Origin of the sequence: Streptomyces sp. NBC_00659, from assembly GCF_036226925.1 — a bacterium.
Lineage (GTDB): Bacteria > Actinomycetota > Actinomycetes > Streptomycetales > Streptomycetaceae > Streptomyces.
Map to the genome: position 1 here is coordinate 3,963,703 of NZ_CP109031.1, position 461,373 is coordinate 4,425,075.

The 461,373-nt window shown below is 70.9% G+C and carries 383 protein-coding genes, 5 tRNA genes, 3 rRNA genes, 1 other RNA gene, 5 pseudogenes and 1 riboswitch (2 of these 398 cut by a window edge); of the genes and pseudogenes, 174 read left to right on the forward strand and 223 right to left on the reverse strand.

What is annotated here, in order from left to right; all coding sequences use genetic code 11:
- The 9 genes from OG410_RS17130 to OG410_RS17170 form a co-directional block, all read right to left on the reverse strand.
- Nucleotides 1-91 carry the beginning of a hypothetical protein gene (locus OG410_RS17130; protein WP_329299959.1) on the reverse strand. 437 nt of this gene lie to the left of the window's left edge, so the window shows 91 of its 528 coding nt (coding positions 1-91); its start codon is at nt 89-91; its stop codon lies off the left edge, out of view.
- A 186-nt stretch (nt 92-277) separates the two neighbouring features.
- Nucleotides 278-1,618 carry a hypothetical protein gene (locus tag OG410_RS17135; protein WP_329299960.1) on the reverse strand — a complete coding sequence of 447 codons (1,341 nt, stop codon included), beginning with the start codon at nt 1,616-1,618 and terminating at the stop codon, nt 278-280.
- The gene (locus OG410_RS17140; RefSeq protein WP_329299961.1) at nt 1,615-1,932 is read right to left on the reverse strand and encodes a hypothetical protein; all 318 of its coding nucleotides are present in this window, start codon (nt 1,930-1,932) and stop codon (nt 1,615-1,617) included. Before OG410_RS17140 ends, OG410_RS17135 begins: the two co-directional genes overlap by 4 nt.
- A 44-nt stretch (nt 1,933-1,976) precedes the next feature.
- Nucleotides 1,977-3,023 (reverse strand): hypothetical protein, encoded by a 1,047-nt coding sequence (locus OG410_RS17145; RefSeq protein WP_443063762.1) that lies wholly within the window; start codon nt 3,021-3,023, stop codon nt 1,977-1,979.
- Nucleotides 3,011-3,667 (reverse strand): hypothetical protein, encoded by a 657-nt coding sequence (locus OG410_RS17150; RefSeq protein ID WP_329299963.1) that lies wholly within the window; start codon nt 3,665-3,667, stop codon nt 3,011-3,013. The genes OG410_RS17145 and OG410_RS17150 overlap by 13 nt, the downstream gene beginning before the upstream one ends.
- A gap of 275 nt (nt 3,668-3,942) precedes the next feature.
- A complete protein-coding gene (locus tag OG410_RS17155) occupies nt 3,943-5,439 on the reverse strand; it encodes an acyltransferase family protein (RefSeq protein ID WP_329299964.1) in 1,497 nt (498 codons plus the stop codon).
- Nucleotides 5,436-7,670 carry a bifunctional polysaccharide deacetylase/glycosyltransferase family 2 protein gene (locus OG410_RS17160; protein ID WP_329299966.1) on the reverse strand — a complete coding sequence of 745 codons (2,235 nt, stop codon included), beginning with the start codon at nt 7,668-7,670 and terminating at the stop codon, nt 5,436-5,438. Before OG410_RS17160 ends, OG410_RS17155 begins: the two co-directional genes overlap by 4 nt.
- A 208-nt stretch (nt 7,671-7,878) precedes the next feature.
- A complete protein-coding gene (locus OG410_RS17165; protein ID WP_329299967.1) occupies nt 7,879-8,787 on the reverse strand; it encodes a hypothetical protein in 909 nt (302 codons plus the stop codon).
- Nucleotides 8,788-9,201: 414 nt separating this feature from the next.
- Nucleotides 9,202-10,212 (reverse strand): LysR family transcriptional regulator, encoded by a 1,011-nt coding sequence (locus OG410_RS17170; protein ID WP_329299968.1) that lies wholly within the window; start codon nt 10,210-10,212, stop codon nt 9,202-9,204.
- Nucleotides 10,213-10,295: 83 nt separating this feature from the next.
- On the opposite strand from OG410_RS17170, the gene OG410_RS17175 reads away from it, so the two are divergent.
- From OG410_RS17175 to OG410_RS17200, 6 genes are all read left to right on the forward strand, one after another.
- Nucleotides 10,296-11,609, forward strand: coding sequence for an MFS transporter (locus OG410_RS17175; RefSeq protein ID WP_329299969.1), 1,314 nt, complete (start codon nt 10,296-10,298; stop codon nt 11,607-11,609).
- 193 nt (nt 11,610-11,802) lie between these two features.
- Nucleotides 11,803-13,098, forward strand: coding sequence for an extracellular solute-binding protein (locus OG410_RS17180; RefSeq protein WP_329299970.1), 1,296 nt, complete (start codon nt 11,803-11,805; stop codon nt 13,096-13,098).
- A complete protein-coding gene (locus tag OG410_RS17185; protein WP_329299971.1) occupies nt 13,095-14,060 on the forward strand; it encodes a carbohydrate ABC transporter permease in 966 nt (321 codons plus the stop codon). Before OG410_RS17180 ends, OG410_RS17185 begins: the two co-directional genes overlap by 4 nt.
- Nucleotides 14,057-14,878 carry a carbohydrate ABC transporter permease gene (locus OG410_RS17190; RefSeq protein ID WP_329299972.1) on the forward strand — a complete coding sequence of 274 codons (822 nt, stop codon included), beginning with the start codon at nt 14,057-14,059 and terminating at the stop codon, nt 14,876-14,878. Before OG410_RS17185 ends, OG410_RS17190 begins: the two co-directional genes overlap by 4 nt.
- Nucleotides 14,879-14,890: 12 nt before the next feature.
- A complete protein-coding gene (gene yicI, locus OG410_RS17195; RefSeq protein WP_329299973.1) occupies nt 14,891-17,146 on the forward strand; it encodes an alpha-xylosidase in 2,256 nt (751 codons plus the stop codon).
- Entirely contained in the window at nt 17,146-18,159 is a 1,014-nt protein-coding gene (locus tag OG410_RS17200; RefSeq protein WP_329299974.1) for a LacI family DNA-binding transcriptional regulator, read from the forward strand. The genes yicI and OG410_RS17200 overlap by 1 nt, the downstream gene beginning before the upstream one ends.
- A gap of 106 nt (nt 18,160-18,265) precedes the next feature.
- Here OG410_RS17200 and OG410_RS17205 read toward each other — a convergent pair whose 3' ends face one another.
- The 7 genes from OG410_RS17205 to ftsE form a co-directional block, all read right to left on the reverse strand.
- Entirely contained in the window at nt 18,266-19,078 is an 813-nt protein-coding gene (locus tag OG410_RS17205) for a hypothetical protein (protein WP_329299975.1), read from the reverse strand.
- The gene (locus tag OG410_RS17210) at nt 19,024-19,650 is read right to left on the reverse strand and encodes a hypothetical protein (protein WP_329299976.1); all 627 of its coding nucleotides are present in this window, start codon (nt 19,648-19,650) and stop codon (nt 19,024-19,026) included. Before OG410_RS17210 ends, OG410_RS17205 begins: the two co-directional genes overlap by 55 nt.
- Before the next feature lie 230 nt (nt 19,651-19,880).
- Nucleotides 19,881-20,268: a transfer-messenger RNA gene (gene ssrA / locus OG410_RS17215) on the reverse strand.
- 168 nt (nt 20,269-20,436) lie between these two features.
- Complete coding sequence (smpB, locus tag OG410_RS17220; RefSeq protein ID WP_328669402.1) at nt 20,437-20,982, reverse strand: SsrA-binding protein SmpB; 546 nt, start codon at nt 20,980-20,982, stop codon at nt 20,437-20,439.
- Between the two features lie 69 nt (nt 20,983-21,051).
- Nucleotides 21,052-22,218 (reverse strand): S41 family peptidase, encoded by a 1,167-nt coding sequence (locus tag OG410_RS17225; protein WP_329299977.1) that lies wholly within the window; start codon nt 22,216-22,218, stop codon nt 21,052-21,054.
- Nucleotides 22,219-22,285: 67 nt separating this feature from the next.
- Nucleotides 22,286-23,206 carry a permease-like cell division protein FtsX gene (gene ftsX, locus OG410_RS17230; protein WP_328451873.1) on the reverse strand — a complete coding sequence of 307 codons (921 nt, stop codon included), beginning with the start codon at nt 23,204-23,206 and terminating at the stop codon, nt 22,286-22,288.
- Between the two features lie 33 nt (nt 23,207-23,239).
- Nucleotides 23,240-23,929, reverse strand: a complete 690-nt coding sequence (gene ftsE, locus OG410_RS17235; protein ID WP_328669404.1) for a cell division ATP-binding protein FtsE — start codon at nt 23,927-23,929, stop codon at nt 23,240-23,242.
- Between the two features lie 301 nt (nt 23,930-24,230).
- Here ftsE and OG410_RS17240 point away from each other — a divergent pair, with 301 nt between their 5' ends.
- Nucleotides 24,231-24,422 (forward strand): hypothetical protein, encoded by a 192-nt coding sequence (locus OG410_RS17240; RefSeq protein WP_326787440.1) that lies wholly within the window; start codon nt 24,231-24,233, stop codon nt 24,420-24,422.
- 95 nt (nt 24,423-24,517) lie between these two features.
- Here OG410_RS17240 and OG410_RS17245 read toward each other — a convergent pair whose 3' ends face one another.
- The 4 genes from OG410_RS17245 to OG410_RS17260 form a co-directional block, all read right to left on the reverse strand.
- Nucleotides 24,518-25,132 (reverse strand): hypothetical protein, encoded by a 615-nt coding sequence (locus OG410_RS17245; RefSeq protein WP_329299978.1) that lies wholly within the window; start codon nt 25,130-25,132, stop codon nt 24,518-24,520.
- A gap of 337 nt (nt 25,133-25,469) precedes the next feature.
- The gene (gene prfB, locus OG410_RS17250; RefSeq protein ID WP_329299980.1) at nt 25,470-26,576 is read right to left on the reverse strand and encodes a peptide chain release factor 2; all 1,107 of its coding nucleotides are present in this window, start codon (nt 26,574-26,576) and stop codon (nt 25,470-25,472) included.
- 325 nt (nt 26,577-26,901) lie between these two features.
- Nucleotides 26,902-28,143 carry a serine/threonine-protein kinase gene (locus OG410_RS17255; protein ID WP_329299981.1) on the reverse strand — a complete coding sequence of 414 codons (1,242 nt, stop codon included), beginning with the start codon at nt 28,141-28,143 and terminating at the stop codon, nt 26,902-26,904.
- Nucleotides 28,144-28,271: 128 nt separating this feature from the next.
- Complete coding sequence (locus OG410_RS17260) at nt 28,272-29,954, reverse strand: serine/threonine-protein kinase (RefSeq protein ID WP_329299982.1); 1,683 nt, start codon at nt 29,952-29,954, stop codon at nt 28,272-28,274.
- Nucleotides 29,955-30,456: 502 nt separating this feature from the next.
- Here OG410_RS17260 and OG410_RS17265 point away from each other — a divergent pair.
- From OG410_RS17265 to OG410_RS17305, 9 genes are all read left to right on the forward strand, one after another.
- Nucleotides 30,457-34,386, forward strand: a complete 3,930-nt coding sequence (locus tag OG410_RS17265; RefSeq protein ID WP_329299983.1) for an FHA domain-containing protein — start codon at nt 30,457-30,459, stop codon at nt 34,384-34,386.
- Between the two features lie 497 nt (nt 34,387-34,883).
- Nucleotides 34,884-36,293 carry an ABC transporter substrate-binding protein gene (locus OG410_RS17270; RefSeq protein WP_329299984.1) on the forward strand — a complete coding sequence of 470 codons (1,410 nt, stop codon included), beginning with the start codon at nt 34,884-34,886 and terminating at the stop codon, nt 36,291-36,293.
- A 7-nt stretch (nt 36,294-36,300) separates the two neighbouring features.
- Nucleotides 36,301-37,641, forward strand: coding sequence for a carbohydrate ABC transporter permease (locus OG410_RS17275; protein WP_329299985.1), 1,341 nt, complete (start codon nt 36,301-36,303; stop codon nt 37,639-37,641).
- Nucleotides 37,638-38,549 (forward strand): carbohydrate ABC transporter permease, encoded by a 912-nt coding sequence (locus OG410_RS17280; RefSeq protein ID WP_329299986.1) that lies wholly within the window; start codon nt 37,638-37,640, stop codon nt 38,547-38,549. Before OG410_RS17275 ends, OG410_RS17280 begins: the two co-directional genes overlap by 4 nt.
- A gap of 151 nt (nt 38,550-38,700) precedes the next feature.
- The gene (locus OG410_RS17285) at nt 38,701-41,136 is read left to right on the forward strand and encodes a bifunctional glycosyltransferase/CDP-glycerol:glycerophosphate glycerophosphotransferase (protein ID WP_329299987.1); all 2,436 of its coding nucleotides are present in this window, start codon (nt 38,701-38,703) and stop codon (nt 41,134-41,136) included.
- 123 nt (nt 41,137-41,259) lie between these two features.
- On the forward strand, nt 41,260-43,419 hold the full coding sequence (locus OG410_RS17290; protein WP_329299988.1) for a bifunctional glycosyltransferase/CDP-glycerol:glycerophosphate glycerophosphotransferase: 2,160 nt from the start codon (nt 41,260-41,262) through the stop codon (nt 43,417-43,419).
- Between the two features lies 1 nt (nt 43,420).
- The gene (locus tag OG410_RS17295; RefSeq protein WP_329299989.1) at nt 43,421-45,631 is read left to right on the forward strand and encodes a bifunctional glycosyltransferase/CDP-glycerol:glycerophosphate glycerophosphotransferase; all 2,211 of its coding nucleotides are present in this window, start codon (nt 43,421-43,423) and stop codon (nt 45,629-45,631) included.
- 263 nt (nt 45,632-45,894) lie between these two features.
- Complete coding sequence (locus OG410_RS17300) at nt 45,895-47,151, forward strand: hypothetical protein (protein WP_329304149.1); 1,257 nt, start codon at nt 45,895-45,897, stop codon at nt 47,149-47,151.
- Between the two features lie 84 nt (nt 47,152-47,235).
- Nucleotides 47,236-48,921 (forward strand): hypothetical protein, encoded by a 1,686-nt coding sequence (locus tag OG410_RS17305; protein ID WP_329299990.1) that lies wholly within the window; start codon nt 47,236-47,238, stop codon nt 48,919-48,921.
- A gap of 33 nt (nt 48,922-48,954) precedes the next feature.
- Here OG410_RS17305 and OG410_RS17310 read toward each other — a convergent pair whose 3' ends face one another.
- On the reverse strand, nt 48,955-49,368 hold the full coding sequence (locus OG410_RS17310) for an organic hydroperoxide resistance protein (RefSeq protein ID WP_329299991.1): 414 nt from the start codon (nt 49,366-49,368) through the stop codon (nt 48,955-48,957).
- A 125-nt stretch (nt 49,369-49,493) separates the two neighbouring features.
- Here OG410_RS17310 and OG410_RS17315 point away from each other — a divergent pair, with 125 nt between their 5' ends.
- Complete coding sequence (locus OG410_RS17315) at nt 49,494-49,991, forward strand: MarR family winged helix-turn-helix transcriptional regulator (RefSeq protein WP_329299992.1); 498 nt, start codon at nt 49,494-49,496, stop codon at nt 49,989-49,991.
- On the opposite strand, the gene OG410_RS17320 is transcribed toward OG410_RS17315, so the two are convergent.
- Nucleotides 49,885-51,546 carry a glycosyltransferase family 39 protein gene (locus tag OG410_RS17320; RefSeq protein WP_329299993.1) on the reverse strand — a complete coding sequence of 554 codons (1,662 nt, stop codon included), beginning with the start codon at nt 51,544-51,546 and terminating at the stop codon, nt 49,885-49,887. The genes OG410_RS17315 and OG410_RS17320 overlap by 107 nt on opposite strands.
- Nucleotides 51,547-51,654: 108 nt before the next feature.
- On the opposite strand from OG410_RS17320, the gene OG410_RS17325 reads away from it, so the two are divergent.
- From OG410_RS17325 to galE (OG410_RS17335), 3 genes are all read left to right on the forward strand, one after another.
- A complete protein-coding gene (locus tag OG410_RS17325; RefSeq protein ID WP_329299994.1) occupies nt 51,655-52,923 on the forward strand; it encodes a glycosyltransferase 87 family protein in 1,269 nt (422 codons plus the stop codon).
- A 55-nt stretch (nt 52,924-52,978) separates the two neighbouring features.
- A complete protein-coding gene (locus OG410_RS17330; protein ID WP_329304150.1) occupies nt 52,979-54,574 on the forward strand; it encodes a glycosyltransferase family 2 protein in 1,596 nt (531 codons plus the stop codon).
- Between the two features lie 119 nt (nt 54,575-54,693).
- Complete coding sequence (gene galE / locus OG410_RS17335) at nt 54,694-55,674, forward strand: UDP-glucose 4-epimerase GalE (RefSeq protein ID WP_329299996.1); 981 nt, start codon at nt 54,694-54,696, stop codon at nt 55,672-55,674.
- A 244-nt stretch (nt 55,675-55,918) separates the two neighbouring features.
- Here the strand turns inward: galE (OG410_RS17335) and OG410_RS17340 are convergent, their stop codons facing one another.
- Entirely contained in the window at nt 55,919-56,575 is a 657-nt protein-coding gene (locus tag OG410_RS17340; protein ID WP_329299997.1) for a TetR/AcrR family transcriptional regulator, read from the reverse strand.
- A 171-nt stretch (nt 56,576-56,746) separates the two neighbouring features.
- Between OG410_RS17340 and OG410_RS17345 the strand changes: the two genes are divergently transcribed.
- Nucleotides 56,747-57,667, forward strand: a complete 921-nt coding sequence (locus OG410_RS17345; RefSeq protein WP_329299998.1) for an ABC transporter permease — start codon at nt 56,747-56,749, stop codon at nt 57,665-57,667.
- Between the two features lie 34 nt (nt 57,668-57,701).
- Nucleotides 57,702-58,505 (forward strand): ABC transporter ATP-binding protein, encoded by an 804-nt coding sequence (locus OG410_RS17350; RefSeq protein ID WP_443063893.1) that lies wholly within the window; start codon nt 57,702-57,704, stop codon nt 58,503-58,505.
- Between the two features lie 200 nt (nt 58,506-58,705).
- Here the strand turns inward: OG410_RS17350 and OG410_RS17355 are convergent, their stop codons facing one another.
- From OG410_RS17355 to OG410_RS17370, 4 genes are all read right to left on the reverse strand, one after another.
- A complete protein-coding gene (locus OG410_RS17355) occupies nt 58,706-59,863 on the reverse strand; it encodes a glycosyltransferase (RefSeq protein ID WP_329300000.1) in 1,158 nt (385 codons plus the stop codon).
- Nucleotides 59,860-62,688, reverse strand: a complete 2,829-nt coding sequence (locus OG410_RS17360) for a bifunctional glycosyltransferase/CDP-glycerol:glycerophosphate glycerophosphotransferase (protein WP_329300001.1) — start codon at nt 62,686-62,688, stop codon at nt 59,860-59,862. Before OG410_RS17360 ends, OG410_RS17355 begins: the two co-directional genes overlap by 4 nt.
- Before the next feature lie 223 nt (nt 62,689-62,911).
- Nucleotides 62,912-63,406, reverse strand: a complete 495-nt coding sequence (locus OG410_RS17365; protein ID WP_329300002.1) for a GtrA family protein — start codon at nt 63,404-63,406, stop codon at nt 62,912-62,914.
- Between the two features lie 206 nt (nt 63,407-63,612).
- Entirely contained in the window at nt 63,613-68,550 is a 4,938-nt protein-coding gene (locus tag OG410_RS17370) for an NAD-glutamate dehydrogenase (RefSeq protein WP_329300003.1), read from the reverse strand.
- A gap of 625 nt (nt 68,551-69,175) precedes the next feature.
- Here OG410_RS17370 and OG410_RS17375 point away from each other — a divergent pair.
- Nucleotides 69,176-69,742, forward strand: coding sequence for a DJ-1/PfpI family protein (locus OG410_RS17375; protein ID WP_329300004.1), 567 nt, complete (start codon nt 69,176-69,178; stop codon nt 69,740-69,742).
- A gap of 82 nt (nt 69,743-69,824) precedes the next feature.
- On the opposite strand, the gene OG410_RS17380 is transcribed toward OG410_RS17375, so the two are convergent.
- Entirely contained in the window at nt 69,825-70,490 is a 666-nt protein-coding gene (locus tag OG410_RS17380; protein ID WP_329300005.1) for an HAD family hydrolase, read from the reverse strand.
- Between the two features lie 59 nt (nt 70,491-70,549).
- A complete protein-coding gene (locus OG410_RS17385) occupies nt 70,550-71,065 on the reverse strand; it encodes a DUF6912 family protein (protein ID WP_329300007.1) in 516 nt (171 codons plus the stop codon).
- 345 nt (nt 71,066-71,410) lie between these two features.
- On the opposite strand from OG410_RS17385, the gene OG410_RS17390 reads away from it, so the two are divergent.
- Nucleotides 71,411-71,995, forward strand: a complete 585-nt coding sequence (locus OG410_RS17390) for an Rv3235 family protein (protein WP_329300009.1) — start codon at nt 71,411-71,413, stop codon at nt 71,993-71,995.
- Between the two features lie 133 nt (nt 71,996-72,128).
- On the opposite strand, the gene secA is transcribed toward OG410_RS17390, so the two are convergent.
- A complete protein-coding gene (gene secA, locus OG410_RS17395) occupies nt 72,129-74,969 on the reverse strand; it encodes a preprotein translocase subunit SecA (RefSeq protein ID WP_329300010.1) in 2,841 nt (946 codons plus the stop codon).
- Between the two features lie 244 nt (nt 74,970-75,213).
- On the opposite strand from secA, the gene OG410_RS17400 reads away from it, so the two are divergent.
- Both OG410_RS17400 and OG410_RS17405 read left to right on the forward strand, forming a co-directional pair.
- Nucleotides 75,214-75,780 carry a GNAT family N-acetyltransferase gene (locus OG410_RS17400; protein WP_326787408.1) on the forward strand — a complete coding sequence of 189 codons (567 nt, stop codon included), beginning with the start codon at nt 75,214-75,216 and terminating at the stop codon, nt 75,778-75,780.
- Between the two features lie 160 nt (nt 75,781-75,940).
- On the forward strand, nt 75,941-77,194 hold the full coding sequence (locus OG410_RS17405; RefSeq protein WP_329300011.1) for a winged helix-turn-helix domain-containing protein: 1,254 nt from the start codon (nt 75,941-75,943) through the stop codon (nt 77,192-77,194).
- 73 nt (nt 77,195-77,267) lie between these two features.
- Here the strand turns inward: OG410_RS17405 and OG410_RS17410 are convergent, their stop codons facing one another.
- The 7 genes from OG410_RS17410 to mtnA all read right to left on the reverse strand — a co-directional run bounded on the left by OG410_RS17410 (nt 77,268) and on the right by mtnA (nt 86,052).
- Nucleotides 77,268-78,014, reverse strand: a complete 747-nt coding sequence (locus tag OG410_RS17410; protein WP_328451810.1) for a response regulator transcription factor — start codon at nt 78,012-78,014, stop codon at nt 77,268-77,270.
- 205 nt (nt 78,015-78,219) lie between these two features.
- The gene (gene hpf, locus OG410_RS17415) at nt 78,220-78,912 is read right to left on the reverse strand and encodes a ribosome hibernation-promoting factor, HPF/YfiA family (RefSeq protein WP_387308373.1); all 693 of its coding nucleotides are present in this window, start codon (nt 78,910-78,912) and stop codon (nt 78,220-78,222) included.
- A gap of 315 nt (nt 78,913-79,227) precedes the next feature.
- A complete protein-coding gene (locus tag OG410_RS17420) occupies nt 79,228-80,154 on the reverse strand; it encodes a ComF family protein (protein ID WP_329300012.1) in 927 nt (308 codons plus the stop codon).
- Nucleotides 80,155-80,288: 134 nt separating this feature from the next.
- Nucleotides 80,289-82,079 carry an LpqB family beta-propeller domain-containing protein gene (locus tag OG410_RS17425; RefSeq protein ID WP_329300013.1) on the reverse strand — a complete coding sequence of 597 codons (1,791 nt, stop codon included), beginning with the start codon at nt 82,077-82,079 and terminating at the stop codon, nt 80,289-80,291.
- Nucleotides 82,080-82,122: 43 nt separating this feature from the next.
- The gene (gene mtrB / locus OG410_RS17430) at nt 82,123-84,207 is read right to left on the reverse strand and encodes an MtrAB system histidine kinase MtrB (protein ID WP_329300014.1); all 2,085 of its coding nucleotides are present in this window, start codon (nt 84,205-84,207) and stop codon (nt 82,123-82,125) included.
- Between the two features lies 1 nt (nt 84,208).
- Complete coding sequence (mtrA, locus tag OG410_RS17435; protein WP_192582811.1) at nt 84,209-84,898, reverse strand: two-component system response regulator MtrA; 690 nt, start codon at nt 84,896-84,898, stop codon at nt 84,209-84,211.
- 8 nt (nt 84,899-84,906) lie between these two features.
- Nucleotides 84,907-86,052: an S-methyl-5-thioribose-1-phosphate isomerase gene (gene mtnA / locus OG410_RS17440; RefSeq protein ID WP_329300016.1), complete on the reverse strand. Its 1,146-nt coding sequence runs from the start codon at nt 86,050-86,052 to the stop codon at nt 84,907-84,909.
- Nucleotides 86,053-86,193: 141 nt separating this feature from the next.
- On the opposite strand from mtnA, the gene OG410_RS17445 reads away from it, so the two are divergent.
- From OG410_RS17445 to OG410_RS17465, 5 genes are read left to right on the forward strand one after another with little or no spacing between them, the layout of a single operon-like run.
- On the forward strand, nt 86,194-87,516 hold the full coding sequence (locus OG410_RS17445; RefSeq protein WP_329300017.1) for a glycerophosphoryl diester phosphodiesterase membrane domain-containing protein: 1,323 nt from the start codon (nt 86,194-86,196) through the stop codon (nt 87,514-87,516).
- A gap of 4 nt (nt 87,517-87,520) precedes the next feature.
- A complete protein-coding gene (locus OG410_RS17450; protein ID WP_329300018.1) occupies nt 87,521-88,279 on the forward strand; it encodes a DUF4129 domain-containing protein in 759 nt (252 codons plus the stop codon).
- Complete coding sequence (locus tag OG410_RS17455) at nt 88,276-89,466, forward strand: DUF4350 domain-containing protein (RefSeq protein WP_329300019.1); 1,191 nt, start codon at nt 88,276-88,278, stop codon at nt 89,464-89,466. Before OG410_RS17450 ends, OG410_RS17455 begins: the two co-directional genes overlap by 4 nt.
- A complete protein-coding gene (locus tag OG410_RS17460) occupies nt 89,466-90,473 on the forward strand; it encodes an AAA family ATPase (protein ID WP_329300020.1) in 1,008 nt (335 codons plus the stop codon). Before OG410_RS17455 ends, OG410_RS17460 begins: the two co-directional genes overlap by 1 nt.
- Nucleotides 90,473-91,783, forward strand: a complete 1,311-nt coding sequence (locus tag OG410_RS17465; RefSeq protein WP_329300021.1) for a DUF58 domain-containing protein — start codon at nt 90,473-90,475, stop codon at nt 91,781-91,783. The genes OG410_RS17460 and OG410_RS17465 overlap by 1 nt, the downstream gene beginning before the upstream one ends.
- A gap of 174 nt (nt 91,784-91,957) precedes the next feature.
- Here OG410_RS17465 and rrf read toward each other — a convergent pair.
- From rrf to OG410_RS17485, 4 genes are all read right to left on the reverse strand, one after another.
- Nucleotides 91,958-92,074 (reverse strand): 5S ribosomal RNA (gene rrf, locus OG410_RS17470).
- 89 nt (nt 92,075-92,163) lie between these two features.
- Nucleotides 92,164-95,284 (reverse strand): 23S ribosomal RNA (locus OG410_RS17475).
- Between the two features lie 313 nt (nt 95,285-95,597).
- Nucleotides 95,598-97,123 (reverse strand): 16S ribosomal RNA (locus OG410_RS17480).
- Together the 16S, 23S and 5S rRNA genes form the textbook arrangement of a ribosomal RNA operon.
- A gap of 674 nt (nt 97,124-97,797) precedes the next feature.
- A complete protein-coding gene (locus tag OG410_RS17485) occupies nt 97,798-98,805 on the reverse strand; it encodes a stage II sporulation protein M (protein WP_329300022.1) in 1,008 nt (335 codons plus the stop codon).
- Nucleotides 98,806-98,934: 129 nt separating this feature from the next.
- Here OG410_RS17485 and OG410_RS17490 point away from each other — a divergent pair, with 129 nt between their 5' ends.
- A complete protein-coding gene (locus OG410_RS17490; protein WP_329300023.1) occupies nt 98,935-100,011 on the forward strand; it encodes an RDD family protein in 1,077 nt (358 codons plus the stop codon).
- Nucleotides 100,012-100,061: 50 nt separating this feature from the next.
- On the opposite strand, the gene OG410_RS17495 is transcribed toward OG410_RS17490, so the two are convergent.
- The 9 genes from OG410_RS17495 to OG410_RS17535 form a co-directional block, all read right to left on the reverse strand.
- Complete coding sequence (locus tag OG410_RS17495; RefSeq protein ID WP_329300024.1) at nt 100,062-100,718, reverse strand: hypothetical protein; 657 nt, start codon at nt 100,716-100,718, stop codon at nt 100,062-100,064.
- A 100-nt stretch (nt 100,719-100,818) separates the two neighbouring features.
- The gene (ahcY, locus tag OG410_RS17500) at nt 100,819-102,276 is read right to left on the reverse strand and encodes an adenosylhomocysteinase (protein WP_329300025.1); all 1,458 of its coding nucleotides are present in this window, start codon (nt 102,274-102,276) and stop codon (nt 100,819-100,821) included.
- Between the two features lie 343 nt (nt 102,277-102,619).
- Nucleotides 102,620-103,594 (reverse strand): cation diffusion facilitator family transporter, encoded by a 975-nt coding sequence (locus OG410_RS17505; RefSeq protein ID WP_329300026.1) that lies wholly within the window; start codon nt 103,592-103,594, stop codon nt 102,620-102,622.
- Nucleotides 103,595-103,740: 146 nt separating this feature from the next.
- On the reverse strand, nt 103,741-104,892 hold the full coding sequence (gene manA / locus OG410_RS17510; protein ID WP_329300027.1) for a mannose-6-phosphate isomerase, class I: 1,152 nt from the start codon (nt 104,890-104,892) through the stop codon (nt 103,741-103,743).
- 134 nt (nt 104,893-105,026) lie between these two features.
- Nucleotides 105,027-106,154: an SIS domain-containing protein gene (locus tag OG410_RS17515; RefSeq protein WP_329300028.1), complete on the reverse strand. Its 1,128-nt coding sequence runs from the start codon at nt 106,152-106,154 to the stop codon at nt 105,027-105,029.
- Between the two features lie 316 nt (nt 106,155-106,470).
- Nucleotides 106,471-106,641, reverse strand: a complete 171-nt coding sequence (locus OG410_RS17520; RefSeq protein WP_078943765.1) for a Trm112 family protein — start codon at nt 106,639-106,641, stop codon at nt 106,471-106,473.
- 413 nt (nt 106,642-107,054) lie between these two features.
- Nucleotides 107,055-108,419, reverse strand: a complete 1,365-nt coding sequence (locus OG410_RS17525) for a phosphomannomutase/phosphoglucomutase (protein WP_329300029.1) — start codon at nt 108,417-108,419, stop codon at nt 107,055-107,057.
- Nucleotides 108,420-108,574: 155 nt separating this feature from the next.
- Complete coding sequence (locus tag OG410_RS17530) at nt 108,575-110,191, reverse strand: L-lactate permease (protein ID WP_329300030.1); 1,617 nt, start codon at nt 110,189-110,191, stop codon at nt 108,575-108,577.
- A 207-nt stretch (nt 110,192-110,398) separates the two neighbouring features.
- Nucleotides 110,399-110,872 carry a DUF3499 domain-containing protein gene (locus OG410_RS17535; protein ID WP_329300031.1) on the reverse strand — a complete coding sequence of 158 codons (474 nt, stop codon included), beginning with the start codon at nt 110,870-110,872 and terminating at the stop codon, nt 110,399-110,401.
- A gap of 270 nt (nt 110,873-111,142) precedes the next feature.
- On the opposite strand from OG410_RS17535, the gene OG410_RS17540 reads away from it, so the two are divergent.
- Entirely contained in the window at nt 111,143-111,592 is a 450-nt protein-coding gene (locus OG410_RS17540; protein WP_326790929.1) for a metallopeptidase family protein, read from the forward strand.
- A gap of 51 nt (nt 111,593-111,643) precedes the next feature.
- Here the strand turns inward: OG410_RS17540 and OG410_RS17545 are convergent, their stop codons facing one another.
- From OG410_RS17545 to OG410_RS17555, 3 genes are all read right to left on the reverse strand, one after another.
- A complete protein-coding gene (locus OG410_RS17545) occupies nt 111,644-113,161 on the reverse strand; it encodes a DUF5719 family protein (protein WP_329300032.1) in 1,518 nt (505 codons plus the stop codon).
- Nucleotides 113,158-116,901 carry a glycosyltransferase family 2 protein gene (locus tag OG410_RS17550; RefSeq protein WP_329300033.1) on the reverse strand — a complete coding sequence of 1,248 codons (3,744 nt, stop codon included), beginning with the start codon at nt 116,899-116,901 and terminating at the stop codon, nt 113,158-113,160. The genes OG410_RS17545 and OG410_RS17550 overlap by 4 nt, the downstream gene beginning before the upstream one ends.
- A 230-nt stretch (nt 116,902-117,131) precedes the next feature.
- Entirely contained in the window at nt 117,132-117,395 is a 264-nt protein-coding gene (locus OG410_RS17555) for a WhiB family transcriptional regulator (RefSeq protein WP_003975777.1), read from the reverse strand.
- Nucleotides 117,396-118,123: 728 nt separating this feature from the next.
- Between OG410_RS17555 and OG410_RS17560 the strand changes: the two genes are divergently transcribed.
- The 4 genes from OG410_RS17560 (at nt 118,124) to OG410_RS17575 (ending at nt 122,409) form a co-directional block, all read left to right on the forward strand.
- The gene (locus tag OG410_RS17560; RefSeq protein ID WP_329300034.1) at nt 118,124-118,612 is read left to right on the forward strand and encodes a cysteine dioxygenase; all 489 of its coding nucleotides are present in this window, start codon (nt 118,124-118,126) and stop codon (nt 118,610-118,612) included.
- An 87-nt stretch (nt 118,613-118,699) separates the two neighbouring features.
- Nucleotides 118,700-119,683 (forward strand): 2-phospho-L-lactate transferase, encoded by a 984-nt coding sequence (gene cofD, locus OG410_RS17565; RefSeq protein WP_326787383.1) that lies wholly within the window; start codon nt 118,700-118,702, stop codon nt 119,681-119,683.
- Nucleotides 119,684-119,688: 5 nt separating this feature from the next.
- Nucleotides 119,689-121,059, forward strand: a complete 1,371-nt coding sequence (locus OG410_RS17570) for a coenzyme F420-0:L-glutamate ligase (RefSeq protein WP_329304151.1) — start codon at nt 119,689-119,691, stop codon at nt 121,057-121,059.
- Between the two features lie 324 nt (nt 121,060-121,383).
- Nucleotides 121,384-122,409 carry a DNA-3-methyladenine glycosylase family protein gene (locus OG410_RS17575; protein ID WP_329300035.1) on the forward strand — a complete coding sequence of 342 codons (1,026 nt, stop codon included), beginning with the start codon at nt 121,384-121,386 and terminating at the stop codon, nt 122,407-122,409.
- A 286-nt stretch (nt 122,410-122,695) separates the two neighbouring features.
- Here OG410_RS17575 and OG410_RS17580 read toward each other — a convergent pair whose 3' ends face one another.
- Nucleotides 122,696-123,778, reverse strand: a complete 1,083-nt coding sequence (locus OG410_RS17580) for an NDP-sugar synthase (protein WP_329300036.1) — start codon at nt 123,776-123,778, stop codon at nt 122,696-122,698.
- A 195-nt stretch (nt 123,779-123,973) separates the two neighbouring features.
- Complete coding sequence (locus OG410_RS17585; RefSeq protein ID WP_329300037.1) at nt 123,974-125,371, reverse strand: peptidoglycan recognition protein family protein; 1,398 nt, start codon at nt 125,369-125,371, stop codon at nt 123,974-123,976.
- A 128-nt stretch (nt 125,372-125,499) separates the two neighbouring features.
- On the opposite strand from OG410_RS17585, the gene OG410_RS17590 reads away from it, so the two are divergent.
- The 4 genes from OG410_RS17590 to OG410_RS17605 all read left to right on the forward strand — a co-directional run bounded on the left by OG410_RS17590 (nt 125,500) and on the right by OG410_RS17605 (nt 131,569).
- A complete protein-coding gene (locus OG410_RS17590; RefSeq protein ID WP_329300038.1) occupies nt 125,500-126,255 on the forward strand; it encodes a TIGR03089 family protein in 756 nt (251 codons plus the stop codon).
- A gap of 196 nt (nt 126,256-126,451) precedes the next feature.
- Complete coding sequence (locus OG410_RS17595) at nt 126,452-127,720, forward strand: LCP family protein (protein ID WP_443063763.1); 1,269 nt, start codon at nt 126,452-126,454, stop codon at nt 127,718-127,720.
- A gap of 247 nt (nt 127,721-127,967) precedes the next feature.
- Nucleotides 127,968-129,734, forward strand: a complete 1,767-nt coding sequence (locus tag OG410_RS17600; RefSeq protein ID WP_329300040.1) for an LCP family protein — start codon at nt 127,968-127,970, stop codon at nt 129,732-129,734.
- Nucleotides 129,735-129,853: 119 nt separating this feature from the next.
- Complete coding sequence (locus OG410_RS17605) at nt 129,854-131,569, forward strand: LCP family protein (RefSeq protein ID WP_329300041.1); 1,716 nt, start codon at nt 129,854-129,856, stop codon at nt 131,567-131,569.
- Nucleotides 131,570-131,651: 82 nt separating this feature from the next.
- On the opposite strand, the gene OG410_RS17610 is transcribed toward OG410_RS17605, so the two are convergent.
- Entirely contained in the window at nt 131,652-132,683 is a 1,032-nt protein-coding gene (locus tag OG410_RS17610; RefSeq protein ID WP_329300042.1) for a glycosyltransferase family 2 protein, read from the reverse strand.
- A gap of 174 nt (nt 132,684-132,857) precedes the next feature.
- Between OG410_RS17610 and OG410_RS17615 the strand changes: the two genes are divergently transcribed.
- Complete coding sequence (locus tag OG410_RS17615; protein WP_443063764.1) at nt 132,858-134,351, forward strand: LCP family protein; 1,494 nt, start codon at nt 132,858-132,860, stop codon at nt 134,349-134,351.
- A 29-nt stretch (nt 134,352-134,380) separates the two neighbouring features.
- Here OG410_RS17615 and OG410_RS17620 read toward each other — a convergent pair whose 3' ends face one another.
- A complete protein-coding gene (locus OG410_RS17620; RefSeq protein WP_326787373.1) occupies nt 134,381-134,929 on the reverse strand; it encodes an acyl-CoA thioesterase in 549 nt (182 codons plus the stop codon).
- 118 nt (nt 134,930-135,047) lie between these two features.
- On the opposite strand from OG410_RS17620, the gene OG410_RS17625 reads away from it, so the two are divergent.
- The gene (locus OG410_RS17625; protein ID WP_329300045.1) at nt 135,048-136,346 is read left to right on the forward strand and encodes an LCP family protein; all 1,299 of its coding nucleotides are present in this window, start codon (nt 135,048-135,050) and stop codon (nt 136,344-136,346) included.
- 134 nt (nt 136,347-136,480) lie between these two features.
- Here the strand turns inward: OG410_RS17625 and OG410_RS17630 are convergent, their stop codons facing one another.
- From OG410_RS17630 to OG410_RS17650, 5 genes are read right to left on the reverse strand one after another with little or no spacing between them, the layout of a single operon-like run.
- A complete protein-coding gene (locus OG410_RS17630; RefSeq protein WP_329300047.1) occupies nt 136,481-137,437 on the reverse strand; it encodes a hypothetical protein in 957 nt (318 codons plus the stop codon).
- Nucleotides 137,434-138,759 (reverse strand): PP2C family serine/threonine-protein phosphatase, encoded by a 1,326-nt coding sequence (locus OG410_RS17635; protein ID WP_329300048.1) that lies wholly within the window; start codon nt 138,757-138,759, stop codon nt 137,434-137,436. Before OG410_RS17635 ends, OG410_RS17630 begins: the two co-directional genes overlap by 4 nt.
- A gap of 10 nt (nt 138,760-138,769) precedes the next feature.
- Nucleotides 138,770-139,435 (reverse strand): vWA domain-containing protein, encoded by a 666-nt coding sequence (locus OG410_RS17640; protein WP_329300049.1) that lies wholly within the window; start codon nt 139,433-139,435, stop codon nt 138,770-138,772.
- A gap of 17 nt (nt 139,436-139,452) precedes the next feature.
- Nucleotides 139,453-139,926, reverse strand: a complete 474-nt coding sequence (locus OG410_RS17645; RefSeq protein ID WP_329300050.1) for a hypothetical protein — start codon at nt 139,924-139,926, stop codon at nt 139,453-139,455.
- Nucleotides 139,923-141,302 carry a methyl-accepting chemotaxis protein gene (locus OG410_RS17650; RefSeq protein WP_329300051.1) on the reverse strand — a complete coding sequence of 460 codons (1,380 nt, stop codon included), beginning with the start codon at nt 141,300-141,302 and terminating at the stop codon, nt 139,923-139,925. The genes OG410_RS17645 and OG410_RS17650 overlap by 4 nt, the downstream gene beginning before the upstream one ends.
- Nucleotides 141,303-141,504: 202 nt before the next feature.
- On the opposite strand from OG410_RS17650, the gene OG410_RS17655 reads away from it, so the two are divergent.
- A complete protein-coding gene (locus OG410_RS17655) occupies nt 141,505-142,197 on the forward strand; it encodes a tellurium resistance protein (RefSeq protein ID WP_329300052.1) in 693 nt (230 codons plus the stop codon).
- A gap of 147 nt (nt 142,198-142,344) precedes the next feature.
- Here the strand turns inward: OG410_RS17655 and OG410_RS17660 are convergent, their stop codons facing one another.
- Nucleotides 142,345-143,502 carry an acyl-CoA dehydrogenase gene (locus tag OG410_RS17660; RefSeq protein ID WP_329300053.1) on the reverse strand — a complete coding sequence of 386 codons (1,158 nt, stop codon included), beginning with the start codon at nt 143,500-143,502 and terminating at the stop codon, nt 142,345-142,347.
- Between the two features lie 191 nt (nt 143,503-143,693).
- Between OG410_RS17660 and OG410_RS17665 the strand changes: the two genes are divergently transcribed.
- Nucleotides 143,694-145,037, forward strand: coding sequence for a UDP-glucose dehydrogenase family protein (locus tag OG410_RS17665; protein WP_329300054.1), 1,344 nt, complete (start codon nt 143,694-143,696; stop codon nt 145,035-145,037).
- A gap of 243 nt (nt 145,038-145,280) precedes the next feature.
- On the opposite strand, the gene OG410_RS17670 is transcribed toward OG410_RS17665, so the two are convergent.
- Nucleotides 145,281-145,940, reverse strand: coding sequence for a CGNR zinc finger domain-containing protein (locus OG410_RS17670; RefSeq protein ID WP_329300055.1), 660 nt, complete (start codon nt 145,938-145,940; stop codon nt 145,281-145,283).
- A gap of 104 nt (nt 145,941-146,044) precedes the next feature.
- Between OG410_RS17670 and OG410_RS17675 the strand changes: the two genes are divergently transcribed.
- Entirely contained in the window at nt 146,045-146,404 is a 360-nt protein-coding gene (locus OG410_RS17675; RefSeq protein WP_328669481.1) for a VOC family protein, read from the forward strand.
- A 227-nt stretch (nt 146,405-146,631) separates the two neighbouring features.
- On the opposite strand, the gene OG410_RS17680 is transcribed toward OG410_RS17675, so the two are convergent.
- The 3 genes from OG410_RS17680 to OG410_RS17690 are packed head-to-tail and all read right to left on the reverse strand — an operon-like array spanning nt 146,632 to nt 149,530.
- A complete protein-coding gene (locus tag OG410_RS17680) occupies nt 146,632-147,843 on the reverse strand; it encodes a dipeptidase (protein ID WP_443063765.1) in 1,212 nt (403 codons plus the stop codon).
- Between the two features lie 5 nt (nt 147,844-147,848).
- Nucleotides 147,849-148,373 carry a 5-(carboxyamino)imidazole ribonucleotide mutase gene (purE, locus tag OG410_RS17685; protein ID WP_151471261.1) on the reverse strand — a complete coding sequence of 175 codons (525 nt, stop codon included), beginning with the start codon at nt 148,371-148,373 and terminating at the stop codon, nt 147,849-147,851.
- Entirely contained in the window at nt 148,370-149,530 is a 1,161-nt protein-coding gene (locus tag OG410_RS17690; protein WP_326787361.1) for a 5-(carboxyamino)imidazole ribonucleotide synthase, read from the reverse strand. The genes purE and OG410_RS17690 overlap by 4 nt, the downstream gene beginning before the upstream one ends.
- 208 nt (nt 149,531-149,738) lie before the next feature.
- On the opposite strand from OG410_RS17690, the gene OG410_RS17695 reads away from it, so the two are divergent.
- Nucleotides 149,739-150,284 (forward strand): GtrA family protein, encoded by a 546-nt coding sequence (locus OG410_RS17695; protein ID WP_329300056.1) that lies wholly within the window; start codon nt 149,739-149,741, stop codon nt 150,282-150,284.
- A 113-nt stretch (nt 150,285-150,397) separates the two neighbouring features.
- Here OG410_RS17695 and OG410_RS17700 read toward each other — a convergent pair whose 3' ends face one another.
- Nucleotides 150,398-151,681: an ATP-binding protein gene (locus OG410_RS17700; RefSeq protein ID WP_329300057.1), complete on the reverse strand. Its 1,284-nt coding sequence runs from the start codon at nt 151,679-151,681 to the stop codon at nt 150,398-150,400.
- A gap of 164 nt (nt 151,682-151,845) precedes the next feature.
- Entirely contained in the window at nt 151,846-152,523 is a 678-nt protein-coding gene (locus OG410_RS17705) for a response regulator transcription factor (RefSeq protein WP_018566970.1), read from the reverse strand.
- Nucleotides 152,524-153,049: 526 nt separating this feature from the next.
- Here OG410_RS17705 and OG410_RS17710 point away from each other — a divergent pair.
- Entirely contained in the window at nt 153,050-154,546 is a 1,497-nt protein-coding gene (locus tag OG410_RS17710; protein WP_329300058.1) for an oligopeptide:H+ symporter, read from the forward strand.
- 142 nt (nt 154,547-154,688) lie between these two features.
- Here the strand turns inward: OG410_RS17710 and OG410_RS17715 are convergent, their stop codons facing one another.
- The 6 genes from OG410_RS17715 to OG410_RS17740 all read right to left on the reverse strand — a co-directional run bounded on the left by OG410_RS17715 (nt 154,689) and on the right by OG410_RS17740 (nt 160,434).
- Entirely contained in the window at nt 154,689-155,969 is a 1,281-nt protein-coding gene (locus OG410_RS17715) for a hypothetical protein (RefSeq protein ID WP_329304153.1), read from the reverse strand.
- Nucleotides 155,970-156,031: 62 nt separating this feature from the next.
- Entirely contained in the window at nt 156,032-157,141 is a 1,110-nt protein-coding gene (locus tag OG410_RS17720; protein WP_329304154.1) for a hypothetical protein, read from the reverse strand.
- 5 nt (nt 157,142-157,146) lie between these two features.
- The gene (locus tag OG410_RS17725) at nt 157,147-158,124 is read right to left on the reverse strand and encodes a COG1470 family protein (protein ID WP_329300059.1); all 978 of its coding nucleotides are present in this window, start codon (nt 158,122-158,124) and stop codon (nt 157,147-157,149) included.
- A gap of 30 nt (nt 158,125-158,154) precedes the next feature.
- Nucleotides 158,155-158,898, reverse strand: coding sequence for an LPXTG cell wall anchor domain-containing protein (locus tag OG410_RS17730; RefSeq protein WP_329300060.1), 744 nt, complete (start codon nt 158,896-158,898; stop codon nt 158,155-158,157).
- A gap of 328 nt (nt 158,899-159,226) precedes the next feature.
- Nucleotides 159,227-159,790, reverse strand: coding sequence for an ATP-binding protein (locus OG410_RS17735; protein ID WP_329300061.1), 564 nt, complete (start codon nt 159,788-159,790; stop codon nt 159,227-159,229).
- A gap of 275 nt (nt 159,791-160,065) precedes the next feature.
- Nucleotides 160,066-160,434: an STAS domain-containing protein gene (locus tag OG410_RS17740; RefSeq protein WP_326787354.1), complete on the reverse strand. Its 369-nt coding sequence runs from the start codon at nt 160,432-160,434 to the stop codon at nt 160,066-160,068.
- Nucleotides 160,435-160,684: 250 nt separating this feature from the next.
- On the opposite strand from OG410_RS17740, the gene OG410_RS17745 reads away from it, so the two are divergent.
- Together OG410_RS17745 and OG410_RS17750 are read left to right on the forward strand one after the other, a co-directional pair.
- Nucleotides 160,685-161,602, forward strand: a complete 918-nt coding sequence (locus tag OG410_RS17745) for an RNA polymerase sigma factor SigF (protein WP_328669488.1) — start codon at nt 160,685-160,687, stop codon at nt 161,600-161,602.
- A 345-nt stretch (nt 161,603-161,947) separates the two neighbouring features.
- Nucleotides 161,948-163,528 (forward strand): RICIN domain-containing protein, encoded by a 1,581-nt coding sequence (locus tag OG410_RS17750; RefSeq protein WP_329300062.1) that lies wholly within the window; start codon nt 161,948-161,950, stop codon nt 163,526-163,528.
- A 79-nt stretch (nt 163,529-163,607) separates the two neighbouring features.
- Here OG410_RS17750 and hutI read toward each other — a convergent pair whose 3' ends face one another.
- The 4 genes from hutI to hutU form a co-directional block, all read right to left on the reverse strand.
- Nucleotides 163,608-164,783: an imidazolonepropionase gene (hutI, locus tag OG410_RS17755; protein WP_329300063.1), complete on the reverse strand. Its 1,176-nt coding sequence runs from the start codon at nt 164,781-164,783 to the stop codon at nt 163,608-163,610.
- A gap of 71 nt (nt 164,784-164,854) precedes the next feature.
- Nucleotides 164,855-166,213 (reverse strand): formimidoylglutamate deiminase, encoded by a 1,359-nt coding sequence (locus tag OG410_RS17760; protein ID WP_329300064.1) that lies wholly within the window; start codon nt 166,211-166,213, stop codon nt 164,855-164,857.
- Nucleotides 166,210-167,433 carry an allantoate amidohydrolase gene (locus tag OG410_RS17765; RefSeq protein WP_329300065.1) on the reverse strand — a complete coding sequence of 408 codons (1,224 nt, stop codon included), beginning with the start codon at nt 167,431-167,433 and terminating at the stop codon, nt 166,210-166,212. Before OG410_RS17765 ends, OG410_RS17760 begins: the two co-directional genes overlap by 4 nt.
- Nucleotides 167,430-169,124, reverse strand: a complete 1,695-nt coding sequence (gene hutU, locus OG410_RS17770; protein WP_329300066.1) for a urocanate hydratase — start codon at nt 169,122-169,124, stop codon at nt 167,430-167,432. The genes OG410_RS17765 and hutU overlap by 4 nt, the downstream gene beginning before the upstream one ends.
- Nucleotides 169,125-169,306: 182 nt before the next feature.
- Here hutU and OG410_RS17775 point away from each other — a divergent pair, with 182 nt between their 5' ends.
- From OG410_RS17775 to OG410_RS17795, 5 genes are all read left to right on the forward strand, one after another.
- Nucleotides 169,307-170,665: a diaminopimelate decarboxylase gene (locus tag OG410_RS17775; RefSeq protein WP_329300067.1), complete on the forward strand. Its 1,359-nt coding sequence runs from the start codon at nt 169,307-169,309 to the stop codon at nt 170,663-170,665.
- 430 nt (nt 170,666-171,095) lie between these two features.
- Nucleotides 171,096-171,503 carry a hypothetical protein gene (locus OG410_RS17780; protein ID WP_037628227.1) on the forward strand — a complete coding sequence of 136 codons (408 nt, stop codon included), beginning with the start codon at nt 171,096-171,098 and terminating at the stop codon, nt 171,501-171,503.
- Entirely contained in the window at nt 171,500-172,312 is an 813-nt protein-coding gene (locus tag OG410_RS17785) for a transcriptional regulator (RefSeq protein WP_329300068.1), read from the forward strand. The genes OG410_RS17780 and OG410_RS17785 overlap by 4 nt, the downstream gene beginning before the upstream one ends.
- 65 nt (nt 172,313-172,377) lie before the next feature.
- Nucleotides 172,378-172,884 carry a roadblock/LC7 domain-containing protein gene (locus tag OG410_RS17790; protein ID WP_329300069.1) on the forward strand — a complete coding sequence of 169 codons (507 nt, stop codon included), beginning with the start codon at nt 172,378-172,380 and terminating at the stop codon, nt 172,882-172,884.
- Between the two features lie 14 nt (nt 172,885-172,898).
- Entirely contained in the window at nt 172,899-173,273 is a 375-nt protein-coding gene (locus OG410_RS17795; RefSeq protein WP_328669496.1) for a hypothetical protein, read from the forward strand.
- 30 nt (nt 173,274-173,303) lie between these two features.
- Here the strand turns inward: OG410_RS17795 and OG410_RS17800 are convergent, their stop codons facing one another.
- The 3 genes from OG410_RS17800 to OG410_RS17810 all read right to left on the reverse strand — a co-directional run bounded on the left by OG410_RS17800 (nt 173,304) and on the right by OG410_RS17810 (nt 176,620).
- Nucleotides 173,304-173,873 (reverse strand): hypothetical protein, encoded by a 570-nt coding sequence (locus OG410_RS17800; protein WP_329300070.1) that lies wholly within the window; start codon nt 173,871-173,873, stop codon nt 173,304-173,306.
- A 147-nt stretch (nt 173,874-174,020) separates the two neighbouring features.
- Nucleotides 174,021-174,908: a MurR/RpiR family transcriptional regulator gene (locus OG410_RS17805; RefSeq protein ID WP_329304155.1), complete on the reverse strand. Its 888-nt coding sequence runs from the start codon at nt 174,906-174,908 to the stop codon at nt 174,021-174,023.
- A gap of 89 nt (nt 174,909-174,997) precedes the next feature.
- Complete coding sequence (locus OG410_RS17810; protein WP_329300071.1) at nt 174,998-176,620, reverse strand: aromatic amino acid ammonia-lyase; 1,623 nt, start codon at nt 176,618-176,620, stop codon at nt 174,998-175,000.
- A 148-nt stretch (nt 176,621-176,768) separates the two neighbouring features.
- Here OG410_RS17810 and OG410_RS17815 point away from each other — a divergent pair, with 148 nt between their 5' ends.
- The gene (locus OG410_RS17815) at nt 176,769-177,206 is read left to right on the forward strand and encodes a hypothetical protein (RefSeq protein WP_329300072.1); all 438 of its coding nucleotides are present in this window, start codon (nt 176,769-176,771) and stop codon (nt 177,204-177,206) included.
- A 397-nt stretch (nt 177,207-177,603) separates the two neighbouring features.
- On the opposite strand, the gene OG410_RS17820 is transcribed toward OG410_RS17815, so the two are convergent.
- A complete protein-coding gene (locus OG410_RS17820; RefSeq protein WP_326787341.1) occupies nt 177,604-178,998 on the reverse strand; it encodes a cystathionine beta-synthase in 1,395 nt (464 codons plus the stop codon).
- A gap of 143 nt (nt 178,999-179,141) precedes the next feature.
- Here OG410_RS17820 and OG410_RS17825 point away from each other — a divergent pair, with 143 nt between their 5' ends.
- The 3 genes from OG410_RS17825 (at nt 179,142) to OG410_RS17835 (ending at nt 183,064) form a co-directional block, all read left to right on the forward strand.
- A complete protein-coding gene (locus OG410_RS17825) occupies nt 179,142-180,170 on the forward strand; it encodes an SGNH/GDSL hydrolase family protein (RefSeq protein ID WP_329300073.1) in 1,029 nt (342 codons plus the stop codon).
- A gap of 584 nt (nt 180,171-180,754) precedes the next feature.
- On the forward strand, nt 180,755-181,975 hold the full coding sequence (locus tag OG410_RS17830; protein WP_329300074.1) for an acetyl-CoA C-acetyltransferase: 1,221 nt from the start codon (nt 180,755-180,757) through the stop codon (nt 181,973-181,975).
- 291 nt (nt 181,976-182,266) lie between these two features.
- On the forward strand, nt 182,267-183,064 hold the full coding sequence (locus OG410_RS17835; RefSeq protein WP_329300075.1) for a hypothetical protein: 798 nt from the start codon (nt 182,267-182,269) through the stop codon (nt 183,062-183,064).
- Between the two features lie 58 nt (nt 183,065-183,122).
- On the opposite strand, the gene OG410_RS17840 is transcribed toward OG410_RS17835, so the two are convergent.
- Nucleotides 183,123-183,434, reverse strand: coding sequence for a hypothetical protein (locus OG410_RS17840; RefSeq protein WP_329300076.1), 312 nt, complete (start codon nt 183,432-183,434; stop codon nt 183,123-183,125).
- A 104-nt stretch (nt 183,435-183,538) separates the two neighbouring features.
- Between OG410_RS17840 and OG410_RS17845 the strand changes: the two genes are divergently transcribed.
- Nucleotides 183,539-183,769, forward strand: coding sequence for a DUF4287 domain-containing protein (locus OG410_RS17845; protein ID WP_326787336.1), 231 nt, complete (start codon nt 183,539-183,541; stop codon nt 183,767-183,769).
- Nucleotides 183,770-183,908: 139 nt separating this feature from the next.
- On the opposite strand, the gene OG410_RS17850 is transcribed toward OG410_RS17845, so the two are convergent.
- The 3 genes from OG410_RS17850 to OG410_RS17860 form a co-directional block, all read right to left on the reverse strand.
- On the reverse strand, nt 183,909-184,790 hold the full coding sequence (locus OG410_RS17850) for a Bax inhibitor-1/YccA family protein (protein ID WP_329300077.1): 882 nt from the start codon (nt 184,788-184,790) through the stop codon (nt 183,909-183,911).
- A gap of 211 nt (nt 184,791-185,001) precedes the next feature.
- Nucleotides 185,002-186,189: a 4-hydroxybenzoate 3-monooxygenase gene (locus tag OG410_RS17855; RefSeq protein ID WP_329304156.1), complete on the reverse strand. Its 1,188-nt coding sequence runs from the start codon at nt 186,187-186,189 to the stop codon at nt 185,002-185,004.
- Nucleotides 186,190-186,535: 346 nt separating this feature from the next.
- Nucleotides 186,536-186,618 (reverse strand) — tRNA-Leu (locus OG410_RS17860).
- 457 nt (nt 186,619-187,075) lie between these two features.
- Here OG410_RS17860 and OG410_RS17865 point away from each other — a divergent pair.
- Together OG410_RS17865 and OG410_RS17870 are read left to right on the forward strand one after the other, a co-directional pair.
- Nucleotides 187,076-187,876 carry an ABC transporter ATP-binding protein gene (locus tag OG410_RS17865; protein WP_329300078.1) on the forward strand — a complete coding sequence of 267 codons (801 nt, stop codon included), beginning with the start codon at nt 187,076-187,078 and terminating at the stop codon, nt 187,874-187,876.
- Between the two features lie 59 nt (nt 187,877-187,935).
- Nucleotides 187,936-190,464: an ABC transporter permease gene (locus tag OG410_RS17870; protein ID WP_329300080.1), complete on the forward strand. Its 2,529-nt coding sequence runs from the start codon at nt 187,936-187,938 to the stop codon at nt 190,462-190,464.
- A 108-nt stretch (nt 190,465-190,572) separates the two neighbouring features.
- Here the strand turns inward: OG410_RS17870 and OG410_RS17875 are convergent, their stop codons facing one another.
- The 9 genes from OG410_RS17875 to OG410_RS17915 all read right to left on the reverse strand — a co-directional run bounded on the left by OG410_RS17875 (nt 190,573) and on the right by OG410_RS17915 (nt 201,578).
- Nucleotides 190,573-191,862, reverse strand: a complete 1,290-nt coding sequence (locus OG410_RS17875; protein WP_329300081.1) for a cyclopropane-fatty-acyl-phospholipid synthase family protein — start codon at nt 191,860-191,862, stop codon at nt 190,573-190,575.
- A 270-nt stretch (nt 191,863-192,132) separates the two neighbouring features.
- A complete protein-coding gene (locus OG410_RS17880) occupies nt 192,133-193,521 on the reverse strand; it encodes an NAD(P)/FAD-dependent oxidoreductase (protein ID WP_329300082.1) in 1,389 nt (462 codons plus the stop codon).
- 610 nt (nt 193,522-194,131) lie between these two features.
- The gene (locus tag OG410_RS17885) at nt 194,132-195,103 is read right to left on the reverse strand and encodes a Ppx/GppA phosphatase family protein (RefSeq protein WP_329300083.1); all 972 of its coding nucleotides are present in this window, start codon (nt 195,101-195,103) and stop codon (nt 194,132-194,134) included.
- The gene (locus OG410_RS17890; protein WP_329300084.1) at nt 195,100-195,741 is read right to left on the reverse strand and encodes a DUF501 domain-containing protein; all 642 of its coding nucleotides are present in this window, start codon (nt 195,739-195,741) and stop codon (nt 195,100-195,102) included. Before OG410_RS17890 ends, OG410_RS17885 begins: the two co-directional genes overlap by 4 nt.
- A 39-nt stretch (nt 195,742-195,780) precedes the next feature.
- On the reverse strand, nt 195,781-196,257 hold the full coding sequence (locus OG410_RS17895) for an FtsB family cell division protein (protein WP_329300085.1): 477 nt from the start codon (nt 196,255-196,257) through the stop codon (nt 195,781-195,783).
- A 120-nt stretch (nt 196,258-196,377) separates the two neighbouring features.
- Nucleotides 196,378-197,664 (reverse strand): phosphopyruvate hydratase, encoded by a 1,287-nt coding sequence (gene eno, locus OG410_RS17900; protein ID WP_328669509.1) that lies wholly within the window; start codon nt 197,662-197,664, stop codon nt 196,378-196,380.
- 373 nt (nt 197,665-198,037) lie between these two features.
- Entirely contained in the window at nt 198,038-198,736 is a 699-nt protein-coding gene (locus tag OG410_RS17905; protein WP_329300086.1) for a transglycosylase family protein, read from the reverse strand.
- 4 nt (nt 198,737-198,740) lie between these two features.
- A riboswitch (cyclic di-AMP (ydaO/yuaA leader) is annotated at nt 198,741-198,935 on the reverse strand.
- A gap of 183 nt (nt 198,936-199,118) precedes the next feature.
- Complete coding sequence (locus OG410_RS17910) at nt 199,119-200,006, reverse strand: transglycosylase family protein (protein ID WP_329300087.1); 888 nt, start codon at nt 200,004-200,006, stop codon at nt 199,119-199,121.
- A gap of 300 nt (nt 200,007-200,306) precedes the next feature.
- The gene (locus OG410_RS17915; RefSeq protein ID WP_329300088.1) at nt 200,307-201,578 is read right to left on the reverse strand and encodes a cytochrome P450 family protein; all 1,272 of its coding nucleotides are present in this window, start codon (nt 201,576-201,578) and stop codon (nt 200,307-200,309) included.
- A 168-nt stretch (nt 201,579-201,746) separates the two neighbouring features.
- Between OG410_RS17915 and OG410_RS17920 the strand changes: the two genes are divergently transcribed.
- The gene (locus tag OG410_RS17920; protein WP_329300089.1) at nt 201,747-202,958 is read left to right on the forward strand and encodes a globin domain-containing protein; all 1,212 of its coding nucleotides are present in this window, start codon (nt 201,747-201,749) and stop codon (nt 202,956-202,958) included.
- Between the two features lie 115 nt (nt 202,959-203,073).
- Here OG410_RS17920 and OG410_RS17925 read toward each other — a convergent pair whose 3' ends face one another.
- The 6 genes from OG410_RS17925 to OG410_RS17950 form a co-directional block, all read right to left on the reverse strand.
- Entirely contained in the window at nt 203,074-204,060 is a 987-nt protein-coding gene (locus OG410_RS17925) for a nucleoside triphosphate pyrophosphohydrolase (RefSeq protein ID WP_329304157.1), read from the reverse strand.
- A 214-nt stretch (nt 204,061-204,274) separates the two neighbouring features.
- Nucleotides 204,275-204,934: a SurA N-terminal domain-containing protein gene (locus OG410_RS17930; RefSeq protein ID WP_329300090.1), complete on the reverse strand. Its 660-nt coding sequence runs from the start codon at nt 204,932-204,934 to the stop codon at nt 204,275-204,277.
- A gap of 233 nt (nt 204,935-205,167) precedes the next feature.
- Nucleotides 205,168-205,995 (reverse strand): glycoside hydrolase domain-containing protein, encoded by an 828-nt coding sequence (locus tag OG410_RS17935; protein ID WP_329300092.1) that lies wholly within the window; start codon nt 205,993-205,995, stop codon nt 205,168-205,170.
- A gap of 186 nt (nt 205,996-206,181) precedes the next feature.
- A complete protein-coding gene (locus tag OG410_RS17940) occupies nt 206,182-207,666 on the reverse strand; it encodes a serine/threonine-protein kinase (protein ID WP_329304158.1) in 1,485 nt (494 codons plus the stop codon).
- Between the two features lie 38 nt (nt 207,667-207,704).
- A complete protein-coding gene (locus tag OG410_RS17945) occupies nt 207,705-208,328 on the reverse strand; it encodes a hypothetical protein (RefSeq protein ID WP_329300093.1) in 624 nt (207 codons plus the stop codon).
- Between the two features lie 226 nt (nt 208,329-208,554).
- Entirely contained in the window at nt 208,555-210,801 is a 2,247-nt protein-coding gene (locus tag OG410_RS17950) for an N-6 DNA methylase (protein WP_329300095.1), read from the reverse strand.
- A 200-nt stretch (nt 210,802-211,001) separates the two neighbouring features.
- Here OG410_RS17950 and OG410_RS17955 point away from each other — a divergent pair, with 200 nt between their 5' ends.
- The 4 genes from OG410_RS17955 (at nt 211,002) to OG410_RS17970 (ending at nt 213,851) form a co-directional block, all read left to right on the forward strand.
- Nucleotides 211,002-211,457 (forward strand): hypothetical protein, encoded by a 456-nt coding sequence (locus tag OG410_RS17955; RefSeq protein WP_329300096.1) that lies wholly within the window; start codon nt 211,002-211,004, stop codon nt 211,455-211,457.
- Between the two features lie 173 nt (nt 211,458-211,630).
- Nucleotides 211,631-212,350 (forward strand): hypothetical protein, encoded by a 720-nt coding sequence (locus OG410_RS17960; protein ID WP_329300097.1) that lies wholly within the window; start codon nt 211,631-211,633, stop codon nt 212,348-212,350.
- Nucleotides 212,351-212,438: 88 nt separating this feature from the next.
- On the forward strand, nt 212,439-212,801 hold the full coding sequence (locus tag OG410_RS17965; protein WP_329300098.1) for a hypothetical protein: 363 nt from the start codon (nt 212,439-212,441) through the stop codon (nt 212,799-212,801).
- A gap of 606 nt (nt 212,802-213,407) precedes the next feature.
- Nucleotides 213,408-213,851 (forward strand): hypothetical protein, encoded by a 444-nt coding sequence (locus OG410_RS17970; RefSeq protein ID WP_329300099.1) that lies wholly within the window; start codon nt 213,408-213,410, stop codon nt 213,849-213,851.
- On the opposite strand, the gene OG410_RS17975 is transcribed toward OG410_RS17970, so the two are convergent.
- Nucleotides 213,841-214,197, reverse strand: coding sequence for an ATP-binding protein (locus OG410_RS17975; RefSeq protein ID WP_329300100.1), 357 nt, complete (start codon nt 214,195-214,197; stop codon nt 213,841-213,843). The genes OG410_RS17970 and OG410_RS17975 overlap by 11 nt on opposite strands.
- A 333-nt stretch (nt 214,198-214,530) precedes the next feature.
- Here OG410_RS17975 and OG410_RS17980 point away from each other — a divergent pair, with 333 nt between their 5' ends.
- Nucleotides 214,531-215,865, forward strand: coding sequence for a hypothetical protein (locus OG410_RS17980; protein ID WP_329300101.1), 1,335 nt, complete (start codon nt 214,531-214,533; stop codon nt 215,863-215,865).
- A 99-nt stretch (nt 215,866-215,964) separates the two neighbouring features.
- Here the strand turns inward: OG410_RS17980 and OG410_RS17985 are convergent, their stop codons facing one another.
- A complete protein-coding gene (locus OG410_RS17985; protein WP_329300102.1) occupies nt 215,965-216,693 on the reverse strand; it encodes an HNH endonuclease family protein in 729 nt (242 codons plus the stop codon).
- Nucleotides 216,694-216,853: 160 nt separating this feature from the next.
- Between OG410_RS17985 and OG410_RS17990 the strand changes: the two genes are divergently transcribed.
- Entirely contained in the window at nt 216,854-217,039 is a 186-nt protein-coding gene (locus OG410_RS17990) for an antitoxin (protein ID WP_329300103.1), read from the forward strand.
- Nucleotides 217,040-217,185: 146 nt separating this feature from the next.
- On the opposite strand, the gene OG410_RS17995 is transcribed toward OG410_RS17990, so the two are convergent.
- Nucleotides 217,186-218,130 carry an SCO6745 family protein gene (locus tag OG410_RS17995; RefSeq protein WP_329300104.1) on the reverse strand — a complete coding sequence of 315 codons (945 nt, stop codon included), beginning with the start codon at nt 218,128-218,130 and terminating at the stop codon, nt 217,186-217,188.
- Nucleotides 218,131-218,236: 106 nt separating this feature from the next.
- On the opposite strand from OG410_RS17995, the gene OG410_RS18000 reads away from it, so the two are divergent.
- Entirely contained in the window at nt 218,237-218,848 is a 612-nt protein-coding gene (locus OG410_RS18000; RefSeq protein ID WP_329300105.1) for a TetR/AcrR family transcriptional regulator, read from the forward strand.
- Between the two features lie 166 nt (nt 218,849-219,014).
- On the opposite strand, the gene mfd is transcribed toward OG410_RS18000, so the two are convergent.
- On the reverse strand, nt 219,015-222,566 hold the full coding sequence (mfd, locus tag OG410_RS18005; protein ID WP_329300106.1) for a transcription-repair coupling factor: 3,552 nt from the start codon (nt 222,564-222,566) through the stop codon (nt 219,015-219,017).
- 532 nt (nt 222,567-223,098) lie between these two features.
- Between mfd and OG410_RS18010 the strand changes: the two genes are divergently transcribed.
- A complete protein-coding gene (locus tag OG410_RS18010; RefSeq protein ID WP_329300107.1) occupies nt 223,099-223,959 on the forward strand; it encodes a helix-turn-helix domain-containing protein in 861 nt (286 codons plus the stop codon).
- 28 nt (nt 223,960-223,987) lie between these two features.
- Nucleotides 223,988-224,443: a hypothetical protein gene (locus OG410_RS18015; RefSeq protein WP_329300108.1), complete on the forward strand. Its 456-nt coding sequence runs from the start codon at nt 223,988-223,990 to the stop codon at nt 224,441-224,443.
- 225 nt (nt 224,444-224,668) lie between these two features.
- On the opposite strand, the gene OG410_RS18020 is transcribed toward OG410_RS18015, so the two are convergent.
- From OG410_RS18020 to OG410_RS18030, 3 genes are all read right to left on the reverse strand, one after another.
- Complete coding sequence (locus OG410_RS18020) at nt 224,669-224,956, reverse strand: DUF397 domain-containing protein (protein ID WP_329300109.1); 288 nt, start codon at nt 224,954-224,956, stop codon at nt 224,669-224,671.
- A 210-nt stretch (nt 224,957-225,166) separates the two neighbouring features.
- Nucleotides 225,167-227,746, reverse strand: coding sequence for an ABC transporter permease (locus OG410_RS18025; RefSeq protein ID WP_329300110.1), 2,580 nt, complete (start codon nt 227,744-227,746; stop codon nt 225,167-225,169).
- Nucleotides 227,743-228,531 (reverse strand): ABC transporter ATP-binding protein, encoded by a 789-nt coding sequence (locus tag OG410_RS18030; RefSeq protein ID WP_329300111.1) that lies wholly within the window; start codon nt 228,529-228,531, stop codon nt 227,743-227,745. The genes OG410_RS18025 and OG410_RS18030 overlap by 4 nt, the downstream gene beginning before the upstream one ends.
- A gap of 453 nt (nt 228,532-228,984) precedes the next feature.
- Between OG410_RS18030 and OG410_RS18035 the strand changes: the two genes are divergently transcribed.
- The 3 genes from OG410_RS18035 to OG410_RS18045 all read left to right on the forward strand — a co-directional run bounded on the left by OG410_RS18035 (nt 228,985) and on the right by OG410_RS18045 (nt 233,081).
- A complete protein-coding gene (locus OG410_RS18035; RefSeq protein WP_329300112.1) occupies nt 228,985-230,508 on the forward strand; it encodes an MFS transporter in 1,524 nt (507 codons plus the stop codon).
- A 378-nt stretch (nt 230,509-230,886) separates the two neighbouring features.
- Nucleotides 230,887-231,450 (forward strand): DUF485 domain-containing protein, encoded by a 564-nt coding sequence (locus OG410_RS18040; protein ID WP_329300113.1) that lies wholly within the window; start codon nt 230,887-230,889, stop codon nt 231,448-231,450.
- Nucleotides 231,447-233,081, forward strand: a complete 1,635-nt coding sequence (locus OG410_RS18045; RefSeq protein WP_329300114.1) for a sodium/solute symporter — start codon at nt 231,447-231,449, stop codon at nt 233,079-233,081. The genes OG410_RS18040 and OG410_RS18045 overlap by 4 nt, the downstream gene beginning before the upstream one ends.
- 237 nt (nt 233,082-233,318) lie before the next feature.
- On the opposite strand, the gene OG410_RS18050 is transcribed toward OG410_RS18045, so the two are convergent.
- From OG410_RS18050 to OG410_RS18060, 3 genes are all read right to left on the reverse strand, one after another.
- Nucleotides 233,319-234,206: a cellulose-binding protein gene (locus OG410_RS18050; RefSeq protein ID WP_329300115.1), complete on the reverse strand. Its 888-nt coding sequence runs from the start codon at nt 234,204-234,206 to the stop codon at nt 233,319-233,321.
- Between the two features lie 297 nt (nt 234,207-234,503).
- Nucleotides 234,504-237,284 carry an SUKH-4 family immunity protein gene (locus tag OG410_RS18055; protein WP_329300116.1) on the reverse strand — a complete coding sequence of 927 codons (2,781 nt, stop codon included), beginning with the start codon at nt 237,282-237,284 and terminating at the stop codon, nt 234,504-234,506.
- Nucleotides 237,285-237,291: 7 nt separating this feature from the next.
- Nucleotides 237,292-238,278 carry an SMI1/KNR4 family protein gene (locus tag OG410_RS18060; protein ID WP_329300117.1) on the reverse strand — a complete coding sequence of 329 codons (987 nt, stop codon included), beginning with the start codon at nt 238,276-238,278 and terminating at the stop codon, nt 237,292-237,294.
- A gap of 229 nt (nt 238,279-238,507) precedes the next feature.
- On the opposite strand from OG410_RS18060, the gene OG410_RS18065 reads away from it, so the two are divergent.
- Both OG410_RS18065 and OG410_RS18070 read left to right on the forward strand, forming a co-directional pair.
- The gene (locus tag OG410_RS18065; protein WP_328669537.1) at nt 238,508-239,011 is read left to right on the forward strand and encodes a YwqJ-related putative deaminase; all 504 of its coding nucleotides are present in this window, start codon (nt 238,508-238,510) and stop codon (nt 239,009-239,011) included.
- A gap of 78 nt (nt 239,012-239,089) precedes the next feature.
- Entirely contained in the window at nt 239,090-239,620 is a 531-nt protein-coding gene (locus OG410_RS18070; protein ID WP_329300118.1) for an SUKH-3 domain-containing protein, read from the forward strand.
- 320 nt (nt 239,621-239,940) lie between these two features.
- Here OG410_RS18070 and OG410_RS18075 read toward each other — a convergent pair whose 3' ends face one another.
- Nucleotides 239,941-241,251, reverse strand: a complete 1,311-nt coding sequence (locus OG410_RS18075; protein ID WP_329300119.1) for a sensor histidine kinase — start codon at nt 241,249-241,251, stop codon at nt 239,941-239,943.
- 304 nt (nt 241,252-241,555) lie between these two features.
- Here OG410_RS18075 and OG410_RS18080 point away from each other — a divergent pair.
- The 6 genes from OG410_RS18080 (at nt 241,556) to OG410_RS18105 (ending at nt 246,410) form a co-directional block, all read left to right on the forward strand.
- Nucleotides 241,556-241,627, forward strand: a tRNA-Gln gene (locus OG410_RS18080).
- 120 nt (nt 241,628-241,747) lie between these two features.
- Nucleotides 241,748-243,196, forward strand: coding sequence for a bifunctional UDP-N-acetylglucosamine diphosphorylase/glucosamine-1-phosphate N-acetyltransferase GlmU (gene glmU, locus OG410_RS18085; protein ID WP_329300120.1), 1,449 nt, complete (start codon nt 241,748-241,750; stop codon nt 243,194-243,196).
- A 131-nt stretch (nt 243,197-243,327) separates the two neighbouring features.
- Entirely contained in the window at nt 243,328-244,305 is a 978-nt protein-coding gene (locus OG410_RS18090; protein WP_329300121.1) for a ribose-phosphate diphosphokinase, read from the forward strand.
- Between the two features lie 184 nt (nt 244,306-244,489).
- Nucleotides 244,490-245,080, forward strand: a complete 591-nt coding sequence (locus OG410_RS18095) for a 50S ribosomal protein L25/general stress protein Ctc (RefSeq protein WP_329300122.1) — start codon at nt 244,490-244,492, stop codon at nt 245,078-245,080.
- 73 nt (nt 245,081-245,153) lie between these two features.
- A complete protein-coding gene (pth, locus tag OG410_RS18100; RefSeq protein WP_329300123.1) occupies nt 245,154-245,765 on the forward strand; it encodes an aminoacyl-tRNA hydrolase in 612 nt (203 codons plus the stop codon).
- A gap of 147 nt (nt 245,766-245,912) precedes the next feature.
- Nucleotides 245,913-246,410 carry a hypothetical protein gene (locus OG410_RS18105; protein ID WP_329300124.1) on the forward strand — a complete coding sequence of 166 codons (498 nt, stop codon included), beginning with the start codon at nt 245,913-245,915 and terminating at the stop codon, nt 246,408-246,410.
- Between the two features lie 188 nt (nt 246,411-246,598).
- Here OG410_RS18105 and ppc read toward each other — a convergent pair whose 3' ends face one another.
- Nucleotides 246,599-249,331 (reverse strand): phosphoenolpyruvate carboxylase, encoded by a 2,733-nt coding sequence (gene ppc, locus OG410_RS18110; RefSeq protein WP_329300125.1) that lies wholly within the window; start codon nt 249,329-249,331, stop codon nt 246,599-246,601.
- A 350-nt stretch (nt 249,332-249,681) separates the two neighbouring features.
- Here ppc and OG410_RS18115 point away from each other — a divergent pair, with 350 nt between their 5' ends.
- Together OG410_RS18115 and OG410_RS18120 are read left to right on the forward strand one after the other, a co-directional pair.
- On the forward strand, nt 249,682-250,695 hold the full coding sequence (locus tag OG410_RS18115) for an acyl-CoA desaturase (RefSeq protein ID WP_329300126.1): 1,014 nt from the start codon (nt 249,682-249,684) through the stop codon (nt 250,693-250,695).
- Nucleotides 250,692-251,372 (forward strand): TetR/AcrR family transcriptional regulator, encoded by a 681-nt coding sequence (locus tag OG410_RS18120; RefSeq protein WP_326787291.1) that lies wholly within the window; start codon nt 250,692-250,694, stop codon nt 251,370-251,372. The genes OG410_RS18115 and OG410_RS18120 overlap by 4 nt, the downstream gene beginning before the upstream one ends.
- A 151-nt stretch (nt 251,373-251,523) precedes the next feature.
- On the opposite strand, the gene OG410_RS18125 is transcribed toward OG410_RS18120, so the two are convergent.
- Nucleotides 251,524-252,336 (reverse strand): trans-aconitate 2-methyltransferase, encoded by an 813-nt coding sequence (locus OG410_RS18125; protein WP_329300127.1) that lies wholly within the window; start codon nt 252,334-252,336, stop codon nt 251,524-251,526.
- A 173-nt stretch (nt 252,337-252,509) separates the two neighbouring features.
- On the opposite strand from OG410_RS18125, the gene OG410_RS18130 reads away from it, so the two are divergent.
- On the forward strand, nt 252,510-253,007 hold the full coding sequence (locus OG410_RS18130) for a MarR family winged helix-turn-helix transcriptional regulator (protein ID WP_261703948.1): 498 nt from the start codon (nt 252,510-252,512) through the stop codon (nt 253,005-253,007).
- On the opposite strand, the gene OG410_RS18135 is transcribed toward OG410_RS18130, so the two are convergent.
- Complete coding sequence (locus tag OG410_RS18135; RefSeq protein WP_329300128.1) at nt 252,966-253,733, reverse strand: response regulator transcription factor; 768 nt, start codon at nt 253,731-253,733, stop codon at nt 252,966-252,968. The genes OG410_RS18130 and OG410_RS18135 overlap by 42 nt on opposite strands.
- Before the next feature lie 256 nt (nt 253,734-253,989).
- Between OG410_RS18135 and OG410_RS18140 the strand changes: the two genes are divergently transcribed.
- Nucleotides 253,990-254,451 (forward strand): GNAT family N-acetyltransferase, encoded by a 462-nt coding sequence (locus tag OG410_RS18140; RefSeq protein WP_329304159.1) that lies wholly within the window; start codon nt 253,990-253,992, stop codon nt 254,449-254,451.
- A gap of 171 nt (nt 254,452-254,622) precedes the next feature.
- On the opposite strand, the gene galK is transcribed toward OG410_RS18140, so the two are convergent.
- From galK to galT, 3 genes are read right to left on the reverse strand one after another with little or no spacing between them, the layout of a single operon-like run.
- Nucleotides 254,623-255,774 carry a galactokinase gene (galK, locus tag OG410_RS18145; protein ID WP_329300129.1) on the reverse strand — a complete coding sequence of 384 codons (1,152 nt, stop codon included), beginning with the start codon at nt 255,772-255,774 and terminating at the stop codon, nt 254,623-254,625.
- Nucleotides 255,775-255,776: 2 nt separating this feature from the next.
- Complete coding sequence (galE, locus tag OG410_RS18150) at nt 255,777-256,742, reverse strand: UDP-glucose 4-epimerase GalE (RefSeq protein ID WP_329300130.1); 966 nt, start codon at nt 256,740-256,742, stop codon at nt 255,777-255,779.
- Nucleotides 256,739-257,827 carry a galactose-1-phosphate uridylyltransferase gene (galT, locus tag OG410_RS18155; RefSeq protein WP_329300131.1) on the reverse strand — a complete coding sequence of 363 codons (1,089 nt, stop codon included), beginning with the start codon at nt 257,825-257,827 and terminating at the stop codon, nt 256,739-256,741. Before galT ends, galE (OG410_RS18150) begins: the two co-directional genes overlap by 4 nt.
- Nucleotides 257,828-258,006: 179 nt before the next feature.
- Between galT and OG410_RS18160 the strand changes: the two genes are divergently transcribed.
- A complete protein-coding gene (locus tag OG410_RS18160) occupies nt 258,007-259,707 on the forward strand; it encodes a sodium:solute symporter family protein (RefSeq protein ID WP_329300132.1) in 1,701 nt (566 codons plus the stop codon).
- Between the two features lie 51 nt (nt 259,708-259,758).
- Nucleotides 259,759-260,070 carry a hypothetical protein gene (locus tag OG410_RS18165; protein WP_329300133.1) on the forward strand — a complete coding sequence of 104 codons (312 nt, stop codon included), beginning with the start codon at nt 259,759-259,761 and terminating at the stop codon, nt 260,068-260,070.
- A gap of 63 nt (nt 260,071-260,133) precedes the next feature.
- Here OG410_RS18165 and OG410_RS18170 read toward each other — a convergent pair whose 3' ends face one another.
- Genes OG410_RS18170 through OG410_RS18180 form a run of 3 tightly spaced genes read right to left on the reverse strand, consistent with a single transcriptional unit; the run spans nt 260,134 to nt 261,059 of the window.
- Entirely contained in the window at nt 260,134-260,367 is a 234-nt protein-coding gene (locus OG410_RS18170) for a hypothetical protein (RefSeq protein WP_329300134.1), read from the reverse strand.
- Complete coding sequence (locus OG410_RS18175; protein ID WP_329300135.1) at nt 260,367-260,624, reverse strand: hypothetical protein; 258 nt, start codon at nt 260,622-260,624, stop codon at nt 260,367-260,369. The genes OG410_RS18170 and OG410_RS18175 overlap by 1 nt, the downstream gene beginning before the upstream one ends.
- 33 nt (nt 260,625-260,657) lie before the next feature.
- Complete coding sequence (locus tag OG410_RS18180) at nt 260,658-261,059, reverse strand: ATP-binding protein (RefSeq protein ID WP_329300136.1); 402 nt, start codon at nt 261,057-261,059, stop codon at nt 260,658-260,660.
- A gap of 236 nt (nt 261,060-261,295) precedes the next feature.
- Here OG410_RS18180 and OG410_RS18185 point away from each other — a divergent pair, with 236 nt between their 5' ends.
- From OG410_RS18185 to OG410_RS18195, 3 genes are all read left to right on the forward strand, one after another.
- Nucleotides 261,296-262,144, forward strand: coding sequence for a helix-turn-helix domain-containing protein (locus OG410_RS18185; protein WP_329300137.1), 849 nt, complete (start codon nt 261,296-261,298; stop codon nt 262,142-262,144).
- An 8-nt stretch (nt 262,145-262,152) separates the two neighbouring features.
- Nucleotides 262,153-262,356: a DUF397 domain-containing protein gene (locus tag OG410_RS18190; protein ID WP_329300138.1), complete on the forward strand. Its 204-nt coding sequence runs from the start codon at nt 262,153-262,155 to the stop codon at nt 262,354-262,356.
- Between the two features lie 78 nt (nt 262,357-262,434).
- Complete coding sequence (locus OG410_RS18195; RefSeq protein ID WP_329300139.1) at nt 262,435-263,718, forward strand: M48 family metallopeptidase; 1,284 nt, start codon at nt 262,435-262,437, stop codon at nt 263,716-263,718.
- 104 nt (nt 263,719-263,822) lie between these two features.
- On the opposite strand, the gene OG410_RS18200 is transcribed toward OG410_RS18195, so the two are convergent.
- Nucleotides 263,823-264,476 carry a DUF1326 domain-containing protein gene (locus OG410_RS18200; RefSeq protein ID WP_329300140.1) on the reverse strand — a complete coding sequence of 218 codons (654 nt, stop codon included), beginning with the start codon at nt 264,474-264,476 and terminating at the stop codon, nt 263,823-263,825.
- Nucleotides 264,477-264,682: 206 nt separating this feature from the next.
- Between OG410_RS18200 and OG410_RS18205 the strand changes: the two genes are divergently transcribed.
- Entirely contained in the window at nt 264,683-265,510 is an 828-nt protein-coding gene (locus OG410_RS18205; protein ID WP_329300141.1) for a DUF2182 domain-containing protein, read from the forward strand.
- Nucleotides 265,511-265,780: 270 nt separating this feature from the next.
- Nucleotides 265,781-266,677, forward strand: a complete 897-nt coding sequence (locus OG410_RS18210) for an NAD(P)-dependent oxidoreductase (protein WP_329300142.1) — start codon at nt 265,781-265,783, stop codon at nt 266,675-266,677.
- 72 nt (nt 266,678-266,749) lie between these two features.
- Here OG410_RS18210 and OG410_RS18215 read toward each other — a convergent pair whose 3' ends face one another.
- From OG410_RS18215 to rsmI, 10 genes are all read right to left on the reverse strand, one after another.
- Nucleotides 266,750-267,457 (reverse strand): helix-turn-helix transcriptional regulator, encoded by a 708-nt coding sequence (locus OG410_RS18215; protein WP_329300143.1) that lies wholly within the window; start codon nt 267,455-267,457, stop codon nt 266,750-266,752.
- Between the two features lie 300 nt (nt 267,458-267,757).
- Nucleotides 267,758-269,716 carry an outer membrane protein assembly factor BamB family protein gene (locus tag OG410_RS18220; protein ID WP_329300144.1) on the reverse strand — a complete coding sequence of 653 codons (1,959 nt, stop codon included), beginning with the start codon at nt 269,714-269,716 and terminating at the stop codon, nt 267,758-267,760.
- 78 nt (nt 269,717-269,794) lie between these two features.
- Nucleotides 269,795-271,708 (reverse strand): outer membrane protein assembly factor BamB family protein, encoded by a 1,914-nt coding sequence (locus OG410_RS18225; RefSeq protein ID WP_329300145.1) that lies wholly within the window; start codon nt 271,706-271,708, stop codon nt 269,795-269,797.
- 454 nt (nt 271,709-272,162) lie between these two features.
- Nucleotides 272,163-273,968, reverse strand: coding sequence for an ABC-F family ATP-binding cassette domain-containing protein (locus OG410_RS18230; protein WP_329300146.1), 1,806 nt, complete (start codon nt 273,966-273,968; stop codon nt 272,163-272,165).
- A 105-nt stretch (nt 273,969-274,073) separates the two neighbouring features.
- Complete coding sequence (locus tag OG410_RS18235) at nt 274,074-274,976, reverse strand: 4-(cytidine 5'-diphospho)-2-C-methyl-D-erythritol kinase (protein ID WP_329300148.1); 903 nt, start codon at nt 274,974-274,976, stop codon at nt 274,074-274,076.
- Nucleotides 274,973-275,923 (reverse strand): 16S rRNA (adenine(1518)-N(6)/adenine(1519)-N(6))-dimethyltransferase RsmA, encoded by a 951-nt coding sequence (rsmA, locus tag OG410_RS18240; protein ID WP_329300149.1) that lies wholly within the window; start codon nt 275,921-275,923, stop codon nt 274,973-274,975. The genes OG410_RS18235 and rsmA overlap by 4 nt, the downstream gene beginning before the upstream one ends.
- A 126-nt stretch (nt 275,924-276,049) precedes the next feature.
- Complete coding sequence (locus OG410_RS18245) at nt 276,050-277,567, reverse strand: ubiquitin-like domain-containing protein (RefSeq protein WP_329304160.1); 1,518 nt, start codon at nt 277,565-277,567, stop codon at nt 276,050-276,052.
- Between the two features lie 547 nt (nt 277,568-278,114).
- A complete protein-coding gene (locus OG410_RS18250; RefSeq protein WP_329300150.1) occupies nt 278,115-279,002 on the reverse strand; it encodes a TatD family hydrolase in 888 nt (295 codons plus the stop codon).
- 86 nt (nt 279,003-279,088) lie between these two features.
- A complete protein-coding gene (locus OG410_RS18255) occupies nt 279,089-279,559 on the reverse strand; it encodes a hypothetical protein (RefSeq protein WP_329300151.1) in 471 nt (156 codons plus the stop codon).
- Between the two features lie 228 nt (nt 279,560-279,787).
- Nucleotides 279,788-280,642, reverse strand: a complete 855-nt coding sequence (gene rsmI, locus OG410_RS18260; protein ID WP_329300152.1) for a 16S rRNA (cytidine(1402)-2'-O)-methyltransferase — start codon at nt 280,640-280,642, stop codon at nt 279,788-279,790.
- Nucleotides 280,643-280,738: 96 nt separating this feature from the next.
- On the opposite strand from rsmI, the gene OG410_RS18265 reads away from it, so the two are divergent.
- The 10 genes from OG410_RS18265 to OG410_RS18310 all read left to right on the forward strand — a co-directional run bounded on the left by OG410_RS18265 (nt 280,739) and on the right by OG410_RS18310 (nt 290,913).
- Nucleotides 280,739-282,475, forward strand: a complete 1,737-nt coding sequence (locus OG410_RS18265) for a dolichyl-phosphate-mannose--protein mannosyltransferase (RefSeq protein ID WP_329300153.1) — start codon at nt 280,739-280,741, stop codon at nt 282,473-282,475.
- A 144-nt stretch (nt 282,476-282,619) separates the two neighbouring features.
- Nucleotides 282,620-283,108 (forward strand): pyridoxamine 5'-phosphate oxidase family protein, encoded by a 489-nt coding sequence (locus tag OG410_RS18270; RefSeq protein WP_329300154.1) that lies wholly within the window; start codon nt 282,620-282,622, stop codon nt 283,106-283,108.
- Nucleotides 283,109-283,328: 220 nt separating this feature from the next.
- Nucleotides 283,329-284,957 carry a penicillin-binding transpeptidase domain-containing protein gene (locus tag OG410_RS18275; RefSeq protein ID WP_329300155.1) on the forward strand — a complete coding sequence of 543 codons (1,629 nt, stop codon included), beginning with the start codon at nt 283,329-283,331 and terminating at the stop codon, nt 284,955-284,957.
- Nucleotides 284,958-285,071: 114 nt separating this feature from the next.
- Complete coding sequence (locus tag OG410_RS18280; RefSeq protein WP_329300156.1) at nt 285,072-286,748, forward strand: penicillin-binding transpeptidase domain-containing protein; 1,677 nt, start codon at nt 285,072-285,074, stop codon at nt 286,746-286,748.
- 146 nt (nt 286,749-286,894) lie between these two features.
- A complete protein-coding gene (locus OG410_RS18285; protein ID WP_329300157.1) occupies nt 286,895-287,683 on the forward strand; it encodes a DUF4253 domain-containing protein in 789 nt (262 codons plus the stop codon).
- 70 nt (nt 287,684-287,753) lie between these two features.
- Entirely contained in the window at nt 287,754-288,284 is a 531-nt protein-coding gene (locus OG410_RS18290; protein ID WP_329300158.1) for a YbaK/EbsC family protein, read from the forward strand.
- 408 nt (nt 288,285-288,692) lie between these two features.
- Entirely contained in the window at nt 288,693-288,938 is a 246-nt protein-coding gene (locus tag OG410_RS18295) for a hypothetical protein (protein WP_329300159.1), read from the forward strand.
- A gap of 312 nt (nt 288,939-289,250) precedes the next feature.
- Nucleotides 289,251-289,592, forward strand: coding sequence for a hypothetical protein (locus OG410_RS18300; protein WP_329300160.1), 342 nt, complete (start codon nt 289,251-289,253; stop codon nt 289,590-289,592).
- A 167-nt stretch (nt 289,593-289,759) separates the two neighbouring features.
- Nucleotides 289,760-290,341, forward strand: a complete 582-nt coding sequence (locus OG410_RS18305) for a hypothetical protein (protein WP_329300161.1) — start codon at nt 289,760-289,762, stop codon at nt 290,339-290,341.
- A gap of 233 nt (nt 290,342-290,574) precedes the next feature.
- A complete protein-coding gene (locus OG410_RS18310) occupies nt 290,575-290,913 on the forward strand; it encodes a hypothetical protein (protein ID WP_329300162.1) in 339 nt (112 codons plus the stop codon).
- 197 nt (nt 290,914-291,110) lie between these two features.
- Here OG410_RS18310 and OG410_RS18315 read toward each other — a convergent pair whose 3' ends face one another.
- From OG410_RS18315 to OG410_RS18325, 3 genes are all read right to left on the reverse strand, one after another.
- Entirely contained in the window at nt 291,111-291,395 is a 285-nt protein-coding gene (locus tag OG410_RS18315) for a hypothetical protein (RefSeq protein ID WP_329300163.1), read from the reverse strand.
- 216 nt (nt 291,396-291,611) lie between these two features.
- On the reverse strand, nt 291,612-291,893 hold the full coding sequence (locus tag OG410_RS18320) for a hypothetical protein (RefSeq protein WP_326787257.1): 282 nt from the start codon (nt 291,891-291,893) through the stop codon (nt 291,612-291,614).
- Nucleotides 291,894-292,090: 197 nt separating this feature from the next.
- Entirely contained in the window at nt 292,091-292,564 is a 474-nt protein-coding gene (locus OG410_RS18325) for a hypothetical protein (protein WP_329300164.1), read from the reverse strand.
- Between the two features lie 463 nt (nt 292,565-293,027).
- On the opposite strand from OG410_RS18325, the gene OG410_RS18330 reads away from it, so the two are divergent.
- Both OG410_RS18330 and OG410_RS18335 read left to right on the forward strand, forming a co-directional pair.
- Complete coding sequence (locus tag OG410_RS18330; RefSeq protein WP_329300165.1) at nt 293,028-293,609, forward strand: hypothetical protein; 582 nt, start codon at nt 293,028-293,030, stop codon at nt 293,607-293,609.
- 73 nt (nt 293,610-293,682) lie between these two features.
- The gene (locus tag OG410_RS18335) at nt 293,683-293,967 is read left to right on the forward strand and encodes a hypothetical protein (RefSeq protein WP_329300166.1); all 285 of its coding nucleotides are present in this window, start codon (nt 293,683-293,685) and stop codon (nt 293,965-293,967) included.
- A 215-nt stretch (nt 293,968-294,182) separates the two neighbouring features.
- Here OG410_RS18335 and OG410_RS18340 read toward each other — a convergent pair whose 3' ends face one another.
- Nucleotides 294,183-294,884 (reverse strand): chaplin family protein, encoded by a 702-nt coding sequence (locus tag OG410_RS18340; protein ID WP_329300167.1) that lies wholly within the window; start codon nt 294,882-294,884, stop codon nt 294,183-294,185.
- 399 nt (nt 294,885-295,283) lie between these two features.
- Here OG410_RS18340 and OG410_RS18345 point away from each other — a divergent pair, with 399 nt between their 5' ends.
- Nucleotides 295,284-296,687, forward strand: coding sequence for a condensation domain-containing protein (locus tag OG410_RS18345; protein WP_329300168.1), 1,404 nt, complete (start codon nt 295,284-295,286; stop codon nt 296,685-296,687).
- 110 nt (nt 296,688-296,797) lie between these two features.
- On the opposite strand, the gene OG410_RS18350 is transcribed toward OG410_RS18345, so the two are convergent.
- The 6 genes from OG410_RS18350 to OG410_RS18375 all read right to left on the reverse strand — a co-directional run bounded on the left by OG410_RS18350 (nt 296,798) and on the right by OG410_RS18375 (nt 301,684).
- Complete coding sequence (locus OG410_RS18350) at nt 296,798-297,958, reverse strand: serine hydrolase domain-containing protein (protein ID WP_329300169.1); 1,161 nt, start codon at nt 297,956-297,958, stop codon at nt 296,798-296,800.
- Between the two features lie 76 nt (nt 297,959-298,034).
- On the reverse strand, nt 298,035-298,439 hold the full coding sequence (locus OG410_RS18355; protein WP_326790915.1) for an organic hydroperoxide resistance protein: 405 nt from the start codon (nt 298,437-298,439) through the stop codon (nt 298,035-298,037).
- Between the two features lie 207 nt (nt 298,440-298,646).
- A complete protein-coding gene (locus tag OG410_RS18360) occupies nt 298,647-299,120 on the reverse strand; it encodes a MarR family winged helix-turn-helix transcriptional regulator (protein ID WP_329300171.1) in 474 nt (157 codons plus the stop codon).
- The gene (locus OG410_RS18365; protein ID WP_329300172.1) at nt 299,117-299,872 is read right to left on the reverse strand and encodes an energy-coupling factor ABC transporter ATP-binding protein; all 756 of its coding nucleotides are present in this window, start codon (nt 299,870-299,872) and stop codon (nt 299,117-299,119) included. The genes OG410_RS18360 and OG410_RS18365 overlap by 4 nt, the downstream gene beginning before the upstream one ends.
- On the reverse strand, nt 299,872-300,633 hold the full coding sequence (cbiQ, locus tag OG410_RS18370; RefSeq protein ID WP_329300173.1) for a cobalt ECF transporter T component CbiQ: 762 nt from the start codon (nt 300,631-300,633) through the stop codon (nt 299,872-299,874). Before cbiQ ends, OG410_RS18365 begins: the two co-directional genes overlap by 1 nt.
- Before the next feature lies 1 nt (nt 300,634).
- On the reverse strand, nt 300,635-301,684 hold the full coding sequence (locus tag OG410_RS18375) for an energy-coupling factor ABC transporter permease (RefSeq protein ID WP_329300174.1): 1,050 nt from the start codon (nt 301,682-301,684) through the stop codon (nt 300,635-300,637).
- A gap of 276 nt (nt 301,685-301,960) precedes the next feature.
- Between OG410_RS18375 and OG410_RS18380 the strand changes: the two genes are divergently transcribed.
- Complete coding sequence (locus OG410_RS18380) at nt 301,961-302,317, forward strand: SsgA family sporulation/cell division regulator (RefSeq protein ID WP_329300175.1); 357 nt, start codon at nt 301,961-301,963, stop codon at nt 302,315-302,317.
- A gap of 88 nt (nt 302,318-302,405) precedes the next feature.
- Here the strand turns inward: OG410_RS18380 and OG410_RS18385 are convergent, their stop codons facing one another.
- A complete protein-coding gene (locus OG410_RS18385; RefSeq protein WP_329300176.1) occupies nt 302,406-304,622 on the reverse strand; it encodes an MMPL family transporter in 2,217 nt (738 codons plus the stop codon).
- 181 nt (nt 304,623-304,803) lie between these two features.
- Nucleotides 304,804-305,394, reverse strand: coding sequence for a TetR/AcrR family transcriptional regulator (locus OG410_RS18390; protein WP_329300177.1), 591 nt, complete (start codon nt 305,392-305,394; stop codon nt 304,804-304,806).
- A gap of 437 nt (nt 305,395-305,831) precedes the next feature.
- On the opposite strand from OG410_RS18390, the gene OG410_RS18395 reads away from it, so the two are divergent.
- Nucleotides 305,832-309,290 (forward strand): S41 family peptidase, encoded by a 3,459-nt coding sequence (locus OG410_RS18395; protein WP_329300178.1) that lies wholly within the window; start codon nt 305,832-305,834, stop codon nt 309,288-309,290.
- A gap of 144 nt (nt 309,291-309,434) precedes the next feature.
- Here OG410_RS18395 and OG410_RS18400 read toward each other — a convergent pair whose 3' ends face one another.
- The 4 genes from OG410_RS18400 to OG410_RS18415 all read right to left on the reverse strand — a co-directional run bounded on the left by OG410_RS18400 (nt 309,435) and on the right by OG410_RS18415 (nt 313,235).
- Nucleotides 309,435-309,644 (reverse strand): hypothetical protein, encoded by a 210-nt coding sequence (locus OG410_RS18400; RefSeq protein WP_329300179.1) that lies wholly within the window; start codon nt 309,642-309,644, stop codon nt 309,435-309,437.
- Nucleotides 309,645-309,853: 209 nt separating this feature from the next.
- On the reverse strand, nt 309,854-310,738 hold the full coding sequence (locus OG410_RS18405; protein WP_329300180.1) for an SDR family oxidoreductase: 885 nt from the start codon (nt 310,736-310,738) through the stop codon (nt 309,854-309,856).
- Nucleotides 310,735-311,682 carry an alpha/beta fold hydrolase gene (locus OG410_RS18410; protein WP_329300181.1) on the reverse strand — a complete coding sequence of 316 codons (948 nt, stop codon included), beginning with the start codon at nt 311,680-311,682 and terminating at the stop codon, nt 310,735-310,737. The genes OG410_RS18405 and OG410_RS18410 overlap by 4 nt, the downstream gene beginning before the upstream one ends.
- Nucleotides 311,679-313,235 carry a flavin-containing monooxygenase gene (locus OG410_RS18415; RefSeq protein ID WP_329300182.1) on the reverse strand — a complete coding sequence of 519 codons (1,557 nt, stop codon included), beginning with the start codon at nt 313,233-313,235 and terminating at the stop codon, nt 311,679-311,681. Before OG410_RS18415 ends, OG410_RS18410 begins: the two co-directional genes overlap by 4 nt.
- A 305-nt stretch (nt 313,236-313,540) precedes the next feature.
- On the opposite strand from OG410_RS18415, the gene OG410_RS18420 reads away from it, so the two are divergent.
- On the forward strand, nt 313,541-314,224 hold the full coding sequence (locus OG410_RS18420) for a MerR family transcriptional regulator (protein ID WP_329304161.1): 684 nt from the start codon (nt 313,541-313,543) through the stop codon (nt 314,222-314,224).
- On the opposite strand, the gene OG410_RS18425 is transcribed toward OG410_RS18420, so the two are convergent.
- Nucleotides 314,212-315,015: an exodeoxyribonuclease III gene (locus OG410_RS18425; RefSeq protein WP_329300183.1), complete on the reverse strand. Its 804-nt coding sequence runs from the start codon at nt 315,013-315,015 to the stop codon at nt 314,212-314,214. The two genes, OG410_RS18420 and OG410_RS18425, sit on opposite strands and share 13 nt — an antisense overlap.
- Before the next feature lie 148 nt (nt 315,016-315,163).
- Between OG410_RS18425 and OG410_RS18430 the strand changes: the two genes are divergently transcribed.
- Complete coding sequence (locus tag OG410_RS18430) at nt 315,164-315,640, forward strand: GNAT family N-acetyltransferase (RefSeq protein WP_329300184.1); 477 nt, start codon at nt 315,164-315,166, stop codon at nt 315,638-315,640.
- 274 nt (nt 315,641-315,914) lie between these two features.
- Here the strand turns inward: OG410_RS18430 and OG410_RS18435 are convergent.
- The 7 genes from OG410_RS18435 to galU form a co-directional block, all read right to left on the reverse strand.
- Nucleotides 315,915-315,988 (reverse strand) — tRNA-Ala (locus OG410_RS18435).
- Nucleotides 315,989-316,083: 95 nt separating this feature from the next.
- Nucleotides 316,084-317,355, reverse strand: coding sequence for a divisome protein SepX/GlpR (gene sepX, locus OG410_RS18440; protein ID WP_329300185.1), 1,272 nt, complete (start codon nt 317,353-317,355; stop codon nt 316,084-316,086).
- Nucleotides 317,356-317,528: 173 nt separating this feature from the next.
- Nucleotides 317,529-318,188: a GNAT family N-acetyltransferase gene (locus tag OG410_RS18445; protein WP_329300186.1), complete on the reverse strand. Its 660-nt coding sequence runs from the start codon at nt 318,186-318,188 to the stop codon at nt 317,529-317,531.
- A gap of 26 nt (nt 318,189-318,214) precedes the next feature.
- Nucleotides 318,215-318,754 (reverse strand): MogA/MoaB family molybdenum cofactor biosynthesis protein, encoded by a 540-nt coding sequence (locus OG410_RS18450; protein WP_326787232.1) that lies wholly within the window; start codon nt 318,752-318,754, stop codon nt 318,215-318,217.
- The gene (gene moaC / locus OG410_RS18455; protein ID WP_329300187.1) at nt 318,751-319,263 is read right to left on the reverse strand and encodes a cyclic pyranopterin monophosphate synthase MoaC; all 513 of its coding nucleotides are present in this window, start codon (nt 319,261-319,263) and stop codon (nt 318,751-318,753) included. Before moaC ends, OG410_RS18450 begins: the two co-directional genes overlap by 4 nt.
- A gap of 175 nt (nt 319,264-319,438) precedes the next feature.
- Complete coding sequence (gene glp, locus OG410_RS18460; protein ID WP_329300188.1) at nt 319,439-320,761, reverse strand: molybdotransferase-like divisome protein Glp; 1,323 nt, start codon at nt 320,759-320,761, stop codon at nt 319,439-319,441.
- Between the two features lie 4 nt (nt 320,762-320,765).
- A complete protein-coding gene (galU, locus tag OG410_RS18465; protein WP_329300189.1) occupies nt 320,766-321,668 on the reverse strand; it encodes a UTP--glucose-1-phosphate uridylyltransferase GalU in 903 nt (300 codons plus the stop codon).
- 133 nt (nt 321,669-321,801) lie between these two features.
- On the opposite strand from galU, the gene OG410_RS18470 reads away from it, so the two are divergent.
- Entirely contained in the window at nt 321,802-322,377 is a 576-nt protein-coding gene (locus OG410_RS18470) for a 5-formyltetrahydrofolate cyclo-ligase (protein WP_329300190.1), read from the forward strand.
- Between the two features lie 195 nt (nt 322,378-322,572).
- Here OG410_RS18470 and OG410_RS18475 read toward each other — a convergent pair whose 3' ends face one another.
- A complete protein-coding gene (locus OG410_RS18475; RefSeq protein WP_329300191.1) occupies nt 322,573-325,332 on the reverse strand; it encodes a penicillin acylase family protein in 2,760 nt (919 codons plus the stop codon).
- Between the two features lie 185 nt (nt 325,333-325,517).
- On the opposite strand from OG410_RS18475, the gene OG410_RS18480 reads away from it, so the two are divergent.
- The 6 genes from OG410_RS18480 (at nt 325,518) to mscL (ending at nt 331,432) form a co-directional block, all read left to right on the forward strand.
- Complete coding sequence (locus tag OG410_RS18480; protein ID WP_326787226.1) at nt 325,518-327,119, forward strand: potassium/proton antiporter; 1,602 nt, start codon at nt 325,518-325,520, stop codon at nt 327,117-327,119.
- Between the two features lie 363 nt (nt 327,120-327,482).
- The gene (locus tag OG410_RS18485) at nt 327,483-328,745 is read left to right on the forward strand and encodes an MFS transporter (protein WP_329300192.1); all 1,263 of its coding nucleotides are present in this window, start codon (nt 327,483-327,485) and stop codon (nt 328,743-328,745) included.
- A gap of 68 nt (nt 328,746-328,813) precedes the next feature.
- Nucleotides 328,814-329,131: an FmdB family zinc ribbon protein gene (locus tag OG410_RS18490; RefSeq protein WP_329300193.1), complete on the forward strand. Its 318-nt coding sequence runs from the start codon at nt 328,814-328,816 to the stop codon at nt 329,129-329,131.
- A gap of 150 nt (nt 329,132-329,281) precedes the next feature.
- The gene (locus tag OG410_RS18495; RefSeq protein ID WP_329300194.1) at nt 329,282-330,160 is read left to right on the forward strand and encodes an S-methyl-5'-thioadenosine phosphorylase; all 879 of its coding nucleotides are present in this window, start codon (nt 329,282-329,284) and stop codon (nt 330,158-330,160) included.
- 144 nt (nt 330,161-330,304) lie between these two features.
- Nucleotides 330,305-330,847, forward strand: coding sequence for a hypothetical protein (locus OG410_RS18500; protein ID WP_329300196.1), 543 nt, complete (start codon nt 330,305-330,307; stop codon nt 330,845-330,847).
- A 114-nt stretch (nt 330,848-330,961) separates the two neighbouring features.
- Nucleotides 330,962-331,432 (forward strand): large conductance mechanosensitive channel protein MscL, encoded by a 471-nt coding sequence (gene mscL, locus OG410_RS18505; RefSeq protein ID WP_329300197.1) that lies wholly within the window; start codon nt 330,962-330,964, stop codon nt 331,430-331,432.
- Between the two features lie 97 nt (nt 331,433-331,529).
- Here mscL and OG410_RS18510 read toward each other — a convergent pair whose 3' ends face one another.
- On the reverse strand, nt 331,530-331,712 hold the full coding sequence (locus OG410_RS18510; RefSeq protein ID WP_328451487.1) for a hypothetical protein: 183 nt from the start codon (nt 331,710-331,712) through the stop codon (nt 331,530-331,532).
- Nucleotides 331,713-331,818: 106 nt separating this feature from the next.
- Between OG410_RS18510 and OG410_RS18515 the strand changes: the two genes are divergently transcribed.
- The 3 genes from OG410_RS18515 (at nt 331,819) to OG410_RS18525 (ending at nt 335,322) form a co-directional block, all read left to right on the forward strand.
- The gene (locus OG410_RS18515) at nt 331,819-333,054 is read left to right on the forward strand and encodes a low temperature requirement protein A (protein ID WP_329300198.1); all 1,236 of its coding nucleotides are present in this window, start codon (nt 331,819-331,821) and stop codon (nt 333,052-333,054) included.
- Nucleotides 333,055-333,106: 52 nt separating this feature from the next.
- A complete protein-coding gene (locus OG410_RS18520) occupies nt 333,107-334,165 on the forward strand; it encodes a P1 family peptidase (protein WP_329300199.1) in 1,059 nt (352 codons plus the stop codon).
- A 407-nt stretch (nt 334,166-334,572) separates the two neighbouring features.
- Nucleotides 334,573-335,322, forward strand: a complete 750-nt coding sequence (locus OG410_RS18525; protein ID WP_326787217.1) for a DUF6227 family protein — start codon at nt 334,573-334,575, stop codon at nt 335,320-335,322.
- A gap of 90 nt (nt 335,323-335,412) precedes the next feature.
- Here OG410_RS18525 and OG410_RS18530 read toward each other — a convergent pair whose 3' ends face one another.
- Nucleotides 335,413-336,996: an MFS transporter gene (locus OG410_RS18530; protein WP_329300200.1), complete on the reverse strand. Its 1,584-nt coding sequence runs from the start codon at nt 336,994-336,996 to the stop codon at nt 335,413-335,415.
- Nucleotides 336,997-337,057: 61 nt separating this feature from the next.
- On the opposite strand from OG410_RS18530, the gene OG410_RS18535 reads away from it, so the two are divergent.
- Complete coding sequence (locus tag OG410_RS18535) at nt 337,058-338,041, forward strand: helix-turn-helix transcriptional regulator (RefSeq protein ID WP_329300201.1); 984 nt, start codon at nt 337,058-337,060, stop codon at nt 338,039-338,041.
- A gap of 623 nt (nt 338,042-338,664) precedes the next feature.
- Here the strand turns inward: OG410_RS18535 and OG410_RS18540 are convergent.
- Nucleotides 338,665-339,663, reverse strand: coding sequence for a sigma-70 family RNA polymerase sigma factor (locus OG410_RS18540; protein WP_329300202.1), 999 nt, complete (start codon nt 339,661-339,663; stop codon nt 338,665-338,667).
- 169 nt (nt 339,664-339,832) lie between these two features.
- Between OG410_RS18540 and OG410_RS18545 the strand changes: the two genes are divergently transcribed.
- Nucleotides 339,833-340,357: a GNAT family N-acetyltransferase gene (locus OG410_RS18545; RefSeq protein ID WP_329300204.1), complete on the forward strand. Its 525-nt coding sequence runs from the start codon at nt 339,833-339,835 to the stop codon at nt 340,355-340,357.
- Nucleotides 340,358-340,499: 142 nt separating this feature from the next.
- Here the strand turns inward: OG410_RS18545 and OG410_RS18550 are convergent, their stop codons facing one another.
- Nucleotides 340,500-341,306: a dioxygenase family protein gene (locus OG410_RS18550; RefSeq protein WP_329300205.1), complete on the reverse strand. Its 807-nt coding sequence runs from the start codon at nt 341,304-341,306 to the stop codon at nt 340,500-340,502.
- Between the two features lie 139 nt (nt 341,307-341,445).
- On the opposite strand from OG410_RS18550, the gene OG410_RS18555 reads away from it, so the two are divergent.
- Nucleotides 341,446-341,955: a MarR family winged helix-turn-helix transcriptional regulator gene (locus tag OG410_RS18555; RefSeq protein WP_329300206.1), complete on the forward strand. Its 510-nt coding sequence runs from the start codon at nt 341,446-341,448 to the stop codon at nt 341,953-341,955.
- A 356-nt stretch (nt 341,956-342,311) separates the two neighbouring features.
- Here OG410_RS18555 and OG410_RS18560 read toward each other — a convergent pair whose 3' ends face one another.
- Nucleotides 342,312-343,862: an MFS transporter gene (locus OG410_RS18560; RefSeq protein ID WP_329300207.1), complete on the reverse strand. Its 1,551-nt coding sequence runs from the start codon at nt 343,860-343,862 to the stop codon at nt 342,312-342,314.
- A gap of 295 nt (nt 343,863-344,157) precedes the next feature.
- A complete protein-coding gene (locus OG410_RS18565; protein ID WP_329300208.1) occupies nt 344,158-344,802 on the reverse strand; it encodes a TetR/AcrR family transcriptional regulator in 645 nt (214 codons plus the stop codon).
- Between the two features lie 279 nt (nt 344,803-345,081).
- Between OG410_RS18565 and OG410_RS18570 the strand changes: the two genes are divergently transcribed.
- The 3 genes from OG410_RS18570 to OG410_RS18580 all read left to right on the forward strand — a co-directional run bounded on the left by OG410_RS18570 (nt 345,082) and on the right by OG410_RS18580 (nt 349,624).
- Nucleotides 345,082-346,356, forward strand: a complete 1,275-nt coding sequence (locus OG410_RS18570) for a M6 family metalloprotease domain-containing protein (protein WP_329300209.1) — start codon at nt 345,082-345,084, stop codon at nt 346,354-346,356.
- A 491-nt stretch (nt 346,357-346,847) separates the two neighbouring features.
- A complete protein-coding gene (locus tag OG410_RS18575) occupies nt 346,848-348,743 on the forward strand; it encodes an IclR family transcriptional regulator domain-containing protein (RefSeq protein WP_329300210.1) in 1,896 nt (631 codons plus the stop codon).
- Between the two features lie 221 nt (nt 348,744-348,964).
- Nucleotides 348,965-349,624 carry a ScbR family autoregulator-binding transcription factor gene (locus tag OG410_RS18580; protein WP_329300211.1) on the forward strand — a complete coding sequence of 220 codons (660 nt, stop codon included), beginning with the start codon at nt 348,965-348,967 and terminating at the stop codon, nt 349,622-349,624.
- Nucleotides 349,625-349,760: 136 nt separating this feature from the next.
- Here the strand turns inward: OG410_RS18580 and OG410_RS18585 are convergent, their stop codons facing one another.
- The 4 genes and pseudogenes from OG410_RS18585 to OG410_RS18590 all read right to left on the reverse strand — a co-directional run bounded on the left by OG410_RS18585 (nt 349,761) and on the right by OG410_RS18590 (nt 350,824).
- A complete protein-coding gene (locus OG410_RS18585; protein ID WP_329300212.1) occupies nt 349,761-350,162 on the reverse strand; it encodes a hypothetical protein in 402 nt (133 codons plus the stop codon).
- Between the two features lie 44 nt (nt 350,163-350,206).
- A pseudogene (locus OG410_RS42605) lies at nt 350,207-350,376 on the reverse strand (IS256 family transposase); the annotation flags it as partial.
- Nucleotides 350,370-350,456 (reverse strand): annotated as a pseudogene (locus tag OG410_RS42610) (IS5/IS1182 family transposase); the annotation flags it as partial. The pseudogenes OG410_RS42610 and OG410_RS42605, both read right to left, overlap by 7 nt.
- Nucleotides 350,457-350,542: 86 nt before the next feature.
- Nucleotides 350,543-350,824, reverse strand: coding sequence for a hypothetical protein (locus OG410_RS18590; RefSeq protein WP_329300213.1), 282 nt, complete (start codon nt 350,822-350,824; stop codon nt 350,543-350,545).
- 297 nt (nt 350,825-351,121) lie between these two features.
- Here OG410_RS18590 and OG410_RS18595 point away from each other — a divergent pair.
- Nucleotides 351,122-351,197 (forward strand) — tRNA-Arg (locus tag OG410_RS18595).
- A gap of 67 nt (nt 351,198-351,264) precedes the next feature.
- On the opposite strand, the gene OG410_RS18600 is transcribed toward OG410_RS18595, so the two are convergent.
- From OG410_RS18600 to OG410_RS18655, 12 genes are all read right to left on the reverse strand, one after another.
- Nucleotides 351,265-352,413, reverse strand: coding sequence for a tyrosine-type recombinase/integrase (locus OG410_RS18600; RefSeq protein ID WP_443063766.1), 1,149 nt, complete (start codon nt 352,411-352,413; stop codon nt 351,265-351,267).
- On the reverse strand, nt 352,413-352,613 hold the full coding sequence (locus tag OG410_RS18605) for a helix-turn-helix domain-containing protein (protein ID WP_329300214.1): 201 nt from the start codon (nt 352,611-352,613) through the stop codon (nt 352,413-352,415). The genes OG410_RS18600 and OG410_RS18605 overlap by 1 nt, the downstream gene beginning before the upstream one ends.
- A 470-nt stretch (nt 352,614-353,083) precedes the next feature.
- Nucleotides 353,084-354,559, reverse strand: coding sequence for an ATP-binding protein (locus tag OG410_RS18610; protein ID WP_329300215.1), 1,476 nt, complete (start codon nt 354,557-354,559; stop codon nt 353,084-353,086).
- Nucleotides 354,552-355,388 (reverse strand): bifunctional DNA primase/polymerase, encoded by an 837-nt coding sequence (locus OG410_RS18615; protein WP_329300216.1) that lies wholly within the window; start codon nt 355,386-355,388, stop codon nt 354,552-354,554. Before OG410_RS18615 ends, OG410_RS18610 begins: the two co-directional genes overlap by 8 nt.
- A complete protein-coding gene (locus OG410_RS18620; protein WP_329300217.1) occupies nt 355,385-356,077 on the reverse strand; it encodes an SAM-dependent methyltransferase in 693 nt (230 codons plus the stop codon). Before OG410_RS18620 ends, OG410_RS18615 begins: the two co-directional genes overlap by 4 nt.
- An 88-nt stretch (nt 356,078-356,165) precedes the next feature.
- Entirely contained in the window at nt 356,166-356,636 is a 471-nt protein-coding gene (locus tag OG410_RS18625) for a hypothetical protein (protein WP_329300218.1), read from the reverse strand.
- Nucleotides 356,637-356,840: 204 nt separating this feature from the next.
- On the reverse strand, nt 356,841-358,952 hold the full coding sequence (locus OG410_RS18630) for an ATP-binding protein (RefSeq protein WP_329300219.1): 2,112 nt from the start codon (nt 358,950-358,952) through the stop codon (nt 356,841-356,843).
- A 72-nt stretch (nt 358,953-359,024) separates the two neighbouring features.
- Nucleotides 359,025-359,342: a hypothetical protein gene (locus OG410_RS18635; RefSeq protein ID WP_329300220.1), complete on the reverse strand. Its 318-nt coding sequence runs from the start codon at nt 359,340-359,342 to the stop codon at nt 359,025-359,027.
- Nucleotides 359,343-359,344: 2 nt separating this feature from the next.
- The gene (locus OG410_RS18640; RefSeq protein WP_329300221.1) at nt 359,345-359,575 is read right to left on the reverse strand and encodes a hypothetical protein; all 231 of its coding nucleotides are present in this window, start codon (nt 359,573-359,575) and stop codon (nt 359,345-359,347) included.
- Between the two features lie 29 nt (nt 359,576-359,604).
- Nucleotides 359,605-359,943 (reverse strand): RRQRL motif-containing zinc-binding protein, encoded by a 339-nt coding sequence (locus tag OG410_RS18645; RefSeq protein ID WP_329300222.1) that lies wholly within the window; start codon nt 359,941-359,943, stop codon nt 359,605-359,607.
- Nucleotides 359,943-360,797 (reverse strand): protein spdB, encoded by an 855-nt coding sequence (locus OG410_RS18650; protein WP_329300223.1) that lies wholly within the window; start codon nt 360,795-360,797, stop codon nt 359,943-359,945. The genes OG410_RS18645 and OG410_RS18650 overlap by 1 nt, the downstream gene beginning before the upstream one ends.
- Nucleotides 360,794-361,063: a DUF6284 family protein gene (locus OG410_RS18655; protein ID WP_329300224.1), complete on the reverse strand. Its 270-nt coding sequence runs from the start codon at nt 361,061-361,063 to the stop codon at nt 360,794-360,796. Before OG410_RS18655 ends, OG410_RS18650 begins: the two co-directional genes overlap by 4 nt.
- A gap of 780 nt (nt 361,064-361,843) precedes the next feature.
- Here OG410_RS18655 and OG410_RS18660 point away from each other — a divergent pair.
- The 3 genes from OG410_RS18660 (at nt 361,844) to OG410_RS18670 (ending at nt 364,509) form a co-directional block, all read left to right on the forward strand.
- Entirely contained in the window at nt 361,844-362,689 is an 846-nt protein-coding gene (locus tag OG410_RS18660) for a sigma factor-like helix-turn-helix DNA-binding protein (RefSeq protein ID WP_329300225.1), read from the forward strand.
- A gap of 83 nt (nt 362,690-362,772) precedes the next feature.
- The gene (locus OG410_RS18665) at nt 362,773-363,498 is read left to right on the forward strand and encodes a hypothetical protein (protein WP_329300226.1); all 726 of its coding nucleotides are present in this window, start codon (nt 362,773-362,775) and stop codon (nt 363,496-363,498) included.
- Nucleotides 363,499-363,906: 408 nt separating this feature from the next.
- Entirely contained in the window at nt 363,907-364,509 is a 603-nt protein-coding gene (locus tag OG410_RS18670; RefSeq protein ID WP_329300227.1) for a hypothetical protein, read from the forward strand.
- Nucleotides 364,510-364,747: 238 nt separating this feature from the next.
- On the opposite strand, the gene OG410_RS18675 is transcribed toward OG410_RS18670, so the two are convergent.
- Nucleotides 364,748-365,773: a hypothetical protein gene (locus tag OG410_RS18675; protein ID WP_329300228.1), complete on the reverse strand. Its 1,026-nt coding sequence runs from the start codon at nt 365,771-365,773 to the stop codon at nt 364,748-364,750.
- A gap of 954 nt (nt 365,774-366,727) precedes the next feature.
- Here OG410_RS18675 and OG410_RS18680 point away from each other — a divergent pair.
- From OG410_RS18680 to OG410_RS18705, 6 genes are all read left to right on the forward strand, one after another.
- Nucleotides 366,728-368,107, forward strand: a complete 1,380-nt coding sequence (locus tag OG410_RS18680; RefSeq protein WP_329300229.1) for a pentapeptide repeat-containing protein — start codon at nt 366,728-366,730, stop codon at nt 368,105-368,107.
- A gap of 337 nt (nt 368,108-368,444) precedes the next feature.
- A tRNA-OTHER gene (locus tag OG410_RS18685) sits at nt 368,445-368,515 on the forward strand.
- A gap of 88 nt (nt 368,516-368,603) precedes the next feature.
- A complete protein-coding gene (locus OG410_RS18690; protein ID WP_329300230.1) occupies nt 368,604-368,975 on the forward strand; it encodes a hypothetical protein in 372 nt (123 codons plus the stop codon).
- 373 nt (nt 368,976-369,348) lie between these two features.
- Nucleotides 369,349-369,720, forward strand: coding sequence for a DUF6193 family natural product biosynthesis protein (locus tag OG410_RS18695; protein WP_329300231.1), 372 nt, complete (start codon nt 369,349-369,351; stop codon nt 369,718-369,720).
- 250 nt (nt 369,721-369,970) lie between these two features.
- A complete protein-coding gene (locus tag OG410_RS18700) occupies nt 369,971-370,249 on the forward strand; it encodes a hypothetical protein (RefSeq protein ID WP_329300232.1) in 279 nt (92 codons plus the stop codon).
- A 222-nt stretch (nt 370,250-370,471) separates the two neighbouring features.
- The gene (locus tag OG410_RS18705; protein ID WP_329304483.1) at nt 370,472-370,654 is read left to right on the forward strand and encodes a hypothetical protein; all 183 of its coding nucleotides are present in this window, start codon (nt 370,472-370,474) and stop codon (nt 370,652-370,654) included.
- 724 nt (nt 370,655-371,378) lie between these two features.
- Here OG410_RS18705 and OG410_RS18715 read toward each other — a convergent pair.
- Nucleotides 371,379-371,774 carry a VOC family protein gene (locus tag OG410_RS18715; RefSeq protein WP_329300233.1) on the reverse strand — a complete coding sequence of 132 codons (396 nt, stop codon included), beginning with the start codon at nt 371,772-371,774 and terminating at the stop codon, nt 371,379-371,381.
- A gap of 618 nt (nt 371,775-372,392) precedes the next feature.
- On the opposite strand from OG410_RS18715, the gene OG410_RS18720 reads away from it, so the two are divergent.
- The gene (locus OG410_RS18720) at nt 372,393-372,641 is read left to right on the forward strand and encodes a hypothetical protein (RefSeq protein ID WP_329300234.1); all 249 of its coding nucleotides are present in this window, start codon (nt 372,393-372,395) and stop codon (nt 372,639-372,641) included.
- A gap of 112 nt (nt 372,642-372,753) precedes the next feature.
- On the opposite strand, the gene OG410_RS18725 is transcribed toward OG410_RS18720, so the two are convergent.
- From OG410_RS18725 to OG410_RS18735, 3 genes are all read right to left on the reverse strand, one after another.
- On the reverse strand, nt 372,754-373,053 hold the full coding sequence (locus tag OG410_RS18725) for a hypothetical protein (protein ID WP_329300235.1): 300 nt from the start codon (nt 373,051-373,053) through the stop codon (nt 372,754-372,756).
- A gap of 303 nt (nt 373,054-373,356) precedes the next feature.
- Complete coding sequence (locus tag OG410_RS18730) at nt 373,357-374,229, reverse strand: calcium-binding protein (RefSeq protein WP_329300236.1); 873 nt, start codon at nt 374,227-374,229, stop codon at nt 373,357-373,359.
- Nucleotides 374,230-374,380: 151 nt separating this feature from the next.
- Nucleotides 374,381-375,613, reverse strand: coding sequence for an MFS transporter (locus OG410_RS18735; RefSeq protein WP_329304163.1), 1,233 nt, complete (start codon nt 375,611-375,613; stop codon nt 374,381-374,383).
- A 178-nt stretch (nt 375,614-375,791) separates the two neighbouring features.
- On the opposite strand from OG410_RS18735, the gene OG410_RS18740 reads away from it, so the two are divergent.
- The 4 genes from OG410_RS18740 (at nt 375,792) to OG410_RS18755 (ending at nt 379,410) form a co-directional block, all read left to right on the forward strand.
- Nucleotides 375,792-376,838: an ArsR/SmtB family transcription factor gene (locus OG410_RS18740; RefSeq protein ID WP_329300237.1), complete on the forward strand. Its 1,047-nt coding sequence runs from the start codon at nt 375,792-375,794 to the stop codon at nt 376,836-376,838.
- A gap of 9 nt (nt 376,839-376,847) precedes the next feature.
- The gene (locus OG410_RS18745) at nt 376,848-377,354 is read left to right on the forward strand and encodes a glutathione peroxidase (protein ID WP_326787201.1); all 507 of its coding nucleotides are present in this window, start codon (nt 376,848-376,850) and stop codon (nt 377,352-377,354) included.
- 74 nt (nt 377,355-377,428) lie between these two features.
- Nucleotides 377,429-378,295 (forward strand): MerR family transcriptional regulator, encoded by an 867-nt coding sequence (locus OG410_RS18750; protein WP_329300238.1) that lies wholly within the window; start codon nt 377,429-377,431, stop codon nt 378,293-378,295.
- Between the two features lie 179 nt (nt 378,296-378,474).
- Complete coding sequence (locus tag OG410_RS18755; protein WP_329300240.1) at nt 378,475-379,410, forward strand: alpha/beta fold hydrolase; 936 nt, start codon at nt 378,475-378,477, stop codon at nt 379,408-379,410.
- 100 nt (nt 379,411-379,510) lie between these two features.
- On the opposite strand, the gene OG410_RS18760 is transcribed toward OG410_RS18755, so the two are convergent.
- Nucleotides 379,511-381,529, reverse strand: coding sequence for an MFS transporter (locus OG410_RS18760; RefSeq protein WP_329300241.1), 2,019 nt, complete (start codon nt 381,527-381,529; stop codon nt 379,511-379,513).
- Nucleotides 381,530-381,733: 204 nt separating this feature from the next.
- Nucleotides 381,734-384,613 carry a D-alanyl-D-alanine carboxypeptidase gene (locus OG410_RS18765; protein WP_329300242.1) on the reverse strand — a complete coding sequence of 960 codons (2,880 nt, stop codon included), beginning with the start codon at nt 384,611-384,613 and terminating at the stop codon, nt 381,734-381,736.
- 222 nt (nt 384,614-384,835) lie between these two features.
- Here OG410_RS18765 and OG410_RS18770 point away from each other — a divergent pair, with 222 nt between their 5' ends.
- The 3 genes from OG410_RS18770 to OG410_RS18780 all read left to right on the forward strand — a co-directional run bounded on the left by OG410_RS18770 (nt 384,836) and on the right by OG410_RS18780 (nt 387,482).
- Nucleotides 384,836-385,591: a GOLPH3/VPS74 family protein gene (locus OG410_RS18770; protein WP_329300244.1), complete on the forward strand. Its 756-nt coding sequence runs from the start codon at nt 384,836-384,838 to the stop codon at nt 385,589-385,591.
- Between the two features lie 541 nt (nt 385,592-386,132).
- On the forward strand, nt 386,133-386,990 hold the full coding sequence (locus tag OG410_RS18775) for a helix-turn-helix domain-containing protein (protein ID WP_328451424.1): 858 nt from the start codon (nt 386,133-386,135) through the stop codon (nt 386,988-386,990).
- A 282-nt stretch (nt 386,991-387,272) separates the two neighbouring features.
- Nucleotides 387,273-387,482, forward strand: a complete 210-nt coding sequence (locus OG410_RS18780; RefSeq protein ID WP_329300245.1) for a DUF397 domain-containing protein — start codon at nt 387,273-387,275, stop codon at nt 387,480-387,482.
- A 121-nt stretch (nt 387,483-387,603) separates the two neighbouring features.
- Here the strand turns inward: OG410_RS18780 and OG410_RS18785 are convergent, their stop codons facing one another.
- The gene (locus tag OG410_RS18785) at nt 387,604-388,443 is read right to left on the reverse strand and encodes a hypothetical protein (protein WP_329300246.1); all 840 of its coding nucleotides are present in this window, start codon (nt 388,441-388,443) and stop codon (nt 387,604-387,606) included.
- 173 nt (nt 388,444-388,616) lie between these two features.
- On the opposite strand from OG410_RS18785, the gene OG410_RS18790 reads away from it, so the two are divergent.
- Together OG410_RS18790 and OG410_RS18795 are read left to right on the forward strand one after the other, a co-directional pair.
- On the forward strand, nt 388,617-389,402 hold the full coding sequence (locus tag OG410_RS18790) for an SDR family oxidoreductase (RefSeq protein WP_326787192.1): 786 nt from the start codon (nt 388,617-388,619) through the stop codon (nt 389,400-389,402).
- Nucleotides 389,403-389,760: 358 nt separating this feature from the next.
- On the forward strand, nt 389,761-391,332 hold the full coding sequence (locus OG410_RS18795; RefSeq protein ID WP_329300247.1) for a sodium:solute symporter family protein: 1,572 nt from the start codon (nt 389,761-389,763) through the stop codon (nt 391,330-391,332).
- Nucleotides 391,333-391,369: 37 nt separating this feature from the next.
- On the opposite strand, the gene OG410_RS18800 is transcribed toward OG410_RS18795, so the two are convergent.
- The 5 genes from OG410_RS18800 to OG410_RS18820 form a co-directional block, all read right to left on the reverse strand.
- Nucleotides 391,370-392,479 carry an ADP-ribosylglycohydrolase family protein gene (locus OG410_RS18800; protein WP_329300248.1) on the reverse strand — a complete coding sequence of 370 codons (1,110 nt, stop codon included), beginning with the start codon at nt 392,477-392,479 and terminating at the stop codon, nt 391,370-391,372.
- Between the two features lie 235 nt (nt 392,480-392,714).
- The gene (locus OG410_RS18805) at nt 392,715-396,038 is read right to left on the reverse strand and encodes a tetratricopeptide repeat protein (protein WP_329300249.1); all 3,324 of its coding nucleotides are present in this window, start codon (nt 396,036-396,038) and stop codon (nt 392,715-392,717) included.
- Between the two features lie 160 nt (nt 396,039-396,198).
- Nucleotides 396,199-397,332 carry a peptidoglycan recognition protein family protein gene (locus OG410_RS18810; protein ID WP_329300250.1) on the reverse strand — a complete coding sequence of 378 codons (1,134 nt, stop codon included), beginning with the start codon at nt 397,330-397,332 and terminating at the stop codon, nt 396,199-396,201.
- A 493-nt stretch (nt 397,333-397,825) separates the two neighbouring features.
- Nucleotides 397,826-399,385, reverse strand: coding sequence for a LamG domain-containing protein (locus OG410_RS18815; RefSeq protein ID WP_329304164.1), 1,560 nt, complete (start codon nt 399,383-399,385; stop codon nt 397,826-397,828).
- Between the two features lie 665 nt (nt 399,386-400,050).
- The gene (locus OG410_RS18820; protein ID WP_329300251.1) at nt 400,051-402,645 is read right to left on the reverse strand and encodes a bifunctional FO biosynthesis protein CofGH; all 2,595 of its coding nucleotides are present in this window, start codon (nt 402,643-402,645) and stop codon (nt 400,051-400,053) included.
- Between the two features lie 194 nt (nt 402,646-402,839).
- On the opposite strand from OG410_RS18820, the gene OG410_RS18825 reads away from it, so the two are divergent.
- Complete coding sequence (locus OG410_RS18825; RefSeq protein WP_329300252.1) at nt 402,840-404,354, forward strand: CehA/McbA family metallohydrolase; 1,515 nt, start codon at nt 402,840-402,842, stop codon at nt 404,352-404,354.
- A 93-nt stretch (nt 404,355-404,447) separates the two neighbouring features.
- On the opposite strand, the gene OG410_RS18830 is transcribed toward OG410_RS18825, so the two are convergent.
- Nucleotides 404,448-405,287: a calcium-binding protein gene (locus tag OG410_RS18830; protein ID WP_329300253.1), complete on the reverse strand. Its 840-nt coding sequence runs from the start codon at nt 405,285-405,287 to the stop codon at nt 404,448-404,450.
- Between the two features lie 281 nt (nt 405,288-405,568).
- On the reverse strand, nt 405,569-406,009 hold the full coding sequence (locus OG410_RS18835) for an ATP-binding protein (RefSeq protein WP_329300254.1): 441 nt from the start codon (nt 406,007-406,009) through the stop codon (nt 405,569-405,571).
- 211 nt (nt 406,010-406,220) lie between these two features.
- On the opposite strand from OG410_RS18835, the gene OG410_RS18840 reads away from it, so the two are divergent.
- Together OG410_RS18840 and OG410_RS18845 are read left to right on the forward strand one after the other, a co-directional pair.
- Nucleotides 406,221-407,072: a helix-turn-helix domain-containing protein gene (locus OG410_RS18840; RefSeq protein WP_329300256.1), complete on the forward strand. Its 852-nt coding sequence runs from the start codon at nt 406,221-406,223 to the stop codon at nt 407,070-407,072.
- A 10-nt stretch (nt 407,073-407,082) separates the two neighbouring features.
- Nucleotides 407,083-407,274: a DUF397 domain-containing protein gene (locus OG410_RS18845; RefSeq protein ID WP_329300257.1), complete on the forward strand. Its 192-nt coding sequence runs from the start codon at nt 407,083-407,085 to the stop codon at nt 407,272-407,274.
- A gap of 6 nt (nt 407,275-407,280) precedes the next feature.
- Here the strand turns inward: OG410_RS18845 and OG410_RS18850 are convergent, their stop codons facing one another.
- Nucleotides 407,281-408,117 carry an endonuclease/exonuclease/phosphatase family protein gene (locus OG410_RS18850; protein WP_329300258.1) on the reverse strand — a complete coding sequence of 279 codons (837 nt, stop codon included), beginning with the start codon at nt 408,115-408,117 and terminating at the stop codon, nt 407,281-407,283.
- Between the two features lie 92 nt (nt 408,118-408,209).
- On the opposite strand from OG410_RS18850, the gene OG410_RS18855 reads away from it, so the two are divergent.
- Together OG410_RS18855 and OG410_RS18860 are read left to right on the forward strand one after the other, a co-directional pair.
- Complete coding sequence (locus OG410_RS18855) at nt 408,210-408,605, forward strand: nitroreductase/quinone reductase family protein (RefSeq protein ID WP_329300259.1); 396 nt, start codon at nt 408,210-408,212, stop codon at nt 408,603-408,605.
- A gap of 324 nt (nt 408,606-408,929) precedes the next feature.
- Nucleotides 408,930-409,772 carry a DUF4232 domain-containing protein gene (locus tag OG410_RS18860; protein WP_329300260.1) on the forward strand — a complete coding sequence of 281 codons (843 nt, stop codon included), beginning with the start codon at nt 408,930-408,932 and terminating at the stop codon, nt 409,770-409,772.
- A gap of 26 nt (nt 409,773-409,798) precedes the next feature.
- Here OG410_RS18860 and OG410_RS18865 read toward each other — a convergent pair whose 3' ends face one another.
- The 8 genes from OG410_RS18865 to OG410_RS18900 form a co-directional block, all read right to left on the reverse strand.
- Nucleotides 409,799-410,503, reverse strand: coding sequence for a TetR/AcrR family transcriptional regulator (locus tag OG410_RS18865; protein ID WP_329304165.1), 705 nt, complete (start codon nt 410,501-410,503; stop codon nt 409,799-409,801).
- 121 nt (nt 410,504-410,624) lie between these two features.
- Complete coding sequence (locus OG410_RS18870; protein WP_329300261.1) at nt 410,625-411,374, reverse strand: SDR family oxidoreductase; 750 nt, start codon at nt 411,372-411,374, stop codon at nt 410,625-410,627.
- A gap of 99 nt (nt 411,375-411,473) precedes the next feature.
- On the reverse strand, nt 411,474-412,937 hold the full coding sequence (locus OG410_RS18875; protein WP_329300262.1) for an aldehyde dehydrogenase family protein: 1,464 nt from the start codon (nt 412,935-412,937) through the stop codon (nt 411,474-411,476).
- The gene (locus OG410_RS18880; RefSeq protein ID WP_329300263.1) at nt 412,934-414,664 is read right to left on the reverse strand and encodes an N-acyl-D-amino-acid deacylase family protein; all 1,731 of its coding nucleotides are present in this window, start codon (nt 414,662-414,664) and stop codon (nt 412,934-412,936) included. The genes OG410_RS18875 and OG410_RS18880 overlap by 4 nt, the downstream gene beginning before the upstream one ends.
- 14 nt (nt 414,665-414,678) lie before the next feature.
- Complete coding sequence (locus OG410_RS18885) at nt 414,679-415,797, reverse strand: LLM class flavin-dependent oxidoreductase (RefSeq protein WP_329300264.1); 1,119 nt, start codon at nt 415,795-415,797, stop codon at nt 414,679-414,681.
- 114 nt (nt 415,798-415,911) lie between these two features.
- The gene (locus tag OG410_RS18890) at nt 415,912-416,688 is read right to left on the reverse strand and encodes an SDR family NAD(P)-dependent oxidoreductase (protein WP_329300265.1); all 777 of its coding nucleotides are present in this window, start codon (nt 416,686-416,688) and stop codon (nt 415,912-415,914) included.
- 11 nt (nt 416,689-416,699) lie between these two features.
- The gene (locus OG410_RS18895; RefSeq protein ID WP_329300266.1) at nt 416,700-417,641 is read right to left on the reverse strand and encodes an LLM class F420-dependent oxidoreductase; all 942 of its coding nucleotides are present in this window, start codon (nt 417,639-417,641) and stop codon (nt 416,700-416,702) included.
- A gap of 466 nt (nt 417,642-418,107) precedes the next feature.
- Entirely contained in the window at nt 418,108-419,367 is a 1,260-nt protein-coding gene (locus OG410_RS18900) for an amidohydrolase family protein (RefSeq protein ID WP_329300267.1), read from the reverse strand.
- 257 nt (nt 419,368-419,624) lie between these two features.
- Between OG410_RS18900 and OG410_RS18905 the strand changes: the two genes are divergently transcribed.
- A complete protein-coding gene (locus tag OG410_RS18905) occupies nt 419,625-422,579 on the forward strand; it encodes an AfsR/SARP family transcriptional regulator (RefSeq protein WP_329300268.1) in 2,955 nt (984 codons plus the stop codon).
- 229 nt (nt 422,580-422,808) lie between these two features.
- Complete coding sequence (locus tag OG410_RS18910; protein WP_326787167.1) at nt 422,809-422,988, forward strand: hypothetical protein; 180 nt, start codon at nt 422,809-422,811, stop codon at nt 422,986-422,988.
- A 149-nt stretch (nt 422,989-423,137) separates the two neighbouring features.
- Here the strand turns inward: OG410_RS18910 and OG410_RS18915 are convergent, their stop codons facing one another.
- Genes OG410_RS18915 through OG410_RS18925 form a run of 3 tightly spaced genes read right to left on the reverse strand, consistent with a single transcriptional unit; the run spans nt 423,138 to nt 425,456 of the window.
- Entirely contained in the window at nt 423,138-423,533 is a 396-nt protein-coding gene (locus OG410_RS18915) for a PIN domain-containing protein (RefSeq protein WP_329300269.1), read from the reverse strand.
- Nucleotides 423,533-423,820 carry a hypothetical protein gene (locus OG410_RS18920; protein ID WP_329300270.1) on the reverse strand — a complete coding sequence of 96 codons (288 nt, stop codon included), beginning with the start codon at nt 423,818-423,820 and terminating at the stop codon, nt 423,533-423,535. The genes OG410_RS18915 and OG410_RS18920 overlap by 1 nt, the downstream gene beginning before the upstream one ends.
- A gap of 19 nt (nt 423,821-423,839) precedes the next feature.
- Nucleotides 423,840-425,456 (reverse strand): FadD3 family acyl-CoA ligase, encoded by a 1,617-nt coding sequence (locus OG410_RS18925; protein ID WP_329300271.1) that lies wholly within the window; start codon nt 425,454-425,456, stop codon nt 423,840-423,842.
- A gap of 98 nt (nt 425,457-425,554) precedes the next feature.
- On the opposite strand from OG410_RS18925, the gene OG410_RS18930 reads away from it, so the two are divergent.
- From OG410_RS18930 to OG410_RS18940, 3 genes are all read left to right on the forward strand, one after another.
- Nucleotides 425,555-426,703 (forward strand): lipid-transfer protein, encoded by a 1,149-nt coding sequence (locus OG410_RS18930; protein ID WP_329300272.1) that lies wholly within the window; start codon nt 425,555-425,557, stop codon nt 426,701-426,703.
- Between the two features lie 117 nt (nt 426,704-426,820).
- Nucleotides 426,821-427,270, forward strand: coding sequence for a Zn-ribbon domain-containing OB-fold protein (locus OG410_RS18935; protein WP_329304166.1), 450 nt, complete (start codon nt 426,821-426,823; stop codon nt 427,268-427,270).
- Nucleotides 427,267-428,058, forward strand: a complete 792-nt coding sequence (locus OG410_RS18940; protein ID WP_329300273.1) for an enoyl-CoA hydratase/isomerase family protein — start codon at nt 427,267-427,269, stop codon at nt 428,056-428,058. Before OG410_RS18935 ends, OG410_RS18940 begins: the two co-directional genes overlap by 4 nt.
- A gap of 232 nt (nt 428,059-428,290) precedes the next feature.
- Here the strand turns inward: OG410_RS18940 and OG410_RS18945 are convergent, their stop codons facing one another.
- Nucleotides 428,291-430,621 carry a serine/threonine-protein kinase gene (locus tag OG410_RS18945; protein ID WP_329300274.1) on the reverse strand — a complete coding sequence of 777 codons (2,331 nt, stop codon included), beginning with the start codon at nt 430,619-430,621 and terminating at the stop codon, nt 428,291-428,293.
- Nucleotides 430,622-431,014: 393 nt separating this feature from the next.
- Complete coding sequence (locus OG410_RS18950; protein WP_329300275.1) at nt 431,015-431,749, reverse strand: VOC family protein; 735 nt, start codon at nt 431,747-431,749, stop codon at nt 431,015-431,017.
- Nucleotides 431,750-432,003: 254 nt separating this feature from the next.
- Here OG410_RS18950 and OG410_RS18955 point away from each other — a divergent pair, with 254 nt between their 5' ends.
- The gene (locus OG410_RS18955) at nt 432,004-432,651 is read left to right on the forward strand and encodes a TetR family transcriptional regulator (RefSeq protein WP_326787161.1); all 648 of its coding nucleotides are present in this window, start codon (nt 432,004-432,006) and stop codon (nt 432,649-432,651) included.
- A 284-nt stretch (nt 432,652-432,935) separates the two neighbouring features.
- Here the strand turns inward: OG410_RS18955 and OG410_RS18960 are convergent.
- Together OG410_RS18960 and OG410_RS18965 are read right to left on the reverse strand one after the other, a co-directional pair.
- Nucleotides 432,936-433,430 (reverse strand): annotated as a pseudogene (locus OG410_RS18960) (nitroreductase family deazaflavin-dependent oxidoreductase); the annotation flags it as partial.
- An 86-nt stretch (nt 433,431-433,516) separates the two neighbouring features.
- Nucleotides 433,517-434,704 (reverse strand): acyl-CoA dehydrogenase family protein, encoded by a 1,188-nt coding sequence (locus OG410_RS18965; protein ID WP_329300276.1) that lies wholly within the window; start codon nt 434,702-434,704, stop codon nt 433,517-433,519.
- Nucleotides 434,705-434,849: 145 nt separating this feature from the next.
- Between OG410_RS18965 and OG410_RS18970 the strand changes: the two genes are divergently transcribed.
- The 3 genes from OG410_RS18970 (at nt 434,850) to OG410_RS18980 (ending at nt 437,649) form a co-directional block, all read left to right on the forward strand.
- Nucleotides 434,850-436,043, forward strand: coding sequence for a thiolase C-terminal domain-containing protein (locus tag OG410_RS18970; protein ID WP_329300277.1), 1,194 nt, complete (start codon nt 434,850-434,852; stop codon nt 436,041-436,043).
- Nucleotides 436,044-436,149: 106 nt separating this feature from the next.
- The gene (locus OG410_RS18975; protein WP_329300278.1) at nt 436,150-436,806 is read left to right on the forward strand and encodes a pyridoxine/pyridoxamine 5'-phosphate oxidase; all 657 of its coding nucleotides are present in this window, start codon (nt 436,150-436,152) and stop codon (nt 436,804-436,806) included.
- Between the two features lie 216 nt (nt 436,807-437,022).
- On the forward strand, nt 437,023-437,649 hold the full coding sequence (locus OG410_RS18980; RefSeq protein WP_329300279.1) for a GNAT family N-acetyltransferase: 627 nt from the start codon (nt 437,023-437,025) through the stop codon (nt 437,647-437,649).
- On the opposite strand, the gene OG410_RS18985 is transcribed toward OG410_RS18980, so the two are convergent.
- Both OG410_RS18985 and OG410_RS18990 read right to left on the reverse strand, forming a co-directional pair.
- A complete protein-coding gene (locus tag OG410_RS18985) occupies nt 437,632-438,069 on the reverse strand; it encodes a Zn-ribbon domain-containing OB-fold protein (RefSeq protein WP_329300280.1) in 438 nt (145 codons plus the stop codon). The genes OG410_RS18980 and OG410_RS18985 overlap by 18 nt on opposite strands.
- Nucleotides 438,070-438,131: 62 nt before the next feature.
- Nucleotides 438,132-438,584 (reverse strand): DoxX family protein, encoded by a 453-nt coding sequence (locus OG410_RS18990; RefSeq protein ID WP_329300281.1) that lies wholly within the window; start codon nt 438,582-438,584, stop codon nt 438,132-438,134.
- A gap of 352 nt (nt 438,585-438,936) precedes the next feature.
- Between OG410_RS18990 and OG410_RS18995 the strand changes: the two genes are divergently transcribed.
- The 3 genes from OG410_RS18995 (at nt 438,937) to OG410_RS19005 (ending at nt 443,812) form a co-directional block, all read left to right on the forward strand.
- The gene (locus OG410_RS18995; RefSeq protein ID WP_329300282.1) at nt 438,937-440,148 is read left to right on the forward strand and encodes a flavin-containing monooxygenase; all 1,212 of its coding nucleotides are present in this window, start codon (nt 438,937-438,939) and stop codon (nt 440,146-440,148) included.
- 504 nt (nt 440,149-440,652) lie between these two features.
- On the forward strand, nt 440,653-442,878 hold the full coding sequence (locus tag OG410_RS19000; protein WP_329300283.1) for an acetate--CoA ligase family protein: 2,226 nt from the start codon (nt 440,653-440,655) through the stop codon (nt 442,876-442,878).
- A 73-nt stretch (nt 442,879-442,951) separates the two neighbouring features.
- Nucleotides 442,952-443,812 (forward strand): enoyl-CoA hydratase/isomerase family protein, encoded by an 861-nt coding sequence (locus OG410_RS19005; RefSeq protein ID WP_329300284.1) that lies wholly within the window; start codon nt 442,952-442,954, stop codon nt 443,810-443,812.
- 210 nt (nt 443,813-444,022) lie between these two features.
- On the opposite strand, the gene OG410_RS19010 is transcribed toward OG410_RS19005, so the two are convergent.
- Complete coding sequence (locus OG410_RS19010; RefSeq protein ID WP_329300285.1) at nt 444,023-444,991, reverse strand: hypothetical protein; 969 nt, start codon at nt 444,989-444,991, stop codon at nt 444,023-444,025.
- Between the two features lie 164 nt (nt 444,992-445,155).
- On the opposite strand from OG410_RS19010, the gene OG410_RS19015 reads away from it, so the two are divergent.
- Nucleotides 445,156-445,785, forward strand: a complete 630-nt coding sequence (locus tag OG410_RS19015) for a flavin reductase family protein (protein ID WP_329300286.1) — start codon at nt 445,156-445,158, stop codon at nt 445,783-445,785.
- Between the two features lie 19 nt (nt 445,786-445,804).
- Here the strand turns inward: OG410_RS19015 and OG410_RS19020 are convergent, their stop codons facing one another.
- Nucleotides 445,805-447,142 carry an MFS transporter gene (locus OG410_RS19020; RefSeq protein WP_329300287.1) on the reverse strand — a complete coding sequence of 446 codons (1,338 nt, stop codon included), beginning with the start codon at nt 447,140-447,142 and terminating at the stop codon, nt 445,805-445,807.
- A 72-nt stretch (nt 447,143-447,214) separates the two neighbouring features.
- On the opposite strand from OG410_RS19020, the gene OG410_RS19025 reads away from it, so the two are divergent.
- Entirely contained in the window at nt 447,215-448,216 is a 1,002-nt protein-coding gene (locus OG410_RS19025; protein ID WP_329300288.1) for a GlxA family transcriptional regulator, read from the forward strand.
- Nucleotide 448,217: 1 nt separating this feature from the next.
- Here OG410_RS19025 and OG410_RS19030 read toward each other — a convergent pair.
- Nucleotides 448,218-448,604: pseudogene (locus tag OG410_RS19030) on the reverse strand (alcohol dehydrogenase catalytic domain-containing protein); the annotation flags it as partial.
- A gap of 2 nt (nt 448,605-448,606) precedes the next feature.
- Here OG410_RS19030 and OG410_RS19035 point away from each other — a divergent pair.
- The 7 genes and pseudogenes from OG410_RS19035 to OG410_RS19065 form a co-directional block, all read left to right on the forward strand.
- On the forward strand, nt 448,607-448,906 hold the full coding sequence (locus OG410_RS19035; RefSeq protein ID WP_329300289.1) for a hypothetical protein: 300 nt from the start codon (nt 448,607-448,609) through the stop codon (nt 448,904-448,906).
- The gene (locus OG410_RS19040; protein WP_329300290.1) at nt 448,903-450,261 is read left to right on the forward strand and encodes a hypothetical protein; all 1,359 of its coding nucleotides are present in this window, start codon (nt 448,903-448,905) and stop codon (nt 450,259-450,261) included. The genes OG410_RS19035 and OG410_RS19040 overlap by 4 nt, the downstream gene beginning before the upstream one ends.
- A 14-nt stretch (nt 450,262-450,275) precedes the next feature.
- Entirely contained in the window at nt 450,276-450,689 is a 414-nt protein-coding gene (locus tag OG410_RS19045; protein WP_329300291.1) for a hypothetical protein, read from the forward strand.
- The gene (locus tag OG410_RS19050) at nt 450,676-450,984 is read left to right on the forward strand and encodes a hypothetical protein (RefSeq protein WP_329300292.1); all 309 of its coding nucleotides are present in this window, start codon (nt 450,676-450,678) and stop codon (nt 450,982-450,984) included. The genes OG410_RS19045 and OG410_RS19050 overlap by 14 nt, the downstream gene beginning before the upstream one ends.
- Nucleotides 450,985-451,059: 75 nt before the next feature.
- Nucleotides 451,060-451,308 (forward strand): hypothetical protein, encoded by a 249-nt coding sequence (locus OG410_RS19055; RefSeq protein WP_329300293.1) that lies wholly within the window; start codon nt 451,060-451,062, stop codon nt 451,306-451,308.
- A gap of 41 nt (nt 451,309-451,349) precedes the next feature.
- Nucleotides 451,350-451,991: a hypothetical protein gene (locus OG410_RS19060; RefSeq protein ID WP_329300294.1), complete on the forward strand. Its 642-nt coding sequence runs from the start codon at nt 451,350-451,352 to the stop codon at nt 451,989-451,991.
- A 6-nt stretch (nt 451,992-451,997) separates the two neighbouring features.
- Nucleotides 451,998-452,165, forward strand: a pseudogene (locus OG410_RS19065) (AraC family transcriptional regulator); the annotation flags it as partial.
- 92 nt (nt 452,166-452,257) lie between these two features.
- On the opposite strand, the gene OG410_RS19070 reads toward OG410_RS19065, so the two are convergent.
- The 3 genes from OG410_RS19070 to OG410_RS19080 all read right to left on the reverse strand — a co-directional run bounded on the left by OG410_RS19070 (nt 452,258) and on the right by OG410_RS19080 (nt 455,542).
- Nucleotides 452,258-453,307 carry a Zn-dependent alcohol dehydrogenase gene (locus OG410_RS19070; protein WP_329300295.1) on the reverse strand — a complete coding sequence of 350 codons (1,050 nt, stop codon included), beginning with the start codon at nt 453,305-453,307 and terminating at the stop codon, nt 452,258-452,260.
- A gap of 100 nt (nt 453,308-453,407) precedes the next feature.
- A complete protein-coding gene (locus OG410_RS19075; RefSeq protein WP_329300296.1) occupies nt 453,408-454,598 on the reverse strand; it encodes an acyl-CoA dehydrogenase family protein in 1,191 nt (396 codons plus the stop codon).
- A 32-nt stretch (nt 454,599-454,630) separates the two neighbouring features.
- On the reverse strand, nt 454,631-455,542 hold the full coding sequence (locus OG410_RS19080) for an SDR family oxidoreductase (protein ID WP_329300297.1): 912 nt from the start codon (nt 455,540-455,542) through the stop codon (nt 454,631-454,633).
- Between the two features lie 96 nt (nt 455,543-455,638).
- Here OG410_RS19080 and OG410_RS19085 point away from each other — a divergent pair, with 96 nt between their 5' ends.
- Nucleotides 455,639-456,574, forward strand: coding sequence for a cyclase family protein (locus OG410_RS19085; RefSeq protein WP_329300298.1), 936 nt, complete (start codon nt 455,639-455,641; stop codon nt 456,572-456,574).
- Nucleotides 456,575-457,215: 641 nt separating this feature from the next.
- Here the strand turns inward: OG410_RS19085 and OG410_RS19090 are convergent.
- From OG410_RS19090 to OG410_RS19105, 4 genes are all read right to left on the reverse strand, one after another.
- Complete coding sequence (locus tag OG410_RS19090) at nt 457,216-457,677, reverse strand: ATP-binding protein (protein ID WP_328669694.1); 462 nt, start codon at nt 457,675-457,677, stop codon at nt 457,216-457,218.
- Between the two features lie 479 nt (nt 457,678-458,156).
- Complete coding sequence (locus tag OG410_RS19095) at nt 458,157-459,170, reverse strand: acyl-CoA dehydrogenase (protein ID WP_329300299.1); 1,014 nt, start codon at nt 459,168-459,170, stop codon at nt 458,157-458,159.
- A 9-nt stretch (nt 459,171-459,179) separates the two neighbouring features.
- On the reverse strand, nt 459,180-460,334 hold the full coding sequence (locus tag OG410_RS19100; RefSeq protein ID WP_329300300.1) for an acyl-CoA dehydrogenase: 1,155 nt from the start codon (nt 460,332-460,334) through the stop codon (nt 459,180-459,182).
- A protein-coding gene (locus tag OG410_RS19105) for an amidohydrolase family protein (protein WP_329300301.1) crosses the window boundary here: on the reverse strand, nt 460,334-461,373 show its 3' portion. It continues 148 nt past the right edge of the window; the window shows 1,040 of its 1,188 coding nt (coding positions 149-1,188); its start codon lies beyond the right edge, outside the window; it ends in the stop codon at nt 460,334-460,336. The genes OG410_RS19100 and OG410_RS19105 overlap by 1 nt, the downstream gene beginning before the upstream one ends.

A 461,373-nucleotide genomic window follows, 5' to 3' on the forward strand; every position in this document is an offset into this window, starting at 1 on the left:
AGAGGACGCGCTGGATGTAGATGGAGGGACGGATGTAGGCGAGTTGGAGGACGGCTCGGAAGGTTGCATAGACGAGAAGAACGAGGAACAACCAACCGATCCAGCGTGGTAACGCCACAATAAGGAAGAGGCTCCCAGCCCAGACTGCGAGCCAGCCGATCAGACGCCCTGCAATCATGATCATGTGCTGAAACCAGGCACGCCTGGTTGGCGGGTGATCCCAAGCAGTGCGGTAGTTCCTTGGATCCATAGGGCGTGCTCTTCTCTCTGTTTCGACTCAGAAGACGTGACGGGCAAGGCTGACAAGGCCACCGGCATCAAGGCCGAGTCGGGCTCCGTCAATGCTCGCCACGGAACCGTCCTTGAGCCCGTCGTCGTCAGCGTCAACGGCAGCCATAACTAGGCCGAACCCGGCCGTACCGACACCGATCGAGGCCGAGGTGACTTCCACCGCCTTGGCAATGGGCGCTGCCCGAGCGCCCCGGACCGTGCAACCGAGCAGTGCGTTGTCCAGGTCCGCGATGGACTTGGCGTGCTCCATGGTTTCCGTGCCGAATCGGGCCGCTCGTTGGGTGAGCGTCAAGGCTTCTCCCGCTTCACCTGTAGCTCGAACCGCGATTGTGGCTCCCTTGCCTACCGCTCCGACTCCGGGAAGCACTCCGAGGGCATCGCCACCGACGGTGACAATGTTGCTCCAGAAGTCGATGTCAAACTCACCCTTGGTAAATCCGTCCCACAGGGATTCACGCAACGTTGGGTTACCAAAGACCCGCAAAGCCAAAGCCGTCCCGCTCAATGCCGCAGTAGCCAGCAGGAGCGCCGCTGCCACCGTCCCACCCGACACCACAAACAGCGCGACCAAGCCGATCACGGCCCCCAAAGTGCTCAAGATGTCCGGCAAGTTCTCGGTGACCCAGTCCAGTGCCGAGTCGAACCAGCCCGGTTCATGGGGCGTCAGCTTCTTCGTGGCGTCGCGGATCTTGCCGGCTCGAAGACGGGCCTGGTGCTCGTGTTCCTCGGCGAGTTCGCGCGCCTTGCCGCGAACCCTGCGCAGCACGTCCTCGGCGTCGTCCACCGCCGATTCCGCCTTGGTCAGTGCCTTTCGTGCCTCGTCGTGCGCGGCGCCTTTCCCTTCCAGGTCGGGGCTGTCGCCCGCCTTCGTGGCGTGACCCTTCGCCCGGTCCACGGCGGCCTGGGCTTCCTCCGCCTCCTGTTCCAGTCGCTTCGCCCGCCGCTGGAAGTCGTCGAGTTCGCCTTCCCAGCGGTCGAGTTGTCGGGCCGCCTTGCGGATGGAGTGCGCCGCGTTCTTCAGGTTCAGGGGAAGCGGTCCGCCGTCCAGCTGCTCGCGGAAGGCGACTGCCGCGTCGCCCTTCCAATAGCTGCCGTCCATCAGCTTGGTGACGAGCTCATGCGTCTCTTCGAGGACCTTCGCGCACCCCGTGAGCTTCTTACGGAGGCCGCTCACGGTCTCCGTACTACCCGGCACCGGATCGAACCCGAGATGCGGGTAGTCGGGGTTGGGGATACGCGGGGCCGACTTGAGTCCCTGCGGCTTGTCGCGGTCGGCGAGGGACCGCGGGTCCATCGCCGCTCCCGTGTCCTCGGGTTCGTAGGTCACCTCGTACCCCCGCCCCCGCCGTTCCCGGCCCTCTTCAGAGCCTGCTCCAGGGCTTTGTCCACCTCGCGGTAGCTGTCCCTGCTCTTCCCGATGATCTCGGCCAGGTCCTCGGTCTGCTCACCGATCTGGTCGGCTCCGTACTTCCAGTTGTCCTGGAACTCCTCGCAGGCACAGTCGAGGTCGTCCGTTCCCAGACCGGTGACCGTGGCGTCCTCCAACGCTCTGCGCAGCCCCTGCAAGGACTCGGTTGATTTCCGGAGCATCCTCATGAAGTGCGACAGCTCATCGCCGTCGACAGCAAGCCGTTCCGCCATGCCTTCTGCTCGTTCCGGATCTCAGGGAGTCCGGAGGGCCGGACTCAGCGGTTGACGGACTGGATCTCCTGCACGACGACCTCCTGGTCGGCGCCGAACCTGCCGTCCGGCAGGCTCCGTGGCGCGGGTATGCCGGTGCCCGTCCAGTGGATCCGCCAGGTGAGGGTGGCTTGCAGCCGGTAGGAGCCGGAGCCCGAGGAACGCAGGTACCGCAGCCCGCAAGGAGGGGTCTCCTTGGCCTTGCCCCGGGCGTACGCCTCGCCGATGTGATCGCCCGTGATCTCGCAGACCCCCGACGCGGGATACGTCTGCGCGTCCGCCGTACCGGGCTCGATCCTGAGGGAGACCGGCTCGGCCGTCGTCGTGGCGGTCACGTTCAGCAGGGGAACCGACGCGGTCACCGACACCGGCTCGAACTTCGCCCCGTCCAGCCACACCCACGTCGGCAGATTCACCTTCGTCGCCCCCGCCGGAGCCAGGTCCACCCTCGTCGACGGCACGCGCATCTCCGCGTAGGCGAGCCGCGCCAGCATCTCCGGGGTAATCGCCTCCGGAACATCCGCCGGAGGGGCCGCGCCCTTGTCGACCCAGAAGGTGTCCTTGGTACATCTGGAGGCGGTCGGGTCGCCCTCGCGGCCTTCCGTGACGTACGCGTCCCACCAGTAGCCCTTGCCGGACTTGGCCTTGTTGAAGTCCTTGTACGGGTGCCCGTTCACGTAGGTGTCGCGCTGATCCGCGTCCCACTGGTACCCCGTCGATTCGACCGCCCAGATCGACTCCTTGTACTTCCGCATCTGAGCCGGGGTGTACTTCGGGGCGTAATAGCAGGCGGGCGGAGTCCAGTTGCCCGACGAAGGGGTGACCGGGCCGACAGAGTCCCCCGCCCCGTTCCTCGACCGGTCGAACACCACAGCCCCGACGGCCGCAGACAACGTGCCGTCATCCGCGGCATATCCGCGCGGATTCGGTGTGGTGCTCTCGCTGCTCTCGCCGCCACGGCCACCGGCGTACGCGGCTTGGGGGCCGAACGCCGCAAGGCAGAGGACAGCCGTGAGCGTTGCCGAACCGAGCAAAACCTTCATGGCTGGCACTGGGCAGCGCCTCGCTTCGAGATGACCTTGACGGTCTGCCAGACGCCGTCCGGGGTCTCGACCAGCTTGGTGTTGTACAGCACGTAGCTGTCCGCCGAGGTCGGTGTCTTCTCCGCCTTGTTCGTCTTCCGGTTCTTGAGAAAGGACTTGCTCTCGTCCGAGCAGTAGACGACAGCCGCACTGCCATCGGAACGAAAACTGACCTGGCGGTCGAAATAGCGAGTGGTCCCAGTCCACGAACGACCGTCGTCCAGGTAACCCTTGATGAACATCCTCGCGCTGCCCAAGGCGCCTTCCGCGCTGTAGAAGCCGAGGGCCTCGGTGTTCACCGTTCCCTGGAAGATCGCATCGTCAATGGAGTTGATGCGCTGGGCGTTGTCCGCCAGTACCGCGTCCTTCCTGGCATCCCCGCTCTTCTGGCCCTCGAACACGTTCCGCGCGTCGGAAGGGAACGTGACTGTGGGCCGTCCACCAGACGTCGACGTACTCCCGCCCGCCGAAGCCGAAGCCGCACCCCCCGCCCCCGCGATCTCGCCATGCCCCTTCGGCTCGTTGCCACCCCCGCCGCAGGCGGTCAGGACGAGCAGTGCGGCTGTCGTTCCGGCGGCGGCCGTGGACAAGAACATGCGGGGGCGGCTGGTCACGGAGGCTCCTGGCGGCGTGGGGGGAGACAGCGGCACGTCACGCTAGCGGGGCCCTTGCGGCGGCACCAGGGTGAAGGGCGCCGAGCAGGTGGATATAGAGGTTCATAGCGTGACCAAACGGCCACCCGGAAACCTTCGATTGGGTGACATCGCGGGATGAACGGGACGGGGGTGCCCCGGCGAGTCGGCGCTTCACCACGCCGACTCGCCGGGGCACCCCCGTCGTTCCGTCGCCGCCAGGCCTCGGCCCCGCGGCGCCCTCCCAGAAGCCGCCGCTAAGCCTTGGTCCGGCGCCCCCGCGACGTCGAACGGACCTTGGACCTAGGGTCCTTGGACTTGCGGACCTCGGACTTCCGGCCCTCCGACTTGCGGCCCTTGGACTTGCGGACCTTGGCTCCGTTCGGCCAGAGGCGCGGGCTTCTCTTGGCCGCGATGTCCTCGATCCAGCCGAAGGCCAGGATGGTCAGGCCTATCAGCGGCCACACCAGGACGAGCATCCACAGGGTGTAGGTGGCGTCGAGGGCCGCCGTCGCCCCGTCGTTCTCCATGAAGGGGAGGTTGTAGAGCTGGTCGAGGATCGGGACCGTGGCCATGATGAGCATGTTGTGCCACAGGTAGATCGTGACCGCGCGGTTGTTGGACAGCGTCACCAGCTTGTCCCACCGGGCGAGGCGGCCCGGCAGTTCCTGCCAGGACGGGCTGTACTGGAGCAGGATCACTACGAAGCCGAAGGACCACAGCGCGTCGGCCAGCGGGATGTCGTTCAAGTCCCAGCCGTCGGGGCCCAGATGGCCCGAGGCCCACCACAGGCCGAAGGCCATCATCAGGGCCGAGCACGAGATGGCGATGTAGCGCGGGACCTTCACGAGCATGCCCTCGTGGTGGGCGAAGCCCAGGATCCAGCAGCCGCCGTAGACGGCGAAGTCGGTGACGGCGTTGCCGGTCTCGCCGGGGATGGTGACCAGCCCGGTGCCGACCACCGCCGTCAGGGCGAGGGGAGCCGACACGGTCACCCACGGAGCACGGCGGAACGCCCACAGCATGAGCGGGGACGCGACCACGAACCACAGGTAAGCGCGCAGATACCAGAGCACACCCGCGCTCTGGACCGCCCAACTGTCCTCCAGGAGACCCGACTTGGAGCCGACGCTCCAGGGGAACGGCGGGGCGCCGACCGGGACGATGTAGTTGAGCAGGTCGACCAGGCCCCATGTGCCGCCGTGGTCGGGGTCGTGCCAGGGGTTCCAGCCGCCCGCGAACATCATGGCCAGCGCCACCGCGCTGAAGGCCCAGAGCGGGGGCAGCAGACGCCGTACACGTCCCCTGATCACGCCCAGCGGCGGCCGGCTCAGCGAGCGGGCCATCAGGGAGCCGGCCAGCGCGAACATCACGCCCATGGAGGGGAAGACGACCGTCAGCCAGCCCCAGCCCATCAGGTGGTACACGACCACGCGGACCAGCGCCATGGAGCGGAGCAGGTCCAGGTAGCGGTCGCGGCCGGGGCGGCTCGGGGCCGGCTTCCGACCCGGATCCGCCCCTTCGGCGGTCTCGGAAAGCGGCCTCGTCTCGGACAGCGATCCCGGGTCGGACAGCTGTCCCGGGTCGGACAGCGCTCCCCTCTCGGGCAGCGGTGCCGGGTCGGTACCCGTCTGCGGCTGCGGGCGGAGCCAGTCGTCCTCGGGCGCTCCCGGGTACGTACGCGGACGCGGGACCGCCGGCTTCGGTGTGCCCAGCGGCGGGGTCGCCCCCACCGGGTACTCGTGCGTGGTCATCCGACCGGCCTCCGTTCCTTCCCGCTGTCCGACGCCCGCTGCTGCGGGGCGGATCCCGGTGCCGCCCCCACGACGCCGGTGCGGCGCAGCTTCTGCCAGCGCAGCCGGCCGCCGGTGAGGGCCGTGATCCAGGACTGCAGCAGGACGACGTACATCAGCTGCCGGTAGAGGACCTGCTGAAGGGGAAGCGAGATCAGATGGGTCATGCGTTCCTTGTCCAGGCGGAACGCGTACGCCGCGCACACCGCCTGGATGGCGAGGACACCGAGCCAGGCGACGATCGTCTTCTGGGTCGGGCCGAAGACGACGCCGTACAGCAGGAAGACGTCGATCAGGGGCGCGAGGAGCGGGGCCAGGACCATGAAGAGGGAGACCAGGGGCAGGCCGACCCGGCCGAAGCGGCCCGAAGGGCCCCGTTCGACCAGGGCGCGGCGATGCTTCCAGATCGCCTGCATGGTGCCGTAGCACCAGCGGTAGCGCTGGGACCAGAGCTGCTGGACGGACTCCGGGGCCTCGGTCCAGGCGCGCGCGTTCTCCGCGTAGACGACCCGCCAGCCGTCGCGGTGCAGGGCCATCGTGATGTCGGTGTCCTCGGCGAGCGTGTCGTCGCTCATGCCGCCGACGCGCTCGAGCGCGGTACGGCGGAAGGCTCCGACGGCACCGGGGATGGTGGGCATGCAGCGCAGCAGGTCGTACATGCGGCGGTCGAGGTTGAAGCCCATCACGTACTCGATGTGCTGCCAGGCGCCGATGAGGGAGTTCCGGTTGCCGACCTTGGCGTTGCCCGCGACGGCGCCGACCTTGGGGTCGGCGAAGGGCTGGACGAGTTCGCGGACGGTCGCCGGCTCGAAGACCGTGTCGCCGTCCATCATCACGACGATGTCGTGGCCGGCGTTCGCCAGACCCCGGTTGAGGGCCGCAGGCTTGCCGGCGTTGGCCTGGCGTACGACGCGTACGTTCGGCACGTGCATGTCCTCGACGATGCGGGCGGTGCCGTCGGCCGATCCGTCGTCGATGACGATGATCTCGATGGGGTGCTCGCTCGCCATGAGGGAGGTCACGGTGTTCTCGATGCACTTGGCCTCGTTGTACGCCGGGACGAGCACCGTCACCGGTTCGGTGACCGGTGCCGCGCCCCAGCGGAAGTCCTTGCGGCGGACCCGGCGGGCGTGCAGCGCGGAGAGCAGGAGCATCATCCCGAAGCGGGTGAAGACCAGTACGCCGATGATCGCGATGCCGACGACCAGGATGTCGGTGGTCTTCTCCGAGGCCTGCACCAGGAAGATCCAGGCCTTGCCCTTCCACAGGTCGAGGCCGGTCACCGGGGTGTTCGCGCTCGGCGCGTCGAGTGCCTCGGTGAGATTCTGGAACTCGTAGCCCTGCCGCTGGAGCCGGGGCAGGAACTCGGCCAGCGCCTGCACGGTCTGATGGCGGTCGCCGCCCGAGTCGTGCATGAGGACGATGGCACCCTTGCCGCCCTTGGGCGTGGCCCGTCGGATGATCTCGTCGACGCCCGGCTTCTGCCAGTCCTCGCTGTCGGTGTTGTTGACGACGGTGATGTAGCCGCGGGTTCCGACGTACTGCGTCACCGGCCAGGACTTGTCGTCCATGGCGTCGGCGAACGAGGAGTACGGCGGGCGGAACAGGGAGCTGCGGATGCCCGCCGCGCCCTCCAGTGCCAGCTGGTTCTGCGACAGTTCCCAGTCGATACGGCTCTTGGACTGGTACGACAGGTCGGGGTGGCTGAAGGTGTGCAGGCCGACCTCATGGCCCTCCTTCACCATCCGCTCGATGAGCCCCGGGTGGCGCGAGGCCATGGTGCCGGTGACGAAGAAGACCGCGTGGGCGTGGTTCGCCTTGAGGACGTCCAGGACCTTGGGGGTCCAGGCCGGGTCCGGGCCGTCGTCGAAGGTGAGGACGAGACGGTGGTCCGGGACGCCGAGACTGGTCGTGCGTCCGCCGCGGGTGTCGATGACCGGGCCGCCGTCGAGGATCTTCTGCGGCACCTTGTCCGTGGCCGCCTCGGGCCGGACGCGGTGGTCCGCGAGGATCTCGCTGTGCACGTAGCCGCGCAGCATCAGCATGCCCATCATCGCGAGCAGGATGACGAGAGGCAGCAGGAAGCGCAGGGGAAGGCGGCGGCGCCGGGCGTCGCGGTTCCGGCGCGGGGCGGTGCCGGGGCCATGGCGCGGCGTGCTGGGCGCGGGGCCGTGGCGGCTGGTGCGGGACATCAGAGGAGGTTCTCCGGGAACGGTGGGGAGAGGGAGTGCGGGGAACTGAGGGGGCGGCTCGGCTGCCCGGACGGGCAACTCGGCCGCCTGGACGGGCCGCTCGGCCGCCCGGACGCCGCGGACGGGTCCTCTACGAGTGCCGCCACCGCGCCGGGCGCGGTGGCGGAAGCGTGTTTCTGCCCGGCGGGCGCGCGCCGGCGAAGGTCGCTCATTCGGTGCCGGTCCCCGCTCCGGTGGTGCCTGTGGTGCCCGTGCTCTCCGTGGGAGCGGCCGTGCTCCCGGGAGTGGTCGCCGGGGCGGAGGCCGTGGGCTGGCCGTCCGCGGAGGAGGTCGGTTCGGGGTCGGGGTCCGGGTTCTTGGTGGTGACGCCCGGATTCGGCTTCTTGGTGGGCGACGCGCTGGGCTTGGGATCGCCGGAGGCGCCGGTGGCGGTGGCCTCGGCGGAGGCGCCGGCCTTGGCGGTCGAGTCGGGTGAGGGCGTCGTTCCGTCGGCGACCGTGGCCACCGCTCCGGGCGCGGTGGCGGCGCCGGTGCCGGAGGGTTTCACCGACTGCGCGGGCAGCGGCGAGGTCTCGACCTGGCCGGCGGGGGTGTCCTCCTCCTGGCCCGGAACCGGGAGCCATGGCGCGTTCGAGTTGCCCGACAGGAGCGTGGCGACGATCACGACGGCGTAGACCGCGCAGGCCGCGGCGACGAGCATGCCGAGGCGGCGGAAGCGGCGGCTGCGGCGGCCGGACTCGTCGACGAAGACGGGGCCGTCGGAGACGTCGGCGGTCGCCGGGACGTCCTTGCCCGGCACGTCGTCCGCCCTGCTCGCGCTGTCGAGCTGGATGGTGATCTCGTGCCGGTCGTGGCCGTCCGACGGTTCGCCGGAGTTCCCCCAGGAAGCGGGCAGCGGGCGGCCTGGGTCCGGCGCGGCTCCGGGGAGCAGCTCGGTCGCCGGACCGTCGTCGAAGACCGGTCCGTCGTCGAAGAGGGGTCGTACCGGGGCCGTACGGGTGAGGGACGACGTTCCCGCCGTCACCGTGCCCGCGGCGGCGGGCCACGCCCCCGGTTCCCGCCCGGACGCCGAGGCCGGCTCGGGACGCCGGCCGGAGAGCACGTCCGTCTCCGTCACGCGACCGACGAGCAGTTCGGTCTCCGGATCCGGGGTTCGCTCGGGACGCCCGCCGACTGCTCGCTCGGCGCGTCCCCCATGCTCAGGACTGATGCCAACTCCCATATCCGGCCACGAAACCGTTCTGCCGTGCTTCGGCCCGGAGATCGGTTTCCCGGCGTCTTTCCCAGGTGACGGATCGACTCCGCGTCCGTCCCGCCGACCGCTTTCCCGATCAGCCGGTTGGGCGTCTTTCCGCCAGTTCTCTACGCGCACGTGCTTCCCCCCACGGGACTGTTCACGGGTGCGCGACGACTCCGGGCAAATAATCTCTATGCCGTCAGGACCGGGCCCCCACCCGGTCTGAGCGCCCCCCAATATCACACCGCGCCCGGATGAAAAATGTAGCGGCGGCGGGACTCGTGCGCTGACGCCTCATCCGCGTTTCATGAAAATGAGGGCGTCGGTGGCTGGAATCCACCCTCTCCGGGGACTCAGGAGCCACTTTTCATCGCTTGCGAGTTCGATAGCAGCTCGTATTAGCGCATCAATTCCCGGATGAACGAGTCCCTTGCGCCACACCAGTGACACTGGTGAGAGGGGAACGGGGTCGATGAGGGGTCGCGACACCGAACCGGGCATGGCCGGAAACTCCACCACGGCCAGGACCGGAGTCCGCCACTTCGCCATGATCCGCCGGAATTCCTCGGGTCCGACCGCCACCGGTGCGGGTGACGCGAGTCGGATACCCCGTCCCTCGAAGAGGTGACGTGCCAGATCGGTCCACTCCAGCGTCCGGGGGTTGCCCGCCCCCGCGTACACCGTCTCGCCCGCGAGCGCGGCCAGCGGCACCGCGTCCAGGGCGGCGAGGTGATGGTCCTCGGGCAGGACGACGGCCATCGGCTCGTAGCGCACGAGCCGCTGCTCCAGCCGGGCCCGCACGGCCGGGTCGAGTCCCGCGAACCGGCCGAACGACACGTCCAGACGGCCGGCGAGCAGGTCCGCCGCCGCACCGGTGAGCCCGGTCTCGTAACGCGCCATCAGTTCGCTGCCGGGGGCGAGTTCACGGGCCCGGTCGAGGATGCGGCTGGAGACCAGGCCGGGCGTGTTGACGTCGACGAGCAGCGGTCGCTCCTCCCCGCCGGGCCGCGCGAAGGCGTCCAGCAGCTCGTCGTGCGCCTCCAGCACGCGGCGCGCGTACGGCAGCAGCCGCTCGGCGTCCAGGGTCGGCGTCACCTGCCGGGTCGTCCGCACGAACAGCTCCGCCCCGAGCTCCCGCTCCAGCCGGCGGATGTCACGGCTCAGGGACTGCTGGGCGACGTACAGGCGGGCGGCGGCACGGGTGAAGTGCAGTTCCTCGGCGACAGCGAGGAAGGCGCGCAGCAGACGGGGGTCCAGATGACCGGGAAAGGGCCGGTGATCGGGAAGGGGGCGTTGACCAGGCATCACGTGAACCTACAACCCAAGTGCGTCAATCGCGACGGAGTAGGTGTTGGACCGCCGCCGCCGTGCCGGGCGACGGTTCACCCATGTCACCGTTCACCCCGTACCGCCGTCTCTTCGCGCTGCCCGGCACCCGCGCCTTCACCCTCGGCAACCTCGTCGCCCGGCTGCCCATGGGCATGTTCAGCGTGAGCGCGGTCGTCATGATCGCCGGGGCGCGGGGTTCGTACGCGCTCGCCGGTGCCGTCACGGCGACGGGTCTCGCCGCGACGGCCGTGGTCGCCCCCTGGACCGCGCGGCTCGTCGACCGCCACGGGCAGGCCCGGGTGGCCGTGCCCGCCACGGCCTTCGCGCTGCTCGGCGCGACGGGGCTGGTGGCGTGCGTGCGCTTCGGCGCGCCCGGCTGGACCCTGTTCGCCGCGTACGCCGCCACCGCCACGACCCCCAACACGGGCGGGATGTCCCGCGCGCGCTGGGCCCATCTCCTCGAAGGGGACGCGGCGGCGCTGCACACCGCGAACTCCTTCGAGCAGGCCGTGGACGAGCTGTGTTTCATGCTGGGCCCGGTGCTCGCGGCCTTCCTGTGCGGGACGGTCGCCCCGGAGGCGGGCATGCTCGTGGCGTCCGCGCTGCTGATGACGGGGGTTCTGCTCTTCACGGCACAGCGTTCGACGCAGCCGCCGCCCCGGCCGGCCACGGCCTCCGGGTCCCCCGTGCTCGCGCCCGGAATGCCCCCGCTGCTGCTCTCCTTCCTCGCCACCGGAGCGGTGTTCGGCGCGATGGAGGTGGCCACGATCGCGTTCGCGGACGAGCGGGGGCACCGGTCGGCCGCGGGCGTGGTGCTCGCCCTCCAGGCGGCGGGGTCGTGTGTGGCGGGCCTGGTATTCGGCGCGCTGCGGCGGGGCGCTCCGTCGCCCGGACGCACGACTCCCGCCGACCGCGCGGCGGGTTCCGCCGGGTACGTCGAACCGTTCGACGCCGAGACGCTCGCCGCGCGGCGGTACGCGGTGTGTGTCGGCGCGATGGCGGTCCTGCTGACCCTTCCGCTCCTCGCCGTCCGGCTCACCGGCTCGCTCCCGGTTCTCGCGGGTGCGCTGCTCGTGGCCGGCATGGCGACCGCTCCGACCATGGTCACCGGCATGACGCTGGTCCAGCGGCGCACACCCGAGGGCCGGCTGAACGAGGGCATGACGCTCGCGGTGACCGGCCTGCTGGGCGGGATAGCCGGCGGTTCCGCGGCGGGCGGATGGATGGTGGAGCGCTGGTCGCCGGCCGCGGCGTACACGGTCCCGGTCGTGGCGGCGACGACGGCGCTGGTGATCGCCGCGCTGGCCGCGAGAACGGGTCGGGCACGGCGCCGGGAGCCGCGCCTCGAACTCGGCCCGGCGAACACCGCCTGAGCTCCGGGCCGGCACCCGGCACCGCCGCCGTCCGGCCCGTCGAACCGCTGTCCCGATTCCGGTTCAGCCCATTGACGTGTTCACGGCTGCCACCTACCTTCCCCCGTCGAAGCGCTTCGACGTCATGCATCGAAACGATTCGACGACGGTGCATGACGGCCCGATACCCATCCGACTCCTCTGGAGGCAGTGGATGCTGACGAAACGACGGCGTGGGGCGGCGGCGGTGGCGGTGGCCCTGGCGGGTGCCCTGCTGGCGACGTCCTGCGGCGGCTCGGACAGCGGTTCCCCGGACGGCAAGACACTGAAGCTGTGGCACTACGAAGGTCCGGACAGCGCGATGGGGGTGGCCTGGAAGGAGGCCATCAAGGAATTCGAAGCGCAACACCCGGGCGTGAAGGTGAAGTTCGAGGAGAAGGGCTTCGAACAGATCCAGAAGACGGCGCCCATGGTCCTCAACTCGAACGACGCCCCCGACATCATGGAATACAACAAGGGCAACGCGACCGCCGGACTCCTGTCCAAGCAGGGGCTGCTGACCGACCTGACGGCCGAGGCTGGCCGGCGCGGCTGGGACAAGAAGCTCAGCGCCGGTGTGAGGACCACGAGCCAGTACGACACGAACGGCGTCATGGGCTCGGGCAAGTGGTACGGCGTGCCCAACTACGCCGAGTACACGGTGGTCTTCTACAACAAGGACCTCTTCAAGAAGTACGGGATCGCGGAGCCGGCCACGTACGACGAACTGGTCTCCGCGATGGACGCGTTCGTGGCGAAGGGCGTCACCCCCCTCGCCAACGCGGGCGCCGAGTACATGGCCCAGCAGTACCTCTACCAGCTCGCCCTCTCCAAGGCCGACCGCTCCTGGGTCGACACGTACGAGCTGTACAAGGGCAAGGCCGACTTCCACGACACGGCCTGGAGCTACGCGGCGGACACGTTCGCCGACTGGGTGGAGAAGGGGTACATCTCCAAGAAGTCCAGCGGCACGAAGGCCGAGGACGCGGGCGTGTCCTGGATCCAGGGCAAGTCGCCGATCCTCTTCTCCGGAAGCTGGTGGTACGGCCGCTTCGAGTCGGAGGCCACATTCGACTGGGACTCCGGCCTGTTCCCGGGCTCGAACCTCACCCTGGGCTCCGGCGGCAACCTGTGGGTGGTCCCCAAGGGCGCCGAGAACAAGGAACTGGCCTACGACTTCATCGACATCACCATGTCGAAGAAGATCCAGAACCTGCTGGGCAACAAGGGCGGTGTCCCGGTGGCCGCGGACACCTCCGCGATCACCGACGCCAGGACCAAGACCCTGATAGCCGACTACAACACCCTCTCGGAGCGTGACGGGCTCGCCTTCTATCCGGACTGGCCGGTGGCGGGCTTCTACGACACCCTCGTCTCCGAGACGCAGAAGCTGATCACCGGCAGCGCGAAGCCCGACGCCTATCTGGACAACCTCCAGAAGGCGTACGACAAGGGCGTACCGCAGCGATGACGGTGACCGCCGAACGCGGCGGGCGGGTGACCGGCCTGAAGGCCCGGGCCGGTCACCCGCGCCGTCCGCGCACCTCGTACGCGCTGTTCCTGCTGCCCGGCGCGATGGCCTTCACGGCCGTCATCGTCGTGCCGTTCCTGATGAACACCGGGCTCGGCTTCACCGACTGGCAGGGCGTCGGGGCTCCTTCGTGGACCGGGCTCGCCAACTACCGCGCCCTGGTGGACGACAGCGAGTTCTGGGCATCGTTCCGGCACAGCCTGTTCATGGTGCTGGCGATGGCCCTCCTCCCGACGGCGATCGGACTCGTCCTGGCCGCGGCCCTGTTCGACTACATCGGCAAGCACTTCGGCAGCAGGATCGTGGCGGTGCTGCGGGCCTGCTACTACCTCCCCCAGGTCCTGCCGATCGCCGTCGCGGGCATCGTCTGGAGCTGGATCCTCGCCCCCGACAACGGCTCGCTCAACGCGCTGCTCAAGGCCGTCGGTCTCGGCTCCTGGCAGCAGGACTGGCTCGGTGACCCCGACTTCGCGCTGTACAGCGTGATGGGGGTGATGGTCTGGGTGCAGCTCGGCTTCCCTCTCGTGGTCTTCATGGCGGGACTGCAACGCGTCGACCCGGAACTGCACGAGGCCGCAGAACTGGACGGCGCGGGCTGGTGGCGGCGGTTCCGGCACATCACGCTGCCGCAGATCCGCCCGGAGATCTCGGTCGTCCTGCTGTGGTGCACGATCGCCGCGCTGAAGGTGTTCGGGGCGGTCTACGTCCTGACGAAGGGCGGTCCGGGCGGCGCCACCGACGTGCCGTCGTACTTCTCGTTCACGACCTTCTTCGAGAAGACCCAGGTCGGCTACGGCGCGGCCGTCTCCACCGTCCTGACCGTGATCATCCTGGCCCTGGCGCTGATCGGGCTGAGGTTCCAGACCCGCGCCGAGGACGCCGAGGAAGGGGTCCGCGCATGACCGCCCTCCGCCGCTACCCGGTGCTCGTGGCGCTCCTCATCGGCGCCCTGTTCATGGTGCTGCCCTTCGCCGTGGTCGCCCTCAACGCGGTCAAGTCGCCCGCCGAGTACTCCGAGCACGGCCCCCTCAGCCTCCCGCACGGCCTCTACCTCGACGGTCTCAGGGACTTCTGGCAGCGCGTCGACTTCGGGCAGAAGCTCCTCAACTCGGTCCTGATCTCCGGCTCGGTGGCGGCCCTGGCCGCGGTGCTGTCCGTGCTGAACGCGTACGCGATCGGCATCGGCCGGATCAGGGGCCGCACCTGGGTGCTCGCCTTCTTCGTCCTCGCCAACACGCTGCCGCAGGAGGCGCTGGTCTACCCGCTCTACTACCTGAGCAAGCAGGCCGGCCTCTACGACACCAGGCTCAGCGTGATCATCGTGTTCACGGTGATCCAGACGGCCTTCGGCACCTATCTCCTCTCCGCCGTCCTCGGGCGGTTCCCGCGCGAGATCATCGAGGCCGCGCGCATCGACGGGGCGAACCGGTGGCAGGTGCTGTGGCGGATCGTGGTCCCGGTCAGCCGCCCCACGATCGGTGTGCTCCTCGTCTTCTTCTTCATCTGGACGTGGAACGAGTTCCTGCTGCCGCTGGTCATGCTGATCTCCAACGACAACCAGACGGTGTCGGTGGCCCTCGGTGTCCTCCAGGGCCAGCGTCTGATGGACGCCACGATGACGAACGCGGCCGCCCTGCTGGGTGTGCTCCCCGCCATCGTCTTCTTCCTGCTCTTCCAGCGGACCCTGACCCGCGGTATCGCCGTCGGCGCAGTCAAGTAGAGGGGGACGACAGTGAAGTTCACGGACGGCTACTGGCTGCTGCGCGAGGGCGTCACCGCGGCCCACCCGGTCGAGGTCCTCGATGTGACCTCGGGCCCCGGCGGCCTGGAGATCCACGCGCCGACGCAGCCCATACGGCACCGCGGCGACCTGCTGAAGGGACCGGTCGTGACGATCAGCGCCCACGCGCCGATGCCCGACGTCATCGGCGTCACGTTCACCCACTTCCAGGGCGAGAAGCCCCGGGGCCCCCGGTTCGAGGTGCGCGGAACGGAGTTCACGCCGCACACGGAGTACGACGACAGCCACGCGACCCTGACCTCGGGCGCCCTGTCCGTCCGGGTCGCCCGCACCACCCCCTGGCACATCGACTTCCTCGCGCACGGCCGCGTCCTCACCAGCAGCGGCCCCAAGGGCATGGGCATCATGCGGGACATGGCCGGCGCCCACTATCTGCGCGAGCAGCTGGACCTCGGCGTCGGCACACAGGTCTACGGCCTCGGCGAGCGGTTCGGGCCGCTCGTCAAGAACGGCCAGGTCGTGGACATGTGGAACGCGGACGGCGGCACCGCCACCGAACAGGCCTACAAGAACGTGCCGTTCTATCTGACGGACGCGGGCTACGGCGTCTTCGTCGACCATCCGGGCCGGGTCTCCTTCGAGGTCGGCTCGGAGGCGGTCTCCCGGGTCCAGTTCAGCGCCGAGGCCCAGCAGTTGACGTACTACGTCATCCACGGCCCGACGCCGAAGGACATCCTGCGCACGTACACGGCGCTCACCGGGCGTCCGGCCCTGCCGCCCGCGTGGTCCTTCGGCCTGTGGCTGTCGACGTCGTTCACCACCTCCTACGACGAGGACACCGTCACCTCCTTCATCGACGGCATGCGGAAGCGCGAACTGCCGCTGTCCGTCTTCCACTTCGACTGCTTCTGGATGCGCGAGTTCAACTGGTGCGACTTCCGGTGGGACCCGCGGGTGTTCCCCGACCCGGAGGGAATGCTGACGCGGCTGAAGGACAAGGGGCTGCGGATCTGCGTCTGGATCAACCCCTATATCGCGCAGCGCTCACCGCTCTTCGCGGAGGGGCGGGCCCTCGGGCATCTGCTGCGGCGGCCGGACGGAAGCGTGTGGCAGTGGGACCTGTGGCAACCGGGCATGGCGCTGGTCGACTTCACCAGCCCGGCCGCCCGGGACTGGTACGCCGCGAAGCTGGAGGCCCTGCTGGAGCAGGGCGTCGACTGCTTCAAGACCGACTTCGGCGAGCGGGTCCCGGTGGACGTGGCCTACGCCGACGGCGCCGACCCGGAGCGCATGCACAACTACTACACGTACCTCTACAACCAGACCGTGTTCGAGGTGCTCCGCAAGCACCGGGGGGAGCAGGAGGCCGTCGTCTTCGCCCGTTCGGCGACGACGGGGAGCCAGCGGTTCCCGGTGCACTGGGGCGGCGACTGCGAGGCGACGTACGCGTCGATGGCCGAGTCGCTGCGCGGCGGGCTCAGCCTCGGCATGTCGGGGTTCGGGTTCTGGAGCCACGACATCGGCGGCTTCGAGGGGACACCGACGCCCGCCCTGTTCAAACGGTGGATCGCCTTCGGGCTGCTGTCCTCGCACAGCCGGCTGCACGGCTCGTCCTCGTACCGCGTGCCCTGGCTGTTCGACGAGGAGGCCGTGGACGTCCTGCGTCTGTTCACCCGGCTCAAGCTCCGCCTCATGCCGTATCTGTACGAGGCCGCCCGCACCGCCCACGAGGAGGGGGTGCCGATGATGCGGGCGATGGTCCTGGAGTTCCCGGACGATCCGGGGTGCGCGCATCTGGAGCGCCAGTACATGCTGGGCCCGGATCTGCTGGTCGCGCCCGTCTTCAGCGACGAGGGGGACGTCTCGTACTACGTGCCCGAGGGCACCTGGACCCCCTACCTCGGCGGGCCGCCGGTGACCGGACCGCGCTGGGTGCGCGAGCGGCACGGGTTCGGAAGCGTGCCGCTGCTGGTGCGGCCGGGAGCGGTGATCCCGGTCGGCGCGGTGGACGACCGCCCCGACTACGACCACGCCGACGGCGTCACCCTGCGCGCGTACGGCCTGAAGCGGGGTGCGCGGGTGACGGTGCCGGTCGGGCCGGTCACCTTCACCGTCGTGCGCGAGGGGAACACCCTGCGCGCGTCCTGCAGCGACCCGTCCGCGCCCTGGGGGCTGGCCGCGGACGGACGCGAGGTCCGGGCCCGCGCCGGGACGGGCTTCCTCTCCGTCGAGCTGGAGTCCGAGTGATGGTCAAGATCACCGATGTGGCGCGGCACGCCGGGGTGTCCCCGAGCACCGTCTCCTACGCCCTCAGCGGCAAGCGGCCGATCTCCGAGGCGACCCGGCAGCGCGTCGAGGAGAGCATCCGCCGGCTGGGCTACCGGCCGCACGCCGGGGCCAGGGCGCTGGCCAGCAGCAGGTCGAACGTCCTGGCGCTGGTCGTGCCGCTGCGGACGGGCATCCATGTGCCGGTGGTGATGCAGTTCGCGGTGTCGGTGGTGACGGCGGCCCGGCTGCACGACCACGACGTCCTGCTGCTCACTCAGGAGGAGGGCGAGGAGGGACTGCGCCGGGTCGCGGACACCGCGCTGGTGGACGCGCTGATCGTGATGGACGTCCAGCTCCACGATCCCCGGCTGCCGTCGCTGCGCGCGCTGGACCGGCCGTCGGTGCTCATCGGCTTCCCCGCCGCCCCCGACGGGCTCACCTGCATCGACCTGGACTTCAAGGCGGCCGGTGAGCTGTGCGTGGAGCGGCTCGCGGGGCTCGGGCACCGGGTCGTCGCGCTGGTCGGCTCGCCGCCGGAGGTGTACGTGCGGGGCACGGCGTTCGCGCAGCGGGTGGTGCAGGGGTTCACGGCCGCCGTCGACCGGAACGGCCTGGCCTCGTCCGTCCACCCCTGTGAGGCCTCGCCCGCCGCCGCGCGCCGGGTGGCCGAGCAACTCCTGCGCGAACAACCCGCGTTGACCGGTGTCGTGGTGCACAACGAGCCGGTCCTGGAACCGTTGATCGAGGCCTTCGAGCAGCTCGGCCTGCGGGTTCCGGCCGACCTGTCCGTCACCGCCATCTGCCCGGACGAGCTCGCCGGGAGCCTGCGCGTCCCGGTGACGTCCATCGCCATCCCCTCGGCGGAAGTGGGCGCGCGGGCGGTCGAGTTGCTGATGCGGAAACTGGCGGGCACGCCGGTCGCGGAGGCGACCCTGCTGACTCCCCGGCTGACGGAACGCGCGAGTACGGCACCGCGCACGCTGAACGCTTGAGCAGTCATGACACGAGGGAGGGCGGCCGAAGGCGCGCGGGACGGCAACCCGTACGACCGCGCGACAGCGGCCGCCGCCCACCACGTTCACCCTGCGCCGGGGCCGGTCAGCCGGTCTCGATCAGGCAGTCCACGTCGGAGACGTGATACGCCCCGTACCCGAAGCGCTCACCGATCGCCTGGTACCGGTCGTACTGCTCCTGCGTGAGGGACACCCGCAGGTGGTTCAGGACACGGAGGAACAACCGGAATCCGAGATCGGGATCGATCCGGGTGACCACGTGTTCCAGCGCGTCCATGACCTCCGTCGCGGGCACGGGGCGCCAGTGGGGGCTGACGACCTTGTCCGCCACCGTGGGCGCTGTCTCCCGGACTTCACGCAGCACGAGGCCGGCGAGTTCGGTACGAGCGGGCGCCACGACGGGTCTGTACGCGGGGACGACCTCCCTCAGCCGCTCACGGCACACGTCCGCGATCAGCCGAAGCCAGTCCCGGCCGTCGCCGGTCCCTGACCAGTCCGAGGCCCCGGACCACAGGGCGGAGACCGCCGCGTCGGGCAGCGCTGAGCGCAGCAGGCGGAGCGCGTCCTCCAGGAGGACGGCCGCCGCGGAGCCCGGGGTCTGCCCGAGGTCGTCACCCTCGGCTGCCATCCGGATGTCCTCCCGGCTTCCATGCCATTCCCAGTGGGCCTGCCCGGCGAGGCGGGAGAGCCCGAAGTCCCAGAGGGCATCCCGGCGGGCGGTGTCGATGGGCGGCCACGCGACGTCGAGACCGGTGTCGATCAGAAAACCGTGGTAGCCGAACCTGTCACCCAGCGCCTGGAACCGGTCGTACCGCTCCTTGTCGATCCGCACGGAACACGCCTTCAGCGCGCGGAGGAAGAGCCGGAAGGCGAGTTCGGGATGAGCGTGGACGGCCACCTCCTCGAGGGCCGACAGGGTGTCGGGGGAAGGGAGGGAACCTGTCGGCCGCTCGCGGCAGGAACGGATCTCCGCGACGACGTCGTCACGCACCTCGTCGGCCGACGGCGGCCGGGCGTCCACATCCGGGAAGGTGCCGGGCGCCGCCCAGGGATCCTCCGGGGCGGCCGCGCGGCACAGGTCTCCTCGACGCACCGCAGCCAGTCACGGGTGCTCATGCCGTGCGCCGCCGGATCCCACACGCCCCCGGCGGCCACTCGCCACACGGTCCGGATCGCCTCGTCCGACAGCGGCGCCCCGACGAGTGTGCGCACGTCGTCGCGCAGATCGTCGGCGTACCCCCACTCGTCGTGGCTGGTGTCATAGCCGAGGATGCTCCGCTGATCCGCGCTGAGATGGTCGAAGGTGTCCACGGGCGTCTCACGGTCGTAGGCGTCGAGCTTCGCCGTGACGAGGCCGAGTGCCGCGCGGGCGTTCTCGGGAGCGGGTGAGAGGGCGAACGCCTCGGCCAGCCCACTGAGCCCGAAGTCCCCGTCGTAGCAGAGGTAGTACGGCTCTTGCTGTCCCGTCACAGTCGTCCCCTCCGGTCTTCGATGCCTCTTACGGTGTGCCCACGCGCACAGATCGGCGACAAGCCCCGCGGAGAGGTGGAGACCGCCGACGGGTCCGTCCGGTGCGAAGCCTCCCGCCTCTCGAACCCCGGTCGGCCGTGTACATGGTCACGACCGCCGCGGGACCCGGGATCCGGGCATGACACAGGCCCCGCCGCTCGAAAGCGGCGGGGCCTGTGCCCACATGGGATGAGTGGAGATGGCGGGAATCGAACCCGCGTCCAACGGTGCAAAATCAGGGCTTCTCCGTGCGCAGTTCGCTGCGATTTTCTCAGCCCCGGCGATCACGCGAACAAGTCGCCGACGGGCTCAGTCACTGTTTGATTTCCCACCGAACCCCGTGACCGGGCTCAGTGGTTTAGTCCCCTAGATTATGCCAGGATCCGGGCCGGGAACACTCCCGGGCTGACACCCTTTAGGGTCCCTCACTCACTGCTTATTAGGCAGCGAGGGCGAAGGACTGGGAATCGCTCTTGTTATTGGCGATTATTTTTTGCGACATATGGTTTACGAGATCATTGCCGCTTCCTCGACACGCTTCCCCTGCTTCAACAGCCGCTGTCGAAACCGATCATCCCCATGTTGATTTTTCAAAGCTCGGCCCCTCCGAGGAGGAACCCCGCACCCGCTGTGAGGTGCATTGCCATCCTACGTGACCGACGCACGACGGTGCCAGCCTATTCCGCAGGGCCCGCCCGCCGCGCCGCCCGGCCTTCCCGGGCGTCGCTCACCGGGCCGCCCGGCGCCCTACTCGCCGCGCTGCTTCCGCTTGGCCGACGCGATCGCGCGGTCCGACTCACGCCGGTCCTGCTTCTCGCGCAGGGTCTGCCTCTTGTCGTACTCCTTCTTGCCCCGGGCGAGCGCGATCTCCGCCTTCGCCCGGCCGTCCTTGAAGTACAGGGCGAGCGGGACGATCGTGTGACCCGTCTCCTGGGTCTTCGCCTCCAGCTTGTCGATCTCCTCGCGGTGCAGGAGGAGCTTGCGCTTGCGGCGCACGGTGTGGTTGGTCCAGGTGCCCTGGCTGTACTCCGGGATGTGGGCGTTGTGCAGCCACGCCTCGTTCCCGTCGATCTGGACGAAGCCGTCGGTCAGCGAGGCGCGCCCCTGGCGGAGCGACTTCACCTCCGTGCCGGTCAGGACGAGCCCGGCCTCGTAGGTGTCGACGATCGCGTAGTCGTGCCGCGCCTTCTTGTTCTGCGCGACGATCTTGCGCTTGCCGTCCTTGACCTTGCCGGAGGCCTGGCCGCCCTGCTTGGGCTGGGACTCCTTCGGTACGTACATTCCCTTGCTCATAGTGCTGGCCATTTTCGCACTACAGGGGGGCTCGGGGGAAAGCCGATTACCGGGTCCGCGGTCCGCGGGTCAGGGAAGGTCCCCGAGACCGCTCAGCACGGTCTCGGCCCGCTTCAGCGGCTCCTTGTCCGCCTCCAGGTCCGGGGTGATGCCCCGGCCGTCGACGGAGCGGCCCGCGGGGGTGCGGTAGTGGCCGACGGTCAGCTCGGCGACGGAGCCGTCGGGCAGCCGGCTCGGCATCTGCACCGAGCCCTTGCCGAAGGTCCTGGAACCCACGACGACCGCGCGCCCGCGGTCCTGGAGGGCCCCGGTGAGCAGCTCGGCCGCGCTCATCGTGCCGCCGTCCACGAGCGTGACCAGGGGTCTGGCGGTGTCGCCGCCGGCGTCCGCGTGCAGGGCGCGCTGGGCGCCGTTCACGTCGTACGTGGCGACGAGGCCGCCGTCGAGGAAGGCCGAGGCGGTGGTGACGGCCTCGGTGACCAGGCCGCCGGAGTTGCCGCGCAGGTCGAGGACGATCCCGGCCCGCGCCGGTGCCCTGCCGACGGCGGTCCGTACGGCGTCGCCCACGCCCTTGGTGAAGGCGTCGACCTTGATCAGGGTGACCCGGCCCGGAAGGCTGCTGACGGTCACGGAGTCCGTGGAGAGTCTGGCGCGGCGCAGGGTCCGGCTCCACGACTGCGCGCCGCGCTCCAGGCCGAGGGAGACCTTCGTGCCGGCGGTCGCCGCGTCGGCGTCGCCGCGCAGTAACGAGACCACCTCGGTGACCGGCCGGCCGTCCACCTTCGCGCCGTCGACGGTGCGCAGCAGGTCGCCCTTGCGGATGCCCGCGGCGGCGGCGGGTGAGCCGGCGCTGACTCGGGTGACCTCGATCCGTCCGTCGCTCTCGCGGCGGGCCCACAGACCGACGCCGGTGTACTGGCCGTCCAGGGCCTCCTCGAACTCCTCGTACTCGCCCTGGGAGTAGACGGCGCCCCAGCGGTCTCCGCTGCGGCTGACGGCCCGTTCGGCGGCCTCCATGGGGGATTTGCCGTCGGCCATCGCCTCGGCGGCGGCCTGGGTGACCTCGTCGTGGCGGCGCGCCGAAGCCGAACCAGGCGTCGGGTCGGTGGTCTTCCGGGCGGAGTCGGAGAACGATCCCGTGGCCGCGCCGGCGACGAGGACACTCGCGAACACCAATGTCAGGGCCGCCCCGCGGCGGATGCGGCGGGGCTCGCAGAACAGGTCACGGCCTGACATGCCGGTGAGTCTAGGACAACGCGAAGGGCCGCACCGTCGGTTGACGGTACGGCCCTCTTGGGATGCGTCACACCTTCAGGTACTTGCGCAATGCGAAGAATGCGGCCAGCGCGGGCATCAGCAGGCTCGTCGCGAGGATGAGCGGGAGCTTGGTCAACACGGCGTCCCAGCCGATGAAGTTGATCAGGTTGAGCTTCTCGGACAGCGCCAGACCGTGGTCGATGATGAAGTACCGGGCGATCAGCAGGAATCCGCAGGCGACACCGCCGCCGATGAGTCCGGCGACCGCGGCCTCCGCGATGAACGGCGCCTGGATGTAGAAGCCGGAGGCGCCGACGAGCCGCATGATGCCGGTCTCGCGCCGCCGGCTGAACGCCGAGACGCGCACCGTGTTGACGATCAGCATCAGGGCGACGACGAGCATCATCGCCATCACCGCGCGCGCGGCCCAGTTCATGCCGTTGAGCAGCCCGAACAGGTTGTCCAGGATGCCCTTCTGGTCCTGAACGGACTGCACGCCGTCCCGGCCGTCGAAGGCGGTCGCGATGACCTGGTACTTCTCCGGGTCCTTCAGCTTGATCCGGTACGACTCCTGCATCTGGTCCGGCGTGAGGGAGCTGGCCAGCGGGGAGTCGCCGAACTGCTCCTTGTAGTGCTTGTACGCCGCGTCCGAGGACTCGTAGGTGACCTTCTGGACGACCGTGGACATCTTGCCCAGGTCGGCGACGATCTGCTTCTTCTGGTCACTGGTCACCGCGCCCCTGGCACAGTGCGGGTCGGACTCGGCGTCGCTCTTGTTGCAGAGGAAGATCGAGACGTTGACCTTGTCGTACCAGTAGCCCTTCATGGTGTTCACCTGGTCGCTCATCAGGAGCGAGCCGCCGAACAGGGCGAGCGAGAGGGCGACCGAGACGACGACCGCGAAGGTCATGGTCAGGTTGCGGCGGAGACCGACACCGATCTCCGACAGAACGAACTGCGCGCGCATGGCGTCTTCCTCAGACCTTTCCGTGGACGATGATCAGTGCTGGTAGCCGTAGACGCCGCGCGCCTGGTCGCGGACGAGACGGCCCTGCTCCAGCTCGATGACGCGCTTGCGCATCTGGTCCACGATGTTCTGGTCGTGCGTCGCCATCAGGACCGTGGTGCCCGTCCGGTTGATCCGGTCGAGCAGTTTCATGATGCCCACGGAGGTCTGTGGGTCGAGGTTTCCGGTCGGCTCGTCGGCGATGAGGAGCTTGGGCCGGTTCACGAAGGCTCTCGCGATGGCCACACGCTGCTGCTCACCACCGGACAGCTCGCCGGGCATCCGGTCCTCCTTGCCGCCCAGGCCGACGAGGTCGAGCACCTGGGGCACGGACTTGCGGATCTCGCCGCGGGACTTGCCGATGACCTCCTGGGCGAAGGCCACGTTCTCGGCGACCGTCTTGTTGGGCAGGAGGCGGAAGTCCTGGAACACCGTCCCCAGCTGGCGGCGCATCTGCGGCACCTTCCAGTTGGAGAGGCGCGCGAGGTCCTTGCCCAGGACGTGCACCTGGCCTTGGCTGGTCTGCTCCTCGCGGAGGATCAGCCGCAGGAAGGTGGACTTTCCGGAGCCGGAGGAGCCCACGAGGAACACGAATTCTCCGCGCTCGATCTCCAGGGAGACATCCCTGAGAGCGGGGCGGGTCTGCTTGGGGTAGACCTTGGAGACATTGTCGAATCGGATCACAGGTGCACCACGGGTCGCCGGGGGTAGGTGTGCGTGACCATACGCGAACCGGGTGGACGAGCGCAGTCGGCGTACGGGGTTGCGTACGGCTTGCACGATTTGTCACGGATCCGAGGCGCGATTCACACCCGGCCGGACGGGCTGAGAGTACTCCGGGCGGGGCAGGACAAGGGGGGCCGCGCCGAATTCCGCGGAACCTGGCACAGTGGTAGGGGAACGGTTGCGTTCGCCGCAGCGTTAAGAGAGCGATGTGTACGCGAGAGCGCTGCGTACGCGGAGACGTCGCAAGGAGGGCCGGCGCATGACGTACGACCGACTGGTATGCGCTAACTGCGCGGCACCCGTCAGCGAGGGCCGCTGCCGCGTCTGCCGCGCGAACCGGGAGCGGCTCCAGCAGGAGAGCCCCTTCGCGGGTCTCAACCCCATGGCACTGATCGCCCTGCTCGCGGTACTGATCGCGGCACTGGCACTGGTGGCCCACCAGACGGTGTGAGAGCCACCGGGACGGTCCGGCACGGCCGCCGTCACACCTGACACGGGAAGGGCCCGGAGCCAGCCGCTCCGGGCCCTTCGTCGCACGGGCGCGCGTCAGGCGGCGGCACCGCCGCGGCCGCCGGCGAGACGCGGCATCAGACGGAAGCCGATACCACCGGCGATCATCGTGGCGGCACCGATGAGCAGGAACGCGGTCTGACCGGCACCTGTGTCGGCCAGCTCTCCGTCCTTGCCCTGGGCCTGGGTGTCCGAACCGGTGTCGGTGAGGGCCGAGGAGCCCTCCTCCTGGGCGGAGGATCCACCGTCGGGGTCGGCGTCGTTGCCGCCGCCACCGGTGCCGCCCGTGCCGCCCTCGGAGGGGGCGGAGCTGCTGCCGGAGCCGGGCTCCTCGGTCGGGTCCGGGTCCTCGGTCGGCTCGGTCGCGGTCGGGGCCGGCTCGGTGGGCTCGGTCTCCGTGGGCGCCGGCTCGGTGGGCTCGGTCTCGGTCGGCGCCGGCTCGGTCGGGGTCGTCTCGGTCGGCGCCGGGTCCGTCGGGGCCGGGTCCGTCGGGATGCCGGTCGGGTCCGGGGCCGGGTCGGCGGTGGTCGCCGTGAGACCGACATTGAGGTCGAGCGCCGAGGCGGCACCGGCCGCCGTCAGTGAGGCACCGGCGGCGATCACCGCGCCGGCGGCTATCCGCGCCACGCGGATCCGCGTCTTCTTGGTCATGTTCCTGCTACCCCCAGTAGCTGATCGTCAATGGAGCAGCGCCCGGAGCCACGGCGTCACAGGAGATTGCGTTCGACCCCCCGGTTCACATGCGCCCCGGTGATACGCATGCCACCCGTCACCCTTCCCATTTTTCAAAGCAGCGTCAAGGTCGTTGCGTACGCGATGTCCGGAACACCATCGTTTGCCTGGCCTGAGGACATGTGACTGTGACGGAAAACCCATACAGCCCATACAAACAAAGGCAACTGCCGTCCGGTGGACGGCAGTTGCCTTGTCGACAAAGAGATTTCAGCGGAGGCGGGGAAGTCCCGCCCGCACCGCTTCTGTCGTGTGCTTACTTCTCCTGCTGCTTGCGCCAGCGAATTCCGGCCTCCAGGAAACCGTCGATCTCGCCGCCGAACACGGCCTCGGGGTTGCCGACTTCGAACTCCGTGCGCAGGTCCTTGACCATCTGGTACGGGTGCAGGACGTACGAACGCATCTGGTTTCCCCAGGAGTTGCCGCCGTCGCCCTTGAGGGCGTCCATCGCGGCCTGTTCCTCCTGCCGGCGCCGCTCCAGAAGCTTGGCCTGCAGAACGTTCATGGCCGAGGCCTTGTTCTGGATCTGCGACCGCTCGTTCTGGCACGAGACGACGATGCCGGTGGCGAGGTGGGTCAGGCGCACCGCGGAGTCGGTGGTGTTGACGCCCTGGCCGCCGGGACCGGACGAGCGGTACACGTCGATCCGGAGCTCGGACTCGTCGATCTCGATGTGGTCGGTCTGCTCGACGACCGGCAGGATCTCGACACCGGCGAACGAGGTCTGGCGGCGCCCCTGGTTGTCGAACGGCGAGATGCGCACCAGCCGGTGCGTGCCCTGCTCCACGGAGAGCGTGCCGTACGCGTACGGCACTTTGACGGCGAAGGTGGTGGACTTGATGCCCGCCTCCTCCGCGTACGAGGTCTCGTAGAGCTCCGTCTTGTAGCCGTGGCGCTCGGCCCAGCGCAGGTACATGCGCTGGAGCTTCTCGGCGAAGTCGGAGGCGTCGACGCCGCCGGCCTCGGCACGGATGGTGACGACGGCCTCACGGGAGTCGTACTCGCCGGACAGGAGGGTACGGACCTCCATCTCGTCCAGCGCCTTCCTGACGGCGACGAGCTCGACGTCGGCCTCGGCGCGGGTGTCCGGGTCGTCCTCCTCCTCGGCCATCTCGAAGAGCACGCTCAGATCGTCGATACGCCCGCGGAGCGCCTCGGCCTTCCTGACCTCCGCCTGGAGGTGGCTCAGCTTGCTGGTGATCTTCTGCGCCTCGTCCGGGTCGTCCCACAGGGACGGCGCGGCCGCCTGCTCCTCGAGCACGGCGACATCTGCCCTCAGCTTGTCGAGGTCCAGGACGGCCTCGATCGACTCCATGGTCGAGGAGAGGGACTTGAGCTCTTCGGATACATCGACGACTGCCACGCCTCCAGCGTAACGGTTACGGCAACCGGGCCCGCCCCTCGTCCCCGGGGGACCGCCGGCCGGGGACCAGAAGCCCCGGAAACGCGTCTCGCCCCCTCCGCCCCTGCCCGTCCCGTCACGGGGGCGCTGCCCCCGGCCCCCCGCTCCTCGATCGCCGGAGGGGCCGAGTTTTCCTTTCCGGCGCCGGAAAGTTCCAGCCCGTCCGGCGATCGAGGACGAGGCCCTTCAGGCCGAAGCGGGGGTCCGGGGGCGGCAGCCCCCGGATACGGGACGGGCAGGGGTGGAGGGGGCGAGAGAAGGCTTTTCCCGGCGCACCGGCCGGGGATCACGGCGAGGCCGGGGCCGAGTTCTTCGTGTCCTGGGGGGCCGCGTCCTCGTCGCCGGAGGTGGCGAGCCAGGTACCGACGCCCACCGCGGCCACGAGGGCGACCGCCGCCGCCCCCAGGGTGATCCGCCGCCGCCGGGCGGAGGCACGGTGCCGGGCGGAACCGGGACGGGGCGCGCCCGCGGCCCGGGGCACGCGAGCCGTCCCCCGGGCCCCGCCGGCCAGCTCGTCGGGTGCCGGTACCCGCATCGAGGTGTGGGTGTCCCGGTTCGAGTCCGGCGCGGCCCCCGGCACGAGGGGCACGGCCCCGCGCCGCTCGCGCGCCGCGGCGGGCGCCGACGGCTCGGCGCTCTCCTCGTGCTCCTCATCCCCGTCCGCGGAGTCCGCGTCCGGGGAGTCCACGTCCAGCGGCGGCATCCCGGCCAGCAGCGGGAGCTGCTCCCGCAGCCGCGCGCCCAGCTCGGAGGCCCGCAGCCGGGACGCGGGCGCCTTGGCCAGACACTGCACGAGCAGCTGCCAGAGCTCGTCCGGGATGCCCGGGAGCGGGACCACGGTCTCGGTGACATGGCGGCGCAGGACCGCGCCGGGGTGCCCGCCCCCGAAGGGCGTGAAGCCGGCGAGCAGCTCGTAGAGCACGGTCGCCAGCGCGTAGATGTCGACGGCGGCGCGCGGCGGCAGGCCCTCGACGATCTCGGGTGCGAGGTAGTCCGGCGTACCGATGATCTTCGTGACCCGGGTCCGGCGGGGCGAGTCGATGAGCTTGGCCACTCCGAAGTCGGTCAGGAGGGCCGGATGGGAGCCGCCGGGGCCGAGCGGGCCCTGCATGTCGAGCAGGACGTTCTCGGGCTTCACATCACGATGGACGACCCCGGCGGCGTGCGCGGCGGCGAGTCCGTCCGCCACGTCGGCGACGATCGCGACCGCGGCCTCCGGGGCGAGCCTGCGCTCCCGGTCGAGCCGGGTGCGCAGGTCGGTGCCCCGGACGAGGTCCATGACGAGGGCGAGGTCGTTGCCGTCCACGACCAGGTCGCGCACCGCCACCACGTGGGGGTGATCGAGGCCGAGCAGCGCGGTGCGCTCCTGCACGAAGCGCCCCACCAGCTCCTGGTCGGACGCGAGGTCCTCGCGCAGCAGCTTGATGGCGACGGGGCCCTCGGGCCCCTCGCCCAGCCACACCGTGCCGGCGCTCCCCCGCCCCAGGATCTGGTGCGCGGTGTACCTGCTGCCGATCTTGCGTGCCAAGACTGCTCCTACAGACGCGTGTTGCCGCTTAAAGTACGCGCCTGCGGAGCCAACCTTCACGCCCGAGACCGAAATCACCCGTCAGATGTCGACAAGTCCCCAGAGTCGGCTGTCCGAGGGGGCCCGGATCAGTTGCCCGAGCCGCCCGAGGGGTCCTTCGAGCCGAGATCCCCGATCCAGCCGCTGACGTCGTCGTACCACTGGTTCAGCTGGCCCCAGAAACTCTTGGTGGAGCCGATCCAGTCCTGGAGGGGGCTGAATTCCCAGATCAGCCAGCCGGCCACGAAGAAGATGACGATCGTGAACAGGCACCCCTTGAGGCAGCCGAGTCCCGGGATCTTCATCGGGTTGGCGCTGCCCTGGCGGGGCTCGCGCTGCTGGCGGGGGGCGGGCTGCTGCGGTCGCTGCGGCTCCGGCGCGTAGCGCTGCGGCTGGGGCTGCTGCTGGGGCGCGGGGGCGTAGCGCTGCGGCTGCTGGTGCTGCGGCGCGTACTGCTGCGGCTGCTGGCCCTGCTGCGGATAGCCGTATCCGGGCGGCGGCTGCTGGCCCTGCTGCGGACGCTGCCGCTGGGGCTGCTGGGGCTGCTGCGGCCGGGCGACCTGGCGCTGCGGGCGGTGGCGCAGCGGATCCTCGTTCGGGTCGAGGTACTGGACCTGCGTCTGTTCGTTGCGGTCGCGGGCCGCGCGCATCTGGTTCTGCCAGGGGTGCGGGTCCTCGCCCTGGCCGGGCTGTCCGCCCGGCTGGTTCTGGGGCACGGGCGGCAGCACGGCGGTCGGGTCGGCCGCGCCGGCGGTGTGCGGCAGCACGCTGGTGGCGCCGTACGGGTCGTAGGAGCCCGCTCCCTGCGGCAGCACCTGTGTGGCGTCGGCCGCGCCGGGGATGTCCGGGACGTGAGCCGGGGCCGGGTCGGGGGCGAGCAGGGCGCCCACGCCCTCGGCGGCGGCGATCTGCGCCGGTGAGGCGTGCACCCCGATGCCCGAGGCGACGGCACGCAGTCCGCGCGCGAGGTTCTCGGCGCTGGGCCGTTCGTCCGGGTTCTTGCGCAGGCAGCGCTCTATGACGGTCCACAGCGGGTCCGGGACGGTCGAGGGGCGGCGCGGTTCGGCACTCAGGTGCTGGTGCAGCACCTCGAGGGCGGACCCGCCGGCGAACGGCGGGCGCCCGGTGACCAGCTCGTACATCAGGATGCCGGCGCCGTAGATGTCGACGGCGGACGTCTGGGGGCGTCCCTCGGCGGACTCCGGGGCGACATACGCGGGCGTGCCGACGAATTCGTGGGTCCGGGTGAGGCCGGGGGAATCGGCGAGCCGCGCGATGCCGAAGTCGGTCAGCATCGGGTGCATCTGGCCGGCGTCCTGCTTGAGCAGGACGTTCGCGGGCTTCAGGTCGCGGTGCACGACGCCGTCGGCGTGGCTGGCGGCGAGCGCGTCGGCGATCTGGGCGGTGAGCAGCGAGGCCGCGACGGGCGAGAACGGCCCGTTCTCGCGCAGGTAACGGTGCAGGTCGGGGCCGTCGACCAGGTCCATGACGAGAGCGAGGAGATCGCCTTCGACGACGAGGTCGCGCACCCGCACGATGTTCGGGTGGGTCAGGCGCAGCAGCACCGACCGCTCGCGGAGGAACCGCATCACGATGTCGGCGTCGCTCGCGAGCTCTTCCTTCAGGACCTTGATCGCCACGGTCTCGCCGGGCTGCCCGGCGACGGCCGCCTCGGCGCCCGCGGTCTCCCGCTGGCGGGCTCGCCAGACCGTGCCTGTGGCGCCGCGCCCCAGCGGCTCCTCAAGGAGGTACTTGCTCCCTACCGGCCGCACGTCATGCGCTCCCTGTTGCTTGCTTGCCTGGTCCGTCCACCGTGATCACCGTGGTACAGGAGATTCCGACCCACTCTAGTGCCGCCCTGCCTGGCGAAGGGCTGTCCCGCCCGTGTGCTTTCCCATAGGTCCCGTGCGCACCTGTGGTTCGCATAAGCGCTTACGTAGGCGCTCCCGTCCATGTTCGACGGAAAGTCGACGGAAAGTCGCTCGCATGTGTTCGACGGAAAGACGCTCACTCCGGTCGCTTGGTTGCCGCGACCGGCCGTGAGCGATCTCAAGCCGACATCGGGCGGGCACTGGTCAGGAACTTTTACGGGCAGAGCCGACCAATCAAGATCACTTACGGGTGGGGGGCGGGCGTGTTGTCGGCGGCAGGTGCGAGGATGCCTCCAGTTACTGGCCGACGTGCCCGTGCGCGGTGGGGGGATCTGCGGTGGGGGACCGCAGCGCAGCCTCGTCCTCGTCGCGGACACCTGCGCGGAAGGGACCCCTGACGGCGATGCAGATCCGGCTGACCGTCGTAGACCCGCTGGGCCCGCCCTCGGAGCCGCGGGGGCGAGCCACTGCCTGCGATGTGCTGGTGACCGCGCCCGCCGGGACGGCGCTGGCCGCGGTCGCGTCGGGGCTGGCCGCGGCGGCCGGGGGAAGCGGGGGCGCCTCCCAGGGGGAACGGGGCCGTGAGTCCGGCGGGGGCCAGGTCGTGCTCTACGCGGGCGCGGAGCGGCTCGACGCCCAGCGCTGCACGCTCGGCGAGCCGCCGCTGACCGACGGCGCCGTGCTCTGTCTGGGCGCGCCCGCCGAGCCGGGTCCCGACCTGGACGACGTCTCGGCCCAGCTCCATGTGGTCGCGGGGCCCGACGCGGGCGGGGTGCACCTGCTGCACGGAGGCCAGATCCGTATCGGCCGCTCCGCGGACGCCGACGTGCCCCTGGACGACCCCGACGTGTCCCGCCTGCACTGCGCGGTCACCGTCACCCCCGACGGCCGTGTCTCGGTCGCCGACATCGGCTCCACGAACGGCACGACGCTCGACGGCTCCCGCGTCGGCAGCCGCCCCGTCCCCTTCGCCTCGGGCGCGCTGCTGCGCGTCGGCGAGTCCGCCCTGCGGCTCTGCCCTCCGGGAGGGCCGGGCCTCGTGGAGACGGCTCCGGACGGCGAGGGCCATGTGAGGGTGCGGGCCGGGTCCGCCGGGGACGCTCCCTCCCGGGCCCGCGGGACCGACGGGCCCGGCGCTCCGGCCCCCGCCGGTGCCACCGCCCGGCGGGACACCGCCTCCGCGGCCGCGGGCGGCTTCCCCGCGGAGACCTCACCGGGCGCCTCGCCCACCGGATCGGGCGCGGACTCCCCGGCGCAGCCGGGTTCCCCGCAGGGCGCCTCGCAGCCGCGCGGTGCCGTGCCCCACGCGCGGGGGGAGAGCGCATCCTTCGCCCGGGGGAGCGTCATACCGCCCGTGGGCGAGACGCATCACGCCTACGGGACCGCCGAGTGGGGCGCCTCCGCCGGTGGCGTCCCCGGGGCGCTGGAGCACGGGCGGGCGGTGCCCCCCGCCGTGCCGGAGCAGGGCGGCGCGCCCCGGATCGAGAGCGGGCCGCGGGGCTCGACCACGGAGGGCCGCGGGTCCGGAACCGGCGCGTCCCCGCGCGGGGCGGATCGCCCCGGCGGGCCCGGGGAGACGCCCGGCGAACGGACCGGAACGCGGGCCGCGCGCCAGGAGGCTTTCGGTCCCGGCGCCGCCGACGCGACCGGCACCCCCGGGGCGAGTGTCCCCGGCCCGCGCACGGGCACGCCGACGCCGGGCACGGACGTCCCGCCGGGAGTGCGCAGGCGGGGCGGTATCGGCGCGTGGGCCCGGCGTCTGGCCGGCGGCCGTGGAGGACCGTCCCAGACCGCGCCGGAGACGTACGAGGACGGAACCGTCGCGGTGGAGGAGCTCCTTCCCGCCGTGCATCGCTCGCCCGAGAGCTGGCCCGACCCGGCGACCCTGCTGCTCACCGCGCTGGGCCCCGGCCCCCGGCTGTGGGAGCGGAGCCCCGGCCACCCCGAGGCACTGACGGTACGGCTGGGCACGGCCGACCGGGCGGCACCGGACGGCTCGGGCCTGCTGCCCGCGGTGCCGGTGACCGCCGGGCTGCGGGAGGCCGGCTCACTGGGCCTGGCCGGACCGCGCGCGCGTCTGTCGGGGCTGGCCCGCGCGGTCGTCGCGCAGCTCGCCGCGCTGCACTCCCCCGACACCCTGGAGATCGTCCTCGTCAGCACCGACCGGGCCCGCCCGGTGGAGGAGCGCACCGCCGAGTGGTCCTGGCTCGGCTGGCTCCCCCATCTGCGTCCCGCGCACGGCCAGGACTGCCGTCTGCTGCTCGCGTACGACCGCGAGCAGGCGGCGGCGCGCACGGACGAGCTCCTGCGCCGCCTGGAGGACCACCTGGCGGAGGCGGAGGGCGCGCCGGGCGTCCGTGGCCCGCTGCCCGGGAGCGCCGGTGCCACGGTTCCGGCCGCCCGGTCCGCGGCGCACGACGCCGACGCCACGCGCGCCGGACACGTGGCCGCACCCGGTGAGAGCGGTGCGCGGGACACGGTACGGAGGCCGTCCTGGGCGCGGGCCGACGACGCGGCCGAGGGGTACGACGGCCCGTACACGGTGGTGATCGTGGACGGGGACCCCGGGGGCGCCGATGTGCGGGAGGCCTTGACGCGCCTCGCGCACGACGGCCCGCGGGCCGGAATCCATCTGCTGTGCCTCGCCGAGACCGCCGCCGCCTCGCCCGCGTCACCGGTGAGCGAGACCTACGAAGCGGCGTGCGAGGCGTCGCCCGCGTTCCGCGAGTGCGGGGCGGTGGCCCTGCTGAGCGGGGACGTGGCCACGGCTCTGCGGCTGCTGCGGGTGGCACCCGGCGGCAGCGGCGAGCCCGCCCCGGAAAGGGCCCGGCCCGACGGACCCGACGGCACCGGGCGGGGATTCCCGGGAGCCGCGCACACCTCACCGGCGCACTCCGGTCCCCGGAACGACGGAGCCACCCACACGGGCGTCCCGCGCCCCGCGTCCGGACGGCACGACGGTTCGGGCGGGCGCGACGGCGCCACCACGTCCCGCACGAGCCGTACGTCCTCCGGCGCCGGTGGCCGGTTGCCGCGTGGTCCCCTGGGGCACGGCACCGTCGCCGCCGTGGACGCCGTGTCCCTCGCCTGGGCCGAGCGGTTCGCCCGGTCCCTCGCGCCGCTGCGGACGGACGGCGGGCTCGGGGACCGGCACACGCGCGTGTCGGCGCCCCTGCCCCAGACGGCCCGTCTGCTCGACGAGTTGGGACTGGCGCGGGCCACCCCCGCCTCCCTGATGGCGCGTTGGGCGGACGCCGCGGACGACAGCGAGGCGTTCGGCGGACGGGCGCGGGCGGTGCTCGGCGCGGGCCCGCGCGGACCCGTCGCCGTCGACCTGCCCGTCGAGGGCCCACATCTGCTCATCGAGGGCCCGCCGGGCAGCGGCCGTACGGAACTGCTGCGCTCGGTCGCCGCGTCCCTCGCCGCCGCCGAACGGCCCGACCGGCTCGGGATCGTCCTGATGGACGGCCGCGACGGATCCGCGGCCCATGGCGGCGCGGGCGGCGGGGAAGGCCTTCAGGTCTGCACCGACCTGCCGCACGTCACCACGCACCTGACGGCCAACGACCCCGTACGGATGCGGGAGTTCGCCCAGTCGCTGAGTGCCGAGCTGAAGCGGCGTTCCGAACTGCTGGGCCGCCTCGGCTTCGCGGAGTGGCATGCCGGGCGGACGGTCCCCGGCCGGATCGTGGCCCAGCGCTCGGGCGGCAGCTCGTCGGGCGGGACCTCGTCCCTGGGGGCCTCGGACCTCGACACGCCGTCCAGCTCGACGCTGCGGCTGCGCCCAGCCGCCGCCCGCAGGCAGACCGAGCCGGGGCCCGCGCTGGCCCGGCTGGTCGTGGTCGTCGACGATCTGGACGCCCTGCTGGCACCGCCGCTGGGGTCCCCGGGACGCCCGGCGGCCGGTTCGGTCGTACGGGCGCTGGAGGCCGTCGTCCGGGAGGGCGACCGGCTCGGGGTGCACCTCGTGGCGGCGTCCGGCGCCGACGGCCGTACGGCGGCGTCGGAACTGGCGCGTTCCGCCGCGCTGCGCGTCATCCTCGACGCGCCGTCTCCAGGACCGGAGGAACCCGCCCCCGGGCGTGGCCGGCTGCTGCTCCCGGACGGCCGGGAGACCTCGTTCCAGGGCGGACGGGTCACGGGCCGTATTCCCCGGACGGCGACACTGCGCCCCACCGTCGTTCCCCTGGAGTGGCACCGCATGGGCGACCCGCCGGCCCGGCGCCCGGTCCGCGAGCTGGGCAACGGACCCACGGACCTGGCCCTGCTCGCCAGCGCCCTGGAGCGAGCTGCGCGTTCCGTCTCCGCCACCGAGGTGCCGTCGCTGCTTTGACATGCTCCTCGCCCTGAAGGGCGAGGATTCTGGCCTTCCTTGGCTGGTTGCCGTGCCGCTACGCGGCACGGTTTCCGGTCGGGAATCCGTGGCTTCCTGTTTCTTCGCGCTGTGCCAGAACAGGTTCTGGTCTTACCGGTGCTCCGCAGGCCGATGCCGCCAGTCCGGCGGCCGTCTTGATGTTGAGTGCGGCGTTGTGGTCCCGGTCGTGGTGGGTGCCGCAGGCGGTGCCCGCGCCCAAGGTGGCCTCGCCGCTCCGGCCGGCGCCCGCGGCACCCCCGGCCGCACACGTCACGGGGGCGGCGCCGCTCCCGCCCGCGTGCGGCCGAGCGGCGCCGGCGCGCCCGGCGATCCCTGACGTGACGTCACGACCCCGTCACGATCGCGCACTTGACACCACCGGCGGTCTTGCCGCCCCCGAGTGGGCAGGCGTAGACCGGAGTGATCCGGGCAGCAGCCGCTTTGACGTTCGACGAAGAACGAAGAACGGGGCAGTGATGCGCAGCATTCCTCAGATACGCAGGTCGCCCGATCACTTCACCCGCCGCTCGCGCGGAGCCGCGCGGGCCGCCGCGGCAGCCGTCGTCGCGGGTGCGCTCACGCTGACGGCGTGCGGTGGTGGCGGCGATGACGACAAGGGAAGCGACGGCGGCAAGGCCACGGAGAGCGGCGGCGCGGGCTCCGTCACCCTGCCCAGGCTCGACGGGGACACCCTGGAGGTCGCCGCCGTCTGGACCGGGGCGGAACAGGCCAACTTCAAGAAGGTGCTGGCGGAGTTCGAGAAGCGCACCGGCGCCAAGGTCACCTTCGTACCGGCGCAGGACCCGATCATCAACTTCCTCGGTTCGAAGATCGCGGGCGGCGCGCCCCCGGACGTGGCGCTGCTCCCCCAGGTCGGCGCGGTGAAGCAGGCCGTCGACAAGGGGTGGGCGAAACCCGTCGGCCCGGACGCGCAGGCGCAGTTGACGAAGAACTACGCGCAGGGCTGGCAGGACCTCGGCAAGGTCGGCGGCAAGCAGTACGCCGTGTACTACAAGGCCGCCAACAAGTCGCTGATCTGGTACAACGCCAAGGTCTTCGAGAACGCGGGGGCCAAGGAGCCCAGGCACTGGAAGGAGTTCTTTGCCACCGTGCACAAGATCTACGACTCCGGTGTCACCCCCCTCTCGGTCGCCGGTGCCGACGGCTGGACGCTCACCGACTGGTTCGAGAACGTCTACCTCTCCGAGGCGGGACCCGAGAAGTACGACCAGCTCGCCCAGCACAAGATCAAGTGGACGGATCCGTCCGTGAAGGAAGCGCTGACCACGCTCGCCGGGGTCTGGGGCGACAAGAACCTCATCGCGGGCGGTCCGGACGGCGCGCTCCAGACGGAGTTCCCGGCCTCGGTCACCCAGACGTTCACCGGCGGCGACCAGCCGAAGGCGGGCATGGTCTTCGAGGGCGACTTCGTGAGCGTCAACATCGCGGAGACCAAGGCGAAGATCGGGACGGACGCGAAGGTGTTCCCGTTCCCGGCGGTCGGCGGCGGCCAGGCCCCGGTGGTCAGCGGCGGTGACGCGGCCGTCGTCCTGAAGGACTCGAAGGCGGCCCAGGCGCTCCTGACCTTCCTTGCCTCGCCCGACGCGGCGACCGTCCAGGCCAAGCTCGGCGGCTATCTGTCCCCCAACAAGAACGTGGACCCCTCCGCCTATCCGAACGCCGTCCAGCAGACCATGGCCGAGGCGCTGATCGCGGCCGGCGACGACGTCCGCTTCGACATGTCCGACCAGGCCCCGCAGGCCTTCGGCGGGACGCCCGGCAAGGGCGAGTGGAAGGATCTCCAGGACTTCCTGAAGAACCCGAAGGACGTGGCGGGGACCCAGGCGAAGCTCGAAGCGGACGCCGCAGCGGCCTACAAGGACTGATCCGGCCATGACGTCCGCGACGGCCGGGAGCACCTCACCGGTGCCCCCGGCCCGTACACGCAAGAGCGTGACCGGGACCCGCAAGGCGGTGGTGGCGCTCTTCCTGCTGCCCGCCCTGGTGCTGCTCGGCGCGCTCGTGGTCTACCCCATCGGGTACTCGGTCGTGCGCAGCTTCTACGACCAGCAGGGCGACGGGTTCGCCGGGTTCGACAACTACAAGGCGCTGTTCACCGACGACGGCATCCGCACCGGGCTCAAGAACAACATCGTCTGGGTGGTGTTCGCCCCGACGGTCGCGACCGCGCTGGGGCTGGTCTTCGCGGTGCTCACCGAACGGGTGCGCTGGGGAACGGCGTTCAAACTGGTCGTCTTCATGCCGATGGCGATCTCGATGCTCGCCGCCGGCATCATCTTCCGGCTGGTGTACGACCAGGACCCGGACAAGGGCGTCGCGAACGCGGTGTGGGTGGGGGTGCACGACACCTTCGCCCCGGCGTCGGCGTTCCCTAAGGCCCACCCGGGCCGGGAGTCGCCGCTCACGGCCGACAAGGGCGGGTTCGTCACCCGGGACGCCGTGCACGCCGGCCAGTCCGTCGCCCTGCCGCTGGTGGGCGTCGCCCCGGACGTGATGCCGGACAGCACGAGGAAGGCGGTGCGGGCGGGCACCGATCCCGGCAGGGTCACCGGCACCGCCTGGCAGGACTTCACCCGCGGGAAGGGCGTGGGCAGGCTCGGCCAGGTCGACGCGAGCGAGCTGGGCTACTCCGGGATGCGGATCGAGGCGGTCAAGGACGGCAAGGTCGTCGACTCGGCGAAGGCCGGAGCCGACGGCACGTTCTCGCTCTCGGGCAAGGCGGACGGAGCCCGGCTGCGGCTGCCGGCGGGCAACTTCGCGGAGCCGTACAACGGGGTCGACTGGCTGGGCCCGTCCCTGGTCACCCCGGCCATCATCGGCTCGTACGTCTGGATGTGGGCGGGCTTCGCGATGGTGCTGATCGCGGCGGGGCTCGCGGGTGTGCCACGTGAACTCCTGGAAGCGGCCCGGGTCGACGGGGCGAACGAGTGGCAGGTGTTCCGCCGGATCACCGTGCCGCTCCTCGCGCCGGTGCTCGCGGTCGTCGCCGTGACCTTGATGATCAACGTGCTGAAGGTCTTCGACCTGGTGTTCATCATCGCGCCGGGCTCCTCCCAGGACGACGCGAACGTGCTGGCCCTGGAGCTGTACCGCAAGGGCTTCTCGGAGGGCAGGCCGGGCGTCGCGAGCGCCATCGCGGTGTTCCTGCTCCTGCTGGTGATCCCGGTGATGGCCTTCAACGTGCGCCGTCTCAGGCGGGAGGTGCGGCGATGAGCACGCATGCCGGACAGTTGGCGAAGACGGTGCCCGCGACGGCCGTGAACAGGGCGCGGCCCTCGCTCGGTTCACGGATCGTGAGCGGGCTCGGCAGCAGTGTCGTACGCGTCTTCCTGGTGCTCGTCGGCGTGTTCTGGCTGGTGCCGACGATCGGGCTGCTGCTGTCCTCGCTGCGCAGCCCCGAGCACATGAGCGGCAGCGGCTGGTGGAAGGTGTTCAGCGCGCCCTCGCAGCTCACCGTGGACAACTACCAGAAGCTGCTGGAGAACAGCGACATCACCGGCTCGCTGTTCAACACGGTGCTGATCACGGTCCCGGCGACGCTGCTGGTCGTCGTGATCGGCTCGCTGGCGGGCTACGCCTTCGCGTGGATGGAGTTCCCCGGCCGCGACTGGTGGTTCCTCGGCGTGGTCGGCCTGCTGGTCGTTCCGGTGCAGGTGGCCCTGATCCCGATCGCCGAACTCTTCGGAAAGATCGGCCTCTTCGGGTCGGTGGCCGGCGTGGTCCTCTTCCACGTCGGATACGGCCTGCCCTTCGCGGTGTTCCTGCTGCGGAACTTCTTCGCGGAGATCCCGAGGGAGCTCCTGGAGGCGGCCCGGCTGGACGGAGCGGGCGAACTGCGCCTGTTCGCACGGGTCGTGATGCCCCTCGGCGGGCCCGCGATCGCCTCGCTGGGGATCTTCCAGTTCCTGTGGGTGTGGAACGACATGCTGGTCGCGCTGGTGTTCTCCGACTCGGGGAGTCAGCCCATCACGGTCGCGCTCCAGACGCAGGTACGCCAGTTCGGCAACAACATCGACGTGCTGGCGCCGGGCGCGTTCATCTCGATGGTGATCCCGCTGGCCGTTTTCTTCGCGTTCCAGCGGCAGTTCGTCTCCGGAGTGATGGCGGGCGCGGTCAAGTAGGCAGGTTGTGGAGGTGCTTGAGGGGCGGGCCGGACACCGGCCCGCCCCTCGCCGTTCACCCCACGTCCCCCGGATGCCACATCCGGCGTAACCAAGTCACCCCTTTGGCCGTTTCCGGGCAGGTATGCCCACGCCGACCCATGGATGTCCCGTGCCCAGGTTCAGTGTCATCGTCCCCGTGTACAAGGTTCAGGCGTACCTGCACGAGTGCCTCGAATCCGTGCTCGGACAGTCCTGCCCGGACCTCGAACTCATCGCGGTCGACGACTGTTCCCCCGACGCCTGCGGAGCGATCATCGACGAGTTCGCGGCCCGCGACGCCCGGGTGCTCGCCGTGCACCTCCCCGGGAACGTGGGGCTCGGGCTCGCCCGCAACGCCGGTCTCGAACGGGCCACCGGTGACTACCTGATCTTCCTGGACAGCGACGACACACTCACCCCGGACGCGCTGCGGGCCGTCGCCGACCGGCTCGAGGAGACCGGCGACCCGGACGTCCTGGTCTACGACTACGCCCGTACGTATTGGTCGGGCGAGGTGGTGCGCAACCAGGTCTCGGCGCAGCTCACCCAGGAGGGCCCGGCGCCCTTCCGGCTGGAGGAGCGGCCCGGACTGCTGCGGCTGCTGATGGTCGTGTGGAACAAGGCGTACCGCCGGGAGTTCGTCGAGCGGGCGGGCTTGCGGTTCCCGCCCGGCTACTACGAGGACACGCCCTGGACGTATCCGGCGCTGATGTCCGCCGAGACGATCGCGACCCTCGACCGGGTCTGTGTGCACTACCGCCAGCGGCGCCACGGCAGCATCCTCGGCACCAGCAGCCGCAAGCACTTCGACGTCTTCGAGCAGTACGACCGTGTCTTCGCGCATGTCGCCGCGCACCCGGACCTCGACCGGTGGCGCCCGGTGCTGTTCCGGCGCATGATCGACCATTTCGCCACGGTGTTCGTGAAGCGGGGCCGGCTGCCGCGCGCCGCGCGGGCCGAGTTCCTGCGCAGGGCCCGTTGGCACTACCGCCGTTACCGCGTCCCGGGCGCGCCGGCCGACCCGCGCACCCGGCTGCGCCACGTGCTGATCGGCCTCGGTACGCATCGCACGTACCGGCTGCTCTCCTTCCTGTCGCGGATCCGCAAGAGAGCCGTGCGGCCGGCCGCACGGCTGCGGCGCGCGGTGCGCGGCGCCGCGCTCCGGTTCCACTACCGCGTGCAGCTCCGTCTCCCGCTGCGCGCCGACCGTGCCGTCTTCTCCAGCCACCGGGGCCGGGGCCACGGCTGCAACCCGGGGGCCCTGGAGTCCGCGTTCCGCAGCTTCGCCCCGCACATCCGCACCGCGTGGATCGCGCACGCCGAACACCACCACACGATCCCGGACCGGACGGACCGGCTGCGTCCCGGCACGGCGGGGTACTGGACGGCGCTCGCCCGCTCCAAGTACCTGGTGGACAACGTCGACTTCGACCGGCGACTGGTCAAGCGGCCCGGCCAGATCATGATCCAGACGCAGCACGGGACACCGCTGAAGCGCATGGGGCTCGACCTCCAGGACCGCCCGGCCGCCGCGCGCGACACCGACTTCGCCGAGCTGCTGCGCGATGCCGACAAGTGGGACTACTGCCTGTCCGCCAACCGTCACTCCACCCTGGTCTGGGAACGCGTCTTCCCCTCCTCGTACACGACGCTGGAGTACGGGCAGCCCCGCAACGACGTGTTCCAGCACGCGACACCGGCGGACGTGGACCGGCTGCGCGCGTCGCTCGGCGTCCCCGCGGGCACGGTCGCCGTGCTGTACGCGCCGACGTACCGCGACTACCGGCGCACCCAGCCGCGCACCCTGGACCTGGAGCGTGTGCTGCGCCGGCTGGGCCCGCGCTTCGTCGTGCTGACCCGCGCCCATCACCTCCACGGGGCGCCGCTCGCCGAGACGGCGGGCGGCCGGGTCATCGACGTGTCCGGCCATCCGAGCGTCGAGTCGCTGTGCCTCGCCTCGGACGTGCTGGTCACCGACTACGCGTCCCTGATGTTCGACTACGCGGTGCTCGACCGGCCGATCGTCGTCCTCGCGGACGACTGGGAGGCGTACGAGGCGGCCCGCGGCACCTATTTCGACCTGCGGGCCTTCCCGCCGGGCGCCCTCGCGCACGGCGAGGACGAGCTGATCGACGTGTTCGCGACCGGGCAGTGGCGCGACGCGCGCTCGGCACGGCTGCGGGCCGCGTTCCGCGAGCGGTTCTGCCCGTACGACGACGGCCGGGCCGCCGAACGGGTCGTACGGCATGTGGTGCTCGGCGAGGGCGCCTGCCTGCCGCCGTTCGTCCCGTTCGCCGAGCGCCGCCCGGTCCCCTCGGCCGAGGCGGCCCTCCTCGCGCGTCTGCCGGACACCGACAGGCCGCACGGCACCGCCTCAGGCACCGAGCGACCGCTCGCGGGTGCCCCGGACTCGGACCGACCGCTCGCGGGTGCCCCGGGCACCGGCGGGCCGCTCGGGAACGTCCCGGGCACCGGCCGGCCGCTCGCGGGCAGGCCGGACTCCGATCAGCCGCTCGGGAGCGTGCCGGCGCCGGGTGCCGCCGTTCCGCTCACCGAGACCCTCTGAACCGGAGCCCGCGTGCCCTCCAGTCCTTCGCGGCCCACGCCCACCCGGCCCTCCACCTGGCGGCCGGCCGGGCGCCCCGGGCGATGAATCCCCCGTTCGGCGCCCCTTGAGAGAAAGAGCAGAATGCCCCGCTTCAGTGTCATCGTGCCCACCTTCGAAGTCGCCGGGCACCTGGCCCGCGCGCTGGACTCGGTCCTGGCCCAGTCCTTCGGCGACTTCGAACTGATCCCGGTCCCCGACGAGCCGGACTCCCCGGCCGCGTCGTTCGCCGCCGCGTACGCGGCCCGGGACTCCCGGGTGGTCCCGGTCCATTCGCCGCCGTCGGGCGGACTGAGCGCGGCGCGCAACGCCGGGATCGCGGCGGCGAGGGGCGCGTACCTGCTCTTCCTCGACGGCGACGACGATCTGACGCCGGGCGCGCTGGACGCCCTGGACGCGAAGCTCTCGGCCGACGTGGACGTCCTGTACTTCGGGCATCAGCGGGTGCACTGGTGGGAGGGCGAGCCGAGCACACCCCCGCTCGACAAGGCCCCGGAGGTGCTGGGCGTGCACGTTCCGGCGTGGAGCGCCGCGTACCGCCGCGACTTCGTCGCCGAACACGAACTGGCCTTTCCGGAGGGGCGTTTCACGGACGTGGGCTGGGGCGGCCTGGTGACGGTGACGGCCGAGCGGTCGGCGGTGCTGCGCACGGTCTGCGTACGGCACCGTCTGCGCCGCCAGGGCAGCCGGCTCAACGCGCCGGGCGAGCACCACTTCGACCTCCTCGACCAGACCGAGCGGGTCCTCGGCCTGGCCTCGCGGCGGACCCTGCCCGCGGCCCGGTCGAAGGCGCTGTTCGGCCAGCTCTTCTCGCTGGTCCTGAAGACGGCCGCGCACCCGGACCGGGTGCCCGCGGGGCGCCGCCGGGCCTTCTTCCGCCGGGCGGGCAAGCTCTACCGGCGGCACCGTCCGGCCGGGTTCCGGGCTCCGGCGGGCAGTCTCGGTGTGCAGCACCGGCTGCTCGCGGCGGGCGCGTACAGCGCGTTCCGGGCGCTGCGCGGCACGAACCGGGCCGTCTCCGGGGTGCTCCGGCGGGTGCCGCGCGGGAGGACCCTGCGCACCCGCGCGCGCTACGCCCTCCAGCTCCGTCGTCCCCTCGACGAGAACCTCGCGGTGTACTGCGCCTACTGGGGCCGGGGTTACTCCTGCAATCCGGCGGCGATCCACGCCAAGGCCCGCGAACTCGCCCCGCACATCCGCTCGGTGTTCCTGGTCGAGCCGGAGGCGGTGGACGCGCTGCCGAAGGACGTCGAGCACGCGGTGATCGGCAGCCGGCGCGCCTGGGAAGTACTGGCCCGCGCCAAGTACCTCGTCAACAACGCCAACTTCGCGGACGGGGTGGTCAAACGCCCCGGCAGCGTGCACCTCCAGACCCAGCACGGCACACCGCTGAAGAAGATGGGCGTCGACCAGTCGACGTATCCGGTGGTGGCCGCCGCGACCGGCAGCTTCGCCAGGCTGCTGTCCCGGGTGGACCGCTGGGACTACAACCTCTCCTCCAACCGCCATTCCACCCAGATGTGGGAGCGGGCCTTCCCGGGCGGCTACGAGTCCCTGGAGTACGGCTATCCGCGCAACGACGTCTACTGCACGGCGAGTGCCGAGGACGTGGCCCGGGTCCGCGAACGGCTCGGGGTGCCCGAGGGGAAGACAGCGCTGCTGTACGCGCCCACCCACCGCGACCACAGCACCGGTTTCGAGTCCCGGCTCGACCTGGAGGCCTTCTGCGAGGCGATCGGGGAGCAGTTCGTCGTCCTGCTGCGCGCCCACTACTTCTACGACGAGGGCCGCGGACGCGGCAGCGGACGGATCATCGACGTGACCGGGCACCGGTCCTCCGAGGACGTCTGTCTGGCCGCCGACGCGCTGATCACGGACTACTCGTCGATCATGTTCGACTACGCCAACCTCGACCGCCCGGTCGTCGTGTACGCGGACGACTGGGAGGTCTACCGGGAGACCCGGGGGGTCTACTTCGACGTGCTGGAGGAGCCGCCGGGCCGGGTGGCGCGCACCCCGGACGAGCTGGCCGCGCTGTTCGCCGACGGCTCCTACGCGGATCCGGCCGCCGCCGCGCTGCGCGCCCGCTTCCGTGAGCGCTTCTGCCAGTTCGACGACGGCAGGGCCGCCGAGCGGGTCGTGCGCCGCGTGCTGCTGGGCGAGTCCCCCGAGACGATCCCGGCCGTCCTGCCGCTCGCCGAACGCGTCCCGGCTCCCGCCGCGTCCACCCTCGTAAGGAGCTGACGTGCCCCGCTTCAGCGTCATCGTCCCCGTCTTCAAGGTGCAGGGCTTTCTGCGCGAGTGTCTCGACTCGGTCCTGGAGCAGTCGTACCCGGACCTGGAGGTCATCGCCGTCGACGACTGTTCCCCGGACGGCTGCGGCGCGATCCTCGACGAGTACGCCGAGCGCGATCCCCGGGTACGGGTGCTGCATCTGCCGGAGAACGTGGGACTCGGCCGAGCCCGCAACGCCGGGATGCCGCTCGCCGGCGGGGACTACCTCTTCTTCCTCGACAGCGACGACACCCTCACGCCGGGCGCGCTGCGCGCCGTCGCCGACCGTCTGGACGAGACCGCCGACCCGGATGTCCTGGTCTTCGACTACGCGCGCACCTACTGGTGGGGCGGCACCCGCAGGAACGTGCTCGCGCGGGTCCTCGCGGAGGCCGGCCCCGGCACCTTCACGGCGGCCGAACACCCGGAGATCCTCGATCTGTTGATGGTGGTGTGGAACAAGGTCTACCGCCGTGCGTTCGTCGAGCGGGAGGGTTTCGCCTTCCCGCCCGGCTACTACGAGGACACGCCCTGGACGTTCCCGGTGATGCTCAGCGCGGAGCGGATCGCGGCGCTGGACCGGATCTGTCTGGCCTACCGCCAGCGGCGGCAGGGCAACATCCTGTCCACCACCAGCCGCAAGCACTTCGACATCCACGACCAGTACGAGCGGGTCTTCGCGTTCGTCGGCTCCAGGCCGGAACTCTCCCACTGGCGCCCGTTCCTGCACCGCAAGATGGGCGAGCACTGCCTCGACATCCTCTCCAAGGAGGACCGGCTGCCCGAGGAGGACAAGGCCGAGTTCTTCCGGCTGACGGCCGCCCTCTTCCGCAAGCACAAGGCCGGTCCCGTACCGGCCGAACTGCGCCTCCTGGAAGGCGGTTTCACCCGCTACCGGGTGCGGCGTCAGGCGGACCGCGCGGGCAAGGAACTGGGCCGGCGCGGACAGCAGGCCCGCCGGGTCGTCGCCGCGCGGGTCAAGCGCGGCTGGTCCGCGGTGCACGGACACCGGCCGCTGGACCCGCATCTGGCGGTGTACTCGGCGTTCTCGCACCGGGGCGTCCTCGGCGATCCCGCGGCGGTGTACGCGGCGGCGCGCGAACTCGCCCCGCACCTGCGCGGGGTGTGGGTGGTGCGCGACGAGGAGCAGGCGGCGCTGCTCCCGCCGGACACCGAGCACGTCCTGCTCGACTCGCCGCGCTACCGCCGGATCACCGCGCGGGCCACGTACTTCGTGAACAACGTCAACTGGCCCGGTTCGCTGGTCAAGCGCCCCGGCAGCGTGCACATCCACACCCATCAGGGCACCCCGCTGAAGTACATGGCCGCGGACCTGCTGCACAAGCCGGGCGCGCGGCACGGCGTCGACGTGCCGCAGATGCTGCGCCGCGCCGACCGCTGGGACTGCAGCCTGGTCGCCAACCGGCACTCGGAGCTGGTCTGGGACCGCGCCTACCCCTGCCACTTCACCTCGCTGCGCAGCGGCAGCCCCCGCAACGACGTCCTGGTGCGGGCCCGGCCCGAGGACGGGGAGGCGGCCCGCGCGCGCCTCGGGATCCCGGCCGGGAACCGGGTGGTGCTGTACGCGCCGACGCGCCGCGAGTACGTCCGCGGCGGGCATGCCGAGCGGCTGGACCTGGCCGCGTTCGCGGAGGGCCTCGGCGCGGACCACACCCTGGTCGTACGGCTGCATCCCTCGCTCGCGGAGGGTCCGGCGCGCGGGATGGGGCTGGCCGAACTGCACCGGCGCGGTGTCGTGGTCGACGCGACGGACGTGCCGCGCGTCGAGGACGTGATGCTCGCCGCCGACGCCCTGGTGACCGACTACTCGGCCCTCATGTTCGACTACGCCAACCTCGACCGGCCGATCGTGCTCCTCGCCGACGACTGGGGCGCGTACGTGGCGAGCAGGGGCGCCTACTTCGACATCACGGCCGACGCGCCGGGTCATGTGGCCTACTCGCAGCGGGAGTTGGGGCGGCTGTTCGCGTCGGGGGCCTGGCGGGACGGGGAGTCGGAGCGACTGCGGGCCGGATTCCGTGAGCGGTTCTGCGAGTTCGACGACGGCCGGGCCGCCGAGCGGGTGGTGCGGACGCTGATGCTCGGCGAGCCGCTCGTGCCGCCGCCGACGATCGCCCCCCTGCCCGCCCAGGCGGGCCACGACGTCCTGGCAACCTCATGACCGGTCCCACGACCGGCCCTTCGGACGGCCCCGCGCCGGGACCCGCGAACGCACCCGCGAAGAGCCCGACGCCGGCATCGCCACCGGCGGACAGCCCGGCTCGGGGACCTGTGACCGGACCCGCGGACAGCCCCGCGCGGGGTCCCGTGACCGGCACGGCGGCCGGCGCCCCGGGCGGCTCCGGTGGGTTCGCCCGGAACCGCGCCCTCCCGCCGGGGTTCCGGGACCGGATCCTGCGCGCACCGCGTTCGGCCCGTGCCCGGGTGATCCTGATCGCCGTCGTCTTCGCCGTCCTCCAGCTCGCCAACGTCACCAACCGGGACACCCCCGACACCAAGAACTACCTCTCGTACGCGCTGGACCTGAGCGGCCACAGCAAGGAGCAGGCCGCCGCGCTGACGATCGACTACGTCTGTGCGGGCAAGGCGTCCGTCGCCCGGCGCAACCAGGCCGTCGACGTGGTGCGCTTCCACCGCCCGAGTCCGACCCGCCGGGTCCTCGCCGAGTGCCGGCGCGAGCAGTGGCGGGGCGTGTCCGCGCGGCTGGCGGCGGAGCGGACGACGGGACACACCGTGCCGTTCATGCCGCCCCGCTTCATGCGGATCTTCGAGGCGCGGCCGGGGTATCCGGTACTGCTGGTGCCCTTCGTCACGCTGCTGGGGGTGACCTGGGGCCTGTGGGTCTCGGCCGTCACCGTCACGGTGGCCGGGGGCGTCCTCGTGTTCCTCCTCCTGCGCACCCTGCGCACCTCCACCGGCGCGGCCCTGACCGGGCAGGCCCTCTACTACGTCCTGCCGTGCGGTACGACGGCGATGCGCCCGATGACCGAGGGCCTGATGATGGCCGTGACCCTCGCGGCCCTGTGGGGCTGCGCACTGGTCCTGGAGGGCCGCGCGCGGGCCGGGACCTGGCTGGTCGGCGGCTGTCTGGCGGTCCTCTTCACGGTGAAGCACTCGCAGGCGCTGTTCCTCGGGCTGTGCCTGGGAGCTTCGTGCGGGGTGCTGCTCGCGCGTCGGCGCCGGTGGGACGGGCCGCTGCGGACCCTGGGTGTGGTGGCGGGCTGCGGCGTGCTGGCCACCGTGCTGCTCGCGAAGGCACTGCACTACCCGTCCCAGTCGGAGAGCGTGCAGGATCTGCTCACCGGGCATTACGCACGTCCGGACCGTGTCCGTCCGTGGCCGGAGTTCCTCCATCTGGAGGCCGCCTTCTGGATCGAGTGGACGCGCCGCCGGTTGTGGGAGCCGCTGTTCCTCGCGGCCGTGGTCGCGGCCGGGTGGGGGGCACTGCGCAGGCATCGGTCCTTCACCGTCTTCCTGCTGGCGGCGGCGGGCACCGGGGTGCTCAACCAGGCCGCGCACCCCGACATCAACGTCTGGGGCGACCGGCTGATCGTGCTGCTGTGGCTGCTGCCGGCGGTGGGCCTTCCGCTGCTTCTCGACGCGGTCGTCCGGCCGGGCGCGCGGGGGCCGGGGGGCCTGGTTCCGGGGCCGTCGCGCAGAGAGTCCGAGGTCGCCCGATGAGGTGATCCCCGGCTAGGCCGCTGTTCGGGGCGGGCATATAGGGCAGATGCCGGAAACCGCCGATCTCTGCTCCCCCACCGCCCGATGAGCGCCGACGTCGTCACGCGGCGGGAGTCCGTCCGGGGCGCGACCGCGCTGCGTGGCCGGGGTTCCTGGCGTCCGACGCCGTACCAGGTGTGCGGCGGCCTGTTCTGGCTGGTGATGACGCTCGCCTACTGGCGGATCCCGTTGTGCTGCGACGCGGGCCAGCACGCGGCGGTCGTCGAACGTCTGCGGGCGGACCTGCTGCATCCGCGGCATCCCATGGCGGACCTGCCGGGCGCGGGCAGCCCGTACTACTCGCCGTACGCGGTGGCCCAGGGCGCCTTCGCCCGGCTGACCGGACTCGGCGGCTGGGCGGTGGTGCGGCTGTCGGGGCCCGTCAACCTGCTGGTGCTGCTGACCGGCATCGGCCGCTTCGCCCGCGTGCTGACGCCCCGCCGCTCGGCGCCGGTCCTCTGCCTGTTCGCGATGGTGCTGCTGTGGGGCACGGAGCGGGCCTGGTGGAGCGGCTACCTCGGGCTGATGTCGATGACCGGCAACCTGGGCTATCCCTCGACGTTCGCCATCGGGCTGGCCTTCTGGGCCTGGGCGTTCACGGGCCGGCGCGCTGCGGGCACCGGCGGCCCCGTCCGGTTCGTGGGCCCGGGCGGTCTCAGGAGCTGGTGGGGGTACGCGGCCCTCGGCTCCCTGTACGGACTGATCCTGCTCGTGCATCCGATCACGTCGGTCGCGGCGGTGCTGGGCGGGGTGGCGTTCGTGGCGGGCGGGCAGCGCGGATGGCGTCCGGCGGTGGCGGGCCGGTGGCTGCTCACGGGCGCGACGGCGCTCCTCGTCGCGTACGCATGGCCGTACTTCGACGTCTTCGCGCTGACCGGGGACCACAGCGTGGACGCCATGCACGAGCGGCTGTACGAGGGGTTGCCCGGGCACTTCTGGCTGGCCCTGCCCGGGGTGCCCGCGCTGTGGCTGCGGGCCCGGCGCGTCCGGCGGCGCGGGGGACACGGGTGGCGCGATCCGCTGGTGCTGATGTTCGCGCTGGAGTGCGCGGCGGTGGGGTACGGCTGGGTGAGCGGGCACTACACGTACGGCAGGATCCTCGGGCTCACGCTGGTGCCGCTCCAGTTCGCGCTCGGGGTGGAGCTGGCGGAGCCGCGGCCGTGGGGGCCGTGGCGGCGGCTGCTGGGCGGGGCCGCGGCCGCGGGCGCCCTGACCGGGTTCCTGACCGTGCACGCGGGGGCGGTGGTGCCGCGCTCGCTCGACCCGGCCGGCTTCGACCAGCCGCCGCGCTGGCCGACGTACGACTGGGCGGCGCGGCACATCCGGCCCGGCGAGGCGGTCATCGCGGACGGGTACTACTCGGTCCACCTGCTCGCGGGCTACGGCCCGGATCTCGCGGCCCCCGCCTGGCCCGACCCCGCTCTCGCCGAGGGCGAGCGGCTGCGCAGGCTCGCGGCGGTCCGCGCCTACCTCGCCCCGTCCTCGACCCGGGCCGGGCGCACCGCCGTCGCCCGCCGGTACCACGTCCACTGGCTGCTGCTGACGCGCTGGCGGCAGGTGCCCGAGGAGGCGACGGTCGTGGCGTGGAGCCGGGAGACGGGGGAGGTGCTGGCCCGGATCGGCCCGGGGCCCGGCACCCGCACCGGTGCGGCGGCCGGTGCAGGAGCCGGCGCGAAGGGCGGTGCGGGTACCGGGGTGAAGGCCGGTGCGGCGGTCCGTGCCGCTCGATGACGAACCGTCCGGCACCGGCCGGCTCGACGCCGGTTACTCGATGACGAGCTCGACCGGGATGTTGCCGCGGGTGGCGTTGGAGTAGGGGCAGACCTGGTGGGCCTGCTCGACCAGCTTGCGGCCGGTCTCCTCGTCCACGGTGTCGGGCAGCTCGACGCGGAGCGTGACGGCCAGGCCGAAGCCCTCGCCCTGCTTGCCGATGCCCACCTCGCCGGTCACCGCGGCCTGCGTGACGTCGACCTTCGCGGCGCGGCCGACCAGGCCGAGGGCGCTCGCGAAACAGGCCGCGTACCCGGCGGCGAACAGCTGCTCGGGGTTGGTCCCCTGGCCGCTGCCGCCCATCTCCACCGGAATGCCCAGCTGGAGGTCGAGCGTGCCGTCGGAGCTGACGGCACGGCCCTCGCGGCCGTGGGTGGCGGTGGCGACAGCGGTGTAGATCGCGTCCATGGGGACCATCCCTCTCAAGTCGGAATCCTGGCGGGGGCCGCCGGTCCGGCGGCCTCACGACCTGAATTAGAGCACGCAATTCAATTGTGCACAACCTAATTGCCCGCTAGAGCTATCCTGAGGGCATGACCGCAACACCCGCCCCGAGCCCCGAGGCCCCCGCCACGGCGGACTTCCTCCGCCTCGACGAGCAGATCTGCTTCTCCCTGAACGCCGCCTCGCGCGCCTTCGGCGGCGTCTACCGCGTCCTCCTGAAGGACCTCGGGATCACCTACCCGCAGTACCTGGTGATGCTGGTGCTGTGGGAGCACGGCGAGCTGCCCGTCAAGAAGGTCGGCGAGCATCTGCGGCTCGACTCGGGGACCCTGTCGCCGCTGCTGAAGCGGCTGGAGGCGGCCGGGCTCGTACGGCGGGAACGCAGCGCGCGCGACGAGCGGTCCGTGCGGGTGCGGCTCACCGAGGAGGGGGCCGCGCTGCGGGAGCGCGCGCTGGACGTGCCGCGCCGGATCGCGGCCGCTACCGGGGCGGACCTGGAGGAGATCCGAGAGCTCCGGGCCCGGCTCGACCGGCTGACGGCGACACTGGACGAGGCAGCCCTGTCACAGGCCCCGGGGTGTACGTAGTCCGGCGCACATAGAGGCGCAGCGTCACGCCTCTGCGGACGACCCGCTCCAGGGGAACGAACTGCTCGTGGACCAGGGCGAGCTTGAGGCGCTCGGTCGCCTCGGCCGGGGACCAGGCCCGGCGCGTCGCGAAGGGCGCGGCGACCAGCCACACCCGGTCGAGCCGGTCCAACCTCCGGCGCAGTTCACCGGGGCCGGCCTCGCGCCCGTACAGGGTTCCGGAGGCGGGCCCGGGGACGCTCAGCGCGATGTCGTCGATCCCGCGGAAGCCCTTCGGGTACGCCAGTGCCGCGCGCCGCGCGAGGGACGGCAGGAACAGCACCGGGTCGCCGGGGCGCAGTTCGCGGTCGGCGACGGCGGAGACGGCGGCCAGGTTGTCGGGGCGGCGGTCGGGACTGCGGTCCACGCGCAGCAGCGGGAGCTGGACGGCGAGGACCAGGGTCACGGCGAGGACGCCGGTGGGGACCGCGTGGGGCAGCAGCCGCGGCAGCCTCGTCGCGAGGTGGTCGGCTCCGGCGGCCGCGAGCAGCGGGGCCCCGGCGAGGGCGTACAGGACGTAGCGCTCGTCGTAGAACGGCCGCCAGTGGGACACCGCCAGCAGCACGCCCGGGGGCACGGCCACCAGGGGCAGGGCGACGGCCGTGAGCGAGAGGGTGCCGCGCGGGGTCCGCTCGGGCCGGAACGCGAGGGCGGCGAGGACGAGGTACGGCACGATCACGAGCCGGGCCGGGCCGGTGAACAGCCCGAGCAGCCGTCTCGCGCTGGCGAGGCCGGTGCGCGGCAGCCAGGCGACCTGCGCGGACTGGCCGTGGGAGACCAGGAGGAGGGGCGCCAGCACCAGGACCGTGGCCACGGCGGCGAGGGCCCAGGCCCGCCACACCCGCGCCGGTACGCGGGCGAGCGCCAGTGTCGTGGCGTGGGCGAGGAGCAGGAGCAGGGCCATTTCGTGCAGCAGGCAGGTCACGGTGGCCGTCGCCCCGTAGGCGAACCAGGGGCCGGACCGGGTGGACCGGGCGGCCCGGACCAGCAGCAGGGTGGCCCCGGCCGCCCCGGCCGCGATGAGCGCGTAGGAGCGGCCCTCCTGGGCGAAGTGGCCGGTCATGGGGGTGACGGCGTACAGCAGGCCCGCCCACAGGCCGACGCGCGGGCGGCTCAGACGGGCCCCGAGTGCGGCCACGAGCCCGGCGGTCGCGGCGGCGCCGCAGACGGAGGGCAGCCGCAGGGCGATCTCGCCGGGGTGCGGGGCGAGGACGGGGTGCATGAGGAGGTAGTACAGGCCGTGCACGGCGTCCACGGTGTGCAGCAGGTGCCAGATCTGGGGCACCGAGCGCTGCGCGACCTGGAACGTCACGGCCTCGTCGCGCCACATGCCGCCACGGTCGAGCCCCCACAGGCCGATCCCGGACATGACCAGGACGGGCACGAGGACGGACAGGACCACGGCCGCCGCCTCCCGACGCCGGGCCCCCCACCACCGGGCCCCCCACCACCGGGCCTCCCACCGCCGGGCCACCGGATGCCGGGCCACCGGGCGCAGAGTGGTCGTCGGCCTCATCCACGCATACACCATGGAGGCGATTTTTTGCTATTAAACAACCTTTGATCGGTATTGACGGCGTATCGCACGGTATGACCCATCCATGCGGCTTACGATCCGGGCTTGATGAGCGCCATCCGGAACCACCGCCCGCCCGCCCTCGCCGCCGCCTGGCTCGCCACCCGCGCCCTGATGCTGTGGCTCCTCGCCCACGACCGGCTCGCCCCGCTCGGCAGGGGCGGGGTGTCCCGCGAGGTGGGCCATCTGTACTTCCACTGGTACGGCGTGCTGTCCCAGGGCGCGTTCCCGGCGGGCGACCGGCTGTGGCAGTACCCGCCGGGCGCCGGCCCGGTGCTGCTGGCGCCCGGACTGCTGCCGGGGCTCACGTACTTCACCGCGTTCGTGGCCTGCGCGCTCGCCGCCGACGCCGTGATCGCCGTCGTCCTCACCCGCGCGGGGCTGCGCTCCGGCCGCAGTTCGCGCGGCGCCTGGCTGTGGGTGCTGGGCCTGCCCCTCCTGCTGCACATCCCGCTCGCCCGGTACGACGTGCAGGTCACGGCCTTCGCCGTCGTCTCCCTGCTGGCGCTCTCGCGCCGCCCGCGCGTGTGCGGCGCGTTCGCCGCGATGGGGGCGCTGGTCAAGGTCTGGCCCGCGCTGGCGCTGATCGGAACCCCCCGGGGCCGCACCACCCGCGAGGTGTGGACGTCGGCGGCGGTCACCGCGGCCGCACTGCTCGCCGTGCTCGCGGCCGTCTTCAGCGGCTCCTTCGACTTCCTGCGCCAGCAGAGCGGCCGGGGTGTCCAGATCGAGTCCCTCGGCGGCACGGTCCTGGGCTTCGCGCGCCACGCCGGCTGGCCGGGGACGGCCCGCTACCAGTACGGCGCGATGGAGTTCGTCGGCCCGTACACCGGCGCGGTCGCGGCCTGCTCGCTCGCCCTGACGGTCGCCGCGTTCGCGCTCGTGCTGCTGTGGCGGGTCCGCGCGCGGCGCTGGACGACGGCCACCCCGTACGACGCGGCGCTCACAGCCGTCCTGCTGTTCACCGTGACGAGCCGGGTGATCAGCCCCCAGTACATGGTGTGGCTGCTGGGCCTCGCCGCCGTCTGCCTGACCTCACGGCACACCACACAGCGCCCGGTCGCCGCGCTGATCGTGGCGGCGACGGCGGTCAGTTCGGTGGTGTACCCGGGGCTGTACGGCGACGTGGTGGACAGCACCTGGACGGGCTGCCTGCTGATGCTCGTGCGCAACGGCCTGCTGGCCACGGCGGCGGGGGTGTCGTTCGTACGGCTGTGGCGGTCGGGCCTGCCCGCGGCCGCCCCGCGCCGCGCCGCGCCGGCCGGGCGGGAGCGGGGCGCACACCGGATTCCCGCCGGGCCCCGAACGAGACAGTGACCGTCTCCTGACGGAGAATTACCCGCAATACCTACGATTCCGACACATGGATCACATGAACCCTCACGAGGCGAAGGTCGGCGTCGTCGTCATCGGGTACGACGACGCCGCCCATGTGGCGGACGCCGTGCGCTCGGCGCTCGCCCAGGGTCCGGCCGTGCGCGAGGTGATCGCCGTGGACGACCGCTCGACGGACGGCAGCCCCGCGCTCCTCGACGCGCTCGCCGAGGGGGAACCGCGCCTGCGGGTGATCCACCGGCCGGCCAACAGCGGCGGCTGCGGCAGCCCCCGCAACGACGGCATCGACGCCGCCACGGCCCCGTACCTGATGTTCCTGGACAGCGACGACGTCCTGCCTCCCGGCGCGGTGGACGCGCTGCTCGCCGCCGCCGAGAAACACCACGTCCAGGTCGCGGCCGGGCTGTGCGTGCGCCGCGAACTGCCCTCGGGCCGCGAGGTCCCCTGGGAACGCGCGCTCTACGCCCGCCCCGCCCTGATATCCCGCCCCTCGCGCCGCCTCCGCCTCGCCCACGACACCCTCTGCGTCAACAAGCTGTACCGCACCGGCTTCCTGCGCGAACACGGCATCCGCTTCCCCGAAGGCCGCTACCCCTACGAGGACTTCGTGTTCACCGCGCGGGTGCTGGCCGCCGCGCCGCGCATCGCGCTGATCCCCGACACGGTGTACATCTGGCACGTGCGGCGCACCGCGGAGCGCCTGTCCATCTCGCTCGACCGCGCCGGCATCGGCAACTGGCGGGCACGGACCGAGGCGAACCGGGCGGCGTACGAGATCCTGCTGAGCGCCGGGGAGAAGCAGCTCGCGCGGGCCGTGCACGCCAAGTTCCTCGACCACGAGCTGCGGATGTACACGCGCGAACTGGAACTGCGCGCTCCCGCCTACCGCAGCGCCTGGTGGGACCTCACGCGGGCGTACCTGTCGACGTTCGACGCGGCCGACCTCACCGTCAATCCGGCCGCCCCCGGCCGCCTCGTCGCCCGCGTGATCCTCGCCTGCCCCGCCCCGCGCGACCTGCCCCGCCTGAGGGAACTCGCGGCCCGACCGGCCCGGCTGCTCCCGCCCTACGCCCTCGACGGCGACGGCACCCCCGTGTGGTCCGCCGACCTGCCCGAGGTGACCCTGGAGCACTTCCTGGGCCGGCCCGCCCACCTGCTGCCCGCCGCCGTCGACGCGGAACTGCGCCCCCGCGTGCGGGGCACCCGGCTGCGGCTGCGCCTGCACGAGCTGTACGGGCGGATGGCCGCGGCCGGCCCCGCCTCGGTGGACCTGGAGTTCGTCCACCGGGAGGAGGGGCGGGTGGGCCTGAGCGGCACGGCGGCCCTGGTCGCCGACCGGCACGGCGACTCCTGGTGCGCGGAGACGCCCGTGGAGCTGTCGGCGCTGGGCGCGGGCACCTGGGATCTGCGCCTGGCCGTGCGCTTTCACGACGGTACGAGCCGGGTGGTGTCGGCGCACGCGCTCGGCGGCCCCGGTCTGCTGCGCCGCCGCGCGGTCGCGGACGCTCACCACGGTGTTCTCCTCGCGCAGCCGTACCGGACGCACGCGGGGGCACTGGGTCTGCGGACGGCGTCCGGTTGGCGAGGAATGACCGGGGTGGTGTCCCGAAGGCTCCGTCGCCTGCTTCACTGATACGCGGACGCGGAGACGCGAGGCGCGGACGCCGACACCGTCACGCGGGACCGCCCTCTCCCCGGCCGCAGGCACACGGTCCGGCAGCACGGACCCACTCACGAGGGGAACGGCCTCACATGACCTGGCTGATCACCGGCGGCGCCGGCTACATCGGAGCGCACGTCGTCCGCGCGCTGCGCGAGGCGGGCGAACAGGCCGTGGTGTACGACGACCTGTCCACGGGGATCGCGGAGCGGGTGCCGTCGGACGTTCCGCTGGTGACCGGCTCGACCCTGGACGGCGACCTGCTGGCCCGGACGCTCACGGAGCACTCCGTCACCGGTGTCGTCCACCTGGCGGCGAAGAAGCAGGTCGGCGAGTCCGTGGAGCTGCCCCTGCACTACTACCGGGAGAACGTCGAGGGCCTGCGCGTCCTGCTGGAGGCGGTGACCGCGGCCTCGGTGACCGCGTTCGTCTTCTCGTCCTCGGCCGCGGTGTACGGGATGCCGGACGTGGATCTGGTGACGGAGGAGACACCGTGCGCGCCGCTGAGCCCGTACGGAGAGACGAAGCTGGCGGGCGAGTGGCTCGTGCGCGCGACCGGCCGCGCGACGGGTCTGTCCACGGCCTGTCTGCGCTACTTCAACGTGGCTGGCGCGGCGGCCCCCGAACTGGCCGACGTGGGGGTCTTCAACCTCGTCCCCATGGTCTTCGAGAAGCTGACGGACGGCTCCCCGCCGCGCGTCTTCGGCGACGACTACCCGACGCCGGACGGCACCTGCGTGCGCGACTACATCCACGTGGTCGACCTGGCCGAGGCGCATGTGGCCGCGGCCCGCGCCCTCCGGTCCTCCCCCGGCACCGGCCTGACCCTCAACATCGGCCGCGGCGAGGGTGTTTCGGTGCGCGAGATGATCGACCGCATCAACGCGCTCACCGGCCACGCCCGCCCCCCGGTCACCACCCCACGCCGCCCCGGCGACCCGGCCCGCGTCGTCGCCTCCGCCGACCGCATCGCCGGCGAACTGGGCTGGAAGGCCCGCCACGACGTCGACGACATGATCACCTCGGCCTGGTCCGGCTGGCTCCACCACCACCCGAGCGCCGGCCGCATCTAGTTCCCCCTGCCCGAGCTCCCCCACCAGCCACCAGTCCCCCTCCGAACTCCGCCTCCCGACAGCCTCCTCGACAACCGCCCCGGAACAGCCACCTTCGACCGTGCCTCCGGGAGGGCATGGCGATCCCCCGCGAACTGATCGCGTCGCTCTGTTCGGACCGGTGCTGTCGGCGGCCGCGCTCACGGAGCTCGCGCTCCGGTTGCCCGGGGAACGGACCCTGCAGGCCTGACCGGGCGCAGGCGGGTCAGAGTGCCTTGAGTGCCGCCGCCGTGGCCCGGGCCAGGCTGGCCAGGTAGCCCTTCGGGACCTTGGGGCCGCGGACGACCACCGCGCGCCAGTACAGCGGGCCCGACATCAGGTCCAGCGCGAGTTCGACGTCGACGCCCTCCCGGATCTCGCCCCTCGCGACGGCCGACGCGACGATCCCGCTCGCCACCGACTGCTGGCCCTCCCGCAGCGCCGCCTGCATGGCGTCCGCGATCTCGGGGTTGCGGGCCGCCTCCGCCTGGAGGTCGGGGATGATCTGGCCGGCCACCGGGTGCCGCAGGGCGCGCGAGGTGACCTCGTACAGCAGCCGCAGGTCGCCCTCGAGAGAACCCGTGTCCGGCGCGGGAAGCCCCTGGACCGCGATCGCCGAGACCAGGTCGAGCACGAGATGGAGCTTGGAGCGCCAGCGCCGGTACACCGCGGTCTTGCCGACGCCCGCACGGCGGGCGATGCCCTCGATGGACATCCTGGCGTAGCCGACGGAGGCGAGTTCCTCGAAGACGGCGGCGCGGATCGCCTCGGTGACGTCCTCGCGCAGGACGGCCGCACCGGCGGGAGCCCGGCGCCGCCGGGGCTTCCCGTCGGCAGGCGCGGGCGTGGCGGCACTCGCGGCTGTGTCGGCGTTCGTCGTCATACAGACCAGCATAGGGCGTTACGACGATACGGTTGCGTTCCGACGTCGACTGGGCCTACTCTCGCGTTACGACGATACGGTCCCGTTCCGACGTAAGAAAACGGCAGGAAAACCCGTCGGAAAGGTTTCGGGGCCGACCGCACCCCCACCCCCCGAGCGAAAGCAACGGATGTGAGCCAGGTCCTCAACACACCGCCCCCGGCAACGTCACCGGTCGCCCCCGCCGACGACGCCGCGGCCCTCGCCGCCCGGTACGGCCTCACCGTCAGCGGCGCGCGCCCGAGCCTGTCCGCGTACGTCCGCCAGTTGTGGGCACGGCGCCACTTCATCACCGCCTTCGCCACCGCCAAGCTCACCTCGCAGTACAGCCAGGCCAAGCTGGGCCAGGTGTGGCAGGTGATGACCCCGCTGCTGAACGCGGCGGTCTACTACTTCATCTTCGGCATCCTGCTCGGCACCAAGCACGGCGTGCCGGACTACGTCCCGTTCCTGGTCACCGGCGTCTTCGTCTGGACCTTCACCCAGAGCTCGATCATGGCGGGCACCCGGGCGATCTCCGGCAACCTCGGCCTGGTCCGCGCCCTGCACTTCCCGCGCGCCGCGCTGCCGGTGTCGTTCGCCCTCCAGCAGCTCCAGCAACTGCTGTTCTCCATGGCCGCGCTGGTCGTCATCCTGCTGTGCTTCGGCGTCCCGGTGAGCGTCTCGTGGCTGCTCGCGGTGCCCGTGCTGGTGCTCCAGTTCATGTTCAACGCGGGTGTCGCGATGATCGTGGCCCGGATGGGCGCCAAGACGCCGGACATCGCGCAGCTCATGCCCTTCCTGCTGCGGACCTGGATGTACGTCTCGGGTGTCATGTGGAGCATCGACAAGGTGCTCAGCAACAACAAGCTGCCGCACTGGGCGATGGCCCTGCTGGAGAGCAACCCGGCGGCCGTCTACATCGACCTGATGCGCTTCGCGCTGATCGACAGCTTCCACGCGCACCAGCTGCCCCACCATGTCTGGGCGCTCGCCGTGGGCTGGGCGCTGGTCGCCGGCGTCGGCGGCTTCATCTACTTCTGGAAGGCTGAGGAGACGTACGGCCGTGGCTGACATCATCGCGCAGGACACCCAGCCGCAGGACGCCGTGAGCGCGGCCGCAGCCGCCCCCGCGGCCGACGCCGAGCGCATCCCGACCGTCGTCGCGGACCGCGTCGACATCGTGTACCGCGTCAACGGCACCGGCACCGGACGGGGCAGCGCCACCGCCGCGCTCAACCGCATCCTGCGCCGCAAGCAGTCCGAGAAGGCGTCGGGCGTCCGCAAGGTCCACGCGGTCAAGTGCGTCTCGTTCACCGCCTACCGCGGCGAGGCCATCGGCCTGATCGGCACCAACGGCTCCGGCAAGTCCACGCTGCTCAAGGCGGTCGCCGGCCTGCTCCCGGTGGAGAACGGCAAGATCTACACCGACGGCCAGCCCTCGCTGCTCGGCGTGAACGCGGCCCTGATGAACGACCTCACCGGCGAGCGGAACGTCTACCTCGGCGGCCTCGCCATGGGCATGTCCCGTGATCAGGTCAGGGAGCGCTACCAGGAGATCGTCGACTTCTCGGGCATCAACGAGAAGGGCGACTTCATCACCCTGCCGATGCGGACGTACTCCTCCGGCATGGCGGCCCGGCTGCGCTTCTCGATCGCGGCGGCCAAGGACCACGACGTGCTGATGATCGACGAGGCCCTCGCGACCGGAGACCGCTCCTTCCAGAAGCGGTCCGAGGCGCGCATCCGCGAGCTGCGCAAGAGCGCGGGCACGGTGTTCCTGGTCAGCCACAACAACAAGTCGATCCGCGACACCTGCGACCGCGTGCTGTGGCTGGAGCGTGGCGAGCTGCGCATGGACGGTCCGACCGCGGACGTCCTCAAGGAGTACGAGAAGTTCACGGGCAAGTAGGCACCGGCACAAGGGTGCGTACGCACGTGCCGCGTGAGCGGTGACCGGGGCGGGGCCGTCGACGGCCCCGCCCCGGTCCTCGTACGCACCCCCGCGAGCCCGGCGCTCCGGGACGCTCGGCGGTCCGGGACGCTCGGCGGTCCGGGACGCTCGATGATCCGGGACGCTCGCCCCGGCAGACACTCGGCGCCCCGGACCGCTCAGCGCTCCAGGAACGCGAACAGTTCCTCCCACCTGCGGACGACCTCGTCCGTGGCGAAGCGCCGGATGTTCACGCGCGCCGCCTCGCCCATGGAGTCCCGCAGCGCCTTGTCGGACATCAGCGTGTCGAGCCGGCGGGCCAGTTCACCGGTGTTGCCGAGGGTGGCCAGCAGACCGTCCTCGCCGTCCCGGACGATCTCGCGGACGCCCGGCGCGCAGTCGAAGGCGGCGCACGGCAGACCGGCGGCCATCGCCTCCATGAGGGCGAGCGGAAAGCCCTCGCCGCGCGAGGAGAGCACGAAGACCGAGCCGCCGCGCAGCGCGCCGGGGACATCGCTCGTCCGTCCCATCCAGTCGACCGAGTCGTCGAGCCCGAGCGAGGCGCACTGCTTCCTCAGGATCTCCTCGTCCTCGTCCTCGCCCGAGCCGTAGACGCGCAGCCGCCAGTCGGGGTGGAGCGGGGCGACCTCGGCCCAGGCGTCGAGAAGCATGTCGATGCCCTTCTGGTCGTGCAGCCGGCCCACGCTGACGACGGCGTTCCCGGTGCGCGGCGAGGGCACCTCGGGCAGGAACGGCAGGGGGTTCGGCATGAAGGAGGCGTTGTTCATGCCCTGCCCGATCCACAGGTCGGCGTCCTCACGGGTGAGCGCGAGCATCCGGTCGACGTCCTGGTAGTACTTCAGGACCCGCCTGAAGCGCGAGGTCGTCCGGCAGTACTCGAAGGACTCGTGGCTCATCCCGATGACGGTCAGCCCGCCGGTGTCGGCGAGCTCCACCCATTCCATGGCCCACACCTGGGTGACGATCACGACCGCACCGGGGCGCGCGGCCCGGAACAGCGCGGTCAGTTCGGCGGCCTTCTCCCGCATGCCCGCCGCCCGCTCGGCACGCACTCTCCGCCCGGCGACGTCGAGCCGCCCCCCGAGGCCGCGCGCCGGTCCGACCCGGGGCGGGTGGATGTCGTACAACGTCGTGGTGGGGTACGGGAGTTCGCCCAGTTCCTGGGGAACCGCGGGCCCGGTCACGCCCACCACGTGCACGCGGTGACCGCGCTCGGTGAAGAGTCGGGCCATCTGGTGCGACCAGGTCGTCACCCCGCCCAGTTCGTCGACGCTGTTGGAGACGAAGAAGATGTCCCGCTGCGCAGGGCCGGTCATCCACGCCTCCAGTGCCCGAAGAACTGGTCGACGACGCTCCGGGCCGCCGTTCCCTTGTCGTACTCGCCGAAGTCGGCGAGGAACTGCTCGCGCCGGGGCGCGTACTTGACGCTCTGTTCCTCCAGCGAGCCGAGCACCGTGTGCAGTTCGTCCTCGGTCCGCACCACGGGTCCCGGTGCCCGCTCCAGCAGGTCGAAGTAGGTTCCGCGGTCCTCGTGCACGTACGCGTCGTAGTCGTACGCGAAGAAGAACATCGGGCGGTCGAGGAGGGCGTAGTCGAACATCACGGACGAGTAGTCGGTGATCAGCCCGTCGGCGAGGGCGAGCAGCGGGGTCATGTCGTGGTGGGCGGTGACGTCGACGACCCGGCCGCGCACGGACGGCGGGAGCACGACGTGGTTCAGGTAGTGGGAGCGGACCAGGAGGACGTAGCGGTCGCCGAAGGTGTCGGCGAAGCGCTCGACGTCGAAGGGCAGCTCGAACCGCTTCTGTCCGTTGCCGCGGCGGCGGAAGGTCGGGGCGTAGAGGAGGATCTGCCGGTCCTCGGGGATGCCCAACTCCGCTGCCAGCGGGCCGCGTTCGCGCCCGTCACCGGCCGTCTCCCGCTGTCTGGCCCGCACGAGCGCGTCGTTGCGCGGATACCCGACCCGCAGCAGGGTCCGTTCCTGGAGCCGGAACGCCCGCGCGAGGGTGCGCACATCGTGCTCGGAGCGAATGAGGAAGCGGTCGAAGCGGTCCAGTGTCTTCTGCTGTTCGGCCTGCGCCTCACGGGACTTGAGCTTCCATTCGGCCTCGTCGAAGCCCATCCGTTTGAGTGCGGAACCGTGCCACGTCTGGAGGTACGTCGTGCCCGGCCGCTTGGTCAGCTTCAGCGGGTAGCTCTGGTTGTCGACCCAGAACTCGGCCTGTGCCAGGGCCCTGAGATACGGCAGCGACCAGCGGCGTACGAGGGTGGCGTCGTCCGGGAAGCCGTCCTGGCTGCCGCTGTAGGCCCAGACCGGCTCGAACTCCAGCCCCTGGCGGCGCATCTCCTCGTAGATCGCCCGGGGGCTGTCGCTGTACTGGCGGCCCAGGTGGCTCTCGAAGACGACGAGCCCGGTGCGGACGGGCAGCCGGCTGAACACCTCGTGGTAGAGACGGATCTTGGTCTCGCCGGAGGTGAGTTCCCTGCGCAGCGAACGGGCCTTGCGGTAGCCGGTCTTGGCGAGCATGCCGGCCCGGCCGTGCACACCGCGCTGCACGACGACGTTGGCCTTCTTGTCGGGGACCAGCCGGAAGGACAGATGTCCGCGCGAGGAGACGACCGGTTCCATGCGGTCGGCGACGAGCCGGGTGAGCCGGGGCCGGACGGGTACCTGCCCGGTGACCAGACCGGGTTCGGCCGCGGTGAGCCTCGTGCCGGTGCGCACGCCGTCGACGTCGAGGTGGAGCCGTACGTCCCACACGGCGTCCACGATGCCCAGCGGCCGTACGGCCATCAGGTTCGCCGCGCCCTCCCAGGCGATGGTCCCGCCCTCGTGCCACACGTTCCGTACGGGGAAGCGGAAGGTCTGGAAGCGCACTCCGGGGCGGCGGGCGTAGAACTCCAGCTCGCCGGCGAGCCGGGCGCCGGGCGGAATCACCCCGAGCGGGTTGGTGACGCGCCCGGCCAGCCGGACGGTCGCGCCGGTGCTCTCGTACGAGGTCAGCGCGTTGCGCAGGAACATCCGGTCGACCGGCTTGATGTGGTGGCCGAGGTCGGTGACGTCCAGGACGTGCCGGCCGAAGGGGTCGTCGAGATGCTCGGCGCACCAGTAGACGCGCCCGTCGCGCTCGACGAGCGGCGAGGAGATCTTGTCGCGGTTGGTGAGGGTGTCCACGGCGGGCAGCAGGTTGTCCCAGTCGCTCACCTGGAGGAGATAGGCGCAGACGGCCTGGATGGGTTCGGCCTCGTCGAAGGCGGCGCGGTCGATCGACTCCAGGTACCGCCGGGCGATCGCCGCGAACTCCTCACGGAAGGCGGCGTCGCGGAAGGGCAGTTCGCGCAGGTGCAGCACGAGGTCGTGCTTGAGGAACTTGACGTCCTTGGCGAACTTCAGCTCCAGGAGCCCCTTGTCCGCGAGGAGTTGGTCGACCCTGCGGTGGATCTCCATGCGGTGCGTGAAGTTGGCGATCTCGTCGCGCCGGTTGCTGATGGACTTCGCCTCCGCCTTGTCGGCGACCCTCCAGTCGTACACCCGGTTGGGGATGAGGGTGATGCGGCGGGCGGTGGCGTAGGCCTGGGCAGAGAAGAGCAGGTCCTCGTAGTGGATGCCGACCGGGAAGCGCAGCCCCTCGTCGAGCAGGAACCGTCTGCGGTAGCACTTGTTGGTCGACAGGGTGTCGAAGACCAGCAGGTCGGGCAGTTCGGAGATCGACTCCAGGGTCCGGGTGCGCCCGTACAGCCAGGGGTACCACTTGACCTCCTTGCGGGTGCGCGCGTCGACGTGCACGCGCACGCACAGGCCCGAGACCAGGTCGGCGCCGGTGGCCTCGGCGGCCTCCAGCATGTTGCGGCACGCGTTGCGCTCCAGGACGTCGTCGCTGTCGAGGAAGAGCACGTAGGTGCCGCGGGCCTCGGTGATGCCGCGGTTGCGGGGGGCGCCGCAGCCGCCGCTGTTCTCGGGCAGCCGGCAGGCGCGGACCCGGCCGGGGTGCGCCGCGGCCAGTCCCCGTGCCACCTCGTACGAGCCGTCGGTGCTCCGGTCGTCGACGACGATCACCTCGACGTCGTGCAGCGTCTGGTCCAGGACGGAGCGGACGGCCGTGGGCAGCCGGGCCGCGTCGTTGTAGACGATGACGACCACGGAGACGGCGGGCTCCCCCGGCCCGGACCTGGCGCCTCCGGCCGGGGAGGCCGCGGACTCCGTCCCGTGCTCCGCGGGTTCTGCCCCGCGCTCGGCTGGTTCTGCCCCGCGCCCGGCGGATTCCGTCCCGTCTCCGGCGGATTCTGCCCCCTGCTTGGCGGACGAGTGAGGTTGATCCACATTCATCCTATTAATCGTAGACACCCTGGCCCCCTTTGGGGCGTTATCGGCCGTTCCTCGCGTGTTGGAACACCCACGTCCGGTACACCACGAAGCGGAACGCCGAGGCCAGGACGATCGACAGGGCCTTGGCGATGTTCGAGCCGAGCGGTCCGCTCATCCCCAGGCCGTGGTAGCCGGCATAGAACAGCACGCTCTCCATGGCGACACCGAGCCCGCTGAACGCGAAGAAGAGAGCGATCTGGCGCCGCGTGCGCGAGGCCCGGTCCCGGTAGGCGAAGTAGCGGAAGCCGAGGTAGTTCGTCCCCATGGCGACACAGCTGGCGACCACCGTGGCGGCCATCGGAGCCCACGTCAGACCGTGCAGCGCCAGGTTGAAGAAGAGGATGTTGACGGCGACCCCACTGCCGCCGACGACGGCGAACCGGGCCACCTCCAGGACGATCCGGCGGACCCTCGGGACGCTCGGGACAGGACGGGGGCGGACGACGGGCAGGGTCGCGACGGGCGCAGGGCGCTCGGAGAGATGCACTGTCACGGGTCCGGAACCTCCACAGGTCTGTCCGTCGGTCGAGCCCACCCTAAGCTAAATGTCCTATTTACCAGGTATAGGTAAATCGCGAGCCGAAATTTCGTCGGAGAAGCACCTGAGACAGGCAAGAAAGCCGGGGCGCGCCTCTCGCACACGAAAACGGGGGCGCCCCGAGCCGTCACCGGCTCGGGGCGCCCCCGTTCGCGTACCGCTCAGGAATGCGAGCGCAGCAGGGTCCGCATCGTCCGCATCGCCACCGACAGGTTGGCGAGGTCGAACGAGTCCGAGCCCTGGATCTCGTCCAGGGTGGTGCGGGCCCGCCCGAGGATCGCCGCGTTCTTCTCCTCCCAGGCCTCGAAGCGCTGCTCGGGAGTGGAGGCCCCGTTGCCCACCGCCAGGACGTCGGCGGTCAGCGCCGCGTGGGCCGCGTACAAGTCCTCGCGGATCGACGCGCGGGCCATGGACTGCCAGCGGTCGGCACGCGGCAGCTCGATGATGCGGTCCATGAGCTGGGTGATGCCGAGACGGTCGGCGAGGTCGTAGTAGACCTCGGCGACGGCCATCGGGTCCTGGCCCGTGCGGTCGGCCACCGAGACGATGTCCAGCGCCGGGAAGGCGGAGGAGAACCCGGCCACGCGGGTGGCGAGTTCGTCCGGCACGCCGGCGTCCGACAGCTCGTCGTAGATCTGCTGGTACCACTCCAGATCCGCGCCGCGGACCAGCTTGGGCAGCTCCGACCACACCTGCTCGACGCCGTCGGTGAAGAAGCTGATCGTCTCGGCGAGCTGGAGCGGCTGCGGCCGGTTGTTGAGCAGCCAGCGGGTGCCGCGCTCGACGAGACGGCGCGAGTGCAGCCGGATCCGGGTCTGCACGTCGGCGGCGACGACATTGTCGAGCGCCTCCACCGCGTCCCACACCGCGCTGGAGTTGAAGATCGCGCGGGCCGCGGTCTGCGCCCGGACGATCTCCTCCAGCGAGGCACCCGTCTCCTCGCGCAGACGGTGCAGGAAGCTCGTACCGCCCGTGTTGACCGTGTCGTTGACCAGGACGGTCGTCACGATCTCGCGGCTCAGCGCGTGCCCCTCGATCTGCTCGCGGAACTGGTCGCGCAGCGCCGTCGGGAAGTAGGCGAGCAGCAGGCTCTGAAGGTACGGGTCGTCGGGCAGTGAGGTGGCGAGCAGCTCGACGGAGACCGTGATCTTCGTGTACGCGAGCAGGACCGCCGTCTCGGGACCGGTCAGACCCTGGCCGGCGTTGAGCCGCTCGCGGATCTGACGCTCGGTGGGCAGGAACTCCAGGGCCCGGTCGAGGTACCCCTCGCGGACCAGATGACGGAGGAACCGCTGCTGGGCGTGGAGCATGCTCGGGGACTGGGCCAGCGCGTTGGCGATCGCCGTGTTCTGCGCGTAGTTGTTGCGCAGTACCAGGGCGCCGACCTCGTCGGTCATCTCCGCGAGCAGCTTGTTGCGCTGCTTGACGGTCAGATCGCCGTTGGCCACCACCGCGTTGAGCAGGATCTTGATGTTCACCTCGTGGTCGGAGGTGTCCACGCCCGCGCTGTTGTCGATGGCGTCCGTGTTGATCTTGCCGCCGTGCTGGGCGAACTCGATCCGGCCGAGCTGGGTCAGACCCAGGTTGCCGCCCTCGCCGACGACCTTGACGCGCAGGTCGGCGCCGTCGACGCGGATCGCGTCGTTGGCCTTGTCGCCGACCTCGGCGTGCGACTCGGCGGACGACTTCACGTACGTGCCGATGCCGCCGTTCCACAGCAGGTCGACGGGCGCCTGGAGGATCGCCCGCATCAGGTCGGCCGGCGTCATCTTCGCGACGTTCGACTCGATGCCGAGGGCCTCGCGGATGTGCGCGTTGACCGGGATGGCCTTGGCGCTGCGCGGGAAGACGCCGCCACCGGCAGAGATCAGCTCGGTGTCGTAGTCGGCCCACGAGGAGCGCGGCAGCTCGAAGAGGCGGCGGCGCTCGGCGTAGGAGGTCTCCGCGTCCGGGTTCGGGTCGATGAAGATGTGCCGGTGGTCGAACGCGGCGACCAGGCGGATGTGCTCGGAGAGCAGCATGCCGTTGCCGAACACGTCGCCGGACATGTCGCCGACGCCGACCACGGTGAAGTCCTGCGTCTGGGTGTTGACGCCGAGCTCCCGGAAGTGCCGCTTCACGGACTCCCAGGCACCGCGGGCGGTGATGCCCATCTTCTTGTGGTCGTACCCGGCGGAGCCGCCGGAGGCGAAGGCGTCGCCGAGCCAGAAGTCGTAGCTCTCCGCGACCTCGTTGGCGATGTCCGAGAACGTCGCCGTGCCCTTGTCGGCGGCGACCACGAGGTACGTGTCGTCCTCGTCGTGCCGCACGACGTCGGCGGGCGGGACGATCTCGCCGGCCACCATGTTGTCGGTGATGTCGAGCAGCGCGGAGATGAAGGTCCGGTAGCTGCGGATGCCCTCGGCCATCCACGCGTCGCGGTCCACGGACGGGTCGGGAAGCTGCTTGGCGACGAAGCCGCCCTTGGCGCCCACCGGCACGATGACGGTGTTCTTCACCATCTGCGCCTTGACCAGGCCGAGGATCTCCGTACGGAAGTCCTCGCGCCGGTCGGACCAGCGCAGACCACCGCGCGCGACCTTGCCGAAGCGCAGGTGCACACCCTCGACGCGCGGCGAGTACACCCAGATCTCGAACGCCGGGCGCGGCGCCGGGAGGTCCGGGATGGCCGTCGGGTCGAACTTCATGGAGACGTACTCGTGCGGCGTACCGCCGGCCGTCTGCTGGAAGAAGTTCGTGCGCAGGGTCGCCTTGATCAGGTGGAGGAAGGACCGCAGGATCCGGTCCTCGTCCAGCGAGGCGACCTGGTCGAGGGCCGCTTCCAGCTCCTCCAGCAGGGCGTCGGTCAGCTCGACACCGGCGCGCTGGCGCTCCGGCGACATCCGCGCCTCGAACAGCGAGACCAGCAGCCGGGTGGTGTGGACGTTGTTGCGGAGGGTGTCCTCCATGTAGTCCTGGCTGAAGGTGGAACCGGCCTGACGCAGGTACTTCGCGTAGGCGCGCAGCACCATCGACTGCCGCCAGGTGAGCCCGGCGCTCAGCACGAGGGCGTTGAAGCCGTCGTTCTCGGCCTGTCCGGTCCAGGTGGCGGCGAAGGCCTCCTGGAACCGCTCGCGGCCGTCGTCGCCGAGGTGGTCGCCGTTGCCGTTGAGGGACTTGGGCAGGCGCAGCCCGAAGTCGTAGATCCACGCCGTCGTACGGTCCGAGCAGCGCAGTTCGTACGGCCGCTCGTCGGTGACCTCGACGCCCATGCGGTTCAGGGCCGGCAGGACCGCGGACAGCGAGACCTGCTCGCCGGTGCGGTAGATCTTGAAGCGGCGCTCGCCGGGCACCGCGCCCACGGGCTCGTACAGGCTGAGCGCGAAGTCCTTGCTCGTTTCCTGTCCGAGTGCCTGGAGGTGGACCAGGTCGGCGACGGCCGAGCGCGGGGAGTGGTCGGCCTTGTAGCCCTCGGGGAAGGCGTTGCCGTACCGGCGCAGCAGCTCGGCGGCGCGCTCCTCGCCGCACTCGGCGGTCAGAGCCTCCGCGAAGCCGTCGGCCCAGGAGCGGGCGGCCTCGACGAGGCGCGCCTCGATGCGCTCCTTGTCGGAGTCGGAGAGCTGCGGCAGCTCGGTGCCGGGCTCGACCCGGACCACGAAGTGCAGCCGGGACAGGATCGACTCGGTGTTCCAGGCCGTGAAGTCGACGCTGGTGCCGTTGAGCTCTTCCTTGAGGATGTCGATGATCCGCAGGCGCACACCGGTGGTGTAGCGGTCGCGCGGGAGGTAGACGAGGGCCGAGTAGTAGCGCCCGTACTCGTCCTGGCGCAGGTAGAGCCGCAGGCGGCGGCGCTCCTGGAGGTACAGGACGGACGTGACGATCGCCCGGAGCTCGTCGGCGGGGGTCTGGAACAGCTCGTCGCGCGGGTAGGTCTCCAGGATCTGGAGCAGGTCGCGGCCGTCGTGGCTGTTGGGCGAGAACCCGGCGCCGCGCAGAACCTCGTCGACCTTGCGGCGGACGACGGGCACCCGGCGCACGGACTCGGTGTAGGCGGCGGAGGAGAACAGGCCCAGGAAGCGGCGCTCCCCGATGACCTCGCCGTTCTCGTCGAACTTCTTGACCCCGACGTAGTCCAGGTACGACGGGCGGTGCACGGTGGCGCGGCTGTTCGCCTTGGTCAGGATCAGCAGCTTGTGCTCGCGGGCCTTGGCCCGGGCGTCGGCGGGCAGCCGCTCGAAGGACGGGCTGACCGGGTGGCTGTCCTCGCCGTGCTGCGGGTCGGAGCGCAGGATGCCGAGCCCGGTGCCGGGGACGGCGGCCAGCGAGTCGTCCTCGCGGAGCTGGTACTCGCGGTACCCGAGGAAGGTGAAGTGGTCGCCGGAGAGCCAGCGCAGCAGTTCGCGGGCCTCCTCGACCTCCTGGTCGCGCAGATCGTCGGCGGTGGGCTCCTTGGGGAGCTCCTCCGCGATCCGCAGCGCCGCGTCGCGCATCTTCTCCCAGTCCTCGACGGCCTCACGGACGTCGGACAGGACGCGCAGCAGATCGGTGGTGATCTGCTTCAGGTCGGCGCGGTCGGTCTCCCGGTCGATCTCGACGTGGATCCAGGACTCGACGTGCGCGTCGTGCGGGAGGTCCTCGGCGGAGGGCCGCGTGGGCAGCACCTCGATGAGCTTGCCGGTGAGGTCGCGCCGTACGACGAACTGCGGATGGATGACGACGTGGATGCCGCGTCCCTGCCGGGACAGTTCGTTGGTCACCGAGTCGACGAGGAAGGGCATGTCGTCCGTGACCACCTCGACGACGGAGTGGCTGCAGGTCCAGCCGTTCTCCTCGACGGTGGGCGTGTGCACGCGCACGTTGGCCTTGCCCTGCGGGCGGTTCTCGGCCAGTCGGTAGTGGGAGAAGGCCGCTCCGAAGACGTCGACCGGGTCGCGGTCGGTGAGGTCCTCCGGGGCCGTGTGCAGGTAGTAGCGCTGGAGGAACGCGAGCACGGTGTCCCGGTCGGGGGTGCCCTCGCCCGTCGTCCCAGTCGGTAGGTGCCCCCCGACCGGGCTGTTCTCAGCTACCCGGGCGGCCCTTTCGAGCAGCTCGGCCTTGGCTTCGTCCAGCTTGGTCTGCATTGTCCTCTGGCTCCTGTCGCGCGCCGTTGCGTGACGTTGAAGGAAATACGGTCTCGTCGCTTCCGACGCAACGCCGCGACGCGGGGTGTCCGGTCTGGTTCGACGCTATGCCGCAAGGGGAGACGGGCGGAGGGGTAACGGTCATTCTGGACCGCCCCGGAGGGTGTGACGCCGCTCTCGGCGACGTCCGTTCCCCGGGTGCCGTCGACGTACGGAGTGCGTTGCCGCCGGCGCTCGCCGCGTTTCCGCTCGCGCCCACGGCCGTCGCCGTGATCCCGTCCCGCCCGTGAAGATCAGCGATTGACGCCCGGTCACGGATGTCGTCCGTGCGTTCCGGGCGCGGGGCAGGGGCGACGATGCCCCCGCGAGATATCGCGCTGATCACGCCACCAGGCTATCGCCCCCGACCGGGGAGTCGTCATGAGCCGTATGTGTACAAAAGCAGGGGGGCAACTTTGACACTATGCACAGGGGCGGAGAGGGCGACGGCATGCAGTGCGGGCCGACTGCGGGCTACCGTCGTCCTACGGACCGTGTTCTGCCCCTTGGCAAGCACCTCCCCCGGAGACAGGTTGGCAGGGACGGCGAACGCGACGCGCAGGACGGCCGACGGGAGCGCAGCACCATGGCAGCGAAGATCCTCATTGTCACCGGCGACGCGGCGGAGTCGCTGGAAGTCCTCTACCCCTATCAGCGTCTGCGCGAGGAGGGGTACGAGGTCCACATCGCGGCCCCCACCCGCAAGAAGCTGCAGTTCGTGGTCCACGACTTCGAGCCCGGCTTCGACACGTACACCGAGAAGCCCGGCTACACCTGGCCCGCGGACCTGGCCTTCGCGGAGGTCGACCCCGGCGCGTACGTCGCCCTCGTCATTCCCGGCGGGCGGGCCCCGGAGTACCTCCGCAACGACCTCGAACTCCGCAAGATCCTGAAGTCGTTCTTCGACGCGGACAAACCTGTGGCCCAGATCTGTCACGGCCCCCTGCTGACCGCGTCCGTGGACAGCCTGAGCGGGCGCCGCGTCACGGCCTATCCCGCGCTGGAGCTCGACATGCAGGCGGCGGGCGCGACCTTCCAGGACGCTGAGGCCGTCGTCGACGGCACCCTGGTCTCCGCCCGCGCCTGGCCGGACCACTCCGCCTGGATGCGCGAGTTCCTCAAGGTGCTGCGCTCGAAGGCCCCGGTGAGCTGACGCGCCGACGCGCACGGTCCGCCCTCCGGCGAGCTGCCCGGCACGGCACTCCGGCGAGCGGTCCGGGAGGCGGGCAGGGGCCTCAGGCCGCCAGCCTGCCGGCCTCCTCGACCGCCTCCTCCAGGCTGTCCACCACGGGAACGCCGGCCTCCTCCAGGCTGGCGCGGCTGTGGGAGCCCCCGGTGTAGAGGACGGCCCCGGCGCCGACATGCCGTGCGGCCGTCGCGTCGTCCACCGCGTCGCCGATCACCACCACGCGGGCCGGTTCGACACCCGCGAGGGCGCCGAGGTGGCGCACCATGTACTCGGCCTTGCTGCCGCCCGAGGGCCCGGTCCGTCCGTCGACCCGGACGAAGTGCGGCTCGATCCCGAAGCCCCGCACCAGCGGGACCAGCTCCTCGTGCCCGTACATGCTCAGGAGGGACTGGCTGCGGCCCGCCGCCTCCCACCCGGAGAGCAGCGCGGGCACTCCGGCGGTGAGCCCGCACGCTCTGCGGTGCTCGGCGTAGTACCGGTGGAAGGTGTCGTCCATGATCTGCCACTCGGTGTCCGTGGGCAGCCGGCCCATCAGCCGCTCGTAGAACCTCGGCACGGGCACGCAGTACATCGCCCGGTACCGCTCCAGGGTGATCGGCTCAAGACCCAGCTCCGCGAAGGCCGCGTTCGTCGCCCCGATGATCGCGTCATTGTCGTGGAACAGCGTGCCGTTCCAGTCCCAGACAATGTGCGCGCTTCCTTGCTTCCCCATACCGAGAAAAGTACCCGCCGCCACCGACAACACCTCATCGCGGGGCGGAGACCGGGCGGCTACTCCCCGAGTCCGACCAGGCCGGGGATCTCCTGCGTGGCGAACCACAGCAGCTCGTGGTCATCGGCCCCGTCGACGACGAACTGGGCGTCGTCGTCCCCGGCCTCGGCCGCACCCAGCGCCGCCGCGGCCGCGGTCACGTCCGTCTCGGCGTCGGTCGCGTCGACGTGCACGGCGGCCGCCTTGGCCAGGGTCACGTCCTGGGAGACCCGCACCTCGCCGAGCGCCGCGGGATCGAGCCCCCGGTCGGGGTCGGCGGCCGCGGCCCGGTCCGGAACGTCGACCGCGACCACGACCCGGCGCCGCACGGCCTGGGGATCGGCCGCCAGGAGCCGCAGCGAGGCCAGCGCGGCTCGGCTCAGCGCCGCGTACTCCAGTTCCTCGATGTCGTCGGAGAGATACCACTCGCGCAGGGCGGGCGTGACGGCGTACGCGACGAACGGTCCCGTCTCCAGCTCTCCCGTCTTGTACGCCTCGGCGAGACCGGAGAGGGTCAGGGGGACGTAGACGCGCATGGCTGGCCGCTTTCGTAGTCGGGGCTCCGAGGGTCACGCGGTGCGAGCACTCCGGGGAGGGCGGTCCCGCGCCTTGGGGAGGGCCCTCAGGATACGTGCGGGCGTCCCCTTTCGAGGTCCCGGCCGCGCCCTCCGCGGCGTCCACCCCACGCCCGCGATTCACCCGGTACTCCCCTTGGCCGCCAAGGGTTCCGCCCCTCCCCGCAATCCTGATAGGTGAACTCTCCCGAGGGCGCGGCGCGCGCCCTGCGTCCTTGCGCAGGCACCTTCCCGGCTCGTACAAGATCCCCGACACGAAAGTTACCGACCGGTATCACCGGTCCGGACGACGAGCGGGGACGACGCATGAACAAGGTGATGACCAGGACCAGGCGCCACCCGGGCACCCGCCCGCCCGGCCGTCAGGACTCCCGCCGCCCCGGCGGCGCCCCACCGCGCACCCCGGGCACGGGCACCCCCGCGAGGCGCCCGGGTGGCACCCCACCCCAGGACACGAGCCCGTCCCCCACGCCCTCCGCCGGCGCCCTGCCGCGGGGCGAGGCCGGGGCGCTCGCCACGACGGCTCACGAAACGCCCGCGGGCCCCGCTCCGCGGCCCCGCCCCACCGACGTCTTCGCCGAGCGTCTGCTGGCCGTGCTGAGCGGTGCCCGACCCGTCCACTGCATGCTGCGCCACACCGCGGGCCGGGCCTACGACGAACTGGTCAGGCTCGCCGAGCGCGGCCCCCTGCGTACCCGCGGCACGCGCCCCGTCGTCCGGGACATCGGCTACTACGTCGCGCGCCCCGGCGCCGTCGAGGCCTTCGCCCGCATCGGCGCCGGCGACCAGCTCCGCGCCATGGCCTTCCGGCTGGAGCAGGGCCCCGACCTCCGCTGGCGCTGCACCGCGATCGAGCTCGGCGGCCCCCGCACACCCCGCCCCACCGACTGAACACCACCGCCGCACCGGCATCCGGCCCATGTCACGGGCCCGGAACATGGCAGGGGCCGGACACCTGGTGTCCGGCCCCTGCCATGTCATCGGTCGCGCGCGGCGGCGGTCGCCCGCCGCCCGCGACACTCACTCACTTCTTGCGGCGGCGCACGCCACCCTTCTGCGCCTTGCGGCGCTCCGCGCGCGTGAGGCCGTCCGCCTCGGAGCGCACCGGCTCGTCGTTGGCGAAGTCGCCCTCGACGATGCCGCCCTCGCCGTCCACGGTCGGCGCGGAGAAGTGCAGCCGGTCCGGCCGCTGCGGCGCGTCAAGACCCTTGGCGCGGATCTCGGGACGCCCCGCGCCCGCGGGAACGGCTTCCTGCTTGGCCAGGGACGGCGCGGAGTCCTCGACCAGGACCTCCTCGACCTGCTGCTCGACCTGGACCTCCAGGTTGAACAGGTAGCCGACGGACTCCTCCTTGATGCCGTCCATCATGGCGCTGAACATGTCGAAGCCCTCGCGCTGGTACTCGACCAGCGGGTCCTTCTGGGCCATCGCACGCAGGCCGATGCCCTCCTGGAGATAGTCCATCTCGTAGAGGTGCTCACGCCACTTGCGGTCCAGGACCGACAGCACGACCCGGCGCTCCAGCTCACGCATGATCTCGGAGCCGAGCTGCTCCTCGCGGGCCGAGTACTGGTCGTGGATGTCGTCCTTGATGGACTCGGAGATGAACTCGGCGGTCAGACCGGCGCGGTCGCCGGCCTCCTCCTCCATCTCGTCGACGGTGACCTTCACCGGGTAGAGCTGCTTGAAGGCGCCCCACAGCCGGTCGAGGTCCCACTCCTCGGCGAAGCCCTCGGCGGTCTCGGCCTCGATGTAGGCGTCGATGGTGTCGTCCATGAAGTGCCGGATCTGATCCTGGAGGTCCTCGCCCTCCAGGACGCGGCGGCGCTCGCCGTAGATGACCTCGCGCTGCCGGTTGAGCACCTCGTCGTACTTCAGGACGTTCTTGCGGGTCTCGAAGTTCTGCTGCTCGACCTGCGACTGGGCGGACGCGATGGCACGCGTGACCATCTTGTTCTCGATCGGCACGTCGTCCGGCACGTTCGCCATCGACATCACGCGCTCGACCATCTGCGCCTTGAACAGACGCATCAGGTCGTCGCCCAGGGAGAGGTAGAAACGGGACTCACCCGGGTCGCCCTGACGGCCGGAACGACCGCGCAGCTGGTTGTCGATACGCCGCGACTCGTGGCGCTCCGTGCCGAGGACGTAGAGCCCGCCGAGGTCCTTGACCTCCTCGAACTCCGCCTTCACCGCCTTCTCGGCCCGCTCCAGGGCGGCGGGCAGGGCGTGCGCCCACTCCTCGATGTGCTCCTCGGGGTCGAGGCCGCGCTGACGCAGCTCCGCCTCGGCGAGGTCGTCGGGGTTGCCGCCGAGCTTGATGTCCGTACCACGGCCAGCCATGTTCGTGGCGACCGTGACGGCACCCCTGCGGCCGGCCTGGGCGACGATCGTCGCCTCCCGGTCGTGCTGCTTGGCGTTCAGCACCTCGTGCTGGACACCGCGCTTGGAGAGCTGCTGCGAGAGGTACTCGGACTTCTCGACCGACGTCGTACCGACGAGGATCGGCTGGCCCTTCTCGTGCTTCTCGACGATGTCGTCGACGACCGCCTCGAACTTCGCGACCTCGGTGCGGTAGATCAGGTCGGACTGGTCCTTGCGGACCATCGGCCGGTTGGTCGGGATCGGGACGACGCCGAGCTTGTAGATCTGGTGGAACTCGGCGGCCTCCGTCATCGCCGTACCGGTCATGCCGGAGAGACCGGGCATTTCCTTGTCGTTGTGGTCGTGACGCTTGTAGAGGCGGAAGAAGTTCTGGAGGGTGATCGTGGCGAGCGTCTGGTTCTCGTCCTTGATGTCCACCCCTTCCTTCGCCTCGATCGCCTGGTGCATGCCCTCGTTGTAGCGGCGGCCGGCGAGGATACGGCCGGTGTGCTCGTCGACGATCATGACTTCGCCGTCCATGACGACGTAGTCCTTGTCCTTCTTGAACAGTTCCTTGGCCTTGATGGCGTTGTTCAGGTAACCGACGAGCGGGGTGTTCACCGACTCGTAGAGGTTGTCGATGCCCAGCCAGTCCTCGACCTTGGCGACGCCGGGCTCGTGGATGGCGACGGTGCGCTTCTTCTCGTCGACCTCGTAGTCGCCGGTCTCCTCGATGCCCTTCAGGGGGTTGCCGGGCTCGCCCTTCTTCAGGCGGGTGACCAGCTTGGCGAAGTCGCCGTACCACTTGGTGGCCTGGTCGGCCGGGCCGGAGATGATCAGCGGCGTGCGGGCCTCGTCGACAAGGATCGAGTCGACCTCGTCGACGATCGCGAAGTTGTGGCCGCGCTGGACGAGCTCGTCCTGGGACCACGCCATGTTGTCGCGCAGGTAGTCGAAGCCGAACTCGTTGTTCGTGCCGTACGTGATGTCGCACGCGTACTGCTCGCGGCGCTGGGCCGGAGTCATGTTGGCGAGGATGCAGCCGACCTCGAGCCCGAGGAACTTGTGGACGCGGCCCATCATTTCGGAGTCGCGCTCGGCCAGGTAGTCGTTGACCGTGATGAGGTGGACGCCCTTGCCGGAGAGAGCGTTCAGGTACGCGGGCAGGGTGCCGACGAGCGTCTTGCCCTCACCGGTCTTCATCTCCGCTACATAGCCGAGGTGGAGCGCGGCGCCACCCATCATCTGCACGTCGTAATGCCGCTGGCCAAGGGCACGCTTGGCCGCCTCACGGACGGTCGCGAAGGCCTCGGGCAACAGGTCGTCGAGGCTCTCGCCGTCGATGTACCGCTGCTTGTACTCATCGGTGAGGGCCCTCAGCTCGGCGTCGGAGAGGTCGACGAAGTCCTCTTCGATGGAGTTGACCTGGTCCGCGATGCGGTGCAGTTTGCGCAGGATCTTGCCTTCGCCTGCACGCATGATCTTCGAGAGGACGGACACGGGGGTTTGTCTCCTTGCCGGTCGGGCCTGGGACGGTCGGTTTCAATGACAGTTTCAAATCACAGCTTGAGCAACGGCCATCGTAAGCGAGGACCACACCGCGCCGGGAGGTCTGCCGGTGACAGCCACCAGGACAACGGACCGGGGTTGCCGAAGGTGCCGCGTTCGCACAGCGAAAAGTAGCGAACCCGTCACCCAGGGCAAAGGAATGGCGTCCTTTCGTTTGCCCGAGCAGAATCGGCCGATGGACCCCGTCACGCTGACCACCGATCGTCTCGTCCTGCGCGCCGTGGGCGTGGACGACACCGACGCCGTCTTCGAGGCCGCCCAGGATCCCGACATCCAGCGCTGGACCACGATCCCGTCGCCCTATCTGCGCGAGCACGCGTCGGGTTTCACGGACCAGATCGTGCCCGAGGGCTGGGTGGACGGCTCGGCCTTCGCCTTCGGTGTCTTCCTCCCCTCCGGGGAGCTGGCGGGCATGCTCTCGATCACCATGCGCTCCCTCGGCGTCGGCGAGGTGGGTTACTGGGCGACGAAGGAGCACCGCGGCAACGGCTACATCGTCGAAGCCACCGTCGCCGCCTCCCGCTGGGCCTTCACCGACCTGTCCGTCGACCGCGTCGAATGGCGCGCCGAGGTCGGCAACACCGGGTCCCGCGCGGTCGCCGAACGTGCCGGCTTCACCATCGAGGGGACCCTCCGCTCCGCCGTCAACAACAAGGGCGTACGCAGGGACTGCTGGGTGGGTTCGCTGCTTCCCTCGGACCTGGGCCTCCCGTCGACGGCGCCGTACCTGCCGGCCAGGTGAGCACCGTGACGGGTCCCGGAGCGGATCCCGGGCAGGGACCCCGGGCCCGGGTCCCGGAGCGGATCCCGGGCAGGGACCCCGGGCCCGGGTCCCGCGCTCGCGCCGCCGCGGTCCCTCCGTGGGCGCCCCGGTTGTCAGTGGCACCGCCTAACGTGTGGGCATGACGAGTCTCCCGCGTCCCACCACCGAACTCTCCGCGGACGAAGCCCGCCGCATCGCTCTGCGGGCGCAGGGTTTCCTGGGCGCCCCGGACCGCAGGGCGGGCGTCCGCGGAGTCCTGCGGCACCTCGGCGCGGTCCAGCTCGACACGATCTCCGTCCTCGCCCGCTCCCACGAACTGATTCCGTACGCCCGGCTCGGCGCCGTCGGCCGCAAGACCGTGGAGCAGGCGTACTGGACGTCGGCACCGCCCTCCGACACACCCCCGGCACCGCACGCCTTCGAGTACTGGTCGCACGCGGCCTGCATCCTGCCCGTGGAGGAATGGCCCCACTTCGCGTTCCGCCGCCGCGCCTACCGCGCCCGCCCGCACTGGAACCACGACCTGCCCGACGGCACCTACGACCAGGTCCTCAAGCAGCTGCGCGCCGAAGGCCCCCTGACGGCCACGGACTTGGGCGGGGCGAAGAAGACCAGCGAGTGGTGGGACTGGTCGGGCACGAAGGTGGCCGTCGAGCGCGCGCTGATGTACGGCGAGGTGGTGTGCGTGGAGCGTCGCGGCTGGAAGCGGGTCTACGACCTCGCGGAGCGTGCCATCCCGAAGGCGCTGCTGCACGACGAGCTGGACGACGGGGAGTGCCTGCGCCGTCTCGTCCGCCTGGCCGGACAGTCCCTCGGCGTCGGCACGCGCGCGGACATCGCCGACTACCACCGCCTCAAACTGGATCAGGTCGACGCGGTGATCGGTGACTCGGGGCTGGTCCCCGTGACGGTGGAGGGCTGGGGCAGGGCCGCGGCCGGGAAGGGCGGCGCGGGGAGCCCGGGATCAAGACCGGCCGCAGACGCGTGGGCGGACCCGGCGGCGCTGGAGACGGTCCCGCGCGGCCGTCACCGCACGACAATGCTGTCGCCGTTCGACTCACTCGTCTGGGAGCGGGCGCGCACGGAGCGGATCTTCGATTTCACGCATCGCCTGGAGGCGTACACGCCCAAGCCGAAGCGGGTCCACGGCTATTTCGCGATGCCGGTCCTCGCCGGTGGCCGGCTCGTCGGCCGGGTCGACCCGGCGCGCGAGGGCCGCACGCTGGTCGCCAGACAGGTCACCCTGGACGGCGCGAAGGCGGTCCCGGCGGTGGCCCAGGCCCTGGCGGAGGCCGCGGACTGGGTGGACTGCACGGATGTCCGGGTCGAGCGGGTGGACGCCCCGGACCTGCGCGAACCGCTGGCCGCGGAGCTCGTGCGCATCCTGGGGTGACGTCCGGCGAAGCCGTCGGACGGCGCCTGGCGGAATCGTCGGGCGGGCACCTCGCGGCGCCCGGGGCCGGCGCCTAGCGGATCTCGAGGATCTTCTCTCGCATCGCGTAGACCACGGCCTCCATCCTGGAGTGCAGTTGCAGCTTCTCCAGGATGTTGCGTACGTGGTTCTTCACGGTGTTCTCGGAGATGAACAGCTCCTTGGCGATGTCACGGTTGTTCATCCCCGTGGCCACCAGCTTGAGGACCTCCAGCTCGCGGTCGGTGAGCCGCGGCGCGGGCACCAGCCGGCGCTCGTCCGTGCGCTGGATCATCGACTTGAACTCGGTGAGGAGTTTCGACGCCATCGACGGACTGATCTGCGACTGCCCGTCGGCGACCGCGCGGATGGCGGTGGCCACCTCGTCCGTGGAGATCTCCTTGAGGAGGTACCCGGTCGCCCCCGCCTTGATCGCGTCGTAGAGGTCGGCCTCCTCGTCGCTGATCGTCAGCATGATGATCTTCGCGCTGGGGGCCACCTCCTTGATGGAGGTGCACGCCTCGATACCGCCGCGCTTGGGCATCCGTACGTCCATCAGCACGATGTCGGGCAGCAGGTCGGCGGCCTTGTCGACCGCCTCCGCGCCGTCCCCCGCCTCACCGACGACCTGGATGTCCTCCTCGGCCGCGAGGACGATCTCCAGACCGCGGCGGAAGAGAGCGTGGTCGTCCACGACAAGGACCCTGATGGGCTCCTTGCGTGAAGAGCCCCCGTCCGGGCCGGATGCGGCGACTCCGCCGCCGGTGTCGCCGGCACGCATCGGTCCGAAGCTGTCCGCCATCGTTCCTCCCCCTGAAGGCCGTGGCCTGTGTTTCCGCGGCATCGCCAACCCAAGGCAACGACCCACCGGTTGGGCCGGTGCGGCCATGATTCCATGTCCGCACGGCGGCGGGGTGACGGAGCGGGACGTGAAGTGGTCGCACACCGGTGCCCCTGGGGGCGCACTCGCGCTCCAGGGGCACCGGCTCATCCGTCACCGGGGACGGTCAGCCGCCGAGCGCGCCACCCGGCGCGTCCGCTCCGGCCTGGGTGACCATCGGGTCCGTGTTGAGGTGGATGACCCCGTAGTCGTACGCGTGGCGCCGGTAGACGACGCTGGGCTCCTTCGTCTCGGAGTCGACGAAGAGGTAGAAGTCGTGCCCGACCAGCTCCATCTCGTAGAGCGCCTGGTCGAGCGTCATCGGTGCGGCCACGTGGGTCTTCTCCCGGACGACACAGGGGCCTTCGCCCATGATCTCGAGAGAGCCGATCTTCTTGGTGGGTACGGCGTCCGGCTCCTCGTCGTGGACGACGTCACCGCTGCCGTTCAGGGTCGCGGCCCCCGGGACGACGTCGGCGACCTCGGCCGCCGAGATCCGGCCGTTGCCACGGCGGGTGTAGCGCTTGTCGTGCTGCTTGCGCAGCCGGGCCTCGAGCTTGTCCGCGGCCAGGTCGAGTGCTGCATACGCGTCGCTTGCCGCCGCCTCCGCCCGGATCACCGGCCCGCGGGAGTGGAGCGTGATCTCCACCCGGTCACTGCGGTCGGCCTGTCGGGGGTTGGGCTCCTTGGACACCTCGACGTCGAGGCTGATCACCTTGCCATCGAGCTTCTGGATCTTCTCCAGCTTCAGCTTCTCGGCCACGTGCTTGCGGAACCGCTCGGGCACCTCGGTCTTGCGGCCCTTGACGACGATGTCCACGCAGAACTCCGTTCCCGGATAGCCCCGCTCCACTGGCGGAGCATCTCCCTTTTGCACCAGGCTCCGGTGAGCCCCGGAACCTCGGACTCGGTGACTTTCACCTCCTCCTCCCCCAAGGACAAGATCTCCACCCCACCGATGCGGGTGATTGCCGGAAAGTGATGCCTCGGCACTCGGACGCGCGAGGTACGGCCTGCGCCATTGCCTCACAACCGAACATATCTCGCCCGGACGGATGTCGTCACCCTCTACTGATACGTACCTCCGTTCAGGTGAATTGACCCTCTTATTACCTGCAACGATGCAAGTTCTCGGTCAGTTCCGGTTTATTTCGAAGGCGTCCGGCGGTGCCGCGATCACGGCCGAACCGACCGTCGCACCACTCCTTCCTCCGGCCTGCTCCCTACCCGGGATTCGCCTGTACACCTCCGCCCGTCCCGTCCTCTCACCCGTCCACCGCAGCGCCCGCACACCCGACTGCGCCGCCCGCACCGCCCGCGCCGCCTCCGCCAACGACGCCCCGGTGGTCATCAGGTCGTCCACCAGCACGACCCGCTCTCCTTCGGCCAGCATCTTCCCGCCACCGGCGACGACCTCCAGAGCGCCCGCCAGATTCACCGCCCGCTGGCGGGAGTTCAGCCCCGACTGGTCAGCCACGGCACGCTTCTGCCGCAGCACACCGAGCACCCGGGCCGGCGTTCCGGTACGCCGCAGCTCCCGCGCCGCCGCGAGCGCGATCCGCCGCGTCGGATCGTGCCCCCGCGCCCGGACCGCTCGCCGCGCCGACGGCACGGGCACGAGCAGCACGGGCCCGTGCCCCGCCCCGGCCGCCCGGACCGCCGCTCCAAGGGTGTCCGCCCTCTCCCGCTCTCCCCGCACGTCCCCCTTCCCGAACCCCTGCGGCCCCTGCGAAGCCGCGGGCCGACCAGCCTGACCAGGACGTACCGCGGGCTCCAGACCTGCCCGCACAGCCCCCGCGAGGGCCACGCCCAGGGGTGCCGCCAGCGCCAGCGCACCCCGTTCCTTGTGGGCGAGGAGCATGGCCCGCACCTCGTCCCCGTAGGGAGCCGCCGCGTGCACCACGGACAGCCCCGCCGGCTCGGGCACCGGTCGCACCCGGCACGGAGCGGCCCCTGTCAGGGCGGCACGGCACTCGGGACAGAGCACCGTGCGAGGCCTCCCGCAGCCTCCGCACTCGGCCGGCAGCACCAGATCCGTGAGGTCCCGCCACCACCCCCGCATGGCCACCACTGTGCCAACGGCCGGACCGCTCGGCCACCCCTGTGGAAAAGCCTGGGGAACCGCCTGTGGACAGTCCCGAAACGGCGGTGGGCCCGCCCGGAAACCGGACGGGCCCACCGCGGACGCACACGGCTCTACCCGGGGTAGACCGGCGCCGTCCCGTCCTGGACCACCTTCTGCCACTGCTCGCCCGCCGACAGCCGCACGATCCCGTCCGCCTCCGAGTGCGCCACGAGAGGCAGCTGCTCGTCCTCCGACGCCGCGATCTCCTTGACGTTGGCCAGCGCGGAGGGCGAGGTGCCCAGCGGGGTGGAACCGTCGACCTGGACGTACCGCATCTGCTGCACACCGCCCTTCTCGCTGCCGACCACCACGAGGCGGCTGTCCCCGGCCCAGGACATGGCCGTGACCTCCTCCAGCTGGGGCGCGACGGAACGCGGTTCGACGATGTACGCGCCGTCGGGCTCGCCGGACTCGGACCGCTCGATGCGCCCGATCTGGAGCGAGCTCCTGCCGTCCTTCTCGACGATCAGCGCGACGCGCACACCGTCGGCGGCCACCCGCACCGCCTCGACGCGCCCGTCGACCTCCGGTGCCTGCACGACGACGGGCTCGCCCGCGCCCTTGCGCAGCAGAATCAGTCTGGGGTTCTTCGGGTCGCGGTCGGCGACCCACAGATCGCCGTGCGCGTCCCAGCTGGGCGCCGTCAGCCGGTCGTCGGCCGTCTTGCCCTGGCTGCTCACCACCGGCTCGGCGAGCGAACCGCCCGGCACCAGCGACCCGACGTACAGGTTCCGGCCGTCGGCCGACACCCCGGCGGCGGTGCCCTCGTCCCGCGACACCGCGGCGGCCCGCAGCTTCTTGCCGCCCTCGCCCAGCGCACCGGGCACCGGCTCGGGCTTCTTGTCGCTGTTGCCACCGGGCATCCGTACGAGCCGCTGGTCGTGATCGATGAAGTACTGGTACTCCGGGTGCTCGCCCGTGCCGTGCGAGGCGACGCTCTCGGCCTTGGCCTTGGTCAGCACGCACAGCTGCGAGCCGTTCGACCTCTGGAGCTCCACCTCGTCGACGCCGGTGGGCGTCAGGTTCCGGAGGGTGAGCAGGATCTGGGCCGCCATCTTCCTGCACTGGGGGCTTCCGACCCGGTCGGCCCTCGCGTTCAGCGGCACGGTGACGCTGTTGCGGTCGTCGGGCGACAGCGACACATCGCCGTTCTTCAGTTCCGTGCCCGAGGGGAAGCTCGACCTGACCACCGGGTTCAGCCAGCTCGTGGGGCCCTTCAGGAGGGCGCGCACGATCTGCGTCATCGGATCCACCTGCGCGCGCACGAAGACCGGGTCGGCGACGGTCCCCAGGGGACGGCCGTTTCCGGAGGTCCCGTTCGACGCGTAGTAGTACTTGTTCACGGACACGTAGTTGCGCTGGAAGTCCGACGTGCCCATCACGACGCCCTGCGGCAGCCCGTCGATACGCCACTGCTTGTTGCTCTTCAGCTTGGTCAGATGCACCGATCCGCTGTACTGGCCGGAGTCCGGCCCGTAGGCGTGCCGGGCGTCCACGGTGGCGACCTTGCTGCCGTTCAGCCGGAACAGGACGTCACGACTGCCTTCCTTGGTCCCCGAGGGCGCTCCCACGGGTTCCGGCGCGTCCGCGAGGACCGTCGTCGAACGGTAGGGGTCCCACGTCTTGCGCGCACTGTCGGTGAGGTATTTGCCGGCCGTCTCGTACTTGGCGTCGTCGCTGGTCAGCGCCTCCAGGAAACCCTGGACGATCTCCGCCGCCGAGGCGCCGGGATGCGGCGGCACGGCGTAGACGCGAACCTGCGAGTCCTGGCGCGGGGTGGACTCCACCCCGCGCAGATCCCCGCTGTCCGGCATCGAGGCGCACCCCGCCAGCAGCAGGACTCCACAACCGGCATACACCATGACGCTCACCGAACGGCGTCCGCGGACGCCGTTCCCCCCGCGGTCAGCGCCCACGAAATGCCTCCCCATGTCCGAGCTCCTCCGGCGTCTCGCCGTCCCGCCCCCGCTCATGCGCGGTCCGTTCCCGGCCGGTGCCGGATGTCTCCTCCTGGCGGCGCGGCGCCCCGGCGGGCCGGGGCACCACACGAGCGCCGTTGCCCGGCAGCGCCGTCGGATCGGCCGTGGGCGAGACCCCGGCCAGCCGCGGGGCCATGGCCCCTGGCGGCGGTATCCGATCCGCCGCGGACCCGGCCTGCTGCACCGGGACCGTGGCGCGCTTCGTGGCTCCGCCGTGCGGCAGACCGGCGTCGTCGAGTCCGCGGTTGCGCCGGGAATCCTTGGGTTCCAGGGGTATCGGTGATCCCCTGAGGGGCTCGTCCGCCGTCCGCGGCAGGGTCAGCCGGAACTGCGAACCACCGCCCGGCTCGCCCCAGGCCTGCAGCCAGCCGCCGTGCAGCCGCGCGTCCTCCAGGGCGATGGACAGCCCCAGACCCGTGCCGCCGGTGGTACGCGCGCGTGCCGGGTCTGCCCGCCAGAAGCGGCTGAACACCCGGGTCGCCTCGCCGGGCTTGAGCCCGACGCCGTAGTCGCGGACCGCGATCGCGACCGCTCCGCCCGCGGCGGCGAGCTTGACGACGACGTCCTTGCCCTCGCCGTGCTCCACGGCGTTGACGACGAGGTTGCGCAGCACCCGCTCGACCCGCCGGGCATCCGCCTCGGCTATCAGCGGCTGCTGGTCGCCGACCACGCGTATGCGCGTTCCCTTGCGCTCGGCGAGCGGCTCGGCTCCGCCGACCACCCGTCGTACGACTTCCCTGAGGTCGATGGCGTCGGCCTCCAGCGCCGCCGCGCCCGCGTCGAACCGGCTGATCTCCAGCAGGTCGGCGAGGAGCGTCTCGAAGCGGTCGAGCTGGTCGGCGAGGAGCTCGGCCGACCGCGCGGTCACCGGGTCGAAGTCCACGCGCGCGTCGTGGATGACGTCGGCGGCCATCCGCACGGTGGTCAGCGGTGTGCGCAGTTCGTGCGACACGTCGGAGACGAACCGCCGCTGCATCCGGGAGAGGTCCTCGAGCTGCTGGATCTTGAGCTGGAGGTTCTGCGCCATCTTGTTGAAGGCTTCGCCGAGGCGCGCGATGTCGTCCTCGCCGGTGACCTTCATACGTTCCTGGAGGCGTCCGGCGGAGAGCCGCTCGGCGATCCCGGCCGCCATCCGCACCGGTGTGACGACCTGGCGCACCACGAGCCAGGCGATGGCCCCGAGGAGCACCACGACGAACAGCCCGGCCGTCGCGAGGGTGCCCTTGACCAGGCTCAGCGACTTCTCCTCCTGCGTCAGCGGGAAGAGGTAGTAGAGCTGGTACGCGTCCCCGTTGGGGTCGCTGACCCGCTTGCCGATGACCAGTGCCGGCTGGGACTGCTTGCCGTCCTTGTAGACGACACGGGTGTAGCTCTGCGCCGCCGAGGTGCCCTCGTCGAGCCGGCCACGCAGGTTCTCGGGGACGCTCACCGTCGAGTCGACCTGGCCCGAGGACCGCGGTGCGAGGCCGCCGCTGCCGTCGCCCGCGGCGGTGGAGTTGAGCGTCACCACGTCGAACGCGCCCTGCCCGCCACTGGACAGGGACACGACGAGGTCGGTCATCCACTGGCTGACGTTCTTGGACGGGCGGCCGTCGGCGGCCGTGCCGTCGTCGCCGTTCGCCGTCGCCGCCGCGTCCGCCTGCTGCTTGGCCACGGCGAAACCGCCGGTGGCCTGGCTCTGCGAGGCCCTCACCTTGGCGTCGAGCAGACCGTTGCGCACCTGCCCGATCACGACGAAGCCGAGAAGCAGGACGACGCCCATCGACATCAGCAGCGTCGTCGCGACGATCTTGAGCTGGATGTTGCGCCGCCACAGCCGCATCACGGGCAGCAGCGGACGGCGCACCCAGCGTATGAGCAGCCGGAGAACCGGACTGCCCTGGACCCCGCCCTGGAGCAGCCCTCCTTCGAAGAACCGCTCCCAGCGGGAGCCCTTCATTTTCCGGCCGACAGGCCGCCCCGAACGATCCCCCAGCTCAGCGGACGCCGAAGCGGCACTGTCCCATGACATGTCAGCTCGGTCCTGCCTTGTATCCGACGCCTCGAACGGTCACCACGATCTCCGGGCGCTCCGGGTCCTTCTCGACCTTGGAGCGCAGTCGCTGGACGTGCACGTTGACCAGACGGGTGTCCGCCGCGTGCCGGTAGCCCCACACCTGCTCCAGGAGGACCTCACGCGTGAACACCTGCCACGGCTTGCGCGCCAGAGCGACCAGCAGGTCGAACTCCAGCGGCGTCAGCGCGATCGACATGCCTTCCCGCTTCACAGAGTGACCGGCCACGTCGATGACGAGATCGCCGATCGACAGCTGCTCGGGTGCCGGTTCCTCCGAACGGCGCAGCCGCGCCCTGATCCGCGCCACCAGCTCCTTCGGCTTGAACGGCTTCACGATGTAGTCGTCGGCGCCCGATTCGAGGCCGACCACGACATCGACGGTGTCGCTCTTCGCCGTGAGCATCACGATCGGCACCCCGGACTCCGCCCTGATCAGGCGGCACACCTCGATGCCGTCCCTTCCGGGCAGCATGAGGTCCAGGAGCACCAGGTCGGGCTTGGCGTCGCGGAAAGCGGCCAGCGCCTTGTCACCATCGGCTACGAAAGACGGCTCAAAACCTTCACCACGCAACACGATGCCGAGCATCTCGGCCAGTGCGGTGTCGTCATCGACGACAAGGACTCGTCCCTTCATAAACGACATCATCCCATTAACTAAATCGTTACCTGGCGTGACAAGTCACACAGCTCGGCGAGAGCCTCAGCCGTCACGGGCGAAACAACGCCCTCTTCGGTGACGATCGCCGTGATCAACTCCGGCGGCGTCACGTCGAACGCCGGGTTGTACGCCTGGGTCCCCAGGGGTGCCACAGGTATACCCCTTCCCGGCTCCACACCCACCACCGGCACCTGCGGAGCCGCGATCTCCGTCACTTCATGACCCGCGCGCTGCTCGACCTCGATGGATGCACCGTCGGGCGTGTCCTGATCGATCGTCGTGACCGGCGCCACCACGATGAACGGCACGTGGTGGTACCTGGCAAGCACCGCGAGCGGATAGCTCCCCACCTTGTTCGCCACCGAACCGTCGGCGGCGATGCGGTCGGCCCCGATCAGCACCGCGTCCACCTCCCCGGCCGCGAACAGCGAGCCCGCCGCGCTGTCCGTGAGCAGGGTGTAGGCCATTCCGCTGCGAGCGGCCTCGTAGGCCGTCAGACGGGCACCCTGGAGCAAGGGCCGCGTCTCGTCCACCCAGAGCCGCCGCAGCCGCCCCGCCCGGTGCGCGGCGAGCGCCACCGCGAACGCGGTTCCCTCACCGCCGGACACCAGCGCACCCGTGTTGCAGTGCGTGAGCACCCGGTGGCCGCCGCCCGGCAGCAGCTCGTCGAGCAGTGCCAGCCCGCGCCCGGCCATGCGCGAGCTCGCCTCGGCGTCCTCGCGGTGCAGCGCCCGCGCCGCGCCGAGGGCCGCCGACGCGGCGGCCGCCTCGTCCCCGCCCGCGGACAGCGCCGCCCGGTGGGCCGCCTGCGCCCGGCGCACACCGACCGCGAGATTCACGGCGGTCGGCCTGGCACCGGCCAGCGCGTGGGCGGCCTCCTCCACGTCGAATCCGCGTACGGCGGCGAGCGCGACGCCGTACGCCCCGGCGATCCCGAGCAGCGGAGCCCCTCGCACCGCGAGCGTACGGATCGCCTCCACCAGCGCGGGCGCGTCCGTGCACACCAGCTCGACCTCCTCCGCGGGAAGCCTCGTCTGATCGAGAAGGACCACCACAGGGCCTTCGGGCGGCTCGTGCCAGCGGATCGCGGGTATCTCCGTCGGCCCGCTGTCCTGGCGGGGTTGCGCGTACTGATCGGCCATTCGCCCAGTCTGCCCCGTACCCGGCGGACAATTGAAGGTGTGCAGCCCATACGGGGGCCCGACCGTTGCCGGGCACGCCATGACACGATGGCTGTCGACCTGCCGCCGCGACCGCGGGCCGGGCACCGTGAAGGAGCGACGATGAACGACACTCCGGGCTGGGCGTCGCCCGGATCCGCCCCCTCCGGCGAAGAGACGCCGGACTCGTCCGGCACCCCGCGACCCGCGGACCAGGACGGAGCGAACCCGCCCGAGCAGCCGTCGAAGTGGTCCAAGGAACAGCCCCCGCCCGGTCAGTGGTCCGCGCCCGCCCCGCAGGGGCCCGCGCAGGCCCCGCCGCCCCCCGCGCCCGGCCCGGGCTGGGGCGGCCGTCCGCCGGGCGGCCAGGGCGGTGGATACGGCGGCTGGGGAGGCCCCGGACAGGGCGCTCCCGGAGGTCCCGGCGGCTGGGGCGCACAGGCGCCCGCCGCCAAGCCCGGCGTGATCCCGCTGCGCCCGCTCGGCGTCGGCGAGATCCTGGACGGCGCCGTCTCGACCATGCGCGCCTACTGGCGCACCGTCCTCGGCATCTCGCTGGCCGTCGCCGTCGTCACGCAGGTCGCCATCATCCTGGTCCAGGGCTTCGTCCTGGACAGCACCGACACGGAGGCGCTCAACGACCCCAGCGCCACCGTCGGCGAGCTGAGCCGGGCCATGGGCGACGCCCTTCTCGGCTCCGGTCTCGTCCTGCTCGTCACCCTGCTCGGCACCATCGTCGCGACGGCCCTGCTCACCTCGGTGACCAGTCGCGCCGTGATCGGCAAGCCGGTGACCACGGGCGAGGCGTGGCGGGACGCCCGTCCCCGGCTCGCCAGGCTGTTCGGCCTGACGCTGCTGCTCCCGCTCATCGCCGTCGCGATCCTCACCGCCGGCGCACTGCCGGGTCTGCTCGTGATGGCGGGCGGCTCGGCCGAGGCCGGCTTCACGCTCGCCGTCTTCGGCGCCTTGGCCGCAGGTGTCGTCACCCTCTGGCTGATGGTCCGCTTCTCGCTCGCCTCCCCCGCCCTGATGCTGGAGAAGCAGAGCATCGCGAAGTCGATGCGCCGCTCCGCGAAACTCGTCCGCGGCTCCTGGTGGCGGGTGTTCGGCATCCAGCTCCTCGCCGCGATCATCGCCTTCATCGTGGAGTCGATCGTCGTGATCCCCTTCGCCGTCCTCGCCGCCGCACTGAGCGGCGACGGCTTGACCGGCTTCCTCGACAGCTCCGGCGGCGATCTCGGCTGGACCTATCTCATCGTCAGCGGCATCGGCTCGGTGATCGGATCGATGATCACCTTCCCGATCACCGCGGGCGTCACGGTGCTCCTGTACATCGACCGGCGCATCCGCCGCGAGGCCCTCGACCTCGACCTGGCCCGAGCCGCCGGCCTCCAGGACTACGGCAGCGTGGCCTCCGGAACCACCGGCACCACACCAGGGAGTTGATGCGGTGAACGGGGCGGGGGGAGTTCTCACGGCGGTACTCGCGGGGCCGCACACCGGTGCGACAACGGTCCTCGCGCTGTCCCGGAGCGACACACCACCGGTGACCACGCCGCGCGAGGCCGCACGGGAGGCGGCCAGACGCGAACTGTCCAAGCGGATGTACCACGAGAACGACCCCGGCCTCGTCCAACGCGCCCTGAACGCCTTCTGGGACTGGGTCGACAGACTGTTCGGCGCCGCTTCGGCCGCGACACCCGGCGGAACGCTCGGACTCGTCGTCATCGTCCTCACGGCCGCGGCGGTCGTGGCCGCCCTGTGGTGGCGCCTGGGCACTCCGCATCGCACCCGGGCCTCGTCCGCCACCCTCTTCGACAACCGCCCCAGAAGCGCCGCCGAACACCGCGCCGCCGCCGAGGCACACGCCGCCCAGGGCCACTGGAACCAGGCGGTCCAGGAACGCATGCGCGCCGTCGTGCGATCCCTGGAGGAACGCGCCCTGCTCGATCCGCGCCCCGGCCGCACGGCCGACGAGGCCGCCGCGGAGGCAAGCCGCTCCCTGCCCTCCCACACCGACCGGCTGCGCGCCTCGGCACGCGAGTTCGACGACATCACGTACGGCGGCCGATCCGGCGACCCACGCGCGTACCAGCGCCTCACCGAACTCGACCGCGACCTGGAGCGCACGAGGCCCGTACTCACGGACAACGCCCCCGGCACGCACCGGAACACGGCCCGCGACAGCCGCCAGGGGGCCGCCTCATGACCGAGGCCGGCCTCGCCTCCACCTCGTCCTCGCCCACCACCCGGCAGTTGTGGACCCGCGCGCGCGGAATCGTCCTCGCGCTCGTCCTCCTGCTCGCGGCCGCGGTGGCGATAGCCGCGGTCCGCTCGGACGCCCGGCACGGCCGCCTCGACCCGCGCTCCGCGGACCCCTCCGGCAGCCGGGCCGTCGCCCGACTCCTCGCCGACCAGGGGGTCTCCACACGTCTGGTCACCACTCTCGGCGAGGCGGCCTCCGCGGCGGGCCCCGACACCACCCTGCTGGTCGCGTCCCCCGATCTGCTGACCAAGCGTCAACAGAGCCTTCTGCGGACGGCGACGGAGCGCTCCGGCGGCCGTACGGTCCTGATCTCGCCCGGACCGCCCTCCCTCGGCACCCTCGCCCCCGAAGTCACCGCCGATCCCGCGGTCGGCTTCGACTCCACGCTCTCCCCCCGCTGCGGTCTGCCCGCCGCCCGACGGGCGGGCAGCGCCGACACGGGCGGCATCCGCTACAGCACCACCGATCCGAACGCCGACACCTGCTACCCGAGCGACGGACTGCCCACGCTCCTGCGCGTTCCGGCACGCTCCGGAAGCGGCGACACCGTCGTCCTCGGCGCCCCCGACATCCTCTTCAACGACCGTCTCGACGAGCAGGGCAACGCCTCGCTCGCGCTCCAACTCCTCGGCTCCCGCACCCATCTGATCTGGTACCTCCCCTCGCTCTCCGACGACTCGGCCACCGACGCGGGCGACCAGAGCTTCTTCGACCTGCTCCCCTCCGGCTGGCTCTGGGGCACACTCCAGCTCTTCATCGCGGCCGGCGTGGCAGCACTGTGGCGGGCACGCCGCATGGGCCCCCTCGTACCCGAACGGCTTCCCGTCGCGATCCGCGCCTCCGAAACCGCAGAAGGCCGCGCCCGGCTCTACCGCAAGGCGTCCGCCCGCGACCGCGCGGCCGCCGCTCTGCGCTCCGCCACCCGCACCCGCCTCGCCCCCCTCATCGGCGCACCCCCGGCCCAGGCCCACGCGCCCGAGACCCTGCTCCCCGCCCTGGCCGCCCACGTCGACGGCGACTCACAGGCCCTGCTCCCGCTCCTCTTCGGGCCGCCGCCCCGCGACGACGCGGCCCTCGTCTCACTCGCCGACCAACTCGACGCCCTCGAAAGAGAGGTACGCATTTCATGATGGACCCGACCACTGACAACGCCGGGTACGCCGGGTACGCCGGGTACACCGGGGACGCGGACACCGCCCGCTCCTCCCTGGAAGCCCTGCGCGCCGAGATCGCCAAAGCCGTGGTCGGCCAGGACCCCGCTGTGACCGGCCTCGTCGTCGCCCTCCTCTGCCGCGGACACGTTCTCCTCGAAGGAGTCCCCGGGGTGGCCAAGACGTTGCTCGTCCGCGCCCTCGCGTCCGCGCTGGAACTCGACACCAAGCGCGTCCAGTTCACCCCCGACCTCATGCCGAGCGACATCACCGGCTCACTCGTCTACGACGCCCGCACCGCCGAGTTCTCCTTCCAGCCCGGCCCGGTCTTCACCAATCTCCTGCTCGCCGACGAGATCAACCGCACGCCTCCCAAGACCCAGGCGTCGCTTTTGGAGGCGATGGAGGAACGCCAGGTCACCGTCGACGGCACACCCCGACCGCTCCCCGAGCCCTTCCTGGTCGCCGCGACCCAGAACCCGGTCGAGTACGAGGGCACCTATCCCCTCCCGGAAGCCCAACTGGACCGCTTCCTGCTCAAACTGACGATCCCGCTGCCCTCCCGCCAGGACGAGATCGACGTCCTCACGCGCCACTCCGAGGGTTTCAACCCCCGCGACCTGCGCGCCGCGGGCCTGCGTCCGGTGGCCGGCCCCGCCGACCTCGAAGCCGCCCGCGCGGCGGTCGCCAAGACAGCGGTCTCCCCCGAGATCACCGGCTACGTCGTCGACCTGTGCCGCGCGACCCGCGAATCGCCGTCGCTCACCCTCGGCGTCTCCCCGCGCGGCGCGACGGCCCTGCTCGCCACGGCCCGCGCCTGGGCCTGGCTGACCGGCCGCGACTACGTCATCCCCGACGACGTCAAAGCCCTGGCCCTGCCGACCCTGCGCCACCGCGTGCAACTCCGCCCCGAAGCCGAGATGGAGGGCGTGACGGCCGACTCCGTCATCAACGCGATCCTCACCCACGTCCCCGTCCCCCGCTGATGGCACTCACCGGACGCGCCGCCCTCCTGGCGGCCCTGGGAGCGATCCCCGTCGGCATCTGGGGACCCGGTTGGACAGGCATCCTCGCCGTGAACGTCCCCCTGGCCCTGGCCTGCGCCTGCGACGCCGCCCTCGCGGCTCCCGTACGACGCCTGGGCCTGACCCGCTCCGGGGACACCTCGGTGCGCCTCGGCGAATCCGCGGACGTCACGCTCACGGTCACCAATCCCTCCGGCCGACCGCTGCGCGCACACCTCCGCGACGCCTGGCCGCCCAGCAGTTGGGAACCCGGCACGGAGGTCGAGGCCTCCCGTCACCGTCTGACGGTCCCCGCCGGCGAACGCCGCCGTCTGACGACCCGTCTGCGCCCCACGCGCCGCGGTGACCGCCGGGCCGACCGTGTCACGATCCGCTCGTTCGGCCCGCTCGGTCTGTTCTCCCGTCAGGGCAGCCACGAAGTTCCCTGGGCCGTACGCGTCCTGCCGCCTTTCACCAGTCGGAAGCACCTCCCTTCCAAACTGGCCCGGCTCCGCGAACTCGACGGCCGCACCAGTGTGCTGACGCGCGGTGAGGGCACGGAGTTCGACAGTCTGCGCGAGTACGTTCCCGGTGACGACACCCGGTCCATCGACTGGCGCGCCACGGCTCGCCGAACGACGGTCGCCGTACGCACCTGGCGTCCCGAGCGCGACCGTCACATCCTTCTGGTCCTCGACACCGGCCGCACCTCGGCGGGCCGCGTCGGTGACGCGCCCCGCCTCGACGCCTCCATGGACGCGGCCCTGCTCCTCGCCGCGCTGGCCTCCCGTGCCGGCGACCGCGTGGACCTCCTCGCCTACGACCGCCGAGTACGTGCCCTGGTCCAGGGCCGTGCGGCGGGCGACGTCCTTCCGTCCCTGGTCAACGCGATGGCCGGGCTCGAACCGGAGCTCGTCGAGACGGATGCCCGCGGCCTGACCGCGACAGCCGTGCGTACGGCCCCGCGACGCTCTTTGATCGTGCTCCTGACGACCCTCGACGCGGCCCCTGTCGAAGAGGGCCTGCTCCCTGTGCTTTCCAGCCTCACCCAGCGCCACACGGTGCTGCTGGCATCGGTCGCGGACCCGCACGTCGCGCGCATGGCGAAGGCCCGGGGGGACGTCGACGCGGTCTACGAGGCAGCGGCGGCGGCCCAGGCCGAGGCGGGACGTCAGCGCACGGCGGAGACGCTGCGGCGGCGCGGAGTCACCGTCGTCGACGCGACTCCGGACGCCCTCGCGCCGGCCCTCGCGGACGCCTATCTGGCCTTGAAGTCCGCAGGCCGCCTGTAAAAGAAGACCTGCAGAAGAAGAACAGAAGGCTGAAGGAGACCGCCCCCTTTCTCACGCCCGAGAAATATCCTCGCGAGAAGTACCCCCGCGGGAAACACCTTCACGGGAAATACCCCTGGAACGCAGAAAACCCCCGGACCGGTATCCCCGGTCCGGGGGTTTTCTTCAAAATTTGTTCGGCGGCGTCCTACTCTCCCACAGGGTCCCCCCTGCAGTACCATCGGCGCTGTGAGGCTTAGCTTCCGGGTTCGGAATGTAACCGGGCGTTTCCCTCACGCTATGACCACCGAAACACTATGAAACTGTCAACCAGACCACGCTCTGTGACAAACGTGGGGTTGTTCGTGGTTTCAGAACCAACACAGTGGACGCGAGCAACTGAGGACAAGCCCTCGGCCTATTAGTACCAGTCACCTCCACCCGTTGCCGGGCTTCCAGATCTGGCCTATCAACCCAGTCGTCTACTGGGAGCCTTAACCCCTCGAGGGGGTGGGAATACTCATCTCGAAGCAGGCTTCCCGCTTAGATGCTTTCAGCGGTTATCCCTCCCGAACGTAGCCAACCAGCCATGCCCTTGGCAGGACAACTGGCACACCAGAGGTTCGTCCGTCCCGGTCCTCTCGTACTAGGGACAGCCCTTCTCAATATTCCTACGCGCACAGCGGATAGGGACCGAACTGTCTCACGACGTTCTAAACCCAGCTCGCGTACCGCTTTAATGGGCGAACAGCCCAACCCTTGGGACCGACTCCAGCCCCAGGATGCGACGAGCCGACATCGAGGTGCCAAACCATCCCGTCGATATGGACTCTTGGGGAAGATCAGCCTGTTATCCCCGGGGTACCTTTTATCCGTTGAGCGACGGCGCTTCCACAAGCCACCGCCGGATCACTAGTCCCGACTTTCGTCCCTGCTCGACCCGTCGGTCTCACAGTCAAGCTCCCTTGTGCACTTACACTCAACACCTGATTGCCAACCAGGCTGAGGGAACCTTTGGGCGCCTCCGTTACTCTTTAGGAGGCAACCGCCCCAGTTAAACTACCCATCAGACACTGTCCCTGATCCGGATCACGGACCCAGGTTAGACATCCAGCACGACCAGACTGGTATTTCAACGACGACTCCACCTGAACTGGCGTCCAAGCTTCACAGTCTCCCAGCTATCCTACACAAGCCGAACCGAACACCAATATCAAACTGTAGTAAAGGTCCCGGGGTCTTTCCGTCCTGCTGCGCGAAACGAGCATCTTTACTCGTAGTGCAATTTCACCGGGCCTATGGTTGAGACAGTCGAGAAGTCGTTACGCCATTCGTGCAGGTCGGAACTTACCCGACAAGGAATTTCGCTACCTTAGGATGGTTATAGTTACCACCGCCGTTTACTGGCGCTTAAGTTCTCAGCTTCGCCACCCCGAAGAGTGACTAACCGGTCCCCTTAACGTTCCAGCACCGGGCAGGCGTCAGTCCGTATACATCGCCTTACGGCTTCGCACGGACCTGTGTTTTTAGTAAACAGTCGCTTCTCGCTGGTCTCTGCGGCCACCCCCAGCTCACCGAGTAAATCGGATCACCAGTGATGGCCCCCTTCTCCCGAAGTTACGGGGGCATTTTGCCGAGTTCCTTAACCATAGTTCACCCGAACGCCTCGGTATTCTCTACCTGACCACCTGAGTCGGTTTAGGGTACGGGCCGCCATGAAACTCGCTAGAGGCTTTTCTCGACAGCATAGGATCATCCACTTCACCACAATCGGCTCGGCATCAGGTCTCAGCCTTGATGTGTGACGGATTTGCCTATCACACGGCCTACACCCTTACCCCGGGACAACCACCGCCCGGGATGGACTACCTTCCTGCGTCACCCCATCACTCACCTACTACAGGTCTGGTCCGTCGGCTCCACCACTCCCCTTTGCCCGAAGGCTCCGGGGCGGCTTCACGGACTTAGCATCGCCTGGTTCGATGTTTGACGCTTCACAGCGGGTACCGGAATATCAACCGGTTATCCATCGACTACGCCTGTCGGCCTCGCCTTAGGTCCCGACTTACCCTGGGCAGATCAGCTTGACCCAGGAACCCTTAGTCAATCGGCGCACACGTTTCTCACGTGTGTATCGCTACTCATGCCTGCATTCTCACTCGTGAACCGTCCACCACTGCCTTCCGGCGCGGCTTCACCCGGCACACGACGCTCCCCTACCCATCACAACACCCGTTGGGGCTATACGCTGCAATGACACGACTTCGGCGGTACGCTTGAGCCCCGCTACATTGTCGGCGCGGAATCACTAGACCAGTGAGCTATTACGCACTCTTTCAAGGGTGGCTGCTTCTAAGCCAACCTCCTGGTTGTCTGTGCGACTCCACATCCTTTCCCACTTAGCGTACGCTTAGGGGCCTTAGTCGATGCTCTGGGCTGTTTCCCTCTCGACCATGGAGCTTATCCCCCACAGTCTCACTGCCGCGCTCTCACTTACCGGCATTCGGAGTTTGGCTAAGGTCAGTAACCCGGTAGGGCCCATCGCCTATCCAGTGCTCTACCTCCGGCAAGAAACACACGACGCTGCACCTAAATGCATTTCGGGGAGAACCAGCTATCACGGAGTTTGATTGGCCTTTCACCCCTAACCACAGGTCATCCCCCAGGTTTTCAACCCTGGTGGGTTCGGTCCTCCACGACCTCTTACAGCCGCTTCAACCTGCCCATGGCTAGATCACTCCGCTTCGGGTCTTGAGCGCGCTACTGAATCGCCCTATTCGGACTCGCTTTCGCTACGGCTTCCCCACACGGGTTAACCTCGCAACGCACCGCAAACTCGCAGGCTCATTCTTCAAAAGGCACGCAGTCACGAGGCAAGCACAAGTGCTTGCCCGACGCTCCCACGGCTTGTAGGCACACGGTTTCAGGTACTATTTCACTCCGCTCCCGCGGTACTTTTCACCATTCCCTCACGGTACTATCCGCTATCGGTCACCAGGGAATATTTAGGCTTAGCGGGTGGTCCCGCCAGATTCACACGGGATTTCTCGGGCCCCGTGCTACTTGGGTGTCTCTCAAACGAGCCGTTGATGTTTCGACTACGGGGGTCTTACCCTCTACGCCGGACCTTTCGCATGTCCTTCGCCTACATCAACGGTTTCTGACTCGTCTCACAGCCGGCAGACTGTGAAAGAGAGATCCCACAACCCCCCAAGCGCAACCCCTGCCGGGTCTCACACGCTTGAGGTTTGGCCTCATCCGGTTTCGCTCGCCACTACTCCCGGAATCACGGTTGTTTTCTCTTCCTGCGGGTACTGAGATGTTTCACTTCCCCGCGTTCCCTCCACATACCCTATGTGTTCAGGTATGGGTGACAGCCCATGACGACTGCCGGGTTTCCCCATTCGGAAACCCCCGGATCAAAGCCTGGTTGACGGCTCCCCGGGGACTATCGTGGCCTCCCACGTCCTTCATCGGTTCCTGGTGCCAAGGCATCCACCGTGCGCCCTTAAAAACTTGGCCACAGATGCTCGCGTCCACTGTGCAGTTCTCAAACAACGACCAACCACCCGTCACACACCACTTACGCGGTGCTTCACCGGGGCCGGCACTGAAGGCAGCCTTTTCGGCCGTACCTTCAGACACCCAACAGCGTGCCCGACACTCTTACCGCTTCCCTCATTCTTTCCACGCTCCGAAGAGCAGTACCGGAAGGAGAAGACGGTCAAGAGTGCCGAATAATCAACGTTCCACCCATGAGCAACCACCGTCGGACATCTGCCGACGTAATGGCCCTGGACCACCGGGCAAGCCCGGCGGCCTAGATGCTCCTTAGAAAGGAGGTGATCCAGCCGCACCTTCCGGTACGGCTACCTTGTTACGACTTCGTCCCAATCGCCAGTCCCACCTTCGACAGCTCCCTCCCACAAGGGGTTGGGCCACCGGCTTCGGGTGTTACCGACTTTCGTGACGTGACGGGCGGTGTGTACAAGGCCCGGGAACGTATTCACCGCAGCAATGCTGATCTGCGATTACTAGCAACTCCGACTTCATGGGGTCGAGTTGCAGACCCCAATCCGAACTGAGACAGGCTTTTTGAGATTCGCTCCGCCTCACGGCTTCGCAGCTCTTTGTACCTGCCATTGTAGCACGTGTGCAGCCCAAGACATAAGGGGCATGATGACTTGACGTCGTCCCCACCTTCCTCCGAGTTGACCCCGGCAGTCTCCTGTGAGTCCCCATCACCCCGAAGGGCATGCTGGCAACACAGAACAAGGGTTGCGCTCGTTGCGGGACTTAACCCAACATCTCACGACACGAGCTGACGACAGCCATGCACCACCTGTACACCGACCACAAGGGGGGCACTATCTCTAATGCTTTCCGGTGTATGTCAAGCCTTGGTAAGGTTCTTCGCGTTGCGTCGAATTAAGCCACATGCTCCGCTGCTTGTGCGGGCCCCCGTCAATTCCTTTGAGTTTTAGCCTTGCGGCCGTACTCCCCAGGCGGGGAACTTAATGCGTTAGCTGCGGCACCGACGACGTGGAATGTCGCCAACACCTAGTTCCCACCGTTTACGGCGTGGACTACCAGGGTATCTAATCCTGTTCGCTCCCCACGCTTTCGCTCCTCAGCGTCAGTAATGGCCCAGAGATCCGCCTTCGCCACCGGTGTTCCTCCTGATATCTGCGCATTTCACCGCTACACCAGGAATTCCGATCTCCCCTACCACACTCTAGCTAGCCCGTATCGAATGCAGACCCGGGGTTAAGCCCCGGGCTTTCACACCCGACGTGACAAGCCGCCTACGAGCTCTTTACGCCCAATAATTCCGGACAACGCTTGCGCCCTACGTATTACCGCGGCTGCTGGCACGTAGTTAGCCGGCGCTTCTTCTGCAGGTACCGTCACTTTCGCTTCTTCCCTGCTGAAAGAGGTTTACAACCCGAAGGCCGTCATCCCTCACGCGGCGTCGCTGCATCAGGCTTTCGCCCATTGTGCAATATTCCCCACTGCTGCCTCCCGTAGGAGTCTGGGCCGTGTCTCAGTCCCAGTGTGGCCGGTCGCCCTCTCAGGCCGGCTACCCGTCGTCGCCTTGGTGAGCCACTACCTCACCAACAAGCTGATAGGCCGCGGGCTCATCCTTCACCGCCGGAGCTTTTAACCCCCACCCATGCAGGCAGGAGTGTTATCCGGTATTAGACCCCGTTTCCAGGGCTTGTCCCAGAGTGAAGGGCAGATTGCCCACGTGTTACTCACCCGTTCGCCACTAATCCACCCCGAAGGGCTTCATCGTTCGACTTGCATGTGTTAAGCACGCCGCCAGCGTTCGTCCTGAGCCAGGATCAAACTCTCCGTGAATGTTTTCCCGACTGCGTCGGGGCTACATCACGAGAGCGGAACAACCGGTCGGAATAGGACCGGCGTTCACAGCGTCCTCGCTGATGCGCCTGCCGGAACAATGCCCGGCAGGACTTTTTCAAAGGAACCTCGTCCCGACCGAACGGCCGGAGACGGGGTATCAACAAATCTGGCGTTGATTTTTGGCACGCTGTTGAGTTCTCAAGGAACGGACGCTTCCTTTGTACTCACCCTCTCGGGCTTTCCTCCGGGCGCTTCCCTTCGGTCTTGCGTTTCCGACTCTATCAGACCGTTTCCGTATCCGATTTCCTCGGTGCTTTCCAGGTTTCCGCTTTCGCGTTTCCCTTTCCGGCGAGTCCGACTCTATCAGAACCTTTCGGGCCCGATTTCCTCGGTGCTTTCAAGGTAATCCGCTCTCGCGTTTCCCTTTTCAGCGACTCCGACTTTATCAGAATCTGTGGGCCGGATTGACCGGCAACCATTTCTGAATCATCAGGAGGGGCTTCTTCTGAATCGACGTGTCGATTGCTTTGAGAAGCGAGCAGACTCTAGCCGCTGCCACCGGATGTGTCCAGTTCTAGGCAACTGTTCAAATCTACCTCCCCGCTCAACCCGTGTCAACGAGTTTTCTGGGGTAACGACAAGGCTAGCAGGTCAGCCGGGGCACGCGCACATCAGGCGGCTGTAGGCAGAGTGGCGCTGCGCTCGCTCGCCGCGACGTCTCCGGTCTCACCGGAGCGTGCCGCGCGACCTCCGAGGACATAGACGTACGCGAGAAAGGCCAGCTCAGCAGCGATCCCGATGCCGATACGGGCCCAGGTCGGGAGGCCCGACGGCGTGACGAAGCCTTCGATGGCACCCGAGATGAAGAGAATCAACGCCAGTCCGATCGCCATGCCCAGTGCGGCGCGTCCCTCTTCCGCGAGAGCTGTACGACGGGACCGCGGGCCCGGGTCGATCACGGTCCAGCCCAGCTTCAGTCCCGTCCCCGCGGCGACGAAGACGGCGGTCAGTTCCAGCAGGCCGTGCGGGAGGACGAGGCCGAGGAAGGTGTCGAGGCGGCCGGCCGACGACATCAGGCCGATGCCGACACCCAGGTTGAGCATGTTCTCGAGGAGAACCCCGAGGACCGGAAGGCCCAGGAAGACGCCCAGCACCAGGCACAGGGCGGCCGCCTCGGCGTTGTTCGTCCACACCTGGGCGGCGAAGGCGGCGGCGGGATGACTGGAGTAGTAGGTCTCGTACTCACCGCCGGGGCGGGTGAGGGAACGCAGTTCTTCAGGGGCGGCGATGGCGGCCTGGACCTCGGGGTGGGTGCCGATCCACCACCCGAGGAGGGCGGCTATCGCCGTGGACAGGAGCGCCGTGGGCACCCACCAGTGGCGGGAGCGGTACACGGCCGCTGGGAAACCGTGTGTCAGGAAGCGGGTGACGTCGCGCCACGAGGCTCGGCGGGTGCCTGTGACCGCGCTGCGCGCGCGTGCCACGAGTTGGCTGAGACACCCGGTCAGCTGGGGATCGGGCGCGCTGGACTGGATCAGCGAGAGATGGGTGGCGGTTCGCTGGTACAGGGTGACGAGTTCGTCGGCCTCGGCCCCGGTCAGCCGGCGCTGGCGGCGCAGCAGGGCGTCGAGTCTGTCCCACTCGGCTCGGTGGGCGGAGACGAAGACGTCGAGGTCCATCGGTTTGCCTGCTCCTCGCTGCGCATCGGGGGCTCGTCGTTGATGTCAGCTTGTCCTACTGGGGCGCGATGCGCCCTCAGCTTGGCAGACTGGCGGTTGTCGGGGCAGGTCAGGGGAAGGGCGGTGCGCGTGAGTGAGCTGGTGACGGGCGAGGCAGTGGCATTGGAGTTGCGGCCCGCGAAACTGCCGAGCCGGGCGCTTGCCGTGGTGCTCGACCTGGCCTTGGCGGTGGCGGTCTACATCGTCGTGACCATCGGTCTGGTCGCCGCGACCGCCGCGTTGGACGACGCGGCGCAGATCGCCGTCTCGCTCGCGAGCTTTCTGCTGGTGCTGGTGGGCGGCCCGATCGCCGTGGAGACGCTCAGTCACGGCCGCTCTCTGGGAAAGCTGGCGTGCGGGCTGCGGGTGGTGCGGGACGACGGCGGGCCGATCCGGTTCCGGCACGCTCTGGTGCGCGGTGCCGTGGGGGTGGTCGAGATCCTGATGACGTTCGGGATCGTCGCGTGCATCGCTTCGCTGGTGTCGGAGCGCGGGCGGCGGCTCGGTGACGTGTTCGCCGGGACCCTCGTCGTGCGGGAGCGGATTCCGGTGGGACGGATGCCGTACGTTCCCGCGCCGCCGCCCTGGCTGGCGGGACGGTTCGCGGAGCTCGATCTGTCCGCCGTACCGGACGGGCTGTGGCTGGCCATCCGCCAGTACCTGACGCGGATGCGGCAGCTGGATCCGCAGATCGGTGGGGCGATGGCGGAACGGCTCGCCGTGGATCTCGCCGCTCGTACCGGGGCACCGGCGCCGCAGGGCGTACCGGCGGGCGCGTATCTGGCGGCTGTCGTGCACGAGCGGCAGACCCGCGAGGCCCGTCGGACGTTCGGTGCTGTGCCAGGCGGATTCGCGCCCCCCGCACCCGGCGGCCATCACTTCCCGCAGCCGGGACAACCGGGTGGGCCTGTCGGCTATCCCTTCCAGCCCGGCGCTCCCGCCGGCTATCCCCCTCAGCCGGGCGCTCCTGTCGGCCACCCGTTCCAGCCTGGATCCGGCATACACCCCACCCGGTCGGCCCCCGCCGGGTACGGGATCGCGCCTCAGCAGCCGTCCCCGCCTCCGGCCGGTTCGGCCAACCCGGTCGCTCCGGCGAACCCGGTCGCCCCGGTCGAGCACGCCGGCCGGGACGAGCGTCCGTCGACCGGCTTCGCGCCGCCCGCGTAGACGCCCTCGCCACCGGATCGGCGGTGGCTCAGAACGGCCCGGCAGCGCTGTCAGGTGAACACCGACGGCGGTGATTCCAGGTGTTCCAGTTCGATGCCGGGGGCCGCGAGCACCACGTCGCCGGCGATGTGCACGGCGTGCTGTTCCCCCGTGTCCAGTGCTGTGACCTGGTATTCGTCCACGGTCAGCGGCCCGTTGTCAGTGGCGTGTGTTTCGCTTGCGATCAAGGCCCAGGACTGGTCGAGGGTGCGCGGGGCGAGGACCGGGTCGGTGAAGGCGACGAGGCGGACGCGGGTCGCCGCGGGAGTGAGGGAAGGGGTGAGGCGAAGGAGGCGGGCGGTGGCGACGAGGAAGGCGGGAGAGGTGCCGGTGAAGGCGTGGGCGGGCACGTTGCCTTCGGTGGCCTCGGTCCCGGTGGGGTCGGTACGGACCCAGGTCACGCCGTCGAGAGCGGCGCCCCGCACCTGCCAGCCGGACGCGTGCAGTTCGAGGCGGATGGGGCGGCCTAGATCGTCGAGGGCGAGGTCGACGGAGCCGGTGACCGTCGCCGTCGCGGGCTCGGGGAGGCCGTCCGGCGTCGTGCCGGAAGGCGTCGTGAGTTGGGATACGTAGCGCCAGCCGGAGGGGCCGGGCGCGCAGTGGAAGTGTTCGTCGGCGAGGGGGGTGTGATCGTGCGGATCATGGAGCGAATAGCGGCCGCGGGGCATGGGCGTTCAGGTCCTCATCGGGGACAGGCCCCCGCCGGGACGGCGAGGGCCTGCTGACATCCGGACGCCGAGCGGTGGTACCGCTGCTCGGCGGGCGTGCTCAGTAGCGGTAGTGGTCCGACTTGTACGGGCCGTCGACCTCGACACCGATGTACGAGGCCTGCTCGGGGCGGAGCGTCGTGAGCTTCACGCCGAGCGCGTCGAGGTGGAGACGGGCGACCTTCTCGTCCAGGTGCTTGGGCAGCACGTAGACGTCGGTCGGGTACTCCTCGGGCTTGGTGAACAGCTCGATCTGGGCCAGGGTCTGGTCCGCGAACGAGTTGGACATCACGAACGACGGGTGACCGGTCGCGTTGCCCAGGTTCAGCAGGCGGCCCTCGGACAGCACGATGATGACCTTGCCGTCGGGGAACTTCCAGGTGTGGACCTGCGGCTTGACCTCGTCCTTGACGATGCCGTCGATCTTCGCGAGGCCGGCCATGTCGATCTCGTTGTCGAAGTGACCGATGTTCCCGACGATCGCCTGGTGCTTCATCCTGGCCATGTCCGCGGCCATGATGATGTCCTTGTTGCCCGTCGTGGTGACGAAGATGTCGGCCTTGTCGACGACCTCGTCCAGCGTCGTGACCTGGTAGCCGTCCATCGCCGCCTGCAGCGCGCAGATCGGGTCGATCTCGGTGATGATCACTCGGGCACCCTGGCCGCGCAGGGACTCCGCGCAGCCCTTGCCCACGTCGCCGTAGCCGCAGACGACGACGGTCTTGCCGCCGATCAGCGTGTCGGTGGCACGGTTGATGCCGTCGATCAGCGAGTGGCGGCAGCCGTACTTGTTGTCGAACTTCGACTTGGTCACCGCGTCGTTCACGTTGATCGCCGGGAACAGCAGGGTGCCGTCGCGGTACATCTCGTACAGGCGGTGGACGCCGGTCGTGGTCTCCTCGGTCACGCCGCGGATCTCCGAGGCGAGCTGGGTCCACTTCTGCGAGCCGTCCGTGATGGTGCGGTGCAGGAGTTCGAGGACGACGCGGTGCTCGTCGGACTCGGCGGTGTCGACCGAGGGGACCTTGCCGTCCTTCTCGTACTCGACGCCGTTGTGGACGAGCATGGTGGCGTCACCACCGTCGTCCAGGATCATGTTCGGGCCGCCGGTGGGGGTGTTCGGCCAGGTCAGCGCCTGCTCCGTGCACCACCAGTACTCCTCCAGGGTCTCGCCCTTCCAGGCGAAGACCGGGACGCCCTGCGGGTTCTCGGGCGTGCCGTCGGGGCCGACCGCGATGGCGGCGGCGGCGTGGTCCTGGGTGGAGAAGATGTTGCAGGAGGCCCAGCGGACCTCGGCGCCCAGGGCGACCAGGGTCTCGATGAGAACGGCGGTCTGCACGGTCATGTGCAGGGAGCCGGTGACGCGGGCGCCCGCGAGGGGCTGCGCCTCGGCGTACTCCCGGCGGATCGACATCAGGCCGGGCATCTCGTGCTCGGCGAGGGTGATCTCCTTGCGGCCGAAGGCGGCCAGGGAGAGGTCGGCGACCTTGAAGTCCTGTCGGTTGTCGACAGTCGTCATACGAGCTGCTCCTCGGAATCGGGGCGAGGTGGATAGGGCTGTCCTGCGCGGCGGCAGCACGTACGCGTGCCCGACCGGGGCACGGACGTGCACCGGCAGGGCACAGGTGTGCCCGGTGCGCGCAGCGCATCCGTCGGAGGCCCTCTCTCCCTCGGCCGGTCCGCGGTGGGACCGCCCGACCGCCATCAGCAGCGACGTCTGGCTCAGCACCCAAGCTACACCGGTGAGGCTGTCCCTCCCCAGTCCACCTCCGGACAAAGCGGCCCCCCTCGGCCCGGACCGAGGGGCTCGGCCGAGGTCCTGGGCGGCGGAGACGGACGCCGGCGGCGTACGAGCGGGTGGGTCAGTGGCCGTCCGGCGTCGGCCCGCCGGGGGTCGCGGCGGGGTTCGGGCCCTTGGCCGCCTCGGCGTCGCTGTAGATGTCCGGCTCCAGGTAGATCACCCTGGCGATCGGGACGGCGGCGCGGATGCGGGACTCGGCGGCGTCGATGGCGGTGGCGACCTGGGCGGCCGTGTCGTCGTGCTTGACGGCGATCTTCGCGGCGACCAAGAGTTCCTCCGGGCCGAGGTGGAGCGTGCGCATGTGGATGATGCCGGTGACGGTGGCGCCGTCGACCATCGCCGCCTCGATCTTCGCGGTGTCCTCCGGGCCCGCCGACTCGCCCAGCAGGAGCGACTTGGTCTCGGCGGCGAGCACCAGCGCGATCAGGATGAGCAGGACACCGATGCAGACCGTGCCGATGCCGTCCCAGGTGCCGTCGTCCGTGAGCAGGGCGAGGCCGACTCCGCCGAGCGCGAGGACCAGACCGATGAGCGCGCCGAAGTCCTCCAGCAGGACGACGGGCAGTTCGGGGGCCTTGGCGCGGCGGATGAACTGGGACCAGGAGTGGGAGCCGCGCAGCTCGTTGGACTCCTTGATGGCCGTACGGAAGGAGAAGCTCTCGGCGATGATCGCGAACACCAGCACGCCGACCGGCCAGTACCAGTGCTCGATCTCGTGCGGGTGCTTGATCTTCTCGTAGCCCTCGTAGACGGCGAACATGCCGCCGACGGAGAACAGGACGATCGAGACGAGGAAGGCGTAGATGTAGCGCTCGCGGCCGTAGCCGAACGGGTGCTGCGGGGTCGCCTCGCGCTGGGCCTTCTTGCCGCCGATCAGGAGCAGCGCCTGGTTGCCGGAGTCGGCGACCGAGTGAACGCCCTCGGCGAGCATCGAGGAGGAGCCGCTGAACGCGAACGCCACGAACTTCGATACCGCGATCGCGAGGTTGGCGCCGAGTGCCGCCACGATCGCTTTGGTGCCGCCTGAAGCGCTCATCTGCTCCTGCTGTCCCTTCGTACGCCGTCCGGACCCGTTCGTACCCTCGTACCCCGCCCGGTCCGGACTTTGCCCGTCCTTTGCGGTGGGCCATTCTTGCAGCCCGGTCCGTCGGCGACGCGCCTCAGGTAGGTCCCGTCGTCCCGTCAGGCGACAACTGTCGCACGGAAGATCGTGCCGGACCCGGACACTTCGGCCTTTTCCCCGGCCGGTACGAAGACCGAGGTGCCGGGAGTCAGGTCGATGCCGTCGGCGCGCACGGAACCCGAGGTGCAGAGCAGGATCTGCGGGGTCTCGCGGGTGAGGTCGCGCGGGTCGGCGCCCTCGGCGACCACGTACCGGGAGAGGCGGAACTCGTCGATGGGGGTCGCGTAGACCTCTTCGCCGTCGGGGGACGCCTCCGGGCGCAGGACGCCGGGGTCGGCCGCCTCGAAGCGGACCACACGCAGGAGTTCGGGGACGTCGACGTGCTTGGGGGTCAGACCGCAGCGCAGGACGTTGTCGCTGTTGGCCATGATCTCGACGCCGAGGCCGTTCAGGTAGGCGTGCGGGATGCCGGCGCCGAGGTAGAGGGCCTCGCCGGGCTGGAGCCGGACGTGGTTGAGGAGCATCGCGGCGATGACTCCGGGGTCGCCCGGGTAGTGGTGGGCGAGGCCCGCGTACGGGGCGTGGTCGCCGCCGAGGCGGGCGCAGGCGGCCGTGGTCTCGGCGACCGTACGGGCCATGTCCTCCGGGTCGGCGCTCAGCACCGCCGTGAGGACCTCGCGCAGCGCCGCCTCCTCCGGGTGGGCGCGCAGCAGGTCGACGTACGGCTTGAGGGAGTCGACGTCGAGGGCGGCGAGGAGCGCGGCGGCCTCCTCGGGGGCGCGGAAGCCGCACAGGCCGTCGAACTCGGTGAGGGCGCAGATCAGTTCGGGCTTGTGGTTGGCGTCCTTGTAGTTGCGGTGCGGGGCGTCGATCGGGACGCCCCGGCGCTCCTCGTCCTCGTAGCCCTCCCGTGCCTGTTCGAGGTCGGGGTGCACCTGGAGGGAGAGGGGGGCACCGGCTGCGAGGAGTTTCAGGAGGAACGGCAGGCGGGGGCCGAACCTGGCGACGGCGGCGCGGCCGAGTTCCTTCGCCGGGTCCTCGGCGACGACCTCGTTGAGCGGACCGCGCCCGGTGCGCGAGGGTGCGCCGGGGTGGGCGCCCATCCACATCTCCGCCTGCGGTTCGCCGGTCGGCTCCACGCCGAGCAGCCGGGGGATGGCGGTGGTGGAACCCCAGGCGTAGGGGCGGACGGTGTTGTCGAGGCGGTCCATCGGTGTCTTCTTCTCCATACGTGCGCTGCGCGGCCCGCTGGGCGCGGGCGTCGGTCGGGAAGCGTGGTGTCAGGGGCGCCGGTCGCGGGGCCGGACACCCTCTACGGGCGCCGGACGCGAGGTCACGCCCAAGATCAGGCCCCCGAAGCGAGCGCCAGGTAAACGGCGGCGAAATCCGTGATGGCGATCAGCTCGGCGAGGGTTTCCAGTTCGCCGCCCTCCTCGGGTTCGAGTTCGCTGATCGCGGTGTCGTGGCCGAGGGCGAGTTCGCGGGCGGCGGGGGCCGCGCTGATCCCGCCGATGGGACGGTCACGGAGCAGCACCACGCGCGCGTGCAGTGCCTGTGCCTCCTCGACGCGGTCCCGGAAGAAGTCGTCGGGGTCGGCGCCCGCGGCGAGCGCGCCCGCGAGCAGCACGCTGTGCGAGGCGAGCGCTTCGGGCAGTTCGGCGGTGAGCGCGGGACGGCCGGCGAGTTCGGCGAGCGCGGCGGTGAAGCGGCGGCCGGCCGGGCCCGCAGAGGTGCCCTCCGTCCAGATCACCGGGAGCGCCTCGGCCAGTTCGACGGCGAGCGTCTTGGCGGGGTTGCTGTAGGCCGCGATGGCCGGGCCGCAGCGCTCGGCGACGCGGTCGAGACGGTCGGCGACCTTCTGCAGCGCCTGGGGCGGGGCCGAGACCAGGCCGGTGCGGTCGAGGAGGACGAGCAGCGGGGTGAGCAGCGCCCAGAGCACGCCGGGGGCCGAGGCCGCCTGGGTCCCGTCCTGCTCGTACGGGGCGGTCGCCATCGATACGAAGAGGCCGTGGGCGCCTTCCACCCACTCGGCGAGGGGGGAGCCGGCGGGGGCGACGGCCGCGACGGTGCTGCCGCGCCGGTAGGCCTGCTCGATGAGCAGTTCCAGGCCGGGTTCGCTCCCGTCGGGAGTGGCGATCAGCAGGAGGTCGACGGGGCCCGCCCAGCCGGGCAGGTCCCAGCGCAGGGCGCCTCCGGCGGGGGCGACACCCGTGGGGGTGAGCCGGGTGAGGGGGCAGCTCGCTCCGGCGAGGGTGCCGAGCAGTTCGGCGACGCCGGTGGCGGCCATGCCGGGGCCCGCGATCAGGACGGCGCGCGGTCGGCCGTCGGGCTTCAGCTCGGAGATGCCGGCCTCGGTGGCGTGCCGGACCGCGGTGCGTACCCGGGCGCCGGCCTCGGCGGCACCGCGGAGCAGGGCCCGCCGGTCCGCCCGGGTGAGCGCGTCGGGATCGTCGAGGAGCGATTCGTCGAGCATGGGGTCGGTAGCCTCCGATCGCCGGGGGCGCTTGCGCGTGAGCCGCCGGGGTCGCTTGCACGGGGTCGCTCGCGGGAGGTGCCGAGCGGTGCTGGGTCGGACCGGGTGCCGGCCGGGTGTGCGCCGGTCGCCGGTCGGGACGGCCGCGTCGCCGTCGTCCGTGCGGGCGGCTGTGCCGTCGCTCGTCCTCGGGTGCCGTGGCTCGTCGTCGTGCCTGCCGCGCCGTCGGCCCGTCCGCGGGCGGGGACAGCGCCGCTGCCGCTGCCGCCTCGCGTACGGCGGTCGCGGCGCCGTGTGCGCGAGGCGGATGCGTCGGTTACGCGGGGCGCCGGGCCTCGTCGACCAGGAGTACGGGGATGCCGTCGCGGACCGGGTAGGCGAGGCCGCAGTCCGCTCCCGTGCAGATCAGCTCGGTCTCCTGCTCCTTGAGCGGGGCATGGCAGGCCGGGCAGGCGAGGATCTCCAGGAGGCCGGCTTCGAGCGGCATGGGGTGTCCTTCCGAAAACGGTGGATGCGGCCTGGTCAGGGTACCGCTGTGGGAAGCCTGTTGCCGGGGCGCGCCACCGGTTCGCCCGGCGCGCGGAACGGGTACGCGGGTCTCCGCGGCCCACGTCCGCTTCGTATCCGTGCCCGCGCCGGCCCACCGGCGACGGGGGCCGCCCGACCGGCACCGTGACCGAACGCCCCGGCCCGGCCTCGGGTGGACCGGGGTGAGCCGGGCCTGCTGGGCATGGCGGACCGGCCGGGACGAGGCCGCCGGGGCGGTCGCGGCGGCCTCGTCGGGGCCATCGGGCGGCTCCCGGCCATGACCCGCCACGGACGGCGGGTCGGGCCGACGCCACTGCCACTGCCGGGCGACGGTGTCCGGCCGTGGCCCGCTCCCGGCGCCGGTGGCGGGGGTCAGGCTCTGATGATCTTCAGCACCTCGTCCCGGACCCTTGCCATCGTCGCCTCGTCGCGGGCCTCGGCGTTGAGGCGGAGAAGGGGCTCGGTGTTGGAGGGGCGGACGTTGAACCAGGTGTCCCCGAGCGTGACCGTCAGGCCGTCGAGCTCGTCGAGGACGACGCCCTCGCGGCCCTCGTAGGCGGCCCTGACGGCGGCCAGGCGGCCCGCCTGGTCGTCCACGGTGGAGTTGATCTCGCCGGAGCCCACGTAGCGGTCGTACTCCGCGACGAGCCCGGAGAGCGGGCCGTCCTGACCGCCGAGGGCGGCGAGGACGTGGAGGGCGGCCAGCATGCCGGTGTCGGCGTTCCAGAAGTCGCGGAAGTAGTAGTGCGCGGAGTGCTCGCCGCCGAAGATCGCGCCGGAGGTGGCCATCTCGGCCTTGATGAAGGAGTGGCCGACGCGGGTGCGGACCGGGGTGCCGCCGTGCTCGCGGACGACCTCCGGGACCGACCAGGAGGTGATGAGGTTGTGGATGACCGTGCCGCCGCCGTTCCGGTCCAGTTCGCGGGCGGCGACCAGCGCGGTGATGGCGGACGGGGAGACCGGCTCGCCCCGCTCGTCGACGACGAAGCAGCGGTCGGCGTCGCCGTCGAAGGCGAGCCCGAGGTCGGCGCCCTCCTCGCGGACGCGCTTCTGGAGGTCCACGATGTTCGCCGGGTCGAGCGGGTTGGCCTCGTGGTTCGGGAAGGTGCCGTCCAGTTCGAAGTACATCGGGACGAGCTCCAGCGGCAGACCGGAGAACACGGTGGGCACGGTGTGTCCGCCCATGCCGTTGCCCGCGTCGACGACGACCTTCAGGGGGCGGATCGAGGTCAGGTCGACGAGCGAGCGGAGGTACGCCGCGTAGTCCTCCAACGTCTCCCGCCGCGTGATCGTTCCGGGCGTGGCGTCCGAGGCCGGGGCGGCGCCGGAGTCGAGCCAGGTCTCGGCGAGCCGGCGGATCTCGGAGAGGCCGGTGTCCTGGCCGACGGGGGCCGCGCCCGCCCGGCACATCTTGATGCCGTTGTACTGGGCCGGGTTGTGCGAGGCGGTGAACATGGCGCCCGGCAGGCCGAGCGCGCCCGACGCGTAGTAGAGCTGGTCCGTGGAGCACAGGCCGATCTCGGTCACGTCGACCCCGCGCGCCGCGGCGCCGCGCGCGAAGGCTCGGGAGAGGCCGGGCGACGACGGCCGCATGTCGTGCCCGATCACGATGGCGTCGGCTCCGGTCACTTGGACGAAGGCGGCACCGAACAGCTCGGCGAGCGGCTCGTCCCACTGGTCCGGGACCACCCCGCGTACGTCGTACGCCTTCACGAGCTGCGACAGATCAGCAGTCACGGCCAACCCTCCAGGAGTCCACTTCGGTCACCACAAACTACCCGTCCGGGATGACGGCGAGCCGTGCCGAGCCCGAGTGGAGCGCATACGTGACCTGCGAACCGTCCCCGTCATCCGGGGGAAACCCACCCGTCTCGAGGCAGCGTTCGCGAACCTCAGGGCAGCATCCAGGAGAGGACCGGTGAGCTCTGTCCCACCACGATCAGGCACATGATGAGCAGCAGTCCGAGGCTCCAGGGCAGCACCTTGCGCAGCAGGTCGCCCTCGCGGCCGTCGAGCCCGACGGCCGCGCAGGCGATCGTCAGGTTCTGCGGCGAGATCATTTTGCCGAGGACACCGCCCGAACTGTTGGCGGCGGCCAGGAGTTCGGGCGACAGCCCCGACTCCCGGGCGGCGCTCACCTGGAGAGCGCCGAAGAGGGCGTTCGACGACGTGTCGGAGCCGGAGACCGCCACACCGAACCACCCCAGAACGGGTGAGAGGAAGGCGAGTCCGGATCCGGCCGCCGCCACGAAGTGGCCGATCGTGGCGGCCTGTCCGGAGAGGTTCATGACGTAGGCGAGGGCCAGCACGGACGTCACGGTCAGGATCGCGAACCTCAACTCGTGCACGGTCGCGAGCCATTCCCGGACCGCCACGCGCGCGTGCACCCCGAGTACGACGGCCGTGCAGAGCCCCGCGAGCAGCACGAGGGTGCCGCCGGTCGACACGATCGGCCAGGTGAAGACGTTCCCGCCCACCGGCAGGCCGTTCGGGCCGACGACGTCGAGGAAGGGCCAGTCGTACGTACGGGTCGCCCGCGCCGACCAGTCCTTCACGGCCGGGATCTGCGCGATCGAGAAGACCGTGACGATCAGGGCGTACGGGGCGTAGGCGCGCACGACTTCGCGGCGCGGGTCCCGCTCGTCGAGTTCCTCGCTGCGCGCACCGGTCAGGACCGACGCCCGTACGGCCTCGGCCGCGGGCACGCGCGCGTGCGGCACGGCGATCAGGGCGGCGGCTCCGGCCAAGGAGGCGCCGATGTCGGCGAGTTGCGCGGAGACGTAGTTCGAGGCGGCGAACTGGACGGCGGCGAAGGCGACTCCGCAGGCGAGGGCGGGTATCCAGGTCTCGCGCAGTCCGCGCCGGCCGTCGACGAGCCCGACCAGGACGAGGGGCACGACCAGCGCGAGCAACGGGGTCTGCCGGCCCACCAACGAGGCGACGGAGTCCAGGGGCAGACCGGTGACTTGGGCGAGGGTCACGACCGGGGTGGCCATCGCGCCGAAGGCGACCGGCGCGGTGTTGGCGACGAGGGCGACGACCGCCGCGCGCACGGGGTCGAAGCCGAGGGCGACCAGCATCACGGAGCAGATCGCGACGGGTGCGCCGAAACCGGCAAGGGCCTCCAGCAGCGCGCCGAAGCAGAAGGCGACCACGAGTGCCTGGATGCGTGGATCGTCGGACAGGCGCCCGAACGAGCGGCGCAGGACGTCGAAGTGCCGGGTCCGGACGGTCATCCGGTACACCCACAAGGCGTTGACGACGATCCACAGGATGGGGAAGAGACCGAACGCTGCGCCCTGAGCGGCGCTGGAGAGCGTCTGGTCCACCGGCATGCCGTAGGCGAGGCAGGCGACCAGCGAGGCCGCCAGAAGGCCCGCCAGGCCCGCCAGGTGGGCTTTGAGCCGGACGCCGCCGAGCAGGATCAGGACGACGAGGAGAGGCAGGGCCGCCACGAGGGCGGACAGGCCGAGCGAGTCGGCGACGGGTCGCAGTTCCTGGACGTACACGGCCGCCTCCCCGGATTCCGCGATGCGGAAAGCGATTTCACACGGATATCGGAATCGTCATGTCCGCGACAACTTCGCGTCAATGGGTGTGCGCCGCTCAAGGGAATCGGCGCCCGGGAAGGGTGCGGCGAAGAGGCGGGCCGCGCGGTACTGCGGGAGGGCATCGCGCGCGTCCGCGAGGGCGACGCCCGGTTCCCGGGCGAGCGCTCAGTTCTCGGGCGAGCGCAGGATCCGCAGGTGGCCGCGGCGCGCGACCTCCATCGGGTCCACCGAACGTGCACTGCCGTTCTCCGCCGCGCGCTTCTGCGGACGGGCCGCCTCGCGCACCGCGTTCGCCAGTGCCTCCAGATCGTCGCCGCTGGGGCGCGCGGGACCGGAGGAGTCGGCGAGGCGGACGACCTCCCAGCCGCGCGGCGCGGTGAGGCGCTCGGAGTGCTCGGCGCACAGGTCGTAGCAGTGGGGTTCGGCGTAGGTGGCGAGCGGGCCGAGAACCGCGGTCGAGTCGGCGTAGACGTACGTCAGCGTCGCGACAGCGGGACGGCCGCAAGCGGTGCGCGAACAGCGACGTACAAGGCTCACGACGTTGGACGGTACCGCACTCTTGAGCGGGCCGCGACGACTCTCCCCCAGGTCATCCCACCGTGTCGCCCTGTGAGACGCCCCACACCGCTTCCGGAGCATCGGACCCTGACCTGGGGCGACATCGGGTGTCGAGATACCGAACAGACCTGAATCCGGTCACCACTTGGTGCGAATCATGCCAATTGCCATGTCAGAGACGGTCTTGGAGAGATATGGAATCGAGCCGAATCTTAACGGGAACGGTCATCGGGCGTCATTCGGAAGACGGGCCGGGCCGGGGCCACCGGCCGCCTGACCGCCGCCGGGCCGCCGGCGACCGCCGCGTGGGGCCGGGCGGCCGGGCCGGGCGGGGACTACTCTTCGTCAGTGATGGACAACCCCGTACCGCCCCGTGCCGCAGCAGCCGGTCCCCGTCGTCGTGACCGCCACGGCAGGGGCATGCGCGGCCCCGTGGCGCCGCCCCAGGTACCGCTCGCGGCGAGCCGTGCCGAGGTCTTCGCGGACCTCGTGCAGGACTCCGTGGAACGGCTGGAGCGACGCTGGCCACAGCTCGCGGACATCGACTTCATGGTCCTCGAAGTCCCCCGCCTGGAGCGCTCGGGCGAGAACTGGAGCGACGAGGCGGTGCCGCTGGGCGGCACGATCGCGGCGCGCGAGGGACATCCCGCGCGCGTGGTCGTCTACCGCCGCCCGATCGAGATCCGCACCAAGGGGCGCGACGAGCGCGCCGCCCTGGTGCACGAGGTCGTCGTGGAGCAGGTCGCGGAACTTCTGGGCCAGACTCCGGAGACGGTCGACCCGCGGTACGGCGAGGACTGAGAACCGCCCGGGAACGCTCGCTCCGGCCCGGGCGGATTCACCGGTCCCCGGTCACTGCTCGAGCAGCACCGAGAGGTCCTGTTCGGCCTCCGGCACCGAGACCGTCCCGCGGTCATCCGGGAGACCCTGGATGGTGAACGCGGGAACGCCGTCCTGGTTCGCCGAGAGCATCCGGGAGGCGTAGACGGGGCCTCCGGAGACCGGCTCGACGGTCAGGGCGTACGTGCCCTTGAGGCCGCTCGGGACGGGTGCCTCGACGTTCTGGGTGGTCCCGCCCTTGATGGTGAACGTCTTCGACACGGCCATGCCGCCCCCGCTGCCCGCGGACGCGGTGACCTTGATCCTGGCCCCCTCGCCCGGGGCGGTCACGGCGAGCGTGGACCCCTTGGCGGTGTTGTCCGCGACCGTCGCACGGGCGCCCACCGGAGCGGTGGCCGGAATGAACGCGGTCTCCTGATCGGCGCCCTTGCCCCGCACCACCAGCAGGGCGGCGACGACCGGAACGGACGAGCCGGTGGGGGTGAGCACCAGGGAGCCCGCCTCGCCGCGGGTGACGTCCCCGAGGTCGACGGCGGAGGTCATACCGGCCTTCACGTGCAGCGTCTCGTTGCCCGCCAGGGTGATCGTCCCCGAGGGCGAGGCGAGGCGGACCTTCAGATCGGCGTCCGTGTCACCGGGCGCGAAGGCGACCAGGCGCACCGAGGTGGCGTCCTTGGGGATGCCCGGCATGACGAGGCTGCCCGCGGGGTCGGCGGAGGACGTCAGCCAGTCGCCGCCGGTCTTGGCGTCGAGCGCCTGCACGGCGGCCCCGACCCGGCCGCTGCGGACCTTCACATGCACGGTGAGGTCGGCCTGCGGATCGCCGGTCAGGGTGTTCAGCAGGATCGGTTCGCTGGCGTGCGCCTGGACCGTGATCCCGTCGGCCACCGTGGACTTGAGCGTGCCGTCCTTGCCGTACAGATCGATGTCCACGACCGCCGCGGCGTCGTCCGGGTTCGTCAGATGCACGTAATCGGTGCGCTGCGCGGCGGTGCTGGCGCCCGGGAACCAGAACTCGGTGTCGGGCGCGGTGCAGTTGGTGCCGAGCAGACCGCGCCCGACGCCCGCGGCGACCTCGGTGGTCTCCTGGACCGTCCAGCCGGGCGCGAACTTGCCCGATGCGAGCCCGACGAGGGCGGGCGCGTCGGCACCCGAGGTGTCGCCGGCGGCCGGCTTGCCGGGTTCCTTGGGCTGGACGACGGGCTTGGCGGGCTTGGCACCGCTCTTCTTGCCGTCGGACGAGTCGGAGGAGTCGGCCCCGTCGGCCGACTCCTCGGTGGCGGCCTGGAGTTGAGCCTTGCCGCTGCCGCTCGCACCCTCCACGACGGGCGTGAAGGACGTGTACGTGGTGTCCGCGATGTCGGAGGCGCTCGGCTGCGGGCAGAGCAGGCTGGTGCGCTCCACGGGCAGCCGCGCGGCCGTGGCGGACACGCTGTCGCCGGAGGTGCCGGCCGGCTTGAGCGTCGCGAACCCGGTGACAGCGGCGAGCGCGGTCGCCGCGGCGATCAGGGACAGGGTGGTGCGGTTCACTGATGGCTCCCGTCGGGGCGCTCACTGTCGTTGCCGTGCGGGGGCCGCGTGGGGTCGTACGCCGGGTCGTAGCCCTGCTCGCCCGTCTCGTAGCCCTGGCCCCGGGAATCGAAGGGCCTGCCGTCGGCGTCGTAGCCCTGGCCGTAGTTCTGGTCGTACGCCGCCGTGCCGCCGTAGGCGTACGGGTCGTACTGGCCGCCCTGGTAGGGATCCGCCTGGTACGGCTGCTGGTAGGTGCCCGCCGGGTAACCCTGCTGCCCCTGTTGTCCCTGTTGTCCCTCGTACTGCTCGCCGCCGTAGGTGTCGTACTCGGCGTTCGCGTAACTCGGGCTGTCCCATTCGCCGTACGCCTGCTGGTGCGGGACGACGGCCGGGATCTCCTCGTCCTCGTCCGCGTCGGCGTCCGCGGGGAACCCGTCGTCGAACTCCGGGTCCTCGTCCGGCCGTCCCGACTCCGCCTCGGCCTCGGCCTGGGCGCGCAGGCGGCGGGCGCGGCGGCCGTCGCCCGTCATGTCCTCGGCGGTCACGGGCTGCTGCTGCTCCTCGGGGAGGTCGTCGTCGATGTCCCGGCGCCGCCCGGGGAGGGCGAGCACCACGAGGACCAGGGCGAGGGCGCCCTGGGCCCACAGCCAGGCCGTGTGGCTCAGCGGTGCGTCGAACGTGACGTCCAGCCTGCCGCCGTCGGCGGGCAGCCGGAAGCCCTGGGCCCAGCCGTCGACCGTGGTGCGGGTCAGCGGCTTGCCGTCCAGGGTCGCCGTCCAGCCGGCGTCGGCGCTGTCGGCCAGTCGCAGGAGGCGGCCCCCGTCACCGGCGGGGACCGTGGTGTGCACCTCGACCGGACCGGCGGCGATGGACTCCGGGTCGCCCGACGCGGGGACGATCGCGGCACGTGAGACCTGCTGGTCGACGCGCCACAGGGCGCTGCCGTCCTGCTGGCTCAGCCGGGACAGGCCCGTGGTGGCGTCCAGGACACGGCTCACCTCGCGCGGCGCGCCCTTGCGGACCAGGACGTAGCGCACGGCGAAGCCGCCGAGCTGGTCGGCCTGGTCTGCGCCGGAACCCGCCACGAGGTTCGCGACGACCTTGTCGAGCTTCTTGTTCTCGCCGCCGGCCGAGGCGAGTTCGGCGTCGCCGAGACGGGCGCCGGAGCCGCGGACGAGGACGTAGCCGACCCTGGCGGCCGAACTGCTGTCGAGGACGAGGGTGCGGGCCTGGTCGCGCGTACCGCTCTCCTCGGCGACGAACGCGGGAACCTGCACCGGGTCGCGGCGCTCGACGGGTCCGTCGGCGCCTCGGATGATCCATCCGGCCGCGACGAGCAGGGGGCCCGCAGCGCACGCGAAGGCGATGAGCGCGGCCACCGGCTGGCGCCAGCCGAAGCTCTGCTCGGCGACCCGCGCGCGTGCCCCGTCGGAGCCGACGGCGGCGGCGGCCAGCAGCGCGAGCCCGTACACGAGGGTCGCGGGTCCCGCCCAGGTGGAGCGGTTGGACAGGACCGCGAAGACGAGTGCCACGACGGCGATGACCCAGGCGGTCCTGATTCCCGCCTGGCGCTCGGAGCGCAGCAGTGCGGCCAGGGCGGCCAGCACGATGCCGAAGAGCATCAGTCCGCTGACGGTGCCCGGCCCGCCGGGGCCGGCGCTGAGCAGGTCGAGCGCGGAGGCCGTGCTCGCACCGTAGTCAAGGCCGGCCTGCCGGAAGAAGCCGAACGGCAGCAGGGTCAGCGACCAGGGGGCGAGGACCAGCAGCGGGGTGCCGAGCTGGGCCAGGAACCGCAGCCCGTAGGCGGGGATCTCCCTGCGTCGCACCACGAGGAGCGCGACGCCGAGAACCAGCGCGATGGGCCACACGATCGGGGTGAACGCCGTCGTGAAGGTCAGCAGCAGGGCGTACGCCCAGGTCGCACGCCAGCTGCCGCGCGCGCGGGAGCCGTTCGCGAGACCGCTCGCCGCGACGCCCGCGCGCGCGATGAGCGGCAGCAGGATCGCGAGGACGGCGGTGCCGATACGGCCGCCCGCCAGCGCGCCGGTGGCGGCGGGCAGGAAGGCGTAGGCGACGGACGCCCAGGCCCGCAGGAGCCGGGACTCGACGAGGGGCCGTGAGGCGAAGTACGCGGCGAAGCCGGCCAGCGGCACGGATCCCACCAGGAGCACGGTGACCGCGAGTCCGGTGGAGCCGAGGAGCACGGAGGCCAGCAGCGCGACGAGCGCGAGGTAGGGCGGAGCGGACTGGGTGGAGCCCGCGCCGACCGGATGCCAGCCGTCGAGGTAGCGCGCCCACAGTTCGGAGGCGTCGGCGGGGGCGGGCAGCAGCGCACCGCCCGCGAGGGCCCCGCCGCCGAGCAGCTGGCGGCACGCGAGGAGCGAGACGAACAAGAGCACCAGGAACAGCATCGGGCCGGGGTTGCGCGCGATGCGCTTGATCCGGGCGAACTGCTCGATCTCCAGGAAGTCTCCGTCGTCGCCGCCCGGTCCGGACTCGACGGCGCCTCCGTGCCGTCCGGCGCCCGTGGTGACGTCGGCCTCGGAGCGGCTCGTCAGATTGCCGGCGACCTGCTCGAGGGTGGCCCTGACGGTGGCGCCCGGAGGCGGGAACAGGGGGCGCAGCTCGCCCTTGTCGACCTGCGGACGGCCGCGCCTGCGCCGTCCGGCGATGATCCGCTCGGGGCGCAGCAGGGTGCCCAGGAGGCCGCGGATCTCGTCGACGGCCTGCCCGGGGACCTTGCCCACGAGGTAGGCGAGCGTGCGCAGCAGGGTGCCGAGGACGAGGCGGACCAGGATCCAGGGGAGCTGCGCGGTGCGGGCGTTGACGAGGAGGGTGTAGACGGCGCCCGCTTTGTCGACCTTGTGCGGGGAGGCGGCGGTGCGGCCCACGCAGTCGACGGCGCGGCGCTCGCGAGAGGCCGCCTCGGCGTGCCGTACGACGGCTTCCGGGGCGACGAGGACCCGGTGGCCGGCGGCCTGGGCGCGCCAGCACAGGTCGACGTCGTCGCGCATGAGGGGCAGCCTGCGGTCGAAGCCGCCGAGCTCCTCGAAGACGTCGCGGCGGATCAGCATGCCCGCGGTGGACACGGAGAGCACGGGGTGGACGTGGTCGTGCTGCCCCTGGTCCTGCTCGCGTCGGTCGAGACCGGTCCAGCGGCGGCCCGAGTTGGCGATGGTGACGCCGACCTCGAGGAGCTGCCGGCGGTCGTACCAGCCGCGGAGCTTGGGGCCGACGACGGCCACGTCCTGGCCGGCTTCCTGCTCGTTCTCCACGACGCGCAGCAGCTGGGCCAGCGCGTCGGGCTCGGGAGCGCTGTCGTCGTGCAGCAGCCAGAGCCACTGCTCGGGCTCGCCGTGCGGGAGGTCCGGCATGTCGTAGGCGTCGTCGCGCCAGCTGCGCGTGACGGGGTCCCAGCCGCTCGGACGCTTGAGGTAGGGCAGGTCGTCCGGGGTCAGTTCGGGGGCGGTGCGGGACACCTCCTCGACGGCCTGGCCGAAGCCGGTGCGCCGCGCCAGGTGCAGCACGCGGTCGGCGCCGAGCGCCTCGGTGAGCAGCTGGGCGGATTCGTCCGCGCTGCCGGTGTCGGCCGCCACCGCGTTCTGCACGGGGCGGTCCTGGCCGAGCAGCCCGGCGAGCGCCTGTGGCAGCCAGCGGGCGCCGTCGTGGGAGACGAGCACCGCGGTCACCACGTGGCGCGGAAACTCAGGGGCGGCAGCGGCGTCGTTACTGGCTGCCGAAAGGCTGTGCACGGACATCGAGGTACGGGCCCCGGTTCGATGGACTGCGGTGGACGTCTGTGTCCGGCGGGGACAGCGGGACGTCTCGGACGAGGGCCCACACTAACGGCTGGGAAAGACGGCGGCCCGCCGCCTGTGGATAACCCACACGCGACGGACCGTTCCTTACGTAAGAGTGTGTGCCGTTTGGTCGGTGGCACCCACGGGTGCCACCGGTGTTCCGCGTCCGCTTCCCCGTGCGACGGTTTTCAGACAGCGGCCTTCTTCAGGCGGCGCCGTTCCCGCTCGGACAGACCGCCCCAGATGCCGAACCGTTCGTCGTTGGCGAGCGCGTACTCGAGGCACTCGGAGCGGACTTCGCAGGCGAGGCAGACCTTCTTGGCCTCGCGGGTGGAGCCGCCCTTCTCGGGGAAGAAGGACTCGGGGTCGGTCTGGGCGCACAGCGCGCGCTCCTGCCAGCCGAGTTCCTCATCCGCGTCGTCGACCAGCAGTTGCTGCACCAGCTCGGTCATGTGCGCCCCTCGTCTGTCTTTCGCGTCCCCGTGATGCTGCCGTTACCGATCCCGGCTGAACGACACGAGTGAAATTACAAGTGTGCCGATCCGGGCCAGTCAAGCCGAGATCTGCTATTGGGCCCCTTATTCACTCTGCGGAACCAAGGCAATGCAGAAAGTGTTCAAATCGTCATAAACCCTGACAGCCCAAGAGGTCCAGGTCAGACGCCCGTCTCCTCACAGAGGGGGACGTCCACGCGTTCGATCTCGTTCCGACGCAGACCCCGAAGCGAATCTGATCACATTTGGATCACGGGTCCGCGGCGAGGTTTGTTCACCCGGTTGTGCGCCATGTGTCCGGGGAGTCGCCTGAACAAACCTTTCGCCTGCCAGATGAACCGGATGAGGTGAAACATCTCTCGCATACCGGACATGCAGTTGACAGTCGAGGTGTGAACCGGTGTCCTTGTGGGCATGCTCGCGCACTTGGCAACCACCTCGACCCGCACCGCCGGGTCCGTCGGTGCTGCCCACGCGCGCTGTAGCTGTTGTTGCTGTTCCAGCTGTTGAGCCCTACCGCGCTCCGGCTGCCTCGCCGCCACTGAGGCGCATCCCGCCCCCACCGGGGCCACTGCCCGCACCAGGGCTCCTCCCCGCTCCCCACCCGGGCGGAATCCCCGCCCGCGACCCGGGCGGAAACGGCCAGCGACACCCCAGCACTCTCCCGCCGAGGAACCACCGCATCCATGAACAGCGACAACGACCTCCAGATCGCCGGCGACATCCTCGAAGTCCCGCACCTGCTCCAGCCGCCGCGCGAACACCCCTCCACCGTGGCCGAGTTCGCCGGCCTGGCGCGCTCCATCGCCGCCGACCGGTCCCAGTGGGAACACCTCGTCCGCTACGACGCCTCCTCGCGCTGGTACCACCGGCTGCGCACGGGGCCCGGCTACGAGGTGTGGCTCCTGTCCTGGGTGCCCGGACAGGCCAGCGGGCTGCACGACCACGGCGGATCCTCCGGCGTACTGACCGTCCTGGACGGCGCGCTGAGCGAGCACACCGAGAGGGGCACACGCGCCCTGGGCTCCGGCGCGCAGCGCGTGTTCGCGCCCGGCTATGTCCACGAGGTCGTCAACGACGCGCTCGAACCGGCCGTCAGCCTGCACATCTACTACCCGGGCCTCACCGAGATGCCGATGCACGCGGCGCGTTGCGCCGTCGCCGAAACCGTGTGACGCGATCGCGCCGGAGAGCGGCCCGCCGTCACCGGGGGCTCGTAACCGGCTGACACGTTGTCGTACCCGCCTGCGAGACTGAACCCCATGCGCATTGTGGTTCTGGCAGGCGGTATCGGTGGTGCACGGTTCCTGCGTGGTCTCCAGCGGGCCGTGCCGGACGCTGACATCACGGTCATCGGCAACACCGGCGACGACATCCACCTCTTCGGGCTGAAGGTCTGCCCGGACCTCGACACGGTGATGTACACGCTCGGCGGCGGCATCAACGAGGAGCAGGGCTGGGGGCGGGCCGACGAGACCTTCCATCTGAAGGAGGAGCTCGCGGCGTACGGGCTGGGACCCGAGTGGTTCGGGCTCGGCGACCGGGACTTCGCGACGCACATCGTGCGGACGCAGATGCTGGGCGCGGGCTATCCGCTCAGCGCCGTGACGGAAGCCCTGTGCGACCGGTGGAAGCCGGGCGTGCGTCTCATCCCCATGTCCGACGACCGGGTCGAGACCCATGTCGCCGTCACGCTGCCGGAGGGCGACCCGGCCGGGGCCGCGGGCGAGCGCAAGGTGATCCATTTCCAGGAGTACTGGGTCCGGCTGCGGGCCTCCGTGCCGGCCGAGGCGATCGTGCCGGTCGGCGCCGAGCAGGCGAAGCCCGCTCCCGGGGTGCTGGAGGCCATCGCCGGCGCGGACGTCATCCTCTTCCCTCCGTCCAACCCCGTGGTCTCCGTCGGCACCATCCTCGCCGTGCCCGGCATCCGCGAGGCCATCGCCGAGGCGGGCGTCCCGGTCGTGGGTCTCTCCCCCATCGTCGGTGACGCGCCCGTGCGGGGCATGGCCGACAAGGTGCTGGCCGCGGTGGGCGTCGAGTCCACCGCCGCCGCGGTCGCCGAGCACTACGGCTCGGGCCTGCTCGACGGCTGGCTCGTCGACACGGTCGACGCCTCCGTCGTGGAGCGCGTCGAGGCGGCCGGCATCCGCTGCCGGGCCGTACCGCTGATGATGTCCGACCTCGACGCGACGGCGCGCATGGCGCGGGAGGCGCTGGCGCTGGCGGAGGAGGTACGGACGCCGTGAGCACCATGGACGCGGCCTTTCGCGGCGAGGCGGGACGCGCGGGAGGGCGGACCGGCGGGGAACTCCGGGAGCGGCCCGCCGACGCGGGCTACCGGGTCTGGGCGCTGGACGGGCTTCCCGAAGTGCGTCAGGGAGACGACCTGGCGAAGCTCATCGCGACGGCCGGGCCCGGACTCGTGGACGGGGACGTGCTGCTCGTCACCTCCAAGATCGTCTCGAAGGCCGAGGGCCGGATGGTCGAGGCCGCCGACCGGGAGGCCGCCATCGACGCCGAGACCGTCCGGGTCGTGGCACGGCGCGGCGCGCTGCGGATCGTCGAGAACCGGCAGGGTCTCGTGATGGCCGCCGCCGGGGTCGACGCCTCCAACACCCCTGCCGGGACAGTGCTGTTGCTGCCCGAGAACCCCGACGCCTCCGCGCAGGCGATCCGTGAAGGACTGCGGGACGCCCTCGGCGTGGACGTCGGCGTCGTGATCACGGACACCTTCGGTCGGCCCTGGCGCACCGGGCTCACCGATGTCGCCATCGGCGCCGCAGGCGTGCGGGTGCTGGACGACCTGCGCGGCGACACCGACGCGCACGGCAACCCGCTGAGCGCGACCGTCGTGGCCACGGCCGACGAACTCGCCGCCGCCGGTGACCTGGTCAAGGGCAAGGCCTCCGGGCTGCCCGTCGCCGTCGTGCGCGGTCTGGCGCATCTGGTGACCGATGCGGAGGGCACGGGCGCGCGGGCGATGGTGCGCGACGCGCGGGACGACATGTTCCGGCTGGGCACCTCGGAGGCCGTACGGGAGGCCGTGACCCAGCGGCGTACGGTACGGGCCTTCACCGACGAGCACGTCGACCCGGGCGCCGTGCGCCGTGCGGTCGCGGCGGCGGTGACCGCTCCCGCGCCGCACCACACCACACCCTGGCGGTTCGTGCTCCTGGAGTCCGCCGGGTCGCGGACGCGACTGCTCGACGCCATGCGGGACGCGTGGATCGCGGATCTGCGGGGCGACGGGAAGAGCGAGGAGTCCATCGCCAGGCGGGTCCGCAGGGGCGACGTGCTGCGCAAAGCGCCGTACCTCGTGGTGCCGTGCCTGGTCATGGACGGCTCGCACACCTACGGCGACGGACGGCGGGACGGCGCCGAGCGCGAGATGTTCGTGGTCGCCACCGGGGCGGGCGTGCAGAACTTCCTGGTCGCGCTGGCCGGGGAGCGGCTGGGCTCCGCGTGGGTGTCGTCGACGATGTTCTGCCGTGACGTCGTCCGTGAGGTGCTGGAGCTGCCGGGGAACTGGGACCCGATGGGAGCCGTGGCCGTCGGGCACGCGGCGGAGGAGCCGAGAGTCCGGCCGGAGCGGGACGCGGCCGCTTTCGTCGAGGTGCGTTGACCGGCGGGGCGCCTTGACCGGGGGATGGTGCCCCGCCCGGCCCTGTGGGTGACCCTGCGGCCCGTCGTGGGTGGCGGGCCGGATCCCTCGCGGGTGCCGGTGCCGTTCCGTTCCGTTCCGTCGTGGGTGGCGGGCTGGTTCCGGCGTGAGCGCCGGTGCGATTCCGTCGTGGGTGCCGGTCCGGTCGGTGCGGTCGGTCCGGGGTGCCGCTCCGGGCGGGCGTGGGTTCTGGTTCGCGGGGTTCGTCCGTGGTGTCCGGACCTCGTGTCGTGGGGGGAGCGCCTACTCTCGTAGGACAGCCCGAGAATCTCTAGGACCTCATCCGTGTCTGGACGTTTCGCTCCCCGGCCGACGCGTACGACCGTGCGCGGCGGGCATGTCGTGGTGCCCGGCGGGACTCCTGGCGGCGCGCCGGGCGGAGTGCCCCGCCAGGCGGCCGGGCCCGGACGCGTCCGCACCTGGACACCCGCCGGGCCGCTGGACCTCGGGCTCGTGCTCGGGCCGCTGCGGCGCGGACCGGCCGATCCGACGTTCCGTACGACGCCCGACGGCTCCGTGTGGCGGACCAGCCGTACGCCCGCCGGGCCGGGGACGCTGCGGGTCGCTCCGCGCGGCGGGGTCGTCCGGGGCGAGGCCTGGGGTCCTGGAGCCGAATGGCTGCTCGACCGGCTCCCCGACCTGCTCGGCGCCGCCGACGACCCTGAGGCCTTCGAGCCGCGGCACCGGCTGGTCGCGCTCGCCCGGCATCGGCGGCCCGGTCTGAGGCTGGTGCGGACCGGGCTCGTCATGGAGTCGCTGATCCCGTCCGTCCTGGAGCAGAAGGTCACCACCGACGAGGCGTACCGGGCGTGGCGGCTGCTCGTGCGGAAGTTCGGGGAACCCGCGCCGGGGCCCGCTCCCGAGCGGATGTACGTCATCCCTGCGCCGCGGACCTGGGCGCTGATCCCCTCCTGGGAGTGGCACCGGGCCGGGGTCGACGACAAGCGGGCCGCCACGATCCTGCGGGCCGTACGGGTCGCGGCGCGGCTGGAGGAGGCCGTCGGGTTCGATCCCGTACAGGCGCGGCGGCGGCTGGAGCTGGTGCCCGGTGTCGGGCCGTGGACGTCGGCGGAGGTCGTGCAGCGCAGTCATGGGTCGGCCGATTCCGTGACCGTGGGGGATCTGCATCTGCCGGGGATCGTCGGGTACGCGCTGGCCGGGAACCGGGACGCGGACGACTCCGTCATGCTCGAGCTGCTGGAGCCCTATGCCGGGCAGCGGCATAGGGCCGCTCGGCTGATCCTGCTGGCCGGGCGTACTCCGCCGCGGCGTACGCCGAAGATGCCTCGCGCGGACATCGGGCTGCTCTAGGCGGGGCTAGCCGGGCCTGGCGGGCCTGGTGTCCGTCGTCTCCAGCTGCCCCGCGTCGCCTCCGCCCGCCTTGCGCCGCCCCCGTCGGTCATGCCTGAGCACAAGCGGGATTTCGCCCCCTCCGCCCCTGCCCTTCCCGTACCTGGGGCTCCGCCCCAGACCCCGCTCCTCAAACGCCGGAGGGGCTGAAATCTGCCCGCGTGGGCGAAAGGGTGCCGGAGGAACTGGAATCAAAGGGTGCCGGAGGGGCTGAGTCCGTCAGCTCCTCCGGCCGGGTGTGCGGGATCTACTGGTCCGAGGAGAAGCGGAGCGTGGCTGCCGGGATCTGGGCGTCGCACCAGACGCGGACTCCCTCGCGGAGTTCGTTGTCGGGGCCGACGACCGCGCCGTCGCCGATGACCGTGCCGGTCAGGATGGTGCGTTCGCCGATGCGGGCGCCCGCGCCGACGAAGGAGCCGGTGACGACGGCGCCGGGCTCGACGACCGCGCCGGCCAGGACCGTGCTGCCGGTGATCCGGGCGCCCTCGCCGATGCGGGCGCCCTCGCCGACCACCGTGCCGCCGGTGAGCTTGGCGTCGGGGGCCACCGTGGCCGTGGGCAGGACCAGACGGTCGCCGCAGCGGCCGGGTACCGCCGGGGACGGAGCGCGCCCGAGCACCAGGTCGGCGGAGCCGCGGACGAAGGCCCCCGGGGTGCCGAGGTCCAGCCAGTAGGTGGAGTCCACCATGCCCTGGAGGTGGGCACCGGTGGCCAGGAGCTCCGGGAAGGTCTCGCGCTCGACCGAGACCGGGCGGCCCGCGGGGATCGTGTCGATGACCGAGCGGCGGAAGACGTACGCGCCCGCGTTGATCTGGTCGGTGACGATCTCCTCGGGGGTCTGCGGCTTCTCCAGGAAGGCCGTGACGCGCCCGGTGGCGTCGGTGGGGACCAGGCCGAACGCGCGCGGGTCCTCCACACGGGTGAGGTGCAGGGAGACCTCCGCGCCCGTCGTCTCGTGGGCCGCCACCAGCGCCGGGATGTCCAGGCCGGTGAGGATGTCGCCGTTGAAGATCAGGACCGGGTCGTCGGGGCCCGAGTGCAGCCGGGAGGCCACGTTGCGGATGGCGCCGCCGGTGCCCAGCGGCTCCTCCTCGGTGACGTACTCGATGTGGAGGCCCAGCGAGGAGCCGTCACCGAAGTACGGCTCGAAGACCTCGGCGAGGTAGGAGGTCGCCAGCACGATGTGCTCGACACCCGCAGCGCGCGCCCGCGCGAGCTGGTGCGTGAGGAAGGGGACCCCGGCCGCCGGGACCATCGGCTTGGGTGTGCGCACGGTGAGCGGACGCAGCCGGGTGCCTCTGCCGCCGACCAGGAGGATCGCTTCTGTCACCTGTCGTCTCTGCTTCCTGCCGGGACCGGCCGAACTGTCTTTCGGCCGGCCAGTGTATGCAGACCGTTCGATGGCGCCCTCGATGGCCGTGCGGTGTCCTTCGACGGGCCTCTGCCGTGACTTCAGGTGATCTCCCCCGGCGCGGCCCGGCCGGTCCGTCGCCGGCCGTGCCGCTCCGGGGAGCCGTGCGGCGGTCTAACGGCCCTGGTAGCGGGCCGCGGTCGTCCTGGCGGAGCCGAGCTTGCCGTAGAGAAGCCGTCCGGGGCACTCCGTGGCGAACCCGTCCCGATGGCCGGAGATCACATTCAGTCGTACGTTCTTTCCTTTTCGGTAGAGATTGCCACCGGCCGACTTCAGGTATGTCTTGCCACGCGGATTGGCTCCGTACAGACCGAGTTTCCATGCCGTCAGCCGGGAGATGGCCTTGAGCGCGGCGTCGGTCGGCTTCGTGGCGCCGAACGTGCCGATCACGGCGATCCCCATGCTGTTCGTGTTGAACCCGCGGGTGTGGGCGCCCATGACCGCCTTCGCGACGCCTCCCGCGCGGCCTTCGTAGATGTTGCCGCACTTGTCGACGAGGAAGTTGTAGCCGATGTCGCGCCAGCCGCTGCTCACCACGTGGTAGCGGTAGATACTGCGGATGATCGAAGGCACCTGCGAACAGCTGTACTTGTTGCCCGACGCCGTGTGGTGCACGAAGGCCGCCTTGACCGTCTTCGTGTAGAGGAAGCCGCGCTCGCGCAGATTCTCGTTCGCGCCCCAGCCGTGCCGCGTGATGATGCGGGGGCGCGGGCCGATGTACGGCGTCGTGCGCCGCTGGGCCGTGTGGTCGGAGAAGTACGTGCGCTCGGTCTCCTCGCGGGAGAGCGCGGGGACCACGCCGGCCTTCGCACCGCCGCCGTCCGTCACGCCCGGGTGCGCGCTCTTGGCGCGCAGGCCCGAGGGCACGCCCCCGGCCCGTCCGGCCGTCCGGGCGTCCCGGCTCGGGGGACCCCCGCCGGGATCGACCAGTTCGAGGCGCAGGCCGCCCGGCAGCGACGCGGCCGCGCGTCTGTCCTCGGGGCCGCCTCCGGCGTCGTCCTCCGGTTCCGAAGCCTCTCCGGCGTCCCACGCCGCCCGCGCCGCCCGTTCAGCCTCGACGCGGACTTCGACACCGTCCGAGTTCCCGACCCACAGGGGAGCGGTGGAGCCGTGCACCCGGCTCGACGCGCTCTCGGCGGTGTCCGGGTCGGCGGCGTGCTCGTCGTTGTGGGCCTCGACGTCCTGCCAGTCCGACCAGTCGCCGGTGCCGGCGGCCCGGGTACGCACCTGGACACGGCCGTTCAGCTCACTGCCCGGGTCGTCCCAGACGACGCCGACCAGGGAGAAGGGCCGTACGTTCCGGCGCGCGAGGCCCTGTGTCGGTGCGGCCGGGCCGAGAGACCGTTTGCGGCTGAGCGGGACGAGGGGCAGGGACTGGGTGCTGCCGGGGGCGGCGGCCTCCGATCTCAGCGTCGACGGCCCGGCCTTGGCCGGGGTGGCGGGCAGGGTCAGCGGAAGGGCGAGAGCGGCCGCACAGGTGACGCCGACCGAGGAAGCAAGGAATCCACGCATGCTCCTGATCCTGAACATAGTCATACATATCTGTCCATCGCGGAATTGACGGACCGTCGGACGCACTCCGCCGAACCGGTGGTGCGCGCGGCACGGGCCGCGCGGCGTCCCCGCGTACGCTTGCTCGCGTGAAAGCCACCGACCGCACCCCTGCCGACCTGCTGCGATCCGCGCTCTCCGAGGACCCCGCACGTCCTTTGGTGACCTTCTACGACGACGCGACGGGCGAACGGGTCGAATTGTCCGTGGCCACCTTCGCCAATTGGGTGGCCAAGACCGCCAACCTGCTCCAGGGCGAGATGTCCGCCGAGCCCGGCGAGCGGGTCGCGCTGCTGCTGCCCGCGCACTGGCAGACGGCGGTGTGGCTGCTCGCCTGTTCCTCGGTGGGCGTCGTCGCGGATCTCGGCGGTGACCCGGCGGCCGCCGACCACGTCGTCGCGGGCCCCGGCCGGTTCGACGCCGGGCTCGCCTGTTCCGGTGAGCGCGTCGCCCTGTCGCTCGCGCCGCTCGGCCGCCGCTTCCCGACGCCGCCCGCGGGATACGCCGACTACGCCGTCGAGGTCCCGAGCCAGGGCGACCGCTTCGCGCCGTACGCGCCCGTCGACCCGGAGGAGCGGGCCCTGATCGTCGCCGGGGCCGCGTACACGGGCGCGGAGGTCGTGGAGCAGGCCCGCGCCGACGCCCCGGGCCTGGATCTGACGGGCCCCGGTTCACGCATCCTGTCGGCACTCTCGTACGACACCTGGGAGGGCGTGGCCGCGGGCCTGTACGCGCCGCTGGCGACCGGCGGGTCCGTGGTGCTGTGCCGCAATCTCGACGGGCTGGACGACGACGCGCTCGCCCGGCGGATCGAGAGCGAGCGGGTGACCGCGACGGCCCGATAGGACGGGCCGACAGGGCGGGCCGGCACGAGGGGCCGTCAAGGGGTGTCCGTCTCCCGGCGCGGCTCTCGTGGGGTGGCGTCCGCGGCGGGGCGTCGCCCGTTCGGCCCATCATCGGCCCCCCTCACCCGCCGCGCCGGGACATGGTCGTAGGAACAGCCGGACCCGTTCGTACGCCATGAGGGGTGGTGGTCCCGACGTGACCGACACCGCGGGCACTCCCTCCGGAAGTCCGGAGGAGCAGGGGCGGGGAGCGTCGCCCACCGGGGCGGGGCGCCGGCGGCGGCGCTGGCTGCGCTGGACGGCGACCGGGGTGAGCGTGGTGGTCCTGGGCGCCGTGGCGGTCGGCTGGGCCGCGTACGAGAAGCTGAACGGGAACATCACGGCCGACAACGACACGGCGGCCGAACTCGCCCGGTACGAGAGGGAACGGCCCACCGCGCTCGTGCGCGACGCGCAGAACATCCTGCTGATCGGGTCCGACTCGCGCTCGGGGGTCGGCAACAAGAAGTACGGCCGCGACTCGGGGACGGAACGGTCCGACACCACGATCCTGCTCCACCTCGCGGCGAACCGGCGCAGCGCGACCGCCATGTCGCTGCCCCGCGACCTGATGGTGGACGTGCCGGGCTGCCGGCGCCCCGACGGGACCCGCACCGACCCCATGTTCGCGATGTTCAACTACGCCTTCGAGGTGGGCGGCTCCGCCTGCACGATCCGGACCGTCGAGAAGCTCACGAACATCCGCGTCGACCACCACATGGTGGTGGACTTCCACGGCTTCAAGGACATGGTCGACGCGGTGGACGGCGTCGAGGTGTGCCTGCGCGAGCCGATCGACGACAAGGCGGCGAAACTGAGACTGCCCGCGGGCAAGGTCGTCCTCGACGGCGAGCAGGCGCTCGGTTACGTGCGCGCCCGCAAGAGCATCGGCAACGGCAGCGACACCGACCGGATGGACCGCCAGCAGAAGTTCCTCGGCGCGCTGATCAGCAAGGTGCGCAGCGACGACGTCCTGCTCAACCCGGCGAAGCTGTATCCGGTGCTGGACGCGGCCACCTCGTCGCTGACCACCGACCCGGGGCTGGCGAGCCTGCGCGGCCTGTACGACCTCGTCCGCGGCCTGCGCGACATCCCCACGGACAGCATCCAGTTCCTGACCGTGCCCCGGACGTCCTATGTCCTCAACGCCAACCGTGATCAGCTCATGGAGCCCGCGGCGGCCCGGCTCTTCAAGCGGCTGCGCGCGGACAGGCCCGTCGTGGTCGCGAAGGAACCGCCGGCGCGACCCGCCCAGGGCCAGGCACCGCATTCCGTAAGCCTGTACGGAAACTCCTTGCGCGATTACGAAGAGGAGTCGAACGGCGACGGAATGTCGATGGCAATAGGGGTTGCCCGCCTCTCCGGCACACCCGATCCGACCCCGACTTTCCGAGGCAACACGGCGGCGCAGGACGCCTGCGGGTAAAGCGCACACCAAGGCGGGGAACAGCTGAGCTAAGAAGTCTCTGAAAATGGGGCGGATTGCCCGGTTGTAGGAACGTTGAATTCGTCACGGCCGTCGCTGGACGCTGAACTGGGCGGATAGTGTGAGCGATCCGGTGCACCCGGCCACGAGGTCCGTCCTGGCGGTCGCGCACTGCTTGACCGAGACCCGAGCGCCTTTTGAGGGGGAAAAGGGCGCCGCGTGGCCCCGACGGAGGATTCAGACAACCGTGGACGCGCAAGGCCGTGGGCGGGCGGACGACATCGACCCCGCAGACCAGTGGGTGCTCAACCCGAACACCGGTGAATACGAACTGCGACTGCCCCCTTCCGGAGCGCAATCGGGCGTGCCGCGACCGCGGAGGGGTTCACCCTCCGCGACGCGCACCCGAAGCGCGCCGGGACGGGACCGCGCGGCACCGGGCCGGGACCGTGACGCACCGGGACGGGACCGTGAGGAGCCCGGCCCCGACGTGCCGGGGCCGCGCCGTCGGCGCGGCGAGCCGCCTGAGCCCCTGCCGGGGCGCAGGCGCGGGCGCAACAGGCCGCCCAAGAAATCGAAGGCGAAGAAGATAGTGCTCTGGACCGGCGGCACCATGGCGCTGGTCCTGGTGGCTGTCTCGGGCGCCGCGTACGCCTACCTCAAGCACCTCGAGGGCAATGTCCAGACCGAGGACGTCGGCGGTTCCGCCAAGGACGGCTTCAGCAAGGACGAGGCCTTCAACATCCTCATCATCGGCACCGACAAGCGCACCGGATCCGGCAACGAGGGATACGGCGACAAGAACAGCGTCGGGCACGCGGACACGAACATCCTGCTGCACGTCTCCAAGGACCGGACGAACGCGACCGCGATGAGCATCCCGCGCGACCTGATCGTCGACATCCCCGAGTGCAGGTCGAAGCAGGAGGACGGCACCGAGAAGGTCATCGACCCCTCGGAGAACGTCCGCTTCAACACGAGCCTGGGCCAGGAGGGCCGGAACCCCGGCTGCACGATGGACACGGTCAAGGCGGTCACCGGCATCACGGTCGACCACTTCATGATGGCCGACTTCAACGCCGTCAAGACGCTGACCACCGCGGTCGGCGGTGTCGAGGTCTGTCTCGCCAAGGACGTCGACGACGACGACTCTCACCTCAAGCTCTCCGCCGGCAAGCACACCATCGAGGGCGAGCAGGCCCTCGCCTTCGTGCGCACCCGGCACAGCTTCGGCAACCAGGGCGACCTCGACCGCATCAAGGTGCAGCAGCAGTTCGTGGGCTCCCTGATGCGCAAGATGAGCTCCAGCGACACCCTCACCAGCCCGACCAAGCTGGTCAAGCTGGCCGAGGCCGCCACCAAGGCACTCACCGTCGACACCGGCATCGGCAGCGTCAGCACGCTCAAGGACATGGCCCTGGAGCTGAAGAAGGTGCCGCCGAAGAACATCACCTTCACCACGGTTCCGGTGATAGACAACCCGGCCGAGAAGGTGCACGCCACGGTTGTCCCCAACCCGAACACGGCCCCGGCGGTCTTCGACGCGATCAAGAACGACGTCTCCTTCAGCGCCGTGAAGCAGAAGGAGAAGAAGGAGAAGGCCGCGGTGGCCGCCCGCCTCAAGGGCTCCCGTTCCGCCGCCTCCGAGATCCGCGTCGACATCTACAACGGCGGCGCCGAATCCGGCTCCGCACAGGAAACTCTTAACTGGCTGCAGAATGATGAGGGCGTGCTCAAGTCCAGCCAGCTGGGCAACGCCGACACACCGCTGAGCAAGACGACCCTGGAGTACTCTCCCGACCAGGCCGACCAGGCACGCAAGCTGGCGGATCTCATGGGGCTGTCCGGCTCGGCGATGAAGCCCGGCAAGAGCGAGAAGAACTCACAGGGGCTGCCCGCGATCGTGCTGACCCTGGGCAAGGACTTCAAGGGCGCCGGCGTGCCTTTGACCGCTGCGACGAAGGCGCCGGACGTGGAGAAGTCCACGGCGGACAAAACGGTGTGCGCGAAGTGACCTAACGGGTCCGTCAGGCGTCCTACAGGGCGCGAGCGGCGTCCGGCCGGGCGTGGAAGCGTCCGGCTCGACGCCCGACGGACCCGTTTGTCAGGCGCAGGGTGGGGAGAGGCTGGGAGATGGCGCGAAGCAGTGTGCGCGGGGAGGGAGCACGACCACGTGTCCCGCAGGCCGGCGAACTGGGCTGGGACGACAGCATGTACGAGGAGGGCGGCGACTCCGTCCGGACGGCGGACGGCGTCGGCACCAAGACCGACGACGACGGCACCGGGCCGCCCGGCCCGCAGGGGCAGGATCCGCACGGCGGGGACGACGACGGACGGCACGGGACCACGGGCCGCCCCCGGCGCAGACGCCGAATACTGCGCTGGTCGGCGATGGTGCTGTCGGTCCTGATACTCGGCACCGCCGGCGCCGGCTATCTCTACTACCGGCACCTGAACAGCAACCTCAAGCAGGACGACCTGAACATCGGCGACGCGAAGGACCGCGCCGCGAGGTCGAAACCGAACGCGGCGGGCCAGACCCCGCTGAACATTCTCCTGATCGGTTCGGACGCCCGGAACTCCACCGAGAACCAGAAGCTCGGCGGCGCGAAGGACACCTTCGACACACCGGCCCGCGCGGACGTCCAGATGCTGCTGCACCTGTCCGCGGACCGCACCAGCATGTCGGTCGTGAGCATGCCGCGCGACACCCTGCTCGAAATACCCAACTGCACCGACCCGGAAACCGGCAAGACCTACGCCGCGAGCACGTCGCCGACGATGACGAACGACTCACTGGGCCGCGGCGGCCCCGGCTGCACGGTCGCGACCTGGGAGAAGCTGACCGACATCCACATCGACCACTTCATCATGGTCGACTTCGCGGGTGTGGTGTCGATGGCCGACGCGATCGGCGGCGTCCCCGTCTGTGTGGACGCCAACATCTACTCGCACACCTCCACCGGTCACGGCTCCGGACTCAAGCTCGAGAAGGGCACGACGTCCGTCAAGGGCAAGCAGGCCCTGCAGTGGCTGCGCACGCGGTACGGCTTCGAGGACGGCAGCGACATCGGCCGGACCAAGGCCCAGCACCAGTACATGAACTCGATGGTGCGCCAGCTCCGTGAGAACACCACGCTGAGCAACCCGGGCAAGCTGCGCGGCCTCGCGGAGACGGCCACCAGCGCGCTGACCGTCGACCAGGGCCTGGGCTCGGTCACCAAGCTCTACGACCTCAGCAAAGAGCTGAAGAAGGTCCCGACCAAGCGCATCACCATGACCACGATGCCGTGGGTGTACTCCAGCGACGGCAACCGGGTGCTGCCCAAGCCGACGGACGCGGACAAGGTCTGGCGGCTGCTGCGCGAGGACATCGCGCTGGACGGCAAGGACAAGAAGAAGACCGCGGAGAAGACCTCCTCGGATCCGGCCGCGGCGGACGAAAAGATCGCCGTGCAGGTGCAGAACGGCACCCGCACCAGCACGCTGGCCCCGGTGCCCGGACGCGCGAGCGCGGTGAGCGAGCTGCTCGTCGGCGAGGGATTCACGCAGGCGAAGGCCGACCCGTCGACGGTGACCACCGAGGCGGCCACGGTGATCCGCTACCCGAGCGCCGATCTGGAGGGTGACGCCCTGCGGCTCGCCAAAGCCCTCGGGATGTCGACCCACGCGGTGGAGAAGTCGGCGGACGTCTCCGGGGTCACGCTCGTCGTCGGCGCCGACTGGCGGGACGGCACGACGTACAAGGCACCCGAGGACGACGACTCGGCGCCCGAGTCCGCGAAGCTCGACAAGGGCTCGGACACCAAGGCCTGCATGCACGTCAACCCGGACTACACCTGGTCGTAGCACCGGCCGACGGTGAACGGCAGTTGGGCCCCTCTCGAAGTCGAGAGGGGCCCAACTCATGTCCGGTGGGAGGGACGGCGGCTCAGCGGGTCGCGCCGACGACCGCCGGCCGACGGGACGCGATGACCTTCTTCGCCAGGGACCTGGGGCTCGTCAGGAAGCCCCAGCCCCACGACATGTGCATCGTCGCGAGCGCCACGGGGATCTGGAGCCGGGCCTTGGCGGGCAGCCCCTTGCCCGCGGGCAGCGAGCCGAGCCCTATGGCGGCGAGATAGCCGGCCGGGACGATCAGGCCCCAGGGCGTCAGCACCGCGCCGACGACCAGGCCCGCCGCGATCGCGCAGACGGCGGTCGGCGGGGCGAGGTAGCGCAGGTTGATGGAGCCCTCGTGGTAGCGGGCGACGACGTGCCGCCAGCGGCCGTAGTCCTTGTACTGCTTGGCCAGCGCCTTGACGGACGGCCTCGGCCGGTACGAGACCTTCAGCTCGGGGGAGAACCAGATGAGGCCGCCGGCCTCACGGATCCGGAAGTTCAGCTCCCAGTCCTGGGCGCGGATGAACTCCTCGTTGTAACCGCCCTGCCGCTCCAGCGCCTCGCGCCGGAACACCCCGAGGTACACGGTCTCGGCCGGGGCCGCCTCGCCTCCCGTGTGGAAGGCCGCGTTGCCCACGCCGATCTTCGACGTCATGGCGGCGGCGACGGCGTGTTCCCAGTCGTTCTCGCCCTCGGCGTGCATGATGCCGCCGACGTTCTGCGCGCCGGTCTCCTCCAGGAGCCGTACGGCGGTGGCGATGTAGTTCGGGGACAGCATGCCGTGCCCGTCGACGCGCACGACGACGGGGTGCCGGGACGCCTTGATCGCGGCGTTCAGGGCCGCGGGCGTGCGCCCGGTCGGGTTCGGCACCGTGTGGACGCGCGGGTCCTCACGGACGAGTTCGGCCGCGATCTCGTCCGTCCGGTCCGTTGAGGGACCGATGGCGATCACGACCTCCATCTCGCCGTCGTACTCCTGCGCCAGGATCGCTTGGACGGCCCCGCGCAGATGCCGCTCCTCGTTGAGGACGGGCATGATCACAGAAACGGCGGGGGACCGCACGTCAGACTTCTCGCTCATCGGAGTTCACGTTACCGCGAACGGGGGACACGGTCGCGCGCCGCCCGGCGTAAGGACCGGGCCGCAGATCGTATGGGCCTACCGTGCACACGGATCCCCATGCCAGCGGAACGCGGCTCCGTCCGGCCCGCGGAACGCTTCCCTCCCCCGTCCAGCCTCGCGGAGGTGTCCCCCTTGCCCACGCCGCCCCGCTCCCCCGTCCGCCCTCAGCGCCCCCCGCAGCCGTCTCCCGCGCGGCGTCCCGTCCGGCGCTCCGACGGACGGCCCGTACGACCCGTACGGCGCAGGAGGCCACGCTGGGCCATGCGGGCGCTGACCACCGTCTCCGTGGTGGTCCTCGCCTCGGCGGGCATCGGACACGCGGTGCTGAGCAGCCTGGACGCGGACATCGCCCGGGTCGACCCGTTCAAGGACATGAAGAACCGGCCCGAGGGCGGCCACGGCATGAATCTGCTGATGGTCGGCACCGACGGCCGGGAGAAGATCGCCGAGGCGGAGCGGCGGAAGTACCGGCTCGGCGGCGCGCCCTGCCACTGCACCGACACGGTCATGATCGTGCACATCTCGGAGGACCGGGAGCGCGCCAGCATCGTCAGCCTGCCGCGCGACTCCTACGCCGAGGCGCCCGCGCACACCGACGAGGTCACCGGCAGACGGCACGCCCCCCACCCCCTCAAGCTGAACGCGGCGTACGCGGAGGGCGGCCCGACCCTGACCGTGCGGACCGTCGAGAACATGACCCACGTGAAGATCGACCACTATATGGAGGTCGACTTCACCAGCTTCATGAAGACCGTCGACGTACTCGGCGGCGTCCGTATCTGCACCGCGCAGCCGCTGAAGGACCGGTACACCGGCCTCGACCTGGCGGCCGGCCCGCATGTGCTGGGCGGCGGACAGGCCCTTCAGTACGTACGGTCCCGGCACACCGACGGCTCCTCCGACCTCGGCCGGATGAAGCGCCAGCAGCGCTTCCTGGCCTCTCTCGTCTCCCAGGCCACGTCGTCCGGGGTACTGCTGAACCCGATGAGGTTCCGGGACGTGACACGGGCGGTGCTGGGCTCGGTGCGGGCCGACAAGGGGTTCGGCACGGACGAGCTGCTGGACCTGGGCCGGGCGATGCGGAACTTCTCCCCGTCCTCGTCCGAGTTCACGACCGTGCCGATCGGACAGATGGCCTATGCCGTCAAGGGCATCGGCTCGACCCTGAAGTGGGACGAGCCGAAGGCGAGGAAGCTGTTCCAGGAACTGCGCGAGGACAAGCCGCTCGCGGCGCCCCGGGCGCCGCGGCCGAGGGCCGTCCCGGTCGCGGTGGCCCCGCAGCGGATCCGGGTCCAGATCGAGAACGGAACCTCCACGACGGGTCTCGGCAAGCGGGTCGACGGCGCGCTCGCCGCCACCGGCTTCCGCACGACGGGCCGTCCCACGACGGCCCACGACCCCACGGTCCGGCGCACCGTCGTCGCGTACGACCCCCGCTGGGACCGCTCGGCGAAATCCCTCGCGGCCGCGCTGCCCGGTGCCGAGCTGCGCGCGGTCCGCGGGCAGGGCCCGCTGTTGAAGGTGATCGCCGGTGCGGACTTCAAGCGGGTGACGCGGGTACGGGCCGACGATCCCGCTCAGGGCGAGTCCGGGGTGGTCACGGGAGACCAGGTGGTGTGTCCCTGACCCGGGACGCGTGATCCGAACGGCAGGCCCTACTCGTCGAGGCCTTCCGCCGCTCGCTTCTCGCGGAGTTCCATGATCGCGCGGCGGCGGGCCAGCCGGTGCGTGCGGCGGATCTGCGCCTCCTGGAAGCGGCGCTCGTCACGCTCGGTCTCGGTGATGACCGGTGGCACCCGGCGGGGCTTGCCGTCGCCGTCGACGGCGGCGAACACGAGATAGGCCGAACCGACCTGCTGAGGCGGGGTGGACTCGTTCCAGCGCTCGGCCAGGACCCGCACACCGACCTCCATCGAGGTCCGTCCGGTCCAGTTGACCTGGGCCTTCACATGGACCAGGTCACCCACGCGAACGGGTTCGAGGAAGGCCATCTCGTCCATCGAGGCGGTGACGGCGGGCCCGCCGGAGTGCCGCCCCGCCACGGCGCCCGCCGCGTCGTCGACGAGCTTCATGATCACGCCACCGTGCACCGACCCCAGAAGGTTCGTGTCGTTGTGGGTCATGATGTGGCTGAGGGTGGTGCGGGACGCGGAGGTCGGCTTGCCCGGGATGTCGTTTTCCGGGTTGGGGGCCTGGTCTGTCATGTCCTCCACCTTATGCCGGGCGCATGGCGGTCTCTTTGCATCAGGTCTGCAACAGGCGTGACCCAGATCTCCCTGCTCTCTTGTAAGGCGCCTGGTGGAGAGCGGCACACTGGTCGGCATGAATGATTGGCCCGACGGGTGGTCCGACGACAACCGCAGCAACCGCTACGGACGCGGCAGCGCAGGCGCACAGCCTGAGAGCGCCCGCGTCATGCGCCAGGTCCGCCGTGGGCCCGCCGCACCCGCACCGGGCCAGGGCGCGCCGCCGTACGGCGCAGGGGTGCCCCGGCAGCCCTCGTACGTCGACGGCCAGGGCCACGACGAGGGCCAGGGCCACGACAACGGGTACGACTCCGGCTACAACACCGGCCACGTGTACGGCAACGGGCCCGGCGGTCCGCAGGGCCCCGGCGGCGGTGACGCCTACCCCCGGCGCCCCGCGCCGAACTGGCGGCGCCGGATCAAGTGGACCGCGATCACGCTGGTCACCGCGCTGGTCGTGGTCTCCGTCGGAACGTACTTCTGGGCCGACTCCAAGCTCCACCGAGACGTGGATCTCTCCAAGGTCATAGACCGGCCGGAGACCGGCGAGGGAACGAACTATCTGATCGTCGGTTCCGACAGCCGCGCAGGCATGTCCGCCGAGGAGAAGAAGAAGCTGCACACCGGCTCCGCCGAGGGCAAGCGCACGGACTCGATGATGATCCTGCACACGGGCAGCAACGGCTCCACGCTGCTCTCGCTCCCGCGCGACTCGAACGTCACGATCCCGAAGTTCCAGGGGTCCGAGTCCGGCAAGATCAAGGGCCCGCTGGGCACGAACAAGCTGAACGCGGCCTATGCGTTCGACGGTCCCACCCTTCTGGTCAGGACCATCGAGTACAACACCGGCCTGCACATCGACCACTACGTGGAGATCGGCTTCGCCGGGTTCGCGGGCATCGTCGACGCGGTCGGCGGCGTCGAGATGACGCTCGACCAGGGCTTCAAGGACAAGTACTCCGGCGCCGACTTCAAGGCGGGCAAGCAGACGCTGAACGGCGAGCAGGCCCTCGCCTTCGTCCGTACCCGGCACGCCTTCGCCGCCTCGGACCTCCAGCGCACCAAGAACCAGCAGAAGTTCCTGGCCGCCCTGGCCCACCAGGTCGCTACCCCCTCGACGGTCCTGAACCCGTTCAAGCTCTACCCGACGATGGGTGCGGGCCTGGACTCGCTGGTCGTCGACAAGGACATGAGCCTGTGGGACCTGGCCGACATGTTCTGGGCCATGAAGGGCGTCACCAGCGGCGACGGCACGTCCATGAACATGCCGATCTCCGGTTCCAGCGGCGGCAACCTCGTCTGGGACAAGGCGAAGGTCAAGACACTGGTGGACGAGCTCAAGAACGACGAGAAGGTCACGGTGACAGGCAACTGACCCGTCACCGAACGGCGTTGACGGCGGCCTGACCCGTTCAGGACCGCCGCCGCCGTCGACCCGGCCCGGCATCGCACGAGGTCGCCGGTCCCCTTGACCCACCGACACCACCGCCTCGCGACGGTGACGGTGGGTCAATTGCGTAGAGAGCGCAGGGTGATACTGCCGCGGGTGCGCGGGCCGTCGAACTTCGAGCGGTCGACCACGGGCCTCGGGGCCGGTTCCGCGGCCATGAGACGGATGGTGTCGCGACCCGCGAGAGCGGTGCACCACTGGGCGAGGTGGGGGCGGGTGCCACGCGGACCCGACGCCTCCTCCCAGAGGTCACGGACCGCGTCGGCCCGCCGGTCGTCGAGCACGCCGGACAGCGGCTTCAGGGGCTTGCCGGGCGTCACGTACGCGTCCTGGCTCACGACACGGCCCACCACCAGAGCCGCCTTGTAGCGGTCGCTGTCCACCGTGGCGCTGCCGGCGGCGGCCAGCGGGTCGTGCCAGTCGGGGGTGTCCGCCTGTTCCAGGACCGGGGGCCGCCCGGCCATGCGGACGCCGTCGCAGTCCAGGAGATACGGGGCGGGTGCGGGCCGGACGGTCCACAGCACGTTCGCGTGGGACACGTCACCGACGACCAGCCCCAGGGTGTGCAGCCACCGGAAGAGCCCGAGGAAGGCGACGAGCAGCGCGAACCGCTCGGCCGGCGACGGCTGCGCGACGGCCTGCCAGGCCGCCTTCGGCGGCCGGAGCAGATAGGACAGGTCGGTCAGCCGGGTCTCGCCGCGCGAGGTCGGCCAGGTCATGGAGTCCGGCGCCCGGCGCATCAGGAAGCCGGTCGCCCTGCCGCCGTCCATGACCCGGCACTGCGGCCACGCCGTCTCCCGGTCCAGGCGCTCCCGGTCGGCCGGGGCGAGCCCCTGGCGCAGGGCCACGAGCGCCGCCAGCCGACCGGCGTCGACCTTCCCCGGCTCGCGATAGCTCTTGTACAGCAGCCGGCCGGGACCGACGACGTCGTACACCTCGCCCTGGCCGCCGTCGCCGACGCGCACGCCGAGGGTGAGCGAGCCGAGCGTCACGTCGGCGCCGTCGTCGGTGCTCACGGCCCGGCCTCCCACAGGACGACGGCGGTGCGGTCGTCGTCGTACGACTTCACCCGGTACTGGAGCTGCCACAGGAAGTCGGCCGGTGCCGGCGCGGTCCCCCGGCCCCATCCGGACCTCAGGAAGTCCCGCATCCCCGCGTCACCGGCGAGCGGTGTGGACAGGCCGTCCGTGCACAGCACGAGGACGTCACCGGGCAGGGCCGGGGCGAGGAGCAGGGCGCGGGCGCGGTGCGCGTGCGGCAGGGCGGCGGTGCGGGTGTCGATCATTCCGTCGCCGTCGTGCTCGGGGTCCGTGAGGGACAGGTTCCACTCCCCGGCGCGCAGCAGCGCCGTGCCGCCGTCACCGACGGCCAGGAAGCCGCGGGCGCGCACCCGGGGATCGAGCGGGACGAGCAGGGCGCGCAGGGTGGTGGCGTACGCGGCGGGGTCGTCGCCGTGTTCGCGGGCGCGGTGCGCGAGCAGGGTCGCGACCCGGCCCACGGCGGTGTCCACCAGTGCGGCGAACCCCGGCCGGTCGCCCGCGCGCACGGTTTCCGCGAGCTCCGCGGACACGGCGTCCAGCTCCATCGCGGCCAGCCGGCAGGCCTCCTGGGAGCCGACGTGCGAGCGGGCCGCCGATCCCACGCCGTCCGCCACCGCGAGCAGCAGCAGCCCGTCCGGGCCGGGGACCCCGAGGCGCACCACGGCCAGGGAGTCCTGGCGCGGCTCGCCCTGATAGCGGTGCGAGTCGCCGCGCACCGACGCCGCCCGCACGGTCAGAGGGCCGTATCCGGCGCCGTCCACCACCGTGTCGGGCGTCAGCGCCGCGGTCGGGTCCTCCCGGACCGAGGGAATCTCGCGGGGCTCCGGGGCGTACAGCGGGGGCTTGGGGCCGGAGTGGAACGGCGCGCCGAGCACCGGGACGGATCCGGTCCGCGCGCCGGGCCCGTCGGCCGTCGGCGAGGGCCCCGGGGCCGGCCCGTAGGACAGGGGGGTCGGCCCGGCGGGCTGCGCCGTGGACGTCCCGGGCACCGCGGCGGGCGCCCCGGGCTCCGGCTGGTCGTTGAAGAACAGGTCGACGCTCTGCCAGGTCTCGTCCAGCGGGTCGGGCTCCCGCGCGTCCGGCCAGCTGAACTCCGCCCGCCGCAGGTCGTGCTGACACCCCTCCGGATGTCCCGGGTCCGGATGTCCCGGGTCCGGCTGCCACGCTTCGGGCTGACGCAGGTCGGGATGGCGCGTGTCGGGCTCGCGCAGATCGGGCTCGCGCAGGTCGGGCCTGTGCGTGTCGGGATGCCGCGGGCCCGTCCGGGACCGTCCGGCGGCGTTCATGTCGTTCTCCATCGGTGCGACCTCACAGCTTGTCGAGAGAGACGATGGAGAAGCCGGGCACGGTGTCGTCCACGGCCAGGGTGAATCCGTTGCCGCCGTTCGCGGCGATGCCCTCGGCGGACCGGACGATCGACCGGGTGAGGCTGGAGGCGAACTCGCGCAGCGCCTGCGCCGGTGACACCGAGGAGTCCTTCTGCATGAACGCCCGGAAGTTCGCGACCTGGGCGATCGTCGACTCCTGTGCCTCACCGATGCCGAAGGCGATGATCTTCGGGCAGAACCGTGACTGGGTGACCTCCTTGTACGCCTGGTCCCAGTCCGGGTCGGTGGGAATGCCGTCCGAGAGGAAGAAGACCACGGGGCGGTACACCTCGTGGCCCTCCGCCTTCAGTCCCGCCACATCGGCCTCGACACAGCGCAGCAGGGTGCGGAAGGCGTCGCCGTACGAGGTGAGCCCGCCCGCGGCGAGCGCGGGGACCGAGTCGATGCCGCTGAGGTCGGCGAGCGGCTGGAGCACGGTGGCGGTGTCGGAGAAGCCGATCAGGCAGAAGCGCGTCTTGTCGGCGACGGTCGGGTTGGTGCTGATCTCGTGGTGCAGGTCCGGGAGCGCGCCGTTGATGGCGTCGATCGGCTCGCCGATCATCGACCCGGACTCGTCGCAGAGCAGGTAGAAGGGCAGGATCTGCAAGGTCTCGTACCTCCGGGTCAGTACGTGTAGAAGTAGATCTCGATGTCGGCGTGGCCCGGGGAGGCTCCGCCCTTCCAGAAGTCGCGGGTGGTGGCGGCGCGGAACATGTCCGGACGGGCCCTCTCCAGCAGGGCGTTGACCTCGTGGGCGTAGCGGCCTCCCGCGCCCGGGTCGGTGTGGCGTCCGAAGGTCAGCACGAAGGCGGCCTGCCGTCCCCGGTAGCGCGAGGTCGCGCTACGCAGTGCCCGCACGATGCCCTCGCCGTCGCCGGCCTGCGCGTCGACGGCCACCCTGACCGGTGTGCGGACCACCGCCCTCGGTCCGGTGTGCCGGGCCTTCTTCCCTGCGGCGGCGGACGCGGGGGCGGGGCGCTTGTCGGCGGCCTGCGGGTCGCCCCGGTCCCCCATGGCCACCAGGGCGAGAACGAGGAGCATGTCCGCGAACAGCCAGCCCGCCATGTGCAGCGGCTGGAACCTTCCCCCGCGCCTCATCGGGCCTCGGTCAGGGACGTGGGAGGCGACTGCGGGGGCTCACGACGGGGATCGGGGTGCCGGGGGCCCGGCCGGCCCGGGTCACCGGCGGGAGGGCCGGCCCGGTCGGCAGGACCGTCGGCCCGGTCGGCCTTATCGGTCTTGTCCGCCCACCCGGCCCAGCCCCCTCGGCCGCCCCGGTCCTCTCGGCCGCCCCCGTCCGCCCGCTCCGGAGAGCCGGCGGGCACCTGACGGTCCGCCCGCAACTCGGCCACCAGCCGGGCGAACTCGTCGGCGACTGCCCGCAACGCGCCGCTCTGGGCGTTCAGTTCGCGCACCGCGTGCTGGGACTCCTCGACCGCGAGGGCCGTACCCTCCGCCACCTCGCCGAACCGGCCCAGGAGTTGGGCCGAGATGTCCGACGTCACCTCGATGCCGGTGGTGTAGGCCCGCTGGGACGCGGCCAGCACGGTGACGGAGTCCTCGACGCGGTCACCGGCGCCCTGCACGGCGAGCCGCACCTCACCGCTCGCGTCGCGGACGTCGTCGAGCGCCTTGCGGACCTGCGCTCCGCCCTCGCTGACGGCGGCCTCGACGCGACCCACCGCGATCTCCAGGGGCTTGACGGAGGTGTCGACCCCGGCCAGCCTGCGTTCGGCGCCCTGCACCGCGTCGCCGACGGCCGAGGCAGCCGACGTCAGGTCCTTCTGGACCCGGACCGCCTTGTCGCCCAGCCGCTTGAGCGTCGCGGCGGCCTCGGTGAGCTCGGCGGCGAAGCGCTGCGGGGAACTCGACCGCTGCCTGTTCAGCACGAGCTGGGCGCGGGTCAGCGCCGGGACGAGCGCCGCCATCAGCTCCTCGCGGCCGCGGTCGGCGTCCTCCTCCCGGCGGGCGACGGCGGACCGCCGCAGACCGTGCACGAGCACCAGCGCGAAGAGCAGCGCGATGGCGACGGTGGCGCTCATCGCCACATGGCCGAACGTGAAGGCGCCGGTGAGGTGCCCCTCGAAACCGGACTGCCACAGCTGGAGGAAGGGCCGGGAGGCGGCCCTCGGATCCGCTCCCGTCAGCGCCCCGTACGCGCTCGACGCCCGGGTCAGTCCGAACCAGGTGAGCATCAGCGGCACGAAGACCAGCGCGCCCAGCACGCCCTCGGCGTAGGACCAGAGCGGGTGGTCCCCGCCCCGCGCACCGGCCGCCCGGAGGCTCTCGGGGCGGGCGTAGGCGGTGAGGAGATCGAGTTCGGACCACGGGTCCAGTTCGTGGGCGTCCTGCTTCCGAAGTGCCGCCGCGAGCGCGGTCAGTTCTTCCTTCCGGGTGCCGAGCGCCGGCCGCTCCGCGAGTTCCTCGATGCTCTGCGCGATCACATGACGGTCCATCAGGGCGCCTGACGGCATGCCCACCCCCACAACACGACGGACGCGGGGGCGCGTTGACGGCGCCGTGGATCCCCACCCGTGTCATGTGCCGCCGCACCCCCGCCGGTTCACACGCACCAGACGCGCGACCGAGGCCACAGAGAGTACTCCAACGGACACGCTCCGCGCATAAACTCGCGACACCCGCCACTCTCCCGGACGGCGGCGCGAGGGGGAAAAGTTGAGCAACGACGAACGTCCACGGGCGACCATCCGCCTGAGGCCCGCGCCCGGCGCCCGGCCCGGAACCGGCACGCAGCGCGCGGCCCCCGCGGCCCGTGAAGCGCCGCGGCTTCCCGCCACGCGGGCCGAGACGATGCTGACCAGGTCGACGCCGCAGGCCCGCATCACGGGACGCGGAGTCCTTCAGGTGAACCTCAACCGGCCGCCGGGGACCGGGGCCGACCTCGACCTCGGCTGCATGGCCGCGTTCACGGACGGCACCTGCGCGGCCGTACAGCCGCTGGGGAACACCTTCGGCTCGCTGACGCGGTGGCCGTACATGGAACTCGACCAGGACGACCGTACCGGGGCGTCCTCGGACGGGGAGACGGTCCGGGTGGACCTGGAGCGGCGCGAACTCTTCCGGCAGCTGCTCTTCCACGTCTACGTGTACAGCGGCGCCGTGGATTTCCGGAGCCTGGGCGCCACGGCCACCGTGACCGCCCCGTCCGGCGGCTTCCGTATCGCCCTCGACGACTCCCCCGAGGGCGCTACGGGCTGCGCCATCGCCCTGGCCACACCCGCCGAGGGCGGCCTCACGGTGAGCCGCGAGGTCCGCTGGTTCACCGGCACCCTCCGGCGCTCGGTCCAGGAGCAGATGGACAGCGCCTACGGGTTCGGCCTGACCTGGGTCCGTATGCGGAAGGACTGACCCGACCCGACCGGACCCGACCCCCGGAAACGCGAAAGGTGAGAGGCACACCGGGTGCCTCTCACCTCTGCCGCCCCTCGGCGATCACCGATCACCGATCAGCAATCCGCGATCCGCGATCCGCGATCCGGTGCCGACGGGGGCTTACTACGGCAGGTTCCTCGCCATGACGATCCGCTGGACCTGGTTCGTGCCTTCATAAATCTGCGTGATCTTCGCGTCGCGCATCATGCGCTCGACCGGGTAGTCGCGGGTGTAGCCGTAGCCGCCGAGGAGCTGGACGGCGTCCGTGGTGACCTCCATGGCGACGTCCGAGGCGAAGCACTTGGCGGCGGCGCCCTGGAAGGTGAGGTCCTTGTCGCCGCGCTCCGACTTGGCGGCGGCCGCGTACGTGAGCTGGCGGGCGGCCTCGATCTTCATGGCCATGTCCGCGAGCATGAACTGGACGCCCTGGAAGTCGGCGATCGGCTTGCCGAACTGCTTGCGCTCCTTGACGTAGCCCTTGGCGTAGTCGAGGGCACCCTGGGCGACACCGAGGGCCTGGGCCGCGATGGTGACGCGGGTGTGGTCCAGGGTCTTCATGGCGGTCGCGAAGCCGGTGCCCTCCTCGCCGATCATGCGGTCGGCGGGAATGCGCACGTTGTCGAGGTAGACCTCTCGGGTCGGGCTGCCCTTGATGCCGAGCTTGCGCTCCGGGGCGCCGAAGGAGACACCCTCGTCGGACTTCTCGACGACGAACGCGCTGATGCCCTTGGAACGCTTCGTCGGGTCGGTCACCGCCATGACCGTGTAGTACTCGGAGACGCCCGCGTTGGTGATCCAGCGCTTCACGCCGTTCAGGACCCAGAAGTCGCCGTCGCGGACGGCCCGCGTCTTCATGCCGGCCGCGTCCGAACCGGCGTCCGGCTCGGAGAGGCAGTACGAGAACATCCCGTCGCCCTTGGCGAGCGGGCTCATGTACTTCTTCTTCAGTTCCTCGGAGCCGGAGAGGATCACCGGCAGCGAGCCCAGCTTGTTCACCGCGGGGATCAGGGAGGAGGACACGCAGACGCGGGCCACCTCCTCGATCACGATGACCGTCGCGAGGGCGTCGGCGCCCGCGCCGCCGTACTCCTCGGGGACGTGCACGGCGTGCAGGTCGTTGGCTACCAGGGCGTCCAGCGCCTCCTGCGGGAAGCGGGCTTCCTCGTCCACAGCGGCGGCGTACGGCGCGATTTTCGCCTCGGCCAGCGCGCGGATCGCGTCCCGGAGCATGTCGTGCTCCTCGGACGGGCGGTACAGGTCGAAATCAGCCGATCCGGCCAAGGTCTCTCACGCTCCAAAAGGTGCTGTGCTGGCGGCGCTAACTACCGTTAAGTAACACAAATTTTAAGGGTCTGCCCGCAAGACGGATACGTGACCTTGGCGACAGGGGTAAAACCGCCGGTGAAAGCGCTCCCCGAAGCCCCGACTATGCTCAGGCGCGCACCTACGCGCCGCACACCTCAGGAGCATCCATGGCCCTCAAGATCACCGTGATCGGCACCGGCTACCTCGGCGCCACCCACGCCGCGGCCATGGCCGAGCTCGGCTTCGAGGTCCTCGGGCTCGATGTGGTGCCGGAGAAGATCGAGATGCTCCAGCGGGGCGAGGTCCCGATGTTCGAGCCCGGTCTCGAGGAGCTGCTGCGCAAGCACGTGGCCGGGATCGAGGGCTCCACGGGCCGGCTCCGCTTCACCATGGACTGGGCCGAGGTCGGCGCCTTCGGCGACGTCCACTTCGTGTGCGTGAACACGCCCCAGAAGCACGGCGAGTACGCCTGCGACATGTCGTACGTCGACGCGGCCTTCGAGTCGCTGGCCCCGCATCTGCACGGTCCCGCGCTCGTCGTCGGCAAGTCCACCGTGCCGGTCGGCTCGGCGGAGCGGCTGGCCGCACGGCTCGCCGAGCTCGCACCCGCGGGCGAGAGCGCCGAGCTGGCCTGGAACCCGGAGTTCCTGCGCGAGGGCTTCGCCGTGAACGACACGCTGCACCCCGACCGGATCGTGGTGGGCGTGCGCGGCGAGCGCTCCGAGAAGCTGCTGCGCGAGGTCTACGTGACGCCGGTCGCCGAGGGCACGCCGTTCGTCGTGACCGACTTCCCCACCGCCGAGCTGGTGAAGACGTCCGCGAACTCCTTCCTCGCCACCAAGATCTCCTTCATCAACGCGATGGCCGAGGTCTGCGAGGCCGCCGGCGGCGATGTCGCCAAGCTGGCCGAGGCGATAGGACACGACGAGCGGATCGGGAAGAAGTTCCTGCGGGCCGGGATCGGCTTCGGCGGCGGCTGTCTGCCCAAGGACATCCGCGCCTTCATGGCGCGCGCCGGCGAGCTGGGCGCCGACCAGGCGCTGACCTTCCTGCGCGAGATCGACTCCATCAACATGCGGCGCCGCGGGCAGATGGTGGAGATGGCCCGGGACGCGCTCGGTGGCGGTTCGTTCCTCGGCAAGCGGGTCGCCGTGCTCGGCGCCACCTTCAAGCCGGACTCGGACGACGTGCGCGACTCCCCGGCGCTGAACGTCGCCGGGCAGATACACCTCCAGGGCGGCCAGGTCACCGTGTACGACCCGAAGGGCATGGAGAACGCCAAGCGGCTGTTCCCGACGCTCGGGTACGCCCGCTCCGCCGTGGAGGCCGTACGGGGTGCCGATGTCGTGCTGCACCTGACGGAGTGGCGCGAGTTCCGCGAGCTGGACCCGGCCGTACTGGGCGAGGCGGCGACGTCCCGGGTGCTGCTGGACGGGCGGAACGCGCTGGACCCGGAGACGTGGCGCCGGGCCGGCTGGACGTACCGGGCGATGGGGCGGCCCACCGCCTGAGCCCCTGACGGGGGCGGACGCCGCTCGGGGCGCGGGTTCCGGCTCCGGGCCGGCTCCCAGGCCCCGGGTCCGGGCTCTGGGTCCGGGCTCCGGGCGGGACCAAGGCCGGACAGGCTCCAGGTCCGGGCTCCGGGCAGGGCGAAGGCCGGGGGCCGTGGCGCAGGAGACCGGGCAGTGCCGGGCAAGGGCCCGGGGCCGTGACGCGGCATGCCGGTCCGCGCAGGACGCCGGTCCGGCCGAGGCTCAGTCGGCCGGACCGGCGCCGGTTGCATTCTGCACCACTTCGCTGTGCGGTGACCGGAGACCGCCGGACTGCGTCCGGCTCCCGGCCCCGCCGCCCGCAGGATCTCCGGCGGCCGCGGGCCGCTTGGCGCGGTAGCGGCGCATCTTGGCGCGCGCCCCGCACACCGCCATCGAGCACCAGCGGCCACGGCCCGCGGGCGAGCGGTCGAAGTACACCCAATGGCAGGTCGGGGCCTCACAGGCCTTCAGTCGTGGCCAGGTGCCCTCGATCAGCGACTCGGCGATCGCGGCGGCGACACGGTGGGCCAGGGGCGCCTGGGCGGCCGGGCCGGGGGCCGGGGAGGTGGAGGTTCCCCCGGCGGCGGGGACCAGGCGCGCGGCGCCTCCGTCCTCGTCCAGCGTCACCACCAGGGGCGCGCGGGCGAGGAGCTCCCCGAGCGGGGTCACTCTCCGGTGTGCCGGATGCCCCGCGTGCGCCAGGCACACCACCCGCAGCGACTCGCGCAGCTCGCGGGCCCCCGCCGCCTCGTCCGCCGCGAGGCCGAAGCGCGCCAGCCCCTCGGGCGTGTCCAGGGAGTCGGCGCCCGACTCGATGTCCAGGGTGTTCACCAGGGTCTGGACCAGGGCCAGACCGCCGGGCGCGGACGCTCGGTCATTCATGCTTGCGACGTTACCTCCTGTGCGGGAGCATGGAGTAACCGTTACCCCTTGAGCAGGTTCACGGGTAACCCGTCGGTGCTGCTGGAGATCCCACGGAGGAAGTCATGGCTCTTGCCGAACTGGACGTCGTCGTCCTGGACTGTCCCGACCCGCTCGCGCTCGCCGAGTTCTACGCGGGGGTGCTGGGCGGCACCATCACGGAGGAGACCGACTGGGTCGACCTGGAGGTGCCCGGCGGACGGAAGCTGGCGTTCCAGGGGTCACCCGCGTACGTACCGCCGCGCTGGCCCTCGCCCGACGGCTCGCAGCAGTTCCATCTGGACCTGGCCGTCGAGGACCTGGACGTGGCGGAGAAGGGCGTGCTGGCGCTCGGCGCGACGCCGCTGGACACCGAGGACAGGGCGCGTTCGTTCCGGGTGTACGCCGACCCGGCCGGGCACCCGTTCTGCCTCTGCGCCTGCTGAACGCGTCCGACGGCGGCCGGCCGTCCGGGCCGGCGATCCTCGCGGAGGGGGCGGTCGGCGATGCCTGTGGCTCAGCGACCGGTGAGCCGGGGGCGGCGGGCCTTCGGCCGCCCGGCAGCCGCCGGTCACCGAGCCGGCCGGCGGCTGCCGGGAGCCGCCGGCCCTCGGCCACGAACCCGGCCGGCCCTCCGCCCCCGGTGCTCGGCCGGCCCTCGGCGGGCCGGCCCTCAGCAGTCCAGCTGCTCCAGTGTCGCGTTCGACGGTGCCCGGCGGGACCGGAGGTCGCGGGACACGTCCTCCGCCGCGCCCAGCACGCGCACGGCGTTCTGCCAGGTCAGCTTGGTCACGTCGCTGGACGACCAGCCGCGGTCGAGGAGCTCGGCGATCAGGTTCGGATAGCCGGAGACGTCGTCCAGCCCGGCCGGGGTGAACGCCGTGCCGTCGAAGTCGCCGCCGATGCCGACGTGGTCGATTCCGGCGACCTCGCGCATGTGGTCGAGGTGGTCGGCGACCGTCGAGACCGTGGCGATCGGGCGCGGGTTGTCCTCCTCGAAGGCGCGGTGGACCTTCATGCCCTCGGCGGTGGTGTCGAGATGGTGGAAGCCGTTGGCGCGCATGTTCTCGTCGGCGGCCGCCGTCCAGTCGACCGCTTCCTGGAGGACGAACTTCGGCACGAACGTCACCATCGCGACTCCCCCGTTGGCGGGCAGCCGCTCCAGCACGTCGTCCGGGATGTTGCGCGGGTGGTCGCACACGGCGCGGGCCGAGGAGTGGGAGAAGATCACCGGCGCGACGGAGGTGTCGAGCGCGTCGCGCATGGTCGTCGCGGCCACGTGCGACAGGTCCACGAGCATGCCCTCGCGGTTCATCTCCCGTACGACCTCGCGGCCGAAGGACGACAGGCCGCCCACCACGGGAACGTCCGTCGCCGAGTCGGCCCACGCGATGTTGTCGTTGTGGGTGAGGGTCATGTAGCGGACGCCGAGCGCGTACAGCCCGCGCAGGGCGGCGAGGGAGTTGTCGATCGAGTGACCGCCCTCCGCGCCCATGAGGGAGGCGATACGGCCCTCGGCGCGGGCCGACTCCATGTCCGCGGCGGTCAGCGCGGCACGCAGGTCCGCCGGATACCGGTCGATCAGCTGCCGTACGCAGTCGATCTGTTCCAGCGTGGCGGTGAGGGCGCCGGGCAGGTCCGAGCGGACGTACACCGACCAGTACTGGGCGCCGACGCCGCCCGCGCGCAGCCGGGCCAGGTCCGTGTGCAGGTGGGCGCTCTGGTCGGCGGCGATGTCACGGGCGCCGATGTCGTAGCGGACCTGCTCGCGCAGGGCGTAGGGCAGGTCGTTGTGCCCGTCGACGACCGGGAACTCGTCGAGCAGGGCCCGGGCACGGTCGAGCGAGGGCAGCGAGGACTGGGGTGCCTGGGTGGACGAGGACATCCGCGTCACTTCCCGAAGCCGAAGCCGCCGGCGGCGCCCTCGACCTTGGCGCGCAGTCGCTTGCCCTTCTCGGTGGCCTGGTCGTTCAGTTCCTGCTGGAACTCCCGCATCCGGCCGAGGAGCTCCTCGTCGTGGGCGGCGAGCATCCGGGCGGCCAGCAGGCCCGCGTTGCGGGCGCCGCCGACGGAGACGGTCGCCACCGGCACGCCGGCCGGCATCTGCACGATGGAGAGCAGCGAGTCCATGCCGTCGAGGTACTTGAGCGGGACGGGCACACCGATGACGGGCAGCGGGGTGACGGACGCCAGCATCCCCGGCAGATGGGCCGCGCCGCCGGCGCCCGCGATGATCGCCTTGAGCCCGCGCTCCGCGGCCTGCTCGCCGTACGCGATCATCTCGTGCGGCATGCGGTGCGCGGAGACGACATCCACCTCGTAGGGGATCTCGAACTCGTCCAGCGCCTGGGCCGCGGCCTCCATGACCGGCCAGTCGGAGTCCGAACCCATGACGATGCCTACAACGGGGCTCATTCGGTGATCGTGCCTCTCAGGTAGCCGGCAGCGTGACGGGCGCGCTCCAGCACGTCGTCCAGGTCGTCGCCGTAGGTGTTGACGTGGCCGACCTTACGGCCGGGCTTCACGTCCTTGCCGTACATGTGGATCTTCAGCTGCGGGTCGCGGGCCATGCAGTGCAGGTACGCGGAGTACATGTCGGGGTAGTCGCCGCCGAGGACGTTCGCCATGACCGTCCACCGGGCGCGCGGGCGCGGGTCGCCGAGCGGGAGGTCGAGGACCGCGCGGACGTGGTTGGCGAACTGGGAGGTGACCGCGCCGTCCTGGGTCCAGTGGCCCGAGTTGTGCGGGCGCATGGCCAGTTCGTTGACGAGGATGCGTCCGTCGCGGGTCTCGAAGAGCTCGACGGCCAGGTGCCCGACGACACCGAGTTCCTTGGCGATGCGCAGAGCGAGCTCCTGGGCCTCCAGGGCCAGCTCCTCGGCGATGCCGGGCGCCGGGGCGATGACGGTGTCGCAGACGCCGCCGACCTGCTGGGACTCGACGACGGGGTAGGCGACGGCCTGGCCGTGCGGGGAGCGGACGACGTTCGCCGCGAGCTCGCGGGCGAAGTCGACCTTCTCCTCGGCGAGGACGGGAACGCCCGCGCGGAACGGGTCGGCGGCCTCCTCCAGGGAGCGGACGAACCAGACGCCCTTGCCGTCGTAGCCGCCGCGGACGGTCTTCAGGATGACCGGGAAGCCGTCGCCCTCCTGCCCTTCGGCGAGGCCTTCCGCCGCGAACGCGGCCACGTCCGCGACGTCGGTCACGATGCGGTGCCGTGGGCACGGCACACCGATCGCGTCGAGCTTCGCGCGCATCACGCCCTTGTCCTGGGCGTGCACGAGCGCGTCGGGGCCCGGCCGGACGGGGATGCCGTCCGCCTCCAGGGCCCGCAGGTGCTCGGTGGGGACGTGCTCGTGATCGAAGGTGATCACGTCACAGCCCCGCGCGAAGTCACGCAGCGTGTCGAGGTCGCGGTAGTCGCCGACGACCACCTCGCCGACGACCTGCGCCGCGGACTCCTGCGGAGTGTCACTGAGGAGCTTGAACTTGATGCCGAGCGGGATGCCCGCCTCGTGTGTCATACGAGCGAGCTGACCCCCGCCGACCATGCCGACTACCGGGAACGTCACGCTCCAAGAGTATCGGCCGCGCCACAGTGGCCGGTTTCCGCGCCGATTCGCCCGATTTTCCCTTCCGCTGACCGGGACTTTTCTTACCTGTGAGCACATGCACAGGCACCGCGCGGGGGCGCTGGTTAGCATGGGCTGGTTGGCGTATTCCATCGCGCGTTCACCGGCGCGGCACAGACAAGACCCACCGACGGGGGCTGGCGACACCATGGACAGTGCTACATCGGGGCCTCATGCCGGGCCTCGCAGCGCGGTTCGGCGCCGCTTCGACCTGCTCTTCCGTGAGGTCGCCAAGTTCGGCGCGGTGGGCGGTGCGGGGCTGCTCGTCAACCTGCTCATGTTCAACCTCGTCCGCCATCTCACGGACCTGCAGGTCGTGCGGGCCAGTGTCATCGCCACGGTCGTGTCCATCGTCTTCAACTACGTCGGATTCCGCTACTTCACCTACCGGGACCGTGACAAGGGCGGGCGTACCAAGGAGCTGACGCTGTTCCTGCTGTTCAGCCTGGTGGGCCTGGTCATCGAGAACGGTGTGCTGTACGCGGCGACGTACGGCTTCGGCTGGGACACCCCGCTGCAGAGCAACGTCTTCAAGTTCCTCGGCATCGGCGTCGCGACGCTCTTCCGCTTCTGGTCCTACCGCACCTGGGTGTTCCGGGCGCTTCCGGCCCGTGAGGCGGTGGCCAGCGCCGAATCGTTCCTGGACGAGGAGCCCGAGCCCGAGTCGCGCCGTCCGCGGGCCCGCGTGAACTGAGCGGGCCGCTCCCCGCGTGACGGTCCGCTCCCGCCGACCGCGCGTTTCCCGCCCGACCGGTGCGTTCGGCCCTGCCCGGTCCTCTCCCCTGCCTGACCGTGGGCTCGCCGTCCCTACCTGACCGTGCGCTCGTCGTCGTCCTCGGCGAGCCGGGGCGGGCGCTTGTGCGGGGTGCGGGACAGGAACAGGCCGAAGACCGGCGGCTGGGCCTGGAGCATTTCCAGACGGCCCCCGTCGGCCTCCGCGAGGTCGCGGGCGACGGCGAGACCGATGCCGGTGGAGTTGCGGCCGCTGATGGTGCGCTCGAAGATGCGGGCGCCGAGGTCGGTGGGGACGCCGGGGCCCTCGTCGGTGACCTCGATGACGGCCTGGTTACCGGTCACGCGGGTACGCAGGGCGACGGTGCCGCCGCCGTGCATGAGGGAGTTCTCGATCAGTGCCGCGAGGACCTGGGCGACCGCGCCCGGCGTTCCCACCGCCTGGAGATGGCGCTTGCCGGAGCTGACGATCGCCCGGCCGCCGCTGCGGTAGGCCGGGCGCCATTCCTCCAGCTGCTGCTTGATGACCTCGTCGAGGTCGAAGGAGACGGCGGAGCCGGTACGCGGGTCGCGGGCGTTGGTGAGCAGGCGTTCGACCACGTCCGTGAGGCGCTCCACCTGCGTCAGCGCGATCGTCGCCTCCTCCTTCACCGTGTCGGGATCGTCGGTGAGGGTGATCTCCTCCAGCCGCATGGACAGTGCCGTCAGCGGTGTCCGGAGCTGGTGGGAGGCGTCGGCGGCGAGGCGGCGCTCGGCGGTGAGCATGCGGCCGATGCGCTCGGCGCTGCTGTCCAGCACGTCGGCGACCCGGTCGAGTTCGGGGACGCCGTAGCGCTTGTGCCGCGGGCGGGGGTCGCCCGAACCCAGCCGTTCCGCCGTCTCGGCGAGGTCGGTGAGGGGGGAGGCGAGGCGGTTGGCCTGGCGTACGGCGAGCAGGACGGCGGCGATGATCGCGAGCAGGGCGACGGCTCCGATGACCAGGAGCGTGCGGCCGACCTCCTTGGTCACCGAGGAGCGGGGCTCCTGGACGGTGACCGTCTCGCCCGACTCACCCTTGGCGGTGTACTGGATGACGTCGCCGGTGGGCTGCTTGCCGACCTCGATGGGATCGCGGCCCGGAATCCTGATCACGGCGTAGCGCCGGTCGGTGACCTGGTTCTTGAAGGTCGTGCCGGTGATGTTCTCGTCGCCGACGATGCGGCTGTCCACGATGCTGGCCAGGCGCAGCGCCTCGGAGTCCACACGCTCCTGGGCGCTGTTGCTGATCGTGCGGGTCTCGACGATGACGAGGGAGACACCGAACACGGCGATCACCACGAGGACGACGGCGAGGGTGGACTGGATCAGACGGCGACGCACGGGGCCCTCCGGGCAGATGGCTGTACCGGGACCAGTGTGCACGTTCGCCGCTCCGGCCCGAGCACGTCACCGGTCCGGGAGCGCGGGTCCTCCGTCGCCGGCCGGACCGGCCGGGCCTCGGCCCCTTTCGGGACCCGGCCCCCTCCGGAGTCTCCCGTGAGGCCTCAGCTCTTCTCGAAGCGGAAGCCGACGCCTCGTACCGTCGCGATGTAGCGGGGGTTCGCGGCGTCGTCGCCGAGCTTCTTGCGCAGCCAGGAGATGTGCATGTCGAGGGTCTTGGTGGAGGACCACCACGTGGTGTCCCAGACCTCGCGCATGAGCTGGTCGCGGGTGACGACGCGGCCGGCGTCCCGGACGAGGACCCGAAGGAGGTCGAACTCCTTCGCCGTGAGCTGGAGTTCCTCGTCGCCCATCCAGGCGCGGTGCGACTCGACGTCGATGCGTACGCCGTGGGTGGCGGGCGGCTGCTGGGGTTCGGCGGCGCCGCGCCGGAGCAGCGCCCGTACCCGGGCGAGGAGTTCCGCGAGCCGGAACGGCTTGGTGACGTAGTCGTCGGCGCCCGCGTCGAGGCCCACGACGGTGTCCACCTCGTCGGCGCGCGCGGTGAGGATGAGGATGGGCACGGTGTGGCCCTCGGCGCGGAGCCTGCGGGCGACTTCCAGGCCGTCCATGCCGGGCAGTCCGAGGTCCAGGACGACCAGGTCGACACCGCCCTGCATTCCGGCGTCGAGCGCGGTGGGGCCGTCCTCGCGGACTTCGACCTCGTAACCCTCCCGGCGCAGGGCACGGGCCAGCGGCTCCGAGATGGACGCGTCGTCCTCGGCGAGCAGTACACGGGTCATGGGGTGATGGTAGTCCGCCGTGGAGTACGCCCGGGCAGTGATCCGCGTCCGTGATTCACACCCTCCGTCCGGGTGTTTCTTACCTGTGGGTGTGGGATGCGATCCTGGTTGACACCTTCGAAAGGTCGCTCGCGGTTCCATGATTGCCTGTGATCCATATCTCAAGTCCTTCCATATGGGGCATTGTGATGTCGTAAGGTGACCGAACGCCTGTTGCACCACATCGGGACCTTTGGCTCGAACTTGATGCTGAAGGTCTCTTCTGTGTGCGGGCTGGTGACAGCCAGCCTCGAAGGAAAGACCTGTGGCCGGGCCCGGACACGCTGACGCGTGACGGGCGTGGATCCCGGTGGTCGCCGTCCGCCGCTCCGGTACTTCCGGAGCGGACTCCCCGTGGGCGTGGGGACGGACGCCGTGTCCCGCCGGTGCCGGCCGACCCCCATGGGCGCGCAATTCCCCCGAGCTCTCGGTTTCCCCGTGAGCGAGGGGACCCCCCAACAGCGCGTCCCGACCAGCAAGGATCGAAATGGCGTCCAGCCTGACGAAGGACTCGGCGACTCCGGGAATCTCCGGATCCGAGAAGACCTTCTTCGGCCACCCCCGCGGACTGGCCACTCTCTTCATGACCGAGATGTGGGAGCGTTTCTCCTACTACGGGATGAAGGCACTGCTCCCGCTGTACCTGGTGGCACCGGGCGGTCTGCACCTCAGCGCGGCCAGCGCGACCGCGATCTACTCGGTGTACCTCTCCCTGGTGTACCTGCTCGCCCTGCCGGGCGGCTGGTTCGCCGACCGTGTCCTCGGCCCCCGCAAGACGGTCGCCGTCGCGGGTCTGATCATCATGCTGGGCCACCTCACGCTGGCTCTGCCCTCCTCCGGAACCTTCTACGCCGGCCTCGGCCTCGTGGCGGTCGGTTCCGGTCTGCTGAAGGCCAACATCTCCACGATGGTGGGCCACCTCTACGACGGCCCGGACGACCCGCGCCGTGACGGTGGCTTCACCCTGTTCTACGTCGGCATCAACCTCGGCGCCTTCGCCGCTCCGCTGATCATCGGCACCGTCGGCGAGAACGTGAACTGGCACCTGGGCTTCGCCCTCGCCGCGCTCGGCATGGCGCTGGGTCTGATCCAGTACCTGCTCGGCGGCCGTCACCTCAGCGCCCGCTCGCACGAGGTCCCCACGCCTCTGACGGCCGAGGAGAAGTCCTCGACGCTGCGCAAGTCCGCGCTGTGGGCCGCTGTCGCCGTCGTCTTCTACTCGATCGTCGGCTTCTCGGGCCACTACACGCTGAACTGGCTGCTGGTCCCGATCACGATCGCCGGCCTGGTCATCCCGGTCATGGTCATCGGGCGCATCAAGCGCGACAAGTCCCTGGACCGTGCCGACCAGTCGAAGATGTCCGCGTACATCTGGTTCTTCGTGGCCGCGGCCGTCTTCTGGATGATCTACGACCAGGGCGGCTCGACGATGTCGATCTTCGCCGACGAGTCGGCGAAGAACACCATCTTCGGCTGGGAGTTCCCGGTCTCCTGGTACCAGTCGGTCAACCCGGTCATGATCATGGCGCTGGCCCCGGTCTTCGCCTTCGCGTGGCTGTGGCTGAACAAGCGCGGCAAGGAGCCGAGCACGGCGACGAAGTTCGCCTCGGGTCTGATCCTGGTCGGCGCGTCGTTCTTCCTCTTCCTGGCCCCGCTGACGATCGCCGAGGGCGGTCACAAGGCGGCCGCGATGTGGCTGGTGGCGATCTACTTCGTGCAGACCGTCGGTGAACTGCTGCTCTCCCCGGTCGGCCTCTCCGTCACCACGAAGATGGCTCCGGCGAAGTACGCCTCCCAGATGATGGGTGTCTGGTTCCTGGCCGTCACCGCCGGTGACGCCACGACCGGTCTGCTCTCCATCGCCGAGGTCGACCTCAACAAGACGGGCATCGTCGCCCTGGAGGCCACGCTCGCCGTGATCGCCGGTGTCGCGGTGTGGATGTACCGCAAGAAGGTCAAGCAGCTCATGGGCGACGTCCACTGACGTCGGTTCCACAGCACGGCGAGGGGCCGCCGCACCGTTCGGTGCGGCGGCCCCTCGCCGTTTCCGCGGCCGGCCGGCGGCCGGGGCGGGGACCGGGGCCAGTGCCAGTGCCACGGTCAGGGCCGGCGGGTGCCGGTGCCTGTCATCGTGTCCGGCGGCCCGGCATGAAGGTGAAGACCGCGCCGCCCAGCAGGACGACCGTGCCCGCCACCAGTCCGAGCGCCTTGAGGGCGCTGTGGCTGTCGGAGCCCGTCTCCGCCAGGCCCCCGCCGGTGGACGTGCCGGCGGAACCGGAGCCGGACGAGGAGGACCCACCGCCCGAGGCGCCGCTCGCCTGCTCCGAGGTGTCCAAGGTCAGGGAGACCTCGGACTTGGTCGGGGTGCAGGTCGTCGTCGTGCCCAGGGCCATCACCGTCAGCACTCCCGGGGACAGGGTCGAGCTACCGGTCGCGCCCGGTTTGTAGGTGCCCGTCAGATCGGGGATCTCGATCGGGTCTCCGGACTTGATGGGCGCGGAGTTCGTCGGCCCCTCCACATGCACCGTGCCCTTGTCGGCACCGCCCAGGACCACCTCCATCGACGGCTTCACGGAATCCGCGGGGATGTCCGCCGGGCTGTCCATCACCGACGCCTTGAACTTCACGGTGAGGCCGAAACTCCCGCCGTTCTTCTTGGCATTGATCTGGACGGCCGAGGTGGCGTTCTTGTCTCCGATGGGCGTCTTGCACGCGTAGGGGACGGAGACCTCCTTGCCCGTGAAGTCGGTCTGCCCGCCGGAACCGCCGGTGTCGGCGCCCCCGTCGGTCCCGCTGCCGCTGGGCGACGGGGTGGCCGAACCGCTCGGCGACGTCGAGGTCGGAGTGGGCGTCGGGGTGGGAGTCGGCGTCGGGGTCGGCGTGCCGCCCGAACCGCCACCGCTCGTCACCTTGATGGTCGCCGAGGGGCTCACCGCCTCCTTGGGCGTGCACTTGGTGTCGGTGGAGATCGGCTTGCTGACATTGATGTTGTACGCGTCCGGGGTGAGCGTGACATCGCCCGCCGCCGTCAGTTTCAGCCTGCCCGTCATGTCGGACAGCTTCATGTCGCTGTTCTTGGGGATCGCGGGGTTCGTGCGCGGCCCCTCCATCGCGATGTCGGCCGTCTGCGCGCCGCCCGCCTTCAGCGTCCCAGTGGGCTTGACGGTGTTCGCGTCGAGGTCGAGGACGTCGGGGTTCTTCGAGGCGGCCTGGACGAACTTCCAGGTGATGGTGACCTCGTCGCCCACCTTCGCCTCGGCGGGCGCGGTGATCTCGACCTTCGTGGTGCCCTGCACAGCGGGCAGCCCGGAGATCGCGGGCGGAATGCACTCCGTGCTGTACGACACCTCGGCGGCCTGCGCGGGAACGGCGGCCACCCCCAGCAGGATGCCCGCACCGCCGAGCATCAGCGCGACCCCGGCCGCGCCCGCTCTGCGGCCTTGGGCCGGTACCACTCTCCGTTGCCTGCTCACGTGTGCCCCTTTCTCGTCTGCGTCGTCGGACCGTTCTCTTGCGGTGCGGAGAGCTGACCGTTCGCCCCGGTCCCCGGATCGTTGTCCGCGGTGAACCAGGGCAGGACCGGAACCGGGGAGGCCGAGTCGTCCGCCGGTGTCCGGGGGGCGGCGTTCACCCAGGGCATGCGCAGGGTGAGCTCGGCCGGCCTCAGCCCCCGGTGCCGGCCCGCACGCCCGGCCGACCTGCGGGGGCGCACCCGGTCCACCACGGCCATGCCGGCACGGAACACCGCGGCCGGGACGACCACGCAGAGCAGGATCCAGAAGACGGTGACGCCCCAGGGTCGGCCCACGCCCCAGGGCTGCTCGGCGAGCACCTTCCCGCCGTACCTCAGCGAGACCGTGTAGTCGCCGTGCGCCCCGGCCGACAGTTCGATGGGGAGTCTGATCTGCGCCTTGCGGCCGGGCGCGATGGTGCCGCGCCACTGCTGTTCCTCCCACCGCGGGGCGAACACCCCGTGGGAGGTGCCGACCTGGAAGACCGGGTCCTTCACGGGGCCGGTGCCGACGTTGCCGACGGTGAGGACGAGGGTGCGCGAGGGAGGTGAGCCGAACCAGGTCAGCAGACCGCTCGAACCGTCGAGCCGGGGGTCGGTCAGTACCGCGATCCGGCCGCCGCCCTCCTCCTTCGGCAGCGGCTCGACCGCGTGGCCGGCCACCATGAAGATGGCGTCGGCCTCGGCCTTCTCCCCGGTGACGGTGGCGACATGCACCACGCAGGGGCAGGGCTTGGGCGGTTCGGCGACCGGCAGTTTCTTGCTGAAGCCGCCCTTGGCGTCGGTGGTGACGGCCCGTCCGTCGGCGTTGGCGCAGGAGTTGGTGCCGCCGATCACCCCGCGCGCGGGCACGGACTGCCCGCAGATCAGCATCATCAGCAGCGTCCCGGGCCGCCATCCGCTGCCGGTCACGGTGATCGAACCACCGCTTCCCGCCTCGGACTTGGACAGCGTGACGCTCGGCTTGCCGGCGGCGGACACCGGCAGCGCCGAGGCCGCCACCGCCGACGGGACCAGGACGAGCGCCAGCACCGCCCCCAGGACCGCCGTCCGTATCCTGCCGCCCAGGACCTTCACGACACCGCTCCCGTCAACTCGACCTCCGTGCCGCTCTGTTCACCGGCCCCGCCGTCCCGCGCCCGGCGCCCGGGACGCCCGCGCACCCCGGCCCGCCTGCGGTGCCGTACGGCGGCCAAGGCACCCAGGAGCGCCACCAGGGCGGCTCCCGCCCCGGCCAGGGGCCCCCACGGCACGAACCGGACCGAAGCGGTGGCCGTCGAGCGCACACCGCCCGCCGCCGTCACCGTCAGCCGCACGTCCGCCGCGTCGAGCGAGGGCGGGCCGGTCCACGGCTCGTGGAGCGTGACGCGGCGGCCGGGCAGGAGCTCGACGGGCAGGGCGCGCGGGCCCCGGTCGAGCAGGGTGCCGAAGACCCCGTCGGCGTGCACGGCCAGCCGCGGGGCGAGGACCGTGGTGCCGCGGTTGACCAGCTCGTAGGAGATCCGTCCGCCGCCCACCCTGACGTGCTCGACGCTCAGCGCCGACAACGCCGGTCCCGCCACCCGGAGCTGGACCCGGACCGCCGAGGTGCGGCCGCCGCCGCTCGCGACGATCGCGCCGGGACGGTCACCGGGCGCCGCCCCGGCCGGGACGCCGATGGTGAACGGCACGTCGGCACGGGTGCGCGCCGGCACCCGTACGGACAGCTCCCGCACCGCGGTCCTGCGGCCGTCAGCGTGTCCGGCGAAGGCGATCCACGCGCCCGCGTCCGCCGGCCGTTCACGGACCGTGAAGCCTCCGTCGGCGGTGTTGTCCGCGTCGGCGCCGCGCAGCCGGACGGTGAGGGGCCGCGTACCCGGGTTGAGCACGGACACCGCGTCCTGAAGGACCGTGCCGGGCGCGCCCTCCGCGTAGACGGAGGGCCGCCCGCCGGCCGTGCCGCCCCCGGCCGGGACGACGGACCAGCCCTCGGCGGCCAGGGCCGTCGGTGCCGCGCTCAGCAGCACCAGGGTCAGGCCCAGCACGTGGGCGGCGGGGAGTGCGTACGGCATGCGGCGGCTCCAGGTCGTGGTGCGGGGCGGTCAGCGGCGTACCGCCTGATGCCTGCGCGTCAGCCACAGCACGCCTGCCGCGCCGGCGAGCAGGACCGTTCCGCCGAGGGTGCCGAGAGCGATCACGGAGTCCTCGGGGCCGGTCTGCGGGAGGGATTCGCCGGAGCCGGAGCCGGAGCCGCTCTGGGACCCGCTGGAACCGGAGCCGGAGGAGCCCGAGGTCGAGGAGCCGGAACCGCCGGCCGCCGTGACGTCGAGGGTCAGCGAGGGCCCCGGGTTGTTCGAGGGCGTGCAGGTGGTCGTGGTGCCGAGGGCCTTGATGGTGAGGACGCCCGCGGTGAAGGTGACCTTGCCGGACTTCTTCGGCGTGTAGGTTCCGCTCAAGTCATTGATCTTGATGGGGGTGTTGGCGGGGATGGCGGCCGCGTTGGCCGCGCCGCTGACCGCCACCGTGCCGCTGTCCGCGCCGCCCACCTTGATGACGGCGCTCGGCGTCATCGCGCCCTTGCCGAGTTCGACCGGGCTGGAGGAGACGCCCTTCTGCCAGGACATGGTGAGCTTGTAGGCGCTGCCGCTCTTGACGCTCTTGATGTCGATGGGCGAGACGGCGCTCTTGTCGCCGATCGGCGTCTTGCACTGGTAGTTGACGTCCACCACGGCGGCCTGGGCTGCGGGGGCGGCCGTCAGCACCGCCGAGCCGGCCAGGGCCGCGGCGAACGCGAGCGCGGCGGTTCGTTTCTGGTACGTCCGGTACGACACGGGCCTGCCCCTCATTCCTGACGGCGTCCTTGGCGATTTCCTGACGGAACATCAGATCGGCCGTCAAGGTACGCCCGGGGACTTGTGGAGGGAAGACAAAGTGCGCGCCGGATCCGTGGGGATCCGGCGCGCATCGGGTGCCGCACGAAGGGAGGTTCGAACCGTGGGTAACCAAGAACGGGTAACCGGCGGGCGGTTCACGGCCGGACCGGGCCGCCGACGAGCGCCGGGCCGGTGCACCGGGCCACCGGACACGGGCGGCCGGGTGGATGAACGAGGCCACCGGACGCGGGCGGACCGATGAACCAGGCCGCCGCCGGACGCGGGTGGCCGGACGGATGGGCTACGCGGGGGCGCCCAGTTCCGCCCATACCGTCTTGCCCGCGACTCCGGGCGTCCGTACGACGCCCCAGTCCAGGCAGAGCCGCTGCACGATGAACATGCCGTGGCCGCCGGGGCGCCCGGCGCGGTGCGGGGTGCGCGGGGTGGGCTGGCCCGCCCCGCGGTCGGAGACCTCGATGCGCAGCACCTTGTTGTCGCAGGAGATCCGGAGTTCGTCCGGGCCCTCGGCGTGCAGACAGGCGTTCGTGACCAGCTCGGAGACGACCAGCAGGACATCCTCGGCAGCGGCCCGCCGGTCGGCGCTCGCCGCGGGCAGCCAGCCCCACGCGTACAGCGCCTGCCGGGCGAAGTCGCGGGCGAGCGGCACGACACCGCTCTCGCCGTCGAGGCTCAGCCTGCGGGCTTGGCGCCCGACGGGCACGGGGGCCGCGCCGACCGGGGCCGCGCTGTCGACGGACGTCGCGCCGTCCACGGGCGCCGCGCTCCGCGCGGACACCGCGGAAGCGCCGCCGTCGCCCGACTCCGGGCCGCGGTCGCCCGGCGAGCAGGGCCGGGTGGTGCTCATCAGCGCTTCACCTCACCGATTCACCGGTTCACGATTCAAGACTCAGTACGCAGTACTCAGTACGGATGGATCAACGGCTTTCACCGCTTGTGGATCAACAAATTGCGCCGCACCGGCCGCCGACCCCTGGACCGCCGACGCATCCAGGATGTCTCCTGCCCGACGGAACCGTCCGAACACCCACTTATTCGGCACGGAACCTGTGACGCGAGTAACGCGCCGATCACGCAGGGGCCTCCGGGACGAGGACGGCGCCATGACAGAGGCCCCGCAGCTCAGCCGGACAGCGCCGCTTCGAGCGTGTCGTGGACGGTGAAGACCGCCTCCGCCCCCGTGATCTCGAAGACCCGCGCCACCACCGGCTGCATCGCGGCCAGATGGACCCCGCCGCCCGCGGCCTCGGCCTTCAGCCGGGCACCGAGCAGCACGTTGAGCCCGGTGGAATCACAGAACTCCAGCCGGGAGCAGTCGATGACCAGTCGCGCGTACCCCTTTTCGAGGCACCCTTCGAGTGGCTCACGCAACAGATCGGCCGTGTGGTGATCGAGCTCACCCGCGGGAGTCACGACGGCACTCGTGCCCTCTTCCCGCACCTCGACAAGAAGCCGGCCAGACTGAGCGCTGCCGACCGTCCCACGGTCCATGCCGTCTCTCTCCCGAGTGTCGCGACTACTGACGTACGCACTCGAACACTACGCCTTCTCCACGTCACCCGACACCCGAACAACCCCATGAAAATGGACATTTCACCGCATACGATACTTGCGGTGAGTTCGGCAAACCGGGTAGGGCTAGTAGAGACACCTATCCGACCCCGGCCGGCTTTGGAGGCGCCGCACACCGCAGTGCACGTATCGGCATCGGCGGCCATATGCCGAGAACGATGGAGGCCACATGTCACCCCGGCTCGACGCATCGCAGAACCTGACGGCGACGTCGACACCTTCTCCGGAATCCCCGGAGCACGTCGACGGAACCGGAACCGACGGAGTCGACGCACTCACCGGACTCACCGGACTTCCGGAGATCCCCCCGTACGACGAGGTGGGGCCGGTGGACGCGCGGGCTCTGTCCAAGACGCTCTTCGCGCGGCTGGAGTCCCTCGAAGAGGGCACGCACGACTACGCGTACGTCCGCAACACACTCGTCGAACTCAACCTCGCGCTGGTGAAGTTCGCCGCCTCCCGCTTCCGCTCCCGCAGCGAGCCGATGGAGGACATCATCCAGGTCGGCACCATCGGCCTCATCAAGGCGATCGACCGGTTCGAGCTGAGCCGCGGTGTCGAGTTCCCCACCTTCGCGATGCCGACGATCATCGGCGAGATCAAGCGCTTCTTCCGCGACACCTCCTGGTCGGTGCGGGTACCCCGCAGGCTCCAGGAACTCCGGCTCGACCTGGCCAAGGCCGGCGACGAACTGGCCCAGCGCCTCGACCGCGCGCCGACCGTGGACGAGCTCGCGGAACGGCTCGGCATCAGCCGCGACGAGGTCGTCGAAGGCATGGCCGCGTCGAACGCCTACACGGCCAGTTCGCTGGACGCCCAGCCCGAGGAGGACGACTCCGAGGGCGCGCTCGCGGACCGCATCGGCTACGAGGACAACGGACTCGAGGGCATCGAGTACGTGGAGTCCCTCAAGCCGCTGATCGCGGAACTCCCGCAGCGTGACCGGCAGATCCTCTCCCTGCGGTTCGTGGCGAACATGACCCAGTCCGAGATCGGCGACGAACTCGGCATCTCCCAGATGCATGTCTCCCGGCTGCTGTCGCGCACCCTCGTGCGGCTCCGCAAGGGCTTGACCGTCGAGGAGTGACAGGACTTCGCGGCCCACGGCGGCCGCGCATCGGAGCGGTCCGGCGCCGAAAGCGCCGGACCGCTCCGTCTTTCCGGCCGCCCGCCCGGCTTCCCCACTGTCCGCCCGGCCCGCCCGCGGAACTCCGACCCGGTCTCCGTCAGGGCCGCTCGCCCCGGACCTGGGGGAACTTCTGCGCAGCACAGACAACTTGCCTGTCGCGCGGGGAGGTTGAGAGCGCTCCCATGGAATCGTTGTTCAACAACTCTTTTCCCGGAGGGCCGATCCCGTCACTATGGGCATCCCAAACTGGCCGGTACGTCAGGACGGGACGAGCACGCACCAGGTGCGGGGAGGCGGACGAACATGGCGCAGGGCGACCCGCCCGGCAGAGACACCGCGGCCGGGAGCGACGGACTGCCCGCGGACGCGTCCGACGCGCGGCTGACCGAGCTGCTGCGCGCCGGGACCTCGACCGCGTACGCGGCCCTCCAGGAACTCCGCGCACGCCACCGCGCCTCGGTCCTCGCCTACGCCCGGCTGTGCACCACCGGCGACTCCGGGGCCGGCCAGCTCGCCGCGCAGACCTTCACCCTCGCGGCCCGCGAGACGGCACGCGGCATCGACCCGAACGTCCCCTGGCGGCACCAACTCCTGCTGCTCACCGGGCGGGTGGCGGCGGCCTCGTGGGCCCGGGACCAGCGGGCCGCGGGCCTCGACCCCGGCCTGCTCCTCGTCCTCAGCACGGCGGGCCCCGGCGGCCCCGTCCCGTCGCTGCTCCCGGCCTTCCAGTCCCTCCCGTCCCGCGCCCAGGGGCTCATCTGGTACGCGGTCGTGGAGCGCGAACCGGCGGAACGGACGGCGGTCATGCTCGGCGTCACGGCCGAGGACGTCACGTACGGCACCGCCCAGGCACTCCAGTCCCTGGGCCAGGCCTGTCTGAAGTACCGGCTGGCCGCCTCGGACGATCCGCGCTGCGGAGACTTCCGCCGGCTGATCGAGGAGTCGGTGCGGCCCGACAACCCGCGCTCCAGCACCGACCTGCACACCCACATGGCGCGCTGCGCGCACTGCTCGGCCGCGTACGAGGAACTGACCGCCCTGCGCGACCATCCGCGCTCCGCCCTGGCCGAGGGCCTGCTGCCGTGGGCGGGTACGGCGTACGTCACGAACGCCGAGCCGACGGGGGCAGCCACGCCCGGGCCTCCCGCCGCCCCGCGGACGTCGGTGCTTCCCTGGCCGCCGTCCCGCCGGGTCGTCCTGACCTCGGCGGCGGCGCTCGGCGTGGCCCTGGCGCCGGTCCTCTTCCTGCTGCTGTCCTCGGGCGGCACGCCGTCCGCGGACGCGGCGGGCTCGGTCGCCACGCCCTCGGGCCCGCCCGCGGTGACCATCACGGCGACGGTCCCGGTCACCCCGTCGGCCCCCACGGCGTCGGCCTCGCCGTCGCCGTCGGCGACGTCGGCGTCGCCCTCCCCGTCCCGTACCTCGGCGCCGCCGAGGTCACCGAGCCCGAAGCCGAGCCCGACCGCTGTCTTCCGCCCGCCCGACGGCTCCTACGCCCAGGTGGTGAACGTCGCCTCCGGGCTGTGCCTGGACATCCGCGACGGCGACCTGGAGAAGGGCACGGACGTCGTCACCGCGCCCTGCTCCCCGTCCTCCACCCAGCGCTGGCGCGTCGACACCGGCAGCGGTTCCCTCCGGCCGGCCGCCGACGACGACTTCTGCCTGGACAGCCGCGGCTCGGTCGACAAGGGCGTGGGCATCTGGGAGTGCTCCTCGCTCGACGGCGACCACGGCGACCACCTCCGCTTCACCGTCGACGGGGACGGTGTGATCCGCCCTGCCGTGGCCATCGAGACGGCGATGACACCGGACGGCGACGGCGGGCTGACCCTGGTGCCGCTGAACGGGGGCACGGGCCAGCGCTGGCGCGCGGGCACCACCTGACGGTTCCCCTTCGTCCCGGCCCCGGCCCCGTCTCCGTCCGCGTACGCCGGCCGGCGTCGGCCCGCCTCCGTCGGCGCGCTCAGACCTCGCGGACGCCGCGCCGCCAGACGCCGGTGACCAGTGGGACACCCGGACGGTAGGCGAGGTGGACGTGGCTGGGGGCGTCCAGCAGGGTGAGGTCCGCGTAGGCGCCCGGCGCGATCCGGCCCACGTCGTCCCGGCGCAGGGCCTTCGCGCCCCCCGCGGTCGCCGACCACACGGCCTCGTCCGGGGTCATCCGCATGTCCCGTACCGCGAGCGCGATGCAGAAGGGCACGGACGACGTGAAGGACGAGCCCGGGTTGCAGTCGGTGGACAGCGCGACCGTGACACCCGCGTCGATCAGCCTGCGGGCGTTCGGCCACTCGGCGCGGGTGGAGAACTCGGCGCCCGGGAGCAGGGTCGCCACGGTGCCGCCGCTCGCGAGGGCGTCGACGTCCGCGTCGGTCAGGTGCGTGCAGTGGTCGGCGCTCGCCGCGTCCAGCTCGACGGCGAGCTGGACACCGGGGCCGTACGAGAGCTGGTTGGCGTGCACGCGCGGGTGCAGGCCCTTCGCCTTGCCCGCCGTGAGGATCGCCCGCGCCTGGTCACCGTCGAAGGCGCCCTTCTCGCAGAAGACGTCCACCCAGCGGGCGTACGGGGCACAGGCGTCGAGCATCTCGCCGGTCACCAGGGCGACGTAGCCGGCCGGGTCGTCGGCGTAGTCCGGCGAGACGATGTGCGCGCCCAGGTAGGTGACCTCGTCGGTGTGCGAGGCGGCGATGCGCAGCGCGCGGGCCTCGTCCCGGACGGTCAGGCCGTAGCCCGACTTGGTCTCGAAGGTCGTGGTGCCCTGGCGGAGGGCTTCGCGCAGGTAGCGGGTGAGGTTGCGCTCCAGTTCCTCGTCGGAGGCGGCGCGGGTGGCGGCGACGGTGGTGCGGATGCCGCCCGCGCTGTACCCCCGGCCGGACATGCGGGCGTTGAACTCCTGGGTGCGGTCGCCGGCGAAGACCAGGTGCGAGTGGGAGTCGACGAAGCCCGGGATCACCGCGCGGCCGCCGGCGTCGACCCGGTTGTCAGTGGCGGGTGCTTTGCTTGATTCACCGGTCCACGCGACGCGGTCGCCGTCGATGACGACGGCCGCGTCCTGGATCAGACCGAGAGGGGAACCGTCGCCGAGGGAGGGATCGTTGGTGACCAGACCGGCGATGTTGGTGATGACGGTCGTGCTGCTCATGGCGTCCTCAGGGGTGGCGGGACTGCTGGTGGGGGGCGTCGGGAGGGCGGGGTCTCCCGCCCTCCCGGGAGTCAGGAGCGCAGCGCCTGGACGGCGTCCGCGAGCGCTGCCGGCACATCCGGTACGAGCGTGTGCGCGCCGTCGCGCACGACGTGCCGGCCCGCCACGACCGTGTGCCGGACATCGGCGCCCGTGGCCGCGAATACGGCTGTCTCCGCGCCGAGGCGTGGCACCGGTCCCGCTGTTCTGACCGAGTCGAGGGCGATCGTCGTGAAGTCGGCGAGCGCGCCCGTCTCGATGCTGCCCGCGTCGTCCCAGCCGAGGGCCGCGTGGCCGTCGGCGGAGGCGGCGCGCAGCAGGGCGGCGGCCGTCCAGTGACCGCGGGTCCGGGTGCGCAGCCGCTCGTTCAGCTCCATCGCGCGGGCCTCTTCGAGGAGGTCGATGACGGCGTGGCTGTCGGAGCCGAGCGACAGGGCCGAGCCCGCGCGCTGGAGGGCGACGGCGGGGCCGATGCCGTCGGCGAGGTCGCGTTCGGTGGTCGGGCACATGCAGGTGCCGGTGCCGGAGCCGCCGAGCAGGGCGATGTCCTCGTCGGTGAGGTGCGTGTTGTGGACGCCGGTGGTGCGCGGTCCGAGGACACCGTGGTCGGCGAGCAGCCGGGTGGGCGTGCGGCCGTGGGCGGCGAGGCAGGCCTCGTTCTCCGCCGTCTGCTCGGACAGGTGCACATGGAGCGGGGCGCGCCGCTCCTCGGCCCAGCGCGCCACGGTGGCGAGCTGTCCGGCGGGCACGGCCCGTACGGAGTGGATCGCCGCGCCGATCCGTGCGTGATCCCGGTCCTTGAGAAGTGAAGAGCGTTCCGCCCAGGCGTCGGCGGTGCCGTCGGAGAAGCGCCGCTGGTGCGGGTTGGGCGGCTGCCCGAAGCCGGAGGAGAGGTAGGCCGTGTCGAGCAGGGTGATGCGGATCCCGGCGTCGGCGGCTGCGGCGATGAGTGCCTCGCCCATGGCGTTGGGGTCGGCGTAGGGGGTGCCGTCGTGGGCGTGGTGCACGTAGTGGAACTCGCCGACGGAGGTGACTCCGGCGAGCGCCATCTCCGCGTACACCGCGCGGGCCAGCGCGTGGTAGGTCTCCGGGGTCAGCCGGTCCGCGAAGGAGTACATGATCTCGCGCCAGGTCCAGAAGGTGCCGGAGCCGACCTGGACGGTGCCGCGCAGAGCTCGGTGGAAGGCGTGCGAGTGGGCGTTGGCGAGGCCGGGGAGGGTGAGTCCGCGCAGGATCTCGGCTCCCGGCGGCGGGGTGTCGACGCCGGTGCGGACGTCGGTGACACGGCCGTCGGCACCGGCCTCGGAGCCGCCGCCCGACACGGTCACGGCGACGCCCGGCTCGACGTTCGTGCCGAGCCAGGCGTGTTCCAGCCAGTACGTCTGTGTCACCTGCAGGCCAGCCCTTCGAGTACGTCGGCGAGTGCGGTCACCCCGGCCACGCAGTCGTCCTCGGCGGCGAACTCCGCCGGGGAGTGCGAGACACCCGTGGGGTTGCGTACGAACAGCATGGCGGTCGGGACGGTGCCGGAGAGGATTCCGGCGTCGTGTCCGGCACCGGTCCCGAGAACGGGGACGTTCAGGACGGCGTCCCGCTCCTTGCCCAGGATGCGGGCGAGTTCGTCGCGCAGGGCGTGCTCGAACTCGACGACGGGGGTGAACGACTCGCGGATCACGTCGAGTTCGACGCCCTGCGCGTCGGCGTACTCGCGGGCCGCCTTCTCGACGCCGCCGACGACCGTGTCGAGGGTCGCCTGGTCGGCGGCGCGGGAGTCGAGCCAGCCGCGCACGAGGGAGGGGATGGCGTTCACGCCGTTGGGCTCGACCGCGATCTTGCCGAAGGTGGCGACGGCGCCCGCGAGCCGGGCCTCGCGGCGGGCGGCGAGGACGGTCTCGGCGTACGGCAGCATCGGGTCGTGACGGTCCACGAGCCGGGTCGTGCCGGCGTGGTTGGCCTCGCCCCGGAAGTCGAAGCGCCAGCGGCCGTGCGGCCAGATGGCGCTGGCGATGCCGACCTGGTCGCCGCCGATGTCGAGGGCGCGGCCCTGCTCGACGTGGAGTTCGACGAAGGCGCCGATCCGGCCGAGCCGCTCGGGGTCGGGGCCGATGCCGGCGGGGTCGTACCCGGCGCGTTCCATGGCCTGCGGCAGGGTGATGCCGTCGGCGTCGGTGAGCCGGTGCGCCTGGTCGACGGTGAGCTGTCCGGCGGCCAGCCGGGAGCCGACGCAGGCGAGCCCGAACCGGGCGCCCTCCTCGTCGCCGAAGTTGACGATGGCGAGGGGCTTGGTGAACTGCACTCCACGGGCTCGGAGTTCGTCGAGCGCGGCGAAGGAGGAGACGACACCGAGGGGGCCGTCGAAGGCGCCGCCGTCGGGCACGGAGTCCAGGTGCGAGCCGGTGACCACGGCGTCCCCGGCGGCGGGGTCGCCGAGCCAGGCCCACTGGTTGCCGTTGCGGTCGAGCTCGTAGGTAAGCCCGCGGGACTCGGCCTGCTGCCGGAACCAGGCGCGGCAGTCGGTGTCGGCCCCGGTCCAGGCGAACCGGCGGTAGCCGCCGGAGGCGGAACTGCGGCCGATCGGCAGCAGCTCCGCCCACATGCTGTGGAACGTCACGCGGCGCCGCCTTCGTCACCCTCACGCATCGGGATGCGCACACCGCGCTCGTCCGCGACGGACTCGGCGATGTCGTAACCCGCGTCGACGTGGCGGATGACGCCCATGCCGGGGTCGTTCGTCAGGACGCGGCGGATCTTCTCGCCGGCAAGCTTGGTGCCGTCGGCGACGGAGACCTGGCCGGCGTGGATGGAGCGGCCCATGCCGACGCCGCCGCCGTGGTGGATGGAGACCCAGGAGGCGCCGGAGGCGACGTTCACCATGGCGTTCAGCAGCGGCCAGTCGGCGATCGCGTCGGAGCCGTCGAGCATGGCCTCGGTCTCGCGGTACGGGGAGGCGACGGAGCCGCAGTCGAGGTGGTCGCGGCCGATGGCGAGGGGAGCGGCGAGTTCGCCGGAGGCCACCATGTCGTTGAAGCGCTCGCCGGCCTTGTCGCGCTCGCCGTAGCCGAGCCAGCAGATACGGGCGGGCAGGCCCTGGAAGTGGACGCGCTCACCGGCCAGCTTGATCCAGCGGTGCAGCGATTCGTTCTCCGGGAAGAGGTCGAGGATCGCCTTGTCCGTCTTGTGGATGTCGGAGGCCTCGCCGGACAGGGCGGCCCAGCGGAAGGGGCCCTTGCCTTCGGAGAACAGCGGGCGGATGTAGGCGGGGACGAAGCCGGGGAAGGCGAAGGCGCGGTCGTACCCGGCGAGCTGGGCCTCGCCGCGGATGGAGTTGCCGTAGTCGAAGACCTCGGCGCCGGCGTCCATGAAGCCGACCATGGCCTCGACGTGCTTGGCCATGGACTCGCGGGCGCGGGTGGTGAAGCCCGCCGGGTCCTTGGCGGCCGCGTCGGCCATGTCGTCGAAGTCGATGCCGACGGGGAGGTAGGCGAGGGGGTCGTGGGCCGAGGTCTGGTCGGTCACGATGTCGATGGGGGCGCCCTCGGCGAGCATGCGGGGCAACAGCTCCGCCGCGTTGCCGAGCAGACCGATGGAGAGCGGCTTGCGCTGGTCACGGGCCTCGACGGCGAGCTGGAGGGCGTGCTCCAGGGAGTCGGCCCGCACGTCCAGGTAGCGGTGCTCGATCCGGCGCTCGATGGCGCGCGGGTCCACGTCGATGCAGATGGCGACGCCGTCGTTCATCGTCACGGCGAGCGGCTGGGCGCCGCCCATGCCGCCGAGGCCGGCGGTGAGGGTGATCGTCCCGGCGAGGGTGCCGTTGACCCCTCCTTTACCAATTGAATGCAGCTTCGCGGCGACGGCGGAGAAGGTCTCGTAGGTGCCCTGGAGGATGCCCTGGGTGCCGATGTAGATCCAGGAACCGGCGGTCATCTGGCCGTACATGGTGAGGCCGAGCTGCTCCAGGCGCCGGAACTCCTCCCAGTTCGCCCAGTCGCCGACCAGGTTGGAGTTGGCGATGAGGACGCGCGGGGCCCACTCGTGGGTCTGCATGACGCCGACGGGGCGGCCGGACTGGACGAGCATCGTCTCGTCCTGCTTGAGGGTCCTGAGCGTGCGGACCATGGCGTCGAAGGAGCGCCAGTCCCGGGCCGCCTTGCCGGTGCCGCCGTAGACGACGAGTTTGTCGGGGTGCTCGGCGACCTCGGGGTCGAGGTTGTTCTGCAGCATCCGCAGGGCGGCTTCCTGCTGCCATCCCAGGGCGCTCAGTTCCGTACCGCGCGGCGCTCGGACGGGGCGGGGTCCTGACATGGTCTGCCTCCCAGCGGACTGTTGCTATAGATATTCACATCCTGGCCTTTTGAATAGAGCTAGTCAATAGGCGCGTGGCCCCGCACGCCCCCCTCTCGGGTGTTTGGCTGGGACGCATGGGCGCAGACATGGACAGGACAGGGGATCGGGCGGACGACGGCCACGGGGCGGGTGGGGCTGCGATGTCTTCGGCGGGGACTTCGGACGCGGTGCGGGTCTCGCGGCGGGACGACGCCGTGCGGGCTGCCGTGGAGCAGGGGCTCCTCGGTCCCGACCGTCCCATCGTCGCGCTCCTCGACGTCCCCGGCATCCGGGCCTCGGCCGCCGCGCTGCACGCCGCCTTCGACGCCGTGACCGCTCCCGGCACCCCCGTGCTGCACACCTTCGCGGTGAAGGCGACGCCCCTCGTGCCCGTACTGCGGCTGCTGCGCGAGCAGGGCATCGGCGCGGAGGTGGCGAGCCCCGGGGAGCTCGCGCTCGCCACGGCGGCCGGGATCCCGGCCGGGCAGACCGTGCTCGACTCGCCGGCCAAGACGCCCGCCGAACTGCGCGAGGCGCTGGCGCTGGGCGTCGCGGTCAACGCGGACAGCCCGCAGGAGCTGGACCGCATCGACGCCGCCGTCCGCTCGGCCGCCACCGGATCCCCTCTCGGAATCCGGGTGAACCCGCAGGTCGGCGGGGGTTCGATCGAGGCACTGTCGACGGCGACGGCGACCTCCAAGTTCGGGGTCGCGCTGCGGGACGAGGGGGCACGCGCGTGGATCCTGCGGGCGTACGCCGACCGGCCCTGGCTGACCCGGCTGCACGCGCACTCGGGCTCGCAGGGCATGCCGCTCCCGCTGATGGCGCGGGGCGTGGCGGAGACGTACGCGCTGGCCGAGGAGATCAACCGGCACGTCGGGCGACGGCAGGTCGACACGATCGACATCGGCGGCGGACTGCCCGTCGACTTCACCTCCGACGCCACCGCACCGACGTACGAGCAGTACGCGCGGCTGCTCGCGGAGGTGACACCGGGCCTGTTCGACGGGCGGTACGGGCTGGTCACCGAGTTCGGGCGGTCCCTGCTGGCCAAGCACGGGACGGTGCTGGCCCGGGTCGAGTACGCGAAGTCCGCCGGGGGCAGGGCGATCGCGGTCACCCATGCTGGGGTGCAGGTGGCGACCCGCACGGTGTACGCGCCGGGGTCGTGGCCGCTGCGGATCGCCGCGTACGACGCGAAGGGCCGCCCCAAGACGGGGCCGGACGTCGTCCAGGACGTCGCGGGCCCGGCCTGCTTCGCGGGCGACCTGCTCGCCGAGGGCCGCCCGCTGCCGCTGCTCGAACAGGGCGACCACGTGGCCGCGCTGGACACGGGCGCGTACTACTTCGCCCACCACTACGCGTACAACTCGCTGGCCCGCCCCGGCGTCTACGGCTTCGCACCGGCCGGAGGCGACGCGGGAGGCGTGCGCTTCGCGGTCGTGCGGGAGCCGCAGGCCCTCGCCGAGATCGTCGCGGAGTCGGGCGGCGCGCACACCCGCTCACTCACCAACCTGTGAGCCGGCGAGATTCCCCCCTCCGACCGACGGACAGACCCAGCCCTCCGGCCCGCCTTTTGACCGGGAAGATCCAGCCCCTCCGGCGTTTGAGGAGCGGGGTCCGGGGCGGAGCCCCGAGACGGGAAGGGGCGGAGGGGGCGAATCCAAGAAGGGCGGCACCGGCCGACCGGCACCGCACCGACCGGCGGACACCGGGGCGCACGGAAAACGGCAGACGCCCATGCGCACCCATATGCGCCCCACCCCACCGCTCCAGGACAGCACAAACGGACCACAGGTGGTTTGAGCGCGCCCGAGAATGTGGTCAGTTGACCCACCTTAGTCAGCGCGGGCATTTTCCACAGGAAAATGCCGGATCACTCCCTTCCCGTGCACACAGTGCGTAACTTCGGCGTCACTCGGCCGAACCCTTTGGCGGGAGGGAGACACGGTGCCCGGTATCGACGAGTGCCTGCTGGAGGCCATGACACTGCCCGGGGCGCGAGGCGCCTCGGTGGTCGACTGGACCAGCGGCCTGGCTCTGGGCACGGTCGGTGACGCTCCGGGCGACGACCACGAGACGACCGCGGCGGAGGCCGCCGAGCTGGCCCGGCTCGCCGCGGAGAACCGCTCGTTCGCACCCAAGGGCGGTTCCGACTGGTCCGAGTGGTCAGACCAGGAGACCCCCATCGAAGACCTGATCATCAGCAACCGCGACAGCTATCACGTCCTGCGATTCGTCCGGACCGCCTTCGACAGCAGCGTGTTCCTCCATCTGTGGCTGGCCCGCTCGGACGGCAACCTCGCCCTGGCACGGATCCGGCTGGGCGAGATGGCCGGACGGCTGGTGCTCGTATGACCACGGTCCGGACACCTCCCCCACCCCGGCTCCCCGTACGGGACACGGCACCGGGCGCCCCCGGCGGCGCCTCACCGATGCTCAGCCGGCTCGCCGACGAACGGGCCACCGGCGTCCTCATCCGCGAGCGCGGCACCCTCTACCTCGCCGACGGCGAGGTGGTGCACGCCGAGAGCCCGGCCACACCCGGGCTCGACGTCCTGTTCTCCGTCCACGGCGTCCTGGCCCCCGAGGTGTGGCGGGAGGCGGTCGCCGCGGCCGGGGCAGGCCGCCGGGTCGGCCGGTTCCTGATCGACAGCGGGCGGATCGCGGAGGGCGCGCTGGAGCTGTGCCACCTCGGCTCCCTGTACGACGCCGCGTACTTCGTGCTCGGGCCGAGCAGCACCCCGAGCCGCTTCCGGTACGGTGCCGCGCACTGGTTCGGCCCGCTCCGCCCCGTCCCGGTCGCCGCGCTGGAGCGCGAGACGGTGCGCCGGCGTGAACTCCTGCACCGGATCTGGCCCGACCCTGCGACCGACACCGCGCCGCTGCGGCGCGCCCTGCTCGCCGCGGGGCCGACGGTGCCGTTCCGCCAGGAGGCCGTCCTCGGCCGGGTGGACGGCGTCCGCACGGCGGCGGACGTGTCCCTCGAGCTGGGGCGGCCCGCCTTCCACACGCTCGTCGACCTGCGCCGGCTCGCCGCCGCCGGCCTCGTGACGGCCGCGCCCGAACCGCAGCCGCTTCCCCCGCCCAGCGTGCTCACCCAGACCTCCACCGATCCCGACGTCGCGTTGCTGCGGCGGCTCAGAGTCGCGCTGGAGGCCTTGTGAGTCCCAACCCCGCGGGAGGCCTTGTGATCCGCGCGCTACGACAGCGTGCCGAGAGGAGACTGCTGATGGCGGCGGAGGCCGAAGTCCTGGACGAACTCCATCGGTTGAGGGCCCGCGTGCCCCAGCTGACCGGAGCGCTCGCGGCCAGCGCCGACGGTCTCGTCCTCGCCCACGACACACCCGGTGTGGAGCCGGACGGCCTGGCCGCGCTCACCGCGGCCGCCCTGGGGGTCGCCATCCGCATGACCGAGTCCACCAACCACGGCGACCTGCGTGAGCTGCTGGTGCGCGGCGTGCACGGCTATGTCGCGACGTACGCGGCGGGCGGCTCCGCCGTGCTGACCCTGCTCGCCCAGGACCGGGTCAACGTCGGCCGGCTGCACCTGGAGGGGCGGCGCTCCGGCACCCGGATCGGCGAACTCGTCGACGCCGCCACGGCTCGCGGCGAACCGGCCGCCGAACCGGCCAGGACCTCCGCGAAGACCTCGTCCCGCACGCGCACCCCACGCGGCACCACCCCGCGTACCACATCCACTCCTGCCACCAACCACCCGAGAACATCAGAAAGCTGAAGGAGCAACCCATCATGACGAACACCGAGACCGCCCTCAAAGAGGCCCTGGCGTCCATCGAAGGCGCGACCGGAGCCGCCCTCGTCGACTACACGAGCGGAATGGCGCTGGGCACCATCGGCGGCAGCAAGAGCTTCGACCTCACGGTCGCAGCCGCCGGCAACACCGACGTCGTCCGCGCCAAACTGCGCACGATGGAACACCTTGGCCTGAAGGGCGACATCGAGGACATCCTGATCACACTGTCCGACCAGTACCACCTGATCCGGCTGATGAAGGGGCGGGGCGGAAACGGCCTCTTCCTGTACCTGGTGCTCGACCAGAAGCGCGCCAACCTGGCGATGGCCCGGCACCAGTTGAAGCGGATCGAGTCCGATCTGGAGATCTAGTTCCACGCACCGGGTCCGGAACCGCTCCGGTCAGTGACGCCGCGCCCCACCGGGCGCGGCGTCACCCGCCGCCACTCCGGTGGCCCGGACGGCCCGGACCGGCTTGCCCACGGGGGCACCGGCGCGCGGGCCGAGCCAGTCGACGCGCACCCAGATCAGCGCCTGCTCGGCACGCTCCAGGCGCCCGAGCCGGGCGGCCTTCAGCCACAGTCCGACGCCCGCGCCGGCGAGCAGCATGCCGCCCGCGGCGGGCACGGCGAACGAGCTGCCCAGCGCGGCGGCGAAGGCGAGCAGCAGCCACCAGCGGTGGCCCCGGCGCCAGTTGCGCAGGGTCACGGCACGGTCCTGGAGCACATCGTGCTTGCCGGCGCGGGCGGCCGAGCGGACCAGGGCGTCGTAGCGCTTCCTGCGCCAGTACGCCACCACGGCCGCCGTGACGAGGAACAGCGCGGCCCCCGCCATGACGCCGATCCTGCGCCCGGTCAGCCCGGGGAGCAGCACTCCGACTCCGGCAGCCAGCACCCCGTACCACCACAGCGGTACGGCTCCCGCCCGCACCACGACGGCCACCCGGGCCAGTCCCTGTCCTCCGCGCGCCACGATCCGCCTCCCGACTCAGCGCCTGTACGGGCACGCCGTCGACCGCCGTCGCGCCCGCATGTCTTTGGGCGGGCAGGTTAGCCACGGAAGGTGAGACGCGTCTGAGAAACGCCCGAATCACCGCCCGGGCGCGGGGAGGGACGCCGCCTACTCCACGAACAGTCCCCGTACGGCGGCCCGCGCGTCGAACTGCTCCAGCCGCGCCTGCGCGTCCGGCAGGTCGTCGCACATGGCCTCCAGCAGTACGCGGCCCAGCAGCATCGGCGCGCACGCCGTGTCGAACGCGAGGCCGGTGCCGACGGCGGCGGGGAGCAGCAGGTCGGACACCTTCGCGACCGGCGCGAACGCCGAGTCCGCGACCGTGACGACGGTCAGCCCGGCCTCCTTCGCGTAGCCGAGGGCGTCGACGACCTCGCGCGGGTGGCGGGGCAGCGCGAAGCACAGCAGGGCCGTGGCCCCGGCCCGTACGCTCGCGTCGATCCGGTCCTGGAGCATCGTGCCGCCCTCGTGCAGCAGCCGGACGTCGGGGTGCACCTTGGCTGCGAAGTAGGCGAAGCCGTAGGCCTGGGAGGCGGCGGCGCGCAGCCCGAGGACCGGCAGCGGGCGCGACGCGGCCAGCAGGCGCCCCGCCCTCGCGACCGGACGCGGGTCGGCGAGCACGGCGGCGAGGTGACGCAGATTCTCGATCTCGGCCTCGACGGCCTGCTGGTACTCGTTGTACGAGGCGGTGTCGGCGGCCGGTTCGGCGGGCGCGACCTCGCGCAGGTGCTTGCGCAGCGCCGGGTAGCCGTCGAAGCCGAGCGCGACCGCGAAGCGGGTGACGGAGGGCTGGCTGACTCCGGCGAGTTCGGCGAGTTCGACACTGGACAGGAACGGCACGTCGGCGGCGCTGCGCACCATGCTGTGGGCGATGCGCCGCTGGGTCGGGGTGAGCCGGCGCCCCTCGAAGAGGCTCTGGAGCCGTCCGGCGGGGCTGTCGCTCACACCGGTGCCGCGCTCCACGCCGCCGTCCCCGGCCGTCTCGCCGAACCCCATCGCTCTGCCGTCCCCCATGACCTCGCCGCCCACCATCGCCTTGCCGTCCCCGTCCTTGTCGCCGCCCGCGGCCCTGTCGCTGACCGTGCTCATGACGTGCTCCCCCTCCAGATGTCCGTGAACCGGTCGAGCAGCGCGGCGGCCGCCGTCACATCGTCCGTGAGCGGCCGGTCGGCCTGCTCCGGTTCGAGAGCCGCCTCGGCCAGCTCCAGTGCCCGCCCGGCCGGCAGCTCCGGGTCGGGCCGCAGGTCGCGCTGGCGCAGCGCCCGTACCGCGGCGACCAGTTCGCAGCCGACGACGAGACGGAACGCGCCGCACGCACGCAGGGTCTGGCGTGCCGCGAGCGAGGCGAAGCTCGCCTGTTCCTCGACGCCCCGGGAGAGTACAGCGTGGCCGAGCGAGGCGGGCGCGGAGAAGGCCCGCAGGTCACCGAGCGCGGCACCGGCGGCGTACTCCAGGATCATCACGCCCGAGGACGCGGGTTCCTGATCGGCGAGGAAGGGGCGCAGCCGGGTGTAGGCGGGTTCGTTGAGGGTGGACAGGCGGGAGGTGGACAGGCGTGCCACCTGGGTGACGGCGAGCCTGAAGTGGTCCAGGGCGAGGGCGAGTTGTGCCTGGTAGAAGCCGCCGTGGTGGTAGGCGGCCATGTCCTCGGGGGAGATGAGCGGGTTCTCCGCGGCGGCGTTGATCTCCACCGAGAGGACCTCCTCCAGCGCGTCCGCCGCGTCGTGCGCGGGGCCGTGGATCTGCGGCAGGCAGCGGAAGCCGTACGGGTCCTGGATCCGTCCGAGCGGTGGTGCGGGCCGGTCCGCGGCTCCGATCAGCTCCCGCGTCCGGCGCGCCACCTCGATGGACCCGCGATGCGGCCGGGCGGCGTGCACGGGCGCCGCGTAGGCCTCGTGGGACCCGTCGACCGCAAGCAGCGACAGGGCCGCGACGACCTGGGTGGCGCCGATCAGTCCGCGCAGTTCGTGCAGCGCGAGGGCGGACTGTCCCACGGTGAGGGCGTTGCTGCTGATGAGCGCGAGCGCGTCGTTGTTGTCGAGCGCCAGAGGCCCGGGACCCGGCCCCCTGCCGGACCGCGTACCCGACCGCTCGCCGGACCGCCTGACCGGCCCCTCGCCGGACCGCGCACCCGCCCCCTCGCGCCCCGGCACCGCCGAGCCGTCCGGGCCTCTCCACGGGTGCTCCCCCGCGAGGGCCAGGCCCACCTGGGCCAGGGCGGCGATGTCCCCGGTGCCGACCGAGCCGAACTCGTTGACGACCGGGTACGCGCCGCTCTCCAGCGCCTCGCACAGCGCCGTGACGACGGTGGGCCGCAGTCCGGCGCCGCCCGCGAGAAGCTGGTTCGCCCGGACGGCGAGCATCGCCCGGACCTGCCGGGCGGGCAGTTCCTCGCCGATGGCGCCGGCGTGGCTGCGCAGCAGGCGCAGTCCGTGGCCGGCGGCCGCCTCGGTCGGCACGTCCTCGTCACGGTTGGCGCCGACGCCGGTGGAGCGTCCGTAGACGCGGCCGGTGGCGGCGATCCGCCGGGCGGCGCACCAGGACTCCTCGGCCCGCTTCATCGCCTCGGTGCCGGGAACCGGCCGCGCGGTCCCGTCGGCGAGCCGTACGACGTCGTCGACTCCGGTGCCGCGGCCGTCCAGGACCACGAGTGCGACGGCCGCCGGAGGCGTCACCGCACACGACGTGTCCACGATCCGGGACGACATCACGCACACACCCTTCTATTCAGCTACCGAGAACTCTGCATGACGATATGCAGACCGGGCAAGGGGCGTCTTCCGGGGGCCCGGCCCCGCCGCAACAGGGGGGCTATCCCCAGTGCCACGCGCACCTCCGCTGCCTAACGTGATGGACATGACCGGTATGAACGCCCGCCATGACGACGCGGAGCTGAAGAAGGAACTCGACGCCACCCTGCACGCGCGCAAGGAGCTCGGCGAAGAGTACGAATCCGCGCTGGTCGACTCCTTCCTGGAGAAGGTCGAGCAGCGCCTCGACGGTGCCGTCGACCGCCGGGTGCGGCGCCGGCTCGCGGAACAGCAGATGGTGGTGGCGCGCGGCGCGCGTTCACCCCAGTCGTCCGACTCCTGGGGCGAGCGTTTCGGCTTCGGGATCGTCTCGCTCGTCCTCGCGGTCCCGCTGTCCGCGATCGGCGGCGGAGTCGCGCACCTGCCCGGTCTGCTCGTCGCCTGGGGCGGGATCGTCGGCGTGAACGTGGTCCAGGCGGCGCGCCTCTCCCCCGGACTCTTCGGCCGCCGCGGGAACCGGCCGGAGTCGGACTGGGAAGAGTAGGCGCCGGAAGGGCATACGAAAGGGCCCGGCGCTCGGGACGAGCGCCGGGCCCTTCGACGTATTGCGCGGGGACCGCCGCACCCCCGGTGAAGGGGGGCGGGACGACGGCGGTCCCCGCGAGGGACGCGGGCCGGGTCAGGACCGGGCTTACGCGTCCTAGGCGTCCATGGAGGTCCGGGAGCCGCTCCGGAGGTCCTTGGCGCCGTTCGGCGCCGGCCTGGCGGGGAGCCGCTCCCGCCCTGCCGACACCCACTAATGTGCCGGACCCGTGTTAAGCGGGTGCTGCGCGGACGTGACGCGCTCGTACCACTTCCGCGAAGTTCACCCCGGCCGGAGCCGGAAGATCCACACGGATCCGACACTTCGAACGAAAATCCTGCTCAGGCCCGGGACGGGGTCAGGCCCTGGTGCCGCCCTTGGCGAGGAAGGACAGCAGGTCCTGCCGGCTGACGACGCCGGTGGGCTTGCCCTCGACGAGCACGATCGCGGCGTCGGCGCGACCGAGCACGGACATCAGGTCGGCGACCGGCTCACCGGAACCGACCTGCGGCAGCGGCGACGACATGTGCTTCTCCAGCGGGTCCTCCAGGGAGGCCCGCTTGGTGAACAGCGCGTCCAGGAGCTCGCGCTCCACGACCGACCCGATGACCTCGGCGGCCATCACGTCCGGGTGACCGGCGCCCGGCTTGACGATCGGCATCTGCGAGACGCCGTACTCGCGCAGCACCTCGATGGCCTCGCCGACGGTCTCCTCCGGGTGCATGTGGACGAGCGAGGGGATGGAGCCGCCCGCCTTGTCGTTCAGCACGTCGGCGACACGGGCGCTCGGGCCGGTGTCCTCCAGGAAGCCGTAGTCGGCCATCCACTCGTCGTTGAAGATCTTGCTGAGGTAGCCGCGCCCGCTGTCGGGGAGCAGCACCACGACGACGTCGTCCGGGCCGAGGCGCTCGGCGACGCGCAGCGCGGCGACCACGGCCATGCCGCAGGAGCCGCCGACGAGCAGCCCCTCCTCCTTGGCCAGGCGGCGCGTCATCTGGAAGGAGTCCTTGTCGGACACGGCGACGATCTCGTCCGCGACCGTACGGTCGTACGCGGTCGGCCAGAAGTCCTCACCGACGCCCTCGACCAGGTAGGGCCGGCCGGAACCGCCGGAGTACACGGACCCCTCGGGGTCGGCGCCGACGACCTGCACCTTGCCGTCACTGGCGTCCTTCAGATACCGGCCGGTACCGGAGATCGTGCCGCCGGTGCCCACGCCCGCGACGAAGTGGGTGATCTTCCCCTCCGTCTGCTCCCACAGCTCGGGGCCGGTCGAGTGATAGTGCGACAGGGGGTTGTTCGGGTTGGAGTACTGGTCGGGCTTCCAGGCTCCCGGGGTCTCCCGCACCAGCCGGTCGGAGACGTTGTAGTACGAGTCCGGGTGCTCGGGGTCGACGGCGGTGGGGCAGACCACGACCTCGGCCCCGTACGCGCGCATCACGTTGATCTTGTCGGTGGAGACCTTGTCGGGGCACACGAAGATGCAGTGGTACCCCTTCTGCTGCGCCACGATGGCGAGCCCCACACCGGTGTTCCCACTGGTCGGCTCGACGATCGTGCCGCCGGGCTTGAGGTCGCCGCTCTCCTCCGCGGCCTCGATCATGCGCATGGCAATGCGGTCCTTCACGGATCCGCCGGGGTTGAAGTATTCGACCTTCGCCAGGACGGTCGCCTGGATGCCCGCGGTCACGTTGTTGAGCCTCACCAGCGGGGTGTTGCCGACGAGACTGATCATCGAGTCGTGGAATTGCACCGTTGTCTCCGGAGCTGCGTTTTCAACAGGAATGGTCTCGCCAGCCTACGGCCCTGAGCAGCCGTTCACCCTCAGTTGAGATTGGCCCACCCGCTCTTCGGGGCAAGCAGTGGTTGTACAGCTACAGGAGGTGGCGGCGACGGATGTCGAGCATGTCGAGGGCGAGGGTGGCCCGGCGGATCGCCGCGGGCGCGGCGTACGGCGGGGGCGGCGTCGGGCTGGTGGGGGCGGCGGCCGTCGGTCTGGTGCTGGCCGAGGTGCAGTTGGTGAAGCGGCATGTGGGCAACGGACACGCTCCCTACGCCCCGCGCGCGGACGGTCTGTACGGATACGACTACGCCGGCGCCTCCCCTGACGAACCCCCGCTGCGGCTGACGATGCTCGGCGACTCGACGGCCGCAGGCCAGGGGGTGCGCAGGGCCCGGCAGACGCCGGGCGCGCTGCTGTCCTCGGGACTGGCGGCGGTGGCCGAGCGGCCGGTGGAGCTGTGCAATGTGGCGCTGCCCGGCGCCCAGTCGGACGACCTGGACCGCCAGGTCGCGCTCGCCCTCACCGACACCTCCCGACTGCCCGACGTCTGCGTGATCATGATCGGCGCGAACGACGTGACGCACCGGATGCCGCCGACACGCTCCGTACGCCATCTGTCCGCGGCGGTACGCCGGCTGCGCACGGTCGGTGCGGAGGTGATCGTCGGCACCTGTCCCGACCTGGGCACGGTCGAGCAGGTCCAGCAGCCGCTGCGGTGGCTGGCGCGGCGCGCGTCCCGTCAGCTCGCCGCCGCCCAGACGATCGGCACGGTCGAGCAGGGCGGCCGTACGGTGTCGCTGGGCGACCTGCTGGGCCCGGAGTTCGAGGCGAACCCGCGCGAGCTGTTCGGCCCCGACCACTACCACCCCTCGGCGGAGGGGTACGCGACGGTCGCCATGGCCCTGCTGCCCACGGTCTGCGCGGCGCTCGGCCTCTGGCCGGCGGAGGAGGAGCGTCCGGACGTCTCGCGCCACGAGGGTTTCCTGCCGGTCGCCCGCGCCGCGGCGGAGGCCGCGTCGGAGCCCGGCACCGAGGTCACCGCCGCGCTGCCCACCGGGCCCCGCGGCCCCTGGGCCCTCCTCAAACGCCGCCGCCGCCAACGCCTCCCGGCGACGGACCCGGCCCCGACCCCGCTCAGCTGACCCCGGCGGGGTGCCGGGCGGACGGCCCACCCGTACCCGGCTGCGGGTGCGTGGGGGCCGGCCGCGCGGTTCCCCGCGCCCCTGGCTCTTTCACCCAGCCCGGCACCGAACGCCCGGCCCCGATCCGGGCAGGCCCGTAGCCGGGTGCGGCTCCGTGGGGCCGGGCCGCGCGGTTCCCCGCGCCCCTGGGTCTCTCACCGCGGCCGGCGGAAAGATCCAGTCCTCCGGCGGGTGGAAGATTCAGCCCCTCCGGCGTTTGAGGAGCGGGGCCCGGGGCAGAGCCCCGTGGACGGCCCCTACCCCCGGGGCACCTCTCCCCCCGGCCGGCCGAAAGATCCAGCCCCCCGGCGTTTGAGGAGCGGGGTCCGGGGCGGAGCCCCGTGGGCGGCTGCCCCGACGCGGGGGCACCTCCTTCTCCCGGCCGGGAGAAACACACCCCGCCCCCGAAGGCGCCCCCGCCAGCAAAAAGCAAGCGCTTAGAAAAGTGCGGCCGGTGTCACACCCCCACACCGGTGACCTCGACGGTACGTACGGGTAACTTCCCAGACAGCCCTGCACACTTCCCGTACGCCAATGGAGCCGTGATGCCCGAAGCCGTGATCGTCTCAGCCGCCCGCTCCCCGATCGGCCGCGCCTTCAAGGGCTCCCTGAAGGATGTGCGCCCCGACGACCTGACCGCCACGATCATCCAGGCGGCCCTCGCCAAGGTCCCCGAGCTCGACCCGAAGCTCATCGAGGACCTGATGCTCGGCTGCGGCCTCCCCGGCGGCGAGCAGGGCCACAACCTCGGCCGCATCGTGGCCGTGCAGATGGGAATGGACCACCTCCCGGGCTGCACGATCACCCGTTACTGTTCCTCGTCCCTCCAGACCTCCCGCATGGCCCTGCACGCCATCAAGGCCGGCGAGGGCGACGTCTTCATCTCGGCGGGTGTCGAGATGGTGTCGCGGTCGGTCAAGGGCACCTCCGACGGGATGCCCGACACCCACAACCCCCTCTTCGCCGACGCCGAGGCCCGCACCCTCGAGGTCGCGCAGTCGGAGGGTTCGACCTGGCACGACCCGCGCGAGGACGGCCTGGTCCCGGACGCGTACATCGCGATGGGCCAGACCGCCGAGAACCTGGCCCGCCTCAAGGGCGTCACCCGCCAGGACATGGACGAGTTCGGCGTGCGCTCGCAGAACCTCGCCGAGGAAGCCATCAAGAACGGCTTCTGGGCGCGCGAGATCACCCCGGTCACGACCCCGGACGGCACGGTCGTCAGCATGGACGACGGCCCCCGCGCGGGCGTGACCCTGGAGGGCGTCCAGGGCCTCAAGCCGGTCTTCCGCCCCGACGGCCTGGTCACCGCGGCCAACTGCTGCCCGCTGAACGACGGCGCCGCCGCCCTCGTGATCATGTCCGACACGAAGGCCCGCGAGCTCGGCCTGACCCCGCTCGCCCGCATCGTCTCGACCGGCGTCACCGGCCTCTCCCCCGAGATCATGGGCCTCGGCCCGGTGGAGGCCAGCAAGCAGGCGCTCAGCCGCGCCGGCCTCACCGTCGACGACATCGACCTGTTCGAGATCAACGAGGCCTTCGCCGCCCAGGTGATCCCGAGCGCCCGCGACCTGGGCATCCCGCTGGACAAGCTGAACGTGAACGGCGGCGCCATCGCCGTCGGCCACCCCTTCGGCATGACCGGCGCCCGCATCACCGGCACCCTCATCAACAGTCTCCAGTTCCACGACAAGCAGTTCGGCCTGGAGACCATGTGCGTCGGCGGCGGCCAGGGCATGGCGATGGTCATCGAGCGTCTCAGCTGACAGTCATGACCCGTTCCTGTGACGGGATTTGAACCCAGCGTGAACGAATCGGCCCAGAAGCCCGGAACCACCGGGCCTCTGGGCCGATTTGTGATCCAATCCCTTCCAAGATGTGACCTATGTCCCCTCGGATGGACATTCCCGCAGGTCAGGTGCGTGCACGGTTAAACCTGAGGGCCAAAGTCCTGTCCTATTCGTGACGTTACGCACTGACAGTTTGGCGGTTCGCCCTTCAAGCTGATGTAGGAAGTCGGGGGCCGACTTTGAACCGGGAGTACGTCAGTGAGCGCCATGTCGATTGCTCTGCTGCTCGCCACAGCCGCCACAGCGGCCGTGGGCGTCGCCGTTCTGCACACCCTGCGGGGTCTGCGTCGGCAGGTCGCAGCCCTGCACAGTGAACTCGTCGCGAGCCGCGCCAGTGCGGCGCGGGGCCTCGTGCCCGCGGCGCGCGGATCCGCCGACGCGGACGAGATACGCACGGCCGTCGCCGACGCGCTGGCCGAGGAGCGGGAGCGGGAGCTCGCCGAGGCGCGGGCCTTCTGGGCCGCCCAGGAGACGCGTGACGCCTCCGACGCGCCGTCGCTGCTCGGGCTGCCGGACACCGAGCTGTTCCTGCCGCGCCACTCGGACTTCGTGGGCCTGGACCACCTGGAGCCGGTGGCCGAGACCGGTACGGATGTCGAGGAGTTCCTCCAGACCGGTACGGCCGGCGACTCCCCCGAACTCGCCGCGGCCCGCCGCCGTCACCCCTCCCACCCGGACTTCGTCCCGGCCCAGTCACCGGTGGTCAACGACCACGAACGCACGGTGGCCCGCCTGGAGGAGCTCGCCGAGTCCCGTACGGAGCTGGCGGACGTCCGCCCCGGCCCGCTCGGCACCCTCGACGTCTACGTCTTCGCCGACGGCACGACCCTGTGCATGACCCCCGGCCACCGTGAGACCGCGCAGCGGCTCGCCGCCGCCCTGACGGCGGGAGAGGCCCCGGTCCTGCTCGGCGGCTCCGGTGTCTCGGGCGCGTACGCCCTGACCTTCTCGTTCGGCGAGGAGAGCGTCTACATCCTGGCGGACCGCGTCATAGCGTCGCTGTAGCGTCCGCCCCGAGGGGGGAACCGCACGGCATCCCGCGCGCCGGAGCCGGCCGAGAGGATCAGACCCCGGCGCGTTTCTGTGCCTCGGCCACGAGCGTGACCGCTTCCGCCAGTTCCTCCTCGTTCTTCAGTACGAGGGCCAAGTCGTGCGCGGCGACCGTGATTTGGTCGGCGGCGGCGAACATCCCGGCGTCGGGCATCTCCCGGGGCTCGCCCGACGGGTCCTCGACCCGCTGGGCGCGCAGCGCGAACTCCCTGGCCAGCCCCAGTGCCTCCGCCGCGGCACTGCGTTGCAGGCGGCTCTGCGGGGCGGCCCGCAACCGGTCGGCGAAGTGGTCCACGGCTCGGCTCAACGGCGTCGTATCCAGCACGCCGCGAGACTACGCGCAGCGGCGGGACTGTTGCCAACAACCCAACCCTCAGGCACGGTGGCGTGAAGGACCGGCTTACATCCCCTTTGCGTTCGGAGGCGCCGATGTCCCAAGTCTTCTCCGCGGAGACCCATCGCAACCTGCTCGCCCGCATCCCCCATTGCACCGGTCGTGAGATCTCCGACTGGCTTCGCACCGTCGAGGAAGGCCCCGCCCTCTTCCGTTTCGAGGAGAAGGTCAGCTGGCTCCGCGCCGAGCACGACCTCGCGTACGGCCACGCCAAGGCGATCATTCACGAGTACGACCTGAGGAGGGCCGCGCGCAAACTGCTGTGAGCGCGCACCACCGAGACGACCGGTACCCGACGACGGCCGGTATCCGACGACGATCCGGCACCCGATGACGAAGGGCCCGCGAACTGGTGGTTCGCGGGCCCTTCAGGTCACCTGACGGCCTGTCCGGCCGTCGGCGTCACTAGTCTCTGCCGCTGAAGATGGCGACCAGCCGCAGCATCTCGACGTAGATCCACACGAGGGTCATGGTCAGGCCGAACGCGGCCAGCCATGCCTCTTCCTTCGGCGCACCGTAGGTGATGCCGTCCTCGATCTGCTTGAAGTCGAGGGTCAGGAAGAACGCGCCGATCAGGATCGCGAGGATGCCGACGATCGCGCCCAGCGGGCCGCTGCTGCGCAGTCCGCCGTCCGGGGCGACACCGAAGACGACCAGGAGCAGGTTCACCGCCATGACGGCGACGAAGGCGATGGCGATGGTCAGGCCGATACGCGCGTACCGGGCGGTGACCCGGATCCAGCCCGCCTTGTAGACGAGCAGGGTGGCGCCGGTGACCGCCATGGTGCCGAGCACGGCCTGGAAGGGCGCGCCGTGCCAAACCGAGTTGTACATCTCGCTGATGACACCGAGGAAGACGCCCTCGAAGGCGGCGTACCCGATGATCAGCGCGGGGGTGGCGGCGCGCTTGAAGGACTGCACCATCGCGAGTACGAAGGCGACCAGCCCGGAGCCGATGGCCAGGCCGTAGCTCGTGCTGGAGACCGGCAGCAGCGCCCAGGCCAGGACGGCACCGACGACGACGGTGCCGAGCGTCATGGCCGAACGCATGACGACGTCGTCCATCGTCATGCGGCCGGTGGTGACCGGGGCCTGCGGCGGAGCGCCCTGCTGGAGGCCCTGCTGTGCGTAGGGGTTCTGCGCGTAGGGGTTGCCGCCCTGCTGGGCGTACGGGTTCCCCTGCGTGCCGACAGCGGGTCCCCCGGCCTGCGGCGCCGCGTTGAAGCCCGCGTAGCCGTTGTCGCGGCTGAACCCCCGTCGCGAGAAGACCGGGTTACTGCTCCTCATTTCACTCCTCCATGGCCACCCTCGTGGCCTTGGCTCAAGAGTAATAGGTAGGCAAAGGAATGACCCTAGTGCTTGGGGAGGATCTTTCCCTCGTTGTGCCACCGTACGCGTGTGTCCCCTGGCACGCCCGTACTGGTACGAAGCCGTGACACCCGCTTCCGGGAAACGGCTTCACGGGGCACATGCCCTCTCAAGCCGCCTTGATCACCCGCTATTCCCGTTGTTCGCCGAGAGGAAAGCCCGTGTACCCCTCCGCGAGGTCCGCCGCGGCCGCGCGCGAGCTCGCGATCCGCTCCAGGCGGGCCCGCTGGACACGGTCCTCGAAGGGCGTCGCGGCGGGGTCGCGGTGCAGCAGGGCTGTCATGTCGTACGAGAACCGCTCGGCCTGCCAGACCCGGCGCAGACAGGTCTCGGAGTAGGCGTCGAGCCGCTCCGCCGATCCGGTGTCCCCGAGGTGGATCAGGGCGCGGGCGAAGGTGACGACGTCGCCGACGGCGAGATTGAGGCCCTTGGCGCCGGTCGGCGGCACGATGTGGGCGGCGTCCCCGGCGAGGAAGAGCCGGCCGTGCCGCATCGGCTCGTGGACGTAACTCCTCATGGGTGTCACGGACTTGGAGGTGATGGGGCCGCGCCGCAGCCGCCAGTCACCGGCGGTCTCCAGACGCCGTTCCAGCTCGTCCCAGATCGCCTCGTCGCTCCACTCCGCCGCGTCCGTGCCCTCGGGCACCTGGAGGTAGAGGCGGGAGACGGTGGGCGAGCGCATGCTGAGCAGGGCGAAGCCGCGGTCGTGGCGGGCGTAGACGAGCTCGTCGTGCGAGGGCGCGACGTCGGCGAGGATGCCGAGCCAGCCGAAGGGGTAGGAGCGTTCGAAGGTGCGGGAGAGCGCGGCGGGCACGGCCCGGCGGGCGACGCCCCGGAAGCCGTCGCAGCCGACGACGTAGTCGCACTCCAGCACGTCCTCGCGCCCCTGGTGCCGGAACCGCACCCGGGGCCGGTCGCTCTCGGCCCCCTCGACGGCCAGCGCCTCGGCCTCGAAGAGCAGCGGCCCGCCCTCCGCGATCTGGAGCGCGACGAGGTCCTTGCACACCTCGGTCTGCGCGTACACCATCACCGAGCGCCCGCCGGTGAGCGCCGGGAAGTCGATCCGCTGCCGCTTCCCCCCGTACCGCAGCTCGATCCCGTCGTGCCGCAGCCCCTCCCGGTCCATCCGCTCGCCGGCCCCGGCGGCCCGCAGCACGTCCACGGTCCCCTGTTCCAGGATCCCGGCCCGCTGCCGCTGCTCCACATAGGCCCGGTCCCGGCTCTCCAGGACCACGGACTCGATCCCGGCACGGTGCAGCAGCCGGGCCAGCAGCAGCCCGGCGGGCCCGGCTCCGACGATCCCGACGGTGGTCCGCATCGGCATACCCGCACCTTCTCTCGCTGTTCGCGAAGTGAACTTTCCTTCACCTCACCGCGAGTCTCCGCCGCCACGGAACCGATGTCAACGGGCGCCGGGCCTACCGGCATGAGGGATCGGCACTGAACGCGGTACGCGAGCCTCGTCGGCCGGCCCACCCGCAAGGGCACCTGACCAGACGAAGGACCGGCCGCGACGGAACGAGGGCGGGACGGCCTCTGGAAGCCCGTCACCAACGGGAGGACGTGAGCCGCGCGGGGACCGAGGGGCCGCAACCCGAAAGGTCGCGAGGCGCCACCGGATGCTTGCGGAAGCCTCACCCGAAGGATCCCCGGGTGAGGCCGCGTGCCCGGAACCGGACTTGAACCGGTACGCCCGCGAGGGGCAGCGAGGTTTAAGCTCGCCGTGTCTGCATTCCACCATCCGGGCAGATCATGGGCTCCGCATCGAGGTTCCGAGCCTATCGGGGCGCGTCACCCGAACAGCGGGCGTGCGTACCGACGTTGTCTTATTTTATTGATGTCTGAGGGTGCATCAGCACACCGCACAGGCCGTCAGCACTTGCCAACAGCCTCCCGGACGCGCTGAGCGCCCGTACGCGGATTGACGGAATTTCACCGTCCGAACGCGATCACGACGAACGCCTGACGAGGTTCCGGGCCGGCCGCAGGGCGCGCGACCGCGCGCCGAGCGCTCTTCGTGCCCGACCCGGACCGCTCTCAGGGAGCTCCGTCATCCCCAGGTATGACGCGACCGCTCCCGGTCCGACCCCAGGCTGCCTCCGGAACCGGAACAGGGGGTGACTACATCCCGCGGATCGGCACGGACGATGGAACACGTCCCAGCAACGTCATCGACGTCGTCGTACCGACAGGAGCACCCTTCCGTGACCACCACTCACCTCGCCGGCACAAGCACCGCGGTCGCAGCCCGCGCCACGGAACTGTCGAAGGTCTACGGGCAGGGCGAGACCCAGGTGGTCGCGCTCGACCGGGTCACCGTCGACTTCCGGCAGGCCGAGTTCACCGCGATCATGGGTCCCTCGGGGTCGGGCAAGTCCACGCTGATGCACTGCGTGGCCGGGCTGGACACCTTCTCCTCCGGCTCGGTGCGCATCGGCGACACCGAACTCGGCTCCCTGAAGGACAAGCAGCTCACCAAGTTGCGCCGGGACAAGATCGGCTTCATCTTCCAGGCGTTCAACCTGCTGCCGACGCTGACGGCCCTGGAGAACATCACCCTCCCGATGGACATCGCGGGCCGCAGGCCCGACAAGGAGTGGCTGGACAGCGTCATCAAGATGATCGGCCTCGCCGACCGCCTGGGCCACCGCCCCTCCCAGCTCTCCGGCGGCCAGCAGCAGCGCGTCGCCGTCGCCCGCGCCCTCGCCTCCCGCCCCGAGATCATCTTCGGCGACGAGCCGACCGGAAACCTCGACTCGCGCGCGGGCGCGGAGGTCCTCGGCTTCCTGCGCAACTCCGTACGCGAGCTGGGCCAGACCGTGGTGATGGTGACGCACGACCCGGTGGCCGCCGCCTACGCGGACCGCGTCGTCTTCCTCGCCGACGGACGGATCGTCGACGAGCTGCACGAGCCGACCGCGGACTCGGTACTGGACCTCATGCGGAACCTTCCCGGGGGAAACCCCCGGACCTCCGAGTCCGACGGCAAGAACCGCACGAGCTGACGCGGGCCGAGCCCTCCCGACGCTCCCCCACTCCTCGTACACCTGGACTGAGACAGACCATGCTCCGTACCGCCTTGCGCAACGTGTTCGCGCACAAGGCCAGGCTCCTGATGACCGTGCTCGCCGTCCTGCTCGGCGTCGCCTTCGTCTCGGGGACCCTGGTCTTCACCAACACCATCTCGGACGCCTACCAGAAGAGCTCCGCCAAGGGCTTCGACCAGGTCGACGTCGCCATCCGCCCCAAGAGCGCGGCGGACACGGACGACACCCTCGGCAGGAGGCACGACCTGACCCGGCCCCTGCTCGACAAGGCGGCCGGAGTACCGGGAGCGGCCTCCGCGATCGGTGTCGTCAACGGCTTCACCGCCATCGCCGGCAAGGACGGCAAACTCATCGGCGGCGGCTTCCAGTCGCAGGGCGGCAACTTCTGGGGCGACAAGGACCCCCGCTATCCCCTGACGGCCGGACACGCGCCGCACGGCACCGGCGAGATCGCGATAGACGCCGAGACCGCGAGGCGGGCCGGCTACAAGGTCGGCGACACCGTACGCCTCTCGGTCGACGGCCCCGTCCTCAAGCCCGTCGTGACCGGCGTCTTCCGCACGGACGACGGCAACGTGGCCGCCGGCGGCAGCCTCGCCCTGTTCGACACCGCGACCGCGCAGCGGTTGTTCCACTCGTCCGGCACCTACGACGAGATCGACGTGAAGGCAGCGCCGGGCACCAGCCAGAGCGCGCTGCGCGAGGCGCTCGACGCCGTCGTACCGAAGGACACCGCCTCCACCGTCACCGGCCGGCAGCTCGCCGACGACCAGGCCGAGCAGATCTCCGCGGCGATGAGCGGCATGAAGACGGGCCTGCTGGTCTTCGCCGGGATCGCGCTGTTCGTCGGCACCTTCATCATCGCCAACACCTTCACCATGCTGGTCGCCCAGCGCACCAAGGAACTGGCGCTGCTGCGCGCCGTCGGTGCCTCCCGCCGCCAGGTCACCCGGTCGGTGCTGATCGAGGCCTTCGTGGTCGGCGCGGTGGCGGCCGTCGGCGGGCTCGCCGCGGGCATCGGCATCGGCGCCGCGATGCGCTCCCTGATGGGCACGCTCGGCGCCACGGTCCCGGACGGCCCGCTGGTCGTCTCGCCCGGCACCGTCGCCACGGCACTGCTCGTCGGCGTCCTCATCACGATGCTGGCCGCCTGGCTGCCGGGCCGCCGCGCCGCGAAGATCCCGCCGGTCGCCGCGATGAGCAGCGTCCACGCGAAGGCGACGACGAAGTCCCTGGTCCTGCGGAACACGATCGGCGCCCTGCTCGCCGCCGCGGGTGTCGCCGTGGTCCTCTACGCCACGACGATGGACGGCTCCGACGGCCAGGCCCCGATGGGTCTCGGCGCGGTGCTGCTCATCATCGGCGTCTTCGTCCTCACCCCGCTGCTGTCCCGCCCGCTGATCGCCGCGGCGGCCCCGGTCCTGCGGATCTTCGGGATCTCCGGCAAGCTGGCCCGGCAGAACTCGCTGCGCAATCCGCGCCGTACGGCCGCCACCGCCTCGGCGCTGATGATCGGTCTCACGCTGATCACCGGCATGACGGTGATGGCGGGCAGCCTGCAGAAGTCGATCGACAAGATGGCCAGTTCGGCGATCAGGGCGGACTACGTCGTGTCGATGGCCAACGGCAACTCCCTCTCCCCGGACATCGGGAAGAAGCTCGCCGGGGTCGACGGCGTCACCGACACCAGCCCGCTGCGCAACGCGCCCTCCCGCATCGACCGGCAGACGGAGTTCCTGACCGGCGTCACGGGCTCGGCCATCGGCAAGCTCACCGATCTCGACGTCACCGACGGCGCCTTCGAGGTCGGCGGCACCGGGGTCGTGGTCGACTCGGACACGGCCGGGTCCCACGGCTGGAAGGCCGGTTCCCGCTTCCAGGTCTCCTACGAGGACGGCGCGAAGGAGAGCCTGACCGTCGCCGGGGTGTACGAGGCCAACGAGATGATCCGGGGCATCATCCTCGACAACGCCACGCTCTCCCCGCACCAGCGCGGCGCCTCCGACATGCAGGTCATGGTGAAGACGGCGGGCGGCGCCTCGGCCGCGGTCAAGGACCGGCTGGAGAAGGCCCTCGGCGACAACCCCGCCGTCAAGGTCCAGGACAAGAAGGACATCTCCGACGGCATCGCGCAGATGTTCACGCTGATGCTGAACATGCTCTACGGCCTGCTGGCGATGGCGGTGGTCGTCGCCGTCCTCGGCGTCGTCAACACCCTCGCTATGTCGGTCTTCGAGCGCTCGCAGGAGATCGGGATGCTCCGCGCGATCGGCCTGGACCGCAAGGGCATCAAGCGGATGGTCCGTCTGGAGTCCCTGGTCATCTCGCTCTTCGGCGGTGTCCTCGGCATCGGTCTCGGCGTGTTCTTCGGCTGGGCGGCCGGCCGGTTGCTGGGCAGCAGGATGTCGACGTACGAACTGGTCCTGCCCTGGGGCCGGATGGCGGTCTTCCTCCTGCTCGCGGCGACGGTCGGCGTCCTGGCGGCGCTCTGGCCGGCCCGCCGGGCGGCCCGTCTGAACATGCTGACGGCGATCAAGTCGGAGTAACCGCGCACGGCGGACGGGCCGGAGCGACGGCCCCGGAGAAACAGGGGGAGGGGGCCCGATCCGGATGGATCGGGCCCCCTCCCCCGCGTCGCGCCGCCGCTCCGCGCGTCAGTTCCAGGTCCTCGCCCGCAGCGGCATCCCGGACGGGCCCGCCCCGCCCCGGGTCTTCACCGCCAGCACCTGGTTGACGCCGATCTGGTTGCGTTCGAAGGCGACCGCGCTGGCCGCCATGTACAGGCGCCAGACGCGGGCCCGGCCGACACCGGTGAGCCGGACGGCACGGGACCACCCGGCCTCCAGATTGGCGACCCAGCGGCGCAGGGTGAGCGCGTAGTGCTCGCGCAGGACCTCGACGTCACGCACCTCGAACCCGGCCCGCTCGAGCTGCGTCACGGTCGTCCCGACGGGCGCGAGTTCGCCGTCGGGGAACACATAGGCGTCGATGAACGGGTCGACGGCGTACGACGACTCGTCGCGCTGCGGGCGCCGGGCGATCTGGTGGTTGAGCAGCCGCCCGCCGGGGACGAGGAGGCCGCCGAGCACCTCGGCGTACTCCAGGTAGCGCTCGGCGCCGACGTGTTCGGCCATGCCGATGGAGGAGATCGCGTCGTAGGGCCCGTCGGTGACGTCCCGGTAGTCCTGAACCCTGATCTCCACCCGGTCGGTCAGGCCCTCTTCCGCGACCCGTTTACGGGCGTACGCGGCCTGTTCCTGCGACAGCGTCACCCCGACCACCCGCACGCCGTGGTCGCGGGCGGCGTGCACGGCCATCGAGCCCCAGCCGCAGCCGACGTCGAGGAGCCGCTGACCGGGCTTCAGAGCCAGCTTCCGGGCGACGAGTTCGAGCTTGTCGCGCTGCGCCTCCTCCAGGGTGCCGCCCTCCTCCCAGTAGGCGCACGAGTAGACCATGGACGGGCCGAGGACGAGCTCGTAGAACTCGTTGCCGACGTCGTAGTGGTGGCTGATGGCGCTCCGGTCGCTGCGCTTGGTGTGCAGGTGGCGGTTCCGGCGCACCTCCTCGGGGGGCGGGGCGGGCGGCAGCGGCAGCCCGGCCATCCTCACCAGCCCGCGGGCCGCCGCGCGCACCTCGGGGTCACGCAGCGCCGCCCCGAGCCCGCGCGCGTCCTCGGGGCGCTCCCACACGAGCCCGGAGATCAGGTCCAGGGCGGTGTACAGGTCCCCCTCGACGCCGAGGTCACCCGAGACCCAGGCGCGGGCGAGTCCCAACTCGCCCGGCTTCCACAGCAGTCGGCGCAGGGCCCGCCGGTTGCGGACGACGAGCGCCGGAGCCGCGGGCGGACCCGCTTCCGAACCGTCCCAGGCGCGCACGCGCAACGGGAGCGGGGCTCCCAGCAACTGTTCGACAAGGCCTTTGAGACGCGGCGCGGCGTCCTGCATGGCGTACACCTCCGAGACAACACTCCCGAACGCTCCGACACCACGTAAACATCTACCCCGTCAGCGGGCAGTCCCGCTTCCACGACACAGATTCGCAAAATGTGTGTACGCACCACACTTTGAACGCGGCGCCCGCCTCCGCCGACGCGGCGGGTTGCGCGGCGCGCAGGGTGGGCCGGGGAACGCGCCGCAGGGGCCGGGGAACGCCGAAGGGGCCGCCCGCACCACGGATGGCGGGCGGCCCCTTCGGGGCGTTCGGTGACCGGAGGGTCAGGAGGCCTTGGCCTTCTCCTCGGTCTTGACGGCGGGCGCCGGCGCGGCCGGAGCCGGCTTGGCGGCCTCGTAGAACTCCTCGCGCGGAGTCTCCATGGCGCCAAGGGAGACGACCTCGCGCTTGAGGAACATCGCGAGCGTCCAGTCCGCGAAGACGCGGATCTTGCGGTTCCAGGTCGGCATGGCGAGACCGTGGTAGCCGCGGTGCATGTACCAGGCGAGACGGCCCTTGAGCTTGATCTTCATCTTGCCCATGACGATCATCGCGACGCCCTTGTGCAGACCGAGACCGGCCACGGCGCCCTTGTTGGCGTGCGCGTACTCCTTCTGCGGGAAGCCCCGCATACCGGAGATCACGTTGTCGCCGAGGATCTTGGCCTGACGCAGCGCGTGCTGCGCGTTCGGCGGGCACCAGGCGTTCTCGACACCGGCCTTGCGGGCGGCGACGTCCGGCACCTGGGCGTTGTCGCCCGCGGCCCAGACGTAGTCCGTGCCCTGCACCTGGAGGGTGGTCTGGGTGTCCACGTGGCCACGCGGGCCGAGCGGCAGACCGAAGCGGGAGAGAACGGGGTTCGGCTTGACGCCGGCCGTCCAGACGATCGTGTTGGAGTCGACCTCGAGGCCGTTCTTCAGCACGACGTGGCCGTCGACGCAGGAGTCCATCGAGGTGGAGAGGTAGATCTCCACACCGCGGCTCTCCAGGTGCTCCTTGCCGTACTGGCCGAGCTTGGGGCCGACCTCGGGAAGGATCTTGTCCGCGGCGTCGACGAGGATGAAGCGCATGTCCTCGCGGGACACGCTGCTGTAGTACTTGGCCGCGTCGCGGGCCATGTCCTCGACTTCACCGATGGTCTCGGCGCCGGCGAATCCGCCGCCCACGAAGACGAAGGTCAGCGCCTTGCGGCGGACGTCCTCGTCCGTGGTGGAGTCGGCCTTGTCGAGCTGCTCGAGGACGTGGTTGCGCAGGCCGATGGCCTCCTCGATGCCCTTCATGCCGATGCCCTGTTCGGCGAGGCCGGGGATCGGGAAGGTGCGGGAGACCGCGCCCATCGCGATGACGAGGTAGTCGAAAGGCAGCTCGTACGCCTCGCCCACGAGGGGGGCGACCGTGGCTACCTTGCGGTCCTGGTCGATGGTGGTGACCCGGCCGGTGAGGACCTCCGCCTTGGGAAGTACACGCCGCAGCGGGACGACGACGTGCCGCGGGGAGATGCTGCCGGCGGCTGCTTCGGGGAGGAAGGGCTGGTAGGTCATGTACGACCGGGGGTCGACGACCGTTACGGTCGCCTCTCCGTAGCGCATCTGCTTGAGGATGCGCCGAGCTGCGTACAGGCCTACGTACCCACCGCCTACTACGAGGATCCTGGGACGCTCCGTGGTGCTCATGCCATCGAGTATCCACCTGCTTCCGGGGGGTCGCTCGTGCGCCCCTTCACAAGCTTGGGCAGGGGCTCTGCTACACTCCGCCGCCCTCGTGATCGAGGTCATGGCGGCAGGGGTGGACCGCCGTACGGTTCGTACCGTTGTCAACACCGCGTGAGCTGCGGCCCAACCCGTTCGGCCCAGCAGACCACACCTGTGTTTCACCGCCCGGAAACGCTGTCGCAACGCTTCACCGACCATGCTGCCGGACCGGTCCGGCCCCGCGGAAGGGCCCAAGCGGCCCTCTTGTCGCCCAGCAGGGCCTTTTTCCTTGTGAAGAACTTCACGAACTTTCTCGGCGGGGACTCGCCAGACGGGTTCCGGGACCCCCGCGGGCACGCTCATACGTTATCCGAGCCGCTCAGCCGAGGCTACCGATCAGTAGCAAAGGAGACCGGTGCCACGCCCCCGCGGCACCGCCGGACAACCCGCGCGGTGCCACCGGGCACCCCCCGCGGCACCGCCGGACAGGCGCCCGGGAGCCCTGTGCCGCCGCTGGAGGACACGACGGCCCCGGCTCCCCGAAAAGGGGGCCGGGGCCGTCTCACGCCCGTTCTCGACGCGTCACCGCGCGTCAGTCGCCCTGCCTGCCGGCTTCGGCGTCCTCGGCCACCTTGAAGGCGATGCCGTCGAGGATGTCGTGCTCGCTGACCACGACCTCCTCCGCCCCGGTCCGCTCCATGATCGAGAGCAGGACGAGGGCACCGGCGCCGATCACGTCCACCCGGCCCGGGTGCATCGAGGGAACGGCGGCGCGCTCGGCGTGCGTGGAGCGCAGCAGCCACTCGGTGATCTCGCGGACGCGTCCGACGGAGACGCGGGTGTGGTGGATCCGCTCGGAGTCGTACGCGTCGAGGTCCAGCGCGATCGCCGCGATCGTGGTGACCGAGCCGGCCAGCCCCACCAGGGTGCGCGCCTCGCGCAGCGGGACCGTCTCCTCGGCGAGGTCGAGGGCGGTCTCGATGTCGGCGCGCATGGCCGCGACCTGCTCCGCCGTGGGCGGGTCGGTCACGGCGCCGTCGCGGACGAGGTGACGTTCCGTCATCCGTACGCAGCCGATGTCCACGGAGCGTGCCGCGCGCACCCGGTCGGCGCCGACGACGAACTCGGTCGAGCCGCCGCCGATGTCCACGACCAGGTAGGGCGTGGCGAGGTCGTCGCGCCCGGCCAGCTCCTTGGTCGCGCCGGTGAAGGAGAACTCGGCCTCCTGGTCCCCGCTGATGACCTCCGGCTCGACGCCGAGGATGTCCAGCACCCCGCGCACGAACTCGTCCCGGTTCTCGGCGTCCCGGGAGGCCGAGGTGGCGACGAAGCGCAGCCGCTCGGCGCCGTGCTCCTTGATGGCCTCCGCGTACGCGCGGCAGGCGGCGAAGGTCCGCTCCAGCGCCTCGGGGGCGAGCCGGCCGGTGCGGTCGACGCCCTGGCCCAGCCGGACGATGGTCATCCGCCGGTCCAGGTCGGCGAGTTCGCCCGTCCGCGGGTCCGCGTCGGCCACCAGGAGCCGGATGGAGTTCGTACCGCAGTCGACGGCGGCGACGCGGGTCACCGGCCGTCCTCGGCGGACGCGGCGGAACCGGCGGCCTCCGCGGAACCGGTGGACTCGGCGTCCTCGGCGGAACCGGCGGCCTCGGTGGAGCCCTCCGTCTTCGGCCCGTCGCCGGCCGGCGGTCCGGCCTGGGTGACACACGCGCCCTTGCTCCACCACTCGGGCAGCATCGCGATGGCCTCGTCGCCGAGCGGGTTGACGCCCGGCCCGGCGGCCAGCGAGTGGGCGACCAGGACGTGCAGGCACTTCACCCGGTCCGGCATGCCGCCCGCGCTCGGGAAGCCCTCCAGGACCTCGATGGCGTCACGGCGCGCGATGTAGTCCTCGTGGGCGGCGCGGTAGGCCGCGGCCAGCTCGGAGTCGGTGGCCAGCCGTTCGGTCATCTCCTTCATGACCCCGTTGGCCTCCAGCGTCCCGATCGCGGACGCGGCCCGCGGGCACGTCAGGTAGTACGTGGTCGGGAACGGCGTCCCGTCGGGGAGGCGGGGCGCCGTCTCCACCACGTCCGGCTGGCCGCAGGGGCAGCGGTGCACGATCGCGCGCAGCCCGCGCGGCGGCCGTCCGAGCTGCTGCTTGAAGGCCTCGACGTCGGCGTCGGTGGGCTCGGTGCGCGGGGTGGTGGGCGGTGGCGTTTCCATGCCGTGAGTCACGTGTCTTTCTGGTCAGTTCATGGGGCGTCAGCGGTCGGCGGCGTCGGATTTGTCCACGCCGTCCCACATATTGGTGTACCAGGGGAGGTCGGCGGCGCCCCGCTCGGCACGGGACTGCTTCGCGGCGTCCGGGTCGATCACGACGTACCCGGTCTCGCCCGGCATCACATAGTGCAGCCGCTGCCGGATCTGCTGCTCGGCGTACGCGTCGTCCTGCCAGCGCGCCTTGAGGTCGCGCAGCTGCTCGACCCGCTGCCGGGCCTGCTCCCGCTGCCGCTCCACGTCGCCGATCTGGGCGCGCTGGGAGACGTACTGCCGCATCGGGTAGGCGAGGGCGACGATCAGGGAGCACAGGACCATGGCGAGCAGCGCGGCCCGGCCGGTCAGCCGGGAGCGGCGCGCCTGCCGCTTGGTCTGGGAGCGGTAGACCCTGGCCGCCGTCTGCTCGCCGAGCAGCTTCAGCCTGGTCGAGGTGGAGAACCGGTCCCGGTCCTTCACGGCCATGAGTCCCGCCTCCCCACTACCGGCCCGCCGTGCGGGCCCGTCACGTGCGTACGTCCCCGCACACGGTACGGGACCGGGTACGGGGACGTACGGAGGACTCTGCCTGAGCCGTGCGGGGGATCAGCCCTTGAAGCGCGGGAAGGCGCTGCGGCCGGCGTAGACCGCGGCGTCGTCGAGGATCTCCTCGATGCGCAGGAGCTGGTTGTACTTGGCGACACGGTCCGAGCGGGCCGGGGCGCCGGTCTTGATCTGACCGCAGTTCACGGCGACCGCGAGGTCGGCGATGGTGACGTCCTCGGTCTCGCCGGAGCGGTGGGACATCATGCACTTGAAGCCGTTGCGCTGGGCCAGCTCGACGGCGTCCAGGGTCTCGGTCAGCGAGCCGATCTGGTTGACCTTGACGAGCAGGGCGTTGGCGGAGCCCTCCTCGATGCCGCGGGCCAGGCGCTCCGGGTTGGTGACGAAGAGGTCGTCGCCGACGATCTGGACCTTGTCGCCCAGCTGGTCGGTGATGATCTTCCAGCCGGCCCAGTCGTCCTCGAACAGCGGGTCCTCGATGGAGACGAGCGGGTACGCCGCGACGAGCTCGGCGTAGTACTCGGTCATCTCGGCGGCGGAGCGCTCCTTGCCCTCGAAGGTGTAGACGCCGTCCTTGTAGAACTCGGAGGCGGCGACGTCGAGGGCGAGGGCGATCTGCTCGCCGGGGGTGTAGCCGGCCTCCTTGATGGCCTCGAGGATGAGGTCGAGGGCGGCGCGGTTCGACTCCAGGTTCGGGGCGAAGCCGCCCTCGTCGCCGAGGCCGGTGGACAGGCCCTTGGTCTTCAGCACCTTCTTGAGGGTGTGGTAGACCTCGGCGCCCCAGCGCAGGGCCTCGGAGAAGGACTCCGCGCCGATCGGGGCGATCATGAACTCCTGGATGTCCACGTTGGAGTCGGCGTGCGACCCGCCGTTCAGGATGTTCATCATCGGAACGGGCAGCAGGTGCGCGTTCGGGCCGCCCAGGTAGCGGAAGAGCGGCAGGTCGGACGCTTCGGAGGCGGCGTGCGCGACGGCGAGCGAGACGCCGAGGATGGCGTTGGCGCCGAGCGAGCCCTTGTTGTCGGTGGCGTCCAGGTCGAACATGGCCTGGTCGATCAGGCGCTGCTCGGTGGCGTCGTAGCCGACGAGCTCCGGGCCGATCTGCTCGATGACGGCGAGGACGGCCTTCTCGACACCCTTGCCGTGGTAGCGGTTGGGGTCACCGTCGCGAAGCTCGATGGCCTCGAAGGCTCCGGTGGAGGCGCCGGACGGAACGGCGGCACGACCCGTGCTGCCGTCGTCGAGGCCGACCTCGACCTCGACCGTGGGGTTGCCTCGGGAGTCCAGGATTTCCCGGGCTACGACGACGTCGATGGACGGCACGAGCATCTCCTTATGGGATGTGACGCGGGTACGCAGGACTTGGCAGCCCTGCGGGATGAGCCTAACCGGCTCACGGGGATCGGCCAGCCGATCGACCACCCCTTGAGCGGAACTGAGCGTACATATTGTTCCTGAACGGAACAAAAAAAGAAATGAAAAACCCCGCTCCGGCGCGTGCGGGGGAACACGCGCCGGAGCGGGGAGCCCGTGGGGACGGGGACCCTCACCGGGCCTTTCCCAAAAAGGCCCGGTTCGGGAGGGGAGCTGTCGTCCGGCTCGGACGCGGGCCGGAATCCGGCCCGGAAGGCACCCGCGCGCCGTCCGAGAAGTGGCCGCCCTCCGCCGAAGGCGACCACACGGCACCGGCGCGCCGCGGTACTCAGCGCAGGTGCAGCTGCTGGCCCGGGTAGATGAAGTCGGCGTCGGCGACGATGCCCTTGTTCAGCTTGAACAGCTTCTGCCAGCCGCCCTTGACGTGCTTCTTCTCGGCGATCGAGCTGAGGGTGTCACCCTTGACGACCTTGTACTCACCGTCGCCCTTCTTGACCTTCTTGCCGGTCGGGGTGGTGACGGTCTTCTGGACGGCGGGGCGCTCCGCGGAACGGGAGGCGGGCTGCTCCGTCGTACGGGTGGCCGGGGCGCTCTGCGAGTCGCTCGACGAGGTGGAGGCGGACGGGGCCGCCGGGGCCGAGCCGCCGCCGTAGGGGGTGCTCGACAGGCCGACGCCGCAGGTCGGCCAGGCACCCTTGCCCTGTCCGGCGAGAACCTTCTCGCCGATGGCGATCTGCTGCGACTTCGAGGCCTGGTCGGCGGTGGAGGCGTAGGCGGTGCCGCCGTACGCGGCCCAGGTGGAGGACGAGAACTGGAGTCCGCCGTAGTAGCCGTTGCCGGTGTTGATCGACCAGTTGCCGCCGGCCTCGCACTGGGCGACGGCGTCCCACTCGGAGGTGGTGGCGGCGGAGGCGCTGCCGGCCGCCATCAGCGGGGCGGCGATGGCGACACCGGTGACACCGGCGAGCGTGGCGACGCGGGTGGCCTTGTTCGGGCGGCGGTGCTTGCCCTTGCTGGAGAACAGCATGGAGAGATCCCCTCACCGACGCCTGCGAGGTGAGCTGTCGGGTTCGGGCCGGTTGAGTTGCCCGGCCGCGCTGCCTTCGGCCCTGTCTCCAGGACGTCCGGCGCGCGGCTTCACCCCAAGCCGTTCCCGGGTGTCTCTCAACTCCCGGTCCCGGCACTTACCTTGGGTCCCCCGCTCCTGCCTACGGCGCATGACGCGACGACTGTTCCCGTACGGCCGCTGGCAGGATTCGGCGTTGCGACCGTCGGGGCCCGCTGTGGCGAGCAGTCACGACCGTAAGCAGTCGATCGGCGGAAATTCAAAGACGATCAGGGCTTCTGAGACCCATGTCTCACTTGCATCAAATGGGACATTCCCCAGCTAACCAGGACGCGAACTCCCGCTACTTTTGCGCCGTTTCGGCAGTGTCCGCGATGCTCTGACCAGGTGCGACGAGGCCGGGAGCGCTGTCGGTCGCCACCGCGTCGGCGGTGGGCAGGTCGACCCATCCGCCACCGAGGCCCAGCTCGTCGGAAACCTTCCAGAGGTTGTCGATGACGTCCGCGACGTACGCGGTGTCGCTCGAGGCGCTCGCGGCATGCCGCCCGGTGGTGCTGTCGGCGCCGCCGCCGGTCGCGCTCTCCTCGGCATCCCCGCCGCGGTGCCGCCCGGTGCTGGTGCTCGGGGCGTCGGAGGGGCTCGAAGAAGCCTCCTTCTTCCCGGACTTGGCCGATTTGTCACCCTTGCCGGTCGCCGCATCCGAGCTGTCGGAGCTCTGCGAGGCGCTGGGCTCCGCAGTACTGCCGGCGGCATCCGAGGAGTCACCCGAATCGGACGAAGCGGAAGAATTGTCCGAAGGTGACGTACTGGGTGACGTCGCCAGGCCGGACGAAACGTACGAACCGGACTCGTCCTCGTCGTTCGAGGCATCGCCGGCCACGCCCGTGTCGACGCTGACGCCGGCCGCGCCCTTGCTGAGACCCGAGAGCGGCCCGCAGGTCGGCCAGGCCGCGAGGCCCTTGTCGGCGAGCACCTTCTCGGCGACGGCTATCTGCTGCGAGCGGCTGGCCTGGTCGGCCCTCGGGGCGTAGTCGAGGCCGCCGTGCGCCTCCCAGTTCTCCTGGTCGAGCTGAAGGCCGCCGTAGTACCCGTTGCTCTGGTCGGCGCTCCACGCGCCACCGCTCTCACACTGCGCCACCCGGTCCCAGGTGTTCCCGTCGGCCGCGCTCGCGCTCGCCGCGGCGAGCAGCGGGATGACGATCGCCGATCCGGTCACCCCTGCGGCGACCATGAGTGCCGGGGCCTGACGAGGGCGACGGTGACGGCCGTTCCCGGAGAGCATACGAAAGCCTTTCGAGTGACAGCAGGGAGTACCGCGGCCCCCTGTGAACCAAGAAGCGCAGGCGCCGCGTTGATGGGTGAAGGTAGTCGCACTCGAACGCTGGTTACAAGTCGATGCAGTACAGATCACGCGAAGATCACAGATTTGATGGAGCATCATGTTCCGCTAGCCGCAGGGGTGCTCTTTCCGGTATGCGGAAGAACCCCTTCGGCGGGGATGCCGAAGGGTCACCGATGGGCCGGTCCAGGCCTATTTGACCGGGGTGAACTCCACAGGAAGCGTGCGCAATCCACGCATAATGAGACCTCCACGCCAGCGCAAATCGGCCGATTCTCCGGCGAGTTGGATGTCGGGCAGGCGGCCGAGGAGCGTACCGAGCGCGATCTGCCCCTCCAGCCGGGCGAGCGGCGCGCCCAGGCAGTAGTGGATGCCGTGGCCGTAGCCCAAGTGCTGAAGGTCACGTCGCGCGAGATCGAGCGTGTCCGGCTGTTCGAAACGTTCGGGGTCGCGGTCCGCGGCCGCGAGCACCACGAGCACGGGGTCGCCGGCCGCGATGTCCTGCCCGCCGATCCGCACGGCCTCGGTCGCGAACCGCCAGGTGGCCAGTTCCACGGGCCCGTCGTAGCGCAGGAGTTCCTCGACACCCGTCTCGAGCAGCCCGCTCTCCCCGGCCGCGAGGGAGGCCTGGAGACGCGCCCGCTGCCCGGGGTGGGTGAGCAGGGCGTGCATCCCGTTCCCGATGAGATTGACCGTGGTCTCGAAGCCGGCGAAGAGCAGGATGAAGGCCATGGCGGCGGCCTCGTTCTCGGTGAGGTGCTCGCCGTGGTCGGAGGCGCGGATGAGCCCGGAGATGAGGTCCTCGCCCGGTGCGGGCTCCGCGGTCAGCGCCTCGCGCTTGCGGTGGATGAGCTCGGCGAGATACCCGCGCATCTTCTTCACGGACCGGGCGACCCCGCCTCTGGGCCCGCCGCCGTGCCGGATCATCATGCCCGCCCAGTCACGGAAGTCGTCCTGGTCCTCGCGCGGGACGCCGAGCAGGTCGCAGATGGCGTAGATGGGGAGCGGGAAGGCGAACTCGTGGATGAGGTCCGCGGAACCCCTGGCCGCGAACCCGGCGATGAGCTGGTCCGTCAGCTCCTGCACCCGTGGGGCGAATTCGGCCACGCGCCGCGGCGTGAACGCCTTGCTGACGAGCCGCCGCAGCCGGGTGTGGTCCGGCGGGTCGATGTTCAGCAGATGCGTCATGAGCTCGGCCTTGCGCTCCCCGGGAATCCCGGTCCGGCCCTTCGCGTGCGCGGGCTCGTCGTGATGCGCGGGATTCTTGGACAGCCGCTGGTCGGCGAGGGTCTGCTTGGCGTCGGCGTACCGCGTGACGAGCCAGGCCTCCACCCCGCTGGGCAGCCGCGTGCGGTGCACGGGCGCGTTCTCCCTGAGCCAGGCGTACGCCGGGTAGGGGTCGGTGGCGAACTCCCAGGTGAAGAGTTCGGGGGCGGCGCTGGCGGAGGCTTCGTACTCGGTCACTCCTCGACCGTATCCGCAGGGGGCGTCGTCCCCCCGGCCGCCCGGCGATCGGGCGCCACCCCTCGCGCGCGGCGGCGGCCTGAGCGTCTCCCGCCCGGTTCGCCCCGGACCGTCCGGACATGGCCGGCTGTTTGACCTCGCCGCCCGGCGCGTTCCTACTTTCCTGCCGTGGACCCCGAAATACTCAGATCCAGCTTCGCGGTCGTGGAACGACGGGCCGAGTTCGCGGTCAAGTACTTCTACTCGCACCTCTTCCGCCACAACCCGGAGCTCCGCGCGCTGTTCCCGGCGGATCTCGCCCGGGACATGGAACGGCAGCGGGACCGGCTCTTCGCGGCGCTCACCTTCGTCATGGACAGGCTGGAGGATCCGGACCTGCCCCGTTACTTACGGAGTCTGGGCCGCGACCACCGCAAGTACCTGACCCGGCCCGGGCACTACGCGGCCGTGGGGGAGAGTCTGATCGCCGCGTTCGCGGTCGTCGCGGGCTCGGCCTGGAGCGCCGAGACCGAGAAGGCGTGGACCGCCGCGTACGGGGTGATCGCCCGGTGCATGCTGGAGGGCGCCGGGGAGGCCCGGCACCATGGCGAGCCGCTCTGGTGGGACGCCGAGGTCGTCTCCCGCACCCGGCACGGCGACGGCCTCGCCGTCCTCACCCTGCTGCCACGGCAACGGCTCACCTATTCCCCCGGTCAGTACGTCAGTGTCTGCGTGCCCCATCTGCCTCGTGTCTGGCGGCCCTACTCCCTCGCCAACGCGCCGCGCGCCGACCGCACCGTCGACCTGCACGTCAGCCGCGTCGAGGGCGGCATGCTCTCCACCGCCCTCGTCCGGCGGACCCGGGTGGGCGACGTACTGCGGCTGGGCCCGCCCGGCGGCGGCCTCACCCTGCGGACGCCCGCCGACCGGCCCCTCACCCTCATCGCGGCCGGCACGGGCTGGGCACCGGTGAAGGCCCTGCTGGAACAGCTCGACCCCGCCCACGAGGCCCGTCTGTTCCTCGTGGCCCGCGACATCGCGCACCTCTACGACCGGCCAGCCGTCGAACGCCTGCGGGCCGCGCTCCCCCGGCTCGCCGTCACCTACATCACCCCCGCGCCCGGCCGCCCCAAGGTCCAGGCGACCGAACGGCTGCTCACCGCGCTGGGCAACCGGGCCGGCTGGACCCGGCACGACGTCTATGTCGCCGGTCCGCCCGATCTCGTCGAAGAGACCGGCGACGCGCTCTCCGCTCTCGGAGCACCGGCCGACCGGGTCTTCCACGACCCGCTGCCGCCGACCGGGGAGAGCCGTCCCCGCCCGGTGGGCGCGGCCCAGTGGCTTCTCGACCGCCCCCCTCCGGCCTGGCACAACCCGGCGGGCCGCACCCCCGGACCGTGACCGGGAAAGAGGGACCTCACCCCGGACCGTGACCCGGAACGACCGACCTCACCCCGCGCCTCCCCCGGACCGACGGGCCTCACCCCGGGCCTCCCCCGGACCGACCGGGGCCCGGTCAGCCCGCCCCTCCCTTTTCCTCCGCCCCGAGGATCGCGTCCCGGTACGTCCGCGCCGCCGCCCGCAGCGCCGCCTCGGGGTCGACGCCCTCGGCCTCGGCACGGACGGCCATCGCCAGCAGTTCGTATCCCACGCCCTCGCCCGCGGGCAGCGGAACGTCGAGTCCCGCCGTACGCGCCCGGGACGACAGCTTGGCCGACAGGGCCAGACCCGGCTGGCCGAGCGGGACACCCTCGGTGACGGAGGTGCGCCGCTTCTCCTCGGCCTTGGTGCGCAGCCAGTGCTCCTTGACCTCCTCGGGCGTCGTGGCCGTCTCGTCGCCGAAGACATGCGGGTGCCGGTGGATCAGCTTGGCGACGATCCCGCCGGCCACGTCGTCGATCGAGAACGGAGCCTCCATGTCGTCCTCGGCGATCCGGGAGTGGAACACGACCTGGAGCAGGACGTCGCCGAGCTCCTCCCTCAGCTCGTCCCGGTCGCCCTCCTCGATGGCCTCGACGAGCTCGTACGACTCCTCCAGGCCGTACTTCGCCAGGCCCTCGTGCGTCTGCCGGGACGACCAGGGGCACTCGGCGCGGATGCGGTCCATCACCTGGACGAGGTCGAGCAGACGCGCGCCCGGCAGGTCGTACGAGGCGGGCAGCAGTTCCAGGTCCGGCATCCGTATGCGGCCGGAGCCCGCCAGGCGGGCCAGACCGTCGGTGAGCCGGGGTTCGCCCTCGCCGGTGGCGACGACGACCACCGAGCGGCCGCTGGCACACGCGTCGACCAGCTCCTGCGCGGTCGGTGACTCCTCGTCGACCCCGATGCCCGCCTCGCGCAGATACGGGACCTGCGGGTGCGCGCCGTCCGAGCACAGCACCCGGTCCGCGCCGTGCAGCGCCTGCCAGGCCGGCCAGGACAGCAGGCCGGGCGCCACGCGGTGGCTGGTGGTGAGCATGACGATGCGGCCGGGGTCGGCGGCGCCCCTGCCGTCGGCGGTCACATCGGCCGCGGTCCGCTCGCCGCCCTGAGCGGTCCCCGTCGGTTCACTGATTGCGTTCACCCCTCGAACGTAACCCACGCCGCCGACACCCCCGGAGTTGTCCACAGGCCCCGGGGACACAGGTGTCCACAGGCCCCGGCGACACGGCCGATCCGCGGATCCGCCGCCGGCCCGCCGCCGATCAGCTGACGCCCCGCCGCCCCGCGGCGACGGGTTACGCGGGCTGCGGGGTCACCGCCGTGGAGACCTCACGCACCCACGGCGTCTTCGCGTCGACCCGGCTGCTCTTCTGGACGTCCCAGGTGCCGTAGCGCGGGTTCAGGTCGACATGGAGCTGCTTCGAGGCGGTGGACATCGCCTTCCAGAAGGCGGCCTTGCCGTCGGTGGTGTTCATGTCGACGCCGAGTGCGGCGGCGAGCTTGCGGGCCTCGATCTCGGTGCGCAGGCTGTCGTCGAGGCGCTTGGGCGCCACGCCGTAGTTCGACAGCCAGGCCGTCTCCAGCGCCTTCGAGCCGCCCGCCTGCTGTTCGAGCGCCGACCGCATCTGCTGCGAGTCCTTGCGGGTGACTTCCACGCCGGCGTTCTTGGCCGCCCGGTCCAGCACCCGGTCCAGGACCATGCTGTGCAGGGTGTCGCGGGTGAGGGTGCCGGTGCTCGCGACGACCTGCGCGTACTGGGCGTCGTCCTTGCTGGCGGCCCGCTGCGCCGAGCGCACCTCGTCGACCCGGCCCTCCAACTGCGCGACGGTGATCCGGCTGTCTCCGACGACGGCCGCCGCGCCGGGATGGGCATCGCTGCCGCACCCGGTGAGCAGAGGGGCCGCGGCGATGATCGCGGCGGAGAGGACGAGCGCGGTGCGACGGCGGCGGTGCAAGGAAGCCTCCCGAGGAGATTGTGCGACGGTGCACAAAGTCTTGCGGTGATCGATGGTAGGCAGTGGCCCGCCTCTCGGCCAGCCATTCGACCAACGATTCACGACGACTTCAGGCACCGCCGACGGTTCCCGGCCTCGCGGAACGGCCACGGTCCGCCCGTACGAGTGACCAGGGCCGGCCGGTGATCCGACCGGCCGCCCGTGTCCGTCCTCTCCCGCGGGCCGTCCGCGCGTCAGCCGGTGATGGCGACCGGCGCGTCCCAGGCGTCGCGGTCCACGGTGATCGTGACGCCGCCGATGGTCTCCTTGCTGTTGACCATGTACTGGTGGGCGCGGCTGTGGCCGGTGAACTGGGTGGCACCCCACGGCCAGTCAGTGGTCGTGGTGTTCTTCTGGTCCCACAGCGCGTACCAGAGGTTGCCCGGCAGGTCCGTCTTGTCGGTCGCGGTCGCGACGGCCTTGGCGCTGGAGCTGGTGAAGCCGTAGTACCCGGAGCGGTACGTCTTGGCGCGCAGGACCTTGTCGAAGGCGCGCACGTACGTCAGCACGGCGTCGTTGCACGCCTTGTTCGTGATGTCGTACGACTCCATGTCCAGGTAGACCGGGCTGCCGGCCTTCATCCCCAGGGCGGAGGCCTTGGCGACCGCGTCCGCTCCGTCGGCCGCGCCGAGCGAGGCCGCGGTCGCGGTGGTGATCTTCTCGGGGCTGCTCCCGGTCTGGCAGGACGGCTGTGCGCCGACGTACAGCGGGATGAGCTTCCAGCCCAGCGTGCTGACCGACTTGACCCAGGACGCGGTGAGGTTGGGCTGGGCGCATCCGCGGTTCTTGCCGCCGATGTACACGGCGGCGGCTCCGTAGAAGCCAGTGTGCCAGGCCTTCATCGCGGTGAGCGAGGGCGCCGCGCAGGTGTCGAAGGCGCGGCCTGTGTAGGTCTTCTGGGCGGGCCAGGTCGTGGCGGCCATGGAGGTCTGCGCGGCGATACCGGCGCCGGCGACGACGGCGACCCCGGCCACCCCCCAGGTGATGTACCGGCGCTTCCTCGACTGACGATGGTCGGACATGTGAACCCACCCCTGGTTGTGCCGGTGGTACCGGCCGGTTGTGCGATGACAGCGCACGCGGCGCACAGACGGCGCGCGCGGCACGAAACAGGCGCAACCCAACCAGCCACGCATGCCCGTTCGGGAAAGAAAGCCCCTACGGAGTCACAAGATCCTCTCAGCGCACGGTAAAAACCGGGACCGGTCCTAGCCGCGCACCTGACCCAGCCACTGCAGGGTCCGCCGGATCTCGGCCGCGAGCGGGTGTCCGGGGCCGTGCAGCCGCTCCACGTCGTGCAGCAGCCGGGCCAGTGTGTCGTGGGCGGCGGCGCGGTCGCCGAGCGCCAGCAGCAGGTGACCGATGCGGCGGCGGACGTCGAAGGCGAGTTCCGGGTCGTCGGCCGCGTACCGGTTCTCGTAGTACGGCAGCAGCGCGCGGTACTCGGCGAGCGCCGTCGCCGGGTCGCCCAACTGCTCCAGGCACTGGGCGGCTTCGTAGCGGTAGCGCAGGGACTGGGGGTCGGCCTGGCCGGACTCGGCGGCGCGTTCGTCGGCGAGGCGGCGCAGTTCGGGCAGCGCGCGCCGGTACTGGCCGTCGTCCATGAGCGTGGCCGCGTACTGCTTGCGCAGGGTGCGTACGACCGGGGAGTGCTCGCCGTGCTGCTGTGCTGCGGTGGGCAGGATCGCGCCGAGGACGTCGACGGCCTGGGTGATGCGGCCCTCGCCCAGAAGGCGCTTCACCTCGTCGACGGCGCCGGCGACATCGGTCTTCCCGGCGGCCCGCGCCACGGGGGCGGGCCGGGGTGCGGGCGTGCGCGCGCGGTCCGGCCAGGGGGCGTGCGGGCGCAGGAAGGGGCGGGTGGGGTCGAGCGGCGCCCCGGTGGGCGTTCCACGCGCGGGCAGGAGCGGCACCAGGTGCTCGTACACCTCCTGTGCGGAGGCGGGCCGGTGCTGCGGGTCCTTCGCGAGCAGGCGCAGGACCAGGTTCTCCAGCGCCTCCGGGATCTCGGGGCGCAGCCGGCGTACGGGCAGCGGAGGCTCGTACAGGTGCCGGTGCAGCACGCCGAGGGCCGTCGAGCCCGTGAACGGCACGTCGCCGCTGAGGAGTTCGTGCATCAGCACACCGAGCGCGTACAGGTCGGTGTACGGGCCGACCGCGCCGCCCATCGCCTGCTCGGGCGCCATGTAGGCGGGCGAGCCGATGGGGGAGCCGGTGTGCGTGAGGCGGGTCGTGTCGGTGTCCATGACGGAGGCGACGCCGAGGTCGAGGACGGTCACCGTGCCGTCCTGCTTCACCATCACGTTGCGCGGCTTGAGGTCGCGGTGGACGATCGGCACGGAGTGCACGGCGCTCAGTACGGCGCACAGTTGCGCGGCGACCGCGACCGCCCACTGCCACGGGTACGGGTCGTGTTCGGCGAGGTGATCGGAGAGGTCGGCACCGTCGACGTACTGCATGACGAGGAAGAGTTCCTCGCCCTCGCTGCCCGCGTCGTGCACGGTGACCAGGCCGGGATGGTCGACCTGGGCGGTCACCCGGCACTCGCGCGCGAAACGGCGGCGCAGTTCGTCGGCCTCCTGGCCGACGACCTTGTCGGGACGCAGCAGCTTCACCGCGACGCGCCGGTCGAGCCGCTGGTCGTAGGCCGTCCAGACCTGGCCCATGCCTCCCTGCCCGATGAGCGTGGCCAGTTCGTAGCGCCCGGCGACGACGCGTCCGGCCTCCGCGGTCACCGTCCGCCCTCGTGCTCGCCGTCGCGCCGGTCCCCGTGCCTGCGCAGATAGTCGCTGAGTTCGTCGAGCTCGGCGCGCACCTGGTCGATGCGCGCGGGCGTGGCCCGCTGCGGCGGGGGCTGGGGCATCGGCGTGTTCGGCGGGTACGCCTGCGGTACGGGAGGCTGCGGTACGGGAGGCTGCGCCTGCGGTACGTGGAGGCCCGGGTACGGCGGGGCGGGCGGCGCGGACTGCGGATGGCCGTACGGCCCGGGGGCGGTCTGCGCGTGGAACGGCGCGTAACCGATGGGCCGCCGCGCCGCGTTGTGGAAGCGGATGTCGCTTGCCAGGTAGTGCGCGACGCTGCCGGCGCCGAGGATCACTGCCACGGCCAGCGCGACATCGCCCCTGCTGTCGCTCTCCGGCACCGTACCGACGACCATGAGCGCGCCGATGGACACCGGCAGCGACACCCAGGCCGCCGTCCAGTCGAACCACCGCCCCCGCTGGATCGCCACCCGGAACAGCGGAACACAGGCGAGCAGACCGCACGACAGGAGCCCGGCGGCGGCGAACAGCACGCGCAACGTGATGACGGTTCCCGCGCTGCGGGTGGGTGGCGCCCCGTCGTGGCCGTACATGACTGCTCCCGGGCCTGGGTTCGATTTCGGAGTTCGAGCGTATAGGCCGACACGGACGACCGGTCCCGGGTTGTACGGAACCGTTGTCGCGCCGATCACCTCGCACGACGCCGCAGGTGACGTCGGGAGAGACGGCCCCGCGGTGGCCCGGGGCGACGGGCGGAGCAGGCGGGGCGCTCCGCCCCGGGCGCGCGCGGCACTCGGGGCGCGCGGGACACTCGCGGCCTCAGCCCGGGGGCACCGTCCCGTCCGTCAGCCCGTCGTACATGCCGCGTACGAGCTGGTCCCCCAGCCGGCCCGCGTGCCTGAGCGCCCGCTCGAACTCGTCGAGCGCGCGGAACCGGGCGCCGTAGCGCCGCTGTTCGTCCAGCGGGAGCCGGGGCAGTTGCAGCCGGCGCACGTCGAGGCGGGTGGCGGTGGACGCGTAACTGCTGGCCTGGCGGTTGTTGGCGGTGCCCCGCAGGAACCCGGCGAGGAACCACGGGTCGAGCGCCGCGGGATCGGGGTGCAGGAGCACGAGGTTGCGCCCCAGGACGGCGCCCGCCGTCGTGCCGTCGACCACCCGGACCACCGAGCCGCCGCCGAGCACCGGCACGACCACGTCGCCCGCCTCCGTCAGCACGGCTTCCTCGTCGCTCTCGGGCAGGGTCCCCGTGGGGCCGGTGCCGGCGAGCACGTCGTGGTCGGTGAGGACGGGCACCCGCGTGGGGCCGCCGTTCCCGCCCGTACGCATCACCAGGGCGCTCCCGCGGGCGAGTTCGCCGACGGTGGTGAGCGGCCAGCGGGCGGGCCGGCCCGTCACGGCGGGCGAGGGGGTGAGACCGGTGGCCAGCCGCAGTGTCTCGTCGAGGCACTCGCGCACGGCCGCGAGCTGTTCGGCGCCGTCGGCCGCCGCCGGGGGCGGGAGGTGGCGGGCCGGGGCGAGGTCGACGTCGTCGTCGAGGAGTTCGATGACGGGCACGGAACGCGCCAGACCGGGCCGCTCCTGGAGGGTGCCGTCCCGGTCGTGGGCCCGCCAGGCGTCGAGCACGACGCCCCTGACGGCCTCCCAGTCGGGACCGCCACGCCCCTCGCCGGTGAACTGCCCGGCGTCGGCGAGCAGCACCTCGGGCCGGCCGGGCGCGTTCTCGGGCCGGCGCAGCACCCACAGGTGCAGGGGAATGTTGTACGGGGCCGCCGCGCCGACCGGCAGCGCGACGACGGCCCGCAGCGCGCCGCGGCGCAGCAGGTCGGCGCGGATACGGCGGCCGGAACGGCGGGAGGCGGTGGCGGGCGGCATGAGCAGGACGGCGGTGCCGCCGTCCCGCAGCCGGGCCAGCGCGTGCTGCACCCAGGCCAGCTCGGACTCCGCACGGGCCGGGAAGCCGTACTCCCAGCGGGGGTCGTAGGCCAGTTCGTCATGACCCCAGTTGCGTTCGTTGAACGGGGGATGGCACAGGACGGCGTCGGCGCGCAGCCGCGGAAAGGCGTCGGCGCGCAGGGTGTCGCCGACGGCCGCGCGCACGGTGGCCCGGCCGTGCAGGGCGAGCCGGAGCCCGGTGAGCGCGGCGAGTTCGGGGGCGCTGTCCTGGGCGTGGAGCTCTTGACCTGGGCCGGTGTCGAGGGCGCGCAGCAGGGCGCCGGTGCCGCAGGCCGGGTCGAGGACGGTGCGGGCGGGTCCCGCGAGGTCGGCCATGAGGCGGGCGAGCTCGGCGGGGGTGGGCGTGTACTGGCGCGGGTTGGCGTCGAGGTGCCGCCCGAGCAGGAACTCGAAGGTCTGACGGGCACCCAGCTCGGCGGCGAGCTCGGCCACGCCGCGGAGGAGGGGGACGGAGGGGAGCAGCTGGGGGCCGGTGGGGAGGTGCAGCGCGGGGGTGGCCGAGGCGGCGGGGGGTGCCGGGATCGCGGAGACCGGGGGGATGACGGGGGCGTGCGGGGCGTGCGGGGCGTGCGGGGCGTGCGGGGCGTGCGGGGCGTGCGGGGGCACTGATACCGCTGGATCAGGATCGGCTTCCGGAGTGTTCACAGTCGCAGGTCGGTTCACAGTCGACGAGGACACCGCGTCCGCCTCGGCGTGAACGCCCCGTTCACCTCGTACCCGGCCGAACCGGGGGGTGACCACCTGCTCCAGCGCGGTCGGCAACAGCGCGGCGAGGCGCTCGTCGGAGCCTGCGCTCGCCTCCAGCCAGACCGTCGGCCGGTCATGGATGAGCAGCAGCACGAATCCGGCGTGGGTGAGCGCGGTGGCCGGGCCCTCGGGGTGGCCGACGAGGTGCTGCCAGACGCGTTCCCGCAGGGGCACTTCGGCGAGTTTTCCCTGCTGACGCAGCCAGGCCTCGACCTCGGCGAGGGCGAACGACGGGCTGGTCTCCGTGCCGCCGACGGGCTTGGGGAAGTCGGCGTGCCGACGACGCCAGTTGCTCACGGCCGCACGGCCGACACCGGCCAGCCGTGCGATTCCGGCGGCGGTCACCTCGGTCGCGTTGTCCTGCACTCGCTCCGCTCCTCTCGTCCCGACTCGTCCCTGTGTGGCGTCGAGCATACCGACGCAGGCAAGATCTACCCGTTCACACCGTGAACACAAGAGGTTGCGTGAACCGTGTTGACTCGATTCACAGGCTCTGGTCTTATTGACCCAGCGAACGAACGGCCGCCATCGAGGCGTCCGCCGCGGGGAGGGGAGCAGTCGTGGGCATGAAGGGCAGGGCCGCGCTGAGCGCCACTGTGGGCCTCGTCGTCATCGGTGTCGTCTCGGCGAACGCCGACGGCAACAGCCGCGGCCATGGCCCCGCGACCGGCGGCCCCGACAGGGGCTCTTCGGTCTCCACGACCCCACATCCCGGCACCCGGCAGCACACCGGCTCGGCCGACGCGGCCGGGAAGGGAAAGGCCTCGTTCCCGGGGAACGGCGACTTCCGGGTCGGCCCGGACATCGAGCCCGGCACCTATCGCACCACCGGCAACACCGACGGCTCCTGCCACTGGGAACGTGCCGAGGACGCCGGTCACGGCCTGGACTCGCTCATCACGGAAGGCGACGTCACCGGCACGGCCGTCGTCACGATCAGCGCCAAGGACACCTACTTCAAGACGTCCGGCTGCGGGGACTGGAAGAAGACCGGCCGCCGTACGCCCCACCCGCCCGACTGACCGGCGGCCGTACGCCCCGCCCACCCGACCGACCCGCGGCCGTACACGCCGCCCGCCGGCCGGCCGGCCACCGTACGCCCCGCCCGTCTTCTTCCAGTCCCCGCCAACCGAAAGCCCCACCCGGGCACGGGCACTCGGCCCGTTCCGACCTCACCTTCGAAGGACAGATCCCGATGCGTCATTCCTCCCGCGCGGCCAAGGCGCTGATCGCCGCCGCCCTGCTCCCGCTCGCCCTGACCGCCTGCTCCTCCGCGACCGGCACCTCGACCTCGTCCGCCGCGGCGACGAAGCCGCCCAAGGATCCCAATGCCGGTCTGCTGACGGGCGCGCAGCTCAAGAAGGCACTGGCGCCCGCCTCCTTCTTCGCCGACGGTTTCGCGGTGGATCCGAGCGCCGCACGGGACACCGGCACCACGTACATCGCGCCGAGCTCCTCGCCTGCGGCGAAGCCCGACTGCACGCTGTTCGGTGGCACCAGCTGGATAGCGATCACCGGCGACTCGGGTGTCTCCTTCGCCCAGAACGACTACGTCAGCAAGGCCACGTCCGAGGACATCGCCCAGCAGATCGACACCTTCCGCGGCACGACCGCGACGAAGGTGATGGCGAACCTGAAGAAGGCCGTCGCCGCCTGCGCGACCTACACCGACGCGGACACGCACACCAAGGTGAAGGCCGTCGGGGCCGACACCACCGGTCTCGGCGACGCCGCCTACACGATCACACTGACCAACAGCGCCTGGCAGAACGGAACGACCCTGATCGCCGCGCAGTCCGGGACGGACGTCGTCACGGTGCTGTCCACGGACGGACACGACAACGGCGCGGCCACGGCGAAGAAGCTGGCCGCCCTGATCGTGACCTCCCTGAAGGGCGAACACGAGCACGCATGACCCGCCGGATGGGAACATGGCGCCCCCGAGTGGTTTCTCGGGGGCCCGGGAATCCTCTCGGGGGTTCACGGGGTAGTTCGGGGGTGTGATGGACAAGCGCGTGGAAGCCGGCTGGTTCCAGCGGCTGGCGTGGTCGGTTCTGGCGGTCGGATCGTTCGGCCTGCTGGTGTGGGTGCCTTTCCTGTACGTGGCGATCCGCCGGGGACGAGGATCCGACTGGGGCGCCTTCGCCTCGTTCGTGCTGTACGAGGTGGGGTTTCTGTCGTTGGTGAGCCTCCCGAAGGGCGAGGGTGAGGCGACCCTGGGCCTGGTCGTCCTCGGCACCCTGGTCCTGGCCGTGTGGCTGCTGGCGGGCCCGCTGTTCGACAAGCCCACTCCGCGGAACGCCATGACCGGCGCGGGCCACGCCCCTTGGCCGGGCCAGGCGGCAGGCAACCCCTACCTGCGCTGACACCCGGCAGCACATGGGACCGAGGCCCCGGGCGGTTCACCGCCGCCGGGCGCCGCGGACTCCGCCCCCGCCGGGTGTCACGGACTCCGTCCCCCCGCCGGGCGATCCGACGCTCAGTCTCGCCGGGCCGCGAGGATCAGCCCCGCCAGGCCGCAGGATCATCCCCACCGGGTCACAAGCTTCACCCCACAGGTCCCGCGCTGGATTCTGACGGCCGGACAGCCGACAATCCGCCGACGACGCATCCGAAAAATGCGGTACGCGCGGCCTGCTGACGTCGGCATGGAGCGGATGCAGGGCGGAGGACCGGACGCGATGTCCGCCGAGGCAAGAAAAGCCCACAGGGGACACAGAGCCCAAAGGGCACGTACAGGAACCCGCTTGACTCCCCCGTGAACGATCTTGACTCGTCCATGACGCGAACTTGATTTCACCTTGCGGAAAGTGACTCTTCAGCCTTTCCCCGGCTTGAAACAATCCCCCGGGCACGTGAGGGGAGACGGGCGACCGGGCCGACCGGCGGAAACCGATCGGCGGCCGCAGCGGCAGCCGACGCCACCACACCCACCGCCCCGTTCATCCCCGATCCATCCCAGGAGCCCTTCCATGGCCATCAACGCCCGCCGCAACAGACAACTGCTGGAGACCTCGGCTCCCTTGCTGCTCCCGGGCGAGCAGATCGAACTCACCAGCCTGGCCACCATCGGTACGGTCTCGGTGCGCAAGCAGGCCCTCACCGCGATCGTGGTCGGGGTGCTCACCCTGGGCATGGTGATGGCGACGGTCCGCCCGCGCGCGGTCTACGTCGTCCTGACGAACCAGCGGATCATGTTCTTCGACGGCAACCGGGGCGGCAGACCGGGCGAGTTGCTGATGAACATAGCCCGCCCGTACGTCACCGCAACCGCGGCCAGGAAGGCGTTCCTCGGCCTGAAGACGGTCACCCACCTGACCGTCCAGGGCCAGGAGGGCGCCCTCAAGGTGGACTTCCCGGTCCAGACCCGCGCCGACGGCCACATGTTCGCCGGGGCCCTGCCGGTCACCCGCTGATACAAACCGGGGCCGCCGGTGCCGGCGGCCCCACCTCGCACCACAGCAGCTTCCCGCTCGTGCCGAACAGACCGTCGCCGAGCGGGTGCCCGCCCCAGGCGTCCGCGTAGTGGCATACGAGGAAGAGCCCACGCCCGCCGTCCGCCTCGGCCGGCACGGGACCGAGCACACCGTGCCGCTTGTCGAACGGGGGCGAGATGTGGGGGTCGGCGTCCCAGACGCTGATCCGCAGCCGGCCACCGTCGAGCGCCCGTAGCCGAAGCGTCGCGCGCCCTCCGGAGTACCGATAGGCGTTCGTGACAAGCTCCGAGGCCAGCAGCTCGGCGGCGTCGGCGATTTCAGCCATTCCGTGCCCACCGAGAACAGCCCTGAGGGTACCCGGGCGATGCGGGGCGCCAGCGGATCATGCGGAAGCTGGAGGGCGTACGCCCAAGAGGGGGACGCACCGGAGACAATCCTCACCACCGGGCCGCGCCAACTCGCCGCCCTGATAACCGTCCTGCAGCCGGACCGGCACTAGCGTCTCGGGCGTTGTCATAGAAGGTCGGCAGGGTCGGCGTACCTGATCAACCCGGACAACATCCTCCTCGTCTACAACCTTCGGCCCCGACACGGAGTCGAACTGGCGTCCGGTGATGATCACTTCGCCGGGGTCACCTCTGCCCTTCTGGGGGATGCAATGAGTTCTCTGTCCGTCGGACGTGTACTGCGTCGCGGGTTATGTGCCGGAGCCGTGGGGGCGTTGGTCCTCGCCGGGCTCGGGAGCGGGGTCGCGTTCGCCGGCGGTGCGGCGCAGAGCGACGAGCTGGAAATCGAGGCACCGCGGGACGCGACGGTCACCGTCGCTCCGGAGGGCGGTACGCCGCAGTACCGGACGCTGGACCTCGGTCTGTTCCACTCCAACCGCGACATCACCGTGACCGACGCGCGGCTGACCGTCGACGTCTCCCGCCTCGACGGGGTCGCCGAGGTCGCCTGGCCCGACAACTGCGCACCTGACGAGGGCGGCACCGTCGCCGTGTGCGACGTCGGGGACGTGCGGGCCCCCTACCGCCCGAGCGTGCGCCTCAAACTGCGGGCCGACGCCGAAGCCGCCTTGGGGGCGCAAGGCGCGATCCAGTACTCCGCCGAGGCCACCGGCGGCCCCGACGGCACGCTCGTCGCCCCGAGCGCGACGACGTCCGTCACCGTCGGGTCCGGCATCGACCTCGGCATCAGCGCCGCCCAGGACGACGTCACCGGCGTCGCGCCCGGCAGCAGCCTGACCGTGCCGTCCTCCGTCACCAACACCGGCAACGAGACCGCGCACGGCTTCACGATGTCGATGTATGTGACGTACGGCCTCGATGTCACCCGCTACCCGCAGTGCAGCTATACCCCACTGGACGACGCGTTCACGCACGTGACCTGCTCCTTCGACACGGACGTCCCGCCCGGCGCCACCGTGGAACTGCCGGAGCCGTTGCGCCTCGCCGTCACCGGCCACGCGCTGCACGAGCGGTTCGAGTACGGAGTCCATCCCGCCGACGAAGCCACCGTCGACCTCGACAACTCGAACAACAACCGCGTGTGGCACGTCAACGCCGACAACACCGCCGACTTCGCCATGAAGGGCACCGAGGTGAGCGGCGCGGCCGGCGACATCGTCACCGCCGCCTTCCGCTTCGTCAACTACGGCCCGGCCTGGGTCGGTGACGTCACCTCCGGTGACAGGCTCGTCGCGATCGACTTCTATCTCCCGGAAGGCACCACCGCCACGTCCGTGCCCCGCACCTGCCGGACGGCCAGGGCACCGGGCGACGCCCCAGACGTCGTCCACTACGTCTGCACCCTGCCGACGTGGACCAGCCCCGACCTGAACGTCAGCTTCTCGTTCGGGCTGCGCGTCGACCGGGTCGTCCCCGACGCGACGGGCCGCGTCGTCGCACGGCCCGACTCCGGCGGCGGGTCCCTCGCCTTCGACCCGGACCCCACGAACAACTCGGCCGCAGTAGTGGTCAACCCGTCCGTCTGACAGCCGCGAGGGGGCGGGCGACCGCTCGCCCCCTTCCGTCTCCGCGCCGCCGGGGGACCCGTCACGACCCCGCCGCCGACGGGCCGACGCCCCCTCACATCATTTCGCGTGGAACCTCTTCGGCGCCTCGGTCGGGTTGCCGCCCGAGGGGAGCTTCTGGCCGGGGCAGCCGCCCAGCACCTTCTTCATGGCCGCCTTCTCGGCGCCGGTGACCCAGAGCCCGTACTTCTTCTTGACCGCCACCTGCGCGGCGACATACGTGCAGCGGTACGCCTTGCTCGGCGGGAGCCAGGTCGCGGTGTCGCCGTCGCCCTTGCTGCGGTTGGCGCTCGCGCCGACGGCACGGAGGTTGAGCGGGTCGTTGGCCAGCGCTATCCGCTTGCTCGCGTCCCAGTACTTGGCACCCTTCTGCCAGGCGTCCGAGAGCGCGACGAGGTGGTCGATGTCGACCAGGCTGCGGCCGCGGACGAAGGTGACGTCCTTGCCGCCGTACGGATCGGGTTCGAGGACCCCACGGGACACCCTGCACGTGCCGTCGCTGAACTTCACGTCCTTCAGATCCCGCTTGAGGATGTCGTCACGGGTGTCGCACGAATTCCCGTCGGTGTCGGCCCAGGCCGTGCCGAACCGCTCCCTGCTGTACCCGGTCTTGGGCGCGCGCCCCTTGACCGCCAGCGAGTCCACTGCGGTGAGCGCGGCACCACCGGCGCCGCCCACCGTCTCCTGCGGCTCCGCCGAACCCAGGGAATCCTTCTTGCAGCCGCTGACTCCGGCACCGATGACGAGCACCACCAATGCGGCAGCCGCCCCACCCCTCAGACGCAGCACGACGTCCCTCCCCTTCGCCTCCCCGGTCCGTCCCGATCGGACGTGATTCCCGTCTGCCCACGGTAATGGCCGGCATTCCCCGGCCATACCGGGCATCAATGGGCAAGAGGCGCACGCCGGGCGTATCGTCGATCGTGAGTCACCCCGGAAGGAGCTCTGGATGGGCATCTTCGACAAGTTCAAGAGCAACCGGGCGGCACAGGACAAAGCATCGGACATGTCCGACGCCGCCGAGAAGCAGGTCAACAAGAAGACCGGCGACAAATACACGGACAAGGTCGACGACGCGCAGCAGAAGGCCGAAGGCGCGATGGGCATGGACCGCGACCGGCCCCCACAGTCATAGCCGGAGCAATTCGAGAACCTCCCCGCCAAGCCCCACCGCGGCACACCCGCCGGGTGGGGCCGGTGTCGTTGACCGCCCCCTCTCCCGGCCCCGCGAAACCGCCCCCGTCGCGACTGTTCGGACTGTGTCGCGGCTGTTCGGACTCTTCAGACCTTTCCGATCCCCAGCGTCGTCTCCGACGGCAGCAGTCCCGAGCCCAGCACCGCTACCCAGAACTCGCCGAGCAGATCGGCGAGGCGGCTGACGGCGTCCGGGCCGAGCGACCGCCAGGGGGCGGCGGCGAGGCGGTCGGTGTGGTCCTCGACCCGGCGGCGCAGCTCACGTCCGGCCTCCGTGGCGATGCCGTCCTCGTCGACCAACCCCCGGGCGGCCAGGCGGCCCCTGGCCGCGGCCCACTCCCGCGGGCTCCAGCCACGACTCTCGAAACGCTCCACGGAGGCCGCGCCTATCGCCGCGAAGGACACCAGCGATTCGACGGGGTCCAGGCCCCCGACCAGCAGGGCGGCGAGGTGACCGTCTCCGCGGTGCTCGCGCAGGATCGTCGCCGCGTGCCACAGCTGGAGATGCGGGGCCTTCGGCCAGGGCAACTCGGCGTTGGCCGCGGCGAGCTGACGGCCCGCGGCGTCGGCGGCGTCGGCGGCCCGGCGGGCCAGGGCGGCGGCCTCGGCCAGCTCGGGACTGTCGACACGGCCGCCGAGTATCGCGCGGTAGGCCCGGTCGACGGCCCGCTCCCGCGCGGCGAGCACCTGCTCCGGACTCGCCGTCCGCCAGGCGGAGCCGATGTGTTCGTCCACCATGCGCGGGCTGAAGCTGTAGAAGGCGGAGGCCACCCGCCGTCCGCCGACGGCCCCCAACGGCGCCGCGCGATAGGGGAAGTAGCTGGGCCAGCGCTCCTCGGTCCCGTATCCGAGCGCCGCCGCCTCCTCGAAGGCCTCCGGCGCGTAGTACAGCACGGCATGCAGGGGCTCCAGCAGATGCCAGAGCCGGCGCACCTGCCCGAGGTCGACACCCGCGCCGTCCGCCGGCACGCCACCTTCGCCCGCGACGCCCGTCCCGACGGCCCCACTCGTCCCGCTCACGTTCCCGGACATGACTCCACCCCTCGTCAGGTATCGACACGCTCCACAACTTGACACTGACAAGATTGCCCCGGCCGCCCGAACTTGTCAACGACTAGATTGGGCGTACGCTGCTGTCATGCATCCCGCGAAGACCAGCGGTTCAGCGCCGGAGACCAGCGGCTCAGCGCGCCCCTATCACCACGGGGACCTGCGCCGCGCCATCCTCGGCGCCGCTCTCGACGTCATCGCCGCCGAGGGACCCTCCGCGGTGAGCCTGCGCGACCTGGCCCGCCGCGCGGGCGTCTCGCACGCCGCCCCGGCGCACCATTTCAAGGACCGCGTCGGCCTGCTCACAGCCATCGCCGCGGAGGGCTTCGGGCTCCTGGCGACCGCGCTCGACGACGCCGGGGACCTGCGCGACGCGGGCGTGCGTTACGTACGCTTCGCGCGGGAGCATCCCGCCCACTTCCAGGTCATGTTCGCCCCGGAGCTGCTCCGGGAGAACGACCTGGAGCTCACGACGGCCCGGACACTGGCCGGCGGGCGGCTGCGGGCCGCCGTGTCCGCGCTCCCCTCGGAGGGCCGCGGCCCCGACACCCGCCTCGCCGGCATCGCGGCCTGGTCCCTGGCCCACGGCTTCGCCACCCTCCTGATCAGCCACAACCTGGACGGCCAGGTGGGCGGGCAGGACGCCGAAGAGGTCTTCCACGCGCTGACGGGCATGCTGTTCCGCCCCGAGCGGCCCTGAGCCACGCGGCCCTGAGCCACGCGGCCCTGAGCCACGCAGGCTTGAGCCGCGAGCCCTGAGCCATGCAGCCCTGATCCGCGCAGGCCTGCCCGCTCCCCGGCCGCGGCGAGGAGCGGAAGAGCCTCCGGCCCCTCCTGCCCCTCCTGCCCTACGCGCCCTCCTGCCCCTACGACCCCAGGATCGAGGCGAGGAACTCCCCGGTCCAGCCGAGCAGTTCTCGTCCCACCAGCGGCCTTCCGCCGACCTTCGCGGTCTTCGGGCGCGGGACGAGGATCTGGTGGGCCGTCGGCTTGATGACGGTCCCCGGATACAGGCGCTGCAGACGCAGCTCCTGGGACTCCCTCAACTCCACCGGCGCGAAGCGGACGTTGTTGCCCTGGAGGACGATCTCGCCGACCCCGCAGGCACGCGCGAGCATCCGCAGGCCCGCCACCAGGAGCAGGTTCTCCACCGGCTCCGGGAGCTTGCCGTAGCGGTCGACGAGTTCCTCGCGTACGGCCGTGACGTCCTCCTCCGTGTTCGCGGAGGCGATGGACCGGTACGCGGCGAGGCGCAGCCGCTCGCCCGGCGCGTACTCGTGCGGGACATGCGCGTCGACCGGCAGCTCGATCTTGACCTCCAGCGGCGGCTCCTCCTCCACACCGCCCTCCAGGGAGGCGCGGTAGTCCGCGACCGCCTCGCCCACCATGCGGACGTACAGGTCGAAGCCGACGCCGGCGATGTGACCCGACTGTTCGCCGCCGAGCAGGTTGCCCGCGCCGCGGATCTCCAGGTCCTTCATCGCCACGTACATGCCCGCGCCCATCTCGGTGTGCTGGGCGATCGTCGCGAGCCGCTCGTGGGCCGTCTCCGTGAGGGGCTTCTCCGGCGGATACAGGAAGTAGGCGTAGCCGCGTTCCCGGCCGCGGCCCACCCGGCCACGCAGCTGGTGCAGCTGCGAGAGGCCGAAGTTGTCGCCGCGCTCCACGATCAGCGTGTTCGCGTTCGAGATGTCGATGCCCGACTCGACGATCGTCGTGGAGACCAGCACGTCGAACTTCTTCTCCCAGAAGTCGACGACCACCTGTTCCAGGGCCTGCTCCCCCATCTGGCCGTGGGCGGTGGCGATCCGCGCCTCCGGGACGATCTCCCTGAGCCGGGCGGCCGCCCGGTCGATGGACTCGACCCGGTTGTGGATGTAGAAGACCTGGCCCTCGCGCAGCAGTTCACGGCGGATCGCGGCGCCGATCTGCTTCTCCTCGTACGGGCCGACGAAGGTCAGCACCGGGTGCCGCTCCTCCGGCGGAGTGGTGATCGTGGACATCTCGCGGATGCCCGTGACCGCCATTTCGAGCGTACGGGGGATGGGGGTGGCGGACATCGTCAGGACGTCGACGTTGGCGCGGAGCTTCTTCAGCTGCTCCTTGTGCTCGACGCCGAAGCGCTGCTCCTCGTCGACGATGACCAGGCCGAGGTCCTTGAACTTGGTCTCGGAGGAGAACAGGCGGTGGGTGCCGATGACGAGGTCGACCGAGCCCTCGCGCAAGCCCTCCAGGACCGCCTTGGCCTCGGTGTCCGTCTGGAAGCGGGACAGGGCGCGGACGTTCACCGGGAACTGCGAGTAGCGCTCGGAGAACGTGCCGAAGTGCTGCTGCACGAGCAGGGTCGTGGGGACCAGGACCGCGACCTGCTTGCCGTCCTGCACCGCCTTGAACGCGGCACGGACCGCGATCTCCGTCTTGCCGTAGCCGACGTCGCCGCAGATCAGGCGGTCCATCGGGACCGTCTTCTCCATGTCCTCCTTGACCTCGGCGATCGTCGTGAGCTGGTCGGGGGTCTCCGCGTACGGGAACGCGTCCTCCAGCTCGCGCTGCCAGGGCGTGTCGGCGCCGAACGCGTGGCCCGGGGCCGCCATCCGCGCCGAGTACAGCTTGATCAGGTCCGCGGCGATCTCCTTGACCGCCTTCTTGGCGCGCGCCTTGGTCTTGGTCCAGTCGGCGCCGCCCAGGCGGTGCATCGTCGGGGCCTCGCCGCCGACGTACTTGGTGATCTGCTCCAGCTGGTCGGTGGGGATGTAGAGGCGGTCGCCCGGCTGGCCGCGCTTGGCGGGGGCGTACTCGACGACCAGGTACTCGCGGGTCGCGGTCTGGACGGTGCGCTGCACCATCTCGATGTAGCGGCCGACACCGTGCTGTTCATGGACGATGTAGTCGCCGGTCTCCAGGGTCAGCGGGTCGATCGTCTTGCGGCGGCGGGCCGGCATCCGGGCACCGTCCTTGCCCGCCGCCTTCTGGCCGGAGAGGTCGGTCTCGGTCAGGACGGCGAGCCGCAGCGCCGGGTCGACGAAGCCGTAGTCGATGGAGCCGCACGCCACGTGCACGACAGAGGGGCCGAGCCCGGCGAGGTCGGTATCCAGGCGGGCGGCGATGCCCTCGCCGCCCAGCACCTCGACGGTGCGGGCCGCCGGGCCGTGCGCCTCGGTGACGTAGACCGTGTGCCAGCCCTCGGCCAGCCAGCCCTTGGTGTCGGCGAGCGCGCGGGCGGTGTCGCCGCGGTAGGTCTCGGGGGCGTGCATCCCCAGCTTGAGGGTGTCCCCCACCCCGCCGGCGAAGGCGTCCGTGAGTTCCCCGTCGGCGGCGAACGGCGACACCGACCACCACATCATGTCCAGCTCGCGGGCCCGGTCCCGTACGTCCGCGATGGACCACAGGGAGGCCGCGCCGACGTCGATGGGCGCCTCGCCGCCCCCGGCCGTCGCCGCCCAGGACGCCTGGAGGAACTCCTGCGAGGTCGCGACCAGGTCCGAGGCCCGGGTCCGTACCCGCTCCGGATCGCACACGACCGTCATCGCGCCCTCGGGCAGGACGTCGAGCAGCAGTTCCATGTCGTCGACGAGGACCGGGGCGAGCGATTCCATGCCTTCGACGGCGATGCCCTCGGCGATCTTGCCGAGGAGTTCACCCAGCTCCGGGTGGGCCTCGGCGAGGGCCTCGGCGCGCGCCCGGACGTCCTCCGTGAGCAGCAGTTCGCGGCAGGGCGGGGCCCACAGGCCGTGCGCGGCGACTTCGAGCGAGCGCTGGTCCGCGATCTTGAAGTAGCGGATCTCCTCGATGTCATCGCCCCAGAACTCCACCCGCAGCGGGTGCTCCTCGGTGGGCGGGAAGACGTCCAGGATGCCGCCGCGGACGGCGAACTCGCCGCGCTTCTCCACGAGTTCGACGCGGGAGTACGCGGCTGCCGCGAGCGCCTCGACGGTCTCGCCCAGGTCGGCGCTCACGCCGGTGCGCAGGACGACGGGTTCCAGGTCGCCCAGACCCTTGACCTGCGGCTGGAGGACCGAGCGGATGGGGGCCACGACGACGGACACCGGGCCGGTCTCGGGGTCGTCGGGGCGTGGGTGGGAAAGGCGCCGCAGGACGGCGAGGCGCCGGCCGACCGTGTCCGAGCGGGGCGAGAGCCGCTCGTGGGGCAACGTCTCCCACGAGGGGTACTCCGCGACGCCGTCCGGCGGGAGCAGGGAGCGCAGGGCCGCGGCCAGGTCCTCGGCCTCGCGGCCCGTTGCCGTCACGGCCAGTACCGTGCGGCCGGTCTCGCGGGCGAGCGCGGCGACGGCGAACGGGCGTGCCGCCGGTGGGCCGACCAGGTCGACATGCCTCCTGTTGCCGTCGGCGGCGGCCTTCACCGCCTCCGTGAGGGCGGCGTCCTTGACGACGGCGTCGAGCAGACCGTGCAGGCTCATGAAGGGCTTTCCGTCCGAGGGCTTGGGGCACGTGCGGGGCGTACCGGAGGCCGGGTGGCCAGCGCGAAGGGCCCGACGCGTGAAACGAGCCGGGGGTGTCCAGACTACGACGGCGCGGTGCCGTGTGCCGGGGCTGTGGACAACCGCGGGCCCCGGGGAGACGCAGGCGCCCGATACGACTGCGAGCGGCTCGTGTCGGGCTCAGGGCACGGCCCTCCGGCGCGCCCCTCACCCGGCTGGCCCTTTCGGCACGATCCCGTGGACAGCGCCGCCCGAGCCGCACTCGGCCTCATGCACATCTACCGCAACACGCGTGCGGACCAGGGCGGTAGCGCGATCTCCTCGTGTCATATTCGGGAAGCTGGCGTCGATTAGACATGTGGCATCCGGGTACCAATCGGATGGACGACACTAGTAAGACAATCGGCATGACGCTAGCGGTCGAGTAGGGTATGGCTCTCCGAGCCATGCCACTTCGCCGCCTCCTCATTGCCGCACGTCGACTCGCGCCGTCACCATTCGAAGGAGCACCATGCCCACCGCTTTGGACCCCAGCCTGAACCGCCGCAAGCTGCGCCTCGCCCTGAGGAGCGCTCGCGACAAGGCCGGGCTGACCCAGCGAGACGCCGCAGAGGCGCTGGAGTGGTCACTTTCCAAAGTCATCCGCATCGAGGCGGGCACCGTGAGCCTCTCGGTGACGGACCTCCGCGCCATGCTCCGGGAGTACGGCGTGACGGCGCCGGAAGCCGTTTCCGAACTGGAGGAAGCCGCTCGCGGAAGCAAGGGGCAGTCGTGGTGGTCGGAGTACAGCGACGTCATGACCCCGGTCTTCGCCCAGTTCCTGGGCTACGAGAGTGCCGCCACCCTGATCCGCGCCTATCACCCGAGCCTGATTCCGGGCCTCCTCCAGACGACGGACTACGCGAACGCTCTCTTCGAAGCGAGCCCGATGGACACCAGGCGCCTGCAGCGCACCCTCGACATGAGGCTCGCCCGTCAGGAGCGTGTTCTGCAGGAAGGCGGTCCGAAGGTCGAGGTGGTCCTCGACGAGGCGGCCTTGCGCCGTCAGATCGGCGGTCCCGCGACGATGCGCCAGCAGGTGTCCCACATCAGGGAAATCGCCTCGGGGGAACAGGTGAGCGCCCACATCCTGCCCTTCACCGCCGGGGCCCACGACAGTCTGGAGAGCAGCTTCTTCCTCCTCAGCTTCCAGGACGAGGAGGACGCGCTCTACCTCGTCGGCCCTGGAGGAACCCTCACCAACCGGGATGACCGGGAGATCATCGCCCGGTACCAGGAATGCTACGAGGACCTGCGAGGCAAGGCGCTGTCGGAGACCGACACGCTCGCGCTTCTCGATGAACTCATCGAGTTCCACCACGCCCGGGGCTAGGCCACATTCACGCAGGGGGAAGGACGCCGTGAACGCCGACAGGAAGGGCAGAAAGGGCCGCGACTCGCACCCCTGCCCAAGATGTCCGGCCGACGGCTCTCAGCGGCCCCCCGAAAGCACTGCCGTCCCCGACCCCACGTACAACGCATTGGTGCAGCAGGGGATTTCCAGCAACGCGGCGTCCTCCCGCCTCCGCCAGATCAAGGATTCCGAGACCACCAACAGGATCAGACAGCGGGAAGCCCACATCGACGGTCTGATACGCGTCTTCCGCAATGTCGCCGCTGTGGCCGTGTTCGCCGTGGTGACCTTGACGGTGGTGGCCTACGCGGGCATGAAGGCCGGGATCCCTCCGGAAGCCTGTATCGCCGGCGGTGTCACCAGCGCGACGCTCCTGGTCAGGGCCTTCACCAAGATTTTCGATGCGGTGCGTTCCTCACTGCCGGCCGCACCAGAAGACCGACCGTCCAACGGCGAGCCGTAGCGGCGTCGGTGACCCACCACCAGGCAGCCGCCATCGTGGCGACCAGCAGGACAGCCACCCACACGATGATGCGGGCGACGAACCCGGCGGCCAGGAGTGACACGGCCGCTCCCGCCGCGGTGGCGGACATTCCCGTGAGCAGGCAGTAGAGGCCGAACCCCCTGCGGTCCGGCGGACAGGTCTTGCGCTGTTGGCCGTTCATTTTCACGTCCGGCTGTCTCGCCATCACTTCCTGACCGGCTCGGATCTCCCGTCCGACACCACATGCCGCACTATCGCGTGCCACGCCTGTGGGGTGAACGACAGTATCCCAACGCCGGACAGCTTGGAGTCACGCACCAGAACCTGCGCGCCGGTGAAGGCGACCTCGCAGCATGTACCAGCTTCTGTGCCGCTGTAGCTGCTCTTCCGCCATGTGAACGTGCTCCCACCACGACGCAACGCTACCCCCCTCTCACTGCTCAAGGCGCGTTCCCGGTCGGTCGATGGTGCACGACGCAGCGCACCAGGCACCAGGACACGGCATGACAGGACGTCATACCGTGCGAAGGATGGATACCCTCTGCGGCCCCCGGGAGAACGCGCTTCACGGGATGGCTTGAAGTCGGGGGCCGTACGAACGGGCCGGCGCCGAGGAGTCCTGGGAGACTCCTCGGCGCCGGCCCGTCCACCGCGACCCCCGTACGCGGTGGTCCGTTCGACCGCCTGCCGACCGGACAAGTCCTAGTCGGTGGCGATCGCGTTCAGTACGTTCATCCGGCCCGCCCGGAACGCCGGGATCAGGGCGGCGAACAGGCCCACGAAGGCCGATCCGACGAAGACCCCGATGATGGTCGGCCAGGGGATCTCCAGGACCTTCAGTCCCTCCAGGGCGAGGAGCTGCTGGGCGGTGGCGCCCCAGCCCATGCCCAGGCCGAGGCCGAGCAGCGCGCCGAAGAGGGCGATGACCACCGACTCCATCCGGATCATGCGGCGCAGCTGGCGGCGCGAGAGGCCGATGGCCCGCATCAGACCGATCTCCCTGGTGCGCTCGACCACCGACAGGGCGAGGGTGTTCACCACACCCAGGACCGCGACGATGATCGCGAGGGCCAGCAGGCCGTAGATCAGGTTCAGCATCTGCCCGATCTGGTCCTTCATGGCCTGCTTGTAGTCGGTCTGGTCGCGTACCTGGTACTGCGGGTAGTCGTGCAGGGAGGACTTCAGGGCCTTGTACGCGCTGTCCTGCTGTCCGTCCTTGGCCGAGGCGAAGACCAGCTCGTCCAGCGGCATCTTGTCGGCCGGCACGTACTTGGCGAGCGTGGCGGTGGAGATGTACTTGGAGCCCTTGTCGATGACGGCGTCGCTGCTGGTGATGGCGCGGACCGTCAGGTTCGCGGTGGCGCCGTCCTTGAAGGCGACCTTGATCTTCGACCCGAGGTGGATGCCGTGATCCTTGGCGAACTTGTCGTGCACGGACATCGAGTCCGGCAGGTAGGCGTCCTTGAGGTCGCCGGCGACGGTCTTGGTCCGCAGGTCGGTGGCGTACGACGGGTCGGCCGCCGTGATGTCGGTGTTCTTGAGCGTCTTGCCGTCGGGGGTGGTGTAGTCGCCCTCGGTGACCCGGTACTCGGTGACCCGGGACAGCCCCGGCGTCTTCTTCACCGCCTGCACGGCCTGCGCGGTGATCGGCTGACCGCCGTCGTTCTGGATGATGAAGTCGGTGCCGACGGTTTTGTCGAGCTCGTCGGTCGCGGAGGCGACCATGGAGGAGCCGACCACCGACAGGCAGGCGACCAGCGCGAGGCCGATCATGAGGGCGGCGCCGGTGGCGCCGGTGCGGCGCGGGTTGCGCAGGGCGTTGCGCTCGGCCAGGCGTCCCACCGGGCCGAACGCCCGCAGCAGGACCGCGCCCAGGACACGCACCACACCGCTCGCGAGCAGCGGGCCGATGATGACGAACCCGAGCAGGCTGAGCACCACGCCGAGGCCGAGCCACATCGAGCCCGCGCTCGCCTTGGTGGCGTCGGCGGCGAGGTAGAGACCGAAGCCGCCGGCGCCGGTGAGGAGCAGGCCGAGCACGGCCCGTACGACTCCGGCCTTCGCGTCGGCCGGAGCGCCGGCGTCGCGCAGGGCGGCCATCGGGGAGACCTTGCCGGCCCGGCGGGCGGGCAGATAGGCCGCCAGGACCGTGACGACGACGCCCAGCACCATGCCGATCACCGGGGTCGTCCACGCGACCGTCAGGTCGTCGGTGGACAGGTTCATGCCGGTCATGCCCATGAGCTTCATCAGGCCGACGGCGATGCCGATGCCCGCGCCGACACCGAGGACGGAGCCGAACGTGCCGAGGAGCAGCGCCTCGACCAGGACCGAGCGGTTGACCTGCTTGCGGCTGGAGCCGATGGCCCGCATCAGACCGATCTCGCGGGTGCGCTGGGCGACCAGCATCGAGAAGGTGTTGATGATCAGGAAGATGCCGACCAGGAAGGCGATCCCGGCGAAGCCGAGCATCGCGTACTTCATGACGTCCAGGAAGCCGCCCACGTCCTGGCTGTTGGCGTCGGCGGTCTCCTTGGCGGTCTGCACCTTGTAGTGGCCGCCGGTCGCGGCCGTCACGTCCTGCTTCAGCCGGGCGTCGCCGACTCCGGCGGCGGCGGTGACGTTCACGTTGGTGTAGACGCCGGTCCGGCCGACGAGCGTCTTCTGGGCGGTCGGCGTGTCCAGGTAGAAGATGGCCGCGCCGGGGTTGGTGACGGTGAAGTGCGCGATGCCGGAGATCTTCGCGGTGTGCGTGCCGACGGCGCTGATCACGCCGATCTCGTCACCGAGCTTCAGGTGGTGCTTGTCGGCGGTGTCCTCGTCGACCATCACCTGGCCGGAGCCCTTCGGCGCCGCGCCGGAGGTGATCTTCATGGTGCGCGCTTCGTTGGCGTTCCAGCTGCCGACGATGGTGGGCGCGCCGCTGGAGGGCGACAGGTTGTCCTTGTCGGCGTCGACCACGGTCACGGCGCTGGAGAAGACGGCGCCCTCGGCCGACTTCACGCCCGGCGCCGTACGCACCTGGTCGAGCACGGAGGCGGGCATGGACGGGGGCCTGCCGTTGCCGGAGGTGGTCTCACCGGTGTCCGAGGCGCTCTTCGCGCTCACGGTCACATCGGAGGAGGTGGCCGCGAACAGCTTGTCGAACGTCGTGTTCATCGTGTCGCTGAACACGAGTGTTCCGCAGACGAAGGCCACCGACAGCAGGACGGCGACGGCCGACAGGGCCATGCGTCCCTTGTGCGCGAAGAAGTTGCGCATGGAGGTCTTGAGGACGGTCATGACGTCCGCCCGCGGGAGTCGAAGTCCTTCATGCGGTCCAGGACCTGATCGGCCGTCGGCTGGTGCATCTCGTCGACGATCCTGCCGTCCGCGAGGTACAGCACACGGTCCGCGTACGAGGCCGCCACCGGGTCGTGCGTGACCATCACGATGGTCTGGCCCAGGTCGTCGACCGAGCGCCGCAGGAAGCCCAGCACCTCGGCGCCGGCCCGGGAGTCGAGGTTTCCGGTCGGTTCGTCGCCGAAGATGATCTCGGGGCGGGCCGCCAGCGCCCGCGCCACCGCGACGCGCTGCTGCTGGCCGCCGGAGAGCTGGTTCGGCCGGTGCTTGAGCCGGTCCTTGAGCCCGACGGTCTCCACGACCTGGTTCAGCCAGGCCCGGTCGGGCTTGCGGCCGGCGATGTCCATCGGGAGCGTGATGTTCTCCAGGGCGTTCAGCGTCGGCAGCAGGTTGAAGGCCTGGAAGATGAAGCCGATCCGGTCCCGGCGCAGCTGCGTCAGCTTCTTGTCCTTGAGCCCGGTGATCTCGGTCTCGTCGAGGAAGATCTGGCCGGAGGTGACGGTGTCGAGTCCGGCGAGGCAGTGCATCAGAGTGGACTTGCCGGACCCCGAGGGGCCCATGATCGCGGTGAACCGGCCCCGCGCGATGTCCACGTCGACCTGGTCGAGGGCGACGACGCGGGTCTCCCCGGACCCGTACGCCTTGACGACCTGTCGCGCCCGCGCGGCGACGGCCGTACGCCCTCCAGTGCCCTCGTGCCTGGGAATGCTTACAGCCGATGTCACGGTATGTCTCCTAAGTCGGCCAGCAGGGGGACCTGCTGGGCTGCGAAAGTCTGCGAGCGGGTGCGACGGGCCCCGGAGGTCCACGCTGTTCGGACGCTCTGTGCCGGTCACGTCGTCAAGTCTGGTGTCGTGAGGGGGTCGGCCGCGCTGGTGCACGGCCCCGTCTTCTGCTGGGGAAAACCCCACCCCCGCGGGTGCGGTCCGCACGACCGGAGGGGCGCCCCCGACGACGTAAGACCAGGTTAAGAACGACTTCGACCCGTCTCGTCCTCCGACGGGACGAACCCTCCCCGAGCCCTGGTACGGAGGTCCCCCTAGGGGTTCTCCACCCTCCGGTGGACAACCCCTCGGGGTCTTGTCCACCCCCGGGCCCACCCAGCCTCCACCCTCCCCCGACGTGAGGCTCAAGTGGGAAGCTGGCAACGGCAGATACATGCAGGGGGAAGGAATCCCGTGGGCGAGGGAAACACCGGGACACCGGTCGTACGGGAGCACGCCGCCCGCGCGGACCGGGCCGAGACCCGGCGGCGGCGCGCCGTCGTCGCCGCGCTCATGCTGGCGATGGGGCTCGCCGCGCTCGACTCCACCGTCGTGTCCACCGCCGTCCCGCAGATCGTCGGCGACCTCGGTGGCTTCTCGGTCTTCTCCTGGCTGTTCTCGGGCTACCTGCTGGCCGTCACGGTCACGCTCCCCGTCTACGGAAAGCTCTCCGACACCTTCGGCCGCAAACCGGTCCTCGTGGCGGGCGCCTCGCTCTTCCTCCTCGGATCGCTGCTCTGCGCAGGCGCCTGGAACATGGCCGCGCTCATCGCCTTCCGCGTCGTCCAGGGCCTGGGCGGCGGCGCCCTCCAAGGCACCGTGCAGACACTCGCCGCCGATCTGTACCCGCTCGAGGAACGCCCGAAGATCCAGGCCAAGCTGTCCACCGTGTGGGCGACCTCGGCCGTCGCGGGTCCCGCCCTGGGCGGAGTCCTCGCGACGTACGCCGACTGGCGGTGGATCTTTCTCATCAACCTGCCGGTCGGCGCTCTCGCCCTGTGGCTGATCACCCGTCATCTGCGTGAACCGCAGCGCGCCGCCCCGGCCAGGCGGCCGCGGATCGACTGGGCGGGCGCCCTCGCCGTGTTCGCCTGCGGCGGTGTCCTGCTGACCGCGCTGGTGCAGGGCGGTGTCGCCTGGGACTGGCTCTCGGCCCCCTCGATCGCCCTGTTCGGAACGGGCCTCGGCCTGGTCGGGGTCGTCGTGGCCGTCGAGCGGCGGGCCACCGAACCCATCATCCCGGGCTGGGTGTGGCGCCGCCGGACGATCGCCGCGGTCAACCTGGCACTCGGGGCACTGGGCCTGCTCATGGTCGCGCCCACGGTCTTCCTGCCCACCTACGCGCAGGCGGTCCTCGGCCTCGCCCCGGTCGCCGCCGGATTCGTGCTCTCCGTATGGACGTTGAGCTGGCCGCTGTCGGCGGCGCTCAGCCAGCACGTCTACCGCCGCATCGGCTTCCGCGACACGGCCGTGCTCGGCATCGGCGCGGCGGGCCTGCTCCTGCTCGCCTTCCCCTTCCTGCCCTACCCGGGCGAGGCGTGGCAGCCCGTCCTGCTGATGCTGCTGCTGGGCGGCGCACTGGGACTCTTCCAGCTCCCTCTGCTCATCGGCGTCCAGTCCACCGTCGGATGGGCCGAACGCGGGACCACCACCGCCTCCGTCCTGTTCTGCCGGCAGACCGGACAGACCCTCGGAGCCGCCCTGTTCGGCGCCGTCGCCAACGGGGTGCTGGCCGCGCGGCTCGGCGGCGCCGGCGATCTCGACGCGGTGACCCGGGCACTGAACTCGGGTGCCCCGGACGGACAGCTGCGGAGCGCGGTCGCCGACGCGGTCCACGCCGTCTATCTGGGCGCCGCCGGTGCCGCCGCCCTCGCCTTCCTGGTCCTGCTGTTCGTCGCACCGCGCCGCTTCCCGGTCCTCGACGACCCCACGGACTGACCCCGGCCGTCACGGCGACAACACCGACGACCGACCCGGACGTCCCAGCCACGACGCCGGGGGACGGGCCCCGGACGTCCCAGCCACGACACCGAGGACCGGACCGGCCGTCACGGCGACGACCCCGAGAGCTGCCCCGGCCGTCACAGCGGAACACCCACCTCCGCACGTGAAAAACGAAGAATCTCCAAGGTGGCTCCAGAAGAACTCCACAGGTAAACGCGGGTAACACCCCAGGTCACCGAAGTAAGCGCGTACCGACCGCCCAGTTCGGCGAAACGGTCGCGCGGCCCCGCTACCTACGAGTAGCGTGCGCGCTGCTCACCCCCCGCTCCCTGCGGTCCCGCCGCGGACCCGAGCCACGCAAGGAGAACCGGGATGCCCGACGCGTTCTCGTCCCCCGAGCACCCCCGGCCACGCCGGCAACAACCGCACCAACGCCCCTACTCACCGCCCCCGCCCCCGCCCCCGCGGGCACCCCTGTACCAGCCGTACCCGCCCTACCCGGAGGACCCCGGCCACCCCGGCTACCCTCCGCAAGAACCCGACCCCGACCCCAGCCGGCTGACCTACCCCTGGCAGCCCCGGCCCCGGCCTCCCGAGCCCCAGCGGCCGCGGATGCCGCGCCACCAGCCCCTCGGACAGCACAGCGACATCAGACGCCTGCGCGGCGCCTACCGCCGTCAGCGCCGCGTCGCGACCCTCACCGCCCTCGGCTACTTCACCCTCTTCCTCATCCTGTCGGCCTTCGCGCCCTCGCTGATGACGAGCACGGTGTCCGGGGGACTGTCGACCGGCCTCCTGCTCGGCCTGCTCCAGGTCCCCGTCACCTGCCTGGCCATCGCTCTGTACGAGCACTCCGCGCGTCGGCGCCTCGACCCGATCGCGGACCGGATCCGCAGACAGAGCGAACTGGACGCGAAGCGGGAGGCGGCACGATGACGGGGTTCACCAGTTCCGCACAGACCATGTCGCTCGTGGCGTTCACGGCCGTCGCCACGATCACCCTGCTGCTGTGCGTGATGACCGGCCCGGACCGCGACGACCTCGACGAGTTCTACACCGGCTACGGATCGCTCTCCCCGATGCGCAACGGCCTCGCCATCGCCGGGGACTACATCTCCGCCGCGAGCGTGCTCGGCACCGGCGGTGTCATCGCGCTGGCCGGCTACGACGGCGTGGTCCTCGCCCTGAGCACGGCCCTGTCCCTGGTGCTGCTGATGTTCCTGCTGGCCGAACCGCTGCGCAACGCGGGCCGGTTCACCATGGGCGACGCGCTCGCACGCCGTATGCCGGGCCGCGCCGTCCGCAACACGGCCTGCGCGGTGACCGTCGTGGCGCTGCTGCCGCTGATGCTGGTCCAACTGGCGGGCGCGGGAGACCTGCTGGCCTTCATCCTCGGCTTCTCCGCCGACTCCCTGAAGACCGGCTGCGTGATCGGCCTCGGCGCGCTGATGATCAGCTACGCGGCGATCGGCGGCATGAAGGGCACCGCCCTCATCCAGATCCTGAAGATCGTGATGCTGCTCGGCTCGGGCACGGTGATCGCCGTGCTCGTTCTCCAGCGCTTCGACTGGAACCCCGGCACACTGCTGGCCGCCGCCGCCGGCAACAGCGGAGTGGGCGACGCCTACCTCCGCTCCGGCCTCCAGTTCGCGGGCGGTGCCAGCCCCCGCCTCGACATGATCACCTCGGAGCTGACGGTCGTCCTCGGCGGCGCCTGCCTCCCCCACATCACCATGCGCATGTACACGGCGAACAGCGCCCGCCAGGTGCGCAGGTCGCTGTCCTGGGCGGTGCCGTGCGTGGCCCTGTTCGTCCTGATCGTCAGCGTCATCGGCTTCGGCGCCACGGCCCTGATCGGCCGCGATGTGATCGCCACGGCCGATCCACAGGGCAACACGGCCTATCTGCTGGGTTCCCAGGCGGCCTTCGGCACCACCGTCTCCGCGGCCGAGACCCTCCTGTTCACCACCGTGACGACAGCGATCTTCCTCACGCTGCTCGCGTCCGTCGCCGGGATGATCCTGGCCTGCGCCAACTCCCTCGCCCACGACGTGTTCGCCCACAGCCGGCTCTTCCGCGGCCGCCGCCGCGACGACCAGCTCTCCCCCCGCCGCGAGATGCTCCTCGCCCGCATCTCCGCGCTGGCCGTGGGGGCACCGGCCATCCTGCTCGCCACCCTCGTCCAGCATCACAGCCTTCAGCCCCTGGTCACCCTGTCCTTCTGTCTGGGCGCCTCCGCGATCGCGCCCGCACTGGTCTACGGCCTCTTCTGGCGCCGCTACACCCGCGCGGGCCTCCTCGCCACCCTCATCGGCGGCACCCTCACCGTCCTCGTCCTCATGCCCGGCACGAACCTCGTCTCCGGCTCGCCCACCGCCGCGTTCCCGAACGCCGACTTCAACTGGTTCCCGTTCACCACGACCGGCATCGTGTCGATCCCGCTGGGGTTCGCCTACGGGTGGATCGGAACAGTGGCCTCGGGCCGCCGCAAGGCGGGCGAACAGCGCAAGCAGTACGAGGCGGTGGAGGGCTGGATCCTGGCGGGGGCGATACGGAGGGGACGCTGAAACGGACCGGGCCGACGGGCCCGGTGAACACCGACCGAGACGACGGCCCGGCGGAAACCGGGCGAGACGGGTGGGTGGGTGGGAAAGGCGCCGCGGAGCGGCGGAGAAGCACCGCGGAGCGGTGGAGAAGCACCGCGGAGCGGTGGAAGCCGGGACCGCGGAGCGGTGGGGTGGAGGGCCCCGGACCGCGGAGCGGTCGAAGGAGCACCGCGGAGCGGGGCTTCCCGCCGAGGCCGGCTACTCCGCCGGGGCGTGCCCGGTGAGAGACGAGAGACTGCTCCGTACGTGGTCCATATGGGCCCGTACGTGATCCCACCGCTCCGCGTGCTCCCGCAGCACGCGATCGGTCTCCCGGGCGATCCGCTCCTCACTGACCCGGGCCTCGGCGACCAGCCCGGCCGCCCGCGCCGCCGCGTCCTCCTGCTGGTGCCGGTCCCACTCCTCCGCCTCCGCGAGGACCCGTTCGGCCCGGGCGAGCGACTCGGCGGCACGGGCCTCGCGGTCGAGCAGCCCGGCCTCGGTCGCGGCCTCGCGCTCGGCGGCGGCCCGCTCGTCATCCGCCCACCGCGCCGCGTGTTCCGCTTCCTGCCCGGTGACCAGGTCCTCCGTCCGCCGCCGCACCTCGCGCAACGCCGTGAGCACCTCTCCCCGGTGCTCCTTGATGTCCCGCCGCGCGGAGACACGTACCTCGTCGGCCTCGGCGCGGGCGTCGGCCAGCCGCCGCAGGGCCCACGCCTCCGCCTCGTCGCGTACCTCGTCTGCGTACGCCTGCGCCGCCTCCCGCACGTCGCGCCCCACCGCCTCGGCCACCTCGGCCTCCGACCGGGCCTCCTGCCGTGCCTCCTCCCGCAGGGCCTCGGCCTCCTGCCCGCCGAGCTCGAAGATCCGCCGCGCCCGCTCGCCGAGTTCCTCGTACGTCTGCGGGGCGAGCCGCGTCACGGCCTCCCGCAGCCGTTCCGCCTCGGCCTCCATGTCCTTCGCCAGCACGGTGAGCCGGGCGGCCCGCTCCCAGGCGGCGTCCCGGTCCCGGGAGAGCGCCGCGGCGTACGCGTCGACCTGTTCGGGACGGTAGCCGCGTCCCCGTACGGCCACGAAGCCGTACGGCGACACCGGTGTGCTGCTCATCCTTGGACCCCTCTCCGCCCGACACACACGAAAAGACGATTTCGCGCACATCTTGATGGATCGCACGGAAGTGTTCATAACGCGACACTCCGCCTGCTCATTCGGCCGGAGACGGTTCACAGGCGTGTCATTTGAGGTCAGCGGCGCCCGACAGCCGCGAACGAACGAGGCGCCCGACCCGTGACCCGGGCCGAGCGCCTCGTCCTTACCGCCGTTGTCCTGCCTGTCCTGCCTGTCCTGCCTGTCCCGCCTGTTCCGGGGGTCCTGCCTGTCCCGCCGTGTTCCGGGGAGCCGTCTCTAGAGCAGCCCGTCCCACATCTCCTCCAGCAGGACCGACCACCAGCTCTCCGGGGAGGCCAGGGCCGCCGGGTCGAGCGCGGCGAGCTGGGCCTGGAAGTCGACCGTCCAGCGGCCCGCCTGCTCCTGGTTGAGGCCGAACCGCAGCCGCCACATCCGGCCGAGCAGCGCCAGACAGCGCGCGAACTCGGGCAGACCGGTGTTCACGAACTGCGGCGGCACCGGAGCACCCCCGGGACCGGCCTCCACCGGCACGGCGACGATGTTCGCCGTGCCGTACTGGACACAGATCGCCTTGCCGAAGTCGCTGCCCATGACGAGGTACGAGCCCGCGTCCGGGGACGCCGCCACCCCGCGCTCCTGCGCCAGTTCGGCGAGGGTCGGCACCGGACGGCCCGGCTGGGCCTGCGCCCAGAAGAACGGGCCCATGTCGACCGGCAGCCCGGCCACGACCAGGGTGTGGGCCACGATCGGCGGCACACCCTGCCGCGACACGGCCGCGTGGTCGAACCGGAAGACCCCCGGCCCGAACGCCGCCGCCAGCTCCTGCGCGATCGCCTCCGGCGGGATCGGCGGCGCGGGCTGCACCGGCGGAATCGGCGCCCGCACCGGTGCCGGACGCGCCGGCCCGTCCGCGACCTGGTGCAACTCTCCCTGATGTGCGAGAAGTTGGTGCATTCCCTGCTGCCGGCTCGCGTGATCCGTGCCGTACGGCGCGATGCTCGTGATCCGCGCCTGCGGGAAGGTCTCCCTGATCATCCGCGCGCAGTACGCGCCCGGCAGCTCACAGGACTCCAACTCCGTGTGCAGCTCGAGCACTTGCTGCGGCGGCACGTTCATCGCGCGCAGCTCGTGCAGGATCTGCCACTCCGGGTGCGGAGTACCCGGAGCGGACCGCCGGATCAGCTGCTGCTCGGACCCGTCCTGGGCACGGTAGCGCAGCACGGCCTGATAACCGGGTCCGACGGTCGGCTGCCCCGACTGCGGATAGCCGTACGCCGGCTGCTGTCCCGGCATGGGCTGTCCCGGTACGGGATGCTGTCCGGGCAGCGGCTGAGGGGCGCCCGGCATCATGCCGGGAGCCTGCGGAGCCTGCGGAGGCTGCGGCGCACCGGGGCCTCCCGCCGGAGGGGCGAACATCGTCGCCGCGTGGTGCACCTCACCGGAGGGCGTACCCCCCGGAACACCGGGCGCGCCCGGCGGCTGCGGCGCGCCGGGGCCGCCCACCGCGGGCCCCGCCAGCATCGTCGCGGCATGGTGCGCTCCCCCCGGGGGCGTGGCGCCCGGCGGGGCCGGCACACCGGGAGCGGCCTGCTGCCAGGGTGCCCCCGGGGCCCCGGGCGCACCGGGCGGCTGCGGCGCGCCGGGACCGCCCACCGCGGGCCCCGCCAGCATCGTCGCGGCATGGTGGACACCGCCCGGGGGAGGCGTGGCGCCGGGAGGCTGGGGCGCGCCGGGCGCCCCCTCGGGCCCGTCCGGCCCGAGCTGGGAGACGAGCTGCGTCGGCACATAGCCGCCCGCAGGGGCGCCCGGTGCGGACGGCGGAGGCGTACTGCCCGGCCGCGCGCCCGGCACACCCGGGGCGCTCGGCGGAGGCGGAGTGCCCGCCCCTCCACCACGCGCCGCTCGGGGAGGCTGCGCCTTGCTGGTCGCGGCGTCGGCGATGTCACCCGCGTTCGGGGGCAGCGGCCGCGACGGCACGGCCGGCGGCGGCGTACCAGGGGCACCGGGGGCACCCGGAGCAGCCGGGGCGCCGGGCGGCGGAGTGCCCTGACCTGCGCCAGGGCCCTGCGGATAGCCGGGGGCCGAGGCACCCGGCAGACCGTGGCCCGACGAAGTACCGGACGGCGCGGGAGAGTTCGGGTCACCGACCACGGGCGCCAGCGTGGTGAGCGGGAGTTGGCTGCCCCCCGACATCATGGCGGTCTGATCGAGCGCGGCGGCCGGCGGCGGCGTGCGCGAGTCGTCGACGTCCGTCAGCGGCGGCGCGAACACGGTCGCCGGCAGCGGTACGGAACGGTCGTCCCCGGGATCGGCGTTGGTGTCCGTCCCTGCCCACGGGGTCACGTCGGCGGGAACGGCCGGACTCGCGTCCCGCGGACCGGGGACCTCGTCGTCGGTCGCGGCGTCGGGCCACGGCGTGGCCCCCGCGGGAACCGGCGGCACACCCGCTGCCGGAGCGGCGGAGCCCGGCGAGAAGGGCGCGCCCGGCGCGACGGCCGGGGAAGGGGCGTGTGCGCCCGGCGCGGCCGTGACTCCATGCTCCCCGGACTGTCCCGGCGCGCCGGAAAGCGAACTCCCACTCCCGGCTGCCCCGTTCGCGGAACCGCCCGCCGCGGAGGCGGCGGCCGGACGGGACCCCGCCCCGTCGGAGCCGGACGGGCCCGACCCAGCACGCCGGTCCGGGATCCCCATCCTGTCCGCGGCCTCCTGAAGCCATTCCGGAGGGCTGAGCAGGAACGACGTCTGGTTCAGGTCGACCCGCGCCGCGGGCGCCGGCGCCGGATCGGGGGCTCCGGTCGGCACCCCGTACTCCTCCTCGTAGCGGCGGATGACCTCACCCACCGGCAGCGCGGGCCACAGCGTGGCCTCCCCGCTGTCCCGCGCGATGACGAGCCGCTGCGCGCCACCGTCGGAACGCGGCCCCTCGGGGCGGTCCTCCGCCCATACGACGAAACCGAGTTCGAACTCGCGTACCCGCACCTCGCGGTGCTGGTACCCGGCCACGTCCCCGTTGATCCACTCTTCCGCGCGCTCCTGCGCCTGTGCGAAGGTCACCATCGCAACGTCACTCCCCCACCGAAGAGACGGGCACGGCGTACGCGAAGCCGCCGTCCACCATCAGATTCGCCACCGTCTCCAGCTCCGGCGGATTGCCCGCGAGCCGGGACAGGAACTGGTCGAAGTCGTCACCGCACGGCAGCAGCAGCCGCTGCACCCGCTCGGCCGCCGGCCACGCGTCCTGGTCACGGGCGTCGTCGAACGCGCAGAACCAGACCGAGCCGATCCGGTCGCCCTTCACCTTCACGGCCAGCAGGCCGCCCTGCACGAACCCGACACCCAGGTAGTCCTTGGTCAGATGGTCGCGCAGACACTTGTTGACGTACACCAGGTCGTTGACCGCGGCCTCGTCGCGCACGGTGAACAGCGGCTGGTCCACCAGCAGGCCGAGCTCGGCGTCGAGCGCGGCACCGACCGGCGCGCACCCGCCCGCCGCCTTCAGGAACGACCGGTAGGCACCGGGCAGCCGGTAACCGAGGTCCTCCTCGACGGCCAGCACCTGCTGCTCGGTCACCGCGACCGAGGACTTCGGCAGCCCGAAGTGCGCGGGCCGCGTCTCCTGCAACGGCCGCGTCCCCCGCTTGGAATGGTCGACGGCCGCGGTCGCGACACCACCGTGGTGCCGAAGCAGCGCCTTCACCTCGACCGGCACCAGCTCCATCCGCCGGGTGCCCGCCACGTGGTGCCACGTCCAGCCGTGCGGGGTCGCCACCGCGGGAATCGTGTCCCACAGATCGTGCCCGGACGCGGCGAGCGCGGCGTTCGCGGAGACGTAGTCCGTCAGCCTCAACTCGTCGACACCGAAGCCCTCCGGAGGCTCGGCGATCTCCGCCGCGGCACGCGCGTAGAGCGAGAAGTCGGGATAACCGCGCTCGTCGATCCGTACACCTCCGGGATGGCGCGCCGCCCGGACCGGATCCGGGAAGTGCACGACTTGCCCGGCGTAGGCCGCGTTCGGCGGCGCGGCTTGTTGCCCGAGCCGACCTGTCGTCATGACGGTTGCCCCCTGCGGCGTCTTCAGTAGCTGGATGGAGCGCGGATGTCGACAGCCTATTCGGTTGTACGACACCGGTCACCGGGCCTCCGGTTCCGTGACCAGCCGTCACCCTGCCGTGACCGTACGCCGAAGACCTGGCGTGTCGCGGCGCCCCAGCTACCGCTCCCGCCACGCCATTTGGCAGTCTGTCTCCGCACCGGGGGATGCACGGGAGGGAAAGACGATCATGAATGCGACGCATACGAGCACGTCCGGGGACCCCCGGGTCGGCTGGAGCAGCGCCGAGGCACTGCACGCGCCCGTCCTGCTGTACCGCCGCGACGGCATACTTCCCACCGTCGCCGCCGCCCTCTCCGTCCGCGGCACCACCCTCACCGGCACGGCCGCCCGCGGCGACCAGCCACCCGCTCTTCACCCGCTGGTCCAGGACTTCCTCGACACCCTCACGAACGCCCAGCGCGACCGTTTCACCGGCCGCTGCGCCGAGGCCATCCTGATCTCCCGGCAGATCGCCGCCGCCGACGCCGAACGCAGCAAGCGCGCCGGCCGCAAGCCGATGACCGGCGGCGAGGCCCGTAAAGCCCTCAAGGGGGCCAAACTCACCGCGCGCCGCATCCGCGAGGACGGCGACCCGCTGCACGGGAGCTTCGCCGCGCCCTGCCGCTCCTGCACGGCGCTCAGCGGCCACTTCGGCGTACGCATCGTCGACCCGGCGGAACCGGACGCCTGAACTCCCCTCTCTCCGCATACGTACGTATGACGGCGTCCCGCGACGCCGATGTCCCATCCCTCGACGAACGAAGGGCAGATGCACTCCGAACGCTCCTCCTCCAGCCTCTTCTCCCCTGCCGGGCAAGGGGGATCCTCGTCACGTTTCCCCGAGCCCGTGGTCGCCGTACTGCGCTCGGCGGGATGGCAGCCGGGACGCTGGGACATAAAGCAGGCCGAGTACTGGGCCGACGAGCTGCGCGGACACGCGTCGCCGGCCGGGCACCGGCACTCCGTGTTCCCGGCGGCGGTCGAGGCCTGGGCGGAGTTCGGGGGGCTGCGTGTGGGCGCCACGGGACCCGGGCGCCAGCTCGCTCCCGCCCTGCTGCATCTCGATCCCCTGCACGGGCTGCACATGGCCCGTACCCTCGGCGACCTCGGCCGGGCGCTGGACACCGAGGTCTGCCCCCTGGGCGAGGAGTCCGACTCCCACGCCCTGCTCGCCATCGACGCCGAGGGCCGCGTCTACACCCTCGACCACACCGGCGACTGGTACCTCGGCCCGCACATCGACGCGGCCCTCACCAACCTCCTCACCGGCACCGCCCCACCCCGGCTCACCACGACCTGACCCGCCAGGCCTTCGTTCGCCCCCTCCGCCCCTACCCTCCCCCAAGGTCTCGGCTTCGCTCGACCAGGGGGGACCCCCATCGTCCCCGGGGCTCCGCCCCCAGACCCCCGCTCCTCGAACGCCGGAGGGGCTGAAACTTCCCGCAGCCGGGATCCGGCGGAAGGGGCCGTGCCGGTACATCGATGCCCGTCGCCACCGACGGCCACGCCTCATCCAACGGCGACGGGCTGATGCACCGGCACGGCCCCGACCACCCACCGGACCGGCACCGCACCCGCGAACGCCGGCGCAGCGAACCCCACCGCGAACCGCCCGGAGGGCTACGCGGGGATCACCGCCGACACCCGGAATCCCCCCGCATCCGTGGGCCCCGACACGAACACACCCCCGAGCGCGGCCACCCGCTCCTTCATCCCCAGCAGCCCGTTCCCCCCGCTGGGCAGCGCGACCGACGACCCCACCCCCACCTCCGGCGGGCACTCGTTCTCCACCTGCATCGCGATCTCGGACACCCGATGCGCCAGCCGGACGTACGTCTTCGCGCCCGCCGCGTGCTTGTGGACGTTCGTCAACGCCTCCTGCACCACCCGGTAGGCGGTCTGCTCGATCTCACGGGCGTACGCCCGCAGGTCCCCCTCGACCGACAGGGCCACGACCATCCCGGCCGCCGCCGACTGCCCGATCAGCTCGTCGATCTCGGCCAGGCTCGGCCCCTCACCGGCCCCGGAGTCGCCCGCGGCCCGCGACGCGGCCGCGGCGGCCGCGGCCGCCACCGCCGCCAGCGGCACCGACGGCACCCGCGTGTCCAGCCCGTCCCCCGTACGCAGTACGCCGAGCATCTCTCTCAGCTCCGTGAGCGCCTGGCGCCCCATGTCCCCCACCAGGGCGGCGTTCTTCACGGCCTTCTCGGGATCCTTCCGGGCGACCGCCTGCAGCGCCGCCGCGTGCACGACCATCAGGGAGACCCGGTGCGCGACCACGTCGTGCATCTCCCGCGCGATCCGGGTGCGCTCCTCGTTGCGCGCCCACTCCGCCCGCTCCTCGGCCCGCTCCGCGAGCAGCTGGAGCTCCCGCTCCAGCGAGTCCGCCCGCTCCCGCAGGCTCTCCATCAGCCGCCGCCTGGCCCCCATGTACAGCCCGAGCAGCACGGGCGGCGCGGTCATCCCGATCGCCGTCGTGATGGAGGCGAAGGGGACCAGCCAGTTCCCCATCGGCACGTCCCCGCGCACCACGCTCTGGTGCGCCCGCACGAACGTCACGATCAGCATGCCGGCGAAGGACATCCCGGCCAGCGCCCCGGTGATGCGCCGCGGCAGTTCGGACGCGGCGAGCGTGTAGAGCCCGACGAGTCCCATCAGGAACCCCATCTGGGCGGGCGTGATCGCGATGGACACCAGGACGACCGCGATCGGCCATTTCCGCCGCACCAGGAGCACGGACCCCGCCACCGCTCCGAACGCGACACCCACCGGAGTGGGCAGTCCCGCGTCGTGCGCGAAGCGGACCCCCTCACCTCCGCACTCGAACGCCGACGCCAGTGCGAGCCCCGCGTCCAGCACCGCACCGCGCCATCCGACCCACCACCACGGCCCGGTCCCGGCCGCGGTGTGCGCTTCCCCCGTCGTGGTCATGGCTCCAGCCTACGGTTGCACCCCGAACCATTTCCGGTGAGTTTTGGCTACTGGCCTACACCACACCCCGCCGGGCTTCGACGGCCTCCGGGACGGCGCCGGCCCCGGGCCGGTCCCGGTCGCGCAAGCACAGGAACGCAAACACCGGACCGGCACGAACGCCTCGGGCATCCGGCGGGACCGCCCGGTCATCTGCCGCGCGGGAAGCGCCGAGTTGTACCGTCGCACGGAGGGCACCCGGTACGGCATAGTGTTGGGTGCCGACTCGACGGGCCGACCAAATGTCCGGTTCGATCGAGTTCATTCCCCCGTGGTGTAATTGGCAGCACTGTGGCTTTTGGTGCCATCTGTCCGGGTTCGAGTCCTGGCGGGGGAGCCTCGGTCGACCCGGTCCCTGACAGTGCTCTCAGGGCCCTCTCCCACATGCCTCCTGTTTCGCCCCGGTATCCTGCGGATGTCCACTCCCCCCAGTCATCCGAAGCCGAAGGGCAGTCCCGTGAGCTCCAGTCGCCCGGCAGCCGTCGTTGTACTCGCAGCGGGTGAGGGCACCCGTATGAAATCGGCCACACCCAAGGTTCTGCACGACATCTGCGGACGCTCCCTCGTCGGTCATGTGCTGGCCGCCGCAAGCGAGTTGGCCCCCGAGAGCCTGATCGTCGTCGTCGGGCACGCACGCGAGAAGGTCGTCGGGCACCTCGCGGAGATCGACCCGGACGTACGCACCGCGGTGCAGGCCGAGCAGAACGGCACCGGGCACGCGGTACGGATGGCGCTCGAAGAGCTCGGCGGGGACGTGGACGGCACCGTCGTCGTGGTCTGCGGCGACACCCCCCTGCTCACCGGCGAGACCCTGCTCACACTGGCCTCGGCCCACAGCGCCGACGGCAACGCCGTCACCGTGCTCACCGCCGAGGTCCCCGACGCCACCGGCTACGGCCGCATCGTGCGGGACGGCGCCGGCGGCGCGGTCACCGCGATCGTCGAGCACAAGGACGCGAGCGACTCGCAGCGCGCGATCCGCGAGATCAACTCGGGTGTCTTCGCCTTCGACGGCCGCCTGCTCGCCGACGCGCTCGGCAAGGTGCGGACGGACAACAGCCAGGGCGAGGAGTATCTGACCGACGTCCTCGGGATCCTGCGCGAGGCCGGGCACCGGGTGGGCGCGGCCGTCGCCGCCGACCACCGCGAGATCGCCGGCATCAACAACCGCGTCCAGCTCGCCGAGGCCCGCCGCATCCTGAACGACCGGCTGCTCACGCGGGCCATGCTGGCCGGCGTCAGCGTCCTCGACCCCGCGACGACCTGGGTCGACGTCACGGTCACCTTCGAGCAGGACGCGATCGTGCACCCCGGGACGCAGCTCCAGGGCGCCACGCATCTCGCCGAGGGTGCCGAGGTCGGGCCCAACTGCCGCCTGAAGGACACCCGGGTGGGCGCAGGCGCCCGCGTCGACAACACCGTGGCCGACACCGCCGAGGTGGGTCCGCAGGCCAAGGTCGGCCCGTTCGCCTACCTGCGTCCCGGCACGCGGATCGGCCTGAAGGCCAAGGTCGGTACGTACGTCGAGACGAAGAACGCCACGATCGGCGAGGGGACGAAGATCCCGCACCTGTCGTACGTGGGGGACGCGACGATCGGCGAGTACTCGAACATCGGTGCCGCGAGCGTGTTCGTGAACTACGACGGGCAGGACAAGCACCACACCACGATCGGCTCGCACTGCCGCACGGGTTCGGACAACATGTTTGTGGCTCCTGTCACGATCGGGGACGGCGCGTACACCGCGGCGGGCTCCGTCATCACCAAGGACGTGCCGCCCGGTTCGCTGGCCGTGGCCCGTGGCCAGCAGCGCAATATCGAGGGCTGGGTGGCTCGCAAGCGTCCCGGAAGCGCCGCGGCGAAGGCCGCGGAGACCGCCTCCCGGGAACCGGAAGGCGAAGGCTGACCGGAAAACGGCACGTCCGGGACGGCGTACCGTGATAAGTGCACACCCGCACCCCCGCTGAGAAGCCCTCTCGCAACCCAGCTGAGAAGGCCTCTCACGCCCACTGAGATGACCTCTGAGGAGACAGTGCTGTGACCGGGATCAAGACGACGACCGGCGAGAAGAAGATGATGTTCTTCTCCGGCCGCGCCCACCCCGAGCTTGCCCAGGAGGTCGCCCACAAGCTGGGTGTCGGGGTCGTCCCGACCAAGGCCTTCGACTTCGCGAACGGCGAGATCTACATCCGCTACCAGGAGTCCGCGCGCGGCGCCGACTGCTTCCTGATGCAGAGCCACACGGCCCCCATCAACAAGTGGATCATGGAACAGCTGATCATGATCGACGCTCTCAAGCGGGCCTCCGCCCGGAGCATCACCGTGATCGTGCCCTTCTACGGTTACGCCCGTCAGGACAAGAAGCACCGTGGACGTGAACCGATCTCGGCGCGTCTGGTCGCGGACCTGATGGCGACGGCCGGTGCGGACCGCATCCTCACGGTCGATCTGCACACGGACCAGATCCAGGGCTTCTTCGACGGCCCGGTGGACCACCTGTTCGCGCTGCCGATCCTCGCCGACTACGTGGGCGCCAAGGTCGACAGGTCCAAGCTCACCGTCGTCTCGCCGGACGCCGGCCGGGTGCGCGTGGCCGACCGCTGGTGCGACCGTCTCGACGCTCCGCTGGCCATCGTGCACAAGCGCCGCGACAAGGACGTCGCCAACCAGGTCACCGTCCACGAGGTGGTCGGTGACGTGAAGGGCCGCGTCTGCGTCCTCGTCGACGACATGATCGACACCGGTGGCACCATCTGCGCCGCCGCCGACGCGCTGTTCGCGCACGGCGCGGAGGACGTCATCGTGACGGCCACGCACGGTGTTCTCTCCGGCCCGGCGGCCGACCGTCTGAAGAACTCCAAGGTCAGCGAGTTCATCTTCACGGACACCCTGCCGACCCCGGGCGAGCTGGAGCTCGACAAGATCACGGTGCTCTCGATCGCGCCGACCATCGCGGACGCGGTGCGTGAGGTCTTCCAGGACGGCTCGGTGACGAGCCTGTTCGAGGAGCATTAGGCCCCTCGCCCGTCGGTCGCCTAGATCGATTTCTTGTACGGCCTCCCCGCCCCGTAAGCTGTCACAGTTGCTCGGCGAGGGAGGCCGCACTTTTGTGTGCGGCGGTCCGTTATCGACGCGCTCTTCGTAGCAGGCCGATGTTTGGCCGGGTGACCACTTTCCCCACGTTCTACGAGGAGTGAACATGTCCGAGGTCAAGCTCGCCGCCGAGACCCGCACCGAGTTCGGCAAGGGCGCCGCCCGCCGCATCCGCCGCGAGGCCAAGGTCCCCGCCGTCGTCTATGGTCACGGCACCGAGCCGCTCCACATCACGCTCCCGGGCCACGAGCTGCAGCTCGCCCTGCGTACCGCGAACGTCCTGCTCACCCTGGAGCTCGAGGGCAAGACCCAGCTGGCGATCCCGAAGGCCGTCCAGCGTGACGCCATCAAGGGCAGCCTCGACCACGTCGACCTGCTCCTCGTGAAGAGCGGCGAGAAGGTCACCGTCGAGGTCTTCGTGCACACCGAGGGCGAGCTGGCCCCGGGCAGCTTCCTCGTCGAGAACGTGCTGAACACCCTGACGGTCGAGGCCGAGGCCACCCACATCCCGGAGTCGGTCACCGTCTCCATCGCGGGCCTGGAGGCCGGTGCCTCCATCCACGCCAAGGACATCAAGCTCCCCAAGGGCACCACGCTGGCGATCGACGAGGACGCGGTCGTCATCCAGGTCCTGTCGGCGCAGGCCGAGGAGCCGGCCGCCGAGGGCGAGTCCGGCGACGCGGCCGCCGAGGCCTGATCCCCCCGGAAATCTTCATCCGTGTCAGCCGCCGCTCCTGTCGGGAGCGGCGGCTGCCGCGTATCACGGACACATGGGAGACACGGACGTGACGACCGACGCCAACGCGCCCTGGCTGATCGTGGGCCTCGGCAATCCGGGCCCCGAGTACGCCATGAACCGGCACAACGTGGGCTTCATGGTGGCCGATCTGCTGGCCGATCGGATCGGCGGGAAGTTCAAGCGGGCGGGCAAGGCGCAGGCCCAGGTGATCGAGGGGCGGATCGGGCCGCCCGGTCCGGCGAACCGCCGGGTGATCCTGGCCAAGCCGATGTCGTACATGAACCTGTCGGGCGGCCCGGTGACCGCGCTGCGGGACTTCTACAAGGTGCCGACGGCGAACATCGTGGCCGTCCACGACGAGCTCGACATCGACCACGGCGTGCTGCGGCTGAAGCTGGGCGGCGGCGACAACGGCCACAACGGCCTCAAGTCCATGACGAAGGCGATGGGCTCGGACTACCACCGGGTGCGGTTCGGCATCGGGCGCCCTCCGGGCCGTATGCAGGTCGCGGACTTCGTCCTCAAGGACTTCTCCTCGGCCGAGCGCAAGGAGATGGACTACTTCGTGGACCGGGCGGCGGACGCGGTGGAGTGTCTGGTGATCGAGGGCCTGGAGCGGGCCCAGGGCACCTACAACTCCTGAGAAACCGCCCGTACGGCTCCTGAAGGACGGCCCCGGAGGCCCCGGGAACCGCGGGACAGCCGCGCGGCCCGGGCCGGGTGGTCGACGTACGCGCACAACTGCCGACTTGTCCCCTGCCGGGGTTGACCGAGCGCGCCGCCATGGCCAATGATCCCCGCCATGCGTGCCGTCACCTCACGTCAGAGCGCGTACACGGCGCTGCGTCTCGGACAGCTCACGGCGATGGGCGTGGTCACCGGGCTCATCCTGATCGCGGGCGTCTGGGCCTCCTGGAGCACCGCGCAGCACGTGATGCTGAGCAAGGGCCGGGAGCAGGGCACGATCGCCGTGCGGTCGTGCTCGGGGGACGTCTGCACGGGGTCGTACACGCCGGTGTCGCCCGGTTCACGGGCGCGGTCCCATGTCGTCATCGACCAGTCGGTGGCCGTGGAGAAGGGCCGGACCTACACGGTCACGGTGAAGCCCGGCAGCGACGAGGTCGTCCGCAGCGGGCCGGCCGGGCTGCTCTACGCCTGGATCCCGCTCGCGGGGGCCCTGCTGCTCGCCTCGGTGGTGGTCGCGGGCGGTCTGCGGCTGACCCGCCTGGCCTGGGTGATGGCGGGCACGGCGATCGCCCTGCTGACGGCCACGTTCCTGGTCGTGTAGCCCCCGCGGATGCGCGGGGGCACACACACGCAGGCATTTGGGGCAGGCGGCCGCACGGACAGATGAAGGCGACATCCGCCGGACACATGAAGGCGCCCTCCGCGCTCGTACGGGTACGAGCGCGGAGGGCGCCTTCGCGTCGGCCCCGCCGGCGTCCGGGGTGTCACCGGCCCGGCGGGTCCGTTCGCTCAGCCGGTGTTGCGCAGGCCCGCCGCCACACCGTTGACCGTCAGGAGCAGGGCCCGCGAGAGCAGCGGGTCCACCGTCGCGCCGGCCGCGGCCTCGTCGCGCTGGCGCTTGAGGAGGGCGACCTGGAGGTACGAGATCGGGTCCAGGTAGGCGTCGCGGATGGCGAAGGTCTGCTGGAGCACCGGGTGGGTGTCGAGCAGCTTCTCGCCGCCGGTGATGCGCAGCACCTCGCGCACGGTGAGCTCGTGTTCGGCCTCGATGACGGCGAACACGTGCTTGAGCTCGTCGGGGACGAGGGTGTCGACGTAGTGGCGGGCGATCCGCAGATCGGTCTTCGCGAGGGTCATCTCGACGTTCGAGAGGAAGTTCCGGAAGAAGTGCCACTGCTCGTGCATCTCGTCGAGCACGGTGTCCAGGCCCGCCTCGCGCAGGGCCTTGAGGCCGGAGCCGACGCCGAACCAGCCGGGCACGATCTGCCGGGACTGGGTCCAGCCGAAGACCCACGGGATGGCGCGCAGTCCGTCGAGCGAGACGCCCGAGCCGGGGCGGCGGGAGGGCCTCGAGCCCAGGTGCAGGTCGGCGAGCTGGTCGACCGGCGTGGAGGCGAGGAAGTACGTCGGCAGGTCGGGGTCCTCGACGAGCTTGCGGTAGGCGGAGTGGGCGGCGTCGGAGACGACGTCCATCGCCGCGTCCCAGCGGGCCAGTGCCTCGTCGGACTGGCGGGGCGCGGTGTGCAGGGCGGACGCCTGGAGCGTCGCGGCGACCGTCAGTTCGAGGTTCTCGCGGGCGAGCGAGGGGACCAGGTACTTGTCGGAGATGACCTCGCCCTGCTCGGTCACCTTGATCTCGCCCTCCAGGGTGCCCCAGGGCTGCGCGAGGATCGCGTCGTGCGAGGGGCCGCCGCCGCGGCCGACGGTGCCGCCGCGGCCGTGGAAGAGCCGCAGGCGGACGCCGTAGCGGTGGGCGACGTCGCGCAGCCGGCGCTGGGCGCGGTGGATCTCCCACTGCGAGGTGGTGATGCCGCCGAACTTGGAGGAGTCGGAGTAGCCGAGCATGACCTCCTGGACGTCCCCGCGCAGTGCCACCAGACGGCGGTACGAGGGGTCGGAGAGCATGTCCTCCAGGATGGTGTCCGCGGCCTTGAGCTCGTCGGTGGTCTCCAGGAGCGGCACGATGCCGATCTTCGCCCAGCCGGCGTGCAGGTCGAGCAGTCCGGCCTCGCGAGCGAGGACGGCGGCGGCGAAGACGTCGTCGGCGCCCTGGCACATCGAGATGATGTACGACTCGATGACCTCGGGCCCGAAGACCTTCAGGGCCTTCTTGACGGTCTCGAAGACGCCGAGGGTCTTCTGGCCGGCGGCGTCGAGCGGCGCGGGGGTGGGGCCGAGGGGGCGCCGGGACCGCAGTTCCTTGGCGAGGAGCTTCGCGCGGTAGTCGCGCGGCATGTCCACGTAGCGCCAGGACTCCTCGCCGAGCCGGTCGAAGAGCTGGCCGAGGGCGTGGTGGTGGGCGTCCGCGTGCTCGCGCACGTCCATGGTGGCGAGCTGGAGGCCGAACGCGGCGAGCGTGCGGATGGTGCGGTTCATCCGGCCGTCGGCGATCAGGCCGCCGCGGTGCTCGCGCAGCGAGGTCTGGACGAGGATGAGGTCGCGCAGGAGTTCGGCGGTGCCGAGGTAGTCGCGGCCGTCCTCGTGTGCGGTGCCCTTGGCCAGGCGCTGCTTGGTGTTCTCCAGCTTCTGCCGGATGCAGGTGGCCTTGAGGCGGTAGGGCTCCTCTGCGTTGAGGCGCTTGTAGCGGGGGCTGATCTCCGGCAGCAGCTCCAGGTCGGCCTGGAGGGACTCCAGCAGGTCCTCCGTGGCGCCCGTGTAGCGGATGGAGTTCGACAGGAAGCCGCGGAGTTCGTCGATGAGGTCCAGGGCGTCGTTGATGCCGTGCTCGTGCTGGAGGATCAGGACGTCCCAGGTGACGTCGGGGGTGACGTTCGGGTTGCCGTCGCGGTCGCCGCCGATCCAGGTGCCGAAGGTGAGGGGGCGCGTGTCGTCCGGGAGGGCGACGCCGACGCGCTCGAGTTCGGCGGTGAGGTCCTCCAGGACGTCACCGACGGCGCCGGCGTGCAGCTCGTCCAGGTAGTAGATGGCGTTGCGGGCCTCGTCGGCGGGCTCGGGGCGCACGACGCGGAGCTCGTCCGTCTGCCACACCAGGTCGATGTTCTCGGCGAGGCGGGTGTCGTGACGGCGGCGGTCGGCCTCGATGACCGGGGTCTCCAGGAGCGCGGCGATGCGCCGCAGCTTGTTGAGGACCGAGCGCCGGGCCGCCTCCGTGGGGTGGGCGGTGAACACCGGGCGCACGTTGAGGTTCTTGACCGTCTGGCGCAGGTGCTCGGGGTCGGCGTCCTTGAGCCGGTCGGCCGTCCGGGCGAGGAGGCCGCCCTCGGCGGCGCGCTTGGCGCGCAGCTCGCGTCCGCGGTGCACCTGCTCGGTGACGTTGGCGAGGTGGAAGTAGGTCGAGAAGGCGCGGACCAGCTTGGCAGCGGTCTCCAGCTCGGTGCCGCGCAGCAGCTCGGCGGCGGCCTCGCCGTCCTCACGGGTCAGGCGGCGGACCTTCTCGACCAGTTCCAGGAGCTCGGGGCCCTCCTGCCGTACGAGGGTCTCGCCGAGCAGGTCGCCCAGGCGGCGGATGTCGGCGCGCAGTTCGCTGCTGGTGGTCGTGGTCTGGTCGTCGGCACTGCTCACAGGTGCGGCTCCTTGCAGTGGTGAAGCTCGTCTGAAGAGTGGGGAATCTCGTTCGAAGCTCGTCTGGGAGGGAACCCGGGTGACGACCGCGCGCGGCGGGTGCCGCTTAAGGAGGTGGCATCCGGGAAGAAATCAGAACGGACCGCGCTGTCCGACCGATACCAAGGATAGGTGTCCCCTCGGACGCGCAGGCTCACGGGCTCTTGCCGCCGGGCCACGCGCTGACATACTTACGATGCCGTAGGTTACGGACCCGTAGGTATTCCCGTCGGACAACGGGAGGACGCTGGGTTCGCACCCGGACACCCTTCCCCGCCGTGCCTCACCCTCGAACCCCACAGGGGACGCCCATGACCACGAGTTCCGATGTGATCGACGACGCCCCGCGGGCGGACAACGACGACACCTCGCTCCCCGCCGCGACCCTCGGCGGCGAGAAAAAGGGGTCACTCGAACAGATCACCCTTCTCCTCTTCATCGCTGCTCCGTTCATCGCGCTGCTCGCCGCGGTGCCGCTGGCCTGGGGATGGGGGCTGAGCTGGCTGGATGCCGGCCTGCTCGTCTTCTTCTACTACCTGGGCTGCCACGGCGTCACGATCGGTTACCACCGCTATTTCACCCATGGATCCTTCAAGGCGAAGCAGCCCCTGCGGATCGCGATCGCGATCGCCGGATCGATGGCGGTCGAGGGCCCTCTCGTGCGCTGGGTCGCCGACCACCGCAAGCACCACAAGTTCTCCGACGCCGAGGGTGACCCGCATTCGCCGTGGCGCTACGGGGAGACGGTCCCGGCGCTGATGAAGGGCCTGTGGTGGGCACACATCGGATGGATGTTCGACGAGGAGCGGACCTCGCAGGAGAAGTACGCGCCGGATCTGGTCAAGGACCCGGTGATCCGGGCGATCTCGCGTCAGTTCCTCCTCTGGACGCTGCTGTCGCTGGCTCTGCCGGCCCTCATCGGCGGTCTGGCGACGATGTCCTGGTGGGGCGCGTTCACCGGGTTCTTCTGGGGCTCCCTCGTCCGGGTGGCGCTGCTGCACCACGTCACCTGGTCGATCAACTCGATCTGTCACGCGGTCGGCAAGCGCCCGTTCAAGTCGCGTGACCGTTCGGGCAACGTGTGGTGGCTGGCGGTGCTCTCGTGCGGCGAGTCCTGGCACAACCTCCACCACTCGGACCCGACGTCCGCCCGGCACGGCGTGGACCGCGGCCAGCTCGACTCGTCGGCGCGGATCATCCGCTGGTGCGAGCAGCTGGGATGGGCCTATGACGTGCGCTGGCCGTCACGCTCGCGTATCGATTCCCGCCGCAGCGACGACGGGAACAGCTCCCGACGCAAGACGGAAACCGCTGAAGCGGCATGATTGACGGCGTGGCGACCGACTCCAGCAGCACCCCGAGCAGCAACGACAAGCCGCGGCGCGCGCGTCGCACTCGCATGACCGGCGCCGAGCGCCGTCAGCAGCTGCTGGAGATCGGCCGCACCCTGTTCGCGGCCAAGGGCTTCGAGGGCACGTCGGTGGAGGAGATCGCGGCCAAGGCCGGTGTCTCCAAGCCGGTGGTCTACGAGCACTTCGGCGGCAAGGAGGGCCTGTACGCGGTGGTCGTGGACCGTGAGATGCGGCGGCTGCTGGACATGGTGACCGGTTCGCTGACGGCGGGCCATCCGCGCGAGCTGTGCGAGCAGGCGGCGTTCGCCCTTCTGGACTACATCGAGGAGTACACGGACGGTTTCCGCATCCTGGTCCGCGACTCCCCCATCCCGCAGTCGACGGGTTCGTTCGCGTCGTTGATCTCGGACATCGCCACCCAGGTGGAGGACATCCTGGGCCGTGAGTTCAAGAGCCGCGGCTTCGACTCGAAGCTGGCGCCGCTGTACGCCCAGGCCCTGGTCGGCATGGTCGCGCTGACGGGCCAGTGGTGGCTGGACGTCCGCAAGCCCCGCAAGGCCGAGGTGGCCGCGCATCTGGTGAATCTGGCGTGGCACGGTCTGGACGGTCTGGAGCCGAAGCCCCGCCTCATAGGGCATCGCAAGGCCTAGAGAACGTGCGACGAAAGCCCCCGGGGAGCTGAGCTCCCCGGGGGCTTTCGTCACGTTCGGGCCGGCGGCTCCAGGAATTCGAGGCGGTTGCCGACGGGATCCTCGGAGCCCGGCGGGGCGGCGAGCCGGACATGGTCGAGCGCGGTGAGCATCAGGCCTCCTTCCGGGCCACGGCGAAGAGGCGGCGAAACGGCAGGACCGTCCCGTAGGGCCGGGCGGGGTAGGCCTCGCGCAGCAGGTCCCGGTAGGCGGCGAGGAAGCCGTCCGTGGCCTCGGGGTCGTCCGCGAGGGCGGTCAGCACGGGCCGCAGCGCGGTCCCCTTCGCCCAGTCGAGCACGGGGTCCGGTCCGCTCAGCAGTTGCATGTACGTGGTCTCCCAGACGTCCGCGCGGCAGCCGGCCCTCTCCAGGAGGTCCAGGTAGACGAGCGGGTCGGGGACCGAGTCCGCGGGGCGCGGGGAGTCGCCGAGCAGGCCTTTCCAGCGCGGGGAGGAGGCGAGCTCGCGCAGGAGGACGTGCAGCGGTGCGTCGGTGTTGTGGGGGACCTGGAAGGCGAAGGTGCCGCCGGGCGCGAGCGCGTCGAGCCAGCCGGGGAGCGACTCCAGGTGTCCCGGCACCCACTGGAGCGCGGCGTTCGAGGTGATCAGGTCGTACGTCCCGGTCGGCGTCCAGGCGGTGAGGTCGGCATGGGCGAAGTCGAGCCGCCCGCCGCCGGCCGTGGGGCCCGCGTACTCCTCGGACCGGGCCAGCATGTCTGCGGAGTTGTCGTAGCCGGTGATGCGGGCGGTGGGCCAGCGGGCGGCAAGCTGGACGGTGACGTTGCCGGGGCCGCAGCCGAGGTCGGCGATGCGGGCGGGATCGCCCGGAAGCTCGGGGACCTGGGCGAGCAGATCGGCGAAGGGGCGGGCCCGGTGCCGGGAGTGGCGCAGGTACTGGCCCGGGTCCCAGGTGGGGGTGGCAGCCATGGGTGGCCTCCTCGAAGTCGCCGCGGAGGTCGCGGACCGCTGAAGGGGCGGCGGTGACCGGACCGTTCGGATCTCCAGCCTCACAGGAAAACTATCTCGACGTCAAGAGACTTGCGATCGAGAAACTCCACATCAAGAGACTTCATGTCGACACAACCACTACACTGATCGTCATGGAGGACGAGGTCGATCGGCTGGTCGCTGCGTGGCGCCGTGAGCGCCCTGACCTCGACGTGGAACCGCTCGAGGTGCTCAGCCGCGTGAGCAGGCTGGCCCGGCACCTGGACCGTGCGCGCCGGCTCGCTTTCGCCGAGCACAGCCTGGAGCCCTGGGAGTTCGACGTCCTGACGGCGCTGCGGCGCGCGGGTTCCCCGTATCAGCTCTCTCCCGGCCAGTTGCTGACGCAGACGCTCGTCACCTCCGGCACGATGACGAACCGCATCGACCGTCTGACCAAGAAGGGTCTGGTCGAACGCCTCCCGGACCCGAGCGACCGCAGGGGCGTGCTCGTCCGCCTCACGGACGAGGGATGCGACCGCGCCGACCAGGCGCTGGCCGGTCTGCTCGACCAGGAGCGGGCGATCCTCGCCGAGCTGAGCCGGGCACAGCGCGGTGAACTGGCCGGGCTGCTACGCCAGTTGACCGCCCCGTTCGACAACATCCCCGGTTAGGTCGACGGGTCCGACACCCGCGCGCCGGGCCAGTGCCACGGCGGCGAGGGTGGAGTGCACCCCGAGCTTCCCGAGAACGTTCTGCATATGGGTGCGGACGGTGTGCGGCGACAGGAACAGCCGCTCCGCCACCGCCTTGCGCCCGAGCCCGGCGACCATGCACCGCAGCACCTCGCGCTCACGGGGCGTCAGCGACTCGACGAGCCGCTCGCTCTCGGTGCGGTGCTTGCGCGCGGCGGTCAGCTCCCGCAGCACCCCGGTGAGCAGGGCGGGCGGCAGATGGGTCTCGTCGCGCAGCACACCCCGTATGACCGTGAGCAGCCGCGACAGCGAGCAGTCCTTGGCGACCCATCCCGAGGCCCCGGCCTGGAGGGCGAGCGCCGCCCGGCGCGGATCGTCCTTCTCGGCCAGCACGACAATCCGTACGCCCGGCTGCCCGGAGCGCACTCCGGCGACCAGCGATATGCCGTCGACCAGGCCGTCCTCGTTGCTCTCCTGGACGGGCACCGCCGGACGCATGCCGGGCAGATTGCCGCCCAGGTCGGCGTCGACGAGCAGCACGTCGAAGCGGCGGCCCTCGGCCGCCGCGCGTTCGAGGCAGCGCAGCGCGGCCGGGCCGCTGCCTGCGGCGGACACGTCGACATCGGGCTCGGCCGCGAGCGCGGCGGCGAGCGACTCGGCGAAGATGCGATGGTCGTCGACGACCAGTACTCGGATGCGAACCACAGAAACCCCCACTGTCGGGGGACGATCCGTACGGGTACGGCGCCCGAGGTGATCCCGGACCCGCTTGCGACCCGGAAAACGAGGTGCCTCCGCCGCACGGCCGCCGCCGTGCTGGAAGTGCTACCCCCACTTCGGGCGTCGTACCCGACTGTCTCGCCCCCTGATCAGCACCGGCCCCCACCGGCACTGCTCATCAGAGTACGGCCGGGGGCGAGGAGCGGAAGGTGATTTGCAGAACTGGTTGGCCAGCGCGTTTATGGTGAGCCGTATGTTTCGTATCGAGACAGGAGACGACAAGGAGCGTCGGGATCTGCTCCGCAGACGGCTGCTGGACACGAACACGGCGGCCTCCCCGGTGCTGCGCGCGCTGCGCGGAACCCCGGGCGAACGTGAATCTCCGCTTCATGTCTGGGCCTTGGACGAGGTCGGCGCCCTGGCCGGCGGTCTGGTGGGCCACACCTGGACGACCTGGCTGCACGTGACGTACCTGTGGGTCGACGACCGCACCCGGGGCACGGGCCTCGGCAGCCGTCTCCTGGCGGAGGCCGAGCGCGTCGCGCGCGAGGAACGGGGCTGCCACGCCGCCCGCCTGGAGACCTGGGACTTCCAGGCCCCGGGCTTCTACAAGAAGCAGGGGTACGAGGTGGTGTGCGTGATCCCCGACTACCCGCCGGGAATCACGGAGTACACCCTGACGAAGCACTGGAAATCCAACTGAGCCCCCAGCCCCTCGGGCGTCCGGAAATTCGGCCCCTCCAGCGCAACTTCCAGCCCTCCGGCGCCCGAGAGATTTCAGCCCCTCCGGCGTTTGAGGAGCGGGGGGTTCGGGGGGCGGAGCCCCCTGAGCACGGGACGGGCAGGGGCGGAGGGGGCGAAACAAGCCCGGAGGTCAGCCGATCCGCCGGGCCCCGGCCGAAGGCACCGCCGGGAACACCCGGGGTGCCGTGAAGCCCGCCGCGGCGAAGGCCTCGACCACCGCCTTGGTGACACTGTCCACGTCGGTGGACTCCACCAGCACGACGGCGGAACCGCCGAAGCCCCCGCCCGTCATACGGGCCCCCAGCGCACCCGCGGAGTTGGCCGCCGAGACCGCGAGATCCAGCTCGGGACACGAGATCCGCAGATCGTCGCGCAGCGAGGCGTGACCGTCCGTCAGGACCGGCCCGATCGCGCGGACGTCACCCGCGTCCAGCAGGGAGATGACCCGGTCCACCCGGTGGTCGTCGGAGACGACGTGCCGGACGTAGCGGCGCACGCGCTCGTCGGAGAGCCGCGCGAGGGCCGTGTCGAGGTCCTCGTACGCGACATCACGCAGATGGGACACGCCCAGCAGACGTGCCCCCTCCTCACAGCCCGCGCGCCGCTCCGCGTACGCCCCGTCGCCGAGCGCGTGCTTCACCCGGGTGTCGACGACGAGGAGTTCGAGGCCTTGGGAGGCGAGGTCGAAGGGGACCTGGCGGATGGACAGGTCGCGGCAGTCGAGGTGCAGGGCGTGACCCTCGGTGCAGCACGCCGACGCCGTCTGGTCCATGACCCCGCAGGGCACGCCGACGAAGTCGTTCTCGGCGCGCTGGGCGAGCCGCGCCAGCTCGGGCCGGGTGAGCCCGAGCCCGTACAGCTCGTCGAGGGCGAGGGCGGTGACGACCTCCAGGGCCGCCGAGGAGGACAGCCCGGCGCCGGTGGGGACCGTGGAGGCAAGATGGATGTCCGCGCCGCCGACGGCGTGGCCCGCCTCGCGCAGCGCCCACACCACACCCGCCGGATAGGCGGCCCAGCCGCTGTCCGACCGGGGCGTCAGTTCGTCGACGCGCAGCTCGACGACCGGGCCGTCGATGTCCGCCGAGTGCAGCCGCAGCACCCCGTCGGACCGGCGGGACACCGCCGCGACCGCCGTGTGCGGCAGTGCGAGCGGCATCACGAACCCCTCGTTGAAGTCCGTGTACTCGCCGATCAGGTTGACCCGGCCGGGCGCCGCCCAGACGCCCTCGGGCGCGGCGCCGTACAGCTCCTCGAAACCCTCACGTACCCCCACCTGGCCCATTGCTACCCCTTTGCCACGTTCTGTGCGAACTCCCACGCGTCCGCGACGATCCCCGCGAGATCCGCGCGGGACGGGTTCCAGCCGAGCCGCTCCCGGGCGGTCTCGGCCGAGGCGACCAGGACCGCCGGGTCCCCGCCGCGGCGGGGGGCCACGGCCTCGGGGATCGGGTGCCCGGTCACCTGGCGCACGGTTTCGATGACCTCGCGGACGGAGAAGCCGTTGCCGTTGCCGAGGTTGCAGATCAGGTGCTCGCCGGGGGCCGCGGCCTCGAGGGCCAGCAGGTGCGCCTCGGCGAGGTCCGCGACATGGATGTAGTCGCGGATGCAGGTGCCGTCCGGCGTCGGGTAGTCGTCGCCGAAGACGGAGATCGCGTCGCGGCGGCCCTGCGCGACCTGGAGGACCAGCGGGATGAGGTGCGACTCGGGGTCGTGCCGCTCGCCGCTCTCGCCGTAGGCGCCGGCCACGTTGAAGTAGCGCAGGGAGACGGCGCCGAGTCCGTGGGCCGCCGCCTCGCCGGTGATCATGTGGTCGACGGCGAGCTTGGAGGCGCCGTAGGGGTTGGTGGGCCGGGTCGGCGCGGACTCCACGATCGGGGTGGTCTCGGGCTCGCCGTACGTCGCGGCGGTGGAGGAGAAGACCAGCGTGCGCACGCCGGCCTCGCGCATCGCGGCGAGCAGCGCCATGGTGCCGCCGACGTTGTTGTCCCAGTACTTCTCGGGCTTCACCACGGACTCGCCGACCTGCGAGAACGCGGCGAAGTGCAGGACGGCGTCGTACGAGGAGTCCAGCCACTTGGCGGCATCGCGGATGTCGCCCTCGATGAACGCGGCGCCGGCGGGCACGCCCTCGCGGAAGCCCGTCGAGAGGTTGTCGAGGACGGTGACCTCGTGGCCCGCCTCGAGCAGGTGGCGCGCGACCACGCTGCCGACATAACCCGCTCCACCCGTGACCAGATACTTCCCACTCATGTACTCGCTACCTCTCGCAGTCGCTGAGCCGCGGTCTCCGGCGGCACGTCGTTGATGAACACGTTCATGCCGGACTCGGAACCCGCGAGAAACTTCAGCTTGCCGGAAGTGCGGCGAATGGTGAAAAGCTCGAGGTGGAGCGCGAAGTCGTCCCGGTTGACGCCTTCGAACTCCTCCAGCGGGCCGAAGGGAGCCTGGTGCCACGCCGCGATGTACGGCGTCGGCGGCTCGCCCGTCCCGTCCTTCCCACCGTCCGGTCCGTCGAAGATCCGGTCGAAGCGCCTCAAGAGTTCCAGATAGACCTGGGGGAATTCTGTGCGCGCGTCCTCGTCGAGGCCGAGCAGGTCCGGCACGCGGCGGCGCGGGTAGAGGTGGACCTCGTACGGCCAGTGGGCGGCGTACGGGACGAAGGCGACCCAGTGGTCACTCGACAGGACGACCCGTGAACCGTCCGCCAGCTCCCGTGCGAGGACCTCGTCGAACAGGTTCTCCCCGCCGGTCGCCTCCTTGTGCGCGGCGAGCGAGCGCAGCATCAGCGCGGTACGAGGGGTGGTGAAGGGGTAGCCGTAGATCTGCCCGTGCGGGTGACCGAGTGTCACGCCGATCTCGGCGCCGCGGTTCTCGAAGCAGAAGACCTGTTGGACGGAGGGCAGATGGGACAGTTCGGCGGTGCGGTCCGTCCAGGCCTCCAGGACGAGTGCCGCCTGCGCCTCCGTCAGATCCGCGAAGGAGGCGTCGTGGTCGGAGGTGAAGCAGACGACCTCGCAGCGGCCGGAGTCCCCCGCCAGCGAGGGGAAGCGGTTCTCGAACACCACGACGTCGTACGAGGAGTCGGGGATCTCGCTCAGCCGGTCGCCCGAGGACGGGCACAGCGGGCACTCGTTCGCCGGGGGGTGGTAGATGCGCCCCTGGCGGTGCGAGGCGATCGCCACCGAGTCGCCGAGCAGCGGGTCGCGGCGCACCTCCGAGGTGGTGACGGTCGGGTCGAGCGGGCGCCGGTCCACCGCGTCGCGCACCTGGTCGTCGCCCGCGTCGTAGTAGATGAGCTCACGACCGTCGGCGAGCCGGGTCGAGGTCTTCTTCACAGTCGGACTCCCCATCAGCACCCGATCAAACCTTCAAACATAACCGAACACAACAAACCACAAGCCACCACCGCAGTCAACGTCACAATCAAACAAAGGACACCATCGGAAGGGTGCGTCCGTTGAATTCGGAGGCATGAGTTCCGGCCCGATGGGTTCATGCGACGAAGCGAGTTCTGATGCAGTCCCCCACACATCCGCCCCAACCGGGCATCCTGCTCGCCGCCGAGCTGCGTCTCCCCACGAACGCACTCGACTACACAATCCTCGGCATCTACTTCGTGGTCGTCCTCGGCATCGGCTTCGCGGCCCGCCGCTCGGTGCGGACGAGCCTCGACTTCTTCCTGTCCGGGCGCTCACTGCCCGCGTGGATCACCGGCCTGGCCTTCATCTCGGCCAACCTGGGCGCCACCGAGATCCTCGGCATGGCCGCCAACAGCGCGCAGTACGGCGTCTACACCGTGCACTGGTACTGGATCGGCGCCATCCCGGCGATGGTCTTCCTGGGCCTGGTGATGATGCCGTTCTACTACGGTTCCAAGGTCCGCTCGGTGCCCGAGTTCCTGCTGCTGCGCTTCGACAAATGGGCGCATCTGCTGAGTTCGGTCCTGTTCGCCTTCGCCGCGGTCCTGATCGCGGGCGTCAACCTCTACTCGCTCGCGATCGTGGTCGAGGCACTGCTCGGCTGGCCGCAGTGGGTGGCGATCGTGGTCGCCGGGTTCTTCGTCCTCGCCTACATCACCCTGGGCGGCCTCTCCTCCGCGATCTACAACGAGGTGCTCCAGTTCTTCGTGATCCTGGCGGCGCTGATCCCGATCGCCGCGCTCGGCCTGCACCGGGTGGGCGGCTGGGACGGCCTGACGGACTCCCTGGACAAGACCCACGGTGCCGACTTCACGACGGCCTGGGGCGGCACGGGCATCGGCAGCGCCAACCCGCTCGGCGCCAACTGGCTGACGATCGTGCTCGGTCTCGGCTTCGTGCTGTCCTTCGGCTACTGGACGACGAACTTCGCCGAGGTGCAGCGCGCGCTGTCGGCGAAGAACCTCTCCGCCGCCCAGCGCACCCCGCTGATCGCGGCCTACCCGAAGATCTTCATCGTCTTCCTGGTGATGATCCCGGGGCTGGTGGCGGCCGTCCTCGTCCCGAAGATCGGCACGAGCGGTTCGGATCTCCAGTACAACGACGCGATCCCTTATCTGATGCAGGAGTTGCTGCCCAACGGTGTCCTCGGCATCGCGGTGACCGGTCTGCTGGCCGCGTTCATGGCGGGCATGGCGGCCAACGTCTCGTCCTTCAACACGGTGTTCACCTCGGACATCTGGGCGAAGTACGTGGCCAAGGGGCGCGAGGACGGCTACTACGTCCGCTTCGGCCGCCTGATCACGGTCGTCGGCGTCCTGGCCTCGATCGGAACGGCCTTCCTGGCCTCGTCCTTCTCCAACATCATGAGCTACCTCCAGACGTTGTTCTCCTTCTTCAACGTGCCGATGTTCGCGGTCTTCATCGTCGGCATGTTCTGGAAGCGGGCGTCGGTGAAGTCGGGCTTCTGGGGCCTGCTGGCCGGTACGACGGCCGCGATGGTGAACTACTTCGTCCTCTACAAGCAGGACGTCATCGGCTTCCCCTCCGACCAGGGCGCCAACTTCGTCTCCGCGATCGTCGCCTTCGTGGCCGGTGGCGTGGTGATGGTGGGGGTCTCGCTCTTCACCGCCCCGAAGCCGGCGGAGGAACTGCAGGGCCTGGTCTACGGCACGGTGTCCCCCGGCATGGCCGAGCCGTCGGCCCCCGGTGACGACGCCTGGTACCGCAGGCCCGCCCTGCTGGGCTGGGGCGCGCTGATCCTGGCGGCCGCCTGCTACATCCCGTTCTCGTTCTGATCTCGTTCCGACGAGTCCTGGCCCACTCCGACGAGGGAGAATGAAGAAACCATGTCCGACTATTCGGAAAGCGACGCGCAGCGCGAGGTCTCGGACCTCGAGAAGAAGTCCGCGACCGCCGCTCGCCTGTTCGACATCCGTCGCATCATCGGCGGCCTGTTCGTGATCTACGGCGTCATCGTCACCATCGCCGGCATCACGGCCTCCGACGCCGACCTCGACAAGGCCGACGGCATCAACATCAACCTCTGGACCGGCCTGGGCATGCTCGCCCTCGGCCTGTTCTTCCTGGCCTGGCTGTGGCTGCGACCCCTGCCCGTGACGGAGCCACCGACCGAGGAACAGTCTCCGCCGACCGAGTAACACCCGTGCAGTGGGCCGGGGTTCCTGGGGACTCCGGCCCTTGGCGGCTACTCGGGCTTCGGGCTACTCGGAGGTGAACAGGTCGGCCGGGTCGGTCACGTGCACGGCCCGCTCCGACCACACCTTGAGTTGCTCCAGGTCGGAACACGCCTGTACGCGAAGCCGGGCGGAGTCGGATACCTGGATACCGCGCAACTCCAGGATCCTCAGGATCATCTCGATGCGATCCTCGATACGCCCTTCGTCCCTCAGCTGATCCGCGACCGGATTCTGGAAGAAGTAGTTCACCGGAGCCATCAGGTCCCTCCAAATCTCTCGTCCTTCTTGCCCTCCGACTCCAGCACCAGCAGGAAGTCCCCGCTCTCGGTGTGCACCCGGACCAGGCTGTCCACCCGCCGCTCGACCGGCTCGATCTCGGTCAAGTCCGTGTTGACTACCGTGAAGCCGCACGGTTCCGGAAACTGCACATGGAACAGCCTCTGGAAGTTGCGGATCAGCACGGCCGTGTCCTTCTGGCCGAAGTGATGCATCGCCTCATGCGACGAGCTGACCATCCGACCTCCCTTCGATCCGACGTGATCAACGAGCTAGGCGGCAGCGAGGTCACACCACACGTACTTGCCGGTGTCGCCGCCCTGACGCAGCGGATGCCAGCCCCAGTCGTCGGCGCAGGCCCGCACGAGGGCAAGACCCCGGCCCGCCTCCGCGTCGGCGGTGACCGACAGGTCGTACGGCGGCGGCAGCGGGCTCGCGTCCCAGGCGCCGATCCGCAGCACCCCGTCCCGCCGGTGCAGCCGCAGGGCAGCGGGCCCCTTCGTATGCCGTACGGCGTTGGAGACCAGCTCCGCCGCCATCAGCTCGGCGACGTCCACGAGGCGGATCAGCCCGTGCAGGGTAAGGATCAGGCGGACGGTACGACGGCAGACGGTCACCGCCCGGTCGTCCTGCGGGATGTGCAGGGTGTAGGTCCAGGGTTCGGATGTGGGCATGCGTGAACTCCGCTTCAGGTGTGGGGAGCCGAGAGTTCGCTGAGGGCGCGGGCGGTGGCAGTGTCACAGCCGCCGTGGCAGGACGGAGTGGTGCGCTTCCGGGTCCCCGAGGTTCCGCAGCGTGTGCGTCGCGTCACCGACGGTATGGGTAAAATTTGGGCCCGCGCAAGCCACTGCCGTAATCTTCCCCTCGAAGGGGTCACGGCCCCTAGGCAGTTGGGGCGAGGGAGGAAGCCATGCCGCGCAGACGGCAGCCAACCGCACGCCAGGAGCGCCTGGGCATCGAGCTGCGGAAACTGCGTGAGACCGCAGGACTCAAGGCACGTGAGGCTGCCGCGCTGGTCGGATCCGACTCCGCCCAGATCAGCCAGATGGAGTCCGGCATCGCGGGCGTGAGCGAAGAGCGGGTGCGCAGTCTCGCCGCTCACTACTCCTGTACGGACGAGGAGTTGATCGAGGCCCTGGTCGCGATGGCGACCGACCGGACGCGTGGCTGGTGGGAGGAGTACCGAGGGCTGCTGCCCGCGCCGTTCCTGGACCTGGCCGAGCTGGAGCACCACGCCACCTACCGGCTCGATGTGGAGTTCCTGCACGTCCCCGGCCTCTTCCAGACGGAGGACTACGCGCGCGCCGTCTTCTCGTACCGGGTACCCCGACTGCCGGACAACGAGCTGGAGTTGCGGGTCCGCCATCGAATGGAACGCAAGGCGGTCGTCACTGAATCCGCTGTCCCCTTCAAGGCCGTGATCCACGAGGCGGCCCTGCGCATCAGAGTCGGCGATCGGGCCGCCGCCCGGACTCAGCTCACACGCATTCTGGAGCTCTCCGAAGCGGACCACGTCACGGTGCGCGTCATCCCCTTCGACCTCGACAGCTTCGCCGGAGCCACGAACGCGATGATGTACGTGGGCGGTGCCGTGCCCAAGCTGGACACCGCGGTACGCGACGCACCTCACGGAGTGGGTTTCATCGACTCCGCGCCCCAACTGGGCACCTTTCGAACGCTCTTCCATATGGTGGAGGCTGTATCGCTCGAACCCGTTCGTTCGCGCGACTTCATCCACCAGCTGGCGAAGGAACTATGAGGCCTGCCGTGACCACTCCCGACAGCTGGCAGAAGTCGTCCTTCTCCGGAAGCGGCGACGGCAACAACTGCGTCGAGCTCGCCACCACCCCCGGCTCCGTGCACCTCCGTGAGAGCGACACCCCCGCCCTCCGTCTCTCGACCACCGCCGGTGCCGTCGCCCACTTGCTGCTCCGGATAAAGACCGGGTTCCACCAGGGCACCCCCGTGTGATCAACTGCGCGCTGACGTGTACGGACGGCCTCTGGGGAGGGGCCGTGGGGCAGGGGAGAGTCAGCGATGCACACCGCCGTGACGGAAACAGTTCAGCCATGCCCGCAATGCGGGGCCGAGATCCGCGGGGACGGACGGTTCACCACGTGGTGCGCCGCCTGTGACTGGAACGTCGATCCGGAACGGCCGGAGGAGAAGCAGGGACGGCTGGCCAAGGCCCAGCGGGCCCAGGCCCGGCGGCACGGTGAGCGGCTGCTCGCCGAGCTGGGCACCGGCGGGACCCTGCATGCCCGGTGGGACTCCTCGACAGTGCTCGCCGTCGCGGTCGCTCTCGTCGTCCACGCCATGACCGTGGCCCTGACCGCGGGCGGGATCTGGTTCCTCGTCCGGGGATGGGGCGGGATGGGGATGATCCCGGGCGCCTTCCTCCTCGCCCTGGGATGGTCACTGCGGCCCCGGCTGCACCGGCTGCCGGAGGACGAGCCCGTCCTGCGCCGTGCCGACGCACCCGAACTCTTCGCGCTCACCGACGAGGTCGCCCGCGTGGCCGGCACCCGCGGCGTCGACGCGATCGTCGTCGACGCCGAGATCAACGCGAGTGTGCGGAGCTACGGCATACGCGGGCGCCGGCTCCTCACGCTGGGACTGCCCCTGTGGGAAGTCCTCACACCGCAGCAGCGGATCGCCCTGCTGGGCCATGAGATGGGCCACTACGTCAACGGGGACACCCGCCACGGCCTGGTCGTCGGGACCGCCTACCGCTCGCTGATCACCTGGCACTACTACTTCGAACCGGTCGACCGTGATCCCCTCGACGACACCGGCGCGCTCACACTGATCCTCAACCTGCTCTACGTCGTGCCCCGTCTCCTCGTCCGCGGCGTGCTGACGGTCCTGGACGGGCTGACCCTGCGTGCCTCTCAGCGGGCCGAGTACCTCGCCGACCGTGTGGCCGCCCGGACGGGGTCCACGCGGGCCGCACTGGAACTCATGGACCATCTGCTGATCGCGGACTCGGCCGCCGTGACGCTGCGGCGCGAGGTCAACCGCGCCGCGCTGAACGGCCCGCGCGGCCGACGGCAGGCCGCTGACCGGACGGACGGACTGTGGGAGCTTCTCGCCGCGGACCTGGCGTCCGTTCCGGAGCACGAGCGCGAGCGGCTGCGACGGGCCGGTGCCCTGCGGGGCCACAGCGTCGACGCGACCCATCCACCGACCCATCTGCGTCACGCCTGCCTGCTGATCGGAGAAGCCGCGCCCCCTGCCGTCGTGGCCGACGACGACCGGGAGCGGCGGATCACCGAGGAACTGTCCACCGCGCGCACGAAGGTGGCCCGCCAGATCCTCCGCGACGGCTACTAGGCCGTCTCCTCCGGATCTTGCCTGACCCGCGACGCTTCCCAGCTACCGCTGGGAGGTGTCCTCGGGCACCGCGCCTCGCGGCGTATCCGAACGAGACGACCTGGCTAGCCGGGCCCGGTCCAGTCGAAGGTGATGTGCTTGCTGGACCGGCCTTCGCGGCTCCAGAGGAAGCCGTGGGCATCGGCACGGTCCGCCGTCGAGCGGCCCCAGGTCGCGACCTGGCCCGGTCCGGTCTCCGCACCCGGCAGGTTGGTCGACTGGACGCGCGCGCCCTCCGGGGTCGTGGGTCCCGTGAGCGCGACCGCGCTCGCCTCGACCCGGTCCGGTACCACGGCCCGCCAGCTCGCGAGGTCGTCGGCGACCTCGATCTCGATGGGGGCGAACTCCATGCCGCGCATCTCGGCGCCCATCATGCTCACCATCTCGGCGGGCCAGCTGCCCGCCTGCCCACCGAAGATCATCTGAAGCGCCTCGCGCTGGGAATCGTCGGCGCGCTCGTCGACGAAGACCGCGGCGTACGCGTCCGTGTGCTCGGCCCAGATGTTGCCGACGAACGAGGCCACCATCAGTACGTTCAGGCCGTCCAGCCGTACGTCACCGTAGCGGCCCTCGCGGATGTGCCAGGCCAGGATGCCGTCGCAGTCGCCGTGGGTGGGCAGCTGTGCGAACGAGCAGGGGCAGGGCACGTTGCACTTGCAGGTGTCGAACCAGTCGCCCGCCGCGTGCCACCGGGGAACGGTCGCCGTCGTCTCGGACATCTCCCTGCCTCCTCGTGACCGTGCCGGGACGTCGGTCTCGGGAGGACGGCAGAGCCCCCGGGAGCCATCGTCGGCCCACGCCCGGGTCGTACGGTTCGTACGGGTATCCATCTCATTGTCCCACCGCAGGGGTCACCCGGATGAGGTGTTCCCGCGTACACCCGTTCCCGCGCGCACGCGCAGGCCCGCCGTGATGTGCTGGAGGTGTGCGCCTCGACCGGAAGGCCCTGTCACCCCCTCTGCGTCCGGCAAATCTGCTGTCGGCCGGGCAGCTCGCGTTCGCCTGGTCCGTGATGGCGGCGCTCGCCCTCCTCGCCTGGGTGCTGGTGGTCGACCAGGCCCGTGACATGGGGGTCGAGCCGGGAACCATGGGTATGGGCGTCCCGCTGTTCCTGCTGCTGTGGCTGGTCATGATGATCGCCATGATGTTCCCGTCGGTGGCCCCGGTGGCCCTCACCTGGGCGCGTTCCATCGGGCGCCAGTCGCCCACGAGAGTCGTGCGGGTGGCTCGTACCGCCCAGTTCGTCGGCGGGTACCTGCTGGCCTGGACGGCCTTCGGCCTGTTCGCCTACGGGCTCCTCGCCTGGACCGGGGCCCTGGTGGACGAGCACCCGGGCGCCGGGCGCTGGATCGGCGCCGGGGCCTTTCTGGTCGCCGGGCTGTACCAGTTCGGCCCGTGGAAGGACCTCTGCCTGCGGCACTGCCGGAGCCCGATGGGCCAGCTCGTGCGCTACGCGGGCTTCCGGCCCCGGGCCCGCGATCTCCGGGTCGGGGCGCACCACGGGGCGTACTGCGTGGGCTGCTGCTGGGGGCTGATGGTCGTGCTCGTCCCGCTGGGCGTCATGAACGTCCTGGCGATGGCCGCCGTGGCCGTGGTGATCTTCGTGGAGAAGCTCTGGCGGCTGGGCCCCGTCTTCGCTCAGGTCGTCGGCGCCGCCTTCCTCGTACTCGCGGTACTGAGCCTCTTCCAGCCCCGGCTGCTGCCGGGCCTGATCCCGCCGGAGTCGCCCATGACGGAGATGCTCCGCCCCTAGGACCTGTCCGGCCGATCATGCCGCAGACGCGGGGTCTGGCACGCACACCTGCAGCGTTGTCGTCGGTTGCCGACGCTCCGCGTCGACGCCCTCCTCCGCCTTGCAGTTGCACGCACCAGACCCCGCTCACCGGTGCTGATACGGCACCGTCGCCCTCCTGTGACCTGATCGGCCGGACAGGTCCTAGGGGTGTCGCCGAGCGCCTTCTCCCGGGCCTCCCCCGCCTTCACTTCGCGAGAGAAGTGCGGGCGACGGGGAAGGCTGAGCTGTATGACCGACAAACTCACCGTCAGTGTCCTCGGCACCGGGATCATGGGGGCCGCCATGGCCCGTAACCTCGCCCGGGCCAGGCTCGGCGTCCGCGTCTGGAACCGCAGCCGCGCCAAGGCCGAGCCGCTGGCCGCCGACGGCGCGCACGTCGCGGACACCCCGGAGGAGGCCGTACGGGGCGCTGATGTCGTCCTGACCATGCTCCACGACGGCCCGGCCGCCCTCGACGTCATGCGCCGGGCGGCACCCGGGCTGCACGCGGGGGCCGTGTGGGTGCAGTCCACGACCGCCGGGACCGAGGCACTCGGCGAGCTCGCCGAGTTCGCCGGCGCGCACGGGCTCGTGTTCTTCGACGCGCCCGTCCTCGGAACCCGCGCGCCCGCCGAGGCCGGGCAGCTCACCGTGCTCGCCGCCGGTCCGAGCGCCGCCCGCGACACCGTGATCCCCGTCTTCGACGCCGTCGGCGCCCGTACCGTGTGGACCGGCGAGGACGGCTCGGCGGGCAGCGCCACCCGGCTCAAGCTCGTCGCCAACAGCTGGGTCCTCGCCGCCACGGCCGCGACCGGGGAAGTGCTCGCCCTGGCCAAGGGCCTCGGCGTGGACCCGGAGGACTTCTTCGGCCTCATCGCGGACGGCCCGCTCGATATGGGCTATCTGCGCGCCAAGGCCTCCCTCGTCCTGGAGGACCGGCTGTCCCCGGCCAGCTTCGCCGTCACGACCGCCGAGAAGGACGCCCGCCTGATCGTGCGGGCGGGGCAGCGGCACGGCGTGCGGCTGGACGTGGCCGAGGCCGCAGCCGAGCGGTTCGGCCGCGCCGGCGCCCTCGGCCACGGGGACGAGGACATGGCCGCCGCGTACTTCGCGAGCTTCGAGGAGGGGAAGCCCCCCTCCTCGTAGACCCGTCGCCCCGTCAGCCTCCTCGTAGACCCGTCGCCCCGTAGACCCGTAGACGCGTGGACCCCGTCCGCCTCAGCGGGCGTTGTCCGTGTTCCCGTGCTGTGTCTGGGCCGGGATCGGGCCCGCCCGGTCCAGCAGGCCCGTGCGGGCCGCGAGCGCCGCCGCTTCGAGGCGCGAGCCCACGCCCAGTTTCATCAGGACCCGCTGGACATGGGTGCGGGCCGTGGACGGGGCGATGCCCATACCGGCCGCGATGAGCCGGGTGTCCTCGCCGTCGGCGACCCGTACCAGGACCTCCACCTCGCGGGGCGTGAGCATCTGGAGCAGCCGCTGGCCCTCGTCGTCGGGCTGGGCGGCGGGGTTGAGCAGTTCGCTGAACGCGCCCTGGAGCAGTTGCGGGGCCACGGCCGCCTCGCCCGCCCTCGCCTTCATGATCGCGCGCTCGACACCCTCGATGCGCTCGTCATGGCGTACGTAGCCGGAGGCGCCGGCGGCGAACGCGGCGGCGATCCCCCGCGGGTTCGGCACCGGTCCGAGCACCAGGACCGCCACCTGCGGGCGCTCCCGTTTGATCCGCACCACCGGGTCGAAGATCCCCGGCTCGGCGGGCGTCGCCGTGCCCATCAGGCACACCTCGGGCGCCCGTGTGATCACCAGCTCCGCCGCCCCCGCGGCGGGCGCCGCCGCGGCGAGCACCCGGTGCCCGCGCAGCTTCAGTGCCGAGGCCAACGCCTCGGCGAGCAGTCGGTGGTCATCGACCACCATGAGCCGGACTCCCATCAGGCAACCCCCCAGTCCCCCCAAGCATCCCCACTGGTTCCCCGTGGATTAGGAGCCCCCCGGCTCTCCATCCCCCGGAAGCTACACGCTTGTTCGACGTCGCGCTTCCCCTACTGGAGAGAAGTGCCCCGGAATATCGAAATCCCACCCAATAGGAAGTGATGCGGAGTACGCGTACGGCCCCGCCCCTGAACAGGGACGGGGCCGTACACGGTGTTTCGGCCCGGACAAATCAATCCGGAGAAACGATCACCGCATTCTTTCGAAGATGATCACTTTGCTTCACCCGAAAGGTGACGGTTACTTCGTTCCGAAGGCGATCGTCAGGTACGCCTTGTCCGTCGCGGAGGTCGGCTTGGACGCGTAGGTCTGGGACATGTACAGCCGTCCGTCGCCGTAGAGGATCTCGGCGTAGTCCGGGAGCATGCTCGCCTCCGCGTCGCGCGTCGACTGGGTGGCCGGGTTCTCCATCAGCTTCGTCTCCTTGAAGGAGGTTCCGTCGATGGAGACGATCTGCCCGCCCTTGTCGTACGGCGGCCGCTTGTACGCGATGAGGCTGGTGCCGTCCATGCGCAGCGGGGTGATGCTGTAGCCGTCGCCCGCGTCGGCGCGCTGGCCCGTCTGCTTACCGGTGGCCAGGTCGAACGCGACGATCTCGTTGGTCCGGCTGTAGTCGCCGGCGCCCTCGTGCTCCTCCGTCGGGACGTACAGCTTGTCGTTGCCGACGGCGAGCGACTTGCAGAACTCGATCCGGGTGATGCCGTCGCACTTGGCCGCGTACGTCTCGCCGGGTGCCGAGATCTTCGCCCGCAGCTTGCCGGTCTTGTTGTCGATGGAGAAGAAGTCCGAGATGCCGCTGCCGTCACCGGCGGTGTCGCCGACGTCGGCCGCCACGACCAGCGGGTCGGTGGAGACGACGCTGGCGTAGTCGATACCGGGCGACATCTTGTACTCGGAGATCACCTTCCCGGACTTCGGGTCGATGGTCTGGATGTGCAGCTGGCGCGTACTGCCGTACTCGCCGCACTTGCGGACCGCGACCAGCTTCTCGCCGCCGCCGTAGCCGGAGTCGTAGCAGCTGTCGCCCGTCTTCGGCGCCCACAGAACCTTGCCGGTGGAGATGTCGAACGCTCCGCCGCCGCCCGTGCTGCCCGCGGCGACCGTGTTCCCGCTGATCGTCACGTTGTCGAGGTTGATCGACTGGTCACCGGACTTGATCGTCCGGGTCCAGAGTTTCGCGCCCGCGTCGAGGTCGACGGCGGCGAGCTGGGTGCATCCGTGCGAGGGCTGCGTCTTGGTGGGCATGGCCGGCTCGTAGATGATCGCCGAGCGGTTGGCGTCCGTGGTGTGCCGGCTGGCCTGACACACCGGGCCGGGAAGCTTGAGCGTCCAGGTCTTGGCGCCGGTGTCCGGGTCGTAGCCGTTGATCTCGGCGTTGCCGGTCTTGGCGTACACCTTGTCGGTGAGCCAGGAGCCGGCCGTCTGCACGCTCGTGATGCCCTTGGGCACGGCCGGCGCGGGGAGCTGGAACAGCAGCGCGGAGTTGGTGTTCGCCGGCACCTTCTCCCCGCCGTTGCCGCCCTTGTCGTCGCCGCCCTTGTCGTCGCCCTTGCCGCCGGTGGTGCCGCTCGTCGCCCCGGTGTTGTGCGGGTCGTCCTTGCCGGAGCGCTGCGAGTACAGGAAACCGCCGCCGACGATCAGCGCGACGGCCACCACGGCCGCCACGATGATGAGCAGCTGGCTGTTGATCCTGCGCCCGCCGCCTGCCTGCTGGGCCTGCGGCTGCATCGGCATGGTCGGCGGCTGCGGGTAGCCGTAGCCGTACGGAGCCTGCGGCTGGCCGGGAGCGCCGTACGGGGCCTGCGGCTGGCCCGGGTAGCCGTAGCCCGGCTGGCCCGGGGGCGGCGTCTGCGGATAGCCGTACGGCTGCTGCGGAGCGGCGGGCGGGGGCGTCTGGGGATAGCCGTAGCCCGGGCCGGCGGGGGGCGGCGGGGGCGGGGTCGGCGGGCCGAATCCGCCCGCGGGCGGGTCCTGCGGAGCACCGAAGCCCTGCGCGGGCGGGTCCTGCGGGACGCCGAAACCCTGCGCCGGCGGATCCTGCGGGGCGCCGAAACCCTGCGGGGGCGCGTCCTGTGGAGCGCCGGGACCGCCGGGCTCGGGGTCTCCGCCGCTCGGACTCTGCGGAGTGCCCGGAGCGGGTTCCTGCGGTGCGCCGAAACCCTTCGGGGGTTCGTTCGGCGGCGGGGGCGGCTGGCTCATGACGTGATTACCTCGGAATGCGTCGGGACGGCGGGCCTGTGCGCGCGTACGGGCGCGACGGAACGGGCAGGGGCGTGATCACTTGCCGAAGGCCAGCATCAGCTTCTCCTTCGCCTCGTCATTGCCCGTCAGCCGGGTCGTGGAGATGTAGAAGCGTCCGTCCACGTAGTCGACGGCCTTCGAGTAGAAGCCGGACTCGATGTCCGCGGTGCCCTGCGGGTTCTGGAGCAGTTTCGTGGGCGTGTGGACGGTGCCGCCCGTCGGGATCGACACGACGCGGCCGCCGCCGTCGTAGGACGCCTCGACATAGGCGATGAGCCCGGTGCCGTCCGTCTTCATCGGCATCATCGTCGCGTCCGTCGGGGACTTGACGCGCCACTTCTCCTTGCCGGTCGCGAGGCTGAACGCGACGATCTCGTTGGGGCCGCTCTTCGCCTCGGTCGGCAGATAGAGCGTGTCGGCGTCGGCGACGGCACCGAAGCAGCCCGTCAGGTCGCGGTCGAGGATCGCGAAGCCGCATTCGGGCGCGAGGCCGTCGTCGCTCTTGAGCTGCGAGCGCTCGTCACCGTTGCCCGTCAGCACGGTGATGTTCACCGTCTTCTTCGCGTCGTTGGTCAGGTAGAGCACGACCGGGTCCACGGAATAGGCGCGCCCGACCCGCCAGCCCTTGGGGAACTTCTTCGTCCATCGGACCTTGCCGGTGGCCGGGTCCAGTTCCTGCACCTCGTCGTGCTCGGTGCTGCTGCCGGCCCCGCAGGACGAGACGGCCAGCAGCTTGGGGCCGCCCGCGAATCCCGCCGGGTAGCAGCCGGAGCCGTACTTCTTCTTGTCCCACAGCTTCTTGCCGCTGGTGACGTCGTAGGCCGTGCCCGACATCGAGCGCCCGACCGTCAACGTGTTCCCGGTGACGGACAGTTCGACCGAGAGCGTGCTGTCGAACAGGTCGCCGTCCGCGACCTTCCCGCTCCAGCCCTTGGCGCCGGTGTTCAGGTCGACCTGCTGGAGCTGGTTGCACTTGGCGCTGCTGGCGGCGCTGCTCATGTAGGCGATGACGACCTTGTCGTCGGCGGTCTTCTGCGGGGTGACCGAGCAGATCTTCTGCGGGAAGGTCAGCGCGGGCCAAGTCGGCTTGCCGTCCCCGACGTTGAACGCGAAGAGCTGCTTGTACGCCGACTTCACCGCCGTCTTGCCGGTGATCCACATGCCGGAGGCGTCGGCGCCCGAACCGGGCGCGTCGGGTGCCGACTTGTACCAGAGGACCTTCGCCTCGCCCGCCTTGCGGCCGGCGTTCAGGTCGCCGTCCTCCTCGCCGCCGTCACCGCTGCCGTCGCCGGGGTTGGCCGGATCGTCGGACGCGGACGCCGATGCGGACGGGCTGCCGCTCGCGCTGTGCTCCGCGACGGGCTTCTTGTCGTCACCACCGCCGGTGACGGCCCATACGGTGCCGCCGACGACGAGCAGACCCGCCACCGCGGCGGCGATGACGAGCGCGGGCTTCCCCTTGAACGGGTTCTTCGAGCCACCGCCGGGACCGCCGGGCTGCGGGATGCCGGGCGCGCCCGGGTACGGCGCCTGAGGCGGGTACCCGTACCCCGGCTGCTGCCCGTATCCGTAGGGTCCGGGCCCGCCGTAGGGACCCGGCTGCTGCGGCTGTCCGTACGGGCCCGGCTGGGCGTAGGGGCCGGGCTGCTGCGGGTATCCGTAGCCGGGCTGCGGGGGCCCGGCGGGCGGGATGTTCTGGGGCGCGGGCGCCTGGGGCGGCTGCGCGGGAGGAGGGGGCGTGCCGTGGGGCGGCGGGGGCGTGTTCGGGGGCGTGCCCTGCGAACGCGGGTCCTGCGGAGTGCCCTGCGGCGCACCCTGGGGTGCCCCCTGCGGTGCGCCGAAACCACCCTGCGACCGCGGGTCCGGCGAGGCGTCGGCACCACCTGTCGGCGGCTGGTCCTGCGGTACTCCGAAACCGCCCTGCGGCGGCTGACTCGGCGGCTGACTCATCAGCGCGTCCCCCTCTTCACTGATGTGACCCCTCACCGGCGGCGCCGGGTTCGCGCCTCGCACGGTGGATCTCAGACTGTTCTCAGACCGCTCTTTCTATCACTCTGGGGGGCGCGGGCAGGGGGCCGGTGCGCGCCCTGTTCCCAAGGGAGGACCGGGCTGTGATGCCGCCGTTACGCGCCTTCACGTGCTTTTCACGCCGAGCGACCAGGGTGAGTTCACCACCCCCGGACCGCCGCGACGGGGGCGCCATCGGCAACTCGGGGGCGCCGGGCGGCACTTGCGCGCCCTCCGAGCAAGCCGCGCGCGCCGGGCCGGTCGCGCCGGGCGACCGAGCCGGGCACGCGGCGCCTCCTCCCCGGGAGGCACCGCATGTCAGGGGGCACCGCACCTCAGGGGGCACCGCACGTCAGGAGGCACCGCGGATCGGGCAGGGGGTGGTTTGCCCGCTGGATCAGGCGTCTTCCGCCAGCTCCAGCCAGCGCATCTCCAGTTCCTCCCGCTCGCCCGCCAACTCGCGCAGCTCGGAGTCGAGTCGGGCGACCTTCCCGAAGTCGGTGGCGTTGTCGGCGATCTGGGCGTGCAGCTTGGTCTCCTTCTCGGAGATCTTGTCCAGCTGGCGCTCGATCTTCTGGAGTTCCTTCTTGGCGGCGCGGGCGTCGGCGGCGGAAGCGGCCTTGACGGGGGCGGGGGCGGCGGCGAGCACGGCCGCCGCGGCCACCTCCTCCATCTTCTGGCGCCGCTCCAGGTACTCGTCGATCCCGCGCGGAAGCATCCGCAGGGTGCTGTCGCCGAGGAGCGCGAACACGTTGTCCGTGGTGCGCTCGATGAAGAAGCGGTCGTGGGAGATCACGATCATGGAGCCGGGCCAGCCGTCGAGGAGGTCCTCGAGCTGGGTGAGGGTCTCGATGTCGAGGTCGTTGGTGGGCTCGTCGAGGAAGAGGACGTTGGGCTCGTCCATCAGCAGGCGCAGGAGCTGGAGCCGCCGGCGCTCACCACCGCTGAGGTCGCCGACCGGCGTCCACTGCTTCTCCTTGTTGAAGCCGAACGTCTCGCAGAGCTGCCCCGCGGTCATCTCGCGGCCCTTGCCGAGGTCGACACGGTCGCGGACGGACTGGACGGCCTGGAGGACCCGCCAGGTGGGGTCGAGCTCGGCGACCTCCTGGGAGAGGTAGGCGAGCTTCACCGTCTTGCCGGTGACGATCCGGCCGGCGGCGGGCTGCTTCTCGCCGTCGCTGCGGGCGGCCTCGGCCAGGGCGCGCAGCAGCGAGGTCTTGCCCGCGCCGTTCACGCCGACGAGGCCGACACGGTCACCCGGTCCGAGCTGCCAGGTCAGGTGCTTGAGCAGCACCTTGGGCCCGGCCTGCACGGTGACGTCCTCCAGCTCGAAGACGGTCCTGCCGAGCCGCGTACCGGCGAACTTCATGAGCTCGCTCTTGTCGCGCGGCGGCGGCACATCGGCGATCAGCTCGTTGGCGGCCTCGACGCGGAAGCGCGGCTTGGAGGTACGGGCGGGCGCCCCGCGGCGCAGCCAGGCCAGCTCCTTGCGGACCAGGTTCTGCCGCTTGACCTCCTCGGTCGCGGCGATGCGCTCACGCTCGGCCCGCGCGAACACGTAGTCGGTGTAGCCGCCCTCGTACTCGTACACCGCGCCCTTCTGCACGTCCCACATCTGGGTGCAGACCTGGTCGAGGAACCACCGGTCGTGCGTCACGCACACCAGCGCGGAACGGCGCTCGCGCAGGTGCTTGGCCAGCCAGGCGATGCCCTCGACGTCCAGGTGGTTGGTGGGCTCGTCGAGGACGATCAGGTCCTGCTCCTCGATGAGGAGCTTCGCCAGCGCGATACGGCGCCGCTCGCCGCCGGAGAGCGGGGCGATCACGGTGTCGAGCCCCTGCGGGAACCCGGGCAGGTCGAGACCGCCGAAGAGACCCGTCAGCACGTCCCTGATCTTGGAGTTGCCGGCCCACTCGTGGTCGGCCATGTCCCGGATGACCTCGTGGCGGACGGTGGCCGTGGGGTCGAGCGAGTCGTGCTGGGTGAGCACGCCGACGTTCAGGCCGCCGGAGTGCGTGACGCGGCCGGTGTCGGGCTCCTCCAGCCGGGCCAGCATGCGGATCAGGGTCGTCTTGCCGTCCCCGTTCCGGCCGACCACGCCGATCCGGTCGCCCTCGCTGACGCCGAGGGAGACTCCGTCGAGCAGTGCACGGGTGCCGTACACCTTGCTGACGGACTCGACATTGACCAGGTTGACGGCCATTTCTCTCCTGAACAAGGGGGACGATCGACCCTCAAGGGTAGTCCGCGCGGCGGACGTCCCCCGCCGCGCGTTCCCCGTCCCCTCGGTCGAGCACCGTCGCTCCGGTCAGTCGAGCACCGTCGCTCCGGGCGCCGGGGACCGCGTGACGCGGACCGTCCGGCAGGTGCCCGAGGCGAGAAGCACCTGGCCGATGGTCCGCGCGGACTCCTCGTCCGGCGCGAGGAACGCCGTGGTCGGGCCCGACCCGGAGACGAGCGCGGCGAGCGCGCCGGCCGCGCGGCCTGTCGCGAGGGTGTCGGCGAGGGCGGGGAAGAGGGAGAGGGCCGCGGGCTGGAGGTCGTTGGAGACGGTGCGGGCGAGGGCTCCGGCGTCCCCCTTCGCCAGCGCGTCCAGCAGTTCCTGCGAGGCGACCGGCTCCGGGACGCGTACGCCCTCGTTCATCCGGTCGAACTCCCGGAAGACCGCCGGGGTCGACAGTCCGCGCTCGGCCATCGCGAACACCCAGTGGAAGGTCCCGCCGACCTCCAGGGCACGCAGCTGCTCACCACGCCCGGTACCGAGCGCCGCCCCGCCCACCAGGGAGAACGGCACATCGCTGCCCAATTCGGCGCAGATGTCGAGGAGTTCGTCGCGCGAGGCGTTCGTGCCCCACAGGGTGTCGCAGGCGAGCAGCGCGCCCGCCCCGTCCGCGCTGCCTCCGGCCATGCCGCCGGCGACGGGGATGTCCTTGGCGATGTGGAGATGGACGGCGGGGTCGATGCCGTACCGGCGGGCGAGTTCCAGGGCGGCGCGGGCCGCGAGGTTCGTGCGGTCGAGGGGCACCTGGGCGGCGTCCGGGCCCGCGCAGGTGACACGCAGTTCGTCCGCCGGGGTGACCGTCACCTCGTCGTACAGGCCGACCGCGAGGAAGACGTTGGCCAGGTCGTGGAAGCCGTCGGGGCGTGCGCCGCCGACCGCGAGCTGGACGTTGACCTTGGCAGGGACGCGTACCGTCACCGTCTCCGTCACGGCTGGGTCGACTCCTCGTTCTCGGTGGCGCTCTCGGCGTTCTCGGGGCGGTAGCGGCGCGCGTTCCTCGTGTCCGCGCCGCTCGCCTCGCCGCGGTTCTCCGCGATCCGGACGAACTCCTCGACCGTCAGGGACTCGCCGCGGGCCTGCGGGGAGACACCGGCGGCGACGAGCGCGGCCTCGGCGGCGGCGGCCGAACCGGCCCATCCGGCGAGGGCGGCGCGCAGGGTCTTGCGGCGCTGCGCGAAGGCCGCGTCCACGGCCGCGAACACGTCGTTCTTCCGGACGGTCGTGGAGATCGGCTCGGCACGCCGGGTGAGCGACACGAGACCGCTGTCGACGTTGGGCGCCGGCCAGAAGACGTTGCGTCCGATGGAGCCGGCCCGCTTCACGTCGGCGTACCAGTTCGCCTTCACGGACGGCACGCCGTACACCTTCGAGCCGGGCGGGGCGGCGAGCCGGTCGGCGACCTCCGCCTGGACCATCACGAGGGTGCGCTCGATCGTCGGGAAGGTGTCGAGCATGTGCAGCAGGACGGGCACGGCGACGTTGTACGGGAGGTTCGCGACCAGCGCGGTCGGGGGCGGGCCCGGCAGCTCCCGGACCTGCATGGCGTCCGAGTGCACCAGCGAGAACCGGTCGGCCCGCTGCGGCATGCGGGCCGCGACCGTCGCGGGGAGCGCGCTCGCGAGGACGTCGTCGATCTCCACGGCGACGACCCGGTCCGCCGTCTCCAGCAGACCGAGCGTCAGCGAGCCGAGGCCGGGGCCCACCTCCACGACCACGTCGTCGGGCCGCACCTGCGCGGTCCGCACGATGCGGCGCACCGTGTTGGCGTCGATCACAAAGTTCTGGCCGCGCTGCTTGGTGGGCCGTACGCCGAGGGCTGCCGCGAGTTCGCGGATCTCGGCGGGGCCCAGGAGGGCGTCGGAGGTGGGGCTGGTCACGAGCCAAGGGTACGGGGGGCCGGGCCCCGGCCGTGCAGCCGCGGCCCGGTGGTGCCGGTGTCAGCCGTGCGGCCCCGGCCCGGTGGGCCGATGCCGGCCGTGCGCCCCGGGCCCGGTGGGGCCATGTCAGCTGTGCAGCCGCGGCCCGCAGTGCGGCCAGGGAGTCGTCCCGCGGCGCATGTACAGCTTCTTGGCCCTGCGCGTCTGTTCCGCGGCCGAGGCGTCCTGGGGGTGTCCGGTGCCGCCGAGGGTGTGCCAGGTGCGGGTGTCGAACTGATAGAGGCCGCCGTACGTGCCGGACGGATCGACGGCGCCGGGCCGGCCGCCGGACTCGCACGCGGCGAGGCTCTTCCAGTTCAGGTGGTCGGCGCCGCCGCGGGACGGGGGATGCGGCTTCGTGCCGACCCTGACCAGCCGGTCCTGCGGGTGCCGCACCACCTCGGACCGTTCGAGCCGGGGCCGCTGCTTGACGCCGTTGACGGTGCGCAGGCTGTAGGTGAGGCGCCAAGCCCCGTACCGGCCCGGGTTCTCGACGACCTCGACGCCCTCGAACAGCGAGGCGTCGTCGGCCCGCCGCACCTCGAACGGAATCCGTTCCTCGCGGACCTCCCTGGTCCCGGTGACGCGCAGCACGGTGACCGCCTGCCCGTCCCGCGGAAAGCTCGCGCCCGGTACGGAGGTCATGTCCTGTCCGTGCAGGGTGATCCCGGCCTCCCGCACCGCCTCCGCGACGCTCGCCGCGTTGGTGCGGATCGTCCGGGCCCGGCCGTCGGCCATGATCGTGACGGCGCGTTCGGTCCGTACGTCGAGCGCCAGTCCTTCGGGTCCGATGCGCCGGGAGCGCGAGGCCGACAGGTGGGCGCCCTCGGCGCGCACCCCCAGCTGGCCGAGCGCTCCGTCCACGGTGTGCGCCGTCGTCCACACCCTGCGCCGCTCCCCGTCGACGGTGAGGTGCACCGGACGCCCGTAGCGCACCGCGACCTCGTCCCCGCTGGCGAGGGCGGTGCCGGGGGCCGGCGCGACCATGTCGTGCGCGCCCACCTTCACGCCTTCGTCGGCCAGCAGTTCCGACACGTCGTCCGCGAAGGTGTGCAGCGTGCGCGGTCTGCCGTCGACGCTGAGCTCGATCGCCTTGTCGTTGGCGACGAACGCGGAGGTGCCGCCGGCCAGGAAGGCCACGACCAGGGCCTGCGGAAGCAGCCGCCGCAGGGAATCGGAGCGCTCGGGGATCCGCCTGCGCCGGGCCGCGCGACGCGCCTCGGCCCGGCCGCCCGTTCCCCTCGCGCCGTCCCGACCCCGTACACCGTCCACACCGTCCACACCGTCCACGGGGTTCGTGGTGGCGGCCGGGTCGCCCTGCCGCAGACGCGGCAGGCGGGGCTCGGTCGGCGCGTCGGGCGCCACCGGCACCGTGCGCCCATCCCGCGCGCCGGACGCGCCCTGCACGCCGTACAAGGGGGCTCGGGGCGCTTCCGGCGCCGCGGGCCCGGCAGCGCGGGTCCCGTAGGCCGGGGTCCAGGAAACCGGGGAGACTCCGCCGTACGGCCCGTACCCCGCGTGACCGGAGTACGCCTCCTGCCCGGAGAAGGCCTCACGCCGGCGGTAGCTCTCGTGCCCGGCATACGCCTCGTGACCGGCGTACACCTCACGCCCGGAGTCCGTCGGCACCTCGTGCCCGGCATACGCGTCGTGACCGGACTGCGCCTGGTGACCGGGGTCCGTCGGCAGCTCGTGCTCGCGGTAGGCCTCGTGACCTGTGTACGTCTGATGACCGGGGTGAGGCGGGTGACCGGAGTCCGCCCACGCCTCCTGGCCCCGGTACTCCCCGTGACCGCGGTACCCCTCGTGGTCGGCCCGCGGCACACCGGCGAGGCCGGGCCCGGCGGGCGCGCCGAATGCGCCGGGCGGCCCGGCCGTGCCGAGCGGGTCCGCCGCGGGGGGCGGGCCGGCGGCGGCGCCGGTGACGCCCATGACGACGGTGGTGGCCTCGGGGCCACCGGTCGGTCCGTACGTCTTGTACGGCTCGTACCGCGAGCTGCTCACGACGACACGCTCCAGGGTCCGGATCGGGCGACCAGAACCTAGCGGAGCGACGTCACTCTCCCAAGCAACGCGGCTACGCTGTGTCGCGGCACTTTCTCGCCGAAGACCCCGGCCGGACCGGGAAGAGTCCCCCCGAGGCCGTTATGGGTCAGTAATCGAACGCGCGCGCCGTGTTGGCGGAGATCGAGGTCGCCAGCGTGTCCTCGTCGATCCCCCGTACCGCGGCCATGGCGCGCACCGTGACCGGAATGAGATACGGCGCGTTGGGCCGTCCGCGGTAGGGCGCGGGGGTCAGGAACGGCGCGTCGGTCTCGACGAGGACGAGTTCGAGCGGGGCCACGGCCAGCGCGTCGCGCAGCGGCTGGGCGTTCTTGAAGGTCATGTTCCCGGCGAAGGACATGAAGTAGCCGGCGCGGGCGCAGACCGCGGCCATGTCGGCGTCGCCCGAGTAGCAGTGGAAGACGGTCCGCTCCGGGGCGCCCTCCTCCGCCAGGACGCGCAGGACGTCCGCGTGGGCGTCGCGGTCATGGATGACCAGGGCCTTGCCGTGCCGCTTGGCGATCTCGATGTGGGCGCGGAAGGAGCGCTCCTGCGCCTCCTTGCCCTCGGGCCCGGTGCGGAAGTGGTCGAGGCCGGTCTCGCCGACGCCCTTGACGTGCGGGAGGGCGGCGAGCCGGTCGATCTCCGCGAGCGCCTCGTCCAGGGCGGCCTCGCCGCCCGGCCGGCGGGCGCCCTGCCGGGACCAGCCGTCGGGATCGCCGAGCACGATACGGGGTGCCTCGTTGGGGTGCAGGGCGACGGTGGCGTGGACGGCGTCGTGCGTGGCCGCCGTCTCGGCCGCCCAGCGTGAGCCCTTCACGTCGCAGCCGACCTGCACGACCGTCGTCACGCCGACCGAGGCGGCCTTGGCGAGGGCGTCCTCGACCGTGCCGGACTGCATGTCGAGATGGGTGTGCGAGTCGGCCACGGGAACGCGCAGGGGCTCGGGGAGCGGCGGTGCGGCGTTCTTGTCGGCGGCGGAGGCGGAGGAAGGCATGCCCCGATCCTACGAAGGGGGCATGCACCGCCTCACCTCGCGGGGAGCCGACGGGCGGTCCCGTGCGCGGGTCCCGCCCGGGAAGGTCAGCCCGCCCGGCGGTGCTGGAAGGGGTGCAGCAGGTCCGACAGATGCCAGTGGTGCGGCTCCTTCGGGGCGTCGGAGGCCCCGGCCCGCGCCTCTCCCTCCGGGCCGTCCTCGGGCTGGTGCGGTACCGGCCGGCGGTGGCGGTGCGTCATGGAGTGCATGGAGTCGTGGACGGAGGACACCTGGCCGGCGCGCATGATGCGCACCACGTGGCTGTCGCAGTTCAGGCAGGTGGGCCGGCTGAGCGGCGACGGCACGACCTCGCCGTTCGCCACGTACACCACGAACTCGACGCCTTCCGCGTCGCGGTGGTGCTCGATCTCGTACGACTGTTCCCAGCCGTGCCCGCAGCGCATGCAGGCGAAGGAATACGATTCGTGGACGACGGCCCTCGCCGTGCCGCGATGCCTGTTCTGTTCGGTGACCTGACCGGCGGCGGTACCGTCGGTCCGTCCTGTGGTCTCACTCATGCCGGCTCCTCTTGTCCGCTGGACAAGCACCTCCGTCGGCGGATTTCCCCCTGGATTCCGTCGAGTCGCCGGAGGCGAGGGACGGGTGCGTCCCTTTGTCCAGTGGACGCTTCTCCCGGCGCGAACGCATCCGGCCTGTCGAGTGTTGGAGCCGATTTGGCCTTTCCTTGTCGGAAGGCTCCTGTCACCCGGCCTGATCTTTGCTTTTCACGATAGTCCTTTGCCCTTCTATGGGCCGGTTCGTTCGGCGTTCTTTGCCGCCACGACGGCATCGAAGACGTCCCGCTTGGGAATTCCCGCTTCGGCGGCGACGGCGGCGATGGCCTCCTTGCGCCGCTCCCCCGCCTCCTCGCGCACCCGCACCCGGCGCACCAGCTCGGCGGCGTCCAGTTCCTCGGCCTTCTCGGGGGCACCCTCGACGACGACGGTGATCTCGCCGCGGACGCCCTCGGCGGCCCAGGCGGCCAGCTCGCCGAGCGGGCCGCGCTTGACCTCCTCGTACGTCTTGGTCAGTTCGCGGCAGACGGCGGCGCGGCGCTGGGCGCCGAAGACCTCCGCCATGGCGGCGAGGGTGTCGTCGAGCCGGTGGGGCGCCTCGAAGTAGACGAGCGTGCGGCGTTCCTCGGCGACCTCCCGCAGCCGGGACAGTCGCTCGCCGGCCTTCCTGGGCAGGAAGCCCTCGAAGCAGAAGCGGTCGACGGGCAGGCCGGACAGCGCGAGCGCGGTGAGCACGGCGGAGGGGCCGGGGACGGCGGTGACCTTGATGTCCTTCTCGACCGCGGCCGCGACCAGCCGGTAGCCGGGATCCGACACGGAGGGCATCCCGGCGTCGGTCACGAGCAGGACCCGCGCCCCGCCGACGAGCGCCTCGACGAGTTCGGGAGTCCGGGCGGCCTCGTTCCCCTCGAAGTACGACACGATCCGCCCCGTCGGCTGGACACCGAGGGACTGGGTGAGGCGGCGCAGCCTGCGCGTGTCCTCGGCGGCGACGACATCTGCCCCGGTCAGTTCCGTGGCGAGCCGTGGCGGCGCGTCGGAGATGTCGCCGATGGGGGTGCCTGCCAACACAAGGATTCCTGTCACGGTTCCATCCTCGCAGGGGCGCGGCCCGACAAGCTCATCCGACCGGAAGGGGCCCATGCACGGGACTCCCACAGACCTGTTCCCTACGATGGCGCGGTGACCAGTACCGCGTCCTCCACGGACACCCGGCAGGGCCAGGCCGCAGCGCAGCGGCCGTCGTGGCAGCAGCGGCTGCGCCGATTCGGCTACACGACGCCGCCCAGAAGTGATGTGCGCGACCGGCTCGTACCGCCGTACGCCAAGCCAGGCCCCGGAATCTGGGCCTCGCTCGGGCTGCGCCAGGAGGCCGCCGACCGTTTCAACCGCTGGTCGGGCTGGGTGGGCCCGCTCCTGGTGACCCTGCTCGCCGGGTTGCTGCGGTTCTGGAACCTGGGCAGCCCGAAGGCGGTGATATTCGACGAGACGTATTACGCCAAGGACGCCTGGGCGCTCTTCCACCGCGGCTACGAGGTCAACTGGGCGAAGAACGCCAACGACCTGATCCTCCAGCGCGACGGGCACGTCACGGTCCCCAGCGACGCCGCCTATGTCGTGCACCCGCCGGTCGGCAAGTACGTCATCGGGCTCGGCGAGTGGATGTTCGGCTTCAACCCCTTCGGCTGGCGCTTCATGACGGCGCTGCTCGGCACGCTGTCGGTGCTGCTGCTGTGCCGGATCGGACGCCGGCTGTTCCGCTCGACGTTCCTCGGCTGCCTCGCGGGCACGCTGATGGCGGTGGACGGTCTGCACTTCGTGATGAGCCGCACCTCGCTGCTCGACGGCGTGCTGATGTTCTTCGTGCTGGCGGCCTTCGGCTGTCTGGTCGTGGACCGGGACAAGGCGCGGGCCAGGCTGGCCGCCGCGCTGCCCGCCGACGAGAACGGTTTCGTCCGCCCCGACGCGCACATCGCCGAGACGACCCGGCTGGGCCTGCGGCCCTGGCGCTGGGGGGCGGGCCTGATGCTGGGCCTGGCCATCGGCACCAAGTGGAACGGGCTGTACGTCCTCGCCGCGTTCTGTGTGATGGCGGTCCTGTGGGACGTGGCCTCGCGCAGGGTGGCGGGCGCCCGCCACCCCTACGTGGCATCGCTCCGGCACGACACGGGCCTCGCGTTCCTGGCGACGGTCCCGGTCGCCCTGTCCGTGTACCTGGTCTCGTGGACCGGCTGGATCCTGTCGCCGGACAACGGCAAGGGCGGCTACTTCCGCAACTGGGCCCTGACGGACGGCAGAGGCGGCAACTGGACCTTCCTCCCGGACTGGCTGCGCAGCCTGTGGCACTACGAGCACGAGGTCTACAAGTTCCACGTCGGGCTGTCGTCGCCGCACACCTACCAGTCCAACCCGTGGAGCTGGCTCGTCCTCGGCCGCCCGGTCTCGTACTTCTACGAGTCCCCGCTGCCCGGCAAGGACGGCTGCCCCTCCGACGCCGGCGACAAGTGCGCCCGTGAGGTGCTGGCGCTCGGCACGCCCCTGCTGTGGTGGGCCGCCTGCTTCGCGATCCTGTACGTGCTGTGGCGCTGGGCCTTCCGCCGTGACTGGCGGGCGGGCGCCATCGCCTGCGCCGTCGCGGCCGGCTACCTCCCCTGGTTCATGTACCAGGAGCGCACGATCTTCCTCTTCTACGCCGTCGTCTTCGTCCCGTTCCTGTGCCTCGCCGTGACGATGATGATCGGCGCGATCCTCGGCCCACCGGGCGCCGGAGAACGCCGCCGCGTCATCGGCGCGGCCGGAGCGGGCGTCCTGGTCCTCCTGATCCTCTGGAATTTCATCTACTTCTGGCCCCTGTACACCGGCACCGCCATCCCGATCGAACAGTGGCGGTCCCGGATGTGGCTGGATACGTGGGTCTAGCCGGGCGAACAAACCGAGAGGGCGCGACCGGCGGTCGCGCCCTCTCGGTCGTTGTCGGCCGCCGACGGAGGGGTCCATCGGCCGCTGGGACTAGGTCCTGCGCCTCAGGCGTGCTTCGGGCCTGCCTGGCTAGGGTCGGACCTCATGGAGACCACGGGAATCGTTCGCCGCGAGACGGCGGAGCGTATACGCGACGCTCTGGAGCGGCTCGCCACCGAGCGGGATGTGTGGGTGTCGACGGCTCACCCTGATCACGGGCCGCACCAGGTGCCGCTGTGGTTCCTGTGGGACGGGCGAGCGATGTGGATGTGCACCGGCGCCACTTCCGTGACCGCGCGGAACGTCCGTAAGGAGGCGCGCGTGCGCCTGGCGCTGCCGGACACCTTCGACGTGGTGCTCCTCCAAGGTGAGGCGGAGTGCTTCCCGGACCAAGAGGTGCCCGGAGACGCAGCGGAGGCGTTCGCCGGAAAGTTCGGGTGGGACCCACGCGTGGAAGAGGGTTCCTTCCTGTATGTGCGAGTGGCCCCGAGGACGGTGCGCGCCTGGCGCGGCGAGCCGGAACTGCGCGGGAGAGTCATCATGCGCGACGGAATCTGGCTGGACACGGCATCATCGGCGCCGGCATCCGCCTGACCGTGGCCGGATAGCCGGGGCCAGACCGACCCGGCTGGCCGAAAAGAAACGCATGGATGCATCCGTGAATAACGTTCACGGATGCGTCTCCGTGGTTTGAGCAACAATTCGGCGAAGGTCTGCACCACGAGCCCCGTCCGCACCTACAGTGCGAAGTGAACCGGCTTTTCTGAACGCGTTCAGAAGTTCGGAGGAGGGTTCACGGGGAGGGATTCGCGCAATGCGCAAGGGGGCCAGGGCTGCCGTCATAGGCAGTGTGTTCGCGGTGATGGTGGGCGGCGCCGGGTACGGCGCCTACAACGTGGTGACCGCGGTCAGCGGGGGCGGTGCGACGGGAGACGGCGGGCCCGCCGCGGTGAAGACCGGGCCGCCGAGCGACGCCGAGGTCAAGGAGGCCAGCCGCGCGTTCTTCGCGGCCTGGGAGAAGGGCGACGCGGCCGAGGCGGCCGCGGACACGAACTACGCGTCGAGCGCCGAGGGGCTGCTCGCCGGCTACCGCGACGACGCGCATCTGACCGACGTGAAGATCACGCCGGGCGCCGCGTCCGGTGCGCGGGTGCCGTTCTCCGTCAAGGCGACGGTGTCGTACGACGGGAAGAGCAAGCCGTTCGCGTACGACTCCGAACTGACCGTCGTCCGCGGCGAGACCACCGGGAAGGCCCTGGTCGGCTGGAAGCCGTCCGTCGTCCACCCGGAGCTGAAGGACGGCGACACCCTGGTCACGGGCGAGTCGGCGAGCCCGGCGATCGAGGCCGTGGACCGGAACAACGTTGTCCTGACGAAGGAGAAGTACCCGTCCCTCGGACCGATCCTGGACGCGCTCCGGGAGAAGTACGGCGACACGGCGGGCGGCACCCCCGGTATCGAGCTGTCGATCCGGCACAGCGGCGAGAGCAGCGGCGACACGGCCCTGGTCACTCTCGCCGAGGGACGGGCGGGCAAGGTCCGTACGACACTCAGCGCGAGCGCGCAGGCCGCCGCGGAGAAGGCCGTCACCCAGTTCGCCGAATCCTCCGTGGTGGCCGTCAAACCCAGCACCGGAGAGGTGCTCGCCGTAGCCAACCACCGCGCGGACGGCTTCAACGCGGCCTTCCTCGGCAAACTCGCGCCCGGCTCCACGATGAAGATCATCAGCGCGGCGACCCTCATCGACAACGGCATCACGACGGCCAACGGCCCCGCGCCCTGCCCGCCCGACGCGGCCTGGCAGAGCCAGACCTTCCACAACCTCAAGGGCATGCAGCCGCAGCTGAACGCCACGCTCTCCGACAGCTTCGCACGCTCGTGCAACACCGCTTTCGTGAAGTACGCGGACGCGGTGAAGGTCGACTCCCTCACCAACGAGGCCCAGCAGCGCTTCGGACTCGGTCAGAACAACTGGAAGACCGGCATCGATTCCTTCGACGGCTCCGTGCCCGCCTCCGGCGGCCCGGACACGGCGGCCAACATGATCGGCCAGGGCCAGGTCCAGATGAGCCCGCTGAACATGGCGTCGGTGACCGCCACCGCGATGACGGGCGTCTTCCGGCAGCCGGTCATCGTGCCGCGCTCCCTCGACGACCGTGAACTGGCCACCGCGAAGGGCCTGTCCAGCGCTACGGTCGCGCAGCTCCGCGCGATGATGAACCGCACGGCCGTCAGCGGCACCGCGGCCCCGGTGATGAGCGCACTCGGCGGCAGCATCGGAGCCAAGACCGGCTCCGCCGAGGTCGACGGCCAGGCCAAGTCCAACAGCTGGTTCACCGGATACCGCAACGACATGGCGGCCGCCGCCATGACGCAGGAGGGCGGTCACGGCGGTCAAGCGGCCGGCCCGATCGTCGCAGCTGTGCTACGAACGGGCGGCTGAAGTCGCTCCGCACAGAACGGGACCCTAGGGTGGTGCTTCTCGTTGAGGAGCGAGAGGCACGGGGGCATCACGGAGCATCACGGGGCACCAGGGGACGGCGGAGGAAACAGGGCTGTGGGCAAGAGAAGGCGCGTCGCCGAGCGACGGAAGACGAAGCAGCCCGCCGTACTCGGCGGGGTGATCGCCGTGGCCGTCGTCGGCGGGGCGCTGGGTGCCTACAGCCTCTACGGAAGCGGGGCGTCGGCCGACGAGGGGACCACGGCCACCACCCGCAAGGCCGTCAAGACGGGCCCGCTGTCGGCCGCCGAGGTCACCATGGCGTCCACCGCCTTCCTGAACGCCTGGCAGAGCGGCGATGTCACCGCGGCGGCCGCGGCGACCGACGACTCGGCCGCCGCCACGACCACGCTGACCGGCTTCGGCAAGGACGCCCACGTCAGCGACGTGACCCTGACCGGCGGCAAGCGCTCGGGCGCCGACGTCCCCTTCACCGTCAAGGCCAAGGTCACCTACAAGGGCATGACCAAGCCCCTGTCGTACTCCTCGAAACTGACGGTCGTGCGGGGGGCCAAGGACGGCGTAGCGCTGGTCGGCTGGAAGCCGTCCGTGGTCCACCCGGACCTCCAGGACGGCGACCGGCTGGTGACCGGTGAGGCCGGGGCACCGCCGGTCACCGCCATCGACCGCCACGGCGGTGAGCTGACCGCCGCCAAGTACCCCTCCCTCGGCACCGTCCTCGACGGGCTGCGCGAGAAGTACGGCAAGACGGCCGGCGGCAAGGCGGGCATAGAGCTGCGCGTGGTCCGCAAGGCCGCGGCCAAGGGCGCCCAGAAGACCCCCGACAAGACCCTGCTGACGCTCAGCGCGGGCACGCCGGGCAAGGTCCAGACGACGCTCAGCCCGACCCTCCAGGCGGAGGCCGAGCGTCTGGTGGCCGCCAAGCCCAAGGCGTCGGTGGTGCTGATGCGGCCCTCGACCGGTGAGATCCTCGCCGTCGCGAACACCGGCCACGGCTTCAACACCGCCTTCCAGGGCTCCCTAGCGCCCGGCTCCACGATGAAGGTCATCACGGCGTCGATGCTCTTCGAGAAGGGGCTCGCCTCCCCCGACAAGTCGCATCCCTGCCCCAAGACGGTGACGTACGGCGGCTGGAAGTTCCACAACGACGACGACTTCGAGATCAAGAACGGCACGTTCAAGGCGAGCTTCGCGCGGTCCTGCAACACGGCCTTCATCTCCCAGGCCAAGAAGCTGAAGGACGACGACCTGACCAAGCAGGCCCAGCAGGTCTTCGGCCTGGGCCTGAACAACTGGGCCATCGGGGTGCCGTCGGCGGACGGCTCGGTGCCGGTGCAGAGCGCCGCGCAGATGGCCGCCGAGCTGATGGGCCAGGGCGGGGTCCGCATGAACCCGCTGAACATGGCGTCCGTCGCCTCCACGGTCCAGTCCGGCACCTTCCACCAGCCGTACCTGGTCGCCCCGTCGGTCGACCACCGCACGCTGGCCAAGGCCTCCCGCACGATGTCCGCGACGACGCTCGCCCAGCTCCGCGAGGTCATGCAGTACACGGCCGCCGCCGGCACCGCCGCCGAGGCCATGGCCGGACTCGGCCCCGACTACGGTGCCAAGACCGGCTCCGCCGAGGTCGACAACCAGAAGCAGCCCAACGGCTGGTTCACCGCGTGGAAGGGCGACCTGGCGGGAGCCGGCGTCGTCCAGCAGGGCGGCCACGGCGGCAGCACGGCGGGCCCGATCGTGGCAGCCCTCCTGAAGGCGGGAAGCGGCGGCTGACACCCGCTCTCCGGCTCCGGGAAGCGCTCCCGGCCCCGCGGATCCGCCCGGGGCAGGGGCCGCGCCGGCCCGGGGATGCAACTGTCCAGGAGCAGACGGAAGTCGGAGAGCGCGTCGATGTCAGTGGGGCCTTCTACGCTCCGCGCATGACGTTCTCGCTTCCCGTAGGCCTGCCGTCCGGCCGCGGCGTGCCCGTCGGCTCACCGGTCATGTGGTACGCCGACAAGATGCCGTACGCCCCGCTGCTGGACGCGTGGACCCGCGCCCAGCGGCAGCAGGACACCACCGGCCTGCGCCCGATCCTCTGCTACGCGGACGACGACCACCCGCGCTCCCTCGACCTCGCCGAGATAGATGCCGTCGACCTCGGACCCGCGATGGAGCAGGCGTGGCACGACGACCGTCGGCGCCGGCTCGCGTGGCGGGCCGAGCCCTCCGCTCCACCGGCGATCCCCGAGGACCTCGCGGAGTTCATCGAGCCCTGGGAGGACGACCCGGGTCCGCCGTTCGACCGGTGGCCGGGCCTGGCCCCCGCCACCCTCTCCTCGGGCGTCGACCCCGACGAGGCCGCCAGGGCGGTCTTCACCCGCCTCCTGAACGAGGCGGGGGGAATGTCACTCGGCCTCGTGCGGGCCGCGCGGAGCGCCGACATCCCCGCCGTCATCGGCTGGCGCGCGGAAGCGCCCCTCCCCCTGCTCTGCGCGCTGCTGCGGAGCTGGGAGGACCGTTTCGGGGCGCGTGTCCTGGCCGCGATCGGATCGACGCTGTACGTCTCCGTCGCGAACCCGCCGCGCGACCGGCGGCAGGCCGACCACATCGCCCTCGAACACCTTCTGACCACGGCCGACAACATCGTCGACGACCCTCCGACACCGTTCCCCGAGTACGCGGCGTCACTCGTCGACGCCCCGCTGTGGAGCTTCTGGTGGGACTGAGGCCGCAGGCCCGGCAACCTGTCGGGGACCCGGTCGCGTGCGCCGTGCACCGGCCACTAGCGTGCGGTACATGAACGTCACCGATGAGAACGCCGGCGAGGGCCAGTCCTCCGTCGAGAACGACACCGACCCCCGTTTCGCCGAGGCTCTGCGGGAGCTGGGCCTCGGCGAGGTGATCGCACGTGTCCGGCGCTTCCCCGCCACGGCCCGCACGACCCCCGAGGCAGCCGCGGCGATCGGCTGCGAACCCAGCCAGATCTGCAAGTCGCTGTTCTTCGCGGCGGACGGGGCTCCGGTGCTGGTGCTGCTGGACGGCTCGGCGCACGTCGGCATGGAGCTCGTGCGGCGGCAACTGGGCGCCGAGAAGATCACCCGTGCGGGGGCACACCTCGTGCGGGAGTCGACCGGGTACGGGACCGGCGCGGTGCCGCCCTTCGGACACCGTACGAGGATCCGTGTGCTGGTCGACCGTTCGGTGCTCGGCCACGACACGGTGTGGGCCTCGGCGGGCACCCCGTTCACCGTCTTCCCCATGGACCCGCGGAGCCTGATCGCGCACGCGGGCGGCACACTGGTGGACGTGCGCGAGCCGATGGCGTGACGCCGCTCGTCGCCGCGGCCATCACCTTCGACGGCCGCCTCTCAGCGGCCCGTCGGTAGCCCCAACCACCCTCGGTTGCACGGCTCGTTCGACAGCCCCCGCCTCGGCATCACCCTGCCGCCGAAGATCAGAACAACGAGCCAATAGTCCGCAGCCCTAACTCTCGCTCCAGGTCATTGGGTTGACGCGACGGTGTGCCGGCCGGGCCCTCGTCCGCAGCGCGTCCATACCGTATGCCGAACAGCAAAGCCTCTTTCTGTGGCGCCAGTTGGCGTCAACTCCGGGCCCGGCCCCTCCTCCGTACACGATGGCCTCCGCGCTCCGACCACCCGGCGCTACTGCTAGTGTTCATCCGGTCACGCTAGGCAACTAGCTATCACGTGTAAGCAATGGAGAACCGAGGGTTCCATGCGTAAGTTTCAGCAGGTCGTGATCGCAGCAGTGGCGGCGGCCGGTGGCCTGTCCGCCATCGGTGCCGGAACAGCTGTCGCCGACACCCATGACAACGGACCGCGGGCGGTGGACCTTTACCGCCCCTACCAGGAGTGCAGCCCGCAGACGGTGTCGGAGAACGACATCCCGATCGGAGTGCTCGGCCTGGGTCAGACCCGGGACACCGCCTGCGGCCAGCACAACCGCGCCTTCAACGGCTGAGGTCAGCGACGTCAGCATCGCGACGATCGGCACGGGATCCCTTCGGGTTAACCCGAAGGGATCGAATGCCGGCAGCCGGCCGCCTTGATCTCAGTGCGAGCCGGCCAGGGCTGGTGAAGCCCAGAGGGGACGGCCGCTCAGGTCGGCTATGCCCCGCACGTTCCCCCAACCAGCGGCCCCATCCGCCTGTCAGGCCAACTGTCCAGCCGACGCGGAAAGTTGGAAAAGGCTCAGTGCCGCAGACCGCACCTGCGGCGCGGCCGATCCCGAGGGAGCGGCGCCCGGGGCGCCCGTACTAAGGACACGCATCACATGTTCAGCGCGAAGAAGATCGCGGCCCTCTCGGGGCTCATCGGCGGGCTCGCCGTGACGTCCATGGGCATGACGTACGCACACGCCGCGGGAGACCCGGCATCTTGCACTCGGAACCCCCAAGGGGACGTCATCTGTGTGCAGCACATCGAAGGCAGGACCGCCGGGCGCGACGCCATTCCTCATCAGGAAACCTGTATGCCGGTGCAGGCCGTGACGCTGCCCGCTCCCACGGGCAACGGCACCACACAACTCGGCCCTCGGGTGACCTGTTCACCTGCCACGTCTGGAGCACCTCGACCGATCGAAGGAAAGCGGGAACTGCCCGACCTCCTCCCCTGAGGAATACGACGGCTGAACCCCGCCCTATGGCGCCATTGACGCTTTACCCCATACGGGGCTCCGGGGCGACATGGGGCGTAAATCCTCGATTGATTACACCTGGCGTGCAAACGTTTACGTTAAGTGGTCATTCCGGGCGGTATGCCTGGATCAGGAAAGGGTCATCTATGCGTAAGTTCCAGCGCGCCATGGTCGTAGCGGCGGCCGTAGCGGGACTGTCCGCCCTCGGCGTCGGCATCAGCTTCGCCGACGGTAACGGCAGCGTGCCTGTACCGGTCACCGCCGTCGCCAACACGTCTGCCAACGCCGTAGCCGTCGGGGGTGGCTACTACCTCCAGCCGCAGGAGCAGGTCCAGCCGCAGGAGCAGAAGCTGGCGCAGGAGCAGGCTCAGCCGCAGGTCCAGCCCCAGGAGCAGGCCCAGCCTCAGGAGCAGGCTCAGCCCCAGGTCCAGCCGCAGGAGCAGGCCCAGCCGCAGGTCCAGCCCCAAGAGCAGGCCCAGCTGCAGGAGCAGGCCCAGCCGCAGGAGCAGGCCCAGCCGCAGGAGCAGGTCCAGCCCCAGGTCCAGCCCCAGGAGCAGGCTCAGCCGCAGGTCCAGCCCCAGGAGCAGGCTCAGCCGCAGGTCCAGCCCCAGGAGCAGGCCCAGCCGCAGGAGCAGGCTCAGCCGCAGATCCAGGAGCAGGCCCAGGAGCAGGGGCAGCCTCAGGAGCAGACCCAGCCGCAGGAGCAGGAGCAGGGTGACAACGGCTAAGTGCCAGAGCTCCGAGTGAAGGCCCGCCGCGGCCTCACTCGGCGTCGGGGATACGGACCGAGCGGTGCGCCGAGTGATATCCCGTGGTGCAGGTAGCCCGGACGCCGAGTTCGCGTCCGGGCTACATCCATCCTGCCGGCGGACAAGGATTTTAATTGCCCGACTTTCTCGGCGCGGATAGCGCCGGTCAATAAAGAACTATCTGATTTCTTCACCACAAAGGAATTCAACGGATGCTCTTTTCACAGAAGACTGCGGCCGTCGCAGCATTCGCCGGAAGCCTCGCCGTCATCTGCCTCGGCTCTACAGCACATGCCGGGGTGAACGCAGGCGCCTGCCCCACCGAGCAGAAGGACGTCGTGTGCGTTCAGAAGAATGAGACGTACACCGACAAGGACGGCACGCACGTCATCAACCAGGACCAGCAGTGCTCGACAACAGACCGGCCGAACGTGGTCACCCAGCAGGACCAGCTCACGGGCAGCGCCCCTGCCAAAGTGGGGCCTGTTGTGGAGTGCTCCAACACGGCCAAGCTGCCCAAGGGGTTCAAGAAGCCGCACATCGGCGTCTGAGCACTCACGGAAATGCTGGTCCGGGGAAGGGTTCCCGGACCAGCATTTTCGTTTTCGAAGCGGCTGGTGTCCGACCATCGCGTCCCCTCGGGACGTGCCGTGGTGCAACCACCTCACAGCTACGGCCTTCGCGTCGATCCCGCGCTTCCGTGACGGAGCGCAGGATCAACGCGAAGGCCGCTGCCGTGTTCGGCGTCTCAGCCGCCAAACGTGTTGCTGCAGCCCGCGGTCGAGCCCAGTGACGTCTTCTGACCCCCCGGGTTGCCCTCTCCGCCCAGCAGGTTGCCGCCCAGCCCGTTGCCGATGCCGACCTGACCGAGGACATCGAGGTTCAGGTCGTGCGACTGACAGGTGCTGTGCTGCGAGACCTTGAGGCTGTCGCCCCTGTCCCAGCCCTGATCCGCGTGGGCGACGCTCGCGCCCAGAAGACCGACGTTTCCGAGGACGGCCATCAGGACAGCGGCCGTACGGAGCTTGCGCATGCCATCTCCAGAAGAAGTGAGGTGAATACGATCCGCGAGGGATCGCCTCTATGTGACGCGAAGAATTCAAGGACGCCAGAACGGAGTGCCCGGAAGGGGCCAGCGCAACGCCGTACCGCCTCGGAAGTGTTTTGGCGCACGAGAAGGTCCCGGCACTTTGCCTGAGGCCCAGTGCCGGGACCGTTCTGGTTAAGCGTTTTTACGCCTGAGGGGACTTCAGAAGGCGCTGTTGTTACAGCCCATGGTGGAGCCGAGCGAGGTGGACTGGGCGCCCGGGTTGCCTTCGCCGTTGAGGGCGTTGCCCAGCAGGCCGTTCAGCACGCCGACCTGGCCGAGGACGTCGAGGTTCAGGTCGTGCGACTTGCAGTTGGAGCTCTGCGTGACGCTGAACTGGTCGCCGCCGCCCTCGCCGTGACCGCCGGCGTAGGCCGTACCGCCTACGAGTCCGATGCTGCCGATGGCAGCGACCAGGACGGCAACGTTGCGAAGCTTGCGCATTTTATCTCCGTGTGGGGGTGAGTTTTTGCGATCTGTGGGTAGATCGCGGTTACAGGGCAGAACATTAGCGACAAATGCCTTGAACTGGGCAACGACACGCTGGCTTTATGTCGCAAAGAAAGCACCGAAATCCGTATCGCATGGCGAGCCGAGCCGGTTCGTCCGCCGCCCGAACCCGGTATCGACGCGGTTGTCCGTCAGTGCTGCTGCACGTTGGCGAAAGAATTCGTCTGGCTGTTGGCCTGGGTGCACTCGACGCCCCGGGTCTGGGACGAGCCGAGCAGGGCGATCGGGACGTTCGCGTCGAGCAGGGTCTGCGGGCTGCACTCCTGGTACGGACGGAACAGGTTGGCCTGCCCCGCCGAAGCACCCTGCTGCTGCCGCGGCGCTTCAGGAGAGATCCGCGGGCTGAGCTGCGGATTCAGCTGCGGGCTGACCTGCGGGGCAACCTGAGTGCCACGCGCCGGTGCCAGCTGTTGCGGAGCCGGCGAGCCATAGGTCTGCGCGGTCGCCTGAGCGGAGGACGCCGATGCTGCCTGGGCGTCGGGCTGCGAAACCGGGTGCGGTGCAACGCCGTTGGGTGCGGACGGGGTGACGGCGAAGCTTGAGCCGGCGCCGACGCCGGCCAGGCCGCCGGCTGTTGCGGCGACGAGCGCGATCTTGTGAAGCATACGCATGAGTTTCCTCGGCTCTTCAATTGACCTGTGCACGGAAGCTGATGTGCCGATGCGGCAGCGCAGTCTTCGCTGTCCTCGCTGCTCCATTCGGCCGCGATGGGCCATCCCTATCGCCCCGTGGGGAACGAAAAAAACACGGGCTCGAAACGGGTGCGGGGGTGTGGTCACCCATTCGGTGCGGCGTGCGAGCCGTGACGCCCGGGCCGGCAGACGGCAAATGGGTGACGGCCCGTCGAGTGCCGTGACCACGGCGCCGAAATCTCGTTCCTCGGAGGGGAGGGCAGCGACCGTAAACCTTTGACAGGTAGAGGATCCGCTGCCAGCTCCGATACGAAGTCCGCGTGCTCCTCGAGACAACCGTAGCCTCCGGCACGATGCGAGTGACGCACCAACTGCACGCGTGACCGCATCGAATGCAATGGACTCACATCTCAGGCAACGAAGGGCCGAGGGTTTCATGCGGAAGCTTCACAAGGCCGCGCTCGTCGTCGCGGCGGCCAGCGGTTTGGCCGGCATCGGCGCCAGCGGCAGCTATGCCGACTCACCGGAGGGGCGCCTCAGTACCACCCCGGCATCGGTTCCGGATCAGCCGGCTGCTCCGGCCGCGGCTCCCCAGCCGGCCCCACAGGCCGCTCCGTCAGGTCAACAGCAGACCGGATACGCGTCGGCCTCGGCCTCATCACAGGGAACGGCCCAGGCCTCCAGCACGTCGAACCCGCAACAGGCCGCTCCCGCACGCTTCGTGCAGGCCGCACCCGCACCCGCACAGCCTGCGCAGGCCGCGCCGTCACAGGTCGTGCCCCAGGTCATGCCGCAGGTCATGCCGCAAGTGGCCCCGCAGGTGGCAGTACCCCAGGTACTCGACTCCGAGGCCCCGATGATGGTCGCCCCCCAGGTGAACCCGCAGCTCAACCCTCAGGTGAACCCGCTCGTCGACCCGACGATCACGCCCACGAGCGCACCGGAACTGGCTCCGGTCGCCCTCGGGCAGATCGCGGCCCCTCCCATCGGGCAACTGGGACTTCCCCGACTCGGCTGACGGCCCGCCCCCTGCACATCCGCAGTCCTGACTCAACGGGTCAGATCCCCGCACTTCCTCCAAGGAGTTTCACATGCGCAAGTTGCACAAGGTAGTTCTTCTGAGCGTCCTCCTCGGCAGTGTCGGCTCCTTTGGTGCCAACACCGCTTTCGCGTACGGCGATGAGGGCCACGACACCGACAGCATCGACATCACGCAGGGCGTCGAGTGCCGCTCGCACGACATGAACATCGAGGTGCTCGGCAACGTCGGCGCCCTCACCGGCCTGGCCGGCAACCTGCTGAACGGAGAAGGGGCCGCGGGCGCGCAGAAGAGCCACCTCGGTTCCGAGATGGGCTGCAACAGCCGGGCGCTCTGACCGGCTTCCCCTTACCTGCCTGCCTTGTCGATTTAGCCGGCACCATCCCCGCACCGGGATGCACGGAGGCGGCGTGGACGCATGAAGCGTTCACGCCGCCTCCGTTTTCATGCCCCTTCTCGCCCACCGGGCTGAGCGGACGAACGGGCGGACAGGCACCGGCAGCCCCCTGGGCCCCACCAAACAGGTTCGATGGGGCTCTACAGGCATCCGGGTCAGCGAGTTGGGCGGAAGCGGCGGTACAGGAACGCACCCGCAAGGAGGGACGCGGCGCCGCCCGCGAGGGCCGGCACCGTCAGATCCGCTCCTGTGTGGGCCAGCGTGGACGTCGCCATGTCCGGGGTGTCCGGAACGGCCTCATGCCGGGGGGCCGGGGTTCGTGACACGGGGGGCGTCGGGGCCGAGGGCTTGGGGGCCGGAGTCGTTCGGGGAACGTGCGGGTGAGAGTGGTCACCGCCGTTGACCGACTGGTTGCCGACCGCAGGGTTGCCCACGCCGACCGCGTTGACGCTGTTCCCGGAAACGTTCACCGGCAGATCGACCGGGAGCTGCAGACCGTTGCCTGAGAGCAGCCCGGGCGAGTCCGTGACGCGGCCGTCAGCCGAGGCTCCGCCCGACGTGTCCGATCCGCCGCCGGTTTCCGCACCGTCGGCCTTGGCCGTGTCCTTGTTTTTGCACACGTTGCCCACGGCCGGGTTGAGCAGCCCCACGACGTCCACCGTGTTGCCGCAGAGGTTCAACGCCCCGGACAGTGGAACCTGGATGTTGTTCCCGGAGAGCACCCCGGGCGAATCGGCCGCCGTAGCCCCGGCATCAGCACCGTCGGCTGCGAAGACGGCGGACGCGGGAAAAGCCACGGCCATCGCGCCGGATGCGGCGGCAACAGCGAGCACACGGTTTCGAGTAGCCCGTCTCATAGATATGCACCTTCCTGGCATCACTGCGGGCACTCACCCGCACATCTGCAAACGCTGGAAAAGCAACGGGGTTATGGCGTGCCCCCTTCCAAGTCGCCGTGCCGGACCAAAGGGCCTCAACAAATACCGTCGATCATATGAATGTCGGCCTGGTTTCTCGTTGCTCTTGTCATGACGATCGTGAAGAAGAGACAACCGCGGCCGTAAGACGTATCGCCGGCATCGCGGCAATCCCTACAGGCAGGCACGTAAACGGCCGTTGAATGCGGGGCGATGGATACGTCGCTTTACCGTTCGACGTGCCACACCTTCTGCTGATTTGCGGGCGAAACGACAGACAGCGCTCGCACGCGACTCCACGTTGATCAAGCCTTTGTTTTCCGACAAGGAGACGCCACTGTGCGAATTTCCGATATTCAGCGCTGCGAGGTCCGGCCTGGGCGGCTTGTGGAGTGGGGGTTCAGCCCTGCGACCGTCGCGGCCGCGACGGTGCTGCCGACGGATCCACGGCCGCCGGCGTACATCCAGGAGTCGCACATCAGAACGGCGCGGTCGGTGCGCGAGGGGGGCTTGTTCGTGCCGACCTGGCTCGGTACGGCTTTCGACCTGCCCGGCCGAGTCGACCTCGACGCGCTGGAACAGGCCCTACGCGGCTGGACACTGCGCCACGAGACGCTGCGCAGCGGGTTCACATGGGTGGGCGACGAGATGCAGCGGTTCACTCTCGACCAGGACGATGTCACGCTCTACCGCGAAGTGGTGGGCGACTTCGCCGATGCGGACGTCCTGGCCGAACATTTGCAGGACCGTTTCGACCAGGCGGCAGACGCTCTCGGCTGGCCCAATCTCCTCTACGCGGCGGTCGTCCGCGAAGACTCCACCAGCGTGTATCTGGCATTCGACCACACCAACGTCGACGCCTACTCGCTGCAGCGCATCCCGTACGAGGTGCAGGAGCTGTACACGGCACATGCCGCAGGGCAGCCCCTCGCCGCCGCACCGGTCGCGAGCTACGTGGACTTCTGCGAGCAGGAACGAACGAACGCGAACGCCATCGACGACACACACGCGATCGTCACGCGCTGGCGGGAGTTCATCGGCCGGTGCGACGGAAGGCTTCCGGAGTTCCCTGTCGATCTGGGCCTGCAGCCCGGCGACGGTCTGCCCGTCCAAAAGCTCATGCGCGAGCCGCTCGTCGATGCGGAAGCGGCCGCGGCGTTCGAGACGTACTGCCGGCCCTACGGCGGCAGCCTGGTGGGCGTCCTGGCCGCAACCAGTCTGATCGTCCACGAACTCGGCGGGCAACCGGTCTACCGCGCGGTCGTGCCGTTCCACACCCGGCTGAAGTCCACATGGTCGGACTCCGTGGGCTGGTATGTCGGCGGCGCGCCGATCGAAGTACCCGCGGCACGGGACTTCGACGCCGCGCTCGCCTCGGTCCGGGCCCAGCTGCAGGCCAATCGGTCGTTGGCCCGCATTCCTCTGGCCCGGGTACTACGCCTCCTGGGCGAGGACTTCCGCCCCACATCACCCGACCTGTACTCGATCGTCTCGTATGTGGACGCCCGCCTCACTCCTGGTTCGGCCTGCTGGACCGAACAAAAGGCGTACGGGCTGCTCCGTGTGTCGTACGGCGATCAGGTGTGCGCCTGGGTCAACCGGCTGCACGAGGGACTCTGGATCGCATGCCGCCACCCCGACACGGACATCGCTTCCAAGAACGTACAGCTGTATATCGAGAAGCTTCGAGAGCTGATCGTCTCGGTTTGTCCCGCACCCCTTTCAGCCGTCGCAGGGCGATGATGTCGGGCTGAAGCTGCGGACGGGGGCCGGGTAGGCCGTCACGGCGGGCGGGCGGCTGCCCGACGGTTCGGCGACCGGCCGTGGTCGGGCGGCCTGCCGTGGTCGGGCGGTTACGCGGTGACGGCCGTCCGCACCGCCCGGACCAGCGCCTGGGCCCGTGCGTCCGCCGTCACGCTCTTGCGGAAGCCGTTGGTGACATAGCCGAACGCGATGCCCGACTCGGGGTCGGCGAAACCGAGGGCGCCGCCGCGGCCGGGGTGGCCGAAGGAGCCCGGGGAGAGAAGCGGCGACGCTCCGCCGTGGAGCATGTAGCCGAGGCCGAACCGGGTGCTGACGACGAGGATCCGGTCCGGTCCCGCGGACTGTTCCGTCCGCGCGGCCGCCAGCGTCTCGGGCGTGAACAGCCGGACGCCGTCCACCTCCCCGATCAGCGCGGCGTAGAAGCGGGCGAGGCCGTCGGCGGTGGCGATGCCGTTCGAGGCCGGGAGGACGGCGGAGCGGTAGCCGGGATCGTTCTCGTCGGGCATCGGGGTGATCGCGGCGAAGGCGCGGCGGGTGAGGCTGCCGGGGTCGGCGTAGGCCTCGGAGACCGCTCGCTTGGGGCGGGTCCTGAGGCCGCCCGGCGTGGCCGGTGCCTCGATCTGCGCGACCCGGCCCACCCGGCCGGCCTCCGTCTCCGGAAGCCCGACCCACAGGTCGAGGTCCAGCGGCCCGGCCACCTCGTCCGCGATCCACCGGCCGAGGGTGCGTCCGGTGACGCGCCGGACCAGCTCGCCCGTCAGCCAGCTGTACGTCTGCGCGTGGTACCCGTGCTCGGCTCCCGGCTCCCATACGGGCGTCTGGGCGGCCACCGCCGCGGCCGCGAGGTCGGGGTCGGCGGCCTCGGCGGGGGTGAGCGGACGGTCGAGGACGGGCACACCGGCCCGGTGCGCGAGCAGATGCCGTACGCGCGTGTGCTCCTTGCCGTGCGCCTTGTACTCGGGCCAGTACGCGCCGACCGGCGCGTCCGGGTCGAGCTGTCCCCGCTGGGCGAGCAGCAGGAGTACGGCGGCGGCAACGCCCTTCGTCGCGGAGCGCACGATCTGCGCGGTGCCCCGCTGCCAGGGCTCGGTGCCGTCGACGTCACGGGTGCCGCCCCACAGGTCGACGACCTTGTGCCCGTCGCGGTACACGGCGACGGCGGCGCCCCGGTCCCCCAGGGCCGCGAAGTTGGCCGCGAACGCCTCCCTGACCGGTTCGAAGCCCTCCGCCACTGTGCCGTTCACGTCCACGCCCGCGCTCCCTGTCGCCTCACCGCTGCCGATGATGAGTGCAACACGCGTCCGCGGCCTTCGATTCCTAGGACGTCTAGCCCAGCAGGATCGTGACCTCGATGTTGCCGCGGGTGGCGTTCGAGTAGGGGCAGACCTCGTGCGCCGCGTCCACGAGTTTCGCCGCGACGTCCTCGTCGACGACGGGGAGCGAGACGCTGAGGGCGACCGCCAGTCCGTAGCCGCGCTGCTTGTTGGGGCCGATCCCGACCTTGGCCGCGACCGTGGAACCGGAGAGGTCGAGGCCGGCCCGGCGGCCGACCATGACCAGCGCGTTGTGGAAGCAGGCGCTGAATCCGGCCGCGAACAACTGCTCCGGGTTCGTGCCGTTCCCGTCGCCGCCCAGCGCCGGCGGCATCGCGACCTTCAGTTCGAGCTGCCCGTCCTGACTGGTCACGTAGCCGTTCCGGCCGCCGTGCGCGGTCGCCTCGGCGACATACATGATCTTCGTCGGACGGGTGTCGACAACGGCGCCGTCGGACACGGCAGGCCTCCCCCGGGGCGGGCAACAGAAGGTGGTGCACACATGCATCGTGCACAAGTGCATGGTGCACAAGGTACTGGCCGGTATGGAACACGGAAAGCCTCGGGGTGCCCATTGTCGATCATGTGATCCGGCCCCGGCCTCGGCAGGGGGCCGGTCCCGGTGTCAGCGTCCGCGTGCCGCCGCGTTCTCCGCGCGTTCGGTCAGCCGGCACAGCTCCTCGCGCAGCCGCGTGACGTCGGCCTCGCTCAGACCGGTCGCCGTCAGCAGCGCCTGCGGCACGTCCTCCGCGCGTTCCCTGAGCACTTCGCCGCGCCCGGTCAGCGCGACGCGCACCGAGCGTTCGTCCTGCGCCGAGCGCTCACGGCGTACGAGCCCCGCCGACTCCAGCCGCTTGAGCAGCGGCGACATCGTGCCGTAGTCGAGGTGCAGGGCGGCGCCCAGTTCCTTGACCGTGGTCTCGCCGCGCTCCCACAGGACCAGCAGGACGAGGTACTGCGGGTAGGTGAGGCCGAGTTCCTCCAGCAGAGGGCGGTACGCGGCGGTCACGGCGCGCTGGGCTGCGTACAGGGCGAAGCACAGCTGGTCGTCGAGCAGCAGCGACCCGGCCGGCGGCCCGACGTCCTCTTGTTTCGTCACGCCCCCATTGTCACGGAGCGCGGGTCGAACCCGAAGGGAAGCTCCAGACGATGGGTGCGCATGAGCTCGTCGTCGGAGAGGAGCTCGCCGGTCCCGCCGTCGGCGACGATCACGCCGTCGCCGAGGACGAGGGAGCGGGGGCACAGTTCGAGGGCGTACGGCAGGTCGTGGGTGACCATGAGGACCGTGACGTCCAGCGAGCGCAGGATGTCCGCGAGTTCACGCCGGGAGGCGGGGTCGAGGTTGGAGGAGGGCTCGTCGAGGACGAGGATCTCCGGCTCCATCGCGAGCACCGTCGCGACGGCGACCCGGCGCCGCTGCCCGAAGGACAGGTGGTGCGGAGGGCGGTCGGCGAAGGCTTCCATGCCGACGCGCTCCAGCGCCGTGCGGACGCGGGCCTCCAGCTCGGCGCCCTTCATGCCCGCGGCGGCCGGCCCGAAGGCCACGTCCTCGCGCACGGTCGGCATGAAGAGCTGGTCGTCCGGGTCCTGGAAGACGATGCCGACCCTGCGCCGGATCTCCGCCATGTGCCGCTTGCCGACCGGGAGTCCGGCGACCGTCACCGTTCCGGCGCCGCCGGTCAGGATGCCGTTGAGGTGCAGGACGAGGGTGGTCTTGCCGGCGCCGTTCGGGCCGAGCAGGGCGACGCGCTCGCCGCGTCCGATCCGGAAGTCCACGCCGAACAGGGCCTGGTGTCCGTCCGGGTAGGCGAACGCGAGGCCGGAGACCTCCAGAGAGGGTGCAGCAGACATCACAGCGTCCATCCCAACAGACATACGACAAGGGCGGCGAACGGAAGGACGAGGGCGTACGACCACTGCGCCCGGGACGCGGTCACCTCGTCGATGACGGGCATGGAACCGGCGTACCCGCGGCTCACCATGGCCAGGTGCACGCGTTCCCCGCGTTCGTAGGAGCGGATGAACAGCGCGCCCGCCGACTTCGCGAGCACCCCCCAGTGCCGCACCCCGCTCGCCGCGAAGCCGCGCGACTCCCGCGCGATCCGCATGCGCCGCATCTCGTCGGTGATGACATCTCCGTAGCGGATCATGAAGGAGGCGATCTGCACGAGGAGCGGCGGGAGCTTCAGCCGCTGGAGTCCGAGGAGCAGTTCACGCAGTCCGGTGGTGGAGGCCAGCAGGACGGAGGCGGCGACGCCGAGGGTGCCCTTGGCGAGGACGTTCCAGGCACCCCACAGGCCGTTGACGCTCAGGGACAGGCCCAGCACGTCCACCCGTTCGCCCTCCGCCACGAAGGGCATCAGCACCGCGAACGCGACGAACGGGATCTCGATCAGGAGCCGCCGCAGGAGGACGCCCGCCGGTACGCGGGCCCGGTGGGCGACCACCGCCAGCAGCACGGCGTACAGCGCGAACGCCCACATCGCCTCGCGCGGGGTGGAGACGACCACGACCACGAAGGCGAGGGTGGCGGCGAGCTTGGTGTGCGGCGGCAGCGCGTGCACGGGCGAGTCCGCGTGCCGGTACAGCTTGTGCGCGTGACCGGCCCCCACCTCAGACGCCTTCCGGCACGGAGGCGGGCGAGGTGTCGGCCGTACGGCGCCTGCGGACCGTCCAGAAGACGCCGGTGCCCGCGACGACGGTGACGCCGACGCCGATCACCCCGGCGAGCCCGCCGGACAGGCGGGCGTCGGAGACGTCCTTGACTCCGTATCCGGCGAGCGGCGAGTCCTCGGAGGCGTGCGCCTTGGCCTTCGCGTCGATGCCCTTGTCCTTGGCGACCTTCTCCAGGCCGTCGGGGCTCGCGGAGGCGTAGAAGCTGACGAATCCGGCGAGGACGAGGGAGGTGACCAGGCCGGTGATCCACACCTTGCGGTGCGAGGAGCGGGCCGCGACGGGGGCGGCGGCCGCGGAGGCGTCGACGAGTTCCCCGTTCACCCGCAGTTTGAGGCGCTGCTGGAGGCCGCGGGCGCCGTACACGAGGTCGGGCCGTACGGCGATGACGGCGCCGACGGTGAGCGCCGTGATCACGGCCTCGCCGATGCCGATGAGGACGTGGACGCCGACCATGGCGGTGGCGACCTTGGAGAGCGCGATGTCGGTGGTACCGCCGACCGCGTAGATGAGGGTGAAGGCGGCCGCGGCGGCCGGGACGGAGAGCAGCGCGGCGACGAAGGACGCGACGGTGACCGAGCGCCGCGTGCGGGGCAGCACCTTCACCAGGCCGCGGAAGACGGCGTACGCGACGACCGTGGTGACGATCGCCATGTCGGTGATGTTCACGCCGAGCGCGGTGAGCCCGCCGTCGGCGAAGAGGATTCCCTGCATGAGCAGGACGACGGAGACGCAGAGGACGCCGGTGAAGGGGCCGACGAGGATCGCGGCCAGGGCGCCGCCGAGCAGATGTCCGCTGGTCCCTGCGGCGACCGGGAAGTTCAGCATCTGCACGGCGAAGATGAAGGCGGCGACCAGGCCGGCGAGCGGCGCGGTCCGTTCGTCGAGTTCACGGCGGGCACCTCGCAGGCTCACGGCGACGGCGCCTGCGGCGACCACGCCTGTGACCGCGGAGACCGGGGCATTGATGAATCCGTCAGGAACGTGCACCGTCCGATGATAATGCCTTGTTGCGAATGACTTGCAAGAGCGGGAACGCGCGAACAGCTTGCGACGGGCAGGCGTACGGGAGCAGTTCGCGGGCGCGGAAGGCGTGGACCGCCCGCGGATGTGACCACCGCGCACATGGACGCGCCGCGACCGGGCAGGCGTTCCCGAAGGAGGGTCACGGACGGCCGGAGAGCGGTTTCCGCCAGATGTGCGACATTGGAATGGTGACGGAATTCACATCTTCCGCATAGGTCACGCAGCGTAAGGAGTCGGTTCATGCACGCCGTCGAGCAGTACGCCCGCGCTCATATCGTGACGGACACCGCCGACTCCCTCGACGACGAACACCGGGCCGTCCCGGTGGCCCTCCGATACGACCCGGAGACGGACCCCCGCCAGGTGCGCATCACGCTGCCCGGCCCCCACGAGTGGACCTTCGCGCGCGAACTCCTGGAACGGGGTCTGCGCGTCCCCGTCAGCAACGGCGACGTACGCATCTGGCCGTGCGGCCGCGTCCAGGCCGTCCTGGAGTTCCACTCGGCGCATGGAGTGGCGGTCGTGCAGCTCGACACGAAGGCGCTCATGCGCTTCCTCCGCCGTACGTACACGGCCGCCACACCCGTGGCGCACTGAGGAACGGCACGTACGTGTCACGTGAGAGACCTCGCCGAGGCGTCGGCGAGGTCTCTCACGTGAACGGTCCGGCCGCAGGAGCCGAAGGTCAGACGCCGACCAGCTTCCGGTCCTCGTCCCCTTCACGTGCCTTGTCGTCGAGCGCGCGCAGGCCCTCGCCCTCGACATCGACGTTCGGCAGCACGCGGTCCAGCCACTTCGGCAGCCACCAGGCCCGCTTGCCGAGCAGCGCGAGCACCGCCGGGACGAGTGCCATCCGTACGACGAACGCGTCGAAGAAGACGGCGATGGCGAGACCGAAGCCGATCATCTTGATCATCGACTCACTGGAGCCGATGAACCCGGAGAACACGGCGATCATGATGACGGCGGCGGCCGTGACGACCCGGGCGCCGTGCTTGAACCCGGTCACGATCGCCTGGGCAGGCTTCTCGCCGTGGACGAAGGCCTCCCGCATCCGCGTCACGAGGAACACCTCGTAGTCCATGGCCAGACCGAAGACGACACCCACCATGAAGATCGGCATCATCGACATGATCGGGCCGGTCTCCTCGACGCCCATCAGGCCGGACAGCCAGCCCCACTGGAACACCGCGACGACCGCGCCGAGGGCCGCCATCACGCTGAGCAGGAAGCCGAGGGCCGCCTTCAGCGGAACGAGGATCGACCGGAACACCACGATCAGCAGCAGGAAGGCGAGGCCGACCACGAGCGCGAGATACGGGATCAGCGCGTCGTTGAGCTTCTGCGAGAAGTCGATGTTCATGGCCGTGGAGCCGGTGACGAGCACCGTGGCGTCCGTCTCGGCCTTGATGTCACCGCCCGCGCCGCGGATGGTGTGGACGAGGTCCTCGGTCGTGACGGAGGACGGCTTCGAGTCGGGGATCACCGTGATCATCGCGGTGTCCCCGGCCTTGTTGGGGGCCGCCGGGCTGACGCTCACGACACCCTTGAGGTCCGCGATCCTGTCGTGCACCGTGCTGAACGCCGTCTTGGGCGCGTCGCTCGCCTTGGCGTCGACGACAACCATCAACGGGCCGTTGAAACCGGGACCGAAGCCCTCGGAGAGCAGGTCGTAGGCGCGGCGCTGGGTGGTGGACGTCGGCTGCGAGCCGTCGTCGGGCAGGCCGAGCTGGAGCGAGGCCGCCGGGACCGCGGCGGCGCCGAGGCCGACCACGCCGAGCAGCAGCACCGCGAGCGGGCGGCGGACGACGAAGCTCGCCCAGCGCGTGCCCATGTTCGGCTTGCCCGCCTTCTTGGCGGCGCGCCCGCCACCGAGGAACCTGCTCTTCTGGCCGGCCGGCTGGACCCTGCGGCCCGCGTATCCGAGCAGCGCCGGGATCATCGTCAGGGCGATGAGGACGGCGATGGCGACGGTGCCCGCCGCCGCGACACCCATCTTCGTGAGCATCGGGATGTTGACGACCGACAGTCCGACCAGCGCGATCACGACGGTCAGTCCCGCGAAGACCACGGCCGAGCCCGCCGTACCGACGGCCCGTCCGGCCGCTTCCTCGCGCTCTCGGCCCTCGGCCAGCTCGGCCCGGTAGCGGGAGACGATGAAGAGGGCGTAGTCGATGCCGACCGCCAGGCCGATCATCATCGCGAGGGTGGACGTGGTGGAGCCGAGGTCGAGCACGCTGGCGAGCGCGGTGATCGTCGAGACGCCGATGCCGACACCGACCAGCGCGGTCAGCAGCGGCAGTCCGGCCGCGATGAGCGAACCGAAGGTGATGACGAGGACGACCGCGGCTATCGCGATGCCGATGACCTCGGAAGAACCGGTCTCGGGCGTCGCCTGGAGCGCGTCACCGCCCACCTCGACGGTCAGCCCGGAGTGCCGCGCGTCCTCCGCGGCCGCCTTCAGGGCGTCCTTCGAGGCGTCCTTCAGCTCCATGCCGGAGACGTCGTACTTCACCGAGGCGTAGGCGATCGTCCCGTCCTTGCTCACGGCGTGGGCCTTGAACGGGTCGGTGACGGAGGTGACCTCGGAACCGGTTCCGAGCACCTTGACGGCCTGCTCGACCGTCGCCTTGTTGTCCTTGTCCGCCATCTTCTCGCCGGCGGGCGCCTTGAAGACGACCCGTGCGGTCGCTCCGTCGGCGCTCATTCCGGGGAAGCGGCTCTCCAGCAGGTCGAAGGCCTTCTGCGCCTCGGTGCCGGGGATCGAGAAGGAGGACGATCCCGCGACGGGCGCAGAGGCGGCGCCGACACCCGCGAGCGTCAGCAGAGCCACCCATATCAGGGCGGCGAAGTGCCGTCGCCGGAAGGCGAGTCGGCCGAGTTTGTAGAGGAATGTGGCCACGAGGGCGTACTCCCGGTCAGGTCGTGGAAGGGCAGGGGCTGGTGTGATCACCCGAGTGGGGGCAGGGGGGATCAGCCCGACGACGTGAGCGGCGCGTCAGGTGCGACTACAGGGATCTGTAGAGGTGGATCACTACAGGGATCCACGGGGGTGGAACAGGGGAAGGGTCAGGAGTGGGACGTCAGGCGCCGAGAGCGGGGAGGACCACGGCGTCGACATACGAATGCAGGAAGGCCTGCGTCGGTGGGAGTTCGTCGATCATGGTGCGGGCCGCGAAGGCGCCGATGAGCATGTGCATCACGTACTCCATCGCGGGGTTGTCCGCTCGGATCTCACCTCGGTCGACACCGCGCTGGAGCACCCGGCGCAGCTCTTCCATCTCCGGCTCGATCAGCCATTCCCGGAACGCCTTCAGCAGATCCGGGTTCCCGTGCGCCGCCATGGCCAGACCCCGCATCAGCGCGGAGTCCTGCTCCATCTGGCAGTCGTCCTGCCGGAGGGCCAGTGCGTGGAAGTCGCCCCGCAGGCTCCCGGTGTCCATGTCGGAGAACTTCAGCGGCTTCTGGTGCCGCAGGGCTTTCACGACGAGCTCGGCCTTGCCGCCCCACTGGCGGTAGAGGGTGGCCTTGCTGGAACGGGTACGGGCCGCGACGGCGTCCATCGTGAGGGCGTCGTAGCCGACCTCGCGAAGCAGGTCGAGCACGGCCGTGTACAGCTCGGCCTCGCGCTCGGGCGTGATCCGACTGCGACGCACCGTTGCGGCTTCAGCCATCCCACTCACCTCTCCCGCTTCGAACGACACGGATTCGTATGCCCTGAACATACCCCCGACGCCAGCGAAACGAAACCGTTTCGTACGTGTGCTGGGTCACGCCGGGGGAGGGGCGCGCCCGGGGGCGGGTTACGGCCGGGGACGGTGTGGGGCGGGAGCAGGTGATGGATGGAGCCGGTGTGGGCGGGAGCCGGGGCGGGCGGGAGCCGGGCGGGGCCCGAGCCGGTGTGGAGCCTGTGCGGGGCCCGAGCCTGTGCGGGGCGCGTGCGGGGCGCGAGCCGGCGTGAGGCCTGTGCGGGGCGCGAGCCGTGCGGGGCGCGTTCGTTTCTGAACGCGCCCCATACGCACCTCCCGCATCCCCGCCTGCGCCCACGTCCCACAACGCGCCCCCGGCGCCACGAGTTGCCGGGGTCACTCCAGCGGAAAAACATGGGGAGGTGAGCCACGAGCACGAGAACGCGACCACGGACGAGAACTCCCCCGGCTATCTGCGTTTCCCGCATCTGAGCGGCGACCGGTTGTGCTTCGTCACGGAGGACGACCTGTGGCTGGCCCCGCTCGACGGCCGCGGACGCGCCTGGCGGCTCACCGTCGACCGCACCAAGGTCGGCCACCCCCGCTTCTCCCCCGACGGCCGGCGCATCGCGTACACGAGTTGGCGGAGCCTCGTCCCGGAGATCCACCTGGCGCCGGTGGACGGCGGACCGGGCCACCGGCTCACCTACTGGGGCAGCGCCGACACCCAGGTGTGCGGCTGGTCCCCCGAAGGCGACATCCTCGCCGTCGCCTCGCACGGCCAGCCCTTCTCCTACTTCACCTGGGCCTACTCCGTCCCCACCGACGGCGACCCCGGCCGCAAACAGCCCTGGGGCCCGGTCTCGGACATCGGCGTCGCCGACATCGAGGGCGAGCGCAAGACCCTGCTGCTCACCGGCACCCCACCGCACGAACCGGCCGCCTGGAAGCGCTACCGGGGCGGGGCCATGGGCCGTATCTGGCTGCACGGCCGGCAACTGGTCGCCGAGCTCGGCGGCCATCTCGCCTGCCCGATGTTCGTCGACGGGCGGATCGCGTTCCTCTCCGACCACGAGGGCATCGGGAACCTCTACTCGTGCTCGTACGAGGGCTCCGACCTGCGCCGGCACACCGACCACGACGCCTTCTACGCCCGGCACGCCTCCTCGGACGGCACCCGGGTCGTCTACCAGTGCGCCGGCGATCTGTGGATCGTCGACAACCTGTCCCCCGAGTCGGTTCCGCGGCGCCTCGACGTCCTGCTGGGCGGTCCGCGCGCGGGACGGCGTACGTACCCGGTACCGGCCGCCCAGCACGTGGACAGCATCTCCGTGGACGAGACGGGCCGGGCCTCCGCCGTCGTCGTACGCGGCAGCCTGTACTGGCTCACCCATCGCGACGGTCCCGCGCGCACCATCGCGGACACCCCGGGCGTACGGGTCCGGCTTCCGGAGATGCTCGGCTCGGGCGGCCAGGTCGCCTATGTCACCGACGCGGAGGGCGAGGACGCTGTCGAGATCGCCTACCTCCCGCGCGCGACCGGCGCCCGCGAGCCGCGCCGCCTCGCCTCCGGCCGGCTGGGCCGCGTCCAGGAGCTGGTGTCGGACCCACAGGGCGAACGTCTCGCCATCGCCTCGAACGACGGACGGCTGCTCCTGCTCGACGCCACGGAGGAACCCGGCGAGGCCGCCGAACTCGGCGGCCTCGATGAGCTGGGTGAATCCGACGAATCCGAGGACTCCGAGGACTCCGGGGACTCCGGGGACTCCGGGAAGTCCGGGAAGTCCGGGAAGAGCGATGAGGCCGAAGGGGCGTGGGCGGAGCCCGGAGCAGGGGCCGAGTCCGAGGACGCTCCGAGAGCGGGGTCCGGCGAGGTCACCGAGCTCATCCGGTCCATCAACGGACCGGTGACGGACCTCGCCTTCTCGCCGGACGGCGCCTGGCTGACCTGGTCGCACCCCGGGATCGGGCGCTCCCTGCGGCAGATCAAGATGGCGCGCATAAAGGACCGTCTGATCGTCGACGTGACCAACGGCCGCTTCGAGGACGAGAATCCGGTGTTCACGCGGGACGGCCGCTATCTCGCCTTCCTGTCCTGGCGCGGCTTCGACCCCGTGTACGACGTGCACACCGGGGACCTGTCCTTCCCCCTCGGCTGCCGCCCCTACCTCGTCCCCCTGTCCTCGGCCACCCCTTCCCCGTTCGCGCTGAACCCGGACGGGCGGCCGGTCGCCGGAGGCCTCGACCCGGTCGAGGACGGGTCCGGCGACGGCACCGCGACGACCGTCGAACTCGAAGGCCTGGAGAGCCGGGTGACCCCCTTCCCGGTCACCGCCTCCAAGTACTCGGCGCTGCGCCCGGTCTCGGGCGGCGGCCTGGTCTGGCTGCGCTGGCCAATCTCCGGCGCACTGGGCGAGACGTTCGCCAACCCCGACGACACGACCGGCCGTCCGACCCTGGAGTTCTTCAACATCACCAAGGCGAAGAAGTCCGAACTCGTCGACCATCTGGACTGGTTCGCCGTGAGCGGCGACGGTTCCCGGCTGGTCGTCGTCGACGAGGGCGACCTGCGCGCAGTCCCCGCCACCGAGTCCGGCGACAGCGACTCCACCGTCTGGATCGATCTGCGCCGCATCCTGCACGAGGTGGACCCGCCCGCCGAGTGGCGCCAGGCGTACGCGGAGGCCGGCCGCATCATCCGCGCCTACTACTGGGACCCGGACATGTGCGGCATCGACTGGGACGCGATCCTGGAGCAGTACCGCCCCCTGGTCGAACGGGTCTCGTCCCCGGACGAGTTCGCGGACCTGCTGCGCGAGGTGCTCGGCGAACTGGCCACCTCGCACGCGTACGTGAGCCCCGCGCGCCGCAACGAGGGCCCGCCCCACTACCAGCGCTGGCAGGGCCTGCTGGGTGCCAACTTCGTCTGCCGTGACGGCCATTGGATGCTCAAGCGCATCCTGCCCGGCGACTCGTCCGACTCCAAGGCGCGTTCACCGCTTGCCGGCACCGGCATCCGCGAGGGCGCGGTCCTCACCCACGTCGACGGGCGTCCGGTGCACCCGGTCACCGGACCGTATCCGCTGCTCGCGGGCGCGGGCGGCACGACGGTGGAGCTGACCTTCACCCCGGCCGAGGGCGAGGGCCGCCCGCGCCGGGTGGCGGTGGTCCCGCTGATCGACGAACGCCCCCTGCGCTACCAGGACTGGGTGGCCAAACGCCGCCAGGTGGTGCGGGAGTTGAGCGGCGGGCACTGCGGCTATCTGCACATCCCGGACATGGGCGGCTCGGGCTGGGCCCAGTTCAACCGCGACCTGCGGATGGAGGTCTCGCGCCCGGCCCTCATCGTCGACGTGCGGGGCAACGCGGGCGGCCACATCAGCGAGCTGGTCGTCGAGAAGCTGACCCGCACGATCCTCGGCTGGGACCTCACCCGCGACGCCCAGCCGGTGTCGTACGCCTCCAACGCCCCGCGCGGTCCGGTGGTGGCCCTGGCCGACGAAGCGACGTCGTCCGACGGCGACATGATCACCGCCGCCTTCAAACTGCTGAAGCTGGGCCCGGTCGTGGGGCAGCGCACCTGGGGCGGAGTCGTCGGCATGACCGGCCGCCATCGTCTCGGCGACGGCACGGTCATCACGGTGCCGATGAACGCCGCCTGGTTCGACGCGTACGGCTGGTCCGTCGAGAACCACGGCGTCGCACCGGACCTGGAGATCCTGCGCACCCCGCTCGACTGGGCGGAGGGCCGCCACGCCCAACTGGACGACGCCATCCAGCTCTCACTCGACCTGCTGCGCGCCCACCCCGCGGCCTCCCCGCCGGACCACTCGGACGTGCCCGACAGAAGAAGGCCGAAGCTCCCCCCTCGACCGGAGTGACCGGACCGACCGAACCGACGAGACTGACCGGACCGACGAGACCGGACTCACCGGACCGGACTGCCGGACTCACCGGAAACGAGCACAAGAATGGGGCGCCCTCCGGGAAGAGGGCGCCCCATTCAGGCCGAGCGGGCCTTTCGATCAGGCGTCGTAGTCCTGGTCGAAGCGGTCCTGAGCCTCCCGCTGAGCTCGCTCCGCTTCCGGCCTCGCGCCGTCACGCGCCGGGGCACTGTCGCGGCCGGCCGGGGCACGGCGGCTCGCCTCGTCCTGCCGGCCCTCGGGGCGCGTCTTCTTCTTGCCCTGCTGCTTCATCCGCTCGGCCTTGTCCTTGAACTGGTCCTGCATGCTCATGAGATTCACTCCTGTTGCGGGTGAGGGATTCGGCCCTCGCCCCCCCTGTGAATGGGGGAAGTCCGGGCCTCGACCAGACTGACACGCAGGAACAGAGCACGCATTTCGGTCAGTCACTCACCGTGAGACACGCCGGTGGGACACACTCCGGAGGCCTCCCGGAGACGCCCGGAGGCGCCCCGGATCCTCCCGGGGCGCCTCCAGCCGGCTTACGGAGTCGTCGACTTCCGTTCCTCCTCGTCGGCCGCCCCGCCGGCACCGACCAGCCCGGTCCGCACACCGCCGAGACGCGGTTCGAACCGCCGCATCTCGCGCTGCCCGACCGACCCGATGACGCCGGGCAGGTACCCCCGGATCCCCTGCATCCCGCGCAGCCACCACTGCGCGTACACATGGCTGGAGCGGCGCTCGATCCCGGCCACGATCCGTTCGACGGCCGGACCCAGCGGATAGGTCTTGTTGGACGGCCACGGCAGCCGCTGCCTCAACTCCCGCATCACCTCGTCCTGATCGGCTCCGCGCACCATGTCGGTGTCGGTCCAGGACAGATACCCGACGCCGACGCGAACGCCCTTGTGGCCGACCTCGGCGCGCAGACTGTGCGCGTACGCCTCCACACCGGACTTGGAAGCGCAGTAGGCCGACATCATGGGGGCGGGAGTCATCGCGGCCAGCGAGGCGATCTGGAGCAGATAGCCCCGGCTCTTCATCAGCGCCGGCAGGAACGCCCGTGCGGTGACCGCCGATCCGATCAGGTTCACCTCGATCACCCGCCGCCAGGCGACGGGGTCGGAGTCCATGAAGGGGCCGCCGCTCGCGACACCGGCGTTCGCGACGACGATGTCCACCTTCCCGAACCGCTCCTCGACCTCCTGGGCGACCCGCGCCATCGCCTCGTGGTCGGTGACGTCGGCGTACCAGTGGTCGCTCTCGCCGGGCAGCCGTTCCGAGACCCGCTTCAGTTCGTCCGCCTCCAGTCCGACCAGCGCGACCTTCGCCCCGCGCGCGGAGAGCTTGCGGGCGAGGAGTTCGCCGACACCGCGCGCCGCCCCCGTGACGACGGCGACCTGCCCTTCCAGGCTCACCCTGCTCATGCGCCCTCCTTGATCTCTGCGATCCGCTCGGCTTCCGCGGTCTTCACGGCGTACGTGGCGACGAGTTCCCTGATGCGGGCCGTCACCAGTTCCGGCGCCTCCACCGGAGTCATGTGCCCGAGGCCCGGCAGCTCGGTGCTGCCGACACAGTTCGGCAGCGCCGCCACGAGGGCGCGCGCGTGCACGACCGGTGTCAGCCGGTCCACGCTGCCCGCGATCACCGCCGTCGGCACCCTCAACTCCCGTACCCCCGCTTCGAGATCGAGGGTGGCGAGCACGGCCGACCACGCGTGGCGCACGGCGCGCGGACAGGCGTGCACGATCCGCGCGCACGCCTCCACCATGACGGGAGACGAACCGGGGCCCATGGTCGCGTACTTGAGGATCCGCCTGGCGACCGGCGTGACGGGCCCGAGCGGCGCGCGCGAGCCGAGCACGGCCCCGGTGAGACGCGTCCGGAGCCGTCCGGCGCGCCATGGCAGCACACGCGCCTCCTCGACCAGTCGCGTGCTCCCCGTGCTGCACAGCAGCGCCGCCGCCGCGTGCTCCTGGAACCGCGGCCGCGCCGAAGCCGCCATCAGCGTCATCCCGCCCATGGAGTGGCCCGCGAGCACGGCCTTCTCCCCCGGCGCGAGGGTGGCCGCGAGCACCGCCTCCAGGTCGTCGGCGAGCGCCTCGGTGCTGCACGCGTCACTCGCGGGACTGCGTCCGTGCCCGCGCTGGTCGTACGCGATGACCTTGTGGTCGGCGGAGAGGTCCCGGATCTGGGCCGCCCAGAAGGCGGTCGAACAGGTCCAGCCGTGGGCGAGGACGACGGCGGGCGCGCCCTCGGGGCCGTGCACCTCGACGTGCAGTCGCGCGCCGTCCGCGGAGTGCGCGATCAGTTCCCGTGCCGGCACGGGAGGCGCGTACACCCCGTGCGCCTCGTGCGTCAGTCGGCTCACGCTCCTGCCTCCACCTTCTTCTTGCGGGTGCTCTTCGTACGCGGTTCGGGCGCGGCCTCCGGCGCTTCTCCCGGTACGGGCCGCGCCGCGCGCAGCACGTCGTACTCCCCCAGATCGACGCGGCGCGTGGCGCCCCGGAACTCGGTCGTCGTACCGGGCCAGACGGTCGTGTTGACGCCGTTGGCGTCGAGGTACCAGCTGGTGCAGCCGCCGGTGTTCCACACCGTGCGCTTCATGCGTTCCTGGACCTTGTGGTTCCAGGCGTCCACGGCGGCGGGGCGGGCATCGAGCGCCACGCGTCCCCCGAGGACGTCCAGTTGCCGTACGAAGTCCGCCATGTAGTTGAGCTGGGACTCGATCATCAGGATCATCGAGGAGTTCCCGAGCCCGGTGTTCGGTCCGATGATCGTCATCCAGTTGGGGAAGCCGGCCGCGGTGGCGCCGCGCAGCGACTTCATGCCGGTCTCCCACGCCTGTGCGAGCGTCCTGCCGTCCGCTCCGACGACCCGCTCGGCGATCGGCATGTCGGTGACGTGGAAGCCGGTCCCGAAGACGATCGCGTCGACCTCGGCCCTCGTACCGTCGGCGGCGACCACCGTGGAGCCGTCGATCTCGGCGAGCCCGGAGGCCACGACGTCCACGTTCGGCCGGGTGAGCGCCGGGTAGTAGGCGTTCGACAGCAGGATGCGCTTGCAGCCGATCCGGTAGTCGGGCGTCAGCTTCTTCCGCAGCGCCGGATCCTTCACGGCGCGCGCGATGTTCCGCTTGGCCAGTCGCTCGACCACGCCCAGCTGATGCGGCCGCTTGGTGAACGCCTGCACCTGGAGTTCCCTGATGCCCCAGAGCAGTCCGCGCCTGCCCTTCGTCGTGAACGGCACCTGCCGGTGCAGCCACCGCTCCACGCCGCTGATGGCCCGGTCGACCCGCGGCATCACCCACGGCGGGGTGCGCTGGAAGAGGGTCAGCCGGGCGACGTCCTGCTGGATCGCCGGGACGATCTGGATGGCGGAGGCCCCGGTGCCGACCATGGCCACCCGCTTGCCGCGCAGGTCGTAGTCGTGGTCCCAGCGGGCGGAGTGGAACACCTTGCCGGTGAACGTGTCGATCCCCGGGATCTGCGGGATCTTGGGGTCGGAGAGCGGCCCGGTCGCGGACACCACGACGTCCGCCGTCAGGAACCCGCTGCTCGTCTCGATCCCCCAGCGCAGCTTCTCCGCGTCCCAGGTCATCTTCGTGACCTCGGTGTCGAACCGCAGATGCGGCCGCAGCCGGAAGACGTCCGCCACGTGCTCCAGGTACGCGCGGATGTGCTCCTGCCCGGAGAAGGTGCGCGGCCACTCGGGGTTGGGCGCGAACGAGAACGAGTACAGGTGCGACGGGACGTCACAGGCGCACCCGGGATAGCTGTTGTCGCGCCAGGTGCCGCCCACGCTGCCGGCCCGCTCCAGGACCACGAAGTCGGTGATCCCTTCGCGTCGCAGCCGCACGGCGGCGCCCAGTCCCCCGAACCCGGACCCGATCACCGCCACCCGTACATGCTCGTGCTCGGTCATCCCGACGCCTCCCTAGCCCGCACGACCCTGCCAGTGAACACTGGCACAATCGGGAGGGTAGAGCAGCTTCGTACTCATGGGTAGGGGTCGCGAGCGGGAAAGTTACCCGGGGTACGACGTAGGGTGCGGACGTGGCCGAGGGATCAGGAAAGCGCGGCGCGGAGACGCGGGCAGGGGGCACGGCGACGCGGAAGTCCGGCGGACGCCGGACGGATACGCCGACGCGCGGAGCGTCGGCCCCGGACCCCGGGCCGCTCACCGGCACCGCCCGCCCGGCGCCGGAGCCCGGCCGTCGCGAGTACCGCATGGAGGAACTGGCCGAGGAGGCCGGCATCACCGTGCGCACGCTGCGCTTCTACCGGGAGCGCAAGCTCATACCGCCGCCCCGGCGCGAGGGCCGCATCGCCTGGTACGACGACACCCACCTGGCCCGTCTGCGCACCATCTCGGCGCTGCTGGAACGCGGCCACACCCTGAACGGCATCGCGGAACTGGCCGAGGCCTTCGACCACGGCCGCGACGTCGGCGAACTGCTCGGCCTCGGCGAGCCCACCGAGGAGACCCCGGTCCGCCTCTCCCCCGAGGAACTGGCCGACGTCTTCGCGGGCCAGGCGACCGGGGAGAACCTCGCCGCGGCGCTCGACCTCGGCTATCTCGGCACGGACGGCGGCGAGATCGTGCACATAAGCCGCCGCCTGCTCGACGTCTCGGCCGCCCTGGTCCGCGAGGGCATCCCGCTCGCGGACGTCCTGACGGCCGCCCGCCGCGTACGGGAGCACACCGAGGCACTGGCCGAACTCTTCACCACCCTGGTCCTCACCGAGGACCGCACCCCCGAAGACCTCCAGCGCCTGCGCCCCCTGGCGAAGAGCGTGGTGGAGGCGGAGCTGTCGATGGCGATGGACCGCCGGCTACGGGAGCACCGGGACCCGCGGACAGGCCGGGACACCGGGCCCCAGGGGCGCGACGAGACCCCTCAGAGCTCGTAGACCACCGTGACCGGGGCATGGTCGGACCAGCGCTCCCCATGGGTCGCCGCGCGCTCCACGAACCCCTTGACCGCCTTGCCCGCGAGCCCCGGCGTGGCGGCCTGAAGGTCGATCCTCCAACCTGAATCGTTCTCAAAGGCCCGCCCCCGATACGACCACCAGGTGTACGGACCCTCGGCGTCCGGGTGCAGGGCGCGTACGACGTCGACGTACCCGCCGTCCTGCGGGTCCAGGACCCGGCCGAGCCACTCCCGCTCCTCGGGCAGGAAGCCGGAGTTCTTCTTGTTGGCGCGCCAGTTCTTGAGGTCGGCCTCCTGGTGGGCGATGTTCCAGTCGCCGCAGACGACGACCTCGCGCCCGTCGGCGGCGGCCCGCACCCTGAGTTCCTTCAGGTGGGCCAGGAACTCGCCCATGAACCGGACCTTCTCGTCCTGCCGTTCGGTCCCGACCTCGCCCGAGGGGAGGTAGAGGCTCGCGACGGTGACACCGGGCAGGTCCGCCTCGACGTACCGTCCGGTGGAGTCGAACTCCTCGGACCCGAAGCCGATCCGGACGCGGTCGGGCTCACGGCGTGTGTAGAGGGACACACCGGCGCGGCCCTTGGCGGCGGCGGGGGCGTGCACGACGTGCCACCCCTCGGGCGCGCGCACCTCCTCGGGAAGCTGCCCGGGCTCGGCCCGCACCTCCTGGAGACACAGCACGTCCGCGGAGGTCTCCCCGAGCCACTCCACGAAACCCTTCTTCGCGGCGGCCCTGAGCCCGTTCACATTCACAGAGGTCACAGTCAGCACCCGGGGCACGATACTTAATCGGTACGTTCGACCAGAACTCGATCTACATCCGTGCGACCGGCCGGAACTCGACCGACGAGAACGGCACGACCGGCCGGACCCGCACCACCCGTCCATTCACCTATCGCATAGACGTACGGTATTACGCATGAATTTCCGCCAGGTCCCCTTCGACCATCCCGACGCCGTGAAGCTCAACGACCAGGTTCAGGCCGAATACGCCGTGCGCTACGGCGACGGCGGCGACGCCACGCATCTGGACGCGCGGATGTTCGCCCCGCCGTTCGGCCTCTATCTGATCGCTTACGACGAGTGGGACCGCCCGGTGGCCACGGGCGGCTGGCGCACCCAGGACGAGAACGACGAGGGCTACGCGGACGGGGACGCCGAGCTCAAGCGCATGTACGTGGTCCCCGAGGCCCGCGGGCTCGGCCTCGCCCGGCGCATGCTGGCCGCCCTGGAGGAGGACGCCCGCACGGCCGGCCGCACCCGCATGGTCCTGGAGACCGGCTCCAAGCAGCCCGAGGCGGTCGCCCTGTACGCGTCGAGCGGCTACGAACCGTGCGCCAAGTTCGGCTACTACCGCTTCCACGAACTGAGCCTCTGCTACGCCAAGGCCCTCTAGCGGCTCCGGCAGCCACCAGGCGGCCTTCACCCGGCGGTGGCGGGAGCGCCCGCCGCGCCGCTCCCGCCGGGCGAGGCAGCACCAGGCTCACGCCGACGGCTGCTTTTGCGCGCCCGCAGGAGTTGGCGGCGCTGTACCAGCCCAACGCCGTGGGGGACATCAGCAGCGGGAAGGCGGCCACGAGAGAGAAGGCCGAAAGCAGTTGCCGTGCTTCGCCCCACGCAACGCCAAAGAGCCCCAGCCGGATCTCTCCGGCTGGGGCTCTGAGCTGCGGTGGACCTGTGGGGATTTGAACCCCAGACCCCCTCGATGCGAACGAGGTGCGCTACCAGACTGCGCCACAGGCCCTTGCAACGAGTGAAACTCTAGCATCCCGATCGAGGTGCTCGGTAATCCGTTCCTGCCTGGTCAGCCGGACCCCGCGCACCCCGTCGTCACACTCGTCACTCGTTGGCCGCTCGCGGCCGATCGCCGTCCTCGTACTGGTCGAACAGCGGCGTCCGGCCGCGCTCGCGGGCGCGGCGGGCGGCCGCCGCCCGCCTGGCGTCGCTGCGGCTGTCGTCCGCCGCCCCGGCGCCCTCGGATCCTTCGGCGAGGTCCTCGTCGGCCGGTTCCGCCTCGGGCGCGCTCGGCTCCACCGTGCTGGAGCGTGCGGAGCTCCACGCGTCCGGGGCGCCCAGGTCCACGCTGGACGTCGCCCTGGGCGCGACCGGCGCGGTCACATAGGTCGGCAGGGGAACCGGCACCGGGTCCCAGCTGTCCCCCTGGGCGGGCCCGCACTGCCGTTCGCGCTGCTGGTCGACCCACTCGGCGTGGTCGGTCTGCTCGACGAGGGCACGGCGGTCGGCGGCGAGCGCCAGGAGACCGGGGTCGGTGTCGGGGGCGGAGCCCTCCTCCGGTTCGTCCGCCACCGGGTCGACGGACGCCCGGCGGCGGGGCTGCCGCTCCCTGAGCCGCTGCGCCGCGACCTCGGCCCGGCGGCGGTCCATGGTGTAGGTGAAGCGGCGCCGCTCCTGGACCCGCAGGTGCACGATGTACGAGCTGAGGATCACGGCCGGCACGCCGGGCGCCCACAGGAAGGCGAGCCCGCCCACGGCCGCGACGACCGCGCCGAGGCTGAAGGCGAGGAACAGCATGACCGTCGTACGCCGCCGGCGTGCGAGGACCTTCGTACGCCGGGCCCGCGCCGCGGCCTCCGCCGAGACTGCCCGGCGGGCGCCGGGCGTGGACGACGCGGCCTGCTGGGGCACGGACTTGGCCGGGGGTCTCGGCGCCGGCGCACCCGACTGGTGCGGTACGGACCGGGCGGTGCCCGAGGTCTCGTACGCCCCGCTCTCCTTGCCGGGGGCGCGTGCGCCCGGCTCCTGCTCCGCCTGGGCCGGCTCCGGCACCTGTACTCGTTCCTGGACGTGCGGACGGTGCCGGTCCGTCGCCTGGGGCCGGTTCGGGGACACGGCGAAGGCCCGGACGTCCACCGAATCGGTGACGTCGTCCGGGTCGGCGCTGGGCTCCTCCTCCTCGGCGGAGCGTGCGCGCAGGTCCTTGGCGTATCGACGCTCCATGCCCGCCCGTCCGGACAGCAGCCGGATGGCGGTGCTGAAGCGTTCCGTCGGACGGGCTTCGTTCAGCTCGTCCTGCCTACGGAGCCACATCGGCACCAAGTAGGCGGCCCAGGCCCCGACAATGACTGCGTAGATGAGGCCGCTGCTGCTCACGCCTCACACGGTAGAGGGGTTTGTATGAGGCCATCTGCCAATTGCGCCGGTGTGTCGCACGATCCGGCTGATATTTCGAACTTTTTTTGTGACCGATGCGATCAACAGGCCGTCGCGAGCGCGAAATTAATGCCCTGACGCGATCGTCCGCCGATCATTTTCGAACACCTATTTCATTTCCCGGGGTGGCCGGGCTTGCTCGGGTTCTGCGAGCCGGCCTGCTCCGATCCCACCTGATCCGAACGGCTCCTCGGCGACCGCGTCCGCTTCCAGCGCCCGAGCAGCCCCTCGGGCACTTCCTCCGCGGTGAGGGCGAAGACGAGATGGTCGCGCCAGGCGCCGTCGATGTGGAGATAGCGCGGGCGCAGCCCTTCCTCCCGGAATCCGAGTTTCTCCACGACCCTGCGGCTGGGCCCGTTCTCGGGGCGAATACAGACCTCGATGCGGTGCAGTCCGACGGTGCGGAAGCAGTGGTCGCTGACCAGCGCCACGGCCGTCGGCATCACCCCGCGGCCCGCCACCGACTGGTCCACCCAGTAGCCGATGTGTCCGGAGCACATCGAGCCCCAGGTGATCCCGGCCACGGTGAGCTGGCCGACCAGCCGCCCCTGGTACTCGATCACGAAGGGCAGCATCCGGCCCGCGTTGGCCTCGGCCCGCAGGTGGCGGACCATCTGCCGGTACGTCGGGCGGTGCGCGATCGGGCCGCTCGGCGTGGGGGGAGGAATCGTCGCCTCCCAGGGACGCAGCCAGTCGCGGTTGCGCCGGTTCACCTCGCGCCAGGCCCGCTGGTCGCGCAGCCTTATCGGCCGGAGAACGACATCGCCGTCCACCAGCTCGACCGGCCAGGATGTGCTGTTCAGCTCGCACCTCCGCTGCCGCTGGGTCCCTGGTGGTCGCCGCCGCGGATCTGGTCGACGGCGTGGATCAGGAGGGGTTCCAGAACGGCCAGTCCGTCCCTCACCCCGCCGGTGGAGCCCGGCAGGTTGACGATCAGCGTCCCCCGGGCCACTCCGGCGAGCCCCCGCGAGAGCGCCGCCGTGGGCACCTTGTCCCTGCCGAACGCCCTGATGGCCTCCGCGATTCCCGGGATCTCGTGGTCGAGCACCCGCCGGGTCGCCTCGGGGGTGCGGTCGGTGGGCGAGATCCCCGTGCCGCCGGTGGTGACGATGACGTCGTAGCCCGCCTCGACTCCGCTGCGCAGCGCCTCCTCCACGGGGTCACCGTCGGGCACGACCCACGGCCCGTCGACCGCGAAGCCGCATTCCGCGAGGCCTCCGGCGACCAGGGGGCCGCCCTTGTCCTCGTAGACACCGGCGGCGGCACGGTTGGAGGCCGTGACGACCAGCGCGCTGTAGTCCGCCGGAAGGGCTCCGCCGATGACGCTCTCGCCGCTCATGCCCGGCTCCAGTCGCCCGATTTCCCGCCCGTCTTCTCCTCCACCCGTACGTCCGTGATGACCGCCCCCTTGTCGACAGCCTTGACCATGTCGATCACAGTGAGGGCCGCCACACTGACCGCGGTGAGGGCTTCCATCTCGACGCCCGTGCGGTCGGTCGTCTTCACGGTGGCGAGGATCTCGACGGCGTCGTCCGCGACCGACAGATCAATTTTGACACCGGACACCGACAACGGGTGGCACAGCGGGATCAGATCCGGGGTGCGCTTGGCTCCCATGATCCCGGCGATGCGGGCGGTGGCGAGGGCGTCGCCCTTGGGGACCCCCTCGCCGCGCAGCAGCTCCACGACACGCGGTGAGACCAGGACCCGGCCGCTCGCGCGTGCGGTGCGTGCGGTCACGTCCTTGGCGGACACGTCGACCATACGGGCGGCGCCGGCCTCATCGATGTGTGTCAGTCGGTTCTGCACAGAGGGTCCGGAGGTCTCCCCCCGGGACGGAACAGTCATGTGCGTGGGCGCTCCCGGTCGGGGCCCGTCGCGGTGCGGAGCGTGGGCCTGGTGTGCGCGACAGGTTACCGCCCGCCCCGTAGGCCGCCACGCCGCCCGTCAGGGGCTGTGCGCCCCCGGTGCGAGCCGGCGGCCCCCGGTGGGGCCGGACGGGCGCCCGCTCCGCCCCGGCCGCTCAGCCGAGGACTACGACCTCGACCTCGGCGCCGGGCTCGACCGAGGTGTCCTGCTCGGGGACGACGATCAGCGCGTCGGCGTGCGCGAGGGCGGCGACCAGGTGGGATCCGGCGCCGCCGACGGGCGTGACCGTGCCGTCCGCGTACGTACCCCGCAGGAACTGCCGCCGGCCCTTCGGCGAGGTCAGCGCCTTGTCCGCGGAGAGCTTCGCCCGGATCGTGGGCCGGTGGACGTCCGGCAGCCCCATCAGGGTGCGGATCGCGGGGCGCACGAAGAGCTCGAAGGAGACGTAGGACGAGACGGGGTTGCCGGGGAGCGCGAGCAGCGGGATGTGGTCGGGGCCGATGGATCCGAAGCCCTGGGGCTTGCCGGGCTGCATGGCGAGGGTGCGGAAGTCGATGCCGCCGCCCTCCTCGTCCTCGTCGCCGACCGAGGACAGCGCTTCCTTGACGACGTCGTAGGCGCCGACGCTCACCCCGCCGGTCGTGACCAGCAGGTCCGCGCGGACGAGTTGGTCCTCGACGGTCGAGCGCAGGGTCTCGGCGTCGTCGGCGACGGCGCCGACGCGGTAGGCGATGGCTCCGGCGTCGCGGGCGGCCGCGCACAGGGCGAAACTGTTCGAGTCGTAGATCTGTCCGGTGCCCAACTCCTCGTCGGGCTGGACGAGTTCGCTGCCGGTGGACAGGACGACCACGCGCGGGCGGGGGCGCACCCGTACGGTGCCGCGGCCGATCGCGGCGAGCAGGCCGATCTGCGGCGGGCCGAGGACGGTGCCGGCTTCGAGGGCGCGGTCGCCCGCCTTCACGTCGCTGCCCTTGGCGCGGACGTGCGCGCGTGCCTCGGCCGGGCGGTGGACGTGGACCTGTCCGGAGGAACCCTCGGGGGACGTGCTGTGCGCGCGCATCCGGGAGACCGGCCCCTCGCCGAGGCCTCCGTCCGTCCACTCGACGGGGACGACCGCTTCGGCGCCGGGCGGAAGCGGGGCGCCGGTCATGATGCGGGCGGCCTGGCCGGGGCCCACGTAGGGCTGGTCGGCCTGGCCGGCCGCGACATCCCCGACGACCGTCAGGACCGCCGGGAATTCCTCGCTCGCGCCCGCCACATCCGCGACCCGGACCGCGTACCCGTCCATCGAGCTGTTGTCGAACGGCGGCAGGGAGACCGGCACCGTGACGTCCTCGAGCAGGACGCAGCCCTGGGCGTCGAGGAGTTGCAGCTCGATGGGTTCGAGGGGGCGGACGGTCGTGAGGATGTCCTCCAGGTGGTCGTCCACCGACCAGAGGTGTTCCTGGCCGGTGGTGCGGGTCGCGGCGCTGCTCAAATCCCTACATCTCCTCGGCTACGTAACTGCGAAGCCAGGTCCGGAAGTCCGGGCCCAGGTCTTCACGTTCGCATGCGAGTCTGACAATGGCACGCAGGTAGTCGCCGCGGTCCCCGGTGTCATAGCGGCGGCCCTTGAAGACGACGCCGTGCACGGGGCCGCCGACCTTCTCGTCCGCGGCGAGCTGCTGGAGGGCGTCGGTGAGCTGGATCTCGCCGCCGCGGCCCGGCTCGGTCTTGCGCAGTATGTCGAAGATGTGCGGGTCGAGGACGTAGCGTCCGATGACGGCGTAGCCGCTGGGCGCGTCCGCGGCGTCCGGCTTCTCGACGAGACCGGTCACCTTGACCAGGTCGCCCTCGTCGGTGGCCTCGACGGCGGCGCATCCGTAGAGGTGGATCTGCTCGGGCGCGACCTCCATGAGCGCGATCACGCTGCCGCCGTGCCGCTCCTGGACCTCGACCATGCGGGCCAGCAGGGGGTCGCGGGGGTCGATCAGGTCGTCGCCGAGGAGCACGGCGAAGGGCTCGCGGCCCACGTGCGGGGCCGCGCACAGGACGGCGTGGCCGAGGCCCCTGGGGTCGCCCTGGCGCACGTAGTGCATGGTCGCGAGGTCGCTCGACGCCTGGACCTTGGCGAGCCGGCTCGCGTCGCCCTTCTTCTGAAGCGCTGACTCCAGCTCGTAGTTGCGGTCGAAGTGGTCTTCGAGCGGGCGCTTGTTGCGGCCTGTGATCATCAGAACGTCGTCAAGACCCGCCGACACGGCCTCTTCGACCACATACTGGATCGCCGGCTTGTCGACGACCGGCAGCATCTCCTTGGGAGTGGCCTTCGTGGCCGGCAGGAACCGGGTGCCGAGGCCTGCCGCGGGAATGACAGCCTTGGTGATCCTGGGGTGTGACTCAGTCATGTCCGCAACCATAACCGGTCGCTATGTGCAGAATCTGTGGATCCGGTTAACTCGCGATCATATGAACGGATTAAGAGAGCTACAGGAGTCACCCGTGAGACACGCCGGACGCGAACCGCAGCCTGACAAACGAATGTTGCGGCGAGGATTCCTGTCGGTGAGAAATGGGTTGACGGCCGATGACGTGCGGGAAACCACCGCCGCCCTCGCCGCCCGCGCCCTGGAACTGCCCGAACTGGCGCGGGCCGGCACGGTCGCCGCCTACGTGTCCGTGGGGAGCGAACCGGGCACCCTCGCCCTCCTGGACACGCTCCGCGCGCGCGGGGTGCGCGTCATCCTGCCGGTCCTGTTGCCGGACAACGACCTGGACTGGGGCGAGTACACCGGGGCGGACTCCCTCGCGGAGGTCCGGCACGGCGGGAAAATGGCCCTCTTGGAGCCCGCGGGCGAGCGGCTGGGACCGACGGCCGTCCAGGACGCCGACGCCGTTCTGCTGCCCGGACTCGCCGTCGACGCCCGCGGGATGCGACTGGGGCGCGGCGGAGGCTCGTACGACCGCGTACTGGCCCGTCTGGAGCGCTCGGGCGCCGACCCGGCCCTGGTGGTGCTCCTGTACGACACCGAGGTGGTCGACCGGGTCCCGGAGGAGGCGCACGACCGGCCCGTGCACGCGGTGGTGACCCCCTCCGGAGTGCGCCGCTTCCGCTGACGGGATGCGGACGCGGGAGAAAGGCGGACGGCGGACGCGAAGTGGCCCTCCACGCACGCGTGGAGGGCCACTTTCGTCGGACACCGGCTTCAGGGTGTCGGGTACGGCGAGGACGCCGGCGCCGACGGCCGCCGAAGCTTCAGGGCTTCAGGGCTTCAGGGCTTCAGGGCTTCAGGGCTTCAGGGCTTCAGGGCTTCAGGGCTTCAGGACCAGGGTGTCGCTCGTCGCCTTGTCGACGGCCTTCTTGGTGAAGGCCCACGGCAGGAGTTCTCCCTTGGCCCACTTCTCCGTCTGGTCGGTGTAGTGCGAGCTGTAGGCGTGCCCCGAGGCGCCCGAGAGGTTGATCCACTTGGACTTGTCGAGGTCCCCGAGGTTCACGACCATCCGCATCGAGGGCACCCAGACCACCCCGTAGCCGCCCGCCGCGTTCCAGCCGGTCGCGTTGACCGTCGCCTCGCCGCCGCTGAGGTTCCAGGGGCCGCGGTTGAGCATGTACTGCAGGAAACCGGGCCCTTCGGTACCGAGGGTCTGGTTCTTCAGGAACAGGCGGTGCAGCCGGCCCCAGCTCCAGGTGTCGATGTCCTTGCCGAGCTTGGCGGTCAGCTCCCAGCGGGCGTCCGTCATGGCCCGGCGGAACAGGTCGTCCCGGGTCGCGGTCGCCTCCTCGGTGCGCGTCCTGGGCAGCTTCCACCAGTCGTTGCGCTCGTCGTCGATGATCTTGCGGATCACCTCGAACCAGCGGTCGCCGCCGTCCGGCTGCGCCTGGTCCGGCTCACGCTCGCCGCACTCGCGCACCGTCTGGTCCTCGTCCGCCGGACCGGTGCTGTCGGCCCGCTCGACCCACAGGCACTGGCCCTTGACCCGCAGCTCCTTGGGCAGCTTGTTGCCGAAGGCGAGCTTGAGGATGTTGCGCCAGGTGGCGTTGAAGTAGGCGGCCGCGGCGGAGTCGGCGTCCTGGGTGTAGTCCCAGCCCTCCAGGAGCTTCTGCGCGTCGCGGACGTCCTTGTCGGCCACGTCGATCTTGAGCAGGATGGGCACGATCTTGCTGGCGATCTCGCTGCTGTTGTCGAGCTGCATCTGGCGCATGTCATCGGTCGAGATCTTGGCGCCGCCCTTGGTCTTCGTCTCGATCAGGCTGGTGATCCGCTGGCTGCGGGTGCCGTAGCCCCAGTCCGTGGTGAGCGTGTACGGGTACTTGTCCGGCTCGACGACCGCCTGGTTGGCGGTGACGATGTAGCCACGCTTGGGGTTGTACTCGTAGGGCAGGGCGGACGGCTTGATGTAGCCGGTCCAGCGGTACTTCGAGTCCCAGCCGGGCGAGGGCAGCGAGCCGTCGTCGCCCTTGGCGCGCGTGGGGATCTTGCCGGGCAGCTGGTAGCCGATGTTGCCGCTCGCGCCGGCGCCGTCGGCGTAGACCAGGTTCTGGGACGGCACCTCGAAGGACGCGGCCGCCTTGCGGAACTCGCTCCAGTCCGACGCCTTGTCCATCGCGAAGACGGCGTCCATGGTCCTGCCCGGGGCCAGCGCGGTCCAGCGCAGTGCTATCGCGTAGCCGTCGCCACGGTCGGGCGCCTCGGTGTCGACCGTGGCCTTCTTGCCGACCTGGACCAGTTCGTCGTCACGGTCGGAGAGCAGCGGCATCCCGTCCTGGGTCTGCCGGACGACGATCGTCCGGGCGGCACCGCCCGCGACCTTGATCGTCTCCTTGCGGGTCGTGAAGGGCAGCACCTTGCCGTCGTACTCGTAGCCCTGGCCGGTGATCTTCTCCAGGTAGAGGTCGGTGACGTCGACCCCGGAGTTGGTCATGCCCCAGGCCATGTCCGCGTTGTGGCCGATGACCACGCCGGGCATGCCCGCGAAGGTGTAGCCGGAGACGTCGTACTGGCACTTCGCGGAGACAGCCGTGCAGTGCAGGCCCATCTGGTACCAGACCGAGGGCAGCGACGCCGACAGGTGCGGGTCGTTGGCCAGCAGCGGCTTGCCGGTGATCGTGTGGCTGCCGGCGACGACCCAGGAGTTCGAGCCGATGCCGTTGCCGTTCACGCCGACGGCGGTGGGCAGGTCGTCGAGGACCTTGTAGAGCCCCGAGAGCTGGCTCTGGAAGCCGGAGGGCGCCGCGGTGCCGCCCGTGAGCCCCGTGCCCGCCGTGGACGTCGAGGCGGCGTCCGAGGAGCTGTACGTCCCGGTGACGCTGTCGTACGAGCCCTCGCGGACGATCGTCTTGTTCCGGCTGTAGGGGTAGTCCGGGTACAGGTCCGCGATCTGCTTCGGGCCGAGCCGGCTCGTCATCAGGGAGCGGTCGATCTCTTCCTGCATGTTGCCGCGCAGGTCCCAGGCCATCGCCTTGAGCCAGGCCACCGAGTCGACCGGGGTCCACCGGGTCGGCTTGTAGTCGTTGGTGAAGCCCAGGGCGGCGTACTCCAGGGAGATCTCCTTGGCGCTCCTGCCCTCAAGATAGGCGTTGACCCCCTGGGAGTACGCCTGGAGGTACTTCTTCGTGGAGGCCGACAGCTTGGTGTCGTACTCCTTCTTCGCGATCCGGTCCCAGGCCAGCGTGCGCAGGAACTCGTCGTTCTTGACCTGGCCCGCGCCGAACATCTCGGACAGCCGGCCCGAGGTCATGTGGCGGCGCACGTCCATCTCGTAGAACCGGTCCTGCGCCTGGACGAAGCCCTGGGCCATGAACAGGTCCGCGTCGGACGCGGCGTAGATCTGCGGGATCCCGTTGCCGTCGCGCTGCACGGTCACAGGCCCCGACAGCCCGTCGATCCGAAGGGATCCCTTGGTCTGCGGGAACGAGGCACGCACCGTGCTGATGCTCCAGTACGCGCCGAAGGCGATGCCCCCGATGATGGCGAGAACCAGGACAATCAAGAACAGTCGGGCTTTGCGCCCCTTCTTCCTGCCGGACTTGCCGGGCTGCTGGCCGGAAGAGGCGGTGGTGTTGGGGGGCATCGCTGTCCTTGCTGTCCTAACGCGAGCGGCAGGCGGTCCTGGAGTGCTGGGGCAACCATAGGCGCAGGGCCTACCGCGCCTTGACGCGGAGTAGGAAACCGGGAAGCACGGCCGTTCGATCTTGCCTCCGGGAACGTCAAGAAAGCGTCAAGAGTTAGGTAAGGTAACGAAGTACTTGCATCGAAGTGGCCGGCTTCCGGTGCTCGGATCCGGAGGCCGCCCGCGGCGGGACCGGATCGGCGAGAAAGGAACAGCCCCTGACTGTCCACCACCTCAACCAGCTCCTGCTCGTGTGCTCGCTCGTCCTGCTCATCGCGGTGGCGGCGGTCCGGATCTCCTCACGCAGTGGGCTCCCCACGCTGCTCGTGTACCTGGGGATCGGCGTCGCGATCGGCCAGGACGGAGTCGGCGACGTTCATTTCAGCAACGCCGAACTGACCCAGGTCATCGGGTACGCGGCCCTGGTCGTGATCCTGGCCGAAGGCGGCCTCGGCACGAAGTGGAAGGAGATCAGACCGGCCCTGCCGGCTGCCTCCTCGCTGGCAACGGTGGGCGTCGCGGTGAGCGTCGGTGTCACGGCCGCGGCCGCGCACTATCTGATCGGCCTCGAATGGCGCCAGGCGTTCATCATCGGGGCGGTCGTCTCGTCGACGGACGCGGCGGCGGTCTTCTCGGTCCTGCGGAAGATCCCCCTCCCCACGCGCGTGACGGGCATCCTGGAGGCCGAATCGGGCTTCAACGACGCCCCGGTGGTCATCCTGGTCGTCGCGTTCTCCACCGCGGGCCCGGTGGAGCACTGGTACGCGCTGCTCGGTGAGATCGCGCTGGAGCTGACCATCGGCGCCGCCATCGGCATCGCGGTCGGCTGGCTGGGCGCGTACGGACTGCGGCACGTGGCGCTGCCCGCCTCCGGCCTGTACCCGATCGCCGTGATGGCGATCGCCGTAGCGGCCTACGCCGCCGGTGCGCTCGCCCACGGAAGCGGCTTCCTCGCCGTCTACCTCGCCTCCATGGTGCTCGGAAACGCGAAGCTGCCGCACTGGCCCGCCACGCGCGGCTTCGCCGAGGGGCTCGGCTGGATCGCCCAGATCGGCATGTTCGTGCTGCTCGGCCTGCTGGTCACCCCGCACGAGATGGGCGACGACATCGTCCCGGCCCTCCTCATCGGCCTGGTGCTGACGATGGTGGCGCGGCCGCTGAGCGTGGTCGTGGGCCTGCTGCCGTTCCGCATCCCGTGGCAGGAGCAGGCACTGCTGTCCTGGGCGGGGCTGCGCGGCGCCGTACCCATCATCCTGGCGACGATCCCGATGGTGAGCGGCATCGCGGAGAGCGAGCGGATCTTCAACATCGTCTTCGTCCTGGTCGTCGTCTACACCCTCGTCCAGGGTCCGACCCTGCCCTGGCTGGCCCGCAAACTCCGTCTCGGGGAGTCCGCCGGGGCCGCCGACCTGGGCATCGAGTCGGCCCCCCTGGAGCGGCTGCGCGGCCATCTGCTGTCCGTGGCGATCCCCGAGGGCTCGCGGATGCACGGTGTGGAGGTGGGCGAGCTGCGGCTGCCCCCGGGCGCGGCGGTCACGCTCGTCGTCCGTGAGGCGGAGTCCTTCGTGCCCATGCCCACGACGGTGCTGCGGCTCGGCGACGAACTGCTGGTGGTGGCGACCGACCCGGTCCGGGACGCGACCGAAAGACGCCTCCGCGCGGTGGGCCAGGGCGGCAAGCTCGCCGACTGGCTGGGCATCGGCGACGGCGGAACGGAGCACCGGACACAGCACAGAACAGGTCTGTGACGGTCTCGGATACCGAGGGTCCTACGGGGCTGCCGCGGGCGTCGAGAGCCGCCGCCGGCCCTTACGCGACACCGTACGGCCCCTTGCGAGATGTCGAACGCGATCGCGAAAAGGATGGGCATTCACAGGCCCACGGCCACGGAGTGCTCCTTTTCACAGGCCCGGCACTACGGTCACCCCCTGTACGATGAAACGCACACCTTGATCGAACCAACTCTGCCTGACGCAGAGCTGGCGCGACCGTATGGCGGCCGAGACGTCCCTTCGCAGGGGATGCCGGTATCTACCGCAGATCCGCGCAAGAGGACAGCTCTCGGCGCCCCCCGCACGGGCGCGCTACCAGGCGGCAGAAAGGCACGGGCCGTGGCATCCACGGTCACCTCCCGTCCTGGCTACGGACAGCTGCTGCGTACCCGCGGTGCCTGGACGTTCCTGCTCCCCGGCTTCGCCGCCCGGCAGCCGTTCGCCATGCTGACGATCTCCATCGTGCTGCTCGTGCAGCACACCACCGGCTCGTACGGCGCGGCCGGCGCGGTCGCGGCCGCCACCGGTGTCTCCATGGCGCTGTTCGCGCCCCTCACCGGGCGTCTGGCCGACCGGTACGGGCAGCGGGCCGTCCTGCTGCCCGGCGTCCTCGTGCACGCCGTGGCCGGCTTCACCCTGACCGCGCTCGCACTGGCGGACGCCCCCTTGTGGGTCCTCTTCGTCGCCGCCGTGCCGACCGGTGCCTCGGTGCCGCAGGTCAGCCCCATGGTGCGGGCCCGATGGGGCGTGAAGCTCCAGGGCTCGCCCCTGATGTCGACCGCGGCCGCCTTCGAGTCCGTCACGGACGAGCTGACCTTCGTCTTCGGCCCGCTGGTCGCCACCGCGCTGTGCACGGCCGTCACCCCCGCCGCGGGCCTGCTGACCGAGGCGTCACTGACCCTGGTCGGCGGGCTGCTGTTCGCCGCGCAGAAGAACACACAGCCCGCGGTCTCCCCCGCCGGGCACGCGCGCGTGGAGCACGGTTCCGCTCTGCGGATCCCCGGGGTGCGCGTTCTGATCATGACGTTCCTGGGCATCGGCTCCGTCTTCGGCGGCATGCAGGTCTCGCTGGCCGCGTACAGCGAGTCGATCGGCGAGCCCGGCCTGAACGGTGTCCTGTACGGCGTCTTCGCGGCGGGCAACATGCTCTCGGGCATCGTCTGCGGCGCGATCGCCTGGAAGGTGGCCCCGCAGCGACGGCTCGTCGTCGGGTACGCCGCCCTCGCGCTGGCCGCCTCCGGGCTGTGGGCCGCGAACTCGGTGATCGTGCTCGCCGGCCTCGGCCTCGTGGTCGGCATGTGCATCGCTCCGAGCCTGATCACCGGCTACACCTTGGTCGAGAGCCTCGTTCCGCAGGGCGCCCGCACCGAGGCCTTCACCTGGCTCACCGGTGCCGTCGCGCTCGGCCAGGCGGCGGCCGTCACGGTCGCCGGACAGCTGGAGGACAGGCTCTGGGACGGCGCGGGGTTCCTGGTGCCGATGGCCGGTACGGCACTGGCTCTGGCGACCCTGGTGGCGCTGCGTTCACGCCTCGCCTCACACACCCCGAGCCGCGCCGTCGCACGTGGCGTCGGTCACCGCGTGCCGGTGACAGTGGACTGATCTCGCGGAATACGTCAGTATGGACCGTCGTTAGCACTCACTGAGTGAGAGTGCCAGGAGGAAGACAAGTGCCGACCTACCAGTACCAGTGCACCGAGTGCGGCGAGGGCCTCGAGGCGGTGCAGAAGTTCACCGATGACGCCCTGACCGAGTGCCCCGAATGCAACGGCCGCCTGAAGAAGGTGTTCTCGGCCGTCGGCATTGTCTTCAAGGGCTCCGGCTTCTACCGCAACGACAGCCGCGGCTCGTCGTCGAGCAGCTCGCCCGTGTCGAAGCCGTCCACGTCCTCGACCTCGGACGCGAAGTCCTCGTCGTCGGCGTCCACCTCGTCGTCCTCGGACAAGAAGTCGTCGAGCACCGGCTCGGCCGGCAGCTCCGCCGCTTAAGGACTCCTCGGTCCGGGACTCCCGTCCCGGCCCGGCCGTCACCGCCTTCGGGCCCGCACGGCCGTCCAAGGCTTTCCACGAGACCCCGTCGTCGTACGACGACGGGGTCTTCGGCGCTCCTCCGTCCGGACAGCCCTTAGGGTGCCGTTCATGGCGAACACGGAGAAACCACAGACCCCGGCCGGGGTCCGGTCGACGGCTTCGGCCGAGATCGGCGTCATCGGCGGCTCGGGCTTCTACTCCTTCCTCGACGACGTGACCGAGCTGCGGGTGGACACCCCCTACGGGCCGCCCAGCGACTCCCTGTTCCTCGGGGAGATCGCCGGCCGGCGGGTCGCCTTCCTGCCCCGCCACGGCCGCGGCCACCATCTGCCGCCGCACCGCATCAACTACCGGGCCAACCTGTGGGCGCTGCGCTCCGTCGGCGCCCGCCAGATCCTCGGCCCCTGTGCCGTGGGCGGGCTGCGCCCCGAGTACGGGCCCGGAACCCTGCTCGTTCCGGACCAGTTCGCGGACCGTACGAAATCACGGTCGCAGTCCTACTTCGACGGGCTGCCGCTGCCCGACGGCACGGTGCCGAACGTGGTGCACGTGTCGCTGGCCGACCCGTACTGTCCCGTCGGACGTGAGGTCGCCCTGCGAGCGGCCCGCGGACGGGACTGGGAACCGGTGGACGGCGGCACGCTCGTGGTCATAGAGGGTCCGCGGTTCTCCACCCGGGCCGAATCGCTCTGGCACCAGGCGCAGGGCTGGTCGGTGGTCGGCATGACCGGGCACCCCGAGGCCGCGCTCGCCCGCGAACTGGAGCTCTGCTACACGTCGCTGACGCTGGTCACCGACCTCGACGCGGGCGCCGAGACCGGCGAGGGCGTCTCGCACGACGAGGTGCTGAAGGTGTTCGCGGCGAACGTGGACCGGCTGCGGGGTGTGCTCTTCGACGCGGTCGCGGGACTGCCGGCGAACGGATCGCGGGACTGCCTGTGCACGAGCGCGCTGGGCGGGATGGATCCCGGCTTCGAGCTGCCGTGACCCGGATCGAACGGGGGCGGAACCTCCCGTTCGGGTGAGGGAGTTGTCCACAACCCCTGGGTCGTCCACGGACGTCTGCGGGCTTCGCCGCGAGACCTCATCGTGGGATCGCAAGCCGGTCCCTCGTCGCAGGTGGTGGTCACCATGGCACAGCTCTCCCCATACATCCGCCCGCCGGGCGCGGACACGCCTCCGACGTGCGAGGTGCCGCAGTTCGCGCCCGTCCGTGTGCGCGGCGGGCATGGCAGGCTGCGGCTCCTCGCACGGCACAGGAGGCGGGCGGCCGCCGCGGGCCTGGCCATGACGGCGGCCGCGCTCGTGGCGGCCGGCCCCGGCGACGCCGAGGGGGCACGCGGTCATCCGGCGCCCACGCCCTCCGCGTCCACCCCCACCACGGCTTCCGCACCGATGCGCGGGCCGGGCGCGGCCGAGACGGTGAGGGCGCCGGTCCGGATCGCCGACGGTGCCACGGTGACCCTGGTGCGTCCCGGCGACCGGGTCGACGTGGTCGCGGCGGGCAGCGGCGGCGAGGTGCGGGTGGTCGCGTCCGGGGCGCGGGTCACCGGGGTTCCCGACGTCGGCACCACCGACAGCGGAAGACTGCTCGTCCTCTCCGTTCCGCGGGCGACGGCCGTGCGACTGGCCGGCGCCGGCACCACATCACGGCTGGCGGTGACGCTGCGATGAGCGGCGAAACCGTGTCAAGTCTCTCGTTCGAGCTACCCAGTTGGACGGGCCCGGCGTGCCCTGCCGTAGGTTGCGGAGCTGTTTGTTCCACAACCTGCGCGGAGGGGCCTCCTAGTGAGCGACAACAAGCAGCCCAGCGTCTGGGAGGGCTTCAAGGCCTTCCTGATGCGGGGCAACGTGATCGACCTGGCCGTCGCCGTGGTCATCGGCGCGGCCTTCACGAACATCGTCAACGCCGTGGTGAAGGGCATCATCAACCCGCTGGTCGGCGCTGTCGGTACGAAGAACCTCGACAGCTACAACTCCTGCCTGGAGGGCCCCTGCACGGGCACCGGAGCGGACGCCACGGGCATCCGCATCATGTGGGGCTCGGTGCTGGGCGCCTCGCTCAGCTTCCTGATCACCGCCAGCGTCGTCTACTTCCTGATGGTGCTGCCGATGGCCAAGTTCCTGGCCCGGCAGGCGGCCCGCCAGAAGGCGAAGGAAGGCGCGAAGGAGGTCATCGAGGTGTCCGAGCTGGAGGTGCTCAAGCAGATCCGCGACGAGCTGGTCGCCCAGCGCGGCCAGGGGCGCCGCGACTACTGACGGCGAGGCCGGGGGCACGCGCCCGGGTACTCGGCGGGCGCCGGCGCCGGGAGCCCGGGGGCGGCGCGTCCCGGGGCATCGGCACCCGGAACCTGGCTCAGAGGTGGTGGGGCGGCTTCTCGTCGAGGAAGCGCTTCAGGTCGGCGGCACTGTCACCGGTGCTGTCGGCCCGCTCGCCCCACCCGCGGTCCGTATCGTCCGAGGACTGCTGGTTCAACGGATCGTCGAAGACCAGCGCCGGCTTCGGATCGCGCGGTTCGGGGGCGGGGGCGGGACTCATGCCCCAAGAGTACGCCGCAGGGGTGCTGGTCCGGCCGGGCCGACCCAGGGTCACTTGTGAAGGCATTCACAAGAATTTCCGGCACTTTTCTGCTGTGCTTGGCCCTATGACCTCCCGTTCCGCTCCGGAATCCGCCTCGACACCACGGCCCGCGAGCCACCGGCCACTGCGCAGAATGACCGCCCGGGGCCGTGACGAGGCACACCGGGTCGCGTCGCCGCTGGAGCTCCTGTTCGACCTGTGTTTCGTGGTGGCCATCGCCCAGGCGGGCGCCGAACTGGTGCACGCCGTGGCGGAGGGGCACGCGGGGCAGGGCATCCTCGACTACGCGATGATCTTCTTCGCCATCTGGTGGGCGTGGATGAACTTCAGCTGGTTCGCGTCGGCCTACGACAACGACGACGTGCTCTACCGGGTCGTCACGCTGGTGCAGATCGCGGGCGTCCTGGTGCTCGCGGCCGGGGTGTCCAAGGCGTTCGAGAGCCATGACTTCCTGGTCGTCTGGCTGGGCTACGTGATCATGCGGTTCGCGATGATCGCGCAGTGGCTGAGAGTGGCCCGGTCCACCGAGGGGACCGAGAGAACCATGGCGCTGCGGTACGCGGGCGGTGTACTGCTGTGCCAGATCGGCTGGCTCGGCCTGCTGTTCGCGCCGGAAGCCGGCGTCCCATGGGTCTTCCTGGTGGTGGCCGTCGCCGAGCTGTGCGTCCCGCTGTTCGCGGAGAAGGCCTTCACCACGCCCTGGCATCCGCACCACATCGCCGAGCGGTACGGCCTGTTCACGATCATCGTGCTGGGCGAGACGATCGCCGCCGCCACCGTCGCGGTGAAGTCGGCCGTCGACGAGCACGACGCGCTGGGCGAGCTGCTCCCCATCGCCGCGGGCGGCCTGCTGATCGTGTTCTCCGCGTGGTGGATCTACTTCGTGGTGCCGATCCACGGCCATCTGCGGTCCAGCGGAGAGGCCTTCCTCTGGGGATACGGCCACTATCTGATCTTCGCGTCGGCCGCGGCGATCGGTGCGGGTCTGGAGGTCGCGGTGGAACAGACAGTCGGCACGGCACACATCTCGGCACTCTCTGCGTCCGCCGCGGTGACGCTGCCGACCGCCCTGTACTTCCTCGCCGTCTGGGTGCTGCACTCCCGCCACTTCAAGGTCGGCATCGCCCAGCAGATCGTCCTGCCGACCACCGCGCTGCTCGTCATCCTGTGCACCTTCCTGGGCGACTGGGCGGTGCTCGCCGCAGGGATCGTCTCCGCACTGACCGTGGCGGTCGGGATGCTGATGAACACGCGCGTGGTGCCGCGGGAGGCGGCGACCGGCACGGCACGAAGCGCGTAGCCCGGCGCGCGCGGACACCTGCCGGGGTCCGCGGCCAGGGAAGACTGGGGGTATGACAGTTGACGCTCTGACAGATGTCGTAGGTCTGCGGGTGGGGCACGCGACGCGCAGCGGGGACGGTTGGCTCACGGGGACGACGGTGGTGCTCGCTCCCGAGGGAGGTGCGATCGCCGCCGTGGACGTGCGCGGCGGCGGGCCCGGCACCAAGGAGACGGACGCGCTCGATCCGCGCAACCTCGTGCAGAAGATCGAGGCGGTCGTGCTGACCGGAGGCAGCGCGTACGGGCTGGACGCGGCGTCGGGCGTGATGGCGTGGCTGGAGGAACGGGGACGCGGGGTGCGCGTGGGGCCGGACCCGACGCACGTCGTGCCCGTCGTGCCCGCCGCCTGCGTCTTCGATCTCGGGCGCGGCGGCGACTTCCGGTCGCGGCCGGACGCCTCCACCGGGATCGCCGCGGTCGAGGCCGCCGCCGCGAGCGCGCTGTGCGCGCCGGTGCGGGAGGGCGGCGTGGGCGCCGGTACCGGGGCGGTGGTCGGTGCGCTCAAGGGCGGGGTCGGGACGGCGAGCGCCGTGCTGGAGTCCGGTGTCACGGTGGCCGCGCTGGTGGTGGCCAACGCGGCGGGCTCGGCGGTGGAGCCGGAAACGGGCGTTCCGTACGGGGAGTTGGCGCGAGGACGTACGGCGGGTCCGTCCGCCGCGGTGCGTGAGGCGGCCCGGCTGCGGCTGGCGGAGGCCGCCGCGAGGAACGCGCCGCCCCCGTTGAACACCACGCTCGCAGTCGTCGCCACCGACGCCGGACTGACGCGGGCGCAGGCACAGAAGCTCGCGGGGACGGCGCACGACGGAATCGCGCGTGCCGTACGGCCGGTGCATCTGCTGAACGACGGGGACACGGTGTTCGCGCTGGCCACGGGTGACCGGCCGCTCGACGCCGGGAACCCCCTGGCACTCAACGAGATCCTCGCGGCGGGCGCGGACCTGGTGACGCGCGCGATCGTGCGCGCCGTACGGGCGGCGGAACCGGTGGACGGTCCGGGCGGGGCGTGGCCGTCGTACGAAGAGCTTTACGGGGACGGCGGGTTGGGGGACCGTCCGGGGTCTCCCGGGTGACGGCGTACGACTCGGCGCAGCGGGCGGCGGGTGGGGGCCCACTCCGGCGCGCGCCGGACCGTGCCGCGCCGGACCGTGCCGCGCCGCGCCGGACCCGAGTTGGTCCGCGTGGTGGAGCGGGTCAGGACTTGCTCGCCGGGGTCGTCTTGTAGCGGCCGGGAACTGGTGCGGCAAGGGCACCTTGCCGGACAATGGGCGCTACGGCCGGAACCTTTCGCGGGGCGCGTCGACCGCTGGAAGTGCCGTCTGACGACGGCTTATTGACGTCCTGGCGAGCCACGGGGGAACTTACCGCGCGGCCCGCCCGTTTTCCGTCCGTACGTTTTCTCGGTTCGCGGACATGATGTCCGACCGAGGGGCTACGGTATGCACCCACAAGGTGACATGCAGCAACGCCGGGAGAAACCTTGAGCGTTCCGTACGAGACAGCAGCGTACGAACCACCCGAGTCGCCCGAGTCTCCGGAGGAGCATCTCGCACGACTTCTGGGCCGCGCCCTGAACTCGTTCGAGCTGCCCGACGAGGCGATACGGCGGCTGGACTGCGCGCTGGCACACGACAGCTCGCTGCACTCCGCGCACCACAGCGCGGGACTGCACCGGGAGACGTACCGGCACACCTGGCTGCTCGCCGACGGTTCCGCCGTCACGCTGTGGGAGCTGGTGCACAACACGGCGACCGGGCACGAAGCCCAGCACGAGGTCTACGTCGACGAGGAGGAGCTGCGCACCGCCACGGCCCGGCTCCCGCTCCCTCCGGACGCGCCGGACTTCGAGCTGCCGGTGTTCGTGCAGCTGTCGTCGATCCCCGAGCCGCGTCACACCTATGTGCCCGACGACTCCGCCGATCACGCGCGTCGGCTCCTGCGGCGCGCGGAGAATCCGGACCGGCCGGGCGCCGACCTCACGTCGCTGCTGCTCCGGGAGGCGTTCGCGCACCAGATCACGCAGGCTTTCGGGCGCCCTTGCCGCGCCGGGCAGGCGGGACTGTGCTTCTCGCTCTACGAGCACGCGTTCCTGCTGCGGGACGGGCAGGAGATCTCCTTGTGGGAGGTCGAGCACACGGCGACCCCGGACCGACGGCACATGTGCGAGGTGTACGCGACGGAGGACGCGGCCCGGGACGCGATGGAGCGCCGGGCGGCACGACTGGGCTGAAGCCGGAAGGGGCCCCGGCACCTGAGGTGCTGGGGCCCCTTCCGGCTCGGACCTCCGCGTCACGCGGTTGATGGCGGACCTGGGTGGAGATCAGCCCACGAATTCCGGCTTCCGGTCCTGATCCTGGCCCTTGTCCTTGCCCAGGGCCTTGTCCTGGCCCTGGTTCTGGTCCTGGGCGTCCGGCTCGTCCTGCGTGCCCTCCACATGCTGGGCCGGCCGCTTCGGCAGGGCGAACATCAGCAGGAAGATGACGGTGAGCACCGCGGCGACCCAGCCCAGCGCGTGCTCGAAGGCGTTCGCGAAGGCCGGGCCCACCTGGGCGAGGGTCAGCCGGTCGCTGATCTCGCCGAAGAAGACGACCGAGACCAGGCCGAGGCCGAGCGCGTTGCCCATCTGCTGCACGGTGTTGATCAGACCCGAGGCCGAACCCGAGTGCTCGCGCGGGACCTCCGAGAGCACGGCGTCCGTCAGCGGGGCGACGATGAAGCCCATGCCGGCGCCCATGACCACCAGCGGGAGGGCCATCTGCCAGGAGGCGATGTCCATGCCGTAGCGGTCGGACTCCCAGATGTAGAGCAGGACTCCGAGCGCCATGATCAAGGCGCCCGCCTGGAGCACCTTGCGCCCGAAGCGCGGGACCAGCAGCTGCACCGACATGCCCGCCGCCGCCGAGACCGCGATCGAGAACGGCACCCCGGTGAGCCCCGCCCGCAGCGCGCTCCAGCCCAGCCCGAACTGCATGTACAGCGTCCAGACCAGGAAGAAGATGCCGAGCGCGACACCGAAGACCGTCTGCACCGCGATGCCCGCCGCGAAGCTCTTCACCTTGAACAGCGACAGCTCGACCAGCGGTGAACCGTCCCGCGCCGTCTTCCGCTTCTCGTACGCCACCAGCCCCGCGAAGACGACGAGGGAGCCGGCCATCGACACGTATCCCCACAGCGGCCAGCCCAGCTCACGGCCCCGGGTCAGCGGGTAGAGCAGCATCAGCAGGCCGAGCGTGACGAGGGCGACGCCGACGAGGTCGAGCTTGAGGGCCCGCGGGGCCTTGGACTCGCTGATGAAGCGGCGGCCCAGGATCAGCGCGAGGATGCCGACCGGCAGGTTGATGAGGAAGATCGGCCGCCACTCCAGGCCGAAGATGTTCCACTCGATGAGCAGTGCGCCGAGGAGCGGACCGGAGACCGCGCCCAGGCCGACGATCGCGCCGAAGAGGCCGAAGACCTTGCCCCGCTCGTGCGCCGGGAAGGTCGCGTGCACGATCGACAGCACCTGCGGCACCATCATCGCGGCCATGGCGCCCTGCAGGATGCGTGAGGCGACGAGCATCTCCGGGTTCGCCGCGAAGCCGCACAGCGCCGAGGCGACCGTGAATCCGGCTATGCCGAGAAGGAAGAGCCGCTTGCGGCCGTAGATGTCGCCGAGCCGCCCACCGGTGATGAGGCCCGCGGCGAAGGCCAGCGCATAGCCCGCGGTGATCCACTGGATCTGGCTGAACGTGGCCCCCTCGTCCCGCTGGATCGACGGAATCGCGATGTTGACGATCGTGACGTCGACGAGGTCCATGAAGGCCGCGGTCATCACGATGGCGAGGGCGAACCAGCGCCGTCGGTCGGCCGCGTCGCCGGGTGCCGGGCTGCTGAGAGCTGTCTCAGAGGTGTCGGTGGAGGTCATGCCGTAAAGGTACGGCCTGATTAGGTCAGATCATGTCCTAGTTCTCCGGCACCCTGGAAACATGACGACCGATACTCCGGCCCGGCTTCTCCAGCTCCTCTCCCTCCTCCAGACGCCCCGGGAGTGGCCCGGCGGCGAGCTGTCCGAGCGTCTCGGGGTGTCCCGTCGTACGGTCAGGCGCGATATCGACCGGCTCCGTGAGCTGGGTTATCCGGTGCAGGCGACCAAGGGAGCGGACGGCGGCTACCGGCTGGTGGCGGGCACGGCGATGCCCCCGCTCGTCCTCGACGACGAGGAGGCCGTGGCCATCGCGGTGGGTCTGCGGGCCGGCGCCGGGCACGCGGTCGCGGGTGTGGACGAGGCCTCCGTACGGGCGCTCGCCAAACTGGAACAGGTGCTGCCGTCCCGGCTGCGTCACCGCGTGTCCACACTCCAGGCCGCGACCACGCCCCTGACCAGCGGAGACGGGGCGAGCATCGCGCCCGAGACACTGACCGTGATGGCGTCGAGCATTGCGGGGCAGGAGCGGCTGCGGTTCGCGTACCGCTCGGGGGACGGGACGCCGTCGCGGCGGCTGACCGAGCCGTACCGGCTGGTCTCCACCGGCCGCCGCTGGTATCTCGTCGCGTACGACCTCGACCGCGGCGACTGGCGGACGTTCCGTGTCGACCGGGTGACCGAACCCTTCGCGACAGGGGCCCGGTTTGCGCCCCGCGAGCTGCCGACGGGGAACGCCGCCGAATTCCTGCGGCAGTCGATGTACCGGCGTCAGGAGACCTACACGTTCGACGTCACCTTCGCCGCCCCGGCCGACTTCGTCGCGGCGCGCGTGCCCGCCTGGGTCGGCGTGCCCGAGCCGATCGACGGGCACAGCTGCCGGCTGCGGGACTCCTCCAGCGGCTCGATGGAATGGCTGGCGGTGCGGATCGCGATGGTCGACTGTGATTTCACGGTGCGAGAACCGCGAGAACTTGTGGAGTACGTAAGGGAGTTGGGTGCGCGGCTGAGCCGGGCGGGGGGAGTGCCGCAGACTGACGGCGCTTGACGGTCGGCCGTCCGCCACGGGGGCGGTGACACCCGGTGGACCGTCGGCGACGGCTGGTTACGCCGCTGTGGCAGAATCTGCCGTCCGGGTCACCCCGGGGTTCAGGTTCGGGGTGGCCCGTCCGCGTCCTGCCCGGAAACCCTCCGCGCTCGCCCGTCCCCGTCGGAGCCGGCAACTCCCGTACCCCGGAACGAAAATGGAACCGAGCTCCGGCGCCGGGGGGGGAGGCGCCGAAGCTCGGCTCTGGGAGAGTCCCGGCGCGGGGGGGGTGTGCGTCGGGACTCGGCTCTTGGGAGCGGCGTGCTTCCGTTCGGTGAATCCGCTGAGGACTTCCGCTCGGTGGTTCCGCTCGGTGGTTCTGTTCGCTTCTTCCGCTCGGACGGGGCCCGAAGCGTGGGCCCTGAAGTCTTGTTCCCAGGGCCCGGCAGGTTGAAGCGGCCTTACATGGCCATGTCTGGTCGACTTGTGGCCATCGAGGCGGGGGTGCCCGTGCGCGGACTGGGACACAGTGGTCCGGCGCCCACGCGGCGGTTCAACCCGTACGGCCCACTCGCCCCTCCCACTCGGCCGCCCCATGCGTTCTCACCCGGCCCGCCCCGTGCGTTCCGCGCGCCTCGTCCCCGCTACGCCGCGGCGTCGAATCCGGTGTCGCGCGCCAGCTTCTTCAGTTCGAGCAGGGCGTGCTTCTCGATCTGACGGATGCGCTCACGCGTGAGCCCGTGCTCCTTGCCGACCTCCGTGAGCGTCCGCTCCCGGCCGTCCTCGATGCCGTACCGCATCTTGATGATGGAGGCGGTGCGCTGGTCGAGATGGCCGATCAGATCGTCCAGCTCCTCACTGCGCAGCAGCGTGAGCACCGACTGCTCGGGCGAGACGGCGGAGGTGTCCTCCAGCAGGTCGCCGAACTGGGTCTCGCCCTCGTCGTCCACCGGCATGTTCAGCGAGACCGGGTCGCGGGCCCAGTCCAGGACGTCGCCCACGCGCTCCGGCGTCGAACCGAGCTCGGCGGCTATCTCCGCGTGCTCGGGCTCGCGCCCGTTCTCACGGTTGAACTCACGCTGCACGCGACGGATCCTGCCCAGCTCCTCGACCAGATGGACGGGGAGGCGGATCGTGCGCGACTGGTCGGCGATCGAACGGGTGATGGCCTGACGGATCCACCAGGTGGCGTACGTAGAGAACTTGAAGCCCTTGCGGTAGTCGAACTTCTCGACCGCGCGCACCAGGCCTGCGTTCCCCTCCTGGATCAGGTCGAGCAGGGGCAGACCGCTGCGCGGGTAACGGCGCGCCACGGCCACGACCAGCCGGAGGTTCGAGCGGATGAAGACGTCCTTGGCGCGCTCGCTGTCGGCGACCAGCGCCTCCAGCTCCTCGCGGGACGCGTCCGCCTTGGCCTCGGCCTCACCGTCGAGGATCTGCCGCGCGAACACACCCGCCTCGATGACCTGGGACAACTCGACTTCCTTGGCGGCGTCGAGCAGCGGTGTACGCGCGATCTCGTCGAGGTACATGCCGACCAGGTCGCGATCGGCGATTTCGCCGCCTCCGGCGCGAACACTGCGTGCCGCGTCGGATGTCCCGCCAGTGGCGGACTTACGACGGGCGACGGCACGGGTTGCCATGCGTGCTCCCTTGCGTGGTGGGCTTGCGGGTGGTCCCGGACATCCGGTTTCACCCTCCCGGGTGCCCGGCATCCGATGGAAACAACGACTGGAATCAGGACAGAATTCCCAACCCGCACCTTGATTTTTCTGAGCATGCAGTACCCTGTCGCACCACTCGGGAGGTCTGATGCGGTCAGAACGTACAGATGTGCAGGTCAGGGCTGGGGTCGCAGCCGATCTGGGCGCGCTCACGGAGCTGTACAACCACTACGTGCGTGAGACGCCCATCACGTTCGACACCATCGTCTTCACGCCGGAGCAACGTCGCCCGTGGCTGCTCTCCCACCCTGAAGACGGACCGCACCGCCTGATGGTTGCCACGGACGCGGATTCACAGGCGATTCTGGGTTACGCCACATCCAGCGCTTTTCGCGCGAAGCCCGCCTACGCGACCTCCGTGGAGGTGACGGTCTACGTCGCCCCCGACGCCGCACGCCGGGGCGTCGGCACGCTCCTCTACGAAGCGCTCTTCTCGGCGCTCGCCGCCGAGGACCTGCACCGGGCGTACGCCGGCATCGCTCTGCCCAACGAAGCGTCCGTGCGCCTGCACGAACGCTTCGGGTTCCGGCACGTCGGCACCTATCGGGAGGTCGGCCGCAAGTTCGGCCGCTACTGGGACGTCGCCTGGTACGAGAAGGAACTCACCCGCTAGGACGCACCCGAACGCCCGGACCGGGACCGTCGGGCTGTCGGGCCGTCGGGCGTAAGGGACGGCCGGCCGTCGGACGAGCGTGGCCTTCGGACGATCGGGCGACCGGACCGTCGGACCACCGGACGGTCGGGCCGTCGGCCGCTCAGTCGAACTGCACCGACCGCTTCGCCATCCCCAGCCAGAATCCGTCGATCACGGACCGCTGCCCGCCGAGCCCTCCGACGGCGTCCGCCGCTCCCATGGTCACGAAGAGCGGGGCGAAATGCTCGGTGCGCGGGTGGGCGAGACGGCCCGCCGGGGACTTGCGCTCGAAGTCGAGCAGCGCGTCCACGTCACCGGCCTCCAGCGCGCGGTGCCCCCAGTCGTCGAACTCGCTCGACCAGGCGGGCACTCCCCCGCCGGTGTGCCGCAGGGCCGCGAGGTTGTGGGTGAAGAAGCCGGAACCGACGATCAGCACCCCCTCGTCACGCAGCGGCGCCAGCTTCCGCCCGATCTCGAACAGCCGGACCGGGTCGAGCGTCGGCATGGAGATCTGGAGCACCGGGATGTCGGCCTCGGGGAACATCTCCTTGAGGGGGACGTACGCGCCGTGGTCGAGTCCGCGGTCCGGGATGTCCTGCACCGGCGTGCCGGGCGCGCGCAGCAGCTTCCGTACGGACTCGGCGAGCTCCGGAGCGCCGGGGGCCGCGTACGTCACCTGGTAGTAGTGCTCGGGGAAGCCCCAGAAGTCGTAGACGAGAGGGACCGTCTCGATCGCGCCGAGTGCGAGCGGGGCCTCCTCCCAGTGCGCGGAGACCATGAGGATCGCCTTGGGGCGGGGCAGGTCGGCGGACCAGGCCGCGAGCTGGCCGGGCCAGACCGGGTCGTCGGCGAGCGGCGGGGCACCGTGACTGAGGTAGAGGGCGGGCATGCGCTCCGGCGCGGGGCGCTCCTCGGTGGCGGCGGACATGGCTGCTCCCTCCAGAGGGTTCCATCGTACGGCGGCAGTGCTTGATCTTTGAAGCACTTTGCTTAAAGTCTCAAGTTTCAGGGTCGAGACTACGACGAGTTTGTTTAAGTTTCAAGGAGGGGCTCGTACAGTGGGGTACATGAACACGGCACCCGCTCCCGCTGAAGAGCCGCGCTGGCTCACCGACGAGGAACAGCGCATCTGGCGTGCGTACATGCACGCCACGACCCTCCTGGAGGACCACCTCGACCGTCAGCTCCAGCGTGATGCGGGCATGCCGCACATCTACTACAGCCTGCTCGTGCAGCTCGGGGAGGCACCGCGGCGCCGGCTGCGGATGACGGAGCTGGCCATGAACGCGAAGATCACCCGCTCGCGGCTCTCGCACGCCGTCGCGCGGCTGGAGAAGAACGGCTGGGTGCGCCGCGAGGACTGCCCGTCCGACAAGCGGGGCCAGTTCGCGGTGCTGACCGACGAGGGCTACGAGGTGCTGCGGCGCACCGCGCCGGGCCATGTCGCCGCCGTACGCCAGGCACTGTTCGACCGGCTCGGGCCGGACCAGCGGAAGGCCTTCGGCGAGGCCATGCGGATCATCGCCGAGGGGCTCCAGCCGAAGGACGCGGGGGCGGATCTGCCCTGGCTGCGTTAGGAGCGGGCGGTCAGGCGGCCGCGGTGGCGGGGCCCTGCCGCCGAGTCCGGCCGGGGCGATGCACCGCTGCCGCCGAGTCCGGCCGGGCAGCGGACCGCCTGGACAGCAGACCTCCCGAACACGAGTCCGCCTGGACACGGGACTCCCGGACACAAGTCCGCCGCCCGGACACGGGACCGCCCCGGTTCCGTATGGCGTGGAACCGGGGCAGTCTCCGGAGTCGTACGGACGAGGCGTCCCCATCCCCGTCCGTACGCGGAGCACCGTCGTACGGACCGCGGAGGTAGCGGACCGCCGGCTACGGAAGCACCGGGCCGTGGGCTACGGAAGTACCGGAGTACGGGGCGGTCGCGGGGTCAGTGCGCGACGACCGGCACCTTCAGCTCGTCCTCGGCGCCTTCGCCCGTGCCCGAGCCGACGACCGCGGAGGCGTCCGGACGGCCGGTGTTGATCAGGGTGAAGGCGATTCCGGCGGCGACCACGAGGATGCCGACGGCGAACCAGATCGCGTTGCTGTAGCCGTGGACCATGCCCTCGGCCTGGACGAGCTGCTGCTGCGCCTTGGTGCCGGCGCCCGCCATGTGGTCCTTGATGTAGACGGTGGTCGCGGAGGCGGCGATCGTGTTCAGCAGGGCCGTGCCGATCGCACCGCCGACCTGCTGCGAGGTGTTCACCATCGCCGAGGCGACACCGGCGTCACGCGGCTCGATGCCGTGCGTGGCCAGCGACATGGCGGGCATGAACGCCGTACCCATGCCGAGGCCGAGCAGCAGCATCGCCGGCATCACCAGGGTGACGTACGACGAACCGATCTCCAGCTGCGCCAGGAGCAGCATGCCGAGCGCGGCGACCAGGAAGCCGGGGCCCATCAGCAGCCGCGGCGCGACCCGGGTCATCAGACGGGCGCCGATCTGCGTGGAGCCCGTGATCATGCCCACGATCATCGGCAGGAAGGCGAAGCCGGTCGAGATCGGCGAGTAGCCCTTCACGATCTGCAGGTAGTAGGTGAGGAAGAGGAAGGTGCCGAACATCGCGATGATCGCGAGACCGAGCGAGAGGTAGACGCCGCCGCGGTTGCGCTCGAGGATGACACGCAGGGGCAGCAGCGGGGCCTTGACCTTGGACTCGGTGAAGACGAACGCGGCCAGCAGCAGGGCGGAGGCCACGAACAGGCCGACCGTCATGGAGTCGCCCCAGCCGTCGGACTCGGCGCGGGTGAAGCCGTAGACGAGGGAGACCAGACCGAGGGTGGACAGGACGACACCCGGGATGTCGAGCGGCGAACGGTTGCGGCCGCCCTTCGGCTCGCGGATGACGAAGTACGCGCCCGCGGCCGCGACGATCGCGAACGGGATGTTGACGAAGAAGGTCCAGCGCCAGTTCATGTACTCGGTGAGGACACCGCCGAGGATGAAGCCGACGGCGCCACCGCCACCGGCGATCGCACCGTAGATGCCGAAGGCCTTGGCGCGCTCCTTGGCGTCGGTGAACATCACGGCGAGCAGCGAGAGCGCCGCGGGCGCCAGCAGGGCGCCGAACACACCCTGAAGGGCGCGGGCGCCGAACATCATCGCGCCGCTCTGTGCCGCGCCGCCGAGGGCGGAGGCCAGGGCGAAGCCGACCAGGCCCACGACGAACGCCCGCTTGCGTCCCCACAGGTCGGCGATGCGGCCGCCGAACAGGAGCAGACCACCGAAGGCGAGGGCATAGGCCGTGACGACCCACTGGCGGTTGCCGTCCGAAATACCCAGGTCCTGCTGGGCCGAAGGCAGGGCGATATTCACGATCGTGGCGTCGAGCACCACCATCAGCTGGGCCAGCGCGATGAAGACGAGCGCTTTCCAGCGGTTGCTGTGCGCGTCGGACTCCAGGTCCGGAATCGCTTTGGACGTGCCTGTTTCAGACATGGGGGTACCCACTCCGGGACTTCGTAGCGAAAAATGCAGTGAAAGGGGACGGCTCGTCGACGGTGACGGCCGGGAACGCCTCGGCTCGGCTCGGCGCGGCTCGGCGCGGCTCGTCCCAGATGACGAGTGCACCTCGCGCGTGACGCGTACGGGCCGTACGAGGTGTACGGGCTGTACAGGCGATGAGTTGTGCGTTATCGAGTAAGAGTTCGGGTTACGAGTTCTGACTGTCGCCGGGCGCCGGGCTCATCGGTCGCCGATCGACCGATCACTTCGGCTGCCGCTCCGGCACCGGTCACACTCGTCGCAGTTCCTCCAGGTTGGCGGCCACTCCGGGCAGTTCGGAGCGGGCCGGAGCCCGCATACCGTCCAGGAACAGCTGCAGATGACGGTGCACGAAGCGGTCGATGCCCTGGCACGCGGTGCCCGGCAGCGGCCTGGTGAGCTGACTGACGGCGATCATCACATCGCCCAGCTCGACGTCGGGGCGCAGCTGTCCGGCCTCACGCGCGCGGGCCATCAGCTGCTGCAGCAGATCGGTGATCCGGTCGCGCGCGGCGACCAGGTCGGGATGGTTCTGGTCGAACCTCTCGGAGAGCATCGGGCACAGGGCACCGATCCGCTCGTCCGCGGCGAAGTGCACGAAGCCGCTCAGTGCCTCGAACGCGTCGCCGTCCGCGGCGAGCGCCTCCTCGACCCACTCCGAGGTGCGGTCCATGACCGAGCACACGACCTCGCGGGCGAGGGCGTCGCGGTCGGGGAAGTTGCGGTACACCGTGGCGTTGCCGACACCGGCCCGTCGCGCGATCTCGTCGAACGGCACCTCGGCGCCGAACTCGACGAACATCTCGCGGGCGGCGGCGACGATCCGCTCCCGGTTGCGCAGGGCGTCGGCACGGGGCCGGGCCACTCGGCGCTGCACAGGGGTCGCGGTCTCCACGGCGTCCTCCTCGAAGCTTCTCGGAACGTGTATGCGATCCGGGGATTCCGTCCCCGTTTCGCTCGGACGTATGACTAAACGGGGAAACGATCCCCGGTTATTTCCCGGACCGGGAAGAGAATGATGTGACCTACGTCACACATTTTCCCTCCCTTCGCCACCTCCCGCAGATGAACCCGATCGGGCCCATCCAGCGCGCGCCCGGCGAGTCGGCGACTCAGGGTGATCGAAAGGGTGCAGTCGGAGACCGGTGGCTGCCGTGGAGCGAAGGGCCCCTGCATGCTGCCGTCCAGCCGCCGCATACGCCCGCGCCGTGTGGCCGCGCTGGCCACGGTGACCGTTCTGACGCTGGCGGTCAGCACCTCCGCGGGCACCGGACATCTGACGGCCGGCTCCGCCACGGCGGGCTCCGCGGCGCTGGCCCGCTCCACGGCGCTCGGCCCCTGCCTGATCAACGGCCCGACGGACGTCCAGATGGGGGAAGGGATTCCGACCGCACCCGGATACGCCCGCTCCACCGGCACCCTGCGGGCTCTGACGCTGATGGTCGACTTCTCCGACGCGCCCGGCAAGGGCAGCGCCCTCGAGCGGTACGACGAGTTCTTCCCGAAGACGCAGGAATGGTTCCGCACCGCCTCCTACGGCCGCCTCGACTACCGGCCCAAGGCCCCCGTCCGGCACTGGCTGCGCATGCCCAAGCCCTTCAAGGCGTACGGGATAGAACGCGGCGCGCCTTTCGACCCCGGGTACCGCGAACTGGTCCAGGACATCGTGGCCACGGCCGATCCCGAGGTCGACTTCCGGTCGTACGACATCCTGAACGTGCTGGTCACACCGAATGCCGGGCCCTCCGCGCTGGACACCGTGCTGTCCGTGACCTTCGCCGGCAACACCGAGGCGCCGGTGGCCGACGGCGTCCCGGTCGCCAACGCGTCCTTCGTCTACAGCCGCCAGGACGACGGCTCGGGCTCCTACGCCGACACCGGCTACCGCGTACTCCCCCACGAGAACGGTCACACCTTCGGCCTGCCCGACCTCTACACCCAGGACGGCGGCGGCGCGGTCGGGCACTGGGACATCATGAGCGAGGACTGGGGGGCCGACAACGACCTGCTCGGCTGGCACAAGTGGAAGCTCGGCTGGCTCGACGCCTCCCAGGTGAGCTGCGCGGCCGCACACGGCACCAGCGAGTACACACTGACCCCGATGGCCCTGCGGGGCGGCGCCAAACTCGTCGTCATACCCGTCGGCCCCCGCAGCGGATACGTCCTCGAACTGCGCACCCGCGCGGGCAACGACTCCGCCGTCTGCCGTTCCGGCATCCTCATCTACAAGGTCGACGCGGACGTGGACACCGGGAACGGGCCCGTCACGGTGTACGACTCCCACCGCGACAGCGGCGGATGCACCCGTTCACCCAATGTGCAGGCGGAACTCTCCGACGCCCCCTTCTCCCCCGGTCAGACCTTCAAGGTCGCCAAGGCGGGACTCACCGTCCAGGTCGCGTCGGCGGACGCCGCGGGGAAGTACCGGGTGTACGTGACGCGCCGCTGAGCACGGGGCGAGCCGCCGGACCGGCGGACGGACGACCGAACGGCCGCACGGCCGAGCTCGGGGCGAACCGCCGACGACCCGGGCGGGGAAGCCCGAGACAGCCGGACAGCCGGACTGAGGCCCGAGGTACAGCCGGACGGAGGCCCGGAGCCCAGCCGGACGGAGGCCCGAAGCGCCGTCGGACGGAGGGGGCGCGCTCGGCAGACCGGCGCCCGTACCCGGAAGCGGCCCACCTTGCCCACCTGCTTCATCGGGCGGGCAAGCACTACCGTGGCTCTTCTGAGATCCGCCACCGGTGACTCGTCCGAGATCCGCCGCACAGTGACTCTTCTGAGAGCCCCACCGGAGAGCCCATGCCGTCAAGCCCCAGGTCATCAAGCTCCAGTCCATCAAGTTCCAGGCCATCAGGCTCCAGGCCATCGAGCCCCACGTCGCCGTCCCCTGTCACGCCGGCGAACCGCGCGTCGGCCGGGACGGGCAACGGTTCCGCGGTGTCCGGCTCCGGTACCGCCGCCGGGGCCGAAGTGCCGGACGAGGCGGTCACGCCGCTCATCCGCGGGCTCGCCGTACTGCGCAGGCTGACCGAGGCGGACGGTTCGGCCAGTCTGAGCGGACTCGAACGGGCCACCGGGCTCGCGCGGTCCACCGTCGACCGGATCACCGCGACCCTGGCACGCATGGGCTACCTGCGCCTGGACGGCCGGGATGCCGTACTCGCCCCCCGCCTGACGGAGCTCGGCAACGCCTATCTCGCCGCCCTCCGGCTTCCCCGTGTCCTGGACGCGTACGCCGACGCGCTCGCCGACGAACTCGACGAGTCGGTGTCCATCGCCGTCTGCGACCGGGACGGCATCCGCTTCATCCATCAGACGACCCGGCGCCGCGCGATGTCCCTGAGGTTCCGCATCGGCGACCTGCTCCCCGCCGAACGCACCGCACCGGGACCGCTGTTCGCGACCGAGTGGGGCGAGGAGGAGTGGACACGCTGGCGGGAGCGCCGCGCGGCCGATCCGGAGGACCGCGGCTTCCCGGCCGTGCCCGCACGGAGCAGGCCGTACGAGGGCAGGACGGACACCTCCGCTCTGCCTGCCTCCCAACGCCCCACCCTCGGCGACGACTTCGAGCAACGGACGGCAGAAGCGGCCAGGTCCGGCTGGGCGTTGGACGACCAGCTCATCGAACCGGGCCTTGTCGCGCTCTCGATGCCCGTACGGGAGGCGGGGCGGATCGCCTGCGTGGTGAACGTGGTGAGCCATACGAGCCGGCACAGCGCCACCGGACTGCGGGACGCGCTGCTGCCGTGCCTGCGGACGGCCGTGGCCGAGATGGAACGGGCACTGGCACGCGACGACGAACCGACGCCGGAGCGAAAGCCCGAGCTCACGCAGAGCGACGACGCACCGACCGGAACGGGTGACGCAGGCGGCGCAGGCGGCACAATCGGCACAATCGGCGCCGGAAGCCCCGGAACCGCGGGAATTCCGGGAACCGCGGGTAGCCCCGGAAGCGCACGGAGCACGGAACCCTCGGGAAGCACGGAACCCTCGGGGAAGGCCACCACCCCCTCCGGGCTCGCCGACTGGACCGGCGCCTCCAAGCAGGAACTGGGGCGGGAGTTCATCGAGTCGCTGGCGCGGGGCCTGACCGTGATCACGGCCTTCGGCGAGGGACGCGGCGAACTGACCCTCACCGCGGTGGCCCAGGCGACAGGACTCGCCCGCGCGACCGCGCGCCGCGCCCTGATCACGCTGGAACACCTCGGATACGTCACCACGCACGACCGCGTCTTCCGCCTCACCCCGCGCGTCCTGGGGCTCGGCTTCCCGCCACTCTCACGGACCACGCTCCCCGAGATCGCGGCCCCGCATCTGACCGAACTCTCCCAACGGCTGCACGACTCGGTGTCGCTCGCGGTGCTGACGGGCGACGAGATCCAGTACACCGGGCACGTCTCCACCCGGGGCATCATGAGCGTCCACGTCACCGTCGGCACGCGGCTGCCCGCGTACGCCACCTCGCTGGGCCGAGCGATCCTGGCCGGTCTTCCGGAGCCCCGTGCGACGGAGATGCTGGCCGGCGCGGCCGAGGCCGTCTCCGGGCGGACCGGCACGGACCCGGAGCTGTTCAGGGCCGAACTGGACCGGGTGCGGACGGCCGGATACGCCCTGGTCGAGGCGGAGTTGGAGCGGGGGCTGCGATCCATCGCCGTCCCGGTGCGCGACCTCGCCGGACGGACCGTGGCCGCGGTGAACGTCGCCATGCACAGCAGCCGCCGCACCGCCGAGGCCTGCGTCAGCGACGTGCTGCCCGAACTCCGGGCGACAGCGACCCGCATCGAGGCGGACCTGCACATCGCGGGCCGCTTCCGCCGGGTACCGCAAAGCTGAGCGGACCACCGGTCCACCGAACTCCCCTGCCCCTCTCCGCCCTTCCCTCTTCACCCTTCCCTCATCAACCAGCCATATCTCCAAGGGAGTTGCCACCTGGCGTGAAGATGATCTGCGCGACACAGGCCCCGTTGACAGATCCAAAAGCGGGTTTCTAGCGTCGCTCACGGAAGGACAAACAGCAGCCGAACGACAAGGAGCGTCCGGGTGGTCGCGTCGTGGTGAGGCAGGAGAGGTCCGAGCGGACCAGGCGCAACCTGATCCGGGCCGCCTCGACCGTGTTCGACCGGTCCGGCTACGAACGGGCCACCCTGTCCGCGATCAGTGAACGGGCCCAGATCACCAAGGGCGCCCTGTTCTTCCACTTCGCGGCCAAGTCCGACCTGGCCCGTGCGGTCCAGGCGCAGGCCTGCACGACGTCGGGGGCCGCACTGGGGAAGCTGGCGCGGCGCGAGACGCCGGCGTTCGAAATAGCCACCGCCATGGCTCACACCGTCGTGGGCCTCATCGAAAGCGACACGATCGTTCGCGCGGGGGCACGTCTGGCCCAGGAGATCAGGACTCCCGACGACCCGTCACTCCACTGTCACGCCAACTGGCTCGGCGCCCTGCACGGGATCCTGGACCGGGCCCGGAACGACGGCTCACTCCTCCCCGACGTCGATGTCGGGGCGGCGGCCGTACTGATGCTGTCCATGATCACCGGCACAACGGCCCTGCCCCACCTCCCCGCGCGCCCCGGCACTCCCCGGCCCCCTCACCCGCGACACGCCTCGGCCCCCCACTGCGCCTCCCGCTCCCCCCAGGCGGCAGGCGACCTGTGGCTGACCCGCATGCTCCACCTGACCCGCCCGGCCCTCTCGGGCCTCCCGACCAGCTGAACGGCCCTCCAAGAGCCGCGCCTCCTCGAGCGCGGCAAGCACCGCGTAGATCTGGGTCTCGCCGACCTCCGCCGAGTAGCACCCCGCTGCCGTGCGGCAGTGGGGCGCTACTCGTCGAGGCAGTCTCGCCGTCCGCCTACGACTGCGGGCGGGTGGTCCAGATGACGCTGCGGTCTTCGCCTTCGAAGGCGGATCCGACGGGGTCTTCTCCGCCGCGCTCAGCCGTGACGTTTCGGCACAGCACGAACCCTGATCCGCTTCTGGACCGAAGGACGACCGGCAGATGGAGCTCTCTGCTGGACGGGGTGATTCCAGAGAAACCGAGAATCTCTTCAGTCTCGGTCTTGCTCGCGAAGCAGAGCTCGATCGACTTGTAATGCTGGACCAACTGCATGGCACTCACATCTTCGAAAAGAAGGTCCAGGCAAACGGTGTCCACGCTGTCGGGAACTGCCCGAAGGAGCAGCTGAGAATGCCCGATCCCATAACGCCAGACTCTGAAGGTCCGGTCGGACTTGAACATGACGGCGGAACTCACGTCATCATTTGAAGGGGTCGACATCTGCTTCACCTCTCTTGTACCAAGAGCCTCTTCGTCAGCTGCTGCAACAGCCCGCCCTCACCGGTCAGCTTGATCCCGCCAGCCTCGCACGGTCCACGAGTTGTCCGATCAACTGGTCGTCCGGGGCCCCCGGCATCCCGGCGGGCTGCACTTCCTCGATGGCCTCAACCGAGGCGATCACCGTTCCCATGCCCTGCAGTCGTTGCGGGTGCCGGGCAATGGCCGACCGACGGCGACGACGAGCCGGGGGTCGGCATCAATGACGACCTGAGGCGACCCCGTCGGCCTGGCCGCACCGCTGACGCATCTTCCTGGGACAGGTGGGGCGCGCCGTGCCCGCCCCTGCCGCCCGGTGGTCAACCTTGCCGAATGAGCTGTTCCAGTTTCTCGGTGACATGGTCCTCGCCGTAGCCGAACCGCCTGCCGAGTGCCTGGTAATGGCTGTACTGCTCCTGGGTGAGAGACGGGGACACCTCGTCGAGCAACCGCAGCAACATCCGGAATCCGAGGTCGGCATCGGTGTCGGCGACAACCTCCTCGACCGCGGCCAGCGCGCTCGCGCCGGGAATCGGTTCCCAGTGCGGGCTGATGACCGCGTTCTTCAGGAGCGGTGCAGCCTCCCGGACGGCTCGTAGCACGGCGCTCCGGAGGTCGCTCCGGTCAGCCGGTTCGACATGGCGGTACCGGGGGCGATCTCCCTCAGTCGCTCTTCTCGGCTACGCCTGGCCGACAACGCCGTCGCCCGAGCCAAGATCACCCACGCGCTCGCCGCCTGAGCCGGTGCGCACATCTCTCCGCCCTCGGATCAGGCACCACCCGCTACACTGACCGCGGTGGCTGTGCCCTCACGGGCTGCCGCCATGACCTGTCGCCAAACAAGCCTGAGCGGTCCGCCGATCCCGGCAGACTTTCAGACACGTTTCCGACAGATCCCGGCCTTCGTAGCTCAGGGGATAGAGCACCGCTCTCCTAAAGCGGGTGTCGCAGGTTCGAATCCTGCCGGGGGCACCAGGCAAAACGGCCCGGACCGATCATGGTCCGGGCCGTTTTGACGGCACCATTTGACGGCAGTCGCCACTCAGGCGGCCGGTCGACGGCGCCTGAGCAGGCGGTCCATGTGGCTGATCGCCTCCCGCTGGGTGTCCTGCACGACGTGTGTGTAGACGTCCATCGTGATGCTGATCTGGCTGTGTCCGAGGATCTCCATGATGACGCGCGGCGCGACGCCGGCCGCCGTCAGCAGCGTCGCGCAGCCGTGGCGGGCGTCGTGAAGCCGGACCACCCTCAGCCCTGCATCGGCGGCGACCCGTGTGAACGAGCGGTACACGTTGCGCGGCTCGACCGGCCGGCCGTTCCGCGTGGCGAAGACGTAGCCGCTCTCCGACCATGCGACGCCCGTGCGTGCGAACGCCTCCCGCTGCCGCAACCGGTGCCAGCGCAGCGGCGCGATGCACAGCGCGGGCATGGGCACCACGCGGCTGCGGCGGCTCTTGGGGTCGTCGTCGTACAGCGTGCCCCTGCGTCGCTGGGTCTGTTGGCGCACGTGCAGAGCGCGGTTGTCTAAGTCCAGGTCCGACCAGCGCAAGCCCACCAGCTCACCGCGACGCAGGCCCATGGTGACGGCCAGCACGAATGCGGCGTACAGCGGATCACGACGGGCCGCCTCCAAGAAGGTCAACGTCTCCTCCAGCGTCCACGGCCGAATCTCCCGCTGCTTCACACGTGGCGGTTCCACCAGGGACGCGACGTTCCGCGTGATCAGTTCCTCGCGCACAGCCGCAGTGAGTGCCGTACGCAGCACTCGGTGTGCTTCCTTGGCGGTCGCGGCCGTGTGGGTGCTCTGCATGCGGGTGATGAAGCGGCGTACGTCGGCGACGCTCAGGGTCTCCAGTCGTTTCGTGCCCAGCACGGGGGCCAGGTAGAGGCGGACGTGAGTTTCGTACTTGTCGTACGTGCTGAGTTTGCGGCGCGGTTCGATGTGCTGCTCCAACCAGTACGGCAGCCACTCGGAGAGCTTGGCGGACCGTGTTGGCGTCGGAATGCCCTGGCGGTCGCGGCGAACCAACTCCTGCCGCTTGGTGTCGCACTCTTCCCACGTGTTCCCGTACACGGTCTTGCGCTTGCGGGTGCCGTCGGGCTGAGGAACGTACACGCGTGCCTCGTAACGGCCGTCCTTGCGCTGCCAGATGCTGCCAGCGCCATTGGGGTTCCTCTTTCGCTGGGCCATCAGGCTGCGTTCTCCTCAAGTCGGTCTTGCATGTAGTGGCGTACGGCGTCGACCGGGATGCGGCGGGCACGGCCGGACGTGTAGCTCGGGAGCTGCTTGGAGCGGATCAGGTCGTAGACCTTGCTGCGGCTAAGCCGCAGAGCGGTCATGACCTCCGGGACAGTGAGGGCTTGGGGACCGCTCGCGACTACGGTCAGCACGTTGAGACCTCCGGGAGAGGGCGGAGCCTGCGAATGGGTCGGGTTTCAGTGCTTCTCAGTAGCCCGCGTGTGTCCGAGGTGTGGATTTCTGCGTCATTGCGTCGGCAGCGTCATTCGGGGCTCTGACCTGCGGTTTTGCTTGACGCAGCAGCTAGGGCGTGCGTCATCGCAGCGTCATGGGGTGCGTCATCGGATGACGCAGATGACGCAGATGACGCAGGATGACGCAGAGCAAGCCGTCTGCGTCATACCTGTTTCCGCAGCTCAGGTGCCGTTTCCCGGCCCGTCTGACACACATGACGCAGCGTCTTCCCTCTTAGGACAAAGAAGGGGCTGCCTGTAGTACCTCGGTGCGCCTCACAGAGCGAAGAAGGAGCCGCTGCGCGGCGCGACCTTGGGGCGGCGTTCCGCCGAACAGCAAGAGGAGCACGTGCTCCTCTTGCTGTTCGCTTGAGCGCGCGGGCCGCAGGTCAGAACGCCCGCGCTTGCTCATGCGGGGCTCGCGGGAGCGTGCGGATCATTTCGAGGTAGCGGCCGGAACTCGTGCGACCCGAGTCGACAAGGACGCCCCGGGCGGCGAGCGTCGGCTGGAGGCGCTTGAGTCGGTCGGAGAGGACTTTGCCGGTGGTCGGCCACCCCTTGGGCAGGGAACGGCAATCCTCGCCGCTGTAGAGGCGGCTGAGGCAGGAAAGCCACTCGGTGGACGTCATCCGCTGCGCCGTGCCCGGCTCGATGGTGTCGGCATGCCGGAGGACGGTCTGCGCGAGGAGGTCACCCTCGATCACGTCGTCGTTCAGGTCGTCCAGACTCGCCCGGTACGCGGGGAGCGCCCCGAGCCCGGTCGCGGCGTCGAACTGCGCGCACAGGTGGGCGAAGTCAGCCATCCGCAGATCGGTCGGGGTGTCCGCCTCGGCCGCGCGGACCTTGACCGTGAGGTCCAGGAGCGAGCCGAGGACGACCGGCAGAACTTCCGCGTAGTCCGTCCACAGCTCCGCCTCGGTGCGCCGGACCTTGGGCCGCTCCAACCGCAGCGGCAGGAGCCGGTCCGCGAGGTCGGGCCGGATGACACCGACGTCGATACCGGTCAGCAGTAGAGGCCGGCGGTAGCCGACGCGGAACACGTCTCCGTCGGTGAACAGGGCTCGCTTGACGCTCTCGGCGCCGGTCACGATGCAGCACATCGCGTCCGATAGGTCCGGCGTCACGTGGGAGAGGTTGTCCAGCGCGGTGACCCATCCCGCCGCCACCGCCGCGATCAGGCTCTCCTCGTCCTTCGGCGCCCGCCGCAGATCGCCGCTCATTCCCTCGATGATCCGCACGAGCATCCGGCCGCCGGTGGACTTGCCCGCTCCCTGTGGCCCGGTGAGGAACGGCGCGGGGACCGGTACGGACGGACCGAGGCAGCCGATCAGCCAGGCGATGGCCAGGCATTCGGTTTCCGCGTTGGCGAAGTTGCACAGCCGCATCAGAAGGTCGATGCCCTTGCCGTCGGTGTCCTTGACCGGCAACGGGAGTTCGCCGGTGAGCTGGGTCCGTCGCCAGCAGACTTCCCGCGGGTCGGGGGTGAGGATGTCCCAGCCGGTGGGGTGGATGCGGACGGACTTCCCGTCATCGCGGCCCAGGTCCAGCCATGTCGCCCCGTCGAATCCCGGGGCCACGCGGATGTGCACGGGCTGGACGTTCTCGGTCAGCGCGAGTGCTTCGATCAGGTCCAACGCCTCCTTGATTGCGGACCCGTTGAAGACGCCGATGCCGTCCTTGAACAGTCCGACCATGAGTTCCTGCCGGTGGCTGCCCGTGGTGCCCTGGGAGCGGATCGGACGGGCCACGGGGTGCCCGTTCTTCTGCGCGTACACGGTCCCGTCGGCCGTGCGGAAGTACCGGAAGTGCTCTTGCGCGTAGTCCGCGATGACCTCGCGGGCGGGAGTCTTGTCGTCCTCAGCCATGGCTCAGTCCCAACGTGGTCAGGGCGTTGGTCCACGCGTCAGTGCAGTGCCGGGGCGATTCGCCCTTGGCCTGCGCTGCGGTGAACAGCCGCGCGGTGTGCGCCTCGGTCAGGCAGCCGCACCGGCCGTGCGTGGACAGCACGGCCAGGAACGTCCGGTAGACGGTGGCGTGCACCGCATCCCGGGCCTCCGTGATGCGCTGCTCTGCCATGGCGATCCCACGGTCCAGATAGGTGGGCGTGCGGTGAGGGCATTCCCCGCCCATCGCGGGCACCGTGACGGGCACCGGTCGAACCGTGGTGGGTTCCTTCACGATCAGCGCTTGGACGGCGTCCGGCAAGGCCGTGATGGTGCCAGTGCCGGGACCGAGCCAGCGCGCGTACTGCATGGACGACTTGATGTCCGCGCCGGGCCGTACGGCGTTGGCGGACTGCATGGCCCCCCGGTAAAGCCAGTGCTCACCCCGAGTCGTCGGCACGATCCGGGTGGCGGGCAGACTCGCACGGGCCCATGCGATGGCTTCCGCGTTGTCGAGGTCCACGACCGTGAGGCCGGCGCCGCCGGGGTGATAAGCCACGCCCGCCGCTTCCCGCCACGCCCGCACCCACGTCGGTGCGTTGACGACGTTCGGGTCGGTGGCGGCGGCGGCCCAACCGTGGCACGGTCGCGGGCAGATGCAGGGGCCGGGAGTTTTCATGTTCGGCCGACCGCCACAGATGTTCTTGGCGCAGGCCGGACAGTTCCCGAACGGCACCTTGCCCTCGCGCAGCGGCAGCGTGGGCACGCCTTGGGCCGCGAGGCTGAGCGCGGTGCGCAGATGCGTACTCATGCCGCCACCCCCAGGGCCGGGGCGAGGGAGGCGAGGACGGCGCGTCCGATGTGTTCGGCGTAGGCGGGCGGGATGCACTCGCGGATGCCGTCCCGGTTCATCCACGGCACCCCGAGCACGTCGCGGGCGGCCTGGACTCCGGAGAAGTTGCCGACGAACTGCCCGTAGTGACCGGGCGGGACGGGTCGGCCCAGCTTCGCCTGCGGAACCGTGTGCACGGCATGGTCAGGCTGGGTGAGGGTGAAGCCGCCGCCGGTCTCGAAGAAGCGGTGGCGGTAGTTGTCCAGCCCGAACATCCGGCCGCAGAGCATCACCGGGGCGTTCAGTTTGGGGACGGCGCCGCCCACGTTCTCGATCACCCACGGGCGCCCGATAGCCTCCAGCGCTGCACGGGTGGGCGCGATGAGGTCGGGGTGGTCGTTGCCCTGGATCCGCTGACAGTCACTGTCGAACTGGCACGGCGGGGAGGCGTGGATGAAGTCGAATTCCGCGCCGTGGGCGAGGACGTAGGCGATGGCGTCGCCCTGGATGAACGGGAACGGGTAGCGGGGCTGCGGGTCCTTGTCGACGCCCGTCAGGTCGAACCCGGCGTCCGCGTAGCCCTTGCCCGCGCCGCCCTGGCAGCAGAACAGATCCAGTAAGCGGGGCCGTCGGCCGCGCACTCGTCGGATGTCGGTCGGTTGCGTCATGCTGGATGTCTCCAGTTCGTTGAGACCGTGCTGGATTGCAAGGGCGGCCCCGTTCTTTGGCGAGATGCGGGGGCCGCCCTTGGCGTAGCTAGCTGTAGAAGCGGTTGCGTTTGATCACGGCTTTGTGGATGTTGACCGTGCTGCCCTTGCCGCCACTGATGGCGGGGGTGCGCAGGGCGAGGACGATGACGGCGATCCACACGAGCGCTCCGCCGCTGATTCCGGCGGCGGCGCTGACGATCTCGCCCACGCCGTAGCCGATGCCGGCCGCGAGAGCACCGCCCCCGAGTCCGGCGCCCATGAAGCGCTGCGCGACGGGGTCCAGGAGCGGGAGCGGGGTCAGGTCGCGCGGCTCGGGCGCGAGGACCGGGGCGGGGGCGAGGTGCTTGGGCATGGGAACCATGCGCCCGTACGCGTCGGGCACCCACACCACAGGCTGACGCTCGCCGTACGGGTCCAGGGCCATCGACGGGCCCGGGTCGTAGGGGCTCAGGGGCTGCGGCTGATGGACGGTCACGGCCCGCTCCGCGGGCAGATAGGCGGACGGTTCGGGGTACATACGGAATCCCTTCCGGTGTTCGGTCAGGGAGGCGGAGGCACACCCTTGCGGGATGGCTGTGGAGGGGGTTTTCGGGGTCTGACCTGGGGTGCCTCCCTGACTCCCTGAGCGATCATTTGTGCAGCTCAGGGCCAGGGAGGTGGGTCAGGGAGGCGTTCAGGGAGTTCTCCCTGCCTCCCTGACCCGTCCGGGGTCGGCTCCCTGTCATCCGTCGGCGGAAGCGGAACCGTCCGCGTCGCGGTTGGCGAGCGCTTGGGCGACGCGGTCGCGGCTGACGACCATGACGCCGTCGGACTTGTAGGGCTCCGCGCCAGCGTCGTCCAGGACGCGCTTGAGGTCCAGGAACGACCAGCCGCCGTATGCCTGCTCGTTCAGCGTGGCGAGCCGCTTGAGGACGTCCTTGGTGCGGACCCGGGGCGCGTCGCCGAGGGCGGCGAGGATGTCGGCGAGCGGGTCGCGGTCCTCGCCCCGCTCGATGACGGTCAGGGTGGTGACCCCGTCGCGCAGTGCCTTGGCACGGTCGGCGATCGCGTGTGCTTCCTCGGTGCTGATGTAGTGCGTTCGGACCGTGATGGACGACTGCCCGGCCGGGGCCTGGATGCCGTCGGACGCGACGACCAGGGTTCCCTTGTCGAGTCCGGGGCGCAGCAGGTGCGGGGCGGCGCCGCCGTTCACGGCCTTGTCGCCGAGTGCCATGCGGGACTGGGACTCGGTGCCGAGTGCGAGGGAGGCGCGGGTGTGGGCTCCCTCGCGGACCAGCTTGGGAAGGTTCTGGTCGGTCGGGTCCTGCGTGCCCTGCCAGAGCAGCACGTTGACCGCGCGGCCCTGGTTGTGAATCTTGCGGGCGGCCATGAAGTAGCGGGAGTTGGACGACGATCCGCCGTAGGGGCGCTTGTCCTCGTCCTTGAGCGGGCACATGAACGCGACCTGAGCCTCGTCCACGTTCACGATCAGGGCGGGGAACTGCGTTCCGGGCGGAGCCATCAGACGCCGGTTCATCTCCTCCACCGCGTCTTCCAGCATCATCGTGACCTGGATGACGTGGTCGTCGGTCGGGCCCTGGATGAAGCGGGTGGCGAGCCCTTCGAACATGGCCCAGTCGCCCACGCCCTTGAGGTCACCGACCCAGAACTCCACCGACCGGTCCAGTGCGACCCACAGGGCCAGCGCTCGCAGTGCGGCGGTCTTGCCCTGGTTGGACAGACCCGTGATCAGAAGGTGCCGCTGGTAGACGGACAGGGCCGCCGCGTCGCCCCGCAGGTCCTCGCCCCAGGGGGCGCGGCCCTTGGCGTAGTCGGCGGTCATGGTCTCGTCGGTGACCAGCGGCGACGGGCCGATCGGCTCGTCCAGCGCCCCCGAGTCGGCGACCCACAGGCGGACCGTGCGGGCGGCCTGCGGGATGGTGATGAACACCTCGTGCTCGTGCCGGGTCAGGTTCTCCGCGAGCTTCCGCCGGCGGTTCTGCACCTCGATCGTGGACACCCCGGACGGCAACGTCACGTCGACCTCGACGCCGCATCCGGCGATCCGGATCGGACCGAGCATCGACGCGCCCGCGTCCCCCATGTCCTTAATCGCGTTGCGCAGCGCAGGCACGCCCAGGTCGCGCAGGGCCTTGATCACGATCGACGGCGTGATGGGCTCACCCTCGCTGTCGCGGACATTCGCCGGGAGCGCCCACGCGGGCGCGGCCTGCTGCCTGCTGCCCACCGCCCATAAGGCCAGCAGGGCCAGGAACGGGCCGATCGCGAGGGCAGGGCCCCACACCACCTGCACGATGGTGATGATCAGGTTGATGAACTCGATCGTGGCCATCAACGGGGTGACGACCTGCGTGACGTCCTTCGTCGCGACGGCCATCACGATCCCGAGGGCGACCAGCGACCCGACGCCCATGCCCGCGCTCACGGCTACGCCCTTGGCGGCGTCCACGGGCGAGTGGAGGAGGTCCATGCGGCGGCGGTGGCGGGCCTCGCGGAAGTGCTGCCCGCGCTCCTCCCACTCCGCCGCCACCTCGTGGTTCCCGGCGGCTTCGGCCGCCCGGAACATCCGCTCGTAGCGGGAGGCGGTCCGCCCGTCCCACGTCCGCTTCGCCGCGATCCTCGCCCCGCCAGCGACGTACAGGGTGTGGCGGGCGATGGCGCGGGCGGTCGTCCTGGTGGTCTCGTGCGTGACGGCGGTGCGGATGGCGCGGCCGGAGCGGACCCACAGCGGGACGGGCGGCGCGGGTGCCGGTTCGGGGACCACGGTCAGCGTGGTCACGTTGGCGGGCTCGGGGTTGGTGTCTTTGTGCAGGTGAACGACGTTGTCGCTCATGGTTGGTGGCGCTCCTGACTGCCCCGTGTCCGGGGTGAGAGGGAAGGGAGAAAGTGCAGTGCGGGCGGGTGGTCACCACCAGCCGGACGACTTCTTCGCGGCCTTGGCGCGGGCGGTCTCGGTGACGATGCGCTGCCGCTCGATCTGCAACGCGGTGATCTCCGCGATCAGCCGCGTCTCGGCCGAGGTGGAGACGGAGTCGATCCGGTTGTCGGCGCGGCCGGTGCTCTTGCCGCGCATGACCCGGTAGGAGCCGCCGGCGAGCGCGGCGAGCATCTGGCGCCGCTCCGAACCGGTCAGCGGCCACAGCTCGCCCTTGCGAACGGCGTCGAGCTTTCGGTTCGTCTCGCGGATCGCCCGGTCCAGGCGGCGAGTGTCGGGCTTGCCCATGGTCAGACCGCCTTTCCGGCGTTGGGGGCGAGGATCAGGTGGATGTCGGCGAGCTGGACGGTCGATCCCTGCGAGCGCAGCCACGCGGCGACTTCGCGGGTGACGCGGTCGGAGCAGTAAGCGATCGGGACCGTCACGGTTCCGTGGGCGAACGCGGGGCCTTGGCCGGGCATGCTCACGTGCGCGTGCCACGCGTATTCGATGCTGCCCGGGGCAGCGTTGGCGCTGGTCACAGCGGAACTCCAAGGTGTGGAGGGATGGTTCAGGCGGCGCGCTGGTCGTCGGGGTAGGCGCAGGGCACGCAGGCCCCGAGCGAGGGCGGGATGACGTATCCGGCATCGCGGCGGCACTGCGGGCAGATGCGGCGGGCGGTGTTGGCCTTGGCCAGCGCCGCCCGCTTCCCGGCCGTCATCGGTCGCACCGGCCGGGCGAGGTCGATCCGGTAGAGGTAGGCGACCAGCGGCCCGCGGCGGCGGCGCGGCCGTTCGAGCTGAGCAGCCACGGCCTGGCCGCCGGGGCGCAGGCCGCGGGCCCTGAGTTGGCGGCGGGTGGCGTAGCCGTCCGGGGCGAGGCGCCACCGGAACACCGGCAGCGCACCCATCACGCCACGCGCTTCCACGCCGCGCGGAGGCGAACCTCGGAGGCGGAGTGACCGGCCGCCCGGAAGCGGGAGGACATCTCGCGGTAGGACAGGGCCGGCGTCTCGCTGTTGCGGATCTCATCGACCAGAGCGTCAAGCTCAGCGTCGGTGAGAGCGGGCGCCAGCGTGAAGACGGAGACGGGCTCCGTGGGTCCCCAGACGGGCAGTGCCCAGCGGGGTGCGACGTCCGGTGTGACGCGGTGCGTCACGCTGGTCAGCGCCCGTCCGGTGTCCTCGCCCTCCCGTGCCGTTTCCAGGGTCGACCAGGCCCGGGAGAGGATCTGTGCGGTCTTGGCCTGGACTCGGGCGACGCGGGCGCCAGCCTGCGTCACGGCCGTCAACCGGGTCTCCTCCGTGGTGGCTTCGGCCCGAAGTCGGGCGCGGGCCACGGCCGCCTCGTCGCGCGCTTCCTGCTGGATGCCCCTGATCGCTCCCAGCGCGTTCGGCGTGAGCGCCGTTCGCTCCCACAGCCCGTGCACCAGCCACAGAGCTTTGGCGGCGATCGGGAGCCAGGCCACGGCAAGCCACGCGCCGGTGGACTCCTCGGCGGTGAGTGCGTGCGCTACGAGGACACCGGCCGCGATGAGTCCGAAGGTCCAACCGATCCCGGTGACAGCGCGGTTGTGGTCACCCTGAGCGGCGAGGCGGCGATCGTAGGCGAGGGTGGCGAGCCATCCCCCGTCGATGCCGAGACCTACGACCAGGGCGACCGGCCACGGCATCGCCGATCCCAGCCACATCATGACTACGGCCAGAGTCAGCACCATGGACACGGCCGTCATCGCGACGGCGGGAAGAGCGGTCTTGGCCTTCACGCCGCACCACCCGCCGTGTCGGTGGCGGCGGCGCGGTTGGCCAGCTCACGGCGGGCGATCAGCACTCGTCCGAACGCGCGGCGGGTACGCCTGCTGTCCAGCTCGTTCGGCGTGTGGTTGAGAGCGATGATCTGCGCGTCGAGCAGGTCGACGTCCGCCAGGATCGCGGGCATCTCCAGGTCGATCGCGTCCAGCTCCGCGTCCGTCGGCTCCATGAAGTCGGCGAACGCGGTAACAGCTTCCTGAACAGTGACGATGGGACTCATTGGGTCGTGTTCCTCTCACAGGGTGAACGGCCCGAACAGCGGCCCCGGTGTTACAGCACCGGGGCCGCGCGCCGTTGAAGTCGGGTTCCGGCTCCCCGCACTCCCGTCCGTACGACCAGCACGCGGAGCGTGGGCCGGACGGGCGGGAGAGGCAGCCAGCCGCAGCACAGGGCCGCGAGCCAGGAAAGTGGACCTGGGTGGTTCAGGCGCCGGCCGTGGGTCCGTCCGGCGGCGCCTGTCGATGTCGTCGACCCACGACCGACCTCCCGCAGTTCGCAGGGACACGGCTTCACCGGTCCGCCCTTGCGAGGCGGACCGGTCCCGAGCCGGGGAATCGGGCGCGTCATCGTCACTGCTCTGACGCCAGCAGGGCAGCGCGTACCAGGTGGCACCCGAGCGGTTGACCTCCCGGAAGGGAAGGGATGACCCACACGGCTGTTCCTCCAGAGCTGACACGCAGGGGGCAAGACAGGTACGCCTGCCACAAAGGTGTTGCTGCCAGCGGCCATCACCCGGACCGCAGCGGGGACGGGTGAAACCCGTCAACTCGAATCACTGTTGAGTTCTCAACCAACGGACGCTCTCTTCGTACTCCCCCTCGCGGGCTTTCCTCCGGGCGCCATAAGTGCAGGTCAAACGAGGCGTGACGGTCACTCCCCCCATCTTGCTTAGGGGGGGTTGCCGAGTTGCTTGTTAGGTACCGTAGGCAAAGTCGAGGCTGCGCGCAACCCCCTCTTGCGGTACGGTTCGTTAGCCCCCCTAGGCGAGCATTGGAGTGCCGTGCACGACGACATGAAGCGAGTCACGGAAATCGCGGAACCGGTCGACAGGGCCAAAGCTGCAATCGACCTGATGGCGACGTATCAGGGTTGGGTTTTGGAGCTGTCCCGGGTTCGGCGTGAAGCCATCGAGGAAGCCCAGGCTTCGGGCATGACTCAGGCTGAGATCGCCACGAAACTCGGGGTCAGTCGCGGGCGTGTTGGTCAGCTAGCCTCTGCCGGCCCGCCCCCCGAGCGTGCGTTCTTCGGCACGGGGCGGGTGACGGTCTCGCTTGGTGGCAAATACGAAGCCGGCAAAGGACCCGACCAGAACCCCAGCGAGGTTGTGACCAGGGAAGACCTCGACAACTTCGAGCACCTGCGCAAGCTGCTGGGTGGCATGAAGCTGGAAGCCGAGTACGAGGTGATCCCGACGACGGGAATCGTCAATCTCAACAGGGACAACCACGTCGTGGTCTGCGGCCCGCGACTGTCGCCCATCGTGGCCCAGGTGCTTGAGGGCGACGACAACCTGCGGTTTGAGAAGGATCGCGCGTGGCACCTGCTCGACCGGAAGGCAGGAAAGGAGTACCGCTCGCCCCTGGACGAGGACGGCTCGCCGGGCGACTTCGGCTATCTGGGGCGACTCCCCCGACTGGACGGGCGGGGCACGTTCCTCTACATCGCAGGCGTCCACGCCATCGGCGCGAACGGTGTCGTGCACTACCTGGAAAACAACCTCGCTGAGCTGTATAGGGAGGTTCGGACCAAGCGGTTCTCGACGCTCATCTCCTGCCGTTACGACCCTGACACGCTCACCGTGCTGGAGAGCCGCCGCGTCACGCCGTTGTACCGACATGAGGGATGAGCATGCGCGTCTGTCTGGACACTCGCCCCGGCGGAGCTAACCCGAACGAGGATTGGGTAGCTGGATCGCCAACGCTCGCTATCGTGCTGGACGGACTCAGCACGGCAGGGCTGTCCACAGGATGCCAACACGGCGTTCCCTGGTACGTGGCCCAGCTCGGGGGACACCTGCTCGCGAGTCTTGCGGACTCGCAACGTTCGCTCTCTGACGGTTTGGCCGACGCTCTTGAACGAGTGGCAGGGATGCACCCTCAATGCGACCTCAAGAATCCGGGTACGCCCTCCGCCACGGTCGCGATTCTGCGGCAGCGATCGGACGCCTTTGACCATCTGGTTCTCGCCGACTCGCCCATCGTCTTCGAAGATGCCACGGGGTACTCAATGATCACCGATCTTCGGGTGGACGAGATCTTGCCGGAGTTGAAGACCGAGACTGAGCGCCACGAGACACACACACCCGAGCACAGACAGGCGCTGCAAGCACTCGTGACAGCCCAGCGTCAGGTGCGCAACACGCCGGAGGGCTACTGGGTTGCGGCGGCTGGACAGGATGCGGCGGAACACGCTTTGACGGGTACGACGGCACTAGAGGGCCTGCGCGCGGCCGCAGTGATGTCCGACGGGGTATCGAGGCTTGTCACCGAGTACGAGATGGCGACTTGGGCCGATGCCTTTGCATCGCTGCGGCGCGGAGGACCCCGGGAGCTGATCGAGCGGGTGCGTGAAGTTGAAGCGACGGACCCGACAGGGCGCCGATGGCCTCGCTACAAGGCCGGCGATGACGCATCTGTTGCGTTCTGCCAGTGGTGACCTGACCAGGGGAAAGAGCCGCGTGCGCTGACATCAACAGCCACGTACAACGGCGGACAGTCGCGCACTCGGGTGTCGATGCAACAGCCCATCGGCGCTGCGGAATTGCTGATCCGCAGGGCGTGCCGCGAGAGGGAACGCGTCTTAGTGACTGTCCTCATCTTGCGCGGTGACTGTACGGAGCGGAGATGACGGTGCGCCTTGCGTGAGCGGTAGGTGTCCTTTGGCCCGTTGGTCTTCCCTGTTTCCCGGAGCGGGAACCTCTGTCATAATCCCCCCGTTCCTGTGAGGGCTTAGGGGTGGAGTGATGTATAGGTGTGGCTAATCTTTCTCTGGGGAGCTGCCGTTCCGTTCGGCATGGCGGTGGACGGCGAGGTAAGACCAGTTTCCTGGACAGATGGACTTGCCATGGCGTTCGGCCTTTTGGTCGTGCTGTTGGTCCTCATGTTCTTCGCTCCACGGTTCACCGGTATGTGGGCTATGGGATTCGCGGCGGGGTCGCTGGTCGCTTTGGTGATTTCCCCTATTAAGGGATACCCGATGCTGGACATCGGATTTGCGGTCCAAGCCGCTGGTGGATGGGGGCTTATGGGGCTGGCTACAGTCGTTCATGAGCGCAAGCAAGAGCATGCGCTAAGAAGTGATCCCGTAGCCATGACGCAAAGGCGGGCCATGGACGACGCCGTTGCCTCAGTCCTTGGGGGGATGCTCGTTGCCCGTGGGGAGGCTCATGCCTTGCTGTCGACTACACCGGAAATGGTGGGGGCAGGCCGGGCATTGTTTTCCAGTGATGGGGTGCTCATCTTCGAACGAGATTCGGGGAATTCCCACAAGATTGAGGGACGATTCATCAAGAGTGTGGAACCGGTGGACCATGAGGATGCTCCTCCAGGGACACTGATGATCCAGTTCAAGCCTCCAATTCTCCTCTTCGGTATCTCCATAACGCCGGCCGAGGGCGACCGTGAGAAGTGGCTAGAGATTGTACCGAAGGAGAGTTCGGCACCGTGAGTGGGCGGCGTGTCTGACATCAGCCCCTGACATCAACGGCAGAGCACATCAGCGCACGGGTGTGTACGTGCGGTCATGCGGAACGCCGCTCACGGCCACAGATTGCTTGGCCACTCCCGTCTTCCTTCTGGGCTGCATACGCCGGTGCGACCATGGCCGTTCCTTGTCGCGCATTCGTGCAGTTAGCTGCGCCGAAGAAACGTAAATCGCGGAAGGATATTCCCTTTGTTTATATTCACTAGAATAGGGGGTGATTGTCGCGAACGTCGAGGATCATCTTGGAAAAATTCTCATGCCGAGAAGTGCTGAAGTGTGCAATGTAGTCATCATGCTTTTCGTGCGGGATGCCTAGGGCGAGGTCGCGAAGCACCTCGTCCGGAGCGCCTGAGTTTTCTAGTTCCTCGATAGTCCTTTCGATTCGCCATGTGTTGGTGTCGCCGATGCTTTGTAGCAGTTTCTTTGCGGCAAGTATTTTACCTGCGCCACGTAGGACTTGGAGAACCTGAGGGATTCGCTGTACTGGTCTATGCTTTCCGATTGAATGGAAAAGTTGCATGCTGTCTTTGGTTAGAATAGCTGAAATCAAGTGCTCTGATATCGATAGGATATTTTCAGGATGGAAGTATGTGCCTGTCAGTTCTAGATATCTTTCTACGTGATGGGTAAGCCCTGACCTGCGCAATCCGACGATAACAGCCGGGGATGCTGCTAGCCCGTGACGCTCTACGGTGAACTGCAGCAAGGAGTCGACTGTTTTCAGGTTGTCCGGATTCCTGTCGTCCCCGCCCCATGGGTTGTCTGTGGCTGCCAGATAAGGAAATTCGTCTTCTAGCTCTTTGAGAGTTTGGATGACGCCAGGAATGGAGTCTTCGGCGGCCTGCTTTAGGAAGTGGTCGATCTCCATCCCGGCTTCCATTACTTCTTGCAGTAGGCGCGGGAGCCATGTGCTGACTGGCCTCCGCTGTGCTCCTCTGATTAGGTTGACGAGATCGGCCATCTCTGCTTGCTCTAGCGGTTTGGTATCCCAATCAATTCCACTAAAATTCCCACTTTCTTTCTCTGGACTCCTTGTTGAGGCTTCGCTTTCGGTCTTGAAGGACGCGGATACCCTATCTCGCCAGACGTCGCGACTGATCTCTTGACTGGGCAGGGGCATATCGTTATCCATCGCGTGTTCTGCAAGTGCTTCAACTAGCGACAAGACTTGAGAAAGAGTGAGCGTGCTATTTCCAGAGAGCTTCTCCTGAATTGTCGAGCGCGCCATTTTTTGTTTTCTGCCTTGGCGGGAGATTAGGCGCTCAAGCACTCGATATGAAGGGCTGCCAGCCCGCACACGCAACTCTCGGAGCTGACTCGCTAGATCCACTAGGACTCCCCGTTGCCTCGCTGCCCGGCAGCGTCCGTAGCTGTCCGGCAACGTCCGCTGTCATCCGCTGTTGGCCATCAGAGCCTAGGTCAACTGGCCTTTCGCTGTCCGGGTGTTACCGGATCAGGCCGCATGGTCGTACATGTACGAGCGGACACGCTTCAATTTCGGTGTGAGAAAGCCCCGCACTGTCGGTGCAGACAGCGCGGGGCTCGTCCGAACGAGCCGCTTGGTGGCCTACCTCGGCGGCTCGTACAGATTGGAGAACCGGCAAGATGGAATCTCAAGGCCCTCGCGCTCGCGAGCTTAACGGCGACAGCCCTGACAACGTCAATGGCTGGCTGGCAGTGGTGACACCCGTTGCGGGACTGATCGCAGCGATTGCCGCCCTGATCACGGCGGTTCGCGGCTAGCGGCGTGTGTGCTGATATCAACGTCAGCGCACCCAGACACACAACACAGGCGTTGAACAAGAGCGGTCACCCAGTTCTTTCCGCCTGTAGGGCCGGGTGCACTCGCCTACGGATCAGAAGGTTGCAGGTCCGAATCCTGCCGAGTGCACACAGATCAGAGGCCCCCAGGATCATCCCGGGGGCCTTTGACATCGACGTCGTCGGGCGTCGCAGCGTCCTCAGAAGCCGGAGCAGGAAGCAACGGCTGACGGCCCTGCGGGCGAGCCGGAGAGCTGCGGGCCGCGAGCGGGCTACGCCTCGGCCAGGGCCCGCGACGTCTTTCCCTAAGTCGCTGTCCCGGACGACAGCTGGGCTCCATCATCCTGACGTGGCATCACTCCGGCGCAAGCGCGAGGCCCCTCGGGGCCGGTACACACCGAACCTCTGGCCCGTCTGGATCGTGGCGCCCGTGGCATTGATAGCCGCGGGTGCCCTCGGCTGGAGCATCTACCACTACGCCTACGACCACTTCGCGCAGGCGGCCGCCGACCAGAAGCCGCCCAAGCCGGTCAACATCAATGACGTCCTCAAAGCCACCGTTACCGCCCTGACTCTGGTCGGTGCTGTCCTCGCCGGTCTCTACGCCTACCGCAAACAGCTCCTCGCCGAGGGCGACGCACACCGGGCAGACGCAAGCCAACTCGCAGAGCGCTACACCACCGCCGCCGAACAGCTCGGCCACGACCAAGCCGCCGTCCGCCTCGCCGGCGTCTACGCCCTCGCCCGCCTCGCCGACGACTGGGCAGAGCAACGCCAGGTGTGCATCGACGTCCTGTGCGCCTACCTCCGCATGCCGTATGAACCTGACCCGACAGGCCCCGGCCACAAGGCCGGTGAGCGGGAAGTCCGGCAGACCATCATCCGCGTCATCCGCGACCACCTGCAGGAACCCGACGCCGCCACCACCTGGTGCATGCATGACTTCAATTTCACCGGCGCTGTCTTCGACGGGGGCAACTTCGCAACGAGCCACTTTCGAGGAGCGGTCTCCTTCTCCGGTGCGATATTCGGCGGCGGCACCCTCTCATTCCGCCGTGCGACGTTCAGCGGCGGCACCGTCACCTTCGACCGCGCGACGTTCAGCGGCGGCACAGTCGACTTCGACCAAGCGATGTTCAGCGGCGGCACCGTCGCCTTCGACCGCGCGACGTTCAGCGACGGCATCGTCACCTTCATCCAGGCAACGTTCAGCGGCAGCACCATCACCTTCGACCGCGCGACGTTCAGCAGCGGCATCGTCACCTTCATCCAGGCAACGTTCAGCGGCGGCACCATCACCTTCGACCGCGCGACGTTCAGCGGCGGCATCGTCACCTTCATCCAGGCAACGTTCAGCGGCGGCACCATCACCTTCAACCGCGGGACGTTCAGCGGCGGCACCGTCACCTTCAACCAGGCAACGTTCAGCGGCAGCACCATCACCTTCAACCGCGCGAGGTTCAGCGGCGGCACCATCACCTTCGACCGCGCGACGTTCAGCGACGGCACCGTCGACTTCACCCATGCGACTTTCAGCGGCGGCACCATCACCTTCGACCGCGCGACGTTCAGCGACGGCACCGTCGACTTCACCCATGCGACTTTCAGCGGCGGCACCATCACCTTCGACCACGCGACGTTCAGCGACGGCACCGTCGACTTCACCCATGCGACGTTCAGCGGCGGCACCGTCGACTTCACTGGTGCGACGCCCAGCGGCGGCACAGTCGACTTCACCCGTGCGACGTTCAGCGGCACCGTGTTTAGGTGGGGTTCTCTCCCTGTACCGGTGGGCGCCTAAACCTGACCAACCTCCGGCCAAAGCTAGGCTGAGGCGATGATGAGCGGCCATCGCCGCAGGTCATGCGGCTTTTACGTCCCGCTCCCCGACGGTCTTGAGCCCCGTCACCTCACGTCGCATTGCAGTCAGGTTGCGGGATGAGCCCCCGTTCACCGCGCGGACGTAAAGCCGCTGGTGCCACTCGTTGGCGTCCGGTCCGGCATCGGTGCTCAGCACCGGGTTCGGGCGCAGCTCCTTAAGTCCTTGGCTTGACGGCACTTTGTGACGGCAACACCGGCGCACGATGCCGTACCAGGAGAGCCAGTCACGCACCAGGCAGGCAGGCAGGCGCAATGATGCCCCTGACCACTGGATCACCCGGATGAACTCCTAAAGCGGGTGTCGCAGGTTCGAATCCTGCCGGGGGCACAAGGGAAAAGGCCCCGGACCGATCATGGTCCGGGGCCTTTGGCATCCAGTTCTGACATCAACGGGGACGGAACGGAGCGCATCCGGCGTGACAAAAGATGAGGCTCTCGACCGGTTGAGGCAACTGGCACGAGCTCAGGCATTCGGACGTCACGTCGGCTCGGACCGCCTCATCCAGGCCGGCCTCGACGCTCTTCTGGCCGACGTCGATGCCCCGTCGCTTGCCCTCCTCGCCGGCCTGGGCCGTCGTGAGGAGCATGAGGCACGGGAGCTCTTCGATCACGTCGTGGACGAGCTGGGGCTGGGATTCGAGGTGCCGGCGGACCCAACCGCTGCCAGGTGGGCCTTGGCTCACTGGTTGGCCGCTCAGATCGTCGACGGCTCCTTGGACCCGGCGACCGGCGCCGACCTCATATGGGTCGAAGCAGCGTCAGAACTCGGCTACCCCAACCGCCTGTAACCGATCGTCGACTGTGCCGTTCAGCTGAACGACTGGAACGCCAACTGGAGCACTCCGCTAGAGCAGCTCAAGGAAGAAGTCCTTGTCGCCGCCCGCGTGCTCGTTGAACGCGGAGGGCCTGAATCCGCTCTCTGAAAGCGGGGGCTGCTGCAGCGTTGGGTGACAGGGGTTGACCTGACCCACCTCTCAGGTTCCAGTTCCGCTGGCTAACTGGCGGCCTTCACGAAAGGCTGCCGGACGTGCCCCGCGCCTACCCCGCCGAGTTCCGCGCCCGTGCCATCGCGTTGGTGCGGCAGACCCGCTGATCACTGTGTCGGGGCCGGGCCGGGGTCTAGCGTTGACAGCGTGCGGGGCTGAGCTCGACGGTCGGGGCATGACGATCGATGGCATGGACGGCGAGCGCGATCGGGAATGGCGGGCGGCTCTGGGCGCCTGGCGGCCGCCGCATAAGGCAGGTGACTGGGCCAGTCCGGCGATGTGGCGGTTGCTGCAGCTGGCGGTGGACGAGCCGGTCTTGCGAGCCTTGTTTCCGTGGACGAGCATGAACGAGCTGCATGTATCGACGACGGGCGACTTCCGCGACTATCGCAGCGAGTCGTTTCCGGCCATCTCGGCGTCGGCCAGCGGCTTTGTGGTGATGGCGCATCCGTGGGGTCTTGAACACGTCGTGCTGGAGACCTCGGATCCTGTGGCAGCGCTGGCGTGCATGGTGCGCCTGATGGAGGACCGGCTGCCTGCTCCCTGAAATCAGCAGCTGACCCAACAGCGATGACCGAGCCCGGATCGTGGCGAACTCCAGCGGCCGACGTTGGGCCGCCTGCCCTGCGAATCGCAGGGGCCCGAACTCGCCGTGATCGACCTGCCAAAGATGAGGCCATAGGTCAAATCCTGTTCCCAACGCGGGGCGCCGTCCTCAACCTATGGACGGCGCCCCGCCGGCTTGCATCAGTCATCGAGACTCCACCGACCTTGTTGCCCCTGTCCGGGAGGAACTCATGGCAGAACCGATCCCCTGCGCGAGCTTCCCCAACTTCAGCGGCACCAGCCTGGAGGACAGTTACGTCCTGGAGATCCGGGCAACACCAGGCCGACTGAACATCACGACCTGGACCGGCCGGGGCAGCATCAGGCCGGCAGTGGATGCGAGCGGCGAGCAGGACTGGGGCGGGATCGATGCGCTGCGACAGCTCGGGGCCGTCTACCAGCTCGAAGGCGACTGGGGAACGATCGAGGTCGTGTCTCAGGAGCCGATCGTGCGGATCATCGACAGTTGATCAGCGGTACAGCAGAGAAGTACAGCAACGGTGGTGACCGCAGGCGATCGTCCCGAGCGTTGCCACCCCGCAATCAGGTCGGGGCCCCGGTTCGATCACGGTCCGGGCCTTTGACATCCACGATTGACCTCGACGAGCACGGTCACTGCGACTGAGGACCTCCATTGATCGCCTTTCGTTGTTCGCTCGCCTGATGGGCGCGAGGCCGTGTAGGCAGGTGTCATGTCACGCACAACGCGGGGGCTGATCGCCCTCGCCGGGATCGCATTGATACTTGGGCTCGCAGGCGCAGCGGGCCGCTGGTGGGTGGGCGAGTCCTGGGCCACCGTGATCACCATGTGCTGCTTCTCGGTGTTGATCCTTCTGGGCGCGGCGGGAACGCGGCGAGTGCGGCGGAAGCAGTAGCGACTCCCACCGGGAACCGTCTTCAGAGATGCGCGGCGATGGCTTCCGCCATGGCTGCCGGGACGCCGAGGCGAGCACGCGGGGGCGGGGCGTCGGTGGGTGTACCCGGTGCGGGTGTGGTGGTCGGCGGCGACTCCAGGTGGATACCGGCCGCGCGATCCCGGCCGCGCGTCCGAGCTGGGCCAGACGGATGAGCCTGGTAACCATCTCGTCGCGCCCTTCCTCGTCCCTGCGGGTCGCCTGGAGGAAGGGTTCGGCCACCTGGTCGACGAACAGGACGATGGAGATGGGGCGTTCGTCCTCGGGACCCCCCGATGTCCGAGGTGACTCGCCCATGGAGACTCCACCGACTACTGCGGGACCCTGTCGTGATGGCCACGGCCAGTACCCCGTTGCTCCCTGTGAAGATTCCTTGCCCGACGGGTCATCTTGATCGCGACCCAGGCGAACCCGATCATGGAAATCGCCCGAGACGCAACGTCCCACCACCCGACGGTTGCCCCGGTCACTGTTTCCGCGATGCGTCCCATGTTGACCAGAACGCCTCCGTACAACACGAGACACAGCAACGCAGTCGTCCACCAGCGCTTCGGCCAGTTGGGCATACCCCTCCTCCTGATCACCCTCACTCACCCGTGCCCGGACTGCCATGCCCGCTGCGTGCCCGACCGCGCGGAGGCCATCGGGGAACAGCGGTTCGGCGCCCCGGAGCGCAGTCGGCGACCTAGTTCTGCGGTGCCAGGGTGCGTACGACGTCGAACTCGTTGCCCTCCGGGTCCGCCATGACCACCCAGTTCCGGTCCGGGCCTTGGTCCACGTCCGCCTTGGTGGCACCGAGGCCGAGCAATCTGGTCACCTCTTCCTCGGTGCTGCCGTCGATCGGGCTGACGTCGAGATGAAGCCGGTTCTTCACGACCTTGCCCTCGGGTACCTGGATGAACAGCAGGGTGGGCGGCATCTGGCGGGCCCGAACGTCCTCGGCGGTCGGCACCCAGGAGCCGATCTCCACCTTGCCCTGGCTCCGGTCGATCACCTTGAAGTCCAGGACCTCGCACCAGAACGCCGCGAGCCTCTCCGGGTCTTGGCAGTCGACGACCAACTCGGTGAACCTGCTTGTCATGCCTCTCCCCAATGGTTCGGACGGGCTCAGGGTATGCCGCCCGTCCGGCAGACCCGAGATCATTGGCAACTTTGGGGCCTGTCCGCAACCGCCGGCGACGATCCGGTCAGGTCGGGAGACGTCAGCGATGCCGCACCCAATCCTCACGGTCGTTGAAGGACTTGGAGCTCCGTTGAGTATTCCGAACCATCGGATCCTTTCACCTGGCACACGAATTCCCGCACGGCAACAGGCCGTTGCTCCTTCCTCAAATCGTGCTCAGGGAACTGTTCATTTTCTTCGGGCGGCTTCGGTCGGCTCATAGTGTTCGGGGATCCGGCCGACGGGCCGTGGTCGTCAATTGGGGGGCGCGTGGGCAGCGGCAGCGGCAGCGGCAGCGGCAAGGATCGGCGTGGGGGGCCGGGGCGCGCGTGGTCCCTTGGCTGGGTGTTGGTTCCGGGGCTGCTTCTGACGGGGTGTACGGCGGATCCTGAGCCGGGGGGCCGTCCCGTCGGTTCCTCGTCCCCCGACGGACATCGCACGGCGCGGCAGGCGGAGACGAAGCTCGCGGCAGAGGTCCAGTCGGCGCTCGATGCCGTTCCCGCCCAGGGGGCGATGGTCGAGTCGGGGGTGGAACGCGTGACCGAGGGCATCCACACGCGGCCCACTCTGGACGCCGGGGCCGGCTACAAGCTCACCGTCTTGTGCGTCGGCAAGGGCGAGGCGGAGATCGTGTTCAGTCCGGCCGGAACGGGCTCGGGGCGGATGGTCCCCTGTGACCGGTCCCTCGTCTTCGAGCGGCTCACCGGCCGGAGCGGGCTCGCTCTTGACGTCCGGGGCAGGCCGGACGCGGCGGGGATGGTCGCCTGGCGGATCGAGAAGGTGTGAACGAACCCCGGGGCCTGTCCCGGCACCGGGGTTCGTCGCACATTTCTTGGGGACGCGCGGACATGCGTCCCCGGGGTGGAGCGGGGCGGGATCGGCGTTCCTTTTCTCTCCTCTACGCGGCACCGCTGATGCCGGGGGCGATGTAGCGCCGGTGGAGCGGGTTGATGGAGGTATCGGGGGCGCCGGTCATGCCGGCCTTCTGGATCGCGGGGGCGAGGCGTTCGGCGAAGAAGGCCTCGAACGCCTCCTGGGACTCCCAGACGTCGGTGACGTGCAGCCCCTGCGCGTCGAACCAGGCCACGTGCATCTGACCGCCGGCCCCCGGGACCTCCTCCCACTGCACCGCGTCCCGCACGGTGTCGTACTGCTCCGGCGTGACTTCCGCCCAGTGCATCGACATCACGATTGCCATGTCCGGCCCCTTGCTGCTCGTAGTGGTGACGCCGTTCTCGGACCGGCAAACATCCGCTCGCCACCGCTCACATCTCCACGGCGGCCAAAGGCGTTCCCCTGCCGGTACCGATCATCGGGATCGTTCCACCCGCCGAGCCGCGCCGGACAGAGCGCGCGGAGGCACACCGGCGCCTGCGGAGAGCCTCGTACGCTCGCCTCGGGGACTCCGCTCCCAGGGCGACGACGACACGGTCGCCGCCCCTTCCACGGAGGCCTCCCCCGAGTCGGACCGGGCGCCCGCCGCCCGCCGTCCGCCGCCCGCTCAGTTCTGGTAGACCCGGTCGGTGCCCGGACCGCCGGAAAGGGTGTCCGTGCCGGAGCCTCCGTGGATGAGGTCGTTGCCGCTGTTGCCATAGATCCTGTCGTTGCCGACGCCGCCCTCGAGGCGGTCGTTGCCGCGGCCGCCCTCGATGTGGTCGGCGCCCGCGTTGCCGTAGACGATGTCGTTGCCGTCGTCGCCGAACAGGCTGTTGTCGTAGTCCCGGTAGCTGCCGTCGGCCTCGCTCACCCCGCCGCTCAGCACGTCGTTGCCCGCACCGCCGTGGCAGGTGTAGCCGCAGGAGCCGAGGACGTCGTTGCCCGCGCCGCCGAAGGCGCCCTCGCCGTAGACGCCGCCGCCCCCGTACAGGTGGTCGTTGCCGTCCTGGCCGTAGAGGACGTCGCTGCCGTGGCCGGTCAGGGAGTCATTGCCGGACCCGCCGTAGATGCGGGAGTAGCCGCTGTTGTCGGGGTCGACCGTCGCGGTGTCGTTGCCGTCCCCCAGGTTGACGATCAGGGTGTCGAGGTCGGAACCCGAGGTGTTCGGCTCGGTGACCGTGCAGACCGCCTGGGTGGTGTCGCCCGATGCGGGACGGACACAGCCGGCGCCGAGGGAGATCTTCACGCTGTCGTCGAACGTGTAGATGAAGTCGGCGAGTTGGGAGTCAGGGTCGGTCGCGCCGAGCGCCCAGGAGATCTTCAGGTGGTTCGTCTGGCCGGCGGCCGCCGTGTAGAAGAGCTTCTGGCCGGTGGAGGCGGCGGTGGCGCTCGTGGTGGTCGCGGCGCTCGCAGGGGCCACGACCGCTGCGGAGACGGCGGCCGTGGCGGCGGCCAGCACCAGCACTTTCGGAAGGACGGAATGACGGCGACTGAACATGCTTCCCCCTCGGTGGGATTCCGCGGCTCGGCGGGCCTGACGGCGCTGCCGTTCCGCGTTCCGGGCGCCCGGAACGTACGTGTCCGGACATCCCGTTCGACATCACCGGGGGATGGGTGGTTGTGACCCCTGTCGTACAACTTTCTTTGATTCAGGGATAGTTCACCTCCGATTGCTGCGCTTTTGGTGCGGACAGCCCCGGGCGTTCGCCCTCCCGGGGCACTGCGCGGCGGCGGAGCCACGAGGGGGCCAGGGTCAGCGTCACGGCGATCGAGGCGGCGGCCATCACCGTCATCGCCGTGGCGGGCGAGGCGAGTTGGGCCATCCCGCCCGCCAGCGTCGCGCTCACGCCCTGCATCGTGAGCATGCCCGCCGTGTGGAGCCCGAGAGCGTGGCCGCTGAGTTCGTCGGGGATCAGGGCCACCAGGCGTTCCTGCTGGATCAGGCTCGACCCGAAGCCGATCGAGGCGACGGCGACGAGGACGGCGGCGACCCCCACGCCCGGACGCAGGACGAAGAACAGGTACGGCGTCGCCAGGAGCAGCAGGAACGGGATGCCCAGGCGGGCACGGACCCGGGGCGGCAGCAGACGTCCCGTCGTCACGTCCCCGGCGAACATGCCGAGGGCCGCGAAGGCGAACAACGCGCCGGCCCGGCTCGGCGCGTACGAGACGTACAGCGATTCGCAGCCGACGACCAGGCCGTTCGGCACCCAGAGCAGGAGATAGAGGGTGCGGCGCTCCGGTGAGGAGAAGAGGCGGGCGTTGGTCTTCCAGGTCCGGGCGATGGACGGGCGGCCCAGGGCTCGGGGCGCCCGGGGTGTCAGGCCGAGCAGGGCGGTCAGGGCGGCCGCCAGGTACAGCCCGGCCGCCAGGAGGAGCGTGACGCGCGGGGACAGCAGGGCCACGAGGACGCCACCGGTCGCGAATCCGGTGATCTGGGCGATCCCGCTCATCATGTTGAACACCGAACGCCCCAGCAGATAGCCCTCCTTGGCGAGGATCTCCGTCAGCAGGCCCCACAGGACCCCGCCGCCGAACGACTGGATCAGGCCGAGGAGCAGGAGGAGGGCGAAGATCGTCCAGATCGGCAGCCCGGGGATCGCCATCGCCGCCGTGCCGAGTCCGAAGAGGAGCGCGATGCCCGCCACGGTCGCGCGCGGCGGCAGCCGGTCGGCGGCCGAGAGCATGGTGGCCGCGCCGACCATCTGGGCGAGCGAGGGCCCGAACATGCTCAGCGCGGTGAGCAACGGCGAGTCGGTGGCCCGGTACACCAGGGTGCCGAGAGCCAGACCGCTCACCGTCGAGGCGGCGGTCCGAAAGCAGGAGGACAGGAAGAGCGGGGTGAACTCCCGCGTGCGGAAGAGCTCGGAGTAGCTGCGCATCCGCGGAGTCTGCGGGGTCGTACGCACGGTCGATATTGTTTCGCGCGCACGCGAAAGGTTCAGGGAGAGCGCACGCGAAAGGCCGGGCCGAGGCGGACGCGAAGGCTGAGGCTCACGCGAAAGGCCGGGCCGAGAACGGGGGCCCGGCACGTGAGGGCCCGGGAGACAGGGGGCGGGCATGGGCTGGTGGCAGGTGAACGCGGACACCCTCGCCGGGAGCCGTTTCGTGCTGTCGCCGCTCGCCGAGACGTTCGCGTGTCTGAAGCTGCTGCACGCGGAAACCGCCACGCACCCCGGTGAACGCGCCTGGCTGAACGCCCATCTGCCGGCGTACCGCGGGCGGCTGGCCGCCGACCCCGTCACCGCGCTGCTCGTGCGCTGCGGGCTGGGGCAGGCGTGGATCGCCGACTTCCTCACCCCGACCCCGTACGGCGACGAGACCTTCGAGACCGAGGTCGCCCGGGTGCGGGAGGTCTCGCCCCGGGACGCCCGCGGCCATCTCGTCCGCTCGGTGGGCGGCCCGCTGCCCGCGGCTCTCGCGGACCGTGACGATCTGCCCGAGCGGGCCGCCGCGCTGCTCACCGCCGTCTGGGAGGAGTCCGTACGCCCCGACTGGGAACGGCGGCGGCGCGTCCTGGAGGCCGATGTGGTGGCCCGGACCGCGCGGTTGGGCCAGGGCGGCTGGGCGGCGGCGCTGAACGGGCTGCGGCCCGGGACACGCTGGCTCGGCGGCAACCGGCTCCAGGTCAACCTCCACGAGTACCCGCCGCGCGAGATCTCCGGCGCCCGGCTCGTCTTCGTCCCCGTCACGCCGAAGGCCGGATGGGTGTCCTGGGAGGGGTTCAGCCGCTACGCCGTGGTCTACCCGTGCGCGGGGGCGCTGGCCGACGTACGGGCCGCGGTGGTGCCGGAGAGTCTGGGGGCGCTGCTCGGGACGGCCCGGGCCGGTGTCCTGGTCCGTCTCGACTCGCCCCTGTCCACCAGTCAGCTGGTCGCCGTGACCGGGCAGGGACTGGGGTCGGTCGGCCGTCATCTGCGGGTCCTGCTGGACGCGCGGCTCGTGGAGCGGCGCCGGGCGGGACGGTCGGTGCTGTACTCGCGCACGGCAGCCGGTGAGGTGCTCGTCACAGCGCAGCGCCAGGGCACGGGCCGCGGACCGGAATCGCCGGACGGGCGCCGGGAGCGGACCGGCGGGGCCGGCGGGACCGACACCGACCGGAGTTAGCATCCGCTTATGACTACTGACAACACCGGTTCCTCTGTGCTCGCCGTCGAGATCGGGGCCCTCCAGGGGGGTTCCGCCGACCTGTCCCAGTACGCGGGCAAGGCCGTCCTCATCGTGAACGTGGCCTCCAAGTGCGGTCTCACCCCGCAGTACGCCGGCCTTGAGAAGCTCCACGAGCGCTACGCCGGCCAGGGCTTCACCGTCCTCGGCGTGCCCTGCAACCAGTTCCTCGGCCAGGAGCCCGGCAGCTCCGAGGAGATCGCCGAGTTCTGCTCCGCGACCTACGGCGTGACCTTCCCGATGACCGAGAAGGTCGAGGTGAACGGGGACGCGCGGCACGGGCTGTACGAGCGTCTGGTGGGCACCGCCGACGCCGAGGGGCACTCCGGCGACATCCGCTGGAACTTCGAGAAGTTCCTGATCGGGCGGGACGGCACGGTCGTCGGCCGCTTCTCGCCGCAGACCGAGCCGGAGTCGGCCGAGCTGGTCTCCGCCGTGGAGAAGGCCATCGGCTGACTTTCGCGGCTCCGCCGTTGACCTTGCCCCTGGGGCAAGGGGGAGCGTCCCTGTCACCGGGCGGAAGGCGCCCGGTGACGGAGGATGACAGGGTGGACAAGGACCTGCTCACCATCGGCGCGTTCGCCTCGCGGGCGCGGCTCTCGGCGAAGGCCCTTCGGCTGTACGACCGGCTGGGGCTGCTGACCCCGGCGTACGTCGACGAGGTCAGCGGCTACCGGTACTACCGGGCCGAGCAGACCGAACGGGCCCGGCTCGTCGCGCTGCTGCGCCAGCTCGACATGCCGCTGGCGCGGATCGCGGACGTGGTGGAGGCGCCCGGCACGGAAGCGGCCTCGCTGCTCGCCGCGTACTGGGACGGTGCCGAGGCCCGCTTCGCCTCGCAGCGGGCGCTCGCCGACTACCTCCGTGGACGTCTTTCCGGGAGGAGTTCCGAGATGTACGAGAAGTTCGTCGTCCAGACCGCCGAGGTGCCCGAGCAGGTCGTGCTGACCGAGAAACGGCACGTCCTGGCGCCCGAGCTGCCGGTGTGGATCCCCGCCTCGCTGGGCCGGCTGGAGGAGGGCGCCGGGGAGGCCGGGGGCATCACGGGGCCGCCGTTCGTCGTCTATCACGCCGAGGTCGGCGTGGAGAGCGACGGTCCGGCGGAGACGTGCGTGCCGGTGACCGACGAGGCCGCGGCACGGGTCTGGGCCGAGCGGCAGGGCCGGGCCACCGGGGCCGGTGTCCGGGTCGAGCCGGCCCGGCGCGTCGCCTTCGTCCGCATCACCAAGGCCCAGGTCGCCCACCCGCAGATCCTGGCCGCGTTCGAGGCGGTCGAGAGCTGGGTCACCGAACGGGGGCTGTCCGTCGACGGCCCGTGCCGGGAGATCTACTTCGCCGACTGGGACGCGGCGGGGCCGGAGGACCCGGTGTGCGACGTGGCGTTCCCGGTGAGGTGACCTGAAGGGACCGCGTCGAGGTGGGCGTGGCGCGGCCGCCACGCCCCGCACGTTCGTGTGATGCCACGCCCATCTCGCCCGGTGCAGCGCCCACCTTCGTGTGACATTGCGGGCACCGCACCCGGGAGGCGTGTACGAGTGGGTGTTTCGGTGGTCTCGTCCCCTCTCGGGAGTTCGCTGTGCCTTCTGTCGCTTCCTCGGTCCATGTTCTCGTCCCGGTGCCGAAGGGCGGGGCATCCACGGAAGTGGCGGAGCACCGGCTCTCGTGGGAGGGCTACGGGTACACCGCGCGGGTCGCCCGGCACGGCCCCCCCGTCACGGAGCCGCTGCTCGTGCTCGGCGGGTCGGACCAGACGCGGTACTCGTGGATGCGGCACGAGCGGTGGCTCGGGGAACTCGGGACCGTCGTCACCGTGGATCTGCCCGGGTTCGGGGACGCGGACTTCCTGCCCGTCGAGCACGGGATCGACTTCCTGGCCGAGTGCGCGGGCCACATGCTGCGCCGGCTCGGTCTCGGCCCGGTCAACCTGTTCGCGGGGTGCTACGGCGCGGCGGTCGGGCTCCGGCTCGCCCAGCGGTATCCGGAACTGCTGCGCCGGGTCGCCGTGCAGGGGATGTCGGACCATATTCCGGACTGGTTCGCCGAGGCGCTCGTGGGCTGGGTCCGGCTTCTGGAACAGGGACGCGTCGAGGAGACCGCCGAGGAGTTCGTACGGTGCTTCGTACCGCCGCCCGGCGACCGCACCGTACGCAAGCACGCCGCGCTGACCCGGCTCATGTACCAGCAGTTCGCGGCGCAGACGCCGCGCGACGTCACCGTGACGGTCGAGCGGAACCGGAGGCTGCTGGCCCACGAGTGGTACCGGCGAGCGCCTGTCCCCGCGGTCCCGTATCTCGTGTTCACCGGCGAGCACGACACCCTGACCACGCCCGGCATGGTCCGCTCGGTGGCGGCAGACCTGCCGGGCGCGTGGTTCACCACGATCGCGGAGTGCGGCCATCTGGCCCATCTCCAGCGGCCCCAGGACCTCTGCGATCTGCTCGTCCGCTTCTTCCGCGACGGACGGCCGCAGGACGCGGGCCTGTCCTACTGCGGGCCCTTCGAGCGGTATTAGTGCCCCGACAGGCAATCTGCCGGGGCACCAGGACCTGCTGCAATGTTCGCGCGACGGGGCGAACGTTGCCTGCCGGGGCGCCGGAGCCGTCGCGGAGGGGTCAGCGCAGCTCCTCCGGGCACGGTGTCCCCCGGGGGAGCTGGTACGGCGCCGCGACCCGGTAGGTGCCCGGCTTCGGGGCGAGCAGCTCCGTCCAGATGTCGCCCGCCGCGGTCTCCTCCGTCGGCGTCAGGCAGCCGTTGAGGTTCTCGTACGTCTTCGGGGCGTCGTCCGTGCGGCGCTTCGACGCCTTCGTCTCCTGGGGCGCCTTCAGGCTCTTGCCGTCCTCGTCCACGATGCTCAGCCACGGCGAGTACGGGATGCGGATGAGGATGCGGCCCGCCTGCTTCACCTCGATGGTCATCTCGCCCTGCTCGGCCAGGTCGACCACGGCGTGCGGCTCGGCGAGCGGGGTGGGGTCGGTGACGGTGAAGAGCTGCCAGTTGGCGTCGCCCCAGATCTGCCGCAGATACGGCATGCCCCGCTGGACGAGCTCGCGTTCGCGCTGGCCGCCGTCGCCGTCCGGTTCGCCCTTGGGCAGCACGACGTAGTGGATCGCCCAGCGCTGGAGCCACTCGTGGTAGTTCGCGGAGTTGAGCGTGTCGTCGTAGAAGAGCGGGTTGCGCTCCATGTCGGCCTGACGGTTCCAGCCGCGGGCGAGGTTCACGTAAGGGGCGAGGGCGGAGGCCTCCCGGTGCGAGCGGGCGGGGACCACCTCGACGCGGCCCTTCTCGGCATCCACGAGCTGGAGCTGGTTGACGAGCGGAGCCAGCTCGCGCGCCCAGGACGCCGCCGGGGTCGTGTGCACGATGTCGTCGACCGTCTTGAAGCCGATCCAGCCGGTGAACACGGCGAGGGCGATGACGGTGGCGTACCACTTCCGTGACTTCGGCACGTTGAAGGGCAGCGCGGCGACCAGGGCGACTCCCGCGAACAGCATCGCCAGGCGCGTGATGTTCGAGCCGATCTGGGAGCTGATCAGCCAGACGAGGAGCACGGCGAGGCCGTACACCGCCGCCGTGATCCGTACCGTCGTCCACTCCTTGGGCACCACGTAGTAGACGGCGGCGGCGGACGCGAACGGCAGGATGACCGAGAAGAACGTCATCGGCTGCGTGCCCGAGAAGGGGAACAGCAGAGCCGAGAGCCCGACCACGACCGTCGGGGCGATACCGAGCGCGTAGGCGCCGGGCCGGCGCCTCTGGAGGAACATGGCCGCGGCCAGCAGGCCCACGAACAGTCCGGCGACCGGTGAGGCGGCCGTCGCGAGCGCGGCCAGCGGCGCCGCGCACAGGGCCTTCGCCCAGCGTTTGTAGCGCCAGCGGTGGGGCCAGCAGAAGACGACGGCGACCGCGCCGAGCGCGAACGCCGTGCCGAGGCCGTACGTCACCCGGCCGGAGATCGCGTTGCAGACCAACGCGAAGATGCCCGCGAGCGAGGTGGCGATCGGGTTCCGGACGGCGCGGCTGCGCACGAGAATCAGCGTCAGCAGACCGGCCGAGACCGTCCCGGCGATCATCATCGTCGTCCGGACGCCGAGCACCGACATCAGATACGGCGACACCACGCTGTAGGAGACCGGGTGCATTCCGCCGTACCAGGCGAGGTTGTACGCCGAGTCCGGGTGCCGACCGACGAACTCCGCCCACGCGTCCTGCGCCGCGAGGTCACCACCACTGTTCGCGAACGTGAAGAACCACACGATGTGGAGCACGCCGGCGAAGGCGGTGAGGAGAAGGACGGGGTAACGCCGGAGAAGGCCGAGCGGCGCGGCTCCGGCTGTCGCGGCGGTCGCGGCGGTCGCGGCCGACTCTGTCCCGCCTGCTTCCCCGGGCTCCCCGGCGGCGCCACCGCCCGGGTGCACGACTGCGCCCGCGCTCGCGCCCGGGTCCGCGATTGTGTCTGCGCTCGCGCCCGAGTCCGCGACTGTGCCCGGGTCCGCGATTGTGTCTGTGCCTGTGCCTGTGTCCGCGACTACGTCACGGACCGCCTCGCGCGTGCCGGCGCGCAGCGGTATTCGCGGGCCCGTTCCCTGGCCCCCATCGGCGTCGTCGGTGTGTGTCGGCTCCGCTGTCGCCACTGCAAGGTTCTCCCCGTGTCCCGTTGGTCCGTTCTGGGCCGGGACCCGCGGCTCGCGAGCAGCCCCGATTAGCGCGACGCTAGCACGCACTCCGCCGGACAGCCCCCGAGTGGGGCGCCGTCCGGCGGAGTGCGGGTGCGCGTGCCGCTCCCAGCCGTACGTCACCGATGCGTGTGCGCGTACGTCACCGGTGCGTGTGCCCGCTCAGCCGACCCGGGTCACCTTCGCGCCGAAGCCGGGCTCGGCCAGGTCCGACTGGAGCGCGACGGGGATCCGTACGGCCTCGCTGGAACCGTCGCCGACCCTCAGCTCGCCGACGACCGTGCCGGCCTTGCCGGTGTGCGGGACGGCCGACTCGCCCTGGCCGATGCTCAGCTTGGTCTTCAGACCGGGCCAGCCGATCGCGGTCATGTTCTTGGTGGCGACGACCGGGGTACGGCCGCCGAGCTGGTCGTCCACGTAGCCGACGACCTGGCCCTTCTTCACCACCGTGGCGGTGACCAGGCTCTTCTGGACCTTGTCGATCAGCTTCTGGCTGTTGGTGATCGCCAGCTGGAGGCTGTCCCAGACCTTGCCGGTGCCGGCGTCCTGGTTCATGACCGCGCCGTAGATCGTCTGCGTCTTGCCGTCCACCACCTTGGTCGCGGCCCACACCAGGTTGCCGCCCGCGGGCGTCGACGAGCCGGTCTTCAGACCGATCACGCCGACCTGCTTGACCAGCAGATCGTTGTTGTTGTAGATCGTGTTGGCCAGCCCCGGGATGTCCGCCTTGGCCATCCCGACGATGCTGCGGAACACGTCGTTCTTCATGACCTGCTTGGCCAGCTTGATCTGGTCGGTGGCCGTGCTGACCGTCGTCTTCTGCAGACCGCTCGGGTCCGTGTACGTCGTGTTCGTCATGCCGAGGTTCTTGGCCGCGGCGTTCATCTTGGTGACGAAGCTCTTGCTGTCGGAGTCCCAGCGGGCCAGCAGCCGCGCCACGTTGTTGCCCGAGGGGATCATCAGCATCTGGAGCATCTGACGCTCGGTGAACTGCTGCCCCTTGGACAGCGCCGCGGTCGACTCGTCCGGCAGCTTCGACTCGTCCTCGGCCTGCTGGTCGACGGTGATCTTCTCGCCGTCCTCGTTCCCCTTCAGCGGGTGCTCCTGAAGGATCACGTACGCCGTCATGATCTTGGCGACGCTCGCCGTGGGGGCAGGGGCCTGCTTGCCGTCGGTACCGAGGCTGCCCACGCCGTCCACCTCGATCGCGGACTGGCCCTGCCCGGGCCAGGGCAGGTCGAGGGTGCCGCCGCCGAAGGTGTACGTGCTGTCGGCGCTGAGCGTGAGAGCCGCGGCCGGCAGCGGGCGGAAGGCCTGCGCGACTGCAAAGATCACCGCGAGCAACAGAACCAGCGGCGTCCAGATCTTGACCCGCCGTACGAGGGTGCGGACCGGGGTCTGCGGCGGCGGCGGAGTGTTCGTCAGCTCGGCGAGCAGGTCCAGCGGGGGCTTCGGCGGAAGCGGGAGCTGGGTGGTGCGCTCGGGGCCGACCTGCGGAATGGCCGCGGTGGCCGCCGCGGGCTTGTCGACGAACTTGGGCGCGGGGGCGGGGGCGGGGGCAGGCGCGGACGCGGTCCGCTCGGACTTCGCGGCCCACTGGGGCTTCGCGGTCCGCTCAGGCTTCGCGGAGGGCTCGGGCTTCGCGGAGGGCTCGGGCTTCGTGGAAGGCTCGGGCGTCGGCTTCGAGCGCGCCGGAGGGGCGAAGTCGTCGAGCCGGTTGAGGGGGACGAACTTGCTGGTGCGTACCGGGGCGCCGGCGGGCTTGGCGCCGGGCCCGTCGGTGGGCTGCTCAGCGGGCTTGTCGGCGGACTTGTCGGCGGGGGCGTCCGTCGGTCCGGCGGCGGGCTTCCCGTCGGCCGGCTTCCGGGTGGCGCCGCCCAGCTTGAGCATGGTGGTGGGCTGGTCCACGGCCGGGCGCCGCGGGGTCTTGAAGACGGCGGTGGGCTGATCGACGGGGGACTCGGGGGCGTCCTCGCCGGCCTCCGTGTCCGAGATCTCGTCCGGCGCGGCGTCCGAGGGCTCGTCGGACACCGTGTCCGAGGGCTCGTCGGAGGAGTCGCTGTCGCCGTCGAGCCCGTCCTCGGGCGTGTCCGAGGGCTCGTCCTCGGGTTCGGCGTCGCTGCCGCTCCCGGGCTGGTCCTTGGAGGCGGACGCGGGCTCGTCGTCGTCCGCCTGGTCCGCCTGGTCCGCGGAAGTCTCGTCGGAGGCGGCTTCCGGCTCCTGGCCTGACTCGGACTTCTTGTCGGACTCGGGCTTCTTGTCGGTGTCGATATCGATGTCGAGGTCAGGGACGAGGTCGGCGGCGGGTTCGGCAGCCTCCTCGTCCGTGCCGGACGCCACGTCGGACGCCTCGGACGCGCTCGCGGCCGTCGCGGAGTCCACGGGCTCGCCCGGCTCCTCGGTGTCGGTGTCGGTGTCGTCACCCTCGACGGCGTCGGCCGACTCCGTGCGGCCCGTGTCCGCGCCGTCCGTGTCCGCGTCGCTCTCGCCGGCGCCGGCGTCGGCGTCAGCGGCTTCGGCGTCAGCGGCTTCGGCGTCGTTCACGGCGTCGTCGCCACCCGAGGGGCCGTCATGGTCCGTGGGCTCGTCGCCACCGCCGGAGCCGGCCCCCGCCCCGGTCGTGTCCGCCGGAGCGGGCTCGTCCGGTCCGGCGACCCACGCGGCCACCGCCGCGCGCAGCCGGGTGTCACCCCCGGCGTTCTTGCCCCCGGCCTCGCCCTCGCCGCCCGCGGACTCGGAGACGCGCTCCGGCTCCGCCGTACGGGAGGCGTCCGCTGTGCGGGCCGTCTCGGCCGAGAGCGCCTTCGTGGAGAACACCGCCGTCGCCTGATCCACCCGTACCGTGGCGGCCCTCTCGCGGGCCATCGCCATCCGGGGGTCGGCCGGAGCCGAGCTCTGGGTCGACGTCGACGCCGGCGCGCCCGACCGCGCCGGACTCGGAACCGACGCCGGGGTCACCGGCGTCGCTTCTGCCGACGACGCCGACGACTCGTGCTGCTTCGACCTGTCGGGGGACTCGCCCGCCACCGATGCCTCCTCCATGCGGCGCACGCCCTCCGCGCGCCGAAAACGAACCGTCAAACCCTTGAACCGCCGCCCGGACACCGCTGCCCGAACCATGTACCAGTGTCCTGTGCGAGGGCTCGACTCTTGCGGTAGACGAGAACGACATACCTGCCGGTTCCCTCATATTCCGGTCACGCGCTCTCGACAGACCAATGTGAGAGGGGTCACCCTGTCATTCATCCACGCGGGGAGGCATGGATGGGCAAGAGCCGCAGAACAATTCCGGAAGAGCTTCTGCTGCTGGCGTTGGACCCGACCACGGGTACCACCGCGCAGCCGCAGTCGCTCGACCTCGGTCTGGCCGGAGCGCAGCTAGTGGAGCTGGCGCTGGCCGGACGGATAGCCCCAGACGGGGATCGTATCGCCGTGGTGGTGCCACGGCCGACCGGAGATCCAACACTGGACTGTGCGTTGGAACTCCTTCGGCGGCGCGGGGCACCCGTACGCGCGGTCAACTGGATCGGCGGACCCCGCCTGGGGCTCCGCCAGACCTACCTCTCGCATCTGGAGAGGTGCGGCATGGTCCATGCCGTGGCCGGCCAGATGTGCGGGGTGCTTCCGACGACTCGCTACCAAGCGACGGACACGGATATCAGCCGGGAGATCCGAACCCGGCTGGACAACGCGATCCGCACCGGCGTACCGCCGGACCCGCGGACCGCGGCGCTCGCCGCGCTGGCCCACGCGGTCGGTCTCGGCAAGCACCTGTATCCGGGGAACGAGGGACGTTCGTCCCGCTCCCGGCTGCGGGACCTGATCAGGCACGACCCCATGGGCGGCCTCGTGGCGCACGCCGTGATGGACGTTCAGAGCGGTGTGGCGGCACAGCCGCGCCGCAACCCGGCACCGGCAGGCCGCCCGGCCACCGCCGGCGTCAGGTCCGCACCGGAATCCGCACGCGGTGTTCCGATGCAACCGCGCCACGGTTCGATGGCGCGCGCCGTGGCGCACTGAGCCGCGGGCCCACACGGCCCGTGTCACGCACCGTCGGCAGTACCCGCGCCACGCAGCACCCGCACCGCCAGTACAGCCAGCACCGCCGCAAGACACCAGCGCCGCACCGCAGTCCCCATGAACCGGTTCGGGAGCCGCAGGCTCGCGCGGGGTGGCTGAGACCGTACGTCCGGACGACGACACGGCCCCAGCCACCCCGCGCGACCGCATCCGAGGAGCATCCCGTCCCGAGGGGGCCGGGCGCACCCGGGCGGCAGGCCGGGCATGACCTCGCGTCGGCGGCGATCTTCCGTATGTTTCAGGGGAGTTCGCGGGGTCCGCGCCGACGGCGACGGCGGCTGCCGCGGTCACGACGGAGACCGCAGGTGATGACGACAACCGCGGTGACGACGACGTACGGCCGGGTATACACGCCGAATCTGCGAACTTGCGCCCACCAGGCGCATATACGCCGTTTCCCAGCGGTAGAAAGCACCTTGGTGGCAATCTGCTCAACAGCAGATACGCAAAGTACAGGCCCGCAGCCGGAGGTGCACGTCCCGTGGCGTCAAGTGTCAATCCCACCGTCCGGCGGCGCCGGCTGGGCCAGGAGCTTCGGCGGCTCCGCGAACTCAAGGGCATGACGGCCGAAGAGGTCGCCGAGCGCCTGCTGGTGTCACAGTCGAAGATCAGCCGGCTGGAGAACGGCCGGCGCAGTATCAGCCAGCGCGACGTACGCGATCTGTGCGGGGTCTACGAGGTCGAGGACCACCGGATCGTCGACTCGCTGATGCAGATGGCCAAGGACTCGCGCCAGCAGGGCTGGTGGCATTCCTTCGGCGACATCCCGTACAGCGTCTACATCGGTCTGGAGACCGACGCCGCGAGCCTGCGCGTGTACGACCCCCAGGTCGTCCCGGGCCTGTTGCAGACCCGGCAGTACGCCGAGGCGCTGATCGCGGGGGCGCTGCCGGAGACCGCGCCCGTCGACATCGACAAGCGCGTCCAGGTGCGGATGAAACGGCAGGAACGAATCTCCGCCCCCGACAACCCGCTGCGCCTGTGGACCGTCCTCGACGAGTCCGCCCTGCGCCGCGCCGTCGGCAACCGCTCGCTGATGCGCGAGCAGCTCGAATACCTCGTCGAGCAGTCCCAGCTTCCGCACGTCACCGTGCAGGTGATCCCCTTCGACATGGGCGCGCACCCGGGCCTCAACGGCCAGTACGCGATCCTGGAGTTCCCCGACGCCGCCGACTCCAGCGTCGTCTACATCGAGGGCGTGACCAGCGACCTGTACCTGGAGAAGGCGAACGACGTCCAGAAGTACAGCGTGATGTACGAACACCTGCGGGCCCAGGCCCTGAACGTGGAGCAGTCCCGCCAGTTCATCGCGGACATCGCGAAGGAGTACGCGCGCTGATCGGCACGGGGGTGGCCTCGAAGGGCGCCCCCGCCGATGAGCGGCCGGACCCTACACTGTCGCCGCCCCAACGGGGAAGACCCCCATGGAATATGCCATCCAGTCGAGTGAATAGTCGCTTCGCCAGCCGATGTTGGCGAGTAGCGTCGATCACGCCATCGAGCAACAAACGTTGGCGCAATCCGGACCGCGGGTCTCCTGACGGATCCACGGTCCGGTGGCAATGCGCCAATGGCTTCGTGGCGGCAACTCATCGACGAACGACAGCTTTCTGGAGCGATCATGGCAATTCAGCAGGGCGCCCTCGACACCTGGACCAAGTCTTCCTACTCCACCGGCAACGGCGCCTGCGTCGAGGTCAAGTCCCCTGTCCTCTCGGCGATGGCCGTCCGGGACTCCAAGGTTCCCGCCGGCCCCACGCTCGCCTTTCCCGCGGATGCCTGGAACGCCTTCGTCACCGAGGTGAGCCGCGGAGCGTCCAGCCTCGTCTGACCCACATGGACGGGACAACTTCATACGCTCCACCGACAGAGCCCTCTCGACCGGCCCGCCGTCCTGGCCGAGGGGGCTCGGCCCCTTTTTCCGGGGCTCGGTTCGCCTCCGGGGCGCCCTTCTAGCGCAGGCGGTCCACGTAGGTGTCCGTTCCCGGCACCGTGGGGATGAAGGGGGCCACCAGCTCCACACGCCCCAGGCCCGATTCGGCCACAGCCTCGTCCAGGCCCGTGAAGTGCGCCTCCCAGCAGTCGCGCGGATCGGCCTGGAGGAACCACAGCAGGGTGAGCCGGGTGTCCACGCCCTCGACCTGCTTCACGTAGGTCATGCGGTCACCGGGGAGCGGGGTCGGCCGGAAGACGGTGACGAGGGCGGCCGGTGAGCCCGCCAGCCGCCCGGGGAGATGGCGGGAGCGCAGCCACTCCAGCAACTCGGCTCGCCGATCGGCGGATTCGGCGTCGACGACCTCGACCACGAGACCGGCGTAGGGGTGGTCGAGGGCGTGGAAGTCGCGGGGGCCCGCGGCGCCGTCGCGGTAGACGGTGGCCTTGTGGTCCTGGAAGGCCGTGAAGACGTGGGTACGGTCCTGGTAGACGCGGCCGTCGCGGTTCAGCCGCCTGTTGATGCCGACGGTCCATTTCATGTGGTCGTCGTAGCGGCCGTCGGTGACCCAGTAGGTGGAGATGTAGCAGCCCGCGGTGACCGGCTGGGCGACCGCCGACTTCTCCGGGTAGCGCAGCAGCTGGAGGTCGCGGGTGGCCACCCAGCGGCGTCCGGCGTACATCCAGGGCATGGCCATCGCGCCCGCGTAGTAGTGATCGTCCTCGTACCAGCGGTTGTAGGCGTACTCGTGGCCCGGGTGCGGTTCGACCAGGGTGATCAGGGCGTGGCCCGGGTGGACGCCGTACGGGCCGAGGGCGGCCAGTTCCGCGTAGGTCTCGCTGCGGGTCTCCTCCGACATGACGAACCCCTTCCTCGGGTGGAACGTGCGCGGGACTTCCTTCCTCCCCCGGACGCCCATACTCTGACGCCCCGTCAGGCAATGCGCCAGAGTCGCGTCGGGGCCGGTGCGCCTGACGGGCGCCGCCGCGGGCGGACCGGGCGGACCGGGCCACGAGATGAGGGAGGCCTCGCATGTCACTGCTCGCGGGCAAGACGGTCGTCGTGTCGGGGGTCGGTGCCGGACTCGGTCATCAGGTCGCGGCGGCCGTGGTGCGCGACGGCGGCAACGCCGTCCTCGGGGCGCGCACGGAGGCGAATCTCGCCAAGGCGGCGGCCGAACTGGACCCGGACGGCACGCACACGGCGTTCCGCGCGACGGACATCACCGACGAGGGGCAGTGCGACGCGCTCGCGGCGCTCGCGGCCGAACGCTTCGGGCGGATCGACGCGGTGGTCCATGTCGCCGCCTGGGACAGCTACTTCGGCGGCCTGGAGGACGCCGACTTCGCGACCTGGCAGTCGGTCATCGATGTGAACCTGCTCGGCACGCTGCGGATGACCCGCGCCTGCCTCCCCGCGCTGAAGGAGCGCGGCGGCTCCGTCGTCATCGTCGGGACGCAGTCGTCGGTCGCCGCCCCGAGCCAGGTGCGACAGGCGGCGTACGCGGCCTCGAAGGGCGCGCTGACGAGCGCGATGTACTCCCTGGCGCGGGAGCTCGGCCCGCACCGAATACGGGTCAACACCGTGCTGCCCGGCTGGATGTGGGGCCCTCCGGTCGAGGCGTACGTGCAGTTCACGGCGTACACCGAGCAGGTGCCCGAGGCGGACGTCCTGAAGCGGCTCACCGAGCGGATGGCCCTGCCCGAGCTGGCCACGGACGGGGACGTCGCCGACGCCGCGGTGTTCCTGGCGTCCGACCGGGCGCGGGCGATCACGGGCCAGTCCCTGCTCGTGAACGCGGGCGAACTCATGCGGTAGGCGGTACTGCCTGCGCGGCCCCTCTCCCAGGCGTACGGGACCCGCATCCCGTACGGCTGTCGACTTGTCATTGCTGCTGTGGGTCTGACGAAGTGCCCGCTCATGGTGTGGTCCACGTCACGAGCACGACAACAGCCCGGTGGGTAAAGTAGAGGCAAAATCGTTCTGCTTTCTGATCTGTGTTCATATCTGTGACCGCGCGAGGTCTTGACCGGTCGGTCGAACCAGCGGTTCAATCCCCAAGTCCCCGCTCCCGCACGGGGGCGCCGCCCTCCCCCGAGCAGGGGGGAACCACGCGTACTGGCGAAGTGCCGTCCGGTATCTGCAAGTTCACAAGGCGGACCCCTGGAGGGGGCACATGAACGGTCTCGACTGGGCCGTCCTGGTCGCGTACTTCGGCGTGATGACCGCGATCGGTGTCTGGTCCCACAAGCGTGTGGACGATGTCAGCGACTTCTTCACCGCGGGCGGCAAGATGCCGTGGTGGCTGTCCGGCATCTCGCACCACATGTCGGGCTACAGCGCGGTGATGTTCACCGGCTACGCCGGCATCGCGTACACCTACGGCATCACCTCGTACGTCACCTGGGCGCTGCCCATCGCCATCGGCGTGGCCATCGGCGCCAAGGCCTTCGCGCCCCGGCTCAACCGGCTGCGCTCACGACTGCACGTCGCCTCACCGCTCGAATACCTCAAGGACCGCTACAACGTGCCGACGCAGCAGGCGCTGGCCTGGTCCGGCATCCTGCTGAAGATCGTGGACGTCGGCGCGAAGTGGGCGGCCATCGCCACCCTGCTCAGCGTCTTCACCGGCGTCACCCTCACCCAGGGCATCATCATCACCGGCGGCATCACGGCCGTGTACTGCACGATCGGCGGGCTGTGGGCCGACGCGCTGACCGAACTCGGCCAGTTCATCATCCAGTTGATGGCCGGTCTGGCGATGCTGGTCATCGCGCTGAACAAGATCTCCGACCAGGGCGGTCTCTCCAAGGCGCTGGACTCACCGAAGCTGCACGGTCACGCGGACGGCTTCGCGGGCCCGTACCTGACGGTGTTCTTCATCGCGTACCTGTTCATCAAGCTGTTCGAGTACAACGGCGGCATGTGGAACCAGGCCCAGCGCTACATGGCCACGGGCAGCGCCAAGCAGGCCACGCGCTCCGCGTTCCTGTCCGCCGGGCTCTGGTTCGTCTGGCCGGTCATCCTGTTCATCCCCATGTGGCTCTCGCCGCTGCTCGTCACGGCGCAGAAGCCGGACGGCTCGGACGCGTACGGCCTGATGGCCGACCAGCTGCTGCCGCACGGGCTGCTGGGCCTGGTCGTGGTCGGGTTCTTCTCGCACACGATGGCCATGTGCTCCTCGGACGCGAACGCCATCGCGGCCGTGTTCACCCGGGACGTGGCGCCGGTGCTCTCCAAGGCCGCGCGCACCTGGGACACCCGTGCCGGGCTCATCGCGGGCCGGGTCACCACCGTCGCCTTCCTCGGCTTCTCCATGGCGGTGGCCACCCAGGTCAACTCCCCCACGTTCAAGGACATCATCACCGTCGTCATCAAGTGGGTGGCGGGGCTCATGGGACCGATCGCGATCCCGTTCATCCTGGGTCTGCTGCGGCCGTTCCGTAAGTCCGGCCCGACGGCGGCGCTGACCAGCTGGGCCTGCGGTCTGCTCGCCTTCTTCTTCGTCAACTACAACCTGGACTTCTCCCAGCGCACGGACGTGAAGCTGGAGTACCAGGTCTCCGTACCGATGGCGATCTCGCTCGTCCTGTACATCCTCATCGGCTTCCTGAAGCCCGAGGACACCCCGGAGCGGGACGCCCTCATCGAGATCATCAACACGGACGACGACGGCTCGGCCGCCGCCGCGATCCCGGCACCGGCGGGTGCGCCGGACGGGGTGGTGGGCACGCCCGTGAAGGACTAGTGCCCCGACCGGAACCGGGGCCCGTCGTGTCCCCGGCTCAGGCGCGGGGGTAGCGGGCGAGCCAGCCCGGGGACGATCCGGCGGGCCCGTGCAGCGCGGGCCCCTGGGTCATCTCCATCGCGAAGTCGTCCGCGAGGACCAGCACCGTGGGACGGCCCTCCAGTTCGGCCAGCCAGGCCGGCGGGAGGGCCGTCTCGCCGTGCAGGGCGCCCAGCAGACCTCCCGCGAGGGCGCCGGTGACGGCGGAGGGCCCGCCGTGGTTCACCGAGAGGCACAGACCGTGCCGGACGTCCTCACCGACCAGCACGCAGTACACCGCGGCGGCGAGCGGCCCCTCGGAGATACCGCTCACGGCGAGCTCCTGGACCCGCTCGGGAGAGGGCATGCCCTGGCGTACGGCGCCCAGCGCGTGCTGGAGCGCGGCGGCGACCGGCTGGTGCCCGGGCCGGGTCGCGAGCAGCGCGAGGGCCTGCTGCACGGCCGCGTCGGGGTTCTCGCCGCGGGCGAGCGCGTGCACGATCACGGCGTACGCCCCCGCCGTCAGGTACGCCGAGGGGTGGCCGTGCGTCTGCGCGGAGCACTCGACGGCGAGCTGCATCACGAGCTGCGGCTCCCAGCCGACGAGCAGCCCGAACGGCGCGGAACGGCCGGCGGCCCCGGCACCCTGCTCGCCGGGGTTCTTGGGGGCGTCCAGCGTCCCCATGATGTCGTCGGCGAGGCCGAGCAGACAGGCCGCGGCGGGGTCGCGGCGGGCGTAGAGCCACTCCTCGCGGGCCAGCCAGCCGTCGTCCTTGCGGCGTTCGTCGGGCCCCCAGTCGCTCTGGGTGGCCGCCCAGCGTCGGTAGGCGCGGTGCACGTCGGAGGGCGGATGCCAGGCGCCGGTGTCGCGGCGCACCTGGGCGCGGATGAGCCCGTCGACGCCGAACAGGGCGAGCTGGGTGAGGTGGGTGACGGCGCCGCGCCGCCCGTACGCGGGGGCCGGTCCGACGAGGCCCTCCGCCCCGTGGGTCTCCCGGATCCTCTCCAGCGAGAGCACGTCGACCGGGGCGCCCAGCGCGTCGCCGACGGCCGTGCCCAGAAGCGTCCCGCGGACCCGGCTCCGGAAGTCCTGCTGCTCCCCGCGGCCCCAGACGGCTGTCGCACCCACCGAGACCTCCTGAGGCACTGTCCGTACGCACGTCCGACAGGGCAGCACTGTAATCGAACGGGAACGGTCGGCTGAGGCCCCGGATCCAGAAAGGGGACGCGCTTCCGGTGTCCCGAATGATCGGGTCCGGTCGGCCTTCAGGAGAAAGCCACTCGGGTCCGGTCAGTCTTCGGGAGAAAGCGGATCGGGTCCGGTCGGGCTTCGGGAGATGGCGCGGGCTTCGGCCCGCCCGCCGTCAGTCCGTGTAGCGCGCCCGGATCGCGTCGCGGGCCGCGGTGACCGCCGTGAGGCGCGGGGTGAGGCGGGAGGGATCGGCGCCGGGGCCGGCGAGGAGTTCGGTGAGGATGTCCGCGAGCTCGGCCAGATCGTCCCATTCGGGTTCCATGGCCAGGACTTCGGCCAGCCCCCGGTCGGCGTCGGCCCGGTCCCCGAGGGCCCAGCCGATGATGCACCGGCCCGACCGGCGGGTGAGCTCGTCCGGGGCGTCCGTGTCCAGGAGCCGTTCCAGCTCACGCCACCAGGGTTCCGCGGCCGTCCTGCCCCGGGACCGCGCCTCGGTCATCGCCAGCTGGAACGTGCCCGGCAGCGGTTCCTCGGCACGGAGCCGTTCCGCGAGGTGCCGGGCCCGCGCCCACTCCCCGGTGTGCCGGAGGACCTCGACGCGCACGTAGTCGAGGTCGAGGTCGAGCGGGTCGTCCGGACCCGGCTCAAGGCCCGCCTCGGACAGCCGCGCCGTCGCCTCGTCCCGCCGGCCGCAGTGGATCAGCGTCTCCACGATCCTGCAGCGCGCCTTGTCCCCGTCCGCGCCCAGGGCGATCAGCCGTTCCCAGTCGGCGAGGGCCCGCTCGGTCCGTCCGGTCGCCAGGAGCACCTCGGCCCGCTTCTCGTAGGCGAACGCGTAGTCCGGGCCGTCGGCCAGGGCCCGGTCGAGCCAGGTCAGCGCCTCCTCGTAGTCCTTCAGGTCACGGTAGGTCGCTCCCAGGCAGCCGAGCGCCGAGGCGTTGCCGGGGTCCCGGTCGAGTACGTGCCGGAAGACGGTGATCGCCTCCTGGTGCCTCTTCCCTATCCGGAGCGCGTTGCCCAGTTCGACCTCGATCCAGTCGGCGTCCGGACTCGCCGCGAGCGCGCGCCGCAGGTCCTCGGTCGCGCCGGACAGGTCCTCAAGACCCCACCTCACCCGGGCCCGCATCACCAGGGCCCAGGAGTAGTCCGGCTCCAGCGCGACGGCGCGGTCGAGATCGGCCAGTGCCCGCGCGCTGTCGCCCAGCTCGTGGTGCGACACCCCGCGGCCCGCCAGGGGCGAGGCGTAGTCGGCCTTGAGGCCGACGGCCCGGCCGAGTTCGGCGACGGCCTCCTCGAAACGGCCGGAGAGCCGGTAGGTGTCACCCCGTTCCGACGCGACCCAGGCGGAGTCCGGCTCTAGGCGGGCGGCCCGGTCCAGGTCGGCGAACGCCTTGTCCCACGCGTCCGTGTCACGGTGCAGCCGGGCCCTGCGGACGAGCGCCCAGACGTGGGTCCCGTCCATGCCCAGCGCACGGTCGAAGTCGGCGCGCGCCGCCTCGCACTGGTCGAGGGCGTGCCGGCACACCGCTCGGGAGGCCAGCGAGTCGACGTCCGTCGGGTCGAGGGCGACGGCCCGGTCGAAGTCGGCCACCGCCTCCTCGAAGCGGCCCGCCAGGCGGTGTGTCTCCGCCCGCTCCGCGATGATCCACCCCGTGCCCGGCCGCAGTTCGTCCGCACGGTCGAAGGCGGCCAGCGCCGCGGTGAAGTCACCCCGCAGCTGGTGGGTGAAGCCACGGCCGTAGTGCACCCGCGCCTCGTCCGGATCGATCTCGACGGCCCGCTCGTACTCGGCCAGGGCCCGCTCGTACTCCCCGGCGTTGCGCAGTTCCCTGGCCCGCACCCCGTGGGCCAGGGCGCGGCCGGTGCCGTGCAGGGCGGAGCGGGCCAGCAGCAGGTCCATCGCCGCGGCCACCCCGTCCTCGTCGTCCGCCAGCGCCTCGGTCAGTCCCCGGCCCAGTTCGCGCAGGGCCGGGTCGCCCGCCGCGTCTCCGGCCTCCTCGATCGTCCTGGCCCAGTTGCGTCCGGTCACCTGACCGGTCCGGCAGGCCTCGACCATGTCGCTCAGCGCGTCACCCAGCGCCGCGCGCGGCCGGGCGCACAGCCGGTGGTACGACGCCTCCAGCCGCAGCCGCCGCCACGGCTCGTGCTTCCACAGCTCGTCGGGATCGGGCAGGCCGGTCCCCGCCTCGTCGCACCAGTGGCCGAAGACCTCCGCGAGCCTCTCGTGGCGCTCGGTCCAGCCGCGCGGGGAATGGCGCCGCTGCAGCCGGAGCATCGGCTCGCGGACCAGGCCGTGGTACCGGACCCGGTCGCCGCGGCCGTCCACGAACGGCAGCCCGCGCAGCCAGCCGAACAACGCGTCGGCGTCCTCGTCGGGGCACTCCACGGCGGCCCGGAACACATCCAGGTCGAGGCTGCGGGGAAGGGCGCAGGCGAGGGCCACCGCCCGGCGGACCGGGTCCGGTTCCCACTTCAGGAAGCGTTCGACGGCGGTGGCCGAGGGGTCGCCGATGTCGTCGGGGTCGGCGGGGCGCTGCTCGGCCAGCGTCGAGACCAGCAGGGGCAGTCCGCCCGTGAGGCGCAGCACCTCCTCGACCACGGGCTCCGCCACGACCCCCTTGTCCGCGAGGAGACCGCGCGTCTCGGTCTCCGTGAAGGGACCGAGGGGCAGGTCGGTGACGAAGTCGGTGAAGCCGCCCCAGCGGGAGGTGTCGAAGGGGCGCTGCCCCGCGGTCACCACGACGACGGTGGCGGGCAGCAGGCCGTGCTCCCGGGTCGCCATCACCGCGTGGAGCCAGGCGTCGAGGAACGGTCCCGTCCGCTCGTAGGTGTCGAAGAACAGGACGATCCACGGTACGGCCGACGCCGCCTCGGTGAGCTCCCTGACAAGGACCGGGGTGAGCACCGCGTGCGGCGACAGGACCAGCCGCTCGTCCTCCTCGTTGCGCAGGCGTGCGCCGAGCCCCGCCCTCAACCGGTCGGCGCCCTGGGCCAGTTGGGCGGGGTCCAGGACTCCGGCGAAGGCGCCGACCCCGGGCACCATGCCCAGCCCCACCAGTCCGACCCGCGCCACCGTCAGGCTGCCCGCCGAAGGGCCGGGCCGCTCGGGCTCGTGCGGGGCGAGGAGAGCGGCCTCCGCCTCGTGCCGCCGCTCGTGGTACGCGGCCAGCAGGCGGTCCAGTTCCTTGAACCGGTGCCCCTGCGCGGCGAACCGGCGGCTCAGCACCGCCATGGCCTCGGGCAGGCTGCCGACGCTCTCGTCGACGTAGGCCGTCAGCGCGCCGCGCTCACGCGCCAGTTGTTCCATCTCGCGGACCAGGAACGTCTTGCCGACGCCCGCGTTGCCGTGCACGTGGAACAGGAACCGGTGCCGCTCGTCCTCGGGAGGCAGGTCGAAGTTGGCGCGGAACGCGGCCCGTTCGGCCCCGCGCCCGACGAACCCGTGCCGCCTCCGCCCCTCGATCAGCTCCTGCATCGACGGCCGTGCCCGCACCATGCGCCTCTTCCCTCCTCCACCACACCACCGGCCCGCCCTAGCCGGCATCCCCAGTGTGGCCCAACTCACCTCCAGGCAACCGGCAGTGAGGGCGTCCGATGAACGGACGCCCCGCCGGAACCCGGGGTTCCGGCGGGGCGCCGAGAGGGCAGGGCCGCCGTCAGACCTGGGGTTGCGACAGCTCCGCCGCGGCGTCCTTGCGCAGGGCGGGAAGGTCGCCGTACAGCGTGGTGCCGGGGCACTCGGTGCTGAGCCAGTCACGGTGGCCGTTGATCATCTGGACGTTCTTGCTGACGCCGTTGACCGGGTTGACGAAGGTGACGGCGGCCTCGGGGTCGAAACCGTGGTACGAGGACAGCGCACCCAGCAGCCGGACGAGCGACCGGCGGGCCGCGTCCGTCGGGGGCTGTTCGTTCGAGTTGCCGAGCAGGGCGATACCGAGGTTGCCCGAGTTGTTGCCGGAGGTGTGGAAGGCGGTCACCATCTTCCCGCTCGCGTCATGGGCGGGGATGCCGTCCGTGCCCGAGTAACGGCCCTCGTAGACGAGGCCGGCCGCGTCGATCAGGTAGTGGTAGCCGATGTCGCCCCAGTCGTTCGTGACCGCGTGGAGGTAGTAGTACGACCGGATGGTGGCCGCCGGGTCGGGGGCGCCGTTGGCGTCCGCCGTGTGATGCACGGTCATCACCTGGGCCGGGTAGTAGGCCTGCGGCGAGTTCTCGGTGCCGTCCGCCTTGAAGCGGAGGGACTCGTCGGCACCCCATCCGGCCCGGGTGATGTACTCGACGTCCTCGATCCGCCCCACGGTCGCGGCCGTGGCGACCTTCGTGGACGGCCCGTTGACCGTGTCGATGGCGGTGGAACGTACGTCGGTCGCACCGTCCGGCAGCCGCAGCTCGTACCCGGCGGCCCCGCCGGCCGACACCAGCGCGCTCACGCTCTTCGCCGGGTCCCCGGCATCCCCGTCGGCACCGGCCCCGCAGACCGGCTGCAGCGCCGTCCACGCGCCACGGCTGCCGTCCTGGCCTATCAGCCGGATGCTCGCGCCCCGCCTGGGCCCGGTCCAGCTGACACCGACGTGCTCCACGGGGAATTCGGCCTGTACGGTCCGCGCGGCGGCACCGGTGACGGACTTCGCACGCGTACGCGGCACACGGACGGTACGCGCGCCCGAAGTCGTCGTGGCGGGGGTTGTCGCACCGATCGCCGGAACGGCTACCAGGCCGGTCGCAACGCCGGCCGCGGCACCGGCCGCCATGAGGACGGCACGACGGTTCAAAAGAAGCTTCTTGCGCACAATGGATCCTTTCAAGTGGCGCAGAGCAAGGGGAACTTGCCACCCGTCTCCGCCCACGGACCGCATGCCGGGCGGGTCGCAGAGGGCAGACAGGAAGCGGTCTCCCTCAGCACTGACTCTTTTACTGACTCTTTATACGAGGCAGCGGTACGCATCACTCGACCGGGGGCGCATCTCTCTGCCCAAAAGCCTTTCAGCCATGGGGAGTTGTCAGCCTGAACACACAAGGCGGTGCTGTCGTGGACGGATATGACACTCCGCCAGCAGTGATGCCGGCCCACTCGCGGTGTCGGCCCGTCGGCCCGCTCGACGGCAGCCCGAGCGCCCGACGGGCCCCCTTGCGGACAGTCGAATCCCGGTCGGTCTTCTTTCCTCAGTCCAGTACCGGCGGCCTCGGGCAGATGTCCGTCCGAGGCCGCCGGTATGACGGTCGGGGTTCAGGCACCCAGGACCCTGACCCTCGATGCGTTCAGGACCTCCAGGGCCTTCGTCGTCATGGGGTGACGTCGGTGCCCATGCCCAGCTGGGCGATCTTCGAGTCGCTCAGGGCCCCCTCGAAGGCCTGCACCTCGTCCACGTCACCGCGCAGGTACTCGGTCCAGCCGTCACCGGCCTTGGCCCGGCCGACCTGGAGGGCGCCGGCGCTGTGCCAGCCGTTCGCGAAGTCGGCCCTGGCCTGTACTTCGAGGTTGCCGTCGACGTAGAGCCCGATCGTGTCGGCCGCGTCGTCGTAGACCACCGCGATGCGATGGCCGAGACCCTCGCCGCCGTCCGCGAACTCCACCTGGGACACGACCTTCTCCGGGGCTCCGGCCTCGTCCTTCTCGGGCATCACGAGCTGCCAGGTCTGCGAGGACGGCTCGTAGCGCACCTTGAAGGCGTCGGTGTGCTCGCCGGCCTGGGAGAGCACGGTCATCGGGTGCGCGGGCTCGGAGTCGGCGAGCCGCACGACGGCGCCGACGGTGAAGCTGTCCCCGGTGTCCACGGCCGGTCCGTCGGTGGCGGCGTAGCCGCTCTCACCGTCCAGGTGCAGATGCCCGTCGCCGACCAGCGCCATCTCGGGGCAGTCGGGGTCGATCCCCGGGCTGCAGGAGCCGTCGGAGCCCCGGTAGAGGGTCGCCCCGGTGCCGAGCCGCAGCGGGGAGCCGCCCGCCTGCTCGGGGCTCGCGCCGTCCGTCGCGTTCTCCAGCGACCAGCGGCCGAGCTTCTTCGGCGTGCGGTGTGCCAGTTCGGAGACCTCACCCGGTACGACGACCCGGTCGTGGACCCGTACGTCACCGAGGTCGCCGTGCCAGCGGTCGCGGTAGCCCGAGGCGTCGCGCTCGCGGCCGATCTGGAAGGCCCCGGCCGCCTCGGCGGGCGTCGCGGCCGCCGCGGTGCCGGTCTCGCGGCCGTTGACGTACAGCCGCGCCTTGCCGGTCTCCGCGTCGTACAGGCCCAGGACGTGGGCCCATTCGCCGGTCTCGGGCGCGCCGCCGGAGACCCGCGCGCCGCCGATCGCGAACGACCAGGCCGGGCCGGAGTCCTCGGCGCGCAGGCCGAGCGAGAAGCCGGGCGAGCCGTCCGCGTCCTGGGAGGCGGCCGTCATGGTCCGGCCGGTCTCGGCGGGCCGCACCCAGGCGCTGACCGCGAAGGACTTGCGGGTGTCGGTGGCGGGAGCGTCCGGGGTGAGGAAGCCGTCGCCGCTGCCGTCCAGTGAGACGGACGAGGTGATGGAGGTGCCTGCGGGCGCGGTGCCGCCGAAGGTCACGCCGGTGCCCGCGCGGGCGGCGGTGCCGGTCTCGGCGGCGGCCGAGCCGGACCCCGCGGGGTCGGTCAGTTTCCAGCGAGCGACGGGGGCGCGGCCGGACTGGATGCGGATCCAGTACGTGGTGACGCCACTGATGCGGCCGGAGCGGTCGACCGCCTGGACGCTGAGGTAGTCCGTGCCGGACCGCACCGGGAGGAAGCGGATGGTGGCGGGACCGCCCATCTCGTCCGGACGCACGGTCGTCTGCGGGCCACCGATGAAGTTGTAGCGGTACCCGACCACGTCGGGAGAGGGGGAGTCCATCGTGAACGTGCCGTAGACACCGACGCCGTCCTGGATCTGGTCCTCCGGATAGTCCGGCGATGCGACGACCGCCTTGTCCGGGCTCACGTCGTCGTACACGAACGAGCAGACCGATCCTGCGCCCTGGTCGCTCCACGCCGAGGTGGCCTGGCCGTCGTTCGCGCGGACGTGCCAGGAGACGACCGTGTTCGCGGGGATGTCGGAGGGCAGCTGCCAGCTCCGCCGCGTCCCCGACAGGGCCTCGTTGGTGCTGAACGTACGACGCTGCTCGGCTCCGGCCGAGTCCGTCCACCAGGCCTCGAAGTCGCCCTTGACCCGGTTGGCCTCGTAGGGCTGGTTGTCCTCCTCCGGGTCGTACAGCACGGCGCTGAGCGTCGGCGCCACCGATACGTACACGGTGTCGGCGCCCGTCGCGCACGCTCTGCCCTGGGTCGCCAGATCCGCGACGAGCGGCTGTTTCGGCGGCAGGTTGTCGAGTGCGTACGCGGTGCCGGCCGCGGTGGTCAGCAGCGCCACCGCGCAGCACCCCACCGTCAGCCGTCCTCGCGCGACCGCCCTTCCAGAATTCTTCAAGTCGCCCTCCCCTGTTGGTACTTGAGGCTCGTTGATCAAGCGAGCCGCATGAAACTAACAGGGAGCACCGACAGGACGGAAAGGGATTTCCCTCAGTCCAGTACCGGCAGCAGTTCGGGCAGATGCCCGTCCGAGGCGGCCGCCGCGCGCTGCCGCTCCTGGGGGACCTCGCCGTAGAGGGTGGTGCGGGGCCTGGCGGGGCGGCCCGCCGCCTCGGCCACCGCGACCAGCTCCTTGACCGACTTGTAGGAGCCGTAACTGGAGCCCGCCATACGGGAGATGGTCTCCTCCATCAGCGTGCCGCCCAGGTCGTTGGCGCCGGAGCGGAGCATCTCGGCCGCGCCCTCGGTGCCCAGTTTGACCCAGCTGGTCTGAATGTTGGGGATGTGCGGGTGCAGCAGGAGGCGGGCCATCGCCATGACCGCGCGGTTGTCGCGGGTCGTCGGGCCGGGCCGCGCGATGCCGGCCAGGTAGACGGGGGCGTTGGTGTGGATGAAGGGGAGGGTCACGAACTCCGTGAAGCCGCCGGTCTGCTGCTGGATGCGGGAGAGCGTGCGGAAGTGGCCGAGCCAGTGACGGGGCTGGTCGACATGGCCGTACATCATGGTGGAGGACGAGCGGATGCCGAGTTCGTGGGCCGTGGTGACCACCTCGATCCAGGTCGCCGCGGGCAGTTTGCCCTTCGTCAGGACCCAGCGGACCTCGTCGTCCAGGATCTCCGCGGCCGTGCCGGGGATGGTGTCCAGGCCCGCTTCCTTGGCCGCCGTCAGCCACTCGCGGATGGACAGGCCGGTGCGGGTGGCGCCGTTCACCACTTCCATCGGGGAGAAGGCGTGGACGTGCATGCCGGGGACGCGCTCCTTGACCGCCTTCGCGATGTCGAAGTAGGCGGTGCCGGGCAGGTCCGGGTGGATGCCGCCCTGCATGCACACCTCGACCGCGCCGAGGTCCCAGGCCTGGGCGGCGCGGTCCGCGACCTGGTCCAGGGAGAGCGTGTAGGCGTCGGCGTCCGTGCGGCGCTGGGCGAAGGCGCAGAAACGGCAGCCGGTGTAACAGACGTTGGTGAAGTTGATGTTGCGGGTGACGATGTACGTGACGTCGTCGCCGACCGCCGCTCTGCGGACGTCGTCGGCGATCCGGCACAGGGCGTCAAGGGCGGGTCCGTCGGCGTGCAGCAGCGCGAGGGCTTCGTCGTCGGTCAGCTTCGTCGGGTCGTCGGCCGCGGTCGCCAGGGCGGCCCGTACGTCCGTGTCGATCCGGGACGGCACCATCCCGGGGGCCGCGGCCTCCCGCAGCGCCTCCCAGTCGCCGTACACGGTGTCGAAGTCGTCGCGGCGGTCGCCGGTGCGGCCCTCGGTGTCGATGGTGTGGTGCAGATCGGTGCGCCCCGAGGACGTGAAGGCCTCCTCGGGCTCCTGCCACGGGTGGCCCTCCACGACCGCGTCCGGAAGCGCGAGACCCGTCTCCGGGTCCGCCAGGGCCCGTACGTGGGGCAGCAGACGGGGGTCCAGCCAGGGCTCACCGCGCTGCACGAACTCCGGGTACACACACAGTCGTTCGCGGAGTTCGAAGCCCGCCTCGGCCGACCGCTCGCGCAGCAGCTCGATCTGCGGCCAGGGGCGCTCCGGGTTGACGTGGTCGATGGTCAGCGGCGAGACCCCGCCCCAGTCGTCGATCCCCGCGCCGATGAGCCGCCCGTACTCGCTGTCGACCAGGTTGGGCGGGGCCTGGAGGCAGGCGGCCGGGCCCATGATGTGCCGGGCGACGGCGACGGTGGCGATCAGCTCGTCCAGTTCCGCGTCCGGCATGCCGCGCATCGCGGTGTCCGGCTTGGCGCGGAAGTTCTGGATGATCAGTTCCTGGATGCCGTGGTGGGACCGGGAGACGCGGCGCAGCGCGAACAGGGAGTCGGCGCGCTCCTCGTAGGTCTCGCCGATGCCGATCAGCAGCCCGCTGGTGAAGGGGACGGAGGAGCGGCCGGCGTCCTCCAGGACCCGCAGCCGGACGGCGGGCTCCTTGTCCGGGGAGCCGTGGTGCGGGCCGCCGGGCTCGGACCACAGCCGGGTCGCGGTCGTCTCCAGCATCATGCCCATCGACGGGGCGACCGGCTTGAGCCGCTGGAAGTCGGTCCACGACATCACACCCGGGTTGAGGTGCGGCAGCAGGCCCGTCTCCTCCAGGATGCGGATCGAGATGGCCCGTACGTAGGCGATCGTGTCGTCGTAACCGTGCGCGTCCAGCCATTCGCGGGCCTCGGGCCAGCGGTCCTCGGGCTTGTCGCCGAGGGTGATCAGGGCTTCCTTGCAGCCGAGTTCGGCTCCCCGGCGGGCGATGTCGAGGACCTCGTCCGGGGACATGAACATCCCGTGGCCGGCCCGGCGCAGCTTGCCGGGGACGGTGACGAAGGTGCAGTAGTGGCACTTGTCCCGGCACAGCCGGGTCAGCGGGATGAAGACGCTCTTGGAGTACGTGATGACACCGGACCGGCCGGCCGCCTCCAGCCCCGCGTCCCTGACCCGCGCGGCGGAGGCGGCCAGGTCGTCCAGGTCCGTGCCGCGTGCCTGGAGCAGCACCGCGGCCTCGGTCACGTCGAGCGCGACACCGTCCCGGGCGCGTCTGAGCGCACGCCGCATGGAGTTCGCCGTCGGCCCGGATCCGGGAGTCGTGCCCGTAGCGGAGGTCGTCATCCTTCGAGCATACGGTCGAGGTGATCAGGTATCGGCGGGCGTGCCCGATTCGGGGCGCGCGTCATCTGTCGGTCTCCCCGCAAGCCGTCGATTCCCCCGGTGTGCACCCGCGTTCACCGCCCGCTCGCACAGTGGTCCGTGGCACTTCGCATCACTCATGTCACTGTCACACCCGGCCCCAGGGGAGCAGCAGTATGTGCGAGGACGACCACGGCATCGGCAGACGCGCGCTGTTCGTGACGGGAGCGGCGGCCGCGCTTACGTTGGGAAGCGTGACCTTCCCCAGCGGCGCGCACGCGGAAGCGGCGGACGACCAGGAGACGCGGACAGTGCGCGGCACCCTCCCCACCGGCTCCCCCGACTTCGTGTATCTCCCGGTCGAAGTACCGGCCGGGGTCGCGGAGATCAAGGTCTCCTACACCTACGAGAGGCCGTCCGTCCCGGCCGGCACGGCGGGCAACGCCCTGGACATCGGCATCTTCGACGAGCACGGCACGGAGCTGGGCGGCCGGGGTTTCCGGGGCTGGTCGGGCGGCGCGCGCACGGAGTTCTTCATCCGCTCGGACGACGCGACCCCCGGCTACATCCCCGGGCCGGTCCGCCCCGGCACCTGGCACATCGCGCTCGGCCCGTACACGGTGGCGCCGCAGGGACTGGCGTACGAGGTCACGATCACCCTCACGTACGGGAAGCCCGCCCCGGCTACGGAACCGGTGTACCCGCCCTCGCGTGCCAAGGGCCGCGGCCGTGCCTGGTACCGGGGCGACTGCCATCTGCACTCCTGGTACTCGGACGGCCGCCGCACGCCCGCCGAGATCGCGGCGCTGGCGCGGGCGGCGGGCCTGGACTTCATCAACTCCTCGGACCACAACACGCATGCCGCGCATCCGCACTGGGCGGACCAGGCGGGCGACGATCTGCTGATCATGCTGGGCGAGGAGGTCACCACGCGCAACGGGCACGTGCTGGCGCTCGGCACGGAGCCCGGGACCTTCGTCGACTGGCGCTACCGGGCCCGCGACAACCGCTTCGGCCGGTTCGCGCGCCGGATCCGCGGGGCCGGCGGGCTCGTGGTGCCCGCGCACCCGCACGCCACCTGTGTCGGCTGCGGGTGGAAGTTCGGCTTCGGCGAGGCGGACGCGGTCGAGGTGTGGAACGGCCCGTACACCCCCGACGACGAGGTCGCCCTCGCCGACTGGGACAGCATGCTGGTCGCCTCCGTGCGCGGGGGACACGACTGGCTCCCGGCGATGGGCAACAGCGACGCGCACCGCTCCCCCGACCCGGTCGGCAGCCCGCAGACGGTCGTCCTCGCCGATGACCTGACCCGCGAGGCGATCCAGGAGGGCATCCGCGCGGGCCGTTCCTACATCGCCGAGTCGAAGCTGATCTCCCTCACCTTCTTGGCGTCCGGCGCGAAGGGTGAACACGCGGGCATCGGGGAACGGTTGAGGGTCGCTCCGGACGCCCCGGTCACCGTCCGCCTGGAGGTCACCGGCGCCCCGCGCTGCACGGTCCGCTTCGTCACCGACCAGGGCGTGCTGTTCACCAGCGACCCGCTGCCGGTCGCGGGCTCCGGAACGGTGGAGTGGCGTACGACGGCGTCCTACGCGGCGTACGTCCGCGCGGAGCTGCGCCACGAGACGGCGGCGGGGCCGGTGCCGGGGGCGCTGGCGGCGTTCACGAATCCGGTCTTCCTGGGGGCGTAGCCCGAGGCGGGCGTGAGGGAACACGGCCTCCCTCACGCCCGCCCCTGACAGCCCTGAGTTCTCGTTGATCCGATTCTGACTCTGGTGCCGGCTCTAGTTCTGGTAGACCTTGTTGGTGCCCGCGCCGCCGGAGAGCTTGTCCGTGCCCGTGCCGCCGTGCAGCAGGTCGTTGCCGGTGTTGCCGTAGATCGTGTCGTTGCCGCTGTCGCCGTACAGCTTGTCGTTGCCCCTGCCGCCGTAGACGAAGTCGGCACCGGCGCCGGCGTGGATGACGTCGTTGCCGTCGTCACCGAACAAGCCGCTTGTGTCCTGCCCAGTGGCGGTGCCGGTGAGACTGTCGTTGCCGGGCCCGCCTTGGCACGTGGATTCGCAGTTGGTGAGCGTGTCGTTGCCCGCGCCACCGTCTGCACCCTCGCCGTAGACGCCCCCGCCGCCATCGAGGCGGTCGTTGCCGTCTCCCCCGTACAAAACGGTGCCGAGGTCGCCCTTGATGACGTCGTTGCCCTTGCCGCCGGAGATCGTGGCCAACGCGCCGGTGGCGGTCGCGGTGTCGTTGCCGTCACCGAGGTCGGCGTTGTAGTCGTCCATGTCGCCGGTGCCGCCCACGCCGATCACCGCCGTGCACTCGACGACCTTGTGATCGGTCGCCGACGGATAGGTGCACTTGTCCGTGGAGATGGTGATGTTGTAATTGTCGCGGAAGGTGATGCGGAGGTAGTGGTAATCCTCGGAGCCGGCGTCGACCTCCTTCGTGGTGACTCTCAGGTTGTTGGTCTGTCCGGCGGCGGCCTTGTACGAGAACGTGCCGTAGGTGGCGCGGGTGAGCGTGGCCGAACTCGCCGTGGCCGCCTGGGCGGTGGACACCGAGAACAGGCCTCCGCCGAGAGCGAGACCGAGAGCGGCGGTGGCGGAAATTGCCCTTAACGTGCGCATGCGGAAATAACCCTTCGCGGAATCAGTGATGATCAGGCCCGACGAAGAAAAGCGCCGGTGAATTCGCCGTCACCGCTGCCACCGTCGTCACGGCGGTCGGTGATCGGTGATCAAGTCGTGAGCCCGCACCTACGTGCGGGGCTGTTGTTGTTTCTGGTTCGCACGTTTGGACACCGCACCCCGGGCGGGGGTTGTAGCGGAATTCCGCTCAGTTCCCGCAGGCGACTTGGATTCCCCTGCCATTAACCGGCCGGACACCGGCATGCCGCCTTCTCTTCGGTTCACCGGGCCCCCGCCCCGCCCCCGCACTCCGCCCACAGCAGTTTCCCGCCTCTCGACGCGCCGATCTCGCGCAGCACGGACACGCCCCACGCGTCGGCGCAGGCCCGTACGAGGTGCAGGCCGCGGCCGCGTTCGGCTTCCGCCGGGGATACGGAGGTGTGGGGCCGCCCGTAGCCGGGCGGGACTCTCGGGTCGGTGTCCCAGACGGCGACCGTCAGCCGGTCCGGCTCGGTCGAGAGGACGCGGAGGGCGTACGTGCCCCGGGTGTGCAGGTGGGCGTTGGTGAGCAGTTCGGACGCCACGAGTTCGGCGGTGGGGGCGAGTTCCGTGAGGTCGTGGGCGGCGAGGACGGTGCGGAGGGTGGCTCGGGCGATACCGGGGGCGCGGGGATCGTGCGGGAGTTGGAGGGTGTAGGCCCAGGGCGGCGATACCGTGGTCATCGGAAGTCTCCGATCACGAGAGGGGGTTGGCTCTTCGTTTCCGGTGCCCAGTGACCTGGCCGCTCCGTCGAACGGGGTTCTTCTGGGCGGGGCGCCTGCATACGAAGATACGGCTCCCGCAAATGAAATTTGCGCGAGTTCGAGATGATCCTGCCCGACTTCCCTCGTATGGGTGACGACTCAACTGGACTTGCGCGCCTGAGGAGTTCGCATGACCGCACGGCCTGCCCCCACGGCACGGCGAATTCGCCTGGCCGTAGAGCTGCGCAAGATGCGCGAGCGCGCGGGCCTGACGTCAACCGAGGCGGCGCGTGCCCTCGGAACGAGCCAAGGGCAGCTCTCCAACGTCGAAGTGGCGCGGTTCGGCGTGAGCCCCGACCGCATCAGGTCCCTGGCCCGCTTGTACTCGTGCCCCGATCAGGCCTTCGTCGAAGCCCTGGCCGAGATGGCGACGGACAAGACGCGAGGCTGGTGGGAGGCGTTCCGCGAGACCCTGCCTTCAGGGCTGCTCGACCTCGCCGAACTGGAATATCACGCCACTGCCGTTCGCACGGCGTACACCACCCACATCTCGGGGCTGCTCCAGACCCGTGAGCACGCTCGCGAGATCTTCCGCCACGTGATCCCCGCCCCCACTCCCCCGGAGATCGAACACCGTGTCGCGCACCGCATCATGCGGCAGGACGTCATCTACCGTCCCGACCCGGTTTCGTACCGGACCGTCATCCACGAAGCGGCCCTGCGCATCCGTGTCGGCGGACGGGAGGTGGCTCGCGCCCAGCTGCAGCACCTGCTCTACATGAGCGAGCGGGAGCACATCACCGTGCGGGTGCTTCCCTTCGAGGTCGGAGCGTTTCCGGGGTCGGGCCAGTCCATCAACTACCTGTACGGGCCCGTCCCTCAGCTCGACACAGCACAACTCGACCAGTTCCACGGTCCCGTGTTGCTGGACGCCGAGGCACTCTTGGAGAAATACCGGAACCTTCTCGACGTCGTCGAGGACGCCGCCCTGAGCCCCGAGAAGTCCCGGGATCTCATCCACGCCATCGCCCAAGACCTGTAGAGGAGCCCCCATGCCAACTCACAACTGGCAGAAGTCGACCTACTGCCAGGAGGGCGACGCCTGCCTCCACGTCGCCGTCTCCACCACCGCAGAAACGGTCCACCTGACCGAAAGCGGCGACCCCGCCCACTCCATACTCTCGACCACCCCGGCCGCCTTCGACGCCCTTCTGCGAGCGCTCAAGAGAAACAGCCGCTGCTGAAGGACCTCAGGTCGTGTCCTGACCGCCCTGAGGAAGGGACAGGTCGGCCACGACGGCCGCGTGGTCCGAGGGCCACACCCCGTCAACCGGCTCGTCCCCGGCCCGCCGTACGGACCGGACGTGCCCGAGGCCGCCGGGGCCGGGCGTGCCGACGTGGACGTAGTCGATGCGCACGGCGGGACTGTGCGGGCCGACATGGGCGTTCGCCGGGTCCCAGGTGGCCGAGGGTGCCGTCGGGTCGGCGTACTCCCAGGCGTCGAGGAAGACCTGTCCGGGAACCGCGGGGGACGTCTTGTATCCCCCGAACAACCGGATCTCGTCGGAGTCCGGCCAGGCGTTGAAGTCACCCGTGACGACCGGGGGGAAGTCGGTGCCGCCCCGGTGCGCGGAGACGAACTCCGCGAGGGCGGTGACCTGTTCGCGGCGTACGCCCGAGGCGTGGACGGCCGAGGTGAGGTGGGTGGTGAAGAAGGGCACCTCGTGGGTGGGCGTGGCCAGGCGGGCGTGAAGGGCGAGCCGTCCGTCGTAGAGCTCTTCGGGGGCAGGCAGCCGCAGCACCTCCTGCGCCACCACCGGCCAACGGCTCAGCACGGCGTTGCCGACGTCGACCGTGCTGTCCCCGATCCGCCGCTGCCAGCGGTCCGAGGCGTCGGAAGCCGCCCAGGTCCAGTGCATTCCGAGCTCGTCCGCGAGCCACCCGGCGAGGTTCTGGCCGCCGCACTCCCAGACCTCCTGCAACCCGACCACGTCGGGCCGCAGTTCGCGCAGCACGGCCAGGATGGCTTTCTGCCGTTCTTCCCAGGGCCCGAACCGCCACCAGAGGTTCCAGGTCACAACCCGCATCCGCAGCCACCTGCTTCTGTCGCACGACATCGGGGACCATTGAAACAACTCCCTTGTGCCACACACCAGCCCGGACAGGAGCCCCACGGACCATGGCCCGTCTCACCGACCTCAGGTTCCGCACCACGACCGCCTTCCAGCGGCATCTCGTCAACCCGCTCGCGCGCCGGATGCCGTTCCAGACTCTCCTGGAGACCACCGGCCGTGTCTCCGGCCTGCCCCGGCGCACCCCGCTCGGCGGCCGCCGCGTCGGTGACGCCTTCTGGCTGGTCTCGGAGTTCGGCGAACGGTCGCAGTACATACGCAACATCCAGGCGGACTCGAGGGTGCGGGTGCGGCTCCGCGGGCGCTGGCACGAGGGCACGGCGCACCTCCTCCCGGACGACGACCCGGTGGCCCGGCTGCACACCCTGCCCCGGGGCAACAGCACGGCGGTACGGCTGATCGGTACGGGGCTGCTGACGGTGCGGGTGGACCTGCGGGGGTGAGGCGGCCGGGGGTCCTCGCATCCCGGAAAGGCATCCCAGGCTTCCGCGTTTCCGCAGGTCATCCGGGGTGGGATGGTTCCACCGTCCCGGGTTGGGGGGCAGCTGTTGCCCCGGCTCCGCGAGGAATCCCATGCTGTGGATGTCGCACCGGCTGAGCAGGTCTTCCGCTCGGCAGCGCCGACACCCCGGCCCGCCCGTCCACAGGGACACCCATGTCCTCATGCACTCAGGACGGGCGGATGCCCAGGGCGGATTCCCCGAGTGGGTGCCCGGCCGCCGGCGCGTGCGACCTCCATACGGATCGGAAAAGGAAACGGGGACACCATGAACACGCCTGCCCGCAGGAACCACAAGAGCCCGGGGAACTGGAAGTCCTACGCCCTCGGGGCCGCGGCGGCCGCGGCGCTGCTCGCGACCACGGCGTGCGATCCGGGCGCGGCCGAAGGTTCGGACAACTCCAAGTCCTCGGCCCAGCCGAGCGCGACGGCTTCGGCGAAGCCGGGCGGCGCTTCGGGCAGCACGGGCACCGATGGGACCGGGAGCGGTGCCAGCAGCGCGGGGAGCAGCGCCGGCAGCAGCGCAGGGAGCGGTGGCAGCACGGGCAGCAGTACAGGCAGCAGCACGGGCAACGGTGGGGGCACGGGCGGCAAGGGCGGCACCAGCAGCGCCGGCGGCACGGGCGGCACGAGCACCGGCAGCAGTGGTGGCAGCACCGGCGGTGGCGGCAAGGAAGCGATCGCCGCGTGCTCCCAGACGGAGCTCGGGGTGTCCGCGGTGAAGGAGAGGGATGCCAGGCACCTCGTCCTCACCGTCCAGAACGCGAGCACCAAGAAGTGCAACCTCTACCGCTACCCCCTCGTGCGGCTCGGTGACGGCACCCGGAACACCCCCGTGATCAAGGACAGCGACCCGGACCCGGGCGTGCCCGTCACCCTCGCCCCGGGCCAGGAGGCCTACGCCGCTCTGCTCGTCGCCGGCGGCGCCAGGGACGAGTACGAGGCGAAGAACATCACCCTCACCCTCCAGGGCAGCACCCCCGGCAGCAGCGCGGGCAAGCCGATCGACGTCCCCATGCCCGTCAGCACGCTCTACGCGGACGACGGTCAGCTCGTCACCTACTGGACGACCGCTTCCGGCTACGCCCTGGACTTCATCATGTCGAAGTGACGAAGTGACGGACCCCGGCCGGGACTTCAACCCGAGTTGGACAGGCGGTCCAGCCACTCGGTGAACAGGGCCGTCTCGGCGGGGGTGAACGCGGGGCTCGGGTCCTGCCGGAGCAGCGCGCCGAGGCGGGTCGCGGCGGCGGGGACGCCGGGGGCGGCGGAATCCGCCGGAGCGCCGGGGGCGGTCGCGTCCGGGGTGAAGACCACCGCGTGCACCGCGTCCCGCACCCGGCGCGACACGGTCTCGTCCGTGAACGTCGCCGGGCGGGAGACCAGCATCAGACAGACGCCGACGTTGGCGGACATGATCATCTGCGCGGCGAGTCCGGGGGCCAGGCGCAGCTTGCCCTGTCCGGCGGCGCGGCGCAGGTCGGCGGTGAGGATCCGGTGGGCCTCCAGGGCCGCGGCCGGCGGGGTACGCATCGCCGGGGAGTTCATCAGGCGGTAGAGGTTCGGGTTCCGCAGGGCGAACTCGGTGTGGCCGTCCCAGCCCTCGCGCAGGTCCTGGACCGGGTCCGTACCGGGGTGCCGTTCCCGCTTGGCCGCCAGGTAGCGCTCCCAGCCGTGGTCGACGACGGCCGACAGCAGGCCTTCCTTGTCGCCGAAGTGGCGGTAGAGCGCGGGGGCGCCGACCCCGGCCGCCTCGCACACGGCCCGGGTCGAGACGTCACCGTCCGGGGACCGCGCGACCAGTTCGGCGGCCACGGCGAGGATGCGCGCTCTGGTGCTCACGGGCGCGTCGGTGGCGGGGCCGGCCTCGCCGGGGGTGCCGGCCCCGGCCCCGCCGGGGGTACGGGCGTCGCTGCTCATCTCGGGGGCTCCTGACGTCGTCGGGGCGGGAGGACGGTCGGCGTCAGGCGATGCCGCCGTTGGCGCGCAGCACCTGGCCGTTGACCCAGCGGCCTCCGGGGCCCGCGAGGAAGGCGACGACGGAGGCGATGTCCTCGGGGGTGCCGAGACGTTCCAGGGGCGGCTGGGCGGCCATCCGCGCGACGGTCTCCTCGTCCTTGCCCTCCAGGAAGAGGGCGGTGGCGGTCGGGCCGGGGGCCACGGCGTTGACGGTGATGTCCCGGCCGCGCATCTCGCGGGCGAGGATCAGGGTCATGGCCTCGACGGCGCCCTTGGTGGCGGCGTACGCGGTGTAGCCGGGGAGGGCTAGGGCCAGCACGGAGCTGGAGAAGTTGATGATCGCGCCGCCCGTGCGCAGCCTGCGCGCGGCCTGCTGGCCGACGACGAAGGTGCCGCGGATGTTGGTGCGGTGCATCCGGTCCAGGGCGTCGAGGTCGAGGTCGACGAGCGGGGCCAGGGTCATGACGCCGGCCGCGTGGACGACGACGTCGACGCCGCCGAAGGTCTTCTCGGCGGTGTCGAAGAGGGCGGCGACCTCCGCCTCCTCGGCGACGTCGGCCCGGAAGGCGACGGCCTGCCCGCCCGCCTCACCGATCGCCGCGACCGCCTTGTCGGCCTCGGCGGCGTTGCCCGCGTAGTTCACGACGACGGCGTATCCCTCACGGGCCAGCCGCTCGGCGCTCTCGCGGCCGATGCCGCGGGACCCACCGGTGACGATCGCGACGCGCGGGGAGGTGCTCGGCTGCTCACTCATGGCGTTGCTCCTTGTCTCGGCCGGGGTAGCGGTGCCCCCATCCCGATGAAAGCAACGCTAACACTCACGCAGTAGCGTCGATACCCAAGGTTCGCCGCTTCACCCCGGCCACACGATCGCCTGGGTCTCGCTGTACGCGTGCAGGGCGTACGAGCCCACGTCGCGGCCGACTCCGCTCTTCTTGAAGCCGCCGAAGGGGGCCTCCATGTTGCGGCCGACGGTGTTGACGCCGACTCCGCCCGCGCGCAGCCGGCGGGCGACGCGGAAGCCGCGGGCCACGTCACCGGACCAGACGTAGTCGATCAGGCCGTAGTCGGAGTCGTTGGCGAGGGCGATCGCCTCCTCCTCGTCGTCGAAGGGCAGCACGACGACGACCGGGCCGAAGATCTCCTCCCGGACCACCCTCATGTCCGGTGTGCAGTCGGCGAGAAGCGTGGGTGCGACATAGAACCCGCTGGGCAGGGACGGCCGTTCGCCGCCGGTCACCACGCGTGCGCCTTCCTTGCGCCCGAGTTCGACGTAGGACTCGACCCGGTCGCGGTGGGCCGCCGAGATGACCGGGCCGACCACCGTGCCCCGCTCCCGCGGATCGCCCACCTTCAGGTGCCCGGCGTAGGCGGCCAGTTGCTGCACCAGCCGGTCGTGCGCACCCCGCTGGACCAGTACCCGCGTCGGCGCCGTGCAGATCTGTCCGCTGTAGAACGAGAAGGTCGTTCCGATGCCCGACACGGCCGAGGCCAGGTCCGCGTCGTCGAAGACGATCGCCGCGCCCTTTCCGCCCAGTTCCATGAGCTGGCGCTTCATGCCGCGCCCGCACACCTCGGCGATCCGCTGCCCGACCGCCGTGGAGCCGGTGAAACTGACCATGTCGACGTCCGGGGAGTCGACCGCCGCCTCGCCGGACTCCGCCGTCGAACCGCTGACCACGTTCACCACGCCCGGCGGCACACCCGCCGCCTGAAGCGCCTCGGCCATCCGGTACACGGACAGCGGGTCCTGCGGGGCCGGCTTCACCACCACGGTGTTGCCCATCGCCAGAGCGGGGGCGATCTTGCCCGCCGGGTTGGCCCAGGGATTGTTGTACGAGGTGATGCAGGTGACCACGCCGACGGGTTGGCGCACGGCCAGCGCGCCCATCACGGCGGCCCCGCCGAAGGGGCCCGCCTCGTTGATCTGCGGCGGCAGCGCGCTCTCGACCGGTTCGGGCCGCGCGTAGCGCCGGAAGCGGGCCACCCCGACCCCGACCTGCATGCCGCGCGCCGTCCCGGTGGTGGCGCCGCTCTCCGCCTGCGCGAGGTCGGCGTACGGCACGAAGTCGCGCTGGATGAGGTCCGCCGCCCGCGCGAGGACGCCGGCCCGTTCCTCGGCGGGCGTGCGCGACCACGGCCCGAAGGCCTCACGGGCCGCCGCCGCGGCCGCGTGCACCTGGGCCCGCGACGCCTCGGGTGCGAGTCCGACGGCCTTCTCTGTCGCCGGGTCGGTCACCTCGTAGAAGCCGTGGTCGGGCGTCACCCACGCTCCGCCGATGAACAGCCGCTGCCCGGTGCTTCCGGAAGCCGTCACCGGGTGCTCACCGTCCGGGTGTCGCGGCCCGACCGCAGCACCTTCCCCGGCACCGCGCCCGTCACCACGTCGTCGCGGATCGCCTCGACCCCGTTGACCCACACGGCCCGCACCCCGATCGCCCGGGAGTCGAGCCGCGGACTGTCACCCGGCAGGTCGTGCACCAGGACGGCCTTGCCGGCGTCGATCCGCTCCGGGTCGAAGAGCACCAGGTCCGCATGGAATCCCACCTCGACGTGCCCGCGGTCGCGCAGCCCGAACAGCCGCGCCGGGTCGTCCGTCAGCATCTTCACCGCCTGCTCCAGAGAGGCGAGCCGGCGTCCGCGCAGACAGTCGCCGAGGAACCGGGTGGTGTACGGGGCTCCGCACATGCGGTCCAGGTGGGCGCCCGCGTCGGAGCCGCCGAGCAGGACGTCCTGGTGCTGCCAGGTCTCGGCGCGCAGGGCCCAGGAGTCCGGGTCGTTGTCGGTGGGCATGGGCCACAGGACCGTACGCAGCTCGTCGGCCGCGCAGATCTCCACCAGGCACGCGAAGGGCTCCTGGCCGCGTTCGGCGGCGATGTCCCGCACCACGCGCCCGGTCAGGCCCTCGTTCGCGGCGCTGTAGGTGTCGCCGATGACGTACCGGCCGAAGTCGGCCAGCCGCCGGAAGACGCCCGCTTCCTTGCTGTTCGCGCGGCGCAGCATCCCGGCGCGGACCTCGGGGTCGCGGAGCTTCGCGATGCGCTCGGGCACGGGCAGCGCGAGGACCGGTCCCCAGCCGGGGATCAGGTTCAGGGCGCAGAAGGTGCCGAGCGACATGTTCATCGGGGTGAGGATCGGCATGGTGAGCGCGACGACCCGGCCGCCGGACTTGCGGGCGCGATCGCTCGCCTCCAGCTGGCGCGGGACGCGCTCGGGGACGGCGGCGTCGATCGTCAGGACGTTCCAGTTGAGCGGGCGGCCCGCGGCCGCGCTCATCTCGACGAACAGATCGATCTCGGCGTCGCTGAACTGGTCGAGGCAGCCGGCCACGATCGCCTCGATCTGGGTGCCCTCGTGCTCCCCCACGGCCTGCGCGAGGGCCAGCAGTTCGGCGGGGCCGGCGTGCCGGGAGGCGACCGGCTTCCCGTCGCCGTCGGAATGGGTGGAGGACTGGGTGGTGGACAGGCCCCAGGCTCCGGCATCCATGGCCTCGTGGAACAGCCGCAGCATGGCGTCGAGTTGTTCCCGTGTCGGCTGTCCGCCCACGGCGTCGGGACCCATCACGTACCGCCGTAGCGCGCAATGGCCCACCATGAAGCCCGCGTTGACGGCGATCCGGCCTTCCAGGGCGTCGAGGTAGTCCCCGAAGGTGTGCCAGTTCCAGGGCGCGCCCTCCTCCAGGGCGACCAGGGACATGCCCTCGACCTTGGACATCATGCGGCGCGTGTAGTCGGCGTCCTCGGGGCGCTCCGGGTTCAGCGGGGCGAGGGTGAAGCCGCAGTTGCCGCCCGCGACCGTGGTGACCCCGTGGTTGAGGGACGGCGTCGCGTACGGGTCCCAGAAGAGCTGGGCGTCGTAGTGCGTGTGCGGGTCCACGAAGCCGGGGGCGAGGACGAGTCCGTGCGCGTCCTCGCTCGTCCGGGACGGCTCGGTGACCGTGCCGATCACGGCGACACGGCCGTCGCGTATCCCGACGTCCGCGGTGTACGCGGGCGCGCCCGTCCCGTCCACGACGGTCGCGCCCTTGATCAGGTGGTCGAGCATCGCGGAACTACCCCCTAGACGGCTTGGCGGAAGCGGGTCGTGCGGTGCACCGGGTCCGTGTCGATCTTCGGGATCACGTGCTCACCGATCAGCCGGATCGTCTGGAGCGTCTCCTCCTTGGGGACGCCGACGGGCAGTCCGAAGCTCAGCTGGTCGGCGCCGGCCTGCTCCCAGCGCTTGCACTGGGTGAGCACCTCGCCGGGGTCTCCGCAGATCAACAGCTCTTCCTCGATGAGGAGTTCGACGAACTCCGCGTTGTACTCGGGGAGCGTCTCGGGCCACACGGGGAAGCCCTCGGGGCGCGGGAAGGTGTCGTGGTAGCGGAAGACGAGGGAGGGCAGGTAGTGCAGCCCGCCGCCGACCGCGATCCGGATCGCCTCGTCGTGGGTGGGCGCGCAGATGGCGGTGGTGGTCACCATGACGTTGTCGTTGACGAAGTCGCCGATGGGCTCGGCGTTCACGACCGCGGTCTTGTACTGCTCCAGGACCCACTCCATGTCGGAGACCTTCTGCACGCTGAAGCCGAGCACCCCGAGACCCTTGCGGGCGGCCATGGAGTACGAGGGCGGCGACCCGGCGGCGTACCACATCGCGGGGTGCGACTTCCCGTACGGCTTGGGCAGGATCTTGCGCGGCGGGAGCTGCCAGTGCTTGCCCTGGAACCCGACGTACTCGTCCTGGAGCCACATCTTCGGGAACTCCGCGATGGTCTCCTCCCAGATCTCCTTCGTGTAGTTCATGTCGGTGATGCCGGGGAGGAAGCCGAGGATCTCGTGCGATCCCGCGCCGCGTCCGGACCCGAACTCGAAGCGGTTCTCGGTGAGATGGTCGAGCATGGCGACCTTCTCGGCGACCTTCACCGGGTGGTTGACCTGGGCGAGCGGGTTGAAGATGCCGGAGCCGAGGTGGATGCGGTCGGTGGCGTGCGCCAGATAGCCGAGGTAGACGTCGTTGGCCGAGAGGTGCGAGTACTCCTCCAGGAAGTGGTGCTCGGACGCCCAGGCGTACTTGAAGCCGGACTTGTCCGCCTGGATGACGTACTCGGTCTCCTCCATCAGCGCCTTGTGCTCCGCGAGCGGGTCGGTCAAGGCCCGCTTGCCCACGTATCCCTGTACAAAGAGCCCGAATTCCAAGGAGGTTCACCGTCCCCATCCAGTTATCTGACATACCGTCAGATTCTTTGAGCCGACTGTTCCACCGCGTGCGTGGACCGTCAATAGCTGATGCGTCGTCAGGGAACGCCGACGTCAGAGAACGCTGACGCCGGCGAGCCAGCCGCCGTCGATCACGAAGGGCTGCCCGGTGATGTACGAGGAGTCCTCGCCGGTCAGGAACAGGGCCAGCCGGGCCACGTCCTCGGGGCGGCCGATCCGGCCGAGCGGGACGAGCTTGCCGTAGAACGCGTCGAGCGCCTGCGAGGCCTCCTCGCCGCCCCCGCCGGGGGAGAGCTGCGCCGGGTTGCTCATGGCCGTGTCGACGGCGCCCGGGCAGACCGCGTTCACCCGGATCCCCTTCTCCGCGAGCTCCAGCGCCGCCACCCGGGTGAGTCCGACGATGGCGTGCTTGGTCGCCGCGTACGCGCCCACGTACGCCATCCCCGTGAGCCCGGTGAAGGACGCCGTGTTCACGATCGTGCCGCCGCCGGCCTCGGCGATCTCGGGCGCGAGGGTCTTGATCCCGAGGAACACTCCGACCTGGTTGACCTGCACGATTTGCATGAACTCCGCCAGCGGGGTGTCGACGAGCGCGTTGAAGCGCAGGATGCCGGCGTTGTTGACCAGCCCGTCGATCCGCCCGTACGCGGCCTTCGCGGAGGCGACCGCCGCCGTCCAGTCGGCCTCCTGGCCCACGTCCAGGTGGACGTAGTGCGCGCCGATCTCCTTGGCGAGCTCCTGCCCCTGGTCGTCGAGCACGTCGGCGACGATCACGCGCGCGCCCTCCGCCGCGAAGAGCCGCGCCTCCTGTTCGCCCTGCCCGCGCGCGGCGCCGGTGATGAGGACGACCCGCCCGTCCAGCTTGCCCATGCCCTGACTCCCTAGTTGAGGTGGGGCGCGACGTCCGCGCCGAACGCCGCCATCTGGTCCGTGAGTTCGTCGCGGCTCCGGCTGCGGAACCGCACCTGGATCTGGTGCACGCCCATCGCGCCGTACTCCCGCAACGACGCGGCCAGCGCCTCGGGCGGACCGCTCAGCGCCCGCCGCCCGACCTCCCAGCCGGGCTCGCCCACGTACAGCGGCTCGGTGATGGCGCCGATCGTGAGAGGTTCTCCGACGCCCGCCTCGGCGCGCAGGGCCGTGAGCCGGGCGATCTGCCCCGGCAGCCGGTCGCGCGGATCGCCCTGCGGCAGCCAGCCGTCGCCGCGCAGCGCGGCCCGGCGCACGGCGGCGGACGAGGAGCCGCCCACCCACACGGGCACGCGTGCCTGGGCGGGTCGGGGCCGCTGCCCGAGCCCCTCGAAGTCGTACGTCTTGCCATGGTGGACGGGGAACTCCTCCGGCCCGAGCGCGGCGCGCAGCGCGTCGATCGTCTCGTCGAGGACGGCCCCCCGGCGCTCGAAGTCGGCCCCGACCGCCTCGAACTCCTCCCGTACGTGCCCGGCGCCGACCCCGAGGATCAGCCTGCCGCCGGAGAGGTGGTCCAGGGTCGCGTACTGCTTCGCGGTGACGAGCGGATGCCGGAGCCCGACGATCGCGACGTGGCTGAGCAGCCGTACGCGCTCGGTGACGGCCGCGAGGTGGGCGAGCGTGGCGACCGGGTCGTACCAGATCGTGCTCATGGCGCCCGCGAGCCGGCGCGGGATGGCGACGTGGTCGCAGCTCGCGATGTAGGCGAATCCGGCGCGGTCGGCGGCGCGGGCGATCTCGACGAGGTCGGCGGGACCGGCGGCGGCTTCCCAGGGCTCCGCGTAGATCGTGCTCTGGGACTGGACGGGGAGCTGGATGCCGTAGGAGAGGCGTTCCTCGGACGGGACGGGCACGACGACCCCCTTGCCTGACTGACGGCCCCCCGACTGCCTGACGGTCCGTCAGATTGAATGGGACTCGCACATAGTCGTCGCTGACGTCGCGTCAGACAAGGGGCAGCCCCGGCGGAACATGTCCGCCGGGGCTGTTTCCCGGGAGAGGCCCGTGGGGTGCGTCAGCGGGCGAAGCCGCGGCCGAAGTGAGCGTCGGCGCAGGGCGCGCCGAGACCGACGGGCGCCCGAAGGAGACCGAACCGGAGGCGGTCGGGCCGGTACTGGTGGAGCGGAAGGCCCGGACGCCGCCGGTGGAGGTGTTCTCGCCGCACGCGGAGGCGTACGGCTCGGCACGGCCGTCGTGGTCGGTGTCGGCCGGCGCGGTGTACCCGCCGAAGAGGCCGTTCTTCTCCGCGGTACCGGGTACACCCGTGGTCGCGTGGTTGACCGGCGCCGCCCCTGGGGGAGCGCTCGGTACCACGAGCCCTCAGCCCGCCCAGAGCCCGTCCTCCGTCAGCCCCAGCAGCTCGATCGCGTTCCCCCGCACGATCCGCTCGACGACGTCCGGGGGCAGGTGCCCCATCTGGGCCTCGCCGACCTCCTTCGACTTCGGCCAGGTGGAGTCGGAGTGGGGGTAGTCGGTCTCGTAGAGGACGTTGCCGACGCCGATCGCGTCGAGGTTCCGCAGCCCGAACGCGTCGTCGAAGAAGCAGCCGTACACGTGGTCGGTGAACAGCTCGGACGGCGGCCGGTGGACCTTGTCGGCCACCCCGCCCCAGGCCCGGTTCTCCTCCCACACCACGTCGGCGCGTTCCAGGATGTACGGGATCCAGCCGATCTGGCCCTCCGCGTACATCACCTTCAGGTTCGGGAAGCGCTCGAACTTGCCGCTCATCAGCCAGTCGACCATCGAGAAGCAGCAGTTGGCGAAGGTGATCGTCGAGCCGACCGCGGGCGGCGCGTCGGCCGAGGTCGACGGCATCCGGCTGCTGGAGCCGATGTGCATGGCGATGACGGTGCCGGTCTCGTCGCACGCGGCGAGGAAGGGGTCCCAGTCGTCGGTGTGCACGGACGGGAGCCCGAGGTGCGGCGGGATCTCGGAGAAGGCCACCGCGCGCACACCACGGGCGGCGTTGCGCCGCACCTCGTCCGCCGCAAGCCGGGCGTCCCACAGCGGTACGAGCGTCAGCGGTATCAGACGCCCCCGGGCGCTGGGCCCGCACCACTCCTCCACCATCCAGTCGTTGTAGGCCCGCACCGCGAGAAGGCCCAGCTCACGGTCGGCGGCCTCGGTGAAGGTCTGCCCGCAGAACCGGGGGAAGGTGGGGAAGCAGAGGGCGGACTGGACGTGGTTGACGTCCATGTCGGCCAGCCGCTGCGGCACGTCGTACGAGCCGGGGCGCATCTGCTCGTACGTGATGATCTCGAGCCGGATCTCGTCACGGTCGTAGCCCACGGCCGTGTCGAGGCGGGTGAGGGGCCTGTGAAGGTCTTCGTAGACCCACCAGTCGCCGACGGGACCCTCGTCGCCCGGAGCGCCCATCACGGGGGCGAACTTCCCGCCCAGGAAGGTCATTTCCTTCAGGGGCGCGCGGACGATGCGGGGGCCTGTGTCCTGGTACTTCGCGGGCAGCCGGTCCCGCCAGACGTCGGGCGGTTCGACCGTGTGGTCGTCCACCGAGATGATCCTCGGGAAGGCGGTCCCTGCGTCCGCCGAGCGGCTCTGCGCGGTTTCCGTGGTCTCCATACCGGCCACGGTAGCGCCGATCTGACGGCCCGTCAGCTATCTGTCGGCCACCTGTGGGCGGCCCGCCCGGCGTCCGCCGGAGCACCCGGCGGACGGCGGCGCGCGGATGAACGGGCGCGGAAGTGTGAGGAGCATGTGTGAGGACCGTGTGACCTACCGGGCCACGCCTTGTGATCGCTGTCTCGCACGGCTGACGCATCCGCCATGAACAAGGCAAACTGGCCTCGTTGTACTGACAGTTCGGCAGGGGGACAGCGATGGACGGTGTGCCGCGCGTACCGAAGCAGTGGCATCCGGGCTCCGAGGAGCCCGCGGCGTTGCGCTTCAGCGTGCTCGGCCCGGTGCGCGCCTGGCTCGGCGACGATCCGCTGCCGGCCGGGTCCCCGCAGCAACGCGCCCTGCTGGCCGCGCTGCTGCTCCGTGACGGCCGCACCGCCACGGCCTCCGAGCTCATCGACGCCCTGTGGGGCGACGAGCCCCCGTCCCAGGCGCTGGCCGCCCTGCGGACGTACGCCTCCCGGCTGCGCAAGACGCTCGGCCCCGCGGTGCTGGTGAGCGAGTCCGGTGGCTACGCCATCCGCTCCCTGCGCGAGGGCGCCCTCGACCACGTGAACGCCCAGGAACTCGCCGCCGGCGCCGAGAAGGCACGCGCGGCGGGCGATCTGTCCCGCGCCCGCGACCTGCTCCGGGACGCCCTCGCCCTGTGGGACGGCGAACCGCTCGCGAGCATCCCCGGCCCCTACGCGGAGACCCAGCGGGCCCGGCTGGAGGAGTGGCGCCTGCAACTCCTCGAATCCCGCCTGGACATGGACCTGGAACAGGGCTTCCACGCGGAGGCGGTCTCCGAACTCACCGCGCTCACCGCGGCGCACCCGCTGCGCGAACGCCTGCGGGAACTGCTGATGCTGGCGCTGTACCGCTCCGGCCGCCAGGCGGAGGCCCTCGCCGTGTACGCGGACACCCGGCGGCTGCTCGCCGACGAACTGGGGGTGGACCCGCGGCAGGGGCTGAAGGAACTCCAGCAGCGCATACTCCAGGCGGACCCGGGCCTCGCCGAACCCTCCGCCCCCAAGGCGGAGCCCGTCGTCGCCCTCGTCCGCCCGGCCCAGCTCCCGGCCACCGTCACCGACTTCACCGGCCGGGCGTCCTTCGTACAGGAACTGAGCGACGTCCTCGCCGCGGCGTCCACCGAGGAGGGCCGCGTCATGGCCGTCTCGGCGCTCGCGGGCATCGGGGGCGTCGGCAAGACCACCCTCGCGGTGCACGTGGCCCACCAGGCCCGCGCCGCCTTCCCCGACGGACAGCTCTACGTCGACCTCCAGGGCGCCGGGTCGCGGGCTGCCGAACCGGAGACGGTCCTCGGCGCCTTCCTGCGGGCCCTGGGAACGGCGGACTCCGCGATCCCCGACTCGCTGGAGGAACGCTCGGCCCTCTACCGCTCCGTCCTCGACGGGCGCCGCGTCCTGGTCCTGCTGGACAACGCCCGCGACGCCGCCCAGGTGCGGCCGCTGCTGCCCGGCATGGAGGGCTGCGCCGCCCTGGTGACCTCGCGCATCCGGATGGTGGACCTGGCGGGCGCGCATCTCGTGGACCTCGACGTGATGTCCCCCGAGGAGGCGCTGCAGCTCTTCACGAAGATCGTGGGCGAGGAGCGCGTCGCCTCCGAGCGGGAGGCCGCCCTCGACGTGGTCGCGGCCTGCGGCTTCCTCCCGCTGGCCATCCGGATCGCCGCGTCCAGGCTCGCCGCCCGCCGCACCTGGACGGTGTCGGTGCTCGCGGCGAAGCTCGGCGACGAGCGCCGCCGGCTGGACGAACTCCAGGCCGGCGACCTGGCCGTCAAGGCCACCTTCGAACTCGGCTACGGCCAGCTCGAGCCGGCGCAGGCGCGCGCCTTCCGCCTGCTGGGTCTCGCCGACGGCCCGGACATCTCCCTGGCCGCCGCCGCGGCGGTGCTCGATCTCCCGGCCGAGGCCACCGAGGACCTCCTGGAGTCCCTCGTCGACACCTCCCTGCTGGAGTCGGCGGCCCCCGGCCGCTACCGCTACCACGACCTCGTCCGCCTCTACGCGCGTGCGTGCGCCGAACGCGACGAACAGCCCCCGAGCGAACGGGCGGCGGCCCTGTCCAGGCTGCTGGACTTCTACCTGAGCACGGCGGCCGGCGTCTACGCGATCGAACGCCCCGGCGACCGTCTGGTGGACCATCTGGAACCGACGGCGTATCCGGGACTGGCGTTCGGAGACCGGCACCGGGCGCAGGACTGGCTGTACTCGGAGGCGATCTCCCTGCTGGCGTGTGTCCGGCAGTCCACCCAGGACGGATTCCTCCGGCGCTCGGTCGACGCCCTGTGGGCCTCCGTGGACCTGGCGGAGTCCGGCACGAACTCCAAGGCGTACGAGGGGGTCGCCTCCGCGCTGCGGGAAGCGGCCCGGGAGGCCGCCGACGCGCACGCCGAGGCGCGGTCCCTGGTCACCCTGGCCTACGTCCACTACTACACCGGCCGGTTCGACCCGGCCCGCGAGGCAGCCGCGCAGGCCCTCGAACTGGCCGCCGAGACGGACCACCTGACGAGTTGCTGGGCCTCCAACACCCTCGGGGTGATCGCTCTCCTGCAGAACCAGTACGAGGACGGCGAGGCGCATCTCACGCGGGCGATCGAGAGCTTCCGGGCCTGCCAGGACCGGGCCGGCGAGGCCAGCGCCCTGTGCAACCTCTCGCGCATCCACCTCGCCACCGGACGCACCGGCAGCGCCGTGTCGCTGGCCCAGCAGGGCACCGACATGTACGACGACATGGGCCACGCGCTGAAGGGCGCCAACGGCCGTTACGCGCTGGGCCTCGCCCTCACCCAGAGCGGCCGGCTGGCGGAGGCGACCGTCCGTCTCGGAGAGGCGCTCGCGGTGTTCCGCAACAGCCGCCAGCGGCTGTGGGAGGGCATGTCCTTGTTCCGCCTCGCGGAGGCCGATATCGCCGCCCAGCGCCCGGCCGCCGCGGCGACGAACGCCGAGACGGCTCTGACGGTGCTGCGCGGCATCGGCGGCGAGTGGCGCCGGGGCAATGTCCTCGTCGTGCTCGGGCAGGCGCTGAACGCGATCGGCCACTCCGGCCGGGCCCAGGTCTGCTGGCGCGAATCCCTGGACATCTTCCAGACGTTGGGGGCTCCGGAGGCCGCCACGGTCAGGGCGCTCCTCAATCCGCTGGCCCTCGCCTAGGGAGCGTCCGGGACTTCATGGACGTTCGCATGCCGGGGCGTTCATCGTTCGTTTATCGCGGCCCGGCAGTCTCTGTGTTGTCGATCCGTCGCGTCGGGGGGCAGACGGGACGACCTGAGGCCGTAGCACTAAGGTAATCGGCCCCGAGTGCCCGTCCGGCGGCCCACGGGGGAGCTGCCGGACGGGCCGCTCCAAACAACGCACCAAGACTGTCAGGGGGACAGCCACCATGAGCGACACCAACAGCACCGACAACATCCACGCCACGGACGAGCCGACGGGCGGGGCTTCCACGGACAACATCCACGCCACGAGCGAGCCGCTCACCGGCAAGAACCTGATCACCAAGGACGACGGCACCGGCGACGCCTCGACGGACAACATCCACGCGACGGACGAGCCGGTCTAAGTCCCACCCGGGGGGGCGGACTTACACCACACGGGGATCGACCGCGGCGGCGCGGAGGGGGAGCCGCCGCGGTCGCCGTGCGTCCGGGGGCGGTGCGGCCGCCCGGTATCCCGGGGGTGCCCGGGAGTGTGCAGCGGCGGGGCCCCGGTCTACAGCCCTCTGACCGCCACCCTGGGCCCGCACAGTTTCTTCAGGTCGTCCTCGTCCGACGTGTAGAGGACCACGTTCCCGGGCTGCCGCTCGGCGACGGCCGCCAGGGCCGCGTCGATGGCGTACTTGTGGCCGTGCAGTCCGCTGTCCGCCAGCAACGCGATCGCGGCATCGGCGATCTCCCGCGTCACGGGTTCGACGACGATGCGGGACATCACCCAGGACCAGGCCGCCCGCTTCACCTGACCGTGGTAGGCCTCGACCAAGGTCATGGAACTGGTCACGACACCGATTCCGGCCCGGTGGGCGTCCGCGAGCCGGGCGGTCATCCGCCGTTCGCGCAGCGCCGCCCGGGACAGGGCCTCGCAGTCCAGGACATAGACGCCGGTGCTCATCAACCCGCCATCGGGAGGCTGGATCCGCCCGCGCCGGACGCGGCATCACGCCCGGCGAAGTAGCGGTCGAGCTCGCGCCGCTCGGCCTCGGCCGCCGCCAGCTCCTCCTCCGTGAGGGGCCCGCCCTCCTCCTGCATCCATACCACCAGCTCCCCGAGCCGGTCCCGCTCCCGCTGGCGCTCTATGGCCTGGCTGACGTACGCGCTGAAGCCCCCCGGCCCCACCTCGCTCCGGATCTCCTCGGCGAGCTCCTCCGGCAGCGTGACGGTGTACTTCTTGGTTGCCATACCCATTACCATACCAATCTCACCGCCCCCGCAGCTGCCCCTTCACCACCTTCCCGCTCGCGTTGCGAGGCAGTCCGGTGACGAAGGCGATCGTGCGGGGCACCTTGTAGTTGGCCATTTCGCGGCGGGACCAGGTGATCAGGTCGTCGGCCGTGAGGGCGGAGTGCGGGCGGCGGACGACGTAGGCCCTGCCCACCTCGCCGAGGCGGCTGTCCGGTACGCCGACGACCGCCACGTCGGCGACATCGGGGTGCAGGCCGAGCAGCTGCTCGATCTCCGCGGGGTAGGCGTTGAAGCCGCCGACGATGAACATGTCCTTGATCCGGTCGGTGATACGGAGGTTGCCCTCGGGGTCGAGGACGCCCACGTCGCCCGTGCGCAGCCAGCCGTCCGGCGTCAGGACCTCCGCCGTGGCCGCCGCGTCCTCGAAGTAGCCGCCCATCACGTTGAAGCCGCGGACCAGGACCTCACCGGGGGATCCGGGGGCCGCCGGGGTTCCCGAGGCGTCCACCACCCGCACCTCGGTGTCCGGGATCGCCCGGCCCGAGGTCGAGGCGATCACCTCCGGCCGGTCCCCCCTGCGGCACATGGTGACGATGCCGCTCGCCTCGGAGAGGCCGTACGCCGTCAGGACCGTGTCCACGCCGAGCTCCGTACGCAGGCGCTCGACCAGACGCAGCGGGACCACGGCGGCGCCGGTCACCACCAGCCGCAGCGCGGAGAGGTCGTAGGTGTCGCGGGCGGGGTGGTCGAGGAGGGACTGGTGGAGGGTGGGCGGGCCGGGGAGGACGGATATGCGCTCCGCGGCCACGTTCGCGAGCACCGTGTCCACGTCGAACACCGGCTGCGGCACCATCACCGCCCCGCGCATCAGACACGCGATGATCCCGGCCTTGTAGCCGAAGGTGTGGAAGAAGGGGTTCACGATCAGATAGCGGTCGCCCTCGCGCAGACCGGCGAGGTCGCTCCAGATCGCGTAACCGCGCAGCGTCTGGGCGTGGGTGATCAGAGCACCCTTCGGCCGGCCCGTGGTGCCCGAGGTGAAGACGATGTCGGAGGGGGAGGCGCCGGACACGGCCGCGCCCCGGCGGCGTACCTCGTCGCTCCCCACACCCTCCCCGTCCGCCAGGAAGTCCTTCCAGGTACGGAAGTCGGCGGGAGCGTCGTCCGCGAGGACCACCACCCGCTCCAGGTGCGGGAGTCCGGGGAGCGGACCGGCGGCGGGTCCGACGGCCGCTTCCCCCGGCTCCCCCGCCGCCCGGCGCAGCGACGCCACGTAGGACGTGCCGAGGAACGTTCCCGTCACGAAGAGCAGCTTCGCCCGGCTCCTGGCCAGCACGTACGCCGCCTCGGTGCCCTTGAAGCGGGTGTTGAGGGGGACCAGGACCGCTCCGGCGGACACCGCGCCGAGGGCGGAGACGATCCAGTCGAGGGTGTTCGGGGCCCAGATGGCCACGCGGTCGCCCACGCGGACACCGCTCGCCATGCAGGCGGCCGCGGCGCGCTCCACCCGGGCGCCCAACTCCGCGTAGGAGACGCGCGTCCGTCCTTCGACGACCGCCTCGCGGTCCGCGAAACGGGCCGCCGCCGACCGTACAAGACCCGGGACGCCGCCCCACTCCAGGTCACCGCGCATCGTGCACCTCCCGCCGAAGCACCACTAGCTGACTGACCGTCAGATTAGCTGTAGCCTGACGGACTGTCAGCAGCCGGGACCGTGTGCGGAGGTCACCCATGCCAGGGCTCAAGGACGCCACAGCCGTCGTCGGAATCGGACAGACCGCCTTCGCGAAACACCTCCCGGAGTCCGAGAAGACTCTGGCCTGCCGCGCGATCCTCGCCGCCCTCGACGACGCCGGCATCGCGCCCGCGGAGGTCGACGCGCTCGCCTCCTACACCATGGAGGAGACCGACGAGGTGGAGGTCGCCAAGGCCGTCGGGCTCGGCGACCTCACCTTCTTCAGCAAGGTCGGCTACGGGGGCGGCGGTTCCTGCGCCACCGTCGCGCACCTCGCCGCCGCCGTCACCGCCGGCCAGGCGACGGTGGGCGTGGCCTGGCGCTCGCGCAAGCGGGGCAGCGGGCCGCGCCCCTGGAAGAACACGGCCGTCCAGCTCCCCACCCCGGCCCAGTGGACCCGGCCCTTCGGACTGCTGCGGCCCGCCGACGAGATCGGGATGCTCGCGCGCCGGTACATGCACGAGTACGGGGCGACCCGCGACCACCTCTTCAACGTGGCGCTGGCCTGCCGCAACCGGGCCAACCAGAACCCGGCCGCGATGATGTACGAACGCCCGCTGACCCGCGAGATGTACATGACCGCCCGCTGGATCAGCGAGCCGCTCTGCCTCTTCGACAACTGCCTGGAGACGGACGGCGCGCTCGCCTGCGTGATCGTGTCCGCCGAGCGGGCCCGCGACTGCCGGCAGCGGCCCGTCTACGTCCACTCGGCCGCGCAGGGCCTGCCCGCCCAGCACCACGGGATGGTCAACTACTGGAACGACGACCCGCTCACCGGGCCCGCCTGGACCGCCGCCCGGCACCTGTGGAAGCACGCCGACCTCACCCCCGAGGACGTGGACGTGGCGCAGATCTACGACGCGTTCACGCCCCTGATACCCCTCTCGCTGGAGGGATACGGCTTCTGCGGGCGCGGGGAGGGCGGGGCCTTCACGGAGGGCGGCGCGCTGGAGATCGGCGGACGGCTGCCCGTCAACACCGGGGGCGGCGGGCTCAGCGAGGCCTACGTGCACGGCTTCAACCTCATCAACGAGGGCGTGAAGCAGTTGCGGGGCACGAGTACGGCACAGGTGCCGGGAGCGGCGACCTGTCTGGTCACAGCGGGGGAAGGGGTCCCGACCTCCGCACTCCTGCTGAGGAGCTGAGGAGCCGGGATGGCTGAGAGGGCTGAGATGGCCGACATGAACGGGAGAGCCGGCGTGACCGGGACGGCCGGCACGGCCGGCACGGCCGGGGGTTCCGGGGCAGACGGGACGGACCGGATGGATACGGACCGGAAGGAGCCGCTGCTGTCCCCCGTCCCCGACGACGACGGGGCGCCCTTCTGGGAGTACGCCGCCCGGGGCGAACTCCGCGTCCAGGCCTGCGCCGGCTGCGGTGAACTCCGCTTCCCGCCGCGCCCCTGCTGCCCGCACTGCCACTCCTTCGCGGACGAGTGGCGCAGGATGAGCGGGCGGGGCCGGATCTGGTCGTACGTCGTCCCGCATCCGCCGCTCCTTCCCGCCTACGCGGCGCTGGCCCCGTACAACGCGATCGTGGTGGAGCTGGACGAGGCGCCGCGGATACGGCTGGCCGGGAACCTGGTGAGCGGGCCGGACGAGCCCATCGGCTCCGTTCCGGTCCGGCGGATCCGGATCGGGGCCCGGGTGCAGGCCGTGTTCACCGAGGTGGACGGCGTCACCGTGCCGCGCTGGGTCCTGGAGCGGGCGTGAGCGGGCGGGCCGGAGCCGGCGGGCTCGTGGTGAGCGTCGACAAGGACACCGGGGTCGCCGTCCTCACGCTCGACCGGCAGGACCGGCTCAATGCCATCGACCTTCCGACGGCCGCCGAACTGGGGTCCGCCTGGCGCGAGTTCCGGTTCGACGACACCGTACGGGCGGTCGTGGTCACCGGCGCGGGACGGCGGGCCTTCTGCACCGGGATCGACCGCGGCGCCGAGGTGCCGCAGCCCGGCTCCCCCTACATGGTGGACGATCCGCTGGCCGCGATCGGGCCGAAGGCCAACGGCCTGTGGAAGCCGGTGATCGCCGCCGTGAACGGGATCGCCTGCGGCGGCGCCTTCTATCTGCTGGGCGAGTCGGAGTTCGTCGTCGCCGACGAGGAGGCCACCTTCTTCGACCCGCACACGACGTACGGAATGGTCAGCGCGTACGAGTCCGTCTACCTCGCGCAGCGGATGCCGTTCGGGGAGGTGGCGCGGATGGCGCTGATGGGGACCGCCGAGCGGGTCTCGGCGCGGCGGGCGTACGAGGTGGGGCTGGTGTCCGAACTCACCCCGCCGGGCGGGGCGTTGGCGGCGGCCGTCGCGTGCGCGGCGGTCATCGCGTCCTACCCGGCCGAAGCCGTCCAGGGGACCGTACGGGCGCTGTGGTCGGCGCAGGAGGCGACCCGCGCGGCGGCCCTGGCGCACGCTCCACAGCTCGTCTCCCTGGGAAACCTGCCGGGCGAGCGGCAGGCGGAACTGTTCTCGGCCCGCCGGCCGGGTTTCCGGCTGCGCTGAGGGCCGCCCGGACGCCAAGCGGTCGCACCCCGCTCCCGTCCGGCCTGAGAAAGCCTCGAACCGGGCCGGAGCGGGCGGGACCGGGTCTCGCTCCCTGTGGCGGGCCGGTCACTCCGGGCGTAGCCTCGGCACCCGGAACGGCTTCCGCAAGGCCGTCCGGCGTGAACGACGGCCGCCGTCCGGAGACCCTTCCGTGCCCGGTACGGCGGCCGTCACAGAGCTTTTGCCCCGCTCACGTGGTGCGGGCGGTCCCGGTGCCCTTCTCCGCGTCCAGCGCGTACACACAGCGGTCCTTGCTGCACGCGTACACGACGCCGTCCTTGACCACGGGCGCCCCGGTGATCTCGCCGCCGGTGGCCAGCTTCCAGCGCAGGCGCCCGTCGTCGGCCTTCAGGGTGTACAGCAGGTGGTCCGTGGAGCCGAAGTGAATTCGGCCCTCGGCCACCGCGGGGGCGCCCACCAGGTCGCCACCGGCCTGGAAGCGCCACTTCGGGGTGCCGGTGACGGCGTCCAGCGTGTACAGGCCCTTGCCGCTGCCCACATGGACGTGTCCGGCCGCCACCAGGACCGGCTCGGTGGAGGCGCGGGACTCGGTGGCGATGCGCCAGCGGTCGCGGCCGTCGGTCGCGTCCAGGGCGTACACCGTGCCGAGGTAGTCGGCGAGGTAGACACCGCCGCCCGTCACCGCGGGGCCCGGGGCGAAGGTGGGCGGGGACAGGAAGACGGCCGGGGCCTCGAAGTGCCAGCGGACGTGACCGCTGGCCGTGTCCACGGCGAGGACGCGGGTGCCGGCGGAGATGTAGACGTAGCCGTCCGGCGCGTGGGTCATACGGACCGGTACGCCGCCGCAGGAGGCCGCGTCGCCGATCGGGTACGACCAGCGCTCCTCGCCCGTACGGGCCTCCAGGGCGCGCAGCCGCGCGTCCTTCCAGACGTACACCGTGCCGTCGTGGATCGACGGACCGGCCTCCGGGGACTCGAAGTCAGTCTGGGCGCCGCTGATCTCCCAGAGCTTCTGGCCGTTCGCCGCCTCCCAGGCCTGGACGCCGCCGCCGCGCGTGCCGGTGACGACCGTTCCGCGGTCGGCCTGGAGGGAGTAGACCCAGGCGTCCGTGGACAGGCGCCACAGGTCCGCGCCCTCCCTGGCTTCGAGCGCGTACAGCGTCGGGCCGTCGGACGCGTGGATGCGGCCGTCCGCCACCGCCATGGACCACGCCACGTCGCGGGTCTTGAAACGGCGCCGGCCGGTCGCCACGTCGAGGGCGTGGACTTCGAAGGAGGTGACGTAGACGAGGTCGTCGGCGACCGAGGGCGTGCCCCAGACGTCGTTCGACATCCGGAAGCGCCAGGGGCGCCAGCCGGCCGGAGCGTCGGGCGCCGGGGGCGCGACCGCGGGCACCGGCGCCGGTTCGGCGCCGTTCAGGCCGATGCGCGGCCGGGACCAGGACGCCGCGAGCCCGGCTTCCGGAGGCGGCGCCTTCACGGCCGCCGCGCGGGCGTCGAGCACCCGGGGACCGGGACCGATGGGCACCGGGGCGCCGGCGAGGCGCACCGGGCCGGTGTCGGGCGCCCCCACGGGCACCGGGGCGTGCGACGGAGGCGCAGGCACCGTGGCGCGTCCCCCGCCGCTGCGTCCGCTTCCCCCGGCCGGCTGCTTGACCGGCGGACGGCCGCCGCGCCGGGTCTCGATCAGGCCCACCGCGCGCTCGGGCAGCCACGCCGACGCCGTACCGCTGTCGTCGGAGCCGGAGCCGAAGAGGTGGGGTGCGAGCTGGGCCTGGAGGTCGGCGGGGTTGGGGCGGGCCGTGGCGTCCATCTGCATGCAGGAATCGATGAGCGGGCGCAGCTCGTCGGGAAGGCCTTCGAGGTCCGGGCCCTCGCGGAGCAGCATGAAGACCGTCTCGACGGGGTTGGCGCCGTGGAAGGGGGCGTGTCCGGTGGCCGCGAAGACGAGCATCGAGCCGAGCGAGAAGACGTCGCTCGCGCCGGTGACGCTGCGCGAGTCCTTCGCCTGCTCGGGCGACATGTAGGCGGGGGTGCCGACCGCGACGTTGGTCATGGTCAGACGGGTGTTCGAGACGCCGGACGCGATGCCGAAGTCGATCACGCGCGGCCCGTCCTCGACCACGAGGACGTTCGAGGGCTTCAGGTCACGGTGGACGAGTCCGGCGCCGTGGATCGACTGGAGCGCCTCCGCGACACCCGCCGCCAGCCAGCGCACGGCCTGGGCCGGGAGCGGCCCGCACTCATTCACTATCTCTTCGAGCGAGGGCGCGGGCACGTAGGCGGTGGCCAGCCACGGCACGGCGGCACGGGCGTCGGCGTCGACCACGGCCGCCGTGTAGAAGCCCGACACGGCGCGGGCCGCCTCGACCTCGCGCGAGAAGCGGACCCGGAACAACTGGTCCTCCGCGAGCTCGGTCCTGACCGTCTTGATCGCCACGCGCCGGCCGGAGGCCGAGCGCGCGAGATAGACCAGCCCCATGCCGCCGGCACCCAGCCGTCCCAGCACCTCGAACGGCCCGATCCGGCGCGGATCGTGCTGCGTCAGCTGATCCACCACTTGCCTGCCACCTCCCCGTACGGGTCGCGTCATCCACGTATGAACGCGGCCCAGTGCAGCGTCTCACCACCGCACCGCCATGGCGGCACGCACCCTGATTCTTCCTGGCCGAGCCGCCGGTTGCGAACCCGGGGCCGGATCGGGGTGTCTCGTGACAAAACAACCGCCCCGGAAGAAGTACGGCCGCCAGGGCGCCACTGTTCAGGGCCGAAATGCGCCCCTCACCCCAGAAGTACCCCGCCCCGGCCCCCGGAAGTGCCGTCCCTCACGTCGAAATGCCGTGCCCCTGACCGCAGAAGCGTTTCGGCCTGATCCGTCGGAGCATCCCCCGATGTCTTTGAACGGTGAAGCACCCTCACCGCCGGTACGACATCACCGCTGGTCGGGGAACCCTCACCGTTCGAGCACGGCGAACGACGCCCCTTGATTATCCGTGACGACGGCCACGCGCCCGTACGACGTGTCGAAGGGTGTCACCTGGACACGGCCGCCGAGCCTGTTCACCGTCCCGAGTGTCTCCTCGCAGTCCTCGACTCCGAAGTGGACGAGGAAATGGGGCGGCATCTCGGCCGGAAAGACGCCCGTCACGGGAACGCGGCCGAAATCGGGGGTGGCGTCGGGCCCGAACAGCGCGTCGTGGAACAAGGTGCCGTAGAAACGGTCGACCGTCGCGGTGTCGCGCGCGTACAGCTCGGCCCAGCAGAACGTGCGGGGCTCGTGCCGCTTGGCGAAACCGGGGTGGGTGCCGGGCTGCCAGAGGCCGAGCACGGCGCCCTCCGCGTCGGTGGCGAGGGCGGCCGTGCCCAGCTCGCCCGACAGGCCCACCGCCGTGGGCACGGAGATGATCCGGCCGCCGGCCGCCACGATCCGCCGGGTGAGCGCCTCGACATCCGGCGTCGCGAAGTACACCGTCCACACGGTGGGCATGCGCCCGTCCAGTTTGGGCGTGAGCGCGGCGACCGGCTCACCGTCCAGCTCCGCCCAGCCCTCCGGACCGGACTCCTCGGGGAACGTCCAGCCGAAGAGCTCGCCGTAGAAGCGCTTGCCCGCCTCCACGTCGGGAAGCTGTGCGTCGACCCAGCAGGGCACACCCTCGGAGAACCCGGCGACAACGGCTGATTCGGCCATGCGGCCAAGTTAACGGCCCTGCCGGTATCCCGCAGAGCGTGCGCACCTGCTCCGGTGACGTCCCGTCCCTGCTCAGGGGCCCCGCGCGGGGCCCGCGGGCCGTGCGTCGAGCGAGCCCGGAAAACGCTCACGGGCTCCGGCGAACTCCTCGATGAACGTCCCCCGAGCCCCCGCCGAACCCCCGCGGTGTACGGCCGCACCCCATTTGCAGTCGGCCGAATCGCGCTCCGATCACCCCTCGGTAAGCTGACGGCATGACAGGACAAGTGCGTACCGTCGACGGCCGCGTGGCCGGACGACGTGGGCAGGCGACCCGGCAGAAGCTGCTCGACTGCCTCAGCGAGATGCTCAGCTCATCGCCCTACCGGGATGTCAAAGTCATTGACGTCGCCCGGAAGGCGGGCACTTCACCGGCGACCTTCTACCAGTACTTCCCGGACGTCGAAGGCGCCGTCCTGGAGATCGCCGAGGAAATGGCCGCCGAGGGCGCCGCGTTGACCCGGTTGCTCGAAGGCCGTTCCTGGGTCGGCAAGGCCGGCTGGCAGACCGCCCAGGAACTCGTCGACGGCTTCCTGGAGTTCTGGCGGAAGAACGACGCGATCCTGCGTGTCGTCGATCTCGGCGCCGCCGAGGGCGACAAGCGGTTCTACAAGATCCGCATGAAGATCCTGAACTCCGTGAACAACTCCCTTACGGATTCGGTCACCGAACTCCAGGCCAAGGGGAAGGTCGACAAGGACGTGAACCCGGCCGCGATGGCCGGTTCCCTCGTCGCCATGCTCGCGGCGGTCGCCTCGCACCAGAAGGGGTTCCAGTCCTGGGGCGTCAAGCAGGCCGAACTCAAGCCGAACCTGGCGCTGTTGGTGTATCTGGGTGTGACCGGGAAGAAGCCGACGAAGTAGATCCCCGCGTCTGAACGCTCCAGCTCCTGTCATGCGGGCGGCAGTTCGTTCCGGAGAACATCCGGTGGGCTGCCGCCCGCTGCGCTGCACGGGCACCGCCGAGAACCCGGCCGGACCGCCCGTACATCCGCGCCTCCCGCTCAGCCCGGCCGTCCGGCCATCCGGAACGGAAGGCCCGTTCAGCCCGCCCCGGCCTCTCCCTTCCCCGCCTCGCCGGTCCCGGCCTCTCCCTTCCCCGCCTCGCCGTTGCCCGCCTCTCCCTTCCCGGAGTCGGTCGGCACCGCCCGGCGCACGATCCTGAAAAGCCGGATCTCCCGGTCCACCCGCGCCTGATAGGTGGCGTACGGCGGCCAGAACGCCAGCACCGTCGTCCAGACCGCGGCCCTCTCCTCGCCCGTGAGGAGCCGGGCGGTCACGGGGATGTCCTCGCCCTTCCAGTTGATGACGGCGTCGGGGCGGGCGAGCAGGTTCGCGGTCCAGGCGGGATGGCCCGTACGGCCGAAGTTGGACCCGATGAGGATCCAGCCGGACCCCGCCGCACCGGCCGCCGCACCCGAGGTGCACGTCTCCGGCATGCAGGCCAGCGGGGTACGGCGCTCCAGACCGCTCCTGGCGCCGCGCGCCGTCAGGACGACCCCGGGCAGCATCTGGGCGCTGAGCAGCACCTTCCCGCGGGTGAGCCGGTGCACGGCGCGGTCGAGGGCCGGGATGAGGTGTGGGGCCACCCTGGCGAACGTCCGGGTGGACGACACCCTCTGCACCAGCCGCACACCGGGCATCCTTCTCGCCCCGGTCCCCGCCCGGGCCCTCCCGCCGTCGCCGTCGCCCGTACCGCTCCCCGTACGCGAACGCCCGAACGCCGCCATCAGACCGTCACCTCTGCGCCGTCGAAGAGCCGCGCCGCGTCGGCCGCGTGCGCGCGCAGCCGGTGGACGGGGCCGAAGAGCAGCTCGTCGCCGGACGCGCGCTTGAAGTAGAGGTGGACGTCGTGCTCCCAGGTGAAGCCGATGCCTCCGTGCAGCTGGATGCCCTCGGAGGCGGCGGTGCGCAGCGCCTCCAGCGCCTGGGCCAGCGCGAGGGCGCCCACGCGTTCACCCCCCGTCCCGGTGGCCCAGGCCGCGTAGTACGCCGCCGAGCGGGCCGACTGCACGCCCACGTACACGTCCGCGAGCCGGTGCTTGACGGCCTGGAAGGAGCCGATCGCGCGCCCGAACTGCTCACGCCGGCCCACGTGTTCGACGGTGCGTTCCAGTACGCGGTCGGCGGCGCCCACGGCCTCCACGGCGAGGACGGCGGCGGCGGTGTCCCCGACGGCGGCCAGGGCCGCGGGTACGTCGGCCTGGTCGTCACCCAGCAACTCAGCTTCCACGTCACGCAGTTCGAGCCTGGCCTGCGGCCGGGTCGGGTCCAGGGAGGTCTGTCGTGCGCGTACCAGTCCGGCGGCGTCGTCCCGTACCAGAAACAGCAGCGTCCGCGACCGCGCGAACCCGCCGGTGTGCGCGGCCACCACCAGCAGCCCGGCGCTGTGCCCGTCGAGCACCTGCGCCGCCTGCCCGTAGAGCCGCCACACGCTGTCCGCCCGGCGCGCCTGGACGCCCCCGGCGCGGCCGCCGCCGGCCCAGTCGCCGCGGTTGTCGCCGGTCAGCGCGAGGGCGGTGGCCAGGCCCGTGCCGGGGACCGCGAGGGCGGCGGTCAGCGCGCCCGAGGCCAGCGACGGCAGCAGTGCGGCGCGCTGCGCCCCGGTGCCGAGGGCCAGGATCAGCGGGGCGGCGAGAACGGCGGTGGACAGCAGCGGCGAGGGGGCGAGAGCGCGTCCCGACTCCTCACAGGCCAGGGCGAGTTCGGTCATCGAGCAGCCGACACCGCCGTACGCCTCGGGGAGGGCGAGTCCGGGCAGCCCGAGCCGGCGCGCGAGGGTCTCCCAGAGTGCCGGGTCGTAGCCGGCGGGGGTCGGCTCGGCGGCCCGCAGCTCCCGCGGGCCGCACCGCTTCACCAGCAACTCCCGCAGCGTACGACGGATCTCCTCCTGCTCCGCGGTGAGACGGGTGTCCATGGGCGGGCTCCTCCCTCGTCGGGGGGCTGATCCGGGAAGTCCGGGAAGCTGATCTGACGGGCCGTCATGTTAGGGCGGAGGGTCCCAGATGCACAGGGGTGCGACGGCTCCCGGCGGGGCAGTTATCTGATGTACCGTCAGATTCATGACGCATGCCACCCTGGGCCGCAGCCGTCGAAAGGCCGCCGTCGTCGGCGTATCCCTGTCCGACTGCGGCCGCGTGGACGAGGCGACCCCGTACGCCCTGCACGCCCAGGCCGCGCGCCGCGCGCTGGCCGACTCCGGCCTGGACCGCTCGGTGATCGACGGTTTCGCGTCGGCGGGCCTCGGCACCCTCGCGCCCGTCGAAGTGGCCGAATACCTGGGGCTGCGGCCCACCTGGGTCGACTCGACCTCCGTCGGCGGCTCCACCTGGGAGGTCATGGCGGCCCACGCGGCCGACGCCATCGCGGCGGGCCACGCGAACGCCGTCCTGCTCGTCTACGGCTCCACCGCCCGCGCCGACATCAGGGCGGGCCGCCGCACCGGCAACCTGTCCTTCGGCGCCCGGGGCCCCCTGCAGTTCGAGACCCCGTACGGCCACACGCTCGTCGCCAAGTACGCGATGGCCGCGCGCCGCCACATGCACACGTACGGCACCACGCTCGAACAGCTCGCCTCGGTGGCCGTCCAGGCCCGCGCGAACGCGGCCCGCAACCCGGAGGCGATGTTCCGCGACCCGGTCACCGTCGACGACGTCCTGTCGGGGCCGATGATCGCGGACCCCTTCACCAAGCTGCACTGCTGCGTCCGTTCCGACGGCGGCGCGGCGGTCCTGCTGGTGGGCGAGGAGTACGTGCGCGACTGCCGTACGGCCCCGGTGTGGGTGCTCGGAACCGGCGAGCACGTCTCCCACACCACCATGTCCGAGTGGGCGGACTTCACCGTCTCCCCGGCGGCGGTGAGCGGCCGGCTCGCCTTCGAACGCGCCGGAGTCCGCCCGGCCGAGATCGACTTCGCCGAGATCTACGACGCCTTCACCTACATGACCCTCGTGACCCTGGAGGACCTCGGCTTCTGCGCCAAGGGCGAGGGCGGCGCCTTCGTGGACGCGGCGAAGGGGCGGCTGCTGGTGGGCGGGGAACTGCCGGTGAACACGGACGGGGGCGGACTGTCGGCCCAGCACCCGGGTATGCGCGGCCTGTTCCTGCTCGTGGAGGCCGTACGGCAGTTGCGCGGCGATCTCCCGGAGGAACGGCAGGTACGGCGCCCCGACGGCACTCCGCCCGAGCTGGCGGTGGCGTCCGGGACGGGAGGCTGGTTCTGCTCGTCGGGGACCGTTGTGCTGGGGCGGGGGTGAGGGGGTTGGGGTGCTGGGGCCCGAGACGCGGGGGCCCAGGGTGCGGGGCTCTGCCTGCGGGGTCGTGCCATGGGGCATCGGGCCGTGCCAGGCGATACTCGGAACCATGGAACCGGATCTTCATGAGCTGCTGAGATCGCTGCGGGTGTGGGACACCGAGCTGCCCGGCTTCGCCCCGGAGGGTGCTCCGGCGGACCCGCTGACCCTGTTCACCCGGTGGTTCGCGGAAGCCGTGGCGGCCGGGCAGGCCGAGCCGCACACGATGACGCTCGCGACGGCCGACGAGGACGGTCTGCCCGACGTCCGGACGGTGATGCTGCACGGCGCGGACGCCGACGGCTGGGCGTTCGCCTCGCACGTGACGAGCCGCAAGGGACGCCAGCTGGCCGCGCGGCCGTACGCCGCCCTCGGCTTCTACTGGCCCGCGCAGGGGCGCCAGATCCGGCTCCGCGGCCCGGTCACCGCCGCGTCCCCCGAGGAGAGCCAGGCGGACCTGCACGCCCGCTCCACGGGTGCGCTGGCCGCCGCTCTGGTGGGCCGGCAGAGCGAAGTCCTGCCCTCACGGAACGAGTTGGACCGGGCCTCGGACGCGGCCTGGGAGCGGGCCGAGAACGCCCCGCACTCCCCCGCCCCCACCTGGACGCTCTACCGCCTCCGTCCGGACGAGGCCGAGTTCTTCCAGGGTGACGCCCGCCGGCGCCACGCCCGGTTCGTCTACCGCCGCACGGAGACCGGCTGGGACACCGGACTGCTGTGGCCTTGACACCGCCGCTGACCACGGACACGGTCCCCGATCCCGCCGGGCGCACCCCGCCCCGGCACGCCCAGCCCGCCGACCCCGCATGCATGAGCCCGCATGCCCGGCCTACGCCTCGTACATGACCGCGTCCTGTCCATGTTCCCGGTCGGCTGCCCCTTTTCGGTGAGCACGGACCGTTCAAGGAGTGCCCCGTGGGCCCGGAGGGGCTTGAATGGCCGGATGACCGACGCCCATGTGCAGTTCTCCGTCCAGCCCGCCCCGGAACTGACCGGCCTCGGGCTGCTGCTCCGGCCCTGGGACCCGGAGTCCGACGCCGATGTGTCGGCGTATCTGCACGGGCTGACGGATCCCGAGTTCCAGCGCTGGAACACCCCGCTCAGGTTCGTCCGGGACATCGACACCGCCCGTGAGGCGCTGCGGACGCGCGTCGCGGCGGCGGCGGGCGGCACCGGGGTCTCCTTCTGCGTCACCGATGCCGGGACCGGCGAGACGCTGGGCCATATCGGCGTCAACGAGATCGACCACGTCATAAGCTGCGCCCGCGTCGGCTACTGGGTCCTCCCGGAATGCCGCGGCCGCCAGGTCGCCACCCGCGCCCTCACCCTCACGGCCCGCTACGCCTTCACCGACCTCGCGCTGCACCGCCTCGACCTGGGCCATGCCGTGGGCCACGAGGCGTCCTGCCGGGTCGCCGAACGCTGCGGATTCCGGCACGAGGGGACTCTGCGCGGGGCGATGTTCGAGGCCGGCCGCCATGACGCGTTCCGCGACCTGCACCTGCACGGACGCCTGGCGACGGATCCCGAGCCGGCGCCCGACCTGTCACCGTCACCCCCCGGCGCGTGACGCGGGCCGGAAAACGGGAATCCCCGCCCGGAAGGCCACCTCCAGTCCCATCCCGATCCGCAGCGCCGCTTCCTCGCACTCGACCACCTCGGTCATCATCCGGGGGCCCTCGGCCAGGTCGACGACGGCGGCGACGTACGGCACGCGCCCGCCGAACGGCGGCAGATCGTTGCGGTGGACGACGGACCAGGTGTAGAGCGTGGCGCGTCCGCCGGCGGGGCGCCAGTTCACGTCCTCGCTCCAGCAGTGCGGGCAGAACTCGCGGGGGTAGTGGTGAACGCGGTCGCAGGCCGCGCAGTGCCGGATCAGCAGCCGCCCCTCGGCCGCCGCGTCCCAGTACGGCCGGGTGAAGGCGTCGGCCTCGGGGACGTCGAACCCGCCACCGGAACCCGTCGCGCCCACCGGACCCGGCGCACCCACCGAGGCCCTCGCACCCCCGGAAGGCACCGGGCCCCCGCTCGCCGCGCCCCGGTCGGTTGCGCTCACCGGAAGAGTCCCAGGGCTTCGTCCAGGGACCATGTCTGCCAGGACATCCCGAACAGGCCGACGGCCGAGACCAGCGCCATCATCGCGTTCTGGCCCTGTTCCGCCCAGTCGTGGATCATGAGGGTGAAGTAGAGGACGTTGAGGAGCAGGCCCGCGACCAGCGCGACGGGAGTCAGCAGTCCGGCCACCAGGCCGAGACCGAGCGCCAGCTCCGCGTACACGACCACGTACGCCATCGTCCGGGGGCGCGGTGCGACGATCGTGTCGAAACCGGACCGCACGGCGTTCCACCGGTGCTTGGACGCGACGTCCGCCGCCCACGCGATACCGGTCCCGCGCTCGAACCAGCCCTTCTTGTCCTTGTGCCGCCAGCTCTCGAGCCACCACAGCCCGAGCCCGATACGGAGCACGGCCAGCCATTCCGCCCCGCCGAGCCAGATCGTGTCCATGGCCGAACCTCCCGCAGAGGCAACGTATCTGACGGTACGTCAGTTTCGACTCTCCGGGACGCCCGCACAAGAGGCCGGCACCCACGGGCGAGGAGTACGCGACCGGCCCGCCACCACCCGTCACCGTTCCACCCCCCCCTCAGGGGGCGCGCGGAGCCGATTTCGCGCTCCCACACAAGGCGTACGCCCCGGCGCTCACCTGCGACGACAGCACACTTTCTCCACACCCCCTCCCCATCGAAGTGACCTACGCCACCAGGCCCACCCACCCCTCCCACAGTCGTGACCACTTCGCAACCGATTCCCCTCTTGACCGAGACCTATCAAGCAAAGGCGTGATTACGCTCGCGCTATGGCCGACTCGACTGCTTCCACGACCTCCCGCACGGTGCCCTCCCACGAGGACCGCCCCGTGTACGTGATCGGAGGCGGCCCCGGGGGACTCGCGGCGGCGTACGCCCTGCGCGCCCGGGGCGTGCGAGCCGTCGTGCTGGAGAAGTCGGACCAGGTCGGCGCGTCCTGGCGGGGCCACTACGACCGGCTGCACCTGCACACCACCCGGCGCCTGTCCGCGCTGCCGGGGCTGTCGATGCCGCGCTCGTTCGGCCGCTGGGTGGCGCGCGACAACGTGGTGCGCTACCTGGAGAAGTACGCCGAGCACCACGGCCTGGAGATCGTCACGGGTGTCGAGGTCTCCCGCATCGAGCCCGCCCCGGGCGGCGACGGCTGGCTGCTGCACGCCACCGGCGGACGCGAACTGACCGGCAGCGCGGTGGTCGTCGCGACCGGCTACAACCACACCCCGCGCGTCCCCGACTGGCCCGGCCGCGACACGTACACCGGCGAGTTCCTGCACGCCGGCGAGTACCGCAATCCCGCCCCCTACGCGGGCCGCGACGTCCTCGTCGTCGGCATCGGCAACACCGGAGCCGAGATCGCCGTGGACCTGGTCGAGGGCGGCGCCTCGCGCGTCCGGCTGTCCGTTCGCACCAGGCCGCACATCGTGCGCCGTTCGACGGCGGGCTGGGCGGCGCAGTTCACGGGCATCGCCGTACGGCGGCTGCCGGTGCGCCTCGTGGACGCGCTGGCCGGGCCGATGGCGAAGCTGAGCGTGCCCGACCTGGCGTCCCGGGGCCTGCCCCGCCCCGACACCGGGCTCTACTCCCGCGTCAACGAGGGCTCCATCCCCGTCCAGGACGTCGGCCTCATCGACGCCGTCCGCAAGGGGAAGGTCGAGATCGTGGCCGCGGTGGAGGGGTTCGAGGACGACAAGGCCGTCCTCGCCGACGGAAGCCGGATCGACCCCGACGTGGTGATCGCCGCGACCGGATACACCCGAGCCCTGGAAGGCATGGTCGGACACCTTGACGTGCTCGACGGCCGCGGGCACCCGGTCGCACAGGGCGGCCACACCCCGAAGAACGCGCCCGGCCTGTACTTCACCGGCTTCACCAACCCCATCAGCGGCATGTTCCGCGAACTCGCCCTCGACGCGGAGAAGATCGCGAAGGCGGCAGCCCGCCACACCTCCACGACAGGGCCCGCCCCCCAGCCCACCCGCTGAGGCATCGCCGGTTTTTTCGCCCCCGCCGCCCCTACCCGTCCCGTACCTGGGGCTCCGCCCCAGACCCCGCTCCTCAAACGCCGGAGGGGCTGAGACTTCCCCGCCCAGGGCTGAAATTCCCCGCCCGGGGCTGAATCTTCGCCAGCCGGGGCTGAAACGTCCCCGGCCGGGGCTGAAATCCGGACCGGCCACCACAACGCACCCGCAGTCGGCCACACACGGAAGGGGCCGTGCCGGTACATCGATGCCCGTCGCCACCGACGCCCACGCCTCACCCAACGGCGACGGGCTGATGCACCGGCACGGCCCCGACCCACAACGCACCCGGCACCGCACCCGCAAACGCCGGCGCAGCGAACCGGTCGGGACCGCGGTAGGCCAGACCCCCCGCCGGGTATCTAACAGAAGCCCACCCCTGCACAACGGTTCCTGACACGGCGTCAGTTAAGTAATCTGACACTGCGTCAGTTAACCATTGACTGTCACACAGGAGCGGGCGGACCGATGCTTGGATCAACCCACGGCACCCTCACCACCGACTCCCGCCGGGCCAGGGTCATCGCCTGCGGCGAGCAGCCCTCGCCGGTCGTACACGGACGGCCGGCCGAGGTCGACGACCTGGACGTCAGCGGTCGTCCGCTGTACGCCGCCGTACCCGATCTGGACCGCTTCTTCCGTCCCGGGTCCATGGCCGTCATCGGCGCCTCGGACGCCGAGGGACGGCCGAACACCGGGATCACCCGGCAGCTGATCGGCTGGGCCGAGCGGGTCGGCGCCCGGCTCCACCCGGTGCATCCCACCCGTCGGTCCGTCTTCGGTCTGCCGTGCTTCCCGTCCGTCGCGGACCTGCCGGAGCAGGTGGATCTGGCGGTGCTCCTCGTCGGTGACCCCCTTCCGGTGATCGGTGAACTGGCCGAGGCCAAGGTGAGGTTCGCGGTCGCCTTCGCCTCCGGATTCGCCGAGACCGGGGCCGAGGGCGCCGCCGCGCAGACCCGGCTCGCAGCCGCCGTACGCGGCTCCGGCCTGCGGCTGCTGGGCCCCAACACCAACCTCAACGCGTTCGAGAACTTCCGCGACGACCTCGACGGCCCCGCGGTCGCGCTCATCACCCAGTCCGGCCACCAGGGCCGCCCGGTGTTCGCGATGCAGCAGCTGGGCGTCCGCATCTCGCACTGGGCGCCCACCGGCAACGAGGCCGACCTGGAGACCGCGGACTTCATCTCCTACTTCTCCGAGCGGCCCGAGGTCGGCGCCATCGCCTGCTACGTCGAGGGGCTCAAGGACGGCCGCTCCTTCCTGCTCGCCGCCGACCGCGCCGCCCGGCGCAAGGTGCCCGTCGTCGCGGTGAAGGTCGGCCGCACCGAGACCGGCGCCCGGACCGCCGCCTCGCACACCGGAAAGCTGACCGGCGCGGACACCGTGGTGGACGCGGTGATGCGGCAGTACGGCGTGATCCGTGTCGACGGGCTCGACGAACTCCAGGACACCGCGGCCCTGCTGGCGCGGGCCCGGGCACCGCAGGCCGACGGGGTCGTCGTCTATTCGATCTCGGGCGGCACGGGCGCGCACTTCGCGGACCTGGCGACCGAGGCGGGTCTCGACCTGCCGGTCCTGTCGGAGGCCAGGCAGGCCGAGCTGCACACCTGGATACCGGAGTACCTGAACGTCGCCAACCCGGTCGACAACGGGGGCCACCCGGTCGGCGACTGGCGCGGCCGGAAGATCATCGACGCGATCCTCGCCGACCCCGCCGTCGGCGTGCTGGTCTGCCCGATCACCGGGCCCTTCCCGCCGATGAGCGACAAACTGGCGCAGGATCTGGTGGACGCGGCGGAACAGACGGACAAGCTGGTGTGCGTGGTGTGGGGGTCGCCGGTCGGCACCGAGGCGGCCTACCGCGAGACCCTGCTCGGTTCCTCCCGGGTCGCGACCTTCCGTACGTTCGCCAACTGCATCACCGCCGTCCGCGCCCACCTCGACCACGCACGGTTCACCGCCGCCTACCGCTCCCCCTTCGACGAGGCCCCGCGCACCCCGTCGCCCTCCTTCCGCAAGGCGCAGGCCCTGATGCGTCCGGGTCAGCAGCTCAGCGAGCACGGCGCCAAACAGCTTCTGCGGGCGTACGGGATCCGCGTGCCGCGCGAGCAGTTGGTGACCAGCGCGGCGGCGGCCGTGCGGGCGGCGAGCCAGGTCGGCTACCCGGTGGTCATGAAGGCCTCCGGCGCGCAGATCGCCCACAAGACCGAACTCGGCCTGGTCAAGATCGGGCTGACCTCCGCCAGCCAGGTCCGCGACGCCTATCGCGAGCTGACCGACATCGCCCGCTACGAGGGAATCTCGCTCGACGGGGTCCTCGTCTGCCAGATGGTCGAGCGGGGCGTCGAGATGGTCGTCGGTGTCACGCACGACCAGCTCTTCGGACCGACCGTGACCGTCGGGCTCGGCGGGGTTCTCGTCGAGGTGCTGCGGGACACCGCCGTGCGCGTGCCGCCCTTCGGTGACGACCAGGCGCGGGCCATGCTGTCCGAGCTGCGGGGGCGGGCCCTGCTCGACGGGGTGCGCGGGGGCCCGCCGGTGGACGTGGACGCGCTGGTCGAGGTCGTGATCCGGGTCCAGCGCATGGCGCTGGAACTCGGTGACGAGATCTCGGAGCTGGACATCAATCCGCTGATGGTGCTGCCCCGGGGACAGGGCGCCGTGGCCCTGGACGCGCTGGTGATGTGCCGCTGAGCCGAGGCCGACCCCGACGCGGGCCCGCCACCGCACGAAACGGGCCCATCCCCGCACGAAACGGAGCACCTTCATGACCGACTCCCCCCGTGTGTCCCGTGAAGCTCCCGAATCCCCTGAATCTCCTGAACCTGCCGAAAAGTCCCTCGACTCATTGATACGTCACGCCACTGACAACGCGGTCTCGTGGATCACCCTCGACCGGCCCGAGGCGATGAACGCGCTCACCTGGGACCAGCGCGAGCGCGTGATCGATCTGCTCGCGGCGGCGTCCGCCGACCCCGGCGTGCGGGCCGTGGTGATCACCGCCACGGGCCGCGGGTTCTGCGCCGGAGCGGATCTGCGGGGCGGTCCGCCCGCCGGGGAACGGGTGCCGGGTGATGTCGCCCGCACCATCCGGCTGGGCGCGCAGCGTCTGATCGCCGCCGTCCTCGACTGCGAGAAGCCGGTGATCGCGGCGGTCAACGGCACGGCGGCCGGGATCGGCGCGCACCTCGCCTTCGCGTGCGACCTCGTCCTCGCGGCCGAACCGGCGCGGTTCATCGAGGTGTTCGTGCGCCGCGGTCTCGTACCGGACGGCGGCGGGGCCTATCTGCTGCCCCGCCTCGTCGGCCCCCAGCGGGCCAAGGAGCTGATGTTCTTCGGCGACGCGCTGAGCGCTTCGGACGCCGAGCGGATCGGGCTCGTCAACAGGGTCGTACCGGCGGAGGAGTTGGAGAAGACGGCCCGCGCGTGGTCCGAGCGGCTCGCCACCGGGCCCACCCGCGCCCTCGCCCTCACCAAGCAGCTCGTCAACGCCTCCCTCGACACCGACCGCGCCGGCGCCTTCGCGGCGGAGGCGGCGGCGCAGGAGATCAACATGACGACGGCGGACGCCAACGACGGCGTGAAGAGCTTCGTGGAACGCCGGGCCCCCCGCTTCGAGGGCCGCTGACAAACCGCACCCGGCGCACCCGGCGACGCGCGGAAGGGGACGCGCGGAAGGCGACGTGCCGGTACATCACATGTCCGCAGGTCGCAGGTCGCAGGCCGGACGGATCACCACCCACGCCCACTTCGCGACACCGCTGAGATCCGTCCGGATACGAGCGGATGTACCGGCGCGGCCCCGCCCCCCACCGGCCGAACCCGGACGCGACCCCCTTCACCCCCGCCGCAATATGCGCAGATCCCCCGCGTCGGGGTCGCCGAAGAGGACGAAGAGTTCCGGGTGGGCCTCGGTGCCGCCGATGGTCCAGTACGTGTCGTGGCCGCAGTCGCCGACGCGCACGACCACGCCGTCCCGCCGATCGGTGACGGGCCCGTCGGCGTACGGGTCGTAGCGGCCGGCGGTGTCGAGGAACCAGGTGCCGGCGCCGTCGCAGCGCGTGAACTCCTTGGTGGTCACGTCCCCGAACTCGGGCTGGGCGGGCACGGCCGAGAGCTCGGCCCGCCCGTCCGCGCGCAGCCGCAGCTCGGCCCCGTGATCGCCGCGCCAGACGCCGGTGAGCCGGTCGGCGCCGAGCTTCGGGGGCTCGTACTCCTGGATGAGTCCCGTGGCCAGCCCCACGGTGCCCGCCGCCACGACCAGCACGCATGCCCCGAGGGCCACGAGCGCCGAGCGGAGCCAGACGCGGTCGGCGCTCGGCGGACGTCCGGTGACGCGTTCGCGCCGCCGTACGAAAGCGACACCCAGCGTCGGCGGGACACCGGACACGGCGATCAGCAGGGCCGTGGTGCCGGTGGGCGCGAGGCCGCCGAGTGCGACCGCGAGAGCGGCCCAGAGCGTGCCGAGCACCAGCACGGAAGCCAGGTGCCAGGCACCCTCGGGACCGGGTGCGTGCCGGGTCACCGACCGGGCGAGCGTGGCCGCCGGCATCGTATACATCGCCGCGTGCAGCAGCCCGAGGACGGCGAGCAGCGGCGGTCCGAGGACCAGCATGCACAGGAACCCGAGGCCGGCGAGTCCACCGCCCAGCCCCACGCCGTAGTCGTCGTCGTCGAACGTACCGACCCACCAAAGGGTGAGGGCGACCGCGAACTGCGCCGCGCAGATCGCCGCGGCGAGGTTCACCTCCCCGTCCGCCCACGCCAACCGGGAGCGCGCGCGCTTCTCCGAGTCTCCCCACCCCATGAGGCGAAAGATACGCGGGCGAAACACACGGCTCCCCGAGGGGTTCCCGCGGGAGCTCCGGCCGGCCTCGTGGGGCCTCCGCCCCTGACCTGTCGCGCTCCCGCCCTCCGGGCCTCGCCCACCCCTTCCTATCTGACATGCCGTCAGCTTCAATGGAAGGCGTGATGGGACACGCAGGGATGGCCGCCGCCGCCGTCCGCTACCTCAGGTCGGCCGGGGCCCCCACCGTCGCGGGGCCCGTCGAGGCGTTGCCGCGCCCGGATCTGCGCGCGGTCGGCGAGGACGAGCGGGCGCCGGTCGATCCGGTCCGATTCCGGTACGTGCTGGGCCACTTCGCGACCGGCGTGACCGTCGTGACGGCACCGGCCGCGGGCCCCGGCGACCCGGCGGGCCCGGCCGGGTTCGCCTGCCAGTCGTTCGCCTCGCTCTCCCTGGACCCTCCGCTGATCTGCTTCATGGTCGGCCGTACGTCCACGACCTGGCCGCGCATCGCCCGTGCCGGCGTGTTCTGCGTCAACGTACTCGGCGCGCACCAGGGCGACTTGTGCCGCGGCTTCGCGGTGAGCGGCGCGGACAAGTTCGCCGGGGTGGTCCACGACGCCGCTCCGGTGTCCGGCTCCCCGCGCCTCGCGGGCGCCGCGGCCTGGATCGACTGCACGATCCACGCGGTGCACACGGGCGGGGACCATCTGATCGTGGTGGGCCGCGTGGACGCCCTCGGCGCGAGCGGCGACGGCGACGAGGGCGCCGAGGTACCGCCGCTGCTCTTCCACAAGGGCCGGTTCCTCACCTGACGCAGGGACGGACCGCCCGTCACGCGGGGGCCGGTGACACCGCCGGTGCCGGTGCCGGGACCGCCGGACGGCGGCGGCGGATCACCAGGGCCATCAGCGCGGCCGCGGCGCACAGCGCGCCCGAGGCGTACCAGACCACGTCGTACGAGCCGAACCGGTCGCGGGCGAAGCCGCCGAGGAAGGCGACGAGGGCGGCGCCGACCTGGTGGGAGGCGAGGACCCAGCCGAAGACGATGGCGCTGTCCTCGCCGTACTGCTCACGGCACAGCGCCAGGGTGGGCGGGACGGTGGCCACCCAGTCGAGGCCGTAGAAGACGATGAAGAAGATCATCGGCGGGTGCACGGTGGGGGCCAGGAGCATGGGGAGGAACAGCAGCGAGATGCCGCGCAGGGCGTAGTACACCGCCAGCAGGCGGCGCGGCTCGAAGCGGTCGGTGAACCAGCCCGAGGCGATCGTGCCGACCACGTCGAAGACACCGATGACCGCGAGGAGCGAGGCGGCCGCCTGGACGGGCATGTGGTGGTCGTGGGCGGCGGGCACGAAGTGCGTCTGGACCAGGCCGTTCGTCGAGGCGCCGCAGATCGCGAACGTCCCGGCCAGCAGCCAGAAGGGGCCTGTGCGGACGGCGGAGAACAGCACGGTCACCGCGCGCCGGGCGGCCCCCCGCACCGGCGCCGGCTTCGGTACGAACTCCGTCGCCCCGTAGGGCATCTGGCCCACGTCGGCCGGGTGGTCGCGCAGCAGCAGCCAGACGAAGGGGACGACCGCGAGGGCGGCGAGGGACACGGTCACCGCGGCCGGACGCCAGTCGTGCTCGGTGACGATCCAGGACAGCAGCGGCAGGAAGATGAGCTGTCCGGAGGCCGAGGCCGCCGTCAGGATGCCCGTCACCAGGCCCTTGCGTTCGGTGAACCAGCGGTTGGTGACCGTGGCCGCGAAGGCCAGTGCCATCGAACCGGACCCCAGGCCCACCAACAGGCCCCAGCACAGGAGGAGTTGCCAGGCGGCCGTCATCCACACCGTCAGCCCGGAGCCGACCGCGATCACGGTGAGGGCGACCGCCACCACGCGCCGGATGCCGAAGCGGTCCATGAGCGCAGCCGCGAACGGCGCCGTGAGTCCGTAGAGCGCAAGGTTGATCGAGACCGCCGCGCCGATCGTGCCGCGCGACCAGTGGAACTCCTGGTGCAGCGGGTCGATCAGCAGTCCGGGAAGCGACCGGAAGGCCGCCGCGCCGATGATCGTCACGAAGGTGACGGCGGCGACGAACCAGGCGCGGTGGACACGGTGGGAGGGTGCGGGGCGGACGGGTCGGGAGTCCTCCGCGGCCTGCGCGGCTTCGGTTGTCTGGGTCACGTCATTGAGCTTCGGGGAACGGGGCACCGGTGAACCACTGGCCCGAGAGACAGTATTCGTTAGGATCGGGCCATGGCCATTCCCGGTACGCCGCCCCGGCATCGCGTCGTCGTCCTCGCTCTGGACGGTCTGATCCCCTTCGAGCTGGGCATTCCGCAGCGCATCTTCGGCAAGGCGCGGGACACCGACGGGCGCCCGCTGTACGAGGTCGTCACCTGCTCGGTCCGGTCGCCGGGCCCCGTGGAGACGGACGCGGACTTCTCGGTCCTCGTCGGCAACGGACCCGAGGCGCTGGCCACCGCCGACACCGTCGTTGTCCCGGCCTCGTACGAACTGGGCCCCGTGGAGCAGGAGGGCATCCTGACCCCGGAGCTGGCGGCCGCCCTCACCCACATCCGTCCCGGCACCCGCCTCGTCTCCATCTGCACCGGCGGCTACGTCCTGGCCGCCGCCGGATATCTCGACGGCCGCCCCGCCACCACGCACTGGATGCACGCCGAGCACTTCCAGCGGCTCTTCCCGAGCGTCAGCGTCGACGCGGACGTGCTCTTCGTCGACGACGGAGACGTCCTCACCTCGGCCGGGGTCGCGGCCGGGATCGACCTGTGCCTGCATCTCGTACGCCGCGACCACGGCGCCGCCGTCGCCAACGAGGTGGCCCGCCGGACCGTCGTACCGCCGCACCGCGACGGCGGCCAGGCGCAGTACATCCAGCGCCCGGTCCCGGAGGCCGGCTCGGCCGGCACGACCGCCGCCCGCGCCTGGGCACTCGGCCGCCTCCACGAGCCGATCCAGCTGCGCGACATGGCCGAGCAGGAGTCCATGTCGGTGCGCACCTTCACCCGGCGTTTCCGCGAGGAGGTCGGTGTCAGCCCCGGCCAGTGGCTCACCCAGCAGCGCGTGGAACACGCCCGCCATCTCCTGGAGTCCAGCGACCTGTCCATCGACCACGTGGCCCGCGACGCCGGCTTCGGCACGGCCCAGTCGATGCGCCAGCACCTCCAGGCGACCCTCGGCGTCACCCCGACCACCTACCGGCGCACCTTCAGATCCGGCACCGGAGCCGGCCGGTGACCTCCGACCGGCCGCCCCGGGCCCGGTTCAGGACCGCTCCGACACCCGTGAGGACCCCGCAGCCGATCAGCGCGGCCGAGGCCGGCGGGATGTCCTTCGGGATGCGGACCGCCTGCACCGCCTTCACCACCGTGCGTTCCGCGAAGGCGGAGTTGGCGGCGAACTGGTGGAGCGGCTCGCCCTAGCGCGCGAACGGCCGCTGCGGCATACCGATCGCCTTGCAGCACATCGTGGGCCGTCCCCGGTCGCACTCGGCGCAGGTCCCGCAGTTGGCGAGGGTGGACAGCGCCACATGGTCGCCGGACTCGACATGGGTGACGCCCACGCCCACGGCCTCCACCACGTCCGCGCCCTCATGGCCGAGCACCACGGGAACAGGGAAGGGCATCAGTGGCAGACCCGGACCTGACGGTCGACTACGACTTCCTCGCGGACTCCGAGCGATTGCTTGGCCAACTCAAAAGAACCTTCACGGATATCGAGAACCGTCGCGACGACATGCGTCAGCGCTGGGGCTCCGGTGCGATAGCTGACGCCATGGGCGATTTCGTCGACAACTGGGACGACTACCGCACCAAGCTCATCGAGGGAATCGAGTCGGTCGGCCAGCAAGTAGCCGGCACCAAGAAGGCGTTCGAGAAACTCGACCATGAGCTGAGCAAGCGCGACGAAAAGAAGCAGAAGAAGTGACAGCGTCCAAACACCGCCCGGTCGACTGGCAGCCGCTATGCGATTCCGACCCGGTACCCGGCGACCCGGAGGAGATCCGCGCCGAGGTCCGCCACATGGTGTCGGTCGCCGAGAAGCTCAGGGACCAGGCCAAGAACCTCCAGGCCATCAGCAACGAGGACAAACTCAAGGGCAAATACGCCAAGAGCCTGCGCGAGGAGTCCTCCACCCTGGAGAAACACATGCGGGAGGTGGCCGGTCGTTACGAGCGCGTTCACGGTCACCTCACCACTTGGGCCAACGAGTTGGAGGACTTCCAGTCCGACGCCGACAACGTACTGCGCCGGGCCAAGGAGAAGCGGGAAGAGATCGAGGCCGAGAAGGCGAAGGAGTCCGCCTCCGGCGACAAGAACGCTCCGAATCCGTCCGTCAGCGGAACAGACCATGATCCACTGCAGGAATACCGGAATCAGCTGAACACTGTCACCGGCGAGCGCGACACCCGCGCCAACCACCACGCGGGCAAGATCAAGGACGGTATCGATGACGTCATCGAGGACTCGTGGTGGGACGACGTCAAGGGCTGGGCCCATGACAATGCGGACCTGATCAAGGCCTTCATCGATGTTCTCGGCTGGGTGGCGACGGCGGCAGGCTTCCTGGCGCTGCTCATACCCGGTCTGAACTTGCTCGTTCTGGGCATCGCGATACTCACGGTCGGGCTCAGACTCCTTCTGGTGGCATCCGGCGATGCCACCTGGACGGATGTCATCTTCGACGTCGTGGGTGCGCTGCTCGTGGTGGGTGGCCTCGGGGCCGCCGCGAAGCTTGCCGGCGGCGCCAAGGCCACCGTGGGTGCTGCTCAGACGGCCCGGACCGCCGGCCTGAGCAGAGGGCTCAGCGGCGTCAAGGGCGTCATGGACGACATGGGGCGGGTGATGACCAAACTGCCGGAAGGGCAGGGGCGGCAGGCCATCGGCGGGGCTCGTAACGCCATGCGCAAGTCCATCTCCCAGAACACCGGCCTGGTGGCCAAGGGACCGCTGAGCGTCAGCCCGCTGTCGACGTTGGCGCACCTCGGCGACAAGGAGATGGCGGGCATGGCGAAGATGCTGAAAGCGAACAAGGCCGTCTTCCCGGAGGCCGCGGGAGCCGCCGCGGGAGCCGCCGCGGACAAGGCTTACAGGTCCTACCAGGCGGGCCTCGGCGTCGCCTGGACCGGCATGGGGATGGACGTCATGGACAAGTCACTGGGCAAGAGCGACCTGACAAGCTACACCCACGAAAAGTTCGGGACCGGCGAGAAGCCGTACAACGCGCCGTACTCCGACTGGAAGGACAACACCCTCAAGCCCGCCCCCGACACCCACTGGTAGCAAGAAGGAAGACCATGGATCTGCACTCGGCACAACGCATCACCGAGGCGGAAGAGGGCCGCACCGGACTCGGCACCGGTCCCAACCGTCGGCTCCGGCTCACCCTGATCATCGGAATGCCCCTGGTCTTCCCAGTATTCGGGATCATGATCCTGGTGCCGAAGTCCCTGATGAACGACGTCCTTTACGTCTATGAGGCCGGGATCGTCGGCTGCCTCCTGCACTACGTCCGGGTCTTCGCGAAGTACCCCCGGCACGCGGGCCGTCCGCCCTACCTCACCCGGGATCTCGCCATGGGCGGCGGCTTCTTCCTGCCCTCGATGTTCCTGGGTTTCTGGCCGGGCATATTCGCCGCCCCGGCGTGGGCGGTCTTCGTCGGCGTCGCCTACGCGTTGGAAGAGAGGCGGGAGCGCCGTGGCCACCACTGAGCACCACCGGTCCCCGACCGGCTTCAACCTGGTGCCACCGCCCGGCTGGGACGTGATTCCGCTACGCACCGGTACCCAGGAAGCGATGGACCGCATCGTCCGCAAGGCCGTCGCGCAGCTGCCCGTCGGCTTTCCCAAGGACGACATTCCGCAGGCCCGGCTGAAGCTCGTCAAAGAGATGAAGAAGGTTGTCCGCCAGGCCCGCGCCAAGGGGGGTATGACCCTCTACCTCCCCACCGAACGTCTCCACGGCGTCGCGCTGCCCGTCTCGATCGTCGCCTCCGAACCGATCTAGATTCCGAGGGCCAGGCCCGACAGCGGGCCGGAAGCGGTCCTGCTCGCGCTCGCCTCCGAGACCCCCGGAGCCGAGATGCGGGAACTCGACCACGCGGCAGCCCTGCGCTCGGAACGAGATGTCCCCGCCGACACCGCAAAGGGCATCGACGCCGCTCACCGCCGGGTCGAGTACTTCGTGCCGATCCCGGACAGCACTCCTGACCAGTACTGCACCTTCTCCTTCAGCGCCCTGATCGCGCCCGGCTCGGATCCCGCCTTCTACGACACCCTCGTGGAGCTGTTCGACGCCGTGATGAGCACCTTCCGCTGGAGCTATGCCTGAACACTCCCCCCTGCCCGTGCCCCTGACGAAAGAGACCGCTCATGTCCGACGGCACCCTGTGGAGCGCCGACCTCGGTGCACCACTGCACATCGACACGGATGCCAACCCAGGCCTCTGGGGCTATCTCCACCTCCGGATCGACAAGAAGACCTTCAAGGAATGGCTGGACCAGCACCTGCTCGGCCTGGCCGCCATCCACGGCATTGAGCTCACCCGCAAGCTCCGCCGATTCCACAAAAATTTCTACGAGCAGACGCTGGTGACGCTCCGTGACAAGCTCCAGGCCGACGAGGCGTTCATCTACCACCCCGTTCCGCTGACCTGCATGCCTCTGGTGATGCACGCCACCCGCCTCCACTGCGAGGCCCGTGACGCGGCATCCTGTGAGGGAGTCACCGCGTTCACGGTGCCGCACCCGGAGATCCCCGAGTGGCAGCAGCGAACCGGCAGCATTCCGTTCGCCTCTCCACACCTGGGCGCGGACGGGGTCCGGGTCACCCGCTCCTACCCTGCGGACAACACCATCATGATGACCTCGGTGACGTACCACTGGCACACCCCGCCCGGCCTCCCCGACGTCCTGCTCCGCGGGCACCACGACGATCCGGAAGTGATCGCCGCGGCAATGGAGGCACTGGACGACTTCGCGCGAACGCTCCGGCTTCCTGGGGCGGCCCATTGACCGACGCTGCCGGGGGCGGACTCGAACGGTGAGGGCATCAAGCGGCGCTTGAGGAGCGACCGGATCCCCTTCGAGCCGGGCATTCCGCAGCGCGTCTTCGGCAAGGCGCGGGACACCGACGGGCAGCCGCTCCACGAGGTCGTCACCTGCTCGGTCCGGCCGCCCGGCCCGGTACCGGCGCACCTTCGGGTCGGGCACGGGAGCCGACGGAGCCGACGGCGGGAACTCCCTTGTCTCAAGAACGACATGACGGCCCGAAACCGTCTCTAGAACGTCAGCACCGCCCTCGCCACCTTCCCCGCGTGCGCGTCCTCGGCCGCCCTCTCGAAGTCCTCGACCGGGTACGTCGCCGTCACCAACTCGTCGAGCAGCAACCGGCCTTCGCGGTACAGCTCGGCGTACAGGGCGATGTCCCGCTGGGGGCGGGACGAGCCGTAGCGGCAGCCCAGGATGGACTTGTCGAGGTACATCGACGAGACGAGGAAGGAGGCCTCGGCCGTCGCCGGGGGGACGCCGAGCAGGATCGCCTGGCCGTGCCGGTCGAGCGCGTCGACGGCCTGGCGGATGAGTTCGACGCGGCCGACGCATTCGAAGGCGTGCTGGGCTCCGGTGGGCAGGATGTCCTTCACCCCGTCCACCGAGGTGAGGAAGTGCGTCGCGCCGAACCTGCGGGCCACGTCCTCCTTGGCGGGATTGGAGTCGACGGCGACGATCCGCAGGGCGCCCGCGAGCCGGGCGCCCTGGATGACATTGAGACCGATGCCGCCGGTGCCGATGACCAGGACGGTGTCGCCGCGGTCGACCCGGGCCCGGTTCAGGACCGCTCCGACGCCCGTCAGGACCCCGCAGCCGATCAGCGCGGCCGAGGTCAGCGGAATGTCCTTCGGGATCCGGACCGCCTGCACCGCCTTCACCACCGTGCGCTCCGCGAAGGCCGAGTTGGCGGCGAACTGGTGGAGCGGCCGGCCCGAGCGCGCGAACGGCCGCTGCGGCATGCCGATCGCCTTGCGGCACATCGTGGGCCGCCCCCGGTCGCACTCCGCGCAGGTCCCGCAGTTGGCGAGGGTGGACAGCGCCACATGGTCGCCGGGCGCGACATGGGTGACGCCCGCGCCCACGGCCTCCACCACGCCCGCCCCCTCATGACCGAGGACCACGGGAACGGGGAAGGGGATGGTCCCGTCCACCACGGAGAGATCGCTGTGGCAGAGTCCCGCCGCGACGATCGCCACCTGAACCTCTCCGGGCCCTGGATCGCGTATCTCCAGGTCGTCCACGACCTGGGTCCTCTTCCCGTCGAAGATCACGCCTCGCATCGCGCCGGCTCCCCTCTTCCCGGGCCAACCCGGGCTGTCCGTGGGCTGTTCCCGGTCCGCGCCGGGCCGTTCTCGTGCCGTATCCGGCCGTCCTGCCCGCTCATGGCCGGCCCCGGGGTTCCCTCGGCAGGCCGAGCGCGCGCTCGGCGATGATCGTGCGCTGGATCTCGTCCGAGCCGCCGTAGATCGTGTCGGCACGGCTGAAGAGGAACAGGTGCTGGGCGGCGTCCAGTTCGTAGGGCAGCGCGGCCGACCGGTCCGCCGGACCCGCCGCCGCGGCGGCCCCCCGTACCTGGACCGCCAGTTCACCGAGCCGCCGGTGCCAGCCGCCCCACAGCAGCTTCGCCACACTCGGCGCCCCCTCGCCCCCGGAGCCGCCGGCCCTCCCAGGGCTTCCCGGGCCCTCGGAACCGCCCAGGGTGCGCAGGGCGTTCCATCGCATCGTGCGCAGCTCGGCCCACGAGCGCACGAGCCGGTCGCGTACGACGGGATCCCCGGCCGCTCCCGTCGCGACGGCCGTCCGCAGCACGCGTCCCAACTCCTCGGCGAATCCGATCTGCTGGGCCAGCGTGGAGACCCCGCGCTCGAAACCGAGCAGGCTCATGGCGACCCGCCAGCCGTTCCCCTCGCCGCCGACCACGTGCCCGGCCCGGGCCACCGCCCCGTCGAAGAACACCTCGTTGAAGTCGCTGGTGCCGGTCAGCTGGCGGATCGGACGGACCTCGACGCGGCCGGGCTGGTCCATGGGGACGAGGAGGAAGGACAGGCCGTGGTGGCGGGTGGACCCCGGCTCCGTGCGGGCGAGCACGAAGCACCAGTCGGCCTCGTGGGCGAGCGAGGTCCAGGTCTTCTGCCCCGTGATCCGGTACTCCCCCGTGTCCGTCGCCCGTGCGGCGGTCGTCCGGACGCCCGCCAGGTCGGAGCCCGCGCCGGGTTCGCTGTATCCCTGGCACCACAGCTCCCGGCCCTCGGCGATCGGCGGCAGGAAGCGGCGCTTCTGCTCCGGTGTCCCGTGCGCGATGAGCGTGGGCGCCAGCAGGTTCTCGCCGATGTGCCCGGAGCGGGCCGGCGCCCTGGATCGGGCGTACTCCTCGGCCCACACGACCTGACGGGTCAGGTCCGCACGCCGGTTGCCGTACCCGTCCTCCTGCCAGCCGAGTCCGATCCAGCCGCCCTTCCCGAGTTCCCGCTCCCAGTCGCGGCGCCCGGGGGTGCCGGTCAGACGCTCCTCCAGCCAGGCCCGCGCCTCGCGCCGGAAGGCCTCGTCCTGCGGGCCGAATGCGAAATCCACGCGCTCTCCTCCCACCGCGCCCGGGGGCACGATCACGCGTTGGGGCGCGCCTTGTCCGCCGCCGCCCGCGCCATCGCCTCCAGTTGTTCCAGCAGCGGCATCGGATCGACGCCGACGGTCCCGGGCAGGAAGTCGGCGATCCTCTCCGGGGTCCAGGCGCCCTCGGCGTATCCGGCGCGCAGTTCGCGCGGCTGGGCCCATACGGCGATCTTGGGTCCGGCGATCGTGTAGACCTGCCCGGTGATGCGTTCCGCGCGGGCGCGGTCCGACAGCAGGTAGACCACGAGCGCGGCCACGTCCTCCGGTTCGCCGATCTCCTTCAGCTCCATGGGCACGTTCGCCGACATGCGGGTACGGGCGACGGGCGCGACCGCGTTCGCGGTGACCCCGTACTTGTGCAGTCCAAGAGCCGCGCTGCGCACCAGTGAGATGATTCCGCCCTTCGCCGCGCTGTAGTTGGCCTGCGCGACCGATCCCTGGTGGTTGCCGCTGGTGAAGCCGATCAGCGTGCCCGAGCCCTGCTTGCGCATCACCGCCGAGGCGGCCCGGAAGAGCGTGAACGTGCCCTTGAGATGAGTGGCGACGACCGGGTCCCACTCCTGCTCGGACATGTTGAAGAGCATCCGCTCACGCAGGATGCCGGCCACGCACACCACACCGTCGATCCGCCCGTACGAGGCGAGCGCGGTGTCGACGACCCGCTGCCCGCCCGCCATCGTCGAGATGTCGTCGGCCACCGCGACCGCTTCCCCGCCGGCCGCCTCGATCTCCTTGACGACGGTGTCGGCGACCGAACTCGTGGGCTCGCCGCCCTCGACGGACACGCCGTAGTCGTTCACGACGACGCGTGCGCCCTCGGCGGCCGCGGCGAGGGCGACCGCCCGGCCTATCCCCCGGCCCGCGCCCGTGACGGCGACGACCTTGCCCGCAAGGAAGTTCCCCATGCCCGGCCCCTTCCCGCAGTTTCTGACGGTCCGTTAGATTCAACTCGGATTCTACGACCCGTCAGATGCCTGGAGACAAGCCCCTGGGGAGGACTCATGTCGCGGCCGACGCTTCATCCGGAGTTCCACGAGATCGCGAAGCGCGTCAACAACTGGGGGCGCTGGGGGGCCGACGACGAGATCGGGACGCTGAACCTCGTCACCGACGAGGTGGTGCGGGAGGCCGCCGCGACCGTACGGACCGGGCACCGCGTGCCGCTCGCCCTGCCGCTCCAGCAGGACGGTGTGCAGACCGGGATGATCCCGGGGCGGGTCAATCCGCTGCACGCGATGGTGCAGATCAACCAGGAGATCTTCGGCCCCGACACGGTGGCATGCAGCGACGACGCCGTGACCATGGGCCTCCAGGCGGCCACCCACTGGGACGCGCTGCCCCATGTCTCGCACTCCGGCAGGCTCTACAACGGACGCCCCGCCTCCACCGTCACCCCGCACGGCGGCGCCGAGTTCAGCGGGATCGACAAGCCGCGGCACATCGTCTCGCGGGGTGTCCTGCTCGACGTGGCGCGGGCGCGCGGCGAACACCGGCTGGCCGGCGGGCACGCCGTCACCCCCGAAGACCTGGAGGCCGCGGAGGAGCTGGCGGGCACACGGGTGAGGGCGGGCGACATCGTGCTCGTGAGGACCGGACAGATCCAGGTGTATCTGGCGGGCGACAAGCACGGGTACGGGTATCCGTCGCCGGGTCTGTCGGTGCGCACTCCCGAGTGGTTCCATGCGCGCGATGTCGCGGCGGTCGCCAACGACACCCTGACGTTCGAGGTCTTCCCGCCCGAGATCGAGGACCTGTGGCTGCCCGTGCACGCGCTCGATCTGGTCGAAATGGGGATGATGCAGGGCCAGAACTGGAATCTCGAAGAGTTGTCCACAGCCTGTGGACAAGAAAACCGATACGACTTCCTGCTGTCGGCGATGCCGGAACCCTTCGTCGGCGGCACCGGCACCCCCGTGGCACCCGTGGCCATCCTCTGACGACCCGTCCGCCCCGAGGGGGTGGCTCCAGGGGTCCGTCCGGCCGTGGACCGGCCCAGGGCTTCTCCGTCCGAGGGCCGATCCAGAGCCTGTTCGTCCAAGGGCCGGGTGGCGGCGCGCCTCCCCCACTCTCGACTGCGCCCGGCCGGAAGGTCCCCACCTCTCCCCGGGCACGGCATCGCGCGCCGCCATCCGCCTCCGGCGTTCCCGCCCTGCCTCCCCTGGCCGTGGGGAAACCGACGCCGAATCACGACCCGCACTCGCCGAGGGTCCCCGTCACCGGAACCCTCGTCGTCCCCTCGCGGCGAATCGCTGAACACAAGCGTGATCAAACGGACACGCCACGTCAACACCCGATCGGGGATTTGCGGCGCTCCACCCTATTTGAGACTGCGCGTACGGAAGCACGACCCGGCGCATTCGGCCACAACCGCGGCCGTGTACAGCGCTTTCGTGCATACATGCACAAAACGCGAGATGCGCGCGAAGAGGAGGGACCGCCAGGACACCCTCGGCCGCACGGCACAGCACGACAGCGCATGCGGCAGCGCACCGCACGTCACGGCACGCCACGCCACGTCACGGCACGGCGCGGCACCCACGAGGAAGCGGGCCGGCCGGGCCGGACGGCCGGACAGGTCCTAGACCGCCTCGTACGCGTAGCCGCCATAGGCGCCGTACGGGGAGTCCTGCGCCGCGCCCGAGGCGCAGCGGTCCAGCTCGCACCAGATGCGCTTGCCGGCACCCTCGGGATTCCAGCCCCAGCGGTCCGCGAGGCCGTCGACCAGTTCCAGACCGCGGCCGTTGGTCTCGTCACCGTCCGCGTGCCGGGGCATCGGCGGCCGGGCGCTGGAGTCGGCCACTTCGAGGCGCACGGTGGCGTCCCCGGCTCCGCCCGGCAGACACAGGCGCAGCACGGCCGGACACCCGGTGTGCACGACCGCGTTCGTGACGAGCTCGGAGACGAGCAGGATCAGCGTCTCGGCGAGTGGTTCATCGGCGTCTATCCCGGACCCCGCAAGCCTCGAACGGGCCCACCGCCGGGCTCGCCCCACCTCTGCGGGGTCGGGCCGGATCTCCAGCTGCACTTGAAGCACCTGCACCGCTCACACCATCCGAACCGGCGGACACATCGCCTCGCGCCTCACAAGGGCCACGATCGTAGCCATTTTCTGCATGGCCAGAACAAGGATCACGGAACGTGATTCCCTTGCGAGACAGCATGGTTGACGTACAGTCACCCCAACAAGCGCTTCGGGCATATTCCAGCGCGAAGGAGTACGCGTGCGGCATACTGTGCGACGCTCGCCAAGGGGAGTCGAACAGGCAGGTACGGGGGTCCGTCCCGCCTTGCGAACGGCGCGCATCGCCGGGTCCGGCGCGGCCTCGGGGGCAACACCGGGATGGCTCAGCCTCAGAACCACTCGCATCCCACACAAGGTACCGGAGCCCGGCGCTGACTCCAGGCCGTGACAAGTCACGCCTAGGACACAACCCGGTCTCAACGCTCCGTGATCCCGTTCTGCCACGATCCGCGACATCCGCCCCCGTTCCTCCCGCGGCGCCCCGGCGCGGCGGCCCTTCACGCCGTCCCGGCCACCAGATCGTCCGCCGACTCCTCCTCACTCCGCGTGGCTCCACCGGCGCGGTGCGTCCGCGTCCACGCTCTCTTCAGGTGCAGATGGACGTCGGACTCCCAGGTGAAACCGATGCCGCCGTGCACCTGGAGGCAGTCGCGGGCACCGCGCACGGCGGCCTCGTCGGCGAGCAGGCGGGCCGCCGCGATGTCCACCGGGTCGGCGGTGACGGAGGCGGCGTAGACGGCCGCGCGGGCCACCTCGACCCGCGCGAGCATGCCCGCGCACAGATGCTGCACCGCCTGGAAGGCGCCGATCGGCCGCCCGAACTGTTCGCGCGTCCGGGCGTGTTGCACGGCGCTCTCGCAGGTTCGGGCGGCACTGCCGAGCTGTTCGGCGGCGGTGAACAGCGACGTGAGGAGCCCGTCCGGCGTCCGGGCCGCCCGGAACGCGCCCCCGCCGGGCGGCCGGCCGTCGGTCGCGGGCAGCCGGTGCAGGGGGGTCAGCGGGTCCACCGGGACCAGCGGCTCGGCTCCGGTGACATCGCCCCGGACGACGTCGGCCTCCTCCAGCCATTCCACGAGTGGCCCGTCGGCGGACGTCACGACCACCTCACCGGCGGCGGCCCCGGCCACGAAGCCCGCGGCGAGGTGCGTGGCGATCAGCGGGCCCGGCAGCAGGACCCGCCCCGCCTCCTCGAAGGCCAGCACCGCCTCCGGGAGGCCCTGCCCCACGCCGCCCTCGGCCTCGGGCAGGCGAAGCGCGAAGAACCCCGCCGCGCCCAGTTCGCGCCACAGCTCCCGGTCGAGAACCCGAGCGCCCTCCCCGCGCCTCCCGTCCGCCCCCTCTCTCCCGCCTGCCGTGGCCTTCCCGTCCGCCCTCTCCGGGGCGTCCGCCCCGCGCCTCCCGTCCGCCCGGTCCACGGCCGCGCGCAACGCCTCCCGTCCGAACCGGCCCTCGAACAGGTCGCGTACGCCCTGCTTCAAGGCCCGTTGGTCGTCGGTGAGCCGGAAGTCCATCTCTCGGACTCACCTCCCCCTGGGAAGGCCGAGGATCCGCTCGGCCACGATGTTCCGCTGGATCTGCGACGTGCCGGCCGCGATGGTGTACGACAGCGACGAGAGCCGGTCCAGGGTCCACTCCCGCCCCAGGTCCAGGGACTCGGGACCGAGAACCTCCGCGGCTGCGTCGTACAGCTCCTGACGGGCGTGCGAGTACCTCAGCTTGAAGACCGAACCGCCGGCACCGGGCACGCCCCCGGCGCTCTGCGCCTCGCTGACGTTCCACTGGGTGAGCCGCCACAGCGCGCGGAACTCGGCGTTCAGCCTGCCGAGACGGCGGCGCAGTACGGCGTCGTCCCAGCGGCCGTTCTTCCGTGCCTCGCGCGCGACCTCGGACAGGACGCGCCGGCAGGCGACCACCTCGCCCACGAAGGCGGTGCCCCGCTCGTAGGAGAGCGTCACCATGGTCACGCGCCAGCCGTCGTTCTCGGCGCCCACCCGGTTGGCGACCGGGACCCGCACCTCGTCGAGGAAGACCTCCGCGAACTCGGTGGAGCCCGCGAGCGTGCGCAGCGGCCGGACGGTGATCCCGGGCGCGTCCATGGGCATGGCGAGCCAGGTGATGCCCCGGTGCTTGCGGGCGGCGGGGTCCGTCCGTACCAGCAGCTCGCACCAGTCGGCGACCTCGGCGTGCGAGGTCCAGATCTTGGACCCGCTCACCACGTAGTCGTCGCCGTCGCGCCACGCGCGCGTGCGCAGCGCCGCGAGGTCCGAGCCCGCGTCCGGCTCACTGAAGCCCTGGCACCAGACCTCCTCGCCGCGCAGCACGGGCGGCAGCCAGCGCGCCCGCTGCCCGGCGCTTCCCTCGGAGGCGATGGTCGGCCCCGCGTGCAGCAGCCCGACGAAGTTGGCCCCTACGTAGGGGGCGCCCGCCTTCTCCGTCTCCTCCAGGTAGATGAGGTGCTGGGTCGGGGTGGCACCCCGGCCGCCCGCGTCGACGGGCCAGTGCAGCCCCGCGTACCCGGCGTCGTACAGCATCCGCTGCCAGCCGAGGTCGTACGCCCGTCGCGCGGGCCAGTCGCGCGGGGACGGTTTCGGCGGCAGCTCCGGCAGGACCCCGGCGAGCCACGTCCGCAGCCGCGCGCGGAACTCCTCCTCCTCGGGCGTGTACGTCAGGTCCACTACAGGTCCAGCTCCAGCATGCGGATGGCGTTGCCGCGCATCAGCTTGTGGACCGTCTCGTCGTCGAGGCCCTTCACATGGTCGAGGGCGACCTCCTTGGTGTGCGGGAAGGTCGAGTCGACGTGCGGGTAGTCGGTCTCGAAGGTGGCGTTGTCGCGGCCCACCACGTCCAGGGACGCCACCCCGTGCTTGTCGCGGAAGAAGCAGCAGAAGATCTGCCGGTAGTAGTACGTGGACGGGGGCTCCGGGATCAGATCCCTGACCCCGCCCCAGGCGCGGTGCTCCGACCAGACGTCGTCGGCGCGCTCCAGGGCGTACGGGATCCAGCCCATCTGGCCTTCGGAGTAGGCCAGTTTGAGGCGCGGGAACTTCACCAGGACGCCGCTGAACAGGAAGTCCATCATGGAGGCCATCGCGTTGTTGAAGGACAGCGCGGCCTGGACGGCGGGGGGCGCATCGGGGGACGCGGCCGGCATCTGGGAGGACGAGCCGATGTGCATGTTCACGACCGTCCCGGTCTCCTGGCAGACCGCGAAGAACGGGTCCCAGTGGCCGGAGTGGATGGAGGGCAGCCCCAGATAGGTGGGGATCTCGGAGAAGGTGACGGCCTTGACGCCCCGGGCGGCGTTGCGGCGGATCTCGGCGACCGCGAGGTCGATGTCCCACAGGGGGATCAGGCACAGCGGGATCAGCCGGCCGCCGCTGTCGCCGCACCACTCCTCGACCATCCAGTCGTTGTACGCCCGCACGCAGGCCAGGGCGACTTCCTTGTCGTGGGCCTCGGCGAAGGTCTGGCCGCAGAAGCGCGGGAAGGTGGGGAAGCAGAGGCTGGCCTCGACGTGGTTGAGGTCCATGTCCTTGAGCCGCTCGGCGGGGTCCCAGCAGCCGCGCCGCATCTCCGCGCGGGTGATGCCTTCCAGCGTCATCTCGTCGCGGTCGAAGCCGACGGCGGCGATGTTGCGCTTGTACGGGAACTTGAGGTCCTCGTAGATCCACCAGTCGGTCGGCGGACCGTCCGGGTCCATGGTGATCTGGTACT

Excerpts from the sequence above, each read along its gene's own strand:
- OG410_RS18630 (WP_329300219.1), bottom strand. The coding sequence starts at position 358,952 with ATGAGCGACAACGTCGTTCACCTGCACAAAGACACCAACCCCGAGCCC.
- OG410_RS18675 (WP_329300228.1), bottom strand. The coding sequence starts at position 365,773 with ATGGCGCGCTCGACAATTCAGGAGAAGCTCTCTGGAAATAGCACGCTC.
- OG410_RS17810 (WP_329300071.1), bottom strand. The coding sequence starts at position 176,620 with ATGTCGTCCCGGATCGTGGACACGTCGTGTGCGGTGACGCCTCCGGCG.
- OG410_RS17485 (WP_329300022.1), bottom strand. The coding sequence starts at position 98,805 with ATGGACCTCGACGTCTTCGTCTCCGCCCACCGAGCCGAGTGGGACAGA.
- galU (WP_329300189.1), bottom strand. The coding sequence starts at position 321,668 with ATGACTGAGTCACACCCCAGGATCACCAAGGCTGTCATTCCCGCGGCA.
- OG410_RS18300 (WP_329300160.1), top strand. The coding sequence starts at position 289,251 with ATGTTCAGCGCGAAGAAGATCGCGGCCCTCTCGGGGCTCATCGGCGGG.
- OG410_RS17270 (WP_329299984.1), top strand. The coding sequence starts at position 34,884 with ATGCGCAGCATTCCTCAGATACGCAGGTCGCCCGATCACTTCACCCGC.
- OG410_RS17850 (WP_329300077.1), bottom strand. The coding sequence starts at position 184,790 with ATGAGGAGCAGTAACCCGGTCTTCTCGCGACGGGGGTTCAGCCGCGAC.
- OG410_RS17315 (WP_329299992.1), top strand. The coding sequence starts at position 49,494 with ATGACCGCAACACCCGCCCCGAGCCCCGAGGCCCCCGCCACGGCGGAC.
- OG410_RS18270 (WP_329300154.1), top strand. The coding sequence starts at position 282,620 with ATGGAGACCACGGGAATCGTTCGCCGCGAGACGGCGGAGCGTATACGC.
- OG410_RS17665 (WP_329300054.1), top strand. The coding sequence starts at position 143,694 with ATGGCCCTCAAGATCACCGTGATCGGCACCGGCTACCTCGGCGCCACC.
- OG410_RS18115 (WP_329300126.1), top strand. The coding sequence starts at position 249,682 with ATGACCACGAGTTCCGATGTGATCGACGACGCCCCGCGGGCGGACAAC.
- OG410_RS18295 (WP_329300159.1), top strand. The coding sequence starts at position 288,693 with ATGCGTAAGTTTCAGCAGGTCGTGATCGCAGCAGTGGCGGCGGCCGGT.
- OG410_RS18975 (WP_329300278.1), top strand. The coding sequence starts at position 436,150 with ATGGAACCGGATCTTCATGAGCTGCTGAGATCGCTGCGGGTGTGGGAC.
- OG410_RS18390 (WP_329300177.1), bottom strand. The coding sequence starts at position 305,394 with ATGGCTGAAGCCGCAACGGTGCGTCGCAGTCGGATCACGCCCGAGCGC.
- OG410_RS17705 (WP_018566970.1), bottom strand. The coding sequence starts at position 152,523 with ATGACCCGTGTACTGCTCGCCGAGGACGACGCGTCCATCTCGGAGCCG.
- OG410_RS18795 (WP_329300247.1), top strand. The coding sequence starts at position 389,761 with ATGAACGGTCTCGACTGGGCCGTCCTGGTCGCGTACTTCGGCGTGATG.
- OG410_RS17550 (WP_329300033.1), bottom strand. The coding sequence starts at position 116,901 with ATGTCCGTGCACAGCCTTTCGGCAGCCAGTAACGACGCCGCTGCCGCC.
- OG410_RS17870 (WP_329300080.1), top strand. The coding sequence starts at position 187,936 with ATGCTCCGTACCGCCTTGCGCAACGTGTTCGCGCACAAGGCCAGGCTC.
- OG410_RS18185 (WP_329300137.1), top strand. The coding sequence starts at position 261,296 with ATGCCGCGCAGACGGCAGCCAACCGCACGCCAGGAGCGCCTGGGCATC.
- OG410_RS17520 (WP_078943765.1), bottom strand. The coding sequence starts at position 106,641 with ATGCCGCTCGAAGCCGGCCTCCTGGAGATCCTCGCCTGCCCGGCCTGC.
- OG410_RS18210 (WP_329300142.1), top strand. The coding sequence starts at position 265,781 with ATGACCGACAAACTCACCGTCAGTGTCCTCGGCACCGGGATCATGGGG.
- ftsX (WP_328451873.1), bottom strand. The coding sequence starts at position 23,206 with ATGCGCGCGCAGTTCGTTCTGTCGGAGATCGGTGTCGGTCTCCGCCGC.
- OG410_RS17995 (WP_329300104.1), bottom strand. The coding sequence starts at position 218,130 with ATGTCCGGGAACGTGAGCGGGACGAGTGGGGCCGTCGGGACGGGCGTC.
- OG410_RS18570 (WP_329300209.1), top strand. The coding sequence starts at position 345,082 with ATGCTGCCGTCCAGCCGCCGCATACGCCCGCGCCGTGTGGCCGCGCTG.
- OG410_RS18175 (WP_329300135.1), bottom strand. The coding sequence starts at position 260,624 with ATGGTCAGCTCGTCGCATGAGGCGATGCATCACTTCGGCCAGAAGGAC.
- OG410_RS18510 (WP_328451487.1), bottom strand. The coding sequence starts at position 331,712 with ATGAGTCCCGCCCCCGCCCCCGAACCGCGCGATCCGAAGCCGGCGCTG.
- OG410_RS18365 (WP_329300172.1), bottom strand. The coding sequence starts at position 299,872 with ATGTCTGCTGCACCCTCTCTGGAGGTCTCCGGCCTCGCGTTCGCCTAC.
- mtnA (WP_329300016.1), bottom strand. The coding sequence starts at position 86,052 with ATGGCCGATCAGTACGCGCAACCCCGCCAGGACAGCGGGCCGACGGAG.
- OG410_RS17625 (WP_329300045.1), top strand. The coding sequence starts at position 135,048 with ATGAATGATTGGCCCGACGGGTGGTCCGACGACAACCGCAGCAACCGC.
- OG410_RS18450 (WP_326787232.1), bottom strand. The coding sequence starts at position 318,754 with ATGAGCGGCGAGAGCGTCATCGGCGGAGCCCTTCCGGCGGACTACAGC.
- OG410_RS18850 (WP_329300258.1), bottom strand. The coding sequence starts at position 408,117 with ATGCGGGTTGTGACCTGGAACCTCTGGTGGCGGTTCGGGCCCTGGGAA.
- OG410_RS17680 (WP_443063765.1), bottom strand. The coding sequence starts at position 147,843 with ATGTCCTCGTCCACCCAGGCACCCCAGTCCTCGCTGCCCTCGCTCGAC.
- OG410_RS18500 (WP_329300196.1), top strand. The coding sequence starts at position 330,305 with ATGGCACAGCTCTCCCCATACATCCGCCCGCCGGGCGCGGACACGCCT.
- OG410_RS18920 (WP_329300270.1), bottom strand. The coding sequence starts at position 423,820 with ATGGCAACCAAGAAGTACACCGTCACGCTGCCGGAGGAGCTCGCCGAG.
- OG410_RS18815 (WP_329304164.1), bottom strand. The coding sequence starts at position 399,385 with ATGGACTCCCCCTCTCCCGACGTGGTCGGGTACCGCTACAACTTCATC.
- OG410_RS18495 (WP_329300194.1), top strand. The coding sequence starts at position 329,282 with ATGGCGAACACGGAGAAACCACAGACCCCGGCCGGGGTCCGGTCGACG.
- OG410_RS18635 (WP_329300220.1), bottom strand. The coding sequence starts at position 359,342 with ATGGGCAAGCCCGACACTCGCCGCCTGGACCGGGCGATCCGCGAGACG.
- OG410_RS17380 (WP_329300005.1), bottom strand. The coding sequence starts at position 70,490 with ATGGGGAAGCAAGGAAGCGCGCACATTGTCTGGGACTGGAACGGCACG.
- pth (WP_329300123.1), top strand. The coding sequence starts at position 245,154 with ATGGGAGACACGGACGTGACGACCGACGCCAACGCGCCCTGGCTGATC.
- OG410_RS18340 (WP_329300167.1), bottom strand. The coding sequence starts at position 294,884 with ATGAGACGGGCTACTCGAAACCGTGTGCTCGCTGTTGCCGCCGCATCC.
- eno (WP_328669509.1), bottom strand. The coding sequence starts at position 197,664 with ATGCTCGTGCCGTCCATCGACGTCGTCGTAGCCCGGGAAATCCTGGAC.
- OG410_RS18420 (WP_329304161.1), top strand. The coding sequence starts at position 313,541 with ATGGAGGAACTGGCCGAGGAGGCCGGCATCACCGTGCGCACGCTGCGC.
- OG410_RS18910 (WP_326787167.1), top strand. The coding sequence starts at position 422,809 with ATGAGCGACACCAACAGCACCGACAACATCCACGCCACGGACGAGCCG.
- OG410_RS17240 (WP_326787440.1), top strand. The coding sequence starts at position 24,231 with ATGACGTACGACCGACTGGTATGCGCTAACTGCGCGGCACCCGTCAGC.
- OG410_RS17735 (WP_329300061.1), bottom strand. The coding sequence starts at position 159,790 with ATGAGCACCACCCGGCCCTGCTCGCCGGGCGACCGCGGCCCGGAGTCG.
- OG410_RS18540 (WP_329300202.1), bottom strand. The coding sequence starts at position 339,663 with ATGGCAACCCGTGCCGTCGCCCGTCGTAAGTCCGCCACTGGCGGGACA.
- OG410_RS18220 (WP_329300144.1), bottom strand. The coding sequence starts at position 269,716 with ATGAGCCAGCCGCCCCCGCCGCCGAACGAACCCCCGAAGGGTTTCGGC.
- smpB (WP_328669402.1), bottom strand. The coding sequence starts at position 20,982 with ATGAGCAAGGGAATGTACGTACCGAAGGAGTCCCAGCCCAAGCAGGGC.
- OG410_RS18695 (WP_329300231.1), top strand. The coding sequence starts at position 369,349 with ATGACGATCGATGGCATGGACGGCGAGCGCGATCGGGAATGGCGGGCG.
- OG410_RS18535 (WP_329300201.1), top strand. The coding sequence starts at position 337,058 with ATGACGACCGATACTCCGGCCCGGCTTCTCCAGCTCCTCTCCCTCCTC.
- OG410_RS17190 (WP_329299972.1), top strand. The coding sequence starts at position 14,057 with ATGACCGCCCTCCGCCGCTACCCGGTGCTCGTGGCGCTCCTCATCGGC.
- OG410_RS18620 (WP_329300217.1), bottom strand. The coding sequence starts at position 356,077 with ATGACGCAACCGACCGACATCCGACGAGTGCGCGGCCGACGGCCCCGC.
- OG410_RS18790 (WP_326787192.1), top strand. The coding sequence starts at position 388,617 with ATGTCACTGCTCGCGGGCAAGACGGTCGTCGTGTCGGGGGTCGGTGCC.
- OG410_RS18335 (WP_329300166.1), top strand. The coding sequence starts at position 293,683 with ATGCGCAAGTTGCACAAGGTAGTTCTTCTGAGCGTCCTCCTCGGCAGT.
- OG410_RS17180 (WP_329299970.1), top strand. The coding sequence starts at position 11,803 with ATGCTGACGAAACGACGGCGTGGGGCGGCGGCGGTGGCGGTGGCCCTG.
- OG410_RS18515 (WP_329300198.1), top strand. The coding sequence starts at position 331,819 with ATGACCTCCCGTTCCGCTCCGGAATCCGCCTCGACACCACGGCCCGCG.
- OG410_RS18820 (WP_329300251.1), bottom strand. The coding sequence starts at position 402,645 with ATGACGACCTCCGCTACGGGCACGACTCCCGGATCCGGGCCGACGGCG.
- OG410_RS18250 (WP_329300150.1), bottom strand. The coding sequence starts at position 279,002 with ATGCCTTCCTCCGCCTCCGCCGCCGACAAGAACGCCGCACCGCCGCTC.
- OG410_RS18860 (WP_329300260.1), top strand. The coding sequence starts at position 408,930 with ATGAACACGCCTGCCCGCAGGAACCACAAGAGCCCGGGGAACTGGAAG.
- OG410_RS18870 (WP_329300261.1), bottom strand. The coding sequence starts at position 411,374 with ATGAGTGAGCAGCCGAGCACCTCCCCGCGCGTCGCGATCGTCACCGGT.
- OG410_RS17775 (WP_329300067.1), top strand. The coding sequence starts at position 169,307 with ATGTCTTCGGCGGGGACTTCGGACGCGGTGCGGGTCTCGCGGCGGGAC.
- OG410_RS19015 (WP_329300286.1), top strand. The coding sequence starts at position 445,156 with ATGGGACACGCAGGGATGGCCGCCGCCGCCGTCCGCTACCTCAGGTCG.
- OG410_RS17245 (WP_329299978.1), bottom strand. The coding sequence starts at position 25,132 with ATGACCAAGAAGACGCGGATCCGCGTGGCGCGGATAGCCGCCGGCGCG.
- OG410_RS18285 (WP_329300157.1), top strand. The coding sequence starts at position 286,895 with ATGACGTTCTCGCTTCCCGTAGGCCTGCCGTCCGGCCGCGGCGTGCCC.
- OG410_RS17170 (WP_329299968.1), bottom strand. The coding sequence starts at position 10,212 with ATGCCTGGTCAACGCCCCCTTCCCGATCACCGGCCCTTTCCCGGTCAT.
- OG410_RS18705 (WP_329304483.1), top strand. The coding sequence starts at position 370,472 with ATGTCACGCACAACGCGGGGGCTGATCGCCCTCGCCGGGATCGCATTG.
- OG410_RS18060 (WP_329300117.1), bottom strand. The coding sequence starts at position 238,278 with ATGACGACAGGTCGGCTCGGGCAACAAGCCGCGCCGCCGAACGCGGCC.
- OG410_RS17375 (WP_329300004.1), top strand. The coding sequence starts at position 69,176 with ATGGCAGCGAAGATCCTCATTGTCACCGGCGACGCGGCGGAGTCGCTG.
- OG410_RS18305 (WP_329300161.1), top strand. The coding sequence starts at position 289,760 with ATGCGTAAGTTCCAGCGCGCCATGGTCGTAGCGGCGGCCGTAGCGGGA.
- OG410_RS17890 (WP_329300084.1), bottom strand. The coding sequence starts at position 195,741 with ATGGAAACGCCACCGCCCACCACCCCGCGCACCGAGCCCACCGACGCC.
- OG410_RS17290 (WP_329299988.1), top strand. The coding sequence starts at position 41,260 with ATGCCCCGCTTCAGTGTCATCGTGCCCACCTTCGAAGTCGCCGGGCAC.
- OG410_RS17540 (WP_326790929.1), top strand. The coding sequence starts at position 111,143 with ATGGACAACCCCGTACCGCCCCGTGCCGCAGCAGCCGGTCCCCGTCGT.
- OG410_RS17990 (WP_329300103.1), top strand. The coding sequence starts at position 216,854 with ATGGGCATCTTCGACAAGTTCAAGAGCAACCGGGCGGCACAGGACAAA.
- OG410_RS18325 (WP_329300164.1), bottom strand. The coding sequence starts at position 292,564 with ATGCTTCACAAGATCGCGCTCGTCGCCGCAACAGCCGGCGGCCTGGCC.
- OG410_RS18830 (WP_329300253.1), bottom strand. The coding sequence starts at position 405,287 with ATGCGCACGTTAAGGGCAATTTCCGCCACCGCCGCTCTCGGTCTCGCT.
- OG410_RS17750 (WP_329300062.1), top strand. The coding sequence starts at position 161,948 with ATGGCGCAGGGCGACCCGCCCGGCAGAGACACCGCGGCCGGGAGCGAC.
- OG410_RS17980 (WP_329300101.1), top strand. The coding sequence starts at position 214,531 with ATGAGTTCTCTGTCCGTCGGACGTGTACTGCGTCGCGGGTTATGTGCC.
- OG410_RS17410 (WP_328451810.1), bottom strand. The coding sequence starts at position 78,014 with ATGGCGGACAGCTTCGGACCGATGCGTGCCGGCGACACCGGCGGCGGA.
- OG410_RS18845 (WP_329300257.1), top strand. The coding sequence starts at position 407,083 with ATGCCAACTCACAACTGGCAGAAGTCGACCTACTGCCAGGAGGGCGAC.
- OG410_RS17400 (WP_326787408.1), top strand. The coding sequence starts at position 75,214 with ATGGACCCCGTCACGCTGACCACCGATCGTCTCGTCCTGCGCGCCGTG.
- OG410_RS18545 (WP_329300204.1), top strand. The coding sequence starts at position 339,833 with ATGCGGTCAGAACGTACAGATGTGCAGGTCAGGGCTGGGGTCGCAGCC.
- OG410_RS17265 (WP_329299983.1), top strand. The coding sequence starts at position 30,457 with ATGCAGATCCGGCTGACCGTCGTAGACCCGCTGGGCCCGCCCTCGGAG.
- OG410_RS17730 (WP_329300060.1), bottom strand. The coding sequence starts at position 158,898 with ATGAGGGGCAGGCCCGTGTCGTACCGGACGTACCAGAAACGAACCGCC.
- OG410_RS17815 (WP_329300072.1), top strand. The coding sequence starts at position 176,769 with ATGACCGGTATGAACGCCCGCCATGACGACGCGGAGCTGAAGAAGGAA.
- OG410_RS18355 (WP_326790915.1), bottom strand. The coding sequence starts at position 298,439 with ATGTATGTCGCCGAGGCGACCGCGCACGGCGGCCGGAACGGCTACGTG.
- OG410_RS18890 (WP_329300265.1), bottom strand. The coding sequence starts at position 416,688 with ATGGGCAAGCTGGACGGGCGGGTCGTCCTCATCACCGGCGCCGCGCGC.
- OG410_RS18995 (WP_329300282.1), top strand. The coding sequence starts at position 438,937 with ATGGCCGACTCGACTGCTTCCACGACCTCCCGCACGGTGCCCTCCCAC.
- OG410_RS18970 (WP_329300277.1), top strand. The coding sequence starts at position 434,850 with ATGACGCATGCCACCCTGGGCCGCAGCCGTCGAAAGGCCGCCGTCGTC.
- OG410_RS17320 (WP_329299993.1), bottom strand. The coding sequence starts at position 51,546 with ATGAGGCCGACGACCACTCTGCGCCCGGTGGCCCGGCATCCGGTGGCC.
- OG410_RS18310 (WP_329300162.1), top strand. The coding sequence starts at position 290,575 with ATGCTCTTTTCACAGAAGACTGCGGCCGTCGCAGCATTCGCCGGAAGC.
- OG410_RS18010 (WP_329300107.1), top strand. The coding sequence starts at position 223,099 with ATGCCCACCGCTTTGGACCCCAGCCTGAACCGCCGCAAGCTGCGCCTC.
- OG410_RS17445 (WP_329300017.1), top strand. The coding sequence starts at position 86,194 with ATGAACGACACTCCGGGCTGGGCGTCGCCCGGATCCGCCCCCTCCGGC.
- OG410_RS18780 (WP_329300245.1), top strand. The coding sequence starts at position 387,273 with ATGGCAATTCAGCAGGGCGCCCTCGACACCTGGACCAAGTCTTCCTAC.
- OG410_RS18610 (WP_329300215.1), bottom strand. The coding sequence starts at position 354,559 with ATGGCTGAGGACGACAAGACTCCCGCCCGCGAGGTCATCGCGGACTAC.
- OG410_RS18700 (WP_329300232.1), top strand. The coding sequence starts at position 369,971 with ATGGCAGAACCGATCCCCTGCGCGAGCTTCCCCAACTTCAGCGGCACC.
- OG410_RS17795 (WP_328669496.1), top strand. The coding sequence starts at position 172,899 with ATGACGAACACCGAGACCGCCCTCAAAGAGGCCCTGGCGTCCATCGAA.
- OG410_RS17560 (WP_329300034.1), top strand. The coding sequence starts at position 118,124 with ATGAACAGCGACAACGACCTCCAGATCGCCGGCGACATCCTCGAAGTC.
- OG410_RS17330 (WP_329304150.1), top strand. The coding sequence starts at position 52,979 with ATGAACCCTCACGAGGCGAAGGTCGGCGTCGTCGTCATCGGGTACGAC.
- OG410_RS18520 (WP_329300199.1), top strand. The coding sequence starts at position 333,107 with ATGACAGTTGACGCTCTGACAGATGTCGTAGGTCTGCGGGTGGGGCAC.
- OG410_RS18615 (WP_329300216.1), bottom strand. The coding sequence starts at position 355,388 with ATGAGTACGCATCTGCGCACCGCGCTCAGCCTCGCGGCCCAAGGCGTG.
- OG410_RS17325 (WP_329299994.1), top strand. The coding sequence starts at position 51,655 with ATGAGCGCCATCCGGAACCACCGCCCGCCCGCCCTCGCCGCCGCCTGG.
- hutU (WP_329300066.1), bottom strand. The coding sequence starts at position 169,124 with ATGTCAGGACCCCGCCCCGTCCGAGCGCCGCGCGGTACGGAACTGAGC.
- OG410_RS17185 (WP_329299971.1), top strand. The coding sequence starts at position 13,095 with ATGACGGTGACCGCCGAACGCGGCGGGCGGGTGACCGGCCTGAAGGCC.
- OG410_RS18025 (WP_329300110.1), bottom strand. The coding sequence starts at position 227,746 with ATGACCGTCCTCAAGACCTCCATGCGCAACTTCTTCGCGCACAAGGGA.
- OG410_RS18320 (WP_326787257.1), bottom strand. The coding sequence starts at position 291,893 with ATGCGCAAGCTTCGCAACGTTGCCGTCCTGGTCGCTGCCATCGGCAGC.
- OG410_RS17385 (WP_329300007.1), bottom strand. The coding sequence starts at position 71,065 with ATGCGCGTCTACGTCCCCCTGACCCTCTCCGGTCTCGCCGAGGCGTAC.
- OG410_RS18555 (WP_329300206.1), top strand. The coding sequence starts at position 341,446 with ATGAACACGGCACCCGCTCCCGCTGAAGAGCCGCGCTGGCTCACCGAC.
- OG410_RS17425 (WP_329300013.1), bottom strand. The coding sequence starts at position 82,079 with ATGGTGTATGCCGGTTGTGGAGTCCTGCTGCTGGCGGGGTGCGCCTCG.
- OG410_RS17280 (WP_329299986.1), top strand. The coding sequence starts at position 37,638 with ATGAGCACGCATGCCGGACAGTTGGCGAAGACGGTGCCCGCGACGGCC.
- OG410_RS18955 (WP_326787161.1), top strand. The coding sequence starts at position 432,004 with ATGACAGGACAAGTGCGTACCGTCGACGGCCGCGTGGCCGGACGACGT.
- OG410_RS18070 (WP_329300118.1), top strand. The coding sequence starts at position 239,090 with ATGCACTCCGAACGCTCCTCCTCCAGCCTCTTCTCCCCTGCCGGGCAA.
- OG410_RS19025 (WP_329300288.1), top strand. The coding sequence starts at position 447,215 with ATGGCCATTCCCGGTACGCCGCCCCGGCATCGCGTCGTCGTCCTCGCT.
- OG410_RS17370 (WP_329300003.1), bottom strand. The coding sequence starts at position 68,550 with ATGCAGACCAAGCTGGACGAAGCCAAGGCCGAGCTGCTCGAAAGGGCC.
- OG410_RS18290 (WP_329300158.1), top strand. The coding sequence starts at position 287,754 with ATGAACGTCACCGATGAGAACGCCGGCGAGGGCCAGTCCTCCGTCGAG.
- OG410_RS18805 (WP_329300249.1), bottom strand. The coding sequence starts at position 396,038 with ATGGTGCGGGCACGGCCGTCGATGCAGGAGCTGATCGAGGGGCGGAGG.
- OG410_RS17695 (WP_329300056.1), top strand. The coding sequence starts at position 149,739 with ATGGACAGTGCTACATCGGGGCCTCATGCCGGGCCTCGCAGCGCGGTT.
- OG410_RS17955 (WP_329300096.1), top strand. The coding sequence starts at position 211,002 with ATGAAGGGCAGGGCCGCGCTGAGCGCCACTGTGGGCCTCGTCGTCATC.
- OG410_RS17505 (WP_329300026.1), bottom strand. The coding sequence starts at position 103,594 with ATGAGCGCTTCAGGCGGCACCAAAGCGATCGTGGCGGCACTCGGCGCC.
- OG410_RS18715 (WP_329300233.1), bottom strand. The coding sequence starts at position 371,774 with ATGACAAGCAGGTTCACCGAGTTGGTCGTCGACTGCCAAGACCCGGAG.
- OG410_RS18550 (WP_329300205.1), bottom strand. The coding sequence starts at position 341,306 with ATGTCCGCCGCCACCGAGGAGCGCCCCGCGCCGGAGCGCATGCCCGCC.
- OG410_RS17310 (WP_329299991.1), bottom strand. The coding sequence starts at position 49,368 with ATGGACGCGATCTACACCGCTGTCGCCACCGCCACCCACGGCCGCGAG.
- OG410_RS17390 (WP_329300009.1), top strand. The coding sequence starts at position 71,411 with ATGAACAAGGTGATGACCAGGACCAGGCGCCACCCGGGCACCCGCCCG.
- OG410_RS18165 (WP_329300133.1), top strand. The coding sequence starts at position 259,759 with ATGTCCGACTATTCGGAAAGCGACGCGCAGCGCGAGGTCTCGGACCTC.
- OG410_RS18900 (WP_329300267.1), bottom strand. The coding sequence starts at position 419,367 with ATGGAGACCACGGAAACCGCGCAGAGCCGCTCGGCGGACGCAGGGACC.
- OG410_RS17945 (WP_329300093.1), bottom strand. The coding sequence starts at position 208,328 with ATGTACGGCCACGACGGGGCGCCACCCACCCGCAGCGCGGGAACCGTC.
- OG410_RS18160 (WP_329300132.1), top strand. The coding sequence starts at position 258,007 with ATGCAGTCCCCCACACATCCGCCCCAACCGGGCATCCTGCTCGCCGCC.
- OG410_RS18950 (WP_329300275.1), bottom strand. The coding sequence starts at position 431,749 with ATGGCCGAATCAGCCGTTGTCGCCGGGTTCTCCGAGGGTGTGCCCTGC.
- OG410_RS18055 (WP_329300116.1), bottom strand. The coding sequence starts at position 237,284 with ATGGTGACCTTCGCACAGGCGCAGGAGCGCGCGGAAGAGTGGATCAAC.
- OG410_RS18120 (WP_326787291.1), top strand. The coding sequence starts at position 250,692 with ATGATTGACGGCGTGGCGACCGACTCCAGCAGCACCCCGAGCAGCAAC.
- galK (WP_329300129.1), bottom strand. The coding sequence starts at position 255,774 with ATGGGCCAGGTGGGGGTACGTGAGGGTTTCGAGGAGCTGTACGGCGCC.
- OG410_RS17715 (WP_329304153.1), bottom strand. The coding sequence starts at position 155,969 with ATGCTCGGCGGTGCGGGCATCCTGCTGGGGGTGGCCGCCGTTCCCGCG.
- OG410_RS17465 (WP_329300021.1), top strand. The coding sequence starts at position 90,473 with ATGGCACTCACCGGACGCGCCGCCCTCCTGGCGGCCCTGGGAGCGATC.
- OG410_RS18935 (WP_329304166.1), top strand. The coding sequence starts at position 426,821 with ATGGATACGGACCGGAAGGAGCCGCTGCTGTCCCCCGTCCCCGACGAC.
- OG410_RS17610 (WP_329300042.1), bottom strand. The coding sequence starts at position 132,683 with ATGAGCGAGAAGTCTGACGTGCGGTCCCCCGCCGTTTCTGTGATCATG.
- OG410_RS17200 (WP_329299974.1), top strand. The coding sequence starts at position 17,146 with ATGGTCAAGATCACCGATGTGGCGCGGCACGCCGGGGTGTCCCCGAGC.
- OG410_RS18745 (WP_326787201.1), top strand. The coding sequence starts at position 376,848 with ATGACTACTGACAACACCGGTTCCTCTGTGCTCGCCGTCGAGATCGGG.
- OG410_RS18670 (WP_329300227.1), top strand. The coding sequence starts at position 363,907 with ATGGCGTTCGGCCTTTTGGTCGTGCTGTTGGTCCTCATGTTCTTCGCT.
- OG410_RS17895 (WP_329300085.1), bottom strand. The coding sequence starts at position 196,257 with ATGGCCGTGAAGGACCGGGACCGGTTCTCCACCTCGACCAGGCTGAAG.
- OG410_RS18725 (WP_329300235.1), bottom strand. The coding sequence starts at position 373,053 with ATGGCAATCGTGATGTCGATGCACTGGGCGGAAGTCACGCCGGAGCAG.
- moaC (WP_329300187.1), bottom strand. The coding sequence starts at position 319,263 with ATGACTGTTCCGTCCCGGGGGGAGACCTCCGGACCCTCTGTGCAGAAC.
- OG410_RS18825 (WP_329300252.1), top strand. The coding sequence starts at position 402,840 with ATGTGCGAGGACGACCACGGCATCGGCAGACGCGCGCTGTTCGTGACG.
- OG410_RS17455 (WP_329300019.1), top strand. The coding sequence starts at position 88,276 with ATGACCGAGGCCGGCCTCGCCTCCACCTCGTCCTCGCCCACCACCCGG.
- OG410_RS18430 (WP_329300184.1), top strand. The coding sequence starts at position 315,164 with ATGAATTTCCGCCAGGTCCCCTTCGACCATCCCGACGCCGTGAAGCTC.
- OG410_RS17305 (WP_329299990.1), top strand. The coding sequence starts at position 47,236 with ATGAGCGCCGACGTCGTCACGCGGCGGGAGTCCGTCCGGGGCGCGACC.
- mtrB (WP_329300014.1), bottom strand. The coding sequence starts at position 84,207 with ATGTCATGGGACAGTGCCGCTTCGGCGTCCGCTGAGCTGGGGGATCGT.
- OG410_RS17585 (WP_329300037.1), bottom strand. The coding sequence starts at position 125,371 with ATGCGTGGATTCCTTGCTTCCTCGGTCGGCGTCACCTGTGCGGCCGCT.
- OG410_RS19095 (WP_329300299.1), bottom strand. The coding sequence starts at position 459,170 with ATGGACTTCCGGCTCACCGACGACCAACGGGCCTTGAAGCAGGGCGTA.
- OG410_RS18215 (WP_329300143.1), bottom strand. The coding sequence starts at position 267,457 with ATGGGAGTCCGGCTCATGGTGGTCGATGACCACCGACTGCTCGCCGAG.
- OG410_RS17340 (WP_329299997.1), bottom strand. The coding sequence starts at position 56,575 with ATGACGACGAACGCCGACACAGCCGCGAGTGCCGCCACGCCCGCGCCT.
- OG410_RS18925 (WP_329300271.1), bottom strand. The coding sequence starts at position 425,456 with ATGCGCGGTGACCTGGAGTGGGGCGGCGTCCCGGGTCTTGTACGGTCG.
- OG410_RS18560 (WP_329300207.1), bottom strand. The coding sequence starts at position 343,862 with ATGTCTGAAACAGGCACGTCCAAAGCGATTCCGGACCTGGAGTCCGAC.
- OG410_RS17515 (WP_329300028.1), bottom strand. The coding sequence starts at position 106,154 with ATGCTCGACGAATCGCTCCTCGACGATCCCGACGCGCTCACCCGGGCG.
- OG410_RS17960 (WP_329300097.1), top strand. The coding sequence starts at position 211,631 with ATGCGTCATTCCTCCCGCGCGGCCAAGGCGCTGATCGCCGCCGCCCTG.
- OG410_RS17275 (WP_329299985.1), top strand. The coding sequence starts at position 36,301 with ATGACGTCCGCGACGGCCGGGAGCACCTCACCGGTGCCCCCGGCCCGT.
- OG410_RS19080 (WP_329300297.1), bottom strand. The coding sequence starts at position 455,542 with ATGGGGAACTTCCTTGCGGGCAAGGTCGTCGCCGTCACGGGCGCGGGC.
- OG410_RS18765 (WP_329300242.1), bottom strand. The coding sequence starts at position 384,613 with ATGGAGGAGGCATCGGTGGCGGGCGAGTCCCCCGACAGGTCGAAGCAG.
- OG410_RS18050 (WP_329300115.1), bottom strand. The coding sequence starts at position 234,206 with ATGAGCAGCACACCGGTGTCGCCGTACGGCTTCGTGGCCGTACGGGGA.
- OG410_RS17495 (WP_329300024.1), bottom strand. The coding sequence starts at position 100,718 with ATGCCCCGCGGCCGCTATTCGCTCCATGATCCGCACGATCACACCCCC.
- OG410_RS18735 (WP_329304163.1), bottom strand. The coding sequence starts at position 375,613 with ATGCGCAGCTACTCCGAGCTCTTCCGCACGCGGGAGTTCACCCCGCTC.
- OG410_RS17405 (WP_329300011.1), top strand. The coding sequence starts at position 75,941 with ATGACGAGTCTCCCGCGTCCCACCACCGAACTCTCCGCGGACGAAGCC.
- OG410_RS17460 (WP_329300020.1), top strand. The coding sequence starts at position 89,466 with ATGGACCCGACCACTGACAACGCCGGGTACGCCGGGTACGCCGGGTAC.
- OG410_RS17555 (WP_003975777.1), bottom strand. The coding sequence starts at position 117,395 with ATGACCGAGCTGGTGCAGCAACTGCTGGTCGACGACGCGGATGAGGAA.
- OG410_RS18000 (WP_329300105.1), top strand. The coding sequence starts at position 218,237 with ATGCATCCCGCGAAGACCAGCGGTTCAGCGCCGGAGACCAGCGGCTCA.
- OG410_RS18140 (WP_329304159.1), top strand. The coding sequence starts at position 253,990 with ATGGTGAGCCGTATGTTTCGTATCGAGACAGGAGACGACAAGGAGCGT.
- OG410_RS18655 (WP_329300224.1), bottom strand. The coding sequence starts at position 361,063 with ATGAGTCCCATCGTCACTGTTCAGGAAGCTGTTACCGCGTTCGCCGAC.
- manA (WP_329300027.1), bottom strand. The coding sequence starts at position 104,892 with ATGGACCGCCTCGACAACACCGTCCGCCCCTACGCCTGGGGTTCCACC.
- OG410_RS17420 (WP_329300012.1), bottom strand. The coding sequence starts at position 80,154 with ATGCGGGGGTGGTGGCGGGACCTCACGGATCTGGTGCTGCCGGCCGAG.
- OG410_RS18600 (WP_443063766.1), bottom strand. The coding sequence starts at position 352,413 with ATGGCCCAGCGAAAGAGGAACCCCAATGGCGCTGGCAGCATCTGGCAG.
- OG410_RS18990 (WP_329300281.1), bottom strand. The coding sequence starts at position 438,584 with ATGGACACGATCTGGCTCGGCGGGGCGGAATGGCTGGCCGTGCTCCGT.
- OG410_RS17825 (WP_329300073.1), top strand. The coding sequence starts at position 179,142 with ATGTCGAGCATGTCGAGGGCGAGGGTGGCCCGGCGGATCGCCGCGGGC.
- OG410_RS17175 (WP_329299969.1), top strand. The coding sequence starts at position 10,296 with ATGTCACCGTTCACCCCGTACCGCCGTCTCTTCGCGCTGCCCGGCACC.
- OG410_RS17910 (WP_329300087.1), bottom strand. The coding sequence starts at position 200,006 with ATGGTCGCCGCAGGGGTGACCGGATCGGCGATCGTCATCCCGCTGCTC.
- OG410_RS18315 (WP_329300163.1), bottom strand. The coding sequence starts at position 291,395 with ATGCGCAAGCTCCGTACGGCCGCTGTCCTGATGGCCGTCCTCGGAAAC.
- OG410_RS18225 (WP_329300145.1), bottom strand. The coding sequence starts at position 271,708 with ATGAGTCAGCCGCCGAGTCAGCCGCCGCAGGGCGGTTTCGGAGTACCG.
- OG410_RS18835 (WP_329300254.1), bottom strand. The coding sequence starts at position 406,009 with ATGACCACGGTATCGCCGCCCTGGGCCTACACCCTCCAACTCCCGCAC.
- OG410_RS18105 (WP_329300124.1), top strand. The coding sequence starts at position 245,913 with ATGATCCCCGCCATGCGTGCCGTCACCTCACGTCAGAGCGCGTACACG.
- OG410_RS17160 (WP_329299966.1), bottom strand. The coding sequence starts at position 7,670 with ATGTCCCGCACCAGCCGCCACGGCCCCGCGCCCAGCACGCCGCGCCAT.
- OG410_RS17225 (WP_329299977.1), bottom strand. The coding sequence starts at position 22,218 with ATGTCAGGCCGTGACCTGTTCTGCGAGCCCCGCCGCATCCGCCGCGGG.
- OG410_RS17740 (WP_326787354.1), bottom strand. The coding sequence starts at position 160,434 with ATGGACCGTGGGACGGTCGGCAGCGCTCAGTCTGGCCGGCTTCTTGTC.
- OG410_RS17620 (WP_326787373.1), bottom strand. The coding sequence starts at position 134,929 with ATGACAGACCAGGCCCCCAACCCGGAAAACGACATCCCGGGCAAGCCG.
- OG410_RS18380 (WP_329300175.1), top strand. The coding sequence starts at position 301,961 with ATGCACGCCGTCGAGCAGTACGCCCGCGCTCATATCGTGACGGACACC.
- OG410_RS18095 (WP_329300122.1), top strand. The coding sequence starts at position 244,490 with ATGTCCGAGGTCAAGCTCGCCGCCGAGACCCGCACCGAGTTCGGCAAG.
- OG410_RS18645 (WP_329300222.1), bottom strand. The coding sequence starts at position 359,943 with ATGGGTGCGCTGCCGGTGTTCCGGTGGCGCCTCGCCCCGGACGGCTAC.
- OG410_RS18915 (WP_329300269.1), bottom strand. The coding sequence starts at position 423,533 with ATGAGCACCGGCGTCTATGTCCTGGACTGCGAGGCCCTGTCCCGGGCG.
- hutI (WP_329300063.1), bottom strand. The coding sequence starts at position 164,783 with ATGAGCAGCACGACCGTCATCACCAACATCGCCGGTCTGGTCACCAAC.
- OG410_RS18170 (WP_329300134.1), bottom strand. The coding sequence starts at position 260,367 with ATGGCTCCGGTGAACTACTTCTTCCAGAATCCGGTCGCGGATCAGCTG.
- galE (WP_329299996.1), top strand. The coding sequence starts at position 54,694 with ATGACCTGGCTGATCACCGGCGGCGCCGGCTACATCGGAGCGCACGTC.
- OG410_RS17970 (WP_329300099.1), top strand. The coding sequence starts at position 213,408 with ATGGCCATCAACGCCCGCCGCAACAGACAACTGCTGGAGACCTCGGCT.
- OG410_RS18980 (WP_329300279.1), top strand. The coding sequence starts at position 437,023 with ATGACCGACGCCCATGTGCAGTTCTCCGTCCAGCCCGCCCCGGAACTG.
- OG410_RS17535 (WP_329300031.1), bottom strand. The coding sequence starts at position 110,872 with ATGCTCCGGAAGCGGTGTGGGGCGTCTCACAGGGCGACACGGTGGGAT.
- OG410_RS17880 (WP_329300082.1), bottom strand. The coding sequence starts at position 193,521 with ATGAGCACCACGGAGCGTCCCAGGATCCTCGTAGTAGGCGGTGGGTAC.
- OG410_RS18130 (WP_261703948.1), top strand. The coding sequence starts at position 252,510 with ATGGAGGACGAGGTCGATCGGCTGGTCGCTGCGTGGCGCCGTGAGCGC.
- OG410_RS17975 (WP_329300100.1), bottom strand. The coding sequence starts at position 214,197 with ATGGCTGAAATCGCCGACGCCGCCGAGCTGCTGGCCTCGGAGCTTGTC.
- OG410_RS19055 (WP_329300293.1), top strand. The coding sequence starts at position 451,060 with ATGCGGGAACTCGACCACGCGGCAGCCCTGCGCTCGGAACGAGATGTC.
- OG410_RS17785 (WP_329300068.1), top strand. The coding sequence starts at position 171,500 with ATGACCACGGTCCGGACACCTCCCCCACCCCGGCTCCCCGTACGGGAC.
- OG410_RS17835 (WP_329300075.1), top strand. The coding sequence starts at position 182,267 with ATGTCGATTGCTCTGCTGCTCGCCACAGCCGCCACAGCGGCCGTGGGC.
- OG410_RS18230 (WP_329300146.1), bottom strand. The coding sequence starts at position 273,968 with ATGGCCGTCAACCTGGTCAATGTCGAGTCCGTCAGCAAGGTGTACGGC.
- OG410_RS17645 (WP_329300050.1), bottom strand. The coding sequence starts at position 139,926 with ATGAGGCGCGGGGGAAGGTTCCAGCCGCTGCACATGGCGGGCTGGCTG.
- OG410_RS17805 (WP_329304155.1), bottom strand. The coding sequence starts at position 174,908 with ATGGGGTTCGGCGAGACGGCCGGGGACGGCGGCGTGGAGCGCGGCACC.
- OG410_RS18475 (WP_329300191.1), bottom strand. The coding sequence starts at position 325,332 with ATGCCCCCCAACACCACCGCCTCTTCCGGCCAGCAGCCCGGCAAGTCC.
- OG410_RS18415 (WP_329300182.1), bottom strand. The coding sequence starts at position 313,235 with ATGACCGAGCACGAGCATGTACGGGTGGCGGTGATCGGGTCCGGGTTC.
- OG410_RS18625 (WP_329300218.1), bottom strand. The coding sequence starts at position 356,636 with ATGTACCCCGAACCGTCCGCCTATCTGCCCGCGGAGCGGGCCGTGACC.
- OG410_RS18075 (WP_329300119.1), bottom strand. The coding sequence starts at position 241,251 with ATGACCACGACGGGGGAAGCGCACACCGCGGCCGGGACCGGGCCGTGG.
- OG410_RS18040 (WP_329300113.1), top strand. The coding sequence starts at position 230,887 with ATGCCCGACGCGTTCTCGTCCCCCGAGCACCCCCGGCCACGCCGGCAA.
- OG410_RS17725 (WP_329300059.1), bottom strand. The coding sequence starts at position 158,124 with ATGCCGTACGCACTCCCCGCCGCCCACGTGCTGGGCCTGACCCTGGTG.
- OG410_RS18180 (WP_329300136.1), bottom strand. The coding sequence starts at position 261,059 with ATGCCCACATCCGAACCCTGGACCTACACCCTGCACATCCCGCAGGAC.
- purE (WP_151471261.1), bottom strand. The coding sequence starts at position 148,373 with ATGAGCCCCGTTGTAGGCATCGTCATGGGTTCGGACTCCGACTGGCCG.
- OG410_RS18855 (WP_329300259.1), top strand. The coding sequence starts at position 408,210 with ATGGCCCGTCTCACCGACCTCAGGTTCCGCACCACGACCGCCTTCCAG.
- OG410_RS18905 (WP_329300268.1), top strand. The coding sequence starts at position 419,625 with ATGGACGGTGTGCCGCGCGTACCGAAGCAGTGGCATCCGGGCTCCGAG.
- OG410_RS17650 (WP_329300051.1), bottom strand. The coding sequence starts at position 141,302 with ATGCCGTCAGGCGCCCTGATGGACCGTCATGTGATCGCGCAGAGCATC.
- ahcY (WP_329300025.1), bottom strand. The coding sequence starts at position 102,276 with ATGACGACTGTCGACAACCGACAGGACTTCAAGGTCGCCGACCTCTCC.
- OG410_RS18965 (WP_329300276.1), bottom strand. The coding sequence starts at position 434,704 with ATGGACACCCGTCTCACCGCGGAGCAGGAGGAGATCCGTCGTACGCTG.
- OG410_RS17855 (WP_329304156.1), bottom strand. The coding sequence starts at position 186,189 with ATGCGGACCACCGTCGGGATCGTCGGAGCCGGGCCCGCCGGGCTGCTG.
- OG410_RS18530 (WP_329300200.1), bottom strand. The coding sequence starts at position 336,996 with ATGACCTCCACCGACACCTCTGAGACAGCTCTCAGCAGCCCGGCACCC.
- OG410_RS18730 (WP_329300236.1), bottom strand. The coding sequence starts at position 374,229 with ATGTTCAGTCGCCGTCATTCCGTCCTTCCGAAAGTGCTGGTGCTGGCC.
- OG410_RS18840 (WP_329300256.1), top strand. The coding sequence starts at position 406,221 with ATGACCGCACGGCCTGCCCCCACGGCACGGCGAATTCGCCTGGCCGTA.
- OG410_RS18275 (WP_329300155.1), top strand. The coding sequence starts at position 283,329 with ATGCGCAAGGGGGCCAGGGCTGCCGTCATAGGCAGTGTGTTCGCGGTG.
- OG410_RS17635 (WP_329300048.1), bottom strand. The coding sequence starts at position 138,759 with ATGGAGAACGACATGAACGCCGCCGGACGGTCCCGGACGGGCCCGCGG.
- OG410_RS17790 (WP_329300069.1), top strand. The coding sequence starts at position 172,378 with ATGGCGGCGGAGGCCGAAGTCCTGGACGAACTCCATCGGTTGAGGGCC.
- mtrA (WP_192582811.1), bottom strand. The coding sequence starts at position 84,898 with ATGATGTCGTTTATGAAGGGACGAGTCCTTGTCGTCGATGACGACACC.
- OG410_RS17875 (WP_329300081.1), bottom strand. The coding sequence starts at position 191,862 with ATGCAGGACGCCGCGCCGCGTCTCAAAGGCCTTGTCGAACAGTTGCTG.
- OG410_RS18125 (WP_329300127.1), bottom strand. The coding sequence starts at position 252,336 with ATGGCTGCCACCCCCACCTGGGACCCGGGCCAGTACCTGCGCCACTCC.
- OG410_RS17155 (WP_329299964.1), bottom strand. The coding sequence starts at position 5,439 with ATGACCACGCACGAGTACCCGGTGGGGGCGACCCCGCCGCTGGGCACA.
- OG410_RS17845 (WP_326787336.1), top strand. The coding sequence starts at position 183,539 with ATGTCCCAAGTCTTCTCCGCGGAGACCCATCGCAACCTGCTCGCCCGC.
- galE (WP_329300130.1), bottom strand. The coding sequence starts at position 256,742 with ATGAGTGGGAAGTATCTGGTCACGGGTGGAGCGGGTTATGTCGGCAGC.
- OG410_RS19070 (WP_329300295.1), bottom strand. The coding sequence starts at position 453,307 with ATGCGAGGCGTGATCTTCGACGGGAAGAGGACCCAGGTCGTGGACGAC.
- OG410_RS17905 (WP_329300086.1), bottom strand. The coding sequence starts at position 198,736 with ATGCTGTTCTCCAGCAAGGGCAAGCACCGCCGCCCGAACAAGGCCACC.
- OG410_RS17355 (WP_329300000.1), bottom strand. The coding sequence starts at position 59,863 with ATGACCGGCCCTGCGCAGCGGGACATCTTCTTCGTCTCCAACAGCGTC.
- OG410_RS18045 (WP_329300114.1), top strand. The coding sequence starts at position 231,447 with ATGACGGGGTTCACCAGTTCCGCACAGACCATGTCGCTCGTGGCGTTC.
- OG410_RS18770 (WP_329300244.1), top strand. The coding sequence starts at position 384,836 with ATGGGCAAGAGCCGCAGAACAATTCCGGAAGAGCTTCTGCTGCTGGCG.
- OG410_RS18255 (WP_329300151.1), bottom strand. The coding sequence starts at position 279,559 with ATGAGTGAGACCACAGGACGGACCGACGGTACCGCCGCCGGTCAGGTC.
- OG410_RS17965 (WP_329300098.1), top strand. The coding sequence starts at position 212,439 with ATGGACAAGCGCGTGGAAGCCGGCTGGTTCCAGCGGCTGGCGTGGTCG.
- cofD (WP_326787383.1), top strand. The coding sequence starts at position 118,700 with ATGCGCATTGTGGTTCTGGCAGGCGGTATCGGTGGTGCACGGTTCCTG.
- OG410_RS17710 (WP_329300058.1), top strand. The coding sequence starts at position 153,050 with ATGGCGTCCAGCCTGACGAAGGACTCGGCGACTCCGGGAATCTCCGGA.
- OG410_RS19085 (WP_329300298.1), top strand. The coding sequence starts at position 455,639 with ATGTCGCGGCCGACGCTTCATCCGGAGTTCCACGAGATCGCGAAGCGC.
- OG410_RS18400 (WP_329300179.1), bottom strand. The coding sequence starts at position 309,644 with ATGAGCATGCAGGACCAGTTCAAGGACAAGGCCGAGCGGATGAAGCAG.
- OG410_RS18470 (WP_329300190.1), top strand. The coding sequence starts at position 321,802 with ATGTTGCGGCGAGGATTCCTGTCGGTGAGAAATGGGTTGACGGCCGAT.
- OG410_RS17675 (WP_328669481.1), top strand. The coding sequence starts at position 146,045 with ATGGCTCTTGCCGAACTGGACGTCGTCGTCCTGGACTGTCCCGACCCG.
- OG410_RS19045 (WP_329300291.1), top strand. The coding sequence starts at position 450,276 with ATGGATCTGCACTCGGCACAACGCATCACCGAGGCGGAAGAGGGCCGC.
- OG410_RS18330 (WP_329300165.1), top strand. The coding sequence starts at position 293,028 with ATGCGGAAGCTTCACAAGGCCGCGCTCGTCGTCGCGGCGGCCAGCGGT.
- OG410_RS18200 (WP_329300140.1), bottom strand. The coding sequence starts at position 264,476 with ATGTCCGAGACGACGGCGACCGTTCCCCGGTGGCACGCGGCGGGCGAC.
- OG410_RS19060 (WP_329300294.1), top strand. The coding sequence starts at position 451,350 with ATGTCCGACGGCACCCTGTGGAGCGCCGACCTCGGTGCACCACTGCAC.
- OG410_RS17745 (WP_328669488.1), top strand. The coding sequence starts at position 160,685 with ATGTCACCCCGGCTCGACGCATCGCAGAACCTGACGGCGACGTCGACA.
- OG410_RS18740 (WP_329300237.1), top strand. The coding sequence starts at position 375,792 with ATGGGCTGGTGGCAGGTGAACGCGGACACCCTCGCCGGGAGCCGTTTC.
- OG410_RS19000 (WP_329300283.1), top strand. The coding sequence starts at position 440,653 with ATGCTTGGATCAACCCACGGCACCCTCACCACCGACTCCCGCCGGGCC.
- OG410_RS18785 (WP_329300246.1), bottom strand. The coding sequence starts at position 388,443 with ATGTCGGAGGAGACCCGCAGCGAGACCTACGCGGAACTGGCCGCCCTC.
- OG410_RS18065 (WP_328669537.1), top strand. The coding sequence starts at position 238,508 with ATGAATGCGACGCATACGAGCACGTCCGGGGACCCCCGGGTCGGCTGG.
- OG410_RS17830 (WP_329300074.1), top strand. The coding sequence starts at position 180,755 with ATGCCCGAAGCCGTGATCGTCTCAGCCGCCCGCTCCCCGATCGGCCGC.
- OG410_RS19005 (WP_329300284.1), top strand. The coding sequence starts at position 442,952 with ATGACCGACTCCCCCCGTGTGTCCCGTGAAGCTCCCGAATCCCCTGAA.
- OG410_RS18405 (WP_329300180.1), bottom strand. The coding sequence starts at position 310,738 with ATGAGCAGGGTGAGCCTGGAAGGGCAGGTCGCCGTCGTCACGGGGGCG.
- OG410_RS19010 (WP_329300285.1), bottom strand. The coding sequence starts at position 444,991 with ATGGGGTGGGGAGACTCGGAGAAGCGCGCGCGCTCCCGGTTGGCGTGG.
- OG410_RS17605 (WP_329300041.1), top strand. The coding sequence starts at position 129,854 with ATGGCGCGAAGCAGTGTGCGCGGGGAGGGAGCACGACCACGTGTCCCG.
- mfd (WP_329300106.1), bottom strand. The coding sequence starts at position 222,566 with ATGAGCCTGCACGGTCTGCTCGACGCCGTCGTCAAGGACGCCGCCCTC.
- OG410_RS18880 (WP_329300263.1), bottom strand. The coding sequence starts at position 414,664 with ATGCTCGACCACCTGATCAAGGGCGCGACCGTCGTGGACGGGACGGGC.
- OG410_RS18930 (WP_329300272.1), top strand. The coding sequence starts at position 425,555 with ATGCCAGGGCTCAAGGACGCCACAGCCGTCGTCGGAATCGGACAGACC.
- OG410_RS17935 (WP_329300092.1), bottom strand. The coding sequence starts at position 205,995 with ATGTCCGACCATCGTCAGTCGAGGAAGCGCCGGTACATCACCTGGGGG.
- OG410_RS17570 (WP_329304151.1), top strand. The coding sequence starts at position 119,689 with ATGGACGCGGCCTTTCGCGGCGAGGCGGGACGCGCGGGAGGGCGGACC.
- OG410_RS17140 (WP_329299961.1), bottom strand. The coding sequence starts at position 1,932 with ATGGCGGAACGGCTTGCTGTCGACGGCGATGAGCTGTCGCACTTCATG.
- OG410_RS17670 (WP_329300055.1), bottom strand. The coding sequence starts at position 145,940 with ATGAATGACCGAGCGTCCGCGCCCGGCGGTCTGGCCCTGGTCCAGACC.